The organism is Nocardia flavorosea, assembly GCF_015477805.1.
GTDB lineage: Bacteria > Actinomycetota > Actinomycetes > Mycobacteriales > Mycobacteriaceae > Nocardia > Nocardia flavorosea_A.
This window is the reverse complement of sequence record NZ_JADLQL010000003.1, coordinates 1-461373: the sequence shown is the minus strand read 5'-3', so window position 1 is coordinate 461373 and position 461373 is coordinate 1. Positions and strand designations below refer to the sequence as shown.

Here is a 461373-nt window from a genome sequence, read left to right as displayed (position 1 = left end):
GGCGACCGAAGAGGTCATCGGCACCGCCGCCGACGCGGACGCGGCCGATATGAACGCCGCCATCGCCGCCGCCCGCACCGCCTTCGACGAGACCGGCTGGTCCCGCGACCACGCCTTCCGGGTGCGCTGCCTGGAACAGCTGCAAGCGGCACTGAAGGCACATGCGGAAGAACTGCGCGAGATCACCGTCGCCGAGGTGGGCGCGCCGATCATGTTCACCAGCGGCCCCCAACTGGACGGTCCGATCGAGGATCTGAACTTCGCCACCCGGCTGGCCGCGAACTACGAATGGGAAACCGAACTCGGCATCGCGGCGCCGATGGGGATCAGCACCCACCGCGCGATCCGGCGCGAAGCGGTCGGAGTGGTCGGGGCGATCACGCCGTGGAACTTCCCGCACCAGATCAACTTCGCGAAACTGGGCCCGGCCCTGGCAGCGGGCAACACCATCGTCCTCAAACCGGCCCCCGACACCCCGTGGTGCGCGGCGGCGCTCGGTTCGATCATCACCGAGGAAACCGATATCCCGCCGGGTGTGGTCAATATCGTCACCTCCGCCGACCACGGCATCGGCGCCCAGCTGTCGGGCGACCCCCGGGTCGACCTGATCAGCTTCACCGGCTCCACCGGCACCGGGCGCGCCGTCATGGCCTCGGCCGCGGCGAACCTGAAGAAAACCTTCCTCGAACTGGGCGGCAAATCGGCCTTCATCGTGCTCGACGACGCCGACCTCGCCACCGCCGTGAGCTACGCCGGTTTCTCGCTGTGCGTCCACGCCGGCCAGGGCTGTGCCCTCACCACCCGCCTGCTGGTGCCGCGCGGCAAGTACGACGAAGCGGTGGAGGCCGTGGCGGCCACCATGAGCGGGATCCGTCCCGGCGACCCCACCTCCCCCGGCACGGTGTGCGGTCCGGTGATCTCCGACCGGCAGCGCTCGCGGGTACTCGGCTATATCGACAGTGCCCGCGCCGACGGCGGCCGCATCGTCACCGGTGGCGGCCGCCCCGCCGAACACGAGCGCGGCTTCTTCGTCGAACCCACCGTGATCGCCGACCTCGACAACAGCGCGAAGGCCGCCCAGGAGGAGATCTTCGGCCCGGTCATGGTGGTGCTCCCCTACGACGGCGACGACGATGCCGTCCGGATCGCCAACGATTCCCCCTACGGCCTGTCGGGCGCGGTCTGGGGCAAGGACCCGGAGCGAATCCGGCGGGTCACCGACGGGGTGCGCACCGGAACCCTCGGCGTCAACGGCGGGATGTGGTACAGCGCCGATGCTCCGTTCGGCGGCTACAAACAGTCCGGTATCGGCCGCGAAATGGGGGTCGCCGGGTTCGAGGAGTACCTCGAGACCAAGCTCGTCGCGACCGCCCAGTAGCTCCGGTACACCGACGATCCCGCAGCGGCACCCCGGCCGCGCCCGCAGTAGTCCGAACTTTTCCCACCAGGCTTTCCACAGCAGCGAGGAGCTCGATCCCATGGCTCGTTTCACCGGCCGCACCGCTATCGTCACCGGTGCCGCACGCGGTATCGGCGAGGTCTACGCGCAGGCGCTGGCCGCCGAGGGCGCATCCGTTGTCGTCGCCGACCTGAACGCCGAGGGCGGTACCGCCGTCGCCGAGAAGATCGTGGCCGACGGCGGCACCGCCTCGTTCCATCCGGTCGACGTCGCCGATCCGGAATCGGCCAAGGCATTGGCCGATTTCACCGTCGAGAAGTACGGCAAGATCGACCATCTGGTCAACAACGCCGCCATCTACGGCGGGATGAAGCTAGACCTGCTGCTCACCGTGCCGTGGGACTACTACCAGAAGTTCATGTCGGTGAACCTGGACGGCGCGCTGGTGATGACCCGCGCGGTCTGGGAGAACATGGCAGCGAACGGCGGCGGCTCGATTGTGAACCAATCATCGACGGCCGCCTACGTATACAGCGGGTTCTACGGCCTGGCCAAGGTCGGTATCAACGGTCTCACCCAGCAGCTGGCCACCGAACTGGGCGGGTCGAATATCCGGATCAACGCGATCGCTCCCGGTCCCACCGATACCGAAGCCACCAAGACCACCACGCCCGAGAGCATCGTCAAGGATATGGTCAGCCGCCTGCCGCTCAAGCGGATGGGGACGCCGGAGGATATGGCCGGCGCACTGCTGTATCTGCTGTCCGATGACGCCAAATGGGTCACCGGGCAGATCTTCTGTGTCGACGGCGGTCAGGTGATCCGTTGATGAGCGGCGACGGGGGCGCCGGCACCCGGGTCGGCTTCATCGGCCTGGGCGATATGGGCGCGCCGATGGCGAAGCAGCTGCTGGGCTGGTCCGGCGGGCTCACCGTCTGCGATACCCGGGCCGAAGCCGTGCAGCCCTTCACCGACGCGGGCGCCGATGCGGCCGCAAGCCCGGCCGAACTCGCCGCGAAATGCGGTGTCGTCTGTATCGCGGTGGTGAACGACCGGCAGGTCCGCACCGTGCTGACCGGCGAGAACGGAGTGCTGAGCACCGCCGCACCGGGGACCGTGGTGGCCGTGCACTCCACCATCGGCGACGAATCGGCCGGCGAATTCGCCCGGTTGTGCGCCGAACGCGACGTGGAGCTGGTCGACGCCCCGATCAGCGGTGGCGCCGCGGGCGCGAACAGCGGGCGACTCGCGGTCATGGTCGGCGGTAGTGAAAGCGCCGTGGCCGCGGTGCGGGAACCCTTCGGCTGCTTCGCCGATCTGGTGCTGCACGCCGGCGAGGTCGGGGCGGGCACCCGCATGAAACTGGCCCGTAACCTGCTGCATTTCATCTCGTTCACCGCCGCCACCGAGGCGCAGCGGCTGGCCGAGGCCGCCGGACTGGATATCGCGGCGCTGGGCAAGGTCGTCCGCCATTCGGACGCGGTGACCGGCGGGGCCGGTTCGATCATGCTGCGCGAAACCACCGCACCGATCGAGGACGGCGATTTCTGGTTGCCGATCCTCACCCATGTCCGCGAACTCGGCGAAAAAGACCTGTCCCTGGCGCTGGAACTCGGCAGCCGGATGGGCACCGAGCTACCGCTGGCGACCCTGGCGCTATCGCGCCTCGGTGCCGGGCTCGGTGTCGGGCAGGGTGCGATCTCGGCCGGGTGGCAGCCACCCGTCGCCTCCGCTCAGCGAGACCGGCCCGGTGCCGCGGGGGCCTCCCGTGGCAGCATCGGCGAACAGGGTGTCACCGCTGCCGGGCAGCAGAACGACACCGCCACGGCGCAGAACGACAGTAAGGAAACCGAATAATGGCCGAGGCCACCACCATCCGACCGCTGTCCGCCGCCGAAGTCGCCGAATGGGACCGCACCACCGATGTGGTCGTCGCCGGCTACGGAATCGCCGGCGTCTGCGCTTCGATCGAGGCCGCGCGGGCCGGGGCACAGGTGCTAATCCTGGAACGCACCAGCGGCTGGGGCGGGGCGGCCGCGCTGGCAGGCGGGTTCATCTATCTCGGTGGCGGCACACCGCTGCAGCGTGCGCTGGGCTTCGAGGACAGTGCCGAGAACATGGAGAAATTCATGGTCGCCGCCCTCGGACCGGGCGTGGACCGGGAGAAGATCGCCGACTACTGCCGGGGCAGCGTCGAACACTACGAATGGCTGGTTGCCAACGGCGTTCCGTTCAAAGCGGAGTTCTGGGGCGAACCCGGCTGGGAACCGCCGCACGACGAGGGCCTCATGTATTCCGGTGGCGAGAACGCCGCGCCGTTCAACACCATCGCCGACCCGGCGCCGCGCGGTCACGTTCCGCAGATGACGAACAAGCGGACGGGCTCCAAAGGCGGCGGCTACATGCTGATGAAGCCGCTCGCCGAAACCGCCGAAAAGCTCGGGGTGACCGCCGAATACGACACCCGGATCCAGCGGTTGATCGTGGACGGCGACCGGGTCGTCGGCGTGGTCGCCAAACAGTACGGCAAGGAGCTGACCATCCGGGCCGAACGCGGGGTCGTGCTGGCCACGGGCAGTTTCGCCTATCACGACCAGATGATCGAAGGGTTCGCCCCGCGGCTCATCGGCCGCCCGGGCGCCGCCATCGAGGAACACGACGGTATCGCCATCCGGCTGGCCCAGGCCCTGGGCGCCGATCTGGCGCATATGGACGCCACCGAGGTCGCGTTCTTCGGTGACCCGCAGATGATGGCGCGCGGCATCCTGGTCAACGGCCGCGGGCAGCGGTACGTCCCCGAGGACACCTATCCGGGCCGGATCGGGCAGATGACGCTGTTCCATCAGGAAAACCAGGCGTATCTGATCATCGGCGAGGCCGCCTACGAGGAATCGCTCACCACCGAGACCTCCACGCCGTTCTTCCGGCAGCCGCCCACCTGGGCCGCGGAAACGGTCGCCGAACTGGAATCCGATATCGGCCTGCCCGAACTCGCGTTGCAGACCACCGTCGAGCTCTACAACAAGCACGCGGCGAACGGCCAGGACCCGCTGCTCGGCAAGAAACCGGAGTGGACCGCACCGCTGCAAGGACCGTTCGCGGCCTTCGATATGCGCAGTTTCACCGCGGGATTCACCCTCGGAGGTCTGCGCACCGACCTGGATTCGCGGGTCCTGCATGTCGACGGCCGGCCGATCGCCGGTCTGTTCGCGGCGGGGCGCTGCACTTCCGGTGTCTGCGCGGGCGGTTACGCCAGCGGAACGTCCCTGGGCGACGGCAGCTTCTACGGCCGCCGGGCCGGGATTGCGGCCGCGAAAGCGTGAAACGGTACGGTCGGACACATGTCCGAAGGTGAACCTCTCGTCATCGAAGCCACCCGTCGCCGCCTGTCCGCGAAACAGGCAGATACGGTCGACAAACTGACGAAGGCAGCGGTGGAGGTGCTCACACGCGAAGGATTCGCGGGGATGACCATTCGCATGGTCGCCGCCGCGGCAGGTGTGGGTACCGCCACCGCGTACACCTATTTCTCGTCGAAGGAACATCTGGTCGCCGAGATCTTCTGGCGCCGGCTCGTGGCAACGGAATCCCCGGTCAGCGAGGATCCCGATCCCACGATGCGGGTGGTGGCCGAATTGCGCTCCATCGCGCTGCTCGTCGCCGACGATCAGGAAGTCGCCGGGGCCGTCACCAGCGCACTGCTCGGCCGCGACCCCGATGTGGCGCATCTACGGGCCCGGATCGGCCTGGAGATCCGCACCCGGATCGAACGTGCCCTCGGCCCCGGCGCCGATCCGGAAATCGTGGTCTCCCTCGAACTCGTCTATGCCGGCGCACTGGTGCGGGCCGGTATGGGCTACGCGTCCTATGCCGATATCGCCGAACTCATCGAGAAATCGGCCCTGTTGATCCTGCGCTGAGCAGCGGAAGAAAGCTTCGAAAATCTCATGGACCGACCCAAGCAGCTCGATTCGTCGCTGGTTCCCACCATCATCAAATACATGTCCAAGGTCAACACCTGGACCTACAAACGCACCGGCGGCCGGATCGGCGGTAACTGGCGCGTCGGCGCGGGATTCCGCAAACCGGTGCCGACGCTGCTGCTCGACCACACCGGCCGCAAATCCGGCAAACAGTTCACGATCCCGCTGCTCTACCTGCGCGACGGCGCGAATATCGTCATCGTCGCCTCTCAGGGCGGGCTACCGAAGAACCCGCAGTGGTACTACAACCTGGTCGCCCAGCCGGATACCACGATCCAGGTCGGCAAGGACCGCCTCCCGGTCCGCGCCCGCCTCGCCGACGACACCGAACGCGACGGGCTGTGGCCTCGGCTGCTCGAACTGTACGAGGATTTCGCGAACTACCAGTCCTGGACGGAACGCAAGATTCCCATCTTCATCCTGGAACCCCGCACCTGAAACCATCCACAGCCCCAATCCCCCACCACGGACGGGACGGCTGTGGTGCGGGATCCGCCGGGTGTTCGCCGAACCCTGACGATCGCCGCCCGGCCGGACACTCCGCCCGCCGCCGACAGTGGAGCGCCGCCAGTGCCATCGCTGGCCGCTCACGGCCGCAGTGCGATCGTCTTCCCTCGGTTGCCCGTGGGGGCGCCGCCGACTGCCGGTGCCGTGCACCGCGCGGCCGGACCTCCGGAGCGCGCACCGGGGGCACTTCGCATGAGACGCACCGGGGCACTTCGCGTGAGATATGAGATGGTTCCAGCCCACCGCGACCGGGCGCGGTGGGCTGCGCGGCGCTTGCTAGGAAGCCGCCGGGACGTTGGCGCGTTCGGCCCCGAGGGTGGTATCCGACCCGTGGCCGGTGTGCACGACCGTTTCGTCCGGTAACGCGAAAAGGACATCGTTGATGGACCCCAGAATGGTCGGGTAGTCCGAATACGAGCGTCCGGTCGCGCCCGGACCACCCTCGAACAGCGTGTCGCCGCTGAAGACCACACCCGCTTCCGGCAGGTGCAGGCAGCACGAGCCCGGGGAATGGCCCGGTGTATGCAGGACCCGCAGTTGCGTGCCGGCGATCTCGAAAACCGCGCCGTCGGACAACTCGCGGTATTCGACCCCGGGATGGGTCTGCTGCCACAGCACATCGTCGGCGGGATGCAGATGGATCGGGGCGCCGGTGGCCGCCGACAGGGTGGGCGCCACCGTCACGTGATCGTTGTGGGCATGGGTGCAGATGACGGCGGTCACCCGGCGGCCCGCGACCGCGTCGAGGATCGGCTGGGCATCGTGCGCGGCGTCGATGATCACGACCTCGTTGTCGTCGCCGACCAGCCAGATATTGTTCGCCACATCCCAGCAACCGCCGTCCAGGCAGAACTGGCCTTCGGTGACGATCCGCTCCACGCGCGCCGTCACAGGACCACCACCGAACGCAGCACGGCCCCGCCGTGCATGGTGGTGAACGCCTCGTCGACGGCGTCCAGGCCGATCCGCTCGGTGACGAACTTCTCCAGCGGGAGTCGGCCCTGCCGGTACAGGTCGATCAGCATCGGGAAATCGCGTTCGGGCAGGCAGTCGCCGTACCATGAGGATTTCAGCGATCCGCCGCGGCTGAAGAAATCGATCAGCGGCATCTCGAGTTTCATATCGGGCGTCGGGACACCGACCAGCACCACGGTACCCGCCAGATCGCGCGCATAGAACGCCTGCTTCCAGGTTTCCGGCCGGCCGACGGCGTCGATCACCACATCCGCGCCGAAACCGCCGGTGAGGTCCTGGATCGCCGCGACCGGATCGGTAGCGGACGCATCGACGGTATGCGTGGCGCCGAGTTCGCGGGCCCAGTCGAACTTCCGGGCGTCGGTGTCCACGGCGATGATGGTGCCCGCACCCGCGAGCCGGGCCCCGGCGATCGCGGCATCACCCACACCACCGCAGCCGAGCACCGCGACCGAATCACCCCGGCCGACATTGCCGGTGTTCACTGCGGCGCCCAGGCCGGCCATCACACCGCAGCCCAACAGTCCGGCGACCGCCGGATCGGTCTCCGGATCCACTTTGGTGCACTGGCCCTCGTGGACCAGCGTCTTATCGGCGAACGCGCCGATACCGAGCGCGGGGGTGAGTTCGGTACCGTCCTCGAGCGTCATCGGCACACTCGCGTTGAAGGTGTCGAAGCAGTACCAGGGACGTCCGCGTTTACAGGCCCGGCACTGTCCGCAGACCGCACGCCAGTTCAGGATCACGAAATCGCCCGGTTCCACATGGGTTACCGCCGAACCCACGGTTTCCACGATACCGGCGGCCTCGTGGCCGAGCAGGAACGGGAATTCGTCGTTGATCCCGCCTTCGCGGTAGGTCAGATCGGTATGGCATACGCCGCAGGCCTGGACTTTCACCACCACATCGCGCGGCCCGGGGTCGGGCAGGACGATCGGGACGAGTTCGACCGGGGCGCCGGGACTGCGGGCGATAACACCTCGAACCTGCTGGGGCACTGCGTCTCCTCTCGGGCGGTCATGCGGTGATGCACGATGCCGCATACGTTATCCGTCCCAGGGCCAGGCCGCGCGGGTCCGGGGTATCCGAACGAGCACCCACCGGAGGTCGTGGTCGCCCCCGGACGTAGTGCGGCGGGGCGCCCACCGGACGCCCCGCCGCACTATCGGCAAACCCTCAGAGAACTCCCCAGGCCTGCAGAATATAGGTCACATTGGCGGCAATGTTCGTGACGAGATTCGCCAGATTCAGGACCGCGGACCCGGCTTCGATCATCTTCTACTTTCCTCCTGATCCGTCCCGACCGCAGCCCAAAATACTCACGGTGCCCGAGTCCGGCAAACCTCCGATTACCCGTCCCGAGGGACTCGACAGGCTGGGTGACGACCGAGCCAAGGGTCGGCCAACTGCCCATAACATTGATTGGACACGTGTCCCACTCAGTGCGCACAGGCGGGCAGCGCAACGGTCATCGAAGCCGAAACCACTGCCGCCGAGGCACTTGCCGGCCGCGTCGAGCCGCTCAGCCGGCGATCCGCACCTCGGGTTCGGGGCCGGGCCCGTCCGCTCGCAGCTTGAGCAGGGTCAAGCCCGCGGTGCAGGCCAGGATGAGACCGATAACACTGATCACGACATGCAGTGTGGCGATTCCGAAGACCGCCGCCCCCAGGCCCCCGGCGAAAACCAGCCAGCCGAGAACTCTACCCACCATCGCCCGGGAACCGGACGAACCGGTTACCACCGGCTCCGCGTCCGCCTTCCGCGTATCGGGCACCTCTGCCGCGCCGGGCAGATCGGTGGTGGTCTGGTCTCCCATCATCACTCCTCGATGGCGCCGATCCGGAAATCGTGTAGCGCCTACCAACTGGGTGCATCGGCACCGGGGACTCCGGTGTCCCATGCGTCACTTCCGCAACATACGCTAAGGCCATACCTCGACGATTGTTACGCAACACAAGCACGCGACACGCGGCCGATATCAATTCGATACCTGATATACCCGCCGCCAGCGGACCTTACACACGGTAACCAGCGGAATCGGCAGGGCGGGGGGTAGTTCCACCGGACGCCCTCGATTAAGGTGAGGCCACTGACTTATCACAGGAGCGTCACCGATGGACAGCAAAACGAAGGTCGCCGGCCCGCTGGCCGCCGCCGGTGCGGTATCCCTCGGGCTGGTGTTCATCGGCGCCTGCGGGATCGGCCAGGAAGACATCTACGTACCACCACCACCGATCCACTCCGGGCCCCAGGCGGTCGAAAAGGCGCGCTACGCGGATCCGACGGCCACCACCGTGGCCCAGGTCCTGATTCCGCCGTCGCCCACGTGGCGGATGGCTCCCGAACCACCACCGCGACGCACCCTGCCGCCGGAGTACCGGATCTCGGTCACCTCATCGGCATCCGCATCGACCGACCCCGGCGACGCCCCCGGCAACGACGAAACCACCCGGCGCGCCACGCTTTCGGCCACATCGGAGCCGCCGACCACACCGGGGCAGGACTCGGCCGCAGCCCCCACGCCCGGCACGGAAATCGAACCGGCACACAGCGAATCCCCGATTCCCCCAACCGCTCCCACCGGCACCACCCCGCCCGACCCGATCGTCGCGGAACCCACCACGACGATCGAGGCCCCCGGCGCCGCCGAACCCTCGTCCACCACCGAGATCCCGGGCGGCGATCCCACACCGGACACCGAACCGGCAGGCACCCCCCAGGCTCCGCCGGCACCGGACGCCGGGGAACCCACCCCCTTCTGGCTCGCACCCGAAACCACCGAGACCAGCACACCGGAATCCGGAGCTCCGGTCCCCACCATCACGATCGCGCCGGCCGTCCGCCCGAATTCCGGCGGCTGAGTCCTGCTCCGCGCGAAGCGATGCCGTCAGAGCTCGGCGTAGGCAATCGCCCGCTGGGCACCGGTCACCATGGGCCGTAGCGAATTCGTGAACCGCTCGGCGTCGACGGCCGCGATATCGACCATCGTGCCGGTATGGATCGCGTAGCGGCCGTCCCCGGCGATATCGATCCAGCACAGCACACCGAACGGGTCGGTCCGGGCGGGCCGGTGCACGGAGACCACGAGCTGGCCGATACCGTCGCGCGGCCGGTTGAGCCGCCGGCGAATCCGGGTCGCCACCGCGGGACCCGCGACCGGCACGGTGACCCGGTCCCGGCCGTCGCGCGCGACCTCCGCCCGCGGCGCGCGCAACCGCGCCCCGGTACCGGCCGAAGCGGCCGGTAACGCGGCGACAACGCGCACGGGCAGAGAGCCGGCGGCCCCGGCCAGAATCCGGATATCGGCGCCGCGATCCGGCTCGCCCCCCGGACGCTGAGTGGCCACGACGCCGATCTGTCCCGCCGACGCGCCGAGCACCCGGGTGGTCGGCGCGCCCGCACCGTCCTGTCCGAACGCCGAAACACTGACCTCCGGCGCAGCCAGAACGCGTAGGGCCGCTTCGAGATCGGCGTCGAGCGTGGTGTCGCACCAGTCGCGCAGTGCGGGCAGCTGCGCCGTCCGCTCGGCGGAATCCCGGGCCGACAACCGCACCGCCAGCGGGTAAGGAATGCGATCGCCCACTGTCTGTTCCCAAGCCAGCGCCAACTGGTCCGGGGTGAGGATCCAGTTCACTCCGAGTCGGTCCACTCGCCCAGAACCGGCGGGGTGGTGGGATCGAGGGTCCCGATCAACTGTCCACCCGGCTCTCCTTCCTCCAGGAAGGTGAGCTCGTCGTCGCCGAAATGCAGGTCGTCCTCGTCGGCGGGCTGTTCGGTACGCACCGGCGCCGCCGGCGAATTCGCGCGCACCGTATCGGCCGCCATCGCACCGCCCATCATGCCGCCGATCGCACCCGCGCCCATCCCGGTGATCGCGTCCCCGCCCGGATCACGCTGCTGTTCCTCGCGATCGCGGTCCCGTGCACTGTCCGAACCCGGCCCCGCCCCGGCGGGACGGACCGGGACGGCGAATACGGGCGCTGCCGGTGCGCCCGCCGCTGCCACGGGCGTACTGCCGCCGGATACCACCGGCGTAGCGGTGGCCGCGGAACCCGGTAGCTGCGTTCCGGCAGCGGTGGTGGCCGGCGGCTGTTCCGCCGGGGCCGGGACCGTCGGTGCGCCCGCCGGGACGCCAGGTGCACCGGTAAGTGCGGACGTTGCGGCAGCGTCCGGATCAGCTGCGGTGGCTCCGGTGGCGACCGGCGCGCTCGATGTTTCTCCCGTGGACACCGAGGCGTACGAAACGACCTTTGCCACCGGCGAACTCATTCCGGTCGCGGACGCGGCGGGGCCGTCGGGCTCGCCGGCCGGTGTCGGCGCATCGGGATCTCCCGGTCCGGAGACGGGCAGGTCGGGAAAGGCGGGGACCTGCGCTCCGGTCGGGATGAAGGCGCCAAGGTAGACACTTTCCATCACCCGTACCGCGTCCGCGCGCTCGGTCTCGGCTGCCTGCTGGGCGGCGATATTGCCGGTTGCGGCATGGGGGTCCAGGAGTGCTGCCGGCAGATCCGGCCGGACTCCGGAGGGTTCCCCGATCCCGGTGCGCAGTGTTTCCGCGGCGTCACCCGCCTGGCCCAGCCGCTGCCCCACGGTGGCCAGCACATCGGCCAGTTGCCGGCCCGCGGCCTCGAAATCGCGCACCGCCGCGCCGGCGAGCCCCGCCGCGGCACCCCGCCAGCCATCGGAGATGGCACCGCTGATCTCGGTATGCGCTTGGTTCACAGCGTCGTTCAGCCCGGTTGCGGCACCCTGCCACAGTTGGCCGCCGGTCTGCAGGGCCGACGGATCCAACAGCGATACCCCGGCGTGAATCTGCTCGTGAGTCAGATTGTCGAAAACCTCCACCGTCGGCGCGTAATCGGGATCCACTCGATTGTGGGCGCCCCGGAGGCCCGTTCGTGGTAGTTCACGCACCGGACACCCCCGACACCTGGGCCGGCGTGGCGCCGAGCGCCGCAGCGACCTCGGAATCGGCGTGCTGATAGGCCGCGGCCGCGCTCCGGAAAGTATGGGCGAGCTGCCGCGCCGCGCTCGCGTAGTCACGCAGCGCCACTATCGCGGCACCGGCTTTTCGCTCGAAACCGCCGCGCAGGGCCGCACCGGAATCGAAACCGCCGAAACCGGGCAGCGACAGCGCTCCGCCGAGGGTTTCGATCTGCGCGTCCACCTGGTCGGCCAGCTGCTCGTAGCGCAGCGCGCACCGTTCCGGCGCGCCCTCGGCGACCAGGACTCCATCGATCCACAGCTCTCCGTCGTCGACGGCCGAGCCGAGCGCGGTAATCGTATTCGGCTGCATCGCCGGACCCCCTTCCTGTTCCGCTGTCGCCCAGCGGCTCTCGTCATCGCCGCACCGGCCCCGCGACGATCTCCTGCGTCCACTGCACGATATCCGCCGTGACCCGGCCGCGCACGCGCTCGTGCAGCAGATCGTGCCCCGCATCCGGATACTCGCGCAGCTCCACCGAATCATGGCGCCGCGCCCAGTCGCGCACCGCCTCGACCGGCGCCCGCCGGTCGTCGACCCCGTGCACCGCGAGCACTCGCGGCAGTGGCGCGGCCGGCGGGAACGTATCGCCGAACGCTCGCTGCGGGGTGCCACACAGCACCACTCCGGCCAGGTCACCGATACCCGATACCGGTTCGCCGGGTCGGGATAGGCGATATCCGGGCTCGGCAGTGGCCGACGGCCGAGCGGACCCGAGCGCGGCGAGCGCCGTGATCGACCCCAGCGAATGTCCCATGAGGGTCAGTGGCAGATCCGGGACTCGGTCGCGGACCACTGCGACGAAACGTACGGCGTCGTCCACCAGTTCGGGTAACCGGACGGGCCGGTCGGGATCCCCCTCACTGAGCCCCTGCCCGGCTGTGTCCAGGGTGAACACCGAAATCTCCGCCGCGTTCAGCAGGCGCGCGAACTCGTGATAGTGCCCGCTGTGCTGCCCTGATCCGGGCAGCAACGCCAGTGCGGCGAAGGCCCCGCCGGCCTCCCGGCCCCGATAGTGCAACCGGCCGCGTGAGCCTTCGAAAAACCCCATGATCGAATTCTGGCAAAAAACCCGGCTGCCCGGGCGGCTCCCCTGCCCCGCCGCAGCACGGACGGCATCGTGACTTCCATTCCGACCGTATTCCCGGCGCATTTCGACGTGGTTCACGTCGCCCCGGCAGAGTGAGCTCCGGTCGGGCCACCGTTTCGGGCATCCGCCGCCCGGCCACGGCCGAAGCGTCCGACATCGTCGACCGGCTCGAAGTCGCACATGCCGATTCAACAGTGCTACTCGCCCGAACGACACCCGCGCGGGGCACCGACCTCTACCAGCGCGGTACGGAAACGCATCTACGCCCCGGCCCGTGGACGGGATGCGAACCGGCGAGGCGAGGAGTTACGACGAGGCCGGGGCCGGAGCGGGAGCGGGAGCGGGAGCAGCCGGCTGCGCGGGGGCCGCCGGAGCCGACTGCGGAGCTGGGGCCTGCGGGACGGGTGGGACAGCCGCGTCCGGTGCGGGGGCGGGCGGCAGATCCGGTACGGAGAACAGGCCGACGGTAGGCGTCATCACGCAGAGCGCACCCGGGTAGCTCACGGTTCCCCACATGGAGGCGAGGACCGTGCCCGGCCCGCTGTCGACGGTCCGCGACAGCGATGCGGTGCCGAACTGGGTCACATCGCTGAGCGTATCCAGCCCGCTGCGGCCGTTGTTGATATTGATCCAGGCGACGACCAGGCCCGACTCCTGCGGGATCCCGGAATGGCGTGGGGTGGCGTGGAAGGTGAGCGTGCCGGGCTTGCCGCTCAGATTGACGCTGGGGCCGTTGGCGGTGGCGGCCGCGAACGTTGTGGTGATCACGCCGTTGCTACCGCAGCCGAAGGTCGGGGCCGCGTAGGCGAAGGGGGTGTAGACGCGGATATCGGCGATATCACGGGCGGCCACGAAATCGTGATAGCTGCGCAGTGCGTCCACGCCCGGGCGAGCGGCCGGATCGTCGGCGGTCTGTTCGGTGAGGGCGGTCAGCGCGGTTTCACCGGGGGTGGGTTCGGGTGCGGCGGCGGCCGGGGTGGTGAAGGTGAGCACGGCACCGATACCGAGGGCGGCCGCTGCGGCCGCGGTTCGCGCGGCGATTCTGTTGTGCACTGCTGAACTCCCTATATCCGCTCACGGCGATGGCCGGCCGGCTCCACCGGCAATCCCCCGTCCACCGCTGCAAGTTACCAGCACCGGCGGGACACCGCCGGGTCACACTCCGCTCTCGGCCCGCGTTATCGGCGGCGTACGCCGGCTGCATGTGATGCACTCGACGCGGCAGGATAGGTCAGGGGTGTAAATTCGATGCGGGACAATCGAGACATATTTGGAGATGTGTATGAAATTAACTCTGTCTCCCGACGAGGTCGCCTTCCGCGACGAACTGCGGAAGATCTACACCACCGCGATCCCCGCCGAGATCCGGGAACGTGTGAAGTACGGTCACGAACTGTCCCGTGAGGACATAGTGACGGCCCACCGGATCCTCAACCAGCACGGCCTGGCCGTGCCGAACTGGCCGGTGGAATGGGGCGGCAAGGACTGGACCCCCATGCAACGGCATCTGTGGCAGGACGAGCTGCAGCTGGCCAGCGTGCCCGACCCGCTGACCTTCAATGCCACCATGATCGGCCCGGTCATCGCCCAGTTCGGCTCCGAAGAACTGAAAAAGCGCTTCCTGCCGGCCACCGCCAACCTCGATATCTGGTGGTGCCAGGGCTTCTCCGAACCCGACGCCGGCTCCGACCTGGCCTCGTTGCGCACCACCGCCGTCCGCGACGGCGACTCCTACATCGTCAACGGCCAGAAGATCTGGACCACGGCCGCCCAGTGGGCCGACTGGATCTTCTGCCTGGTCCGCACCGACCCCAACGCCCCGAAGAAGCAGGCCGGTATCTCCATGCTGCTCTTCGACGTGAAAACCCCCGGCGTCACCATCCGCCCCATCAAGCTCATCGACGGCGGCTACGAGGTGAACGAGGTCTTCTTCGAGAACGTGCGGGTCCCCGCCGATCAGCTGGTCGGTGCGGAGAACATGGGCTGGACCTACGCCAAATTCCTGCTCGGCAACGAGCGCACCGGTATCACCGCCGTCGGCCGGACCAAGGTGAAGATCGGGGTGGCCAAGGAATACGCCGCGGCCACGAAGTCCGGTTCTGCAACCTTGCTCGAGGATCCCCTGTTCGCGGCCCGCATCGCCGAACTGGAGAACGAACTGCTCGCCCTGGAGCTGACTCAGCTGCGCGTGGTCTCGAACTCGTCCGAGGGCAAGCCGAATCCGGCCTCCTCGGTGCTGAAGATGCGCGGTTCGGAACTGCAGCAGGCAGCCACCGAACTCCTGCTCGATATCGCCGGCCCGGATGCCCTGCCGGTCGGCGCCGGGAATATCGCCTCACCCGAATGGGCACAGCGCACCGGCCCCAGCTACCTCAACTACCGCAAGACAACCATCTACGGAGGTTCCAGCGAGGTGCAGCGCACCATCATCGCCTCCTCGATCCTCGGATTGTGAGGTCAGGTTATGGATTTCGATCTCACCGACGAACAGGTCATGCTCCGCGACACCGTGCGTGACCTGCTCAATCGCCATTACAACCCGGAATCGCGGCTGGCGGTCACCGAAACCGATCTCGGCTGGAGTCGCGAGGTCTGGGGTCAGCTCGCCGAACTGGGCGTGCTCGGGCTGAGCTTCGCCGAAAAAGACGGCGGAATGGATGCCGGCCCGGTGGAAACCATGCTGGTACTCGAGGAGTTCGGGCGCCGGCTCGCACCGGAACCGCTGCTGGACGCGGTGCTGGTGCCGGGCGGATTGATCAGCGCGGCCGGTAACGCCGATCAGCGGCAGCGGATCTTGCCCGAGGTCGCGTCCGGGTCGAAACTGCTCGCCTTCGCGCATGGCGAACCGGGCACCCGCTGGCCCGATCACGCCGTCGCGACGACCGCCACCGCCAACGGCGACGCCTACACGCTGACCGGTGTGAAAAACCCGGTACCGCACGGCGACTGCGCCGACGAACTGGTCGTCACCGCGACGCTGCCCGGCGGCGGTCTCGGACTGTTCCTGGTCGTGGCGGACGCCGACGGCGTCACCCGGACGCCGTACCGGACGGTCGACAATCTGCGGGGCGCGCAGGTGGAGTTCGCCGGCGCGCCGGCCGAACTGCTGGATTCCGGCGACACCTCCGCCACCGTGGAATCGGTGCTGGTCGCGGCCCAGGCCGGGTTGTGCGCCGAGTCGATCGGGGCGATGGAGGAATCGCTGCGGCTGACCACCGACTATCTGAAGACCCGCAAACAGTTCGGGGTGACGCTGTCGAAGTTCCAGACCCTCACCCAGCGTGCCGCGAATATGTACGTCTCGCTGGAGCTGGCTCGCAGCATGAGCTACTACCTCACCGCGGCCCTGGTCGATTCCCCCGACCCGGTGATCGCGTCCCGGGCCCGGCTGCAGGTGAGCCGCTCGGCGCGGCATGTCGGACAGGAGGCGATCCAGATGCACGGCGGTATCGGAGTCACCTCCGAATACCCGGTGAGCCACTATGTGGCCCGGCTGACCGCCATCGAGCGCACGCTCGGCAGCAGCCTGGAACATCTGCGCATCCTCAGCGACCGCGTGGGTGAGTACGCACAGCCGGAGCTGTGATCCCGCGCTCCGGCCGGACCACGCCGACCCACTCGGCGGACGTCCGGCCGGAGCAACCCCGGCCTCCGGGCGGCCCGGCGACCGCGCCCGGCAACCCGGTGGTTCCGTGCGGAAATCGATAGCCTCACCCGAGCAGTTCACTGACCTCGGAATCGGCGAGCTGATGGAAATCCCGGTAGGCCCCGCCCACCCCGGCCAGCGCCGCCGGTGCGTGCGGACACACCACCTCGTCCGCTTCCGCGCGGATCCGCGGTAACGCCTCCGGCGCCGCAACCGGCACCGCCACCACGAGGCGTCGCGGTTCCTGCGCACGCGCCACCCGGCAGGCCACGACGACGGACGCTCCTGTGGCGATACCGTCGTCGACTATCACCACGGTGCGGTCACGCAGCGGGATCGATGGTCTGTCGCCCCGCCACAGCGCGCTGCGCCGCTCCAGTTCGTCGCGTTCCTCCGCTTCGATCGCATCGAGCCGCGTGGTATCGAGTCCGGTCTGCCGGATCACATCGGAGTTGACCACCCGCACCCCCTGCTCCCCGATGGCCCCCGCCGCCAGTTCGGGCTGCCAGGGCACCCCGAGTTTGCGGACCAGCAGGATATCGAGGTCCCCGCCGATCACCTCACGGACTGCCGCCGCCACCGGCACACCCCCGCGCGGCAAGCCCAGTACCAGCGGACCCGGCGCCCGCGCATCCCCCGCACGCAGGTGGCTCAGTTCGCTTCCCAGCGCACGTCCGGCAGCTACCCGATCGGCGTAGAGCATCACCTTCGACGCTACTCGCTTCCGGCGCCACCGTGGCCGATCTCCACTGTCACCGTTCGTGGACGGCCCCGGCAGCGCTATCGGGGCAGCGGCCCGCCACGGACCGCCGAGCCCTGTCGGCCCGATCGACACCGGCGCATTTCGCTGATCGTCGACTCCCCGGCGTCGGCCGGGAATGTCGCGGCGCGGCACTTCGGGTCCGAAGGTGATCGCCGGCTCCGGCGACAGCAGCGCCGATCACCTCGACCAGCTTTGTCGCGCCCTCGAAGTCGGCCGACAGGGCGCCCGGCGGTGCGGCCGCGACCGCCGGGTCCTCGAACAGTGGGGATCACACCCGTCGGCTGTGTCTCGAACCACGCTGCGCAAAGGGTCGGCACCACAGTGCGCGGTTCGCGGTCTCGCGACTCACTACGGCGTCGCGACGGTGAATCTGCGTAGCGACAGGCTCGGGTTGGTCCGGCGCACCTTGTCCAGTAGTTCGGGCTCCAGGGGCGCCAGCGCGATCCCGGGTTCGTCGGCCAGTTCGCGCACGACCTGTCCTGCCGGGTCGACGATCATCGAATGGCCGGCGCCGCGTGGGCCGCAATGGTCGGCGGCGGCCAGGTAGACGGTGTTCTCGATGGCGCGTGCCCGGAGCAAGGTGGTCCACTGGTCGACCTTCCCGGGGCCCGGTATCCACTGGGCGGGGAGCAGTTGGACCTGCACGCCGGCGGCGGCCAGGCGCCGGAAGCCCTCGGGGAAGCGGAGGTCGAAACAGGTCTGCAGACCGAAGGTCAGGCCGGCGGCGGTGAACAAGGGTGGCTCGGTGAGCGGGCCGGGGCGGACGATCTCCGATTCCCGTTGACCGAAAGCGTCGTAGAGGTGCACTTTGCGGTACTGCGTGATCAGCGTGCCGTCGGGTCCCAGCACCACCAGGGTGTTGTGGATCCGATCGTCGCCGGGCGCGGTGGTCTCGACCATCCCGGCCACGAGGTGCACTCCGGTGTCGGCGGCGAGACGCGCGAGAGCGGTGACGAACGGGCCGTCGAGCGGCTGGGCCGCGGCGTGGACCCGCTGGTCGAGGCGACCGAGGGCGAACATGGAGTATTCGGGGGCGACCACGATGCGCGCGCCCTGATCGACGGCGGCGCGGACCAGTTCGGTGAGTGCCGCGAGGTTGGTGTCGATATCGGTATGCGGTGCGAACTGCACCACGGCCAGCGCCGGCGCGTCCGCGCGCGGCTGATCGGCGGGGTCGGCATCCATGCTGACACCGTATGGCCCGGTGGGCCGGACGACCAGGCCGTACCAGTAAACTCCTGGTCAATGAGCACCAATCAGGGCGACGGCAGCCTCGGCGGAGACCCTGGCGACGCGCAAGCCGAAAACGCCGAATCCGCCGGACCGTCTTTCGCCGATCTCGGAATCGATGACCGAATCCTCTCGGCCATCGCCGATGTCGGCTACGAATCCCCCTCCCCCATCCAGGCCGCGACCATCCCCCCGTTGCTCGAGGGAGCGGATGTGGTGGGTCTCGCGCAGACCGGTACCGGTAAGACGGCCGCGTTCGCCATCCCGATTCTGATGGGATTGCTGCAGGAACGGCCCACCGGCAAACAGCCGGCCGCGCTGGTCCTCGCCCCGACCCGGGAACTCGCGATCCAGGTCGCCGAGGCGTTCGGCCGCTACGCCACGCATATGCCGAATACGCATGTGCTGCCGATCTACGGCGGGCAGAGCTACGGCGTGCAGCTGTCCGGTCTGCGCCGCGGCGCACAGGTGGTCGTGGGTACCCCCGGCCGGGTGATCGACCACTTGGAGAAGGGCACGCTGGACCTGTCGCAGCTGCGCTACCTGGTGCTCGACGAGGCCGACGAGATGCTGAAGATGGGTTTCCAGGAGGATGTCGAACGCATCCTCGCCGATACCCCTGCGCAGAAGCAGGTGGCGTTGTTCTCCGCCACCATGCCCGCCGCGATCCGCAAGATCTCCAAGCAGTACCTGCGCGAACCGGTCGAGATCACGGTCAAGTCCAAGACCAGCACCGCCACCAATATCACCCAGCGCTGGGTGCTGGTGTCGCACCAGCGCAAACTCGACGCCCTCACTCGGATCCTCGAGGTCGAGGCCTTTGAGGCCATGATCATCTTCGTGCGCACCAAACAGGCCACCGAGGAGCTGGCCGAGAAGCTGCGCGCCCGCGGGTTCTCGGCCGCGGCGATCAACGGCGATATCGCCCAGGCGCAGCGTGAGCGCACCATCGGGCAATTGAAGGCGGGCGCCCTCGATATCCTGGTCGCCACCGATGTCGCGGCCCGCGGCCTCGACGTGGACCGTATCTCGCATGTGGTGAACTACGACATCCCACACGACACCGAGTCCTACGTGCACCGGATCGGCCGCACCGGGCGCGCCGGCCGCAGTGGCGAGGCCCTGCTGTTCGTGGCGCCCCGGGAACGTCATCTGCTGAAATCCATCGAACGCGCGACCCGGCACCCGCTCACCGAGATGCAGCTGCCCAGTGTCGACGATGTGAACGCGCAGCGGGTCGCGAAGTTCGGCGATGCCATCACCGAGAACCTCAGCTCGGACAATCTGGCGTTGTTCCGCAAGCTCATCGAGGACTACGAGCGGGAGCACAACACTCCGCTGGCCGATATCGCCGCGGCTCTGGCGGTCGCCGCGCACGACGGCGAGAGTTTCTTCCTCGAACCCGAGCCGGAGCCGGTGGAACGGCCGCGCCGGGAACGCGGGCCGCGTAACTTCGACGACAGCGGTTTCGACGACCGGCGCGGCCCGAGCCGGCATCGCGCCACCGGCGCCGAACTGGCGACGTATCGCATCAGCGTCGGTAAACGGCACCGAGTGGTACCGGGCGCGATCGTGGGTGCGATCGCCAACGAGGGTGGTCTGCGGCGCAGCGATTTCGGGCATATCAGCATCCGCCCCGATCACAGCCTCGTGGAGTTGCCGGCCCAGTTGCCGCCGGAAACGCTGGAAGCATTGCGGAGCACCCGGATCAGCGGCGTCCTGATCCAATTGCAGCTCGACCAGGGGCCGCCCGGACATCGTTCGATCGGCCGCGGGCCGCGGCGCGACGGTCCCAAACGGTACGAGCGGCGCAAACCGCGTTCGTAGAATCCACGGTCCGTCCCACCAGGTCCGGGCCGGTGATTACAGTGGGCCGCGTCCGGTGTGCGTGTCCCCGCTCGCCGGCAGTATCGCTGGGTCGCAGGAGGACCGAGGGTGTTCGTTGTCGGTGATCGGGTGGTGTGCGGCGCCACAGATCTGGAGCGCGGCGCGCGCTGTGAGTTCGCGCTGCTGCGCGCGCTCGACGCCGAACTCGGTACGGTCCCCGGTGGCGGCGGCGGAGCAGCGGCAAATACTGGTTTCGGCGAGTACGGTGTGCCGCCGGCGACTGCCCCGGGTGAGTCGCGGTTCGCGGCGCTGCGCGAAACGGTGTTGCGCCGCCACGGCGCCGGTGTGGTGGAACTTGCTCCGCCCGCCGACCCGGCCGACCCGCTGGGTGCGCTCGCCACCGCGCACAGCGCGTCGGTCGCCGCGGTACGGGGCGGCGCTCCGGCGGTACTGGGCGCGGTGTTCTTCGACGGCGGTTTCTTCACCCACGTGGACCTGGCGACGCGAACCCCGGACGGTTTGCGGCTGCACGGCGCCACGCGAGCCCGGCCGGTACCCACCGCACTGCGGCTGGGTGCTGCCGCGGAATTCCTCGAATCGCTGCCGGTGCCTGTCGATCCGCGCCTGCACATCCACGCCGGCGATACGACACACCTCGCCGAGGTAGCCGATGCGCAGGCGGTGTATCGGGCGCGTCGCCGGCGAATACAGCAGATCCTGGACGAACATTCGACCGAGCTCCTGCCGGTGCAATGGGGCGATCCGCGCTTCCGGGCGTGCGGCCGCTGCGTTGTCTGCGCTGCCGCCCGGGCCGAGGCTCGCGATCTCTTGCTGGTCGCCGGGATGGATCCGGCCACCCGGGCGGCGTTGCGCGCGGCCGGCATCACCACCATCGACCGGCTCACCACCCGGATCGCGACACCGCCGGAGGTGCCGGCGCACACCCTCGCCCGGCTGCGCACCCAGGCGGTTGTCCAGCTGCGCCAGGAACATTCCGGTCGCGGTGAACTGCTCCCGGCCGATTCGGCGGCCCTGGGTATGCTCCCGCCCGCCACACCGGGGGATCTGGCACTGCACATCCACCCGGTGGCACCGGACCGCGTGCGGGTGGTGGTGGCCGCCCGCGAATCCGTCCGGCTGTCCTGCGAACTACCGATCGAATCGCCGGTGGACGGCCTGTCCCCGCAGCACCGCAAGGCGCGCCGCGACAGCGCCCGGCGAGCCTTCTCCGATCTGCTGGCCGCGCTCACCGAGCCGCTACTGGCCGATCCCGGCCTGCACATCTTCCATTACACGACCGCCGGCAGGACCTTGTTGTTGCACACCGCCGGCCACCTGGGCGCCGGCGAGGAAACCGTTGACACGTTGCTACGGACCGGCGTTCTGGTGGATCTGTATCCGATCGTGCGCGGCGCGTTCGTCCTCGGAGCCCGCTCCTACGCGCTGGACCAGGTCACGGCAACACTCGGTCGCGCCGGCGAAACCGACGGCCGGGCCGCGCTGTGGCTCGCCGACCGGTTACGCAAGGAAGCCGGCACCGCTGCACCCCGGCCGCCCGATACCCGCAGCGGCACCCTGGACCGGCTGCTGCGGGAAACACCCGCTGTGTGTTCCTCGTCCACCGAGGCGGCGCTCACCGAGTACGCGGGCCGCACCCGAACCGCCCCCGAACGGCCCCCGGGAACCGATCCGCACCGGGTCGCGGCGCTCACGGCCGCCCTGCTCGGCTATCACCGTCGCGAACAACAGACTTCCTGGTGGGCCCATATCGACCGGCTCACCCATCCCCTGTCCGAGTGGGCGCCGGACCCCGGGGTGATGGTGGCCGATTCGTGCGCGGTGGATACGAATTGGCATATCGGCCCGGGAGATACGGTGCGCCGCTTCCTGCGCCTGCGCGGCCGGCTCACCGGTCCCGGGCTCGCACCCGGCACTCGCGTCTACGTCGTCTACGAAGCCGACCGGCACGCGTCCCTCGCGATCAGAACCGTCGACCCGGCCACCGTCCTGGGCTGTGCGGTGGAACCGGACCTCACCGATACGGTACGGCTCGAGGAAACCCTCGCACCGGGCGCCGCGGCACACGACGAGCTGCCGATCGCCCTCGCGCCGGCGCTGCCCGGTCCACCGGCTGCCGATGCACAAGCGCTGGAGGAAATCGGCGAACAGTTGCTCGTCACCCTGCCCGGGCTCCCGGGCACTCCGATATTCGACGTCCTCGCCCGCCGCCCGCCCCGGATGCGCACACCCCGTACCGGCGCGCGTGCAGACGCACCGGCACCCGCGCCGCAGACGACCACCGGCATCCCGCCTGGGCCACCCACGGGGTCCGGGACGCCCGACCCGAACACCGGGGCATCCGATTCCAGGCCACTCAGCACATCGGCGACCGCGCGCCCGGCGCACACACCCGGTACCGATTCACACACCGCACCCGCGACTGCCGCCGGTTCACCTCCCGCCACAACCGGCATCGGAACCCGTACGCCCGCCACGACAGACGCCGCTTCCCTGCACGATTGCGAACCTGCCGCCGAATCCCCCTCGTCGACGCCCTCACCGGACGAATCCGGGCGGGCCACCACGCGACCGACCGGATACCATCCGCCCACACGACATCCGGCGGACTCCGATTCACCCGTCACCGGAACACCCGCAGCCGATACCGGCGCGCCGACGGCGCACACATCCGGCTCCACCCCACCCCACGTACCCGATCCGCAGGCCCAGCCCGGCACAACCGCCCGCAGCGCGGACCGTACAACCGGTCCCCGAGCCCATCTCAGCGCACCCGAGTTCCCGGCCCGTCGGCCGAACTCGCTCGTTTCGGCCGGCCCGGAGCTACCTGCCCAGGATGAACCCGTCGCGACCACGCCCGTAGCAGGGCGGCAGGACTCCGCACGCCCCGGCGGGGGTATCCCCGGACCAGGTGCCCATGAGGTCGTGGACCCGCGAGACGCGATATCCGCGGGTCCGTCCGCTGCCCCCGATTCCGCGGCCGCGATCACCACGGCATTGCGCGCATTGGACCGCTCTTACCTGGCCGTACAGGCACCCACGGGCACCGGGCGGACCGCCGTGCTGGCCGCGGCGATCGCCGCACTGGTCACCGGGGACAACTGGCGTATCGGTATCGTCGCGCCCACCGCCGTCCCGGTGGAGAATCTGCTCGATGCGATCGTGCGCGCCGGTGTGCTCCCCGAGCTGGTCGCGAAGAGCGATGCCGTGGCGGTTGCCCCCGAATGGCTGGTACTCGACTCCGCCCGCTACTCCCGGTTCCTGTCGAACGCCATACGCGGATGCGTTCTGGGCGGTACTCCAGGCGATTTCATCGATCCCGCCCGTGTCCCCCGGGATGCCTTGGATCTGCTGGTCATCGCCGATGCGAACGCTTTCCCTCTGGCCACGGCGGCGGCGGTATCGGTGAGTGCCCGAAACCTGCTGCTGGCCGGTGATCCCACCGAACGGCACCGGCCGGGTCCCGGCCCGCATCCGGAGCCGGTGGATATCCCTGTTCTCACGTGGCTGGCCGCAGGCCGGCGGACGCTGCCCGCCACACACGGCTACTTCCTGGGCCGGACCCATCGTATGCACCCGCGGGTGAGTGATCCGGTATCGCGCCTGTTCTTCGACAACCGGTTACGTGCCGTGCCGGTGCCGCCGGATCCGGAGACGACGCTCGAACCCGGGATCGCCACGGTGCTCGTGGCGCACCACGGCAACTCGACCTCGTCGGATGCCGAGGCCCGGGAGGTCCTGCAGCAGATCCGTGAGCTGCTGGGCCGTACCTGGAACGACGGCACCGGCAGCCGGCAGCTGCAACCGCACGATATCGTCGTGGTTTCGCCGCACCGGGCACAGGTGAGCCTGATCCGGACACTGCTGTCGCGCGCACGGATCGAAGAGGTACTGGTGGGAACTCCGGAGTTGTTCCGCGGCCGGGAGGCGGCCGTGGTGCTGGTGTCACCGGCCACTTCCACTCCCGAGGATGCGCCCGGCCCGGTCGGCGCGCTGCTGTCGGCCGCTCTGGTACACGACACATTGTGCCGCGCCCGGTGCCGCGCGATTATCGTCCGTTCCCCGTTACTGACGGAATTCCTCCCGGAAACGCTCGGCGAATTATCGGCTCTCGCCGATTTCATCCGGTTGTGAGCGCCGGAAAATAGATCCGGCCGGGCCGCTGAATTCGCGGCCGGAAATCCGGATCAACCGATTTTTCCGGGCCACCGGATTCCGCGGAATCACCCGAAGCATTTTCCTTCACCGCGATAGGTCGGCACCTCGGTGCGGGTTCCGTCGCCGTCCACCAGGTACAGCCGATCGAACCGTTCGCACAGTTCACCGGCTTTGGCATGGCGGAACCACACCCGGTCCCCGATTTCCGGTGCGGCCGGTCCCGACAGCGGCGTCTGCACTTCTCCGGCCCCTTCGGTGCCCAGCAATCGCAATCCCTTGGGCCACACCGGTTCCGGTACCCGGCTCGGCCCGGCCGGGCCGGAAGCGATATAGCCACCGGCGAAAACCGTAGCGATATCAGGGGCGGGCCGGCGCAGGACCGGTAGCGCGAAATACAGTGCGGGCCGCGGCCGGAACGAACGATAATCGTCGAACAGAGTCGGTACGTAAAGACCTGAGCCGGCGGTGATCTCGGTGACCCCGGTCGCGTGCGCACTCAGCTCGACGGAACCCGTGCCGCCGCTGTTGACGATTTCCAGCTCGCCGGTCACCGCCACCACCGCCGCCAGCACGGCGGCCCGGCGGCGTTCGATCTCCCGGGCGGATACCTTCTTCATCAGCCGCACCGCGAGTGAGGAGTCCGGCAGTCCGGCGATCTGCGCCTCGTAGGTCATCAGCCCGACCACTCGGAATCCGCCGTCGCAGGCTCGCGCGGCGAGGGCAGCGGCCTGCTCGGGTGTGCGCACCGGTGAACGGCGCACCCCCAGGTGCAGCGGGCCGATCCGCAGCGAAGCGTCGACATCCAGGCAGATGCGCGGTGCCACGCGGTTGCTTCCCATCGCGGCGCGGATCAGGTCGAGCTGGGCGGTGTCGTCGACCATCAGGGTGATTGCCGCCAGCGCGCGTTCGTCACCGGCGAGTTCGGCGAGCGCGGCGCGATCGGCAGTGGGGTAGCCGAGCAGAACATCGCGGGCACCGCAGCGGACCAGCCACAGCGCTTCGGCCAGCGAGTACGACATGATCCCGGCGAAACCGCCGGCCGCGGTCAGTTCCGGGCCCAGTACCTCCGCGAGAACAGCTCGGCAGCGCACCGATTTGCCGGCCACCCGCAGCGGGCGGCCGCCGGCCCGGCGGACCAGGTCGGCGGCGTTTGCGCGCAATACGGTCAGGTCCACGGCGGCCAGCGGCGGATCGAGGTCCGCGGTGGCCGCGTGCAGGTGGGCAATCGGCGAGGTCGTGCTCACCCCGCCTACTCAACCACCGGACTGGTCATACGTCCAGCTTTTCGAGATCAGGCATCGACAGCGCGGGTGACCAGATTCGACACCAGGTCGTCGAACGCCACCAGAATCGCCTCGTCATCGCAATCGGCCAGCCAGCGCAGTACCGAGCCTTGAACCACGGTGATCACGTACCCGGCCACCGAATCCACCGGTTCGATCCACCGGGCGCCGGAGCGCTGCGCACACAGTTCGAGCCATTCCACGACGTGCTGCTGCTGCACCCGCTGCCGCTCCGATATCACCGGGTCGGGGACGTAGTCGGCGCGCGAATCCCAGTGCCGGCACAGCGTCTGCACCGTCTTCTCGTACGCGTGGAGCTGCTGAACCGGCCGGGACTTCACCAGCGGCCAGTACGCGCTGAAACCGGCATGCAGTAACACCCGTAACGCCCGTAACCCGGTGATATCCAGCACCGCGTCGGCGTTTTCGACCGCTTCACGCACGGCCGATCGCATCCGACCCTCCGCTATTTCTCCACGTACGCCCAACGCAAGCTCCCTCGCAAACACATCGCACACTTCGGCACCGAAACCCGGCGCCGAAGAGGCCGGTCGGATCGGCGGGCACAAGGTCGGGAAGTTATCGCCCAACCAATCCGTCAACTCGATATTAGAAACGTTTTCGGGGTTTGAGAACAGCTACACGGGGAAACCCATACCCGAAGCCTGTTTTGTGACCCCACCGCAACCGCGGCTTTTCACAACCGGTACCCGGGGCGCCCGGGCACCGCCATCGGCCCGCCGCCCTCCGGGCACAGGCCACCGGCCAGTCTACGACGAAGCATCGGAGTTCCCCGATCGCTGTGCTTGATCACACACTGCTCCCCTCTCCGTGCGGCCGGTTAGCCTGATTCGGTGACCAGCTCTCCTCTCGCCGACCATCTACGGATCAGCGGCACCTTCAATTTCCGGGACCTCGGCGGCTTGCCCGTCGACGGCGGCGGGACCATCCGGCCGGGCGTCCTGCTCCGGTCGGCCCAGCTCAGCCGCCTCGACGACACCGGCCATACAACCCTGCGGGAACTCGGCGTCGGCGCAGTCCACGATCTGCGCGGATACCGGGAGATCGAGCGCGTCGGCGCCGATCACCTCCCGCCGGAGATCCAGCTACGGATCACCCCGTTCCATGCGGAAACGGCCACCGCCCCGCCACACGAGGCGGCAGCCGGCCGCGAGGACGCACCCGGCGCGGCATTGGCCTACATGATGGACGTGTACCGGGGGTTTCCGGCCGGCCCGGAGGCGCATGCCGCCATCATGGCCCTCGCCGAAGCGATCGTCGCCGATCGCGGTGCCGTACTCGTGCACTGCGCGGCCGGTAAGGATCGCACCGGATGGTCCGTGGCCACTCTGCTGCGGGCGGTGGGCGTTGCGGACAGCGATATCCTCACCGATTACCTGCTCAGCAACCACGCCGTCGCGGAACTGCGGTCCTCGCTGAAGGACGAGTTCGGCGCCGACCTGCCCCAGGCGGTGCTCGAGGTACGCGAGGAATACCTGCGCGCCGGCCTGGAGGCCAGTACGGAATTGCACGGAGATTTCGACTCCTACCTGCGGGCGGTGGGATTCACCACGGACCTGCGCGATCGGCTACGCGACCGGCTGGTCGCCTGAGCCTGGTCGGGCCGGATATCCGGATTCAGGCACTGCGACGGACCAGTCCGTCACGGCCGATGCTCACCTGATCGCCCGTATGGAACCAGGTGCCGGTGAACCGGTCGGCGGTGCGCTGCGGGTCTTTCCAATACCGCCGGGACACGTTGGGTCCGCGACACAGCAGCTCACCGTGGCCGGAGGCGGCCCGCGGACCGCACAGCGCCAGCTCGGTGCCGCCGAACGGAAACCCCAGCAAGGTCCCGTCGACACCGCCGACGGGACCGGCGGTGGGACCGAGCGCGAGGCCGATACCGCTGGTTTCGGTGGCACCCCAGACCGACCACTGCCGGGCGGACGGGAAAACTCGGCACAGCTGGGCCGCGAAGTCCGGTCCGGCGCCGGCGGCTTCGGCGGCGTCGCCGTCGGCGGTACCGGCCCGCTGATCCGACCTGCTGATCCGGATCACCCGCTCGGTCGGTAGCCCACCGGCCCGGCCCGCCGCGAGTTCCGGGAGCAGACCGGCCAGGATACGGGTGTTCGCGGCCACCGTGTCGACGCCTTCGCCGGCGATTGCCCGGGCGACTCCCCCGGCCCCCTGTGCCAGCACCACCGTCCCACCGACCGCGAAAGTCGGCAGCAGCTGGTCTACACAGCCGCCCGCGTGCGCCAGCGGCTGGAGTACCAAGTTGCGCATGCCGTCGGTGGGCAGATCGAGTGCCGCCACCATCGACCTGATCGCCGACAGCAGATTCTCGTTGGTGAGTTCGACCCCGGTCGGCAGCTCGTTCGCGCCGGCCCCGTCGGTATAGCAGAGCAGCGCCAGATCGTTGAGTGCCGCACCGTCGTCTATGAATGCCGCACCGTCGGGCAGTTCGGGCGACCACGGCCCGTCACCGCGGGTCGCCCCGCAGCCGCGCTGCCTCGAGCCCAGTACGAAATCGGCATCGCTGTCGGCGATGACCTGTTCGGCCGCCCTGCTCGGCAAACCGTGATGCACCAGGACCGGCACCGCACCGCTGAGCAGGGCGCCCAGGAACGCCTGCACCCAGCGCACCCCCGGCGGCATATGCACCGCGACCCGATCGCCGTAGCCGATTCCGTGTTCCTGCAAACCGCCGGCCACCCGGGAGGCGGAATGCCAGAGTTCCCGGTAGGTGAGGCGGCCGCCGCCGACCTCCACCACCGCCTCCCGGTTCGCGAACGCGTGGACCTGCAGATCGAGCAGTTCGGTCAGGGCCGGACTGAGATTGCCGTACCGCAGGATGCCGTCCGCGCCGCGGGACAGCGGCGCCGCCGAACTCGTATCGGCCTGCGGGAACTCCACCAGCGAAATCGCGGGGGCATCGGCTCGTCGGCACGGACCTTCGAGGCTCCGGGGTCGCGACTGCGCCGTCCGGTCGCCGCCCTCCGCACCGGTGCCCGCGGCCGGACCTCCGGTGGTGCGGAGTAACGGACCGGCAGGGGGCCCGATGGTCGTGGTGGTACCGGCTTGCATCGAACCTCCGCACAGTCGAACAGTCAGGCACCTGTGACTATATGACCCAGATCACAAAAATGGGTGCGGAGTCGATGAATCCGGTCGAATCGAGATCTCGGAGCCGCCTTATGGCAACTTTCTCGCAAACTCAGCGACCGCGATAGGTGGCCTTACCCGGGCCGACCTCGAGAAAGCTGCGTACCGCGCCCGGCAGATCCTCGGTGCCGAACAACTCGCCGGAAACCTCGGGCGTCACCGAATCGGCGTGCCCGACGCCGCCCGAACGCCATGCCGCCACGATCTGCTTGGTGGCCGCGTGCGCACGCGTCGGCCCCTCGGCCAGCCGGTGGGTGAGCGCCGACGCGGCAGCCTCCACATCATCGTGGATCTGGTTGACCACACCCCACTCCAGCATGGTGGCCGCGTCGTACAGATCGCCCGTCATCACCAGTTCGCGCGCCCGCCCCGACCCGGCCCGTTCGGCCAGTCGCTGCGGGCCGCCCATCGACGGGGTCAGCCCGACCACGATTTCCACCAGACCGAACTTCGCCTTCGGCGCGGCCAGAATCAGGTCACAGGCCAGGGCTATCTCGAAGGCGGCGGTGAGCGTGAGCGCATGCGCCGCGAACACCACCGGGCAGGGCAGCGCCTCGATCGGGTGGCTGATCCGATCGAACAGGTCCTGCCACAGCTGCGCGCCCTGCTCGGTGGTCAGTCCGTCGAAGGTGTGCACGTCCACACCGCCCGAGACCACCTTTCCCTCGGCGCGGATCAGCAGAGCTCGCGGCGGCCGCGCGGTGAGTTCGGCCAGATCGTCGACGAGCGCGTCGAACATGGCCTTGTCGAACAGGTTGAGCGGCGGTGCCGCCAACGTCAGCGTCGCGACCTCGGCTCCGCCCGTGGTGGCCGAACGTTGCAGACGCGTGGGTTTGGTAGCGCTCATACTGTGATTATCAGGTATCAGCGAGGGCCCTACGCGGTTACGCTCCGCTACCGCCCCCGGACCCGGCTCGCGCATACCGCCAACTCATGGCCCGCCCCTGCCAGACTGAGAATATGACCGAAACGGAACAGGGCAGTTATGTCGAACCGGGCGAGTTCAAGCGCGACACCAACTACATCACCACCCGGATCACCGCCGACGGTCGCGACGGCTATCCCGTGGAGCCGGGCCGCTACCGGCTGGTGGCCGCCCGGGCCTGCCCGTGGGCCAACCGGACCCTGATCGTCCGCCGCCTACTCGGCCTGGAATCGGCACTCTCGCTGGGCCTGTGCGGCCCCACCCACGACAAACTGAGCTGGACCTTCGACCTGGACCCCGGCGGTCTCGATCCGGTCCTGCGGATACCCCGGCTGCGCGACGCCTACCTGGCCCGCTTCCCCGGCTACCCGCGCGGAATCACCGTGCCGGCGATCGTGGACGTGCCCACCGGGCAGGTCGTCACCAACGACTACGCGCAGATAACCCTCGATTTCTCGCTGGAATGGACCGCCTTTCACCGCACCGGAGCACCGCAGCTCTACCCAGAACCGTTGCGTGCCGAGATCGACGAAGTGAACGCCCGGGTCTTCCGCGAAGTGAACAACGGGGTGTACCGCTGCGGTTTCGCCGGCGCCCAGGACGCCTACGATGCCGCCTACAACCGCCTGTTCACGGCGCTGGACTGGCTGAGCGACCGCCTGGCAGGGCAGCGCTACCTGGTGGGCGACACGATCACCGAGGCCGATATCCGGCTGTTCACCACGCTCGTCCGCTTCGACCCCGTCTACCACGGCCACTTCAAATGCAACCGGAGCAAGCTCACCGAGATGCCGGTCCTGTGGGCATATGCCCGCGACCTGTTCCAGACCCCAGGTTTCGGCGATACGATCGACTTCGCGCAGATCAAGGACCACTATTACAAGGTCCATACGGATATCAACCCCACACAGATCGTCCCTCGGGGACCGGACCTGTCCAACTGGCTCTCGCCGCACGGCCGCGAAGCCCTGGGCGGCCGCCCCTTCGGCGACGGCACGCCGCCACCCCCGCCACTCCCGGCGGAAGAGGTCCCCGCAGAACACGGCGCGCAGTAGCCCTTCGGGCCGGAGCACAGCGCGCAGTAGCCCGGCACAATATTGCCCACCGTAGGGCCTGGCCGGAACGCGGCGGGCAGTAGCCCCAGGCCGAAAACGGGCCCGGACTGCGGTCGTCGGCGGAACCGTTGCAAGTGAGACCGTATCCTGGTCACTCGGTCGGATGCTCGGTCCGCCGGGCCGGCACCGGCAAGCTCGGCGCCGGCGCTTCGGCCGGAACACAACGGGCAACAGCTACCGCGGGACGTGCGCGTATTGCGCCGCAACCGGCACATCGGTGTGTGGGCGGTGTCCCCCGCTGCCCTCGGCGGCAGCCCGGTCCAGCACGGCATCCATCGCCGTGGCCGTGAAGCAGCGTGCCTACCAGTGGGCAGCAGCCCTACGCCGCTGTCGACGGACAGTAATCAGCCGGGCGGCCGAAGCGGCTGTAGGCCCGGCGGCGGCACGGTGGCGCGCCACCGGACCGGCGGGGCATGTCGACAGCCGAGGAGCCGAATACCGGCACCCGTTTCCCGCGGGCCGCGAGGCGCTGCCTCGGGGTCGACGGGAGCCTCGGTGACGGTGCGCATCGGAACCACGGAGGCGGGTAATCCGTTGTCGGAACGGACGAACGTCGGCCCGGTGCCATACAGTGCATAGGGCTCGCAAAGGAGGATGACGCCGTGCGTAACGGGGCAGTGGAAAAAGCCGTGATCGAGGCGCTCGACCACGGTTCCCGGCTACAAGCACCCGCCGTCGCCAAGTACGTTGCGCGACTGCGGCGGGCTCATCCGGAGGAAACACCGGAGCAGATCATCGACCGGCTGGAACGCCAGTATCTGCTGGCGGTCACCGGCAGCGGTAGCGCCGTCGGCGCCTCGGCAGCGGTCCCCGGGGTCGGGACGATCGCCGCGCTCGCGGCGGTGAGCGCCGAGACCACTTTCTTCATGGAAGCCTCCGCGCTGTTCACCCTCGCGGTGGCCGCCGTGCACGGCGTCCGGCCCGAGGACGCCCCACAGCGCCGGGCCATGGTGCTGGCCGTGGTGCTGGGCGACAGCGGTATGGAAATCGTGCAGAAAAGCGTCGGTTCCTCGGCCAAGAACTGGGGCACCGTTTTCGCGAACAAGATTCCGGGCCTGTCCGGGATGAACGATTCGCTGCTCAAACGGTTCATCGTGCGATTCCTCACCAAACGTGCCGCGCTGATGGCCGGGAAGGTGGTGCCCGCCGGGATCGGCGCCGTCATCGGCGGAGTCGGTAACCGGGCACTCGGCAAGGCGACGATCAACAACGCCCGCAAGGCGTTCGGGCCGGCACCGCGGTACTTCGCCGACGAAATGGTGCTGGACGCCGAACTCCCGTCCGCCGGACAACCGGACAAGCCGGCGGTACAGCAGGATCCGCAGATGCCGCCGGCGCCGGAATCGCCCGTGCCGCCGGAGGATGCACGACGCCGGCCCCCGGAAGCGCCCGCCGCGCTGCCGACCGAGCCCCGGCAACCCCCGGTCGATCCCCGATGAGGCCCGCGATCACGGTCCGGGGCCTGACCAAACGTTTCCCCGACTTCACGATCGGCGCACAGGATGTGTCCTTCGATATCGCCTCGGGTACCTGCGCGGCATTGGTGGGTCCCCCGGGCTCCGGGAAGTCTACGATCGTCGCCGCCCTGCTGGGTCTCCTCCCGCCCACCACCGGGTCGGTGACCTTGACCGGTGGGCGCGGTAGTTCTGCGGTGGGCGCCGTCCTCGCGCCCCGCGGACTCCACCCCCGGCGCACCGTTCGCGACCACCTGCGGGTGTATGCCGCCGCCGGTGGGCATCCCGATCGCCGGGTGCGGACCGTACTGGAGATCACCGGTCTCACCGAGCGCGCCCGCACGGTGCCCGACGAGCTGACACCCGGTGAAGAAGCCCGCGCCGCCCTGGCGACCGCACTGCTCGGCGATCCGCCCGTGCTGATCCTCGACGACCCGGCCGCCGGTATGCAGCTCACCGAGATCTCCTGGCTGCAGGGTTTCCTGCGACAGCACACCCGCCGCGGCGGAACCGTGTTGTTCACCGCGCAGAGCCTGGTCACCGCCCTGCCGATCGCCGACCATCTGGTGGTGCTCGGCGCCACCGCAACGGTGGCCTATCAGGGCAGCCCGCAACGGTTGCGCCGGCGCAATCCCGATCGGCTGGTGGTCGCGTCCTCGTCGTCGATCGCGATCGCCACCGCGCTGGCCGCCCGCGGCTTCACCGACGCGGTGATCCGGCCCGACGATCAACTCGCCGTGGCCGACGCGACCGAGGAGGATATCGTCGAGGCCGCCCGGGCCGCCGAGGTCCGGCTGCACCGGATCGTGGCCGACCGGATCCACCCCGACCGTGTTCTCGCGTCGCTGACCCATGCCGCCGCATCCCGGCCGGCGGGTCCCGGAATGCCGTCCACCTCTCTGCCGTACGGGGTTTCCCGATGATCGACGTCGTACCCGCGGAACTGATTCCGCCCGTGCTGTCCGAATACCGCAAAGCAGTCACGCTCCGCTACACCCACGTCCTCGCCGGGCTGGCGGTCGCGGTGGCCATCGTGGCTCCCACGGTCAGCGCACTTCGCGCCGGACCACAGGATCCGGCGGGCGAGCCGGTGACGGGAGCCGCGACCATCGGACTGTATGTGGCGCTGTTCGCCGTCGTCCTCGGGGCCGCGGCGTTCGGCGCCGCGGGCGCGGCCGGGGAACATCAGCACGACACCCTGGTGATCACCGCCCTGTTCACGGTGGACCGCGATAAGCTGGCCGGCGCGAAATTCCTCGTCACCGGGCTTGCCGCGCTCGTCACCGCACTGGCGGCCGAGATCGTGGCCGTACTCTGCCTGCTGTTGTTCGGGCGGGGTAAATTCGAGTTCACCGGTTCGCTGTTCGCGGTTCTCGGTGGCGGCCTGATCGCGGCCGTCTGCTGGGCGTTGATCGGCACCGGGATCGGGTTGCTGATACGGACGCCGCTACTTGCGGTCGGGGCCGTTCTGGTGTGGTTGCTGATCGTCGAGCCTCTGCTGTGGGTGGTGACCGCGGGTATCGGTATCCCCGGTGTCGTGACACTGCTGCCCGGCTCCGCCACGCTGAGCACCCTCTTCTCCGGATCCTTCGCCGACACCGACCTCCTGGCCCCCGCGCCCGCGGCGATCGTCGTGCTACTGCTGTGGGCCGTGGGAGTCGGGGGCTGGAGCTGGTGGTCGCTGCGGCGCGCCGAGTTCTGACACCTGTTTCGACTGCGGCGACCGGTGTACCGGCCGATACACCGGTCGACCCATGCGGTGGGGTCTCGCCCGCCGGGCCGCGACCTCGGGAACAAGTCCCTGTCGGTAGGCGTCGTTATGGTCGATGGCAGGTGAAAACGGGGGTATACGGGAGGGGCGGATGAGTGGACCGAGCCCGGCGGCGACAGCGCGACGGACAACCACGGCGAGTCGGCATGCGCGCCCGATGGACGTGGCATGAGGAACTCGGATACGGATACGGATACGGATACGGATACGGCGGCGAAGGGCGACCGCGGGCAGACCGCACACGCATCCGATAGCGCGCGCGAGCCGGAGCGGGCGGCGGAGCGTACCGGTAGCGGCGGCGCGCGGCCGGGGTGGATCCGCAGGCTGTGGTCGGAGTGCCGGCGCTACCGCGGCACATTGGCCGGTATCGGGCTGGCGCTGGTGGCCGGTGCCGCGGCCGAGATCGTGGCTCCGCTGCTCACGAAGTGGGCCGTGGATTCGGCGACCACCGGCGCCACCCGCGTCATCGGTATCGTCGCGGGCCTGCTGGCGCTGCTCGCGGCCGGGCGGTTCGCCGCTTCGTTCGGGCGGCGCATGCTCGCCGGGAAACTCTCCCTCGACGTCCAGCACGGTCTGCGGCTGAAACTGCTCGACTCGCTGCAACGGCTCGACGGCGCGGGCCAGGACGCACTGCGCACCGGCCAGGTGGTATCCCGCTCCATCACCGACCTGCAACTGGTGCAGTCGCTGCTGGCGATGGCGCCGCTGTCGGGGATGTCGCTGCTGCAGTTCGTGCTCGCGGCCGGGGTGATGCTGTGGCTGTCCCCGCCGCTGGCCGCGGCCGCGTTGCTGATGGTGCCGGTGGTGATCGGCGTGGTCTACCGGATGCGGCCTCGGCTGCACGCCGCCACCTGGTCGGCCCAGCAGCGGGCGGCGGAACTGGCCCAGCACGTCGAGGAGACGGTCACCGGAGTACGGGTGGTCAAGGGGTTCGGCCAGGAAGCGCGCATGGTCGACGTCCTGGAGGGCCACGGTCGCCGGTTGTTCGCGGAACGGATGCGCGCCGCCGCGATCAACGCCCGCTTCTCCCCCACGCTGGCCGCGATACCGCAGGCGGGCCTGGTGATCGTGATCGCGCTCGGTGGCTGGCTGGCCCTGCGGGGCGCCATCGGCCTCGGTACCTTCCTCGCCTTCAGCGCCTACGTCACAACGATGACCACCACCGCCCGCACCATGGCGTCGGTGATCATCCTGGCCCAGCTCACCCGCGCCGCGGCCGAACGCGTCTACCAGGTGATCGACGCCGGTCCGGCGGTGGCCGACCCGCCCCGGCCGGTACCGGTTCCCGACGGCTCGCTGGGGATAGAACTCGAATCGGTGACCTTCGGTTTCGATCCCGGGGAACCGGTGCTGCGTGACCTCGACCTGCGGGTACGGCCCGGCGAAACCGTGGCGGTCATCGGCCCGGCCGGGTCCGGGAAAACCACCCTGTCACTGCTGCTGCCCAGGTTCTATGCCCCCGATTCCGGCCGGATCCGGCTCCTCGGCGCGGACGGCACCGAGCCCGTCGATATCGCCGATGTCGCCGCGGCGCAGTTACGCGCGGCCGTCGGCGTGGTTTTCGACGATCCGTTCCTGTTCAGCTCCAGCGTCGCCGCCAATATCGCGCTGGGCCGGCCGGACGCCACGGACGCCGAAATCCGGGAGGCCGCCCGTCAGGCCGCCGCCGACGATTTCATCGAGGCCCTGCCCGACGGCTACGACACGGTGGTCGGGGAACGCGGGCTCACCCTCTCCGGTGGTCAGCGGCAACGGATCGCGCTGGCCCGGGCACTGCTGGCCCGGCCGCGAATTCTCGTCCTCGACGACGCCACCTCGGCGGTGGACGCGGTGACCGAGGCGGCCATTTTCGGCGCCCTGCCGGACCAGGGATCGCGGACCACGATCATCCTCGCGCATCGCGAATCCACCCTGGCCCACGCCGACCGGGTGATCCGCCTGCCGGAGCCGGCGACGGCCGTGGTGAGCGGTCCCGCCGTCGTCACCGAACGCCTACCGGTAGCACAATCCAGGGACCGGATGGCCGCCGCGGCGAATCTCAGCGAAACACCCGAATTACGCCGGGCCATCGCCCGCCTGCCCGCGGCCGATGAACGCCCCCGGCTGGACCCGGCCCGGCTGCGCGAACCCGATCCGGGCTTCCGGCTGGCCCGCCTGCTGCGCCCGGTACGCCTTCTGGTCCTGGCCTCGGTGCTACTGCTCGCCCTGGATGCCCTCATCGGGATCGGTTTCCCACCGCTGGTGCGGCACGCCATCGATACCGGTGTCGCCGGGTCCGATCCGGGCGCCCTGGCCGTCACCGCACTGCTGGGCGCGGGACTGGTCCTGGCCGGCTGGGTCGTGGCCGCCGCGACCACTCTGCTCACCTCACGCACCGGCGAACGCGTGCTCTACGGGCTGCGGATCCGCAGTTACGCGCATCTGCAGCGGCTCGGCCTGGACTACTACGAACGGGAATTGTCCGGCCGGATCATGACCCGGATGACCACCGATGTCGATGCGCTGTCCACGTTCCTGCAGACCGGTGTGTCGACCGCCCTGGTGAGTGCGTTGTCGCTGGCCGGGATCGCGATCGCCCTGCTGGTGATCGATGCGCAACTGGCCCTGGTGGTTCTGCTCGGCGTGCTCCCGCCGCTGGTCATCGCCACGGTGATCTTCCGCCGGGTCTCCTCGGTGGCCTACAGCATCTCCCGGGAACGGGTGTCGACGGTGAACGCCGATTTTCAGGAGAACGTCGCCGGGCTCCGCGCCGTCCAGGCCAACCGGCACGAACGGCGTTCGGCGCACCGGTTCGCCGAATACTCCGCCGGCTACCGCCGCAGCCGGATGCGCGCCCAGCGGGCCATCGCGCTGTACTTCGGTTTCATGGCGTCGTGGACCGATCTGGCGCTGGCCCTGGTGGTGCTCACCGGAGCGCATGCGGTGGCCGCCGGTGAGACCAGCGCCGGGACCCTCATCGCGTTCGTGCTCTATCTCGAGCTGCTGTTCGGCCCGGTACAGCAGTTGTCGCAGGTGTTCGACGGATATCAGCAGGCACGGGTGGGCCTGCGGCGGATCGGTGAACTCCTGCGCACACCGTCGTCCATCCGGGCCGATCCGCCCGGCGCCGATCCGCTGACCGCCGGCCTGCGCGGGGATCTGGAATTGGCTGCCGTGCGCTTCCGCTATCCGAGCACCGAGCGCCCCGCGCTCGACGAGGTATCGCTGGCCGTGGCTCCGGGCCGGTCGCTGGCCCTGGTCGGCGCCACCGGCGCCGGGAAGTCCACCATCGTCAAACTGCTGGCCCGGCTCTACGACCTCGCCGAGACCGATAGCGGTGTGATCCGGGCCGACGGCATGGACATCCGCGATTACCGGCTCGACGGGTACCGCTCCCGTCTCGGCATGGTCCCGCAGGAAGCTCACCTGTTCACCGGCGATATCGCGAGCAACATCGCATTCGGGAAACCTTCCGCGACCGAAACCGAGATAGCCGCGGCCGCCCGGGCAGTGGGTGCGGCGGACATGATCGCCGGTCTGCCCGGCGGAATGCGGCGGGCGGTCGGGGAACGCGGGCGCGGACTGTCGGCCGGACAGCGCCAGCTCATCGCCCTGGCGCGCGCCCAGCTCGTCGATCCCGATGTGCTGCTGCTCGACGAGGCCACCGCTACCCTCGACCCGGACACGGAGGAGAAAGTGCTGGCAGCGACCGGTTCGCTGGCTCGCAACCGGACGACGGTCGTCGTCGCGCACCGCCTGGCGACCGCCGCCCGCGCCGATCGCATCGCCGTGGTCGCGCACGGCCGGATCGTGGAACTCGGCACCCACGGCGAACTGCTGGCAACCGGCGGAGAGTATGCCCGCCTGTGGACAGCCGCGGGTAACGCCGAAGGAATATCCTCGATAGGACACGAGTCGTCAACTATGAGGTCGGGGCAGACCGGTGGTCGGTGACGTTGCCGATGGGCACAGGGGCCTATCCTCGTCAGAGGGCGTATCGGTACCCATCCACCGATCCCCGGTGCCGGGCACGTCACAAACGTCGCAGCGCGAAGAACGAAATGAGGCGAACACCTGCTGTGAGCAGCTCAAAATCCCAGTTCGGTCAGAACCAGTGGCTGGTCGACGAGATGTATCAGAAGTTCAAACAGGATCCATCCTCGGTCGACGCAAGCTGGCACGAGTTCCTCGCCGACTACACCCCCGAGACCTCCGGTGATTCCGGCAACACCACCCAGGCCGCCCAGGCACCGGCGGCCCGTACGGTGAATTCCGCCCCCGTACCGGCCGAGGCGGCCTCCGTACAGACCCGCGCCGCCGCCCCCGGCACCCCGGCCGGCGCGGCCACTCCGGCTGCGGCACCCAAGCCTGCGGCACCCGCCACCGCCGCGGCGAAAACCTCCGCGGCGGCGCAGCAACAGCGCGCGCCGAAAACCACCCCGGCGCCGACCTCCAACGCCGCCCCGACCTCCGGCGCACCGAAACCGAAACCCTCGGCCACCGAAGAGAAGAAGGTACTGCGCGGTGCCGCCGCGGCGGTCGCCAAGAACATGTCGGCGTCGCTGACCATCCCGACCGCCACCAGCGTGCGGGCCGTACCGGCCAAGCTGATGATCGACAACCGGATCGTCATCAACAACCACCTCGCCCGTACCCGCGGCGGGAAGATTTCGTTCACCCATCTGCTCGGTTACGCGATCGTGCAGGCAGTGAAGGCGTTCCCGAACATGAACCGGCATTTCGCCGAGGTCGACGGTAAACCGAACGCGGTGACCCCCGCCCACACCAACCTCGGGCTGGCCATCGATCTGCCCGGTAAGGACGGCAGCCGCTCCCTTGTGGTCGCGGCCATCAAGGGCTGCGAAGAGATGACCTTCGCCCAGTTCCACACCGCCTACGAGGACATCGTCCGCCGCGCCCGCGACGGCAAACTGACCGCCGAGGATTTCAGCGGAGTCACCATCTCGCTGACCAACCCCGGCACCATCGGCACCGTGCACTCCGTACCGCGGCTGATGCAGGGACAGGGCGCGATCATCGGCGCGGGCGCCATGGAGTACCCGGCCGAGTTCCAGGGAATGAGCGACGAACGGATCGCCGAAGTCGGCATCGGCAAGCTCATGACGCTGACCTCGACCTACGATCACCGCATCATCCAGGGCGCGGAATCCGGTGATTTCCTGCGCACCATCCACAAGCTGCTCATCGCCGACGAGTTCTACGACGAGATCTTCCACGGCCTGGGTGTGCCGTACGAGCCGATCCGCTGGCGCAAGGATATTCAGGAGCGCGGGGTCGACAAGAGCACCCGCGTACTGGAATTGATCGCGGCCTACCGCAACCGCGGCCACCTCATGGCCGATACCGATCCGCTACGCCTGGTCAAGGAAAAGTTCCAGAGCCACCCGGACCTGGACGTCATCCAGCACGGCCTGACCCTGTGGGACCTCGACCGCGAGTTCAACGTGGGTGGTTTCCACGGCCAGGAACGGATGAAGCTGCGCGATGTGCTTTCGGTGCTGCGCGAGGCCTACTGCCGGCATGTGGGTGTGGAGTACACCCACATCCTGGAACCCGAACAGCTGAAGTGGATCCAGGACCGGGTCGAGCAGAAGCATGTGAAACCGACGGTCGCCCAGCAGAAGTACATCCTCAACCGGCTCAATGCGGCCGAGGCGTTCGAAACCTTCCTGCAGACCAAGTACGTCGGGCAGAAGCGGTTCTCGCTGGAGGGCGCCGAATCGGTCATCCCGATGATGGACGCGGTGATCGACCAGTGCGCCGAGCATTCGCTCGACGAGGTCGTGATCGGTATGCCGCACCGCGGCCGGCTCAATGTGCTGGCCAATATCGTCGGCAAACCGTACTCGAAGATCTTCACCGAGTTCGAGGGCAATATGAACCCGGCCGCCACGCACGGCTCGGGCGATGTGAAGTACCACCTCGGCGCGCGCGGCACCTACCTGCAGATGTTCGGCGACAACGAGATCGAGGTCTCGCTGACCGCCAACCCGTCGCATCTGGAAGCGGTGGACCCGGTACTCGAGGGTCTGGTCCGCGCGAAGCAGGATCTGCTGGACAAGGGTGACGACGAAGAGGGCTTCTCGGTCGTACCGCTGATGCTGCACGGCGACGCCGCGTTCGCCGGCCAGGGCGTGGTCGCCGAGACCCTGAACCTGTCGGGTCTGCGCGGGTACCGCGTCGGTGGCACCATCCACATCGTGGTGAACAACCAGATCGGTTTCACCACCGCGCCGGAGAACAGCCGTTCCACCGAATACTCCACCGATATCGCGAAGTTCATCGGTGCCCCGATCTTCCACGTCAACGGTGACGATCCCGAAGCGTGCGACTGGGTCGCCCGGCTGGCGGTCGATTTCCGGCAGAAGTTCCGCAAGGACGTGGTCATCGATTTGATCTGCTACCGCCGCCGCGGCCACAACGAGGGCGACGACCCGTCGATGACCCAGCCGTACATGTACGACGTCATCGATACCAAGCGCAGCGTGCGCAAGAGTTACACCGAAAGCCTGATCGGCCGCGGTGATATCTCGTTGAAGGAGGCAGAAGACGCGCTGCGCGATTACCAGGGGCAACTGGAGCGGGTCTTCAACGAGGTCCGGGAGCTGGAGAAGTATCCGCCGGAGCCGAGCGAATCGGTCGAGGATACCCAGAAGGTACCCTCCACCGTGCTGACCGCCGTCGACAAGTCGGTGTTGCAGCGGATCGGTGATGCATTCATCGACGTGCCCGACGGTTTCAGCGTGCATCCCCGTGTGCAGCCGGTGCTGGACAAACGTCGCGACATGGCCTACGAGGGCAAGGTCGACTGGGCGTTCGCCGAGTTGCTGGCGTTCGGCACACTGATCGACGAGGGCCGCGCGGTGCGGTTGACGGGTCAGGATTCGCGGCGCGGCACCTTCACTCAGCGGCATGCGGTGATCATCGACCGTAAGACCGCCGCCGAGTACACCCCGCTGCACAACATCAACAGCGCCGATCCGGGCTGGTTCGCGGTGCACGATTCGGCGCTGAGCGAATTCGCCGCCGTCGGCTTCGAGTACGGCTATTCGCTGGGCAACCCGGACGCACTGGTGCTGTGGGAAGCGCAGTTCGGCGATTTCGTCAATGGCGCGCAGTCGATCATCGACGAGTTCATCTCGTCCGGTGAGGCGAAATGGGGTCAGCTGTCCTCGGTCGTGCTGTTGCTGCCGCACGGGCACGAGGGCCAGGGTCCCGACCACACCTCCGGTCGGATCGAGCGTTTCCTGCAGTTGTGTGCAGAGGGTTCGATGACCGTGGCGGTACCGTCCACCCCGGCGAACTACTTCCACCTGCTGCGTAGGCATTTGCTGGACGGTATTCGCCGTCCGCTGATCGTCTTCACACCGAAGTCGATGCTGCGCAACAAGGCAGTGGTCAGCGATCTGAAGGAGTTCACGGAGAGCAAGTTCCGTTCGGTGCTCGACGAGCCCACATACGAACAGGGCATCGGCGATCGCAACGCGGTCAAGCGCATCCTGTTGACCAGCGGCAAGCTCTACTACGAGTTGGCCGCCGCGAAGACCAAGCGCAAGCGTGACGATATCGCCATCGTCCGGGTCGAGCAGCTGTATCCGATGCCGAAGTTCCGGTTGAACGAAGCACTGGAGCGCTACACCAACGCCACCGAGATCGCGTGGGTGCAGGAGGAACCGGAGAACCAGGGTGCGTGGCCGTTCTACGGCCTGAACCTGCCGGAGCTGCTGCCCGAGCGGCTGGGCCGCCTGCGCCGTATCTCGCGCCGTGCCATGTCGGCCCCGTCCTCGGGTTCGAGCAAGGTGCACGCGGTGGAGCAGGCCGAGATCATCGACGAGGCGTTCGAGCCCACCAGCTGATAAGAACCCGTGCGGCGCCGGGCGCGATCCCTTCTCCGGAAGGCGGTCCGCGCCCGGCGTCGCGCGTTTCCCGGGGGAGGTCCATGAGGCATGCGGGCGAAGGCGCGCTTGTACACTGAGGCCAGCGGGAACCGCCCCGCCCCGTGCTGTACGGGAGGAGCTGTGTCATGTCTGTCGAGTCGATAACGCCGGCCTGGATGCACCAACAGATCACGGCAGCGGAGTACGACTCCTGGTCCGAGGAGCAGTGTGCGGGCATCGAGGTCGTGGACGGGATGGTGGTCGTGCGCCCCAGCGCGTCAAAACGCCACAACCGGTTGGCACGTCTCCTCGCGAACGCGCTGGATACCGCCGGTGGATCGGATTGGAACGCCGATACCGACTTCGATGTGCGGCTGCACGATGTCCCGCTCACCAATCGCCGACCCGACGTGGTGGTGTACCGCGCGGACACGATCGATATCGCGCCCACCCGCCCCGAACATGTGCTCTTGGTCGTGGAGGTGGTCTCCCCCGGCTCGGAGACCACCGACCGGATCGTGAAGGTCGACCAGTACGCGAAAGCGGGTATCGCCTTCTACTGGCGGGTCGAGCAGGCTGCGACCGGAGTACCGCTGGTCTACACCTACGTACTCGACCCGGCGACCAGAACGTACCGGACCGGTGACATGTACACAGGTGTCGTCAAAGTATCGGCACCTTTCGCCGCCGAGATAGACCTCGAGGCCTGAGCACGTGGCGGTACCGGAACCGGTACAGGTGTATCGCCAGTGGAAAGCATTGACCGAGCTCGCCGGGATGGACCACAACCCATTCCTGACCGAGGAAGAACTCGTCCGGGAACAGCGCAGCAGGGATCCCAGCGGCGTACGTCGGACCGGGGAGCCGCCCTGGTAGTCCGTTCGACCGTTCGGCCACGACGTGTCCCCGGATGCACTTGGATGGGTTGATGCTGCTCGATCTCCAGTTGGATGCCCGCCCGGATCGTTGCGAGGAGCGCGCCCGCGCCCTTGTGGAGGCCGGTGCCGCCGGCTTGTTCACCTTCGAAGGCCCGCACGATGTGCTGCTGCCGCTGGCGGCGGTGGCGGGTCGGGTGGACACCGATCTGATGACCAATGTCGCGATCGCCCTGCCGCGCAGCCCGATGCATCTCGCGCACGCGGCCTGGGATCTGCAACTGATGTCACGCGGGCGGTTCCGGCTCGGGCTCGGCTCCCAGATCCGGCCGCATATCGAGAAACGCTACGGCGCGACCTGGTCGGCCCCGGCGGCCCGGATGCGGGAGATCGTGCTGGCGGTGCGGGCAATTCTCACCTCCTGGCAGGACGGCACCCCGTTGGATTTCCGGGGCGAGTACACCCGGCACACGCTGATGCCCCCGACATTCGTGCCCGGTCCCAACCCGTACGGTCCTCCGCCGGTGCTGCTCGGCGCGCTGGGTCCGGTGATGACTCGCACCGCGGCGGAGGTCGCGGACGGGCTGCTGGTGATGCCGTTCCACAGTCACCGCCATTTCCGGGAGCGCACGCTGCCCGCGGTGACCGAGGGGATGAAACGCGCGGGGCGTACGGAATTTCCCCTGTACCCACAGGTCATCGTCGCAATGGGCCGCTCCGCCGACGAACTCGCGGCGGCGTCGACCGGAGTGCGCGGGCTGCTCGCCTTCTACGGCTCGACTCCGGCGTACCGGCCCGTCCTCGACATCGAGGGCTGGGGGGACCTGCAGCCGGAACTCAACGCCCTCTCCAAATCCGGCGACATCATGACCATGTTCGATCGGATCTCGGAGCCCGTGCTCGAAACACTCGCGGTACGGGGCACCCCGGAAGAGTGCGCCGCCGAGATCACCCGCCGCTTCGCCGATGTCGCCGACCGGGTGTGCTGCTATTTCCCTGGCTACGATCCACCGGTGGACCAGATCGCCGACCTCGCCACCGCGCTGGGCTGACCCGGCCACAACCGTGCCCGCCGGATCAGCAGCGGGCTCGCCACTCCGCGACCGCCCAACCGATCTCGGTGGTGGGGGCCTCGTCCGCCAGCCACTCCCGGGCGATCCGGTGCCAATTGTTCGTGCTGACCAGCTGGCCGAGCACCGCGAACGTGAACAGGTCCGCGCGGCGGGAGAAAACGTGCTCGGGCGGCAGGGACTGCTGATGCATACCGCGGAACTCGGTCGCCCGCGGATCCATGGCGAGCACCACCGCTCCGGTGGCCAGTTCGGGCGTGATGGTGACCTCGTCGTCGAGCAGATGCCAGCCCGCGGCCGCCCAGACATAGTTCAGGCATTCGTCCACGGTGACACCGGCCCGCGGGTCGATGATCCCGCGGCCGACCCACGCGTCGTAGAGGTCGTGGCCGCGTAGCTGCCCGGCGGCGCGCAGGCAGTCGCGTTCGAAATCGGCGTGCACCGGGTCCATCCGGTGGTACAGGCCGAAATCCACGAAGACCAGCCGTCCGTCCGCGGCGAGCATCATATTTCCAGGGTGCGGGTCGCCGCAGAATTCGTAGTCGGTGAACAGGGAGTTGATGTAGAAGCGGTAGATGAGTTCGCCGAGGCGGGCACGGTCGTCGTCGGGCAGGGTCCGCAGCGCTTCGAACGGCCGGCCTTCCACGAACTCGGTGACGAGAACGTTGCGGCCGCAGTACTCGCCGACGCAGTCGGGAACGGTGACGAAGGGGTGCCCGCGATATCGCTGTGCGACGCGGCGCTGGTTGCGCGCTTCGCGCGGATAGTCGAGTTCACTGCCGATATTGCGGGCGACCTCGTCGAGTACACCCGCGTCGGCGGCGCTGGGCAGCGCGGCCTTCCAGAGTTTGCCGAAGAGTTTCAGATTACGCATATCGGCGTGCACGGCTTCGTCGACGCCGGGGTATTTGACCTTGACCGCCACGGTGCGCCCGTCGCGCAGCCGGGCGCGGTAGACCTGCCCGATCGATGCGGCGGCGATCGGTGTCTCGTCGATATCGGCGAAGACTCCCGCGAGGCGTCCGAGATCGTCCTCGATAACGGTGCGCATCGCCGAGAAAGGGAACTCCGGGGCACGGTCGCGGAGTTCGGCGAGTTTGCGCCGGAAGAGTTCGCGGTGTGATTCCGGCACCAGGTCGATATCGAGGACCGACAGCATCTGCCCGAGTTTCATGGCCGCGCCCTTCATACCGCCCAGCACCGTGACCATCTGCTGTGCTGCCTGCAGGGTGGATCGTTCGGCGAGTGCGCGCCGGGCCTGTTCGGGTTTGCCCAGCATGGCGACCTTTGTTCCGGCTTCCCGGATGGCCTGGCCCGCGGCGAGCCGGCCCAGCGCGCTACCCCGGGCGAGACGCCCGCGGGGAACTCGATCCGTTGCCATCCGCACCTCCCACAACTCCCCGCGTAACGGCGGTCACACTACCGGCGCCGTGGCCGGGCCGCGAGCGGCTGCCGGGTGCGGGCGGCGTTCGCACCGGTCTACCGGCAATCTCGGCAGCCCGCACAGGCGATTCACGATCCGAGGACCCCTGCCCGCACTAGGCTGAGCACGCTCGTCTTTTGCGCACGAACAGGAGGACACGGTGCCCGCCAGAGCAGGTCAGCGTAGGCGCCCGACTCAGGAGCGAGCGCGGGCGACTCGCGAGCATATTCTCGACACCGCTGCCCGGCTCTTCGGTGAACGCGGGATCGCCGATACGTCGACGAATCGGATCGCGGCGGAGGCCGGCGTCAGTATCGGCACCGTCTATCGTTACTTCACCGATCGGGCCGTTATCGTCGACGAGTTGCTGGAGCGATTGCTCGAGACCATCGAGCAGCGGATCACCCAGCGCCTGGTCGGTATATCGGCGGAATCGCCGGAGAAACTGGTGGCCGGGCTACTGGAAGTCATCACCGATGAGTTGGTGGCCAACGCGCCACTGGTCCGCGCGCTGGTGGCCGGAGTTCAGTTCTACAGCAGCGGCTTACCGGAATTCGAGCCGCGGCTGCGCATCCTGGTCAAGGTGATGCTGATCCAGTTGCTCGGCCCGGGCGACGATCACGAATACGACACCATGACCTTCGTCCTGATCAATACGATGTTCGCGGCCGTTCTGCGAGCGTCCGCCCTCGAGGTCGACGCCGGCCAGCGTCTCGAGGCCGTCAATATGACCGCGCGGATGATAGGGCGCTGGATCGAGTCCGAGATCGAGCGGCGACCGGCCGCCTGAGCCGCATTCCGAAAAGTGAGCGGTTCGGTGGATTCCCCCTAGATCACCCGCGACAACAGCACCGGGGCGCACATCTCCGCTGGTAAAGGCAACTATTCACCGGTAATCGCCCGTCACCGAAAGCGGAGTAGAACATGAGCGGCCGCTCAGATTACCGTGTCGAGTGAACCGGTGCCCCGCCCCACCGCTACCGGCCGCGGCCCCCGGTTCGTTCCCCGGCCCTCGCGCCGTGGGCATATCGATCCTGCGGTGACGAGGAGGTCCCCCGGTGATTGTCGAGAGCACCGTTCACCACGAACCCGATGCGGGCAGGCATCTCCCCGCGCCACCGGGACCCGACGTACACCGCCTGGCCCGCGAGGTGGTGGCCGCCCTCACCCGGTGCGGAACGCTGGGCACGACCACACCGAATACCGCATTGCGCGGTGAACTCACCGCCGTGGTGCGGGTGTGTCTGCGCTGGATGATCCAGCGACTGCGGGGCGAATGCCCGCCACCGCGCCTGGACCGGCTCCGATCCGCCGCCGCCGGCTGGGCACGCGACGGCGTCGCGATCGGCACCATCCTGCATGCCGCCCACCAAGGCTTGAAAGCCGGCCTGGAACTACTGATTCCGCGGGCGGGCCAGGTCCCCGGCACCGATATCGCCACCGCCATCACCGCGTCGGTCGAATTACTGGCCCTGATCACGTCGACGGTGAGCAAAACCTATGTCCGCGAGCTCAAGAGCGCGACCGCCGAGCACCACACCGATGTGCACACGGTGACCTCGGCGCTGCTCGGCGGCCACACCGCCGCCGCGATGGCGCGCGAGGCGAGTGTGCCCATCGCGGACCGGTATTTCGTCCTCGCCCTGGCTGTACCGGCGCACCCCGACGAAAACGACCCGCGCCTGGACCGGCAGGTGGTGGCCCGCCGCAAACTACGCAGGCTGCAATCCGCACTGGCCACCCGGCTGGATCGGCAGGCGCTACCGCTGCTCTCGGTCGACGGCGGAACCATTCTCGTTCCGGCCGATTCCTGCACCGACACCGAAATCGACGATCTCGTCCGCGACCTTTCCGCCGCAACCTATGTGGCTATCACCGCGACAGTCGTCACCGCCGACGCCGCCGACATACCCGGCGCCACCCGGCAGGCACACGAACTGCTCGATATCGTCGAACAGTTCGGACTCGAGGCGCGGGTCCACCGCTTCACCGAACTGGCGCTGGAATACCAGCTGACCCGCCCCGGAGCAGGCCGCGCGCGCCTCGACCGGCTGCTCGATCCACTCGACGACCACCGCGAACTGTTGCATACGCTGCAGACCTACGTCGACACCAACCGCAACCGCACCCGCACCGCCCGGCAGCTGAACGTGCACCCCAACACCGTCGACTACCGCATGCAGCGGATCGGCGAACTCACCGGCCTCGATCCCACGAATACCCGGAGCTGGTGGTATCTGTACAGCGCGCTCGTCGCCCGCCGCTCGCGGGCCTCCGCCATCGCCTGAGCGGGCGGATCGGTGCTCGGCACCACCGCCGGACCCTATGACCGACGGCGATTCCCCGGCGCCCGGTCTGCGGTGTCCACGCGACCGAGTTTGGTCCACCCGGTCCAGCCGCGGGTACGGAGCAGTTCGATAAGCCGGCGCGCGGCAGGCACGGTATCGAAAGCAAGGGTGTCGAGCAGTTCCGCGAACGGCGGTTCGATATCGGTGTCGTCGAGGTGGTCCTCTCCGAGCTCGTCGGCCAGCTCGCTGATGTAGGCGGCCATGGAGTCGGCGAGCCCGGTGAGGGCGGGATCGTCGCCGGGCAGGTCCAGGGCGCTGCTCAGGGTGCGGTAGAAATCGACGAGTCGCGGATCGTCGAGCTGCTGGTGTTTACGGGCGATCCATTCCGGGATCCGCTCGGGTGAATGCGCGGTCAACGGGATCCAGCCGTCGCGTTCGAAGCGTACGATCCGTTCGTCGACCCCGAGTGTCCGGAGCCGATCGAGGAATCCGACCACCTCCGGCGGCAACACCAGCCCGTCGCCGGCGGTCAGTCGGGCGATCTGCTCCCGGCGCCGCTGCCGTTCCCGGATCTCCGCGCGCAATCGCCGGTCGATCTCGGATACCGCCGCCGCGAACTCCGCTTCACCGGCACGCAGGAGTTCTTGTACCCGCGCCAACGGTACTCCGGCCTCGGTGAGCGTCCGTATCTTGATCAACTCGATCACCGCGCCGGCGTCGTATCGCCGGTAGCCGGAATGGTCGCGTTCCGGTTCCGGCAGCAGTCCTTTGGCGTGGTAGTGCCGCACCGCCCGCACCGTCACCCCGGCATACGACGCGAGTTCGCCGATGGTCAGCATCGGTTCAGTTTCCCCGGTCCGGCCGCCGGCCGGCGCGGTCCGCGACGATCCGGGCGATTTCGGCCGCATGGGTGAACACCAGCCGGTGATCGGCGTCCAGCCAGGTAGTGGTGATATCCGGTCGCGCGCGGGCGAGCCGTTCGATCCCGGCCCGCCAGTTGCGGTTACGCCACCGGGTCCGCTCGTCGGCGCCGGCACCGGCCATCGAGGTCGACATGATCATGCTGATCGGCGCAGCGATCCGGCGGTACCGGCCGAGCAGGGGCCCGGTGCGGATCACATCGAGTTCCAGATTCAGATCGAGGACCTGCTGTGCGGTGAGCGTCGCCCGGTCGGCACCGTGGGGTGCCTGGTCCGCGGCCGGTGTCGCGGAGTCTTCCCACATTGCCCGGAACTCGGCCGTATCGGCCGCGGAGAGGAACGGTTCGGGTATCGGGTTCGCTCCGTCGACGAGCACGAGTCCGGCCACGGCGCCGGGGTGCTCGGCGGCATAGTGCACGGCCAGGTCCGCACCCAGTGAGTACCCCACGAGCACCGGCGCCGGATCCGAAATCCGCACGGTTTGCATGACCGCGTTCAGATCCCCGAGGAACCCGGCGAACGAATACTGCGGACCGGGTGAGCTGAGACCGTGGCCGCGGAGGTCGAACGCCACCACCTCGTGGTCGCGCCGCAGCAGTTCCAGCAAACCGGCCAGCCCGGCCTGGGTGGAATACAGACCGGGGCACACAACGACGGGTCGCCCACCGCCGCCGCGGGACACCGCAACGGTGACACCGTCGTGGTCGATCGAGGAGTGTTGCGGGTCCGGCTTTCGCCCGCCGCTTGCCCGGATATCGTCGATCCTGGTGATCATGACGTCCATGGTGCGAGGTTGACCCGGCGTCAAGGTCAACCCTCGGCCGATTCATGCGTACGGCGGCCCGGGATGCGCCTGGGCCGAGGCAGGCGCTTCTCCTGCCTGTCGAGGACTCGGAGCCCGGTGGGAACCGGACGCCGCCTACGCCGGTGCGCGTAGGCGGGGGACGATCGGATACGTCTCCGGCCGTAACCGATGACGCCTTCGGCGGGAGCACGAACCGCCCAGGGTCACGTACTGTCACGGTATGGATCTGCGGGCGGTGCCAGGAGAGCTGTCTGCCCGGTTCGCGCGGCGGCCCGCGTGGTTCCCGGACCTCGCCCTGGGACTGTTCGTCACGGTGATCCAGGTGCTCGGCGCGATGGTCCCGGTGCCGGTCGAGCCGGTGTCGACCCCGGTATCGGGTATCGGTTACCTGTTGCTGATCGTCAGTGGCGTGTCCGTGATCGCGCGCCGGAAACGGCCGGTCGCGGTTTTCGCGATCACCGGTGTGGCCAGCCTGATCTATTTCGCCTTCGACTTTCCCGACCGCGCCTCCTACCTCGGGCTTTTCATCGCGCTGTATACGGTTGCCGCATACGGCGACGGGCACCGGTCATTGCGGATAGCGGGCACCGGGATCGCGGTGCTGTCGGCCGGCTGGCTGATCGCCGGCGCCGATGTGGAACCCGTATCCGCCATCGGCTGGGTGTTCTTCCGGATCGGTGGCGCGGTGATCGCCACCATGCTGGGCGAATCCGCGCGTTCGCGCCAGGTCATGGCCGCCGCCGCGCAGCAACGCGCGGAACTGGCGGAACGCTCGCGGGACGAGGAGGCCCGCGCGCGGGTCGACGCCGAACGGCTGCGGATCGCCCGCGAGGTGCACGATACCGTCGCCCACGCCATTGCCATCATCAACGTGCAGGCCGGGGTCACCGCGCATGTGCTCGACAGGCGGCCGGAACAGGCCCGGGAGGCGCTGTACACCATCGAGCAGACCAGTTCCAGGGCGCTGCAGGAGATGCGGGCCATTCTCGGTGTGCTCCGCAACGGCGACGCACGCGAACCGTTTCCCGGGCTGGGCCAGGTCCGCGAACTCGCCGGTAAAGCCCGCGAGGCCGGACTCGATATCGACCTCGCGCAGCCCGAACCACTGCCGGCGCTGCCGAGTGCGGTGGGCAGCGCGGCCTACCGCATCGTGCAGGAATCCATCACCAACGTGATCCGCCATGCCGGGCCGACCCGGGTCACTGTGACACTGGAACCCGTGATCGATGCCCTGTACATCCGAGTGACCGACGAGGGACGCCGCACACCCGAGCCGCGGCACCCGCACCCCACGTCGGGTCGTGGAATCGCCGGTATGCGCGAACGCTGCCGGCTGCTCGGCGGCGAACTCGATGCGAAACCGCGCCCCGGCGGCGGATTCGAGGTCATTGCCACCCTTCCGCTGGTTCCGGTGGGGTCGGACCGGTGAACAGCACACCGCCGATCAAGGTCTTGCTCGCCGACGACGAACGGCTGGTCCGTTCGGGTTTCAAGGTGCTGCTGGACCTGGAGGATGACATCACGGTGGTCGGGGAAGCCACCGATGGCGCGGAAGCCGTCGAACTGGCCCGCAGCACCCGGCCCGATGTCGTGCTCATGGATATCCGGATGCCGGCGCTGGACGGGATCCGCGCGACCGGCCGGATTGCCGAAACCGCGGGACTGGAGCAGGTCCGCGTTCTGATCCTCACCACCTACGACACCGACGACAACGTCTTCGAGGCACTCCAGGCCGGTGCCAGCGGGTTCCTGCTCAAGGATGCGGGCCCCGCCGAACTCCTGCACGCCATCCGCGTCGTCGCCGCCGGTGACGCCCTGCTCGCGCCGCGGATCACCCGCCGGCTCATCGGCCAGTTCACCGCCCGGCGCCGAGCCGCGCGATCCGCGGAGGACCGGCTGAGTGTGCTCACCGACCGGGAGCGCGAAGTGCTCGCGCTGGTGGGGCAGGGTATGAGCAACGACGAGATCGGCGCCGCCCTGTTCCTGAGCCCCGCCACCGCCCGTACCCATGTCAGCCGTGCCATGGTGAAACTGGGTGCCCGCGACCGTGCACAGCTGGTGGTGATCGCGTACCAGACCGGGTTGTGTGACAGCACTGCATAACCGCCTGGAACAAGCGATCCTGTCCGGTTTCGGCCGCGGTTGCGATACACCGGCGATCGCAGCGGGGTACGACAGCGGACGTAGCCGAATATTGTTGCGTTGCCCGAATTCACGTAGTCGTCGCCGATAATCGCCGGACGCGCCGTCGGCCCCCCGGGCGCGAATATCGACGGTATGAGCACCGATGCCGACGCCGTGACTTCCGCACCCCCGCCCCGCGAAACCGCTGCCGCCGACCGGATATCCCCCGAAGCCGGCCGGACGCCGGCGCCGGGGACCGGCCCGCTGAAGGCCGCCCGAATCCAACCGGCGGCACTGCAGTCCGCCCTGGACTCCGTGCAGCGGGCCGGGATACCGGGCATTCACGCCGAAGTACGCTGGGGCGCTCAACTGTGGCGCGGTGCCGCCGGGGTCGCCGACCTCGCCTCCGGCAGCCCTGTGCGCCCGGAGATGCGGCAGCGAATCGGCAGCATCACCAAAACCTTCACCGCCGCGGCCGTTGTGCAGCAAGCCGAGCAAGGCCGGATCCGGCTCGACGCGCCGATCGGCGACTACCTGCCCCACCTGGCGCCCCTCGACACCGCCGGAATTGCGCAACCTCACCCGATCGATGCGGCGCTGGAGGCCCTGCGCCGGCAAGCGGCGTGCGGAGCCTGAAGCCGCAACCCACCCACCCGGCACGACCATCGAAGTAATCCGCGCGCGGCCCCTCGGGGACCGGCCGTGGACCGGTACGAAAGGCATAACCATGCGAGGCAGAGTTCCGCTGCGAATGCGTATCCTGGCCAGGCTGCGGCCTGCACCGGACTGGGATTCGGTCACCCCGGAGCAGTTCATCGAATTCCGCGCCGCGCAGAACCGCTTACGCGGTTCGGTGCTGCTGCGGCCGGTTACTGGCCGGCCCGATCGCGCGGCCCGGATCATCGGCGACACACTCGATCTCCCCGGGCGGCGGCTGAACGTCCGGGTGTACCGCCCCGAACGGGACAGCGACCCGCTACCGCTTGTTGTCGCCTTCCACGGTGGCGGTCTCATCGGCGGTTTCCCGGATCAGGACGATTGGCTGCTCGCCCATCTGGCCGCCCGCTGTCCGGCCGTGGTGATCTCGCTCGACTACCGGCTGGCGCCCGAGCATCCGGTGCCCGCGCCGGTACAGGACGCCTACGACGCCGTCCCGCAGCTGGCCAGGCTGGCCGGCCGCTGGGGGGCGGACCCGGACCGGGTCGCCCTGCTCGGTTCCAGTGCCGGGGCCACGCTCGCGGCTCTCACCGCGATCCGGGCCGCCGGAACAGGCCCGGCGCTGCGAGCCCAAATCCTGATCAACCCGCAGCTCGATTGGACCGATCGCGCATTCGAGTATCCCTCGTTCACCGAGAACGCGAACAGTCCCACCGCATCCCCGGCCGAATGCCGCGCGGTCCCACGGCTGGCGGTGCCCGAATCCTTCGATCGCCGCATGATTTCACCGATGTACAGCGAGGAGTTGAAAGGAGTGGCGGCGGCGCACATCGTCTCCGCGGGTCTGGACCCGCTCGAGGATCAGTCCGCGGCCTACGCCGAACGCCTGCGCTGCGCCGGGGTGGAGGTGACATTGTCCCGGTATGCCGCAGCGACGCATGCCTTTCTGAGCATGCCGGGTGCTGTTCCGGCCGCCCGGCCGGCGCGCGCCGAAATACTCGATCACCTCCGCCGCCGGTTGAACGACCCGGCCGGCGGAGGGCAGCCCGCGACCGCGCGGGACAAGCAGGTACGGAGATGACCACCACGGAAATCGACGAGCGAGCACCGCGGTCCGTGCCCGCTGTGGATAGGGCGACCCTGAACGGTGTCGGCGGTGTTCTGCGCGCGCACCGGTGGAGTTTCGCTGCGGTGGTCGTGCTGCAGATCGTCGGCGCAGTGGCGGGTCTCGCACCGCTGCTGGCGGTCGTCGAACTGGGGCGGGCGCTGTTGTCGCCCGGCCCGCTCGACGCGAGTCATATTCGGTTCGTGGTGCTCGCGGGTGCACTGGGTCTTTTCGCGCAACTGCTGTTCACCGGCGCATCGACGGGGATCGGGCATCTGGTCGATACCCGGGTGCAACTGGCGTTGCGCCGCCTGCTCGCCGAACGGCTGGGCCGGGTGCCGCTCGGCTGGTTCTCCCGCCGCCGAACCGGTGAGCTGGCCAAAGTGGTCGGCGAGGATGTGAGCGCCGTACACCCGTTCATCGCGCATACCCCGGGCGAACTCGTATCGGCGTTCGTGGTGCCGCTGGTATCGCTGATCTACCTGTTCACCGTCGACTGGCGGCTCACTCTGATCACCTTGATCCCGGTGGCGCTCGCGCTGCTCTCGGTACCGCTCATGATGACCCCGGCCCGGCTGCGCGAACAGCGCGCATTCGATGCGGCGATGGGCCGGATCGCGGATTCGGTGGTGGAGTTCGTGCAGGGCATCGCTGTCGTGAAGGCTTTCGGCGAATCCGGGCGCGCGCATCACCGTTTCCGCACGGCCACCGACGAGTTCGCCGATATCTTCCTGCGAATGGTGCGCGGGCTCGCGCCGCTCGGCGCCGCGATGCAGGTGGCGGTATCGCCGCCGTTCGTATTGCTGGTGGTGTTGACCGGTGGGACGGCACTGATCGCGAACGGCGGTATGGCTACCGCCGATCTGCTGCCGTTCCTGCTGCTCGGGCTGGGGTTGACGGCACCGGTGGCAGCGCTGGGCCACGGTTTCGACGATATGCAGACCGCACGCCGCGCAGTGGGCCGTATCCGGGATGTGCTCGCCGAACCGGCGCTCCCGCAACCGGCTCGCCCGGTGGCACCGCAGGGGCACCGGGTGGAGCTGCGGGCCGTCCGATTCGGTTACGACGCCGGCCACGAGGTACTGCACGGTATCGATCTGACCCTCGAACCGGGCACCGTCACCGCGCTCGTGGGACCGTCCGGCAGCGGCAAATCCACAGTGGCGCAGTTGCTGCCCCGGTTCTTCGACCCGAGCGCCGGATCGGTCCGGATGGGTGGTGTGGATCTGCGCGAGATCACCGATCGTGACCTCTACCGCACGGTGTCCTTCGTATTCCAGGATGTGCGGCTGCTGCGCGCCTCGGTCGCCGAGAATATCGCGCTGGCCGTACCTCATGCCGACCGCGCCGCGGTGGTCCGGGCGGCCCGGCTGGCACAAATCCACGACCGGATCCTGGAACTGCCCCGCGGCTACGACTCGGTGATCGGCGTGGACGCCGGATTGTCCGGTGGTGAGGCACAGCGGATATCGATCGCCCGCGCGCTGCTGGCCGATACCCCGGTGCTCGTTCTCGACGAGGCGAGTTCCTTCGCCGATCCGCAGACCGAACAGGCCGTCCGCACGGCGCTGGCCGCCACCGGCGGTGACCGGACAACCCTCGTTATCGCCCACCGCTGGGAGACGGTCGCCGACGCCGACGCTGTGGTGCTGCTGCGCGACGGACGGGTCGCGGCGCATGGCTCGCCCATCGAACTGCTGGCCGCGGGCGGCGAGTTCGCCGATTTCTGGCGGACCCGCCCGGGCAGCGGCACACCACCGGAGGCAGACATTCGAGAGGAGGACGGCGCGGTAGCGGCGAGCTGGGGCTCGAAGCGTCCCGCCCGGCCCTGAGGGGCGGGTTCCGCGCCACGAAATCAGATGATCCGCATACTGTTACGGGTGCTGGGGCATTCCTACGCCCGGCCGGTGCGCCGCACCATTGCCCTGATGACGATCACCGCAATCGCGGAAGGACTGTCCTACGCGCTGCTGGTTCCGGTATTGCGCACGGTGTTCGGCGACGAGCCCGCCGCCGCGCGAACGCCGCTGATCGGCTTCGCGGTGGCCGTCGCGGCGTACGCGCTGCTGCGCTATGTCAGCGATCTGTCCGGTTTCCGTGCCGGAACCACGCTGTTACGCGGCGTGTACCACCGGCTCGGTGACCAGCTCGCCCGGTTGCCCATCGGCTGGTACACCGCCGACCGGATCGGCGAGGTCTCGGTATTGGCCGGCCGTGGGGTGCTGCAGGCGATGAGCGTGATCGCCCATCAGCTCGCCCCGCTCACCTCGGCCGCCGTCACACCGCTGACGATCGTCGGTGTCATGCTCGTCTTCGACTGGCGCCTGGGCCTGGCCGCACTGGCCGCCGTGCCGGTCGTGGTACTGGTCCAGATCCGGTCCGGCCGGGCCATGGCCGCCGGTGATGCCGAACGGCACGCCCGCGATCAGGAAGCCGCCGGGCGCGTCGTCGAATATCTCCAGGCGCAGCCCGTGCTGCGGGCCGGGGGCCGGACCACCGAACGGTTCCGGATACTCGACGACGCATTACACGGGGTGGAGCGCGCGGCCCGGCGCAGTACCCTGTCCGCACTGACCGGGGTGGTGGGCCTGACGCTCGTCGTGCAGACAACCTTCACCGCACTACTTGCCCTGGGCGCGTATCTCGCGCTGGGCGGCGATATCGGCGCGGCGGAACTGCTCGCGGTGCTGATACTGGCGGCGCGATGCGCCGAACCACTGCTGTCTCTCGCCGAACTCGGCGGCCAGTTGCGGGCAGCACGGGCCGAGCTGACCCGGCTCGACGCGCTGCTGCGCACGCCACCGCTGCCGGAGCCGGCCGCCCCGGTCCGGCCGGTGCGCCACGATCTCGTATTCGAATCGGTGTCCTTCGCCCATGACGATCGCCAGGTAGTCGACGACCTCTCACTGTCGGTGCCACAGGGACAGCGGCTCGCGGTCGTCGGTCCCTCCGGTGCGGGCAAGAGCACCCTGCTGCAATTGATCGCACGGTTCTATGACGTGGACGCAGGGACGGTACGGATGGGCGGCGTGGATATCCGCGCGATCGATACCGAGTATCTGATGTCGCAGATTTCCATCGTGTTCCAGCATGTGTACCTCTTCGACGGCACGATCGCGGACAATGTCCGGCTCGGCCGACCGGATGCCACGGACGCACAGGTCCGGGCGGCGGCGGCCGCGGCCCGGCTCGACGAGGTGATCGACCGGCTCCCCGGCGGCTGGAACACGAACGTAGGCGAGGGCGGCGCCCTGTTGTCCGGCGGTGAACGCCAGCGGGTTTCGATCGCCCGGGCGCTGCTCGAGGACGCGCCGATCGTGCTGCTCGACGAGGTGAGTTCGGCGTTGGATCCGGTGAACGAGGCCGCGGTCCACGCGGGCATCGAACGACTCACGGCGGGCCGGACCGTGGTTGTGGTCGCGCATCGGTTGCATACAGTGCAGCGCGCGGACCGCGTCGTGTTCCTCGATCGCGGCCGCATCGTCGAGGAGGGCAGCCATGACGAACTGCTGCGCCGGGGTGGCCGGTACGCGGATTTCTGGGCCATAGCGATGGCACCGGCCCGCAGGTGACGGGACGGGGGAGGTCACCGGTCGGCCGGTGACCTCCCCCGCGCGCGCCGTCCGATGCGGCGCGAGCGTGGCAAACGTTCGCCATTCACATACCCGCCGGGCACCACGGTCGGCTGTTCAGGACCGGAGGGCGGCGGCGAGGGCCGGGTTCACCGCGGTCGACAGCGCGAGCAGCGATTCCACCAGCAGGTCGATCAGCGCGTCTCGCGTAATGGTTTCCTCGCTCAGCCAGGACAGTGTGGTTTCCTCCGTGAACGCGACCCAGCCCCGGACCGACAGCAGCAGGCGGGGGTCCTCGCGCTCCTGCTCGGACAGCGGTACCTCGGCGAGAATGATGTCGACGATCGCGCGCCGGGTTTGCGCGACCATATCCGCCAGGGCGGGATCGGAGCTGGTGGGGCCGCGCAGCAGCGCCAGGTACGAGGTGCGGTTCTCGCTCACATAGTCGATATAGCGGCCCACCGAATCGCGCAGCATCTCGAACAACCCGAGTCCGGGGTCGGGCGCGACCCGAACCAGGAGTTCCGCGTTCGCGTGCCGGACGACCTCGAGCTGGAAATCCTGTTTGGTGGGGAAATAGTGGAACAGCAGCCCGCGGGATATTCCGGCCTGAGCTGCTATTTCACTGACCGAGATATCTTCGATGGCCCGTTCGCCGAGCATTTTCACCCCGAGCGTGATCAGCTGTGTCCGCCGCTCGTCCGGGCTCAGGCGGACGCGTTTGGCGGTTTCTCCCTGGCTGATACTCACTCCGTCCATCCTACTGAACGCTGCTCAATACTGTTGACTCCGGCTCAATAGAGCTTTAGTCTGATTGAATGAGTCGCAAGGTTACAGACAAAGCTGTCGCCAACCGGACGGTCCGCCACCTGCGGACGATCATCATCGGCAGCGGTTTCGCCGGCCTCGGCCTCGCCATCCGGCTGACCCAGCAGGGCCGGGACGATTTCCTGGTGTTGGAACGCGGCAGCGATGTCGGCGGCACCTGGCGGGACAACACCTATCCGGGCGCAGCCTGCGATGTGCCGTCGCACCTGTACTCCTATTCCTTCGCGCTGAACCCCGACTGGTCGCGCTCGTTCTCCCGGCAGGGCGAGATCCAGTCCTACATCCAGGGCGTCGCCGAAAAGTACAACGTGCGCGATAAGCACGTCTTCGACTGCGATGTCACCAGCGCCCGCTGGAACAGCGACACCGCCCGCTGGGAGATCACCTCCAGCAAGGGCGATTTCACCGCCGACACACTGGTCTCCGCGGTCGGCGCGCTCTGTGAACCCAACCTGCCCGATATCAAGGGCATCAACGACTTCTCCGGCGAGATCTTCCACTCGGCCCGGTGGAACCACGATTCCGACCTCGCCGGCAAACGGGTCGCGGTGATCGGCACCGGCGCCTCGGCCATCCAGATCGTCCCCGCCATCGCCGGGAAAGTCTCCCACCTCGACGTCTACCAGCGCACCGCCCCGTGGCTGCTGCCGCGCCTCGACCGGCCCTACACGCTGCCCGAGCGGCTCGCCTTCAAACACATTCCCGGTGTGCAACGACTATCCCGCGCGGGTATCTACGCGGCCCGCGAAACCCAGGTGGTGGGCCTGGCGAAGTTCCCGGCGCTGATGCGCGGTTTCGAAGCGCTGGCCAAGGCCAAGCTGCAGTTCGAGATCCGCGACCCGGAGCTGCGCAAGAAGGTCACCCCGAACTTCCGGATCGGCTGCAAACGCATGCTGATCTCCAACGAGTACTACCCGGCGCTGGATCGCGACAATGTCGACGTGGTCACCGATGGAATCGCCGAGATTCGCGCGAACTCGATCGTCACTCAGGACGGTACCGAGCGCGAGGTCGACGCGATCGTGGTCGCCACCGGCTTCCATGTCACCGATTCGCCCACGTACCAGACCATTTTCGGCCGCGACGGCCGCAGCCTCTCGGAAGTCTTCGACGAAATCGGCCAGCAGGGCTACAAGGGGTCGGCGATCGCCAACTACCCGAATATGTTCTTCCTGCTCGGCCCGAATGTCGGGCTCGGCCACACTTCGATGGTGTACATGATCGAATCGCAGATCAACTACATCGCCGACGCCCTGGCGACCTTCGAGAACCGGAACCTGCGCACCGTCGAGGTCCGCCGCGGCGCCCAGGACGCGTTCAACGCCGACCTGCAACGCAAACTCGCCAAAAGCGTCTGGAATACCGGCGGCTGCGCCAGCTGGTACCTGGACAAACACGGCAACAACACCACGTTGTGGCCGGACTTCACCTTCGAATTCCGGCGTATCACAAGGAAATTCGATATCGCGGCCTACGATACGACCACGGCTGCCGACGCCCCCGCCCGTCCCGATCTGAAAGTAGTGACTGCACAGTGACCAACGAGGCTTATTTCCGCAACAAGGTCTGCGTCATCACCGGTGCCGGGTCCGGTATCGGCCGGGCCCTGGCCGTGAACCTGGCGCGCCGCGGTGCGAAGCTGGCGCTGTCCGATATCGATACCGAGGGCCTGGCCGAAACCGTGCGCCGCTGTGAACAGCTGGGCGCCGAGGTGAAATCGGATCGCCTGAACGTCGCCGAGCGCGAGGCCGTACTGCTGTACGCCGATGCGGTGAAACAGCATTTCGGTGTAGTGCACCAGATCTACAACAACGCCGGTATCGCCCACCACGGCGATATCGTGAAAACCGATTTCAAAGACATCGAACGCATCATGGACGTCGATTTCTGGGGTGTGGTGAACGGGACCAAGGCGTTCCTGCCCTACCTCCTGGAATCCGGTGACGGGCATGTGGTGAACATTTCCAGCCTGTTCGGCCTGATCGCCGTGCCCGGCCAGGCGGCCTACAACTCGGCCAAATTCGCGGTCCGCGGCTTCACCGAGGCACTGCGCCAGGAAATGCTGGTGGAGAAGGCGCCGGTCCAGGTCACCTGCGTGCATCCCGGGGGGATCAAGACCGCGGTCGCCCGCAATGCCACCTACAGCGAGGATATCGACGGCGCGGACACCAGCGCGAAATTCGACAAGTACCTCGCCATCCACAGCCCGGAAATGGCGGCGGAAACCATCGTCGACGGTGTGCGCAAGGGCCGCGGCCGGGTGCTGATCGGCTGGGAGGCCAAACTGCTGGATCTGTTCGTCCGCACGGCCGCCTCCGGCTACCAGCGCATCGCGGTGGCCGTCGAACGCCGATTCCTACCCTGACCGGGAGAAAGACCGCTATGCGAGATATCGCGCTCCCGCTGCCGTTGGTCCGAGCGTTCATGGGCCCGCTGTACCGGCTGTCGTTCGACCACCGGCTGCCGTTCCGGATACAGCGGGCACTGATCGACGCCGCCTCGATCCTGCAGCCGGTACCTGCCGGTGTGCGAGTGGAGAAGTTGCGGCTGGGCAAGCGCCCGGCCGAACGGCTCGCCCCGCACACTCCCGCGGCCACCGATCCCGCCGCCGTGCTCTACCTGCACGGCGGCGGTTATACCGTCGGCTCCCTGGCCACCCACCGCTCGCTCAACGGCCGGCTCGCCGCCGCGACCGGGCTGCCCGTCTACGCGATCGACTACCGGCTGGCACCCGAGCACCCCTATCCCGCGGCGCTCGACGATGCCGAGGCCGCCTATCTCGAACTCGTCGCCGAATACGGCTACCGGCCCGACCGGATCGCGATCGCCGGCGATTCGGCGGGCGGGGGCCTCTCCCTGGCGCTGGCCCAGCGGCTCATCGCCCGGCACGGGCATGTCCCCGCCGCGCTCGGCCTGATCGCCCCCTGGGTGGATCCCAATCAGCTCTCCGAACGCCCCCGCGACCTCGTGGTCAACGGCCCCTGGTCGCGGGCGTGCGCCGCGGCCTATCTGGGTGGCGGCGATTGCGACGATCCGGGCTACGCTCCGATGCACGGTGTCCTGGCCGGGCTCCCCCCGGTGTATGTCCAGGTCGATATCGACGAACTGCTGCACCCGCAGTGTGTCGACCTCGCTGCCGCCCTGCGAGCGGCCGGGGTCAGCGTCGAGTTCACCGAGAGCCGCGGGCTCTGGCATGTGGCCCAGTTACAGGCCGCCCTGGTCGGCCCCGCGGCCACCGTACTGGGCGAAATGGCCGCCTTTCTGCGGCACGCCGTGGATCAGCAACCGGTGAGCGACATAGGATGAAGTGATCAGGACTCGTGAGCCCCGGCCATGACGTGAACTCTGCGCATTCACGGGTGGCTCGCCACCGGACGGTGCCGGTGGCGTAAATTACCGACCAGTAGGCACTTAGGAAAGGCAATGATGCGCGAGTTCGAAGCCCCGGCTTCCTACACCATCCCGGAGGACGCGAACAACTCCGATGCCGTGTTCCGGCACGCGGAGGAATCCCCCGCCGCGGTCATGTTCAACGTCCCCGACGGCCGGGGCGGCTGGCGTGATGTGCGGGCGGCGGAGTTCGCGAAAGCGGTCACCGATGTCGCCAAGGGGCTGATCGCCTCCGGTGTCGAACTGGGCGATCGGGTCGCCATCATGGCCGCCACCCGCTACGAATGGACCCTGCTCGACTACGCCGTCTGGGCGGCCGGTGGCTGCACCGTCGCCATCTACGACAGTTCCTCGGCCGAGCAGGCCCGCTGGATCCTGCAGGATTCGGCCACCTCGCTGCTGATCGTGGAGAACGACCGGCACCACGGCGTGATCGCCGAGATCGACCCGGCCGAACTGCCGCAGTTGCGCGAAACCCTGCTGATCGACTCGGGCGCGGTGGACACCCTCATCGAACGCGGCGCCGAACTCGACGACCGAGCCGTGCACGACCGCCGCGCCCAGGTGAACGCCGCCTCCCCGGCGACGCTGATCTACACTTCGGGCACCACCGGCCGGCCCAAGGGCGTCATGCTGACCCACGCCAACCTGTGGGCCGAATCCCGGTCCGACCGGATCGCGCTGGCCTCCTTCCTCTCGCCCGGTAAGAAGACGCTGATGTTCCTGCCGCTGGCGCATGTTTTCGCCCGCGCCGTCGGAATCGCCGCCTTCGACGCCCAGGTCACCGTCGCGCACACCTCCGACTGGAGCACACTGGTCGCGCAGTTCGCCGAACACCGGCCCGACTTCGTCCTGTCGGTACCGCGAGTCTTCGAGAAGGTCTACAACGCGGCCAAGCAGAAGGCGCACGACGAGGGCAAAGGCAAGATCTTCGACGCCGCCGCGGCCACCGCGATCGCCTACAGCGAGGCGCTCGAGAAGGGCACACCGAACCTGCCGCTGCGGGCCGCGCGCGCCCTGTTCGACAAGCTCGTCTACGGCAAGCTGCGGGCCGCGCTGGGCGGTAACTGTCAGGCGGCGGTATCCGGCGGCGGGCCGCTGGGCGCCCGGCTGGGCCATTTCTTCCGCGGTATCGGCGTCACCATCTACGAGGGTTACGGCCTCACCGAGACCACGGCCGCCATCACGGTGAACACCCCGGAGCATATTCGCGTGGGCACGGTCGGCCGGCCGATCGAGGGCCATGCCGCAAAGATCGCCGAGGACGGTGAACTGCTGCTGCGCGGCTCCGTGGTGTTCGACGGCTACTGGGGCAACGACGAGGCCACCGCCGACGCGTTCGAAGACGGCTGGTTCAAGACCGGCGACCTCGGCGCCATCGACGCGGATGGTTTCGTCACCATCACCGGCCGCAAGAAGGAAATCATCGTCACCGCCGGCGGGAAGAACGTCTCCCCCGCCGTCCTCGAGGATTCGCTGCGCGCCCATCCGCTGATCAGCCAGGTGATGGTGGTCGGCGACGGTAAACCGTTCGTCGGCGCACTGATCACCCTGGACCCGGAGGCACTGCCGGGCTGGAAGGACCGCAACAACGTCGCCGCCGATGTCGATATCGCGCAGCTGGTCAACAACCCGATGCTGATCACCGAGGTGGAGACCGCGGTCGCCGAGACCAACAAGAAGGTCTCCAAGGCCGAGCAGATCAAGAAGATCAATATCCTCACGGTGGACTGGACCCAGGAAACCGGTGAGCTCACCCCGAAGATGTCGCTGAAGCGCTCGGTGGTGATGAAGCAGTACGCCGACGAAGTCGAGAAGATCTACAGCTAGCCGATCGGCACAGTGCGGCCCCGGTAGGCGAAAGCCCACCGGGGCCGTGCTCGCGTGTACGGACGGCCCGTGCCCTTTCCTCAGCGAGTCAGGGAATCCGCCTTCGGGCTCTCCGCGGGCCCGGCGGGACGGGCGACCGGGTTGCGGATGAACAGTGCGGATGCCACCACCCCGATCAGGAGCAATACCGCGGGCAGGAACGCCGCCTCGCTCAACGCGGTACTGAACGGCTGCTGGACGGCCTCGGGAACCTGGCCCGTGCCCATCCCTTCACCGGCCGGAGCCCCACCCAGCCCCTGGGCGCTCATCCGCGACGCCACCAGGGCGCTGATCGCGGCACTGCCGAGTACCGCCCCCACCTGGCGGGTGGTGTTGTAGACCCCGGCACCGGCCCCGGCCTGATGGATCGGCAGGTTGTGGGTGGCGGTGGTGGCCAGCGGCGCCCAGATGAACGAATTGGACAGACCCGCGACCGCACCCGCGAGCACCATCCAGGTGATATTCGCGTCCGGATTCCGCATCACCAGTGCCAGCCAGGCGATGGCGATCGAGAACAACAGGAAACCCGCGGTCGGGATGAGGCGGGGATGCCAGCGGCCGGACAATTTGCCCACCACCGGCGCCGCAATACCGGAGATGATCGCCATGGGGGCGAGAACCAGCGCGGAACCGGTCGGTGTCATACCGTGCACGGCCTGCAGATAGAAGTAGATCGGCACCATGACGGCCGTGGTCGCGGCACCCATACTGGCGATACCCAGATTCGACAGCGAGAAATTGCGATCCCGGAACAGGCTCAGCGGCAGCAGCGGTTCCCCGGCCCCGCGGGCCTGGGTCGCCACGAAAACGGCCAGCACCACCAAGCCCGCGACGATCATCACCCAAATGGCCGCCGACCAGTCGTTGGTGTTTCCCTCCTGGATGCCGAACACCAGCAGGAACATGCCGGCCGCGCTCAGCACGACCCCCAGCAGGTCGAACTTGTGCTCATGGGTCGGCAGGGACGGCACCAGCCAGACGGCGAGCGCGAAAGCGACGATCCCGACCGGAACGTTGACGATGAAAATCCATTCCCAGCCGAGCCCGTCGACCAGCACTCCGCCCAGAATCGGGCCGATCAGGGTCGCCAGACCGGCGACGGCCCCCCACAGACCCATCGCGGCGCCGCGGCCGTCCGGCGGGAACGTCCGGGTGATCACCGCCATCGTCTGCGGTGTCATCAGCGCGGCGCCCAGACCCTGTACCGCGCGGGCCGCGATCAGGGTTTCGATATCGCCGGACAGCCCGCACCACAGCGAAGCGAGGGTGAACACCGTCAGGCCGATCAGATAGATGTTCTTCGGACCGAATCTGTCCCCGAGCCGGCCCGTGATGAGCAGCGGCACCGCATAGGTGAGCAGATAGGCGCTCGTCACCCAGATGACCTTGGAGATATCGGCGTGCAGATCGGTCATGATCGCCGGGTTCGCGACCGCCACGATGGTCACATCGAGCAGGATCATGAAGAATCCGACAACCAGGGCCCCCAAGGCCAGCCATGGATTACGTTGAGAGGGCATAGATTCCATTCCTGTCCCGGCGGCGCGGGATGCGCCGGCCCATGGATCCGCTGCGGTGCCCCGCACCACCGGCCCGCTACCGGCCGACCCCGGGCAGGGGCGAGCAGCAACGGCCTACGATCCGTGGTCACTGCGGACTACAGGTACGACATCGCGGGCCGCGCCAACATTCCGGGCATTTCGGACCGATCGTAACCCGGGCTACAGACCGTGCGCGTCCAGCCAGGATCGTGCCAGGTCCGCCGGGTCGGCGCCCTCGTCCCGGACGCGCAGCACCAGCGCGGCGAGTTCGCCGGTGGTCAGTTCACCCGCCACATAGTTCAATTTCTCGGCCTGCCGCTCGTCCAGCACACCTCTACGGAGGACGGCGACCGGGTTCTGCGCGCGGATCGCGTCCCCGGAATCGGCCAACACGGTCAGGCCGTCCGTACCACCGGGCAGGAATTCGACCGGACCCCCCAGCACGGCCACCTGGATCCGGCCGTCGACCAGGGCGTGCCGGAGTTCGGCGGGATCGGCGAACTGCTGGATCGCGGTGAATTCGCACCCCGAGATCCGCGCCGCGACCGCGGGAAGGTCCAGCAGGCCCGGCACCGCAGCCGTCCCCGCGGTCAGCCCGGAACACTGCTTCACGAGATCGCCGACCGAGCCGAAACCGCGCTGTTCGGCGGTGGCGGTAGTGACCAGCACCCGGGGCTCGAAATCGGTGCCGTCGGCGGGATCGGAGGTGACGGTGTCCTGCGGCAGTGAACCGTTCAGTTCCTCGGTCACCACCTCCACCGTCTCGGCATCCGCCCCGGCATTCAGGTCGGCGAGCAACGCGCCGTTGTGGTCGGGCGCCACCGTGACGGTCCCCGCCGCCAATGCGTCCAGCACCTCGCGCCGATCCCCCAGCCCCGGCTCCACCCGGACCGCCGTCCCCGTCCGCGCCAGCGCCTGCGCGTAGATCTCGGCCAGCACCCGCGACTGCGCCGGCTGCTGCGCCCCCACCACCAGCGGATCGACCGCCTCCCCGGATCCGCAGGAAACAGCCAGCACGGCAAGCGCCGGCACCAGCATCCGCCCCACGACACGCACCGACGCGGCCAGCACCATCGCGCGCGACACCCACTTCCCGTAACCAGCCCGCCGCACCCGATCCGGGCGCCCCGACAGCCCCCGAATCTACCGCCGCCCACACCCCACGCGACTCTCACCCCACAGCGTCCCCGGCCCACGACACCACAGGAGGCACAAAGTCCGGCCGGGACCCTTCGCGGAATAATCGAGTGAGCACCTTCGCCTACCTGGTCGTGGCCGCCACCGAGGGTTTCGCAGCGGGTCCATCACCTCGAGTCCGCCGACACCGGATATCAGCCGAGCCCAAAAAGGCCCTGTAAGACTTCAGCACGAAGCCCCAGCGCAGCCAACGGCGGCGCCGAGTCTTACGAGGCCCTGAAAGGTTTCGGCCCGTCCCTGCTGTCAGGAGGGACCTAGGGGGCCGAAAACCGCGCCGCCGCAGGCGGCGCCGAACACTGCAGCACCCGGTCATTGGTGACGACCGGGTGCTGCAGCTGGGTTACCGCCCGGGTAAGGCGGAACGATCTATCAGGCGACGCCTTCCGCGCGGGCGGCGGCGGCGACCGCGTCGGCGACTGCCGGGGCGACCCGGGGGTCGAGGGGGCTGGGCACGATCTTGTCGACCGCGAGTTCGTCGGCGACCACGCCGAGGATCGCGTTCGCGGCGGCGATCTTCATGCCTTCGGTGATCCGCCGGGCGCCGGCGTCGAGAGCACCCTTGAACACACCGGGGAAGGCCAGCACATTGTTGATCTGGTTCGGGAAATCGCTGCGGCCGGTGGCAACGATTCCCGCGTATTTGCGGGCCACGTCCGGGTGGATTTCCGGATCCGGGTTGGACATGGCGAAAACGATCGATTCCGGTGCCATCGAGGCGATGAGCTCTTCGGCGACGGTGCCCGCGGACAGGCCCAGGAACACATCGGCGCCGGCGAGCGCGTCCGCCGCGGAGCCGGTGAGGCCGCGCGGGTTGGTGCGCTGGGCCAGATCGGTCTTCACCGCGTTGAGATCGGCGCGGTCGCGGCCGACGATGCCCTTGGAGTCCAGCACCGTCACATCCGGGATACCTGCGGCGAGCAGGATATTCGTGCACGCGACCCCCGCGGCGCCGGCGCCGGAGACGACGACCTTCAGGTCCGCGGTCGGCCGGCCCTGCACCCTGGCCGCACCGTTCAGCGCCGCCAGCACCACGATGGCGGTGCCGTGCTGGTCGTCGTGCATCACGGGGCAGTCCAGCGCTTCGACGACCCGCTTCTCGATTTCGAAGCAGCGCGGCGCGGAGATGTCTTCCAGGTTCACGGCGCCGAAGCTGGGCCGCAGGCGCACCAGGGTTTCGACGATTTCGTCGACATCCTTGGTATCGAGCACGATCGGGATGGAATCGAGCCCGGCGAACTTCTTGAACAGCGCCGATTTCCCTTCCATCACCGGCAGGGAGGCGCGCGGGCCGATATCGCCGAGGCCGAGCACCGCGGAGCCGTCGCTGACGACGACCACGAGGCGGTCTGTCCAGGTGTAGCGCTTCACCAGTTTTTCGTCCTCGGCGATCGCGCGGCTCACCTGCGCCACCCCCGGGGTATAGGCGATCGAGAGGTCGCGCTGGGTCTCCAGGGGAGAGCTGAGCTCAACCGAGAGCTTGCCCCCGAGGTGACCGGCGAAGATCTCCTCGTGAGTGATCGCCGCGAGGTCTGCGGCCTCGTTTTTGCTGGCGGTGGCGTTCGGTGCGTCAGTCACAGAGGACACGTTTTCACTCCTGCTGGTTGCGGTCGTAACCGGTGGACGGTTACCGCCGGGTATTCGGTGTTATCTGCGTCATATCAGTCTCATCCCCGCGTGCACGGGGAGCATAAATTTCTGACCAGGCGGTTTACCGTTGAAGCCATGCCCGGAAGGCCCGTGTGGCTCGGCACCGGCAACGGCGGCGGTGCCGAGAACAGGCAACAGTGGATCCGGGGAATTTCGGACAGGGTGGTCCGGCAGAACTCGACTGGCGTCCGGCCCGGCTGCGATGGTGCGTCGCGTTGACGGTGGGCGCCCGATATCCCCGACCCGGCGGTGGCAACGATCGGGAATCCGCAACATTGTGCCAGGTCCGGCACGGAACACCAAACCGGCGCCGGGGATCGGGTATCGGACACCACGGGCTCAGCCTAGGTGGCGGGCATTACCTTCCCGTAAGGGGAAACTCCCGGCTCCGGGAAGCCCCGAGTGAGAACGTTGCGCGGCGCAGCGGTGTGCGCCGTGATACCCGGCCGGTCTGCTAGTTCCACCATTGCGTCCACAGCAGCAGTGCTGCCGCGCCCAGCACGAACGCGGCGACGACGAACGTCGCAGTGCCGCGTTTGCGGTCCGAATAGATCTGCGCCGCAACGGCGGTCGCCGCCACCGCGATATGCCAGCCCACCGATTCCGCGCCCGGTCCCGGGAAACCACGACGAGCGCCGATCATCGCCGCGCCCACCACCACGCAGGCCAGTACGACCAGGCCCGCCGCAAGGGACCCGCTGATTGCGCGCACGAGTTTCATGACACGAGCACCGGCACACCGGTGGCTCTACCGGCCAGCTTCTCGAATTGGGCCGGGTCGGTGGTGCAGGCGCCCAGCTCGATGGTCTTGTTCGCGCCGTGATAGTCCGAGGAGCCGGTCGTCAGCAGGCCGCACTCGCCGGCCAGTTCACGCAACGCGGTCCGGTCGCGGTCGTTGTGGTCGGGGTGATCGATTTCCAAACCCCCCAGTCCCAGCGCGGCGAGATCCGGGATCTCCGCGAGATCCAGCAGCCGGCCGCGGGAGCGGGCCCGGCCGTGCGCGAGCACGCTGACCCCACCGGCGTCGGCGATCATCTCCACCGCCCGGTGCAGCGGGGTATCGGCCTTCTCCACGTAGTAAGGGCCGTTCGCGGCCAGCAACTGTGTGAAAGCGGCTTCCACACTGGGGACGACACCGGCGGCCACCAGGGCGCGGGCCAGATGCGGGCGGCCCGCCGCCGGACCGGCCGAGGCGAGCACCGCATCCGGGTCCACGGGTAACCCGTCGACGGCCATCTGCTCGGCCATGGCGCGTAGTCGCCGGCCGCGTTCGCCGCGTAAACGCTCACGCTCGGCCGCGAAGCCGGCGTCGGCGGGGTCGAACAGGTAGGCCAGTAGATGGACAGATACCGGCCGGCTGTCGTCGCCGCGGCCGACGCACGACATTTCCATCCCCCGGACCAGCGACAGCCCGGCCGGACGCGCCGCCTCGGCCTCGGCCCAGCCGGCGGTGGTGTCGTGATCGGTGATCGCGACCACATCGAGACCGGCGGCGGCCGCTTTCCGCACCAGCTCGGCCGGAGTATCGGTGCCGTCGGAAGCGGTGGTGTGGGTATGCAGGTCGATGCGCACGCCTTCCAGTCTGTCAGTGCGGGCTTCCGGCCCCGTTCGCGCGGGCGGACTAGCATCGGCCGGGTGCCCTCGCTGCCGCTGCCGTTCCACAGTCCCGGACGGTCGCGGCATTCCCGCTCGGCTCCGCTGATCCGCGTCCCCACAGCCCGCGCGGTCGTCGACTGCGCGGTCTACGTCGACGGCAAGCGGCTCCCTGGACGGCACACGCATCAGAGCGCGTTGACCGCGGCCCGCGCACACGGCGGATTCGTCTGGCTCGGACTGCACGACCCGGACGCCACCCAGATGGCGGAGGTCGCCGACACGTTCGGGCTGCACGCGCTGGCCGTCGAGGATGCGGTGCAGGCACACCAGCGGCCGAAGCTGGAACGCTACGACAAAACATTGGTGATGGTCATGCGCACCGTCGCCTACCGGGAACACGAACTGCACAGTGTCAGCGAAATCGTGGAAACCGGCGAGCTGCTGATATTCATGGCCCCCGATTTCGTGATCGCCGTCCGGCACGGCGAACATTCCCCGCTGGCGGTCGTGCGGCGCGGCCTGGAGGCGGATCCGCAGCGATTACGCCTGGGCCCCGGCTCCGTCCTGCACGCGATAGCCGACCATGTAGTCGACTCCTATATCGATGTCGTGCAATCGGTGGAATTCGATATCGACGCCATGGAGGAGGAAATTTTCACCCCGCGCTCCCCCGTCACCGTGGAATCGATCTATCAACTCAAACGGGAAGTGGTGGAACTGCGCCGCGCGGTGAATCCGCTCGCGCTGCCACTACATACCCTCGTCCACAACACCGACCTGCCCTTGGACGCGGAGATCCGGCGCTATCTGCGTGACGTCGCCGACCATCACACCACCGTCGCGGAACGAATCACCGATTTCGACGATGCGCTCAGTTCACTCATCAACGCGGCCCTGGCCAAGATCACCGTTCAGCAGAATACGGATATGCGCAAGATATCGGCGTGGGTGGCGGTGGCCGCCGTACCCACCATGATCGCCGGAATCTACGGTATGAATTTCGAACATATGCCGGAACTGAAAACCACCTGGGGCTATCCGGTGGTACTGCTGTTCATCTTCGCCGTCTGCGGCATCCTCCTGGCCCTGTTCCGCCGCAACAACTGGCTGTGATTCGCCGACAGTCCGGCCCCGAACTCCCACCCCCGGGATCGCACCGAATCCCCCGAGCAACCCAGCCGCAGGCGCCGCCGAAAGCTACAGCGCCGCCGCGCCGCGGCTCGGGTCCAGTACGTCGATTCCGGCTTCGGTCCAGGCATCGCGCAATGCCTGGGCGCCGCGGACGCGTACCCAGGCGGCTTCGGTGGCTGTCACCGGTGTCACCACGAAGTACCGGACGGGGTCGGCGGGGTCGGGTAGTTCCACGTCGGGTATTTCCCCGGTTCCCAGCAGGACGGCGGTGAACGGGGCGGCGTGCCAGAGCGGCTCGCCCAAGTCCAGCAAGGCGTCGGCCTGCAGGACAACGCCTTCCACCGCGGGGGACGCGGCGAGTACGCCCAGCGACCGGGCCACCCCGGCTCCGCTGTCCGAGCCGGACCGCAAGGTGAGCAGCAGTTCGGCTCGCGGACCGCGGACCGGGTCGGCGAGCAGCGCGGCCGGGTCGCCCATCGGGTGCCGGGAGCCGCCGACGGTCGCGTAGTGCACCACACCGTCGCCGGGGATCCGCAGGATCTCGATGGGTTCGAGGCCGAGAAACGTCACCGACGCAGTGTCCACGGCGGTCGTGTCCACCTCGAAATGGCGCGTTACCGCGGCGCGCACCCGTTCCATGACATCCATCTGTCAGATGGCCAGCCGCGCGAGCATATCCCGGGCTTGTTCGGCGGTTTTCGGATCGCACAGCACGTCGTAGCGGCCCGCGACCAGTTGCATGGTCGACGCGAAATCACGCTGACCGCGGGTTGCGGCGTACGGGATCGTGGTGGAGATGACCCCGAAGATGATGCCGCCGATCAGGCCCACCAGCAATGGACCCGCCATCCCGTTGGTGGTGAACAGGCTCAGCAGCAAACCGAGGAACAGGCCGAGCCAGGCCCCCGACACCACACCCCCGCCGATCACCTTGCCCCAGTTCAGCCGGTACAGCACCCGCTCGACCTGCATGAGGTCGACACCGACGATGGTCACGTTCTGCACCGGGAACTGGTTGTCCGCCAGATAATCCACGGCACGCTGCGCCTCGGCGTAGGTCGGATACGAACCGACCGGCCATCCCGAAGGCGGCGTGGGCAGACCCTGTCTGCCCCGATTCGAGCTCCCCAGGGGATTCGTCATATTTATATTGTGCCGCCTCCGGCGGCACGGGGGTTTGGCGGTGTCTATTTGCGGCGCGGCGGGTTTTGGCCCCCCTTGGTCCCTGCTGTCGAGCCCGATACCTCACAGGGCCTCGCCGAACTCGGCACCACCGGTGGTTGCGTCAGGCTCACAACAGGGGGCGAACGCGTGGTCGGGGTCACCGGAATCCCGTGGTGGTGTCGCCGATGAACGATCACTCGGGCGCAGTGAAGGTCGTCGTTCTCTTCATTCCGGCGGCGCGGCCTTTTTCCGCGATGACGACCGCCATTTTCGCGCTGGCCTCGTCGATCATTTCGTCGCCCAGCATCACGGCTCCGCGCGCGCCGCCCTCGGCGGAGGTGTGATAGGCGTAGGTGTCCAGGATCATTTCGGCGTGGTCGTAATCGGCCTGGCGGGGGCTGAAGATTTCGTTCGCGGCGTCGATCTGGCTCGGGTGCAGCACCCATTTCCCGTCGAAGCCCAGGGCCGCGGTGCGGCCGGCGGCGCGCCGGAAACCGTCGATATCGCGGATCTGCAGATAAGGGCCGTCGATGGCCTGCAGGCCGTGTGCGCGGGCGGTGAGCAGGATCGTCATCAGGATGTGGTGGTAGGCGTCGCCGGTGTCGTAGCCCTCGGGCTGTTCGCCGACCACCAGGGTGCGCATATTGATACTCGCCATGAAATCCGCGGGACCGAACACCAGGGTCTGCACCCGCTGGCTGGCGGTGGCGATCTCGTCGATATTGCGCAATCCCAGCGCGTTCTCTATCTGCGGTTCGATCCCGATCCGGCCGGGTTCGATCCCGTTGGCCCGCTCCAATTGGCTCAGCAGCAGATCGAGGGCGCGTACCTGCCCGGCATCGGTGACCTTGGGGAGCAGGATCGCGTCGAGCGCGGTCCCGGCGCCGTCGACCACGGAGATCACGTCCGCGTAGGTCCACTGGGTGGTCCAGTCGTTCACCCGGACCACCCGCAACTGCTCACCCCACCCGGAATCGTTGAGGGCGGCCACGATATTGGCCCGGGCGGCGGCTTTCGCCCCGGGGGCGACGGCGTCCTCGAGATCCAGGAACACCTCGTCGACCGGCAGCCCCTTGGCCTTGGCGATCATTTTCGGGTTGCTGCCCGGCACGGCAAGCACGGAACGGCGCGGCTTCATCAACACTCCTGTGGTCGGCCCGGTCCGGCCCCCGAACATCTAGCCTGGCACTCATGGCAGCTACCAGGGTGTATATCGCCAGGCTGACCGGCCTGGCGGTGCTGGGGCCGGACGGCGAGTCTATCGGCCGCGTACGCGACGTGGTGGTGGCCGTCCGGTACGACCGGCAGGAACCGCGTGTGCACGGCCTGGTGGTGGAGTTGCCGACGCGGCGGCGGATCTTCGTCCCGATGCTGCGGGTGACCAGTATCGAACCCGGCTCGGTCACGCTGAACACCGGTAACGTCAGTTTGCGGCGTTTCGCGCAGCGCCCGGGGGAACTGCTGGCGATGGCGCAGATCGTCGATTCCACGGTGCAGGTCGACGACCCCGATCTCCCGGATCTGGCGGGGGTGGATGTCCACGTGGTGGATCTCGGGATCGCGCTGACCCGCACGCGGGACTGGCGGGTCACCCGGGTCGCGGTGCGCGGGCATCGCCGGCTGGGGCGGCGGCGCACGGTGCACGTGGTGGATTGGGCCCGGGTCGAGGGGCTGACGCCGTACGAGATCGACCGTCCCGGGCAGGACGTCAGCGCCCTGCTCGAACAGTTCGAGGGCCAGCGCGCGGCCGATGTCGCGCATATGCTGCGGGAACTGCCCGCCAAACGGCGGCTGGAGGTGGCGCTGGCCCTGGACGACGAGCGGCTCGCCGATGTCGTGCAGGAACTCTCCGGTGACGATCAACTGGAGCTGCTCGGCCAGCTGGAGATGACCCGCGCGGCCGAGGTGCTCGAGGCGATGGACCCCGACGACGCCGCCGATCTGCTGGGCGGTCTGCCCGAGAACGAGGCCGAATCCCTGCTCACGTTGATGGATCCGCAGGAATCCGAACCGGTGCGGCGGCTGCTCGAACATTCCCCGGATACTGCGGGCGGGCTCATGACGCCGGAACCGGTGATCCTGACACCGGCCACCACGGTCGCCGAGGCGCTTGCCCGGGTCCGCGATCCCGATCTGACCCCGGCCCTGGCGTCCATGGTCTTCGTCGTCCGTCCGCCGACGGCCACCCCCACCGGCCGCTACCTCGGGTGTGTCCATCTGCAGCAGTTGTTGCGGGAACCGCCGGCGCATCTGGTCGGCGGGATCCTGGACGCCGATCTGGCGGCGTTGCGGCCGGAACTGCCGCTCGCGGCGGTGACCCGCTATTTCGCCACCTACAACCTGGTGTGCGGGCCGGTGGTCGACGAGCAGAACCATTTGCTGGGTGCGGTGAGCGTGGACGATGTGCTCGACCATCTGCTGCCGCCCGATTGGCGCGAGGACGAACAACTGTACGAAGGTGTGCGGCCGTGACCGACAAGAGCACAGCCGGCCGGACGGTCTCCACCGCGCGGCAGCGCCTGGAGACACCCGTCGGAACCCGGTTCCGTTTCGATTGGGATGCCGAGGCGCTGGCACGCGGCAGCGAACGGATCGCCCGGTTCCTGGGCACCGGACGCTATCTCGCCTTGCAGACGGTGGTGGTGATCGTCTGGATCGTGCTGAACGTCTTCGTGATCACGTTGCGCTGGGATCCCTACCCCTTCATCCTGCTGAATCTGGCGTTCTCCACTCAGGCTGCCTACGCCGCGCCACTGATCCTGCTGGCGCAGAACCGGCAGGACAACCGTGACCGGGTATCCCTCGAAGAGGACCGGCTGCGGTCCGCGCAGACCAAGGCCGATACCGAATTCCTCGCCCGGGAGCTGGCGGCGTTGCGGCTGGCAGTGGGCGAGGTCGCGACCCGTGACTATCTGCGCCGCGAACTCGACGAGATCCGGGATGCGCTGGAGCGGATCGAGGATACGGCGGGAGTCGGCCCGACGCGCGGCCCGGACAAGGCTACGAAGCCGAAACGCAAGAAAACCTCCGGTCACAAGCCGGTTACGGGCGCGGTTTCACCGTCTGTCGCCGATGAATGACCGGAAATCCGCAATATGCTCCTGACCGGTAGGTAACCTGGATCACGTTGTCCCGAGCGCGCCGTACCGGAATGTCCGAGACGGTCGCTCACCTGTGACATAGAGGAACGGTGGAGCCGAATGCGGATACCTACCCCTGTGGCAATGTCGGCTCTGGTCATGGCGGGCCTGGTAGCCAGCGGTTCGGCCGCCCACACCACCTCGTCGTCGACACCGCCGGAAGCACCCGGATCCCGGCTCGCGGCAAACGCCAGACAGGTCGGAGACATCTCCGAGGACACTGAAGCACCATTGACCCAGACACTCGGAATGCTGCCGGTCGAGCCCACCACACCCCGGAAACTACGGGCGCTGAGCCCCCTGCCGGCCGACGGAATCCCACCCTTCGCCGGTACCGTTCCGTTACAGAGCATCGTCCTGCCCAGCGGTGGCGGCGTACTCGGCATCCCGGAGATCGTGCTGGCCGCCTACCGCAACGCCGAACTGGCGCTGCAGTCCTCGACACCCGGTTGCGGACTCACCTGGAACCTGCTCGCCGGTATCGGCCGCATCGAATCGGGTCACGCGAGCAACGGGCGCACCGACGCCGCCGGAACCACCGACCCGCCCATCTTCGGCCCGGCACTGGACGGCACGCTGCCCGGTAACGAGGTCATCCGCGCCGCCGACGGCGGATACGTCCGCGCACTGGGGCCCATGCAGTTCCTGCCCGGTACGTGGTCGCGCTACGCCGCCGACGGTAACGCCGACGGCCACGCCGACCCCCACAACGTTTTCGACGCCGCCCTCGGGGCCGGAAAGTACCTGTGTTCGGGCGGGCTGAATCTGCGCGACCCGCAGCAGGAATTGCGTGCCGTGCTGCGCTACAACAACTCGATGTCCTACGCGGCCAATGTGCTGAGCTGGTCGGCGGCCTACCGCACCGGCGGCCGTTCCGCACCGGTGATCCCCTCCCCGGACCTCGTACCGCCGGGCAGCGCCCCCACCCAGCTCCCGCCGGGATCGCCGGATCTGCTCGCCGCGCAAACCGATACGCCGGTACCCCCGCCTCCGCCCGAACTGGCGGTGCAGACCCCGCGACCCGAACCGATGATCCGGATCCCCGGATTGCCGCCTATCCCTTGCGGGTTGCTGTGCCCGCCCGCGCCCGGATCGCCGAAGGTCGGCCAGGCACTGCCCGCGCCCGGGCCCGGCGCCCCGGCCGCGCCCGGCGCACCCGCCGGCCCGAACCCCGAGACCGCCCCTGGAGCCCCGGCGCCCGCGACACCGGATGCTCCCGCGCCGGCGGAAAACCCGGATGTTCAGGCGGCACCTGCACCTGCACCTGCACCGCCGTCCATCACGCTGCCGGGCGGCCTGGTCATCCCGCTGCCGATCGGGCTGGTACCCGGACCGGCGGCGCCCACACCCGCCGACGCGGTGCCCCCACCGCCCGGCGACTCCGTCCCCACTCCGGCCGAACCCGCCCCACCTGCCTGATCCCATCCCCGGCTCCGACGCTGTCGGCGCCGGGTCCATATGGGGCGCCGCCGCTTTCCTGCCCAGTCGACGTCGCATTCACGCCGAAACATTGGTCACGAGGTAGTAACGAACTGGTCTCGGATGCGGTAGTCTCGACGGCGAAGGTCACGGCCGGGCAACGAGTCCGGGCGCGGCCGCAGGCTTGTGGTTGAGACGAAGGGCTTTGAGCACGTGGGGCGTCACCGTAAACAACAACCTGCCACTGTCACCCGAACTTCGGTTATCGCGCTCACCGGTTTGGTACCGGCGGGCGTCGTGGCAACCAACGCCGCCGCGGCGATGGCCACCGATCCCACCGCGGCCTCGGTCGAACTGCATATGTCCGCCGTAGGTGCCGCCCCGGCCGGCACCATGGCGCCCGCCACGTTCGACGACACCGTGATGCACGCCATGGCCAAACAGTCGCCGGAGGCGCCGGTCGAGGTGAAAACGGTTGCGCTGGATCCGAACCGACCCCGTAACGACCTCCCGGTCGCCGCCTCGGGTATTCCCGGGATCGCCGAGGACGCCTATCTCAATGCCGAGCAGATCCTGGCCGACGAGAACCCCGGCTGCAATATGCCCTGGACGATGCTGGCCGGGATCGGCCGCGTCGAATCGACCCATATGTACAACGGCAAGGCAGATGCCGACGGCAACGCACTGTCCCCGGTGTTCGGCCCGGCACTCGACGGCAGCCTGGCCGGTAACAACGTCATCCACGATTCCGACGGCGGTGCGCTCGACGGCTACGGCGGCTACGACCGCGCGGTGGGTCCCATGCAGTTCCTGCCGGAAACCTGGACCCATTACGCGGCGGACGGCAACCGTGACGGGATCTCCGATCCGCAGAACTACTACGACGCCACCCTGACCGCCGGCAAATACCTCTGCTCGGGCGACCTGGACATGAACGATCCCGCCCAGCAGACCAGGGCCATCCTGCGCTACAACAACTCGATGGCCTACGTCGCCAACGTCATGGCGTGGGCCCAGTCGTACCGGACGGGGATCGCACCACGGCCCGCGGAACTGCCGAAGATCTGACCGCACTACCATCGGCAGCATGCCAGTGGTAACGGAAGCGGAGGTGCGGGGCGCCCTCGCGAAGGTCGAAGACCCGGAGATCCGCAAACCGATCACCGAACTGGGCATGGTGAAAAGCATCGGGATCGATCCGGACAGCAATGTGCATATCGAGGTCTACCTGACGACCGCCGGCTGCCCGTTGCGTACCGAGATCACCCAGCGGGTCAGCACCGCGGTGGCCGATGTGCCCGGGGTCGGTGCGGTATCGGTCGAGCTCGATGTGATGAGCGACGAACAGCGCACCGAACTGCGCAAACAGTTGCGCGGTGATTCCGCCGAACCGGTGATCCCGTTCGCCCAGCCCGGTTCGCTCACCCGCGTGTACGCGGTCGCCTCCGGAAAGGGCGGGGTCGGCAAATCGAGTGTCACAGTGAACCTCGCCGCCGCGCTCGCCGACCGCGGCCTCTCGGTCGGGGTGCTGGACGCCGATATCTACGGTCATTCCATTCCCCGGATGCTCGGCACCGATGCCCGGCCCACCCAGGTCGAGCGGATGATCATGCCGCCGATCGCGCACGACGTGAAGATGATCTCGATCGCGCAGTTCACCCAGGGCAACACCCCCGTGGTATGGCGCGGCCCGATGCTGCACCGCGCGCTGCAGCAGTTCCTGGCGGACGTGTTCTGGGGTGATCTGGACGTGCTGCTGCTGGATCTGCCGCCCGGCACCGGCGATGTGGCGATCTCCATCGCCCAGCTGATCCCGAATGCGGAGATCCTGGTGGTCACCACCCCGCAGATCGCCGCCGCCGAGGTCGCCGAACGCGCCGGCGCCATCGCCCTGCAGACCCGGCAGCGGATCGCCGGGGTGGTGGAGAACATGTCCTGGCTGGACCTGCCCGACGGCAGCCGGATGGAGCTGTACGGATCCGGCGGCGGGCAGGCGGTCGCCGACCGGCTCACCCGCGCGGTCGGCGCCGAGGTGCCGCTGCTCGGGCAGATCCCGATCGAACAGGCGCTGCGTGAGGCCGGCGACGAGGGCACCCCCATCGTGCTGCGCGACCCGGACAATCCATCCGCCGTCGCCCTGCGCGCGGTAGCCGACAAGCTCGCGGTCCGTCGCCGGGGGCTGGCCGGTATGTCGCTGGGTATCGATACGACTCGTCATCTCTGAAGCCCTTCGTCTCCGCGCCCGGCCGGTAGCCACCGTCCGGCCGGCAACCCCACCGGGCGGTAGCGCCACCGATGCCCTTTCTCGCTCGCCGAGGACCCGGCATTCACGGCCGGGCTGGGAGCAAGTCGACCGCGGCCCCGCCCCGGTACTGCGGCCCGAGCCCCGCGGGTCGGGTCACGAACCCGGCCGGTACCGGCGGCCCGCGGCGACTCGCCACCACAGAGGGGCCGGCCGGCGATGCCGGCGCCGGTCCGACCCGGCTCCGGTCCGGCTGCGGCTCCCGTCCAACCACGGTGGCTCCGACCCGGCTCGGTCCTCGTTCAGCCAGGTACGGCTCCCGTCCCGCCGCAGTACGGCACCCGTCCGGCCGCAGTACCTGCCTCCCGTCCGACCGCGGCTCGGCCGAGCCGCGGCCTGCTGCCGTTCGGGCACCGCCTCCTTCGCGGGGGCACGGGGTGCGCGGATGGGCAGGACTGTGCGCCGGTGGCCGGAACGACCTCCGAGCGTCTTGTCGGCGGGCGCACCTAAACTCGGTCCATGCTCACCCTGCTGCTGTACGTCCTGATCGTGGGTTTGGTGGCCACGGTGCTGTTTCTGCTGGCCGGTGCGCTCTTCGGCCGGTCGGAGGAGCTGGGTCCGCTGCCGGAAGGCACCACCGCGACCATCCTGCCGGTGGAGGGTATTTCCGGTGCCGATGTGCGGGCCCTGCGGTTCCAGCAGGTGGTGCGCGGGTACAAGGCCGGCGAAGTCGATTGGGCATTGGCCCGGCTGGCCGCGCGGATCGATGAACTACAGACTCAGCTCGCCGAGGCGCAGTCCGCGAACGCCGGCGTGGCGCCGGGCCCGGAGCGCCCGTGACCACCGCCGATAAACTGGTCCGCTGCCCGTGGTCGGTCGATTCCCAGCTCTACCGCGACTACCACGACCAGGAGTGGGGCCGCCCGCTGCACGGCGACGACGCCCTGTTCGAGCGGCTGTGCCTGGAGGCGTTTCAGTCCGGATTGTCCTGGATCACCATTCTGCGCAAACGTCCCGCGTTCCGGCTGGCGTTCGCCGGATTCGTGATCGAGCGGGTCGCCGAATTCGATGCTGCCGATCGCGAGCGGCTGCTCGCCGATCCGGGCATTGTGCGCAATCGCGCCAAAATCGATGCCTGTATCGCGAATGCGAAAGTCGCCCGCGAACTCGATACCGGCCTGGACGAACTGCTCTGGTCGTTCGCTCCACCGCGGCGGCCGCGCCCGCGCGCAATCGGCGATATTCCCGCGGTGACACCCGAATCCACCGCACTGGCAAAAGAATTGAAGCGACGCGGTTTCCGCTTCGTAGGGCCGACCACCGCGTACGCGCTGATGCAGGCCACCGGAATGGTGGACGATCATCTGTCCGAATGCTGGGTCGACACGCGGCACACCGGTCTCGGCTGACCGGTCACATTTGGACGTCGAGTATCCGCCATCTCCTGCGATAGGGAACAATGGATCGGGTGCGGTCCGTCGCCTCAACCGACGGACCGCCCGGTTGGTGACAACCGGAGATCCGAGCAAGTGCGCAGCATACCGCGCAGATCTGGAGGGAGCAGAGGATGGCGGCCATGAAGCCCCGTACCGGGGACGGTCCCCTCGAGGCAACCAAGGAAGGTCGTGGGATCGTTATGCGGGTCCCGCTCGAGGGTGGCGGGCGTCTGGTCGTAGAACTCACGCCCGACGAAGCCGCGGCGCTGGGTGACGAATTGAAGAGTGTCACCAGCTAGCGATACCGCCGAGGAATCGGCGCTGGCCGCGGTCGCCGAGGTACTGAGCTGCCCTGTATGCGCCCGCGGCCTGGTTTGCGCGGGCCGGGTGCTGCGCTGCGATCTCGGCCACAGTTTCGATATCGCCCGGCAGGGTTATGTCAGCCTGCTCACCGGCGCGCCCACCAAACTCACCGGCGATACCGCGGGGATGCTCGACGCACGGGCTGTTTTCCAGGGTGTCGGATTCTTCGAGCCGATCGCCGCGGCGGTAGCCGACGCCGCGAGGGTCGCCCGAAACGACACCGCACCGCCATCCGGCGCCGAGGTGATCGCGGATATCGGAGCCGGTACCGGCTACTACCTGGCGCATGTCCTGGATGCGGTGCCCACCGCTCGCGGTATCGCGCTGGATATCGCCAAACCGGCCGGTCGCCGCTGCGCTCGCGCACATCCCCGCGCCGCGGCCGTGGTGGCCGACGCCTGGCGCGGGCTGCCGCTGCGGGACCGGACCCTGACGGCGGCGCTGTCGGTTTTCGCGCCGCGGAACCCGGCGGCCGTGGCACGGTGTCTCGCGCCCGGTGGACGGTATTTCGTGGTGACGCCCACCGCCCGGCATCTGGCGGAGCTCATCGGCCCGATCGGTATGGTCACCGTCGACCCCGATAAGGAGCGGCGCCTCGCCGACGGAATGGCCGGTCTGTTCACCCGGGTGGACAGTACCGCGGTGGAGTACCCGATGGCCCTGACCCGCGCCGATATCGCCCACCTCGTGGCGATGGGCCCATCCGCCCACCACACAGCGGCAACCGCCGAGCAGCTACCCGAACCCTTCGAGGTGACAACGTCGGTGACGGTGAGCACCTATCGCGCGCTGCCGGCGGCAACCGGTACCGGTCCTCACCGCGACCGGTGAGAACCGGTGAAAAATCAGGCAATCACGCTGCCACACCGGGAAATTCACTTGCGACGCGGGTCTGACCGGGGGTAACACCGGCCTGATGCGCGTATCGCATGCGGATTCCACCTTCGGCCACCCGCCACCCGCTTCGACCGGATCGGCGGATACGAGGCATCGGAAGCCTTCGTCGCCGATTTCTGTACCCGGGTCCTCGCCGATACCGAGCTCACGGAGTTCTTCACCGGAACGAGTATGTCCCGGCTGCGCGGTAGGCAGGCCGAGTTCTTCGCCGCTGCGCTCGGCGGTCCGGAACCCTACACCGGTGCACCGATGAAATAGGTGCATCAGGGGGCATCACCATGCATCATTTCGACCTGATGGCCGGGCGTCCGACCGCATCGTTCACCGCCGCCGGTGCGGACGAGGAGACGGTCGCCGAGATCATCGGGGCGGTGGAGTCTCAGTGTTTCGCCACCGTGCGATATACGTCCACGGTCTGTTCGGCGATCCGGAACCAGTCGAATTCCGCCCGGGCGCGGTCGCGGCCCGCGGCTCCGAATTCGGCCGCGCGGGCCGGATCACCGGCGAGTTCGTTGATCGCGGTGGCGAGGGCATGCTCGTAGGCCGCGGTCGCGCCCGCGTCGAAGTGCACCAGCCGCCCGGTGCCGCCGTCGGCGACCACCTCGGGGATTCCGCCGACATCGGAGGCCACCACGGCCGTGGCACAGGCCATCGCCTCGAGATTGACGATCCCGAGAGGTTCGTAGACCGACGGGCAGACGAAGACCGTGGCCGTGGCCAGCAGCTGGCGGATCTGTTCGGTCGGCAGCATCTCCCGCACCCAGAAGATATTGCCGCGCTGCCGGTGCAGCCCGGCCACGGCAGCGGCGACCTCGGCCTCCAGTTGCGGGGTGTCGGGTGCGCCGGCACACAGGACCAGCTGGATCTCCGGATCGATCTCACGTGCCGCGGCCAGCAGATGCCCGACACCTTTCTGACGGGTGATCCGGCCGACGAACACCGCCAGCGGCCGGTCCGGCCGTACTCCCAGTTCATCAAGGATCCGGCGGCTGCCGGGTGCCGGGGGCCCCGGATGCCAGACCTCGGCGTCGATACCGTTGCGCACTACGTGCACCCGGCCGGGATCCAGGGCGGGGTAGGCGTCGAGGACATCGCGGCGCATCCAGTCGCTCACCGCGATCACCGCATCGGCGTGTTCCAGTGCGTTGCGCTCCGACCACGACGACAACCGGTACCCGCCACCGAGTTGTTCGGCCTTCCACGGCCGGCGCGGTTCCAATGAATGCGTGGTGACCACATGCGGGATCCCGTACAGCGTCGCCGCCAGATGCCCAGCCAGACCCGCGTACCAGGTATGCGAATGAACTATGTCCACGGCGCCCACGGCGTCGGCCATCCGCAGTTGCGCCGACATCATCTGCAGTGCCGGATTGGCGCCCGCCAGCGCAGGATCCGTATCGTGCACCCGGGCCGCCGCCCGCGGTACCCCCATACAGTGCACGGCCACCGTGCTCATCCGGCGCAGCCGGGCCACCAGTTCGGTGACATGCACGCCGGCCCCGCCGTAGACCTCGGGCGGATATTCTCGGGTCAGCACGGCCACCCGTAGCGGATCACCCGCCGCTGATCCGGGCGCCGTGTCCACACCACTGGAACCGAAACTCACGGATTCACGGTAGCCGCCGAGCGGCGGTTTCACGGCAGCCACCGAGCGGCCGACGCCCGCCGACCACCTGGTTCGGTAGGTTTGGCTCTGTGAGGAGCCAGCCGCACGTACTCGGAATCGTGCTCGCCGGTGGCGAGGGCAAGCGACTCTTTCCCTTGACCGCCGACCGCGCCAAGCCGGCAGTTCCGTTCGGTGGCGCCTACCGCCTCATCGACTTCGTACTGAGCAATCTGGTCAATGCCGGTTTTCTCCGGCTGTGCGTGCTCACCCAATACAAATCGCATTCCCTGGACCGCCACATATCGCAGACCTGGCGGCTGTCCGGTTTCGCCGGTGAATACATCACCCCGGTACCCGCGCAGCAGCGGCTCGGCCCGCGCTGGTACACCGGGAGCGCCGACGCGATCATGCAGTCGCTGAATCTCATCTACGACGAGGACCCCGATTACATCGTGGTGTTCGGCGCCGATCACGTCTACCGGATGGATCCGGAGCAGATGGTCGCCGCCCATATCGATTCGGGCGCCGGGGTCACGGTCGCCGGGATACGGGTGCCGCGCAGCGAGGCGAGCGCTTTCGGCTGTATAGATTCCGACGAATCCGGGCGTATCGTCGGCTTCCTGGAAAAACCGGCCCATCCACCGGGAATTCCCGACGATCCGAATGCGACCTTCGCCTCGATGGGCAACTACGTGTTCACCACCAAGGCGCTGGTGGATTCGATCAAGGCGGATGCGGAGAATTCGGATTCCGATCACGATATGGGCGGCGACATCATTCCCGGTCTGGTCGCCGCGGGGCAGGCCGCCGTCTACGATTTCGCTGACAACGACGTTCCCGGCGCCACCGACCGCGACCGCGGTTACTGGCGCGATGTCGGCACCATCGACGCCTTCTACGAAGCCCATATGGATCTGGTGTCGGTGAATCCCGTTTTCAACCTCTACAACCGGCACTGGCCCATCCGCGGTGCCGCCGAGAATCTGCCGCCCGCGAAATTCGCCCGCGGCGGGCTGGCCCAGGAATCCATAGTCGGAGCCGGCAGTATCCTGTCGGCGGCAACGGTCCGCAATTCGGTACTGAGCGCGAACGTGCAGGTGGACGAGGGTGCCACGGTCGAGGGCAGTGTGCTGATGCCCGGCGTGCGGATCGGGCGCGGCGCGGTGGTCCGGCGCGCGATCCTGGACAAGAACGTGATGGTGTCCGAGGGCGAGATCATCGGAGTCGATCTGGATCGCGACCGCAGCCGGTTTGCCATCAGCAACGGCGGCGTGGTCACCGTCGGCAAGGGCACCTGGGTCTGATCCGGCTCCGTTCGGCCGGCAGACGGCCCATCGATGCCAGAGCAGCAGTGCTTCCCGTGAGGTTGGGAGAGCCGGGTACCGGCCGCACCGAAGCGGCCGTGCTTCCGAGCGGTAGGTCTCGGAATACACGGCCGCATCCCTCGCAACAGGGTCAGCGCACGTCACGGCCGCGCATTCCGGCCAGTCCTACCGCCAGCAGCACCACGGCGACGGCCGTGACGAGGAGCGTGGGAGTCACGCTGTATTCCACGCCCGGCACCTTCGGTGCGTGACTGAACGGCTCCAGATTCCGCAGCCATTGCGGGGCACCGGAGATGGAGCCCAGCAGGAAGACCGCGATCGCGGCGGTCAGCAACCCCCACGCCACCGGCGTCCAGCGCGGCACCAGACCGAACAGCGCAACCGTGGCCGCCGCGAAGAACCAGATCGCGGGCAGCTGGACCAGCGCGGCCGCCAGCATTCCGGGCAGTGTGCCGCCGATATCACCGGCGGCGATTCCGTAGGCCAGCCCGCCGAGCAGACCGGCGGTCAGCATGATCACCACCGGGCCGCCGAGGGCGAACACCAGATGAGAGGCCACCCAGCGGATCCGGCCGACTGCGCCGCTGAGTACCGATTCGGCATGGTGACCGTTCTCCTCGCCGAACATCCGCAGCGCCGCCGAAACCGCGTACGCCGCGCCCGCGATCCCCAGCATGGTGAACGCGTAGCTGACGAACGAATCCTCCAGCGAATCCGTGCCGCCCATCCGAGTGATCAGCTCACGCAGGGTGTCGTTGCTGCCGAAACTGTCGCCGATACCGTTGACGATGCTCCCGATCACCAGGCCGTACAGTCCGACTCCGATACCCCACCCGAGTAGAGCGCCGCGCTGCAGCCGGACCGCCAGACCGAACGGGCCGGTCAGCGCGGGGCCGGCCGCCGCGGGCCCGAGTCGTTCGGCGAGCAGGCCGGCGCCGACATCGCGCCGGCGCAACAGGGTGAAGGCCACCGCGACCATGATCGTGAGCAGCGCCAGATGCAACAGCAGCACCCACCAGTGGTCGCCCGCATAGGGCCGGACCTGCAGCGACCAGCCCTGCGGCGACAACCAGGTCAGTGGGTTGACCGGCCCCGCACCCGCTTGCGCGTCGCCCACGGCACGCAGGGTGAAGGTCACCGCGAGCGTCGCGAACGCCAGCCCGCGAGCGAGCCGGGCCCCCGAGCAGACCTGTGCGGTTACGGCGGCAACCGCCGCGAATACCATCCCCGACCCGGCGAGCGCGAGCCCGAAAGCCAGTGATCCGGCGGCCGGAACACCGGCCGCGGTCAGGCTCGCCGCCCCGATGAGACCGGTCAGCAGTGCACCGCCGAGGGCCAGCAGTAGCGCCGCCGCCAGGCTCGAGTACCGGCCGATGGAGGTGGCGGCCAGCACTTCGGTGCGGCCGGACTCCTCTTCCGCCCGGGTGTGCCGGATCACCGTGAGGATGGTGGCCACGGCGATCAAGGTGTGGAACATCCCCGCTTTCCAGATTCCCACGGCACCGAGGGAGGTGTCGTAGACCGGCCCGTACATCGCCAGCTGCGCCGGACTGGCCAGAATGGTGGCCGCGAACGAGGCGCGGTCGGCCGCGGTCGGGTACACCGATTCGATACTGGCCACATACACCGACCCCAAAGGCACGGACAGCAGCAGGATCCACAGCGGCGCCACGATCCGGTCCCGCCGCAGATAGAGGCGTAGCAGCCGGAGGGTGCCGGTGAATTCGGTACCCGCGGACATCGTGTCGAACATGCTCGGCCGGGCGCCGGCCACGGCCGTGGTCATTTCCGTACCTCCTGCAATTCGCCGGCCTCCCGGCCGTTCACCGAGTAGTGCCGCATGAACAGCTCCTCCAGCGTCGGCGGCCGGCTGATCAGGCTGCGCACGCCGGTGTCGCCGAGTACCCGGACCAGTTCGGCGAGATGTTCGCCGTCCACCTGGCAGTGCAGCGTGTGATCGTCCAGGCTCACATCCGCCACCCCCGGTAGCGCCGCGATATCGCCGGGGTCACCGGTCAGTTCCGCGGTGATGGAGGTGCGGCTCAGATGCCGCATGGAGGCCAGCGTGCCGCTTTCCACCGTGCGCCCGGACCGGATGATGGTGACCCGCTCGCACAGGGCTTCCACCTCGGAGAGGATATGGCTGGACAGCAGTACGGTGGCCCCGCGTCCGGCCGCCTCGGCGACGCATTCGCGGAACACCTGTTCCATCAGCGGGTCCAGGCCGGAGGTCGGCTCGTCGAGCAGCAGTAACCGGGCATGCGAGGAGAACGCGGAGATGAGCGCTACCTTCTGCCGGTTACCTTTGGAATACGTGCGCGCCTTCTTGCGGGGATCGAGCTCGAACCGTTCGATCAGCTCGGCGCGCCGCGCGGTATCGAGACCGCCGCGCATCGCCGCGAGCAGGTCGATGGTCTCGCCGCCGCTCAGCGACGGCCACAGGGTTACGTCACCCGGAACGTAGGCGATTTCGCGATGTAGCGATACCGCCTCGGCCCAGGGGTCGCGGCCGAGCATCCGCACCTCACCGCTGGTACGTGCCAGCAGTCCCAGCAGGATCCGGATGGTGGTGGATTTCCCGGCTCCGTTGGGCCCGAGGAATCCGTGGACTTCACCGTCGGACACCTGCAGATTCAGTCCGTCGAGTGCGCGGACCCGGCCGAAGTGCTTGTGCAGATCCCGGATCTCAATTGCCGAAATCATCGAATCTCCTTGTTGGAAACAGAAATAGAAATCTGGAACGAATAGGTGCGCATGCACCGGACAGCCGGCTGCGATTTGCCGATTTCCCGGAGCCGGGGCCGATCGACTCCGGCACAGCGGGCCCGGTCGCCCACGGCATGCACAGCGGAGCCCGGCCATTGCTTCTCATGCGCCGGCCCGGCCGTATCTTCCACAGCGGCTTCGCCGGATCATTCGTGGCGGCGCCGCCCGCAGGTGCACGGACCGTATCCCGCGGCCGGGGCGGCCTGATTCTCCGCGGCGATCGGTGCCCGGTTCTGCTGCGGGCTCCGAAGCGGAACCGTGTTCAGGGCCCGGCCGCTGTCTCGCCGGCATTTCCTGCGCCCGGATCCGCGGTTCGGGCGCCGCTCCGGTCATCGGTGGCCGCCGCCTCCTGGTCGGCCGGGCCCGTGCCGGTATCCGGGTTCGCACCGGACCCCGGCCCGGCCGCGCGCAACGCGTCCACCATCGACGAGTCGGCGAGCAGGCCCTCGGTGTAGATCTCGAGCGCGGGCAGCATCATCTGATCGGCGTACTCGCGCAGGGCCTGCCGGTAGTCGACCACTCCGTCCGCTGGGGTGTGCGTCTGCAGGAACATCAGCATGCCGCCACCGTTGGTCGTGGCCAGGTACCGCGCCATGGCCTGCATATCCCGGGGCTTACGCAGCGCCCCCGACGCCACACCGGCCGCCAGGTACTCCTCGACGTCGGCGACCATATGCTCGAACAACGTTGCGGCCAGATCGCCGCCGGCCTGGAAGCTGCGCATCAGGTAGGCGATGATCGGAGCGAACTCTTCGATCTCCGCCAGCTGCTGCAGCATATTCCCGGCCGAGGGCCGGTTCATGAAGCTCATCTTCGCGTCACGGATCACTCCCCGTATGTAGTCGTCGCATTCGCGACGCAACCCGTCCTTGGACCCGAAATGGTGGTTGACCAGCCCGGGCGATACTCCTGCGGCCTTTGCGATGGCCCGCACTCCGACACCGAAGCCCTGTTCGCCGAACAGCGCGACGGCCGCATCACGGATACGTGCCCGGGTGGTCAAATCATCGCTTGAACGCATGTTCAATACGCTAAACAGTTGTTCAGTCAAGGCGCAAGAGGTACGACCGTAGAAATTCCGTCAAGAAGAATCCACACGTGAACGAGAGCGCCGCGAGGCCCCACCACCGCAACCTCGAAATGTCCGTCCACCTGCGTGAAACGGCGCACACGCCCGGCCGTGAAAGAACTGGCAGGCGGCCGCCGCAGACGCCGCCCTGTCAATCGCCCGAAACCTCGCGCCGAGGGGCGAGTTCGAGAACAGCTACGCCCCGGCACCAGGGAACGCCCCACCGCCGGCCGGGGTGATTCGCGCGGCCCGGTCGACCGGCGATACCCGGGTACCGGCCACGGCCACTGACCGATGACTTGCCGTCTACCGATCTCGCCGATGTCCTGCGCGCTACGACACCCGACCAGTGGCGGCAATCGGTATCGCCGCGCACCGGTGGCCGACATCGCTCCGAGTGGTGTTCATCGGCTCAACTCATCCCAGAAGTCCGTGTCCTCTGCCGCGGCTGTTTTCCGCCGCCGGAAGCGTGCGATACCGGCCCGCGAGTGACCGACCGGCGCGGTGGGGCCGGGGGGGAGCCGACGGACCAGCCATGAGGGAATCCCGCGGCACGGCCGGTCCGGCGGCCAGGACGCCTTCCTGGAGCGCGGCGGGCGCGCCGTGATCGTTCCAGGGCGGCGCAGCTACCCTTTCGATGCGCAGAGCAATCCGTCGCCGAGGGGAATGAGCACACTGGTCAATCCCGGATCCTCGGCGATGAACCGGGTCGCCGAACGTACCGCCTGCGTGGCGGCATCCCGGTGGGCCGGGTCCGGGACCCGCCCGCCGAGCAGCGCATTGTGCAGCAGTACCGCGCCCCCGGGCCGCAACAGCCGCACCGCCTCCGCGATGTACTGCGGATGCTCGATGGGTGCGCCGTCCACGAAGACCAGGTCGTAGGCGCCGTCGGCGAGCCGGGGCAGCACATCCAGTGCGCGGCCGTTGATCAGGCGGGTCCGCGCCAGGGGAATCTCAGCCGCCCGGAACGATTCTTTCGCGGCTCGCTGATGTTCGGGCTCGGGGTCGATGGTGGTCAGGGTGCCGTCCTCGCGCATACCGTCGAGCAGCCATAGCCCGCTGACCCCGGCACCGGTTCCCACCTCGACCACCGCCCGCGCGTCCAGCAACTGCGCGTACATGCTGAGCAGTGCGCCGACCGACGGCGGCACCGGGGCCGCACCGAGTTCGGTGGCCCGCTCGCGGGCGTTGATCAGTACCTCGTCCTCCACGACGGATTCTTCGACGTAGGCGAGATTTCGCTCCAGGTTCGATGCCACGCACTCGAGGCTATGCCAAACGCGGCGAAGCTGGTCGCAACATTCTCAGGTGTCCCTCAGGCTACCCACACCCAGCCCACACGGGGACAGTGAAGAGTAGGGCCCACGCAAGACCAGCCGATCGAACGCCTCGGCCGGGAACAACGGAGCACAACCCGGCCGTTGTAACCGGTAAAGGTGGCCCGTGAACCGGGCCACTGCTTCGAGCCTACGCCTCGGTCCCGATGAAGGAGGTTGTCACCATCCACATGGTCGATGCGGCACGCGAGTCCGCCACCTTGCCCGAGCTGTCCCCGGCCGGACTTCCGGCAGTCGAAGCCGGATACACCCTGCCCGGCCGGGAAGAATTCGGCCCGACCCCGTTTCCCGGGCCCGGTCGCGAGGTAGCCGCACACCGAGACCTGGTGACAAACCATCCCGCTTCGCCGGACGCCCTGATGGAGGTGCCCGATATGTCCACTATCGACGACAGAGCCGAGGACTACGACGCCGCATCCGCGGAGGCCGGGGAACTCGACGAACTTCCCCTCACCGGCACCGCCGCCTTCGACGCCACCGGCGACCGCGCGGTCATGCCCACCTGGGACGAACTGGTCCGGGAACACGCCGATCGGGTGTACCGGCTGGCCTACCGCCTCTCCGGCGACGCGCAGGACGCCGAGGATCTCACCCAGGAGACGTTCATCCGGGTCTTCCGTTCACTGTCCAGTTATCAGCCCGGCACGTTCGAAGGCTGGCTGCACCGCATCACCACCAACCTCTTCCTGGACATGGTCCGCCGCCGCAGCCGGATCCGGATGGAGGCGCTACCCGAGGACTACGACCGGGTGCCCGCCGAGGGCCCTGGCCCCGAGCAGGTATTCCACGACGCCCGGCTCGATCCCGATCTGCAGTCGGCGCTGGATTCGCTGGCCCCGGAATTCCGGGCCGCGGTCGTGCTCTGCGATATCGAAGGTCTCTCCTACGAGGAGATCGGCGCGACGCTCGGAGTGAAGCTGGGTACTGTTCGCAGCCGTATCCATCGCGGCCGGCAGGCACTGCGCGAGTATCTTGCGCATAATGGAGTGCAGGAACGTTTCGCCGCCGAGGCGAGCCTCGCTTAAGGCACCGAGGCGAGCCTCGCTTAAGACACCGAGGCGAGCCTCGCTTAAGACACCGAGGCGAGCCTCGTGTAAGGAAGCGGGGCGAGTCTCGGATGGGATACCGAGGCGAGCTTCGGGTCCGGCGACCGTGACGCCGGGTCCCGGCGGTCAGCGATGTCGGTTGGGAAGGATGGACAGCGAATGAGTGGCGACTCCAGTACGCCCGGTCGTCGTCCCCCGCAGTTCCACTCCACCGAGCATCTGGCGAGCGAGGCGGTCGCCGCCTATGTCGATGGTGAACTGCGAATGAACCCGTATCTGCGAGCGGCCCAGCATCTTTCGGTCTGCCCGGAATGCGCTGCCGAGGTGGAAGCCCAGCAGCAGGCCAGGATCGCGCTGCGCCGGGCCACTCAGGTATCAGTGCCCACCGGCCTGCACGACAGCCTGTCGCGTATTCCGCTCGCCGAACCACCGGCCGAGCCGAATTCTCCCGCAAATCCACGTAACGAGGCGGTATTCGGATTATCTGGTCAGTCGTTTTCCGCGACCTTCGACAGCTTCCGGTGGTCGGCATGGTGGCGCAAGTAGAGTTTGCCGCGTGAGTTCCGAATCGACGCACAATTCCCCTGCCGATACACCTGATTCGGCGGACGAAAACGGCACGGCGGCCGAGAACGGCACGCTGCGCCCGCCCGGGGCGCCGGTGCTGGCACCGCGCCCGGTCTACCGGCCCCATGTGGACTCACATACCGCGCATGCCTTCCGCCGGCCGGCCGGGCAGTCCGGATCGTTCGCCGCGCGCAACGGCCGTAACGACAACGAGCCGGCGCCGGTCGCGCCCAAGGGGCCTCCGGCCGCGGTTCTGGCCGAAGCGTTCGGCCGCCCGCCGGGTTCCACCGAACTGCTCCAGCGCGACCCGGCGGCCGGTTCGCAGACACCCCCGGTCGCGGGACCGGCGGACCCCTGGCGCGATCCCGATGCGCAGGCCCGGCTGGGTGCGCCCGCGTTCCCGGCGCCGGCCGCCGGCACACTGCCGCAGGCGGAGAAGCTGTCGGCCCGGCAGGTCCTTTTCGGCTCCCGGGTCGCGCCGCGCGCGCTGCTGATCCTGGCCGCGATCGCGCTGGCGATAGGCCTGGTCGGAGGTCTCGTGGGCCGGCTGACAGCGGAGACCGCCTCCACGCTGACCTCGCGCAAGGTCAGCCTGGAGCAGAGTGACAGTGAGCAGCCGCACGGACCGATCGCTCAGGTCGCCGATGCGGTACTGCCCTCGGTGGTTTCCATCCGCACCACTGTCGGCGAGAACGGCGCAACCGGATCCGGGGTGGTGATCGACGGCAACGGCTATATCGTCACCAACAACCATGTGATCTCGATGGCGGCACAGGATACGTCCGGCCGGGCGCGTATTCAGATCACCTTCTCCGACGGCACCCGCACACCGGCCAATATCGTGGGCCGGGACCCGAAAAGCGATCTCGCGGTCCTCAAGGTGGATGTGAAAAATCTCACTGTTGCCGAGTTGGGTAAATCCGGCGACGTCCAAGTCGGTGACGCCGTTCTGGCCATCGGCTCACCGCTGGGCCTGAGCAAAACGGTGACCTCCGGCATCGTCAGCGCCCTGCACCGCCCGGTGAAATTGGAAGGTGAGGGCAGCGATACCAAGGCCGTGATCGATGCGGTGCAAACCGATGCCTCGATCAACCCCGGCAACTCCGGTGGCGCGCTGGTGGACGCGGACGGCCGGGTGATCGGCATCAACACCGCGATCCGCAGCGAGAGCGGCGGATCCGTCGGACTCGGCTTCGCGATCCCTGTCGACCAGATGACCGAGGTCGCGCAGACTCTCATCCGCGACGGCTCGATCCATCACCCGGTGATCGGCGTGAGCGCCCGCCAGAAAACCGTCGCCAACGAGGTTATGAGCGGCGCGGAAGTCGCCGATGTGCAGCCGGGGAGTCCGGCAGCGAATGCCGGGATCGTCGAGGGCGATGTGATCGTGCGGGTGGGCGACCGGGAGGTCACCAACCCCGACGAACTGGTCGTGGCGGTACAGAGCAACGATATCGGCCAGACGGTGAACGTCCAGCTCATCCGGGAAGGCCGGCAGGTGGACATTCCCGTGACGCTCGCCTCCGACTGATCCACCACCCGCGGCGCCGGGTAATCTGGTGAGGTGTTCAGCAGTATCGGGTGGGGCGAGATGCTCGTCCTGCTCGTCGCCGCCCTCGTAATCCTCGGCCCGGAACGGTTACCCGGCGCCGCGCGGTGGACTGCGCGCACTCTGCGCCAGGTCCGCGATTACGCGACCGGCGCGACGTCGCAATTGCGCTCCGAACTCGGGCCGGAATTCGACGAGCTGCGAAAACCGATCGCCGATCTCCAGGAATTACGTGGGATGTCTCCGCGGTCGGTGGTGACCAAACATCTTCTGAACGGCGACGATTCCCTCTTCAAGAACCTCGACGGTTCCTTGCCGGACAGCAGGGATATCCTCGGCGGCGCCAGCGGGATGCCAGATTACCCGCGAGCGCAACAGAATAAACCACTCGAACATAATGAGCGGCCGCCGATCGACACCGACGCCACCTGATCGTCAACTGCTCTAGACGCCGTTCAGGGGCCTGATGTCTACACTTCGCACATGTCGGCCGATGACGTGGCGCGAATATTCGCGATCGAGGACAAAGTCGAGCGACTCAAGGCCGCAACGGAGGGTGTCGCAGCGGCTCAGCAAACCATCAACGAGCTCACTCGAATTCGACGTGCGGTAATCCGGGAGTTGCACGCCGAAGGGTGGACTTTCGCCAGAATAGGGGCCGCGGCGGGACTTTCCCGCGCCCGGATCCATCAGGTGAGTACCCAGGGCCCGGCGCCGGAAGGATTGTTCTTCGGCCACGGCCCGCTCACCCTGCTGGTCCCCGATACGCGTGCCGGCCGGTTGATCGGCGCACCGGACCCGGCAGCCGCTGCGCGGCTCGCCGAACAGCTCGAGGAGCTGGGTTTCGGGGTGACAATCGAACCGTTCGCACCCGGACGGCCGGTGGACCTCCTGCGGGACGGTCTCATCGTGCTCGGCGGCCCGGAACTCTCGCCGAGCCTGCGCCAGCTCATCGCCGGCGATCCGCGGCTGCGGCGAGCGGTCGCCCGGCCCGGCGACGGACGGCGCGGTATCGAAGATCGAGCCGCCCGCCGTATCTACCGGCCCGCCAGTCCGGACCCGCACGATATCGCCTATCTGGCCCGGCTACCGCGGCCGGACGGCCGGGGCACGGTGCTGGTGATCGACGGTCTGCACCCGCCCGGTTCGCTCGGCGCGGTCCGGCTGCTGGCCACCCGGCTGGCCACCCTGCACGAACGGGCGGCCAATCGCCGGTTCTCGGTGCTGATCGGGGTCCGGTACGAACGCGGGACCGGAGAGCCGGTGGACGCGGACCTGCTGACACCGGTCTACCTGCACGACCCGGTCGATTCACGGCTGCGGCCGGTGCGCCAGCGCCGCTGACCACCGGCCACCGCGGCCACCCCTGACCCCGGCACCACCACCCGCCGAACCCGGCACCCAGGGACCCGGCAGCGGCGGCACCCCCAGACCCGATAGCGGCGGCGCTACGGGCTGATGGCGACGGCACTACGGGCCCGGTATTCCTCGACGCAGGCACCCGCCCGCGTCTTTCGGAGGCAGTGAATTCGTATCCGCACGACAATTCCCGACACGCCCGGAATCGTCGATAGCGACAACGAATATTGGCTTGTCAACGATATTGCTACGCTGGCGCTGACGCTGGGGTCATACGGTCTGCCGCCTGCATTTCGCCGAATTCGGGGAAAAGCCCGGTAACCGTGAAACAGCACCGATAGGTGCGCATAGTGCCTCCGGCGTGTCCGGCTCCGACAAGGTAATTCGTGGAGGCGCAGGTGGACGCGTTGGTCATCGTGGCGGTGATTCTGGTCGTGGCCGGACTGCTGGTCACTGTGATCCTGTGGTTGCGCAATCCCGGCTCGGCGGACACCGAATACGTCACTGTCGCCGAACTCCAGGCCCGCCTCGAACACGAACGCGACGAGCCGGAAGAATCCGCAGACTCCGCGGAATCCGGCGACCATACGGCCACTGCCCCCGGATCGGAGCCGGCCACCACCGAACGACCCCGCACCCCAGCGGAGTCCGGCACCGCGCCCGAGACCACGCCCCCGCCCGCAGCCGATCCCACGACCGGAAGCACGCCCACAACCGGCTCCGGGTCCAGTCCCGAATCCGCGTCGACCGCCGCGAGCTCCGGCGCCGGAACCCCGGAAGCCGCAACCGGCGGCGAGTCCACGATCCACAGCGAGACGGAGGCCGAGAGCACCACCGCGACCACCGGGGAAACCGCCGTCGGCAGCCCGTTGGAGTCCACCGGCGAGCAGGCCGAGCAATCGACTACCGCAGCGCCGGACGAACACGAACCGGACCAGGACCCGACGCAGCCTGAACCGGACAACCCGGCGCGGAAGTCAGAGAAGCCCACCGACGATCGACGATCGTAGGCAGCACCTATAGTGTGCCGGCGGCCCGGCGACGACCCGCGGCCGCGGCGGCAATTCGGTCAACCCGGGGGCCGTTTACCGGTCGTTCCCTTCGCCGTCCCGACCAGACCAACCGTTCGCCGGCCCCAGGGCCGGAAGATCCCAGTCCACCGACGACGCAACCCGGTCCGGATCGCCGCAACCGCCACGTCCAGAAACCGAGCCCAGGCAACCGCCGCGTCCAGAGATCGGGCTCAGGCAGCCGCCACGTCTGGGCGGATCGTGTTCATGGGCGGCCGGTCGACCAGATCCACGGCGGTGCTGTGCGGGGTGAACTCGTTGCCGACCAGCGGGAACTGAGTGAGCGCCGCACCCGAATCCGGCACCCCGCTGCGGGCCAGTACGGTGCCCAGAATCTGCCGGCTCATCACCCCGAGATCGGCCAGCGGGCGGTTGCGGTGCGTTCGGACCCCCAGATTGACCTGACCGATGGCCGCCAACCCCAACCGGTCGAAGGTGTCGAGCAGCAGCCCGATCTCGACTCCGTACCCGGGCGCGAACGGGACCGCGGTGAGCAGCTCCCGGGTCCCCGCGTATTCCCCGCCCAGCGGTTGCAGTACCGGTGTCAGGCCGGGCCGCAACGCGGCGAGCAGCGGCCGGGCCACGAGTTCGGTGACCCGCCCGCCGCCGTGCGCGTCGACCTCACCGCCGTGCCGCAGCGGGCGCCGGTAGTAGGCCTTCACCAGATGCAGGTCCGGGGTGGTCAGCAGGGGTCCGAGCAGTTTCGGCACGAAGGCCGGATCCGGGTCGATCAGATCGGAGTCGACGAAGGCCACCAGATCACCGCTGGTCACCGCCAGCGAACGCCACAGCACCTCCCCTTTCCCCGGTACGGGTTCGAGCTCGGGCACCGCCTGCTCCCGGGTGACTACCTCGGCGCCGGCCGCGCGGGCACGTTCGGCGGTCGCATCCGTCGAACCCGAGTCGAGGACCACCAGCTCGTCCACCAGACTGCCCAGCAGCGGCCGGATACTGGCCACCACATCGGCGACCGTGTCCTGCTCGTTCAACGCCGGCAGCACCACCGAGACGGTGCGTCCGGCCTTCGCGGCGACCAGATCGGCCACCGCCCATTCGGGTGTATCCCAGGTATTCGTCGTGGCCCAGCCGGGCTCGTGGTGTGAGAGTTTCATACGAGACCTCGCAGAGTTCGTACCGGGGGCCGGATACCCTGGATCGCGGCAATCATGTCGACCACATGCCGGGTCGCTGCGACCTCGTGCACCCGGAAAACGCGAGCACCGGCCGCGGCTGCCCAAGCAGTTGCCGCCAATGTGCCCTCCAGCCGTTCGGAAAGTCCGACACCTAATGTCTCTCCGATGAAATCCTTGTTGCTCAGCGCCATCAAGACGGGCCACCCGGTTTTTACAAGAACGTCCGCTGCGCGCAACAGTTCGAGCCCGTGATAGGTGTTCTTGCCGAAATCGTGGGTGGGGTCGATGAGCACAGAGTCCCTGCGTACACCCGCCGCCACCGCCGCCTCCGCGGCTCGCACAACGGCATCGGTCACTTCCGCCACCACATCGGGGTAACGAACCCGATGCGGGCGAGTCCGCGGTACCGCACCACCGGTATGGCTGCATACGATCCCGGCTCCGGTCGCCGCGGCCACGGGCACCAGTTCCGGATCGGCACCGGCCCAGGTGTCGTTGATCAGATCGGCGCCCTCGGCCACCGCGGCCCGCGCGACCTCCGCACGCCAGGTGTCGACACTGATCAGCAGGTCGGGATATTTCGCGCGGATCGCCGCGACGAACGGCACCACGCGCCGCGCTTCCTCCGTGGCGTCCACCGTCTCCCCGGGGCCTGCCTTCACCCCGCCGATATCGACGAGATCGGCCCCTTCGCCGACGGCCCGGTCCACCGCTGCCAGCGCAGCACTGTCACCGAAGGTGGCGCCCCGGTCGTAGAACGAATCCGGGGTCCGATTCACAATGGCCATGACCAGCGCACGGTCCGCCGCCACCGTCCGGCCGCACAATGTCGGCGCCGGACGGACAGGTTCGAACATGAGCTGAGCTTATTGGCGCGCCGGTGGCGGGCAGGTTCCGGCCCCCTAGGCGTTGTCGATCCACCCGCGACCCCCGCGGCTACGTACCGTCAGACCGCCCGGAGCACCGCGTCCTGGGGTGGCTGCGGGTTCAGCGCGGCGAACGCTTCGGACAGGTCCGCGGTGACGGTGATGAGGTCGAGGGCCTGTTGCGGTACGAAGCCGCGGTCGTGGAGTTCGGCGAGCCAGGAGAACAGACCGGAGTAGTGTCCGCCCGGGTCGAGGATCGCCATGGGTTTGGTGTGCTGGCCGAGGTAGCCACCGGTCCACGCCTCGAAGAACTCTTCGAGCGTGCCGATACCGCCGGGAAGGGTGAGAAAGGCGTCGGCGCGGTCTTCCATGACCTGTTTGCGCTGGCGCATGGTGTCGGTGACGATCAACTCGTCGGCGTCCACATCGGCGACCTCACGATGCACCAGATGTTTCGGGATGACGCCGATGGTGTCGGCGCCGCCGGCGCGGGCCGCGGAGGCCACCGCGCCCATCATCGACACATGCCCGCCACCGGACACCAACTGCCAGCCGCGCCGGGCTATCTCGGTACCCACCCGCGCCGCGAGCGCCAGATGGCCGGGGTCGGTGGTACTCGCGGAGCAGTACACGCAGACGGCGAACGGTCGTGGGTTCACTGGTTCCCCTCCAGGTAGGCGCGCAGCATCTCGGTGACGGCGGTGATCTGATCCAGCGGGACGTGTTCGTCGCGTTTATGCGCGAGATTGGGGTCGCCGGGGCCGAAGTTCACCGCCGGAATACCGCGGGCGGCGAACCGGGAGACATCGGTCCAGCCGTATTTCGCGCGGATTCCGGCCGAACCGTGCGCCCGGACCACGTCGACGAGCCCCTGCGCCGCGGGGGCGGTGAGCCCGGGCAGCGCGCCGGGTGCCGCGTCGGTCACCGTGAAGTCCAGTTCCAGGCCGGCGAAAACCTCCCGGACGTGTTCGGTCGCCTGCGCGACGGTGCGGTCGGGTGCGAACCGGAAGTTCACCTCCACCGCGGCGGAATCCGGAACGACGTTCCCGGCAACCCCGCCCTCGACGCGCACCGCAGACAGCCCTTCCCGGTAGCGGCAGCCGTCGATATCGACCTCCCGCGCCCGATACTCCGACAACCGGGTCAGGACGGGCGCGAGCCGGTGGAGCGCATTGTCACCGAGCCAGGAACGCGCCGAATGCGCCCGCACCCCGGCCGTGCTCAACCGGACCCGCAGCGTGCCCTGGCAACCGGCCTCGATCCAGCCGCCGGAGGGTTCGCCCAGGATCGCCAGATCGGCGTCCAGCCATTCCGGCAGCTCGCGTTCGATGGTGTTCAGGCCGTTGAACTCGGCGGCGATCTCCTCGCAGTCGTAGAAGATCAGGGTCAGATCGTGGGCGGGTTCGGCAATGGTGGCGGCCAGATGCAGGAATACCGCGTCCCCCGATTTCATATCGACCGAGCCGCAGCCGTACAGCACCTCCGCCCCGTTCTCGACGGTGAACCGGCCCGGCACGTTGTCCGCGATCGGCACCGTGTCGAGATGCCCCGCGAGGACCACCCGCGTGGGTAGGCCCCGGTCGGTCCGGGCCAGCACCACGTTGCCGCGGCGCACCACCTCGAAGCCGCTGGTCTGGGTGCGTAGCGCCGTTTCGACGGCGGTGGTGATCGCGGCCTCCTCCCGGGACACGCTGGGAATATCGACGAGGGCCGCGGTCAGCGCGATGGGATCGGCGTGCAGGTCGAGGGTCACGGGATACGAGCGTAGAGGTGCCGCACCACTGCGGAAACGCTGGTGGGTAGGCTGCGGTGTCGTGAGCACTCAGGGAGCAACCGCTATCGGCATCGCCAACGTGACCACCGACGGAACCGTTCTTGATACCTGGTTCCCCGCCCCGCAGCTGGGTGAGTTCACCGAGAACGGCACCGAGCGGCTCACCGAGGCGCCCGCCGAACTGGCCGAACTGGTGGGTCCCGATTCTGCCCGCGGGGTCGAGGTGATCGCCGTCCGCACCACCATCGCCGACCTGTCCGCGGCCCCGGTCGACGCACACGATGTGTATCTGCGCCTGCACCTGCTGTCCCACCGCCTGGTACGCCCGCATTCGGTGAGCCTGGAAGGACAGTTCGCCCTGCTCGCCAATGTCGTCTGGACCAACCACGGGCCCGCCGCGGTGGAAGGGTTCGAAACCACCCGGGCGAAACTGCGCGCCCGTGGACCGGTCACCGTGTACAGCGTCGACAAGTTCCCGCGCATGGTCGACTACGTAGTCCCCGCCGGGGTCCGCATCGGCGACGCGGACCGGGTCCGGCTGGGCGCGCATCTGGCGGCCGGAACCACCGTCATGCACGAGGGCTTCGTGAACTTCAACGCCGGCACCCTCGGCACCTCCATGGTGGAGGGCCGTATCTCGGCGGGCGTCGTGGTGGGCGACGGCTCCGATATCGGCGGCGGGGCGTCCACCATGGGCACCCTGTCCGGCGGCGGAACCACCATCATCTCGATCGGCGAACGCTCGCTGCTGGGCGCGAATTCGGGCCTGGGCATCCCGCTCGGCGACGATTGCGTACTGGAGGCGGGCCTCTACCTCACCGCCGGTACCAAGGTCAGCACGCCGGACGGCAAGGTGATCAAGGCCGCGGAACTCAGCGGTACGAACAACCTGCTGTTCCGCCGTAATTCGCAAACCGGTGCGGTGGAGGTCGTTCCCCGCTCGGGAACGGGCATCGAACTGAACGAAGCCCTGCACGCGCACAACTGACCGGCTCACGCCGTAATCCCGGCACCGGTTCACGAACTCGGACGCGGGCAGCCCCATATGCGAAGCGCATCAGGTGAAACGACACGGTTGCCGAATACCTCGAACGGACAGACCTGTTCCGATATCCGAGTTCCCTACCTCGGCGGAGCCGACATCATCGGCAGCGAATCGGGCCCGGCCGGCGGTTGTGGGGTTTCCTGGCTACGGCGCCCTCAGATCCCGAAGGCGATCACGCGTTCCGGGTGGATGCGGATCAACTCCCCGGGTTCGGTACCGATGTATGTGGCGGTACCGGTGAGTGCTTCGGCGGTACCGCGGATCTCCAGGCAGCGCACCCGCCACGGCTGGACCGAGGCGATATCGTCGACCACGAACGCGACCCGGTCGTTCTTCGCGAGGTTGCGGAACTTGCGTGAGCGGCCCATATTCCAGCCCGCGATATCGATGGTGCCGAGGTCGGGGTTGTAACGGAAGCCGACAGGGTTGTTCTGGGGCGCGCCGTCCGGGCCTACGGTGGCCAAACGGCCGAGCCGTTGCCCGGCCAGGTAGTCGAGGTGTTCGGGAGCGAGGGTCGCGTTCATGGGGCCGACGGTAAGACCTCGAGTACGGTTGGGGTCAATACCGTAGGGTCCATGGCAGCGCGGTCACCCCTCCGGTGCCTCGGCGCGGCTCAATTGTTTCTTCTGCACCTTGCCCATCGCATTTCTCGGCAAGGAGGCGACAAAGCGGATCTCCCGCGGCCGCTTGTGGGCCGAGAGCTCTCCGGCGACCTGGTCGATCAGTTCCTGTTCGGCGGGCGCGCAACCGCGCGGGACGACGAACGCGACGATCCGCTGGCCCAGATCGGCATCCGGTAGCCCGACGACCGCCACCTCGGCGACACCGGGATGGCCCAGCAGGGTGGTTTCGACCTCGCCCGCGCCGATCCGGTACCCACCGGATTTGATCAGGTCCACCGACTCCCGGCCGACGATCCGGTGGAATCCGTCCGCGTCGATCGCCGCGACATCGCCGGTGCGGAACCAGCCGTCCTCGGTCCAGCATTCGGCGGTGGCCTCCGGGCGGCCGAAGTATCCGTCGAACAGCATGGGACCGCGCACCTGCAAACCGCCGATACTCGAACCGTCGTGCGGCACCGGTTGTCCCGCTTCGTCCCGCAGTCTGGTCTGCACGCCCCGCACGGGCACCCCGACCCAGCCCGGCCGGCGTTCGCCGTCGGCGCGCGCGGAGAGCGTGATCATCGTTTCGCTCATCCCATAGCGTTCGATCGGCGCCTGGCCGGTGAGTTCGGCCAACCGCTCGAACACCGGTGCGGGCAGCGGCGCGCTACCGGAGATCAGCAGGCGCGCGGCGCTCAGCTGTTTCGCGGCGTCGGGATCCTCGCTGATCCGGGTCCAGACGGTGGGCACGCCGAAATACATGGTGCCCGCGGTCGCGGCGTAGTTCGCAGGCGTCGGTTTCCCGGTGTGCACGAGCGGGCTGCCGACCCGCAGCGGTCCGAGCACACCCAGTATCAGGCCGTGGACGTGGAACAGCGGCAGGCCGTGCACCAGCACATCGGCCGGGGTCCACGACCAGGCTTCGGCGAGCGCGTCCAGTCCGGCGGCGATCGCACGCCGGCTCAGCACCACACCTTTCGGCAGGCCGGTGGTGCCGGAGGTGTAGAGCACGAACGCCGGCGCGGCGGGGTCGGGCTCGGGGTAGGTATGCCACGACCGCGCGTGCCGGCGCACCGGGACCACCGGTAGCGCGGTACCTTCCGGCGCCTCCCCCAGCCACGCCTGTGCCCCGGAATCGGCGAGCATATGGTCGAGTTCGGCGGTACCGGAATCGGGTGGTACCGGCACCACGGTCACTCCGGCGATCAGGCAGCCGACGACGGCCAGCACGGTGGATGCCGTGGGGCGGGCCAGTACCGCGACCCGTTCCGCGCGGGCGATCCGTTCCGCCACCGAAGTGGCCGCACCGAGCAGATCACTGCGCGAAAAGGTGGTTCCGTCGATCGTGACGGCGTCGGGTATATCGGCTCCCGCGGCGACGGCCAGTGGGTCCAGCGATCGGAGCAGACGCGGCGCGAGGGACATGCGCCCAACCTACTGCCCGGTGCCGCCGCGGTTTCGCAGACCTACCCGGTCGTGGGGTGCCCGGCGGCCGGGCGGTTCGGCCCGGATTCAGGTATCCGCGATCGGTACCCGGAACGAGACCGCGACATGATCGCGGGCGTACTGCCGGACGGCGATATCGTCGTCCAGCGGAATCACCGTCTGCGGAGTCAGTGCCAGTGATAATGCGGTCCGCGCGACCGTTTCGGCCACCGGCAGCGGATCGTAGGCCGGCAGTTTTCCTTCGGTCTGCAACCGGGTGACGAACTCGGCGAGGTAGTCGCGGCCGAGTTCGATGACGGGGGCGCCCTTGGTGGTCAGGTAGGGCAGCACGATCTCGGGTTCGGTATCGAGCAGCCGGTCCAGCAGCCGGTTACCGCGCAGACCGTCGAGGAAGGCCACGAACAATTCGACGATCTGGTCTTCGGCACCGGCGTCGCGGTCGATCTGCCGTTGCACCGCGGCATCGACACCGTCGATGAACTCACGGGTCTGTTGCAGCCCTACGGCCTGGATCAGATCGGATTTGCTGGAGAACCGGCGGTACAGCGTGGCCAGCGAGAGCCCGCCGCGCCGGGCGACCTCCACCATGCTGGTGCGTTTGATCCCGAAATCGAGGAACGCCTGTAGCGCGGCGGCAAGCACCGATTGGTCGTGATCGCGGCGCGGCGATCGCACCAGTGGCAGCAGTTGAGCCAGCGCACCCATCTCGGCACCTCTCGCGTTCGGTGACGCAATGACACAGTAAGCATCGCACAACTACGATGACGGTTGACGCCCGATAGAGTGAATGAGATGGTTATCATATAATCCTCTCACAGGAAAGAGGTCACCGATGACCGTTCCCCAGCCCATGTCACCGAGCGAACCCGAACCCCGCCCGCTCCCCGCCCCCGATTTCGACGTCGAAGACCATATCGTCGGAATCACCGCCTTCCTCGGCGGCATGGCGAACGTGATCATGCAGCTGGGTTTGCGGCCGGTCGCCTACGGCGTCATGGAAAGCGATGTCAGAAGCGGCAACGTGATGGAGCACCCGTTCAAGCGGCTGCGCACCACCCTCACCTATCTGGCGGTCGCCATGCTGGGCACCGAGAAGGAACGCGACGCCTACCGGCTCGCGGTCAACACAGTCCACCGCCGCATCCGCACCAAACCCACCAGCCCGGTCAAATACAACGCCTTCGACCCCCAGCTCCAACTCTGGGTCGCGGCCTGCCTGTACTTCGGATTCGTCGACCTCCTGGAAAAAGTCCAGGGCCCCATGGACGAAGCCACCGCCGACACTTTCTACGCGCACAGCATCCGGCTCGGCACCACCCTGCAGGTGCGCCCCGAAATGTGGCCGCCGAACCGGGCCGCGTTCTGGCAGTTCTGGGAGAACAACCTGGACAACCTCGACATCGACGACACCACCCGCGCCTATTTCAACGACCTCATCGACCTGAAGATGCTGCCGCTACCGGTGCGGTGGGTATCGGCCGGGTTCCACCGGTTCGTCGTCACCGGCTGCCTGCCCCCGCAGATCCGCCGGAAGATGAGCCTGAGCTGGACCACGAGCAATCAGCGCTGGTTCGACCGCACGATGAAGGTCATAGGCTCGAGTCTGAAACTCCAGCCCCGGGCCTTGCGCCAGTTCCCGATGAACTACTACCTGTGGGATATGCGCCGCCGCATGCGCAAGGGCAAACCACTGGTCTGAGGCCCCCGGCGCGGCATCAGGTCCGCGCGGGCGTCGCCAGGGCGCGCAGGAAGAAACCGAGGTTGGCGGGGCGTTCGGCGAGGCGGCGCATCAGGTAGCCGTACCACTGATTCCCGTACGGCACGTAGACCCGGACGAACTCGCCGCGACCGGCGAGCCGCTCTTGTTCGCCGGTACGGATGCCGTACAGCATCTGGTACTCCCACTCGCCGGGACCGCGCCCGGTCCGGGCGGCGAGATCGGTCGCGGCAGCGATCAGCGCGGGATCGTGCGAAGCCACCAGTGGCCGGGCCGAGCCCTGCATCAACACCCGCAGACAGCGCAGATACGCGCTGTCCACGTCGGCGCGGCGCTGGTGGGCCACTGTCGCCGGCTCCCGGTAGGCGCCCTTGCACAGACGCACCCGTGCGCCCGCGTCCGCGAGGTCCCGGCAGTCGTCCACGCTGCGGTACAGGTATGCCTGGATCACCGTGCCCAACCAGGAAAAATCCGACCGTACCCGCCGAACGGCGGCGAGGGTGGCCGCCGTGGTCGTATGGTCCTCGGCGTCCACGGTGACCCATACCCCCGACTCCGCGGCCTTGGTGCAGAGCACGCGCAGGTTCTCGGTGGCGATCGCCGGCCCATCCGGGCCCAGCCACTGGCCGAGCGCCGAGAGTTTGACCGAAACCTCGAGCGGTGCCGCGCCGGCCGGGACAGCAGCGGTGTCCAATGCCGCGAGGTCGTTGATCAGCGCCAGATATTCGGCGACCGCGGCGTCGGCCTGCGCACGGTCGGTGGTGTACTCGCCGAGGAAGTCCACGCTCACCGCCCGCCCGCTCGCCAGCAGTTCCCGAACCCCGGCAACCAACTCCGACCGCGTCTCCCCAGGCACGAAGCGGCGGACGAGGGCGGCGCTCACCCGGCTGGTAATCAGCGTCCGTTTCACCCGATCGGACCCGGCGGCCGCGAGGATCGCCGGGCGCAGCGGATTCACCCGGCCTCCCGGAACACCACGCGAACTCGCCAGTTCATCCCCGCTCCATATGCGGATACCGGTGATCGGTGTGCGGGACGAAGGTCTCCTTGATGGCCCGTGGCGCCACCCAGCGCAGCAGGTTCAGCGGAGATCCGGCCTTGTCGTCGGTACCCGAGGCCCGGGCGCCACCGAAAGGCTGCTGCCCCACCACCGCGCCGGTGGGTTTGTCGTTCACATAGAAATTGCCGGCCGCGAACCGCAACCGTGCGGAAGCCTCCTCGACCGCCTGCCGGTCCTGCGCGAAAACGGCGCCGGTCAGCGCGTACGGGGCCGCCGATTCCACTTCGGCCAGAATGCTCTCCCACGTGCCGGGCACGCTGTCGTCGTACACGTATACCGAGAGAATCGGGCCGAAATATTCGGTGGCGAACGATTCGTCGCGGGGATCCTCCGCCAGCAGCACGGTCGGACGGACGAACCAGCCCTCGCTGTCGTCATAGGTGCCGCCCACCGGGATCGGCACATTCGCCGAACGGGCGCGCTCGATCGCCCGCACGCTTTTGTCGTAGGCGCGCCGGTCGATCAAGGCCCCGCCGAATTTCGACAGATCCGCGACATCTCCATAACTCAATGAATCGGCGATCCCGAAGAAATCGTCGCTCATCACCCGCCACAGCGAACGCGGCAGATACGCGCGCGACGCAGCCGAGCATTTCTGCCCCTGGTACTCGTACGCGCCGCGGATCAGCGCGGTACGCAGCGCGGCCGGTTCCGCGGACGGATGCGCGACGACGAAATCTTTCCCGCCGGTCTCCCCGACCAGCCGCGGATACCCGCGATAACGGCCGAGGTTGGCACCGACCTGACTCCACAGATACTGGAACGTGGGCGCCGACCCGGTGAAATGGATACCGCCCAGCCGCGGATCGGTGAGCGCCACTTCCGAAAGCTCTCTCCCGTCCCCGGTGACCATATTGATAACCCCCGGCGGCAGCCCCGCGGCCTCCAGCAGTTTCATCGTGTAATACGCGGCCAGCGTCTGCGTGGGCGACGGTTTCCACACCACGGTATTGCCCATCAAAGCCGGGGCAGTTGGCAGATTCCCCGCGATAGCCGAGAAGTTGAACGGCGTGATCGCGTAGACGAAACCCTCCAGTGGCCGATAATCGAGCCGGTTCCAGACGCCCGGACTCGACTGCGGCTGTTGCGCCAGAATGCCGCGCGCGAACGACACGTTGAACCGCCAGAAATCGACCAATTCGCACGGTGCGTCGATTTCGGCCTGCGCCGCCGATTTCGACTGCCCCAGCATCGTCGCCGCGGCCAAGGTCTCCCGCCACGGACCGGACAGCAGATCGGCAGCCCGTAGCAGCACCGCGGCGCGTTCGTCGAACGGAAGCGCGCGCCAAGCGGGCGCGGCAGCAGTCGCCGCTTCGATCGCGGCGGCGGCTTCATCGTGCGTGGTATTCGTGTAGATCCCGAGCACCTGCCGGTGCCGATGCGGTGCGACGATCTCGCGGCGCTCGCCGATCCCGGGACGGTGTTTACCATCGATGACCAGGGGAATGTCGAGTGTGGTGCCCGAGATATCGGCCAGCTTGCCGAGCAGGAGCTCCCGCTCGGAGCTGCCCGGCGCGTAAGTATGCACCGGTTCGTTCACGGGGGTCGGGACAACTGTGACAGCGTCCATACGCCCAGGCTAACTCTATTTTCCGGCCCCGCCCCCGACGACGCGGATTGCTGGGTCTTTTTTGCGCCGGACTCGCCAGCGCGGGTGGTCACGTTCGTTTTCTCGTGGCCGGAACCCTTCCAGAACCTCACTGAAACTCGGCCGCGCGGGTGGTGCCTGGGGATGGTACGAGCCGGGAGCCCACCCGGACGCTGAGGGCCCTGCTCACAAACGAGCGGCGGCGGCGGCTATTCGTTCGTCGGTGGCGGTGAGGGCTATGCGGACGTGCCGGGAGCCGGCGGGGCCGTAGAAATCGCCGGGGGCGGCGAGGATACCGCGGTCGGCCAGCCAGTCCAGGGTGTCACGACAGGGCTCGTCGCGGGTGGACCACAGGTACAGGCCGGCTTCGGAGTGGTCGATCCGGAAACCCGCGCCCAGCAGGGCGGAGCGCAGGATTTCCCGGCGCGCGCGATAGCGCTCCCGTTGAACGGATTCGTGCTCGTCGTCGGCCAGCGCCGCCGACATCGCCGCCTGGATCGGGAATGGCACCATCATGCCGGAGTGCTTGCGCACCTCCAGCAGTTCGGCCACCAGATCCTGGTCGCCGGTGACGAAACCCGCCCGGTAACTGGCCAGATTCGAAGTCTTCGACAGCGAATGCACCGCCAGCAAGCCGGTGTGGTCGCCCTCGCACACCCGCGGATCCAGGATCGATACGGCCGGTTCGTCCCAAGCCAAACCCAGATAGCACTCGTCCGAGGCCACGATCACGCCACGCTCCCGGGCGAAGGACACCACCTTGCGCAGGTGCTCCACACCCAGCACCTTGCCGGTCGGGTTCGAGGGAGAGTTGAGGTAGATCAGAGCGGGTTTCTCCGGCCCCAGCCGGGTGAGACCGTCGGCACGCAAAATCCGGGTGCCGGCGAGCAGGCCACCGACCTCATACGTCGGATACGCGACCTCCGGAATCACCACGAGATCGGTGGCGCCCAGCCCCAGCAGCCGCGGCAGCCCCGCGATCAGTTCCTTGGTTCCGATAACGGGCAGCACAGCCGCCTCGCCCACCCCGGTGATCCCGAACCGCCGCGCCAACGCGGCCACGGCCTGCGCGCGCAATTCGGGCGTGCCATGGGTGGTGGGATAACCGGGCACCTCGGCGACCGAACTCAACGCCGCCCGGATCAGCGGATCCACCGGATCCACCGGGGTACCGACCGACAGATCGACCAGCCCACCGGAATGCGCCGCCGCCTTCGCCTTCACACCGGCGAGCGTGTCCCACGGGAAATCGGGCAGCGCCGCGCTCACCCGGCGACGATGCGTTACCTCAGTGCTCATCTACCGAACGCTCTTAATCCTCGGCCATCGGCGGCAGTTCCTTGATGAACGGCGGATCGTAATCGACCTTGCCGAGTTTGGTCGCGCCGCCGGGCGAACCCAGTTCGTCGAAGAAATCGACATTCGCGTTGACGTAGCCGGTCCACTGATCGGGGGTGTCGTCCTCGTAGAAGATCGCCTCCACCGGGCAGACCGGTTCACACGCACCACAGTCAACGCATTCGTCGGGATGGATGTAGAGCATGCGACCGCCCTCGTAGATGCAATCCACGGGGCATTCTTCGATGCACGCCTTGTCCTTCACGTCAACGCACGGTTCGGCGATGATGTAGGTCACTCCCGCTCTCCTAGTCTTCCTTCTTCTCCGGGTAACTGCGCCCGTGCACAAGTATTCCTCGCGCCCCAAACGCTACCCCCGGTGAGCCTGTCCTAATATTCTGCGCCACCTACACCGGCACGGCCGGGGCCGGTTGATCCCTTCTCGAGGCCGGCCATTCGTGAAGGGGCGGGCTGTAATTTTGGAGACGCTCCGCGTCTCGAGGGTGGGGCCCTTGGAGGCCCGGTTCTTCACTCCTCCGCTTCGCTCCCCCGCTCCGTCGCTCCGGAACCGGGCGGGCCCCACCCGGAGTGGTGAACGGTCCGGGGGAGTTGGAAGGAGGCCGGAGGACCAGCGCAGTCGGCCGGGTTCGCGCTGGTTACCTCCCTCAGACCAGTTCCAGGCCGGGGACCGGGCCGCGGCTCGGGGGGATTCCGTAGGTGGTGGTGCGTTCACGGACGGGGCGACCGATTCCTTCGGCTATTTCTGTGAGTTCGGCCACCGTTTTCGCCGAGCCGTGCTGGGATCCGGCCATCCGGGAGATCGTTTCCTCCATCAGGGTGCCGCCGAGGTCGTTGGCACCGCTGCACAGCATCACCCGGGTTCCGGTGGTGCCGAGTTTCACCCAACTGGTCTGGATGTTGTCGATCCGGCCGTGCAGCATGATCCGGGCCAGGGCGTGCGCGGCGCGGTTGTCGCGGTTGGTGGGGCCGGGCCGGGAGGCGCCCGCGAGGTAGAGCGGGGCGCTCTGGTGCACGAACGGCAGCAGTACGAATTCGGTGAAACCGCCGGTCTCGTCCTGGATGCCGCGCAGTACGCGCAGATGACCGACCCAATGGCTCGGGTTGTCGACGTGCCCGTACATCATGGTAGAACTCGACCGTATGCCCACCTGATGCGCGGTGGTGACGACGTCGATCCAGGCCGACGCCGGCAGTTTGCCCTTGGTGAGCACCCAGCGGACCTCGTCGTCGAGGATTTCGGCGGCCGTGCCGGGGATGGTGCCGAGTCCGGCTTCGCGCAACGCGGTCAGCCAGTCGCGGACACTTTCGCCGCCGCGGGATGCGCCGTTGACGATTTCCATCGGGCTGAACGCGTGCACATGCATGGACGGGACACGGGCCTTCACCGCCCGCACGAGATCCGCGTATCCGGTGACCGGCAGATCGGGGTCGATACCGCCCTGCATACAGACCTCGGTGGCGCCGTCCACGTACGCCTCCCACGCACGGTCGGCCACCTCCTCGGTGCTGAGGGTGAACGCGTCGGCGTCGCCTTTACGCTGTGCGAACGCGCAGAATCGGCAGCCGGTGTAGCAGATATTGGTGAAGTTGATGTTCCGGTTCACCACATAGGTGACGTCGTCGCCGCAGACATCGCGACGCAGCTGATCCGCGAGTCCGGCGACGGCGTCCAGGTCGGGGCCGTCCGCGGTCGCCAGCGCCAAGTATTGGGCGTCGGTGAGTCCGGCCGGGTCCTTCTCGGCGGCCCGCAGCGCGGCCAGCACATCGGCGTCCAACCGCTGCGGCGCGGCGGCGAGATCGCGGACCTGTTCGCGAATGGTGTCCCAGTCGCCGAACGCGTTGTCGATATCGCTGCGGGTATCGGTATTACGCCCGTCGGTATCGATGGCGGTGTTCAGATCGGTCCGGCCCGCGGATTCCCAGGATTCGTCCGGTTCCTGCCAGGGCAGGCCGACGGGAAGCGCGCCTGTTTTCGCCAAGCCCGTCTCAGGATCGGTGAGCGCGGCGACGTGGGCACCGATCCGCGGGTCGATCCACGGGTTCGCGGCCCGGACATATTTCGGATGCGCGGAAGTGCGTTCCACCAGTTCGAACCCGGCGCTCGCGGTGAGTTCGGCGAGCGTATCGAGATTGGGCCACGGCCGTTCCGGGTTGACGTGATCGGGGGTCACCGGTGAAACACCGCCCCAGTCGTCGATACCGGCTTCGAGCAGCGCCCGGCATTCCGCACCGGACACCAGGTTCGGTGGCGCCTGCACCGCGACATCCGGGCCGAGCAGCAACCGTGTCACCGCGATGGTAGCCAGGAATTCGGACATATCGGCGTCGGGGGCGTGCCGCATGGCGGTATCGTCCTTGGCGCGGAAGTTCTGCACGATGACTTCCTGGATATGGCCGAACGCCTTGTGCGACTTCCGGATCGCCAGGATCGTATCCGCCCGCTCGGCGATGGTCTCGCCGATACCCACCAGGATTCCGGTGGTGTAGGGAACCGAGAGCCGGCCGGCGTCGGTGATCGCACGCAACCGCACCGCGGGATCCTTGTCGGGGCTGCCGTAATGGCAGTTGCCCTTCTCGGTGAACAGCCGGGTCGCGGTGGTCTCCAGCATCATCCCCATCGACTGGGCGACCGGTTTCAGCCGGGAGATCTCCTCCCAGGACATCACGCCGGGATTCAGATGCGGCAGCAGACCGGTTTCCTCGAGCACCAGGATGGAGACCGCGCGCAGATAGTCCAGCGTGGAATCGTAACCGCGTTCGTCGAGCCACTGCGCTGCCTCGGGCCAGCGCGCCTCGGGCCGGTCACCCAGGGTGAAGAGCGCTTCCTTGCACCCCAGTTCGGCGCCGCGGCGGGCGATTTCGAGTACCTCGTCGGGTTCGAGGAACATTCCGCGGCCCTGTGCGCGCAATTTGCCGGGCACAGTGACGAAGGTGCAGTAATGACAGGTGTCCCGGCACAGGTGGGTCAGCGGGATGAAGACATTGCGCGAGTAGGTGATGGTGGCCGGGCGTCCGGCCGACGCCAGGCCGGCGTCGCGCACCCGGGCGGCGCTGCGGCACAGATCCGCCAGATCATCGTCGCGAGCATGCAGCAGCACGGTGGCTTCGTCGGCGTTCAGCGTGACCCCGTCGCGCGCCCGGCGCAACGCCCGTCGCATGGCGGACGGCGTGGGCACGGGGGTCGGGACGGTCGGTTCGGGTAGTTCGGTCACGCCCTCGATCATGCGGTACACATCCGGAACTGTCTCCTCCCAGGTCGTCGAGCGTTCACAACCCCGCTGTATCGCGGGCTATTCCGTGCAGGTCGAGGCTGTGCGCGGGAACCGCCGGGCCGCTGTTCGATCTTGTCCGGGCCGAAACGCCGAACAAACGTGCGACCATGAATACATGCCGGACAGCCCGCCTCGGTCCACCGATCCGCTGCTCGACCCCGCTCGGCGGCCCAGTCCCCGCGCGAAGACACTGTGGACGGTGGAGATCGCCCTGACCTGGTTGGTCCTCATCATCGCGCTGGTGGCCTGGGCGGTTGCCGATCCCGACCGCCGCCCCTGGCAGGTGGCCGCGGCGGTGGTCGTCGTTCCCGTTGCCGTGCTGGCGACGATCGTAGTGCCCCGCTGGCGTTATCGGGTACACCGCTGGGAGGTGACCGACGAGGCGGTGTACACCCGGGTGGGCTGGTTATCGCTGGAGAGCCGGGTCGCACCGATTTCCCGGGTGCAGACCGTGGATACCGAACGCGGCCCGCTGGAGCGGCTGCTCGGCCTGTCGACGATCACCGTCACCACGGCTTCCTCGGCGGGCGCCGTGCGGATCGGGTTGCTCGACAAGTCGCTCGCCGACGAGACGGTGGCGCAATTGACCGAGATCGCGGCCCGGCACCGTGGGGATGCGACATGAGCGGCGCGGCCGGCGAGCGGCCGTGGCAGCGTCTCGACCGCCGCATGCTGCTGGTGCATCCGGTGCAGGCGATCATGAAGTTCCTGCCGGCGGTGATCGGTGGCGCGGTGCTCGGTGTCAGCTCCGGGAATCCGCTGTGGGTCCTGCTGGGACCGGTCATCGTCGTGCCCTACGGACTCGCACTCTGGTTCACCACCACCTACCGGATGAGTCCCACCCACGTCGAACTCCGTACCGGCGTGATCCAGCGGAAACGATTGTCGGTGCCGCGGGCCCGGATCCGTTCGGTGGATATCGAGGCCGACCCGCTGCACCGGATCCTGGGGCTGGCCGCGGTGGTGATCGGTACCGGACAGGAAGCCGGAGCCGACGATCGGTTCACCCTCGACGCGCTGGCCGCCGATCAGGTCCGTCCACTGCGTACCGAACTGCTCGCACACACCCGGCGGCCCCATATCTCCGCCGGTGTCCCCGGGACCTCCGAGCTCGCCCCGGACGTCCCCACCGCACCCGCCGGCGCGGATGATATCCACACCGGCGCGGTGCCGGGCGGCGATACCGATTCCGCGGCGCAGCACGGAATCGAGACGGCAGCGGGCCGCGAAATCGGGCATTGGCGGGCGGAGTGGGTGCGCTACGCGCCGCTGTCGCTGACCGGGTTCGCCCTCGCCGCCTCCGCCCTCGGTATCGCCGCCCAGTTCGGCTTGGGCTCCACCGCAATCCGGGTCGACCGGGAGACCGTGGACACAGTACGCGGTGCCGGCGTGGCGGCGCTGATCATCCTCGGCGTGCTGTTCCTGGCCGCTCTCGTCGTAGTGGTCAGCGTGGCGGCCTGCGCACACTATCTGATCACGTATTTCGGGCTGCGGGTCACCGATTACGGCAGCACCCTGCAGGTCCGGCGGGGCCTGTTCACCCTGCGGCAGATCACCCTCGATACGGCCCGGTTACGCGGTGCCACGATCATCGAGCCCCTGCTGCTGCGCCTGGCCGGCGCCGCCCAACTCGAAGCGATCATGACCGGCGAGAACCCACGGCAGAAAATCCTGCCGCAGTCGCCCCGGACAGCCGTCGAACGCACCCTCGCCGATCTGCTCCGGCCCCGCCGTGATCGGCCGGCCCCGGAACCCGCCGCCATATCGCAGCTTCCGGCACCGGCCCGGGTCACGCTCACGCCACACGGACCGGCAGCCCGGCGGCGACGCTACATCCGGGGCATGTGGCCGGCGCCGCTCGTCTTCCTCGCCCTGGCGATTCTCACGGCCGTCGGCCTGCAGATCGCGGTCTGGTGGTGGCTGATACCGATCGCGCTGATCCCGGTCTGCGCACTGCTCGCCGCCGACCGCTACCGCGGCCTCGGCCACGCGGTCCTGCCCGCGGAAGCGGGCGCGCCGACCTGGCTGGTACTCCGATCCGGTTCCCTCGACCGGGAACGATCCTGTCTCGAAGCGCCCGGCATCATCGGCTGGACGGTCCGGCAGTCCCTCTGGCAGCGCCGTTCCGGCCTGGCCACCCTCTCCGCCACCACCGCCGCCGGAAAGAAGGTGTATTCGATCCCGGACATCCCTCTCGGCCAGGTTCGCCCCGTGATCGACAAGGTCACCCCGGGCCTATAGGACCATCCACCACGGCGCATCCATGCCGTCGGCGCCATCACGACGCTCGCCGGATGGCCCACCCTTGTGCGGCCACGCCACCGCCGGGCAACCGAGTCCAGCAAATCCCTCAGGTCTGGCAGTGGCGGGTGGGTGCGTCTCGCAGATCGGGTTCGTCGGCGACCACCCGCAGCCCGGGCCGTTCGTCCGGACTCGAATGGTTGCCCATCCAGGACAGCAGCGACCAGCGCGACAGCCCGGACAGCGCCGAACCGAGGCTCAGGAACGACCCGCTGGAGATGAGTGATCCGAAGGATCCGATCGAACCGATCGACAGCACCGATCCGGTACTGCCGATGGAGAGGATGGAATACGCCGATCCGATCGACAGGATCGACCCAACGGATCTGATGGACAGAATCGACCGCGACGAGCGCCGACTCCGGATTGATCTGTGCGAATGCTCGACAGTCGCCATATCCCCGGTCTACCACAACCAGCTCTGTTTTCCGGCGCACCGATGCGCCGGAAATCCAGCGGATTCGGGACTAGCCGACGGTGAAGAAGCCCAGGGTCGGAGCGAAGGAGCAGCTACGCGCCTCGGTTTCGGTGGCCTGGGTGGTGAGCCCGCCGCCGATGACCGCGACGATGCGCCCGGTGCCCGTGTTCGCAATCGCCGAGAGCGTCGCGGGACCGTCGGGATTGATCTTGGCTTCGTCGGTGAGCACCTCGGTGCCGGCAGCGCCGGTATCGATATTGCGCCACTGCACCGTCATCGGCTGCGGCTGTTCGGCGGTGGGCCGTTCGGTGCCGAGGGCGGTGAACACGAAACCGGTCTGGCCGGCGGCCGGGCCGGGCGGCGGCAGCTGCGCCGGGCCGGGAACCGCGAGGGCGGTGCCGACGGAGTCGCCGGACGGGGCGATGCAGCCCTTGCCGATCGTCGGGTAGAGGAACTGGGCGATCGCGGGCCCGGATTCCGGGATCTCGGGACCGCCGCCACCGCTGCCGTCCAAGAAGGTGATGACCCGTTCCAGGGTGGCTTCGATCTGCGGGGGCAGATTCACGGTGTCCAGCAGCGCGCGGGCCTGGGCCAGGATCGCGGCCTGGGGGCTGCCCGGCGCGGCGATGTCCTGGGCGACGGGCGCCGCCGGCGGGTTGACGATAACCGGGGCCAGGGCGGCGAGCACGTCGACCGGGACCCCTTCGGGGACCATCGGGACGCTGTTCACCGATGTCTCGGTGGCCGGGGCCGCGACGGCTGTCGCGGGCGCCACGAGGGAGGCGCCCGCCGCTATGGCGAGCGCGGACATTGCGATCCGCGATCCTCGGGTGCGAAGCACTGGTCTAGCCGTCCTTACCTCGGGTACATCTGGGCGACGCTGAAAAGCCGTCGTTTCGGGGTCACTCTAAGGACACTGGCGCGCGTTGTACAGCACCGGGGTAGCGAATGCGACCCCTATTTCGCTGTGATACCCGACAGTAGCGGGTAGCCATTGTGACATGTGTGAAATTTGAGTCGAGCGCATATGTGTGTCGCCCAGACGCCCCGGCGGTCCGGAGATCATCCGTTCCACTCGCCGGCCCCCGCGAACGATCGAGCCAACCGGTCGCGCCGTGCCCCGGCACGGTCGGGTTAATGTATTCCGCGCCGGAAACTCCTGCCGCCGCGCCGGGTCCGGCCGCCGACCCGGACCGACTCGAAAGCCCATGTCTTGAATCAGCCCAGCGCCCGGACCGCTCTCCGGGGGTTCACACCGTTTCGCCTGGCCCTGGCGGCACTGGGAATCAGTGTGGCGGTACGGCTGCTGTGGATGCTGCTGACACCCAACGGGATGAACCTGGTGGATCTGCACGTCTACGTGGACGGTTCGGCCGCGCTGCTCACCGACGATCTCTACGATTTCACCTACGCCGAGAAGACCCCGGATTTCCCGCTGCCCTTCACTTATCCGCCGTTCGCGGCGGTCGTGTTCTTCCCGCTGCATTTCCTGCCGTTCACCGTGGTGGCGGTGCTGTGGCTGTTCGCGATCGTCGCCGCCCTGTACTGGGTGGTGCGGATCGCATTCGAATTGATGCTGGGCCCCGAAGCGCTCACCGAGCCGCGGTGGCGGACCGCCACGGTGGCGTGGACGGCGGTGGGCCTGTGGTTCGAACCGGTGCGCACCACGATCGACTACGGGCAGGTCAATGTCTTCCTGATGCTCGGGGTGATGCTGGCCGTCCGCAGTACGCGGTGGTGGATCTCGGGAACGCTGGTCGGGGTGGTCGCGGGAATCAAACTCACGCCGGCGATCAGCGGGCTGTATTTCCTGGCGCGGCGCCGCTGGCTCGCGGCGGTCTGGTCGGGGGTGGTCTTCGGCCTGACCGTCGGGGGCAGTTTCCTGCTCAATCCCGAAGAGACCCGGCGCTACTTCGGCACCCTGCTCGGCGATGCCGACCGGATCGGCCCGGTGGGATCGGTGTGGAATCAGTCACTGCGCGGGGCATTGAGCCGGCTTCTGGGCAGCGATGTCGGCACCGGGCCGTGGTGGATCGCCGGTGTACTGGTAATGGCGGTGCTGGGCTGGTTCGCGTGGCGCGCGTTGCGCCGCGACGATCTGCTGGGTACCGCGCTGATCGTGCAGCTGTTCGGGTTGCTGATCTCGCCGATCTCCTGGTCGCATCACTGGGGCTGGCTGCTGCCGACCGTCCTCTGGCTGCTCTACGGACCGTTCCGGGAGGTGGCCGGGGCGAAGATCTTGGCCGGGTACTGGTTGATCACCACCTTGGTGGGCGCACCGTGGGTGCTGTCGTTCCTGCAGGATTCGATCTGGACGATCTCGCGCTGGGGGGTGTGGTCCTGGCTGGGCGCCGTCGATGTGGTCGGCGCGCTCGCGCTCTACGCGTGGACCATCTGGGCGGGTCGCGCGGTTTCCCGGATCACCGGCCCGCCAGCCGATCGATCTCCCGAGCCAGCGCGACGTCCTGTGCCGTGAGCCCGCCCGCGGAATGCGTGGACAGCGTGAAGGTCACCTTTCTCCAGCGGATATCGATATCGGGATGATGGTTCGCCGCCTCAGCGGCCTCCGCCACGCGCCGCACGAGCTCGATTCCGTCGAGGAATGACGACGCTTGCACGGTGCGGGTTATCGCATCGCCCGCGCGCGACCATTCGGGCAGGGTATCGAGGGAGTCGGTGATCTCGGTTTCGGTGAGCAGTGGTGTGGTCATATCGCCGTGGTACCCCGCGAGTTCGCATTCTCACATCGGTGGCCGCCGTGAATTCACCCGCCGGCCCGGATCGGCTCAGGCGGCGCGTGCCTTTTTCAGGCCTTTCTTCAATTCCTTACCGGTGGCGCCCGCGGCCTCCAGGCGCTTCATCCGCATGATCACCACAGGGCATTTCACACAGCGCGTCTTCTTCCGACAGCACTTCTTCTTCGGCTGGAGGCTCGACACCTCTTTCGCCTTGACCTTGCCCATGCGGGTTAGCATACCCTTACCTTGGGCGGCGCGAGCAGGCCACCAACGGCACCGGTAGGGTATACCCGGCCCAGATGCCCGGTGAGTCCTTATCTCCCTATTCCAGGGTCCGACGGAGAAGAAACAGCCAACAGCAGGAGGAACCGGCGTGTCGTCTGCACGCGATTTTCGCAACGTCGCCATCGTGGCACACGTCGACCACGGCAAGACGACACTCGTCGACGCCATGCTGCGACAGTCCGGCGCTTTCGCCGAACGGGCCGAACTCGTCGACCGGGTGATGGATTCCGGCGATCTGGAACGCGAGAAGGGCATCACCATTCTCGCCAAGAACACCGCCGTTCACCGGCACCATCCGGACGGCAGTGTCACCGTCATCAATGTCATCGACACCCCGGGCCACGCCGATTTCGGCGGTGAGGTCGAACGCGGCCTGTCCATGGTCGACGGTGTGGTGCTGCTCGTGGACGCCTCCGAGGGGCCGCTGCCGCAGACCCGGTTCGTCCTGCGCAAGGCCCTCGCGGCCTGCCTGCCGGTGATCCTGGTGGTCAACAAGACCGACCGCCCCGACGCGCGGATCGCCGAGGTCGTCGAGGAAAGCCACGATCTGCTGCTGGACCTCGCCTCCGATCTCGACGACGACGCCGCCGAAGCCGCCGAACTCGCCCTGGATCTGCCCGTGCTCTACGCCTCCGGCCGCGCGGGCAAGGCATCCAAGGAGCAGCCGCAGAACGGCGAGGTGCCGAACGCGGACAACCTCGACGCACTGTTCGATGTGCTGCTCCAGAACATTCCCGCCCCCAAGGGCGACCCGACCGCACCGCTGCAGGCCCATGTCACCAACCTCGACGCCTCGGCCTTCCTGGGCCGGCTCGCGCTGGTGCGCATCCACAACGGTGAACTCCGCAAGGGGCAGAACGTCGCGTGGATGCACGCGGACGGGGTGAAAACCGTCAAGATCACCGAACTGCTGCAGACCGTCGGTGTCGAACGGCAGCCGGGTGAGGTCGCGGTGGCCGGCGATATCGTCGCCGTCGCCGGTATCCCCGACATCATGATCGGCGATACCCTCGCCGACGCCGACGAACCCGTCGCGCTGCCCCGGATCACGGTGGACGAGCCCGCGATCTCGGTGGTCATCGGTACCAACACCTCGCCGCTGGTCGGCCGGGTGCAGGGACACAAACTCACCGCCCGCATGGTGAAGTCGCGACTCGACCAGGAACTGGTCGGCAATGTTTCGCTGCGGGTCCTCGATATCGGCCGCCCGGATGCCTGGGAGGTACAGGGCCGTGGTGAACTCGCCCTCGCCATCCTCGTCGAGCAGATGCGGCGCGAGGGTTTCGAACTGACCGTCGGCAAACCGCAGGTGGTGACCCGGCAGGTCGACGGCAAGGTGCACGAGCCCTACGAAGAGCTCACCATCGACTGCCCGGACGAATACCTGGGTGCCATCACCCAGCTGCTGGCCGCCCGTAAGGGCAAGATGGTGCAGATGAACAACCATGCCGCGGGCTGGGTGCGGATGGAGTTCATCGTGCCGTCCCGCGGGTTGATCGGATTCCGCACCGATTTCCTCACCGAAACCCGCGGCACCGGTATCGCCAACGCCGTCTCGCACGGTTACGCCCCGTGGGCGGGCGAGATCCGGGCCCGGCACACCGGATCGCTGGTTTCCGACCGGTCCGGCAGCGTGACCCCGTTCGCCATGATCCAGCTCGCCGACCGCGGGCAGTTCTTCGTCGAACCCGGCGCGGAGACCTATGAGGGCATGGTCGTCGGAATCAACCCGCGCGCCGAGGACCTCGATATCAACGTGACCAAGGAGAAGAAGCTCACCAATATGCGCTCCTCCACCGCCGATGTGATGGAGACGCTGGCCAAACCGCTGCAGCTGGACCTGGAAGCGGCCATGGAATTCTGTGCCGCCGACGAATGCGTCGAAGTGACCCCGGAGGTCGTCCGGGTACGCAAGGTGACGCTGGCCGCCAATGAGCGGGCCCGGGAGTTGTCCCGACGCAAAGCCCGCGACCGGGCCGCGCTGTAACCGGTTTCGCCACCGGACACCGACAGCCGGGCGTTGGGTAGAGTGCCGAGGATGATTTCGGGGAGGCGCGCGGTGTGGCGCGGGCTGCTGGTGCTGTTGGCGGTGCTCGTTCCGGTACTGGCCGGATGCACCGCCGACCCGCCACCACCCATAGCCAGTACCGACAGCCCGAAAACCGAACCGGCGCTGCCCACCAAGAACACGGTCGTGGTGGCCGTCGACGATATCGGGATCGGGTTCAACCCGCATCTTCGATCGAACCAGTCCCCGGCGACGTCCGCGGTCGCGGCCATGGTGCTGCCGAGCCCGTTCCGGCCCACTCCCGACCCGGCCGCGCCCGGGGCGACGCTGTGGGTTCCCGACACCGCCCTGCTCGAATCGGCGACGGTCACCGCACAGGCGCCGTTCACCATCACCTACCAGTTGAAGGACCAGGCCAACTGGTCCGACGGCGCGCCGATCGCAGCCGAGGATTTCTGGTACCTGTGGCAGCAGATGATCACCCAGCCCGGCGTGATCGATCCCGCGGGTTACCGGCTGATCTCCGATGTCCGGTCATCGGGTGGCGGGAAAACCGTCACCGTGGTCATGAACGCGCCGTATCCGGCGTGGCCGCAGCTGTTCGCGAATCTGCTGCCCTCGCATCTGATGAAGGATTCGCCGGGCGGTTTCCAGCGCACATTGGTCGAGCAGATACCGGTGTCGGGCAATCACTTCACCATCGAATCCGCCGACCCCGGCCGCGACGAGATCCTGCTGGAACGCAACGACCGGTTCTGGGGCACCCCCGCCCGGCCGGACCAGATCCTGCTGCGCCGCGGGGGCACCACCGCCCAGCTCGCCGATTCGCTGCGCAACGGCGATACCCAGATGGCACTCGTGCACGGCGGTGTCGCCACCGAAGCCCAGCTCGCCGCGATCCCCTCGGTGCGGACCGCGATCATGCCGCAGTCGCGGCAGCTGCGGCTGACCCTCAACGGCCGCGACGGCGTACTCGCCGATCATCGGGTGCGCACAGCGGTACTCGCCCTGCTCGATCCGGCGCTGCTGGCCACCGTCGGCGCACAAACCGGGAATTGGGTCGAACCGGTCCGCGCCCAGGTGCTCTCCCCCTCCGATCCTGGTTACACCCCCACCCAGCCGCCTCCGCTCGCTCCCGACCAGGCGTTCGCGCTGCTGGCCGAGGCCGGTTTCGGCCGGTCGCCGGAACCACCCCCGGTTTCGGCGACCTCGCCCGCGCCGCGACCGCGTTCGCTGGCCCGCAACGGCGAACCGCTGGTGCTCCGGATCGGCGCGGTGACCGGCGACGACACGGCCATCGCGGTCGCCAACACCGCCGCCGACCAGTTGCGCAGCGCCGGTATCGACGCCTCGGTGCGCAATCTGCCGGCCGACGAGTTGTACGGGAAAGAACTCGTCGAGAGCACCGTCGACGCGGTGGTGGGCTGGGAGGCGACCGGCGGCGATCCCGCGACGGCACTGGCTTCCCGGTACGGTTGCCCGCCCGCGCCGCCCGTCGGCCCGCCCGGGGAAGGCGCCGAGCGCACCGGAACCGAAGTGCCCGCGGCCGTGGAAGCGGCGCGGCAGGCGCCCAGCAACCTGTCCGGTGTGTGCGATCCGGAATTCCAGCCGGCCATCGACGGCGCCCTGCGCGGGATCGAGGTGCCCCGGACACTGGCCGACGCCGAACCACGCCTGTGGGGCGAATCCATCGTCTTGCCGATCGTGCAGGACAATGTGGTCGCCGCGGCCGGGCCCTCGGTGGACGGCGCCTCGCTCAGCGGCGCCATCCAGGCCGGCATCTTCGGTGACGCGGCGATGTGGCGGCGGATCCCGTGACCCCCGCCGAACCACGCGGCGACGGCGGGCTGCTGCTGGTCCACGCCCACCCGGACGACGAAAGCATCACCACCGGCGGCACCATCGCGCACTACCGCCGGCTCGGGGTCCCGGTCACCGTGGTGACCTGCACGCTCGGCGAAGAAGGCGAGATCATCGGCGACGAATGGGCCGGACTGGCCGCCGAGCACGCCGACCAGCTCGGCGGCTACCGCATCGGCGAACTCACCCGCGCCCTCACCGAACTCGGCGCCGGGCCACCCTGTTTCCTGGGCGGTGCGGGCCGCTGGCGCGACTCGGGTATGGCCGGCACCCCCGCCGCCGACCATCCGCGCGCCTTTGTCCGATCGGGTGACGCCGCAGTCGAAGCGCTGGTCGCCGTGATCTTGCGGTTGCGGCCGCGCGTGGTCGTGACCTACGACCCCAACGGGGGTTACGGGCATCCCGACCATATCCAGGCGCATCAGGTCACCACCGCCGCGGTGACGGCCGCCGCGGCACAGGGCTGGGACACTCCCAAGCTCTACTGGACCGTGACCGACGCCGATATCCTGCGCGACCATCTGCGGGCGCTGGCCCGGCGCACCGTCGACGGCCTGCCCGGCGCCCTGCCATCCGGCTGGCGGCTCGCGGCGGAGAACGAACTGGCTTGCGTGCCGAGCACTTCGGTGACGACAACGATCGATGTCGCCGAAGTCCTGACCGGTAAACGGGCCGCGCTGCGGGCGCATGCCACCCAGCTCACGGTCGCGCCGTCGGGCCGCGAGTTCGCGCTGACCAATATGGTCGCCCAGCCTGTTCTCCCCGAGGAGCACTACATACTGGCCCGCGGCCGGATCGGGCCGCGCGGCGCGGACGGCCGCGAAGACGATCTGTTCGCCGGACTGGCATAACCACCGGGCGCCGCGCCGCCGAATACACTCGTCCGCATGCAGCACTGGGAAATCGAGGGCGGTCCGGCCCGCGCGGCGCGGGTGACAGCAGGTTCACTGCCGGCGAATCGGCCACACCGGTGACGGCCACCGTGGCGGATTCGGCGGCCCCGGCCCGGAGTCTGCGGTCGCGAGCGGGCGGCTGGGCCACCGCCGCCGTGAACGGGATCCCCGGCCCGCTGATCGTCGCCGTGCTCGTCCTGGACGCGGTGATCGCACTGATCCTCGAAGTGCTCTATCTTCCCCTCTACATCGGGACCGTGCCGCTACCGATCACCGCGATCCTGGCCGGGCCGGTGAATCTGGCGCTGGTGTGGGCGGTCGCGACGGTGAGCACCCGGCTTTCGGTACTGTTCCTCCCGGTGGGTGCCTGGCTGGCCGCATTCCTGATCGCCGCCAGTCGCGGGCCGGGCGGCGACTACCCGCTGCGCAGCGATCTGCCGACACTGCTGCTGTTCCTGTCCGGGGCCGTGGTTCCGCTGATCTACATGTACACGGCGGCGAACCGGCCGAAACCGGCGAAGAAGTAAGTGGGGTTCACCAGGCCCCGTATTCCGCGGTGAGGATATTGTTCACATCCACCCCCACCCCGTCCACCGTGCGGTCGTCGATCTCGAACTGGTGCAGGTTCGCCGCGGGATGGACGAAACCGGCCGGGGTACCCCAATCGTGCTGCCAGAACCACGCCCCCACCCCGGCGATCCGGGCCAGTTCGATGGTGGGCGCATTGGCATAGACACCGGTGTTCTCCCGGCCCACCACCGACTGCCAGCCGTGCAGGTACGGCAGGATCATGGCCGCGAAATCGACCGGCGTGGGGTTGTCGTCGATGGACGCGTAGATCGGCCGATTCTCCGGACCGCCCGCGGCGCGGTGCAATTCCAGCCCTCGTGCGGCATGCCGCTTACCGGCCTCCAGCCCGCCTCGCCAGTCCGCGGTGGGGCCCTTGCCGAACTGGTAGCAGGACACGATCGCCAGCCCCGCCTCCCGCAACGCCGAAACCTCCCCGGCCAGCAGCGGTTTCCCGGCCATCCACTCCGCGCCCGGCCGGCGATCCGATACATACCGGATGACACCCGCATGCCCGGCGGCCTTGATCGCCGCCGCCGACGGCACCCCCGCCGCATAGTCGAGCAGTGTGCCCCGCGGTGCGGCCGCGGCGGGCCGGGCCGCGGATACCGAACCCATCGCTGCGGCCGCGACTCCGGCGCCGGTGTACCCGAGCAGCGCACGTCGTGACAACGAAACCATCGAAGACTCCTTCGCACCCCGTGGAAACAGTGAAAGTGTTCGGACACCGTCCCTGCCGCCTTCCACACCGACAGATTCGAACGCGCAACCATTGCATCACGCACGCTGTTCGCCACTGATCCGACGCGCGGAACCGGGCGATGCCGTGGGACCCGTTGTGTGGGCCGGTGCCGAATCGGCCGCACGGCCGGCAAAGAACGGCGGACGCAGGCGAACCGGCCCGGCGGGAACACGGACAGAATGCGTGCCGTCTTGCCGACCTCCTGACCCGCTGGCCGGTCACCGTAGAAGGCGGCCACACTGCGGGTCGACGGCCGGCACACGATGCCGTACCGTGGCCGACACTCCGAGGTTGCACCCTGGCACGCGTCCCATTCCGCGCAATCCGTACGTGGGTGTGCTGGAGCAGCCTGTCCAGCACGGTGTCGAAATCCGGCCGGGTCCGGGCGGATGCCCGCCATCAGGCCGAGCCCGCTCGGCCGGTCTGCCTTGCGGTAGACGGCGTGGACGACGTTTCGATGCCCCGGCACCGCCTCCCGGAGGCGTCCCGATTCGGCGGTGTCTTCGGGCCGACGCTGCCGGGGCGTTGCACTGTCGCCCGGCGGTTCGGCGGCCCCTACAGCAACCGATCGATCCGTGCGGCGACATCCAGGGTCCGCGTGGCCGGGTCGGCCAGTTCGGCGCGCACCACCCGGACCACCTGGGTAACGATCTGTTTCTTGATCCCGCCCAAGACACCCAGGGCTGCGGCACGCATGCCCTCGGCCGCGTATTCGAGGCGGACTTCTTCGGCGACCGGTGGATCCACTTCGATCACGATCAGCAGGGGGTCGGCGGCGTGGGCGGTGAGAACCAGCGGGATCTCGACATCGGCCCGGTAGCGGTTGTCCTTGCGGACGTTGACGGTGATGTTCAGCGATACCGGGACCATGAGACCGAAGCGCACCGGGGCGATTTCGCCGTCCACCGCCGGGGTGGCGGGTAGGTCGGTGAGCAGCGGCTGCCCGACTTCGCCGCGCACCGTGACCTCGGCGGCCGCGCGGGGCCCGGTACGGAACGGGCCGATCGCGATCGGCCGGTCGGTTACCTGGGCGACGAAACCGGCGAGGCGTTCACGGGTGACCAGCCGCGGAAAGAAACGGCGGCCGAACTCGGCGTGGTCGATCCACTCGAATTCGGTGCGCCGGCGGTACGGGGAGCGCCGCCCGTCGACGATGGCCTCGACATCGTAGATCCGGCTGCGCATGACACCGGGATCACCCAGCATCGCGTTCACCCGGTTCGCGACCTCGTCCTGCAGCAGCCCGGAGATCGGGTCCAGCATCCATTCGGCCACCGAATCCGCGGCGGCCAGCCGCAACAGCACCCGCACATCCGACCGGCGCACCTCGGGGATATCGATCACGACGAGCAGCGGATCGGCGGTGCGGGCGTGGAAGGTGAGGTCGATCGAGACCACCGTTTCCAGTCCGAGACGCCGGCCGCCGAGCAGGATCTTCGCGGCCAGCGAGACCGGTATCCGGACATCGAAGCTGACCCGCGAACCGCGGCGTACCACCTCCGGACGGCCGATCCGGCCTTCGGCCAGGAAACCGGCGAGCCCGGCCGGGCCGAGATTGAACGGGCCGATACTCAGCCCGCGTCCGGTGATCCCCGCGACCGCCGCCTCGATCCTGGATTCGGTCACCGCGTGGGTGACGAATCGTTCGCCGAATTCGGCGTAGTCGATCCATTCCATTTCGACCGCTTCGACCGGTTCCATGAGCAGTTCCGACACCTTCACCTCCACCGCTGAAGCTCACGCTACGCGATCGAGGTGCCGGCTCCGCGCGCCGTCATGCCGGATCCGTCACCTGCGCCTGTTTCGGGATGAGCGCGGTGAGCGCGATGGCCACGCAGGCGGCGGCGACCGAGATCAGGAAACTGGTGTGGAACGCGTCCCGGGACGGCAGCGCCTGGCTGCCGAGAGTGATGGTCATATTGGCCAGCACCGCACTCATCACCGCGGCCGAGGTCGAGGTTCCGACCGAACGCATCAGCGCGTTCAACCCGTTGGCGGCCGCGGTTTCGGTAATCGGCACGGCACCCATGATCAGCGCGGGCATCGCCGCATAGGCCAGCCCGACCCCGCCCGCGACCAGCACCGACGCCAGCATGATCTGCCAGACACTGTTCATCATCGCCGAAGCGCACAGGTAGCCGAGACCGACCACCGCCGAACCGGTTCCGAGCGTCAGTTTGGGACCGAACCGGGCCGAGATCCGGGCCGACACCGGGGAGAGCAGCATCATCACGCAGCCGCTGGGGGCCAGCGCCAAACCGGCCGCGACCATCGACAACCCGAATCCGTAGCCGGTTTCGACCGGGGCCATCAGCAGCTGCGGGAAGGTCAGCGACATGCCGTAGAGGGAGAATCCGACGGCGATCGAGGCGATATTGGTGAACAGCACGCGGGGCCGCGCGGAAACCCGCAGGTCCACGAGTGGATGCCGGCGGCCGATCTCGTATCGCCCCCAACCGAGGAATACCAGGATCGATATCGCGAAGAGGGTGAGAATGGAGGAACTGGTCCAACCCCATTGCGCGCCCTGCGTGATCGCGATGAGCAGGGCCAGCAGGGCGGTCGCCAATCCCGCGGCACCGCCGAAATCGAACGGCGCCGGGGTGCGTACCGGTGACTCGGGGACGAACCGGAAGATCAGTCCGGCGCCTATCGTGCCCATGGCGGCCGCAGCCCAGAACAGCACATGCCAATCGGCGTGTTCGGCGATGACGGCGGCCAGCGGCAACCCGATCGCCCCGCCCACGCCGAGCGTGGAACTCATCACAGCCATGGCCGAACCGACGCGCTCGGGTGGTAATTCGTCACGCAGGATGCTGATACCCAGTGGGATGGCGCCGATCGCCACACCTTGCAGCGCGCGTCCGGCGACCGAGGGAATCAGCGACGACGACATCGCGCACAGCACCGAACCGATGACCATCGCGAGCAGATCCAGCAGCAGGATGCGGCGTTTGCCGAACATATCGCCGAGCCGGCCACTGATCGGCGTGCACACCGCAGAGGCCAGCAGGGTCACCGTGATCACCCACGATGCGTTGGTTGCGCTGGTGTTCAACAGGGTCGGCAGGCTCGGGATGAGCGGGACGACCAGTGTCTGCATGAGCGAGACGACGATGCCGATGGTGCTGAGGGTGGCGATCAGAAGTGCCGGTGATACGCCCGGACGACCCCGTTCGTCGGATCTGGAGGGGTCATCGGCTACGGCGGTCACGCTATGCACGTTACATAGGCTGTGTATGGTGCACAATTTTGCAATCGGACGAATCAGACGCCATAGTGGCCGAATGTCCGATTCGGCTCTGCCCACCGGTGCGGCGGATCACCGGGATCCCACCGTGCTGGCGCGGCTCGTCCTGGAGTTGACCCTGCTCTCGCGGCATCATCCGGCCGCCCGTCGCAGGAGCGGGTTCCACCTGGACAGATCCGCGTATCTGATCCTGACCCGGCTACAACTCGGGGCACCGCTGTCGCTGCGCGAACTGGCCGAGGCGTTCGCGCTGGATGTCTCCACGGTCAACCGGCAGGTCGCCGCGATGCTGGAACAGGATCTGGTGGAACGCGTTCCCGACCCCGACGGCGGAGTGGCGCGCAAGGTGCGCCCGAGCGAGAAGGGTATCCGGCTCATCGAAGCCGATCTCGAACTGCAGCGCAGCGGAGTCGCGAATATGCTCGCCGACTGGCCCGACGACGAAATCGATCAACTGGTCCGGTTGATGGAGAGATTCAACGAAAGCGTCGAGGGAGCCGTCCGTCACCCGTGGCCGCGCCCGTACCGCCCGGCGGAGTCCGCACGGCAATGAGCCGGCAATCGGCGGTCGGAGACGGGGCCGAGAATACCGGTACCGTTGAGCCATGATCACGCTCAAAAAGGAAGACGGCGCTGCGGATCTTGCGGGGATCACCAAGCTGAGTGTCGCGGTGAGCTGGGATCCCTCCGCGGGCGCCAGCGGTGGCGCGCTCGGCTGGGCGCGCCGCAAGAAGGGGGTGGACCTGGATCTCATCGCCATCCTCATGCAGGGCAGCGAACCGGTACGCTTCGCCGGCCTGGACTCGCTCGATCCGCTCGGCAACAACTCGGTACTGCATTCCGGCGACGAACAGACCGGCGCGGCGGCCGGAGACGACGAAACCGTGCATGTCACCTTCGCCGATGTCCCCGACGGTATCGACGCGATCATCTTCGTCGCGGCCGCGTTCAAGAAGGGCAGTTCCTTCGAGAAGGCGAACAACATCTCGTTCAAGGTCTACGACGCGTCCGGCGGCAGCAGCCAGCAGGTGGCCGATATCTGGCCGTCGCTGCTGGGCGCCGACAACGCCAACGCCGTGGCCCGCGCGTTCCGGAACGGAAACGCCTGGCAGTTGGAGGTACTCAATCGCAAGGGCAAGATCAAGCAGGGCGATAAGCAGGCGCTGCTGCGCTTCGCCATGGGCGGGCAGTGATCCTCGCCCGGCCCTGACGGCCCGGTTCGACACGGATGGGCGGTGCATGCCGCCCGTTTCCGCTGATGATCGGGCTACGATTCCCGGGGGCGGCCGCTTCGGTCCGTTCCATCCGTACGGCAACCGACCCGAGGATTGCCCCCGGCCGGACTTACCCGCAGTGGCCAAGGTCTCGCGCTGCCCACGGCTTACGATGGGTGCCTCTACAGGGCACGGCGTTACCGAAAGGAAACGTGAGCATGGGCGAGGCATGTGAGCGCAAGCTGTCCACGACATACGGCGAACTACCCGGTGTCGCTTCGTACAAGCCCCCTGTCGTGTTCTATCCCTTCGGAGCACAAACGGAAGCTACTTCCAGCGACAGCGATGCCTCGGCCGGCCCCCGCCGTGTCACGGTCGAAGACCCGAGAGTCATCCACACCCGTCCGGCTCCGCCGGCTCAGGTGGACGCCGCTGCCGGCGAGCAGGACGAACAGGATGCTCACGCAACGGATACCGGATCGGTGTCCGTGCCAGGAAGGGACGAGCACTCCGAGCCCCACCGCACCGCACCCACTTCCACGGCCGCGGACAATCCCGGGTGCACTGTCGAACCCCTACCGCAGGCATACGCCCTCATACAGGTGCGTAGGCACATCATGACCTGTGATTCCAGTATGTCCAGTGCCTCGCCGGGAAGGTTGGTGGCCGAGCGCTTCAGTGTCGGCTGGATGGTGTACACACCCGCAGTCGGCGGCCAGAACACCGACACGGTCTACTACGTTACCGACGACGGTGAACTCGAGAAGAGCTCGCCCGCAGCCGGGCGATCCGCCTACCTCGAATCCGTCGAAAAGCGGTTCTGGTTACGCCGGGCCATGTTCAAGTAAGGCCGGCCCAGAACCCGCAGGGATGGTTGTTCAGGCAGACCAGCCGGTCCAGCGCGTCACGTCCAGTGCCAGAACCGGCCCCGGTGGTGGCTGGTCCCGATACACCGGGTACCGATCGGTCAACTGCTCGATACCGGTATGCGCTTGCGCACCCCCAATGATCCGTGCGATAGCGTCGGCGCGCACCCACCACAAACGGGCCCAGTCCTCGTCGTAGTAGTCCGCGAGTACCGAGACCCGCGGGTTCGCGGTGATATTCGCGAGGCGGCGCAGGGCCGTGGTGGATTTCGGTTTGGCGTCCACGGCCGTATAGATGGTTTCACCGGCGACCGCGAAGACGATGGGCACGAGATGCGGGCTGCCTTCGAGGTTCACCGTGGCCAGCCGGGCGACTCGGGCCGCGGCGAACCGCTCCCGAGCCTGCCCTTCGGTCAACCGCATCCGAACTCCTCGCGTACGCGCCGGCGGATCAGCGCCGCCGGCCCCGCAGATAGTCGCTGACCACGGCCGCGCCGAGACCGTCCAGATCCGGTGCCACCACCCGGCCGCCGCTGCGCCGGGCCACCATATCCACGAACGCCGCCAGCCGCGGCTGTTCACCGAGCATGAACACCGAAATGGACGCGCCCAGTTTCGCCAGGGAATCGACCTGGCTCATTGTGGTGGTGAGAGTGCGCCGGTCCGGCGGCCAGTTGAACAACGATGTCCCGTCGGATTCCAGGTGGGCGGTCGGTTCACCGTCGGTCACCACCAGCACCACGGGTACCGCGTCGGGGTGGCGGCGCAGATGCCGCCCGGCCAGCAGCAGCGCATGGTGCAGATTGGTGCCCTGCTCCCAGACCGGTTCCAGCGCGGTCAGTTCCCCGATCTCCACCGTGGTGGCATGGCGCCCGAAGGTGATCAGTTCGAGTGCGTCGGTGCGGAATCTGGTGCTGATCAAATGCTGTAGTGCCAGCGCGGTGCGTTTCATCGGCACCCAGCGCCCGTCCTGCACCATCGACCACGAGGTATCCACGCACAGGGCGACCGCCGCCCGGGATCGCTGTTCGGTTTCGGCGATCTCCACATCCGCGACATCCAGGGTCACCGTAGCGCTCCCGGTGGACGCCGTCCGCAGTACCGCGTTGCGCACCGTCCGCGAGACGTCCCACGGTTCGGTATCGCCGAACTGCCACGGCCGGCTCGCGCCGGTCGGCTCCCCGGACGCTCCCGCGCGCGCGGTTTCCCGCTCGCCCTTGCGGGTCCGCAACTGCCCGACAACATCTCGCAGCGCCACCTCACCGAGTCGCCGTAATGCCTTGGGGGTCAATCGCAACGATCCATCGGGTGCGCGTTCGAACAACCCCTGGCGGCGCAGTTCCCGCTCCAGTTCCGCCAGCCGGGCGGCGTCGACCCGGGCGTCGGCGCCGAGCTGACGTTCCAGCATTTCCAGGTCGATATCCTCGAGCCGCGCGCCCGGATACGACTGTGCGAGCTGCGCGGCCAGTTCGTCGAGTTCGCCGAGGTCCTGCATCGCCTCGACCGCCGCACCCATACCCAGCGGATCCTCCCCACGGAACCGCCGGCCCGACTCCCAGTCCTCACCTGGACGCAGCTCGCGCAGGTTGGCGTCCAAGGCGGCGATCTGCTGCGCCAGCGCGGGATCGCCGAACGCCTGCCCGAGCAGTTCGTTGAGCTCCGAACGCTGCTGCTCCGACATCGAGTTCAGCATTCGCTGCGCGGCGGCGGCACGAGCGGCCAGGGCGTCGATCAGTTCCTCGGTGTTGTGCGGGTTCTCCGGGAAGAACTCGCCGTGCGCGGCCATGAACTCGGCGAACTGTCCGGTGGTGTCCTCGCCGCGGCCGTGCGCGGCCAGCAGATCGTTGAGATCCGACATCATCTGCCGGACCTGCTCCACGTCCTGTGGGGTGGTGTTCTGCAACGCCTGCTTCATGCCCTGGAACCGGGATTCCAGTAGTTCCCGGCCGAGTAGATCGCGGATCCGGCGGTAGTTCTCGCGTCCGAGATCCGAACGCCACTGGTATTCGCCGAGTTCGCGGACCGCACCCGCGGTACTCGACGGCAGGGCGTCCAACTGCATTTCGGCGAACCGGGCGTCGTCGGCGGGGTCGGGAAACAGTGCGCGGCGTTCGGCTTCCAGCGCCTTGTCCAGCAGCTCCCGGACCTGTTGTAACGTCCCGTCGAGCCGGTGATTGCGGGAGATCTCGGCCCGCCGTTCCCACAGCCGCCGGGTCAGCTCCTCGAGACCCGGCAGCCCGCTCGTCCCGCGTCGCAACAGTTCCTCGAGCGCCGACCGCGGGGACGAACCTTCCATTACCTCGCGGCCGATATCGGCCAATGCCGCACGCAGGTCGAGCGGAGGCGCGAGCGGATCCGGTCCTTCGTGATACGGCCCGTAGGAATAGCTGTCCGCCGCTGTCATGCCGCCTCTTCTCCGGCCGGTACAACGTTCACGCGCCGTACACCGCTGTGCCCTCGTCATCGGAATCCTTGGCCACCTGGCGCGCCAGATACAACGATTCCAAAGCGAATTCGACCGCGGCCGCGATTCGCTGGGGCGCCTGTCCGGCGTCCACGCCGAGCCGGGCGGCCACCTCGTGCAGCACCGGCAGCTCCGGAAGATCCGCCAGCACCTGCGCGCCGGGCACCCGTTCCCCGGTGGTCACCAGATGCCCTTGCTCGACGGCTTCCGCCAGCGGGCGCAGATTCAGCCCGCCGAGCCGCTCCCGCGCCGTATCGGCGAACGCGCGCCGCAGCATATGGGTGAGATGCTCCTGCTCGCGGCCCTCCTCACCCGATTCGAATTCCAGTTTGCCGCGCAGGACGGCCGGAACCGATTCCAGATCGACCGGCCGGGCGACGGCGGGATTCTCTGCGGTGAGCGCGGCCCGGCGCAGCGCCGCCGCGGCCACCGTTTCGGCGGCCGCCACCGCGAAACGCGCCGACACACCCGAGCGTTGATCGATGGCCGGCGATTCCCGCAAGCGCCGCACGAACCGCGCCAGCACCTCGATCAGCGGATCGCCCACCTCGGCCACCAGTTCGGCTTCCTGCCGCACCAGCGCCATCTCGGCCGAAACGGTCAGCGGGTAGTGGGTCCGGATCTCCGCGCCGAAACGGTCTTTCAGCGGCGTGATGATCCGGCCGCGGTTGGTGTAATCCTCCGGGTTGGCCGTGGCGACCAGCAGCACATCCAGCGGCAACCGCAAGGTGTAACCGCGGACCTGGATATCGCGCTCCTCCATTACATTCAGCAGGGCGACCTGGATCCGTTCGGCCAGATCGGGCAGTTCGTTCACCGCGACGATCCCGCGATGCGCCCGCGGCACCAGCCCGAAATGGATGGTCTCCGGGTCCCCGAGGCTACGGCCCTCGGCGACCTTCACCGGATCCACATCACCGATCAGATCGCCCACGGACGTATCCGGGGTGGCGAGTTTCTCCGCGTACCGCTGCGACCGATGCCGCCAGGTGACCGGCAGCTCGTCGCCGAGTTCGGCCGCCAGCCGCAGCCCCTGCGGGCTGATCGGTTCGAGGGGGTGTTCGCCCAGTTCGAGCCCCGCGATCACGGGGGTCCATTCGTCGAGCAGCCCGAGCAGCGTCCGCAGCAGCCGTGTCTTGCCCTGGCCGCGCTCCCCCAGCAGCACCACATCGTGACCGGCCAGTAGTGCCCGCTCCAACTGCGGCAGCACGGTCCGCTCGAATCCCACGATCCCCGGCCACGGGTCCTGCCCCGAACCCAGCCGGGCCAGCAGATTCGCCCGGATCTCGGCCTTCACACTCCGCGGCGCATACCCGGCCGCCCGTAAGGCGCCCGCGGTGGCGGGCAAGTCTGTTGGCGTGGTCACCTCAACGACGCTACGACGATTTCCGTCATCGGTCGACAGCTCGGTTATCACAGCCGCCGCCGAGATCGCGTGGCACAGTGCCGGCTGTCCATGCATCCGATAGGTGGCCGCCACCCATTTCCGCAGCGTATCGGCGATCCGGTGCAGGCGGCCGGACGAGCGGTCGGGTATCGCCGCCGGGCGATTCGGCCACGCCACGCCCCGCCCGCCGAGGCGACCAACAGCAAGGCGAGCGATGATCCGCGGACTCCGGCCGGCTACGACCGACAGCGCGCGTGCAATGACCGCAGGCGGGCCTGGATCAGCTGTTCATCGGTCGGCGCGGTTTCCGCTGTCCGGACCGCCGGCCGCGCCGCGCGCAACGGCCTCCTTCCAGAGCCCGCGCAGGATGGTCGCGGCCGGGTCCGCGGAAGTCGAACGGTATGCGGTGCCGGCCCACAGCGCCATATCCTCCGGCGCGTTCCGCTCGGCCGCGGCCGCACGAAGCGGGCTGGTGAGGTGATGGACCTGGGGGTACGCCGACGGAGCGGCCGTGTCATAGGTGGCGATGAACTCGTTGGCGAGCCCGCGGGCCGGGCGGCCGGAGAACGCGCGCGTCACGACCGTGCGGGTGAACCGCGGATCGTTCAGTGCCTCCTTGTGCGCCGTTTTCGCCCCCGACTCCGGGCTCCGGAGGAAGGCGGTACCGAGCTGGACGGCCACCGCCCCGCGGGCGAGCAGTTCCGCGATCCGGGCGCCGTCACCGATCCCACCGGCCGCCACCACCGGCAGCGGGCACCGTGCCGTGATCTCGCCGACCAGGGCCGGCAGGGGCGTCGTTTCCGGTTCATCCTCGACCCGGAACGTCCCCCGATGCCCGCCGCCCTCCGGGCCCTGCACGCACAGCGCCCCGACACCCAGATCCGTCGCGGAGCGTGCCTCGGCAACAGTGGTCACCGTCGCGATCACCATGACTCCGGCGTCGCGGAGCCGCCCGACGATATCCGCCGACGGCAGGCCGAAGGTCAGCGAAACCACCGGCACCCGCTGCTCGACCAGCAGGTCCACCTTCGCCGCGAACCAGTCGTCATCCCGTTCCCGGATGGGCGGCAGTTCGATCCCGTACCGTTGCGCGGCCGCACATAACCGGTCCCGGTACTCGTGGACAGCGGCCGGATCGTAGGCGGGCTGCTGCGGAACGAACAGGTTCACCCCGAACGCCACATCCGTGTGTGCCCGCACCTCGCGGATCTGGTCCGCCAGCGCCTCCGGGGTCTTGTATCCACCGGCAAGGAACCCCAGGCCGCCGGCTTCGCCGACACTCACCACCAGGTCGGGTGTGGACGGGCCACCCGCCATCGGCGCCGCGATAATCGGAACGGCCAGGTCCGCGAGATCGAACACGCTCCACCTCCCTAAGCTGTGTCGGCACCGACGTTACTCATCGGGGTCCACTCGGCGCGCAGGGCGGCCTCGTCACCGTGCGCGCTCAGCCGCGAGGCGGCCCGAGGAAGCCGTGCAGGTCGGTGAGCAGCTCGAGAAGATCCGCGTCCTCGGTACGGTCGAACGCCGCAACCACGCCCCGCAAGACAGGGCCTGCGTTCAGCCAGTCGACGATTTCCCCGTAAGTCGGCAGAGTCTCGTCCCAGTACGCATTGACCGGTACCAGCAACCCGCTGCGGGTCCGGCAATCCCGCGTGACGAACTCGTGTAACTGCCGGACCGCGGCGCTCCGGCCGAGCTCGGCCCACTGCGCCAACCGTGGGGTAATCGTTTCCTCGGCCGAACCCAGCGCACACCAGGCCTGCCGCATCTTCGTGCGGGTTGTCCGTGGTGAGTACATCGGACCACAGGGCATCGAAGAGGGTTTCCAGAACTTCCGCTTGCCGCCAGGACCGCCAGTTCGCCCGGCGGAGTTTGCCGTAGAAGACTTCGATATCGGGCATCGCCGGGTCCCGGGTGTGCAGTAGTTGGAGGATACGTCCGGTCAGATACTGCAGGTCGGCTTCGGACCCCATCGTGTTCAACGCGGAAAACGCATAGCGCCCCAACTCTTTTCCGGTGAGCCGGTTACGCGGGCCGACACCGCCCCAGATCTCGAACGGCTCGCCACGCCACCGGCACGGCGCTCCCTTCGCCTCCACTCGTGCAGTATGCCGCCGATACCCATGTTCGACATCGGCGCACCGACGCGGAGGTCCGGTCTCGTGGGCAACGGCCGCGTACGCCGGCACCGCGACAAGAGCTACAACAGCTTGCGGTTCGCGCCCGGAGCCGGCGGCCCGAATGGCCAGTCGTCGGGGTAGCGATAGGGAACTACGATGACCTGCACCGCGTCCTCGTGGATGATTCGCCCGGGGTAGGCCGTACGCAACTCGACCCACCCGACTCCGGAACGGTCGAGCAAGCCCAGGTAGCCCCGGGTTGCCTCGAGCAGGTCCGACGCATCACCCTTGAACCATGCTCGGGCACCTGGATTTGCGTGGGGGTCATAGCAATCGGGCGTGATGGTGGTCGGATCCGGATACGCGATCTCCATATACGCGTTCGCCGCCCGCAGCCATTCACCGTCGGCAGGGCCGAGCAGACCGTGGCGGGCAAGACCGTTCGCCATGGCGAAAACACCCGGGTATCGCCCGTGCCGGTTGGGAACCGCACTCTGGAAGCGGATGTACTCGGACATCACGAGAACCCTAGCGGCGGGACCGCAGCGTCGGAAGGCACGCCCGGGTCCGCTATTACGACGACGGTGCGATGAGTTCGTCGGCGACCCACTGCGCGACACCGGCCGGATACGGCGATTCGAGACCGAGGACGAAATGCCGGATACCGGCCTCGAAGGCTTCGGCGATCGCCGCACGGGTGGCGCCGGGCCGGTGGTAGGAGACCGGAAGGAAAGTCGACCGCACGATCGAGTCCGGGTCGCGGCCGGTATCGGCGCAGTAGCGGTCCAGCCGGGCGCCACGTTCGACGATCTCGGCGGTATCGCCGCCGGGAATGTTCCACAGGTCGGCATGTTCGGCGATCACCCGCAACAGAGCGTCCGAGCGACCGCCGATCATGATCGGCGGATACGGCCGCTGAACCGGTTTGGGATTACCGAACGCACCGGAAAGCCGGAGGTGTTTGCCCTGGAAATCGAAGGGTTCTTGTTCGGTCCACAGCCGCCGGATCACTGTGCAGGCTTCGTCGAGGTTTTCCACCGAGCTGCCGAAGCCGTGATAGGGCAGCCCGTGCGCATCGTATTCGCGGCGGGCCATCGACAGGCCGGGCCGTGAGCCCGCGCCGATCCCGAAATCGAGGCGGCCACCGGAGACGATATCGACGGTGGTGGCGATCTTGGCCAGCATCGCCGGTGGCCGGAAGCGGTTACTGGTGACGAGCAGCCCGAGGCGCAGGCGGCGGGTCTGCGCAGCGAGGGCGGAAAGCAGGGTCCAGCCTTCGAAGATCGATCCGGTTGTATCGCCCGCGATCGGGAAGAGATGGTCGAACAGCCAGGCGTGCCGGATTTCCGGGATATTGTCGGCCTCCTGCCAGACACGCACAATGTCCTGGTAGTCGACCTGCATGGGTGCGGTCATGATGCCGAAGCTCGGGGCAGTTTGCGCCATGGGGTGATCGGTCCTTTCGGCAGAACGGGAACTCCCGCGGCTCTTCCGCGAGGCAGCGCCGGACGGTAGCGGGTGGCGTGCCGCGTTTCTCCCGGGGTCGAGGTCGGCGGCGGGGGCGACGATGGCATCCTGAAAGCGGAACAACGTTCCGATAACCAACATACGGAACAACGTTCCGTTTGCCAACTCGAAGGACGGAGGTCGCTGCGCAGTGGCCGAAACAGGTAGGCCCGGCTCACCGGGTCCGCGGAAACGGGCCGACGCCCGCCGCAACGAGAAAACCCTGCTCGACGCGGCCGCCGCCGCATTCGTCGAATCCGGGGTCGGCGTGCCGGTGCGCGATATCGCCGCCCGCGCCGGTGTCGGCGTCGGCACTATCTACCGCCACTTCCCCACCCGCGCCGACCTGATCGTCGCCGTCTACCGCCACCAGGTGCAAGCCTGCGCCGAGGCGGGCCCCGAACTACTGGCCGAAGGTCCCACCCCGTACGCCGCCCTGACCCGCTGGATCGACCTCTTCGTCGACTTCCTGGTCACCAAACACGGTCTCGCCGAAGCACTCCAGTCCGACGACGCCGCCTTCGAATCCCTGCACACCTACTTCATCGACAGGCTGCTACCGGTCTGCACCGAACTACTCGACGCGGCCGTAGCCGCCGGTGAGATCGTGTCCGATATCGAGCCCTACGAGCTGATGCGCGGCGTGGGCAATCTCTGCGTCGGCGCCGGCGGCGATCCCCGCTACCACGCGCGGCGCATGGTCGGGCTGTTGATCACGGGCCTGCGCGCCCGCTGACGACTGCCCGCGAGAGTGATCAGGAATCGAGAAGCGCTGGTCACCGCACCGTCATTAGCGTCGTCCTCATCGAGATCGCGGGGCACTGTGCCGGACGCGACGCGGCCGAGGAGGACGAGATGGACTGGAACAGACGGGTCCGGCGGACACACCGGGTGGTGGCGGTTGCCTTCGTGGCAACTGTCGTCATCACAGTCGCCGCCATGGCGTTACGAGGACCGCTCTGGTCCACCTATCTCCCGCTCCCACCACTGGCCCTGCTGCTGTTCTCCGGCCTGTACCTGTACGTGCGCCCCTACGTCGGCGCCCGGCGCGGCGGAGGTACGGATACGCCGCCCGGACGGCCACGAGTTCGTTCGACCGGCGCCCGAGCGGTGCACCGTACAGCAGCCGCCGCGTTCGCGGTGAGCATCCTCGTCACGTCGGTCACCTTGGCACTGCAAGGCCCGGTATGGGTGTCCTACCTGCCGTTGCTGCCCCTCGCCGCGCTGTTGCTGTCCGGCCTGTTCATGTTCGTGCGATTCCGCACCGGCCGATCCCCGATCGGCGGCCACGACGCCGGCCGGGAGAAGTACCTGCCCGGCCACATAGGTGAGCATCACCCAGAAGGAGTGCCCCGGTAACTCCATATCGGTGAAGGCGCGCACCGCGATCAGGGAATCGGACAGCAGGAAGATCACGCCGCCCACCCCGGCCGTCCGGCCGAGCCCGGTCGCCGGCACGGCCATGGTCACCGACGCCGGGCCGTACCCGATTACCGGCACCAAAAGCGCGCCGGCTTGTTCTCGACAGAGCGCCACCAGAACCACGAGTGCGACCGCGGCGGGCCGGCCGAGCAGCGACGCGCGGCACCGGGGCCAGAAATCGACGGTGCGGCCGGCCGACCGCTCAGGTGTCTCGAGCGCCGGGCGCAGCCTTCCCATACATGGGACGGACTCGCGGCCCCCGATACGCCACAATCGAGGTCGGCCAGGGTCATGCTGTCCATAGGGCCCGGACAATGCGGCAGAACCGGAGGGGTCTGAGTGAGCAACTCACTGTCGGTCGATCCAGCCGAGTTGCGTGCCTCAGCGGCGAAACTGCTGCGACAGGCCGAAGAAGCCGAGCAGATGCTCGAGTCGATCAAGGCGATCATTGCCGAACAGGGCAAATGCTGGGGCGATGACGAACTCGGTGAGACATTCGGAAAAAACTACGAACCGGACTCCGAACGCGGTGTGGAAGGTTTTGCCGATATCGTCGCGGATCTGCGCTCGATGAGCGCCAACCTGCAGAACTCGGCCGCCGAGTTCGAGCAGCAGGACCGCCGTGGCGCACAGCAGATCACGGACCCGACCGTCCCGGGCACCACGCAGGCGCTGCTCCCGCACCGCCCGATCGTCGCGGGAATATCGCCCGACACGAGCGGAAACCCGGTTCCCACCGGCGATTCAGGCGTACAGCAGACCACCGGCGTCCGGCCGGTCGCCGGCCGGACTGTCGCCGAGGCGAGCCCGGTCCCGGAGCCGGCCGTCTCACCCGGGGCCGATCCCGGTACCGGCCCCGGCCCCGGCGATACATCGCAGGAATCTCCGGAATCCCGCCGGTCACCGGACTCGCCGGGGTCCGAACCGCCCGGCGCCGAACCGCCCGGCACACCCGAAGACTCCCCCGCGAACACTGTGCCGAACACGCCGGCAGCGGTCCGGGATACGGCGCGACCGCACGGCACTTCTCCGGCCCCGGCGCCCGGCAGGCAGCCGGAGACTCCGGCACCCCGCAGCAGCGGCACCCCGGCCGGCAAGCCCGCGACGGAGTCTCCCTGGTCGCAGAGCAAGCCGAACAGGCCAGGCGCCCGACCGTCCGTGTTCCCGGCGGCGCCGTCTGGTGAAACGCCGCCGAGAGTATCGCCGCCGCAGACCCCGGCGCGGCCACCGCACAATCCGGGTGCGAAGCCCGCAGAGCAGGCGAAACGTCCCGAAAAGAAACCGAAGCCGCAGGTGGCGCAGCCCGCGAACACACCGACCGATCCGGAAGCGATGCGGATCCTGCGGGAGATGGCCGCTCGGCACGGCCTGAGTCTCGAGGGATTCGAATCGACGGGTCTCGACGTGCGGGCGGCGCAGGACATCGCCGATGCCGTCGATCTCGTGCTGGTCCGGTACCCCACGGTCCTGTGCGGAATAGCGATCAGCGAGGCGGCGGATTCGCCGGCTTCCGTCGAGAACCGGGCGAAGGCCGCGGCACGGGGTGCCGTGGCGCCGTGGATTGTGCTCACGCGTCACGCCGCTGCGAATCCCCGGTCGGCCGCGGACCGCACACCCGGCTCGAACACGATCCCGGACCGGCCGATGTACACGACGATTCTGGGCCAGCTGGGCGCTGCATTCGATCTCATGGGCGGATTCCGCGCACGGAACGAGGCGCAGCGTACATTGATCGCCGAATACCTGCGGTTGCACGGCGCCCAAGGCGAGACGCTGGGGCAGGTGGTGGCCGGTTACAAGCGGTGGCGAGCCCGGCTCGGTAAGGACTGCTTCGACCATGGCGTCTTGGTACCCGCACGGGCGCTGGCCGCAGGGTTCGTCGAGGTGGAGACGAAGTACGACACGGCAAGCAGTCCGGCGAAGGTATTGCACCGTGCGCTGGTGGCGATGGCGCAGTAGATGCAGATATTCCGCGGGTGTTCCGGTTCGCCGGTGAGATCGGGCTGAAGGTAGATATGGATCGATGGGAACGTGAGGGCCTGCTCGCGGCCAACAACGGTATGCGTAACCAGCTGGACCACATCCTGGACGCATTCGAACGTGAGCGGGGCCGGTTGCAGGATATCTATCGGCAATCGGAAGAAACTCGTGTGCAGGCGATTTCGCCGGATCGTTCGGTAGAGGCCACGGTCGACGCCGGCGGCGTTCTCACCGATCTGCACTTGACCCCCGAAGCCATGCGTCGCACTCCGGAACAGTTGAGCCGGTCGATCGTCGACGCGGTGCAGGCCGCGGCGGGCCGCGCGCAACAACAGACCGAAGCCCTCGCCGCCCCCGTAGACACCGTCCTCGACGATCTGCCGGATTTTCCCGATCTCACCCCGGAAGCGGCCTCCCTCAGCGATATTCGTGCCTTTTTCCGCGGCGACGATGAAGCCACTCCGAGCTGATGCCGAAGGAATGGGGAGCCCGTTCCCGCCGGTGACCGGGCACTGACTGGTTGACGCGCCGATGAGTTTGACGTTGCCCACGTGGCTGCCTCCGACCGTGGTGGAGTGCTCGGCCGGCCGCTTCCCGCACGGCGGCGAAGACGAGCTGCGCCGGCTCGGCCAGGGATGGTCGGACCAGGCCAACGAATGCCGAAAGAAGGCCGACGAGCTCGACGAAGCCGCTCGTTCACTCGGCGACGCCCACGGCCGGTATGCCGCGTCGATCAAGAAAAAGTACGAGGACCTGGCGAAACGGCTCCGTGAACAGGCCGACTACTGCGACAGTCTGGCGCGGGCGCTGTTCGAGTTCGCCAACACTGTCGAACTGATGAAGTTCACCGTGATCGGCATTCTGGTGATCCTGACGGTGGCGCTGGCCCGCTGTGCGCTGATGTTCGCGGTCGGTGGCGCCCTCGAGGCCGCTATCCAGCGGATGGTCGCACGAAACGCGATCGAGTCGGCGTGGAAGAAGGCGCTGCAACTCGTTACCGGGCGGATCGCCCAGCTCGCCGCCGAACGCGGCGGGATGGTGCTGGCCGGCCATGCCATGGCGATAGGCGCCTTGCAGGGCGGTGGCCTCAATGTTGTCGCCCAAGGCGTCCAGGTGCTGGAGGGCAATCGGGCCGAGATCGACCGGAAAGCGGCCGGTGTAGCCACGGCGGCCGGCATCGTCGGTGGTATCGCCGGCCTGCTGTTCGCCCGCTGGCTCGGTCCCAAGGTCGGGATGATGACCGCCAATGTCGAGGGCAAGGGCAAGCGAATCAGCCTGCAGCTCCTCGGCACCGCGGCGATCGGCGGACTCGGCGGGCTCGGCGGCGCGGTCGGGGGCACCGCGGTTTCCCTCGGGTTGACCGGCGAAGCGTTCACGACCAAGGCATTCACCGAAGCTCTCCTCCCCGGCCTGGTCGGTGGTGCCGTAATCGCCGGCGGCTACGCCGCCCGCGATATCCGTGCGGCGTCAGCGGTTTCCGCGCCGGACGGGGGAGCTTCGCCGACCGGTGACGCACCCGATATTTCGGTGGTTGCCCCCGGGGATCCGCGACCTGGCGGCGTCGCCAGGAGGACCGATTCGGACAGTCCCGCCGGCCCTCAGCCACAGCTCGACGGCTTCCTTTCGGCGCTGCAGCACGGAAACGTCGTCAAGAGCGAACCGGCCCAGGCCGCACCGGTGAACAACAGCGGCGCCTTCCTGCCCAGGGCTCCCATCACCCTCGATCACCCGTCCGGCGTCCCCGTCACCGTGGATCCGTCCGTTCCGGGCCAGCAGGCAAGCACACCGAAACCGGTGAAGTTCCCGGCCGACGCCGGGGAGGCTCCGGTTCCTGCCCGCAGTGCCGCTGCGGACAGCGCACCGCCGGCTACCGGGAAGGGCACCGATGGTGGGCCGCCACCTGTCGCCGGGGAGCGGAGCGCTCCGCTCAGTGATGCACAGACGACTGGCCCGGCAGTCGCTGCCGACTCGGCCGCAGTCCCGGCGCATCTCGGTAGTTCCGGCGAAACCCCGCAGTCCGCCGGCCCCCGGACCTCCGCGATCGGTGCAGACAAACCGCCTACAGCGGACAGCGATACGGCCGGCGGCCGGTCGACAACGACGAGGCCGGCCGCGGACGGCGACGACCGGGCGACCGCGCCGGCGAGAGCATCCGCAGAGCCGCCATCGCGGCAGGACGGGGCCGAGAGCGGTCCGGTCCGAGCGCATCCCGCCGCCGACGAGCAGACCGTGGCATCGCCCGGTGCAGGCGAGCAGGCGGCAAGCCCGCTATCGGAGGCTCGCACCGGCGTTGCGAGAAATCCGGCGGACGGCCCGGCACCTGTGGTCGATAACGGGCCGGCGCAGCACGTTCCGCCGGTATCGGGGACCGAGAACAACCCCGCGCAGCGCAACCCCGCGGTATCCGAACCCGCCCCGCAGCTCGTTGCCGATTCGCACTCGACCGGGGCACGCGACAGCTCGCCCGCCGCACCGGCGGATGCAGTCGCCGACCCGGCGGTACCGGTCGTCGCCGGCCCCGAGGCACCCGCGCGCAGCGCACCGGGCCGGCCCGTCGGTGACGACCTCGGGGCCGGGCAACGGGCGGCACCCCGGCCGGTGACCGCGGAAACGCCGGCCGGTTCCCCCGGGCGCGGCGAAGCGGCTCCGGCCGGCGGAGCCAAACAGCCGCCCGCCGTATCAGCTCCGAAATACGCTGCCTCGGAGAAACCTCCCGCCGTTGCCACGGTGCGGCCGGACCGCGGACAGCCAGAAGATCTCGCCGCCCAGCCGAAGACCACTGCCGGCAACGACGACGGTGGCGAAACATCCACATCGTCTGTCCCGGAGGCCGAACCCCGAAATACGCAGCAGAAGCCGCCGGCCTCCGGGGAAGATGACGGAAAGACGCAGGCGCACAACGAAGAACCGCAACCGAAGTCCGCGCAGGCCGGCGAGGACACTACGAACCGGCAACACGCGAAAGCCGAGCCGGATACACCGCCCGCCGAGCGCTACGAAGACCCCGCCGCAGCCGCACGCGCGAAAGCCAGAGCCGAGGTAGAGCAGCGGATCGCGGGAGAGCGGCAGCAGAACGAGCTGGTCCGGGAACACCACCGCCAGCGGGTCGAAGCGGCGGCCGAGCGCGAACGGACTGCCCAGGCCGAGCTGAAGTCACAGGAGAAGGCCGTCCGTGTGGCAGAAGCACACGAGCGAGCCACCCGGCTCGGGCCCGAAGAACAGCTGCGCGAGTTGTCCGGGCAGGGCACAGCACAGGATCGAGTGGCAGTCGAAGCCTCGCGGGCGGCCCAGGAACAGCTCCGGCAGGCCCAGGCGAAGGCAGCCGAGTACCGGGAGGTGTACGAGGCGGCGGTGGCCGCGCACGACACCGCGGCACGAGCCAGAGCACATGATCTGGTGGAGCTTTCGGACCGTGCCGGGGTGTCGTTGATGAACGACCTCGAGGCAGGGGTATTCACCGACCGGAACGTGGTTTTCGAGGTGGTCGCCCAGGAGCGGGTCCATGCCGCGCTGGAGGCGGGCCGTGCTATCGGGGCATTACGCGATCCGGGCAGCTCGGCCGACGGGACGAGCCCGTGGACGACTGCGTCGCCGGAGTCGCTGGTCGAAGTGATGGTGACCGGTTCCAAAGAGGAACGCATCGCGGCGATGACGGAGTGGATTCGCCGGGGCGACGACCGGCATCGCCTGGTACGCGAAACGCAGGCCGCGGCGTTCCTGCTGCTGGAACACGGTCCGGTCGATATGAAAACCGGCGAGGGCAAAACCATCGTCATGGTGATGAAGATGGTGTCCGATGCCGTGGATCACGGGACGGCCCACGGTTTCACCAGCAGTGATCTGCTCGCCGGAGAGCTGGCCGGCGAATTACAGGCGTTCGTGCTGCGGCCCGAGGCGGATACACGGATCGACGTCGTGCGGATGGACCAGGACGGCCCGCTGCCGGATCCCGAGCCCGGCCGCCGGCGGATCATCGTAGGCACCAAAGAGGACTATCTGTTCCGCTCGCTGAAGGTCGCGGACTCGATGATCAACGAGCTCGCCGCCACCGGTATGCCGCGCCAGGAGGTGACGGCACTGCGGGATTTCCTCAACACGAAACCGTCGATCGACCTGATCAAAGAACGGCTGGACACCGCAGCATCCGAGCACGGTCTGGCAACCCGTTTCGATCCTTTCGTACGGGGCAAGCTCACCGTCGACGAATTCGACACGATCTTCGATGGCAACTCCGAATGCGTACTGTCACCCGGGGCAGCGACGGAAGCCCCGCCGGAGGTGGTGGCCGACCTGCAGCGGATCTGGGATCGGATGTCCATCGCCGAACGTGAACACGGTTTGACGGCAGCGGATTTCAAACGCCCCGAGAACACGCGAGGGATGTGGGCCGCGGAAACGACCCCGGCGGCAGTGACCAAACTCGAAAAGGTGGCGGGCGAACCGGTTACCGCGTCGGAGCGCGAGCTCTACGCCCATGCCGCCAACGCCCGCTGGGGCCTGGAGAAGGGGACTCATTACATCACCAGGGCGGACGAGGGCGAAGGGGCGAAGATCGGCGTCCTCGCGCACGATACCAACGACAAGGCGATGTGGGACCGGACGAAGTCGACCGAGGTGCGGTGGCAGGATGTCGGCCAGTTCGTCGACCTCAAAGAAGGTCTGCCGGTCCGGGCGAATCAGCAGCATTCGTTGCGGATGTCGGACCAGCAATTGATCGGCAGCGAACTGCTGTTCGACCCGTCCGGCCTGTCGGGGACGATGAAGGGCGTGGAGGGCATCACCTACGACCTGTACGGTGTCGGCCCGGTCCCGGAACTCCCGACTTTCTATGAATCGAACCGCGTCGTCGAAAAACCGATATTCGCCGAGAACACACAGGAAAAACTGAAGCGCCTGGCGGGTGACATTCTCTCGGACGCCCGAATTGTCGACGGTGAACAGACCGGACAACCGCAGTGGGTCACCCTGATGGACAACGGCGAGGGTCGCGGTGATCCGCAGACCGGCCGGATGGGCCTGGTCGACCACCTCCAGGGCATGGCTCGCGAACGGTACGGCGACAATTTCGAGTTGCGATTCGTCCTGGTCGATGCGGAATTCTACGCGGAGCACGGTGGCAGCAACGTCCATTCCGAGGCGCTCGTCCGGCAGCGGATCGAAGAATTCGGCAAACCGGGCGATATCTTCATCATCAACAAAGAGGGCGGCCGCGGCGCCGACCCGACTCCGACGAAGGAATCGATCGCGCTCGGCGGTGTGCTCGGTAAAACCAGTGGTGGACCGGCTTTCTCGGACCGGGTCAACGATCAGGTCGACGGCCGGGTCGCCCGCGGTGGATCCGGCGACGACCGGGAACACGGTGGTACGCCGGGTACGACCGTGCACTACATCTCCCCGGAGGACTTCCGGGGCCGGGTCGCCGATCACGGCGTCACGCAGCAGATCATCCAGTACACGAAGGCCGTGGAGACGCACCGGCTCGCCCTGGCCGAGCACGAGACCCACAACACCGCGGCAACGCTCGACACGTTGAACAGGGCCGAGGCCATGCTGCGGCATGCCGAGTCGGACCTGTGGCAGAAAGCCGTCCCGGCAATGAAGGACGTTGTCGAGAAGGATCAGCTCGCCGTCAAGTACGCGAGCGCCGCACAGGCCAACGCACCACCCGCCGAGGCGCACGGCACCGCAACCCCGCAACCCGGGCACCCCCCGCCGGAGACCGCGACCCCGCAGGCGACCAGCGCTCACACGACCCCGCACATTCCTTCGACCACCCCCGACGGAATACCCGGACCGACGGCCGCCGGTCTCGCTGCCGCGACGGTCTCGATCGCGGATTACGGTAACCCGCCCGCCGTGCCCGGCCTGCGCGACGAACATGGCAACAGCACGCTCCGCCACCTGCTGCGGTCGCTGGACGCACCGGGCGGGCAGGCGGCTGCTCCACTCTTCCCGCTGGTGCAGGCGGTGCGCGAGGCAGCATTCGAACGGGTCGAGGCGCATGGGGTTCCCATCGGAACCAACGTCGCCGACCACGTGCACCGGACCGCACAGAATCTGCTGGACGCCGGTTTGAACCGGCTCGATCCGGCACAGCGCCGGCTCGTCGCCGAAACCGGCACGGCACTGCAGCAAGGATATGCGCTCGCCCCGGCGCAGGCCGCGGCCGTCACCGAGTTGATCGAACAGGTCCAGCGCGCCCCGGTCGTCCTCCCGCAGGCCCCGGATACCGTCGTCCCATTCGACCGGCTGTCCGCTCGCGAGCGCACCGAGACCGTGCAACTTGCACAACAGGGCGACCGGTCCGCCGGCCTGGCGCTGGACCGCCACTTCGGCCCCGCCACCGCCCTGGGTATGGGAGCGGTACTCGGTTGGGATGCCGAGCGCGGCACACCGCCCGCACATATTCAAGCCCTGGTGCACGCGGTCGCCCGGGCGGCGCTCGACGCCGCCGAGGCCGGTGGCTGGCAGGCTCCGCCGGGTGTGGATATCGGCCGCTGGCTGGTCGGCGAAGCGACTGATATCTGGCTCGACAGTCACAACCTGTTGACCCCTGCCGCACGCCGGCTCGTCACCGATGCGCTCAACGTTCGGTCCCGCGACGATCTCACCGACGCTCAGGCCGCACTGTTCGGCTGGGTAACGCGGGAGATCACCAGTCGAGCAACCGGTTCGGCCTCTCGGCGGACCTCGGCCGGAGCCGCAGAACTCACCCGCCCATCGAAGCCGGCCGCGGCAACAGAATCCGAACGCGGAACCAAGCAGGCCATCGCGCATCAGCTGTACACGAGATACGGCGTCGAGGTACTCGGGCTGGACAAACCGGAAATATCCGTCGATACCGCCCTGTCGATCAGGAATGCGATCGCCGACGGCTACGCCGCCGCAAAGAACACCGGCGATATCCAGCTCGATGTCGTGCTGATCGCCCCCATGGCCGGAAAAATCGGTGGCTGTATCTGGAGCCCCGATGTCGGCGCGGAAACCGGCCCGACCCTCATGGTCCTCAACGAGAACCTCTTCGGCAACCCGGAAAAGTTCCGCGAAGCGATGCGCGGTGCAGTACAGGCAGGCCATTTGATGGCCCCGACCGGCGACCCGGCGTACGACGCAGTCAGCCATGAGATGAGCCATCTGCAGGACTGGAATGCCCGCCGGGGCAGCTACGACAGACACCCGATGGATCATGCGCGAATCGGGCCTGTCCGGGAAGACAGCAGCCGGGACTCGAAGGAGGCACGCGCGTTCGGCTTCCTTTTCTCGCACTTCACCGAACTGAAGAAATTCGCAGCGCTGCCACCCGGAACGAAATTCGACGAGTGGCTGGGACAGCTCGACGGCTACAGCAGCAGTAGGAAAAGGTCGAAAGACCCGCAGCGAGACCGGCTGTTCGCAGCCTTCGAATCCTGGTTGAGCGGGTTCGACAGCCGTGCGGATTTCGACGAATGGTTACGTGCATCCGGCCTGGCCCGCGGCGAAGTCGATATCCGGCGTCGTTCCGATCCCCGGCTCGCCGAAGGCGATGACGCAGCGGGCTGGATAGATCTGGAAACCGTTCACAAGACATGGCTGGACAGTCTCGACGAGAACACCCGCCGGCGAATACTGGACGGTGAGGATCATGTCCGGCCCTCCGCCTCCCGGGATCCGGACGCAGAACGGCTCGGATTGGACGCAACCGCGCTCCGGCTGGGCGCGCTCAAAGTCTTCAACCCGGCCGAAGCACTGGCCGAGGCGAACAATGCTTTCGGTCGGACCGCCCCCGCCGATCCCACCCATCCGGTCTATGCCCTGCAAGCGCTGCTGCGGGATATTCCGTACGCCCAGGTGCTGAAAGAGGCCGAACAGCGCAATGCCCTGGCACTGGCGAACTATCGTGGACCGGCCCCGACGGCCGCCGAATCCGGCACGAGCATCGCTGCGGACGGACCGGCTGCCTCCGTAGCCGTGGCCTGGCGGGCGAAATCCCCGGCCGAGCGAACAGCCTTCATGAAACAGCAGGCCGCGTACTTGAATCCCGGCGAGGGCAGCAGGCCCGGTTTCGTACTGGATGAACTGGTCCGGCTGGAAGAGCGGCAACGCGCCGACGTGGACGACACAGAATCGCCGGCATTCCGGCAAGAGCGCCACGTCTCCCCCGCACAGGAGCCGATCCCGGTCCCCCTCGACCTCAGCGACGACGATGGCCACCGGGCGCTGCCCAGCGTTCGGGACCTGGTCACAGATCCCACCGCACTACGGCGTTTCCGGCAACAGTGTGAGGACCTCCGGCAGCAACTGTCCGAACTCAGCAATGGGCGTGCCGATCTGTCGACGCCGGCGGCGGTATCGGCCCTGCTGGGAGCATTGCTGAACCTGAAGCAGCAGGGCAAGCTGAGTACGACCCAGGCGCGCGCACTTCCACTGCTCGAGGAATACAGCAGAAAATCGCTTCTCCTCGCGGACGTCGAGGAAGTGCGCAGCGGATACCGCGAGTACAAAGCGAATTCCGCGCGCCGTTCGGACCCGGGAACTCCCATCGGTACCGACGGTGAAACTGGCATGCCGCCCGGATCGAACGGTCCCGATCCGGTCGCGATCGATCTCGAATCCGACGACACCGACCCGCCGGGCCCGGGCGCACGGGACGCCGATACCGGCCGGGCTCCCGCAAACGACGGACAGCGCGAGGCCGGGCTCGGTTATCCGCACGGCGGCCGGCCGGAGTCCACAGCAGGCAGTACCGTCGCGCGGCCCGGCGCCGGGCCGGGCCGGACCGAGGGCGAGCGCTTCGACCGCTTCCGGGCCGGGGTCATCGCGGCTTATCGCAGTGCGACGGGCGTCGGTCCCACCGACCCTTTCATCGAAGCATTGGCGGCGGCGAATCGGAACACCGTCCAGGACTCGCTGATGCGGCTGAGCACTACCCAGCGCAGACTGGTCAACCAGGCGGTGCAAGCGGCCGCGCGCGGCGACGAAATCGATCTGCTGCAGCACGGCGCTGTCCGGCGCCTGATGCGGCAGATCGCCGAACGCGCCGGTAGTCGACCTGCCGGTGCGCCGGCGGCATGGCAGGAACAGCCCCGGCAACCGCGGACCGCACGCCGACAGGCAGAAGACCGTCCGGAAACCGCACCGGCGCAAACAGAGAGCCCGGCACCGAATGACCGGCCCGACGTCACCGAGGTAGAAATCCGGATACTCGAGCTGCTCGCATCCGGTGCACCGACCAGAGCGATCGAAATGGCGATCGATGAATCGACCGATGACGTTTACCGGATGTTGAACGAGCTCGCCGCGAAACTCGGGGTTCGCGACCGCGCCGGAATGGTCGCGAAAGCCAGTGATCTGGGGATCCTGACCGGCAGCGCGCTGGCGGCGGCGGAGCGGGCCTCGCTGGCGGCGGGCGAACGCCCGCTATCCGATACGGAATCGGCGATCTTACGGTCCGTCGCCCAGGGCATGTCCACCAACGCCATCGCGGAGGCACACGGGCTGTCGCCCGCCACAGTGCGAAACCATACCGACCGGATCATCCGCAAACTCCAGACCGCGAACCGCCCGGCCGCGGTCGCGGCTGCCTTCCGGCGAGGCATCCTGACGGCGCAGGACCTACCGGAGATCAGCGGCAACGGTCAGGCATTGACCGCCACCGAAACCGCATTGCTGGCGGCGATCGCCGCGGGTCGTACCTACGACGAGATCCAGGAAGAACTGGATCTGTCCGATTGGACATTTCGGTCCAGCCGCGCTGCCCTGGGAAAGAAACTGGGCATTCGGGATCGGGCGGGAATGGTCGCTGCCGGGTTACGCGCCGGAATACTCGACCCCGCCGATCCCGATGCTTCGGCGCCGCATACGCGTCAACTCACCAAGCAGGAACGGGCGGTGTTGCGCGAGGCCGAGCAAGGGCGTTCGGAACAGGGGATCGCCGAAGCTCTCGGCCTGTCGGTCAGGACCGTCCGCAACTATCTCGACCACATCACCGACAAGCTGGGATCGAGCCACCGCCCCGCGCTCATCGCCATCGCCCGCAGCCGCGGTATCGATCTGTCCGCCGACGCGGACCCTACCGACCGGTCCGCCGAGTCGTACCGGGCCGGGCCCGCCGGACCGGAACACGTCGATGTCTCCGTGCCTGCCGGGTCGGGCCGCCAGGCCGACGGCGCACGCGCGGCCGAAGCAGCCGATCCATTCGATCGGGCGGAGCGGCGCGACTCCGCATCCCACAACAGACCTGACACCGTCGCCATCGACCTCGAGGCCGACCAGTCGGCCACGGAAGCGCCGGGCCCAGCGGGCAAGGGCCACACCGCCGACCCCGGATACTGGGAACGGTATTGGGCCGAAACCGATGCCGCCATCGCCGAGCTGTACGCGATCGATCCCAAGGCGTTCTGGTACCTGAAGTATCTACCCAGACCCGACCCCGGAGAGCCGTTCGGAGCCGACTGGGTCAGCAAAAGGGGCATCTGGTTCGACACCCTGATGTCGGAGGTCGTCGGCAAGCTGCACGAGCTGGAGCTGACGAACGACGATTTCCAGGACATGAGCGCGACCCGGCTGGGCTCGATCATCTCCTCGCTGGTCTCGTGGGGGGTCGACAAGGTACGCGAGACCGACCTCGCGCAAGAGTTCACGGACAAGGATTTCCTCGAACTGAATCGGGTCCTCGGGCGTGCGCCTATATATGCGGCGCTCGGCTTGATGGCCGTAACCGGTTTGTCGATCGACCAGATCGTCCACAACGGCACGATCAGCCGGGAATCGCTGTTCATCCAGCAACAGAAGACCACGGGCGACGGCCGGACCATCACTGTCTGGAAGCTACGTACGCTGCCGCAGAACGAGCAGCAGAAAGCCAGCACCCGCGATGTCAGGGATCGGACCACGCCGTGGGCGAGATTCCTGCGGGCGACCTCGCTCGACGAGTTACCGCAGCTGGTGTCGATCCTTTTCGGCAAAATGGAGTACTACGCAGGTAGACCGCTGCTGGACAACGACCTCGAGCTGATGGGCGCAGAGCTCACAGAGACGGAACACTGGTTCTGGCACCGATTCCTCAAGGACGATCTGTGGTCGGCGCTGCACTTCCCGGGCTGCCGTTGGCTCGAGGCACAGAGCCCGGAGTATCTGCGGGCACGGTATCTGGCCGCCTTCATCTGGTCGAGGATGGGGAGCCGGACGGCCGAGGAATTCATGATGAAGGTCGTCGACCGTTATCTGGCGAGTACGGTGCTCCGGGAATTCCCGAACCTGGCCCTGGACACAGGAAAGGAAATCGTCGACGGCGGTATCGGACTTCTTCCGGCGAAGGTCCAGAAGCGACTACGCGCGGCCGCCGGCCCGGTTTCCGCGGCTTCCGGCTGGATGGCCGAGCTGCTCCGACGTCTGGTGGACGGTGCGGCAGATCGCATCTATCCCGGCAACACACTCCAGACCGGCCGCGAGTGGCCGGGCACGAACGAACAGCGCCCGCCGGCCGCTGCGCAACGACATCCCGCCGAGGACAACAATGCCGGACGAGACCGCTTCGCTTCATCGCTGCTCGAACGAGAATGGCTGACAGCCAACGGGTTCCGGTTGTCCGGCATTGCCCACGGCGATGCCGAGACCGCCGACCGTATTGCCCACAACATCGAAGCCATGCTGACCACCCAGCCGGATTCCGGCTATGTGCGCGATATCGCCGATGCCGTCTCCGCTGCGGTCCGGTGGGGAATCGGCACACTGACGGTGACAGCCGGACTGGATGCGGAAGGAACACTTCATGTCCAGGTCGTCGACGCATCCAGCGAGAGCAGCCAGGTCGAGGTCAACTGGTATTTCGGCACGACGCCGCGGCCGGTGGAACGGGTCGCCCGGCCATCCCGGGATGCTCCGCTCCGAAGGAATTCGGAGTCACGACAAGACGGTGACGATCGCGCGGCGCGGTTGCTCGCGGATTCCTCGGACAGCCGCCCCGCCTATCAAGCCGAGATCGGACCGACACGCAGGGCGATCGCCACCCGCGTGCGAAACGAGAACTCCTGGGTGACCGACGACCAGGACCATGCGATCAAAACCATCACCTCCGAACTCGTCACCAACTCCCTGGGATACCTGCACAACTTCGCGGCCGAACACGGGCTTGATCCGGAGCCCGAGATCGATATCAGGAGTACTGATACGGAGGATCGGCACAGCGTCCGGATTGCTTTCCACAACGAGATCGCCCCGGGCGACGCGGTGAACCTGCCGGAATGGTCTGCCCGCCAACAGGACGTGAACCGCCAGGGCGGGCGCGGAACGCGGCTCACCCACGCGATGAGTGACAGCTGCGGGCGGATCATCACCTTCGGCCTGCACCGCAACACCATCGAGCAGTGGTTCGAGATCCGGCGCAACGACGATCCTGCCGCCGCCGAAGAGGAAACCCTGGCGGGATTCGAAGATTTCGACCTCACTGCGTTCGGCCTCGACGAGAACGATTTCCAGGTTTCGGTCCCGCTTTCGGGCGAAACCGATACGCCGGACTCCACACCGGGCACGCCGGAGACGACCGCCCGGCCGGAGCGCGGACAAACGACTCCCGGCCCGGCGGAGATCAACCCAACCGACGCATCGCAGTCTCCCGGAGACACCGAGCCGCCTATCGCCGGCGGGCCGGACACTGTCGCCATCGACCTCGATCCCGAAGAGGCCGACCCGACGAGCCAAAACACCGGCCGGGCCCCGGAGACCTCGCCCCAGCGGCGGCTACGCGACACCGAACTCGCCGGCACCGCGCATCACGCGGCACCGGCCGAACCCATCGATGCAGAGCCCCTGCCGGAAGCAGTGGCGGTCGCCGAGTTGCTGGGGTCGGCTCCGGAAACAATCACTGCGGCGACAGTCCTGAACGCGATCAACCCGATCCAGCAGGCACTGCGAACGCTCGACGGGGCAGCGCAACAGCGCGTGGCAGACGCGATCGGCTCTCCGGTACTGCGGGATTGGCTTCGGGAACGAATCACGCTCGCCCGGGAAGTACACCAAGCGCGGGAAAACCGCGCACCGGTGCTGCGGATAGCGGAACTGAACGGCCGGATCATGCAGCTCGACAGTGCTCTGCCCGAGCTCCTGGGCCTGCGTCCGGCTCCCTCGGACGGGCAGAGCACTGCCGCGGACGAGGACCGGACGTCTGCCCCGGCTCCGGCGATACGTGCGGCGAGCGAAACGGTGCAGCCACCGATGCGCGAGGTCGCCCGGGGCACCGAACCGACCGAAGATCTCCTCTACGAGTTACGCGGGCTGGCCGCGGCAACGGGCCATCGGCAAGTCTCCGGATTCGTCACCGCGGTAGCCGACTTCCTCGATGCTGCCTTCACCCTCAGCCATACCGCCAGGCCGGCTGTGCCGCGGGCGTTCACGGGGCCGACCGAGGTCGAACAGCGCACAGCGCACACGGCGTACCGCGCCGCGGGAGCGCGAGCGAGCGCCGAGTCGATCTTCGGACCGGCCCCCGTTCCCGGTCGCGAGATGGCCAAACGGCGTGCGATCGACGGCTGGTGGCAACGGCTGTCACCGGAGCAGCGCCGCGCGGTCGTCCACGACGCTCCGGAAGCGGTACAGCGCAACGGCAGAGTGCCTGTCGTTTCCCGCGAGTACTCCAACGCTGCGAGCGAGTTGATCCTGCGCCGGGTCGTGGCAGATCTTTCCGCACGCCCCTCCGCCGAACTGGACAGCAATGAACGGCAGCTACTGGATTATGCGCGGCGCCTCTGGGACGATCTCGTCCGCGCCGAACAGCGCGCCGCTCCCGGTTTTGCGGTGACGCTGCTGCAATTCGATCCGGCGAGTCTCATCAGCCTGGTCGGTTACGCGCTGGCCGATACCGAGATCGTGCACAGTCCGTTCTGGACCGTACGCGTCGGGCCCGACGACTTCACCTGGGTGGACCGTCTTTTCGCACCGGGTCCCGGCGAAGGTGTCACAGCAGCACATCCGGGCCGCCGGCCCGGCGGGCAACCCGGCCACGATTTCGACATCTCGCTGGGCCCGCGCGGGGTCGGCGGGATGCGGCAGAGCGAGACCGAACAGATCGCCACAGCGACGCTGGCGCGGGAACAGTTCAGCCAGTGGCTGACCACCCGGTACGAATGGCGCAGTGCCGAAGGAGCCGCAACAGCGGCGGCCGCAGTCGAAACACAGGTGCGCAGCGCACTGGCCACCAGTACCGGCGAAGTCCGCGTGGTTGCCCGGGTGGGCGGCGGTTCGTACGGTGAACGCAGGCTGGTCGTCGAGATCATCGACAACAACCCGCATACCGCGCCGCACCCGACCACGGCGGCCCCCGGCATGGATTTCGAGTCGGGAGTGCTTCCACTCGAGACCGCGAAATCCACCTGGTTCCTGTTCGGCGAATCGATGGCGGCCCCGCTCCTGCCACCGGGCGTAGCTGTTTACGAGGCGTTGGGTGCGCGGATCGTGCACGGGTTCGCCCCCGATCCCGAATTCTTGTGCGCGCGCATGGCTCTGCACCGTCTCGGTTTCGGGCCGGAGGAAACTCCGGGTTTCGAGCAGCCCCACCGTCCGGCTTACCCACAGCCGCTCCCCTGGCCACCGGATACGGTGGGCGCCGTCACCCTCGATCCTGCCCTGGGGTCCGAAGCCGCCACATACGCCGCGGCGGTCGCCGCCCCCGCCGAGCAGTTCCGCGCTGTCGGACTCGGTCTCGCGGAGAACGTCGCCCTGGTCACCGAACAGCGGCCGGGGTTCGTCACCTCCGAAGAATTCGACTGGGCCCGGCAGACCGGCGGCAGCGAGATGGCGTGGTCGGGTACCCACTTGCTGCAGCTGCTACGCGCGATCAAGGATGCGGTATCCACTGCCCACGAGACCTTGCTTTCCCGGGCCGAAGTTTCGCCGGGTACGCGCGGCCCTGCCGACTCCCGACTGCACGTGACCGTCGACCTCGACAGCCATACCTTCCGCGCCCGGCTCGACCCCGAGACGGCCCAGGAGTCCGGCCTCCCAGCGGAACCGATCGAAGGCCGCTGGCGAGTTCGCGACGGTCTGATCCTCGCTGCCACGGCGATACCGCAGCCCAGTCGGCTCGCTTCGGCGCACGAACGCCGAAACGACACCCACCTCGCCGCACTCGACGAGGCCGAGGCCCGGTCCGGTGATCCCGATAATCCTGCTGCTGCGAAACCAGCTCGAGCCGACCACCGAATCACCTACGGTCCCGGCGCGGCCGTCCCCAACGCGAACGACGCACTGGACAGCCCATTCCGGCTACGCTCCGGGCGCCGCAACCCCGCCCCATGGGACCCCCTCCACATGGACGGCGGCGGCGCCCATCGTGACCGACCCGACGACTCCGAGCCACACGCGAACGGTGAACCGGATAGCGAGCCCGAGGGCCTGGTCACCGGTCGCGGAAGTCTCCGAAAGTTGATCACCCCCTCGGTGCCCGAGGGCTTTCGGCGCGTCGGTCACTTCTTTCTGCCGAACCGTTCCACCGACGACGGTCCGGCAGATACCGGCACTCCTCGCGCCGAGACTGAAACCAACGGATCGCTGATGCGGCTGTACCGCACGGACCGAGAATTCCGCAATCTGGCGACCGGTGGGCTGGTGTCGAGTATCGGGTCTGCGGGCGCAGAGACCGCACTGATGTTGATGCTGATGGATATCGACCCCGGCACCGCGGCGCTGGTCTCCACCCTTTCCGCCGTACCGAAAATTGTGCTGGCTCCCTTCGCCGGCTACCTGGCCGATACCCGTCGACCCACTCGGATCATGCGACAGGCCACTGTCGCGACGGCGCTCAGCTCGGTCGGTGCGGCTGTCGCGACCGGATTCGGTGTGCCCCAGATAATTCCGATTCTCATCGGTACAACGATGGTGGGGGCCGCCGCCAGCACCCTTTACGATCCGGCCCAATTCCGGGTAACACCGGAGGTCGTCGGCACCGATGAGCGCATACAACGGGGATACTCACAGTACAAAACATTCGAGAACAATCTCAGTCGAACGATCGGGCAGAGCCTCGCGGCAGTGATGCCACCGTGGCTTTCCCTCGGGCTGAATGCGGCGGCCTCGAGCGCCAACCTGGCCGGGCTGCGGCACGTTCGCGAATTGCCTCCAGAGAAACCAACCGAGTCGCGATCCGTTCGAGACCGCCTGCGGGCTGTGTTCGTCGACGGTTTCACCGCGTTGAATGAGGATGCGATTCTACGCAACTACACGTGGAACCTCGTGACCACCAACGGGTATCTGGGCACGCAATACTTCTATTACCTCCATTTGATCACCCAGGCCGATCTCTCCCCGGCACTGACCGCCACGGCCGTGCTCATGCCTTCGGCCGGTGGGATGATCGGAAACTTCTTACCCAAGAACTGGTTGAGCAAAGTCGACATCCACAAGCTCCTCGCGGCCAGATACGTCGGTCTGACAGGTATGGCGGCCAGCGCACTGACGGCCGCCGCTACCGACCAGACGTTCGTCGCCGGCGCCGGCTATCTTGCGGGTTGGGCGATTCTAGGAGCCGCAGGCGTTCAGACCAACGCCTACTTCACCATCAACATCCCGATAGACCGGCGCGGGCGGGCATCCTCGTTCATCAATGTCGCCGCGCTCAGTGCCTACTCGGCATTCGGTTTGGTCGGCGGGGTACTCATCGCCAACCAGGGGTCCGTGAACACTGCCGCCGCAATGACCGCGGGGATGGGAGTGATCACAGCCGCGTCGATCGAGCGGCGCTTCGAAATCCGACGTCTAATGGCCAGTTGGCTCTCATCGCTACAGGACATCGACAGCAAGCCTGCCCCGATCCACCGAGAAGCCCCGTCGCACCCGAGCAGCGAGCACATCGCGCCGCCGCCGGCGATAGCACAGGTTCGTTCGCTCGATGGTGAGCCGGTGGTCGAACTGGCCGGTCGACCGCGCCTTCCCGACGGCGTCTACACGCTCGAGTTCGCCTCCGAAGACCCTGTCGTGCCGGCCCCGCCGTCGCATCCTGCCGGGAAGCCCGTGGCCCACGGCCCCACCGGCACCCCCGACGCACCGCCGAACGAGGAAACCCGACCGGGGCGCGCTTCTCACGCGAACATTCGCGGGCGCGGCTCCGGCGCCGATGTCCCCAACACAGAAGACACACTGGACAGCCCATTCCGGCTACGCTCCGGACGCCGCAACCCCGCCCCATGGGAACCCCTCCACATGGACGGCGGCGGCGCCGCCCGCGGCCGGCCCGACGATTCCGAACCGGGCGACCCCACCGGCCGGCACCCCCGCAACCCACATCGGCCGCCATCCCCCGAAACATCGCGTGCCAGCGACGCAGGCGATTCGGCCCCCGCACCCCGGCGACTGGCACAACATCTCACAGACTCCCGAGAGAGCGCCGCCGTTCCCGGGCAGCCGGCCGCCCCGGACTCGGTCACGCTCGACTTGGAGATCTCCGACGTGGCCACGCTGCAGCAAGCGATGGCGGACGGGCGGACGAACTCGGTCACGCTGGTCCAGGAATACCTACATCGGATCGAAGTCCTGGACAGGTCCGGGCCTCGTCTCAACGCGGTCCGGTCGTTGAACCCGAACGCGTTGCGGGACGCCGCCCGGTTGGACGCGGAGCGGGCCGCGGGCCGCGTGCGTGGGCCGCTGCACGGTATACCGGTACTGATCAAAGACAACATCGACGTGGTGGGTATACCGACGACGGTCGGCGCACTGGCACTGCGCAATTCCTATCCCGCTCAGGATGCCTTCCTGGTGGCCCGGCTGCGCGAAGCGGGAGCAGTGATCCTCGGAAAGACGAATCTGACGGAATTCGCGAACTTCGTGACCGAAGGAATGCCGAACGGCTACAGCGCACTCGGTGGGCAGGTCGTCAACCCCTATAACCCCGAGGTGGATCCGTTCGGCTCCAGCAGCGGCTCGGCTGTCGCGGCCGCGGCGGGACTCGCCGCGATCACCGTGGGCACCGAAACGTTCGGTTCGATCATCAGTCCGGCGGTGTTCAATTCGCTGGTCGGTGTCAAACCTACGGTCGGTTTGATAAGCCGAACCGGTATCCTTCCGATTTCGGTCACGCAGGACAGTGCGGGACCGATCGCGCGGACGATTTCCGACGCGGCGGCCTTGTTGAACGCACTGACCGGCGTTGACACCGATGACCCCGCAACCGAGGCCGCTGCCGCCGTGGCGGGCACGGACTATGTGGCAGCCCTGACGACGGAAGCGCTACGCGGTAAACGCCTGGGAGTGGTGGTCACGACCGCCGAAGATCTCGACACGACGGCATCCCCCTCGGATGCGCTCGCGCTGTTCGGCGAAGCCCAGACGGTCCTGCGGGCGCAAGGCGCAACTCTCGTACCGGTCACTGTGACCCCGCCCGGAGGGGAGGGAATTCTGCTGTTCGAGTTCAAGCCGGCTCTGGAAAGCTATTTCGCCCGGCTTCGGGCCGATGCACCGATTCGAACGCTCGATGAACTGATCCAGTTCAATACCGAACACGCAGACGAGGCGATCCGGTACGGACAGTCACTGTTCACACAAGCGGCAACGGTCGACCTGAACGATCCCGTGGTACACGCCGAATATGTGGCCCGGCGTGATCGTTTAAGGGCCGAATACCGGGCCGTGATCGATTCCATACTCACGGCGGAGGGGCTGGACGGCCTGCTTTTCCCCCACCTCAATTCGTGGTGGGTGGCGCCCCGGGCCGGATATCCGGCGGTCTCGGTCCCGATCGGATACGACCCCGCGGTACATCAGCCTTACGGTATGACCCTGGTCGGCACCGCGTTTTCGGAATCTGCGCTGCTGGCGATGGCCTACGCCTATGAACAGGCGGCGCAGGTGCGTCGCCCACCCTCGGACTTCAACCCGATGCTCGCTGCCGCGCATCCCGCCGGGAAACCCGTGGCCCACCGCCCCACCGGCGTCCCCGACGCCCCGCTGAACGAGGAAACCCGACCGGGACACGCTTCTCACGCGAACATTCGCGGGCACAGCTCCGGCGGCGACGTCCCCAACACAGAAGACGCACTGGACAGCCCATTCCGGCTACGCTCCGGACGCCGCAACCCCGCCCCATGGGACCCCCTCCACATGGACGGCGGCGGCGCCGCCCGTGGCCGACCCGACGACTCCGAACCGAACGACCCCACCGCCCGGCACCCCCGCAACCCACATCGGCCGCCACCCCCCGAGTCATCGCGCGGCGGCGACGCACACGATTCGGACGCCGTATCGATTCAGGATGATATCGACGAACTCGACCCGGCTGCCGCGCTCCGCGCCAAACAATGGATCGCCGGCCAGATATACGATGCCTTCGGGATCGAGGTGCTCGGGTTCGAGAAGTTGAAACTCGCCACCGTTGTGGGGATCAAAAATGGGATCGTAGATAAATTCGACGAACTCTTGGAGCTGCACAGATTCGGCATCACGCCGGATTCTTCTCTGGCGGAGAGAAGAGAATTGATTGCGACACTGCCGAACCGACCGGACTTCGCGCCGGATATTATCGCAGCTGTACCACTCGATGCGAAGATCACGGGATTCGCAATCAATGAAATACTGGATGACCGAACACGTTTGATCCTGATCAACACGAAGACAATCGACAAGGCCGCGATCTCCGGGACGTTGGACCCGACCGGAAACACCGGATATGCCACGATTCAGCACGAAATAGATCACCTCGGCGATCCTCTGGCGTTCAGCACCGACCTGCCGACCGTGCAGCAATCGACCGAGGCCCGGGCATTCGGATATGCACTGACCTATTTCGAACTCCTCAAATCACCGTGGTCACCGGAGCACGACGAGTTCTTCGGCACCTGGAGCGAACGTGACAATAACAATTTCGGCGAGCTTCCACGGTTGGCAGCTGACGCGAATTTCGAGGATTGGCTGGACCAACTCCCCGCGTACGGGTTCGAGATCAAGGAGAGGACGGCATCCGATACCGAATTCGAACTGTTCGAACATTGGCTCGGGAATCAAGATAAGCCGGAGTTTCATGTAGACCTGTCCGATCTGAAATCTCGATACCCCGATGGAAAATACCCGCTGAAAGAGTTCATCGACGAATGGCGCAACAATGTCGGCCGAGAGCAGCGAGAGGATATTTCGCGTGACCTGGAAGTCTACCGGCGAAACAACTCCGGCCCGGATGGTGGGGCTCGTCTCGCGCTGGGTGCCCGGGACGTGTTTTCCCCGTCCGAATCGCTGGCCGAAGCAGGACTCGCCTTCGGGTTCAGCGCACCGGCCGATTTCGCACATCCCGCCTACGCGCTGCAGGCACTGCGACGCGGGCTGAAACCAGTCGAAGTCTGGCGCGACGCCACACGCCGTAACGAGGTGGCACGACGGCGTGCGGCCGACCGCGAACCGGTCACGGTGCCGTCCGGCCCTACTGCCGGCATCGGCGCCGACGGTCCAGCGGTGCGATTCCAACGCTCCTGGCGCAATCTGTCATTCGCCGAACAGGAGCAGATGCGAGCCGACAGGACGCACTGGGCGGCCGACGAGGGTTCAGCATTTCCGCTGGACGAAATGGCACGTTCGGTCGATCAGCAACGCCGCCTGCTTCTCGGTCTGGACCCGGATGCAGCCGCCGCCACGGACGAGCGCCCCGAGGCGACTTTCGCCGAATCCGCGCTTGTTCCGACAAATGAACTGGCAGAACAGATCCAAACGATCATCGAGGTGTTCAGTGATCTGGTGCCCAGATTGCAATCGGGCCACGATGCCTCGCTCATCGCCGCTCAGGCGGTGGTACTGGAACAGGCTCGCACCAGGGCAGAAGAACTCGCGGTCCGCGAACTCACCCTGGCCGGGCTCGCTGCCGTCGACAACGGCGGAATGTTGGAAATCTTCGTACCCGAACATCACGATGGCGACGCTGCCGCTACCCTCGACCGCGCGGGGAGCACGGCCGTCGTCCGTCGCGTGCGTATCGACCTGACCGGACGGATTCTGGTCGAACAGCCACAGAATTCCACCGCGGCACCGGCCATACAACCGGTACGGGATACGAGCGAACAAGCTACCCGCGATGCCACCGAACAGAACGGAAAGCGTCGTGGAGCACCCGGATCGCCGCCACCGGACAACCCGGCCGGTGGACGCGATACCGCATCGCGGTCGCAGCGATGGGCACGCGATCAGATCGCAGCGGTACAGAAGTTCGCTGCCGATGTCGCGCCCGGGGACAGTGTCCAGGAGTCGCCGCGCGAGGTGCCGTCAACCGACGGCCGGCGGGAACTCCACATACCGCTGGATCCGGGGCGCACGGCACAAGTAGTGCTGGAGGCCGACGAGACCATCGACATCTCGTATGTGCATCGGGAAAGCGATACCGAACATCGCTCCGCGATGCGCGCCATGCTGAGTTCGCTGACTCGCGGCGCGACGGAAGAGCTTCCGGTGGCCGATATCATCGACCACCTGCTGTCGGCGATGCAGCAGCATTATCGAGAGGCCGCGGGCGGGGGGCTCACCGACGTCCCGGTGACGCTACGCGTCGAACCCGGTGAGTTCGGACCGCATGTGCACGTGACCATGCAGGCCGCACAGCTACACGCCGGGCTCGAACTCGAGTACGGCGGCGACCGCCGGCCGCGGGTGCGCACGGCGATACCGGCGCCGATCGGTTCGGACCTGGACGATGTCGCCGGCGTGATCGTCTCTGCAAGCCGACGAGCGGCCGGAAGCATCGAGGAGTGGGACGGTGCGTCGTTTCCGGGCCGAGCCGCGACCGACTGGCTGAAAGCAGTTTCCGGGGCGCACCATTCCGCCGACGGCGTCCGGTTGTCGACGTCTTCGCAAATTGTCGTCACCGTTTCCGGCGAGCCGGGGGTCGGCACTGTCCATTACGAGGCAACCGATCTGGTTTCCGGCCGGACCGATGAGATCGTTTTCCAGGAAAAGTTCGCACTCTCGGCCGCGGTCGCCGCCGAATCGGCGCAGCGATCCGATACCGGCCCGATCGTTCCCGGCAGCATGCGGGCGGGTGTACCGGTCGACCACCCCGGCTACCGGAGCTGGGAGGCGGAGCTGCAGGCGTCGGCGCCCGGCTCATGGATGCGGGTGACCGAGCGACGCCCCGACGGTCCAGTCGACTACGAGGTGCATCTGCGCGATGGTGTGACGCTGATCCTCGATCCCCGGACGGGGACCACCCAGCCCGCTTCGGAGATGGATTTCGCCGAGTCCTCCACCTGGACGGCGGTAGCATTCGATCCTGCGGGCGAACCGCTGCACCCGGCGCCGGAGTACATCAGGCAGTTGGCGCGCGAGCGCGCGGCGCTGTGGGAACAACTGGATCTCGACCCGCCGAACGACTTCTCCCGAGCGGCAGCACAGCGAGTAATCGAGATGCACCGCGAACTCACCAGCACCGACCTTGCCGGAATCGATGAATCGCTGGCCGGTTTGTACTCGGACGAGCCGGCCATCCGCTATGTGCTCGCCGAACCGCTGCTGGCCCGCCGGGCAGGAGTCCTCCGGCGGCTCGCCGCGCTGGCGGAACTCGACACGGTGGTGTTGCGGGGTGAGCGAGCACTGAGCCGGTGGCACCCGTTCACCACGGATATCGACCTCGCCGGGGCCACACCGCTCACACCGCGAGTCGCACGTATCGCGTCGCGAGAACTCCTGATTGTGGCACCGGACGGCGGGCATCCACAGGCGCTCGAAGCCGCTGTCACCGCCGACCCCGCACTGGCTGTCGCCCTGTGGCGCGGCTGGCATATTCGATATGTCGGAATGACCATGGGGACCGAAGGGATCGAATATGTCCCGCTGGATGCCGAGGAGGTGGAGCGAAACTATCGTGCGGCGGTGCGCCGAGCGTTGGAAACGCACCTGCTGAGCGCCTATCTCGCGGCCCGGCGCAAGGCTGCGGCGCCGGTGGATATCGAGACTTGGTTGCAGCCGCTCGACCCGTCGTTGTCGAACATTCCCGAGGATGGCGGCACAGCAGCGGCGCCGGAGCCGGTCCGCGTCGCGCTGGAACTGTTGCAGACGGGGATCCTGAATCGTGAGACGGCCGCTCGCGTAGCCCAGCCGGCCAGCTGGTCGATTCCGGTGCACGCGGGTTGGCTGACCGGCGTGACCGTTCCGGTGGAGTACCGACGGCAGGACGAGCGCGCCCCCGGCGGATGGGTCGTATCCACCACCAGAAGCGCCGACGGCACCGCCGAGGTGATCGCACACCACTTCGCGCAGCTCGAACGCTCCCGGCGCGGCCGGGCAGCAACCGGGTTCCGCACCCCTGAGCAGTTGGGGCAGGCCGTTCAGAAGCTGCTGAACAGCACCGATGCGCTGCCGCCGCTCTCCGCCGCGCAAACAGCAACAGGAAAGGCGGAATCGACTGGGGTACATCACAGTTCGCAAGTCGAGCCGACGGATAAGACAACTACGGATCCGCAACGTGGCGAGTCCGCGAAGCCCAGCGGCGCCAGGGAGTTGCCGCCGGCAACCGAGGTCGCCCGGATCGACAACCTTCCAACCCTGGTGGAGTTCCGCCGGTACGCGGAAACCAAGGTTTCCGAGGTCCTGGGCACCGTCCTCGACCGGTGGGCCATGATGAAATTACTTCGCCTGGCCACCGACCCGACCGCACCGTCGGGTCTCAAACGAGAGCCCCTGCCGGTACTGCGACGATGGCGCCGCAAGCTGATCGAGGTGGAGCCTCGGTTGCGTGCTCTGGGACTCGACGAGCAATACGAACGGATGGCCGCGGGCATCGACCGCGCAATCCACAACCCACCTCCGAGCCGGGATACCCGCTCATCGCCGGGCAAGGCCCGAAAGATACCGGATAATGCAGCCGGTAACGCGGAACACGCCGACAAGCCCGACCCCAACCCCGCCGAGAACAGTTCACCCGCGGCTGTCGAACTGGGGACCATCGATCCGCAACAGCCCGTGGAAGCCCAACTGGCCACGATGCAGGCATCAGTGGCCGAATGGCTCGCGAATTGGGCGGTGCCGGAACATATTCCCGCAGCCCGAAGAGTGATCACCACACTGACGAAAAGCCTGCAAAGGCAGGGCCCCATACATGTGCGCCTCGGCGCGGACGGCGACAACCGCTGGATATCGCTGTCCGTCGACATGGAAAACACCACATCGCCGTCACTGGACGCCACCGATCTACACCACGACGGCGATCGGGTCTGGCGTGCCGAGCTATCAGCGGACGGCACGATGGTGGTCACAACGACCTATCGGGAGGGGGACAACGACGATAACCTCGCCCGAGTGGCCGAGGCGCTCATCGGGGACGCGAAACTCCTGGTGGCAGACATAGCACCCCCTGTACGCGACATGGTGCGCCACCAGAGCGCGGAAGTGCCCGACCGCGCCGCGGAAGTACCGGTCGAGGTCCGCATGTCACCCGGCACGTTCGGCCCCCGTATCCGGGTGGTCGCCAGATCATCGATGCTGCACAGCGAATACGAGCTCGGTTATGACCAACCCGCCCCGACAGTACGCCGTTCGATCCCGGTGCCGACGGGTTCGTCTTCGCAAACGATCGCGTCTGCCATCGAGTTGTCCAGCCCCCAGTTCTGGGCGGGCCCGGGAGAACCGGCAACACAGGCATTCGACTGGTTCCTCCAGGTCGCAGGTGAATATCCCGCTCACACCAGTGGAACTGTTACGACCTCGATGCAGTTGACGATCACTCGCTCGGGTGAACTCGGAGCACAGACGGTCAACTACCGGGCAGTCGATATGGCATCCGGCCATTCGTACGAACTCACACTGCACGAGACTCTCGCATTGGCCGCTCAGGCGGCGGAATCCGCGCGGCATACCGAGACCGGCCCACTCGGCGCCGGCGATACCCGCGCGGCGACTCCGGTCTCGTACCGGAATTTCGATGAATTGCGGACGGCACTCGACCGACTTCCGCCCGGTGGGTGGATCCGATTGACCGAATACAACGGTGACCGGCGGATCGATTACGAGGTGCATCTGCACGACGGGTCCCTGATCATGGTTGATCCGCGAAACGGCAGCACCCGGGACTATACGTACTACCGGCCGCCACGTCGCGCGAGCTGGCAAGCAGTCCTTTTCGACGCCGCCGGCGAGCCATTGCATCCAACCCTGGAATATGTGCAGCAACTGACTCGGCAACGTTCTGACGAGTGGGAACGGCTCGATCTCGATCTGCCCAACGAGGATTCCGCCTCCGAACGACAGCGGTCGATCCACGTGCACCTTCGTCTCGGCCGGATGGAAATCGACGGAATCGACACGTCACTGGCCCGCCTGCACGACGCGGATACACCCGCCGACCGTTACATACTGGCCGAACCACTGCTCATGGAGCGAGCCGAGATCAACGCCCGGGTAATCGCCCTGGGCGAGCTCGAGTCCCTGGTCATGCGATATGACCGGGCATTGACGCGATTCGTCGCGCCGGCAACCGAGCTGATGTTCGCCGAGGAACTCGCGCGCAGGCAGGGCCGAGTGGTCGGCCAAGTTGCGCGTTTCGCCCCGCCCCCTGGTTATCCAGGCGAGATCTGGATCGCCGCCCGTCCCGGCGGACATATGCGGGCACTCGAGAATGCGATCGAAGCCGCACCGGATCTGGCTCCCGCGTTGTGGACCGGCTGGCTCATCCGATACATCGCGATCGACGTGAGCCCTTACGGGGTGGATTTCAGGACACTCACTCCTGAACAAGCACAGGATATCGAGCAGCCATATAGATCATCATTTCGTCGAGTACTCGAACAACGCCTGTTGGAAGCTTACTTCGAGGAGCGGCGCGAATACCGGATGTCGAAACGCCTGCGGGAATGGCTGGCACCTCTCGAGCCGTCGTTGGCCAATGCGTTCCAGGACGACGGACCGGACCACCGGGCCGCACCACGCCGGATAGCTCGGGATTTGATGCGCACGGGGATCTCGAACGAGAGAGCAATGTGGCAGGTGGCGCCGGCTACGGATCGGCGGTTGGTTCCGGTCAGTGCGGGTTGGCTGGAAACTGTGGTCGTTCCGGTCGAATTCCGGGAGCGGCACGTCCAGGGAGCCGCAGAGGGATGGGTGGTGTCCACTCCGGGTAACACCGGCGATATCGCGGACCTGATGGGGCGGCAACTCGCTCAGCTGACCCCGTCGGGGTTCAGGTCGCGCCGGACTTTCGCAAGCGAAGAAAAACTGCGCCGAGCTGTGGAGAAGATACTCGACGGCGACCGGCCACTACCGGCGGAGATCCGGCCGAATCGGCCGGTGAAGACCGCGAGCGCCGAGACGACCGAACTACCGCGCGCGGCGGCGAGTGCCCGGATCGGTGATCTGCCGCGCGTCGACCAATTCATGCAACACGAGTTGCGCGCGATCTACACAGTCCTGAAGGACGTCTTCGACCTCGACGCCGCCGCCGCGTTGTACGGCTTGATTGCCGACCACATCACCACATCGATGTACCGGCCGATATCGGATCCCGATGCCGGCGGCGTCGCCGAACTGAGCCGTCTGCCCGTATCCGACCTCCGAGAGTGGCACCGGACACTTCCCGATGTACGAGCGCGACTGTACGCACTCGGACTCGGTTACCGGTATCAGCAATTGCTACTGGGCCTCGAGCAGGCGATTCGTGCCGCGGCGAGCCGGGGAATCCGCACCGCCCCCGACGCGACAGCTGCCCCGCGGCCGCAGCCCGCGATCCGCGGCCCGTGGGGCGTTGCCGAGGACCCACTCGACACCGGCGGCAATCCCTTCGGTCGCCGCCTCGGGAAAGCCGCGCGAGATGCAGCGCTGAAACGACTCGCGGAACCCCATGCGACCGACGGTGGCATGCCTCGGAACAACGGCCGCGAAGGAAGCCGGACACCTTGGAATGCCCAGCGAGCGCCCTCCACGGAATCGGCCGGTACGCACCACCGCGCGGACCGGTCCCGGTTGAGCCGCGACCAGGAACGTGTCCTGCGGTGGATTGCCGAAGGGTGGTCGAATGCACAGATCACCGAGGCCCTGGGCGGGCAGCAGGCATCGAAGTATGTCCGGGAGGTGGCATCGGCACTCGGAGTTGCCAACAAGCGCTATCTGATCGCCGCCGAAGCCACGCGGCGCGGTGTGGTGCTGCCCGCCGCACCACTGACTGAACTTCGCAAACGTCTGACACCGCGCCAAATAGTCGTCCTGGCATATCTGTCACGCGGACACAGCAGAGCCGATATCGCGACGAAGCTCCAGGTCTCGCCGCGCACAGTCGACGAGCACGTCAACAGGGCACTACGCGATATCGGCTCCGCCAACCTGGTTGTCGCCATGCCGAGAATCGTCGGCGCTCTCGATACATTCGATGAGCAAACGCTCACTGAGCTCACCACAGCGTCATCCGCAAGGACGGCCCCACCGGCCGACGTCGGCACCCCCGTCGACCGGATGTCGTCCGAGCAGGTCTCCCGCCTGGCGCGGCAAGGACGGACTCATTCCGACATCGCCGCCGAGATGGGCATGAGCGATCGCGAGGTCCGACGGGTTCTGGCCGATACCCGCCGCGATACCGGAGATTCCGACGCGCACCGCGCCGCAGCACGGGACGAGGCTCCCCCAGCGCGAGATCCCGCGATATCAGAAGCACCCTCTGTGGATATCGAGAACCTGGACCCCGCAACGGCCCGACGTATAAGCCGCGAGGTCGGCCGGGAGATCTTCGACACCTACGGCTTCGAGGTACTCGGGTTCGAAAAGCTGGCGGTCCCGGTGGCGCTGGCCATCCGAAACGCCATCATCGATCATTTCGACGAAGTACTGCAGCTGTACACCTTGGGGATCGGCGTGGACTCCTCGCTCGCCGAGCGAAAGGCCGTACTCAACCGTATTCCGGGGTGGCGCGACCGGGCGCCGGAGGTCATCTGTGTGGTTCCGTCTCGCCAATCGAGAGGCGCGGCGGCCGGGCGGTCGAACGTCGGAAACGGATCGAGAATTCTTTACCTCAACGAGAAGAATTTCCGCGCGGACGAAGCGTCCAGGAAGCAGAAGATGCAGGGGGTATGGACCGATTTCGCCTGGAACCCGACCGGAAGCGTGGCCTACGCCGTTGTTCGCCATGAACTGCAGCACTTCTTCGACAAAAGGGCACTGGACCCCGGTGCGGAGGCGAAGCTGGAGTCGATCGAAGCCAGGGTGATGGGCGAACTGTTCACCCATTACGACAACCTGAGGCACCCCGAGCGCGCCCTGGCGACGAACGCGTTCGGCGCGATCACCGAACAGGATTTGGTGAACCTGGGCGGGGTACCGTCGATTTCCCGCGATATCTCGTTCCCGGAGTGGATTTCGACACTGCCCGAGATCACACGTTCTCGGAAGCCGGAACATCCTGAAGATGCCGAGTACCAGAACTTCCAGCACTGGCTCACGCGGCTGATGGACAAGCCCGGATTCACTATCGACGAGACCGCGCTGCAAAACAGCGACGGCGCCGGAAGTTATTCGCTGCAAGTTTTGTTCGCTGCATGGCGTGAGCAGATGGATGCCGATCAGCTGGCGAAGATCGAACGCTCCCGGGAATTGTCGCGCCTGCAGCCGTCGGAGCGGACCGGCAGTCTGGTCGCCGTACCGAAACTCGGCGACCGAGAAGTGATGGACGTCGGCGAGATGCTGGCAGAGGCGCCACTCGCCTTCGGCCAGAGCGCCCCCCGCGCACTGTCCGACCCGGCCTATCTGTTGCAGGCGCTGGGACGCGATATCACCGTCGTCGAGGTCTGGCGTGATATCGACCGGCGCAACGCCGTCGCGCAACGACGCGCCGCGGATCCGGGCCCGGTTCCCCAACCGGCACCCCTGCGCGCAACCATCGCCGCCAACGGTCGCGCCGCCGCCATCGCAGCCTCCTGGCGAGGCAAGAAATGGAAGGCCTCGGACGACTTCCGGCAGCGTTTCGACGAAATCGCCCGGATGGTCGATCGGCAGCAGGGCATCGTTCTAGGAGTCGATCCAGAGTCGATACCACCCGAGTACGCATCGTTCACCGAGTTCGATCATGTACCGACCGGGGCGCTGGCTCGCCATATTCAACACCTGGGAGAGATGGCCCGCCGACGATCGGTTCGACTGGAGCAACTGCGTCTATTCCTGCTGTCCTCCGCATCCGCGGTGGAACGACTCGGCCTCGCCGACTGGGTTCGGGCCGGTGCACCCACCTCCGAGCTGAATCCTCGAACGCTGCGAGAACGGGTCGACCGCGAAGCTGTGCTCATGGGTGACGGATCGTCGGCAGACATCGCCGACCGGCTGGACGCGATCCTGCGTCTCGACACCGATCTGTCGTCCGCACGAGAGCAAGCTGAAACGACGGCGCATGCCGATCTCGCCGCACTGGGCCTCGACATGTCCGGCATCCAGGTGGGAGTCGCCCTGGACGGCCGGATCCTGGTCGACCGTACTCCTGAGAAGAAGGCCAAACGCGACGTCCACTCAATCATCGAGAAGTCCCTGGAAAGAGGCGATACCGACAGTGCCGTACGGGCATTCGACGCCGGTTACGGAAAGTTCCTGCGCGCGTGGCTGAGCAAGCAGCGGTATGCGAAGGAACCACGCTTCGTCGACGACCTCGCTGCCAGAATCTTCACCCACGCGGTTTCGGACTGGAACAACAACGCAGGATCCAATCTCGGCGACCGACTTCGCCGCAGCATGGACAAAATACTGGCCGAAGTGTTCGACACTCGTGGGCTCATCCAGTTCATCCGCGGCCGAGCGACCGAATCGTGCGTCGATATCACCGCGCGCCAGCAGGTCACCCAAATACTTACCGATATCACGGCGTCCGAATTCGACCGGGCTCTCGATGCCTTGCCCGAGGAACAGCGCGCACTGCTCAACAGCTTCCGTCCGGATAGCGCACGACCGGCCGACAGACCGAGCAGGCGGATTGTGCTGGACGCCGTCGACGAGCTTCTCCGCAGCGCCGCGGCCATTCGGGAGATTCCGTATTCCATCCGTCGCGACGACGGTGACCGACTCATCTCGGCCCGGCCTACACCGTGGAGCGAAGCTGCACAGAACGTATCCGGTGATCGAGACCCGCATGCCGGGCCGACGAGATCTTCCGGCCCGCGAGATTCCGACGGCACAATGGATTCCCAGCCGCATCGGCTTCCGGCCTCCGCCCCGGACAATCCACCCGATACAAAAGGCGCCATCGAATTCGATTCGCCCGCATCGGTTCGGGCTTACGCGAAGGAACACTGGGGCGACGGTGCCGAACACAAGAAACTTGCGGATACCTACATTACCGAGGGGACAGCGATAAACAGCTATATCCGTGGTGATCCCCGATGGCGCAATCTCACGATGAAGCCATGGGAGGCCGCGGATGTCGACGCTATCGTTGACCAGCTGCGCTCTGTGATGAAACCGATTCCGGACGCGGTCGTGGTCCGGCGCTACGTCGAGAGCCGGTTCATATCGGGTCTCCGTCGAGGAGATGTGGTGCCCGAGTCCGGATTCATTTCCACCATCGCCGACCCGGAGCCGCCCAACTTCCTCGAGCACAGGTCCGGCATACTGTCTTTGACGGTTCCGCCAGGAGTTCCGGTCGCTTTTCTGCACAATGGGTTCAACGAGCTGCTGCTGCCACCCGGGTTGAGCTGGCGCGTGACCGAATCGGTGGAGAGTGACGACGGCAAGGTGCGGGTGGCCGGCGTCGTCGAATGGGACGGGTCGCCGCCCCAGGAGCAGGAGGGGCCCGAGGACTCACCCGAGCGCGATGAGAAACCTTCCCGGGATCCCGGCACCGAGGTGGCGGAGCCCCGTTCCACCGGACCGAGTGCTGAGCACGCGGCGACGGAACCGGCACCGCCAGATACCGTCCGCGCGACCGAGCGGCAAAAGTCTCCGCTCACCTATGCCTTGGTGGCCGACTCCGCGAAGGGGCCCACAGAACGCGACGTCGGACGCAAGCCGGGCCCGGACTCTACGGAGAGTATTGCCGAACCCGGTGCCGGCCCGTTTCCCGAGCCGGCCCAGCGTCGCACGGACACGGTACCCGAACACGTACGCAAGTGTGTGGTGCAAACCGTCCGCGTCACCGGGGCGGTCGGCTACGACGATGCGACAATCCCGGATGAGCAGGCCGTCACATGGAATGAATTGGCGGATAGCCTCCATACCGAATTCACCAGGATTCCCGCCTCGTGGCTCGGCGCCGAGACCGTCCACGACTCCCCTGTTGCGCGAGTCCTCGACCTACTCGAAAACCCGGACAGCGAGCTCGATACCGTAGTTTTCGTCGTGAACAACGGTCATCGGGCCCACAGCTTGATGGCAACATCGACACCTGTCGAGGGGTCCGTCGAGAATTACGTCGTCATCTCCGACACCGATCTCCCCGATCCGGGTGTCGCATCCGAGGATCGTCCTGACAGCCATGATGCGGAGCAGCCGAGGCAGCGCACACCCAGAGTGCGCACCCGCGAGATCTGGGAGCGGGAGATGTCGCAATCCTATCGCGATATCTCCGAAGTCGTCGTGGTCGGCTTCACCCGGGATGCCGAGAGCGGCCGACTCGAACTTCTCCCGCCACAAGACGCCGACCCACCCGGTCAGGACCTGTACCGGCTGGAGATCCATGGCCTTCTCGGCCGTCGCCCGAAACATCTATGGCCCGGTTCGGCCGAGGATTTGCCGGACCTCGAGTTACTGGCCGGGGAAGTCGTACGCAACAGGTGGCTGGTCGAGCAGCTCAACACTGCCTTGGGGGTGAATTTCCGGTGGGCAAGCGATTTCCGAGCACATATCGCCTCGCTGCCGGTGACAGCGCGCGGCCGGATCACAGCAGACACCGAGTGGTGGTTGGCGAATCTGCCAACCACCGAGGACCGCATCCGTCGCCTGGTGGGCGGCGCCGGACGACGGATCGTCGACGGTGAAATAGTCGGGTGGGACCACGGTCTCCAGCTGAGCGCCGTGTCGGGCAAAGAGGCCGCGCGGCGCATCCGCTCGCTCCGGGAAGGACGAGATCTTCGACTGGCAACGAAATTCACCCCACGGTCGGTGGCCTGGCTCGAGGACTACCTGACCCTCGAACAACATCCGAACCCGTCGTTGAGCTATGCGATCGAATGGATGTGCGAGGCGAATCTCGACGGCATCCCCGCCCCTTTCGGCACCATCTCCGGGGCCCGTGCCTCCTGGACCGAGCTGGCACCGGTCGCCAAGCTCTGGCTGGACCACGACGAGGATGTGGAACCGGCCCCACATCGTGCCCTGCATCCCGTGAAAGACACCGTATTCGACTGGTCGTGGCGCTACAACCGGGTCTTCTGGACGTCGGGACCCACAGTTCAGCTACGAACGGCAGACCTACCCGCCGGTGAGATCGTTCGCGGTCGCTGGATCCACAAGGAACAGTATGTTCTGGTCGTCGACGCGTCGGCCGGCCGGGAAGAGATCCGGACCGAACTCGACAAGCATATGCGCCGGCTGATCGGTGAAGGCTATACGCCCCGGCAGGCTCCACCCCGAAATAGTGTGCTCGGCAAATCTCTCACCGCCGGCATAGAAAACGCCGGATACGTTGCGGGTGCCGGATTGGCGGCCGGGCTCGATATCGGATTCATGCCCTGGCCGCTGATCGGTATGATGGTGGGCAGTGCAGTGCGGCACGGCGGTGGGGCGATCACCGAGTATGTGTCGGCCAACAAAAAAATACGGCAGGAAAAATTGGCCGAACTCTACGACGCCTCGACAGCTGGGGGAATACCGCCGCCCGAGCGAAATATCAGCGACGACCAACACCGGACTGCCGAGATGTTCGGGAAAGTCGGGCAACTCCTCGGTCGCGAGTCGTTGCAGTTCCCACCGCCCGCGGAAGCGATGCAACTGTCGGAGCAGCAGCAAGCCGAACTCATCCATCGAGCCGAGCGTCTGATGCGTATGCTCAGGCAGGGGGTGGAAGACGGCACGTGGCGACTGCTGGTGCCCAAGTACATGGCGGCGGAAAACGGCTGGCCGAACAAACATTTGGGCCCGTTGGACGGGACCTCACTACCAGAAGAAGCAGGCATCTATTCCTTCCCGCTTGTGGGCAACCAATTCATAAAAGAGTCGACGGTGCACTACAGTTTCGCGGTCGGCGACAGCACACCGAGGACTTACATCGAATTCCGGAACACCGGCCGACTCAACGATTTCCGCCTGACAATGGTACTGTGGCCCAACCTGTATTACGCCACCGATGAACAGTTGGCAGAGGAATTCTTCGACCATTTCTCCCGTTCACTGTCCACCGTCGGCAGCGCTTATTACGATATGCCCGGAGTGGGAACACGACTGAAGCAGCCGGCGATTGTCAACGGCGTCCTCTATGCACCGGCAACCATAGCTTTGGCAAGCCTGCTGGGTGTCACACCGCTGGCTCTCGCCATGGTACTGGGAAGGGCCGGCGGCGAGCTCGGAAAAATTTTCGCCGACGCGTGGGGCCAATTGGCAGATTTGTACAACAGTAAGAACGCCTTCTACGCTATGCAGAAGCGGCTGGAATTCGGCGCATCGGTCGGTCTGGATGTGCGACTCGCCCGAAACTCACTCGAGCTGAGCAGGTACCAACGCGCAACGCATCGAGACATTCTGGAACGTTTCGGTCTATCTTTGGCCCCGGAGTCGGCGAGCAACCTTGTTTCCGACGAGGACCTTCTCACTGTCATAGGTCGTGTCGTCCACGACTGGGCCGAACAACACGACGCGATCGACGATGTGCGAGTCGAGCTCCTCAGCGAAGCCGCAATGTCCGAGGTCACCGGCATCGAAGTGAAGGACATAGCGGGCGGCGCCAACGACGTGCGACTGGCCACCCTCCACACTTCCCTGCATGACGGACGCCGGCTGATTCTCTACGCCGCGTTTTCCATCAACTCCGACCGGAGTTACGATATGCCGCTGGTGTCCTTCACCAGCGCCGACTACCACCATCGCGGCACGGCATCGAACGTGGGTAGCCGGTGGGAACAGTACCGGGAGCGCCTCATCGAGATACGGCTTCCGGCGCAGTGGCGACACCACTTGCCGGAGGACGATGCGGCGAAACTGCGCCGCACACTGGACGATCTACTCGCTCGCGAGCGAGTGATGCACGGTATGCCGGTAGGCGAGCTGATCAAACGGGGTCTGATCCGGGCCCTCGGGGGCGATGTGGCTCCGGGGCTGCTCGCCTTGCTCGCCAACGATCCCGCCGTACTCGTTCGCGAACTCACGAACGCGGGAATCACCGTGACCGATGAGGGCCTCGGCGCGATTCTCAACGCCGTGGAGGAGCATCGCATCCTGAACAATCGAGCGTCGGCCATATCCTCGGAGGATCCTACCGCCCGGACTCTCACCGAGGATTGGGAACTTTCGGTCCAGCAGAATACCGACAGCATCCGCGCGGCCGCAGCATGGCTGAAACAAAAAGCCGAGGCCCGCCCGGACCACCCGCAACTCCGAGAACTGGCCACCAAATGGGCAGACCGGGCCGCAACAGTGAACCGGCAACCGTGGGAACTGGCGAACGACGTTCTGGTGGAGGTCGAACAAGCGGTGGCCGAGGATGATTATGCCGAGGGAGTGGACCGTCTCGGCGCCGCCAATGTTTTCGAGGTGACCATCGCTCGTACCGGAGAACTACCGCCCCGTCGCGAAATCGTGGAGATACTGCCGAATATCCCCGGCGCCGGCACCTATCTGCGGCCGAACCCCGACCAGTACGCCGACGTCGACAGCTACCTCGTATACGACCCGGCCGATCCCGAGTCACTACGTCCGCTACTCACCGCCTGGTTCGCTCAATGGCACGGCTCTCCATTCGGTGGAATGCTTGCTCGCTCGAGCGGAATGGATGTGACGGTATCCGAGGGCAGCGCGGCAACGAACCGGATGGCCTCCGGCCGCAGCGAGGGCGGATCCGAGATCGGAGATATACCGTACGTGGCTGCCAGTGCAGTCAACGGTCTGGGCCAGGCATGGGTGGATCGCGGGTTCGCCGATAAGGAAGCGCAGGCCGATCGGCGCTACCAGGCGCTGATGCACCGTGACATCGTGAAGGCCGGCAAACCGCTCGAGTCGCTCAGGCACCGGCTCCGGTTGGAAACAGAGAAGGTTTTCCGGGAAATCGTCGCCGACCTCGGCACCGCGGCCGAGTTGACCGGCGACACAGTCCCGGACGATATGGTTTCCGTACTCGCCGGTCTCCGGCGTCCGCTGGACGACGACACCGACGATCACCCCGCGCGACAGGCGCCACGCATGCCACGCGGAATCGTACGAGAGGGCACCGCGGACTCCTCCTTGCAACCGCGACCGGACTACTTTCCGGGTCGCGCGACCTGGCAGCGAGAAGTACTCGACTTCGCTGGTCACAGCGTGGAAAAGCTGGCCGAGGAGCTCGGCGTACCGACCGAGCAAGCACGCACAATCCTCGACGAGGCGATGACGCGTACCCACCTGCTGACCGAGCGAGAACTCGAGGAGGCCGAAAAGTCGTTGCCGAAGGATCAGCAGGATCGGAGACGGCCGTATCTAGGAGGCTCCCTCGTCGACTGGCCGACCTCGACGATCTGGCTGGCGCCGCAGCGCACCGACTTGATGGCGACAGCGTGGCTGCGGCAGGTGCTGCGGCTCCGGCACGGTTCGCCGGTGGACGAACTGGCGCAGACCGATGCCACATCCGCGGAAGTCATAATCCGGCGTGAACTGGCGATCACCGAGCAGCTACGGCCGATTCTGGCCCACATCATCGAGCTCTTCGGTGACGAAGCAGCGCATGCTCTGCACACCGAATTGGAGGCGTCGTCCGGATCGGCGGCGGAGCAACGCCTGCGAAATCGTCTGAATGAACTGGCGGATTACGCGGCCCGGTTCGAGGAGGATCCGAGAGGGGGCATGCCGCCGGTGGAGCTGGATCTGTGGACCAGTGAACGTCTGCCAGGATGACCGTATGCGAACCATGGCCCGGCCCGGAACGATCTCCGCCGGGACATTGCTTCTGCTGACCGCTCTCTACTTCGCGCAGGGCCTGCCGTACGGGTTCTTCACCCAGGCGCTGCCCGTGGTGCTCCGCGAATCCGGTTTCTCGCTGATCGAGATCAGTGCCACCGGTGTCCTCTTCGCCCCGTGGGCGTTGAAATTCCTGTGGGCTCCCTACGTCGACCACTACGGCACCCGGCGGCAATGGCTGCTGTCACTGCAACTCACCAGCTCGGCAATTGCGGTCGGGCTAGCCTGTCTGGACCTTTCCTCGTCGTTGCGCTGGCTGCTCGTCGGGATCGCCGTGGTGAACGCCGTATCAGCGACCCAGGATATCGCCACCGACGGACTCGCCGTCCAACTGCTGGGTCCACGAGAACGCGGTCTGGGGAACGGGATCCAGGTCGGCGCCTACCGGATCGGCATGATCGCCGGCGGCGGTGCACTGCTGTGGCTGTTCGCGCTCGCGGGCTGGCGCAGTCTTTTCGCCGCGATGGCGGTTCTGCTCTTGTTGACCACGATCCCGGTGTGGTGGTTACCGCGGGCCGCCACCCGCACCGAGCCGAAGGTGCCGCCACCCCGCGCCGCCGCATTGACGACCGGGTGGTGGAAGCGGTTACGCCGGCCGGGCATGCTCGTATTCATCCTGCTCATCGGCGGTTTCAAATTCGGTGATTCGATGGGTTCGGCGATGGTGGGCCCGTTCATGTCCGACGCCGGGCTGACCCTCGGCCAGATAGCTCTGGTGAATGGCGCGCTGTCGTCGGCGGGTGCGCTGGCGGGCGCGGCGCTGGGCGGCTGGTTGTGTTTCCGGTACGGCCGCCGCCGCGCCCTGCTGATCGGCGGTGTCGCCCAGACCGCGAGCCTGGCCCTCTACCTGATCGCCGCACTGGGAACCGGCGGTTTCGCACTGATCGTCACCGCGAGCCTGGCCGAGCACATCCTCGGCGGCGCCGCGACCGTGGCGGTGTTCACCCTGATGATGGACGCCTCCGATCGCGACCACGCCGGCAGCGACTACACGCTGCTGGCCTGCGCGGTCGTGACGGTGCAGGGGATCGCGGGCTTCGCTGCGGGTACGGTCGGCGAACTCCTGGGCTATCCGGCCCTGTTCGGGTCGAGCCTGGTCCTTTCCGGTCTCGGGTGCGCGGTATTGATCATCGCAACGGACCGCGGTAAGGGACCGAGTGGTGTGCACGCGGTCTGGTGCCGTCCGTCGTCCAGTGTCGGCTGAGCGCGGCTCAGCGTGCCGCCGCTGCCTCGCGCGCGACGACGTGCGCACCGCGCAGCCAGTGCATCATCCGGTACAGCAATTGCGTGGCGCCCGGCATGAAACCCGAGCCGTGGTGATAGGACGCGTCCATGGTGCTGACGACCAGTTCGGCGGGGAAGCTGCCGGCGTCGTAGTACATCAGTGTGTTGCTGTGCCCCGGAAGGGCCCGGTACGAGGTGCCCTGGGGATCTTCGGTCTCGCCGTCCGCACCCGGCCGTTCGGGCAGTTCCTCGAGCCGGACGAGCGGTACCGCCGTCGCGGGGTGGGTGAGCACGCCGTGATAGTGCCAGTGCACGGCATCGTCGGCGAGGCCGTCCCAGAACGGATGGTCCTGGTTGACCGATCGGCGTCCGACGTCTTCACCGATCCGCCAGGCCCAGAAGTTCGTGCCACGGGGCGTTTCCGTGGTGCCGGGTAGCCAGTCGCCGACGGAGTTCTCGCCGTCGATGTACATTCGCGCGCCGGGGGTGTCGAGGAAGCCGACGAGGATGGGGGCGATCCGGGCGAGCACACCCGGATGCAATCGCGCCGCGACGTAGACGGCGTCGAATCCGTCGAGTCCGCCCGGCTCCAGGTCGGGTGCGTAGACATCGGTCGGGTCCATGGCGCGTACGGCAGGGTCGCGCAGGTCCGCGAGATGGAAGAAGCTGCCGGTGTGGACGAATGCGATGCGGGTCATCGTGCCATCTCCTGTAGCGCCGCGGCGCCCTCGAGGTAGGTGAGCGCGCGCTCGCCGAGGCCGGCGGCGGAGGTGCCGGGGCGGGAGAACGCGGTGATGTCGTTGCCGAGATGCAGGACCACCTCGCCGGCCCCGAGCGGGTAGGCCACATCCACAGGCAGGCGCCCCTGGCCGATCCCGGTGATCGCGACAGCCCCCTCGGGCAGGTCGACGAAGTAGGCGTGCGCATAGAACCCGGCGACACCGATGCGCTCGAGATCTTCGAAAGTATGCGTTCCGGGCACACCGGTGTTGAAGAGGATGTCGCGGCGGTCGATTCCGTCCCAGATCGGGTGCGAGCCCGTTTCGGTGAGCCACAGATCGCGGGTCGTGTGGAAGTCGAGTTTGCGGTACTTCGGCATACTGTCGACGAACCGCTCCAGCGGATGCCCGTTGACGACCATGCGTCCGCCGGCGCGTACCCAGGCCGACAACCGGTCGGTTCGCGCGGCTAGAAAACGCTGGTCACAAGCACCACTGACCATGATTCCGGCGAAGTCGGCGAGGTCTGTCGCGTCCAGGTCGTACACATCACGGACAGCGATGCGGTCGGTGTCCTCGGCCGGCGAGGCACGGCGTTGAACGAGTTGCAGAACCGGGGGCATCGAAACTCCTTGACCCGTGACGGACACGTAAAACAGGTTAGGCTAACCTAGCACTCGAGTACGGGCGTACACACTCCGATGAAGACAATTCTGAAGCGCTGAGACTTCACAATCATATTAAGGTTAGGCTAACCTCGATTCGGCCTGGGGGTGGCGGCGGTTTTCTACCGCCACGTCCGGGCCCTGCACGACCCCCTGAATCGAGGATCCATTGATCAACCGTCCGAGCCGCGCCCTGCCGGGCGCCGGCGCCGCGATAGTGCTGGCCGTCGCCCTGAGCGGCTGCACGGGCAGCACGGACTCCGGCTCCGGCGCAACAGGGTTCGCCGACCTGACCGGGCCCGCCACCGCCGAGCAGCTCACCATCGCGCTCGACAAGGACGCCGGCCCCATCAACCTGTTCGCCGGAGCGCCCGACCAGCTCGTCGAACTCGTCTACGACAAACTCCTGGCGCCGTCACCGTACGTCGACGACCCGCAGCCGTGGCTGGCCACCGAAGTGCGCCAACTGGACCCGGCCACCTGGGAAGCCGACCTGCGAACCGATGTCACCTGGCAGGACGGCGAGCGGTTCACCCCGGAAGACGTCGTTTTCTCCTTCCAGTACATGCACGACGCACCCACCGGCCGGTATACGCACCACGTCAACGACACCCCGTACGTCGAACGCGCAGTGCGGGTCGACGACGACACCGTACGTTTCGAATGCCGTGACGCCTGCCCCTCACTCGCCCGCGTCACCCTCGCCGACCTCCCCATCGTGGCCGAGCACATCTGGGCCGATATCGACCCGGCCGAGGCGAAAACGGTGCAGGACCTGCCGATCGGCACCGGCCCGTACCAGTTGACGGCCTACAGCCCCACCGAGGGCTACACCTTGACCGCGAACGAGAACTACTTCGCCGGAAAACCCACGGTCGGCACCATCAAGATGCCGGTGATCACCGATCAGTCGGCGACGTTCACCGCGCTGCAGTCCGGGGAGATCGACGCGACCACCCGCACCCTCAGCCCCGAACTCGTCGCGCAGTTCGAGCAGTCGGGCAACCTCGACTCGCTCACGACGCAGGCGCTGAGCTTCCCCGAGATCAAAATGAACTTCCTGCGCGAACCGCTGGACACGCCGAAGTTCCGGCGCGCGCTGTCGGATGCGGTCGACAAGGAACAGATGCTCGATGTGGTCGCGCTCGGCCAGGGCCGGCCCGCAACCCAGGGCTACCCCCACCCCGACGCGCCCTTCGCGAACGCCGGCAACTCGACGCCGACCGATCAGGAAGCCGCCCGCACCGCACTCGACGAGCTGGGCTACACCGATACCGATCGTGACGGTGTCCGCGAGATCGACGGCAAACCGCTCGTCCTCCGGATGTACGTGGATTCGGGTCTCCCCCAGGATGTCCGGGCCGCCGAACTGGTCGCCGAAGATCTCGGCGAGGTCGGCATCGGGGTCGAGATCGAAGGGATGGACGCCGCGGCACTCTCGCAGCGATCGGCCCAGAAGACCTACGACCTCCTGGTCGGTTCCATCGGCGCACACGGTGTCGCCGATCCCGATCAGTTCATCATGTCGCATCGCTCGGGGTACCTGTGGGCGACGAAGGTCGCCTGGGACGAATGGGACAAGAAATACGCCGAATGGCTGGCCCAGACCACCCACGAGGACCGCATCCGCGTAATGCAGGACCTGCAGACGATCCACAACGCCGCGCCGACGACCGTTGCGCTGTTCTATCCCGAAGAGCACTGGGCCGTTTCGCACACCTACGGCGGCTGGGCCGAGAGCCCCGGCTACGGCATCGTCCACAAATGGTCGTTCCTGCCGGCCGACGTTGTCGAAGCCGCCCATGCGAGCACGGTCGACGCGATCGCCGAGCTCACCGGTACCGCGCCGGCCACGGGGGTCACCGAGCCCCCGGCCTCGGAAGAGCACGGGCACTGACAATCAGCTGACCGGCCGCGATGAGGGCGGCCGGTCACCTGCGTTCATCGAGAGGACCACAGATGAAGAGGCCGGACAGTTCCTGGCTTTCGCGGCTGGGGCAGTACGCCGTAGTGCTGTGGGTGGCCGTAACCCTCAACTTCGCGCTGCCGCGGCTGGCTCCGGGCGACCCCGCCCTGGTCATGTTCACCGGCGAGGGTGATCCCAGCCCGGAAGAGCTCGCCGAACTCGGTGCGCTCTACGGACTCGACGATCCGGTTCTCGTACAGTACTGGCGTTTCTGGACAGATCTGCTGCACGGCGATCTCGGTCTGTCCACCGTCCACAACCGGCCCGTGGCCGACGTCCTCATGGAACGACTGCCCTGGTCGCTGACACTGGTCGGGCTCGGGCTCATCGGGGCCGTCATCGTGGGATCCTTGCTCGGAGCGTGGTCGGCGTGGCGACGCGGCACCGGCCGCCCCGGTCAGGACAAGGCCACGCTCGTCGGCGTCCTGGCCGTCGACTCGATGCCCGGCTTCTGGATCGCGATGCTGCTGATCACGGTCTTCTCCGCCCAGCTCGGCTGGCTGCCCTCGTACGCGTCGGCGGAACTGCCCGACGAAACCTTCGCCTGGTTGGCCGAATCCGGCCGCCGGCTGATCATGCCGCTGCTGACGATGATCATCACCTCGATCGGCACCTACTATCTGCTCGCGCGGGCCTCCATGACCACCGTGCTGGGCGAGCCGTACATCCGCCTCGCCCGCGCCAAAGGGCTGCCCGAACGCCGTGTCGCCACCGCGCATGCGCTGCGCACCGCGCTGCTGCCCATCGCGACCAATGCCACGATGGCGGCCGGGGCCCTCGTCTCCGGCGCCGTCGTGGTCGAAACCGTGTTCTCCTATCCGGGTCTGGGCAAGGTCATCGCCGACGCGGTGGCCGCGCGCGACTATCCACTGCTGCAGGGCGCGTTCCTGCTCGCCACGCTCGGCGTGATCCTGGCGAATATCCTCGCCGATCTGCTCTATCCGCTGCTCGACCCACGCGTCCGGCATACCCGACAGGTGGTCCCCGCATGACGCGTCTGCGCACCGGCTGGCGGTCGCTGTCTGTTACGAGCCGCATCGGTATCGGTATCGTTCTCACGCTGTGCGCCGTCGCGGTTTTCGCGCCCTGGCTGGCCCCATACGATCCGGGCGAACGCGTGACGCGACCGTTCGCCGCGCCCTCGGCGGCGCATCTGCTCGGCGCCGACGATGTCGGGCACGATCTGCTCAGTATTCTCATCTTCGGTGCGCGACCTTCGCTGCTCGTGGGATTCATCGCCGCGATCGCGGCGACCGTGGTCGGGATGGCCGTCGGCATCACGGCCGGCTACCTGCGCGGCGTCACCGATACCGTGCTCATGCGCATCGTGGACGTCGTCCTGTCGCTGCCCGTCGTACCGCTCACCCTGGTGATCGGCGTCCTGGCCGGACCCGGGATCGTCACGCAGATCTTCGTCATCTCCATCGCGCTCTGGGCGCCGGTGGCCCGCGAGCTGCGCGCCCAGGTGCTGAGCGTGCGCGAGCGCGACCATATCCACGCGCTGCGCGCGATGGGCGCCCGCCACAGTTATGTGCTGACCCGGCATATCGTTCCGGCCGTCGGCGTACTGGTGGTGCCGCAGCTCGTGCTCGCGGTCAAGAACGCGGTCCTGCTGGAGGCGTCGCTCGCGTTCCTCGGTCTCGGCGATATCACCTCCATGAGCTGGGGCATGATGCTGAGCGTGGCCAACGGCCGCAGCGCCTTCCTCACCGACGCCTGGCTCTGGTGGGTCGTACCGCCGGGCGCGCTCATCGGACTGACCGTGCTGGGTTTCGCGCTCGCCGGTGGCGCGGTGGAGCGCACAGCAGACGGGGCAATCCGCCGGATCGTCCGACGCGGTAAGCCACGCCGTTCCACGGCGGCCGTCCGTACCACCCGAGAAGGCGGCGCGCCCGCACCTGACCGCGCACACCTGCGCGGACCTCTGCACGACAATGCCGCCACCCGCGATTCGCTGCTCCGCATCGAGGACCTCACCGTGCGTTACGGCGAAGGCGAGCATACGGGGGGCGGCTGCACCGGCGTCGATCTGGCGATTGCGCGCGGGCAGGTCCTCGGCCTGGTCGGGGAATCGGGATCGGGCAAGTCGACGGTCGCGGCCGCGATCGTGGGCCTCATGCCCGGGGCGGCCCGGATCATGTCGGGGCGCATCCTGCTCGGCGACAGCGATCTGCTCGACCTCGGCGCCCGTGAACGTCGCGCCCTGCTCGGCTCACGTATCGGTCTCGTACCGCAGGAAGCGCAATCGGCACTCAACCCCGTGCACCGCATCGGCGACCAGATCCGCGAGGCCGTCCTCGTCCACACCGACGTGCCCCGCGATCGCGCCCAAGAGCGTTCCCGCGAACTGCTGCGGATGGTGGGACTCCCGGCCGACCGGCACCGGGCGTTCCCGCACGAACTCTCGGGCGGGCAACGGCAGCGCGTCGTCATCGCGATCGCGCTGGCGAACGAACCGGAACTACTGGTCGCCGACGAACCCACCAGCGGCCTCGACGTGCTCGTCCAGCAGGAGATCCTGGACCTGCTGGACGAGTTGCGGGTCCGGCTGCACCTGACCGTACTGATCGTCACGCACGACCTGCCGGTCGTGGCGCGGACCGCCGACCGCGTCGCCGTGATGCGCGCGGGCAGTGTGGTCGAGCAGGGCGAGGCCGGGACCGTACTGGCCGATCCGCAGCATCCCTACACCCGCGACTTGATGGGCGCAATGCCCGATATGAGCGAATTCGAGAAGGTCCTGTGACGATGACGACCGAAATGATCCGGACGGCCGAGGTGGCCCGCGACGATCACCTCCCGGCCCGCCGGCGAGAACCGGTTCTGCGAGTAACCGGGCTGACGGTCCGGTACGGCGATACCGTCACTGTGCGCGATGTACACCTCGAACTCCGGGCCGGCGAGACCGTAGCCCTCGTCGGCGGCTCCGGAGCCGGTAAATCGACCATCGCGAAAGCGATTGCCGGGCTGGTCGCCCCGTCGGCCGGGTCCGCCCTGCTCGATATCCCGGCGCATAGCGGCGACCGACACGATCGCGTCGATCTGCTCGCCGCCGCCGCGTCTGTCCGCCGTACGGCCCGCCGCGCCGTGCATCTCGTGATGCAGGATCCGTACGCGTCCTTGCCGCCGCATCGCCGCGTCCTCGATATCGTCGCCGAACCTCTCGTCATCCACCGTATCGGCGATACCCCGGCCCGGACGGAAGCCGCCCGCTCGGCCTTGCTCGCAGTCGGTCTCGACCCCGCGCACTACGCCCGCCGGTTCCCGCACGAACTGTCGGGCGGCGAACGCCAGCGGGTCGCCTTCGCCCGGGCGATCGTGACCCGGCCCGCGGTGATCCTCGCCGACGAGCCGACCGGCATGCTCGACGCCACCCTGCGCGCCGAAGTATCGCAGCTCATGGGCGATCTCGCCCGCGACCACGGCACCGCGATCCTGCACATCACCCACGATCTCGCGCTCGCCGCGCACACCTGCGATCGCGTCCTCGTGATGGCCGACGGCGCAATCGTCGAACAGGGTCCGACCGCGCAGGTCCTGCGCAATCCACACCACCCCACAACGAAGCAACTCCTACTCGCAGCCTTGCGTGGATCCCGCCGCCGGACCGGCACCGACGAAGCGCTACCCGGGGCGTGATACATCGCCGGCGTATCCGGGGCCCAGCGGAACGGACGCACTGAAGCGCCGAGCCCGCGTCGTGCTTGCGCACCGGACGTGCTTTGCGCTCCCGCACCGGACATGCAGCAACGGCCCACTGTGCATGTCACGTCCGGTTTCGGTAACAGGGGCGACTTCTCAGCGATGTGTTCCATACAACATCGATTCAGGAGGCTCGTTATGTTGTCTGCGAAACGGCTTGCCGCCGGCGCCATCGTTGCCACCGCAACCGCGGGGACTGTGCTCGCCGGTGGCGGTGTGGCTCAGGCCGATGTCCCGGTGTGGCAAGCCAACTGCCATGTCTACAACATCTTCAACACCGGCGGCATGGCCAATTGCGAGCTGCCCACCTGGCACCAGGTGAAACTCACCTGCGTCGCATGGCCCGTCCCGTTCACCTACTGGAAGTACGGGCCGGTGCAGTACGGGCAGAACCAGTCCTGGGCCAGTTGCGACTCACCGGGTGCACTGGTGCGGGTCGAGGTCATTCAAGCGTAGGTCGCCGGTCGTCCGATCCATCGAGGAGTTCGCGCCGGCACCGCCCGAGGGGTCATCTCTGCTGTGGACCGGCCTTCCCGCTTCAGCGTTGATTTGTCAGCGATACACCCGCAACCGGTCGCCGAACGCCGCCTCGACGCCCTCCAAGTCGAGGAAATCCTTCGGTACGAGGATTCCTGGCTGCGTCTCGAGGCCGGCGAGTAATCGCTCGACCACGACGGCCGCCATGGCGGCCGTCGTGCCGTAGTCGCTCGATGCTTCGGCGCCGATTCGCCGGCTGGCCGGACGCCCAGCAACTGTGCCGACCGCTTCGGCAGCCAACCATGTGGTCTCGGGCCTCCGGGGATCGTGTCGTGGCGTAATGCCCCGACCGGCGCGCAGGATCGGTCGAATCAATGCCAACTTCGCGAGCATCGCGATGGCGCGTGTCAAACCCGCACTGTCCCAGGCGGTCCAGTACGTGACATGGTCCACGCCGAGGGAAGCACTGAGGATGGCTGCCTCCTCGTACTGCATCGCCCTTCCGACGAAGATGCGCCGGCCGACGACGAATTCCCTGGTTGCTCCGAAGCCGCGCACGAATCGGCCGCCCACGTCCACCGGGCGAGCGATCGCTCGGAGCATATCGGTGACGCCTGCCGAACCGACCCGGGCGTTGCAGCTCTGCAAGAGTCCGATATCGATGCGGTGGACCTCGTCGAGGCCGAGCGCGGCATGGGCGGCGAGGACACCGCTCAAACCTGGGAAAAACCCACACATCATCACCAGGGGGACTGTGGTGCCCGCGCAATCACGCACAGCGAGGTCGTACAGCACGCCGCTCGGAGAGACGTCGACACAGGGAACCCGAGCCTCGACGCATGCCATCTGAACTGCTGGCTCGGACTGTGGTGCGGCCACCACGACCGCATCCATGCCCACGACCGCGGCCAGTAGGGCCTCTCGCGAACCCGTATCTATCTCGACGAAACCCTCCGATCCACCGGATCGGGAGCCCCGGTGAACCCGAATGCCATCACGGCGGGACAATGTGTCGCCGATCCCTGCCCCGAGTACGCCACGGGCACCGATCACCAGGACATCGCGCATGAGCGCATCGTCTCATCACCACACATGGGCACCCACGTATGGCCGGATAACTCCATACCGGCACACCCACGATGCGCGAGACCGCCCCGACCGGAAGGGGCTCGGCGGTGAGCGCGGCGCGGTGCCGATGGAGGGCTGCCAGGTCGTGCCGGTCGAAGGGCGAATGCTCCAGCCACTTGATCGAACCCACGAACAGCAACTCCTCGGCGACGGGTGAACGATCAGCCCGGCGATATCGATTTCGACGTCGTTGGTGCGGGTCCAGTAGCCGCCGACTGCGGGAGCGGCGGGCAGGCGGTCGTCGCCCCGCCCCCGCTCGATCTCCTCCATGAAATGACCGAGGAGGTGCAGCCAGAACCGCAAATACGGGTCTGCCACCCGGTAGCGGCGATCCTTCGATGCGCGGGCTCGATCTCGACCTCGACCGCGCGCTCAGCGTACTCCGTATGCCGCCATGAACATGTCGAGAAGTCCATCGATTGCCTTCTCGTCGACGGGGCGGGAGGTGAGCAGCCATCGGTAGTAGAGAGTTCCGCACAGAACCTCGGCGGCGTATTCCAGATTCACATCGGCGACCAGCTGACCGTCGCGCTGCGCGCGGGTGATCCGGTCGAAGGTGCGCTGTTCGACCGTGGCGAGGAATCGTTCGTGCAACGTCGCCCGGAGCGCGGGGTCGGCCTGGGCTTCGGCGATGACAGCTCGGTAAACGGGACCGATGGGCGGGGTGGAGAGAGCTTTACTGGAGCGAATGAACTGCTCGCGGAGATCGGTCCGGACCGGACCGGACGTGCGGTAGTCCAGGTCACTGATCCACACGACGCTCAGCGCGTCGAGCAACAATTCCGCGATGGATGGCCAACGCCGGTAGATGGTGTGTTTCCCGACGCCGGCCCGCGCGGCGATGGCTTCGACACTCAACCCCCGATAGCCGACCTCTGTCGCCAGCTCGAGGGTGACGGCAAGCAGCGCTCTGGTCCGTTCGGCGCCGCGGCGTCGCGGTGCGGTGGACGGGTCGGCCATGGGCCGAGCATACCGGCACGGTGCGTGCCGTTGACAAACCGACCGAGTCGGCACAAGATGAGTTATCGACACGTATCGTGCCGATAATTGGCAGCCGGGACCGCACTCAGCGCCCGATAAGAAATAGATCTCGACCGGCCGGGTGCGGCCGATACCACCGAGCTTGCCGAACAACGACAAATGAGAACAATGACGAGGAGAACGCTGTGAAGACCATGACCTGCCGCCAACTGGGTGGCCCGTGCGACATGGAGCTGAGTGCAGAGACCGCCGACGAGATCATCAAGGCACAGGATCGGCACCTACGGGAGGCCGCCCGCAGTGGCGACGAGGATCATGTCCCGGCCCACGAAGAGATGAAAGGACGCTGGAAGCATCCAGTGAAAGCGATGGGGTGGTATCGCGACACCAAGAAGGCTTTCGCGGCGCTTCCATGAAGTCATCGAGCGGACAGGAGCCCCAGTGCCCGCCTCTGCAGCGATTCACGCGCCTGGGGCTGTCTGACTTCCTCGGCCGGGGTCAGACGTTGAAGCGGAACTCGACTACATCGCCGTCGGCCATGACGTAGTCCTTGCCCTCCATCCGAACCTTGCCCGCCGCCTTTGCCGCGGCCATCGATCCGGCCTCGACCAGGTCGTCGAAGGCCACGACTTCGGCCTTGATGAAGCCGCGTTCGAAGTCGGTGTGGATGACACCGGCGGCCTTCGGGGCGGTATCGCCCTGGTGGATGGTCCACGCGCGGGCCTCTTTCGGGCCCGCGGTGAGGTAGGTCTGCAGACCGAGGGTGTGGAAACCGGCGCGAGCCAAGGCGTGCAGGCCGGGTTCGGATTGGCCGATGGATTCCAGGAGTTCGGCGGCGGATTCGTCGTCGAGTTCGAGGAGTTCGGATTCGACCTTCGCATCCAGGAAAACCGAATCCGCAGGAGCTACAGACTCTTTCAGCTCCGCAACCTTGGCCTCGTCACTGAGCACCGACTCGTCGGCGTTGAAGACGTAGAGGAAGGGCTTGGTGGTGAGCAGCGACAGTTCCTTCAGAAGTTCGCCGTCGATCTCCTTCGCGGCGTGGAACAGGGTCCGCCCGCTGTTGAGAATCTCCTGCGCCTGCTTCGCGGCATCCGCGTAGGGTTTGCGGTCCTTCTTGACCTTGGCTTCCTTCTCGAGACGGACGACCGCCTTTTCGAGGGTCTGCAGGTCGGCGAGGATGAGCTCGGTTTCGATGACCTCGATATCGGAGGCCGGGTTCACCTGGCCGTCCACATGCACCACATCGTCGTCGGCGAAGACGCGGACCACCTGGCAGATGGCGTCTGCTTCGCGGATGTTGGCGAGAAACTTGTTGCCCAGGCCGGCACCTTCGGAGGCACCCTTCACGATGCCGGCGATATCGACGAAGGACACCGTGGCGGGCACGATACGGGCCGAACCGAAAATTTTCGCGAGTTCGTCCAGGCGGGGGTCGGGCAGCGGAACCACGCCGACGTTGGGCTCGATGGTCGCGAAGGGATAGTTCGCGGCGAGCACGTCGTTGCGGGTCAGCGCGTTGAACAGCGTCGATTTTCCGACGTTGGGCAGGCCGACGATTCCGAGGGTGAGACTCACGAGGACTGGAGTCTACGCGGGCGGGCGGCCGGGGCGGCGGTCGGCCGTCCGTGGGCGCAGGCGCCGGCGCGCAGGCTCGCGGAGAAGGCGCGGCTGAGCCGTCACCTCTTCGTCGTCCACACCCCCGCCGGTCTCGGCGCGATAGTAGGAACCGGCGGCGCTACGCGCACAACCCGCGTAGCGTGACACTTATGGAGCCGACCTCCGAGGTGGTGACGGCCCACCCGGCCCCGGCATTGGCCGCTTTCATCGACGGATATATCGGCTACCGGATGACCGGGTTCGAAGCGGGCCTGCATCGCGGGCTGCCGTCCCGGCATATGACCTTCATCGTGGCCATCGGGCCGGTCATCGACGTGGTCAGCCAGACCGACGCCCGCCAATCCCCGGACAACTACCGCTGCATACTCGGCGGCCTCCAGGACACCCCGGCGGTGATCGCGCACGACGGCACCCAGGAGGGTGTCGCCGTAAAGCTCACCCCGATGGGCTGCCGGGCGCTGTTCGGGCTGCCCGCGGCGGAACTGTGGAGTACTTCGATCGAATTCGGCGACCTGATCGGCGCGCCCGGGCGGCAACTGTGGGAGGAACTCCAGCAGCATTCCGGCTGGCCACAGCGGTTCGCGGCCTGCGATCGGGTGCTCACCCGGCTGCTGGTCCCGGGACGGACCGTCGGCCTGGAGCTGTCCTGGGCGTGGCGGGCGGTGGCGCGGTCGCATGGGACGATGGGTGTCGAACCGCTCGCCGAACGCATCGGGTGGAGCAGGCAGTACCTCACCAAACGATTCAGCAGCGAGTTCGGATTGAGCCCGAAGGTGGCGGCACGGATCGCCCGGTTCGAGCGGGCCAAGCAGATGCTGCTGAACACGCCGTCGTTCGTTTCGATCGCACAGGTGGCCGCCGCCTGCGGGTACTACGACCAGCCGCACCTCAATCGCGAGTTCGCGAGACTGGCCGGTTGCAGCCCGACCCAGTGGCTGGCCGAGGAGATTCCATCCGTCCAAGACCCGGAGCTCGCCGGCGAGCCAGGCTGAAACCATGACAGCACCGGAGAAAACCACCACGACAACCACACCCGCACCGGCCGTCTGGCCGTGCCTGGCCTTCCGGGATGCCCGCGGCACCGCGGACTTCCTGGTCCGGGCCTTCGGATTCGAACTGACCGCGATGTATCCGCGCGACGACGATCCGTCGGTCATCGAACACGCCGAACTGCGCTGGCCCGAGGGCGGCGGAATCATGTTCGGCACCGCGGACAAAGACGGCGGCCTGCCGGAGCGGCGCACGCCGGGCACCGAATCCGTGTACGTCGTGTGCAGCGACCCGGACGGCCTCTACGAACGCGCCACCGCCGCGGGTGCGGAGACGATCAGAGGAATGAAGGACGAAGATTACGGGTCGCGCGGATTCACCGTCGCCGACCCGGAGGGCAACTACTGGAGCTTCGGAACCTACCGCGGCCAGTGACAGGGCCGGTCCTCGCCGTATACCGGCCACCCGGCGCGGGCCTGTCCCTGATGCGGCAACTGGACGCATCGAGGTGATCGCACCCGCGTCTTGACCTTCAACCTGCTCGAAGCCCGATGATGGGCGCGTGCCCGAATCCGACCTGATCACCATCGGTGCGTTCGCCCGCTCCTGCGGTATCACCGCCAGCGCGCTGCGCTTCTACGACGACTCCGGCCTGCTCGCGCCGGCCGGGGTCGACGAGAGCACCGGCTACCGCTACTACGCCCCCGAGCAGGTGGCCCGGGCGGTGACCATCCGCAGGCTGCGGGATATCGATATGTCGCTGGACGGTATCGCCCGGGTGCTCACCGCCGACGCCCACGATGCGGCCCGGCTGATCGACGACCACATGACGCGACTGGCCGAACGCACCCAGCAGGCGCGCCGGACCGCCGAGATCGTGAAAGCCGCGCTGGGCGAACCGTCCGGATGGCCGGTGGCCGCGGTGCGTGGACCGGTGCTCGCGGCGGCGGTCGAGCAGATCCTCGCCGCCACCGGCACCGACCCGGACCTGCCCGTATTGGCCGGCGTCCGGCTCGAAGCGACCGCCGAATCGCTGACGCTCACCGCCACCGATCGGTACCGGTTGTCCACCCGCACGGTCGTCCCCGAACAGGCCGGCTCGGCCGAATGGGCGGCAACCGTGGACGGTGCCGATCTGAGCGCGGTGTTGCAGCAGATCCGCCGCGCCCACCTGGTGGAACTGGAGGCCGGCGAGCACAGCGTCCGGTTCCGTTCGGCCGGGGAAGTCGTCCGCACTTGCCGGACGCTGACCGAACCCTTCCCCGACCACCGCGCGCTGCTGGCCTCGCTCCCCGCGACACGAACCCATGTGGTGGTGTCGAAACACGGATTGCTGCACGCGCTGGAACGGCAGCGGGCGCGCTGTCTACGGCTCACGGTTTCGCCGGGCGCACTGGAAATATCCGGGACCGCAGCAGCGCCAGAGGAACTGTCCGCGCTGGTCACCGGCGCGTCCGCCGAGCTCGTCTTCGATTTCACCATCCTGCACCCGGCCGTCGCGACCGCCATCGGACCCGATGTACGGCTCGATATCGGCGGCCCGCACGACCCGATGGTCGTCCGGTCCGCGGACAACGGCGACCTCACCACCCTGGCCATGCCGGCCGACTCCACAGTTGTCGACACCGAGAAACGGATCCCCCGATGACCACTGATCAGCTGTCCCCCGACACCACCATGAACGCCATCACCGAAGCCGTCATGCTCGGCCGGGCCGGCGATATCGAAACCGCTCGCACCCGGCTGCTCGAACTCTGGTCCGAGATCGGCACCGCCGGCGACGCTCTGCACCGCTGCAGCCTCGCCCACTATCTGGCCGACCTCTACGACGATCCCGCCCGCGCCCTGGCCTGGGATATCCGGGCCCTCGACGCCGCCGACACCCTCGGCGACGATCGCGCCCAGCAGTACCACGCAAGCCTGCAGGTGGCCGGATTCTATCCGTCCCTGCACCTCAACCTCGCCGACAACTACCGGCGGCTGGGATCGTGGGGCGCGGCCGCCGAACAGCTCGCCTCTGCCCGGAAACATCTGAGCGCTCTCCCGGACGACGCCTACGGTGCGATGATCCGCACGGCACTGGACGAAGTCTCGACGGCGATCGCCCAGCGATCCACCGACCGCCGCCCGAGCGCTCCGGGACCACAGTCCTGAACGGATCGGCTCCGGTATACCGGAACCGTGTCCCACCGGCGGTGACGCAACATATACGCACGCATCGAATCGCGGGCGATCCCGTGTTCGGCACGGCCTTCGGCCTCGGCTACCGGATCGCCGGGGCCTGCGGTGCCGGAATCCGGCGACTTCGCCGACGGTAGCGGCGACGGCGGCTGTCTAGGGTCGGTGGATGAGTTCCTACCGGATCCTCGTCCGGGCACTGTACATCGCCGGCGCGGCCCTGCTCACGCTGTTGCTCCTCGTTACACAGCTACGGCTGTACCGGGCCGATCAGCCGCGCATCGATATCGCGGCCCAACTGCACTTTCTCCGGTCCGAACTGGAAACCGGCCTCGGCGATGAGATGCAGGGCATGTTTCCCGAGGGCTATTTCTTCTCCTATGTCCTCTACGGATTGACATGGACCGATATCGCGCGCGCTGACCCGTCGTACCGGGATGAGGCGGTGCGGGAGGCTCGCTGGGTGCTGGACCGACTCGGCACCGCATCCGGGCGAGCGGCATTCGATGCGAACCTGCGCCCCGAATACGGTGTCTTCTATGTCGGTTGGTCCAGCCGGTTACGCGGGGCGGTAATCGAACTCGCCGGTCCGAGTGCGCCGGAGACAGCGCGGTTCACCGCCGATTGCGCGGCGCTCGCGGCGGCATTCGAGGAGAAGGGACCGTTCCTCGAAGCGTATCCGGGGCAGGTCTGGCCGGTCGACAGCGTGATCGCCGTCGCGGCGCTGCGATTACACGACCGGGTGGTCGAGCCGCGTTTCGACGGGGTGATATCGAAGTGGCTGCGCTCGGCCCGCGATCGGCTGGACCCGGCCACTGGGTTGCTTCCGCACTCGGCAGAGCCCGTGATCGAAGGCGCGCGCGGTTCGTCTCAGGCGCTGATCCAGCGATTCCTGCTGGAAATCGACAGCGCATGGGCCGACGAGCAGTACGGCATATTCCGCCGGGTGTTCGTCGACACACCGTTCGGCCTGACGGGGGTGCGCGAGTATCCGCGCGGGCGCGACGGTCAGGGGGACGTGGACTCCGGGCCATTGATTCTCGGTGTCAGCGCCTCGGCCACGGTCGTCGCCCTCGGCGCGGCGCGGCTGCACGGCGATCATTCTCTGGCGGGGTCACTGACTGCTCTCGGTGAAGGACTCGGTGTACCGGTCACTCTCGGCGGGTCCAAACGCTATGCCTTCGGGGTCCTCCCCATCGGCGACGCGTTCCTGGCCTGGTCCTTCGCCGCACCGGTCGCCGGCGCACAGTCCTTCCCACCGATTACCCCGTGGTGGTGGCGGCTGCCTTGGCATGCACTCGGGCTGGTCGTTCTGGCGCTGCTGTGGTTACCGATGGCCGGCATTCTGATCCGGCGAATGCGGCCGGACACACTCCGGGCCACCAGCCCCCTGCCGGACGAAAACAACGATGCTGTGACCGATGGTCAGCGCGCCTGATCGAAGTCGTCGGGCAGGAGCCGGAAAGCTCCGTATCCGGCAAGTGGGCGCAGTGCGCGAAAGTCACGCCGGTCGAGGGTGAGTACCGCATCGGTATCGAATGTATCCGCCAAGCAGACACATATGGCGTCGACCAGATCGAGGTTCATCGCGGCGTAGCGGGCCCGGACCTCGACTGCTGCGCGAATGGTCCGCGCATCGACCTCGGGCAGGACGATCCGGCTCGACGCCACACGCTCGGCTATCGATCGCAGGATGCTGTCCGCGGCTCGGCGATCGGCTCGGATACTCGCCACATGGTGTACCTCGGTCAGCGCGAGCGGACTGACCACTATCGCACTCGCTGCATCGGCGGCTCGGCGCGCGGCGAAATGGTCGGGATCGGAGCGGTTGAACAGAGCCAGCAGACCGGAGGTGTCGGCGACGGCGATCACGCCGGCTTGTTCATGGCGTCATGGATATCCGCTTTGCTGATCGGACCGCCCAGATCGAAGGTTTCGTCATCGGTCAGCAGAGCCGTGTCCCACCGGCGGTGACGCAACAAATAGGCACGCACCGCATCGCGGGTGATCTCGTGTTTGGCACGACCTTCGGCCTCGGCCTGCGCATTGAGCGCACGCTCTTCGTCCTCCGGTAGTCGCATCGTCCAGGCCATACTTCGATGATACCAACCTAGGTATCATCGCGGTTTCGGTCAGGATGCGCTGAGCTTCGCGAAGTCGGGGGCGTAAACGGTCATCCAGTGCGGGCGCAGGCGGTAGAAGACGACCTCGGTGTCCCAGTCGAAGCCGTCGTCGCCGTAGAGATCTTTGCAGTACGCAAGCAGTTCGGGCCACTCGGCGTCCGGTTCACCACGGGCCGGATTCAGGACCTCCGCGGTGCCGTGGGTGAACACACCCAGATCCTCACCATCCATATGCGCGACGCTGGCTGCGGGCCTTGCGGCGAGGTGGCGGGCCTTGGCCGCGTTACGCGCGGTGCCGAAGTACCACCGGCCGTGCAGGAAGTGCCCGTCGACGCCGCTGATCCGCGGCTCCCCCTTGGCAGTGACGGTGGACAGGGCCAGTGTGCGCATACCCGTGAGGACCGTGGTGAGCTGTTCCGCGGTCAGGGTGCGGTCGGCGTCGATGATCGAGCGCAGATGAGTGGTGGAGCCCGCGAGGGATGCATCGAGCAGGGCCTGCAATGCGGTGAGTTCTTCCGGCGTTTCGCGCATTCTCCCACCGTATGCGCGGCCGGCTCCGCCACGGTTGACCGAAATTGCTCTGTTCGGTGCGGGCGCGCAACCCTGCTGTCGTCCGCTCAGCGCGCCACAGCGACCGTTCGGCGCAATCGTCCGACCACTCGGTACCCATCGGTTAACTTCATGTGACAGGCATGTCCGCTCGCTGTACAGGAGTTGCCCGATGAGGACAATCGAATACCTCGAGACCGACCCCGACCGGCCACCGGTCGGCGTGGTCGACCGATCCCCGATCACCCCCGCGAAGAAGGCGATCTTCGCGGCCATCGCGGCGCTCGGGGCGGTGGCCTGGACGATCCTTGCGATCGCGCGTGGTGAGTCGGTCAACGCCGTCTGGATCGTGATCGCCGCGGTGTGCACCTACATCATCGCCTACCGCTTCTACGCCCGGCTGATCGAATACAAGGTGGTCAAACCCCGCGACGACGTCGCGACGCCCGCCGAGATCCTGGACAACGGCAAAGACTTCATGCCGATGGACCGCCGGGTGCTGTTCGGGCACCATTTCGCGGCCATCGCAGGCGCGGGTCCGCTGGTCGGTCCGGTGCTCGCGGCGCAGATGGGTTACCTGCCGGGGACCATCTGGATCATTGTCGGTGTCGTCTTCGCCGGCGCCGTCCAGGACTACCTGGTGCTGTGGGTGTCGATGAAACGGCGCGGCCGCAGCCTCGGCCAGATGGCGCGCGACGAACTCGGCGCGATCGGCGGCTGGGCAGCGATCATCGGCGTCCTGGTGATCATGATGATTCTGCTCGCGGTGCTCGCGCTGGTCGTGGTGAACGCGCTCGCGGAAAGCCCGTGGGGTGTTTTCTCCATCGCGATGACCATCCCCATCGCCCTGTTCATGGGTGTCTATCTGCGCTATCTGCGGCCGGGCCGGGTCGGGGAGATCTCGGCCATCGGTTTCGTGCTGCTGATCCTGGCGATCATCGCGGGCGGCTGGGTCAACGAGAACGAGACCTGGGCGGGTTGGTTCACCTTCTCGCCGGTCACCATCTCCTGGATGCTCATCGCCTACGGTTTCGTGGCCTCGGTGCTGCCGGTCTGGCTGCTGCTGGCGCCGCGCGACTATCTGTCGACCTTCATGAAGATCGGCACCATCGGGCTGCTGGCCGTCGGCATCCTGATCACCCTGCCCGTGCTGAAAGCACCCGCGATCTCGGAGTTCGCCACCTCGGGCACCGGCCCGGCGTTCGCGGGCAGCCTGTTCCCGTTCTTGTTCATCACCATCGCCTGCGGTGCCCTGTCCGGATTCCACGCACTGGTGTCGTCGGGGACGACGCCGAAGCTGCTGGAGAAGGAATCGCACGCCAAGATGATCGGCTACGGCGGCATGCTGATGGAGTCGTTCGTGGCGGTGATGGCCATCATCACGGCCTCGATCATCGACCAGCATCTGTACTTCGCAATGAACGCCCCGGCCGGCGCGACCGGCGGTACCGCGGAAACCGCCGCCGCCTACACGAACGGTCTGGGTCTGTCCGGCCCGCCGACCAGCGGCGCCGTACTCGACCAGGCCGCGGCGGATGTCGGCGAGGAATCGGTGATCTCCCGTACCGGTGGCGCGCCGACGCTGGCGATCGGTATCTCGGAGGTGTTCTCGGGATTCCTCGGCGGTGCCGGGATGAAATCCTTCTGGTACCACTTCGCGATCATGTTCGAGGCGCTGTTCATCCTCACCACGATCGATGCTGGCACCCGCGTCGCGCGGTTCATGCTCTCGGATTCGCTCGGTAACCTGCGCGGCCCGGCCCGCAAGTTCTCCGACCCGTCCTGGCGGGTCGGGGCCTGGCTGTGCTCGGCGATCGTGGTGGCCGCCTGGGGTTCGATCCTGCTCATGGGCGTCACCGATCCGCTGGGCGGTATCAACGCGCTGTTCCCGCTGTTCGGTATCGCCAACCAACTGCTGGCGGCGATCGCGCTGGTGGTGGTACTGACCATCCTGGTGAAGAAGGGCCTGACGAAGTGGGCCTGGATCCCCGGTATCGCACTGGCCTGGGACCTGATCGTCACCATGACCGCCTCCTGGCAGAAGATCTTCTCCGCCGACCCGAAGGTGGGCTACTGGAAGCAGAACAGCATCTGCCGCGCCGCCCGCGACGCCGGCGAACTCTGCCTGACCGCGAAAACCCCCGGCGACGTGGACGCGGTGATCCGCAATACGTTCATCCAGGGCGCGCTGTCGATCATCTTCGCGGTGCTGGTGCTGATCGTGGCGCTGGCCGGTGCATGGGTGTGCTACCGGGCCTGGAAGTCCGGCGGTACCTCCACCACGGAATCACCGGAGGAGCCGTCGAAGATTTTCGCGCCCAGCGGTTTCCTTCCGACCAAAGCGGAGAAGGAAGTGCAGCGGGAATGGGACGAGCTGATCGCCAAGGGTGAGGCCGAGGTGCCCGGAGCCGCCCACGCGGAGGTTCGCAGTTGATTCGCCGCGCCGCACCGGCCCACCACCGGGATACCCCGCCGCGCCCCGCAGTGTGGCGTAGGGGCGCAACGGCGGTGGTCCGGGCGGCGCGCACGGTCGCCTGGTATATGGACTCCGTCGTCGGCGGCCAGGATTATCAGCGCTACGTCGCCCATATGCGCCGGGTGCACCCCGGCAAGCCGATCCCCGACGAACGCGCGTACTGGCGTGAGCGGCACGCGGACGCAGAACGCAACCCGGGCGCCCGCTGCTGCTGACCGGACGGGCACTGCGCCGCCCCGAATTCCACGCCAGACCCCGGGGCCACGAAGCCACGCGGTGCAGTTACCCCCGAGGTCCGTCGCGCCTGCGCGGCGGACAGCATCCGCAACGCTGCGATCCCGTGCCGGATCGGCAACCCGTTGCACTCGGTCCGAACCGCACGGCACGGCAGTCGCGGCCGACCGCCCCGGGGGCAGATCGTCTTCGATATCGGAGCCGGCTGCCGCCGGGCCGGTCCGCTTGTGCGCTCGAGGCCGTCGCATCCAGTGATGATGCGTAGAACCTGCACCATGATCGTCCGTGACCTGCACAGACAGCGGGCACGGCGCCCCAAGGACTCACCCACCATGATGTCTGTTTTCCGCTAGCCACGCCCCGCTCGACCTGACATCGTGAACCGGGTGAGCATCACGGTCCTGGATTTCGAACGCTGCTACCGCGCCGTCACCGCGCGCGATTCCCGGTTCGACGGGCAGTTCTACACCGCCGTCCGCACCACCGGGATCTACTGCCGCCCGTCCTGCCCGGCGATAACCCCGAAACCGGCGAACGTGACCTTCCTCCCGACGGCCGCCGCCGCGCAGCAGGCCGGTTACCGGGCCTGCCGGCGTTGTCTGCCCGATGCCGCGCCGGGGTCACCGCTGTGGAACACCCGGGCGGATCTCGCGGCGCGGGCCATGCGGCTCATCGGCGACGGCTTGGTGGAACGCGGCGGAGTGTCGGCGCTGGCGGCGACGCTGGGCTATTCGCAACGCCAGCTCACCCGGGTGCTCACCAGCGAACTCGGCGCCGGCCCGCTCGCGCTGGCACGGGCCCATCGGGCGCATACGGCGCGGCTGCTCATCCAGACCACGGAGATGCCGATGTCCGATATCGCCTTCGCCGCCGGTTTCGCGAGTATCCGCCAGTTCAACGACACCGTGCGCGAGGTGTTCGCGGTGAGCCCGAGCACCATGCGCACGGAGGCGCAGCGGCGGGATCGCGCCGATTCGTCGCGGAACCGGTCCGGATCGGCAGGGCCGACCGGACCGGGGGTGAACGACCCGGCAGCAGCCACCACCTGCGGCACCCTCACCCTGCGGCTGCCCTACCGCGAACCACTCGACCGGGACTGGCTGGAATGGTTCCTGGCGGCCCATACGACGCCCGGCCTCGAACTGTGGCGCACCGAGCCGACCGGCGAAGGCGCCTACCTGCGCAATCTTCGTACCCCGCACGGTTACGCGGGGATACGGCTCAGTGTGCTGCCGGGCCATGTCCGCGCGGACCTCGCCCTGCGAGATATGCGCGATCTCGCGCCCACCGTCGCGCGGATCCGGCATCTCCTGGACCTGGACGCCGATCCGGTCGCCGTCGACGAAGCACTCCTGCACTCGGGGCCGGCCGGCGACGGTGCACCGTTCACCCCGGGCATCCGGGTACCCGGCTGCGCGGACGCCTCGGAACTGTTGCTACGCACCATGATCGGTCAGCAGATTTCGGTGGCGGCCGCGAACACCCACACCGCCCGCCTGGTCGCCGCGCTAGGTGAACCCACCGACGGGCCGATCCCGCGCCTGTTCCCCACTCCCGCCGCGATCGCCGAGCACGGCGCGGACGTACTGGCCGGTCCCGCTGCGCGCATCCGTTCGATCACCGCCGTCGCAGCCGCACTCGCGAGCGGCGAGCTGGTGCTGCACCAGGGCCGGACAGCCGCTGACCTGCGCCGCGACCTGCTGGCACTCCCGGGCGTCGGACCCTGGACCGCCGACTACGTGACCATGCGGCTGCTCGCCGACCCCGACATCCTGCTCACCACCGATCTCGTGGTCCGCCGCGGCGCCGCCCGGCACGGGATCGACCTGTCCGACACCACGCGCTGGTCACCCTGGCGCTCCTACCTGTCCATGCAACTGTGGCGCTCCGAACTGCGCGCCCGCGCCACCGGGAAATCCGCTGAACCCGAAGCGAAAGTGAGTATCTCGTGACGACCGCCCCCACCCTCTCCCCGACCCACACCGGCACAGCCGATTTCGCGACCGTCGACACCCCGCTCGGCCCCTTCACCACCATCGTCGCAACGGACGGTGCGGTACTGGCGGCCGGCTGGACCGCGGCGCCGCAAGACCTGCGTGTCCTCGTCCACCCCGCGCTACGACCGGACAATGTGCGCGCCCGCACCGAACTCGGTTCCGTGACCGCGGCTGTCACCGCTTACCACCAGGGCGATCTCACCGCGATCGACGCTGTTCCGGTACGGCAGCAGTCGGGGGAGTTCCTCGCGCATGCCTGGGACGTGCTGCGCACGGTTCCGCCCGGTAATCCCATTTCGTACACAGCTTTCGCCGCCCGCGCCGGTCGACCGGCCGCCACCCGCGCCGCCGCCGGCGCATGCGCCCGCAATGCCGCCGCACTCTTCGTACCGTGCCACCGGATCCTGCGCACCGACGGCACCCTGGGCGGTTTCCGCTGGGGACTGCCCGCCAAACGCTGGCTGCTCGACCACGAATCGCCCCGCTGACGGCTCTCGACCGCGAGGAAACTGGTTCGTCCGGGCGTCCGCTCAGCAAACTGGGTTACGTCGATCGCCTCGGTGAGACCGACGAGCGACGCGGTGCTGCCGAAGACCTCGGTATCCGGGTCCGCCGCATCGCAGAACAAACCACCACCTCGTGAGCTGCATCGAATTCGATCCGGGTGGGCACCTTGCGGCAATGGAGGCGCCCACATCATCGACGACTTGCCCGCCGTACTCCGCGGATTCCGGCGGTAGGCCCGAATCCTCGCGATGCTCGGCCGCGTTACCCGGAAGGACCGGCGGCCGCGGATCAGACGACGGTGGCCTGCACTCGGGAACCGTGGGCTCCACGGATGACATGCAGACGGCTGGGGATGCGCTGGCGCATCTCGTCGACATGGCTCACCAGGCCCACCACACGCCCGCCCGCGCGGAGTTCGTCGAGCACCCCCATTACGGCGTCCAGGGTATCGGCGTCCAGGCTGCCGAAACCTTCGTCGATGAACAGCGTGTCCAGGATGATCCCGCCCGCCTCCGCGGCGACGGTATCGGCCAGACCCAGTGCCAGCGACAGCGAAGCCATGAACGTCTCCCCGCCGGAGAGGGTGCGCGCGGGACGGACAGCACCGGTGTAGTCGTCGTGGATATCCAGCCCCAGGCCACCGCGCCGGCCGTGCGTACCGGCGCGGTCGGTGTGTACGAATTCGTAGCGCCCGCCCGACATCCGGCGCAACCGCGCCGACCCCGCGACCGCAACCTCCTCCAGCCGGGCCGCCAGCACATAGGACCGCAGCGACATCCGGCGGTTGTTCTCGCCACGGCCGGCGACAACCTCGGCCAGCTCCGCCAGCTCCCGGTGCGCCCGCTGCGCCGGGGTGATGAGGTCCACCGCCGCCCACAACTGTCCGCACAGGGTTTCCAGCCGGGTGACCCGCTGCACGGCGGCCCCGTGCACAGCCACTGCCTCGTCCAGCGCCTGCCGGGCCTTGTGCACCGCCTCGGCGAGTCCGTCCTGGTCACGGGGTTCGGTCGCGGCGGCCGCCTGGATCTCGGGTTCGTCCACCACGGCCTGGGCGGCCGCCCGCGACTCCTCGGCGGCGGCGAGGGCGGCACGGATGGTCTCCTGCCGTTCCCGGGTCCGGGTAGCCGCCGCGATCAACGGCGCATACGAGCGCAGAACAGCCGATAGCGCCGCGGGGTCAACGGCCGACCCCACCATCTCGGCCGCCCCTGGACCACCGGCAGCCCCTGCAACGCCGATCTCCTGAGGCTCCCCGGACAGCCCCGCGACGCCGGCACCCTCAGATCCACCGGCCACCTCGGCGACGCCGGTCTCCTCGTGTCCGCCGACCGCCTCCGCGGAATCGCTTCCACCTGTTGCCGACTCGCCCGGCCCGGCGATACCCGACCCGTTCGGTACGCCGGCGAACTCCGGGACGCCCGTGTCACGCGATGGGCGGGCCCGCACCGCTCCAGCGGCTGCACGCAGCCGGGCCGCGTGATCCTCCGCGGCCGAGCCGGAACGGTCCGATTTCTCGATCGCCTCCGCGCGCGCACCGAAACCAGCTGCAATCGCGAGCTTTTCGACGCGCGCCACGCATCCGGCCGCTTTCTCCCACGCGGCCCGCGCGGCTCCCAGGGTTTCGCGCCGGTCCCCGGCGGCGGCGATCAGCGCGTACAGGCGTTCGCGGCGACGGCCGATCGTCCCGTCGTGACCTGCCGCGGTGCGCAGTTTGCGGTCGATTTCGGTGAGCCGTTCGTGACCGGCTCGCCACTGTGCGGCCACCGCGCCGGCCTGGGTCTCGGTCTCGCGGAGGGCATCGTGTAGCCGATTCTCGTCCGCGCGCAGGCGGGTGATCTCGGCGGCGCATTCACCGGCCGTGGCGGCCAACTCTTCCGCATCACCCCAGCGGTCGGTGGCCCGGTCCAGAGCCGCGGCGAGTTCCACCGGGTCGGTATCGCCGCCGCGGGCGACCAGAGCTTCGATATCACGCTCCACCTGTGCCATTGCACTCTGGGCACGCTCCGAGGTGACGTGGGCGGCCTGTTCGGCTCCGACGGCCGCCGCTTCGTCGTCTTCGGAGACCGACGCCGTCCCGGCACGCGCGGGCTGTGGATGGTCGGCCGATCCGCAGACTGCGCAGGCCTGCCCGTCTACGAGATGCCCGGCCAGTTCCGCCGCCATCCCGGCCAGACGTTGGGCACGCAGATCCAGCACCCGTTCGCGGGCCTCCAGATGCGCCGCCCGCGCTGCGTCGGAATCGACACGCGCTCGATCGAGCCGGGTTCGCGCCCCGGCCAGTTCGACCGCGGCGGTGGCCGCCTGCTGCAACCGCTGGTGTTCGGACCGCAGGCCGGGCAGCGCCGCCTTGGCGTCGTCTGCCTCGCGCGCTCGGGCCTCGGCAGCCGCCAGGGCCTCCGGCAAGCGGGCCCGGCGCGCGGTGAGTTCCGCGGCCCGGTCTCGCAGCCGCGCACCGATTTCGTCGAGTTCGCCGAGCTCGGCCCGTAGCTTCTCGGCGTTCGCGGCGGCGGACCGGATCTCCTCGAGCTGACCGAGGTGCGCGCTCCAGCCTCGGATCGCGGTGTCCAGGGTGAGATCCTCGTCCGGGCCGCTGTCCGGTGCGTGCGGCGTCGATACACCCGCCGCACGCTCGGGCTCCAGCGCGAACAGAGCGAAATCGCCGCCGTCGTCTCCACGGTCCGATTCCGTCCCGGCAGGGACAACGTCGACCGGGGTGCTCCCCCGGGCGGATTCACCCGGCCGGTTCCCGGCGGCTCGCTCGATAGGCGCGTCGGGCCGTACCAGGCGAATCCCGGGAACATCCAGGCTTTCGGGCTCCGCGGCCAGGCGAGTCAATCGCCGGGCCGCGGCATCGGCCGCTGCATCGCACCCCTGCGCGGCTTCCACCGCCTCCTCGGCCTCCGCCAGCGCGGCGGCGGCCGGCTCGGCGCGCCGGGCCCGTTCCAGTTCGGCCCGGTCGTTCTCGCGCTGCCGGTCATCGGCCGCGTAGTCGTCGAGCTGCTGCCGCGCGAGGGTGAGACGGTGGCGTCGTTCGGCCGCACGGCGTTCGCTTTCCGCCTGTTCGTCGGCGTCCGCCGATTCCTCTCGACGCAGCGCCAACTCACGTTGCGCCATCTCCAGGTCGCCGCGGGCGGTGTTCAGCAGATCCTGTGACCATTCGACCGCATCGAGGATATCGATCCGCTCGGTGCGGTCGATACCCGCGGTCACCGCGACCCGGGTGATCAGATCCTCGACATTGCGCTGCTGCGCCCCGATCTGTTCACCGGAGTTCTTGCGCTGCGCGGCGAGCCACTGTTCGGCTGTGCCGAAACGGCCGGTATCGAACAACTTCTCCAGTAGTCGTTCCCGGTCCTCGTTCTCGGCGCGCAGGAAACGAGCGAAATCTCCCTGGGGGAGCAGAACGACCTGGAAGAACTGGTCGGCGCTCATCCCGAGCAGGCGGATGACCTCATCACCGATCTCGTTGATCCGCGACAGATTCGTACCGCGTCCGTCCAGCCAGGCCAGGGTGGCCTTGGCGGGCTCCACCCGGTTTCCGCTGCCGCGCAGTTTGGGCCGTTCGAATTCCGGGCTGCGGATGATCCGGACCCGACGCCCGCCCAGGGTCGCCTCGAGAATCACCTCGGGCCGGGTATGCGCGGGCGCGTGATCGGAATGCAGGCGTTTGTCCCCGCGGGCGCCGGGGACCCGGCCGTAGAGCGCGTAGGCGATGGCGTCGAGGATCGTGGTCTTACCCGCGCCGGTACGGCCGTGCAGCAGGAACAGCCCGTCCGCGCCGAGTTCCTCGAAATCGATCGCCGTGGTTTCGGCGAACGGGCCGAACGCCGTCATCTCCAGCCGGTGCAATCTCATGCCGTGAGTTCCGTTCCGGCGTCCACCGGTTCCGCGAAGGCGGTTGCGGACTCGGGCTCGCGTACCGCGGCGGACAGTGCCCGGGCCAGCCATTGCATCTCGGTTTCGCTGGGTTCGCCCCGGACATCGCCGAGAAAGGTGCGGGCGATATCGGTATCGTCGCGGCCGCGCACCCGCTCCCGGTATTTCAGTGCCGTGTCCGCCTGTGGACGCTCCCATTCCACATGCACCGCATGCGGAAACCGCTCCCGTAGTTTCCGCATGGCGTCCACCGGCCGGGCGTAATCGGTGAGGGTGACCGAAACGTAGTGCTGTTCGGCCGGTTCCCACGCGGAATCGCCGAGTAGTTCCTCCAGTGTTCCGGTGAGTTTGCTCAGACCGCGGACCTGCGGTAGTTCTCGTTCCTGCACTTGGGCGGGACCCGCGGCGTCGAGATCCACCAGCCACACCTTCTTCCGGTGTGAACTCTCACCGAACGAGTACGGCAGTGGCGATCCCGAATAACGCACCGATCCGGCCAGAGTCTGCGGGGAATGCAGGTGCCCGAGGGCGACATAGTCGGCCGCGAGTTCGGTGAACAACTGCAGCGGAACGGTCTCCACCCCGCCCACCGAAATGGAACGTTCCGAACCACCGGCCACTCCACCGACCACGAAGGCGTGCGCCAGCAGTACCGCCCGGCCCCCCGGGCGTTGCGCCATATCGGCACGGATACGGTTCAGCACCGCGGCCAGCACTTCGGCGTGGGAGCGGGCCTGCGGGACGCCGAGTTCGGCGCGGCATATCTCCGGTTCCAGGTAGGGGATCCCGTAGAACGCGACCTCGCCGTGGGAATCGGACAGCAGAATCGGCCGGTGTGAATCGGCCACGGTGGTGCGCAGATACAGCCCACCGGCGGCGGCGAAACTGGCCCCGGCGCCGAGCCGGGTGGGGGAATCGTGGTTGCCCGAGGTTGCCACGATTCGCGCCCCGGCCGCGCGGATGGCCTCGAAACCCCTGTTGCACACCGCGATAGCGTCGGCACTGGGGATGGACCGGTCGTAGACGTCGCCGGGGAGCACCACGGTATCCACCCCTTCCGCGGCGACGAGTCCGGCTATCGCCTCGAGGACCCGCTGCTGGTCGGCCAGCAGGTCGACGCCGTGGAAGGTGCGTCCGATATGCCAGTCCGACGTATGCAGGATTCGCATGACCGCGAATTTAGGGCAACCCACCGACAGCTTTCAATGCGACTCCGATTCCCGGCGACGCCACACCGGCAACACGCCGACACCGTTCTCCGCCCGCCGATCCGGCCACCGCCCCGCACCACCGACCGTGTCCCATTACCGCCCGCGTCTCGAATGAGCCATTCGTGGCGGGCGCCACCAACAGGTCGGGACAGTAATGAATATGCGCGCCGAGCACCGTTTCCGCACAATCCTCACGCCGGACCCGCCGTGCCGTAACGCGGCCGACCCTTCCGGGCGATAGTGTTCATTACGTGGCTGCTTCCCAACGAGTGAATTCCCGGGTGCCCGCGCCGCAACGTTCGTTACTGCCGACGGTGCCGGGCGTACCGGCGTATGCCGCGGTGCTCATCGCGGCGGCGTGCACATTCGTGGGCTTCCTCATCGACGCCCTCGGCGATGTCACGGACCTCACCGGCACCTTCAGCGCGTTCTATGTCTTCGGCTGTCTGGCGGCCGTTGCGACCGTGCGGTTCCGCGGCTTGTTCCCGACGATGGTGCTACCGCCGCTACTCCTGTTCATCGCGGTCCCGCTCGCCTACCGCCAGCTCACCGGGAGCAGTACCTCCTCGGTCAAGGACATCCTGCTGAATCTGGCCATCCCGCTGGTCCACCGCTTCCCGCCGATGATGCTGGCCACCGTGCTGGTGTTGCTGGTGGCGGCGATCCGGATCGCGCAGTACCGGTCGGAGAAAACGGCGCGGGAAACCGCCGAGGCGCGGCGCGGCACGAGCTGGGGCCGGCGCGAACGGCGCACGAGCCGCGCGCAGCCGCGCAACCGCTCCGAAGACCGGCCGCACCGCGAGACCACGAAACGCTCCGGTCGTGGACAGTCCAAACGGTCGGCGGCCGGCGAGGGAAAACCGGCCCGCGGGAGTAAACCGACGCGCGCGGAAACACTGGCCGCCCGTTCGAAGACGAGTACGCGGGCCAAGGCCAAATCCCGGCCGAAGCGCCCGGAGAATCCCGAACCGGATTACACCCGTGAATCCGCCCCCGAGCCGCCACGCCGCGGCAGCCGGGGCCGCGCGGCGGCGGACCAACCGGCGCGCGCGGCTACACCCCGTTCCCGGGAAGCCCAGCCGCGGGCCCGGGACGTCCATCAACACCGTCCGCCGCGTTCCGGTGCCCCGATGCCGGAGGAACCGGCCCGAGCCCGCACCCGGCGCGGAGGCGGCGAACCACCGCGCCAGCCGCAGGTCGCGCGGTTTCGCGATCGGGAGCCCATCCCGGAACGCCGGCGCCCCGAACGGATGTGAACGGCCGGGACGAATCCCGGGCACGGCACATCGCCGTTCGGCGCCCACCCGCATACCGTCCGATACTTCCCGCCGCCCCCACAGCGCACCACGGCACGGCCGCATATCCGGCGCAGACGTGCACCAGTGGACCGCCTCGGCACCCGCAACCGCGGTAGCAGCAGCGATCGAATCCGCCCGCTCGCGGCCAGCCGGTCGGTTGGGTGGAATATCACCCTCGCACGTTCTGCGAGTAGGTCCTGATCCCGCGCCGCCCCGTGCACAGGAGCCGGACCGATGCCCGAGGGGCAGACCGTTCCGGTCCAGGGGTCAGCGCCGGGCGGCGCGCAGCTCTCGCGGCAAGGCGAAGACGAGGGTCTCGTTCGCGGTGGTGACCGGCTGCACCTCACCGAAGCCGTGCTCGGCCAGCATGTCCAGTACACCGCGTACGAGAATCTCCGGTACCGAGGCCCCGGAGGTGATTCCGACCGTCTGCACGCCGTCCAGCCAGGCCGGATCGACCTCACGCGCGTAGTCGACCAGGTACGCCGCCCTGGCGCCGGCGCCCAGCGCCACCTCGACCAGCCGTACCGAGTTCGACGAGTTCCGCGATCCGACGACGATCACCAGATCGCATTCCGGCGCCATCGCCTTCACCGCGACCTGCCGGTTCTGCGTGGCGTAGCAGATATCGTCGCTGGGTGGATCCTGCAGCGCCGGGAACTTCTCGCGCAGCCGGGAGACGGTCTCCATGGTTTCGTCCACGCTGAGCGTGGTCTGCGACAGCCAGATCACCTTGGATTCGTCGCGCACCCGCACCCCGGCGACCGCGTCCGGTCCGTCGACCAGTTGCACATGCTCGGGCGCCTCCCCGGCGGTTCCTTCGACTTCCTCGTGGCCTTCGTGGCCGATGAGCAGGATGTCGTAGTCGTCGCGGGCGAATCGTTTGGCTTCCTGGTGCACCTTGGTCACCAGGGGGCAGGTCGCGTCGATGGTGCGCAGGTTGCGTTCGGCGGCGGTGGCGTGGACGGCCGGGGAGACGCCGTGGGCGGAGAACACCACGAGTTCGCCCTCGGGCACCTCGTCGGTGGTGTCGACGAAGATCACGCCCCGTTCGCGCAGGGTTTCCACCACATGGCGGTTGTGCACGATCTCCTTGCGGACGTAGATGGGCGCGCCGTGTTTCTCCAGCGCCTTCTCCACGGTCTCCACCGCGCGGTCCACGCCCGCGCAGTAGCCGCGGGGTTCGGCGAGCAGCACTCGTTTCCCCTCGGCGGTGGCGGCGCCTGCCGAGCGAGTGATTCCGACATTCAACGGTATGGCCGAGGACATGCCGACAGGATACGTGCGTACCCCGGGCCCCTGCTGCGACCGTGCGCCCCGGCACACCCGGCCCGGTGGCGCCCGGCCGCTGCACCCCTTCCGCACCGCGCTGACCTGCGGCGGGAGGTTCGTCACAGTGGCCGGTGCGGTCTGCGAGCCGGCCGCGACCCGAACAGGCCGGGCGCCGGCGGCGTCCCACGCCGGGCCGAGTGGGGCCCGACCTCTTTTGCGGACCAGGCAATATCGGGCAGGCTAGTACCATGTTTCGACCACCGTTCCTGGCCCGTGTCGCCGCCGGAGCCGCCGTCTACGTCCTGGAGGAGACGCGACGGCTGCCTTCCGCGGCGGTCAAGTTTCCCGTCACCGCGGTGAGCCAGCTGCTGCAGGTGGGTATGCACGCCCAGCAGTTCGTCACCAGTCTCGCGATCAAGGGTGATTCGGTTTTCGACCGGATCGTCAACCGTCCGGAACAGCAGCCGGAATGGGCCACGTTCGACGAGGACGAGGAGCTGCCGGTACGCAGGCCCGGCGGCGCGCCCGCGCGTAACAGCGGATTCGACCGGTTCGATTCCGATCCGGTGGAGGTGGAGCTGGCACTGCAGGAAACCCTGGCCGGCCTGCGCGCGATGCAGAACGGAAGCGCGGCGCCCGAGGCCACCGCCTTCGAGACCGAAGAGTGGGACGAGCGGGTCGCGCCGGAGTCTGCCCCGCAAGCCGATCGGCACATACCGGCCCCGGGTCCCGAGACTGCGCCTGTTTCGAAGCCGGAAGCGGCAGATGCTGCGGAGGAGACGGCCGAGAACGCCGGATCCCCGGCGACGAACGCCCCGGAGCCGGCAGCCGCCCGCGAACCCGAACTCCCCGAGGTCGGCGCCCGCTACGACTACCCGAACATGACTCTGGCCCAGTTGCGCGGCCGGTTGCGCACCCTGACCGTCGCCGATCTGGTGGCCCTGCTGGACTACGAGCAGCGCACCCGGGACCGTGCGGCATTCGTCACCATGCTGACCAACCGGATCGCCACCGTGCGCGCCCAGTGACGGGAGCCGACCCGGCGCCCGCGGCCGGCCGGACCGCTTCCGGCCGTCCGGGACAGCCGCCCGCCCCCGCCAATTCCGCCGAACAGCCGTGGCCGGTGCGTTCGGTGTCGATGAAGGTCGCCCAGTGGATCGACCGGCTCGGCAGTATCTGGGTCGAGGGACAGCTGACCCAGATCAATCTACGGCCCGGTACCCGTACCGCGTTCCTCGTCCTGCGCGACCCCGCCGCCGATATGTCGCTGTCGGTCACCTGCGATCCGGCGCTGTTACGCGATGCTCCGGTCCCGCTGCAGGAGGGCAGCCGGGTGGTGGTGTACGGCAAACTCTCGTTCTTCACCGGTCGCGGGACCCTGTCGCTGCGGGTCACCGAGATCCGTCCGGTCGGTGTCGGTGAACTGCTGGCCCGGATCGAACGGCTCAAGGCACTGCTGGCGGCGGAGGGGTTGTTCGACGAACGCATCAAACGGCCGCTGCCGTTCCTGCCCGCGACCGTCGGCCTGATCACCGGCCGCGGTAGCGCCGCCGAACACGATGTGCTGACCGTGGCCCGGGGCCGCTGGCCCGCGGTGCGGTTCGAAGTACGCAATACCGCCGTTCAAGGCCCATCCGCGGTACCGCAGATTCTGGACGCGCTGGCCGCACTCGACCGCGACCCCGCGGTCGAGGTGATCGTGCTGGCCCGCGGCGGCGGCAGTGTCGAGGATCTGCTGCCGTTCTCCGATGAAACCCTGTGCCGCGCGATCGTCGCCGCGACCACGCCGATCGTCAGCGCGATCGGTCACGAGCCCGATTCCCCGCTGTCGGATCTGGTCGCCGATCGGCGCGCCGCCACCCCGACCGACGCCGCCAAACGCGTCGTTCCCGATGCCGCCGCCGAAACCGCGCTGGTCCGCGAACTGCGTTCCCGGTCCGCCGCCGCTCTGCGCGGCTGGGTCCAGCGGGAGACCGCCGCGCTGGCACAGTTGCGTTCGCGTCCGGTGCTGGCCGACCCTCTGCGTGAACTCGGCCACCGCCACGACGAGGTCGAACGGTTGCGCGCTGCGGCCCGTCGCACCGTCACCGATCTGCTCCGCGCCGAATCCACCACCACCGGCCATCTGCGACGGCAGCTGACCGCCGTGGGTCCCGCCGCGACGCTGGCCCGTGGCTACGCTGTCGTGCAACGAGTCGCGGGCCCCGAACGCCATGTGGTGCGCAGTATCGACGACGCCCCCGCGGGTAGCCAGCTACGGATCCGCGTCGGTGACGGCGCGATTTCCGCCGCCGGCCTGGGCACCACCCCGCTCGGCGAGGGCAGCTCCCCGGCCCGGCGCGCCGCGCACCCGCACCCCCACGACCCCGAGAGGACCTGATCGTGCCCGATACCAGCGCCGCCGACGAGCTGGCCGAGATCACCGGTTTCGGCTACGAACGTGCCCGTGACGAACTGGTCAATGTGGTGAAGATGCTGGAACAGGGCGGTATGGATCTCGACGACGCCCTGGCGCTGTGGGAACGCGGCGAAGCGTTGGCCAACCGGTGTGAGGAACATCTGGCCGGCGCCCGGCAGCGGATCGAGAAGGCGCTCGCCGAATCCGATCGGGATTAGCCGGTCACCGGGACGGTAGCGGCTGGGCAGCTGTGACCGCCGCGGCGAGCGTTTCGAAGGCCGCGGTATCGCCCGCGCCCCGGATCAGCGCCCGGCTGTCCCCGAAATCGGCGACCCATGCGGGTTCGGCACCCGGTTCGTCGTACACGACCCATTTCTGCCCGCCCGTTTCGTGGGTGCCGGTGGCGTATCGGCGGCCCACGGCATGGTCGAGCAGCACCTCTTCGGTGGCGTCGCTCTGGTTCAGTTCCATGTAGGTGCCGGCACCGGTGATGTAACCGATGGTGCTCACCGTGCCGCCACCGGCGGCGGGGATGGTGTCGCGGCTGCCCGAATTCGGTTTCCAGTTATCCGGCAGCGCCGGTTCCCGCACCGGGAACCGGAGGTTCTGGGCGTCCGAGCGCAGGGCCGCGGCGGCATCGAAACTCGGGATTGTGCCCTGTGTCGGACCGTTCGCCGCGAAACTGCATTGGCTGGTGAGCCCGGCGAACACCACAGCGATCAGCACCAACGGGATCAGCGACCAGAACAGATCCCGGTAGTCGTTCATGATGCGTGGCTTCTTGTTCGGCACGCCCCCAGTATCCATCGTGGTACAGGGCACACCCCGCCCCGCCCCCGGTACTGCCGTACCAGGTGATCATTTCCACGGAACCGGTCAATGCGACAATTACCCCGAAGTTCCGACGCCAAGGAGGCACCCGCTATGACGGCATCCGCGACCCCTTCGAGCCGCCGCGAGGCGCCCGACCGCAACCTCGCGCTCGAACTCGTCCGTGTCACCGAGGCCGGTGCGATGGCGGCGGGCCGCTGGGTGGGCCGCGGCGACAAGGAAGGCGGCGACGGAGCGGCCGTCGATGCGATGCGGCAACTGGTGAGCTCGGTATCGATGAGCGGTGTCGTGGTGATCGGCGAGGGCGAGAAGGACGAGGCGCCCATGCTCTACAACGGGGAGAACGTCGGTGACGGCACCGGCCCCGAAGTGGACTTCGCGGTCGACCCGATCGACGGCACCACGCTGATGTCGAAGGGTTCGCCGGGCGCGATCTCGGTGCTCGCCGTCGCCGAACGCGGAGCCATGTTCGATCCCTCGGCCGTGTTCTACATGCACAAGATCGCCGTGGGCCCCGACGCCGCCGACGTGATCGATATCTCGGCGCCGATGGCGGAGAACATCCGCAAGGTCGCCAAAGCCAAGAGCGCGTCGGTATCCGATATCACCGTCTGCATCCTGGACCGGCCCCGTCATACCGACCTGATCCAGGAGGTCCGCGACGCCGGCGCCCGCATCCGGTTGATCTCCGACGGTGACGTCGCCGGCGCGATCGCCGCCGCCCGCCCCGATTCCGGCACCGATATCCTCGTCGGCATCGGCGGCACTCCCGAAGGCATCATCGCCGCCGCCGCCATGCGTTGTATGGGGGGCGTATTGCAGGGCAAACTCGCCCCCAAGGACGACGACGAACGCCAGAAGGCCATCGACGCCGGACACGATCTGGACCGTGTCCTGGTCACCGAGGACCTGGTTTCCGGCGACAACGTCTTCTTCTGCGCCACCGGCGTCACCGACGGCGACCTCCTGCGCGGCGTCCGCTACTACGGCGGCGGTGCGTCCACTCAGTCGATCGTCATGCGGTCGAAATCGGGCACCGTCCGGATGATCGACGCCTACCACCGGCTGACCAAGCTCCGCGAGTACTCATCGGTCGATTTCCACGGCGACGAACACGCCAACCCTCCCTTGCCCTGATATCGGCGCGTCTCCGGCGCGCGGGGGTTCCGGCCCGCCTCTGCTTTCCCGCACTCGACACTCGTGGCCGCGCCGCCTCGCATCGCATAGCACCGAGCACGGAGAGCAGCGGCGGGCCGGAACCTTTCAGGGCCTCATCGAACTCGACGAGGCTGCTGGCTCGCGGGCCGAAACTTTCGAGCCCACTGCACTCGGCGGCGCTGCCCGTTGCCTTCGGTGTCATGGGCGGACCCGTTCAGGACCGCGCCGATCTCGGCACCGGCGGTTGGGCACGTCAGGCGGTGTCGTGCACTGAAATACCCCCCTTCGGCGACACCGCAGCGATCAGTCGGGCCGCCGACCGAATATTCAGCTAATTCCTGGCGAAGTATCCTCAGCCGGATCAATCCGGGTACGATCCCCGTGACCACCGAAGGTGGTGACGTCACGGATCCCACGCTGGGTAGCCGTTGCGTTGCCACCTCAATGAGCCGGAGTGATGAGCCACGCGGCAGCGGCCGCGGATCACGCCGGCCTGTCGCGAGAGGATGGACATGCACCATTTCGCTCGACGTTCAGCAGGATTCACCATTGCGCTCGCGGCCGCGGGCCTGCTGGTTGCGGGCTGCGGCGACGACGACACCTCGGTATCGGATACCGTCGGCTCACTGACCTCGCAGGTGATGCCCGGCGAGAACACCGGCGAGGGGAACACCCCCACCGGGGCACCGGCCGAGGGGTCACCGGGAGCGGAGGCGTCCCCCACCGAGACCACCGGCGCCGAAGGATCGCCGACCCCCGATCAGGATCCCAACGCCGATGCCGGCGAAACCACGGTGCAGACACCGGACGGCACCGAGGTCACGGTGTCGGGCAGCATTTATCAGAAGTACACCGAGGCGGGCGGCCCGGCCGGCACGCTCGGTATGCCGGAAGGCGAGGAGCAGGTCGCCGGTGACGGTGGCCGGTACCAGAACTTCGTCGGCGGCACCATCTTCTTCAGCGAGGAAACCGGGGCCCACATCGTGTGGGGCGATATCCGGGAGGCGTGGGAAGCCAACGGCGGCGCCGAGGGCGAACTCGGGTTCCCGATCTCGGACGAGCAGGACACTCCGGAGGGCAAGATGAGCGAGTTCGAAGGCGGCACCATCACCTGGAACTCGTCCGACCGTTCCACCACCGTCACCCAGAATTGATTTCCGGCGGAGGGGCGCTTGCCACGGGCGGGCGCCCCTTTTGCCGTACATGTGAACCCTGCCAGATCCCTTGCCGGGACATACCCGAGCAGAATTCGCGGTCACTTTTCGGCCTTTTCGGAAACTGTGCGCGTTCACCATCCGAACTGGACCTGTGACCGATAATTCCCGACCCGACCCGGCACTCACCCGATCTCCCGCCCGACCCGCTACCGTGTGTGCGTGCAGAATCTGTTGACCGACCGCGACCTGCTGGAATCCCTCGCGGTCGAGGTGGAACTGACCATGCGGCGCCATACGGAAACCGCCGATGAATGGCAGCCGCACGACTACGTGCCCTGGGACGACGGACGCAACTTCGCCTTCCTCGGTGGCGAGGACTGGGACCCCGCCCAGTCCGTATTGAGCGATACGGCGCGCACGGCGCTCACCGTGAGCGTGCTCATCGCCGACAATCTGCCTTCCTATCACCGGGAGGTCGGCAAATATCTGCGAACCGGCGCCTGGTGGCGCTGGGTGGGCCGCTGGACCGCCGAGGAGGCCCGGCATTCCATCCTGATCCGCGACTATCTGATGACCACCCGCGCCTGTGATCCGGTGCAACTCGAACGGTTGCGCATGGACCATATGACCACGGGCTTCCGCCGCCCGCCGATGCATCTGCTCGATGTGCTGGCCGCCTGCGCATTCGAGGAGAAGGCATCCGCCATCCGGCACCGCAACACCGCGGCGCTCGGGGAGAACGAACTGGTCACCGCCATCAGCGAGCGGATCGCCGTCGACGACGAGATGCAGGCGGAGGTCTTCGCCGATCTGCTGGCGGCCGGCTTCGAGCAGGCGCCGGATCAGGCCATGCGCGCCGTCGCCGATCAGATCGCCGCGTTCCGGGTGCCCTCGCTCACCCTGCCCGACGGCCGCAGCAGCGACGAGGCGCTGGCCGCAGCCGGGATCTACGATCCGGCGAAACAGGACGAACTGGTCTTCGCTCCACTGTTGCAGCGCTGGAATGTTTTCGACCGCACCGATCTCGGTGAAGCCGGCGAAACGGCACGCGCCGAACTCGACCGCTTCCGCCCCTGATCCTTTGCCGGGGCCGGCTCCCCACCGGCCCCGGCACACATCCGTGCCAGTCGAGTACACCGAGTTGCAGTTGTACCCGGCCGGACGCGGCACATCGGCGATGCCCCGTTCGCCGATATCGTCCACAAGGCGGCGCCGGCCCGGATCCGGCTACCGCCGCCACCGTATGGTCAGGCGGCGACCACACCGTGCAAGCCGGGGACGGGCGGCCGGTTCACCCCTCGTCGATTTTCGTCATCGACAGCACATCCAGGCGCCGGTCCAACTCTTCCTCGCTGAGCTTTTCGCCGACCAGCCCCCGGTCGATCACTGTCTGCCGGATGGTTTTCCCTTCCCGCAGAGCCTGTTTGGCCACGGCAGCCGCCTCCTCGTAACCGATCGCCGAATTCAGCGGTGTCACGATCGACGGCGAGGATTCGGCCAGGGTCCGCAGCCGTTCGGCATTCGCGGTGAGCCCGTGGATACACCGATCGGCGAACAACCGGGATACCGCCGCCAGCAGGCGAATCGATTCGAGCACATTGCGCGCCATCACCGGAATGTAGACGTTCAGTTCGAAATGCCCGCCCGCACCGGCGAACGCCACCGCGGCATCGTTACCGACAACCTGCGCCGCCACCTGCGTGACCGCCTCGGGCAGCACAGGATTGACCTTGCCCGGCATGATGGAACTACCCGGCTGCAGATCCGGCAACTGCAACTCCCCCAGCCCGGTGAGCGGTCCGGAACCCATCCAGCGGATATCGTTGGCGATCTTCGTCAGGCTCACCGCCACGGTGCGCAGTGCCCCGGAAACCTCCACCAGTCCGTCCCGCGCCGCCTGGGCCTCGAAATGATCCTCGGCTTCGGTGAGCGCATCGATCCCGGTGCTTCGCACCAGTTCCGCCACCACCTTCGCCCCGAAATCGGCGGGCGCGTTCAGGCCCGTACCGACCGCGGTCCCGCCGATCGGCAACTCGCCGAGCCGCGGCAGCGTCGCCAGCAGACGTTCCATCCCCGCCGCAACCTGCCGGGTGTACCCACCGAACTCCTGCCCCAGCGTCACCGGAACGGCATCCATCAGATGTGTACGACCCGATTTCACCACCGTGCGCCACTCATCGGATTTGTCCAGCAGCGCGAGCCGCAGATGCTCCAGCGCGGGCAGCAGGTCTTTGATCACGGCCTCGGTGGCCGCCAGATGGGTGGCGGTCGGGAAGGTGTCGTTGGACGACTGCGACATGTTCACGTGATCGTTCGGATGCACCGTGATCCCGTTGTTCGCCGCGATCGAGGCGATCACCTCGTTGGCGTTCATATTCGAACTGGTCCCCGACCCGGTCTGGAACACATCGATCGGAAATTGGTCGTCGTGGCGCCCCGCCGCGATCTCCGCCGCAGCCGCGATCACGGCATCGGCCTTCTCGGCGTCGAGCAGGCCGAGATCCCGGTTGACGACCGCGCATGCCCCCTTCAACAGCCCGAGCGCCCGGATCTGCGCCCGCTCCAGCCCACGCCCGCTGATCGGGAAATTCTCCACCGCCCGCTGCGTCTGCGCCCGCCACAGCGCATCCACCGGAACCCGGACCTCACCCATGGTGTCGTGCTCGATGCGATACTGCGTCTGCTCGCTCATAACCCGACCCTATGCCGGACCCGCGCGAAGTCGGCGTGCCACGCGTGCGGTCTGCGTCACCGGTGAGCCCGCGCCCGTCAGGCGAGCAGTTCCTCCGCCTCGACGACTTCGAGAGCCCGGCGCAGCCACTTCTGCAACTGGTCCAGGTCATCGCAAGAGGTGATGGCATCGCGGACGTGGTCGGACACAGCTATTCCACGTGCATCGAGAACGGTCAGGATCGATTTCGCCTCACCCTTCGCCTCCCCTTCGGCGATGTACTTGCGGGCGAAATCGCTGGTGAAGTTGTAATCACGCAGACCGGTGGACATAAAAGCCTCCCAAGCAGGACGAACAGCACGCGGCAGCATCGTCAGGATGAAGTCATGGTATCGCAGGGCCGGGTCCGCTCCCAGAGTGCGAAAACTCGCGGCCAGGGCCATCCAGATCCGGGTGTGGTCGGGGTGGTGCGGGTGGGCGACGGCAGACAACACGGCCAGCTCCGGCAGTTCGGTCGCTACCTGCGGATCGGTGACCACCGGTACCGTCGACGGATCCAAGACCAGGGGTGTCACAGTAGTGGGTGGATTACCGAAGCCGATTTCGAGGGGTTTGGCAGCCCACTGCGCGGTCCGCCGATCCGGACAGACGACCAGAAGCAGAACCGGGCATTTCATCCGGGCCCGCAGCGATGTGGTGTACACCGGCCACGACCAAGGTTTGTCATGATCCGGGCGGAGCTGGACTTCGACGACAACCGCCAGGACCGTACTGCCGCCGCGCCGGAATGCCAGTACCGCATCGGCGTAGTACTCGGTGGGTGCGACGACAGCGGCGCGCTCGGAGCGCGGTTCCACCGTCTCGTAGTCGGGTAGCTCGTAGCCGAGCGCGGCCAACAGCGAAGCGACCAGTTGCGGCCGCTCCGTGAACATATCGATCACCACTTCATGCGGGGTCGAAGGCATGCCACGCACCGTAGTACGTGGCACCGACAACCCGTGAACCACAAGTGTTTCCGCACTACTGCGGTGGCTGCAAGCTGCCTCCCCTGCCGACCTCGTCCTCGAAGAGAATCCGGCTGCCCACCGTGGTCCGGCTGCCCCGCCGGACCACCGCTACCCATGATCCCGAAGGCCGCGGGTGAAGAATTTCAGGGCCGCGTACCGCCGGCGTCACCGAAACCGGTACCGGACAGGCCGGTGAGGAAACCGGACCATTCTGCCGCGCCGAAGACCAAGGCCGGGCCGGTGGGATCCTTGGAATCGCGCACGCCAACCATCGAATCGTCCAGGAACGCAACCTCCACGCAGTTGCCGTCCCCTTGACTTCTACTGCTTTTGAACCACTGGGCAGTTGATAGATCCCTCATCGTTCCACTCCTTCAATGCTGCCAGAACCAGCTCGCCAGATTCTTTCTCCGAGTAGGCAGTTCGCCGGAGTCTTTCCCTTACGCGCGCGTACTCGGCGACCTCCGACACGTCGTCGAGGTAGATCCTGCCGAAATGGCCTTCCATGTACACTACCGGCGCCTGCCGTAGCCGAGAGGTCGGCATCGGAGGCAGATCGAACAGTACGAACGGTCCGGTGACCATGCCGACCTGGTCATTGGCGCGGCTGCCGACAACACGCATGGTCACACCCGGCCAACGAGAGACTTCAAGCAGGTGCGACAGTTGGTCCGCGAGGACGGCCGGGCCGCCTATCACGGTGGTCAGTACAGACTCGGCAATCAAACCCTCGAAGTGAAAATCCGCCTTGCTCAGCAACTCTTGTCGTCGAGCAACTGCATCCAGAATCGACTCCACCTGGCCTGATGGCATCTCAGGGAACTCGGCCCACAGCAATGCGCGGCGATACTCTCTGGTCTGCAGCAGGCCGGGGACTAGACACGTCTCCCACGAAAACACCCGTGTTGCCGATTCTTCCAAGGTAACGAAGTCGCTGAAGTTCTTTGTAACCGTAGCCCTGTGTGATAGCCACCAACCACCCTCGAACCCGGCCGGATTCCTGGTGGCCTGTGCGAGGTCGAGAACGATCAACCGCTCCTCATCCGTGCTGGAAAATGCGTTACACAAGGCGTTCATCGCCAGATCCGTCACCTTGGTAGGGCGGCCGTCCTCCAGCCGTCCGTAGGACTGCGGCGAAATCTCCGCAACCCGCGCGGCACCTGATTGTGTCATCCCCTCTCGCAGTCGCATCTTGCGCAGCTGACGCCCCAAGGCCCGACGGGGGAGCATGGACCCACTACCCACGATAGTTACCCTCGCTAACTGGATCGTCTCGATATGGAAGGCGCCGTGGTGGAAATTCGGCTCTACCACGACATTTCCCCAGTGCATGAGCAGCGCGACCGCGTGCCCGTCCGATCTACTGGAGATACGCCCGCGCGGGACGTTCCGTGACTCACCTTCGCGAAACGTCTTCACCGCAACTCGGAAGGTTGCGAATGGATCCGGCACCGTCCATGTGCCCCCGCCGGATCCTGCGCCGGGCGTACGCCAAGACTAACCCGAGGAGTGAAAGATGGTGGGCGATTGCACTTCTGCGCCATCGACCGGACCGAAAAGGCCGGTACTCACCCGTCCCCGCTGCCGTGGGAACAGCGGGGGCCGGTGCGGATCAGAACGGAGCAATCAGTTGGGTGAGCGCACGTTTCAGTTCGTCGTGCGACACCGGATCGATATGGAAGTCCCGGTAGCGGTGCCGGTAGACGTACCGGCCGTCGTCGGCGATATCGAACCAGCTGAGATAGCGCGGCTCCGGCGGCTGGGGGTCACGCAGCCGATGGCGCGCCTGCAGGAAGCCCGACCCTGCCCGGGGGGCTTTCAGCAACCGGCGCATATGATCCGCGGGTTGCGGTTTGCCGCCGTTCCAGATCTCGTACGTGTCACGCAGCCGATCGATACTCTCCACCAACGGCGGACGGGTCCCCTTGGGCAGTTCGCCGAGGATCTGCAGAAAAATTCGCGGGACGAGCGCCGGTGTTCCGACCTGCACCACGAACTTACCGTCGAAATCGGTGTCGGTACCCGGAAACTGCACGACCGTCACCCCGGCGGTGCCGGCGAATGCCCCGTAGGCGCGGATCCGGCGGCGGCGACTGCCCGACAGGGTGAGCGTGGCTTCGGGATCCGCCGCAGCCAGCAACGCGGACGTGAGATCGGGGTCGGCGCCACGCGGATAGGCGGTTTCGATCCGGGCCGCCAGCCGCTGGTATTCGTCCTCCCACCGCACCGACGAACGCAATTCCAGCGGATACGGAAACCGGTCCTTACCGGTCTCCTTCCAGACATGCATGAACTCGTCCGGCGTGAACTCCCATTTCACCGGCGTTCTCCACGGTCGTCGGCCGGTTGCGCGGCAGGGGCGTCGCCACCCAGCACACCGTCCAGCAGTCGGGGCCGGGCGCCGAACAACTCGTCCTCACGCTCATGTACGAGGTAGTCGGGTACCTTGTGTTCATCGTCGCCCTCACCGCGCCGTGCTCCCGCACCGGGCGACATCATGCCGGGCATACCCGACATCGCCCGCCCCGTGCCCGCCGCGGCAGCGGTCCCCGGTCCGCCGGCCGGGCTGTTCGGTGTACCGCCGGGAGCTCCCGGAACGGTTTTCCCTGGGGCCTGGTTCTGCGGTGGCGCACCGCCGGGCATCCCGGGCGAACCGGGAGTTCCGGCGGGTACGCCCGGCGAACCGGAGGTGGTGGTCGAGGGCGTGGTCCGCTGCGGATCACCGGCCGGGCTGCCCGGGGTGGTGCCCGGCTGTTGTGCGGTGGTCGGATTCTCGGTGGTTCCGGCCGTGGTCGTCCGGGGTTCGTCTGCCGAACCGGGGGTTTCCGCCGGCTGCTCGCCGGTTTCGTGCTGTCCCGGATTCTCGCCGTTGGGCGCCTGCGTACCCGGCCCTGGGGTGGTACCTGCGGGGCCGCTGGTGGTCGACCCGTTCGATACGGTCGGGCCGGGCAGATCCCCTGGCATCTGAACCGGAACGAATGTCGGCACGCCCTCACCTGCGGGTTGGTAGGTGGGCTTGTAGGCCGTATTCATTACTTCGACGGCGGCCAGCCGCTGATCTTCCTTATATGCGTCGAAAGCCGCCTGGGCCGCCGGATCGGCCGCGCCGACGACGGTCTGCGCAATCTGAGCAGGGTCGTTCACGGACGTGGTCACGGCGGTTCCGCCGGGGGCCGCTCCCTGGGTAGGCGGTGGCGGTACGGACTTCTTCACCACCTCCGCACCGTAGGCAGCCGCGTGGATTCGCATACCGACGGCATTGAGGACCTCTTGCACATCGGTCGCCTGATCGAAGAATGTCCGCGAGGCTCGGTTGGCCGCATCCGCGAACTCACCTGCCATCCCCTCGGATAGCTCTCGCTGAATGGAGATAAGTGAACCGAAGAGCGCACCTCCCAGCGAGTTGGCGATACTCTGATAGATATCCGCCACAGAATGCATAACACCCGGGAACATATCCTGGACTTTCGAATGAATTTCCTCATGTGAAAGACCTTCGAAAAGTTCCATCCGAGTGATGTAGGCCGGGTCCTGTCCACCATGCGATACCTGGGAACCGACGTGTTGTGCACCGGCCAGGCTCTGCTGTCCCGAAATTCGGTCCTCCATGGATTCCGGCGCCACCCCCATCGACGGGCCGAATTGCCCGAACACGCCGGGATTCTCGTCACTCATCGTTTCAGTTCTCCGGCCCGATTTCGGGTTCCAGCGCTGTCACGATCTCCAGAACGCCGTCGCAACGCTGAAGTCCTGCCTCGTTGCCTTCGAAAGTGCGGGTTGAGCTGAACATGACAAACCCGACCTCGGTCCGCACATGAATGCCGCAAACCCGCTCCTGATCTGGGTCTTGCACCAGCAGAGCTTCCCGGCCGTTTACCGTCAACGGCTCACTGACTCCGCTGTACCTCTGCAAGTCCTCTTCCCAAGCGACATTGCCGGATTCGATCGAGAGGTTGCGAAGTTCTCCATCGAAGTTACATGTCAAGAATGTATATTCCGCTACTACGTCCTGGCCTCGGCGCCGTGTGGCCGGATCAAGACCCGCCTCGCTCACCGCCTCGTCATTGATCCATGTACACGGATCGAACACCACCTCGGGCCGCCCCTGGTTCGTATAGTCGTTCTCCAAAGGCGGCGGTTGCAAACGCGACTCGGTCAATGTCGGCCGCGCCGAGCCTGTTCGTGAGACCTCAGACGATTCAGATGTAGCCACGGCCGTCTCACGCGGCTCAGCGGGAGTGGAACAAGCCACCAACCCCATAAAAGCTCCCGCGGCAGCAGCAACGGCCAGCAAGTTTCGAGAAATCATTCCACAGCCTCTCCAATGACACTCAGCGCACGACTATTCATCGCGTCTGCTTCCTCGATTGCGCCACCAGCGTGAAGATAAGCTGCGGCCATACGCAATGCAGCTTCCTTCAAACCCAGAAGCGCATCCGTTGCCGCAGTCCCTTTGGCCAGAAACCCTTCCTGCAGTTGCTGCGCTGACACGAATCCGCCGAATCCGCCTAATCGGTGCAGGCTTTCGGAGTCTATTATCTGCTGGTCCAGGCAGGTGTCCACTAATCGTGTGTACACCGCTGCGCAGCGCTCCGCAGCTCCTCGCTCCATCCGGAAAGTCCCCGCCACAGCTTGCTGATACAGCCCGTTCGCAGTCCCCTGCCCCACATCCATAGCGCCGGCCCACCCTTTCGTAAACTTCACTCACCCTAATGGACGCACTCCATCGCACCCCGGTTCCCGCGTTTGCCCCGCTGGACTCGTCTACTGCGGCAAACCGGCGCCACCCGACCGGGCCCGGAGCTCATCGCCGAACCGGAGCCACGCTGTACACCGCAGCAGACAGCACCTGCCACGCCCCCGCCCCGCAGCGGTGTCGGCGAGCGCCCGCGCCACAGCAACCGGAACTGCCCGGCCCCGAGCCACTCGGTCTTCGGTCATCCATCGACCGGGTCACCGTCATGCTGTGCCGGGCATGGTCGAGATCGAAACCTCGCGGCTCGGCGGAATCGGCGATATCGATCGCGCGGAACAGCCGACTTCGGACCGTGACTGCTCACTCCTGCGAATCCCCGGCCGGTCATTCCGCGGGAACTCCGTGCACCCCCGACGCAGGAGCGGCATAGTGAGGTGTATCACTACAGCACCCCGCGCGTATCACTGTGTCCGAGTCGAACGAGGAGCTCGTCATGATGCGAACCTCCGCCTTCGTTTCGGTCCGCGCGCACCGCACGAATCCATTGCGAGGAGTACCTCATGACCTACGCCAAGCCCGGCACCGACGGCAGCATCGTCAGCTATGCGAATCGCTACGACAATTTCATCGGTGGTGACTGGGTTGCGCCTGTCGAAGGGAAATACTTCGACAATCCGTCACCGGTCGACGGCGAAACCTTTTGTGAGGTAGCGCGTTCCACCGCGCCCGATGTCGAGTTGGCGTTGGATGCCGCGCACGCCGCCGCCGACGGCTGGGGTGCCACTTCCACGACCGAGCGCGCGAATATCCTCAACAAGATCGCCGACCGGATCGAGGAGAATCTCGAGGCCCTGGCCGTCGCGGAGACCTGGGAGAACGGGAAACCGGTCCGCGAGACCAAGGCGGCCGATCTGCCGTTGGCGGTCGATCATTTCCGCTATTTCGCCGGCGCGATCCGGGCGCAGGAGGGCGGGATCAGCGAGATCGACGCCGATACGGTCGCGTATCACTTCCATGAGCCGCTCGGGGTGGTCGGGCAGATCATTCCGTGGAATTTCCCGATCCTGATGGCTACGTGGAAGCTGGCGCCCGCGCTGGCCGCGGGGAATGCGGTGGTGCTGAAACCGGCGGAGCAGACGCCGGCATCGATCCTGAAGGTCGTCGAATTGATCGCCGATCTGCTGCCGCCCGGTGTGCTGAATGTGGTGAACGGGTTCGGGGTGGAGACCGGTAAACCGCTGGCGTCGAGTCCGCGGGTGGCGAAGGTGGCGTTCACCGGGGAAACCACCACCGGGCGGTTGATCATGCAGTACGCCAGCGAGAACATCATTCCGGTGACGCTGGAACTCGGCGGTAAGAGCCCGAATATCTTCCTGCCGGATGTGATGGCCGCCGATGACGATTTCCTGGACAAGGCAGTCGAGGGTTTCGTGATGTTCGCGCTCAACCAGGGCGAGGTCTGCACTTGCCCGTCGCGGGCGCTGATCCATTCCTCGATCTACGACGAATTCATGGCCCGGTGTGTGGAACGGACGAAAGCGATCGTCAGCGGCGACCCGCTCGACGACGCCACCATGATCGGCGCGCAGGCCAGCAACGATCAGTTCGAGAAGATCATGTCCTATATCGATATCGGCCGGCAGGAAGGCGCCGAGGTGTTGATCGGCGGTAACGCACGCACGGTCGACGGCTACCCGAACGGGTTCTACGTGGAGCCGACCATTTTCAAGGGCAGCAACGATATGCGGATCTTCCAGGAGGAGATCTTCGGTCCCGTCGTCTCGGTCACCACCTTCGATTCCACCGAGGAAGCCCTGAAACTGGCCAACGACACCCTGTACGGGCTGGGTGCCGGGGTCTGGACCCGCGACGCCAACACCGCCTACCGCCTCGGGCGCGGTATCAAGGCGGGCCGGGTGTGGACGAACTGCTACCACGCCTACCCGGCGCACGCGGCGTTCGGCGGTTACAAGAAGTCCGGGATCGGCCGGGAGAACCACGCCCAGATGCTGGACCACTACCAGCAGACCAAGAACCTGCTGGTCAGCTACTCGGCCCAGAAACTCGGATTCTTCTGATGCCGGAGCCGAACCGGGTGGAACTCACCGCGGCCGCGGCCCGCCTGCTGCACGAGTTGATCGAGCGGCACGGCCCGGTGATGTTCCACCAGTCCGGCGGCTGCTGCGACGGCAGTGCGCCCATGTGTTACCCGCGGGGTGAGTTCCGGGTCGGCGGGCAGGATGTGCTGCTCGGCGAGGTCGATGCGGATACACCGTTCTGGATGAGCGCCGACCAGTACGAATACTGGAAACATACCCATCTGACGGTGGACGTGGTGCCCGGCCGCGGCAGCGGTTTCTCGCTGGAGGCTCCGGAGGGCGTGCGGTTCCTGATCCGTTCCCGCCTGCTCACCGACGACGAATTCCTCCAGCTGGAATCCGCGCCACCACCGAGGACGGGCGCCGAGTAGAACGACAGGGTATATGCGCATGCCATGCGCATATACCCTGTGGGTATGAGCGTTGCCATCCGGATCAAAGACGTTCCGGAAGAAGCATGACCTCCAGGTGACGGTCCTGCATTAGGACGGCACAGGACCACCTACCGGCGAGTTCAGGAGTGCTCGCGCAGGTAGTCCAGGTAGAACCCGCGCAACGCCTCGGCGAGGTCGCCGTCGCCGGCATGGACGTAATCGTCGAGCATGGGGACCACCCATTTGATATCGGCCTCGCTCTCCCCGACCCGCCCCGCTGTGGCCTCCGCGGCGGGTATACGAGTGAGCAACTGCCAGAGGAAACGGATATCGCCGTGCCGCACCGCGAGCTTGACCGCCCGGTCGTGCAGTTCTTTCGACGACAGGCCTTCCAACTCCTCGTTCGTGCCCATACGCCGACTCTAATCCCGCCGGTGGTGTCCGGTCGCGTTTCCGGCCGGGCGCTTCGCCCCGCGTGGCGCTCCCGGACCGGCCGGCCCGCATGATGCGATGGCGTCATGACCGACGAAACCTACCCCGTCCCTCGCGGCTTCCAGGTCAAACGGGCCTACGAGGCACCGGAACCGGATGACGGTTACCGGGTGCTGGTCGATCGGCTGTGGCCGCGCGGGGTGACCAAATCCGCGGCCCGGATCGACGAATGGGCCAAGGACCTCACGCCCTCGACCGAGCTGCGCCGCTGGTTCCACGAAGATCCGGAGAGCCGCCGCGACGATTTCGCGGACCGATATCGCGAAGAACTCGCGGGCCGGACGGCCCGGGAGGTACTCGTCCGGTTGCGCGGCCTGGCACGGACCAACCCGCCGGTCACGCTCGTCACCGCGGTCAAAGATCCAGACAACAGCCACATTCCCGTACTGATGCAGTCCCTGGGCGAATAGCCGGCGACAGCGCCGGACGTACCGGCCGGGGCGAATACGGGGCGAACCCGAGCCTCGGACGGCCGACCGCGGCCATCCCCCGACGACATCCGAACGATACCGCGAATAGCCTGTCTGACCTGCTTGAATAGCCTGATTCGGGACCCCGTTCACACCGAATTCATCAAACCCTCCCGCATTTCTTCGAGCGCGAAGGGGCAGGTACGGGGTAGCTTCGTCAGTGGCGGGTCACGCGTTGTGGCTCGCTCGGGAGGTCCTGACCGTGACTGAGCAACTCAGTACGAGGGGGCCGGCACCCGGTCCTCGTGGCTGCTGACGCACCCCGTCAGCAGCCATCCGGACCGACCGGCCCAGCGAGACTGTCTGTGTGGGTGCCGCGCAGACCTAGGAGCCTACCGTGACTGATAATCGCTCCGTATCCGCCCCCTCGGCGAATTCTCGCTTCATTGAGAAAGGTTTGAAGACCTTCGTCATCGACACCTCCGTACTGCTGTCCGACCCCTGGGCGGTAACCCGGTTCGGTGAACATCAGGTGGTGTTACCGCTGGTCGTGATCAGCGAACTCGAAGGCAAACGGCACCACCACGAACTCGGCTGGTTCGCCCGGGAAGCCCTGCGCATGCTCGACGATCTGCGGGTGACCCACGACCGGCTGGACGAGCCGTTGCCGATCGGCACCGAAGGCGGCACATTGCAGGTAGAACTGAACCACACCGATCCCACGGTGCTACCGGTCGGCTTCCGTACCGAGAGCAATGATTCCCGCATCCTGGCCTGCGCGTTGAACCTCGCCGCGGACGGCCGGCAGGTGGTGCTGGTATCCAAGGACATCCCGATGCGGGTGAAGGCCAGCGCGGTAGGTCTGCGCGCGGAGGGATATCACGCCCAGGACGTGGTGACCTCCGGTTGGTCGGGCATGGTCGAAATCGACACCGCCTCCGAAATCGTCGACCAGCTCTACAGCGAATCGGTGGTCGACCTGGACGAGGCGCGCGAGTTGCCCTGCCACACCGGAATCCGGCTGCTGGGCAACGGTTCCAGTGCGCTCGGCCGCGTCACCGCGGACAAACGGGTGCAACTGGTGCGGGAACGGGAGGCGTTCGGGCTGCACGGCCGTTCCGCGGAGCAGCGGGTCGCGCTGGATCTGCTGCTGGACGAAAGCGTCGGGATCGTCTCGCTCGGTGGCCGTGCGGGCACCGGTAAATCGGCGCTGGCACTGACCGCGGGTCTGGAAGCGGTGCTGGAGAAGCGCTCCCACCGCAAGGTCGTCGTGTTCCGGCCCCTGTACGCGGTAGGGGGGCAGGAACTCGGCTATCTCCCCGGAACCGAGAACGAGAAGATGGGCCCGTGGGCGCAGGCCGTCTTCGACACTCTCGACGGGCTGGCCAGTCGCGAGGTGATGGAGGAGGTACTGAGCCGGGATATGCTCGAAGTCCTTCCGCTGACCCATATTCGCGGCCGGTCACTGCACGATTCGTTCGTGATCGTGGACGAAGCCCAATCGCTGGAACGCAATGTGCTGCTCACCGTGTTGAGCCGCCTGGGCAGTGGTTCCCGGGTGGTGCTCACCCACGATGTGGCGCAGCGCGACAACCTGCGGGTGGGCCGGCACGACGGGGTCGCGGCGGTGATCGAGAAACTCAAGGGCCACCCCTTGTTCGCACATATCACCCTGACCCGCAGCGAGCGTTCGCCCATCGCGGCGCTGGTCACCGAGATGCTGGAGGAGTACGCGCCGAGCGCTTGATGCCGGCATAGCCGGTCGGTGCCGTACCCGGACTGCACAGGTTCGTGAAGTACGGCGCCGACCGTCCGTCGAACCACCTGGCGAGGCCGTTCGAGGGCCGCTACGGCGCCCTCGAACGGCCGTTGAAACCGCGAGGCCCGGCCACCATGGCGGTCAGCGGCCGAGAACGGCCCCGACGAGGCCCATCACGGTGCCGCGCAGGAAATTCTCCCAGCTGAAATGGTCGTGCCACAGAATGATCCGGCCGTCCACCAGTTCGAAGGTGCCCATCACCCAGAACTCGATACGCACCGGCCCGAAGCGCAGGATATCGGTGCGATCGGTGAGCACGACGGCACCGTCGGCAGCAATATGGTGCATCCGCGCGGAGAACCCGAACTGCTCCCGGTCCAGCCCGCGCAGCAGTTTGCCGACCCGCCGCGCGCCCCGTACGTCCGGTAGCGAGGTGTTCTTCCAGACGATATCGGGATGCACGAGTTCCAGCGCTTCGCCGATCGCGCCGATCTCCATCGCGGTGAAGAATTCGCGGACGGTGGTGACCGCGTTCTGGTTCAGCTCGGTTTCCATCTCCCGAGCCTAGACCGGGCACCGGTACTCGGCGCAGAATACGCTCCCGGACCACACGGCTAGAACAGCTCGACCTCGTCGAACCGGACGGTCATGCTGTGCCGCCGGCCCCGCAGTACCCCACCGTCGCGGTGAACCAGCCCCTCATCGAATTCGATGCGTAGCTCGCCGCGCCCGGTGTCGACCTCCCGGACGACTCCACAGACATCCCAGAACGGTCCTGCGGGAAAGTGGACAACGTCGCCCGGTGCGTATTCGGTGATCCCCACACGAGCACAGTAGTCGTCGAACTCGCCGGGTGAGCGGGTTTCCCGTAGGCCCTGTCCCCGACCGGCGGCAGCGGCCGGCATCATGCTCCAGCGCGGCGCCACCCGGTGGAGACCGCCGCGATGATCACACTCGGCGGCGGCCCGGACCTGTTGTGCCCGAGCCGGTTCCGCCGCGTGGATATCAGCCCAGGAGGTTCCAGTCCTCGAGGTCCTGGTACAGCGGGAAGTCCTGGGCGAGTTTCGTCACCCGGGCGCGCAACGCGTCCAGATCGGCGCCCCCGGCCAGAGCGGTGCCGATGATATCGGCGACCTCGGTGAACTCGGTATCACCGAAACCGCGGGTGGCCAGGGCGGCGGTGCCGATACGCAGGCCGGAGGTCACCATCGGGGGGCGCGGGTCGAACGGGACCGCGTTCCGGTTCACCGTGATACCGATTTCGTGTAGCAGATCCTCACCCTGCTGGCCGTCGATATCGGAATTGCGCAGGTCCACCAGGACCAGGTGCACATCCGTACCGCCGGTGAGCACACTGACGCCGTTGTTCGCGACATCGGCCGCGGTGAGACGTTCGGCCAGGATCTTCGCACCGGAAATCGTGCGCTGCTGCCGCTCGGCGAACTCCGGCGTGCCCGCGATCTTGAAAGCCACCGCCTTGGCCGCGATGACATGCATGAGCGGGCCGCCCTGCTGACCCGGGAACACCGAACTGTTCAGCTTCTTGGCGTAATCCTGCTTGGCCAGGATCAGACCGGACCGCGGGCCGCCGAGCGTTTTGTGCACAGTGGAGGAGACGACGTCCGCGTACGGCACCGGCGACGGATGCAGCCCGGCCGCGACCAGCCCGGCGAAATGCGCCATATCCACCCACAGATAGGCACCGACCTCGTCGGCGATCTCCCGGAACGCCGCGAAATCCTGATGCCGCGGATACGCCGACCAACCGGCCACGATCACCTTCGGCCGCGATTCCCGCGCGATCGCCCGGACATTGTCCATATCCACCCGGTGGTCCTCTTTGGACACACCATAGGAATGGACCTCGTACAGCTTGCCGGAGAAGTTCAGCCGCATACCGTGTGTGAGATGGCCGCCATGCGCCAGATCCAGCCCGAGCAGCCGATCACCGGGGTCCATCAGCGACATCAGCACCGCGGCATTGGCCTGCGCGCCCGAATGCGGCTGCACATTCGCGAACTCCGCCCCGAACAGCGCCTTCGCGCGTTCCCGGGCCAGGTTCTCCACGACATCGACATGTTCGCAACCGCCGTAGTAGCGGCGGCCGGGGTAACCCTCGGCGTACTTGTTGGTGAGCACACTGCCCTGCGCCTGCAGCACCGCGCGCGGCACGAAGTTCTCCGACGCGATCATCTCCAGGGTGTCGCGCTCACGGGCGAGCTCGCCCGCCATCGCGGCGGCGAGCTCCGGATCGAGCTCACCGAGAGACTGGGTATTGACAGAGGCGGTCGTCTGCGTCACGACGCCAGTCTATGTTTACGGTGCCGCATCAGACGTCGGGGGGTGGGGCCTGTTGCCCCCTGGCGTCCGAGTCGGCGCTGCTCTCGTGGTTGATCCCACCTGCTCGGGGTCGGCCCTGCTGCCTCTCCGTTCTCGAGGTAGGCGCTGCTGTCGGCGTAGACCCTGGTCTCGCGCTGGACGCGAGTCTCGTAGTAGACCCGCTGCTCGCAGTAGACGCCGGTCCCGCAATAGACCCCGAAACGGGTTGGCCGGACGGATCAGCGCAGCGAGGACGGGATGAGGGGTTCATCGAGCAGGCGGCGGAACCGGTCGGCGCGGTCGTCGAGGTCCGTGGCTCGGTCGAGCCAGCTGCCGAGCAGTTTGTAGCCCTCCACGTAGGTGCTGATGTAGGCGCGCCACAGCGGGGACGACAGGAAGCGCAGCGATTGGCGGGCGCGGTCGGGTGTGGTCAACGACCAGCGTTCCAGGAAGCCGGCCACTTCGTCGGCGTCCTTGCCCTGATCGTGCAGCATGAGTGCCGCATCCTGGCGGACACCGAGCAGTTGCGCCGAGGCATCCGACAGCTGTTCGGCGCGGTCACCGTCGAACCGCAGGCCCAGGTCGGCGTAGATCTCCTGCGCCCATTTCCCCCAGCCGGGGCCGATGATCGAGCGCAGTGCCAGATCGGCGAGACCTTCGGCCATCAGGCACTGTGGCGTGTTCACCAGGAAGATCGTCTGCTCACCCTGGCCCGCGGCCACCAGTCCGGCTTCCTTGCGGCAGTGCTCGGTGTGGTGACCCGGGTAGGCCTCGTGCGCGATGAGTTTCGGGAGTGCCGCCATATGCTGGCGCAGATCGGAATTGATCGCGACTTTCGAACGATAATTGCCCAGGTAGTAGTTGAACCCCGACCACGGCTTGTCGCCGACCACTTCGTAGGTGACGTGTTCGTTGTCGGGCAGCGGGTACCGTTGCCGCACCAGTTCGCGTAGCGCGCCGGAGAATGCGTGCACGCAGGCTTCCAGGCGCTCCGGCGGGATCTCGTCGGCTTTGCGGTGGGCCGCCATCCGCTCGGCGAGCGGGCCCTCGCCGCCCAGTACCTCGTCGATCTTGCGGTGTGCCTCGTGGTAATCGGCCGGATCGCCGGGCGCGATATCCACGTCGAAGTACGCGCTGACCTCGTCGACGAAGCCGATCTCGTCGCCCGCGAACTTGCGGGCGGAGCATTCCAGCGCCCGCAGGTGGACATCGATGAACTCGGTGCGCTGCGGGCCCAGGTCCGCGGCGGGGAGTTCGGACCGCAACCGGGCGGCGGTGCGGGCCAGTTCCCGGGGCTCGGGCCGGGGTGCGTTCTCGACGGCCTGCCGTAACCGCGGGTCGCCGGTGTAGGCGTCGACGAAACCCGCTTCGAGCCGGTCGAATGCCAATCCGAGCCGCAGGTATTCCGTTACCAGAGGATGGGCGTGCATCCCTCCGACGATAGCCGTGAACGGGGTGGGCCGCGGGCCGGTGCGGGGTGCGAACGGCTACCTGCCCGGAAGCTCCCGGAGGCCGTACTCATACCGACTTGTAATGGACCCCCTCGTCGGTCCGCTCGTACCCGAGGGGCAGAATTCACCCATGAGGGCACAGCCAGAGCGCCGGACCGACCGCACTCCGGGCCACCGAGAGCACGGCATCTCACAGGTACGGCACCGTGAAAACGAGTGTCCGGCAGAGTGGAGCGCTGAATAGATGGCCAAGGCGAGCGAGCCCAGTCCCTATGTGGAATTCGACCGGAAACAGTGGCGTGCACTGCGCAAATCGACTCCGCTGGTGCTCACCGAAGAGGAATTGATCGGGCTGCGTGGTCTGGGCGAGCAAATCGATCTGGAAGAGGTCGCGGAGGTCTATCTGCCGCTCGCGCGGCTCATCCACCTGCAGGTCGCGGCGAGACAACGGCTGTTCGCCGCCACCGCCACCTTCCTCGGCGAAGCGCATCCCGATAAACAGGTGCCGTTCGTGATCGGGGTCGCCGGCAGTGTCGCCGTCGGCAAATCCACCACCGCTCGCGTGCTGCAGGCGCTGCTGGCCCGCTGGGATCACCATCCGCGGGTCGATCTGGTGACGACCGACGGATTCCTCTATCCCACCGCCGAACTCACCCGCCGCGGCATCATGCACCGCAAGGGTTTCCCGGAAAGCTATGACCGGCGGAAATTGCTGCGTTTCGTCACCGAAGTGAAATCGGGCGCCGAAGAGGTGTGCGCGCCGGTGTATTCACATATTTCCTACGATATCGTCCCCGGCGAGTTCCATTGCGTACACCAACCCGACATCCTGATCGTGGAGGGCCTGAATGTCCTGCAAACGGGCCCCCGCCTGATGGTTTCGGATCTGTTCGATTTCTCGATCTACGTGGACGCCCGGATCGAAGATATCGAGAACTGGTATGTACGCCGATTCCTGAGTTTGCGCGCCACCGGCTTCGCCGACCCCAAGGCCCATTTCCACCACTACGCGAAATTCACCGATTCCGAGGCGACCGCAGCCGCCAAGGACATCTGGAATTCCACCAACCGGCCCAATCTGGTGGACAACATCCTGCCCACCCGCCCGCGCGCGACGCTGGTCCTGCGCAAGGATTCCGACCACAGCATCAACCGCCTCCGCCTCCGGAAGCTCTAGCTCTCTTCAGGTCCCGTAGCGGCGGTGGCGGGCGGCGTAATCGCGGAGGGCGCGCAGGAAATCCACGCGGCGGAATTCGGGCCAGTAGACCTCGGTGAACCAGATTTCGGAGTAGGCGCTCTGCCAGAGCAGGAACCCGGAGAGGCGTTGTTCGCCGGAGGTGCGGATCACCAGGTCCGGGTCGGGTTGGCCGGAGGTGTAGAGGTGCTGGCCGATGGCGTTGACCGTGATCGACTGGACCAGGTCTTCACCGGTTTCCCCGGCGGCGATCTCCTGGCGGACCAGCTGGCGGACCGCGTCGGCGATTTCCTGGCGGCCGCCGTAGCCGATGGCGACGTTGACGTGGGTGCCGGTACGTTCGCGGGTGCGTTCGGTGGCGGTGCGCATCCGTTTGGCGACCAGCTCGGGTAGGCCGTCGAGGGAGCCGACGATCCGAACCCGCCAGTTCTGTTCGGGCGCTGCCAGTTCCTCGACGACGTCGGTGATGACCTCGAACAGCGTTTCCAGTTCTTCCTGGCCGCGGCGCATGTTTTCGGTGGAGAGCAGATAGACGGTGACCAGCTCGATTCCCGCGGCTTCGCACCAACTGACCAGTTCGGCGACCTTGAGGGCCCCGACCCGGTGCCCGTGGGTGATATCGGTGAACCCGTTCTCCCGGGCCCAGCGGCGATTGCCGTCACACACCACGGCGACGTGGCGCGGATGCTGTTTATCCACAAGCTTCTTGGCCAGACGGGCCTCGTAGATGCGATAGGGAAAGCCCCGCAGCCGACTCGGAAATTCCACGACGACCTACAGTACGCCTTTCCCGGGTTTCATCCGCACTCGCCGCCGAACGTGGGCTCGGCCACAGTCTCCCGGGTTCGCGCCGGAACCGGTACAGTTGCAACCGAAGTAACCTACGCTGGCGTAGGTTACTTGCGAGTCAACGAATGCTGCGCGATCCGGAGTGGCGACCACCAGGTCCGGCCGGGCCGGCAGTACCGCTCGGTGCCGTGGCGGCGTCGCCGCGCCCGGCCGATCCAGGAGGTTCCGTGTTCGACTCGGCCGATCCGAAATCAGGTGATAACGAACTGTCGAGACCCGGTGGTGTCCCGCTGTGGCCCGGCGACCCGGCCGAAGCGGGTACCGACGTCCCGCGCGACTCCGTCACCGACAGCACCGCACCGGCCGCCACCGGTGACGACGACCCGGTCCCCAACCCGGCCGATTCCCTCGTCGCCCTGGTCAAGCCCCGGATGCGGGGCTGGATCCACACCTGGGCCACCGCAATCGCGGCGCTCGCCGTGATCGCGCTGATCGCCGCGGCCACGACCGTTTCGGCCACGGCGGTGGTCGCGACCGCGATCTACGGGCTCACCATCTGCGCGCTGTTCGGGATAAGCGCTACCTACCACCGGATCACCTGGACCACCGTGCGGGCCCGGGTCCGGATGAAACGCGCCGATCATTCGATGATCTTTCTCTTCATCGCCGGCACCTACACACCCTTCGCCCTGCTCGGTCTGCCCGCCCCGACCGGCCCGATCCTGCTGGCCGTGGTGTGGTCCGGGGCGCTCGCCGGGGTCGCGTTGAAGCTGCTGTGGCCGCATGCCCCGCGCTGGGTGGGGGTGCCGCTGTACCTGCTGCTCGGCTGGGCGGTCGTACCGGTGGGCGGGGAACTCTACCGGTCGGTGGGCCTGTCGGCGGTGCTGCTGCTGGTGGCCGGCGGACTCGCCTACAGCATCGGCGCGGTCCTGTACGCGACCAAATGGCCGAACCCGTGGCCCGCCACCTTCGGTCACCACGAGTTCTTCCATGCCGCCACGGTGCTCGCCGCGCTGTGCCACTACGTGGCGATATGGCTGGTATTGCTGGGATGAGCGGCCGTGCCCCCGCGCGATCTCGGCCCGATAATGGGCGTATGCCCAGCTGTGTCGATTAGGCTGCTGACTCGTGTCCTTCGATACCGGACGCCGGAACGGCAGTACGGTCCGGCGCCGGGCCGGAACGATCTCCCGGCTGATGCTCTGGAGCGTCAATGCCCGCTCGGGCCTGTCGGTGATGGTTATCGCGGCCCATTTCGCCGGCCTGGCCGTTATCGTCGGCCAACTGTGGCTCATCGGTTTCCCGAGCCGGGTCGACACCGATCAACTCGACGAACTCGCCGCCGTAGCCCTCTATCCGGCGCTGGCGATCCTGGCGGGGATCGGTTTGGCCATCCGCGACCGGATGGCCTATTTCGGCTGGCTCGACCAATCACGCAAGCCGACCCCGAACGAGGCACGCCGCCTGCTCCGGCTGCCGATTGCGGTATCACTGCGGGCGATCGCCATGTGGACACCGGGTGTAGTCGTCTCCGCGGCGCTGCTGGCCCGGCTCACCGAGGAGAACGATTTCGTCGTCCTGCTCGCCATGTTCACCATCGGCGGCCTCGAATCGGCCGGCCTGACCTATCTCGTCGTCGACCGGGTGCTCCGGCCCGTGGTGCCGATTGTCGCCGGTGTGCTCGGTGCGACGATGCACTGGAGTTCCTCGGTATTCGTCCGGGTCGCACTGGCCTGGCTGGTATCCGGCGCCATGCCGCTGAGCGCGTTGATCGTGGTGCTGGCCGATCCCGCTTCCACCCAGGAACACCGGATCCGCACCGGTATCTTCCTCGCGGCGATCAGCCTGGCGGTCGGGGTCGGCGCCACCTGGGCACTCGCCCGCGCCGTGGCCACCCCGTTACGCGTGTTGCGCAGAGCAGTGGACCGGATCACTCAGGGCGACCTGGACGTGCGGGTGCCGGTGGGCAGTGCCAGCGAGATCGGGCGGCTGGAACATTCGGTCAACGAGATGTCGGCGAATCTGCGGGAGCGGCTGCGGCTACGGGATGTGTTCGGCCGGCATGTCGGCGAAGAGGTCGCCGAACGCGCGCTGGCGGGCGGGGTCGACCTCACCGGTGATGTTCGGGAGGTGACGGCCCTGTTCGTGGACGTCACCGGCTCGGTGGCGATTTCCACCGGGCTGCCGCCGCAGGAATTCGTCGCGAAACTCAACCGGCTGATGGCAACGGTGGTCGCGGCCACCGAGGACAACGACGGCCTGGTCAACAAGTTCGAAGGCGATGCGGCGCTGTGTATTTTCGGCGCGCCGATAGCCCTGGGGGACAACGCGACCCCCGCACTGCGCGCGGCCCGCCGGATCCGGGACGAGATCGCGGCGGCCGGAGAACTGGATATCGGTATCGGAGTGGCCCGCGGCCGGGTGTTCGCGGGCGATCTCGGCACCGACACCCGGCGCGAGTTCACCGTGATCGGTGACGCGGTGAACGCCGCGGCCAGGCTCACAACCCGGGCCAAGGAGGTACCGCGACGCATCCTGGTATCGCAGAGCGTCGTCGACGCGGCCGCGGCGGACGAGCGAGAGAACTGGGTGAAGTACGGGGCCGTGGCGTTGCGGGGTATCGCCGAACCCACGTCCTCGTGGACCGACCGCGAAACGGAGACGCCTCCGTAACGAAACCGCGCGGCAGGCTCGCCGGTTCGCAGGGCTCCCCTGCCGGGCCGGCAACACGGTGCCGGAGCCCGCCGCCCGAAGCCCGCTTGTTCCGAGGGCCGCCGCCGGGGGATCACGTCGCTCTTCCGAGCCGACCACCTGTCCCAGGGCCCCCGGGCCCCTCGCCGTAGCGGACCGTGCCGATACCGAGGTGAGCACCCGGCTCTCCGGCTGCCGCCGGATCGTCGGCCCCACCCGGCAAGCTCACCCGCGCCGAGGCCGATACCGCCCGGCTGTCCCCTCCAGGCGTCGACCGGCCGTCTTCGCTTGCGCCATCCTCCGCCCCGGTACACGAGCGCGGGAGCGCCGGCGGCCGCCGCGGGCCCTGACCACGAAGCGCTGCCGCGCAGAGTGTCTCGCGCACTACGCTGCGCGGGCGGGCAGGTGACACCGCCGCGCCCCCGAGTGCGGCGCTTCGGGGGTCGGTGACCGCCGCGCTGCCCGTGACTCTTTGGCGACCGTTCTCCGGCAGCGCTCCGGAGCGCTCGGGGCCGAGTCGTTACTGCGGCGCGGGTGCGGTGGAACCCCCGGTCAGCGCGGCACGCAGATCCTCCGGTGTGGTGACCGGGAGGTCGCAGACCGTACCGCGGCACACATAGGCCGCGGCAGTGCCCTCGATCGCGGGCCGATCGGCGAGCAGCGGAACAGTATCCGCGGCCGCCCGCACGACGATCGCGCCACCGGGCGCGTGGGCCCGCGCGATTTCCAGCAACTCCACATCCCCCACCGGTAGGTCGCCAGTCGTGGATATCGCGATCTGCAATGGTCCCTGTAGCGCGGCTTCGGCGACCGTCAGCCACTGTCCGGCCGAACGCGGGGCCTTGGCGAGGACAACCGCCCCCCGCGCCAGCGTCCGATCGGCCAGCTCCCGGTAGCGGCCGGCGCGCTCGGGTTCCACCACGGCAGAGGCCGTCAGCAGCGCCTCGGCGAGCACGGACGCACCCGCCGGGGTCGCGCCGTCGATGGGGTCGCGGGGGCGGGCGATCAGCGTTTCCGCGTCGTCGGCGGTATCGAACCAGCTGCCTGGTTCGTCCGGATCGGCGAAATGGGTGATCGCCGAATCCAGGATCCGGTGGATATCGGGCAGCCACCCGGCCGACCCGGAGTACTGGTGCAACGCCAGCAGCGCGGTCGCCAGCCAGGCATAGTCCTCGAGCACGCCGGCCGAAGCCCCGGCGGCCCCGCCCAGCGAGGCGCGCAGTACCCGGTCACCGGCGACGTGCACGTCGAGGATCACCCGGGACAGCTCGTGGGCGGCGTCGAACCAGTCGCGCCGGTCCAGTGCGCGAGCCGCCTCGCACAGTGCGGTGATCGCCATACAGTTCCAGGCGGTGACCACCTTGTCGTCCCGCTCGGGTTGCGGGCGGCGGTCCCGGGCGGCACGCAAAGCGGTGCGGACCCGTTCGAACCGCTCGATCTCGTCGGGGTCGCGCAGACGCGTGAGCACCGAACTGCCCTGCTCGAAGTTACCGGCCGTGGTGACCCCGAAGAACTCGCCCGCCCAGGCACCGTCGATCGGGCCGAGTTCGCCGACGAGTTCGGCGGGGTTCCACACGTAGGTGGCGCCCTCCATACCCGGCGCACCCGGCTCCACCTGGGTGTCGGCGTCGAGCGCGGAGGCGAAACCGTTCGCGGTGGCCAGATCGTCGAACAGGAATGCGACCAGTTCCTCGGTGATCCGCCGGGGCAGCGGATCGTCCGGGGTGCGCCGGGCGAGATGCGCGTAGAACCGCAGCAGTTGGGCGTTGTCGTAGAGCATCTTCTCGAAATGCGGAACCACCCACGCGGCGTCCACCGAATAGCGGGCGAACCCACCACGTAGCTGGTCGTAGATTCCGCCGCGGGCCATCGCCTCGGCGGTACGGTCCACCACCGCGCGCACCTGCGGATCGCCGGTGCGCTCCCAGCTGCGCAGCAAACCCTCCAGCAGCGCGGCCGGCGGGAACTTCGGCGCGCCGCCGAAACCGCCGTGTACCTCGTCGAAATCGCGGATCGTGGCAGCGACGGCATGGTCCAGCAGTTGCTGGGTTATCCGGAGTTCGCTTTCGGGCAGTCCGCTCGCCTGGGCCCGCAGCGCATCGGCGACCTGGTCGGCGGCGGTGTCGACATCGGCGCGCCGGTTACGCCAGGTATCGGTGATCGCGGTGAGCAGCTGCGTGAACGACGGCATCCCGCCGCGCGGGACCTTCGGGTAGTAGGTCCCGCAATAGAACGGTTCACCCGAGGGGGTCAGGAAGCAGGTCATCGGCCACCCGCCCTGGCCGGTCATGGCGACGGTCGCGTTCATGTACACGGCGTCGATATCGGGGCGTTCCTCTCGATCGACCTTGATGCAGACGAATTCGTCGTTCATCTGCGCCGCCGTCGGCTCGTCCTCGAACGATTCGTGCGCCATCACATGGCACCAGTGACAACTGGCGTACCCCACCGACAACAGAATCGGCACATCCCGCGCCGCCGCCTCGGCCAGCGCATCGGCATCCCATTCTCGCCAATGGACCGGGTTGTTCGCGTGCTGACGCAGGTACGGAGAGGTGGCACCGGACAGACGGTTCATCCCTCCAGCCTTCCACAGACGCCGGCAAGCGATACCCGGCAAGAACGGAACAGCCGTCCCGATTGCGCCGGCCGACGACAGACGGACGGCGACCCTGTCACGGTTCGAGGTCGATCACGCCTTTGCCGCTCGATATATCGAGTGGCACCGAGACCTGGTCGTGCGCGATGAACCAGGTGCCGTCGATCTTCCGCATTCCGTAGGTGACCCGTACCCAGATCCCGTTCGATACAGTTCCGTCGGTCGATATGCCGTGCAGACGCGCGAAGGCGTGCCCGAACGCCACATCGTCGCCGATGGCGAATGTCAGGTCGCGAACCTCGTATGTCACGGTCTCGAAGACCCGGAAAACTTTCGCCCAGTTCTCGAGTTTCGCGGCTGTTCCGACATGCTGAAGTGGCGGTTCGATATCGAAGGACACGACATCGGTGGTGTACAGCCGCTCCAGTGCTCCGAGATCTTTGGCTCGCAGCGCTTCGACGGCGTCGTCGATCCGGCGGCGGAGCTCGGCTTCATCGGCCTGGATCCGGTCGGCGCGGGACCGCGATCTACCGGATTCGGTCATATCGGGAACCTCCTGCTGGTCGACTGAACGTGCTACCTCCTGTGACGACACAGCCGTCCGGATTGTGACGCCGCCCGACGATCGCGTGGCATTCGGCCTGCGCCTCGTGGGCGAAGTGTGCCGGGGCCAGGATATCGGCCCGGGCCGCCTCATCCGCCATCCAGCGATCCCGGTTTCAGTGCGAACTCACAGTTCGCGGCCCGTGCGGCGACCGTCCGGATCACCATCGAATTCCAGCAGGGCGAGTTCCGGCGTCGCCGCGGGCTCGGGCATACGCTCCGCCCCCTGATGCGTTGTGCACCGGCCACCACCGGTCGCGATACCGCAGGGCCTGCCTTTCGTCGTCGCTGCTCCGCACTGCAGAGCAGGGTCATGGATATGGCAGAGTCCGGAGGGTCCGGCACCCGTGGGGCAGGGACGGCCCGCCTTGGTGGTGGCCCGGCAGCGCGCGCCGGTCACCTCGGCCGGCTTGCGGGCAGCGTGCTCACGACGGACCGTCTTTCCGGGCTGTTTCTCGACACCACCGGCCTCGCACGCGCCGCGAACGGCCAAGCGGTCGGCCCGTTCGTTCTCAGGGTGCCCGGCATGCCCTTTCACCCATTCCCATTCGACCTGATGCGGCGCACACGCTTGCATCAGCCGTTTCCACAGGTCGGCATTCTTGACCGGCTCCTTCTTCGTGGTCACCCAGCCATTGGCCTGCCATTTCCGCACCCATGTGGTGATGCCATCGCGCACATAGGTGCTGTCGGTGTAGACCCGAACCTCCGAGGCCCGCGTGAGCCGCTCCAGCGCTTCGATCGGTGCTGTCAACTCCATCCGGTTGTTGGTCGTGGGCCCGGGATCGCCACCGAAGATCTCCTTCTCGTGCCGACCGAACCGAAGCACCGCGCCCCACCCGCCGGGCCCCGGATTCGGACTACACGCACCATCGGTATAGATTTCGACCTCCACGCCCGTCAGGCTAGCGTCGAATCGCCCGAAGTTGCTGGGATCGAGCAACTTTCGACTCGACCGCAGCCGCCGCGCCGCTTCCCGGAAATCAGCCGGCGGCTGCGCTACGCCCCGTATCCGCCGTCGATCCGATGCACTGCGCCGGTGACGTAGGAGGCGGCCGCCTACTGGCCGACAGCACCTGCGAACTCGGTAACGCCGATCCGGAAGTCCCCGCCCACGCCCATCACACCGATGAGACGTCCACCGCTCTGATCGCCGACTGCGTCGCCCGCGCCCGCCGCGCGGGTGACGCGTCGACGCGGCGGTTTTCCGGTCATTCCATCCGGGTCAGTGACATTCGTCGGGGGCGGGTTCACCGCGCAGCCGGGCGTCGAGCCAGGCGAAGGAGCCGGGGAAGCCGGTGCCGAGTCCGGTCACGTGTTCACCGGGCTCGCTGCGGAACACCGCGCTGACACCGCGGGCGCACTGCTGCCGGTAGAGCTCGCGGGACCCTTCGATAGGGATCCACAGATCATGCGCCGCGTGGTAGATGTACAGCGGCGCTCCGGCGGTGCGGTCGCTCAGATCCGTGCGCTCGAAGATCCGCTCGGCGATATCGCTGTCGAGCGGATCGGCGATATCGGCGGTGACTTCGATCGGTATGCCGACCACGCCCATCGGTCCGGCGAGTTCGCCGCAGGCGTCCTTGAGGGGAGAGGTAGCGGCCCACTGGGCCAGGTTGTTGAGGTGCCCGAGGATTTCGGGGTGCTCACGTGCCATCGCGAGCACGACGACCAGCAGGACCCCGGAGGCGAAACTGCCGTTGAATCGGTCGGCGATCTCGCGGTTGTCGGCAACGAGCCCGCCGATGCTCACGCCGACAACGGCATCGGTCAGGTCCGGCGCGTATTCGTCGAGCAGCATGGCCGTCGCGTAGGAGGCGATTCCGCCGCCGGAGTATCCGCCGACAGCGAAACGGCTGTCGCCGAATTCGCCGCCGGGCAAGGAACGTACGGCACGAATCCCGTCGAGGATGACCTGTCCGGCGACATTGGGTTCCGCATAGGCCATCCAGGGACCTTCATGATCGGGGATCAGGACGGCGTAGCCCCGATTCAGGGCCGAGGCGGCGGTCGGCGGGAACGCGTCGGTGGCGCTGCTGCCGGTGACGTTGCCGCCGCCGAGCAACCCATGGGCCAGCGTGTATCCGGGGGTGCACCGCTTGCCCAGCGAATTGATCGGCCGGGCGTCGACCAGGACGGGCCGGGTGCCCGGCCCGGGCCACGGGGTGGGTGGGGTGACCACTGTCGCGGTGCCGTAAGAAGGCTCGCCGGTGGCGGAGGTCGAACGGAATTTCAGCAACCGCGCGCGGCCGACGGGCGCGGTGATCACTTGGGCTGCCGTGGCGGTCACATCGCGCTGCTCGAGGATATCGCCGGGTTTCGAATCGCCCAACTGCTCCGGCCACGTATCGAAGATCGGGTCACCGGTCGGCGAGGATTGCACCGCACGCCACAATGCGGCGATTTCCGGTGACATATCGGCGTGCGGCGGCGCGACTGCCGGCGGCAGGGGCGGTGCGGGAATCGTGTCATCGATCTGCTTTTGCAGTTCCGACGGTGGGCCCGGCTGCGCATACCCTTCGGCCGCGGCGAAATGCTGTCCGGCCAGCAGCAGACAACTGATCGTGCTCGTGATCGCCAGCATGCGTAGCGACCGGCCGTGGGGCGACCGGGTATTTCGATCCTTCAATTCCGCTTCCTTCAGCGATCGATGCACACGTATCCGCCGACAGGCATCTCGAACAGCCGTGCCGACCGTTGCCGTCTCGTCGCCGAACGCTGTGACGCACTGCGCGTTTCGAGCAGCGCCGCTATTCTACTGATCTTGATCGGAGGTTGGACCGTGGCGAATCGCACAAACGCACCCGCGGTTCGCTGTGATCTTGCATCGATCTCATGTCTCGATTTGCGGAGCGCGGACAGCGGCAGCCGATACTCGGGAAAACGTGGTGGACAGAGGGCGAGGGTACGGGTGAAGCCGCTTCGGACGATCATGGTTGCTCTACTTGCCGGTTTCGCGGTGCTCGGCGGGCAATTGCCCAGTGCGCACGCGGAGCCGCCGGCAGAACCGGACAGATCGAACCCGTCACCTCTACAGGAGTGGATCGACAAAGCGATCCCGGTGCCACCACAATTCGCGGGCAGCGCTCCCGACGAGGCACTATGGCGCGGGGTACTGCCGTCGGCGGTCGACGACCCCATCTTCGACACCTGGCCCGCCGACCTCGCTGAGCTGACCCCCGGCCAGATCATCGAAACGCGTGACATCACGGCGACCGCCGCCCTGCGCATGGCGACCCCCATCGCGCGGGCCACATTGCTGAAGTTCCGGTCCACCTCCGCCACGGGTGGTCCCTCCTTCGGAACCGCGACGTTGATCGTGCCGGCAGCCGAATGGGCCGGCCCCGGGCCGCGCCCGGTGGAGGTGAACGCGATGCCGATCAATTCGCTCGGTACGCACTGCACCCCCGGCTTCCAGTTGTCGCACGATCTCCTGGACCGGCCCAACGGCGATTTCCCGGTCTTCCTGCCGTCGGTGTGGTGGGCGCTGAACAAGGGATACGCGGTCCTCATGCCGGACCACGAGGGCCCGTTGATGGCCTACGCCGAACCCAATACCGCCGGACACGTGATGCTCGATTCGATTCGTGCCGTCCGCGCCCACGAACCGGCGGAATTCGGCGACAGCCGCTACGTGGCCGTGGGCTACTCCGGTGGCGCGATCGCCGCCTACGCGACGGCGATGCTGCTCGACGAGTACGCACCGGAACTGGCGGATTCGCTGGTGGGCGCGGCGGCGGGCGGCCTGGTGACCGACAATGCGAACGTCGCCCACCAGTTCAACGGCAATATTTCCTCCGGAATCCTGTTGACGGTGGCGCTGGCGGTCTCGCGGGAACGTCCCGAAATCCTGCAGCACATGAACCATCTCGGGCAATGGGTCGCGTCCTCACCGCTGCGTGATATCTGCGGCGACACCTCCGGACCGCTCGGTGTGGTCGGCATTCCGATCGATATCGCGGCGAATACCGCGAATGCACTCGACACCCCGTTCGCCGCGGAGGTATTCGAGCAACTGGACCTGACAGACCGGACATCACCCGTACCGCTGTTCATCTACCACGGGTTGCACGATCCGTGGATCCCGCTCGCCGACGCCGAACGCATGTATCGCCAGCAGTGCGACCGCGGTGTCCCCGGCGTCTTCCGGGTCGTCGGCGGCGAACACCTGCTCGGCTATGTCAGCGGTTATCCCGAACTCAGCGACTGGATCGACGCCCGCCTCCGTGGCGACCCCGCACCGAACGAATGCTGAACGGCGGGCGCCCGCCGCGTGCTCCTATCGTGGACTCGTGATCAGAACCGCTGCCCTGGCCCATATTCGCGACCGCCGGCTGATCCAGACCCGGTCGACCGGTAAGACCGTGTTCTACATGGCCGGCGGAAAGATCGACGCCGGGGAGACGGCCTTGCAGGCACTGCATCGGGAGGTCCGGGAGGAGCTCGGGGTGGGAGTCACCGGAATCAGCCCGCTGGGTGTCTTCGAAGCCGAGGCATACGGGCACTCGGCCGGCACCCAGCTGCATATGACCTGTTTCCTGGGCGAGGTCACCGCCGCCCCGGCGCCCACCGGCGAAATCGCCGAGTTCCGCTACTTCACCGGCGCCGAGTACGCCGCCATGCCGGAAGTCGCTCCGGGCTCCCTGCTGGTTTTCGAACACCTGCACCGGCTCGGGTTGATCGACTGGTGACCAGGCGACCCGCCTCGCCGAAGCGGCTCCACTTCGGCCGGCGATTACGCCCGGCATACGGCGGGTAAGGGCCGGCCGGCGCAGCGACCGGCCCCCCGGCTACGCAGGCGGCTCGGAATCGTCGGCGGTTCGGCTCGGGGATTTTTCCGATACCCGGCGGACCGTCCCGGGATCGGTGCCCTCGTCGGCTTCCTGGTCCGGTTCCGGATGTTCGGGTTCGAAGGTTTCCGGCAGATTCTTCAGATGTTTGTTCATCGAGCGAACCAGCAGGAACGTCCCGGCGAGCAGGATCAGCACCACCGCCAGGCCGAGCGGGGAAGCTTTACCGAACTCCGGGCCGGTCGGGGTGCCCGGGGTCTGCGCCAGCAGCCCGGAAGCGAATACCGAGAGCTCCATCACGGTCATGAGCGGTACTCATCGGTGATGCCGGCGAACAAGTCGGTTTCCGGGATCTCGGTGCGCACCCGGGTGCGGGCCAGTTCGAACTCCTCGGTCGGCCACAGCCGCTGCTGCATTTCCAGCGGAATGGCGAAGAACACACCGTTGGGGTCGACCTGGGTGGCATGCGCACGCAGCGCGTCGTCGCGGCGGGGGAAGTACTTACCGCATTCGACCTGGGTGGTCACCCGGGCCATGGTGTCACCCCGTTCGACCGCGTGCTTACGGGAGCGGTCCAGCCATTCCTGCATCGGGAACGGCTCACCGATCCGGGCGAACTCCTCGGCGAAAACCTCCATCCGCCGGATGGTGAACCCGTGGTCGTAGTACAGCTTCAGCGGGGTCCACGGCTCGCCGGCGTCCGGGAACTTCTCCGGGTCTCCCGCGGCCTCGTACGCCGCTACGGACACCTCATGGCACCGGATGTGATCAGGATGCGGGTAGCCGCCCATCTCGTCGTAGGTGGTGATCACATGGGGTTTGAACTCGCGGACCACCCGCACCAGCGCCTCGGTGGCCACGTCGAGCGGTACCAGGGCGAACGAGTCCTCGGGCAGCGGCGGTAAGGGGTCTCCCTCGGGGAGCCCGGAATCGACGAAACCCAGCCACGTCTGCCGCACACCCAGCGCCGCGGCCGCGGCCGCCATCTCCTCGCGCCGGATCTCCTGCATACGTTCCAGTACCCCGGGGGTATCCATGGCCGGGTTGAGGATGCTGCCGCGTTCACCGCCGGTCAGCGTGACGACGAGGACGTCATTGCCCTCGTCGGCGTATCGGGCGGTGGTGGCGCCGCCCTTGCTGGATTCGTCGTCGGGGTGGGCGTGCACCGCCATGAGGCGAAGGCCACTCACTTCTCGTTCACCGTCGCTCTCGGTCGCGGGTGTTCGGACTTCATTACCTATAGTTCCATCCGGACCCATTCTGTTCCGACCTACCCCCCGGGAGCACCTGATAATGACCGAGCCCACGTCCGACCCCGGGCGCACCGACGCGGCGGATCCCGCCGGCGCCTCCCGCGGGGAGACCGGCGCGGGCGGCGGAGACCGCTACACCGACCGCTACGGCCGCGCTCCCCGCCCGAAACGGTGGCGGCGGCTGGGCGCGCTGCTCACCGGCGTAGTCGTGCTGGCCGGTATCGGGATCGCGTATGTGGGCTGGACGAAGTTCGGCCCGAAAGACATCGAATCCGAACAGCTCGGCTACACCGTGCTCGACGATTCCTCGGTCGAGCTGCGGATCCGGCTGACGCGATCCGACCCCTCGGTCCCGGTGGTCTGTGTGGTCCGGGCCATGTCCCGCGACCTCACCGAGGTCGGCCGCCGCGAGGTCGTGATCTCCCCGTCGGGCGCAGAGCAGACAGTTCAGGTGAGCACCGTCATCGAGACGAGCGAGACGCCCGCCTCGGCCGCGATCTACACCTGCACCGACGAAGTACCCGGCTACCTCCGAACCGAGTGAATAGGGCGCCCGTACTGCGGACCCGCCAGTAAAAACTCTCCGACCTGCACCTTTGTGATTCATGCTAAAATGGCTTCACACACGGTTCCGGGGCACGGAGCCGTGTTTGCTGCATTGGCGGCCGACGCGGTCGATGCCGGGTAGGCGAAAGGTTCCGGCATCAGGCTGTCGGGGTATTCGAACTTCCCGCAGATCGCGATAGCCGTCGGCTGAAGCATGCCTGCCTGCGGGTGGGTCGTGCGGCAGTGATCAGGAATCCCGGCCTGCCGGGGACAACTACTAGGGAGTGATCGAGATGACTGAGACCCAAGTGACCTGGCTTACCCCGGAGTCGCACGACAGGCTCAAGAGCGAACTCGACGCGCTCATCGCCAACCGTCCGGTCATCGCCGCCGAGATCAACGAGCGCCGCGAAGAAGGCGATCTCAAGGAGAACGGCGGCTACCACGCGGCGCGCGAAGAACAGGGCCAGCAGGAGGCCCGGATCCGGCAGCTGCAGGAACTGCTGAACAATGCCAAGGTCGGCGTGGCGCCCACCAAGTCCGGTGTCGCGCTGCCGGGATCGGTCGTGAAGGTCTACTACGACGGTGACGAAGACGACACCGAGACCTTCCTCATCGCGACCCGCGAAGAAGGCCTGGGCAGTTCCGACCTGGAGACCTACTCCCCGAGTTCCCCGCTGGGCGGCGCGCTGATCGACGCGAAGGTCGGCGAAACCCGTGAATACACCCTGCCCAACGGCAACACCATGAAGGTGACGCTGGTCAGCGCCGAGCCCTACCACAGCTGATGCGCCGGCCGCGGCGCAGCGCGCCGCGGAGCCGGACAATGACACGAGCGGCCGTATCCGACTTCCCGGATACGGCCGCTCGTTCATTCTCGGTCTCCCTGCCGGCCTATCAGCTCAGCGCCTGCTCGAGATCGGACAGCAGATCGCTGATGTCCTCGATACCCACCGACAGGCGGACCAGATCGGCCGGCACCTCCAGATCCGACCCTTCCGTGGAGGCGTGGGTCATGGCGGCGGGATGTTCGATCAGCGATTCCACCCCGCCGAGCGATTCGGCGAGAGTGAACACCTCGGTGCGGGAGCACAGCTTGCGGGCGGCCTCGACGCCGCCGGCCAGCCGCACCGAAATCATCCCGCCGAACCGCCGCATCTGCTTATCGGCGACGGCATGGCCGGGATGTTCCGGCATTCCGGGGTAGATCACCTTGCTGATGGCCGGATTCCGGGACAGGAACTCGGCGAGGGTTTCGGCGTTGTCGCAGTGCCGGTCCATCCGCAGCGCCAGTGTTTTGGTGCCGCGCATGGTGAGGAACGCGTCGAACGGGCCGGGTACCGCGCCGGCGCCGTTCTGCAGGAACGCGAAGGCGGCATCGAGTTCGGCATCGTCGGTGAGCAGCGCGCCGCCGATCACATCGGAATGGCCACCGAGGTACTTGGTGGTCGAATGCACCACCACATCGGCGCCCAGAAGCAGCGGCTGCTGCAGATACGGGGTGGCGAAGGTGTTGTCGACCACCAGTTTGGCGCCCGACGTGTGCGCGATATCGGCCAGCGCCGCGATATCGCCGATATTGAGCAGCGGGTTGGTGGGGGTTTCCACCCAGATCAGCTTGGTTTCGGGCCGGATTGCCGCGCGCATGGCGTCGATATCGGCGACCGCGGCCGGTGTGTAGCTGATACCCCAGCCGGTGAAGACCTTGTCGATCAGCCGGAAGGTCCCGCCGTAGGCGTCGTCGGGGATGACGATATGGTCGCCGGGCCGCAGCATCGCCCGGAGTGCACAGTCGGTGGCGGCCATACCGGAGGCGTACGCCCGGCCGTACCGGCCCGATTCGAGGGCGGCCAGGTTCGCCTCCAGCACCGTGCGGGTGGGGTTGCCGGTGCGGGCGTACTCGTAACCGTCCCGCAGCCCGCCCACTCCGTCCTGGGCGAAGGTGGAACTGGCGTAGATGGGGACATTCACCGCGCCGGTCCGCGGATCGGGATCGTAACCGGCGTGGACAGCCCTGGTGGTGAAGCCCAGTTCGCTCATACCCCCCACCCTAAACGCCGGGTTCCGCGTCGTTGCACGCCGGTCGGGTCTTGTTGCCCGCCCGTACAGACGAATGCTCCCACCACTGATGCACCGCCTCCGGCACGGGCGACATTGCACCCACTCGGATGCGCAATCAGCCGGTCGGCGGCGGGCGCATATGCGCGATTCGGCTGCCGACCGTTGCGGGCATATCTCCCACGTACGGATCGGCCGGCCCGCACGTTGCCGAATGGGCCGATCCGCTCGCCGAAGCCGCGGCGATGCGGAGACAGCCTGCTCTTTCAACGGCTCGACCTGCGCAAATGCGCCGGATATCACAATGTTGTAAATGGCGGCGCGTTGTTACGATCGAGTGATGTTCGCGCTGGGCCCTCGTTTGTTCGAAATCTCCGCCCGACGTTTTCTGGAGGGAATCCAGCAAACGCACGGGGCGCCGGCACGCGCCGCCGCGACGGCGTTGCCCGGCCTGTCCGCCGAGATCGATCAGCACGCGGCCGCCGTACGCGACATCCTCGACCTGGGCGTCGCTTCCGCCGACCAGGTTCCCGCACCGGTCCTGCTGGCCGGATACATCCGCGGGTTGCTGGCCGAACTGACGGCCCCCATCACCGAACCCGCCGACTGGGCCACCGCCGAATGGCTGCACCTGCGCTTGGCCGGGGCCTGCCTGCACAGTACCTATGGTGTCGCCGCGGAGCCGAAGATCTGCTGACGCGGCCGGACGGTCCAGGCCGATGCGTACCGAATCCGCAGAATGTACCCGGCTGAAATCGTAGGAGACGTGGCCTCCGGTCCCGGAACGCACTTCCGCCGTGTGCCGGAACCGGCACACGGCGGAAGAATCACTGTGCTGACGCGCTACCGCAGGTGGCGCGGTTCCCCACCGCCCCCGTAGGGCGGCTGACCGCCGTACGGGTTGCCGTACTGCTGCTGCCGGTAATCGCTGCCCGGCATCTGCTGCCCGAACTCACCCGGCTCACCGCGGTAGCCGCCCTGCGCGGGCTGCGGCTGGTCCCACTGCTCCGGGTTGCGGCCGGGAGCCTGACCGTGAACCGGCTGCTGAGCAGCGGTCCGCTGCCGGGACGCGTCCTCGCGGCCGCGCTGGTATGCCTCGGCGTGACCGCGCATCGCGGGCACCTCCTGTTCCAGCCCGCCCAGCCAGGAATCCCAGCGCTGCTGCATCGGCCGCACCAGACCGCCACCGACACCGACCACCAGAATTCCGCCGATCGTGGCCAGCACCGCGATCAGGATGGGCGTGGTGACCGTGGTGGCCACGCCGATCTGATTCAGCGCGGCGATGATGCCGATCGCCCAGATGAACACCGAGGCGATGCGCCCGATCATCGGCCCGTAACTCAGCCCGCCCAGCGCATTGCCGACCAGATCACTCACCGCGTGCGCGATGGCACCCGCGATGCAGATGATCAGGACGGCGACGAACAGCCTGGGCAGCCAGCTCACGATTCCGTCGATCACATCGCTCACCGGATTCGGCCCGAAAACGCCGAAACCGAGTTGCAGGGTGATCAGCAGGATCGCGTAATACACCAATTTCGCCAGCAGGTCCGAGGCATCGTATTTGCTGCGCGACAGCATCCGCTCGATTCCACCGCGCTCGACGAGACGGTCGAAGCCCACCCGCTCCAGCACCTTGTCGACGACCGTCGCGACAACTTTGGCGATGATCCAGCCGATCAGCAGGATGACCAGGAAGCCGGCGAGCTTGGGCACGAAGGTTGCGACCGAACTCCACGCGTCAGAGAAACCCTGTTGGAAATCGATTGCCAAACTCGAGGTTCGCACAAGCCCTTCCCTTCGCTCTCCGAACGAACGTGGCGTTTGCCACGAACGGTATCGGAGTGGTTATACCCCGGGGGAGCTGCCCGAACCATCGATTGCGGAATAATTGCTAATGCACGGTACGCCCGGTGCTCACGAAACCCAGCAGATCGTGACGGGTGATCACACCGACCGGTTTACCGTCCTCGACGACCATGAGTGCATCGGTATCCGACAGCGCCTTGGTGGCCGCGGAAATCGGCTCCCCGGACCCGATCAGCGGGAACGACGGGCTCATATGCTGGGCCACCGAATCGGTGAGCTGCGCGCGACCGGAGAACACCGCCGAGAGCAGATCCCGCTCGGATACGCTGCCGGCCACCTCGCCGGCCATCACCGGCGGTTCGGCGCCGACGACCGGCATCTGCGACACCCCGTACTCGCGCAGGATCTCGATGGCGTCGCGCAGCGTCTCCGACGGATGGGTGTGCACCAGATCGGGCAGTTCCCCGGACTTACCGCGCAGCACATCGCCGACCAGGGTTTCGGCGGTGGACCCGTCGAGCGGCGTGCGCAGGAACCCGTAGGAGCTCATCCAGCGATCGTTGAAGATCTTCGACATATAACCGCGCCCGCCGTCGGGCAGCAGGACCACCACCACGGCCTCCGGATCGCGCCGCGCGACCTCGAGCGCCGCCACCACGGCCATTCCGCACGAACCACCGACCAGCAGCCCCTCCTCGCGGGCCAGGCGGCGAGTCATATCGAACGAGTCCGCGTCGGAGACCGCGATAATCTCGTCCGGGATCGCCGGATCGTAGGCCGTCGGCCAGAAATCCTCGCCGACACCTTCCACCAGATACGGGCGCCCGGTGCCGCCGGAGTACACCGAGCCCTCCGGATCGGCCCCGATGACCTTGACCTTCCCGCCCGACACTTCCTTGAGATAGCGCCCGGCGCCGGTGATGGTGCCGCCGGTGCCGACACCGGCGACGAAATGGGTCACGGTGCCCTCGGTATCGCGCCAGATCTCCGGGCCGGTGGTCTCGTAGTGGCTGTCCGGGCCGTTCTGGTTGGAGTACTGATCCGGTTTCCAGGCGCCCTCGATTTCGCGGGTCAGCCGGTCGGAGACGCTGTAGTAGCTGTCCGGGTGCTCCGGCGGCACCGCCGTCGGACACACCACCACTTCGGCGCCGTAGGCGCGCAGCACATTGCGCTTGTCCTCGCTGACCTTGTCCGGGCAGACGAATACACAGTGGTAACCGCGCTGCTGCGCCACCAGCGCCAACCCGACACCGGTGTTACCCGAGGTGGGTTCGACAATGGTCCCACCGGGCCGCAGATCGCCCGACTTCTCGGCCGCCTCGATCATCTTCACCGCGATACGGTCCTTGGAGCTGCCGCCCGGGTTCAGGTACTCGATCTTGGCCGCCACCAGCCCGGCCCCCGCCGGAGCCACCGAGTTCAACCGAACCAGCGGGGTGTTGCCGATGAGGTCCACGACATGATCCGCGATGCGCATACCCCCCATCGTTGCAGAGGCGTTGCCGGGGGCCGCGGCGTGGTCCGCCACGGCACCGCGGCCACCTCACGCAAATCCGGCGACCCCACGCCCGAGCATTTAGTATCTGTGACCTATGAGGCTGCCGAAGTTCGCGGGCGCCACCGTGTTTCTGGCCGGATCGGCGATGGCACTGATCGCCGCGGCTACAGCACCGGCCGGCGCCGCGACCCACTCCTTCCCCGACGTCCCCACCCTCGCATACGGGGGGCTGTGCGGAACCAGCATCCGCACCTGGGCCGACACCAGCCCGCAGTGGCCGGGCCGGGCGGTGATCAATGTCCGCGCCCACCCGGTCATCGGCGTGGGCTCCGGTAGTCACCCCTTCGCCCCGTTGTGCGAGGTACTGACCACGGTCGCCTGGCGCAATCTCGATACCGGCGCCACCGGCAACTATGTCAACAATGTGGTGACCGGTATCTACGGCAGCATCCAGTACTCCCTGTTCCAGGACACCGGACCGGGCCGGGTCGAGGTCACGGTGACCACGAACCACGCGAGCATCCCGGCCCACGGCAGCTTCGTAGTCCCCGCCTAGCACCGGCCCTCGTTCGCTAGGAAGTCTCGGGCGCCCGAACTCATCACGTTCTCGGTTTCTTTATCACCATCTTTCTCAGGCGAGAAAGATGGTGTGAGGAAGAACGGTAAAGAACGGCACGTGAGTCGCTGACGACCTCGGCAGCGGCCGGATCGATGACATCTCCCGGCTGCCCGCCGGCCGTTTCGACGGTACTGCGGAGGACCGGGACGACCGCCAGTGCCGGCCGGACCTCGGTCCACGCTCGGATGCGGGTGGGCGGATATCGCAGCAGTTCACTCACCCGCACTCGGGCCGGTGCGCGAATATAATCGCGGCAATGGGCGAGACTCGGATCGGATGGCGGACGGCCGCGGTGGCCGGGGCCGCTACGGTGGCGTTCGGTTCGGGAGCCGGCACCGCGTCGTGGGCGGCCTATCGACTGCTCACCACGCAGGCGGGTACCGCCCGCGGCATGATCGGTCGCGATACCTCCAAGCCGCCCGAAGCCGACGGGATCTACTCATCGGACGGGCACGAGCCCTGGCGCACCGGAAAGTACGCCGACCTGCATCTGATGATCTTCGGCGACTCGACCGCGGCCGGTCTGGGCTGCCGGACCGCCGCCGAAGTACCCGGAGTCCGGCTGGCACACGGTCTGGCCGATGCCACCGGGCAGCGCGTCCGGTTGAGCACCAAGGCGATATCCGGCGCCACCTCCAAAGGTTTGGCCGGGCAGGTGGACGCCATGTTCGTGGCCGGACCGCCGCCGGACGCCGCGGTGATCCTGGTCGGCGCCAACGATGTCACCAAGAAACATTCCATCGGCCGCTCCGCGCAGCGGCTCGGGGCGGCGGTGAGCCGGTTGCACGGCGCGGGCAGCATCGTGGTGGTCGGCACCTGCCCGGACCTGGGCAGTGTCACCGCCATCCCGGAACCGCTGCGCACCGTGGTGCACCGCTGGAGTCTGCAACTGGCCCGGGCCCAGGCCGCGGCCACCCGGGCGGCCGGCGGACGCATCGTGGCGATGGGCGATCTGCTGAGCAAGGATTTCCGGGCCGCGCCCGAACAGTTGTTCTCGGCCGACGGGTTCCATCCCTCGGCCGCGGGCTACGCGCTGGCCGCTACACATCTGCTGCCGGAACTGCTGGCCGCGCTCGGTCAGCGGGATATGGCCGCGGCGGATATTTCCCCGCGGGCCGCCGCGACGTAGATTCGAAGGGATCGTACCCCGCGAGTGTGCGTGATCGGGGCAGTTTCGGATCGCGCACACTCCTCGACTAAGGAGTCCTCATGCCAGAGGCCGTCATCGTTTCCGTTGCTCGCTCGCCTATCGGACGCGCCAACAAGGGGTCGCTGGTGAGCATGCGGCCCGACGACCTCGCCGCCCAGATGGTGCGCGCCGCGCTGGACAAGGTTCCCGCCCTCTCCCCCGCCGATATCGACGACCTGATGCTCGGCTGCGGCCAGCCCGCCGGTGAAGCGGGTTTCAATATCGCCAAAACCGTCGCCACCCAGCTGGGTTACGACTACATGCCCGGCACCACCGTGAACCGGTACTGTTCCTCGTCGCTACAGACCACCCGGATGGCGTTCCACGCGATCAAGGCCGGTGAGGGTCACGCGTTCATCTCCGCCGGTGTGGAAACCGTGTCCCGCTTCCCGAAGGGCACCGCCGACGGCTGGCCCGATACCCACAACCCGCTGTACGCCGCCGCCGAGGAGCGCACCGCCACCCGCGCCCAGGGCGGCGCCGGCTGGCAGGACCCGCGGGAAAAGGGCGACCTGCCCGATATCTACATCGCCATGGGCCAGACCGCGGAGAACGTCGCCTCGTTCACCGGTATCTCCCGGGAAGACCAGGACCACTGGGGTGTGCGGTCGCAGAACCGTGCCGAAGAAGCCATCAAATCCGGCTTCTTCGAACGCGAGATCACCCCGGTGACCCTGCCCGACGGCACCGTCGTCTCCACTGACGACGGCCCCCGCCCCGGCACCTCCTACGAGAAGATCTCGCAGCTCAAGCCGGTGTTCCGGCCGGACGGCACGGTAACCGCCGGTAACGCCTGCCCGCTCAACGACGGCGCCGCCGCGCTGGTGGTCATGAGCGATACCAAGGCCAAGGAGCTGGGCCTGACCCCGCTGGCCCGTATCGTCTCCACCGGCGTCTCGGGCCTGTCGCCGGAGATCATGGGCCTGGGCCCGATCGAAGCGGTGCGCAAGGCGCTGAAGCTGGCCGGTAAGACCATCGGCGATATCGACCTCTACGAAATCAACGAGGCGTTCGCCGTGCAGGTCCTGGGTTCGGCCCGGGAACTGGGCATGGACGAGGACAAACTGAACGTCTCCGGCGGCGCCATCGCCCTCGGCCACCCGTTCGGTATGACCGGTGCCCGCATCACCGCCACGCTCATCAACAACCTGCAGACCCACGATAAGCAGTTCGGTCTGGAGACCATGTGCGTCGGTGGCGGTCAGGGTATGGCGATGATCATCGAACGCCTGAGCTGATTGCACCGCTTCCGGCGGAGCGGGAAGTCCCAGGTGTCGCGCTCCTGTCGGTTGCGCCGAGAAATGTATTCATGAGTAAGGCCCGGTAGGGAACCCAATTCCGTACCGGGCCTTACTTGTGCACACGCCAACAGGACCGGCGCCGGCAGCGGAGAGTTGTCACCGTCGATCGGCGGTGCGGGGCCCGGTAACCGATTGTCAGCGGAGACCGGCTCGATAGAGATCCCGTAGCAGCGCAATCTCCGCACCGTGGTGCAGCAGATCGCGCCGCATGTGCAGCACGATCCCCGCAGTGGACCAGTCGGCGAGCATGCTGCCCGGCGGTCCCGCCGGTTCCGCCAGCCCGGCGACACCGAGGCCGGCGATACCGCCGACCCACGCCTGGTAGGCAGCGTCGAGCTGTTCCAACGCCGCCGCCGCTGTCCCGGCGTAGCGGAACGAGGCAAAATCGACGGGCGGATGGCCGAACCGTTCCAGCCCCGCCTCCAGCACAACGATCACATGCCCGAGCCGCCACCCGATGGTTGTCACGGGAGCCGGCTCGGGCGGCGGTATCGCGAAATCGCAGACGAACCCGCCGGCTGCCGGGCGAACCGACCACATACCCGGCACCGGCTCCCAGAAATATTCCTCGTCGGTGAGCCCGTCGAGCCTGGTGCGCAGTTGCCTGGCCCAATGCGTTTCCAGCTGCGCTCGTATCTCCGCGTTCCAGTCCAAGTCCATGGCCTACACCCTGTGTATTTCGTCCGGCGTGAACAACCGGTTTTCTAGCGGGCACCGGTCGAAGTCACCAGGTCCGCGATCCAGGTGATCGCCTGCCACACCGGTGCTTCCCGGACCTCCCGTCCGGTCAGATACGGAATCAGCACCACCTCGGCGGCATGGTCGAGTGCGTGCTGGACGGCAATCCGCGCCGCGAGCTCGGGGCCGGTATCCGTGTAGACCGTATGCACCACACGGAGGCCATGGACCTGCGCAAGTCTTGCAATCTCGCCACTGTCGCAACCGATCCGGCAGACCACGACCGCCCGCCGCAGCGCGGTCACCGGCGCGCCGCCGCAGCATATGCCGCCGCCACCGCATAACGCGGGCAGCGATGCGCGGCATGAACATCCATCACCTGATGGGCGTGCGCATACCCGCGAATCGGCTCCCGCGACAAGCAGTGCGGAGTGGGCTGTTCGGCAGGTAGCGCCCGTAATCCGTCCACGAGCCGGCGCAGCACCGCCGGATCGTCGGCAACCCATTTCCTACCCGTCTGCCAAAGCCGCACTGCCGCAGCCATGGCGAGGTTGTTCGGGGCCCGGACGGGCAGGGCCGGTATCTCCTGACGCATAGGGGACCTCATGTCGTAGTCGATGTGTGTTCACCGCGCCTGCTCTCGATGAAGCCGGTTCTGTGGAGAGGCTGCACAACGGTAGGAATCCCGAAATCGCTGACGGGGTACGGTTTGTACCTCGCACCGCTTACGCTGGGAGACAGGATCACCAGCGAAAGGGGCTGCGGTGGCGATCAATTCCGGTGATGAAGCACCTATCGGTGCTCGAATCAAGAAGCTGCGTGAGCGGGCGGGTATGTCCCGTCCTGTGCTGGCCGGTTTGGTGGGCCGATCTGCCGAATGGCTCAAGGCTGTTGAGAACGGCCGTCTACAGCCGCCACGGCTTCCGATGTTGCTGCGTATCGCGCGTGCGCTCGAGCTGAAGGATCTCGCCGAACTCACCGGAAACGGCCATGCGATTCCGGTATCCGTGTTCGCCGGTGAACAGCACGCTGCGTTGACCGATGTGCAAACGGCCTTGACCGATTATCACCTTGCACTGCCGTCGTCCGCGGTGAATATCCGGCATCTCGAAGAGAGGCTGCGGCAAGCATGGGCGGTGCGTCACGCCAGCCCGGATCACCGCACTCAACTCGGCGCGCTGCTTCCGGGCCTGATCAAGGATGCGCAGGGGGCAGTACGGTCGGGCGGAGACAACCTCCGGCAGGCAAGGCGTGTACTGGCCGGGGTCTATCAGCTGGCGGACTTCTACGTTGCGTACCAACCGGCCCCGGAATTGGTCTGGCTGGTGGCCGACCGCGCCCTCTCCGAAGGCTGCGCGGCCGATGACCCATATGTGATCGCATGCGGGGCGTGGGCGATGACCCAGGCATTGCGGGATTCCGGGCGATGGGAGGAGGCGATCGCGCTGGCGCGGTCTGCGGCCGAGCGGCTGACCCCTTACCTCGACCGCGACCGGACACCGGATGACTGGCGCGGAATCCACGGTGCGCTGCACGCGGAGGTCGCCTACGTCCATGCTCGCCGCGGGCGGCACGGCGATGCCTGGGCATACTGGGAAAAAGCGGACGCAATCGCGCAGGCGCTCGGCCCGGAGTATCGGCATGTGCAGACGTCGTTCTCCATCCCGGTGATGACGGCGCAGGCAACGACGCTGGGAGTCGAGCTGCGGCGCTCGGGCGAAGCGATCCAGTCGGCGCGCTCGTTCGATGCCGACGCGATAACCTCGATCCCTCGCCGGAGCAGGCATTTCATCGAGGTCGCCCGCGCCTATTTCCAGCGCGGCGAACGCGTTGCCACCCTGGCACTCCTGGACAAGTCGGCGCGAACCGCTTCGGAAACGATCCGCTACAACGGGTATGCCCGGCAGATGCTGCACTCGCTGCGGGAGAAACCACCGTCGGGAATGCGCACCGAGGTCGCCGAACTGTGCGATCGGGCCGGGCTCATGCCCGCAGCCTGACAGGCCGGATATCGGGATCATCCGCGACAAACAGTACGTTCCACCGGAAGCTCTCGACCCGTTCAGCCCGCCGCCCCGCAGGGGCAGGGTCCATTCCGTCGGCCGGCCGGTGAGATCGCCGATGAGGTCGAAATCGCGGTCGTAGTGCAAGACGGTGAGTCCTGTGAGCTCGGCGGTGGCGGCGATGATGAGGTCCGGTAGCGGGCGGCAGTGTTGCCCGCGTCGAGCGAGTTGCCGTTGGACGTCGGGAGCTATTTTCATCGCCCGCGCCGTCGGTAGCTGGCCCAGGGCAAGGCTTCCAGGGCGGTACCGGGGCGCAGGTAGTCGCTGCTGTTACGGGCCGAGTAGAGCAGTTCGAGGGCGATCATTTCGCAGACGGCGAGCCGCAGTTCAGCAGGCGCAGGATCTCGACGTGTAACCGAACTACAACAGAGCCTCAGCGCAGCAGGACAGCGAGCACTTCGGGGGCGGTGAAACGTCGGCCGTAGGTCGTTTCTCCGTGCTGGAGAAGAATGCCCATGTCGGTGAGCTGCCCGACAAGTCTGTTGGCCCTGTTGTAGGTCACGCCGAGATGCCGTTGCACGTTGCGGACGGTAAAGATCGGCTGCTCGAGTGCGTAATCGATCAACCGCATGGCGTTCTCCGCCCGGAAACCGGCTGCGCGCAGTCGGCATTTCAAGTCGTGTTGGATCCGGATCAGATCTATGAGTTGAGCAGCGGTGGCGTTCGCCGCCGACGCGACTCCCTCGGCGAAGAACCGGATCCAGCCGTCCCAATCGCCTTGCGCGCTGACTGCCAGGAGCTTGTCGTAGTACTCGGCCCGCCTGGCCTCGAACCACGGCGACACGGTGAGGGTCGGTTCCGATAGAACTCCGGACCGGTGCAGCTGGAGAACGATGAGCAGGCGTCCGATCCGGCCGTTACCGTCATTGAACGGGTGCAAGGTCTCGAACTGATAGTGCGCCATACCTGCCATGACCAACGGGTCGATGTCGTCGTTGGGGCGCATCACCCAATCGACCAAGTCGCGAACCTGGGCTTCCAGATCGATTCCGGGCGGCGGAGGGATGAAGCGGGCGTCGTGCACGCGTGCGCCACGGTGGCTCCCGATGACCACCTGGGAGGTGCGGATCCGGCCGGCTTGGCCGGTGTCGGCAGGTGTTCCCTCCACCAAGGTGCCTTGGAGTGACTCGAGCATCCCCACGGTGAGCGCCCGGCCTTCACCGATCCACTGAAAAGCCTGATCAGCAGCGATGACGTAGTTGAACACCTCGCGCATAGCCGCGTCTGCGGGTTGCTCATCGGTATCCACTCCGAGAACTTCCTCCAGCGGCGCATAGGTTCCTTCCAGCGCGGAGGTGCTCTGTGCCTCTTGCCGGAGCGTCGGCTGCCGCAGCAGAGCCGGGTTTGGGAGCTGACGCGCCGAAGCATCGAGTGCGGCCAGCGCCGCCCGGGCGTTGGCGACAGCATTGAAAGTCCGAACGCCGAGCACGGGCGTCCGGTCCGGAAGCGGGTTCGGCACATAGGCAACATGCGACCACTCACCCCACCGCGGATCAGTTCCGCTGATCGGGACAAGCACACCCATAGGGCTGTCTGTGAATATTTCGAGCCGCACAATCTCACTCTACTGGCGGTTCAGTTACATTTCGAGCGGTTTCAGAGGCCGAAATACAACTGATCTTTCCGGAAAACGCGAAGATGGCCGCACTGAAGCAGAGGCCGTCTTCAGACGAGGTTGCCCCATTTGGACTGGATCACATCTCCGCGCGGCGCCGCACCCGCGCCTTGCCAGCGGTGGTAATTGCTGTGTTGACGGATACTCTTCGGCTGATTCGCAACTCGTTCGAAAGGCGAACAATGATCTCGAAGAAAGTCGTCAGGGCCGTCGTCGTCTCGGCGCTGCCGCTGATCGCCACCACCGTCGTCGCCGGAGGTGCGTCCGCCGGCACCGGGTCGATGACCGAAACGCGGGCTACCCCGGTCGCCGGTCTTCCGCTGGAGGACCCGCAGGACGTCACAACGAACCCGAACGCCCAGTACCCCGACCCAGTGCTGAACGGTGCTGCGTTGGGAGCCGGGATCGGCTCGGCGGTCGGATCGGCCACCGGTTCCGGTGGGCCGATTCTCGGTGGACTGATCGGCGCGCTGGTCGGTGCGATGAATCCCGACGTCGTTCCCCAGGTTCTTCCCTGAACCGACTCGGGTAGCCGATTCCGTCCAGGTCCCTGCCCGAGACGAGCGGCTACCCACCGGCACACAAAAGAAGGCGGCCCCGGGAGGGACCGCCTTCTGTGATGCACTGACCGCCCTGAAGCGGGCGGGTTTACTAGTCGCTCTGGAAGTAGCTCAGCAGGCGCAGGATCTCGACGTAGAGCCAGACCAGGGTGACCGTCAGGCCGAGCGCTACACCCCAGGCGGCCTTGGGCGGGGCCTGGGCGCGAATCAACTGGTCGGCGGCGTCGAAGTCGAGCAGGAAGCTGAACGCGGCGATGGCGATGACCACCAGGCTGAAGATGATCGCGACCGGGCCGCCGTCACGCAGGCCGAAACCGCCGTCGGTGAAGAAGCTCGCGATCAGGTTGCCGACCACCAGCACCAGGATGCCGATCATGGCGCCGATGAGCATCCGCGTGAACCGCGGCGTGACCCGGATAGCGCCGGTCTTGTAGACGACGAGCATGCCCGCGAACACACCGAAGGTGCCCAGGACGGCCTGGCCGATCATGCCCGCGCCGCCCGCGCCACCGAAGGTGATATCGGTGAACATGAACGACAGGGCGCCGACGAACACGCCCTCGGCGACCGCGTAGGAGAGCACGATCGCGGGATTGTCCATCTTGCGGCCGAAGGTCGCGACCAGGACGAGTACCAGGCCGATGATGCCGCCGCCGATGACGAACATCGGCGCGAGCGCGGTGTTGGCGCTGGTCAGAATGTAGGTGACCAGCGCGGACAGCGCGAGCACACCCAGCGTGATCCCGGTTTTGGTGACCACATCGTCGATGGTCAGCGACCGGGTCGGCGCCTGCGGCGGGTAGGGCTGCTGCTGATACTGCGGGGGATACTGCTGGTTGCCGTACTGGTAACCCAGCTGTCCCGCGCCGGCAGCAGCCGAGCCGAAGCTCGCGTAGCCGGTTTCCTGCTTCGGCAGATTCTTGAATACCGGATTGCTTGTGGCGCGCACCGCAAATCCCTTTCTCGGAGTTCGTTGGCCATACCGGAGCACGACCGTCGGCTCGAGCTGTTACTCGATATCCAACTGTCCGTCCAACGAGCACCACCCCTGGCGGAGTTCCCGGGACGTACCGAAAAGACAGACAAACCGGACCTTACCGCCGACCGGGCCGCCGTGGGTCACGGACCGGTCCACGAAATGGATCCGGTTGTCCGCGCCCGACCTGGGGCGGACCCGGGATATCGACTGCGCGCACAGTGGCGAATCCGATAACGCGAGGCCATTACCTATCACCGGGACAACGACTGCTCCGTCACATCACCATCATGAGGATCACGATGATGATCACCAACCCGATCAGCAGGCCGATGGTGACGGCCACGGTCGGGCTGGGCGACTGCCCGCCGCCACTGCGGCCGATCTGCTGCGCGGGCGCCGGCGCGGGGTGCGCGGGTTGCGACTGAGCGCGGCGGGGCAGCGGGCCGGAACGGGGGCTGCGCAGCCCGGCGGCGGAGTTACGGGCCGCCCAGGCGGGGATGGTGCCGTCTTCGGTGCGCACCGGGGCGCCGAGGATGTTGTCGGCGGCGCCGGGGCCGAACGCCGCGGCCAGGATCTCCTCCCGTGCCTGCGCCATACTGGGGCGGCGCTGCGGCGCCGGTTCCATCATGTGCAGCAGCACACGGGTGAGTACGCCGCTGCGCGTCGGCGGGTTGATCTGCGCCATGGCGGCACGTTCCACGATCGCGTCGCTGTCGTCGTCCATACCGAACGGCGGCTGACCTTCGATGGCGGTGTAAAGGGTGGCGCCGAGGGAGAACACATCGCTGGCGGCGGTGGGCTGGGCGCCGCGGGCCACCTCCGGTGGCAGGTAGGCCGGAGTCCCGGTGATCATGCCGTCGGGTTCGTCGGAGGCCTCGGTGACGTTGCGGGAGATACCGAAATCGCTGAGCTTCGCCATCCCGACCCCCGGCCCCCGGTCGGCGACGAGGATATTGCCGGGTTTGATATCGCGGTGCACGATCCCGACCGTGTGCGCGGCGGCGAGCGCGTCGGCGACCTGCGCACCGATCTGCGCGACCTCGATCACCGGCAGCGCGTTCACCAGGCCGAGCGCCCGGGCGACACTGCGGGAGGGCAGATGCTCCATCACCAGCCAGGGTTCACCGGCTTCGAGCACCACGTCGTAGACGGCGATGGCGTGTTCGTGGGAGAGCTTGGCCGCGACCCGGCCCTCGTGCACGATACGATCGCGGACCTTGCGGGCCTCCGCTTCGTCCAGGCCCGCCGTGGACAGCACCTGCTTGATGGCGACGTCGCGGTCCAGCAGCCGATCGTGTGCCAGCCATACCGCACCCATACCGCCACCGCCGAGTTTCGACTGCAGGCGGTACCGGCCGGCCACCAGATAATCGGGACCGACGATGGGACGGGGGCGATCGATCATGCTGTGGAGACTAGTCGAATTCGATGGTAGCTGGCCGGTTTCGGGGACGGCGGCCGGTGACACGTGACGGCATTCACTACAGCAGGTCGTAGTTGTTCCGAGCGAGCTTCCCGGGACGAACTTCCAGCGATAAGCTATCGAATGTATGTTCGATACAGAGAGGGTCGGCTTCGCCGGTTCGGCGCCGTGCCGGTCCCGGACTCCGCGGAGCGGGATCGAGACGAGCGAAGGGAAACCGAGTCCGAAAAGGGCCCACCCGCGAGCTGAACACGCGCCATGGACAGGAGCGCAGGAGTGACGAACCGAGATCACCGGGGCCCCGAAACCGAGGCGGCACGAGTAGGCACCGCACCGCAGTCGAAGGCCAGCGGCGCGCGACTTCGTGAACTGGCGGAACTGCGCCGGGCGCGGGCGAGCAGCGGATGTGCTCGCGGGTCCGGCCCGGCACCCCGCAGCGCGACCGGCACCCGGGCGCCGGTTACTCCGGCCTCGACAGTCCGGCGCGAGACTCTTCCCGTACCGGCCGCTCTCGCTCCGCTGCTGCCCGACCGCGGCCTGGTCAAGGGATCGGTGGTGTCCTACAAGGGTGCCGGAACACTGCTGGCCGGTTTGCTGGCCGCCGTCACCGGGCCGGGCGGGCACGCGGCCGCGGTCGGCCTGCCCCGGCTCGGTTTGCTCGCCGCCGCGGAAATGGGCGCCCGGCTGGACCGGCTAGCGGTGATCCCCGACGCCGGCCAGGACCCGATGGAGGTGGCGGCGGTGTTGCTGGACGGGCTGGACCTGGTGGTACTCGGTCTCGGCGAGGCTGAAGTCCCACCTGCCCGCGCCCGGGTGCTCGCCGCAAAAGCCCGCGGAAAAGGGGCCACGCTGCTCGTCACCGGAGGTAACTGGCCCACACCGGATCTGAGCCTGGAAAGCCGCGTGGCCGGCTACACCGGCCTCGGTACGGGAAGTGGGCGGATCCGTTCCATAAGCCTCGATATCGAAGTCCGCACCAGAGCCGGGAGCCCGCGCCGGGGCCGGCTTGCCGCGCGCCCGCTCGGCGGTCGCGTGGAATGGATCGCCCCCGACGAGAAAGTCACCGCACACACCCCGGAACAGCCGGAAACACCAGGTCAGGAGGATTCTGTTGCTTCCTGACCCAAGCGTGCCCCGAGCCCACAGTCCGTGCCGGGACTTTCCTCCGTCCGCCGGCAGGCCCGCTCGGCCGGTCCCACCTGCGCTCAGCACAGTCACTCGTTCGTCCGGGCCGGGTAACCACTCGCCTCGGACAACCGGACCGCACACCGGTGAACCTGCCCGAGCGTCCCGGCCGCCCAGCGGCGCACCAGCCCGGATACCCGGCCCCCGATGCGGCGGTGAACTCCCCCGAACCACCCGGCGATCCACCGCGTTCGATCAGGCACTTCCGCCGCGCCATGACGAGTTCGCCCGCACGCACCGGTCGCCCCGCGTCGTATCCACGCGACGCTCCCGCATCGGATCCACGCGACGCTCCCGCATCGGACCCACGCGACGCTCCCGCATCGGATCCACGCGACGCTTCCACCTGATCGGCGACGCCGTATGCCGGTGCGCTTGCGGATCTTCCGGGAACACTCGCACAACCATGAGGAGCGAGTCGGCGACCGTTCCGGGGCGGGAAAATCCGGCGCAGTGGACCACGGTGTCGATTGCGCCGAGATCGGCGACGGTGTCGAAGAAGGCGGCGCCCCGCCGAGGCGGACGGGAGGCCCGGTGAACCCGCGCCCGGCCGCACGGGTGCTGGCGGTGTGGTGCCCCGACTGGCCCGCGGTTGCGGCGGCGGCCGGGGCCGGACTGTCCGCGGAACAGCCAGTGGCGGTTTTGCATGCGAACCGGGTCGTCACCTGTTCGGCCACCGCCCGCGAGTCGGGGGTGCGCCGCGGTATGCGCAAACGCGAGGCACAGAGCCGCTGCCCGGAACTCCATATCGCCCAACCCGATCCCGACCGTGACGCGCGGCTGTTCGAACCCGTCGCCGCGGCCGTCGACAGCTTCGCTTCCGGGGTCGAGGTACTGCGCCCCGGATTGCTCGTCCTGCCCGCGCGAGGTGTGATCCGGTATTTCGGATCGGCCGAGGCGGCCGTGCGGCAATTACTCGCCGCGGTGGCGACCGCCGGAGTGGAGGCCCGGATCGGGATCGCCGACGAACTCCCGACCGCGATCGTCGCCGCCCGGCATAGCACCCTCGTACCGCCCGGCCGGGACGCCCGGTTCCTGGCGCCCCTGCCGATCACCGAACTGGCGGCCGAACCCGGCCCCGCGGAACGCGAACGCGCCGCACTGCTGGACCTGCTGCACCGGCTGGGACTGCGCCGCATCGGGGATTTCGCCGCCCTGAGCACCGCCCAGGTCACCTCACGGTTCGGTGCCGACGCGATCGTGGCGCACCGGCTCGCCCGCGCCCTGCCGGATCGTCCGCCGGCGCCCCGGAGCCTGCCCCCGGATGTGGCGGTCCGGCTGCCGTGCGAGCCACCGATCGACCGGGTCGACACCGCGGCCTTCACCGGCCGGCTACTCGCGACCCGGCTCACCGCGAACCTGTCGGCGGCGTCCCTGGCCTGCACCCGACTGGAGGTCCGCGCGGAAACCGAGGCCGGAGAGGAGCTTTCGCGGGTCTGGCGCTGCGCCGAACCGCTGACCGCCGATGGGGTGGCCGATCGCGTGCGCTGGCAGCTCGACGGCTGGCTCACCCGGCCGCCCGGCGCTCGGCCCACTGCCGCGATCAGCGTGCTGCACCTGATTCCGGTGGAGGTGGCGCCGGCCGCCGCCCTGCAGCTCGGACTGTGGGGCGATACCGGGTCCGGCGACGAACGTGCCCTGCGTGCGCTGGTCCGCGTCCAGGGCCTGCTCGGCGGGGACGCGGTGCGGGTGGGTGTACTCAGCGGCGGCCGCGGCCCCGCGGAACGGGTCACCATGGTCACGTTCGGCGACGAACCGGCCCCGGATACCGATCCGGCACCCCCCTGGCCCGGCCGGATACCGGAACCGGCTCCCGCCGTCATCATGCTCGACCGGCCGCGCGTCGCACTCGAGGCAGCCGACGGAACACCCGTGCGGATCACCGAACGCGGCCTGTTCAGCGGCCCGCCCGCACGGTTGCGCTGGGGCCGGTCCAGCTGGCGGCTCACGGCATGGGCCGGGCCCTGGCTGCTCGACGAGCTCTGGTGGGCGCCCGGCGCGGCACCGGCCGCCCGCGCCCAGGTGGAACTACCGGGACCGCACAGCCTGCTACTGCTCGCCCGGGACGATCAATGGTGCGTCGAAGGTCTCTACGACTGACCCGATCAGTACGCTTCGCACGCGTCGAACGCCGCGTCCTTGTCCCCGTTGAACGAATCGATCTCACCGTTGATCTCGTCCACCGAAGCATTGCGTTCCAGGAGATCGGCGAGGGTTTTCAGGTTGTCCCGGTAGGTGCGCATCGGCGCCGAGACATCGTTGGGAACATCGGGGCTGAGTTCCTCGTCGATCTTGCCGGCGGTATCGCGCAACGCGGTGATCGCGGCGCCCTTCTTGGCCTCCACATCCGGCGCGTTGTTATCGCTGGCGTCGATATAGGCGTTGAACGCGTCGACCGCCGGATTGTTGTGGTCACGCAGTGCCTCACAGACATCGGTCGCGGCGGCCGCGGCCGCGGCCGCCCGCGACGACGACGCCGCGGCCGACGAAGATTTGATTTCCGATGTGTACAGCTGCAACTCGGTCTGGTTCACCTCGGCGGTACCGGACACCGTGTTGGAGCAGGCGGCGAGGAACCCGCCGGCGATCAGCGCGGTCAGTGCGGCGGCGAGACCGGCTCGTTCGAATCGTCGCATCGATCTGAAACTCCCCTCGGATGCCCACGACCCCGTATTCTCGCCCCGGCGCGCCGGACATCTGAGCCACCGGTGCTGACAACCGTACTGTGTCGAGACGATTCTCGGCGGCCCAGGCCCGCATTGTCGATCAACCGATACCCGCGCCCGGAGCCACTAACCGGTGGCGATGTCGACGACCAGGCGGTTCGGCATGGTGGCCGCCGAAACGGTGAAGCCCGGTTCGTCACCGGCGACTCCGATGAACGACTGGGTGATGCCCTCGAACACCGTCGTCCGGTACACCCCGGCGATACCGGGGACCGCCGGATCGGTGGCCGGGTCCGGGCCGGCATAGGGCGCGACCCCGCTGTCGAACGGGTAGGCCGAGCCGGTGATCCGGACTTCGAGCACCGAATCGCCCGCCACCTCGAGCTCCCGGCCGCTACCGTCCTGCACGGCGCGACCGGTGTACCACACGCTCCACCCCGGCGTTCCCGGCCCGCCCAGGTAGTACTCGACCCGGTCGAAACCGGCGTGGTGGCTCAACCGGATATCGGTCACGGTGAGCATGGCGTCCGGGGATGCCTCCGCCTGCTTGGGCACCGTATCGTCGGGCGCGGGCACCGGCTCCCCGGGCAGCGGTACCGGCGGTACAGGCAGCCCCGGGACGGCCACTTCCGAACTGGGTACCGCCGGACTCACCGGCGAAGAGCTAACCGGCGGTGTCGACCCCGAATCGGCGCACCCGGCGAGAGCCACCGATATCACCGCCACCACCAGAAATCGCCCGGTACGCATATCGCCGATGCTAACCGCAGCGGCCGCTGTCCTGCGATAACGCCAGCTCTCACGGTGTGGCCCGGAGCATCGGCCGCCGGTCGCGCCCGGCACATACAACGATGCCGGGGCGAGCGTATCGGCCGGGGTGCGCGGGGGCGCCCGGCAACGATCTAGCACACTTGTCATGTGCGAGACGTGGAGGACCTACTAGGACGATTGCGCCGTTTCCCGGATGTGGAAGCCGCCAACCTGTATGCCGTCGATGCCGCGGACCGTCTCATTCTCGACGTGGCCGCCGATACGCTCGCCACCACCGAGCCCGGAAAAGTGGTGGTGATCGGCGACAACTACGGCGCGCTCACCCTCGGCGCCGCAGCCACCCACGATCTGCACCGCCTCCGCGTCCACCAGGACCTGCTGACCGGTGAACTCGCGCTCGCCGCCAACGCCCGCGCCCACGGACTGGGCGACCGCTACACCGCGCACGCCCTCGACGAAAATCTGCTGCGCGACGCCACCGTGGTCCTGCTGCGCCTGCCGCGGGTCCTCGCGGGGCTCGCCGAAATCGCCGATGCCATCGCCCGGCACGCCCACCCCGAGGTCCAGGTGTTCGCGGGCGGCCGGGACAAGTACCTCACCAAGGCGATGAACGATGTACTGGGCGAATCCTTCACCGAAGTGCGGGCCAGCCGCGGTCGTCAGAAATCGCGCACCCTGCTGGTCAGCGGCCCCAAACCGGTGGGCGATCCCCGGTTCCCGCTACGAGAGCACATCGGCGAAATAGGCATCGATGTGGTCGCCCACGGCGCCGCGTTCTCCGGGCCGCGGCTCGACATCGGCACCCGGTTCCTGCTGGAACACCTGCGAGCCATGAAACCCGATGCCCGCGACGCCATCGACCTCGGTTGCGGAACCGGGATACTGGCGGTCGCGCTCGCCCGGTCCCGGCCGGGAATCGCGGTCGTGGGCACCGACCAGTCCGCCGCGGCGGTGGCCTCGGCGACCGCGACCGCCGCGGCCAACGCCGTCACCGGCCAGGTCACCGTGGTGCGCGACGACGCCATGTCGGCCGCCGCCGACAACAGCGCCGACCTCGTGGTGTGCAATCCGCCGTTCCATGTGGGCGCCGCCGTGCACACCGGGTCGGCGATCAAGATGTTCGCCCGGACCGGCAAGGTGCTGCGGCCGGGCGGCGAACTGTGGACTGTCTACAACAACCACCTCAACCACCGCACAGTGGTCGAACGCATGGTGGGCCGCACCGAAGTGGTGGGGCGGAACCGGAAGTTCACGGTCACGCGGTCGGTGCGAGGGTTGCACGGATTCGAGGGGGTCACAACCGGTGTCGGTGTTTGATTGCGCCACATCCAGTTCCGCTTCGCCTGCTCCGTCGATCTGAGATCAAGGGCCCAGCCATGTAGCTGAACAGCGCGGCGATTACCTGGCGCAGCGCTGTTGTCCGCGCCGTCGGGGGTAGACCATCCGTAGAAGGGCGGGGCTGTGATTTCGGAGCCGCTGCGCGGCTCGAGGGTGGGGCCCTTTCAGGCCCGGTTCTTCACGCCTCCGCTACGCTCCCCCGCTCCGTCGCTCCAGAACCGGACGTGTCCCACCCAGGGGAGGTGAATGGTCCTGGGGCGAGAGGGCAGGGGCGAGCCATCAGTCGATGCGGCGGCGGTGGGCCCAGCGGGTCAGGGCATTGCGGTTGGACTGCTGGGTTTTCCGGAGCACGTTCGAGGCGTGGGTTTCCACGGTTTTCACCGAGATGAACAGTTTTTCGGCGATCTCCCGGTAGGTGTATCCGCGGGCCAGCAGTCGCAGCACTTCGAGTTCACGCGGGGTCAGCGAATCGAGTTCGGGGTCCAGGGGTGGTTCGGGGACCGGTGATTTCCCGGTGAACGAATCCAGTACGAAACCGGCCAGGCGCGGACTGAAAACCGCATCGCCACCGGCCACCCGGCGGATCCCGTCGGCCAGTTCGGCGCCGGAAATCGTCTTCGTCACATAACCGCGGGCGCCGGCCCGGATCACGGCGATCACGTCCTCGGCGGCGTCGGAAACACTCAACGCCAGACATACCGGCCCACTGTCGATCCCGTTCAGCACCGCCACACCGCCCCCGGCCGGCATATGCACATCGAGCAGCACCACATCGGGTGCGGCGGCATTGATCCCCGCCACCGCCTCGGCCACACTCCCGGCCTCCCCGACCACCTCCATATCGGCTTCCCGGCCCAGTTCGGCCCGTACCCCGGACCGGAACACCGCATGATCATCGACGAGAAAAACCCGCACGCCCGCCCTTTCTGTGTATCGATGGCGCCGCCCTCGGGCCCCACCGGAGACTACCCACGGACGGCGAACCCGGTTCGCTGCCGGCCGGGCACGGACGGTAACGAACCGGGCCGGCCTCACGACCGGCCGGCAAGCGGCCGCCACCGTGACTGGTGATAAGCGATATCGGCGGTCAACGAACCTCCTCGCGGCGGGTCTCCGCGCCGTGGAGCACTTCGGGCCGCGCACCGGTGGTGTGGGCGAAATCCGAATCGTGCGCGACCCCGGCAGGTTCGGGTGACGGTTGTCGGGCGGCACCGTCGTCACGGGGGCTCTCCGGGGACCGGTCACGTCCTGGCTCTTCCTCATCGGCGCCGGAATCGGTCCGGGGCAGCAGGATCCGCACCTCGGTCCCACGTCCGGGTTCCGAGACGATCTCCACCGTCCCCCCGCGCCGCTCCACCCGGGCGCGAATGGAGCGGGCCAGACCGTGGCGGTCGGCGGGGACCGTATCGGGGTCGAAACCGGTACCGCGGTCGCGGACGAACACACTGACCTGGTGTGGTTCCGTCTCGGCGAACAGGTCGATCTCGGCGACGCCGGCATGTTTGGCGGCGTTCACCAGCGCTTCCCGGGTGGCGCCCAGGACGGCGGTGAAATGTTCTTTCGGCAGGCCGGACCCGTTGTCGGCGCCGTCCATCGCCACATCGCCCACGGTCACCGGGGTGACCTTCACACCGTGCTGGTCTTCCACCTCACCGGCGATTGTGCGCAGCGCCACCGCCAGACTGGACTCGGCCGGGCCGGCGTCGGCGAACAGCCAGCGCCGCAGCTCACGTTCCTGGCTGCGCGCCAGCCGCAGCACCTCCTGCTGATCGCCGGCCTGCCGCTGGATCAGCGCCAGCGTCTGCAGTACCGAATCGTGCAAGTGGGAAGCGATCTCCTCGCGTTCCTCGTTGCGGATACGGGCCGCGCGTTCGGCATTGAGCGAATGCATCATCCGCAGGCCGAGCGGGACCATCAGCAGGCCCACCCCGATCAGGGTCGCTGCCACCGCCAGTAAAGCCGAACCGAGCGAACCCCAATCGACCTGCGACAGCACCACCACAGCCAGACCGGCCACCACCAGAGTGACCCCGGCGATGATCCGCGACCAGGTGACCACCGACGGCTTCGCCGGTATGCCGATCAGCGACCGCGGGCCGTCGGCATCGTATTCGCGCCACACCAGCGCCGCGCCCACCGCGATCACCAGCAGCGGCGCGATCACCCGGGCCGCCGTTCCACTGAACGCCCACGACACCGCCACCGACAACCCCAGGCCGAGCAACGCCAGCCCGATCGCCTGACGACGTTCCGTACCGGAGGGGCGGGCGTCGTCGCCACCGCCGGGCGTGAAGATCCACAGCAGTCCGTAGGCGACTATCCCGGCTCCGGCCAGAGCGGACAGCAGCACGAACGCCATCCGCACCTTGAGAACGTCGATCCCGAGATGGTCGGCCACACCACCGGCGACCCCGCCCACGATCCGGCCGCCGGATCGGCGCACCAACCGCCCGCCCGCGATATCCGGGTCGGCTACGGGCCGGTCGGCGCCCGGGGCGTAGAAGGCAGGTCCGAACGGGCACATGTCTTCGATACTGGCACGTCCGCAACCCGCCCGGCCATGGGGAAACACCCTGATCTGTATCCCTGGCGCCGCCGAGGAGGCCGCTCGGTTCGTTCGCGCCCGCTGCGTGTCCGGGCCCGTCCGGCTCGAACGCCGGAAAACGATCATCTCGTGCGGGAACCGCACGTCGGCAGCCGGCGAATCCACAGCCGGCTGCCGCGGAGGAACCCCACACAGCGGGCATGACCGCAGAGTCGGCTGTCTCGCTGCAATGTCCGGGCCGGTCAGGCGGCGGTCGGGAGTTTTTCGGGATCAACTTCAGGGTTCCCCCCGATGTCAGAGCGCCCGCAGGAAGCGGAGCATGGGTTTCATGACGAGAACCAGCTTCGGTGATCAGCTCCACCAGATGTGGCAGACCCGGCCGGCCCGCCTACCCCGGCACGGGCCGATCGCCGGGGTAGCGGCCGGGGTCGGGCACCGCTACGGCATCGACCCGGTGCTGGTGCGGGTGGCTTTCGTCGTGTCGACCCTCTTCGGCGGGGCGGGCATCGTGCTCTATCTGTTCGGCTGGCTGATGTTCCCCGAAGCCGGCGAAGGTGCGTCGATGGCGGAATCGCTGACCCGTAGACGCCAGGATTCGCAGAGCCAGACCAAGACGATCGTGCTGATCGTGGCGCTGGCGATCGCGGTGAGCACCATGGGACCGGTGGGTGTGGGTCTCGGCGGGTCGGGAGTGATCGCGTTGGCGCTCATGCTGGCCGGCTGGTGGATGCTGTATCTGCGGGCCCCGCAGCCGCCGCCACTGCCCGCCGGGACGACGGCTCCGGATGCGGTGGGCCCGGGTACGACCGGATACCCCGGGGCAACGTTCCCGCAGGGCGGCGCGGATCCGTACACCTCCCAGCACACCGGAATATACACCCCCTACACGAAGTTGCCGGACCAGTACGTCCCGGACAACCCCGCTGCGAATCCCGTGCAGGGCGACGGAGAAGATTCCGGTACCACTGCCGCCGAAACGGCCGGTGCCCCCGGCCCCAGCCGCACCAAGGCCCCCGCCTCCGAAACGGCGGGCATCACCGGCCCGAGCCTCACCAAGGGCCCCGCCTCCGAACCTTCGGCCCCACCGGCAGCCGCAGCCGCGCAAACCGGCGATCCGGGCCCGGACACCGAATCCGCCGCTACCGAGGACACGGCAGCAGGCATCCCTGCCGAGCCGGACTCGCCACGGGACACCGGCTCAGATCGGCCCGTACCTCCCCGTCCCACCATCGGAATGAGCAAATCCACCGGCTCGGCCCTGGCCGACCGCACACCACCCGCCTGGGACCCCTTGGGCGTCGCGCCGCTGGCCTGGGATCTGCCCGACCCCACCCCGGCGCAGCCGGTCGCAACGGTCGTCGAGAAGCGTCCCCGTTCGCGTTTCACCGCGGTCGTGCTCGGCCTGGCCATCCTCGCCGCGGCGGGTGCCGGTGCGGCCGCGGTGGCCGGAGCCGAATGGATGACGCCCGGACGCATCGCCGCGATCGCACTCGCGGTAATCGGACTGGGACTGATACTCGGCGCCTTCCGTCGCCGTGGTCACGGGCTGTTGCTGGTCACCGCGCCACTGGCGGCGTTCGTCATCCTGGCCGCCGCGGTCGGACCGGTCGATTTCCAGAGCACCGCCATGGGTGAGCGCACCTGGGCTCCCGCCGCGGCCACCGATATCCGGCCGGAATACGCGGTGACCATGGGTTCCGGCACACTGGACCTGCGCGGAATCGAGTTGACCGCGGATCGCACGGTCGACCTTTCCGTGCAGATGGGTCAGGCGGTGGTCCTGGTACCCGACAACATGAACGTGCGCACCGAATGCACCGTCCGGATGGGTGAGGCGAACTGCCCGGACGGGCTCACCGGCCCCGGTGGGGATGCGCCGGTACTGAATTTGAACGTGCAGGTCCGGATGGGTGAAGCGGAGGTGCGCCGTGGCTGATCGAGGAACGGCATCGCGTACGGAAACAGCAGGCGACTGCGGGCCGGCCGGGCGGGCGCACCGCGGGGGCTTCTCCGCCGGCTTGTTCGTCACCGGTCTGCTGGCGCTGCTGGTGAGTATCTGGGCGCTGGCCGGACCGGATCAGTGGGATATCACGTCCATGATCCCGGTCGGCTGGATCATCGTCGCCGTCGCGATCGTGACGGGCGTGGCGCTGGTGATCTCACCGCGAAAGCGCCGGTAGCCCCGCCGGCGACGCCGGTTCTCGTCGGACGCCGCCATACCGAGCGCAACGCCCGGACCCCGATCGAAGGGTCCGGGCGTTGCGCTGTCGGCTCACTCCCACTCGATGGTGCCCGGCGGTTTGCTCGTCACATCCAGTACCACGCGGTTGACCTCGCTCACCTCATTGGTGATCCGGGTCGAGATCCGCTCCAGCACCTCGTAGGGCAACCGGGTCCAATCCGCGGTCATCGCATCCTCACTGGACACGGGGCGCAGCACGATCGGATGCCCGTAGGTGCGGCCGTCCCCCTGGACGCCGACACTGCGCACATCCGCGAGCAATACCACCGGACACTGCCAGATCTGCCCGTCCAGCCCGGCGGCGGTGAGCTCCTCCCGGGCGATGGCGTCGGCCTGCCGTAGCGTCCGCAACCGGTCCTCGGTGACCTCGCCGATGATCCGGATCGCCAGGCCGGGGCCGGGGAACGGCTGCCGGGCCACGATCTCCTCGGGCAGGCCGAGTTCCCGGCCGACCGCCCGGACCTCGTCCTTGAACAGCAGCCGCAGCGGTTCGACCAGTTGGAACTCGAGATCGTCGGGCAGCCCGCCCACGTTGTGATGGGACTTGATGTTCGCGGTACCGCTGCCGCCGCCGGATTCCACCACATCCGGGTACAGCGTGCCCTGCACCAGGTATTCGACCGCCGGCACATCCTGCCCGGCCGACTGCTCACCGACGACCTCGCCCACCGCGTCCTCGAAGGACCGGATGAACTCACGGCCGATGATCTTGCGTTTTTCTTCGGGGTCGGTGACGCCCTTCAGTTCGCCCAGGAACTTCTCGACCGCATCCACGGTGACCAGCCGGGCCCCGGTAGCGGCCACGAAATCGCGCTGCACCTGTTCCCGCTCACCGGCCCGCAGCAATCCGTGATCGACGAAAACACAGGTCAGCCTGTCGCCGATGGCACGCTGCACCAGAGCACCCGCCACCGCGCTGTCCACGCCGCCGGACAGGGCGCAGATCGCGTGCCCGTCCCCGATCTGCTCGCGCACCCGCTCGATCATCGCATCGGCGATATTGGCCGGCGTCCAGTCCGGTTTGATACCCGCCATCTCGTGCAGGAACCGGCTCAGCACCTGCTGGCCGTGCGGCGAATGCAGCACCTCGGGGTGGTACTGCACACCGGCCAGCCGGCGGGCCCGGTTCTCGAACGCCGCGACCGGCGCACCTACCGTCGTACCGGTGACCTCGAAACCCTCCGGGGCATCGGTGACCGCGTCCCCGTGGCTCATCCACACCGGCTGCAACCCGGGCAGCCCCTCGTGCAGTAGGCCGCCGTCGATATCGAGTTCGGTGCGGCCGTATTCGCGCGTGCCCGTATTGGTCACGGTGCCGCCCAATGCCTGCGCCATCGCCTGGAAGCCGTAGCAGATACCGAAAACCGGGATATCCAGGTCGAACAGCCGCGGATCGAGGGCCGGCGCCCCCTCCGCGTACACGCTGGCCGGACCACCGGACAGGATCACCGCCAGGGGTTGCTTCTCAGCGATCTCCGCGACGGTGGCGGTATGCGAAACCACCTCGGAGTAGACACTCGCCTCCCGGACCCGGCGGGCAATCAACTGCGCGTACTGCGCACCGAAGTCGACAACAAGAACGGGCCTCTGGGAATGTGTCACCCGGACAGTCTAATGAGCCCCGAACAGCGCCTTCACCCGACCGTACCCGCGGGCTCAGGCGCGGACGCTGAGACCGACCTTCTGGAATTCCTTGAGATCGGAGTATCCGGCCTTGGCCATCGATCGGCGCAGCCCGCCGACGAGGTTCAGTGATCCGAACGGGTCGTCGGACGGTCCGGTCAACAGCTGTTCCAGGCTGGGCCGTACCGGGGCCGGCGGGGCCTGACCGAGCAGTTCGCCGGCGAGATCCCACGGCTCGTCCAGTGACAGCAGCGAACCTCGCGGCACCGACGGGTGGGCGGCGGCCGAAGGCCAGTACCAGCCCCGCCCGGGCGCTTCGGCCGCAATCGCGAACGGCGCTCCCAGCATGGCCGCGTCCGCACCACAGGCGATCGCCTTGGCCAGCTGACCCGAGGTGTTGATATCGCCGTCGGCGATCACATGCACGTAGCGACCGCCCGTCTCGTCGAGGTAGTCGCGGCGGGCCGCGGCGGCGTCGGCGATGGCGGTCGCCATCGGTACGCCGATCCCGAGAACTTCGCCGGTGGTGGTGGCGCCCGGCTGCGAACCGTAACCCACGATCACCCCGGCGGCGCCGGTGCGCATCAGGTGCAGCGCGGTGCGATGGTCACTGACCCCGCCGGCGACGACCGGCACGTCCAGTTCCGCGATGAAGGTTTTGAGGTTCAGCGGTTCGCCGTCGCCCACATGCTCGGCCGAGATGATGGTGCCCTGCACGACCAGCAGATCGATCCCGGCCTGTAGCAGACCGGGAGTGAGAGCACGCGCGTTCTGCGGGCTCACCCGCACCGCGACGGTGACACCGCCGGCCCGGACCTGAGCGACCGCCGCGGCCAGCAGATCGGGCTGCATGGGCGCGGCGTGCAGTTCTTGCAGAAACGCGATCGCGCGCTGATAGCTACCCTTGTCGGCGAGTTCGAGCAGCTGGTCGATCTTGGCCGGAACATCCGCGTGGCGCGCCCACAGCCCCTCGCCGTTGAGCACGCCCAGGCCACCGCGGCGCCCGAGCTCGATGGCGAACTCCGGGGAGACCAGCGCATCGGTCGGATGGGTGAGGAAGGGAATATCGAACCGGTAGGCGTCCAGTTGCCATGCCAGCGATACCTGGCCGGCGGAACGGGTCCGGCGCGAGGGAACGATATCTACATCGTCCAGCTCGTAGGTCCGGCGAGCAGTCCTACCCATCCCGATCTCGACCATATCCCGCACAAATAGCTCCTGTGTTTTCTGGCACCGACTTCGCCGGCGCGGGGTTTCGGCCCCCTGGGTTCCTGTTGTCAGCGCTCGACATTCGCGGCTGCGCCGCTTCGAGCGCTGACAACAGGGACGGGCCGAAACCTCTCAGGGCCTCGTAAGACTCGGCACCGGTGTCTGCGTTTCACCTGGTGAACTCGCATATTGCGACTAAACCTTACACACCCCGGTCAGCCGCGGCTCAGACGGCTGGGCCGGAGGGCCGACCGGCCGGGGCCGGATACACCGGCGGGCGGCGCCGCGCGCCACCGGAGTTACCGCCCGGTGTAGTTGGGGGCCTCCACGGTCATCGTGATGTCGTGTGGATGGCTCTCCTTCAGACCGGCCGCGGTGATCTGTACGAACTGTGCCTCCTGCAGACCGGAGATGTTCTGCGCGCCGGTGTACCCCATGGCCGCGCGGAGACCGCCGACCAGCTGGTGTATCACCTGGTTCACCGGGCCCCGGAACGGCACCCGGCCCTCGATACCTTCCGGGACGAGCTTGTCCTCGGCCAGCACATCGTCCTGGAAGTACCGGTCCTTGGAGAAGGATTTCGCCTGGCCTCGCCCCTGCATGGCGCCCAGCGAGCCCATGCCGCGGTAGCTCTTGAACTGTTTCCCGCCGACGAGGATCAGTTCGCCGGGCGATTCGGCGGTTCCGGCCAGCAGCGAGCCGAGCATGACAGTGGAGGCACCGGCGGCGATGGCCTTGGCGATATCGCCGGAGAACTGGATGCCGCCGTCGGCGATCACCGGCACCCCCGCGGGCGCGCAGACCGCGACCGCTTCCAGAATCGCGGTGATCTGCGGCGCACCGACCCCGGCGACCACGCGGGTGGTGCAGATGGAGCCGGGCCCGACCCCTACCTTCACCGCATCGGCGCCGGCCTCGACCAGCGCTGCGGCCCCGGCCCGGGTGGCGATATTGCCGCCGATGACCTGGATACGGTCACCGACCTCGGCCTTGACCTTGCTGACCATGCTCAGCACCTGCCGCTGATGCCCGTGCGCGGTGTCGACGACGAGCACGTCGGCGCCGGCGTCGGCCAGGGTCATGGCCCGCGACCAGGCATCGTCGCCGACGCCCACGGCGGCCCCGACCAGCAGCCGGCCGTCCCGGTCCTTGGTGGCGTCGGGGTACTGGTCGGTTTTCACGAAGTCCTTGACCGTGATCAGCCCGCGCAGCCGGCCCTCACCGTCGACGATGGGGAGTTTTTCCACCTTGTGGCGGCGCAGTAGCCCGAGGGCGGCTTCCGCGGTGACGCCCTCCTGGGCGGTGATCAGCGGTGCCGGTGTCATCACATCGGCCACCCGGCGGTTCTGATCGACCTCGAAACGCATATCGCGGTTGGTGATGATGCCGACCAGCGCACCCGTTTCGTCGACCACCGGCAGGCCGGAGATCCGGAACCGGGCGCACATGGCGTCGACCTCGGCCAGCGTATCGGTGGGGCGGCAGGTCACCGGGTCGGTGACCATCCCGGCCTCGGATCGTTTGACCGTTTCCACCTGGCTCGCCTGATCGGCCACCGAGAGATTGCGGTGCAATACACCCATACCGCCGGCCCGGGCCATGGCGATCGCCATTCGGGCTTCGGTGACGGTATCCATCGCGGAACTGACCAGCGGCGTCCGCAGCCGGACCTCGCGGGTGAGCTGACTGGACGTTTCGACCGAGCTGGGGATGAGGTCCGACGCGGCAGGCAGCAGCAGCACATCGTCGAAGGTGAGGCCGAGCATGGCGATCTTGTGCGGGTCGTCACCACCCGTATGGGGGCGGACAATCGCGCGCTCGCCCGGTACGGGATTACTCATTCGGATCGACCCCTCCTGGACGTCGGCAGGGCTATCGAGATGTGGCGGCCCGATAGCGAACTGTAACTGGGAACAAACGTGCGGCGCCGGATCGTTTATTCCGGCGGCAGTGCCGGGTGAACTGGTGCTCGTCAGCGCTTCACACCATGGTATCGGCCCGCTCGGACCGCGGAACAACCGAGGGCCGTGCCGATCACTCGGGCGACAGCGGCGAAACTGTCGGCGCGGACGGCTGGCGCAGACCACCTTGTTCTGCGTACCGTGGGGATGTGCGTGACCATCTACCACCTGGCTTGCCGCCGGATCCGTTCGCCGGAGACCCCGCCGACCCGTCCGCCGCGCTCGATGCCATCGAGCCGGGGGAACCGCTGGATCCTCATGAGCGCCTTGCGGTCGAAGAGGATCTCGCCGATCTCGCAGTCTACGAGGCGCTACTGGCCCACCGCGGTATCCGCGGGTTGGTGGTGAGCTGTGAGGACTGTCGGCAGGATCACTATCACGACTGGGATATGCTGCGCGCGAATTTGTTACAGCTCCTCGTCGACGGCACCGTCCGGCCACACGAGCCCGCTTACGATCCGACGCCGGAAGCGTACGTCACCTGGGATTACTGCCGCGGATACGCCGATGCTTCGATGAACGAGGCGTTCCACGGCGACGGGTTCGACGCCTTCGACAGCTGATTCCTTCGACAGCCGAGTCGGAGCCGCCGGTTGTATCCGGCACGATCGACCGCCATACGACGGCCGATCGTTTTCGCGTATCCGCACCGAGGTCGTAACGCACAACCGCGGCAGCACCCTTACAGCCCTGTGGCCGTCCACCTCGGGTGGACGGCCACAGGGCTACTGGTATTCGATTCGCGACTCGCCGATCGGTCGCGGCACGCGAGCGGGTTCCGGTCAGCTGGTGGGCCCGCCGGGAACGATCGTCGTCGGAACTGACGGCAGTCCGGTCTCCGGGACCGTCGGAACCTCCGGTACGGACGGTTCGGCCGGGCCGGGAGAGCTGATCGTGGATGGCGGGATCTGGGTGGTCGGCTCCACCGAATCGACCCCTGGTCCGTCCGGAGTGGTCGGAACAGGGGTGTTCGGGGCGGTGGTGTCATCCGGTGCAATATCCGGTGCCTGGGTATCCGGCACCGATGTGTCCGGGTCGCCGGCATCCGGTGCGGGCCGTTCCGGCGACGGCAGGATCGGCGCGGTGACATCCGGCGCGGTCGGCCGGTCGCCCCCCGGGCCGGGCGCCTGCATCGGGAGCTGCTGCCCCGGTGCGGGCACGGTGGTCACCGTGGCACCGGGACGCTCGGAGGTGCCACCGGGCGGGACCGGCTTCACCGGCGCTTCCGGATCCGGTGCGGGAGCCTTCTCCTCGAGCTCCGCGGCGATCCCCGGAGCGACCTTGCCGACCTTGTCGACCAGCTCGCGCCAGCGGGCCACGAGTTCGTTGCGTTTGACCGGATCGTCGATCTGGGAGGCATTGGCCGAAGCCTGCTCCAGCCGGGCCTTGGCCTGATCCGGTTTGTCTTCGTCGAGCAGCTCCTGCGCGGCGGCCAGATTGTCGTCGGCGTATTGCACGACGGTGCTCTGTGCCTGTTCGCTGAACACCACCTCTTTGACGCGCCACAGCGCATCGCCGGGTTCGGCCTGGTACGAGAACACCGAAAGCCCACCGAACACCAGGGCCAGCGCGGCCGCTGTGGTGGCTATCGGGCGAAGCAGCCGTAGCCGCCCGCCGGATTGCGCACCGACCCGCGCCTGCCGGGCACCGATCTCCTGGTTGACCGCCGCGACGACGGTATCGAGATCGGGTGCGTCCGGTAGCGGCGGCGCCACGATTTCGGCCCGCCAATCCGCCAGCAATGTCGCCAGCTGGAGTTCCTCGGTGCTCTCGGTGGGTACGGGCCCGCCCCGGGCGATAGCGTCGATCAGTTCGTCATCACGACGGACCGCGCCGATATCGACCGGTTCGGACCCGGCACCGGAGCCCTCGGCGTAGGGATCGGTGTTCCGCGATACGCGCCGCGCCCACTTGTCGCCCCGACCGCGCCCGCCATCCCTAGCCATACATTTCACCTGCCCTCGCCACTTGTGCCTTCAGTTTTGCGAGCGCCCTGTGCTGGGCGACCCGTATCGCTCCCGCCGTACTGCCCACGGCGGTTGCGGTTTCCTCCGCTGACAAACCCATGACCAGTCGCAGGACCAAGATCTCCCGATGTTTCTCCGGCAACGTGGCCAGCAGCTTGTTCATCTGCCGGCTGGTTTCCGATTCGAGAGCTCGCTGCTCCGGTCCGTGGTCGGTGGATATGACATCTGGTACTTCGGCCATCGCCTCCGCCTTGTTACGGGAGGCGTTGCGATGGGCGTCGGCGACCTTGTGCGAAGCGATTCCGTATACGAAGGCCATGAACGGCCGCCCCTGGTCCTGATACCTGGGTAGGGCGGTCATGACCGCTAGACAGACCTCCTGCGCGACGTCGTCCGCGGAGAGTTGTCCACGCTCCGCGGCACCGATCCGTGCGCGGCAATATCGCATCACCAGCGGACGGACCATCTCCAGTACCTGAGCTAGAGCGGACCTGTCGCCCTGCGCGGCAGCGGCGACGGCGCGATCCAACTCTTCGCCCGTGTGCGTCATCGTCAGCGGATTTCCTGGCGTTACAAAGTGGCACGGCCGGTGACGACCTGTGCTTCCGCCGGTCCAGCGGAACGGGATCAACAATAGGACACGGCTGCCCGTCCGGGTCGAGACGGTAGAACCCGGGTTACCGTCCGCTGCCGCGAAATAGCCCGCCACGCCTGGCAATGAGCGCTCGACACGCCTCTGCGTCGGCCGTCGCGGAGGCGTGTCCGGCGGCCGAGTCCGGGCCGGGCGAAGGGAGACCGGTTCGCAACATGGCGCCGGCCCAGCGCAGCGGCACCAGGCCCGATTCCCGGCACTGTTCCTCGACCACGGTGGCGAGTTCGGCGGCCCGCCCGGTATCGCCGGTCACTGCGGCTGCCGCGGCGACCAGCAGCCGCGATTTCACCCGGTGGCGAATCGAGGGACCACGCTCGGCCCGGGACAGCGCGAACTCCGCCGCGGCCAGGGCCTCATCGGCCCGGCCGCCGGCCAGCGCGGTTTCGGCACGGACCCAGTGCAACCGGACCAACGCACGGGAGCGATCGACCACCGCCCGTCCGGCCGGCCCCTGTGTGGCGCCGTCGCCACCAGAGCCGGCCGGACGCTCGGCGTCCAGCAGCGCGCCGCAGCGGTCCAGCAACCTGGTGGCGAGCGCGAGCCGGCCGGTACCCAGCGCATCGGCGGCGAGGCCGGTCAGAGCGTCGGCAGCGGCATCGACCAGGTCGGGAAAGCGGTAGTAACCCGCCACCGCATCGACACCTGCCGCGTCCGCGCCGCCGGCGACGCCCGCGGCATCCGTCCCGCCCGTACCGCTCGGCGAATCCGCGCCGACCACAACGGCCGCGTTGTCGAACCGGCCCGACAGCGGATGCCCCCCAGCGTTCGGATCGATGCGTTCCGGATGCCGATATCCGGAAGCATCGACCCCGGCCAGTCGCGGCAACACCAATGCGGCGGCGTAACCGTCGTCGTGCGCGGCCCGCGCATGCCAGCCGAGTTGACGCCGTAACGATCCCTCGGTGGATGCGGCGAGCGAAAGCAACACCGGCTCGCTGGTACCCGCCCGCAGCCGCCGCAATGCGATACGGGCGGCCGCATAGTGGCCCGCACCACCCAACGCCACGGCTCGCCACCACATTTCGACGCCGCTACCCGCCTCTGGCAACTCGGCAGCGGACCGATACCGCCGGGAACCGAATGCGAAGCCGGCGAGCCCGGGTGCACAGGTTTCGAAGGGGAGAAGCGGGGCGGACACCGGTGCACTGTACCGAGACCCGGCCGGTTCGGCAGCCGGTGAATCGGCCGGGCGGAACCGGGGCGACCGTTTCAGCAATCTTTCAGCATTAATCGAATGGCCCGCGTTTCGATCAGGTTAAACTCCGCCCATCAATCCATGAGCAGATACGCATCGAATTCCGCAACGTTTCGCTTAATTAACCTGGACGCCGCCCGGTCGCCATCTGTAATCGTACCGAGATCAGCGATTCCGGCCCGGATCCGCGCCCGGATGGTGTAGGCATTCCGGTCCGGACCGTTCGTGCCGCCGCAACCCCGGATCGTCACCTGCGAAAACGCAGACCAGCAGGGACAGAACCGGTCACGGAAGCCGGGGTAACCACACAGTATCGCCGGAAGATTAGCGGAAGTAAACAGCCGGGTGGGTTAAATTCAAGCCGCAAAATATTCGACAAATCAGCGCGCCGAACTGTTGACGGAATTTCCCCGTTACCCCTAACGTAGCTCATCGCCACGCACGGCGCCGGGCGAAAAATCGCCCGGGCTGCCTACGGTCCGCGCGTTCACACGGGACGCCGGGCACCACCTGAGAAGTTGACCCATCACTCGCTCGACAATGCCGACGAGCTCGCGTCTACGAGGAGTTCAACCCATGCCCATGCCCACCCACCTTCCCGGACCGAACGCCGATGTCTGGGACTGGCAGATGCGCGGATCCTGCCGGGGTGTGGACTCGGCGGTCTTCTTCCACCCCGACGGAGAGCGCGGCCGGGCACGGGCAGCCCGCGAGCTGCGCGCCAAGGAAATCTGCCGCACCTGCCCGGTTCTCATGCAGTGCCGCTCGCACGCGCTGAAGGTCAGTGAGCCCTACGGAATCTGGGGCGGGATGTCGGAAACCGAACGCGAAATGCACGCGCGCCGCAACCGGCGCCGGATGGCGGTTTAGCCGCTTCTCCGGCATCTGCCGTGGCAGGGCCCGTTTCGGCACGATCCGGCGGACCACGGCGGCTTTCCCCGCGGGCGCGACACCGTCGCTTATGCGGGGCCACATACGGTCTCGGTCATAGCGTGGGGTTATTGTTATGACCGATGACACAGGAGAGTATCGAGCTCTCAGCGCTGCTGCAGCGCTGTGGCCATTCGGATGCCGAGGCTTTCGCCGAACTCTACGATCGGACCCGCACGCGGGTCTTCGGTCTGGTGTTGCGTGTCCTACAGGATTCGGGGTTCGCCGAGGAGACCACGCAGGAGGTCTATCTGCAGACCTGGCGTACCGCGGCGAGTTTCGATCCGGCCCGTGGTTCGGCGGTGACCTGGCTGATGACGCTGGCCCATCGCCGCGCGGTCGACCGGGTGCGGGCCGAACAGGCGCATACCCAGCGGGAAATCGCCTACGGCGCCCGGGTGCTCGGGCACGATTACGACCAGGTCATCGAGGAGGTCGAACGTAAACTCGACCATCAAGCCGTGGTGGTCGGCCTGCGTAGCCTCACCGACAACCAGCGCGAGGCGATATCCCTGGCCTACTACGACGGCCGCACCTACGCGGAGGTCGCCCGGCAGCTCGAGATCGGCCTGCCGACCGTCAAATCCCGGATCAGAGACGGGTTGCTCAGATTGAAGAAGAGTATGGCGGCCGCCCCGCCCCTCGGCGACCGGCGGCCGATACGAGAACGGGCCGTTCACATTCCGCGCAGAGTGTGAACGGCCCGTTCTCTGTGGACCTACCGATCCCGGCCGGCGGCCGGCCGGGACACCGGATCAGTGGGCGTGACCGTGCCCGTGATCGTCTTCCTCTTCGGCGGGCTTGTCCACCACGGCACTTTCGGTGGTGAGCACCATCCGCGCCACCGAGGCGGCGTTGATCACGGCCGAGCGGGTCACCTTGACGGGGTCTACGACACCGTCGGTCAGCAGGTCACCGTAGGCGAGGGTGGCGGCGTTGAAACCTTCCTTGCCCGCCCCGACCTTGCTGACCACGACCGCGCCGTCGACGCCGGCATTGGCGGCGATCCAGTACAGCGGCGCCTTCAGCGCGCCGCGCAGCACCTCGGCGCCGATGGCTTCGTCACCGGACAGACCGGCGATCAGGCTGTCGAGCTTGGCGCCGGCCTGGACGAGCGCGGTACCACCGCCGGGCACGATGCCCTCTTCGACAGCCGCCTTGGCCGCGCTGACCGCATCCTCGACCCGGTACTTGCGCTCCTTGAGCGCGGTCTCGGTGGCCGCGCCGACCCGGATCACCGCGACACCGCCGGCCAGTTTGGCCAGCCGCTCCTCGAGCTTCTCCCGGTCCCAATCGGAATCGGTGGCCTCGATCTCACGGCGCAGCTGCGCACTGCGGGCGGCGATATCGTCCTGGGTGCCGGCACCGTCGACGATCGTGGTGGTGTCCTTGGTGACCACCACCCGGCGCGCCGAACCCAGCACCTCGAGACCCGCCTCACGCAGGTTGATTCCCAGGTCGGGGTTGACCACGGTACCCGCGGTGACGACGGCCAGATCGTCGAGGAACGCCTTGCGGCGGTCACCGAAGAACGGCGCCTTGACCGCTACGGCTTTGAGGGTCTTGCGGATGGAGTTCACCACCAGGGTGGACAGCGCCTCGCCCTCGACGTCCTCGGCGATGATCAGGACCGGCTTACCGGATTCGGCGATCTTCTCCAGCAGCGGCAGCAGATCGGGCAGGGAGCTGATCTTCTCGCGGTGCAGCAGGATCTGCGCATCCTCGAGCACGGCTTCCTGGCTGTCGCCGTCGGTGATGAAGTAGGGCGACAGGTAGCCCTTGTCGAACTGGACGCCCTCGGTGACCACCAGTTCGGTCTGCAGCGTGGAGGACTCCTCGACGGTGACAACACCGTCCTTGCCTACCGTGGTCAGCGCCTTACCGACCATCTCGCCGATTTCTTCGTCCCGGGAGGAGACGGTGGCGACCTGGGCGATGGCCTTTTCGCCGTCGACCGGGGTGGCCGCGGCCAGCAGGGCCTCGGAAACCGCATCGGCGGCCTGGGCCAGGCCGGAGCCGATGGCGATCGGGTTGGCACCCGCCGCGATGTTCTTCAGGCCGCCGCGCACCATCGCCTGAGCGAGCACGGTGGCGGTGGTGGTGCCGTCGCCGGCCACATCGTTGGTCTTGGTGGCGACGCTCTTGACCAGCTGAGCGCCGAGGTTCTCGAACGGGTCCTCGAGATCGATATCACGCGCGATGGTGACACCGTCGTTGGTGACGGTGGGGCCGCCGAACGATTTGGCCAGCACCACATGCCGGCCCCGCGGGCCGAGAGTGACCTTGACCGCATCGGCGAGCTTGTCGACACCGCGCTCCAGTGCCCGGCGAGCCTGCTCGTCGAACTGGATCTGCTTTGCCATATGTCTTCGCTCCTGTATCTGGTGCGCTTCGAGTTGTGTGGCACAACGCACTCCGCCCCGGGTCAGCGTTCGACACCGGGGCGGAATGCATGCGCGGCAGTCGGATTACTTGCCGACGACAGCCAGCACGTCGCGCGCGGACAGGATCAGGTATTCCTCACCCTGGTACTTGATCTCGGTACCGCCGTACTTGCTGTAGATGACGGTGTCGCCCTCTGCGACATCCAGCGGGATGCGCTTTTCGCCTTCGTCGTCCCACCGGCCGGGGCCGACGGCGACAACGGTGCCTTCCTGCGGCTTCTCCTTGGCCGTATCGGGAATGACCAGGCCGGAGGCGGTCGTCGTCTCGGCCTCGTTGGCCTGGACGAGGATCTTGTCCTCGAGCGGCTTGATGTTCACGCTCGCCACGTTGAGCCCTCCACTTTCAGGGGATAACGGTCGTCCGGAACTGTTGTCCCGGACCATCGATTCGGTCACGATGCTGACCCTGCGCATAGCCCCGTCGTCGCGGGTGCCGGGACCGCCTGCTCAGTAGTCAAGCCTGGCACCGGGCAACAATCGGTGCCAACTAGCACTCTATACATGAGAGTGCCAGCGCTCAAGAGCGGGCGGTGCCAACTCGCCGTCCGGCCCGATTCCGGGCGAAACGATCGCGTTGTCACCAAGACGCCAGAGCACGCGGGCGCTGGTCGCGGGTTGGGGCGGACCATCACGGGTAGCCCTGGAGAAACAGGGCTTCCCAATGATTCTCCGACTCTGTAACGTTCGGATAACAGATCGTGGCACCATAGGTAGTGGTTGTTCGCGAGCCCACCGCTCCCCGCAGACGGCGGTGGTCTCGCGAACAGCCTCGCCCATGTCCGGACCGGCCGGCGCGAACGACGAGGTTCCGCTCGAAGGGAGGTGAAGACAATATGCGTACGTCGCTCGGCATCTCCGCCGGGAACGAGGTGGTGTGCTCCGCACTGGTCACCACCGCGGCCAACGGTGCGCGGAAGTTCGACTACCGGGTCGTCTCGGCGGAAGAACATTCCGACCTGGGCGATCTCGTCGCGTCCTCGATCGAGCTGATGACCACCCAGCTACCCGCGAGCCACCAGCACGAAGCCGTTTTCGGACCGCATGTTCCCGCCGCCCGGACCTCCGGTCTCGATGTCGTCGCCGAACGCCCGCCCACCGGCGTCGCCGTCGCCTACCGCGGTAAGGAACAGGCCCAGGCGATCCGGATGGCCACCGGCAAACACCGGGAACCACAACTGGTCCCGGAAACCACCGCGGCCCTCACCTTCCTGCGCGATACCGGTTTACTCGACCGGTACGGCACGGTCGCGGTGATCGACCTCGGTGCCTCCGGCTGCACCGTTTCGGTGGCCGATCCGGCCGACGGTACGGTCCTGCACACCGCCCGCAGTACGACGGTCAGCGGGCGCGCGATCGACGATCTGCTGTACCGGCATCTGGTCGATCAGCACTATGCCCGGCGCGGCACCCGGCCCAATCGGAGTGTGCTGATCAACCGGGCACGGACCGCCAAGGAACATCTGTCGGTCACCCAGGCCGTCACCATCGACCATATCGCCGGTCGGCCGCTCAAACTCACCCGTACCGATTTCGAACGGCTCGCCGCCCGCCTGCTGCGAGAACTGGCCCGGTTCACCTCGATGACCTTCGGCCTGGCCGATCGGGCACCGGAAGCGGTCGTCGTGATCGGCGGCGGGGCGAATATCCCGGCGGTTCTGGAAACGCTGCGCGGCGAACTGGATCTGCCCGTTCTGACCGTGCCGGATCCCGACGCCGTGATCGCCAAGGGCGCCGCGTTACTGGCCGATACCGCCGGCTCCACCACCCCGATCGGCGCGCTCACCCCCGACAAGTCCGGGAACACCCTGCTCAAGGCGTTCGGTACAGTCGCCGGCGCGATCGTGGTGGTCGGGCTCATCGTCGGATACGGCGTGAACACCGGCACGCCCAATTCCGACGACGAAGTCTCCCCCGCCGGAACGACCAGCAGCGCGCAGGTTCCGCCCACCACCACGGCCGCCCCCACCACCACCGTGGCGCCGACCACCACCGAAGCCGTGCCGCAGCCGATCGAGGAAACGTCCGGCGACGAACCCTACGTTCCACCCTACGAGCCGACGTACGAACCACCGGTGATCACCGAGCCCGGCACCGATGCGGCACCGTCCACCACCGGCGAACCGACCACCCCCACCACGCCGCCGACCACCACCGGTACCACCACGCCGACCTCACCGCCGACACTGCGTCCGGATCCCAACCTGCCGCCCATCCCTTTCCCGGAAGGTCTGGGACCGGGTGTCCTTGCGCCGGCCCCGCCTGCCGAGGAGCAGCCGGCTCCCGACTCACCGTCCACCTCCGACACTCCGTCCGAAAACAGCACCCCGTCCGAAAACGGCACCCAGAGCACCGAAACCACATTCCAGGTCACGCCACCACCGCCACCCCGGCCCCCGCTCCCCGGAACCGGGTCGGCGCGATAGCGCATATTCCGCCCACAGACCGCATATTCCGCCCACAGACAGGGCGGCCGCTTCGCATACGGGCCACCGTCTCCTCCCGGGCCGGGCATACCGAATTCGCCGGTTCGTACGCTCTTCCGGACTCGGGCCGCCCGACAAGTTCCACCGGAAGTGCGAACTCGCATCCACCGGATTCCGCGTAATCACCTGGCCGGCGATCCCAATGTTGCTGCCGAACATCGACCGATTCACCGATCGGCCCGACCCCGCAACCGTCGTAACCGCAAGGACTTGCGATCACCGGGCCCGAATTCGACCCGTGGCTCGGTGTTCACGCCCCGTCCCGAGGCTCGCGACCGGCCGGCGGTAACCGCTGCTGCCGCTCGGCGAACACCTGCTCAGCGGTCCGGCACGGCGATCGGGAAGAGTCCGGCAGCCGCCCCGGTTGCCCGGCTCAGCTCACCTGACTGACCGATACCGGTAGACCCGGATCGCTCGCCACCGACAACGGCGAGGGTTCGGCACCGCCGCCGATCACGTGCGCCCCCAGCGCGGCGATCATCACCCCGTTATCGGTGCACAGCCGCGGCTTCGGGATCCGCAGCGTCAATCCCGCTGCGGCGCAACGTTCTTCGGCCATGGAACGGATACGGGTGTTCGCGGTCGCGCCGCCGCCGAGCACCAGGGTGTCCACCCCCACGTCCTGCGCCGCGCGCACCGCTTTCATGGTCAGCACATCGGCGACGGCCTCCTGGAACGAAGCCGCGATATCGGGTATCGGCAGCTCGTCGACGCCCTGGCGCTGCTGCGCCTCCACATACCGGGCGACCGCGGTCTTCAGGCCGGAGAACGAGAAATCGTGGCGGGCATCGCGCGGACCTGTCATTCCGCGGGGGAAGGCGATCGCCGTCGGGTCGCCGGTGACCGCTGCCGCGTCGAGCGCAGGCCCACCCGGGTAGCCGAGGCCGAGCAGGCGGGCCACCTTGTCGAAAGCCTCACCGGCGGCGTCGTCCACGGTGCTGCCCAGTTCGATCAGCGGCCGCGACAGATCCTCGACATGCAGCAGATGCGTATGCCCGCCGGAAACCAGCAGCGCCACACACGGCGGCATCGGACCGTGCTCGAGCGTGTCCACGGCGACGTGGCCGCCGAGGTGGTTCAACGCGTAGAACGGGATATCCCAGGCCGCCGCATAGGCTTTCGCGGCCGCCACACCCACCAGCAGCGCGCCCGCGAGGCCGGGGCCGATGGTCACCGCGAGCGCATCCGGGGCGACTATTCCGGCAGTGGACAGGGCCCGGCGCATGGCCGGCACGATCGCCTCGAGGTGGGCGCGGGACGCGATCTCGGGCACCACACCGCCGAAGCGGGCATGCTCGGCAACGCTCGAGGCGACCTCGTCGGCGAGAAGTTCACAGCTGCCGTCCGGGTGGCGGCGGACGATCCCGACTCCGGTCTCGTCGCAGGAGCTCTCGATCCCCATGACGATCACGACAGCACCCCGTTCGGGACGACACCCGCCGGAACATCTTCCAGCGCGGGACGGCGCATCGTGTACGCGTCGGCCCCACTGGGGTGGTAGTAGTTCTTGCGCAAGCCGATGATGTGGAAGCCGTGTTTGGCGTACAACGCGATCGCCGGGGCGTTGTCGGTGCGCACCTCCAAGAACACCGGCCCGCCGCGGCGTCCGGCCTCGGCGAGCAGCGCCTCCAGCAGCAGGGTGCCGATACCGGCGCGGTGGCAGGTCGGATCGACCCCGATGGTGTGTACTTCGGCTTCCGGGTGTTCGGCATCACCGAGCAGGGCGATTCCCGCGTAACCGACCATCTTCCCGGACTCGTCCCGCGCGGTGATATAGCGGTTGTAGCGCGCCGCCAGTTCCGAACGGAACGCCACGGCCTGCCACGGGTCGTCCTCGGGGAACAGCAACTGTTCCAACTCCACGCAGCCGGCGATATCGGCCGGCGCCATGGGCTCTATCCGGATCCCCATCCTCACGCTCCCATCCGGTCGAGGGTGCGGTAGCTTTTCTCGACCGCGTCGGGTCGCCGCAGATACAGCGGAACCAGCGGTTCCGGGGCCGCGCCGGACAGCAAGGCCGGCGCCGCCACTCGTACCAGACCGGCCGGCGACGGGGCCTGCGCGGGCAGCGCGGGCAGGTCGAACAGGGCGGTATGGGCCGCGGAACCGGCAACCTTGGTGGCGCCGGCGATCGCCAGGTCGGCGGGTTTGCCGACCGCGGGCCCGGCGACGCGGCGGGTGCCGCGGTCGCGGTAGCGCGCCGAGTACACCTCCCGGCGGCGGGCGTCGGTGACGACCAGCAGTTCGTCGTCCGGACCGAGTTCCCCCGCGCAATCGGCGGCGAGGGCGTCCAGACTGCACACACCGTGTACCGGAATACCCAGCGCATCACCGAACGCGGCCGCGGTGGCCATTCCGACTCGCAGCCCGGTGAACGGCCCCGGGCCGATACCGGCCACCACGGCCGCTATATCCGTGCGGGCGATTCCCGCTTCGGAAATACATTGCAGAATCTGCGGGGTGAGCGCTTCGGCGTGCGCGCGGGCATCGACGAGCGTCCGGACGGCGAGGGTCCGCGGGCGGGCGGTGTCCGGGCTGTTCGCACCGGCCGCCGCCTGCTCCAGCTCGACCAGTCCCGCCGTGACGGCAGGCGTCGCGGTGTCGACAGCAAGTGCAAGCATGATTTGGTCCACGATACCGGGTGACCGACCGCACACGATGGTGGCGCACGGCTACTCGCCGGGGCCGGTGGCCACCCACTCCCAACTAGCCGTGCGCACTTCGGATTCCGGTTCGCGGGCCATCCGCACCAGTAGATGGCGGCCGGTCAGGCGTTCCACCACACCGCTGCCCCACTCCACGACGACGACCGCGTCGTCGAGTTCGGTATCGAGGTCGAGGGCGTCGAGTTCGTCGAGGCTACCGCCGAGCCGATAGGCGTCGACATGGACCAGCGGTACCGGCGGACCGTCCGTGCGCGGGCCCGCGGGATGACGGCGGGCGATCACGAAGGTCGGCGAACTGACTCGGCCTCCCACCCCCAAACCGGCGGCGATACCGCGGGTGAGCGCGGTCTTACCGGCCCCGAGCGGGCCGTCGAGTACCACCAGATCGCCCGCGCGCAGGCTCGCCGCGAGTTCCCGGCCGAGTGTCTCGGTATCGGCGACGGTCGGCAGTTCACGTTCACCGCGCTGTTCGTATGCGGCGGGCTGCCCGTCGATATGCTCAGCCACCGCTGGCCTCGCACAGCTCGCCCTCGCCGACCACTCCGGCACGTAACAGCAGCCGGTCCAGCGCGGCATTCGTCTGATCCGGATACTGCAACTGCGGCATATGCGCGCATTCCGGCAGCCGGACGAGTTCGCAATCCGCCAATTCCCGTGCCAGTGCCCGCGAATTGCGGAACGGGATCACCAGGTCTCGGGCACCGCCGAGCACGAGCACCGGAAGATCGCGCAGCACCGGCAGCGCCGCGGCCTCGTCGTGTAACTCGATCGCCTTCAGGAACTTCACCACGGTTTCCACCGGTGTCCGGTCGATCATCATGGTGGTGAACCGCGACAGTGTCGGGCTCACCGGGCCGTGGAACGAACTCACATGCAGGATCGGGGTGATGACGTGCCGGGCGGTGACCCGGCCGGCCTGCACCAGCGCCGGCGCGGTGTGCACGGCCAGCCGGAATCCATCGATCGCCGGGTTGCGCAGCAGCTGGCCGATCCCGGCGGAGGTCACCTCCGCGGCGGCCGTGGACAGCAGTGCCACGGCCCGTACCCGTTGCGCGAACAGATCACCCGCATGCCCGGCGGCGGCCAGTATCGCCATCCCGCCGAGGGAATGCCCGACCAGGATCAGCGGACCGCGCGGCGCCTTGGCGTCGATCACCGTCAGCAGATCGCGGCCCAGCTGGGTCACCGTGCAGGCGGCGGTTTCCGGGGTGCCCGACCGGCCGTGCCCGCGCAGATCGAACAGCACCAGCCGCAGCCGCGACCCCCAGCGTTGCGCCAGATGCCGGCGCTGGAAATGGAAGGACTCCATGCTGTTACAGAATCCGTGGACGAAAACCACGGTGGCCTCGGCATCGCCGGTCCCCCATTCCCGGGTGGCCAGGCACACACCGTCGTCGGCGATCACCTCACCGGCGCGGTCGTGGTCGATGAGCGCGAAGTTCTCGTCGCGGTATTCGTCGCGCACCGGCGGCCACAGCACTTTCGCGCCGGCCCGCCGTAGTGCGTGCACGCCGGCCATGGCGCCCACCACACCCGCCGTGGCCAGCCCGCCGCGTAACAGCGTCATCCGTGGTTTCACCGCGTTCCTCCCCGATACCGACGGTGTACCCGGCCGCGCGGCGCGCACACCACTTCGTAGTGGATGGTGCCGAGCAGGTCCGCCCAGTCCTGGGCGCGCGGTTCGCCGCGGGCGCCGGAACCGAACAGGACGGCGGTATCGCCCTGCGCGACCCCGTCGCTGTTGTCACCGAGTTCGACCACGAGCTGGTCCATGCAGACCCGGCCCCGGTTCGGCCGCCGCCGGCCACCGACCCATACCTGCATCCGGTTGCCCAGCGTGCGGAACACCCCGTCGGCGTAGCCGGCCGGGATCAGCGCGACCGTGGTGTCGGCGGGCGCGATCCACTCGTGCCCGTAGGAAACGCCTTCCCCGGCGGCCACCTTTTTCACCAGCGCCACCTCGGCCTGGAAGGTCATCGCGGGCCGCAGATCGAATTCGCCGATCTCCGGGACGGGGGTCAGGCCGTAGACGGCGATACCCGGGCGGACCATGTCGAAGGCGAGATCGGGCCTGGTCAGCGTGGCGGCGGAATTGGCCAGATGCACCAGTTCCGGTTCCAGTCCGTACTCCTTGGCGGTAGCGATGGCCTCCAGGAACCGGTCGCGCTGCCGATCGATCACCGGGTTGTACGGCTCGTCGGCATGGGCGAGATGGGAGAAGATCGCGCGAAACGCGACGATGTCCTCGTCGACGAGTTTCCGCAGCGCGGCGAGCACGGTCGGATAGGCGAGCGGGTCGATACCGTTGCGGTTCAGCCCGGTGTCGACCTTCAGCGTGACGATCGCGCGACGGCCCAGTCGGCGGGCGGCCGCGGCCACCGCTTCCAGCTGTTCCGGGGAGGAGACACCGATCTCGATATCGGCAGCGACGGCGGCGGCGTAATCGGCGTCACAGACATTGAGCCAGCACAGGATGGGCGCCTCGATGCCCGCATCCCGCAGCGCCACTGCCTCGTCGATCGTGGTGACCCCGAGTTCGCGCGCGCCCGCGGCCAGCGCCGCCCGCGCGACCTCGACGGCCCCGTGGTTGTAGCCGTCGGCCTTGACCACCACCATCACCGCGGCGTCGCCGGCGTGTGCCCGCAGGACGCCTACATTGTGCGCGATGGCATCCAGATCGACGATCGTCTCCACTTGCCCATTCACATCTGCCGATACTGCCATCTCCTCACCGAGTCCGGTGCCGTGCCCACCTGCATCCACCTCACCGACCTGCACCGGCGGAGTCCGGAGGCACGGGGTCATGGGATCCGGCGCGCCGACTCGCTCGGGGAAAGGTCGACGGTGCCGGTCGTACGTTCACGCCTCACCGGCCGGGCGATAGCGCCCGCAAATGCGCGATGGCCGGGTGCAGATTGCGCAGCAAAGGCCCGGCCGAGATCGGGGCGGGGGCGCCGGACGCCGCGGCGTGCGCGGCGAGATCAGCGGCCGTAGCATGTGCCCGCGCCGCCGCTGCCGCTGCCCATCCGGGATCCCGGCCCGCGGCGAGCAGGGCCCCGATCACCCCCGAGAGCACATCCCCGGCCCCGGCCGTTGCCGCCCAGGATCCGCCGGCATCGTTGACCAGCACCGGTCTGCCGGGTTCGGCGATCAGGGTCGCCCGCCCTTTCAGCAGTACGGTGACCTGCCATGTCCCGGCGAGTTCACGGACCGCGGCGACCCGGTCCGGGCCCGGTTCGCGGCCGGTGAGCCTGGTGAATTCACCGGCATGCGGGGTGAGCAGCGTGGCAGCCCGGCGACCACGGACCAGTTCGGGTTCCTGCGCCAGCAGGGTGAGACCGTCGGCATCGATAACCACCGGCAGGTCGGTGGCCAAAATTTCGGCGAGGCTGTCGCGGGCGCCGCGGCCGGTTCCGGCGCCGGGGCCGAATACCCAGGACTGCACCCGTCCGGTAGCGGCGAGGTCGGGGGTCGCGATCACTTCCGGATATTCCGCGAGCACGGCCGGTCCCGCAGTACCGGCATAGCGGACCATTCCCGACGTCGCCGCCACTGCCGCGCCGGTGCAGAGCACCGCCGCGCCCGGATAGGTTTCACTGCCGGCGTGCACCCCGACAACCCCCTGCGTGTACTTGTCGTCGTGCGGTCCCGGCACCGGCCAGCCCGCCCCCACCGCTGCCGGGTCCAGTGCGGCGAGACGCGGTTCCGGAAGCCGCAATCCGATGGGCACCAGCTGGATTCGTCCACAACGCGCCGCCGCCAGCGCGTGCACCGGTTTGCGGGCGCCGAACGCGACGGTGACCGCCGCCTGCACCGCGGGCCCGTCGACCGCGCCGGTATCCGGATCGACTCCGCTGGGCAGATCGGCGGCGATGATCGGGACAGCCAGCCCCGCAACGATTCGCGCCGCATCGGGACGCAACGGCCCGCGTCCGGAGATCCCGACGATCCCGTCGATCACCAGGTCCGCGCCGGCCAGTTCCGCAAGTGCCGCGGCCGGTTCGGCACATATCCGCCCGCCGGCCCGGCGCAGCGCGGCGAGCCCCGCGGTATGCGCTCGTTGCGGTTTCAACAGCACCGCCGTCACCGCCACCCCGCGCCGGCGCAGCATCGATCCCGCCCATAATGCGTCCCCGCCGTTGTCACCCGACCCCACCAGCAGGCCCACTTTCCGGCCGGCGACGCCACCGCTGCGAGAACGCAGTTCGGCCGCCACCACCGTGGCCAGCCCATAGGCGGCACGCCGCATCGGCTGCCCCGCGGGAACCCGGGTGAACAATTCGGCTTCCGCCGCACGCACCTCCTCGGCGGTGTAATAGCCGGACAGCTCGCTCACCGAACACACCTCCGCAGTCGACAGCCAACGACGCCAGCAGACTACGCTTGGCCGTCATGCCCAGAGCTCACCGTGCCGCATCGGCCGCCGCCGCCGGACTCACGCTCGTGGCGGCCCTGCTGGCCGGTTGCGGGTCCGATGAATCCACTCCCGCCCCGACCCGCACCGATACGTCGGTCACCGGCGCGCCGCAGCAGAACACGGAGGCGACGGTCACTGTCTTCGTCGAAGAGGACGCATTCTCGCCGGCCGAAATCACCATCACCGCCGGCGATACCGTGTCCTGGCATTTCGACGGCGATATCCCGCACGGCGTGCAGGGCATCGGCGACAAAGCCATGGGTCTGAACAGCCCGCTGTTCGAGGTCGGCGATTGGAGCTACACCTTCACCGCACCGGGTGAATACCGCTACCTGTGCCCGATCCACCCGGATATGCGCGGGAAGATCACCGTCGAGGAGACCTGACCGGGTCCCCCAGGTGACATTGTCGTCGAGATCCCGAAGCACTGCCGCCGGAGCCTGATTCCGGCGGACAACAGCCGCGGGCATCGCGACGTTTCCCGATCCGGCCGCTGTCCTCCGATATATCCCGCACGGCCACCACCGCACGGCTACCGCCGGGTTGCGGTCGGCGTCCGGCTGGGCAGCGGCATGTCTCCGGCCCCCGGCTGTCCGAGGCCACCGGCGCGGGCGGGTCGACGCTCGCTCGGCACGAGGCCGTTCCCGCGCCGTTGGTGACGGCCCTACTCCACCGTGACCGATTTGGCGAGGTTACGCGGTTTGTCCACGTCGTAGCCACGGGCCTGCGCCACCTCGGCGGCGAAGATCTGCAGCGGAACCGTCGACAGCAGCGGCTGGTACAGGGTCGGCGCGGACGGGATCTCGATCAGATCGTCGGCGAACGGCCGGACCAGATCGTCCCCCTCCTCCGCGATCACGATAGTGCGTGCACCCCGCGCTTGGATCTCGCGGATATTGCTCAGCAGCTTGGCGTGCAGCACCCCGCGCCCCTTCGGCGAAGGCATGACCACGATCACCGGCAGGCCGTCCTCGATCAACGCGATCGGACCGTGCTTGAGCTCCCCCGCCGCGAAACCCTCCGCATGCATATACGCGAGTTCCTTCAGCTTGAGCGCACCCTCGAGAGCCACCGGATAACCGACGTGCCGACCGAGGAACAGGATGGTCCGCTCCCGCGCCAATTCCCGGGCGACAGCCCGCACCTGCGGGGCCGTCTCCAGCACCCGGTCCACCAGCTTCGGCATGGCCTCCAGCTCGGCGAACTCACGCGCCACCTCGTCGGGGTACTTGGTGCCGCGCGCCTGCGCCAACGCCAACCCGACCAGCAGATTCGCCGTCACCTGGGCGAGGAACGCCTTGGTGGAGGCGACCCCGATCTCCGGCCCGGCCCGGGTGTAGAGCACCGCATCGGATTCGCGGGGAATCTGCGCGCCGTTGGTATTGCAGACCGCCAGAACCCGCGCCTTCTGGCTCTTGGCATGCCGGACGGCTTCCAGCGTGTCCGCGGTTTCACCCGACTGCGATACCGCAACCACCAGGGTGGAGCGGTCCAGCACCGGGTCGCGGTAACGGAATTCGCTGGCCAGCTCCACTTCCACGGGAAGCCGGGTCCAATGCTCGATGGCGTACTTGGCGACCAGGCCGGAGTGATAGGCGCTGCCGCAGGCCACCACGAAAACCTTCTCCACATCGCGGAGTTCCTGATCGGAGAGGCGCTGCTCATCCAGCACGATCCGGCCGTCCAGGCCGGGGGTCTGGTCGAAATGACCGATGAGCGTATCGGCGACCGCGCCGGGCTGCTCCTCGATCTCCTTGAGCATGAAATAGTCGTGGCCGCCCTTCTCGGCGGCGGCCAGATCCCAGTCGATGGTGAACGGCCGGGAATGCACACCGTCGGTGGAGCCGTGGAAATCGGTGACGCGGTAGCCGTCGGCGGTGATCACCACCGCCTGACCCTCACCGAGCTCGACGGCCTCGCGGGTGTGCTCGATGAAGGCGGTGACATCAGAGGCGATGAACATCTCGTTCTCGCCGACCCCCACCACGAGCGGGGTCGAATGCCGGGCCGCCACGATGGTGCCCGGATGGTCGGCGTGGGTGAACACCACCGTGAAGGCGCCCTCGAGCCGCCGCAGCACCGCCAGCACACTGGCCTCGAAATCACCCGCGGTCGGCCCCTCGGCGTAGGCCCGCGACACCATGTGCACGGCGACCTCGGTATCGGTCTCGCTGCGCAGTTCGATCCCGGCGTCCTCGAGCTCGCGGCGCAACTCGACGAAGTTCTCGATGATGCCGTTGTGCACGACCGCGATCCTGCCGCTCGCGTCCTGATGCGGGTGGGCGTTGCGGTCGGTCGGCGCGCCGTGCGTGGCCCAGCGGGTATGCCCCATACCCGTGGACCCGGCGAACACGCCCGGGCCCGCGGCGTCCAGCGCCTCTTCCAGATTGCTCAGCCGACCGGCGCGCCGCTCGATCGCGGCCTGCCCGGTGCCGTCGAGGATCGCCACGCCCGCGGAGTCGTAACCTCTGTACTCCATGCGGCGCAAGGCAGCGACGACGACGCCCAACGCGTCCCGGTACCCGACGTACCCCACGATTCCGCACATGGCTCCCCAGCGTACTTATCGGCTAGCCTTCTCGTCGTGTCGGCGTCTGTGAAATCACTTCTGAGCACTCTGACCAGCCGCGGCCCGCACCGGGTGCTCCGCGGGAACCTGGCCATCGCGGGCCAGCCCGGGGTGGTGTACACGCCCGAGAGCGGCCGCGACCTACCGGCTGTCGCCTTCGGCCACGGCTGGCTCAACGGTGCCGGTAACTACGGCACGCTGCTGGAACATCTCGCGTCCTGGGGCATCGTCGCCGCCGCGCCGGATACCGAACGCGGCCCGCTGGCCTCCCACCTGAACCTGGCCACCGATCTGCTCACCACCCTCGATATCTGCACCGGCGTCCGCCTCGGCGACGGCACCGTCACCGTCCATCCCCAGCGCCTGGCCCTCGCCGGCCACGGTATGGGCGCGGGCGCCGCCGTCCTCGCCGCCGCCCAGCGCCGCGTCGCCGCGGTCACGCCACTGTTCCCGGCCCCCACCGCACCGCCCGCCGAATCGGTGGCCCGCGATATCGATACGCCCGCCCTGATCCTGGCCGGGGTCGCCGATATCGACTCCCTCACCTCCAACGCGGTCCCGTTGGCCGCGGCCTGGTCGGGGCCGGTGGTCCTGCGCACCCTCGAAGGCGCCGGCCCCAACGGCCTCGCCGAGGGCCGCCGCCTGCTCGCCGCGCTCGGCGGCGGCAAACACGAACCGAAAACCGCCCGCGCCGTCCGTGCCCTGCTCACGGGCTACCTGCTGCACACCCTCCTCGGCGACAAGACCTACGCCGCCTTCGCCGATCCGGAGACCTCGATCCGCCACACCCACGTCATCGACCCCTCGGCCGCCCTCCACGACCAGGAGGAAACCCGGCAAGCCGCCGCCACGCCCGACCCGGCAACGGTGGGCAAACTGGTCCGCACACTCCGCAAATAACGCCCGCCCGGCGAGCACCCGCTCATCGAACCCGATTACCCCAGCCGAGACGGCATGCTCGATTAGCATGGGCAGCATATCCACGCCGGGGGTCGAACGGCCCGACCTGCCCGAATACCTCACCTGGGAGGAACTCGGACAACTGTGCGGCACGACCGCCGGCGCGCCGCCCTTGCAGTTGCTGACATCATCGCTTCCGACGGCCCGGTCGAGCACTCGCCGTCGGCGCCCGGCCGACGAACGACCTCCGGCCTCGGTCAGCAGCCGACGTAGCGTCCGAACAGATGCGGACCGCGGGGTCCGACCACCGTGAATTCGCGGGTTCGGAGGCGCGGACAAGGGTGACAGAACGGATCCGGATCATCGCATGTGGCTCAGACCAACCAGCTCCTTCGCCGGTAGTACTCGGCCTCGTCGTCACCGTCATCGTCGATCGGAGTAACAACGGTTCCCGCACGACGAGCCGCCACCGAACGAGCGATCGCTTCCCGTTGTTCGTACAGGTTACCGGCAACCGCTCGATTTGTTTCGGCCGGCGCAGAACGCTCAGCCGCGGGTGCCGCCGTCTGCTCCTCGGGGCTGCGTGCCGCCTTTTGCGCTTCTTTCTCGGCCTGCTCGACAGCCTGGCGTATGTTTGCGGCCGTTTGCTCGCTCAGCGCCCGGATTTCCGCAGCCATCCGCTGGTTTGCCGCGCGTAATTCACTGAGCCGGGCCTGACTCCGTCGATACACATCTTCGGCGATCTCATCGACGTCCCGAAAAACCATGTTTCGATCCTCCTCGAACGGTATGACGCCACGATGGCGGCTGCGACCGCCGGATCACAGCGGACCGGCCTCGGCCAATTGAGCACCGGTGTCCACCGGAGGAGGTGGTGGCGGAGGTGGTGCCACGGCGCTCTCCTCGTCGCTTTCGGTCACCGGTTCGTCAGCGGGCGGAGGAGCTTCCTCCTCGACAGGAGCGGGATAGTCTTGCGGCTGGTGTTCACCGTCTTCCTCCTTCGTCCCCTTGGGGACGCCGGGGGTACCGGGCGGTGTGCCTGTGCCGACCGGATTCTCGGTATCGGGCTCGCCGGATTCGGAGTCGGATTCACCGGGTGATTCTTCGGGGACCAGGGTCGGCTTGCCGTCCGCGCCGATCTCTATCTTGTAGTTCTGCGGTTCGCCGTCCTCACCGCTCACCACAAGCCTCAGCCGGCCGTCGGGCGCCACTTCGAGTTTGTATTCCTTGCCATTCAACTCGATGCCTTTATCCTGGTCGTCTTCATCGGGTTCGCTCGGGTCGTCCGGTTTTCCGTCGCCGTTCGCGTCCTCGTCCGGCTCCCCATCGCCATCGAGATCAACCGCTTGCTCCGCTTGCTCGCGTAGCTGTTCCAGCGTGCTCGTTATCTGTTCATTCGCCGATGTCGCCAATTGACTCAGCCCCGATGCCAACTGGCTGCCGACACCCGACGCGGCGAGCTGGGTGCCCAACTCAGTCAGGGCCGTCAAAGGATTTTCGGTGCTGGGTGTGGTTCCGGGAACTCCTGGCGTGCTGGGATCGGTGCCCGTCGGCGCGCCGGAAGGCACACCTGAGGGGGTTCCCGAAGGCGTACCCGAGGGAGTACCTGCCGGCGCCTGAGGTGTCCCCGGAGTCTCCTGCGTTCCCCGAGGACAGGGATACGCATCCTCTGACAGGTCACCCATCAGATCGATAATCAACTGATATTGACCCCGCACCCCCTCATTCACCGTGGTACAGGTATCGACGAAGTGCTTCAACTTTTCTTCATAGTTCAATCTGAACTTTTCGAGCCAGTCCCGACAGTGGTCTTCGATGTCGCCGCCCAAACCGGGAACAAGAAAAAGCGTCCCATTGTCGAGTTCCGGGAAGATTCTCTGAACCTTACTCAGCAGAGAATTCTCCGTACTGTTCGTCCACCCGATTCCTTGCGCTGCCGAAATTATTGAGTCGACATCCTCCGGTAATTTATAGTCATGCGTAACATACTCCGGGGTATCCAGTATCTCGGGCAGCATCTCCACTTTTGGAAGGACCGTCCGACGCAGCGCGTCAGTGGTCCTCTCCAGCTGCTCATTAATCTTTTGGACGACCCCGATATCACGACTCGAAAAGTTCAACTGGTCTGCGATCATGTTCGACGCGTTCGCCGCACTCTCACCGGACCAAATCGATGGCAAGTTCTGAGCTAGACGATTCAATTCGTCATGTTGCGCTCTCGCGTTCCCGAGGACATCGGCCAGAACACCCGACAAAGTTCGGAATTTTTCATCGTCCAACCCATTCTGGGCGTAAAATAGCTCATGTAGCTGTGGATAGCTTTTTATGAACAGGGGCGGGTTTCCGACCCAACGGTCGTAACGAGGACCGAAGTACTCGAAATACAGTAGAGCCTTCGAACCCTCCACGAGTATATCGGCGACCGACCAAGTCGGTTCAGGGGTTGGGAAAGCTACACACGTATCACTATCAATAGGCATAGGAGTCAGCTCGCCGCCTTATCGGTCTCGCCGGCGTTCTCATCATCGACAGTGGAGAACTCGACAATATTATCGCCTATGGCCTCACCGGTGAGCTGTGTTGCCTCCGCCCAGTCATTGAGCCACTTTTCGATCTCTCGGAAGCCTGACTCCAGGTCGCCGCCCTCTTTTGCATACGCGGCACCTACATGGGCCTTTTCGATGATATCGCCGGCTATCTTTGTCGCTTGACCCTTGATTACTCCAGCACTGGTACGAAAGCTGTTTCCCATCACCCCCAGCGCATCGGCATCCATCCCGACCGGTTGATCACCCGTACTCATGGGTCTCCCCTCCGTCCTGCCCGCCCCTCCCGGGAACTCCCCGATCGGCCCTGCGGCGCTCTGCTGTTACTTGATTCGACGCGCCCGCCCGGAGTTCGGTTCCCGTCCGCCCCCGGCGTTCGAAACGTGCTTACTCCCCCACTGTCCCCTGGTCCGTCTGCCGCCATTCGCCCGTCCCGTCCGGGTTGCGGTGGTATTCCCAGGCCGCGTAGTCGCCGTCGTTTTCCACCACGCTGAGCTGGTCGGCGTAGCCGTCGAGGTCGGAGTCGGTCCAGACGCTCATCGAGTCCGAGTTGGTGGTGGTGAAGGTGTCGAGGATGCCGTCGCCGTCGAGGTCTTGGGTGGGGCTTTCCATCTCGACCGGGCCCAGGCTGTCCAGCGATGAGGTGGTGTCGAAGCTCGGCATTCCGAGACCTGGGAACTCTCCGGATACGGGCATGGGTCCTCCTGAGTTCCATATATCGGCGGCGCTACGAGTTTCGGCCTATCTTTCCATCTCGGGCACCGGAACGCAGCCCCCGGATCCCGCCGTAGTCGCGGCACGGTCCCGAATCCGCGCGGAATACAGCACAGCCCCGCTCCCATACGGGAACGGGGCTTGGCGGCGGCTAACGGACAGCCGAGGGGTTCCGACGTGCGATCAGCGTTTGGGCATCAGCAACCACAGCACCAGGTAGATCACGAACTGCGGGCCCGGGAGGACACAGGATACGACGAAGAGCAGGCGAACGATCCCGGAGCTCCAGCCGAAGTATTCGGCGATACCGCCGCAGACACCGCCGACCCACTTGTCGGTGGTGGAGCGTGTGAAGCGGCGCGTGGGGGCGGTCATGGCGGTCCTTTCGATAACGGGGACTACACACTCCACTGTCCACGCAGTGGCGCAGGCGCGCATCGGTAGCGATACCGATACTCACCCTGAGATCCGGGGACCCAGGGCTCAGGGTCGACCCCGAACCGCCGGTCCCGCTGAGGGCTTCGCGTGCCATACAGCGCGCTCATCGCTCCGATACCGAACCGGGCCGGCACACACCATGAGCACGGGCGCGCGTACCCCTTCCGAATCTCGGGACCGACCGACTCCCCCTCCGGTTCAAGCGAAGTTGCTGCGCCCCGGTGTCTTGATGCCGTCGGGACAGCGGCCACTCGCCATGCGTGTAGCGGCCGGGCGTCGGAACGGAGTACCGCGCCGCTCACTGGTGCGACGGGTGCGCCGAGGTAGCCGGAAGGTGCGCAGGCAAGATGAGGGGCACAGGATCGGTTCATGGGCAGGTCAGGAGTGGTATGCAGAACACCGTCGAACTATTCGCCGCACCGGGCACGCTCTCGGCGCAGCTCGGCGCGGATACTCTATTCGCCCTGGTCGCGACGGGCCTTATTTTCCTGTCGGCCCTGGTATTGGGTACGTGGAAGTATCACGGCATCCGAACCTCACCGGAGGGCGCGGCGCACGTATACGTCGATATCGCGCACCGCGCCGCCCTGATGTACTCGTTCGCAGGGCTGCTGCTGGCCGTGTTCACCGAGCTCAGCGGGTGGCCGACCGTGGTGAACCTGGTCGCCGCCGCAATCGTCCTCGCGTTCTTCGCAGGCGCCATCGCCACCTATGCGTGGCACGGATACCGCCGCGACACCACCAACCAGTTCCATGGCGATATCGGTGTGCAGCTCAGGGTCACCATGACCGCGCTCGTTGTGGGCGAGATCGGTGGATTCCTGGTGCTCTTCAGCGGTTTCCTCTGGACCCTACGCTGAGGGCCGAAGCTACACCGCCGCTACGCGTTTGGCGATATCGTCGGCGATTTCCTCGGCCTGCGCGGGGTCGGTGGCCTCGACCATTACCCGCACCAGTTCCTCGGTGCCGCTCGGACGTAACAGGATCCGCCCGGAGTCGCCGAGTACGCGTTCGGCCTCCTGCACCGCGGCGCGTACGTCTGCGGCCCCGGTAGCGGCCGCTTTGTCGGTAACGGGTACGTTCACCAGCACCTGCGGCACCTTCTGCACCACATTGGCCAACTCCGCCAGCGGTTTTCCGGTCGCGGCCATCCGCGCCATCAATTGCAGGCCGGTGAGGACACCGTCGCCGGTGGTGCCGAATCGCGGGAAGACCACGTGGCCGGATTGTTCGCCGCCGAGCGTGAACCCGCCGCTGCGGAGTTCCTCGAGCACGTAGCGGTCGCCGACACCGGTGGTGCGCACGGTGATTCCGGCGTTGCGCATGGCGATATGCAGGCCCAGATTGCTCATCACGGTGGCGACCAGGGTGTTCTCGGCCAGCGTTCCGGCCTCCTGCATACCGAGGGCGAGGATCGCCATGATGGCGTCACCGTCGACGACCGCACCGGCGGCGTCCACGGCCAGGCAGCGGTCGGCGTCGCCGTCGTGGGCCAGGCCCAGATCGGCACCGTGTTCGCGGACCGCGCGCTGCACCTGCTCGATATGGGTCGAACCCACACCGTCGTTGATATTGAGGCCGTCGGGTTCGGCGTTGATGGCGATGACCTGCGCGCCGGCTTCCCGGTAGGCGGCCGGACCGACTTCCGACGCGGCGCCGTGAGCGCAGTCCACGACGACGGTCAGCCCGTTCAGGTCCCGGCCGGTGACCTCGACGAGATGCTCGATATAGCGCTCATGGGTGCCTTCGAGACTGAATTCGGGCATATCGAATCCGGGATGCCGCGACCCCGGCGCGGCGAGCACCCGGCCGATGGCCGCGCCGGTCGGCCGGGCGAAATCACCGGAGGCGGCCACGGCCTCGATACGGTCCTCGACGGCATCGTCGAGCTTGTGCCCGCCCGCGGCGAAAATCTTGATCCCGTTGTCGGGCATGGGATTGTGCGAGGCCGAGATCATCACGCCCAGGCTCGCGTCGTACAGAGCGGTCAGGTAGGCGACCGCGGGGGTCGGCAGCACGCCGGCGGGTAACACATCCATTCCGGCGGCGGTCAGCCCCGCGGTGACGGCGGCCTCCAGCATCTCCCCGCTCGCGCGCGGATCCCGCCCCACCACCGCGACCTTGCGGTGACCGGACCGGACCTCGGTACCCAGAACCTGCGCCGCCGCACCCGCCAGGCGCAGCGCGAGCTCCGGGCTCAACGAATCATTGGCCCGCCCGCGTACGCCGTCGGTGCCGAACAAACGTCCCATACCTTGCCCCTCGTCAGTGAGTCCACAGCGCGCGACGACCGCTGCCGGAACACCGTCGAGACGGCCGGCCGACGAGCACCGCGGTAGATATAGCACGAGAGCAGGCGACCAGACTCCGGCTGGTTGCCTGCTCTCGGAACCGACACCGGCCTGCCCACCCACATACCGTGAGCGGACAGGCCGGCACCGGTGATATCAGCGCTTCGAGTACTGCGGCGCTTTACGGGCCTTCTTGAGGCCGTACTTCTTGCGCTCGGTGGCACGCGGGTCACGAGTGAGGAACCCGGCACGCTTGAGCGCGGGACGATCGTCGGCGTTGGCCACGGTCAGCGCCCGGGCGATGGCCAGGCGCAGCGCACCCGCCTGCCCGGAGGGGCCGCCGCCGTGCAGCCGCGCGTACACATCGAACGATTCCAGGCGCTCGACGGTGACCAGCGGGGACTTCACCAGCTGCTGGTGCACCTTGTTCGGGAAGTAGTCCTCGATCGAACGGCCGTTCAGCACGAAGTTGCCGGTCCCCGGCACCAGACGCACCCGGACCACGGCTTCCTTACGGCGGCCGACGGTCTGCACGGGGCGATCCAGCGGGGCCGCATACTCGACGTATTCGGCATCGTCGTAGACGACGCCCTCGTCCAGCACCTCGGCGGCGGCGTCTTCGACGACCGCTTCGTCGTATTCGGTGTATTCCTCGGGAGCGGTCACTGGGCCACCTGCTTGATCTCGAACGGAACGGGCTGCTGGGCGGCGTGCGGATGGTTCGGGCCCGCGTACACCTTCAGCTTGCCGGCGATGGCGTTGCCGAGCTTGTTCTTGGGGATCATGCCCTTGACGGCCTTCTCCACCAGGCGGTCGGGACGGGTGTCCAGCACCTCACCGACAGTGCGGGACTTGAGGCCGCCGGGATGCCCGGAGTGGTGGTAGATGCGCTTGCCGTCGCGCTTGTTGCCGCTGATGGCAACCTTGTCGGCGTTGATGATGACGACGAAATCGCCACCATCCATATGCGGAGCGTAGGTCGGCTTGTGCTTGCCACGCAGCAGATTCGCTGCCTGAACGGCAAGACGGCCGAGCACTACGTCAGTGGCGTCGATGACGTACCACTGCCGGGTCACGTCACCCGCCTTCGGGCTGTACGTAGGCACAGTGCTTCCCTGTCTGTCGTCGGTGCTGCCGGCCAGGTGCGCGGACGAGGGATTCCCGGCGGCCGGTTGAGACCCGGGCCTCGGTGTTCCGCACACCAGCGCACCACGATACCAGCCGGCCGGTGACCCCCGAAATCGACCGCTACCGGCTCAGATGTCGAACGGTGGGCCGGGGTCGGTGACGCCCGGGCGGCCGGGGACCAGGTAGCGCAGGGTGTCGATACCGGACCGGTCGCATTCGACGCCGTCATCCTCGGAGGCCCCCCGGCCCGCCGCGGATTCGCCCGCTTCCGGGGCCGGTACCCGGGCATAGTGCGGACGCTCCGGCGGCGCGGCACCGGCCTCGCCGGGTGGTTCCACCAGCACGCGCGGCATGGGCACACACCCCGCGGCGCGATGCTCGGTATCGACGCTGTACCCGGTACCGACGATGCCGGGCGGCGCGACCTGCGCATGCGCGGTGCCCGTCCCGCCGGCAGCCCCGGCCGAGGCGGCGGCAAGAGCCGCCACACCGAGCACGGCGTTCGCGCCGAACAGATTGCCCTTCATCTTGTTCCAGAGTTTGCCCTTGCCCTGCTCGTCCTCCGCCTCGGTATCACCGGCGCAGGACCGACCCGGCTGCCCGGGGCCGGAGGGGTGCGGCACCGCGGACTGGCTGCCGGTTTCGGGGTCGGGCGCGCGGGTGAACCGCCCCGCCGGCCCGGTGATCGGGGGCGGCAGCTCACCGCGGTCGACCTGGACGGTGGCGTCGCCGCCGGACGGCCCTCCGGGGGCGTCGTACTGCTGCGGCGATCCCGCATAAGGGCTGATCGCCGGACCGCCGGCCGACGCTGCACCGCCGCCTCGGAGATCAGGCCCCGGGGTGGGCGTGCCGGAACCGGGCTCACCGGGCCACGACGAACCGGCGGCCGCGGGGCCTGTTCCGGGGGGAGCCGGATGCGCTCCCGGACCGCTCGACGGGGTCCTAGCGGGTGGCGAGGGATACGGCCCGGAGCCGCGGGCAGCCGGATGCGGGGGCACCGGCTGATGCGGCCCGGCGGCCGGATTCCGCGCCGGCGACCCGGCTGTCTCCTCGGCTCGCCCCGAAGCTCCGTGTTGCGGCCCCGGCGCGGCGGCCCCGGCCGGCCCGGCGGGCGGCGCGGGGTTCGGGTAGCCCGCCGGGTCTTCCTCCTCGTCGTCGTCCTCGTTCTCGCTCACCAGCAGATGGGTGGCACCGAGAACCAGGGCGTGCATAGGGTGTTCGGCTTTCTTCAGCCGCTGCCCGAGATGATTACGGAAGGCGAACCGCAGAGTTTCGTTGAAGACGACCTGGCCCGCCAGCAGCACCGTCGAATTGTCCGCGCCGATCGCCCGGGCGGCGGCCATCACCTCGATCACGGTGTCGTCGGCGACTCGCGGGTCACGGGTGGATTCCGGGTCGATCGGGACGTACACCGATTCGGTGGGCCGTTCCTCGTCACCGTGGACTGCGACCACGAGCACATTGGCGCGGCCGTCGACCACCTGGCCGTCGAAATGGACCGCGGTCGCGCCGAGACCGTCGGGCAGCCGGTGGTCGGGTGCCCGGACCAGCCCGAGCGCGCGCACATACCCGGAGAGTGCGATGGACTCCGGAATCGGCTCCACCTCGACATCGAGTTGCTCGACCAATCGCACGTAGGCGTCGATCTTCGGATCCGGCCAATCGTCCGGATACGGCAGGGCGATCACATCGGGTTTACCGCGCAGATACGTTCCGACCGAGGCCAGCGGGTTGTAGAGGCGGGCCCGGAAAACCAGTTCGGCGGGCCAGGTGGCGCCCGCGATCACGATCTGCGGATGCCCGAGTATTTCCCGTACGTCCGGAATCGCCATACCCAGATCCGGCCGTTGCCGGCCCGCTCCCGAGGTATAGAGCTTGCCGGCGGCATCGGCCAGCAAATAAGCGGGTGGGTTGTAGCTTCCTTCGACCTGGACGGGGCGGATGGGGACGCCGGATCCGCCCGCGGCCACGGACACCACATCCCAACCGAGGTGTACCGCACCAACTCGCACCATCACAGGCATCAGTGTGCCTGGTGTGCGGTCGTCGCGCTCGCCGCCCCCACCCACCAGCGGCGCGAACACTGGAACCAGCCGGTCGACGGTCTCATCGTGCGGACTTCTTGAGCCGCAACCGGCTCCACGTGAACAAGGCGAGCACCACCGTGAGGACCGCCACCATGCCGATATCCAGGAACCATGTGCCGCGGGTGTGTTCCCAGAGCCCGTCCGGTTGCGCACCGAGGAACAACTCCCGAATATTCACCGTCGAAGCCGCCGCGGCATAACCCCACCGCGACGGGAACAACCAGGTGACCTGTTCCAGCACCACCCGATCGGTGACCGGGATCATCCCGCCGGCCATCACCAACAGTCCCATGATCGCCACCGCCAGCAGCGGCATCACCTGTTCGCTGGATCGGGCCAGGCTCGACAGCAGCAACCCCAGCACCACGCACGATATCGCGGTGACCGCAATATCGATGTACAACTCTGCGCTACCCAGCGCGAGCACCGACCCTTCGTCCGGGCGCTTCTTGCCGAGCAGAACGAAACCCACCAGCACCGCCGACTGAACCAATGCGGCAAGCCCGAAAACCATGACCTTAGCCGATAGATAGGCGCCGGGCCGGAGCCCGACAGCGCGCTCCCGGACAAAGATCGTCCGCTCGCCCACCAAATCGCGCACGCTCAAGGTGGCGCCCATGAAACAGGCGCCCAGAATCAATACCACCAACAGCATCTGTGGTTCGGAGTTACCCGCAGGGATATCCCATGACCCGTCCTCCTGCTGGATGACGGGCGGCCGCTGGAATCCATTACTACCCGGTACCAGCAGTGACAGCCCGCCGAGCACGAACGGCAGCAACACCAGGAACGCCATATAGCCGCGGTCGGCCAGGATCAGCCGCAGCTGCCGCCGGGCCAGGGTGGAGAATTGTTTCCAGGCACCCGACTGCGGTGGCGAACCGCCGCCACTCTGGCGCGATGCGGGCGGCGGCGGGGGCGGTAGTGCCGCCTGGCGGGATCGGTAGTGCGCGAAGGCCGCATCGGGGTTGGCGGCGACATCGGCGAAGATCTTGGCCCAGTCACTGGTGCCCAGCGCGGATTCGACGCCCGCCGGGTTACCCGCATACGCGGTTTTCCCGCCGGGCGCCAGCAGCACCACTTGATCGCACATATCCAGGCAGGCCACCGAATGGGTGACCACGATGACCACGCGCCCGGCATCGGCCAGTTCGCGCAACATCATCATGACCTGCCGGTCCAGCGCCGGATCGAGGCCCGAGGTGGGCTCGTCCAGGATCAGCAGCGAGGGGCCGGTGAGCAGTTCCAGCGCCACCGAGGCGCGTTTGCGCTGCCCGCCGGAAAGCCGGTCCACCCGGGTATCGGCGTGCTCGGTGAGCGATAGTTCGCGCAGCACACCGTCGATCACCTGCTGCCGGTCGGCCTTGGAGGAGTCCGGCGGGAGCCGCAGTTCGGCCGCGAAACCCAGCGCTTGGCGCACCGTGAGCTGACGGTGCAGCACATCGTCCTGGGGGACCATGCCGATACGTGAACGCAGCGCCTCGTATTCGGCGTGCAGATCGCGGCCCTCGAAGACCACCTGCCCGCCGGAGGGCTGGGTACTGCCCGCTATCAACCGGGACAGGGTGGACTTGCCGGCACCGGAGGGTCCGATCAGGGCGGTGAGCGTGCCGCGGCCGGCCTGCATGTTCACATCCACCAGCAACTGCTTGTTGCCTTCGACCGTGAACCCGACCCCGTGCACGGTCAAACCCTGTTCGGCGACCGGCCGCTGCCGGTGCGCCAGCGTGCCCTGGGAGACCTCGAAGTCGATATTGCCGATGGTGATGATGTCGCGTTCGCGCAGCACCGTGCGCTGCTGACGGACACCGTTGACGAAAGTACCGTTGGCCGAACCGAGATCCTCGATGACCAGGCCCTCGGAGCCCGCGACGAGCCGCGCATGCTTACGCGACGCCAGGGGATCGTTGACCACGATCTGGTTGTCCGCGGTACGCCCGATGGCCAGTCCGCCCGGGGGTAACCGGTCGGCGCGCGCTATCGGCCCCTCGCTGGCTCGGTGCCGGACCGGGGGGACGGCCGCGACACTCGCCTTGGCGGTCATGTTCACATTGGCCGGCTGGTGCTGCGGGACAGGTGCGGAATGCGGGGTGGCACCGGAATGCGCAGCCGCGCCCGAATGCGGGGTTGCGGCGGAATGCGAGAACGGGCCGGAGTGCGGGGGCTGCGCCGCCTGTCCGGAACTCGGCGCCCACGGTTGCGGTTGCTGATGCGGCGGACGTTGCGCGGGCGGCGGGTTGACCGGGGCGGCTGCGCGCTGCGGGATCTGCGGCTGCGGGCCGGACTGGGGCCGATGCGGCGGCTGCGGCGGCCGGCGCTGCTGCCCACCCGGAACGTGCTGCTGACCCGAGGGGTACGGCTGCTGACCGGACGGGAACGGCTGCTGTGCGGGCGGCCGCTGTGCCTGCTGCTGCGGAACCCCTGACGGAACCAGCCACAGCAGCGGTCCGGTGATCGCGTCGCCGAGGCGCACCTGCGTCGGCCGGTCGATCGGGACGGGACCGCCGAGCCGGCGCGCGTCGACGAATACCCCGTTGGTACTGCCGTTGTCGGTGAGCACCCAGGCTCCCGACTGCCAGGCCAGAATCGCGTGGACCCGCGATACCAGCGGACTGTCGACGAACAGCGTCACCTCGGGCGCACGGCCCAGGGTGATCTGCTGATTCGAATCGAAGACACGTTCGGTTCCATCATGGCGCACCGTGATGGTGCGCACCCCCGGTGCAGACATGCAGCGGATACTATTCCATTACCCGGGCATCGGAGATGCCCCCGCTTGGGGGGTGATCACCCCGCTCAGCGGGAGATGCCAGCACCCGAACCGGCCGAAAATGGGGGAGGATCCATGCCGAAACTCCGGGTCGCCGCGCTCGCTGTGGCCGCGCTGTGCGCACTGCTGCTGGTCACCGGGTGCACCCGCGCGGTGGACGGTCGCGCGGTCTCCATCTACGACAACCCGTTCCAAGTGGCCGGACTGCCGACGACCAGCGGCCCCAGCGGGCCCCGCGACAACGTCCCGCCCACCGACCTGAGTGCCGAGAACGGTGACGGTGGCGAGATCGATGCGCTGGCGCTGAACGCGGTCACCGATGTCCAGGCGTACTGGGAGAAACACTACGACGCCGAGTTCGAGGGCGAATTCGAGCCGGTGCAGAAGCTGATCTCCTGGAGTGCCCGCGATTCCCGCCGCGAATCGGTGGAGTTCTGCACCGAATCGACCTATCGGATGGTGAATGCCGCCTACTGCCGGCTGGACAACTCCATCGGCTGGGACCGGGCGCTGCTGCTGCCCACCATGTCGGAGACATTCGGGCCGATGGCGGTTGTCATGGTGATCGCCCACGAGTACGGTCACGCGATCCAGAACAACGCCGATATCGTCGAGCGCGACGATCCGGTGATCGTCAAGGAACAGCAGGCCGACTGTTTCGCCGGCGCCTACATGCGCTGGGTCGCGGAGGGTGAATCGGACTACTTCACCATCAACACCTCCGATGGATTGAATTCGGTACTCGCCGCGACGGTCGCGATCCGCGATTCCGATCCCGACGATCCGGAAAGCGTGCACGGCTCGGCGTTCGAGCGGGTGACCGCCGTGCAGATCGGTTTCACCGACGGCGCCAAGGGTTGTAAGGGGATCGATATGGACGAGATCGAACAGCGCCGCGGCGATCTGCCACAAACCTTCGACGGCGCCTCGGGCGAATTCGAGATCACCGAGCAGAGCCTGATCGAACTGAGCAAGGCCCTGTCGGTGATCCTGCCGCTGTCCGACGAACCGACCTACAGCTACGACGGCGCCGAAATCGACTGCAGCGACGGCGTCTCCACCGAGCCGGTGACCTACTGCCCGGCGAACAATACGATCGCGACGAATGTCGACGGGCTCTCCGCCCGCGGGACCGCAACCGACGATTCCGATGTTCCGCTACCGGTGAAGGTGACCGGCGATTACAACGGCTACGTCGTGTTCATCTCCCGCTACACCCTCTCCGTGCAGCACAGCCGCGATCAGGAACTGGTCGGCGCGAAGACCGGGCTGCGGGCCGCATGCCTGTCCGGTGTGGCCACCGGGAAACTGGCCGAAACCGGCCGCGCCGAAGGCGATATCACACTGGCCGCGGGCGATCTGGACGAGGCGGTATCCGGCCTGCTCACCGACGGTTTGGCCGCGAGCGATGTGGAGGGTAAGACCGTGCCGAGCGGGTTCTCCCGCGTCGATGCCTTCCGCGCCGGAGTTCTGGGCGGGGAGCAAACCTGCGCCGCCAGGTACGAGTAGTCGCCGGCCTGCCCGACGGCCCAGTGGCGCGTTCGCTCAGCCACCCACGTCGGCCGTCCGGGCCCGGGCCTCCGTAACGACGGCGCCTGGTCATAGCCCAGAGGGCCCCGCGCCTCTCGATGGACGGGGTATATGCACAGCCGGTCCGAGCTGCTGTCGCGGATCAGGACCCGAATGGCGGTGGTGCGGCGGATTCGAGGCGCAGCATGCGATTACCGATCAGAATCTCGGTACCCGGCACCAGGATCACCGGCTGGTGCGGTGGGACTCGCACCCATTCCCGGAACCCAGGCGCGCGGGTCCGGGTTCCGTTCGTGGAACCGCGGTCGATCAGCGTCACATCCCATTCGACCAGCCGCAGTTCCGCATGCGCCCGCGACATACCGCCCGAATTATCGGTGACCTGCAATGGAGTCAGACCGCGCCGGACCGGCTCGGCTTTCTCCGGATCACGGCCCAGGACGGAATCGGTCTCCAGCAGGTAGGTCGAACCGTCGTCGAGGACGAGAATGCCCAGCGGCGGCCGCATCACCTCGATGAGGGGCTGGGTTTGATCCACCGGCATCCCGCACACACTGCAGAACGCCGAGCGCGGGTCGGTGGGGTGGGCGCGCGCACATTTGAAGCCGCGCACCTTCACGGTCAGGGCGGTACCTTTCGCGGTGGCCTCGGTACGGCGGCGTAGTTCGGCGGCCAGCGGCGGGGTGCCGTGTTCCGGCGGGCCGTGCCCCGGACGGTCGGTGGGAGTGGGCTGCGGCAGCGGCATATCCATACGCGGCGTGCGATGCGCCGGGCGCCGCGACGGATCGGTCCGGCCCGGCCGTGAGTCGGCGGTCTCGTCGGCGACCTCGCCGGACCGGGTCGGCCGCTGCGGTTGCCGGCCGCTGATCTGTGTCTGCGCGTGATGTCGGTCGGCACCGGGAGGGTGCACACCGTCCGCAGGGCCGCGGTCGCCGGTCTCCCCCTCGGCTTCCCCGGCGAATTCCGCGTTCTCCTCGGCAGGCGCTGCGCCCGCGGGGCCCGTCTGCGGCGGATTTCCGTCGCCGAATCCGGCCGCCGTAGCCTTGGACACTGTCCCGGGATCCGCTGCGGGAGACGCCGAACCCGCAGCGAGCGTGCGCGCTTGCGCGGCCTTCGGATCCGCTGCCGCAACCGCGGAATTCTGCGCCACGGGTTCGGAGGCATTTCCTGCTCCGGGATGTCCCGCGTCGATCCCGGCATTCTCCGGCCGGTCCTCATCGTCGGGACGGCGCTCCACAATCCTGGAACTGTCCACCCCATCCGGTGGGGCCGGCACCGCCCCCGGCTCGCCGGGAAAAGCGTCGGCAACCGGGTTACCCGCACTCCCCGAGTACTGCGCCGCGCCCTCCGGGCCCCGATCGGCCGGCGATATGGCAGCAGGATTCGCCGCGAACTCCGAAGCGCCCCCGGAGGCCGGGCCGTCGGCTGTACCGATACGTGTCGCCGCCGGCCCCACAACGCCGCCGGCCTCCGGATCTCCCGGGATACTTCCGATGCTTGCCGCGGTACCCGCAGGCTCGCTCGCCGTCCCCGGCCCGCCCGATGAGAGCGGCGAGACCTCCGGCGCGACCAGAGATTCGGCCGGCTCCTCCCGCGTTCCGCGCACAGCTCGTTTACCCAGCACCACCCCGCTCGACCGGCCCGGTCCCGTCGAGGCGGCAGCTTGCCGGACCGCCGGCGCCCAGGCGATCGCTGCGCCGGCTTCGGCAATCCCCTCGACCAAACGGCCGATACCGCGAGCGGCGGGCAATTCGGGCCGGGCAGCATCATCGTCCGGGTCCGCGAGCGGGTCGTCGACGAACAGCGCGACCGCGCGCGACGGGACGGGTGCGGTCCTGTCGACGGTGAACGCCGCGTCGCGACCGTGGAAGTATTCGGTGCTCTCACCGGCCACGACAGCGGTGACGGCACCGTGCAGGAAGATCGCCACCCGGTCCGGACCGGCTGCCGAGAGGATCCCGAAATCGACAGAGCCGCCGGGGTCGCTCCGTGCCGCGTATGCCATGAGCCATCGGGTCGCTTCCCGGGCGATTGCGGCGCCCGGCCCCTCGGGTTGCCGGGCGGCGGCCTCGTAGACGAGTTCGGCCAGCGCCACCAGCGCCCGGACGGCCGGGGAGTTCGAAGTGGGGCGCCCGTCGCCGCGATGGGCCACCAGCACCACCGCGCCCGCGACCCGGGCCACGGCGTGCGGCCCGGAAACCACCTCGACCTGCTGGTCCTGCATGCGGATCAATCTCCGCCCGGGTACTGCCGCGGGTTGTCTGCCACTACACCAGGGTATGGCACGACCGAGACGGGGCCTCCCCGAGATCACCGGACGTCGGGTAACTTCGATAATGCAGTTTCGATCGGAACGAGGGGGCGGCCCATGGTTCGGATAACACGTTGCGGCGCCGTCACCGCGCTGGTCGCGCTACTGGTGGCCGGGCTGTCCGGATGCGGCTCGGTGGCCGGTACGCCGGTGCCGGCCGAGATCGATGTCCGCACTCTCGATGTCGGCGATTTCCCGGTCGACCGGTTCGGTTATCCGCAGGAGGCCGGCGGTCACGGCGTGCTGCTCGAGGGCATCCGGATGTCGGAGGCTGTGACGACGAGCAGCCAGGTCGATCCGTCGCTGAAGTACGGCCGTGGATCGAAGGTGCTGCCGGACCCGGCCACCGCCGTCGATTTCCTGGCCAATGTGTCCGAGCCGATCCTCGAGAATCGCCGGATGGTGGTCGGTTACGCCGCCAGCGGTGCCGACCGGGACGATCCGGCGGGCCAGTCCAGGCCCACTCCCGATGCCACGGCGATCACGGTGGTGGCGATGCGTTTCCCGGATACCCGCGCCGCCGCGAAGGCAGCCGAAGAACTGGAGGCAGCCGATATCGGCGTCTCCCCGGACAATCGGAAGCTGGAATCGGCGCAACATCCGGAGGCGTTGCTGCACTGGCGGCCCGGTATCGCGAATATCGGTGCGTTCCTGGCCCATGAACAGTTCGTGATCTCACTTTTCATCCAGCGCCCGGAGCCCGACAGCACCGACCTGGTGTCCTGGGTGGACAAGACTCTCACCGCTCAACTGGACCAGCTCGCACGGTTCGAACCGACTCCGACGGCCGATATCGCCGATCTGGCGGTCGACCCGGAGAACCTGCTGGCCCGGGTCGTGGTCGCCGATCGGGAAGGGCACGAGCCGGATCCGGACCAGTTCGCCGTCTACGGCCGCAACTATCTGATCAATTCGGCCGATGATCAGCCCGCACGGGCTCGGTTGCTCGACGAATCCGGGTTCGAACGCACCGCCTACGCCGCGGGCAGTTCCGTAGCGAGGGTACGCGATCCGGCCGGCGCACCGATTCTGGTGAACGGGTTCATCGAATCGGCGGGCCCCGCCTACGATCCGATGCCGGCGCCGGCGGCGGTTCCCGGCGCGAAATGCCTGGAGCTCAACGATACCGGCGATCCCGAGCGTCAGTACCGGTACCGCTGTTTCGTCCCGTACAAACGGTACGTCGGCGTGGTGTCCAGCGATGACGAAACCGAGATCGGGCAGAAGACCGCTGCCCAGTACGCGTTGCTGGCGAACAGTTACTGACGCAACCCCGCAGCCGCCGGTGGCCCGAAGACGTTGCGGCACGGACCTTCTCACCAGCGGCGAGTCGTCCGGATTTTGCGCCAAGGACAGGCTAGCCTTACCGTGTTCTGCGTCTCACCGAAGCCACAACGCCCGATGACCATACACCCACCCACCTGCACGTCGCGCGCGCTATGCATATTCGCTATCACACGCCGTAGTTAGGTAACCCTTGTCACAGCTGCGGCCACGCACTAACTTCGCACATCGACTCGTCCGCACCGGTACCGCGATCCACGATTCCGAGAAGGGAAACTTTGGTGAAAAGCGTTCTCTCCGAACGTAATGCGCTTCACCCACCCAATATCGACGATATCGAGCACCGTGAGTTATCCGGCACCGCCGGACAGGCGGTACGCGAACTGGCCGCTGAGATAGCCCACACAATGGATAGCCACTCGGGCGACGCGGCCGCAGCCCTGAACGATCCTGTCCTGCTGGAGCAGATCAGCACCCGCGCCGGCGACCTGCCGACCGAGGTATGCACTGCCGTCCGCCCGCCGGCCACCGTGCACGGCGCCTGCGTCGTGCACGCATTGCCGCTGTCCGACAGTGAGTTCGGGCCCACCCCGCCGGATTGGCAAACCGCGGCCCAGTGGAGCACCGACCCAGGCCAGGCGACCGGCTCACTCGAACTGGATATCGCCATGCTGCTGCTGGCCGCCGCGGCCGGTGAACCGTTCGGCTGGGCCGGACAGCAGGACGGCCGGCTGGTCAACAACATCGTCCCCGCCGCCGGGCACGAATTCGAACAGTCCGGCGCCAGCAGCACCGTGCTGCTCAGCCCGCATACCGAAGACGCGTTCCACCCGCTGCGCGCCAATCTGCTCATGCTGGCCTGTCTGCGCAACCCCGAATCGGTGGGCACCACTGTCTCGTCGGTACGCCGGGTCCGGCTGACCCGCCCACAACGGGACATCCTGTGCACGCCTACCGTGCCGATCCTGCCGGATGTCTCCTACGGTTCGGCATTCGAGCGAGCCGACGCCGTCGCGGTGCCGACCCTGTGGAGCGAACCGGGACACGAAACCGAAACCAGCGCTCTGACCATGCGTTTCGACCCGGCCTACACCCCGCTCGACGACGCCGGTCCCGAGTTCCGGGAGGCCTACGCACAACTCGAACGCGAACTCGAACGGGTCTGCGTGGTGGCCGCACTGCGACCCGGTGAACTGCTGTTGGTCGACAACGATGTCGCCGTTCACGGCCGGGTGCCGTTCACTCCCCGCTACGACGGCACCGACCGCTGGCTCAAACGAGTGAACATCCGGCTACCCGAACGCCCGCGCCGGGCGGCCGAATCCAGGGAGAATGGATACGGTCAGCAGATCGTCGCACCCTTCCCGCCGGCGCCACCGCGACAGACGGCACCGGTGCGGGAGGTGCGGGAAGAGCGGAACGGTGCGGTAGATGATCGAGGATCCATTGGGCACACGTGATCGAGCAACTCCACTGCGCGTCCTGAGCCGCAGCGACCTGGCCGATGTGCCGGTGGCTCCGGCCGAGGTGGTCCGCGCCGTGGAAGAGGCCTATATCGCCCTGGCCGCAGGCGATTCGGACAACCCACGCAAACTCAGCGTCGCCAACCCGGACGGCTGGTCGGTGGCCTACGCCATGCTGGGCCGCGACGGCAGGCGCCGGGTGGTCGCGATGAAATCGTCGTACAAGTTCGATCCCGGTCACGACCGCACCACCAAGCGCTACTACACGACCATCACGCTCTACGACGACACCACGGGCGCCCCCATCGCCATGATGGACTGCGCCCGGGTGGGCGCCCTGCGCACCCCGGCGGTATCCGCGCTGCTGGTTCGCGAAACGCTGAGCCGGGACGCGGATTCGGTGCTGTTGATCGGGACCGGCACCCAGGGCCGCAACGCGCTGCCGCATCTGCTGGCCGCCAATCCCCAACTGCGGAAACTGATGCTGTTCGGCACCCACCCCGAAGGTATCGAAGCGGTCCACCGGCAGCTCACCGAATACGCTCCGCATGCGCTGCTGGAAACCGTGGACGACCCCTACGCGGCGGCGCGGACCGCGGATGTGGTCCTGGCGACGGCCGGACCTGGTACCGAGGTCGCGATCGAATCCGAGCATCTGAAGCCGGGGTCGGTGGTGGTGCTGGTGGGCTACGGTCTCGCCCCCTCCACGCTCGGCGATGCCGACCGGGTGATCGCCACCAGCGCCGAGCAGATGGCCTTGACCGGCACCGATATGGCCGACGAGAACGGTGTGCTGCGCCCCGTGGACGCCGAGTTGCCGCAGATCCTGAGCCGGCGCGCGGTCGCCCGCCGCCGCGCCGACGAGCGGATCTTCGTCTACAACAGCGGACTGGTACTCACCGATATCGCGGTGGCCCACGCGCTGGCCGAACGCGCCATCGCCGAGGGCCGGGGCACGGAGGTCGCGCTATGGGATTGACCGGAGCCGATGCCCCCGCGGGAGCCGGCCCCGGTTCCCGCGGCGAACACGCGGGGACGGTGGCCGCGCCGCTGCCCGCCCACCGTGCCGCCTGGGAGGAGCAGGTGCTCGCGGATCCACACCTGCTGGCGGATATCGGGTTCGCGGTCGGCGGGCCGTTCCATCTGATGTATCCGGCGCGGGTGGTCGAGAATATTCGCGGGTTCCAGCGGGTCTTCGCCACCTCAGGCGTCTCCGGGGCGCTCTACTACGGGAAAAAAGCGAACAAGGCGGCGTGTGTCGCCCGAGCCTGCGCGACTGCGGGGGCGGGAATCGATGTATCCAGTACCGGCGAACTCGTCGCCGCGCTGGCGCAGGGGGTCCGCGGGGCGGACCTGCTGGTGACCGGGCCCGAGAAGTCCGGTGAATTACATTGGCTCGCCGCCCGGCACGGATGCCTGATCGCCGTGGACAGCTTGGGTGAGCTGAACCGTCTTTCTGCGCTGGATATTCCGGTGCGGGTGCTGCTGCGGGTATTGCCCGCGGCTTCGGCCAGCCGGTTCGGAATGTCGGTGGACGAGCTCGATCGAGCCGTTGCCGTGGCGGCCGATTATTCGTCGGTAACGCTGGAGGGCTTCAGTTTTCACCTGTCCGGATACGATCCCGTCCCGCGTGCCGAATTGGCCGTTCAGTTGCTCGAGCGTATTCGCACGGCCCGGGCGCAGGGCCATCCGGCCACCACCATTTCCGTCGGCGGCGGTTTCGGGGTGGACTATGTACCCGCCGCACACTGGTCCGCATTCCGGGACGAGTCCAACCGCCGCTGGTTCCATTCCGGCAAAGCCTTCGAATCGTATTACCCGTATTCCTTTCCCGAGGCCGGCCCGGCCATGCTGGCCGCGATTCTGGAACGGGACGATCTGACCCGCCGGCTCCGGGAGACCGGCACCACCCTGGCCGTCGAACCGGGCCGCGCGCTGCTCGACCGGGCGGGCAGCACCGTGTTCCGCGTCCAGGGCCACAAGACACGGCACGAGCACGGGCAGCCGTACCGGGTGCTGACGGTGGACGGTTCCAGCCTGAGCCTGTCGGAACAGTGGTTCGACAGCGAATACCTGCCCGACCCGGTGCTGTGGCCCACTGCCGCCGGAACGCCGACACCCACGGTCGTCGGCGCCGCCACCTGCCTCGAATCGGACATGCTCAGCTGGCGGCGGATCCCGCTGCCCCGCGCCGCGGAAATCGGCGATCTGCTGATCTACCCCAATACCGCCGGGTATCAGATGGATTCCAACGAATCGACCTTCCACGAATTACCCATTCCACCGAAGGTGGTGCTTTCGCAGGCTCCGGGCGGCCGGTTTCGCTGGGCTCTCGATCGATCCTGACAGCCCTTTTCCCGACCCCGACGGTACGGCTACCGGCCCCGGCCGTTTCGCACCGACCGCTATCGACGCCCAGGAGTTTGCCATGCCCCTCGTCACCCGAGTGACGGACCTGATCGGCCGCACCCCGCTCTTCGAATTGGCGACCACCCCCTCCGGCACCCGCCTGCTGCTCAAACTCGAACAATTCAATCCGACGGGCGCCGCCAAGATCCGGATGGCACGGGAAATGGTTCTCGACGCGGAACGGCGCGGTTTTCTGGGTGCCGGCGGGCATATCATCGAATCCACGTCCGGAAATACCGGGCTCGGCCTGGCGGTGGTGGCCGCCGAACGCGGCTACCGTTTCACCGCGGTGGTCGACCATCACGCGAGCAAGGACAAATTACGGGCTATGCGGGCAATGGGTGCCGATCTGGTTTTCGTCGCCGACGACGGTGACGACACCTTGGCCACCTCCGCCCGCGAAGACCACGCCGAGGCCATGGCGGCCGGACTGCCCGACGCGTATTTCACCGAACAGCACAACAACGACGCCAACGCGGTGGGCTACTACGCGGTGGCCGAAGAGTTACTGGCCGAGGTGGACCGGGTGGATATCCTGCTCTCCGCGGTCGGCACCGGCGGGTCCCTGTTCGGGACGGCGACCCGATTACGGCAGCTGGGCTGTGTACCGCGCGTTATCGGGGTGGAACCGGTCGGTTCCATCGCCTTCGGCGGTCCGGGCGGGCCTTACTGGCAGTCGGGCACCGGCACTCCGCCCGGCGCCACCATCGGCACCGCCGTCGACTACGACCTGCTCGACGAAGGGATCAAGGTCTCCGATCGCGACGCCTTCGCCACCTGCCGCGCGGTATCCCGGCAGCTCGGACTGATGCTGGGCGGGTCGGCGGGCGGGTCCGTATATGCCGGGCTGATCAGGCTCGACGAATTCCCCGCCGGTTCCACCGTGGTCACTATTGTGTGCGACGGCGGCGAAAAATACCTCGACACGGTATTCGACGACGACTGGATGGCCGAACGCGATCTGCTCGACACCGCCGCCGAACGCGAGGTGCACGCCCTGCTGACCCGTTATGCTCCCGCGGGCCGTGGTACACAACCGGCGGGCGCGACCGTACTCGGCGATGCCGGCACCGGCGGTTGCGCCACCGCACGGCCGGACGAACACACCCACGACGAGCACGACGATACGGAGGATTCCGACACCATGGTGCGGGCCCGGTGACCAACACACCACTCTCGCGTAATCGCCCCGCCGGCCGCCGACCGGCCGGTTCCGAAGTCCGGCGGCCCGGCACCCCGGATTCCCGGCGGCTCGCCGCTCCCGATTTCCGGCGGCTCGCCGCTCCCGATTTCCGGCGGCTCGCCGCCCTGGCCACTCCGATCGCGCTCACCCAACTCGCCCAGGTCGCGGTTTCCACCACCAATATCGCCCTGATGGGCAGTCTCGGGGTACAGGCCGTGGCGGCCGGCGGGCTGGCCCTGGTGCTGTTCAACCAGATCCGCACCATGTGCGTCGGGTTGATCACCGGCAGCGGTAACCAGATCGCCGCGGCCGTGGGCGCCGCCGGGAAACGAGGCACCGATCCCGACCCGGAGATCCGCGATGTGGTGCGGTCGAGTTTCCTGATCGCGACGGCCGCCGGGTTACTCGGCGGTGCGATCCTCATCGGCCTCGGCTGGTCACTGCAATGGCTGGGCCAGGACGCCGGTGTTCTGGCCCAGGCCCGGCCGCTGATGGTCGCCTTGGCGCCCGGCCTGCTGCCGTGCCTGTGGTTCCAGGTGCTGCGCCAGTACACCGTCGGCATGCAACGTCCGCAGGCCCTGTTGCTGGTGACTCTCGGATCCATCGCGGTCAACCTGGTACTGGCGCTGAGTTTGATCCACGGCTGGGCCGGGCTGCCCGCCCTGGGCCTGACCGGGGTGGGTGTGGCCAGTTCGCTGGTCTTCCTGCTCATGTTCGTGGCGTTCTGGACCATGGTGCGCCGCGACCCCCGGTTGGGCCGGACCCTGCCCATCCGTCCGTGGCCGGTGCGCCCCGCGACCGTCCGCGCCGAACTGCGGCTCGGTACACCCATCGCGCTGACCTACGGCTCCGAGGCGGGAATGTTCTCGGTGCTCGCCCTCGTCATGGGTGCCCTGGGCCCGGCCGCGCTGGCCGCGCACAATGTCGTCTACCAGGTCATCTACATCGTCTTCCAGGTAGCCATCGGTATTTCGCACGGTGCCTCGATCCTGGTCAGCCACAGTGTGGGGCGCGACGAAACCGCGCACGCCCGCGGCCTGGCCCGGCTGGCGTTGCGGTGCGCCGGAGTGGTTGCGCTGGTCACCGGCCTGGCCTATGTCTTCGTTCCGCAACTGGTGTTGCGTCCGTTCCTCGACCTGAACGATTCGGCGACCGTCGAGGTGGCCCGGTCATTGCTGTTGATCGGTATCGTGTTGCAGTTCTTCGACGCGGCGCAGAACATCGGGACCGGACTCTTACGCGGGTTGCAGGCGACGAACGCGGGGTTCCGGTTGTCGGTGGTCGGCTACTGGTTCGTCGGCCTGCCCACGGCCGTTGTACTGGCCTTCCCGGCCGGGCTGGGTGCCGCGGGAGTGTGGTGGGGGCTGACCGCGGGCCTCGCCGCCACCGCCGCCCTGATGCTGCGCAAGTACTTCGCCCTGCTGGACGAGCACGACGTCCGGATGGCCCCGCGCCACCGGGAAACCGTGAGTTAGGTACCGCCGCGGGCGCCCCTGTTGCCGAAGGGCCTTGCTGACCACGTTTTCTGAGGCTGCCCTTTGCCCGGCACACGGGTAATCCGGGCGGCTACACAGGGTTCCGGCGCAGGTCGGGGCAGGTACTTCTCCGGCGCGTGTCGGCGCCGCGTTCTAGACTGGTGAGCGGTGCGGCGCATCCTCCGCCGCAGCACGTCGATCCAGGAGGGGACGATATGGCCGCCGGAGTCAGTTCCACCGAAAACCCAGCAACCGACCATCCCGAGCTGGAAACGCTGCCGCATTGGCCGCGGGAAACGATCGCCGTCCTGGTCACCACCGATCCGGCGCCGCATGCGATCCCGGTCTCCTGGCCGGTGCGCGCCGGTGACCGGCGAATTCTGCTGAGCCTCAAGTTCGATCGCGGGTCCCTGGCCCGGCTGCGGGAGCGGCCGCAGGTGGCGCTGCTGATCCTCGGTGGAAACAATGTGGCGCTGTGTGCCCGCGGTTCGGCCAAGGTCATCGCCGAGGAGATGCCCGGCGCGGACGACTATGTGGCGGTCCGCCTCGATGTGGACGTTATCGACGATCACCGGCAGTCGGCGTTCGAGGTGGCCCAGGGCATTCAGCGCAACGTCCTCGACGACAGCGAACTGCGCGCCCTCGAACACCGGGTGGCGACACTGCAATCCTGGGCGGAGAACGAAGCGGTTTGAGATCGGCCGCGGGGGCCGCCGATCCGGCGCTCCCGGGCAGTCAGTATCCGGCGCCCGGGGCGCCGCGGGGAAGGAGATCATGAGCGTCAATCTGGCCAAGGGCGGCAATGTCTCGCTGTCCAAACAAGCCCCCAACCTGACCAAGATCGCCGTCGGACTCGGCTGGGATGTGCGCACCACCATGGGCGCCGACTACGACCTCGACGCCAGTGCCCTGGCCACCGGCCCGAATATGAAAGTCCTCTCGGATCACCATTTCGTTTTCTACAACAACCTCCGCTCCCCGGAAGGGACCATCGAACACACCGGCGACAATCTCACCGGCGAGGGCGACGGCGACGACGAGGTGATCAATGTCGACCTGGCCAATACGCCGGAGACGATCACCAATATCTTCTTCCCGGTCTCCATCCACGAGGCCGATCAGCGCGGGCAGTCGTTCGGCCAGATCCGCAACGCCTATATCCGCGTCGTCGATCTGAACACCGGTTCGGAACTGGCCCGCTACGACCTCTCCGAGGACGCGTCCTCCGAAACCGCCATGGTGTTCGGGGAGTTGTATCGCCGCGCGGGCGAATGGAAGTTCCGGGCGATCGGCCAAGGATACGCCTCGGGTCTCGCGGGGATAGCCCGCGACTACGGTGTGAACGTGTGACGCAACGTTCTGCCCGGGTGTGATTCCTGGCCTGATATGGCCGGTCCGGCGACGACCCCGGAAGCGTTGTGAGACATCAGCGCCCCGAGGTCGCCCGACCGCAGGGCAGCGGGACCGCGCCGGTAACGGAATACGTCCGGTCACCGGCGCGGCACTACCGAACAGACCGCGGAGCCTCATCGGCTGCCCAGATGGCGATCATCAGGGAACGACAACAGTGACCGTCTCGCTGAACGGCATCTGGCCCACGGCACCGGCTGCGTCGATGCAGCCGCCCCGGGCGGTGATGGTCGTGCCCGATTCGAGTCCTTCCAGAGTCGTGGTCACGGTCTGGCCCGGGTTGGCCAGTGACTCCGGCTGACTGTTCCCGAAGAATCGGTGGTTGTTCTCCGGCCCGATACCGGCTTCCGCCCAGCATTGTCCGCCGGTGTTGGGATTGTGCAGCGTCGCGGTGACCGTTCCCGGCGCGGTACCGGCGAAGGTGACTTCGGGCGCTTTCAGCGGTTCCTGCGCGTTCGCCGGCGCTGCACCGAGCGCGACGAACGCGGCGGCCGCGACCAGCACAACAGGACCACCGATCCGCCATTTCGACCCGGACGGACGTTTCATCGATCTCATATCTCGATTCCCTCTCGAATATCGGCTTACTTCTCGCCAGAGCCATCGGCGCGGTGTGGACGCAAGGCGCGAAACACCGCTCTCTGCAGATGCGGAAGGCATGAAAAACGCTGACAACCAAAAGTATTCAGTCACAATCGGACAAATGGGATTCGCCTTCCGTAACAAGAAGTACCCTTCCGCCGCGGCGAGGTCAAGCGCGGTCCGCAGATCGAACCCGACACGCTCGGTAGGCAAGGAGTCTCGGTGCACCGGTGTTGCCGAACTCGGAGACCTCGGAGTCAACCCTGAAGGCTTCCCCGGATGGCCGGAATGCCACGCGGGCGTGGCGGACCGAATTCGGTTCGACGGCGAGCCGTGTTCGCCGAAGGATGACGCAGCAAGCGGAGTAGCGCGCGAACAACCCGGCGAATCTAATGGCGGCGGTCGCCGACAGGCCAATACCTGTGCCAATCGTCGGCGTCCAAAGGTAAGCGAGCACCGCGGGCCGCTTCGGCGAAGTCCTCGGCCCCGCGGATGGTCGCAGCGAATTCCAAGGTGGCTATGCGCAACTGTTCTTCCGCACTGCCGGGACCGCCGAGGCGAACGATGCGCAGGTCGTCCGGGATCAGATCGTCCGGTAGCCCGGCCTGGGCACTGCGGGAACGGACCTTCTCCGCCAGCGCCAGGGCGGGTTGTGCCATCGCGATACCGTCCAGACACGAACGGCGCGCCTTTTCCGCGGTTTTGCGTTCCTCCCAAGCTTTTTCCTGGGCGGCTACCTTTTCGGTCACCGAGGCGTGGGGGTCGAAACCGGCCGCTGCCGGGTCGGCGAGGTGGGGGCTGCGGTTCACCAGTTTGGCGACCAGTGCGGCGGCGACATCGTCGATGCTGAATTCGCCGGCCGCTTCGGCGATCCGGGAGTGGAACAGCACCTGCAGCAGCAGATCGCCGAGTTCTTCGCGGATGGCGCCGGGGTCGTCTTCCTGGATCGCGTCGAGAAGTTCGTAGGTCTCCTCGAGCAGATACGGGCGCAGCGAATCGTGGGTCTGGGTGACCTCCCACCCACCGAACCGCCACAGCCGATCCATCACCTCGACCGCTTCGGACAACCCCGCCGCCACACTCGCCGTCTCCGCTTCGAGAACGCCCGGCGCGGGACGGTCCGAGAACGATCCGGATTCTGTGGCTTCGGCGGCCGACGCACCGGATCGCGCCGAGGTGCCGGTCGGCAGCACCGGTTCGTCGGTCGACAGCACCGGTTCGTCGGTCGCAGCAGCGCCCGGCTCGGGTCGCCGCGCAGCGGCGGACGACTGCCCCGAATCTCGCCCCGCGACGGACCGCGGCGGATCGGCTGGTTGCCCCGGGACGGACTGGGGCTGCGAACCAGCGGACTGCGCCGGCTGCGGATCCTGCGGCGCGGCGCCGAACCCCCGCCGAGATCGGGATGCTGCGGGTTCGAGGCCAGGGCCGCACGGATCTGGACCAGGTGTCATCGCGCCGGACTCACCTCGGTCGCGACCGTGAGATCCACGGCGCCCGCGGCTTTACCGTCCAGAGCGAGCAGCAGGTCCGCGAGGTACTGCAGCAGGGCGACGTCGCGGAGCCGGTCGGCGCCCACGCTGTCCTGGACGCGTGGCAGCGGCAGTTGCACCACCCCGCTGGCGGCGCGGTAGGAGGCGCTGGGGTAGATCCGTTTGAGCCGCATCTGTTTCGAATCGGGCAGCGAGAGCGGCGAGATCTTGACCGTGGTGCCGGTGACCGCGATTTCGGCGACCCCGTATTCGCGGGCGAGCAGTCGCAGTTTGGCCACCGAAACCAGCCGGCCCACCTCCACCGGCAGCGGGCCGTAGCGGTCGAGGAGTTCCTCCACCACCGCGGCCAGCGCCGGATCGTCGTGCGCGGCAGCCAGTTTGCGGTACGCCTCGAGGCGCAGCCGATCGCTGGCGATGTAGTCGGGCGGGATGTGCGCGTCCACCGGCAGGTCGATCCGGACCTCTTTGGTTTCCTCGGTGGTGATCGGTTTGCCGTCGGCGGCCGCCCGGTATGCCTCCACGGCCTCCCCCACCAGCCGCACGTACAGGTCGAAACCGACACCGGCCACATGCCCGGACTGCTCGGCGCCGAGCACGTTACCGGCGCCGCGGATCTCGAGGTCCTTCATGGCGACCGCCATACCGGCGCCGAGGTCGGAGTTCTGCGCAATGGTGGCGAGCCGGTCGTAGGCGGTTTCGGTGAGCGGTTTCTCCGCCGGATACAGGAAGTAGGCGTATCCGCGTTCCCGGCTGCGCCCCACCCGGCCGCGCAACTGGTGCAATTGGGAGAGGCCGAGGGTATCGGCGCGTTCCACGATCAGCGTATTGGCGTTGGAGATGTCCAGACCGGTCTCGATGATCGTGGTGCACACCAGCACATCGAATTCACGCTGCCAGAAACCCTGGACCGTATGTTCCAGGGTGTCCTCGTTCATCTGCCCGTGCGCCACCACCACGCGCGCCTCCGGGACCAGCTCCCGGATCCGCCGGGCGGCCTTGTCGATCGACGACACCCGGTTGTGCACATAGAACACCTGGCCGTCGCGCAGCAGTTCACGCCGGATGGCGGCGGTGACCTGCTTGTCGTTGTAGCCGCCGACATAGGTGAGCACCGGATGGCGTTCCTCGGGCGGCGTGAGGATGGTCGACATCTCCCGGATCCCGGCCAGGCTCATCTCCAGCGTGCGCGGGATCGGGGTGGCCGACATGGTGAGTACGTCCACATGGGTGCGCAGGGCCTTGATGTGCTCTTTGTGTTCCACGCCGAAGCGCTGTTCCTCGTCCACGATCACCAGGCCGAGGTTCTTCCAGCGCACCCCGGTCTGCAGCAGCCGGTGGGTGCCGACGACGATATCGACCTCGCCCTCGGCCATCCCGGTGAGCACTTCGCGGGATTCCGCGGGGTCGGTGAAGCGGGACAGACCTTTCACGGTGACCGGGAATCCGGCGAGCCGCTCGGTGAAGGTCTGCAGATGCTGCTGGGCGAGCAGCGTGGTCGGCACCAGGACGACCACCTGTTTACCGTCCTGCACCGCCTTGAACGCGGCCCGCACCGCGATCTCGGTCTTGCCGTACCCGACATCACCGCACACAACCCGGTCCATCGGCACCGGTTTCTCCATATCCGCTTTCACATCGGAGATGGCGGTGAGCTGATCGACGGTTTCGGTGAACGCGAACGCGTCCTCCATCTCCCGCTGCCACGGCGTATCCGGACCGAAGGCGTGGCCGGGCGCCGCCTGCCGGGCGGCATACAGCTGCACCAGTTCGCCCGCGATCTCGCGGACCGCCTTGCGTGCCTTGCGCTTGGTGTTCGCCCAGTCGGCCCCGCCCAGTTTCGACAGACTCGGCATCTCCCCGCCGACATACCGGGAGAGTTGGTCCAGCGATTCCATCGGCACGTACAGCCGGTCGCCCGGCTGGCCACGTTTTCCGGGCGCGTACTCGATCACCAGGTATTCGCGCCGGGCCCCACCGACCGTACGTTCGATCATCTCCACGAACCGGCCGATACCGTGCTGATCGTGCACCACCATGTCACCGGCGTTCAACGCCAGCGGGTCCACCTGGTTGCGGCGTTTGGCGGGTAGCCGCTTACCGTCGCCCGGCGCGGTCACCCGATTACCGGTCAGATCGGACTCCGCGACCACCACCAGGCCGGCGTCGCCGAAGATCACGCCGTCGTGCAGGGAACCGCACAGCACACCCACCACACCGGGCACCGGTTCCGCACCGGCCTCCAGTTGCGCGGCGGGCACCTCCGCTTCACCGAGGCGTTCCAGCGTGCGCTGGGCCGTGCCGTGACCGGCCAGCACCACCACCGCCCGCCCACCGGTCGTGACATGGGCGCGCAGCGACGCGAATATCGTCGCCACCAGTTCTTCGGAGCCACGGGCGGTGGGCCCGCTCTGCACCGGCAGTTCGATCTCGGCCGGATCACCGGTCGCCAGGGGACTCAACGTCCACCAGGGCAGTTCCCGGCTTTCGGCGCTGTCGCGGATCCGGGTCAGCGGGCGATACGCCGACGCCGCCAGATCGAGGCCGTGCGCACCCATCGGGGCATCCGCCCCGAACGAGGCCGCCGTCCAGGACGCCTCCAGGAATTCCTCACCGGTCCGCATCAGGTCGGCGGCGCGGGTGCGCACCTTCTCCGGATCGCAGACCAGCAGATGGGTACCGCTGGGCAACTGTTCGGTGAGCAGCCGCAGCTCACCCGGCTGCAATACCGGCAGCAGCGCCTCCATCCCCTCGACGGGGATACCCTCGGCCAGGTTGTCCAGCATCTCCACGAGCGCGGCGTCCGCCGTATTGGCCGCCGCCACCGCCGCCGCCCGTTCCCGCACCTCGGCCGTGAGCAGCAACTCCCGGCACGGCGACGCCACCACGGCGGACAGCGAATCCTCCCCCAGCGACCGCTGGTCAGCCACCGAGAACGAGCGCAACTCGGTGATCTCGTCGCCCCAGAATTCCACGCGCACCGGATGGTCCGCGGTGGGCGGGAAAAGATCCAGGATGCCGCCGCGCACCGCGAACTCGCCGCGTTTGCCGACCATATCCACCCGGGTGTAGGCGAATTCGACCAGCCGCGCGATCAATTCGTCGAAATCGGCCTCATCGCCGATCCGCAGCACGATCGGCTCGATATCCCCCAGCCCGGACGCCATCGGCTGCATCAGCGAACGCACCGTGGTCACCACGACGCGCAGCGGCTCCGGATACACCGGATCTTCGGGATGGGCCAGCCGGCGCAGCACCTCGAGCCGGCGACCGACGGTATCGGCGCCCGGCGACAGCCGCTCGTGCGGCAGCGTCTCCCAGGAGGGAAACTGCGCGACCGCGGGCCCCAGCATCTCGGTGAGCTCGAGGGTCAGATCATCGGCTTCGCGACCGGTCGCAGTGACCACGACAACCGGCCGTTCCGCGGCCACGGTGGCCGCGACGAACGATCTCGCCGCGCTCGGCGCCACCAATTCGACCGACGACCGGCCGAGCATGCCGGAAACGGTCCGCAACGCGGTATCGGCACCGGCTGCCGAGGCCAGTCCCGCCAGTGGTGGACGAGGGGCAGACATTCTTCTCTCCTGACCGCGAACGAAGGCGATTCCACCGGGCCAGCCGAGTCTATAGGGGTTGTGACACGGCGCTGCGTCCGGCGTCGCGGGGGCGGGGGGCGGTAAGCCCAGGTCTTCGCTCGTCCACTTCGCCGGCTCGGTGTGATCGGCACCGCCTCAGGAAAGTCCTTCGCGACCAGCGGTGGCGCCGAGTTCAGCGAGACACCCAGAGGTTTTGGCCGTCCATCCGGCCGAGATCCCGCGCGCCAGAACTACGGCACGTAGCGGCGGAGGCGGCGGGCGGCGAACTCGCGGAAGTAGGAGACCTTGTCCTCCGGGACGATGGACGGGATCAGGAAGTACCAGGCCCGTTCCATACGCGACGCCAGCTGATCCATCGACTCGGTGCCGACCGCGACGATATGCATCCCGGTGGTGAGCCCGTACAGCAGCAGACCGATGGTTTCCGGATCCAGATCGGGCAGCAGATCGCCCTGGGCGATCGCGCGTTCGGCCAGCAGCCGGTAGGTCTCGCCCCAGTTCTTCGCGACATTGTCGCCGTTGGCGCCGCGGTAGTCGCCGATCTGGTGGGTCAGTTTGAGCATCGCGCCGACCATCGGATCGTTCATCGACAGATCCGCCACCACGTAGGTGATGCCGATGGCCGCTTCCAGGGCCGGCACCCGGGAGTCGAAGAATCCCTTACAGGAGGCGGTCAGCCGTTCCTGGCCCTGGTCCACCACCGCGCGGGCCAGTTCTTCCTTGGACCCGAAGTGGAAGTACAAGGCGCCCTTGGTCACGTTGGACTGCGCGATGATCTCGCTGAGGCTCGCGTTGGCGTAGCCCAACCGCAGAAAGACATCGGCAGCGCCGGCCAGGACGGAATCGCGGGTTATCTCCGCGCGCGCTTGCCTAGCCATCAGCTCCGCCTGTCATCCCAATAACCAGCCATCCTGAAGTAGACCGACATTGTCGAAGTAGACCGACTTACCGCCCGAACAGCACCCAAAGGATGGGTGAACCGTACCATCCGCGCGGGGTAGGGTTCTCGATTCGTGGGCCCGCAAGAGTTCACGGGCAGTTCACGCACGGTTCTCCGAACTACCCTGCCCGCCGGGCGAGTTCGCCGGCAGCGGCCCCGGGACGGCGGGCCATTCGGAGCTGAGCTGCGGGTCGGCTTCGAGGTGACTGAGGCCGTTCCAGCACAGATTGACCAGATGCGCGGCCACCACTTCCTTGGACGGACTGCGCACGTCCAGCCACCACGTGGCGGTGGTGGCCACCATCCCGACCAGCGCCTGTGCGTACAGACCTGCCAGGCTGATATCGAAACCGCGCCGATCGAAATCGCCGGCCAGCAGATGCGCGACCTGGCTGACCGCCTCGTTGAGCAGGCTCGAGTACCGGCCGTCGGTCGAGGAGACAGGCTGGTCGCGCACCAGGATGCGGAAGCCGTCGGTGCGCTGCTCTATATAGGTGAGCAGCGCGAGCGCCACCTGTTCGAGCCGGACCCGGGATCTGTTGTTGGTGAGCGAGGAGGTGATCATATCGAGCAGCATCGACATCTCCCGGTCGACCACCACCGCGTACAGACCTTCTTTACCGCCGAAATGCTCGTAGACGACGGGTTTGGAAACCTGCGCACGCAGGGCGATCTCCTCGATGGAGGTGGCGTCGTACCCGCGTTCGGCGAACAGTGCCCGCCCGATCTCGATCAGCTGGCGGCGTCGCTGGGTACCGGTCATCCGCTGCCTGGTGGGCGGAACCTGCCCGGCGATCTCCTTGGCATCCCCACCGGCCTGTGACTCCCCGGCCGTTCGCGGCTCTCCCGACGACACGTTACCGCCTCCCTGGTTACCGGGGTCGCCGATTCGCACCGGATGTCCGACCAGCGACCAAAACCATCGAGATCAACTGTCTCAGACCTTCCGGGGCCGCGGTCACGCGGGCATGCTGTGCGCCCGCTCGGCATGTCGAGACCCGGCCGCGGGCCCCACCCGGCGGGCCACGGCACCCCACGGTTCGACGAAACCCTGGGTGGCATGCGAGTATCGTTGCCGTGCTGGTACACAGCGGTGGGTTCTCGACAACGCACCGGTGTGACAGTCCGCCGTAGTGTAATGGCAGCACCTCTGATTTTGGTTCAGATAGTTCAGGTTCGAGTCCTGGCGGCGGAGCAAGAAAACCCCTGATCCGGTTTCTGCACGGTTCGAAAACCTCTTCTGCCGAGGAATGCCATGACCAGGACTCTGAAGGCGCTCCCCGCGATGGCGGCCGGCGCCCTCGTCACCACCGTCCTCGCCGCCGGGCCGGTGTCGGCACAGTCGGCTCTGGGGCCCGGCTCGTCATCGGCGGACTTCGCCGTGGGACCGGGCTCGACGCTCGGACTGTGTTCGGTCACGGCCACGGGTTACGCGGATGGACAGCCGGTCGCGCTCACCGCCGGGCATTGCACGCTCGGACTGTTCGGGGAGATCCGGCTACCCGGCGAGGACTGGGCGATGATCCCCCTGCTTCCCGGCACCCCGACCCACAACACCCTCCCGAGCGGTGAGCGGTTGACCGGCCTGGATATGCCCGCCGGAGACCTGTGCAGGTGGGGGCAACTCAGCGGGACGCGCTGCGACGGATACACCGGCATCCGGTTCGGCGACTCCGGCGGGCCCGTGTATCGGCCGAACGGCGACGGCACCGCGACCCTGGTGGGCATAACGAGTTCGAATATCCGATACTCCGGTCTGCCGCCGGAGTTTTCTCTGTAGCGACGGGCGAGTGAGCCGCCTTTCGACGCCGAGATCACCGGGCCGGGCCCTCGGTGAGGCTGATACGCTCATGCCCCGTGCAGCGCGACAAGAGGCCGTCCTCGAGTGGGATGACCCGTGCCCACAACGGACTCTTCGTATACCCGGGAATGCGCGTCGGAATCCCATCGCTTCGCCCCGACCCGGCTCGGGCAGCTTCGAGTCCTGGCGGCACAGCGACTCGCGTGCACGATGACCATCGCCGGCCCGAGGGAGATTCATGCAGGAGCAGACCGCCGTTATCGTGCTAGCCGCAGGTGCCGGTACGAGAATGCGGTCGAAGAAGCCCAAGGTGCTGCATCCGCTGGCCGGGCGCAGCATGCTGGCGCACGCGCTGTACGCCGCGCACGCTATCGATCCGCACCATCTGGTGACCGTCGTCGGGCACGACCGGGAGCAGGTCGGCGCCGAGGCCGCGGGCGTGGCACGTGAGCTGGGCCGCACCGTCGTCCCGGTCGTCCAGGAACAGCAGCTCGGCACCGGGCACGCGGTGCAGGTGGGTCTCTCGGGGCTGCCCGCGGGGTTCACCGGCGATGTGATCGTGACCTCCGGCGATGTTCCACTGCTGGACGGCCACACACTGTCCGCGCTGCTCGACGAGCACCGCAGCTACCCGGACCGGCCGGCCGTCACCGTCCTCACCTTCGTTCCCGAGGACCCGAATGGTTACGGCCGAATCGTCCGCGATGGCGACGGCGAGGTCGCCGAGATCGTCGAGCACGCCGACGCGACGCCGGAGCAGGCCGCCATCACCGAGGTGAATTCCGGTGTGTACGCCTTCGATGTCGCCGTACTGCGCACCATGCTCGGCCGGTTGTCGACGGCCAACGCGCAGCACGAGCTGTATCTGACCGATGTCCTGAAACTCGCCCGCCAGGCCGGCCACCCCGTGCAGGGGGCCCGGTTGGTGGATTCGGCCAAGGTCACCGGTGTCAACGACCGGGTACAACTGGCCGCCGCGGCGCGCACGCTCAACCGCTACATCGTGGAACGCCATATGCGTGCCGGGGTGACGATCGTCGATCCGGGGTCGACCTGGATCGATACCGATGTCCGGATCGGCCGCGATACCGTGATCCGCCCCGGGGTCCAATTACTGGGCACCACGGCGGTCGGCGAGGACGCGGAAATCGGTCCGGATACCACGCTCACCAATTCGATCATCGGCGACGGGGCCCGGGTGATCCGCACGCACGGTGAAGGCGCGAAAGTCGAGGCATATGCGACAGTCGGGCCGTTCAGTTATCTGCGGCCGGGCACCGTTCTGGGCGAATCGGGCAAAATCGGCGCATTCGTCGAGACCAAGAATGTCGATATCGGCAGGCATACCAAGGTTCCGCATCTCACCTATATCGGCGATGCCACTATCGGCGAGCACAGCAACATCGGAGCATCCAGCGTTTTCGTGAACTACGACGGAGTGGACAAGCACCGCACCGTCGTGGGGTCCCATGTGCGGACCGGCAGCGATACGATGTTCGTCGCACCGGTGACCGTGGGTGACGGCGCCTATACCGGTGCGGGTACTGTGCTGCGGGAAGACGTCCCGCCGGGCGCGCTCGCCGTGTCCGGGGGTACGCAGCGCAATATCGAAAACTGGGTGCAGCGGAAACGTCCAGGTACCGCTGCAGCAAATGCGGCGGCGAAGGCACTCGCGGCCGATGAATTACCGGATCGGGCAACAGAGCTTAAGGATGGCAACCAGTAGTGACCGCGTCATGGATCGACAACCAGAAGAACCTGATGCTCTTCGCCGGACGGTCGCACCCAGAACTGGCCGAGCAGGTGGCCAAGGAATTGGACGTCGAGGTCACCCCGCAGACCGCGCGTGATTTCGCGAATGGGGAGATCTTCGTCCGTTTCGAGGAGTCGGTACGCGGTTCCGACGCCTTCGTGTTGCAGAGTTTTCCGGCGCCGCTGAACCAGTGGCTGATGGAACAGCTCATCATGATCGACGCGCTCAAGCGCGGTTCGGCCAAGCGGATCACCGCCATCCTGCCGTTCTATCCCTACGCCCGCCAGGACAAGAAGCACCGCGGCCGCGAACCGATCTCCGCCCGGCTCGTGGCAGACCTGCTCAAAACCGCCGGCGCCGACCGGATCGTGACGGTCGACCTGCACACCGATCAGATCCAGGGCTTCTTCGACGGCCCGGTCGACCATATGCACGCGCAGCTGCAGCTCGCGGAGCATATCCGCAACAACTACAGCCTGGACAACATCACCGTCGTCTCCCCCGATTCCGGTCGCGTACGGGTGGCGGAGAAATGGGCGGATTCGCTGGACGGGGCACCGCTGGCGTTCATCCACAAAACCCGCGATCCGCTGGTCCCGAACCAGGTGAAGTCCAATCGCGTGGTCGGTGAGGTCGAGGGCCGCACCTGCATCCTGATCGACGATATGATCGACACCGGTGGCACCATCGCCGGCGCGGTCAAAGTACTCAAAGAGGCCGGCGCGGGCGATGTGGTGATCGCCGCGACACACGGCGTGCTGAGCTCCCCCGCCGCGGAGCGGCTGGCTGGCTGCGGCGCCAAGGAGGTCGTGGTGACCAATACGCTGCCGATCACCGAGGACAAGAAGTTCCCGCAGCTCACGGTGCTGTCCATCGCCCCGCTGCTGGCCCGCACGATCCGCGAGGTGTTCGAGAACGGTTCGGTCACCGGACTGTTCAACGGCAACGCCTGAAGACCTACCGGCGGTAACGCCTGATATTTGCCACAACAGCCCCGGACCGCTCGGTCCGGGGCTGTTGCATTCTCCGGGCCCGCCCCGCGGCCGTACTCGGGAGCAGCCGGCCCCGTTCGTCCTTTGAGCCGCCCGGCCCCACGGAGTAGCACGCCCATCGGCTCGCCATCGCTGGTCGCGGTCTGTCGAGGTAGCCCGGTGGCGGCGCATACTGGGTGGTATGGATCGCGAACCACGAGAGCCCGATATGGGCGACGACGAACAATTGGACGAGGTCCGCGCCTACGAACGCAATATCGAGGACCCGCCGAACGACCTGCGAATCGGCTACCGGGAGGCCGATGACGGCCGGCTGGGGATAGCGGAAGAACTGGCCGAGGAAACGGGCCCCCGCGACCGGTCCGCCGAGGACAACCGCCCCGCCGAGGCGGCCGCCATCCATATCGAGGACGAACCCGAAGACTGACGTTCCCCACCGCGGTACCGACTACGAGCCCTCGACGATCCGACCGAGGAGACGTGATGAGCACACCGCAGGACCCGCGCAACCCCGGCGAAACGCCGCGAGACGCCGGTGCGACGCCGCACCATCACAACGAGCGACCGCAATCCCCCGGCGGACCGGCATCCCAGCGCGATGAACCGCCGGTGGACAGGGACCCCGACACCCGCGATCAGGCGTCGGGCGGTCCGGCTCCCGAAGCTCCGGACGAACCATTCGGCACGCCCGCCGCTCCGCAACCGCCGGACCAAACGCAGTCGCGCGGGTACAGCCCCTATCCGCCGGACGAAACGGGCGCAGCGGCCAACGCCCCGCAACCGCCTGCGCAGTCCGGCGAGCCGCAATCAGCCGAGGAACCGGGCGCTGGAGCGGGCCAGGCGGGCAGCGAGACACCGAGATCGTCGGAGGACCCACCCACCGAATATCTCCCGAAGATCCTGCACCGCGAATCGTCCGGCGCTGCTTCGGGCCGGGCCGGCACCGAATCCCAGCCGGAGGGCCGCGAGCCCGGTGTGAGCAGCCCTGCCGACGACCACCCCACTCAGATGTTGCCCAAGCAGTCCGGGGAGCCGGGCGAACCCGGCGCCGAGGCACCGCGAATGGATAAGGGCACCGCGGCCTACACCCACGGTTGGCAGCCGGGTTCGTCCGACCAGCCGGGTCACCAGCCGATGGGCGAGGTCCCGCCGCAAGCATGGTCCGCCCGGCCCGAAGAGCAGACGCCGGGTCAGGCCTGGCAGCCGCAGTCGCCCGGGCAGACCGGCTACTCCCCGGCCGGGGGGACGCCCTATCCGCCGCCGGGCGCGTACGGCGGTCGTCACGATCGTCCGGAAGATCGATCCGGCTGGGGTGCCCCGCCCGGCGAGCAGCGCGGCTGGAGTGCCGACCAGCCCGGGCAGCAAGGCTGGAGCGGCGAACAACCCGGGCAGCAAGGCTGGAGCGGCGAACAACCCGGGCAGCAAGGCTGGAGCGGCGAACAACCCGGGCAACATGGCTGGAGCAGCGAACAGCAGGGCTGGAGCGGTGACCACCCCGGACAGCCAGGCGGGAGCGGTGACCAGCCCGGCTGGGGTAGTGGGCAATCCGGACAGCGGGCTTGGGGGCACGAACAATCCGGCGGCTGGGGCGGGGAGTCCGGGCAGCAGGGGTGGGGCGGTGCTCAATACGATCAACCGGGTTGGGGCGGGGGTCAACAGCCCGGCGGCTATCCCGCCTACCCGCAACAGCAGTACCAGCCCTACGGCGCCACCCAGCAACCGGAACGCTCCGGACCGCAGGTCCTGTCGATCATCGGTTTCGTCTGCGCCGCGGTCTCACTGCTGTTCTGCCCGCTTCTGTTCGGTATAGCCGGTATCGCGCTCGGTGTGATCGGGCATATCCGCGGCGAATCACTCGGAAAATGGGCGGCGATCGCGGCCGGCGTATGCCTGATCATCGGAATGATCCTGGCTTTGGCGCTCTCCGGAATGGAAATGGTCCCGATCGAGTCCGCGGGTTAGCGCCCCGGGTCGGGCAGGGTCGGCCGGCTTCGATGGGCGGGCCATCGGGCGTCCGCGATTGTCCACCGACATCGAGACACCGTGGCGAATGAGCTCGGTCCTGCTGACCCCCGGACCCGCGGGCGCCCGATCCAACCGGTCGGCAAACTCCGCCGGGCAGACACATGCCGGTCTCATCGCTGCCGCAAACGGTATCGGCGACAATCGCTGTAGGCCGGATATGGTCGCCCCATGCTGCTGAGCGAGAAGTGCCACGGGCCGGCGACCGGAAAGCGGAGCGCGTAGATGTCGCAGCGGGAACTGGTGGTGCTGGGTACCGCGAGCCAAGTACCGACCGCGCACCGCAACCACAACGGGTATGTGCTGCGGTGGGGCGGGGAGGCGATCCTGTTCGACCCGGGCGAGGGCACACAGCGGCAGATGATCCACGCCGGGATCTCGGCGACCGACCTGACCCGCATTGCGATCACTCATTTCCACGGCGACCACAGTCTCGGGTTGGCCGGGGTGATGCAGCGCATCAACCTGGACCGGGTCCCGCACCCGGTCGATGCCTACTATCCGGCGTCGGGTCAGCGGTATTTCGAGAACTTGTGCGATGCCACTGCATACCATCGCACCGTCGACCTACGCGCGCACCCGATCACCGCACCGGGCGCACTGCCGGCCGCGGGCGCGCCCTTCGAACTCACCGCCGCCCGGCTAGACCATCCGGTGGAGGCGTTCGGCTACCGCGTCACCGAACCCGATTACCGCACGATCCTCCCCGATCGCCTCGCCGACCTCGGCCTTTCCGGCCCTGTCGTCGGACAGTTGCAGCGGGAAGGAGAAATCACCTGGCAGGGCCGCACGGTCCGGCTGGCGGAAGTCAGCGCGATCCGGCGCGGTCAGAGCTTCGCGTTCATTATGGACACACGGCGCTGCCCGGCGGTCGGTGAACTCGCTGCCGATGTCGACATGCTGGTCATCGAGGCGACCTTCCGCGACGCCGACGCCCACCTGGCCGACGAACACGGCCATCTCACCGCCGGTCAGGCGGCCCGCATCGCGGCAGAAGCCGGGGCGCGCACCCTGGTACTGACCCATTTCTCCCAGCGATACCGCACTCTGGAGGACCACCTCGTCGAAGCGCGGCGGGAATTCTCCGGGGAAATCGTGATAGCCACCGACCTCGCGCGCATTCCCCTGCCACCCCGCCGCTGACCGTTCCGAGCCGTCGGCCCCAGCGAATCCGCCGACGCAAACACCCGTGCCGGATTCGGCCCGGGCTTGTGCTGCTCGATGACGCCTCTGTCGCAGCGCGAGGCGAACGTAGTGATTCCTGCCCGACGCGGAAAATAGCGGTCGGGAATCGACCGGATGCGGTGCGATGCTCTCGCCATGACCACAACACCTCTGATCACGTCCGGTTCGGAACTCGGCAACGGGTATGGCAGCGTCAACGCCTTCGCGGCCGTCAAAGGGCCCGGTGGGGCACGGGGATTCATCGAATTCTTGACCGATGTCTTCGACGGGCGGGAGACGCCGGAGGCGCATGCCGACGATACCGACGGGCTGCTCATCCACGCCGAGGTGCGGATCGGGGATTCGTGCCTGATGATCGCCGATTCCAAACCCGACTGGGTGTTCACGCCGGCACTGCTGCAGGTGAATGTCACCGATTGCGACGAGGTACTGCGGCGGGCCCAAGCTCGAGGCGCACGGGTGATCACCGAGACGACACCGTTCTACGGTGCGTCGTCGCTGGCCCGGTTCATCGATCCGTGGAGCAATGTGTGGTGGTTGTTCGGCCCGGCGATCGAAGGGGCCGCCGAACCCACCTGGGACCCCGATGCGGAGACCGAGGAATCGGCGATTCACGCGACCATCTGCCAGGCTCTGCGGGAACTGCGCCCGCCCCGGTGAACGCAATCGGTTCCGACCGACTTCGCCGAGAAATGCCGAATGCCTTGCTCGGCATGCGGTGGTGTCAGGGCGCATCAGCGCGCTGAGCGAGGCCGGCACAGGCCGACGATGTGCCGTATCCGGACCCGGCTCATCGGTAAACCCGCGGGGGCACGGGCCCACCAGCCACGTCGGTGGCCCGCGAACTCGGCACGCCACACCGGGGCCCGCGGTGGGCGCGGCCCGAGCCCGACAAGCCATGTCGGTGGGCCCGCGAACTCGGTACGCCACACCGGGGCCCGCGGTGGGCGCGGCCCGAGCCCGACAAGCCATGTCGGTGGGCCCGCGAACTCGGTACGCCACACCGGGGCCCGCGGTGGGCGCGGCCCGGGCCGGACCGGCTATGTCGGTGCGCCCGCGAACTCGGCGGGTTCGCCGTCGAACCGGGCCCGGTGGTCCTGTACCTCGTCCATATGCGCTTCGGCCCACACCTTGATACCGCGGATGACCTGGTGCAGTGAGAGGCCCAGATCGGTCAGCTCATAGGTGACGGTGACCGGCACGGTCGGGGTCACCGTGCGGGTCACCAGGCCGTCGCGTTCCAGGGAGCGCAGGGTCTGGGTGAGCATCTTCTGACTGACACCGGCCAGCCGCCGGGACAGTTCGGAGTAGCGCATGGCCCGGGGTTCGCCGGCACACCGGCCTGCCGGGTGGGGACCGTCGCTACCGAGTGCCGCGAGCACCAGCGCCACCCATTTGCCGGAGATCCGCTCGAGTAGCTGCCGGCTCGGGCAGTCCGCGAAGAACGCGTCGTACTCAGCCTTTTGCTGGGCTCGCCGCTGCGCCGCCGTCATCGTCGCCATGACCGCACCTTCCTACCTTCCGGTGGGTTACGCACTTCAGAGTGCCTACTTCCCGTTGGAGAGTTACCTATCCATTCTGGAGTAACAACACCGATTACTCCAGGAGGCACAATGTCCGTCACATTCCGCACCGCAGTCGTCCGCACTCCGGACGGCCCCGATTCGATCGAATTCATCGACGTGCCCGTCGCCGAACCCGGACCCGGCCAGGTGCGGGTCGCGATCGCCGGGACGTCGGTCAACCCCGTGGATCTCGCGACAACCAGCGGTGTCTTCCATCAGCTGGGGTTCATCACCCAGCCCGGCCACACCGGCCTGGGAACCGATTTCGCGGGGATCGTCGAGGCCGTCGGCCCGGATGTGGACATTGCGATCGGCAGCCGGGTCGCGGGCATCGTCGACGGATTCGATCGCGATTTCGGTACCTACGCCGAAAAACTGGTCGTTGCGGCGGCCGCTGTCGCGGTGGTGCCCGACGAGCTCGAGCTGACCACGGCGGCCACGGTTCCGCTCAACGGCCTGACAGCGGCGCAACTGGTGGATCTGCTCGGCGAAGGCAGCGGCCGCAGCCTGCTGGTGATCGGAGCGGCGGGCGCGGTGGGCGGGTATGTGGTCACGCTGGCCCGCGACCGCGGCTGGAAGGTCACCGGGCTGGCCCGGCCACAGGACGAGGGGTTCGTCCGCGGGCTCGGCGCGGATTTCACGACTACGGCGACGACGGGCTGGGACGCGGTGGCCGATACCGCCGTCTTCCAGGAGAAAGCCCTGCCTTTGGTTCGCGACGACGGTCTGCTGGTCGGAGTCCGTCCGGGGGCCGAACCGGCCGCCGAGCGCGGTATCACCGTGCGCGCGGTTTCGGTACTCGCCGACGGCGACCGGCTGGCCGGATTGCTGAAGGACACGGTGACCGGCCGGCTCCCGGCGCGGGTCCATACTGTCCTGCCGCTGGACCGGGTCGCCGATGCCCACCGGGCGGTTGCGCAGGGCGGTATCCGCGGCCGATACGTCCTACAGCCCTGAGCTCGGTCGGCAACCGCCTCCGGCGATCGTGGCCGACGGTCTCGGGCGAAGACCCGATCAGCTCGCTCTTAACGCCTGCGAACCACGGTGCGGTCGCCGGACGGTGACGATGCGGTCGTATGACGCGACAACGCGGCCCCGACGGCCGACGACGGTTACCTCTCGGCGGCCACGGCAGCGTCCGCCGGCCGGGTCAGGTGGTGAAGGTCGCGAAGGAAGCCCACAGCAGGGGCGAATATTCGATGGCACCGGTCGAGCGCCAGCGCTGTAACCGCTCGCGCTGCCAGGCGGTGAGTTCGGGCACCGGGTCCGCGGTGTCGTGGGCGGAATCCACGGCGCAGATCGTGTCCTGCAGCGGGGCGGCTTCGGCAGCGGCGCCGAAGCGCTGGACGGCGAGGTCGGTCGGGAGGGGCCAGCGGGTGGCGGTGACCAGTTCCGCGCCGCCGGTCACCATGGCGGCGATCAAACCGAGCGCTTCGGTGAAACGCAGATCGCCGCCGCTTTCGCAGGCGATCAGTGCGACCCGGGCGGGTATCGGCCAGAGTTCTTGGCCGGCAACAGGTTCCGGTTCGAGGGTATAGGTGCCGAGCAGGAGGTCTTTCGCCGAAAGTGGGCGGTGGTCGCGGTGCGGTTGCGCGAAACCCACGGTCTCGGCGGTGCAGGCCAGGTGCAGTTCGGTGTTCTCGCTCTGCCCGGATTCCGGGGACGCAGCCGTGACGTGGCCGACGTAGATCAGCCGGGACGCGCCGGCGCGCAGGGTTTCGGAAAGCCAGGTGCGGTCGAGGTCGGTGCGGCGGAAAACGGCCGACGGTTCGGGAGCGGCGGGCCGTAGCCGGCCGGCGGTGAGATGGTCGGCGATCCGTGCGGTGAGCGGTGTCGGCCGGTCCATCCGGCCCAGCACCGAACCGAGGGCGGAATCGGCGCGGAAACCCGGCACCCGGGGGTCGAGGACCGCGACCACCGGCAGGCCACGCGAGGCGGGCCACGACCGCGGGACACGCACGGGTGCGTGCACGATTCCGGCCGGAACCAGCAGGCTGATATCGGCGATATCGATCAGCCGGACGTCCGGGGCGGGGGCGATGGTCTCCCACGGCACCTGCGCGACCCGCGGCGAGGGCTGCAACCGGATATGCGGGCGCACACCCCGCTGGTACAGGTCGTACAACTGGCCCGCCAGGTCGTAGGGCAGCAACGCGCGGGACAGGTCGCGGGCGAGTTCGTACTCGCTGCCGGGCGCGGCGAATGCCCCGGTGGTGAGCGCTTTCTCGAGGCCGCCGGCCACCTCGGGGACGGGCAGCGCCGCGGACAGGACGCGGACGGCGGCGTCGATATCGTCGCCGGGCAGCACCGTCACCCCGGGTGACGCGGACCCGTCGGTCCACCGCCACGACATGTAGACATCGCCCGCATCGGCCATCCGGATCACCACGGTCGGACGGTCACTCATCGAATCCTCCGCCGGTCGAGCGGCCGTATCGGCCGCCATTGCGGTGTAGTGCACCGCCGCGATCGCTGCGGTGTGCCCGGTACTCGTCGCGGCTGTCGCGGGCCCGACGATGCCGGTTGTCCCGTCGTCTCATACCGGGATCACCCGTTGCTCCCGGAATCGGCCGCCGTAGCGGTGTTCGGCCGCTTCGATGTAGTCGGCGAGCGCGATCCGGGCGCCGGGTTCGACCGCCAGCCGCGGCGGCGGCGCGACGGGCAGCCCCGCGGAGGCGGCCACCTGCGCCAGTGCGGCGCCCAACTGCAGGGGTCCGGATAATTCCGTGACGGCGGGCGGGCCCGGGGTATCCAGCGGGAATTGCGGCCGTTCGCCGGGCTGCGCGCGACCGATATCCAGCGTTGTTCCGGCACACCGTGTTTCGATCAAGTCGGCGAGCAGCAGTCCGTCCTGGCAGAGATGGGCGAACCGGAACGCCAGACGCATCGCGGGTTCGGCGACCTCCCGATGCCATTGTTCGCGCCGGCTCCCGCTCGGCAGGGTGTAGCGGACGGCGTCGATGGCGATCGCGGCCTGGACCGACAGTGCCCGCCCCAGCACCGCCAGTTCCGGGGCCGGCTCCGCCAGATCATCGATCACCATCTCCAGCAGCACCGCATGCCAGTAGTCGAGTTTGGCGCATTCGGAGCCGAGTCCGCGCTCCGCGTAGATGAGGAACGCGGCGTCCAGCAGTTGCTGACCCGCCCCGACCCTGCCGTACGCGAACTCGATGGTCGCCAGCCGGCAGCGCAGCGCGGCTTCGTCGAGGACCGCACCGGACGCCTGGAAATGGTCGAGGCTGCGCCGATACCATTCCTGCGCACGGTCGAGGTCGCCGCGCCGTTCGGCGAGAAAACCGCGGATTTTCCAGCCGATCCCCGCCCGGTGCGCGAGCCCGGTCCGCTCGTAATACAGCTGGCTGGCCTCGACCAGTTCCTCGGCCTCGTCGAGCCGGTCCAAGCGCATGAAGATCTGGGCCAGGTTCTGCTGGGTGTCGGCGAGGGCGTTGTGGTTACCGGCCTCGGTGAACGCCGTCAGCGCCTGCCGCGCGAAATCCACGCCGAGATCGCGGCGGCCGGTTTCGAAGTAGGTACCGGCCAGGTTCATCAAGGGATAGCCGGCGAGCTCCGGCGCGAACCGCAACGCAGCGTTCAAGGATTCGGTGGCGATATCGATCGCGCGGCTCCACTCGGCGCGGTGGGTCGCGACGGCGGTCAATGAGAGCAGGCACGACACCCGCAGGACACCGAGTTCGTCGGCGTCGGCGAGCAGCGTGCGCGCCTGTTCCAGCGCGTCGTGCGCATCGTCGAGCGCGCCGAGGTGCTGCAGGGCCTGCGAATAGTTGATCAGTGCGGAAGCGCGCTTCTCGACGGCATCGCCGGGGATATCGCCCAGCGCGGCCCGGTACCTGGTTGCGGCCCCCTCGTGATCGCCGAGTTCGTCGTACATGTTGGCGGCGTTGATGAGAGCGCTGGTCCGGACACCGCCGGTGGTGCTGTTCACGGCGTGCTCGAAAATGCGCAGCGCTTCGTTGATATCGCCGCGCTCGTACGCGGCGGCGCCCTCGTGCAGCAATTCCAGGCCGGGCGGTTGATTGTCGGCTCCACTCATCTCAGAAATCCGCGTCCTGTTCTGCCGCGGCTGTTTCCGACCGGAGGGGTGCGATATCGGCCGGCCAGAGACCGACCGGCGCGGCGGGATCTCCGGATTTACCGATTGTGGAATCTCCGGCGACACCGGGCATCACCGCATGGGGCCCGGCCGCGGCCAGCCGGAGCCTGTTGCGCGCGAGCTCGCGTACCGCCCGCCGCCGTTCCGCATCGGCTGAGTCTGCCTGAAGGCGCTGTAGGGCAGAAGTATCCGCCGCCTCGATGGGCTCCGAGGTCCGCGACCGATCGCCAACCGGGGGCGGCGGCTCGACCGGATCGCTGGGCCCCACTCCGGGCGTATAGATCTCGATACCCCGCACCGAATCCGCCGGTTGGTCCGCCTCGCCTGACCAGGCGTCACCGCTCAATTCCAAGGCGACGTCGGCGAATCCGCCGGGAGTACGGATGCGGGCGCGGGGTCGCAGGTGGCCGGGCAGGTCCGCGGAAAGCCCGGGCGCGGCGACCGCGTGTACCCGGACAACCGTGCTGCCCGCCGCCCGGGACAACTCCCACGACACGGCACGTTCGGAGGCATCGACCACACCGGGCGGGCAATACCGCCAATCCCAGCCGGTAGTACCGCGATCGAGTACGAGGGCTGCGCCCGACCCGGTGGAGTTCGAGCCCGCGGCGAGGGCGTACTCGTCGGCGTGCGGTGTGGTCCACTCGCGCACTCGACCGTCCCGGCCGATGTCGCCGACGACCGATTCTGCTTCCACTTCGGTGACGGTTGTGGCGTCCGCGCCGTCGACCACGCTGTCGCAGAACTCCGTCAACTCGGCGATCTCGCGATCCAGCAGCGCCGGATCCAGGGCAGCGATATCGTCGACGGTCGAGGCCGGCCACCAGCGCGCCGCCCAGTGGGCGTAGGCGAGTCGGCGCACCGCCGCCGCGAGATCGGAGTTTCCGGGCCGAGCGCGAAGTTCCACCGGCTCGGTGTACGCGTCGGCGGCGAGTGCGACCTCGGCGCCGTAGAGCGCCCACAGCCATTCCTGCGCGGTGTCGAGATCGTGCAGGGTCGCCACCGGAACGCGCTGCCCGGAGGTCAGACACCAGGTGAGATGGCCGCCCGCGACTTCGAGAACCGCCGTATCCACGCCCGGATCGGCGTCGGCCACGCTCGGCGCGCCGGGTGGGCCGATAAACCACAGATCCGGTGGCAGTCGCCGGATACGCACCAGATCGGCCATCAGACAGCCCTCGATTCGGCTATTGCCGTTCCGGCCCCGGACGCCTGCGTGCTCAGCACTTTGCGGACCCGTGCGCGGTGATCGAGAACCACCGACCGGGCGATTCCGTCCAGCAGGTCCCAGAGTTCGTCCGGCTCGGCCACCGGCAGTTCCCGAACATCGCGCCCGTGCAGCCGCACCCACAGCCTCCGCAGGTAGGACCGCCACGGGGTGCGCAGTTCGGCCGCGATCGCGGCGAGCGGATCACCGTCACCGGAGACGGGATGAACCGCCAGCCGCCGCGCCTGTAGTACGTAGGCTTCCCGCTGCCACCGGCTGTTGATCAGGCGGTGAGCGGCCGTTTCCGGTATACCGTCCGGGCCCGCCGATATCGTGATCGGCGCCAGCCCGAGCGCCAATTCCACGCCCGCCGCGGCCGTCACGCGCAACGATTCGTCGAGTAGGGCCCAGGGGGCGCAGCTCCGGGTGATCTCGGTGGTCACCAGTTCGGGAATCGGCGGTAGATCGGCGCGTTCGGTCGACACCTGGAGGACGGTGAAAACCCGCTCGTAAACGGTGCGGTCGAACGGCAGCCCCAGCGCGGCGGTCGATGCCGACGAACCCAGCGCGGGCCGACACGGAACAGGGTGTTCGGTGAGCCCGAGCCGATTCGCGTCGTAGCGCGAGGAAGACGCGGGCGCAGTCCGACGCCCGCGCGCCGATCGACCCGCCTCACGCACGCCCGCCTCACGCACGCCCGCCTCACGCACGCCCGCCTCACGCACGCCCGCCTCACGCACGCCCGCCTCACGCACGCCGACACGCTGCACGTGTGCGGCGGTCGGCTCGGCAGTGGGGCCGTTCCGGGCGTTTTCGCAGGCTACGGCCATCACGCCGGCCCCTGGGCGATCGCTGCTGTCCAGCCATAACGCGATACCCGTGTGGGTCCCGGTGTGCGTCTCGATCAACCGGCGTAGCAACTGTCGCCCGGACGCGGGATCCGCTTCCCACCGCGACCCCACCGCGAGCTCGAGCAGTTGTCGTAGTTCACCGGCGTATTCGGGGCCGACCGGCCGCGGTGCGGGCCGGCATGCCCAGGCCGTTTCCAGCAACCGGTCCAGTTCGGCGGCCCGTGCGGGGTCGGTGAGATGGTCTTTCAAAGCCTGGGTGGTGCGGCCGGCGGCGAAGCCGTGGACCTCACGCAGCACGGCCTCCGCGCGCAGCCGGTCGGGTTGCGGGTCGGGGTGGCCGCGGGTGGCGGCGAGTTCGAAACAGCGCTGGAAGTACAGGTCCTGGGCGTTGCCCTCGGTGATCCGCAGTTCCCGCCGGACCTGTTTGAGGAGCGTGAACCAGGCGGCGGTCGCCCGCAGCGTATCGGCCTGATCGTGGATCCGGGCCGCCAGCAGGGCCGCACCGTCGGCGGACAGGATCGCACCCGCACAACTCGGATACCGGACCGGCCGGATCACGAGCGGATCGAGGATCAGCTTCACGGTCCGGCGCAACGGCCCGCCCTGGGGCCCGCTCAACGCTTGCACACCCTCGAGACCGCGCCACACCTCATCGAGCACCATGGCCCGCGGTCGTCGCATGAGCCCAGGTTATCGGAGTTCAGAAGGGTTCGCGGCGGCGAAAGTTGGGATCGGTAGGCGGGCGCGGGTTCCTAACTTTTCTCTCGACGGCCGATCGAGCCGCGACACCGAGAGAACAGGACCCACCATGAACACCACGCTCTTCCGTATCGGCGCCGCCGTCCTCGCCGCCTCCACCATCGCCCTGACCTCCGCCTGCGGTGACGACGCCGCCGGCGGCCCGGCTCCGGCCGCCGACGCTGCGGCGACGGAAGCCGCTGCCCCGGCAGGCGAAGCCGGCGGGGATTCGAAGGCTGTGGTCGACGGCAAGGCGCTCACCGCCGATTTCGACACCACCTGCGCGAAGCAGGGCAATACGCTGGCGCTGGCGCTCACCGATACCGCCAACGAGCAGTACGGCCAGTTGAGCGTCAGCGCGAGCATCCTCGACGATACGACGGTGCAGGCGGTGGCGATCGCGGGTAGCCAGGGCGGGTCGAACGGGATGCCGTACGCCGTCGGCTACGGCAACGGTCAGCCCGGCGGTTCGGCGCAGGTCGCCAAGGACGGCGACACCTACACCGTCACCGGCGAGGGGATCGGCGCCCCCGATATGAGCAACCCGATGGCCGGCCCCGCCACGGCGAAATTCGAAATCACCTTCGCCTGCTCCGATATCGTCGGCTGACGTGGTCCGGCCCCCGGCAACCCCGCCGCCCCGCCCCAGGGGGCGACGGGGTTGTCGGCATCCGGACCGGATCCGCACAGGAGGCCGGCCTCCGGGACCCCGTGAAACCGCGCACGGTTCCGGATAGGTTCACCGATGGCCTCGGCGGCCTCGGATATCGGCCGTCCTGTGCTGTCCGGCGCCCCGCTCGGATATTCCGGCACATCACTGATACGTGCGGGTCCGGGCTCGGTAGGCGGTGTCCAGCCGGCTGCGTAGTTGGTTCAGGATTTCGTCCGGTGGGCCCGGGGTGACGGTGAAAGCGTCGGCGCTGTGGTTGTGCAGCAGGTAGCGGCCGTCGTCCGGGTAGTCGAGCCAGAGGAAAGCGTAACCGTCGTCGGTCGGGCGGGTGTCGACGGTGTATCCGGGGTAGACAGTGATCTCGCCGGTGCCGGTGCGGGGGCGACGGAAGAAACGCTGCATGTCCTCCACGGGTGAGAGCTGTGTCGGGTGGCGGGAATACACGGGTGCGTTCAGGTCGGCGCGGCGGGCGCGGAGGGGCTGGTGGCTTCCGGTCGTGGCCCGCGGCAGGCCCGCCACGATACGGGGAGCCAGCTCGTTGCTGCGGAGTTGGACGACGACGATGTCACCGCCGGATTTGGGTTCGGGCCCGGGTAACTGGGTGGCCAGGACGGCGGTACGGCCGACCACACCGGCGTGCATCCGCACTGTGGTGTTGTTCTGCCGTGGGCCGTGCACGCCGTAGACCTCCACCCGGATCTCGGGTTCGATGAGCACGGTGAGCGCCCGGTAGAGCCGCTCGTCGAACATCGGCTGCAACCGGCGTGCGCACTGCTGCCGGTACCGCTGGAAATCGTCGTCGTGCTCCATCCGGGGCGGCAGGTATTCCAGCGGATACGGCAGCCGGTCGCGCCCCATCGCCTCGAGGGCCAGCGTGAACTCGTAACCGCCGAGCTGCCAGCGCGATTCGCTCATGGCGCACCCACCGCATACGAGGGCCTACATCGCGTTCCCGCCCTCGTCCCCGAATCGCTCATGCGCCGATGACCCCACCCGGTGGCAGCACCCGAGGCTGATCGCCGAGCAGTTCGGTGGAGCGGTCCTGGACGAGATAGTCCGGGGTTTTGTGTTCGTCTTCGTCCTCCCCGCGCCCCCGTTGCCCACCGGCGCCCATCATGCCCGGCATCCCGGACATGCCGCGGGTCGCGGCCGGGCTGCCGGCCCGCGCGGCAGGCCCGCCCGCCTGATTCGGGTTGCCGGGCGATCCGCTGACCGTGCGCCCCGGAACACCCGGAGATTGCGGCCCGCCCGGACCGGCGACCACCGGGGCACCGGAAGTGGTGCTCGGTGCCCCCGGTGTGGTGGTGCTCGGCCGCCCCGCCGGTTCTCCGGGCGGCACGGTATTCGCCGGGGTTGTGGCAGTCGACGGGGTGGTTGCCGCCGGAGTTTCGGTACCGGCCGGGTCGGTCGCCGGGGCCTGCGGTGTCTCCTGGCCGGGAGCGGCCGTGTCCTGCGGGTTCGTACCACTCGGATTCGTTCCGGCCGGGTCGGTGCCGGGCGGGTTCGTACCGGCGGGGTTCTGCGTGCCCCCGGGCCCCACCGGCGGCTGCGTTCCGGGATCCCCGCCCACCGGACTCTTCGTCACGGGCAGCACGGGGGTTTTCGAATCGACGGCCGTGACCCCGGGCTGATAGAACTCGATCATCAAATCCTGCGCCTGCGCCTGCGCTTCGTTGGCGCGATGCTTGGCGGCCTTCACGATGCCGTTACCCGGAATATGGCCGACGAACTCGTCGAACCCCGACACCTCGACCGGCGGAATGATCGACATCTTCGTCTGCGCGAGATAGCCCTGCATGAGGTCGATACCGTTGGCGACCATTTCGAAGGTTCTGACCAATTTCTGAGCTTCCGCGGTGAACGCCCGGGTGCCGTCGATCGCGGCGGTCGCGGACTGGCCACCCCATTTCGCGGTGACGGCGGCGTCGACGTTCTTGCCGAAGGTCTCCAGTGAGGTGAACAGATCCTCGGTGAGCCGCCGCCAGCCGTCGGCACCGGCATTGACCCCGGCGGAATCGACGGCCGGATGCTCGGCGGTGCCGTTCAGCGCCTCCCAGATCTGCTGGTGGGTCCAGGTCTTGAAGGCTTCTCTGGTTGCGGTCGCCGGAGCGTACTCGCCGTCGAAATCTCGACTGACTCGCGCCAGTTCGTTGTTGATATGAGTGCGATCACCGCTCCACTCCTGTTCCGCGGTGCCGGCGGCATCGGAGGCGCGATTCCGGTTATCGTCGGATTCGTCGTAGTTGCCGGTGACTTCATCAACTGCGGAGTCGGCGGTAGCGACAGCGGCCACGAGAACGGCGGCGACGAGCAACGGTGCCGGCATCAGCGGAGTCCTTCCCCGGCGGCGGCGGTCTGGGAGGAGTTCTGCTGATCGGTTTCGTTGAGTTCGCCGATCATGGCGGCGTAGGTATCGCTCATCGTTTCGACGATCGCGATCAGACCCTCCAGCCGGGCAACTGCCGAATCGCCGTTCTCTCCACCGGCTGCCTTGAGCTCGAACTTCTTTCGCATATCCAGCGCGGAGGGCAACCCCCCGTAGCCTGATAGACGCCCCAGGCTCGTCGCATCATCAAGATACCGCCGTAAGTCGGTCAGGAGGGTCTCACATTCGCGGCGCAGGTCCGAACCGAGGTCGTATTCGATACTCACCGTGCCTTCGATTGCCTGCTGTTTCAGGTTCTGCCACTGGGCCAGTTGGTCACTCATGTGTCGGGTCTTCCTGGGCTGCTGGGTGGCTATTTCGGGAGATGCGGTTCGAAGGCCGCTGCGTACTCGCCGGAGACCTCGCAGATATCCCGGGTCCAGTCGTCCGCGTCGAACCAGGACGCTTTGATCTCGAACATTCCCTGTTCAGCTTCGAAGGAGGTGTAACAAGCTTTGCCGGGGGTCTCGGCCCGGTCCTTGGACTGCAGTGCGGCCCGGGCGCCGACCGTGGTTTCGACCTTTTCGATCAGGTTGTCGTTGGCTCGCGCATCGTCGAGAGTGTGCGACGTCGACATGACGGTGACCCGAACCAGTGCATCAGGTTGCTCCCAGGCGCAAACACGCCAACTGGTGGCACCTTCAGGTGCATCGGTCACCACCCGTTCGGTGGACGCATCCAACCCGATTTCGGCCAAAAGCTGGTCCGACAACTCAGTGCAGGGATTGAAGACCTCGACGACCTCGGTGGTCGTCGGCACGGCGGTCTCGGTGGCGGTTCCCGCTGTGCTCGAAGTGCACCCGGTTGCCGATGCCGCCGCGGCCACTGCGACAAGCGTGGCCCGGATGAGGACTGCGGTTCGCATGGATCTCCCCTGTGTCGGTGCGGCGGATTACCCCGTCATCACTATAGGACGCACCTCATCGCCCCGCGGTTCCACCGGATTCGGACACAACGTCCAATGAGATGAGCAACTGACAACGCCCCCTGAACCAGGCCGTTGGATGACCTACGTACACCGACCTTCGGGATCGAGCCTCCCCCTGGTGGCCCCCTCAGAAGAGCTGGGTATCGGGGCCCGCTCCCCCGACCGTGGTCCCGACCACCATCGGCAGCCGGGACCCCAGACCCACTAACGATCGAACGCGCCCTTCCGGGCGGCGTTCAAGAACACCTGCCACTCGGATCGGGGAAATACGAGCACAGGCCCAGTCGGGCTCTTGCTGTCCCGGACTCCGACCGACTCAGAACCGAGTCCCGCGACTTCGACACAGTCCCGAGAGGGACCGCTGTGACGGCTCTTGAACCAACGCGCATTGCTCGGGTCGGTTTTCACGTCTCGAACTCCTTCGCAACCTTCGCGATCAACGCTCTGGTTTCCTGCTCGCTCAACGCTACACGCTCGATCTCTTCGGCGGCGGCCCTGTACTGCATGACCTCCTCGCGTCGTTCGAGGTAGAGACTGCCGGTGAAACCTTCCACATAGACCACAGGCGGCTCCGTCAACCGAACGTTCGGCATAACTTCGAACTCGAGGAACACGAAGGACCGCACCAGAAGACCCACCAGGCTCCGTGCCCGGAAAGGTACGACCCGGATACTCACGTTCGCCGTTTCGCCCAGCGCCAGGAGGTGTCTCAGTTGGCGCGGCATAACTGCCGAGCCGCCGACTCCATGCCGCAATACCGACTCGGACAGGAGTGCATTCAACTGGAACTTGCTGTTGTGCAGGTTCTTCAGTCGCTGCTCGGACACAGCTATGCGACGCTCGACGTCATCGGGAGCAAGTTGCGGGCTTTCGGTCCAGATCATCTCGCGCCGGTACTCCGGGATCTGCATGAGTCCCGGGAGCAGGGTCTCCTGCCATGTGGTCACCCGCGTGGCGGCTTCTTCCAGGCTCAGATAATGGTTGAAATCAGCAGGGATCTGGTCGGCGTAAGCCCGCCACCAACCACCTCCGCTCTGCTTCGCTGTCCGTGAATCCTGTAGCAGGTCCAGGAGGAACCGACGTTCCTCGTTCGAGGCCCCGTACCGGTCGCACAGTCCGTTGATCTGCAGTGTTGTGGGCCGGGAGGCGTGGCCGTCTTCCAGGCGTCCGATCGTCTGCGGACTCACCTCTATCGCGCGGGCCGCGGCGGCCTGGTTGGTGCCGCTGCGTTCGCGCAGCCGGCGCAGTTCGCGGCCGAGTGCTCGTTTCGGGAGTGTGGATCCACCCGCCATCTTATTGCCTTTCCTAATTATCGAATTCCGTTGTGGAACACTCCGGCCCGGAACACAATGCCGGAAGCGGCCCGGCACGGTTGCCGGGCTGATGGGGGCAGGAATCTCCACCGAGGCGGTTCCACATATCGCACTGTTCCGGTCTACTGATTTCGCGCCCGGCGCCGGAAATCTCCCGAAAGCCATTGGGTGACACCGGTTCCACTACCAGGAGCGTTGTGGAACCGGTGGTCCGACAGCGGCCGCTACTCCCCGTCGGACCCTGCGCCGGGCTGCATCCCATCGCCTCTTCAAGAAAGGCAGAGTCATGCCCACTGCAATCGTATACCTGAACAAAAGCCTTTGTGGCGCAATACAACAGCATCTCGAAGCCGAATGCCGCGATTTCGCCCGCGCGCACGGATTCACCATCGCGCGGGTCGTACTGGAATCGGGTGTGGATGTACTGCCGTGGACATTACGAAAATCGGAATTGCTCGGCGGCGACGCAATTGTGACACCGACCGTGGAACATATCGGCTTCCGCGCACCGGTGGTGCTCGAACGGTGCGGGCTGATGATCGTCCACCCGTACGGGTGGTATCGCCGCGGCGAGGTCGACCGGTGGATACCGGCGACACCGGAGGTCTACTGTTGACCGGCCACGAACCCTACGTCTGCCCGTCCGTACTCGGCGCACAGCCGACAGCCATCGGCTACCTGCGCACAGACCTGTGCGGGCACCGCGGGTTCGTCACTGCGCGCCTACGGTTGACCGCTATCGCCCACGGCTACCGACTACGGTGGCTGGTCGAACTCCCGGCGAACCCCAGACCGGACCATCTCACGACACTGCGCACCACGCTCGACCGGACCGGCGCCGAAGCGGTGATCATCGCGACGCCGGGCCACCTACCCGGCACACAACTGCGCGCCTTGTGCACGATGACACCGGTGATCGTGGACGACACCACGTTTCCCCGAACCCGAGGACCTTTCGCACGCCTGCGGGCGCTACTCGGCTCGAGGTGGTCGTACTGTCGCATCAATGGGTGGACGGGTCCCAGGGATTGACGATACGGACCCCGGTTCCCGCGAAGTCGGCGACATTACGGGTCGCCAGCGCCATACCGTGGACTGCAGCGGTGGCCGCAATCAGCGCATCGGCCTTGGGTTTGGGGTCGGGCACCTGTAGTTCGGCCTCACGTTGAGCAACCCGCTGATCCACGGGCAGGATGCGGCCGTTCCAGGCGGGCAGAAGGTCGTCGCGCAACCAGCTCCGCAGAACCGCGCCGGCAGCCGGATCCTTGCGTTCCTTGGACAGCACCCCGGCAGTCACCTCGCCCACGGTGATAACCGACAGGTAGGTGTCCACGGCATCGACCGAGCGCATCCATTCGTCGAACAACCGATCGCGACGATGGGGCCTCTTGCGGGCCTCGGAGACGACGTTGGTATCCAGCAGATACAGCACGCCTGATCAGTCCTCCAGATCCGGTACCGAGCCGGGGGAACGGTCGCGCGAGACGTCGAGTTCTACATCGTCGGCCTCGGCGGCCAGCAGGTCGTAGAGGGTGGTGGCCGGCACCGGATGACGCAGTCGCTCGTACTCCGCGGCGGACAGCACCACCGTGGTGGTGCGGCCGCGCTCGGTGACGAACACCGGCTCCCGCTCGCTCATCGACTTGATCTCGCTGGGGCGCTGGTTGAACTCAGTAGAAGACACAACCGACATGGCACTCACCACTTCTAACTAGATAGATAGTTACCACTATAGCGCTCACCGGCGCCGCATGTCATACCGGATCCAGGCAGGCCATACCCACACCTTCGGGTGCGGTGGTGCCGTTACAGCGCCGAGAGGACGGCGACGAATCGGTCGAGTTCGTCTCGGCTGACGAAGCAGTGCGGGGAGGCGCGGACCACCGAATCGAGCCCGCGGGCCGACATATCGAGCAGGGTCGAACTCGCATGACTGACCGTCACCGTGATGTCGGAGTCCCCGAGCCGGTCCCGCACATCGACCGATGCGACGCCGTCGACCGTGAACGACACGATGCCGCTGTGCTCGACACCCAGATCCCGCACCCGCACCCCCGGCAACTCGCCGAGCGCGCCCCGCAGATAGTCGGCGCGCTCGGCGATCGCGGTATAGACCTGATCGGGTCCGAGATCGAGAAGATAGCGTACGGCCGCGCCGAGCCCGAGGCGGGCCGCCACATCGTGCTCCCAGAATTCGAAACGGGAGGCGTCGGACGCCATCCGGTATTCGTCCGGGGCGGTCCACGCGGCGCTGTGCAGGTCGAGCCGGCCGGGTTCCAGCGAAGCCGCCAATTCCGGCCGCAGATAGAGGAATCCGGTGCCGCGGGGACCGCGCAGCCATTTCCGGCCGGTGGCCGAGAGCGCGTCCACGCCCAGGTCGACGACGTCGAGCGGGAGCTGTCCGGCGGATTGACAGGCGTCGAGCACGACGAATGCGCCACCGGCGCGCGCGATCCGCGCGGCGGCGGACACCGGATTCACCAGACCGCCGTTGGTAGGGACGTGCAGCAGCGAAACCAGCCGCACCCGTTCGTCCATCATCGCGTCGAGCGCTTCGATATCGATGCGGCCCTCCGCGTCGTCCGGGATCCGTTCCACTCGGGCGCCGGTGGCGTGTGCCCGCTGCAACGCGGCGATGGCGTTGCTGGCGTAGTCGGCGCCGGAGATGAGGATACGGTCGCCGGGTCGCAAGGGGACGGCGTAGAAGAAATCGGTCCAGGCGCGGGTAGCGCTGTCGCTGAGGGCGATGGTGCCGGGAGTCGCGTTGATCAGTTCCGCGATCGCCGTCTTCACCCCCGCCAGATCGTCGAGCCGTTCGTTGGCGGCCCGGTAGCCGCCGATCTCCGCTTCCCGGCGCAGATGATCGATCACGGTTTCGGTGACCACCCGCGGCGGGAGCGAGGATCCCGCACTGTCCAGGAAAACGGCGCCGTTTCCGACGCCGGGCGTATCGGCACGTACTCGCTGCTCATCGACCATACGCCCGACACTAGTGCCGATCCCGTGACGAGTTCGCGCTCAAAATGTGTCTGTGCCCGTCGCTACGCTGGATTCCACGCACCAACCGGCCGGCCGCGTAGCCCGGCCGGCTTCCGACGACCGAATACGAAACACGGATAGCACCGGCGACCGATACGCGCGAGACGCAGCACGGCAAACCGCAGGGAGGTTGGTATGGCGGTCACCCTCGAACATCCGGAATCGGCCAGCGACTCATCCCCACACCCGGCCCTCAGCAGCCGCGCGGCGGCCGAAGCGTTCCTCGGCGGTGTCTGTTTCAAACTCGGTCCGCCGATGCTCATCGGCGCAGAACTCGAATGGTTCACCGTCCACCGCCCCGGTACCGCCGCCGGTCGCGGTTCGTTCGCCGGGCGCCGCCCCACCGCCGCTCTTCTCGCGCAGGCCCTCGGCCCGCACGCACCCCACTCCATCGCTCCCGATTCCCCGGCCGAGCCGCTGTCCGGCGGCAGCCGGGTCACCGTCGAACCCGGCGGGCAGATCGAACTCTCCAGCGTCCCCGTTCCCGACCCGGCCGAGCTGTGCGCCCGCCTCGGCACCGATTACCGGCGCCTGCGCGAACTCCTCGATTCCCGGTCGATCCGGATGGTCTCCGCCGCGGCCGATCCGGCCCGCGCACCCCGCTGCCAGTTACGGCTACCGCGCTATCAGGCCATGGAGGACTATTTCGGCCGGATCGGCCCGTTCGGCCGGCTGATGATGAGCAATACGGCGGCCGCGCAGATCAGCGTGGATATCGGCGCCGACCGGACCGAACTCACCGCCCGCTGGACTGCGCTGCACGCCCTGGGCCCCGCGCTGATAGCCGCCTTCGCCTGCTCACCCGTTCTGCGCGGCGCCCCTTCCGGAGAATGGGCTTCGCAACGCATGCGCACCTGGTTGCATCTGGATCCGGCCCGTGCCTGCCCCCCGGTCGCCGACTGGTCCGACCCGATCACCGGCTACGCCCGCTGGGCACTCGACGCGCCGCTGCTGTGCGTGCGCCGCTGTGATGCGGGTCCTGCCCGGCCGGGGGTCGCCTGGCGGGCACCCGAGGGCGCCACGTTCGCCGATTGGCTCTCGGGCGGCCTGGACGACGAGCTCGGCCGCCGACCGAACCTCGACGATCTCCGCTACCACCTCACCACCCTGTTCCCCCCGGTCCGCCCGGCCGGATACTTCGAAATCCGCTACCTCGACGCCCAGCCCGGTGAAGACTGGAAAGTACCGATTGCGGTACTGCACGCCCTGCTGTCCACCCCGGCCGCCGTCGCCGACGCCACCGCCGCCGCGGCGGGCACCACGGACCGCTGGCTGGACGCCGCCCGCCACGGCCTCGCCGATCCGCAACTACGCGCCGCCGCGGTCGCGCTGCTGGAAGTCGCGATCGCGCACAGCGGGGCACCCGCGCCGGAACTGCACGCGGCCCTGCACCGTTGCGCGGCCGGCGCACAGCCGGCGGGGATCTCATGAACCGCCGCCGGCGGTTCCGTGCAGGCTCACCGCCACGGCATCCGAAAGCGTACAGCTGCTCGCCACACCGGCTCCGCACTGCCGCCGTCACCCAGCCGAGCACCGAAGCAGCGAACAATGTGGGCCGTATGCTGCGCGCGGCCCACAGCGATTCAGCAGTTCTGCAACCGGGAGCCGGTGTGGCGGGGCACCCGGCGGCCACGGTGATCAGGGTTGCTCGGCGCATCGATTCGGTCGGCTGCCGCCGGCCGGCCGGGCCCGCCCGATCCGGCGACGGCCCGGCTGACCACACCCACATCGACAGTGTGGGGGTCAGGGGTTCGATTCCCCTTACCCCGACCCTCGACCCCCGGCGGGGTTCCGCCCGACTGTTGTGGCCGCTACTGCCCAGGTGCGGCGCATTCGTACACCCGGGGACACCTGTTCCCTGCTGTGGAGCGGAGTGATCACGTGACCATCCAGCACTACGCCGAACGATCCGATACCGAGCGGCTGCGCGAACATATCGCGTCGGCCCTGCTGCGGGCCCGGCAACGGACCGCCGCGCTCACCGATTGTGTGGACGAGGCCGAACTCACTGCCCAGCATTCCCGGTTGATGAGCCCACTGGTGTGGGATCTGGCCCATATCGGCAATCAGGAGGAGCTGTGGCTGGTCCGCGATGTCGGCGGCCGCGACCCGGTACGCGCCGATATCGACGAACTGTACGACGCGTTCAAACACGCCCGGCGGAACCGTCCGCAACTACCGCTGCTGAATCCCGGCGAGGCCCGCGGGTATGTGGGCACCGTGCGGGAAAAGGTGTGGGATGTGCTCGAACGCAGCCCACTACAGGGCGGCGAACTGGTCGACGGCGGTTTCGCCTTCGGCATGATCGCCCAGCACGAACAGCAGCACGACGAAACCATGCTGGCCACCCATCAGCTACGCGCCGGACCCCCGGTGCTGTCCGCCCCCGCACCACCGGCCGCCGGCAGTGCGGTACGCGGAGAGGTCGTTGTACCGGCGGGCGAGTTCGTCATGGGCACCTCCACCGCCCCGTGGGCCCTGGACAACGAACGCCCGGCTCATCCCGTGCACATCCCGGCATTCGCGATCGATGCCGCGCCGATCAGCAACGGGCAGTACCTGGAATTCGTCGCCGACGGCGGATACGACCGGCGTGAACTGTGGTCCGAACGCGGCTGGGCGCATCGGCAGGAGGCCGGGCTCACCGCACCCCAGTTCTGGGAGCGGGACACCGCGGGCCAGTGGTGGCGGCGCGTATTCGGAGTGCGCCGCCCGCTACGGCCGCAACAGCCCGTGGTGCACGTGTGCTGGTTCGAAGCGCAGGCGTACGCCACCTGGGCGGGTAAACGCCTGCCCACCGAAGCGGAATGGGAGAAAGCGGCCCGCTACGACCCGGCCACCGGCCGCACCCGCGCCTACCCGTGGGGTGACACCGACCCCGGCCCCGCCACCGCCAACCTGGGCCAGCGGCATCTGGAACCGGCCGATATCGGCGCCTATCCGGCGGGCGCTTCGCCGGCGGGTGTGCATCAGCTCATCGGCGATGTCTGGGAATGGACCTCCTCCGGATTCCACCCGTATCCCGGATTCCGGGCCTTCCCCTACCGCGAATACTCGGAGGTGTTCTTCGGCGGTGACTACCGGGTGCTGCGGGGTGGGTCGTTCGGCACCGACCCCGTCGCCTGCCGCGGCACCTTCCGCAATTGGGATCATCCGATCCGCCGGCAGATCTTCTCCGGGTTCCGGCTGGCCCGCACCCTCGACCCGCGGGAGGCATGATGTGCCGTCATCTGGGCTATGTGGGTCCACCGGCGTCGGTGGGGGAACTGTTGTTGCGCGGGCCGCATTCGTTGCGCACCCAGTCGTGGGCGCCGCGGGAAATGCGCGGCGGCGGCACCATCAACGCCGACGGGTTCGGCGTCGCCTGGTGGGGCCCGGACCCGGCGTCGGTGACCCGCTACCGCAATCCCGACCCGATCTGGACCGACCCCGCGGTGGAAGAAGTACTGCCGCAGCTCACCTCCCACGCGGTCCTCGGCAGTGTCCGCTCGGCCACCGTCGGTATGCCGGTGCAGCGTTCGGCGTGCGCGCCGTTCCTGTGGAATCGATGGGCGTTCAGCCACAACGGAGTTGTTCCGCAGTGGCGGACGGTACTCACCGCCGTCCTGTCCGATCTCGATGTGACCGCCACCCGCGCGGGCATGACCCGCCGCTACGAAACGAGCCATCTCCTCGAAGCCGAAGCGCTCACCGATTCCGCCGCGTTGTGGATGCTGCTGCGCGGCCTGCTGGACCCCGATATCCCGGCGGGTCTCGCCGAGGATCCGGGCACCGCGCTGCGCCTGCTGGTGACGACGGTGCTGCACCACGCACCCGAGGCCCGGGTGAACCTGCTGATCTGCGACGGCCGCGGGCTCTGGGCGAGCACCTGCTACCACTCGTTGTCCGCGCTGGTCACCGAGGATTTCGCGATTTTGTCCTCGGAGCCGTACGACGACGATCCACGGTGGCAGTCGCTACCGGACCGGGTGGTCGTCCATGCCGGACCCGGCCGGCTGGATATCGAATCGCTGGAACCTGCCGAATCCACCACAGGAGGTCGAGATGTGTAACAACACTGCGCCCGCGGCGTACCCGGTTTCGGTACCCCCCGAACGGCGGGGCGTCGCGGCAGGAGACGGCCGGTGAACGAGCCCACGGTAGAGGTACACCTCACCGACGCCGACCTCACCGCGTCGCTACACGCCGATGCCCGCCGCGGCCTCACCGACAGCCCGAAATGGCTGCCGCCCAAATGGTTCTACGATGCCCGCGGCAGTGAACTGTTCGAGCAGATCACCGCACTGCCCGAGTACTACCCCACCCGCACCGAACGGGCCCTGCTGGAGAACGTCGCGGGCGCGATCGCCCGGACGGCGCAGGCGGAGGTGCTGGTGGAGCTGGGGTCGGGATCGGCCAGTAAGACACGGCTGCTGCTCACCGCCCTGACCGCCGAAGGCCCATTGAAAACCTATGTGCCCCAGGATGTGTCGGAGTCCGCCCTGCGGGCTTCCGCCGCCGAGGTCGCCGTGGAGTTCCCCGGTCTGGCCGTGCACGGGGTGGTCAGCGATTTCACCGACACCCTGGCGACCCTGCCACGCGGCGGCCGACGAATGATCGCTTTCCTCGGCGGCACACTCGGCAATATGGTGCCGGCGGAACGCGCCGAATTCCTGGGCGGTATCCACGATGTCCTCGAACCCGGCGAACAATTGCTGATCGGTGCGGGTTTGGTGGTGGATCCGTCGATCGTGATCCCCGCCTATGACGACGCCGCCGGTATCACCGCGGAATTCAACCGGAATGTGCTGCGCGTCCTCAACACCCGGCTGGGAGCGGATTTCGATCCCGAGGCGTTCGACCATATCGCGCATTGGGATACGGACAACGAATGGATAGAAATGCGCTTGGCGGCCACCGCGGATATGGATGTCACCGTCGCCGATCTGGGCCTGACCGTGCACTTCGCCCGCGGTGAACAGCTACGCACCGAGATCTCCGCGAAATTCCGCCTCACCGGCCTGGATACCGAACTCCGCGCCGCGGGTTTCGTATCCGAACACACCTGGACCGACCCCGGCGAACGTTTCGCCTTGGTCCTTGCCGCCCGCATCTGACCGCGCGTATCAGAAAAGAACGAGCTTCAGCAGCAAAGCACGGTCCAATTCGGCACGTTCCTTACCGTCGAGGCTGCCCTTCAAATCGCCCACATGTGGTACTCGGTCCCCGGCCTCAGTGCAGCCGGTTCTGCGCGGCTTCCAAACCCACGCGCAGCAGCAGTTCCACTGCGTCGGCCGCCTGCTCGACCACTACCGGCACCTCTTTACGTTCGGCTGCCGCAAACGGTTTGAGGACGAAATCCGCCGGATCCTGGCGGCCGGGTGGGCGGCCGATCCCGATCCGGGTACGGAGATAGTCTTTGGTGGTCAGCGCGCCGGATATCGACCGCAGCCCATTGTGGCCGCCTTCACCGCCGCCACGCTTCAACCGGACCGCGCCGAACGGCAGATCCAGTTCGTCGTGCACGACGATCACCTCGGTGGGCGGCACGGAGAAGAATCGGGCCAGCGCCGATACCGGCCGCCCGGACAGGTTCATATACGACCGCGGTTTCGCGATCAACACCTGCCGCCCGTCCAGCCGGGCCTGCAACAGATCGGTGCCCGACTTCTTGTGGACGGTGAACCGGCCGCCGACCCGCTCCGCGAGCGAATCGGCGACCAGGAAACCCACGTTGTGCCGGGTACGTTCGTACTCGGGACCCGGATTGCCCAGGCCGACGACGAGCGCCGGCACGGTATCGGCCATCGCGGAAGTCGACCCCGTCCTATTCGGCGGCTTCGCCCTCGGCGGCCTCGGGCTCGGGCTCCGCGGTGGCGCGGGCCTCGACAATGTTGACCAGCAGCAGCTCGGGATCGCCGACCAGGGTCACGCCCTTGGGCAGCGCGACCGCACCCTGCGTGATCTGGGTGCCCGGCTCGGCGCCGGCGATCGAGACCTCGAGGGATTCGGGGATGTTCAGTGCCTCGGCGGACACGGAGACGGTGGTGACTTCCTGGGTGACCAGGGTGCCGGGGCCGGCCTCGCCGACCAGGGTGATCGGCACCTCGGCGGTGACCGCTTCACCGCGCTGCACGATCAGCAGATCGGCGTGCTCGATGTAGCGGTGGATCGGGTGCACCACGACCGATTTGGTCAGCGCCAGCTGCTTCTTGCCCTCGATGTTCAGGTTCAGTACGGCGTTGGTGCCGTGCTGGCGCAGGATGGCGGCGAACGACAGCGCATCCAGCGACAGGTGCTGCGGATCGGACTGATGCCCGTACAGGACCGCCGGAACGTTGCCCGCGCGGCGGGTGCGGCGCGCGGCACCCTTGCCGAACTCGGTGCGGATCTTCGCTTCGAGAAGGTTGACGTCGGACATGACTGGATAACTCCTACGGCTCTACCGGGCTTATGGGCGGTTGCCAGGGAAATCGCGCCCCTGGTCAGGTGGTCTGCTCGTCAGGCGAAGACCTAAACGCAAGCGGCCGGAAGCCGCGCCGCGTCGATCACGGTGCCGCAAAGTCTGCGAACCCTCGCCGAGACAACCCGAATACTGTAACCCAGCGGCCGGAAAACCCCGGAATCGGGTGGTAGACGCCACGTAGACGCCTGGTCAGAACTGTCACGTACGCTGGACAGGTTGCCACCCCGCCCGTTTTCGCCGAAAGGTTTCATCCGTTGACCGCCTCCACCGAGGGCGCCGCGCCCGCCACGCGCGGATTGGCCGGCGAGGTGTCGCGGCGCCGCACCTTCGCCGTCATCTCCCATCCCGACGCGGGTAAATCGACGCTCACCGAAGCGCTCGCACTGCATGCCCGCAAGATCTCCGAGGCCGGTGCCGTCCACGGCAAGGCGGGACGTAAATCCACCGTCTCGGACTGGATGGAGATGGAGAAGGCGCGCGGTATCTCGGTGAGCTCCACCGCCCTGCAGTTCGACTACCGGCCGGCGGGCTCCGAGATCGACCATGTGATCAACCTCGTCGACACTCCCGGCCACTCCGATTTCTCCGAGGACACCTACCGGGTACTGACCGCGGTGGATGCCGCGGTGATGCTGATCGACGCCGCGAAGGGTCTCGAACCGCAGACCTTGAAACTGTTCCAGGTATGCCGCCACCGGGGTATCCCGGTGATCACCGTCATCAACAAATGGGACCGGCCCGGCCAGGCCCCGCTGGAACTGCTCGACGAGATCGAGGAACGGATCGGCCTCACCCCGACGCCGCTGTTCCTGCCGGTCGGCATCGCGGGCGATTTCCGCGGTCTGCTGCGCCGCGGCCCCGAGGGCGCGGCCACCGAATACATCCATTTCACCCGGACCGCGGGCGGCGCCACCATCGCGCCCGAGGAATCGCTGACCCCCGAAGCCGCCGAGACGCGGGAGGGCGCGGCGTGGACCACCGCGGCGGAGGAAAGCGAACTGCTGTCGGCCACCGGCCAGGACCACGACCAGGAACTTTTCCTGGCCGGGCAGACCTCACCGGTGATCTACGCCTCGGCCGTGCTGAACTTCGGTGTCCGCCAACTGCTGGAAACGCTGGTCGCGCTGGCGCCCGCGCCGGGTGCGCGCGCCGATATCGCCGGTACGCCGCGCAACCCGCAGGACCCGTTCAGCGCGGTGGTGTTCAAGGTGCAGGCCGGGATGGACACCGCCCACCGCGACCGGCTCGCGTTCATGCGCATCGTCTCGGGTGAGTTCGAACGCGGCATGGTGGTGACCCACGCACAGACCGGCCGGCCGTTCGCGACCAAATACGCGTTGACGGTCTTCGGCCGCGAACGCGCCACTGTCGATACCGCCTATCCGGGTGATGTGGTGGGCCTGGTCAACGCGACCGCGCTGGCGCCCGGGCACACCCTGTTCGTCGACAAAAAGGTCGAATTCCCGCCGATCCCGTCGTTCGCCCCGGAACATTTCGCCGCGCTGCGGGCACAGAGCGCCGGTAAGTACAAGCAGTTCCGAAAGGCGATCGATCAGCTCGATTCCGAGGGCGTGGTGCAGGTTCTGCGCAACGATTCCCGCGGCGAAGCCTCTCCGGTGCTCGCCGCGGTGGGGCCGATGCAGTTCGAAGTGGTGACCGCCCGGATGCTGGGCGAATTCGGGGTGGAGACCCAGCTCGACCACCTCGCCTACACCATCGCCCGGCGCACCGACGCCGCCTCGGCACCCGAACTGGACCGCCAGCGCGGAGTGGAAGTGTTCACCCGCAGCGACGGCGCGATCCTCGCGGTGTTCAGCGATAAATGGCGGTTGCAGTACATCCAGAAGGAAATGCCGGACCTCACGCTGGAACCGCTGGTCGCCGCCGCCGACTGAGCCGACGCGGTCCCGGCGCAACCATCCGCCTCGCGTACTGCCCGACCGCGACCATCCGACCGGCGCACGCCCTGTGCGATGCACTGCGCCTGCGGCGAGTCCGGGCCGCTGGAGCTGCGGCCACCGGCCCCGGACCGGCTCAGCACGCGACCACGACAGGTCAGCCAGCGGCGCGGTGTTCGGGACCCGGATATTCCTGACCGCTGCCGCCGATGGATTCCTCGGGTGTCTCGTCGTGCGGCGCGGTTTCCCGCGGGTCGCGTTCGACGGCCTCGACCCCGTCCGACTGCTGGATCAGCCCCCACCGGTTGGCGGTCAACCGCAGGCTGGGCAGATCGCTGAGCGAGAGCACCACCTCGTAGGTGCGTTCGTAGCCGGTATGCGCGATCCGCCAGCGGCCGTCGTCACAGCGCACGTACTCGTCGGAGTAGAAGGCGGCGCCACGCAGCAGCATATTGTTCTCCGGAATCAGCACCGTATCGGAGAGGTACCAGGTTCCCTCGGCTCGATCACCGTCCACATCGATCTCGGGGTGATCGCAACGGTGCTCGGTGATGACGTGCGGACCCAGGGTGTTGCGCAGGAAGGTCAGGAAGGCTTCCCGGGATTCGAACTGCAGGTATTCGCTGTAGGTGGCCGTGGCCTCCGGGATCATGGTCTCGGCGAAATCGTCCCAGAGTTTGCTGTCCAGTGCCCGGACATAGCGGAACTTGAGGCGGTGGATCTCCTGTAGATCCGCCGACGCCGCCGGAGCCGTCGGACGGGAGGTGTTAGGTCGTGCAGGTCCCATGGTCAACGGCACATCCGTTTCGGGCTCGAGCCGCGGCGGGAGTGGTACATCCAGTCCGGCGCCGAGCGCCGCCGCGAGCGCGGCACCGGAGAAGGCCATGGTTTCGCTGCTCTGGCCCGGCCGCCGGGGAAAACCACCCGGGTACGGCCCCGGATCGTTGTGTTCCTCGCCCTGGTCCATAACTCCACCATCCCACCTGAAATGGACAAATTGGGAGGTTATTCAGATCTGTATCGGATTGCTATCCAGCGTCGGCGTTATTACGGGGACCGGATCCGGGCCGGTCGAGAGCGGTATCCGGCCGGAGCAGGGCGGTGCGCCGGGATCCCGGCGCAGCGGTTGTCAGGGGCGCTGACCGTTACCGATGGTGAAGCAGGTACGGCAGAAATCCTCGCCGAACTCCGTCAGCCGCAGACTTTTGCGCACGATTTTCGGTGCTCGCCCCGCTTTTTTCAGAGCGTCTTCCACGATCGGCTGAACTTCGAGCACCATATACCGGCTCAGTACCACGGGATCGTCGGAATTATGGGTCAGGCCCAGCCGGCTGAGATTGATCAGATACGAGCGGGCCCGGTCGATATAGCGCACACCGGCCTGTTCCGGCACCGAGGTCAGCCCGCCGGCGATCAACTCGGAGCCGATCCCGAGCGGGCGGTTGGTGCGGACATCGACGGTCGGCTGTGGACCGTTGAGGGCCATATAGCGCAGGATGCGGGCCTCGTCGGGAGCGAGTTCGTCGAGGATCCGGTCGTAGGCGGGATGCACCTCTTCGGTGAAGTAGACATCGGCCGAACGGGCCAGCAGCGCGTCTCCGCGTTTACGGAGTTCGGCGACGGTGGCCGAGCGCATATAGGAGCCCACCGCCACCGTCTGCTGGCCGGAGGTCTGCCCGGTCGGCACATAGCTGACGATTTCGCGCACCGACCCCTCGGTGACCCCGAGCGCACTGCGCGCGATGGACCGCAGGGCGTTACCGGTGCGCTCGGCGATCTCCGCCGAGGACTCTCCGTCCAGGGCCGCCTGGGTGATCTCCCGGGTCACCTCGTAGGAGGTGTTCACCGCCCACTGCCCGCCGCGCACCACACTGCCGGCGGCGAGCCCGGCGGCTCGGAACACTCCGCGGATGAGCCGGGCCTCGTTGCTGATCTGCCGCTGTTCGACATCGGCGCTGCGCTCGACACTCGACGGCGGCCTGCGGATGACATCCGCCGGGGCGGGATTCTTCCGCGGCGCCGGTTTCGGTGCGGTGCCGGCCGGCGGGCTCCATTGCATGGGCCGGGAACCGGTCCGGGTGAACTCCTGTCCGGTCCTGTCGTCTGCCACGTCTACTCCGATATCGCCAGATGAACGAATCCCGCTCACCGATTATTGCCCATCGACGGTGATAGCCCCGCGCCGGTCCATGGATCCGGCTCACGTCTGAGACACTAATGTGTCGCGCCCGGTCGCGCTGCCGGTGGGATGGCCGCCGCAGCGCGGTGGCGTTCGGCTGTGGTGCTAATTTGAGGTCCCGGTGAGGCGGCGATCACCAGGGAGCAGGAGGGTGTGTCGTGTTGGAGAGTGTGTTCGGGATACACCCGACGATCCTCCTGGAACTACTGACCATTCCGCTGTTCACCGGCGTCATCGGTTACATCACCAACTGGACCGGTGTGCTGATGCTGTTCCGGCCGATCGCTTTTCACGGCCTCCGCATTCCGGGCCTGCGGTACCTGTACCCGTATCTGCCCAAACGGATCCAGATCCTGCCGCTGCTGAGCCACGACGGCCGCATCGGCTGGCAGGGCATCGTGCCGTCGCGGGCCGACAAAATGGCCAGTATCGCGGTGGACAAGGGACTTTCGAAGCTGGGCAGCGTCACCGATTTCTATCGCGAACTGGAGCCGGACGCGCTCGCCGAACATCTCGCGCTCACCGCCGAGACCCAGATCCGCGATATCGTCGAGAACATCCTGCGCCGCGACCATCCGCAGCTCTGGTACAACCTGCCGTCCCAGCTGCGGGAGATGGTGCACGAACGGGTCCGGCAGCAACTACCGGATATTCTGCGCGAACTCACCGATGAACTGGGCGCGAATATCGATCAACTGCTCGACGTCAAACAAATGGTGATCCGCTATTTCCAGGCGCGACCGCAACTGCTCAATCAGTTGTTCCAGGTGCTCGGCGCCAAGGAATTGCGGTTCATGCAGAATTTCGGTCTCTATTTCGGTGCCCCGATGGGTGTGGTGCTGGTCGCGATCCTGCACGTCACGGGGTGGCCGACCTTGGCGGTCCTGCCGATCGGCGGGGTGATCATCGGCTGGGTGGTCAACTGGGTGGGCCTGAACATGATCTTCGCGCCCGCCGAGCCGAAATGGTGGTGCCCGTGGCGGCAGGGCCTGCTGATCAAACGGCAGAACGAAATCACCGACGGTTACGCCGAACTCGTTTCCACCCAGGTGATGACGGTGGCCAATATCGGTGACGAACTGCTCAACGGACCCAAATCCGATCGCACCCTGCAAATGTTGGAGGACACCTTGCGCCCGGCCGCCGACCGCGCCCTCGGCCCGGCACGTGGTGCGGTGAAACTGGTCCTCGGCAGTCGCGACTACGAATCACTGACCCAGACCCTGACCTCGGAAGCGATGGCCATCGCGCCGCTGGCGTTCGCCGACGCCGACTTCAACGAACGCCAGGGCAAACAGATCGGCGCCTATATCGCGAAACAGATGTCGGAGCTGTCACCGAACGATTTCGTCGATATGTTGCGCTCGGCGATCAAACAGGACGAATGGCTGCTGTTCGTGCACGGCGGCGTACTCGGGCTGTTCGCGGGATACGCGCATATCCTGGTGTTCGGAACGGGGGTGGCGACCACATGGCTGTGAACGAGCAACCGCACGATACCGGCGAGCCGGACCGATCCCGAGGTCTCGGCGAACACCGTGCTCCGGTGGGTCCGATCGGGCCCGTCGCGGCGGTGCGCGCCGTGAGCGGGGTCGCGCGGGTCGCGGCGTCGGTGGTGTCCGGTACCGCACGGTGGGGTGTGCATACCGCACTGGACGTCACCGAGACGGTGGTGCGCGGCAGTATGGCCGGGCAGCCGCCCGCCGAGATCCGTACCGACGCGACCCGCCGGATCCGGGAGGCGCTGCGTCTGGCGCTCGGGGTCACCGCCACGGAACCGTCCGCCACCGCCTCCCCCACCGAACGGTCGCTGCGGGAACAGGGCGCGGCGCTGCTGCGCCTGGCCGCCAGTACCCGGGCGCCCGACGAGGGACATCCGGCGTTCGCCCGCATCCTGGCCGAACTGACCTCCGACGAAGCCCGCATCCTGCGGTTGCTCCGCCTCGACGGGCCGCAGCCGACCGTGACCGTCCGCGGCGGCCGATCGTCGCGGCGCCTGCGCCGATCCGGGGAAGCACGATCCGGAGCCGACGATCTCGGCGTGAGCATGATCGGCGAACACGCCGGACTCCGGTATCCGGAACGGACCCAGCGCTATCTGAACAACTTGCGGCGAGTGGGCCTGATCGAAACCCTGAGCGAACCGGTGGGCACCCCCGAGCGCTATCAGCTCCTGGAAGCCCAGCCAGCGGCGGCGGAACTGCTGAAACAGGCCGGGGGCCGCGGCAAACTCCAGCACCGCGGAATCGCACTCACCAGCTTCGGCGAGGAATTCGTGCAGACCAGCCTGCCCCTCGCCGGCGAGGAAGGTCCCACCGCCGGCGTTCCCTGACACGGCATCGGAAGGCACGTTCGACTCTCGATTCCGAATGCACGGTGCAGCCTCGTGGAACCTCCCGGCGGCCGGTGCCCGGTCACACCAGGTGCGGCGCGTCACCGATGAGCACCGCAGGGTGCCGGCAAGCTGCGGATACCACGCCGTGGGTCAGCGCAACCGTTCACCGCCGGCTCACGGAGCGATCCGCCGCGCCGGTCGCGGCGCACCCGGCACGACCGACCGGTGGGCCGGAACATGCGACTTCGCCGGTGGGGCGGTGTCGGCCGGGGCGATGAACATCCTGCCGAGGCAGCTCAGACCTGGTCGGCGAGTTCCATCCAGCGTTCCTCGGCGGTCTCCTTCTCCCCCTGCACTTCTTTCAGCTCGGCGCCGAGAGTGACCAGCTTGTCGGGTTCGGTGGCGGCTGCGGCAAGTGCCGTGTGCAACTTCGCTTCGCGTTCGGCGAGTTTGTCGATGGCGCGTTCCAGGCGGGCGAGTTCCTTACGGGCCGCTCGATAGGCCGCCGAATCGGTTTGCGGCGCTTCGGCCCGGTTCGCGGAGGCCGCCTGCCGGCCGGCGCCACCGGCCGCGAGTTCGGCTCTGCGGGCCAGGTACTGGGTGATCCCGCCGGGCAGGTTGGTGAGCTTGCCGTCCCCGAACAAGGCCCAGGTGCTGTCGCAGATCCGTTCGATCAGGTAGCGGTCGTGGCTGATCACCACCAGCGTCCCGGCCCAGTTGTCGAGCAGATCCTCCAACTGTTGCAGGGTGTCGATATCGAGATCGTTGGTGGGTTCGTCGAGCAGCAGCACATTCGGCTCGGACATGAGAATGCGGGTGAGCTGCAGCCGGCGGCGTTCACCACCGGAGAGATCCCGCACCGGGGTGCGCTGCCGGGCCGGGGTGAACCCGAGCCGTTCCGCCAGCTGACCGGCGGACAACTCCAGCGCCTTGCTGCCCTCCCCCAGGGTGATGCGCATGGCGATCTCCTGGACCGCCTCGAGCACCCGCATATCGGTGGGGAGATCGTCGAGTTCCTGCCGCAGCCAGCCGATCCGCACCGTCTGCCCTTGCACGCGTTTCCCGGCGACCGGATCGACATCACCGGCCAGCGCCCGCAGCAGAGTCGTCTTACCCGACCCGTTCACGCCCACCAGACCGACCCGCTCGCCCGGTGCCAGCCGCCAGGTCAGATCCTGGACCAGTTCGCGGCCGTCCGGCGTGGTGAGCGTGGTGTCCTCGAGTTCCACCACCACCCGGCCCAGCCGCTTCTTGGCGAACGACGCCAGCGACACACTGTCCCGCGGCGGCGGGACATCGGCGATCAGCGCCTCCGCGGCCTCCACCCGGTAGCGCGGTTTCGAGGTGCGGGCCTGTGGGCCGCGCCGCAACCAGGCCAGTTCCTTACGCGCCAGATTCCGGCGCCGGGCCTCGGTGGCATCGGCCTGCCGGGCACGTTCGGCGCGCGCGAAGATCCAGTCGCCGTATCCGCCCTCGTAGGTTTCCACCCGGCCGCCGACCACTTCCCAGGTGCGGGTCGCGACGGTGTCGAGGAACCAGCGGTCGTGGGTGACCACGACCAGCGCGCTACGCCGGGCCAGCAGATGTTCGGCCAGCCACTGCACGCCCTCGACATCGAGATGGTTGGTCGGCTCGTCGAGTACCAGCAGATCCAGCTCGCGCACCAGAGCCGCGGCCAGCGCGACCCGGCGGCGTTCCCCACCGGAAAGGTTGGTGACGGCGGTATCCAGGCCCAGGCCGGCGATCCCGATCCCGTCGAGAACCGAGCGGATGCGGGGGTCGGCGGCCCATTCGTGTTCGGCGATATCCCCGGTCGGCGCGTCGTCGGCCAGCCCGGCCAGCACCACCTCGCCGACGGTCGCGCCTTCGGGCAGCACCCCGCGCTGAGTGACCACGGCCATCCGCAGTCCGCCGAGCCGGCTGACCCGGCCCTCGTCGGGCTCCTCGATCCCGGTCAGTACCTCGAGCAGCGTGGTCTTACCGCCACCGTTGAGACCGACCACCCCGATCCGCTCACCCGCATGCACCCCCAGCGAGACCCCGTCGAGCAGTGGTTTGATCCCGAAACTCTTGCTGACCTGTTCGAGATTGATCAGGTTGGACATGAATCCTTCCGCCTCCGCTGCCGGCCACGCCGATACGCGACCCCGCCCAGCCTATCGAGCCCCCCGCTCCGGGCGACCGCCGCCGGGGTCGAGCACCGGCCCGCCCGCCGGAACGGGTCGGTCCGGCACCGGGCCACCGCTCGGTCGCGATACCTCGTACACGACGTAGCCCGGCCCGATATCGGCCTGCCGAACGCACCATTTCTCCGGCCGGAGCCACCCGGTTGTCCTACGCCGGGCCGTTCCCGCCGCGGCGGCTCGGTAGCCGATCTTCCACCCGCCGGCGTACCCGGGCCAGAACCAGCACCTGGGCCGCGTCCCCGCCGGAGTTCGACGCCTCCCCGAAGGGGAAGGAACCGCGGCAACAGCAGTGGATGAGCCGCAACGGTTCGGTTCGAGGTGGCCTGCTACGCGTCGCTCCGGCCGCCGGGCACGCGAGCGCCGTCACTCAGGGACAAGATTTCGAGTCGCGGATGCTGCCGGTTTCCGCGGTGCCTGCTCGGCTGCACGCCGAGGACGCGGTGGCGCCCGTGCGGCGTCGAGTTCCGGGGATCGCTGCCACCGATCACTGCCGTCGACGGATCGTTGCGCCAGACGTTGTACCTGTCGACGATCGGTCATCACATGTCCGGCGATCACGCCACACGGCACCCCCGTGAGGAGACCCGGCAGCCGATTCGACGCCGAAGGGCCCCGCGGGGATTACGCCCGGCGCGGACCGGGGGCCGGCGGTTCCGGGGATGGGTGCGGTGGTTCGTCCAGGTTCGTCACCCGGGCCCCCGGCACCGGACCCGTCGCCGTCCGCACGCTGCGGGCAACCCCGGCGCCGGACAGTTCGGCCGCGACGGCGACCGCCGATTCGGTGGTTTCGCACAGGAAAGCGCAGGTCGGGCCGGAACCGGAGACGAGGCCGGCCAGCGCTCCGGCCTCCACGCCCGCGCGCAGGGTGCGGCGCAGATCGGGGCGCAGTGAGACGGCCGCAGCCTGTAGATCGTTGCCGAGCAGCGGGGCGAGCTGATGCGCGTCTCCGGAGGCCAGGGCCTGCATGAGAGCCTGGGGCGTGCCGAGGCGCGGAGGGTCGCCGTGGACGCGGAGCCGATCGAGTTCGGTGAAAACTTCGGGGGTGGAGAGCCCTCCTTTCGCCAGGGCCAGCACCCAGTGGAACGAATTGCGCGAGAGCACGGGTAGTAGCCGTTCTCCGCGCCCCGTACCGAGCGCGGTCCCGCCGTGCAGGGCGAATGGCACATCGCTGCCCAGTTCGGCGGCCACCGCGGCGAGTTCGTCCCGGTGCAGGCCCAGTTCCCAGAGTTCGTTCAGGCCGACCAGGGTGGCGGCCGCGTCGGCGCTGCCCCCGGCCATCCCGCCGGCTACCGGGATACCTTTGTCGATGGTGATCTCCACCAGTGGTGCGCGGCCGGCCAGCTGGGCAAGCCGGACCGCCGCCTTCCAGACGAGATTGGTGCGGTCGGTGGGTACTTCCGCGGCGCCTTCCCCGGTGACCCGCAGCGTGAGCGAGTTGGCGGGTGCGATCTCCAGATCGTCGGCGAGCGACAGGGCCTGGAAAACAGTGGTGAGCTCGTGGTAGCCGTCGGCGCGTAGATCACCCACTCCCAGATGGAGGTTGACCTTCGAGGGTGCCCGCACGGTGACGGGACTGGGCACAACGGACAGCACGGTGCACAAGCCTAATAGGTGCTGTTGGGCCCCGACCATCCGAAGACCACGCAGCGGACCGGACCGCATCACCCTTGCATCCGTTACCCCCGGGGGGTATATTTCCTGGCGTCCCGGTAGAGGACCGAGCGCGAAGGAGACACCATGTCCACCACCAGCACTTACACCGTCAGCGGTATGACCTGCGGCCACTGCGTCCAGGCGGTGAAAACCGAAATCGGCAAAATCGACGGCGTCACCAGCGTGGACGTCGACCTCGACTCGGGCCGGGTCGTGGTCGACGCCGCCGCGGAGATCGCCGATTCCGATATCGCGGCCGCGGTGGACGAAGCAGGCTACGAACTGGCGAACTGATCGCCGGCCTGCGCGGCGAGACGGACGAAGGCCGCGGTGTCGAGGGTTTCCCCGCGCGCAGTCGGCGCGATACCCGCGGCGAGCAGTCTTCGCTCCGCCTCCGCCGGGCTTCCCGCCCAGCCCGCGAGCGCGGCCCGCAATGTTTTCCGGCGCTGCGCGAACGCGAGATCGATCACCTCGAACACCCGCAGGCGATGCGATTCGTCCACCGGCCAAGGTGGTTCGGCGAACCGATCCACCCGCACCAAGCCCGATTCCACCTGCGGCACCGGCCAGAAAACCTGCCGGCCGACCGCGCCCGCCTTCGACACCTCACCGTAGAAACCGGCCTTCACACTCGGCACGCCGTACACCCGGCTGCCCGGCCGCGCGGCCAGCCGATCCGCGACCTCGGCCTGCACCATCACCAAAGCCGTACCGATACTCGGGAATTCGGCCAGCAGGTGCAGTAGCACCGGAACGGCCACATTGTAAGGAAGATTCGCCACCAGGGCGGTCGGGGCGGCGGGCAACATATCCGCACGAACCCGCAGTGCGTCACCGGGCACCACGGTCAGCCGATCGGCCAGGCCGCCGGCCCGCTCCCGCACCGTATCGGGCAACTGTGCCGCCAGCACCGGGTCGATCTCGACGGCGAGCACCGAATCCACCACATCCAGCAGCGCCAAGGTCAGCGAACCCAGACCGGGCCCCACCTCCAGCACGGTATCGGAACGGCCGACACCGGCGGCGGTCACGATCCGCCGGACCGTATTGGCGTCGTGCACAAAATTCTGCCCGAGCTGTTTGGTCGGGCGGACACCGAGCCGCTCGGCCAGCTCCCGCACCTGCGCAGGCCCCAGCAGAGCTGCCTCACCACGCGCCATCATCTCGGCATCCGACACCGGGCGAACTTACCAACTGCGTGTTCGGCGCTGCGGGCCGGAGGCTGGTCGGACCGGTTCAGGGTTGGACCGTTCGTTCAGGCGATGTACGTGGTCGGGTGCACAAGATTACGGCCAACTGAAATGGCCCCACCGTTGCAGTTGGGGGGAACAGCGGTGGGCGGTATCGCCGTTGTGTCGGCTAGACGAGTGCAGGGGGCTGCACCGGCAGTTGGTAGGACTGGCCGGCCGGGGCCGAGTGCGCCCGGTCGCCGGTGGAATTGTGGGTGGCGATGGCCGCACCGGCGACGACGATCAGGGCCAGCAGTACGGCGGCGATCGCGGCGTAGAGCAGAGGTGAGCGTGAGGAGTTGATCCTCGCAAAGGGTGACACGGTCACGGGACGATAACGAAGGTCGGCGGTCACGACAAGCGCAACAGGCCGACCGGCGGGGCCGGGCACGTGTTTGCGCGCGTCGCGCCCCTGCTAGACGAAACGACACAGACGAAACTGTGATGTGAATCACAGGCTGCGGTGGGGGCTTCAGGCGGGGAACCCGTACACACGGCGCGCGTTCGCCGTGCTGATCTCCGCCAGTTCGACCGGGTCCTGCGCCCGCAATTCCGCGACCGCCCGCACGGTGTACGGCAGGCAATACGGCTCGTTGGGGGCACCCCGGTACGGATGCGGAGTCAGATACGGCGCATCGGTTTCGACCAGTAGCTGATCGTCCGGTACCACCTTCACCGCTTCGCGCAGTTCGTGCGCGTTCTTGAAGCTCGCGGTGCCCGAGAAACTCAAGACGTACCCCTCGGCCACACACGAGAGCGCCATGTTCGCGTCCGAGGAGAAACAGTGGAAGATCACCGTATCGGGGGCGCCCTCGTCCAGCAGAACGGTCAGCAGATCATGATCGGCTTCCCGGTTGTGGATCATCAGCGGTTTCCCGATCCGCTTGGCCAGATCGATATGCCAGCGGAAACCCTCGATCTGCGTTTCGATATCGGCGCAGCCGTCGAGTTTGCCCGGCCAGTAGTAATCGAGCCCGGTCTCCCCGACCGCCACCACCCGCGGATCGGCCGCCAGCTTCTCCAGTTCGGCCCGCGCGGGCTCGTCTAGCGCGTTCGCCCGGGTCGGATGCAGCGCGACCGCCGCGTACACCCGGTCGTCCCAGTGCGCGGCCGACACGGCCCAGCGGGCGGCGGCCAGATCGTCGGCGACGGTCACCACCCGGCCCACTCCCACCCCGGCCGCCCGATTCACCATCTCGGCGACCGAGGCCGCATCGGTGGCGCCGCAGGCGTCGAGATGGGTGTGGGCGTCCACCAGCGGCGCGAGCGGTTCGGGCAGCGGCGGTGCGGGACGCCGGGCGCTCATCGGGCAGCCACCGATCGCCGCAATGCCCGGTCACCGGCGGAACGGGGCTTTCGCACGAAATAACGAGGAGGCACGACCTTCACAGTAGAGTCCGCCGCCACGCCGGCAGAGGTCACCTCGCGCACCGACCACGCGCTGCCACCCGAGCGGCAGCGCGGCGCACCGATGTCGCGGCACAGGACGCGGAATTCGATTCCGGCCCGCGAGCCGCGCCCAGTAACCTCTGAACCCATGAACACGCAGTCGAGTCGGGTTCACAACCGTCCGCATGATGGAATCAAGGCACCATGAGCGCAGTCGACCGCCCCGCCTTCTATATCACCACGGCCATCGCGTACCCGAACGGTGCGCCGCATATCGGGCATGCCTACGAGTACATCTCCACCGATGCGCTCGCCCGGTTCAAGCGGCTCGACGGGTACGAGGTGTTCTTCCTGACCGGGACCGACGAGCACGGCCAGAAGATGCAGCAGACCGCCGCCGCGGAGAACGTGCCGGTGCAGGAGCTGGCGGCGCGCAACTCCGATGTGTTCGAGCGGATGGACAAATCCCTCGACATCTCCTTCGACCGGTTCATCCGCACCACCGACGCCGACCATCAGCGCGCCAGTATCGCGATCTGGCAGCGGATGCTCGACAACGGCGATATCTATCTGGACAACTACTCCGGCTGGTACTCGGTGCGCGACGAGGCGTTCTACACCGAGGAGGAGACCACACTGCTCGACGACGGCAGCCGTATCTCCACCGAGACGAAAACTCCGGTGACCTGGACCGAGGAATCCAATTTCTTCTTCCGGCTCTCCGCCTACCAGGACAAACTGCTCGCGCTCTACGACGAACATCCGGAATTCATCGCCCCGGCCACCCGGCGCAACGAGATCGTCAGCTACGTCAAGGCCGGCCTGAAGGATCTGTCCATTTCCCGGACCACCTTCGACTGGGGCGTCCCGGTTCCCGATCATCCCGACCATGTGATGTACGTCTGGGTGGACGCGCTGACCAACTACCTCACCGGCGTCGGCTTCCCGGAGACCGATTCCGCGGCCTTCGGCAAGTTCTGGCCGGCCGATGTGCACATCATCGGCAAGGACATCACCCGCTTCCACACGGTGTACTGGCCGGCCTTCCTGATGTCGGCCGGGATCGAGCTGCCGAAGCGCGTATTCGTGCACGGGTTCCTGTACAACAAGGGCGAGAAGATGTCGAAATCGGTCGGCAATGTGGTCGACCCGCTGGAACTCGTCGACACCTACGGCCTGGATGCCGTGCGCTTCTTCCTGCTGCGCGAAATCTCCTACGGCCAGGACGGCAGCTACAGCCACGAGGCGATCGTCTCCCGGATCAACGCCGATCTGGCCAACGAGTTCGGCAATCTGGTGCAGCGCAGCCTGACCATGGTTGCCAAGAACTGCGGCGCGGCCGTACCCACCCCGGGCGAGTTCACCGCCGACGACCGCGCCCTGCTCGACCGCGCGAACGGCCTCCTCGACCGCTGCCGGGCCGAATTCGACGTCCAGCAGATGCACCTGGCACTGGAACAGATCTGGCTCACCCTCGGCGAGACCAACCGCTACTTCACCGCCCAGGCGCCCTGGACACTGCGTAAATCCGGTACCGCGGAAGACCTCGCCCGGATGGCGACCGTTCTCTACGTCACCCTCGAGGTGGTCCGCATCGTCGCCATCCTCGCCCAGCCGGCGATTCCGGGCTCGGCGGCCAAGATCCTGGACCTGCTCGCCCAGCCGGGCCGCGATTTCGCCGATATCGCCACCCCGCTCGTCCCGGGCGTCCCGCTACCCGCCCCGGAACCGGTGTTCCCGCGCTATGTGGAGCCGAAAACCGACGAATGACCCTGGGAAGGCGCCGGGCAGCGCCCCGCCCGTACCCGCGCCGTTCCAGGGTGCACCCGATCACCGCTCGCGCCGCGGCGCGAGCGGACTGTCGGCGACCGTCGTATCGCCCTGATGGCCGCGGCGCTCTGCACCACGGCGGCCCGAAGAAGTGGCTCGTTCCCGCTACGCGTCACTCACCGGCGCGGCGGGCGGCCAGTACGGCGTCGTAGAGTTCACGCCGGGAGACCCCGGCGATTTCGGCGATCTCCGCGCTCGCGTCCTTGAGCCGTAGTCCGGCGGCGGCACGTTCCTCGACCTGCGCCACCAGATCCGCCGGTTCGGCAACGGTCGCGCTCGCCCCCTCGACAACCACCGTGATCTCTCCGCGTACACCACCGGCCGCCCACTGCGCGAGCTCGGCCAGCGTGCCACGCACGACCTCCTCGTAGGTCTTGGTGAGTTCCCGGCACACGGCAGCCCGGCGGTCGCTGCCCAGAATCTCGACCGCGTCGGCCAGGCATTCGGCCAAACGGTGCGGGGCCTCGAAGAACACGCAGGCCCGCCGCTCGGAGACCAGGGTGCCCAGCCATTCCTTGCGCTGCCCCGGCTTACGCGGCGCGAACCCGTCGAAACAGAACCGGTCGACCGGCAACGCGGACAGAGCGAGCGCTGTCGTCACCGCCGACGGCCCCGGGAGGCAGGTCACCGGCAGGTCCCGTTCGGCGCAGGCCGCCACCAGCCGATACCCCGGATCGCTCACCGACGGCATCCCGGCATCGGTCACCAGCAGTACGGTCCGGCCGGCGGCGATCTCCGCCAGCAGCGCGGGAATCTTCGCCAACTCCACGTGATCGTAGAAACTGACGACCCGGCCGCGAATCTCCACATCCAGCGCTTTCGCCAGCGACCGAGTTCGCCGGGTGTCTTCCGCCGCGACGATATCGGCGGACCCCAGTGCTTCCCGCAATCGCGCGGACGCATCCCCGATCTGCCCCAGCGGCGTCGCCGCCAGAACCAATCCGCCCTCTACCACCACACTCCTACCCGGCCCCGAGAATCCCGGCCTGCTGCATCTTTTGGCGGCGCCTGCGGCGCCGCGGGTTTCGGCCCCCTCGGGCGGGCCGAAACCTTTCAGGGCCTCGTAAGACTCGGACCGCCGCTGGTTGCGTTTCGGTTTCCGTGGAGCCCAAACCTTCGAGGCTTCGGTGAACTCGCCGGCGCCGTTGGTTACGCCGGTTTCGCTGTGGGGCGAGGCCGGCCGGCGACCGCAAATTCGTGTGCACCATCTTCCGGGCACCCTATTCCGTCTTTGTGCGGCAACCTTGTGTCTCTCCGGGCCACCGCGGGCCCCTCTGGTTTCGGCGGTTCGCAAAGTACCTGGAACGTATCAGGTGAGTGGTGCGAGGCCCGCTGCCGCCGTCCGGTCCATCCGGATCGGCGTGCGCGGAACCGGCCCGAATACCGCTGCGCCTTTGCGGGTCGTGCGAGCGCATCCGGATCGCGCACCGGCCTCGGCGGCGTGATTGCGTCCCGGAGACGGTTGCCGGACCGCGCGGTTGGCCGAAGCCGGGGGCACAGGGCGCTGGGGGTCGCTTCGGCCGGCCGATCCATCCACCGGCCGGGGTGCTCGGCGCGACCGCTTCGGGCGTGTGGCGTCGCGCCGTCGCCGCCCCCATAGACTCGGGGCCGTGAATCAGCTGACCGACTCGCGACCGAGCGCGTCCTGGCGGCCGCCACTCACCTGGTCGAGCCCGGCGCCGCTGCGGCCCGCACCGGATTTCGGTCCCACCGACACCGTGCGCGGCTGGGTGGTCAGCCTGTTCCTGACGGTGATCGCGGCCGTTACGCGGTTCACCATGCTCAACTACCCCACCGATGCCGGCACCCCGGTTTTCGACGAGAAGCACTACGCACCGCAGGGCTGGCAGATCCTGACCGGCGGTATCGAGGACAACCCCGGTTACGGCCTGGTGGTGCATCCGCCGGTGGGCAAGCAGATGATCGCCCTCGGTGAAGCGTTGTTCGGTTACAACGGCTGGGGGTGGCGGTTCACCGCGGCGCTGGCCGGCACCGTGCTGGTGTTGCTGGTGATCCGGATCGTCCGTCGGATGACCCGCTCCACGCTGCTGGGCGCGTTCGCCGGAATCCTGCTGATCGCCGACGGGGCCAGTTTCGTCTCGTCGCGCATCGGCATGCTGGACATCTTCATCACCTTCTTCGTCACCGCCGCCTTCGGCTGCCTGATCGTCGACCGCGATCAGGTCCGGGCGCGGCTGGCCCGGGCCGATGCCGAGGGCCGGATCGCGCAGACCCCGTGGGGCCCGCGACTGGGGGTGCGCTGGTGGCGGTTCGGCGCCGGGGTCCTGCTCGGGCTCGCGTGCGGAACCAAATGGTCGGGCCTGTACTTCATCGCCGCTTTCGGCCTGATGAGCGTGCTGTTCGATCTTTCCGCGCGCCGCGCCTACGGGGTGCGCAAACCGCTGTTCGGGACCGCGATCCGCGATATCGGCCCGGCCCTGTACGCGCTGGTCGTGATACCGCTGGGCGTCTATCTGGCCAGTTACGCCGCCTGGTTCCGCGAGGAAACGGCGGTGTACCGCTATATGGCCGGTAATCCGTCGGCGCCCGAGGACGGTATCGGCACAGGCGGTTTCTGGTCGCATCTGTTCCCCGACGCCTTGCGGTCCCTGTGGTATTTCCACTCCCGCACCCTCACCTTCCACTCCGAGCTCACCAACTCGGCGGGCAACCATCACCCGTGGGAGTCCAAACCGTGGACGTGGCCGATGGGTCTGCGCCCGATGCTCTACTACTACGCCGACGACGGAGTCACCGGCTGCGGGCAGAGCGAATGCGTGAAGGCTGTCATGCTGATCGGCACGCCGGCGCTGTGGTGGGTCGCGCTGCCCGTTCTGGCCTGGGGGTTGTGGCGCTGGGTGGTGCGCCGCGATTGGCGCTACGCGGCCGTGCTCACCGGATACGGCGCGGCGCTGCTGCCCTGGTTCCTGACGCTGGACCGGCAGATGTACTACTTCTACGCGGTCACGCTGGCGCCGTTCCTGGTGATGGCGCTGGCTTTGGTCTTCGGCGATGTACTCGGCACGGCGCGCCGTCCGGCCGCCCGGGCGCCGGGCGGGCCCGGGCCTTTCCTTCCGGCCGAACCCAGCGAGCGGCACAGCCTGGGCCTGCTCGCGGTATGCCTGTATCTGGCCCTGGTGATCGCGAACTTCATCTGGCTGTGGCCGATCCTCACGGCCCTGCCCATCACTACCGGCAACTGGCAGGACCATCTCTGGCTACCCAGTTGGCGTTGAGGCCGGTACGGGGTCAAACGATCAGAGCGGTTTTCACATAGTGGACAGCGGCTGTGTCGTCGAGGCCGAGCCGGCGGATCGCCGCGACGTATTCGGCGGCGGCACGACCGGCGGCATCGGCGGTGGGATCACCGGAGGAGGCGATGAAGGTACCCAGCCGGCCGCGGGTTTCCAGGACCCCGTCCTGCTCCAGTTCACGGTAGGCCCGAGCCACGGTATTGGGTGCCAGGCTCAATTGCGCCGCGAGTGCGCGCACTGTAGGAATCTTGGTGCCCGCGCTGAGCTCGCCCGCCCGGACCCGCGCGATAACGGCCAGTCGTAGCTGTTCGTAGGGTGGGACGCCCGAATCGTGCGACACCGTGATCTCGAACATGGGTCCGTTCTTACCGCATCCGGCCGCTTCTCATGCGCTGTCCCGCGCAAGTGGGCAGGAAAGGCAGCGTGGGCCGCCGCGTCCGGACCCCAGCTCCGAACCGGGTATGCGCAGCACTTCGATGCCGGCGTCTTCGAGCCGGGTATTGGTCATCTCGTTGCGTTCGTAGGCGACCACCACCCCGGGGCCCAGGGCGAGCGTGTTGTTCCCGTCGTCCCACTGTTCGCGTTCGGCGGTGACCCCGTCGGTCCCGGTATCGATCACCCGCAGTTTGCCGATTCCCATCGCGGCCGCGGCGGCGGGCAGGAACGGTTCGGGTCCGGTGACCACACAGCTGTCGGTATCGCCGGTGCGGCGGATCGTGTACGCGGTAAGGGTTTCGCGCACCCCCGGATACATCACCACCGCATCCGTATCGACCATGGTGCACACGGTGTCGAGGTGCATGGTGGCGCGGTTCTGCACGATCGGCACCACCAGCACGGTGTGCGCGAGCCCGTCGTCGAACAGGCTGCGGGCCAGGGCTTCGGCACCGGCGGGTGTGGTGCGTTCGCCGACGCCCACCGCCACGACTCCGGGGGCCAGCAGGAGCACGTCACCGCCTTCGATGGGCGCAGTATGCGATTCGTAGGCCCGCCGGACGCCGAGGAATCTCGGATGGAATGCGTAGATCAGGTCGGTCAGCGAGGTTTCGCGCGCGCGGGCGGGCAGTGCCAGTGCGGTGATCGCGACCTTGGGGCCCACCCAGAACGAAGAGTCGCGGGTGAACAGGAGATTCGGCAGCGGGTCGATGACGAAATCGCCGCCGTGGTGCATGCGGCGGACCAGGGAGGTGTCGTCGGCGGCGAAGGGCAGCTCGTCGAAGGTCATACCCGCCATCAAGATCCGGGCGAGTTCGGGTGCGGGCACACCACGCAATCGGGCGGCCAGTTCGGCGGCGAGCGAATGGCCGAGGCGGCGTGCGTGCACGGCCGCGGAGATGCCCTGGATGCGCGCGGCGCCGCTGACCTCGAGTGTTTCGGCGAGCAGGTCGGCGAGCAGTAGCACCTCCACGCCGCGGCCACGCAGGACCGCGGCGAAGGTGTCGTGTTCCTGCTGGGCGCGTTCCACCCAGGGGATGGCGTCGAAGAGCAGTTGATCGTTGTTACGCGGGGTGAGCCGGCGCAGTTCGTCGCCGGGCCGGTGCAGCAGTACCGCGCGCAGGTTGCCGACTTCGCTGGTGACCCCGTAGGCGGGGGCCGGGTGGCCGGTGTCCCGTTGCCGGGTATCGGATGCGGCATCTGATCCCATGTCCCGACACTAATGCGCGCGGCGGTCGACGGCATATGCACGACTGCCGGGTTCGCGGAATATTTGCCCCGGATTCGGCCCACAACGCCCGCAACCCTGAAGTATGGTTGAGGATGACGGAGGAGGACGGATGCCGACAGCGGATTGGAAAACCAAGGAGCTGACCCCGGGTCAACTCTCCGAGCGTAGCGGAGTCGCGGTGTCCGCGTTGCACTTCTACGAACGCGAAGGTCTGATCTCCAGCCGCCGGACCAGCGGCAATCAACGCCGCTACACCCGCGAGACGCTGCGCCGGGTGGCCTTCATCCGCATCTCCCAGCGGGTGGGTATCCCACTGAGCGAAATCCGCGCTGCCCTGGACCGGTTGCCGGAGGGTCGCACACCCACCCGGCGCGACTGGGAAACCGTGTCCACCACCTGGCGAGCCGATCTGGACGAGCGGATAACTCAGCTGGTCCGGCTACGGGACAATCTCACCGGCTGTATCGGCTGCGGCTGCCTGTCGCTGGGTAGCTGCAAACTGGTCAACGAATACGACCGGCTCGGCGCCGAAGGTCCCGGCGCCCGCGTCCTCGACGTGCATCTGAACTGCCCGGAGCCGGGTACGTGCGAGCCCGGCGAGCAGCTCAATGCTCTACCGGAGAATCCGGGTTCGCTGTGCTCCCCGCCGGCCGATCCCGATTCACCGACTGTTTCAGCATGCTGAACTGCCGGTTGGCCTGGCGCATAACCAGTTCGTAGGGGAAGGCGAATTTCCGCTTCCACCAGTAACCGAAGCGGATATCGAAGGAGCTGTACACCAGGAACCGGTTGCGCTCGATTCCCTTCAGAATCGCCGCGGCGACTTTCTCCGGCGGGACGGCGTGCCGGGTGAACAGCGAGGTAACCCGCTGCACCCGCGGATTCTCCTTGTCCACACCGACCAGGTCGAAGGTCCGCACCAGCGGTGTCGCGACCGCGCCCGGTGTCACCAGGTGCACCGTGATCCCGTGTTCGGCCAGCTCGAAACGCAGCACCTCCGACAATCCGCGCAGGCCGTACTTACTGGCGCTGTAGGCGGCATGCCACGGCAGGGCCAGCAACCCCGCCGCCGAAGAGACGTTCACCAGTGCCCCGGGTTGCCCCGATCGCACCATCGGCGGAACGAAACGCTCGATGATATTGATCGGTCCGAGCAGATTGATATCGATCATCCGGCGCCAGTGCCGGATCTCCAGGCTGTCCACGGTCCCCCAGACCGACGTCCCGGCCACGTTCATCACCACGTCCATGCTGCCGAAGCCCTCGTGCACGGCGGCGGAGAACTCCGCGACGGCGTCGTAGTCGGAGATATCGAGCGCCCGCGCGATGAGTACGGTCCCCCCGGCCCGTTCGATCTCCTCGACCGTGGCCGCGAGCCCGTCGGCATCGATATCGGTGAGCACCAGCCGCGCCCCACGGGCGGCCGCGGCCCGGGCGGTCGCTCTACCGATACCACTGGCAGCACCGGTGACCAGTGTTTTCGCGCCCTGCACCGATTTTCTGCGGTTGACCCGCCCCATGCCGACTCCCGATCTCGCGACTCCGCTGTCGGCAGCAGCGTACCGAGACCGGACGCGGGCGGCACGGCGGAACGCCCACCAGCCGCCCGCCGCCGTCAGTGGTCCCATGGGTCCGGCCCGAACTCGGGCAGCAAATGGTCCAGATTGGCCAGGCGCCGGAGCGAGACGGCAAGCCGGGCACGGTGCGTCCCGGTGGGTGCGGCGGAATACGCGCGGGCCACCGCGAGATGTTCGGTCGCCAACTGGTGGGCGATGGCGGTCCGAGTGTGACGGTCGGTCCCGCGCCAATCCTCGGGACCGATATTCGCGCGCAGGTCCCGGTCGGAATCCCAGTGCTGCCGGACACGAGCGAGGAAGGCGTCGTCGAGTCGCGCCGTCGGATCGGGTGCGCGGGTATGCCGGGCCAGACTGTCGGCGTCGCTGACGGCCTGTGCCGCGAAGGCCGATTCCGCGTCCGTCCCGACATGGTTCAGCACCGCATGCCCCGAGGCCAGGGCCTTCTGCACCGGCGGGAACCCGTACGGGTTACGGGACCGGGTGCCCTCACGTACCGCTCGCGCCCGCAGATGGTTGTGCACCCGCTCGTGACTCGCTCCGGCATCCAGCAGTACCGCGGCCAGCGAATCGGCGGGAACCCGGTTGTTGGTGAGGTATTTCAGCGCCCGGGACAAACCGAGCTCGGTATGGATACCACCCCATTGGCCGGCTTCCCGGCGCGCCAGATGTTGCCAGTTCCGCCGAGACGACTGTTGCCACAGATGCCCCTCCAGCCGGCTCGCCGCAGAAGCGATATTCGCTCGGTCGTTGCGCATTTTGCCCGCGGCCAAGGGGCTCAGCGGGTTCACCGTACGACCCGCCAGCCACGCCGTCACCGGAGAGGCGTTGACCGTGTTGAGTGCCGCCAGGCCGGCGAGTAGGCCCATACCGGAACCAGCGCCGGAATCGTTTGTTGCGCCGGCCGTTCCGAGCGCGGAACCGCCGGCCCCCGCGGGCGCGCCCTGGACGGCGAGCGCGAACCGGTTGGCGGCCCAGTTCGAACCACGCGTGAGACTCCGGGCCAACCGGCCCAGCTGGAAGATCGCGACGATCTCCACCACCGCGGCGATCACGATCACCGCGACGACCTGACCGCGGGCCTGATGGAACAGATTGCCCAGGAACAACAGATAGACACCGACGAAAACGGTGTAGGCGCACATCCGCGCCGCCGCGATGCCCGAGTTCACCAGATTTCGCAGCAGGAAAGTCTGCGTCGGGCCGAAGACGAATCCGCCGGCGGCGAATCCGAATATCGCCATGAATGCCTGGTAGACGGCATCAAGCGCGGCCTTCATCAACCGCACGGACAGCACCACGGCGAACAGCAGCAGCACCGCCGCCGACACCAGCAGTACCAACCCGGTGCCGAGCTGGCCGATACGTGGGCGGGCCGCCGCGACTGCCTCGGTATCACCGCAGGTGCCGAGCGCATGCTGGGTTCGCTCGATATCACCGGAGTTCATCCCGGCCGACCACGCCGCCGCGCAGGTGGAACGGTCGTCGACGATATGCCCGAAATTCCACACCTGCACCGGACGACGTGCGAAGTTGTCGGCCAGCTCCCCCTGCAACGTATGTACCAGCAGGTCCGGGTTGCGGTCCGGCGCCCCGCCCAGCCCGGCGGCTACCGCCATACCCACATCCCGTCCGCGGGCCAGCAGACCATCGGAATCCAACGCGCCGGCCAGCGGCGCGGCCAGGAACAACGGGCCCAGCACAGCCACCGCGAGCATGGTCAGCGTCTGGACGGCGGCCCGGCTGTGGAAACCGCGCGCCACGAACCACGCCACGAAAAAGGCGCCGACGGTGGCGGCGGTGATCAACACGGCAGGAGTCGCGACCCGGTCGGCGAAGATATCCGCCGCGCCGCGCAGGGCGTCGGCGAACAGATCGAGCCAGGCGAAGCTCAGCGTGTAGCCGATGAACCAGATCGCCGTGGTCACGATGATCATATAGCCGACGAACTCGAGCCCCACCAGCGTCCAGAGCACGGTCGCGCTCGGATCGAGGTATCCGCCGTGGTCGCCTACGAAGGTGTAGTCGGCCAGTTGCACACCATCGGAATCGCGGATGTTCATCCACGCGACCCCGTCCATCCGGCTCGTTCCGGTCACTCCCGAACCGTCCTGTGCCATCGCGACCGCTCCCAGGCCCCCCGGAAGAGCGGTGAACAACAGCACCAGCGCCAACACCGAGAGGAGACGGCGACGCGGGCCGGCTACTCCGGGCGTCCGGTACCGGTATTCGCGGAGAATTCGCACGGCGGCGGCCGTCTACCGGGTTGCCGCGGTTGCCGCGCACCCGGGTTGCGTGCGTATCCCGCGGTCTGCTCTGCCGATCATGTCGCCATTGGTAACGACGCGGAATGAAGCTCAGCTGAACCGATAGTGGCGTATTGTGCCGTCCACGGTTAATTACGAAACAATATCGCGTGACGTACCCACGGTTGAGAATGCGACTAGAATCTCGCGAAAATCGCTGACCAGAACGGCTTTACGGAGCCGTTCGGCCATTTTCCCGCCAATTGCCGTCAACCGGACGGTTCTAATTCTTCGGTGCACAATGGTGGGTTTACAACGCATAGCCTCGGCGGTCCGCCGAAATCCGGCAGCCGGGCCGGCCACCGGCGCCGCCACCGGTTGATAGCATGGCGGATCCGGCCGACCATCCGGTCGGCTTGCCCATCAGGAGACATCTCGAAAGAGTCCTTCCATGCAGTTTGAAATCGTCGAGCGGGACGAGACGTGGGTGGCCGGGCTTCCGGTACGCAGCCCCAAACGCGCGCTCGGTGAACTACGCGACCGCGACCTCGAGGGCGCCTGGTCGTCGGTGCTGCATCACGAACTCGGCGGGCCGCTGGCGACCGCGTACACGGACTACTCCCCCGAACTGGGTACCTACAACACCCAGATCGTCGGCTACGAGTGCCGCTCCTTCGACGAGGTCACCCGCGGCCACCTGGTGGCCCGGCTACCGCGCGGCACCTACGCGAAGTTCTCCTCGGTAGGCAACTTCCCGCAGATCATGACCGGCCTGTGGGCCCAGATCGCCTACGCCGAGGAGAACAACCGGATAAACCGGACCTTCACCGGTGATTTCGAGTTCTACCCGCATGCGTACAAGATCGATCTGTACCTGGCGGTCGAGCCCCGATGAGCTACACGATCGTGGTGCGCGGCGAGTCGGTGTACGCCGGCCTGGTGGTGCCTAAGGTGCGCCCGAGCTTCAAGGTGAGCAACAGCGAACTCATCGAGTTCCTCAAGGACCGGCTCCGCGAACGGGCGGCCGGATTCGCCGGCTCGACCGAGGCCGATCGCCCGATGTACACCGTGTACGTGCGTACACCCACCGGAACCTACAACGCACTGGTGTGTTTCGAGTACCACGAGCCGGGTATGGCACCCATCGGTGACGTACTGGTCCGGGTCCCCCGGGGCGTCTACGCGCGGTTCGTGCCCAACGGCGACTACCACGATCCGGTCGAGGACGTCTGGGCCCAGGTCGACGATGCCACGGCCTCGGCCGAGATAACGCGCGCCTACCGCGAGGAGATCGAGATCTGGCAGGGTTCGGAATCGGTGGAGCTGTTCATTTCGATCGCCACGTGACAGTGGTCCGATCGTTTTCGTTGCCGGAGGGTAACTAACTCAGAACCAACCGGTCTGCTGGTAACTGCCCATTTTCGAATGACCAGGCTTGACCTGCGATAACAGTCGCATCTCGGTTCAGTTTTCGGAAGATTAACCAGAGTTCTGGTCAATTGTGTTTCGATGACGGATACTGCACTGGGCACGTCGGCGAGCCGGGGCGTCGGACGAGCTGTTGGACAACAAATCCCGTGAACCCACCGGGTCCACGGCGAAAGAGTAGGAACTCCCATGACTGTCGAAACGATCGCAGTCGGCCACGAAGACCCTCACCCGCGCCACGGCCGCGCTGCGGGATTTCGCGACCACGTCTCCGGCTACGAATTCTGCGCCACCACCCCGGAACACTCCCCCGATCTCTGGCACCGGTACCTGACCGGCGCCCGGGAAGCCTATCGGCACTTCGGCAACGAAGAAGTACTGGAATACGACACCATCGCCGACGGTTCGTCGACGGCCCTGTTCTTCGCCGCCACCGATACCGCGGGCGCCGTGGTCGGCGGGCTGCGGGTCCAGGGTCCGTACACCGGGGTCACGGAGATCGATTCGCTGCGGCCGTGGGCCGGCCGGCCGGGCGCGGCGGACCTGAACCTCATGATGGCCCGGCGATTGCCCCGGGGCGTGGTCGAATCCCGGGCGGCCTGGGTCGACCGCCGGGCCGCCCGCCGCAACGAGCTGGCCGCCGCGATCTCCCGCTGTATAGCGCACGCTCCCCATCTACTGGGTGCCCGCTACGGTTTCGCGACCGTCGCCTCCTTCACCACCGAACGGCATCGCGCCAGCGGCGGTGTCGTCGCCCAGGCGATCCCGTCCGTGCCGTACCCGGACGAACGCTACCGAACAGTGCCGATCTGGTGGGACACCAGTACATATCCAGTATTTGCTGACAGGTTGCAGTATTTGATGATGCGTGGTGAACTTCGCGCTATGGGATTAGCTGAACCGAGGTTCTCGCGGCCCGCCCGGCCGCTGTGCCACGGTGGGGAGGAAAGCCGGTCACATGGTCGGTGAAGCAGACCTCGGGGTGGAATACCGGCCGCTGATCCTCGACCCGCGCGATTCCGACGACGAGCGGGCCCTGGCCGGATTGCGGGCCACACCGCATATCGAATTCAATGATCTACGCGGTCTGCTGGCCGCCGAGTTCGGCAGGCTCAACGATCCGCCGGACACCGGCGAGGGCCCGGCGGACGACCGCTGGGTGTACTACCCGTGGCGGCGCAGCGTCCTGGTCCTGCCGGGCCCCCGGACCTTCCGCGCGATCCGGCTCGACCGCAATCGCAACAAGCTCACCCGCGCCGAACAGGAGCGATTGCGCACCCTCACGGTCGGCGTGGTCGGCCAGAGCGTGGGACACGCCATCGCCTACACGCTGGCCCAGGAGGGGGCGTGCGGTGCGCTGCGGCTCGCCGACTTCGACGAACTCGAACTGTCCAACCTCAATCGGGTCCCCGCCGGACTGTTCGATATCGGCGTGAACAAAGCGATCGTCACGGCCCGCCGGATCGCCGAACTGGATCCTTATCTGCCGGTCGAAGTGCGCGGCAGCGGACTGGACCCGTACGCCGTCGACGATTTCGTCGAAGGACTGGGAATCGTTGTCGAGGAATGCGATTCCCTGGATATCAAACTGCTTTTGCGGGAATCGGCCCGGCGCCGCCGACTGCCGCTGATCATGGAGACCAGCGACCGCGGCCTGCTCGATGTGGAACGTTTCGATCTCGAACCGGACCGGCAGCCCTTCCACGGCCTGCTCGGTGATATCGCGGCCACCCGGCTGCGCGGCCTGTCCACCCGGGACAAGGCGCCCTATGTCGTGGGCTTGCTCGGCGCCCGCGACCTGTCCGCCCGGATGGCGGGCAGTCTGGTCGAGGTGGGCGAAACCCTGAACAGCTGGCCGCAACTAGGGGGCGACGTCGCACTCGGTGCGGCCAGTGTGGCTACGGCGGTGCGCCGGATCGGGCTGGGCAGGCCGCTGCGGTCGGGTCGCGTCCGGCTCGATATCGAACACGGCCTCGACACCCTCGCCGACCCGGACCTCGATATCGACGAACCGGGCGCGGACACCGAAGCCGATCCGGCGCCCACGGCGCCGCTCGACCGGATCCTGCACTGCGCGCAACGGGCGCCCTCGGGCGGAAACGTCCAGCCGTGGTCGCTGCACGTCGCGGCCCGGGAAATCCGGATCGTCCTCGACCCGCAGTACACCACCGCCATGGATATCGGGTATCGCGGCAGCGCCGTCGCGGTGGGCGCCGCACTGTACAACGCGCGCGTCGCGGCGGCGGCCTGCGACCGGCTCGGTCCCCATGAATTCACCGAAACCCCGGACGCCCCGCTCACCGCAGTGTTCCGTCCCGGCACCGGGACCGACCCGGCGCTGGCCGCGGACTACCCGTACGCGCTCGCCCGGGAGACCAACCGCCGGATCGGCCACGGCGGCCGTATCCCGCCCCCCGTCCTGACCGGCCTCGCGGCCGCGGCCGCCGCCGAGGACGCCCGGCTGCGAACCATCACCGATTCCGCGGCGCTGAGCGCGATGGCCGAGGTACTGGCCGAATCCGACCGGGTTCGCTACCTCACTCCGCAGCTGCACCGGGAAATGTTCGCGGAGATGCGCCGGCCCGGCGACGACCTCACCGACGGTATCGACGCCCGTTCGCTGGAGCTGGCCCCCGACGAACGAGCCGCCATGCAGATCGGGCGACGCGCCGATGTGATGGCCCAATTGCACAGCTGGTCGGCCGGCGCCGCACTCGGCGATTACGCCCGCGACCGGGTGCGGTCCAGTTCGGCCGTGGTCGCCGTCACCTTCTCCCGGGAACCCGGCCCCCGGGGCGGCGGATTGACCGGTTACGCCCGGGCCGGGGCGGCGGTCGGCCGGGTCTGGATCGAGGCGCAGCGGTCGGGTCTGGCGGTGCAGCCGATGTCACCGGTGTTCCTGTTTTCGCAAACCCGTACCGAACTGGATGCACTTTCTCCGGCGTACGCGGATAGACTGTCCACACTTCAGGATCGTTTCCTGGAACTACTGGAAGTGCCGGAACAAGAAAGCGTGGCGCTGGTACTACGCCTGAGTTACGCGGCAGCTGCCAGCGTGCGGAGCATGCGTCGCCCGGTACCGGGCGGAGAGCTCCGCGGTTAGTGTGATCGGAGATCAGGTGCCTCGGCGGACACTCGACTCGCTGGTGACTGAGGTCGCCGCGGAGCTGATGGGCGTCGATTCGGCGACCATGGTGTCGGCGACCGAGCAGGTGCTGGCCATGCTGATCGATTACTTCGATGTGGACTTCAGCTACCTGCGGCACAACGACCCCAAGAACCGGTCGACGGTGCTGGTGGCCGAATGGCCGCCGCGTCAGGACGTGCCGGAGCCCGATCCGCTCAAAGTCGTGTATTTCGACCAGGCCGATTCGGTGTTCCGGTCACTCGAGCACGCCACCGAACCGTTCCTGGTCCCGGCCAGCGCCGCCGACTATCAGCAGACCATCCACTCCGCCTCCGGGCTCGGCGATATCAGCTCCGCGGCCGTCCCACTGGTCTCCCGGGGAAAATCCACCGGACTACTCGGGTTCGTCAAGGTCGGGGACCGCGACTGGAGCAATCGCGAACTCAATGTACTCAAGGCGATAGCCACCCTGTTCGCCCAATTGCAGGCCCGCGTGGAAGCCGAGGAACAGCTGCGGTTCATCGCCCTGCACGACGATCTGACCGGACTGTCGAACCGGCGGGCGCTCCTCGAACATATGGAACAGCGGTTACGGGCCGGTAGCCCCGGCCCCGTCGCCGCCTTTTTCCTCGACCTGGACCGGCTCAAAGCCCTCAACGATTTCCTCGGCCACACCGCGGGTGACAAGTTCATCCGCACCCTGTCCGAACGGCTCCAGGACAATCTCGACCCCAACGATATGATCGCCCGCCTCGGCGGTGACGAGTTCGTGATCGTCCCCGCCAAACCCATGGACACCGTCGCCGCCGAACACGAGGCGACCCGGATCCGGGAACTCATCAGCCGCCGGGTGATGGTCGGCGGTGAATCGGTGAGCCGCGGCGCCAGCGTCGGCGTGGCGGTGGGGATACCCGGCGAGACCACCGTCGCCGATGTGCTGCGACGCGCCGACCACGCCCTGCTGTCGGCCAAGTCCGGCGGCGGCAACGGGGTCGCCCTGTTCACCGACGCGATGCGCGCCCAATTCGAACTCCAGGACGATGTGGAGCTCAACCTGCGCAGCGCGGTCTCCGACGGATCGCTGATCCTGCACTACCAGCCCGAGGTCGATCTGCGCACCGGCCGTATCGTCGCGATGGAGGCCCTGGTCCGCTGGCTGCATCCCACCCGCGGCCTGCTGCCACCCGGAGCGTTCGTCACCGTCGCCGAGGCCACCAATCTGGCCGGTGAACTGGGCCGCTGGGTTATCCGCACGGCCTGCGCGCAGTTCGCGCGCTGGCGCCGCCAGGGCTTGGCCACAAATATGGTCATGCGGATCAACGTCTCCCCGGTGCAGCTGGTGAGCTTGGATTTCGTCGAGCGGATCGAGGACATCCTGCGCCATTTCGGAATAGACGGCAGCTCCATCTGCCTGGAGATCACCGAACATGTGGTGGTGCAGGATCTGGCTCGCACCCAGGTAACACTGCGCGGGCTCAAACGGATGGGCGTCCAGATCGCCATCGACGATTTCGGCACCGGGTACTCCTCGCTGTCGCATCTGAAAGCGCTACCGGTGGACGCGGTGAAAATCGACCGCGGATTCGTCCAGCGGCTCGGGGCCAGCACCGACGATCTCGCCATCGTGAAATCGATCATCGGACTGGCCGGATCGTTCGGGCTCGGCGTGGTGGGCGAGGGCGTGGAAACGCCGGTCGCCGCCCGCACCCTGGTCGGGCTGGGCTGCTACCGGGCCCAGGGCTTCCTCATCGCCCGGCCGCTGCCCGCCGACGAGGTCGGTGAACATCTGAGCGTGGGCCGGATCCCGCTTAATCTCGACCTGCCGCGCTCCGGCCGCGGCCGGCCCGACCGATAGTCCGCCCCATCGGGCGCGACCCGTCCAGTTCGAGCGTCACCCGGCACCAGCACAATCTGGTCCACACACGGTCGGCTCTCGATCGGCCGACACAACACGAAGCGACCCTCGCCCCATACCGGCCAAGGGCCGCCCGTACGCTTTACCGGCTCCAGGCCGACCCAGCTATCGGCAACCCCGGCGGTTCACGATGTGGATTCTTCCGGGTCCTCCGGCGGAAACGGTTCCCGCAGGCTCGGCGCCCCGGGAATCAGATCCGGAAGATCCGGCATCGCACCGACGATCTCGGTGATCGGCGCGAGCGCCTCGATCCGGTATTTCTCCGCGTACCGGGCGGCCTCGCGCGCCACCTCGGTGATCTTGCGCGCGAGCGCATTCGGTTTCTCCCGCAGGGCGGCTTGCTGCAGTTCGATCTCCACCACAATCCCCGCGGAGTCGACGCTCACCTCGACCTGCCCATCGACGGAACGGGCTTGGATACGCACCGTATCCAAATGCCCGCGGATCTCGGCCAATCGCGCGATTTGATCCTCGTAGGCGTCCATCGCCCGATGGACTTCCGCACGCAATTGCCGATTGACCTCATCCATGTCCCGGCCCGGCGACGGATCCGTCACCGTGGAGCCTCGCCGAGCACCGCGAACGCTTCGGACCGATGCCTGACCATCATGGCCGCAAGATCCGCCCGCCGCTCATAGGGCCATGTCGTATCTGCGATATGGCCCAGCAGCCATTCGGTATCCACCTCGTCCACGCTGGCCACCGCAAACAGCACGATGTCCTCCATGAAGAGAATGTAATCATCGACCGGGTTGATATCGCCCCGCAGCAGCCGCAGCACGATTTCACGGGACTCGGGCAACTCCGAATCGCTCATATCTCTACTCCCGCTCGGTTCGTAACCTTGATGCGCGGGCACCGACGCACTCGCACACCGAGGGAGCGACCCCGCACAGCCGGAGCGTCGATACCGTAGTCGCGCGATGTTGGTGCGGAGCCCGCGTGCCGGGCCCGACAGCGACCGAACTACCGACCGCCGGCTTCAGTTGCCCGAATTTTAACGCACATCCAGGATTCACCCCCGATCAACGAACTCGCTTCCACGCCACCGGCGATGTCTCCTCCGCGCGGCCCCACCGAATCTTCCCGGTAGCGGGAAACCGGGCCCCGGCACGGAACAATCATGGACGGTAGATGAGGAGATCGCTGTGGGGCATTCGCTGCGGATCGATGAGGATCGACTTCATTCGCTCACACGCGAGTACGAATCCTTGGGCGACCTGGCACGCCGGGCGCAAGAAGACCTGAAAACCGTTGTCGCCGAAGAGGGGGAGTTCTGGGGCAACGACGAGCCCGGCCGCCACTTCGAAAAGACCTATCGGCCCGACTCCCAGCGAGTACTCGACAGTCTGGCGAAAACAGTCCAAAGCCTCGTCGAAGAGGGGAATCTCGTCAACGGCATCGCCCGCAACCTCGGCGACGCGGACCGGGACGGTTTCGCAACGATCCGGGAGGCGGTGGCCCTGCACGACCGCACCCCCGCGACCTCCGTACCCGCCACGATCGACGCAACACCACCAGCACCCACCGGGGTCACCGCGCAACCCATCGCGGACCAGATCACGCCGGCGTCGACAACCGTCACTCCCGACCATTCACTCGCGACACCACCGGCACCCACGGCTGCCGCCGATCCCACGGCCACCCCGCCAGACATTTCGAACACCGCGGCCGATGACTTCCCGAGCGCCGAGAAACCCGCAAATCGGCCGGGTTCGCCGGACGATCCACACGCCACCGAACCGACGGCCGCCGAAAACGGCGCCCCGACCGCCGAAGACCGACCACTGGGCGGGGCCGCACCGGCCACAACCGCCGGGCAGAACATTGCGGGCACGCCGCCGGCCGCAACCCGAACTCCCGATCGCGCAGCGGTCACCTCGCCGACACGCGCCCAAACCGCGAAACCCGACAACCCAGGTGCCACCGAACGACAACGGCCCAGCACACCTTGGTCACGCAGCGCAGCGCCCGCCGGACCACCGAGCAAGGTCTCCGCGCCGGCCACCGATCCAGGCGGAGCACGTCCGCCGTCCCCGCCTCCGCCCCAGGCGAAACGTAAGGACAAGCGCGACAACCGCGAGGCCGTCCCGGCGAACGCCGCACACGATGCCACCGGGCAAACCGAATCCGAACACGCTGCCGAGCGAGCGAGTCAGTTCCTCGTACAGGCACTGGCCGCTCGGCACGAGTTACGAGTCGTCGGCCTCGACGCTCCGGGAATCACACCGGACGTCCGCCACGAAATCGCGGTGGCACTCGATGACGTACTCACCGAACACCCCTACCTGGCACTCGGCGAATTCGTGATCGGCGACTGCGGAGAAGATGTCACCCGGCTCGAATGGGGCGAGGTGCCCGGCGAGCACGGGCCGCAGACTCAGATCAGGCAGTTGACACTGCACCACGCGGTCGCATGCAGGCCCGGGCTCTACGCCGAAAAAGTCCGCGCCGCGGCAGCAGCCGGAGCGTCGGTCCGTGGAATCGAAGAACGGCCCGTGTACTGCGCGATCGTGCGAGAACTCGGCCACGCGCTCGATATCCTCGGCGGTCTGCGCGCACGCCGGGTCGCACAGCGCAAACTCATCGCCGGGTACCTCGCGCTGCGCGGCGCCGACCTCTACACGGAGACACTGGGCAGCGTGGTGCACGGATACCGCCAGTGGCGCGGCAGTGGGAGTGGCGGCGATTCGCCGAACAGTGGATTCGATCCGGGGCCGGCGCTGGCGGACGCTTTCGTACAAGTACAGCTACACCGGAAAGAAGCCGCAACACCCGCCCACATCCTGCGACGTTTGCTCGTGGAAACGGCGAAGCCTTAAGGGTTCTCGATTGCATACCGAGACTCCGGCGACTCTTGCCGGCACCGATGACGAGACGCCGGACGGCGCGCGGTGACCATCCAGTTACCGCCCGAGTTTCCGGATTGGCTGGTGACGGCCTGCGCCGGTCACTTCCCGGAAGGCGACGAAGAGGCCATGCGGCGGGTCGCGGTCGCATACACCAACACCGCCGACACCTGTGATGCGATCGCCGTTCAGCACGCGAAGACCGCCGGCCAGGAACAATCGGCCGTCTCCGGCCAGGCCACCGAATCGAAGGCAGCGCGTAACAAACAGCTCGCCGAAGACCTCTATAACACGGCGCGATGCTGCCGGGTCATGGCCGACCAGCTGAACACGACAGCTCGCGATATCGAGTACACGAAACTGCTGGTCATTTTCACCGGAATCGCGCTCCTGGCACAGTTGGCCATCGATATCGCCCTGGTAGGGGTGGGCAGTGCGAAGGCCGCGGCCGACCGAGCGGCAGCCGAAACCGCGTGGCGGGCCGCGAGCCGGGCCGCCGCGGGACGAGTCAAAACCGCGGGGGCGACGGCCGCGGCGCAACGCGCCGGCATTCCGCTGGCGAAAGTCACCGCGATCGGCGTCGGATTGGGCGCGGGAACCGGAGCCCTCGTCGATTTCGGCGCTCAGGCATGGCAGAAGGAAGTTTACGGCACCCGAGACGAAATCGACTGGGGAAATGTCGGGCGCTCCACCTTCATAGGCGCGGTCGGCGGCGGCGCCGGCGTACTGACCGCATTGCGCTTCGCACCCAGCATCAACAAGGCCATGCAGCGTCTCGCAGGTGCGTCGTCGTCCAATGCCGTGCGCTACGGCGCCCGGATCTCGGGCGCCCTGCTGATCGGCGGAGTCGGCGGCATCGGTGGCGGCGCGGCCAGCGTGGGCGCGCAAGTGGCCGCCACTCGCCGGATGCCGACAGCCACCGAAATCAAAACCGCCCTGATCACCGGTTTCGCCGGCGGCTTCGTCGGCGCGGCATCGGTATTCGCCCAACCACTCACCCCACCGGGAACTGTCACGGCGAGCGGACCCCCGCCCCCCGACGGAGGCCCCAGCACACAGCCACCGGCTCCCACCCCTTCGCCCGGCAACCGCTCACCGGGCCGCACCGACGAACCCAGCGCACCGGTCATACCTCCACCACCGGCCGCACCGCCCTCGCATGCCGCACCACCACCGGCCGCACCGCCCCCGCATGCCCCACCACCACCGGCCGCACCACCCCCGCATGCCCCACCACCACCGGCCGCACCACCCCCGCATGCCCCACCACCACCGGCGGCACCACCCCCGCATGCCCCACCACCACCGGCGGCACCACCCCCGCATGCCGCACCACCACCGCATGCCGCACCGCAGAGCCCTGGCCCACACCGTGCGGTGCCGCCCGAAAGCTCGGTACCCAACGAGTCCGCCCCAGGTGCCCGCGCGGTTCCGCCGCCTCCTCCAGCCGCGCCACCACACCCGGCCCAGCAGGGCTCCGCACCCCACGGCTCCGTACCACCGAAGCCCTCGAGCTTGGTCTCCGGCACTGCTACTCCGGATCCGGCCGGCCCGCCCGCGGCAGCCCACCCGCCCAAGGCTCCCGAGACGGCCACACCACCTCAGAGCGGCCGAGACAATACACCGCCTCCTGTGCCACCACCGGCAACCGGGTCGCGCCCGCCCGCAGTGACCGCCGGTCTCGACAGCTCCCCGCCACCGGTGCCGGACACCCCGGCGAACCAGTCGAACCACCAGACCCCGCCCCCGGTCGCGGCCGCCCCCGGCGATTCTGCAACGCCAGGGACCCCCCACCTACCACCGAACCCCGAAACCGCACCCACCCAACCCGAAACACCCCCGGCTACACCCGAACCCGACGCACCACAGAACACACCGGACGACCCCACAGCAGCAATACTCGAAAACCACCCCGACCTGTTCAGCGAACCCCGATCAATCCGCGAACTACGAGAAATACTGGACCCCCCCAGACCATTCGACGAACTCTTCGAGCTACGCGAACAATCCTATCGCCACAACAACCAGGAGCCACCACCACTGTCCCGCGAAAGCCTCGACGATTTCCTCCATGACGTGTGGAACGCCGAAGGCGCTGTATCGAATTGGCGCGATGTCTACGACCTGTATACCGCTCTACAGGAGAATGATTCTATTCCCGATGCGGCCGCATACATGGCCGGGATCGACTCGATGCTGACGACAGGACGGGGGGAATATGGGAATGTCGTCGAGGTCCAGGGCAAAGGACCATTGATACACTTTCCGGGTGACGGCATCAACCCGAATGACGTGTACTTTCTGCACTTCAGCAGACTCACAGAGGCTATTCCCCGTGGGGAGATCGGGTATCGCGTCTACATCAACACGAAAGCAGATGCAGCACCGCGATTGATGCGGGACCTCGTCCATGAGGTGCTCGACCGGCCGAAAGATTACCCTGGATTATACAGCGCCAAGATCGCCGGCCCCAGCATGATGCGCTCTGAGAACATTGTGGTCTACGTCAAGGATATCGAGCATGCCGATCGTGTCACCGAATGGCTTCAGGGATACGCCAAGAAAAATACTGGAATATTCTTACCTTCCACGCCTCCGATAACCCATCAAGTAATGGACGGCGTAGGCATCGGCGCCCACCCGAAAGCCGACGGCGTGAGTTTCGGATCGCAGCGCGCGATCGCTATTTCCGAGGCATTGAACGAGACCAGGCAGACCGGCGGAGACTTCAATGATTTCGTCCGCAATACAGAAGACCGGCTCCGTGATCAGCGAGTCGACCCGGATGAACCCTACCTGCGCCTGACCGGTGACGAGCCGAGAACCGTCCCACCTGCCCTGAGGACCACCGAACCCCCCACCCCGGCCGTCCCACCGGCCCACGGAACCACCGAACCCACCGCCCCTGCAGTCCCACCCAGAACCACCGAACCCGAGACACCCCCGTCCGCACCCGAACCCGAGACACCCCCGTCCGCACCCGAACCCGAGACACCCCCGTCCGCACCCGAACCCGAGACACCACAGAACACACCCGAACCCGAGACACCACCGAACACACCCGAACCCGAGACACCACAGAACACACCCGAACCCGAGACACCACAGAACACACCCGAACCCGAGACACCACCGAACACACCCGAACCCGAGACACCACCGAACACACCCGAACCCGAGACACCACCGAACACACCCGAACCCGAGACACCACAGAACACACCCGAACCCGAGACACCACCGAACACACCCGAACCCGAGACACCACAGAACACACCCGAACCCGAGACACCACCGTCCGCACCCGAACCCGAGACACCACAGAACACACCCGAACCCGAGACACCACCGAACACCCCGGAAGGCAGGCCGGACGACCTCACAGCAGCAGTACTCGAAGACCACCCGGACCTGTTCGACCAGCCCCGATCAATCCGCGAACTATGGGAAACACTGGACCCACCCAGACCATTCGAAGACCTGCTCGAGCTACGCGAACAGTCCTACCGCCGCAACGGTCAGGAGCCACCACCGCTCTCCCGGGAAAGCCTCGACAATTTCCTTAAAGACGTATGGAGAGACAGTTCGCTGAGGCGCGTGCTGGACGGGAGGTATACAGAAAATGATGTGCGTGATGTCTATAGCAGAAGCTATATAGAAAACGATAGTTACGACCCCTATAGCGAAGCCTATAGCGAAGCCTATTTTCCTCGGCGTGCATCAGAGTCCGCTTACGACCCGCACACCTTGATTGACGAAGTCCAACAGATATCCTCAGAGCGCGCCGATGGCGTTTTCAGTGTGTATCCGCGCGGCGGAAGCCAGTGGGCCGATTACCGACCGGGCGAAGCGTTCCATGAAACACCGGAGGCGATCGGGTTCATCAGAGACGAAAGCACGGAACCTCCGTTCGACGTGAGCTATTTTGTCACCATAAACGCAGCCCCGGAGTCGGCACCGGGATTGCTGCGTGACTTTACGCATAATGTACTCGACAATCCTACGGAATTCCCGGGCGTAGCCGGAGCGATCACAGGCACCCCGTTCTTCGGTAGGGAAATAGTAATCGGCGTAGGAGACTCAGAGCACGTGAACCTGGTGACCGAATGGCTCCGGGGGTATGCCGATAACAATCCGAATGCGTTCCTGCATCCTGTACGGCCGGGTACACACCAAGTCCTCGACGGTGTCGGCATCGTATCCGAGACCACGAACGAAAACCGGACCTTCGATCAACAACTGATATCGGCGGTATCAGACGCATTAGAAACCACCAATGAAAACGGTGGCGATTTCTATGATTTCGTCCGAAATGCCGAAGAGCAGCTACGTAACCGGAATATCAATCCAGACCAGCCCCATTTGAACCTGACCGGTGACGAGCCGAGCACCGACCCGGCACGCCCACGCGACCCAGCCGATCCAGCCGACCCGGCACGCCCACGCGACCCAGCCGACCCGGCACGCCCACGCGACCCAGCCGATCCAGCCGACCCGGCACGCCCACGCGACCCAGCCGACCCGGCACGCCCACGCGACCCAGCCGATCCAGCCGACCCGGCACGCCCACGCGACCCAGCCGACCCGGCACGCCCACGCGACCCAGCCGACCCAGCCGATCCAGCCGACCCAGCGGACCCGGCCGACCCAGCCGATCCAGCCGATCCAGCCGATCCAGCCGACCCTGCCGATCCAGCCGACCCTGCCGACCCGGCCGACCCGGCACGCCCACGCGACCCAGCCGATCCAGCCGACCCTGCCGATCCAGCCGACCCAGCCGACCCGGCACGCCCACGCGACCCAGCCGACCCAGCCGACCCAGCCGATCCAGCCGACCCAGCCGACCCAGCCGACCCAGCCGATCCAGCCGATCCAGCCGATCCAGCCGACCCAGCCGACCCAGCGGACCCGGCCGACCCAGCCGATCCAACCGATCCAGCGGACCCGGCCGATCCAGCGGACCCGGCCGACCCAGCGGACCCGGCCGACCCAGCCGACCCGGCCGACCCGGCCGACCCAGCCGACCCAGCCGACCCAGCCGACCCAGCCGACCCGGCCGACCCAGCAAGCCCATCCAATCCGGCAAACCCTGACTCCAGCAACAGCAGTAGCCGCAATCGGACGGGAATGATTGTCGGTGTCGGGGCTGTGGGTGCTGCGGTCCTCGGACTCGCTCTCGCCGGCGATTCCCTTTTCGGGCAGGATTCCGATTCCGACCCCAGCGACGAGTCCGATTCCGGCAGCGGCAGCGGCACAGATCCCGATTCGGGTTCGGGAGCAGAAAATCCCGAGCCGGGCCCGGTCACGCCGAGTCCGACGCCCACGCCGCGCCCGGTACCGACGACTCCGAGCCCGCCACCTACGCCGAGTCCGGTGCCCGCACCGAACCCTGTGCTCCCACCGACCCCGGGTCCGGTACCCACTCCCGGCCCGGTGCCAACACCTCCCCCCGCCCCGGCGCCGACCCCCGACCCAGTACCGACCCCCGACCCAGTGCCAACTCCCGACCCAGTGCCAACTCCCGACCCAGTGCCAACACCCGACCCAGTGCCAACACCCGAGCCGACACCGGGGCCGGGACCCGGTGGAAGTACCGGCAGCGGCTCTGGCGCAGGTGCCAATCCCGCGGGCGGGACGGGGCTGTTCCTCGGGGCGGCAGCTGCCGCTATGGCAATGGCCAGTATGGGGGCAGCGCTCGGCGACCATGCCGACGATCGCGATAGCGAATCGGAGTCCGAGGTCGACGAAGGCAGGCCGGCCTCTGGTCCCCATCCCGCCCCGGCACCAACTGCTCCGCCTTCAGCCGCCCCCGCACCAGACACCGGTGAAAGCGCGGATGCCAATACCGGCACAGGTTCCGACACGGGCACCGACTCCAGCTCCGACACGGGCACGGGCACCGACTCCGACACAGGCACAGGCACCGGCACCGACTCCGGCACAGGCACAGGCACCGGCACCGACTCCGACACAGGCACAGGCACCGGCACCGACTCCGACACAGGCACAGGCACCGGCACCGGCACCGACTCCGACACAGGCACAGGCACCGGCACCGACTCCGACACAGGCACAGGCACCGGCACCGACTCCGACACCGGCACAGGCACAGGCACCGACTCCGACACCGGCACAGGCACCGGCACCGACTCCGACACAGGCACAGGCACCGGCACCGACTCCGACACCGGCACAGGCACCGGCACCGACTCCGACACCGGCACAGGCACCGGTTCCGGCTCCGGTTCCGGCTCCGGTTCCGGCACGGGCACGGGCACGGGCACGGGAACCGGCTAGCGCTCGCGCCCCGGACATACGCCGACCAACTCGGCGACATACTGTGATTCGTGCGGGCCGGTTCACGGGTGGCCGACCGCAAGCGCCGTCCGGCAACAGTGACCGTCCACCGCGTGGACAGTGGCACCGGCGGCACCCCTCGGGCACGCATCTCGCCACGCACACCACGGCCGGGTTCGCCAACGGAAAGAAGTGCGGCGAAGCCATCCAGGAAGCAAAACCCTCCGCCCTTCGCCTGGTCAGAAGGGTCTATCTCGCCATCGTGAAGTCGAGCATCGGAGCGGCCGTTCATTCGCGCGGCGTGGTGGGCGAGAGCGTGGAACCCATAGCCGTCGCACTCGAATACCACCAGGTGTTAACCGCCGATTCAACGGCCCGGTTCCGGCGGGCACCCGGACCCCGCGACGATCGGCGGCGTGCGCATCGTGCAATTGGCCAATTTCTACGGGCCGCGCTCCGGCGGTTTGCGTACCGCGCTGCACCACCTGGGCGCGGGATATGTGGCCGCCGGCCACGAAGTCGTGCTGATCGTCCCCGGTCCGCGCCGGCTCGAGGAAACCTTGCCGAACGGGGTCGTGCGGATCACCCTGCCCGCTCTGCCGATTCCGTGGACCGGCGGCTACCGTGCCGCCGACCCACGGCGGGTGGCCGACACCCTGGCCGGGCTGCGGCCCGACGCGCTGGAGGTCTCCGACCGGTTGACGTTGCGGGGCTTCGGGCGCTGGGCCCGCCGCCGGGGCGTCGCCGGCGTGATGATCTCGCATGAACGGCTCGACCGCCTGCTGGGACAGCTCATGCCCCGCCGATACGCCGGTCGCCTCGCCGATATCGCCAACCGGCACACGGCCGATCAGTACGACATGGTTGTCTGCACCACGGAATTCGCCCGCGCCGAATTCCGGCGTATCGGCGCGTCCAATGTCGAGATGGTTCCGCTGGGCGTCGATCTGGACCTGTTCAGTCCGCAACGGCACGATCACGGCCTGCGGGCGGACCTCGGTGTGCCCGGCCATCCGCTGCTGGTGCACTGCGGGCGGCTGTCGGTGGAGAAACGGGTCGACCGCAGTATCGAGGCCATCGCCGAGCTGCGCCGCGGTGGGGTGGAAGCGCGCCTGGTGGTCGCCGGTGACGGGCCGCGGCGAGAAGCACTGGAGCGGCGGGCCCGATCGGTGCCGGTGCTCGCGGACGGTGTGCCCGCGGTCCATTTCACCGGATTCATCACCGATCGCGCCGAGGTGGCCAGATTGCTGGCCACTGCCGATATTTCGCTCGCACCCGGTCCGCACGAAACGTTCGGCCTTGCCGCACTGGAGGCCCTCGCCGCGGGTACGCCGGTGGTGGCCAGCCGGTCCTCGGCCCTGGCCGATATCGTGACCGCCGAGTGCGGCGCGGTGGCCGCCGACGACCCGGCGGCGTTCGCCGATGCCGTCACCGATGTTCTCGCCCGGCCGGCCGCCCGACGCCGGGACGCGGCCCGGCAGCGGGCCGAACAGTTCACCTGGCCGGCCGCCGTATCGGGAATGCTGTCGGTTCTGGACCGCTGATCAACCGGCTGCGGCGCTCGATCGGCGGCGATCGAGCGCCGGTGTGGCAGTCTCACATCCGGCCGGGAAACCGCCTGCGGCCGCCGACTATATCGCCGGCCAGTTCGGTGTACCCGTCGATCAGCTCGGCCAGGCGGTGCCAGCGTTTACGTGCGTACTGATCGCGCGCGCCGTCGGTTTCGACCATCTGGTTGGCATCCACCCAGCGCCAGGCCAGCCGATCGATCACAGCACCCAGCGTTTCGGTATGGATCAGCCCGTCGAGCAGGCGCGGTCCGCGTTCGTGAAACCACTCGTCGATATCCTCGATCAATTCGCGGCGGCGCTGGTCCATTTCGGCGACCAGGCGACTGTCCTGCATGGTGATCCGGCGCGCATGCAGCGCCGCCAGTGCGTGCGCCGAGCGCAGCAGTTCGTGATCTGCGAACTTCGTCCCCTGGAAACTGCACAGCAACTGCGTGGCTGTCGGCAGCCCGCCCCACGGAGGCGCAACCTGCCGCCCCGTTCGAACGTCCCCCGGCACCATCACACTCTGTCCAAACATGATCGGCTCTCGATTCGGTCGTACCGCTATCGGATAGGTTTTGTTCAGTCGCTGACAATAGTTGATGTACATCACCGATCACCGATGAAACGCACTCTTGCATTCGCTTTTTGGAGCAACATCGACCACGCGAAGGCATTCATCGAACGTCCCGGCCGGCTTCGGCCTCCCCCGGTTGCGGTGACGGCCGCGGGCCCGCCGGCCGCCGCCTGATGCACCGTCGCCCTGGACAAGCAACCGAACGCGTACTGCGGATCAACGCAATCCGTTGCGGTGCAGCGCGAAAGGCCGCAGCAGGGCGTTCTGCTCGCTGCCCGGGCCGACGGCTCCACAACAGGCTGCAGGGGCGCCGCGCTGCCGGGTGTGGGCTCGGTCCACCGTCACAGCGACGGAAGACCTGCCAGAACAGCAGTGACTCCGGTCGCAAACCCCCTGCGATCGGCGACCATCAGCGTGTGCACGACCTACTGCGAATAGCGGGAGCGCGGCTGGTCACTGCCTGATGTCACCGGACACCGTGGAGGTCGCGGTGTTCAGTACGGCGTCGAAGGCGTCGAGGACGGGGATATGGAGGTAGGCGCTCTGCAGTCGTGTGCGGTCCGGCACGGGACCGCCGGTGACTTCGTGGCGGGCGCGGCGAAGATCGACGATGCCGGGTCCGAGACCGGCATCGGTGAACGAGCTTTCGATACTTCCTCGTTCGGGCGGATGTAGTGGCGTGGGTTCGACAGTGAAGCCGAAGGGCGCGCTTTCATCGGGGCGCATATCCGCGGTATGTCCTTCGGTGCTGGTCAGGCCGAGGGCGAAGTAGCCGTCACCCAGGACGCGGTGCAGGTAGTGCCCCATGGGGAAACCGGTCAGGTGACCGTCGAAAGAGACCGGCTCTTTCTGGATGTGGGCGTTGTGGGCGACCAGGACGATCCGCGCCGCAGGGGCGCAACGTTGCAGATGCCAAAGTACCGATTCGGCCATGAAGCAGTCACGGGCCGAAGTATCGCCGGCGAGCCCGGTTCCGGCGAAAAGGCCGGCCATCGCACGGAAGCCGTAGTCGGCGGTAACGGCAGCTTCGAGTTGACGCCGGGCGATGTCATAACCGCGCTGATCGCCGCGCGAGAGGTACAGCGATTCGACGGCTCGGAAGCGAATGAGCAGGCGTGCCAGAACCGCGGTGAGCGCGTCCTGGTCGGCGGCCGGAAGCCGAGTCCAGGCCGGCGCGGCCGAAGCCGCGGAGGCACCGGCGAAGGAAGCGGCGATCCGTAGCGCCGTCTCGGCCTCCGGCAGCATCCCCGGATCGACCTCGCGCAGATAGTCGGCGACCGGACCCAGCGCAGGGAGCAGGGAACCACCCGCCGCCGGAATATCGATACCGGCGAAACGCACCGGCGTGGCTGCCGTGGCGTTGTACCGGCGGATCCAGCGCAACGGCTCGCCGACTCCCACCGGGATCGTCCCGGCCAAGTGGGTCGCCAGCTCGTCGTCGGCGCCCGCCCCTTGTGCCCAGGCGTCGAGGGGGAAGCCCTCGCTGAACCCGTACTCGAAAGCCAGAACGGTGAAGCCGCACCGTTCGACCAGGAAGCGCAGGATGCGCTGTCGCATCCGCGCGAACTCGGTGATGAAGTGCGAGTTCTCGCCGATCGCGACGACACGGGCGGCGCCGATGACCTCGCGCAGCGGTTCCAGGTCATCGAGTGGGTCGTCGGAGTCGAGGTGCTTCAGCGGTATCGCATGGTCGCGAATCCAGTCGGCAAGCATGGTGGGGCCGGGTGATTCAGGCATATATTCGTTCGATTCCGAGGGTCGTACAGGTCGGCGAAAGGGCGCGGGAGCGCGGCGACATGGTGGCTACAACCCCTGTGCGCGTGCCGCTTTCTCCAGGTCGTCGACGGTGCCGGACATGATCGCGCGGACGTTCTCGTCGATATGTTCGATCGGCCAGTCCCACCAGGCGAGGGCCAGCAGGCGATCGATATCGTCCGCGCTGAAACGGAAGCGGATGAGTCCGGCCGGACTGCCGCCGACGATGCCGTAGTCCGGGACGTCGGCAGTCACCACGGAGCCCGCACCGACGATCGCGCCGTGGCCGATCCTGACTCCGGGCATCACCGTGACGCCGTATCCGATCCAGACGTCGTTGCCGACCACGGTGTCGCCGCGATTCGGCAGATCCATGAGCAGATCGACATGGCGCGACCACGCGCCGCCCATGGTCGGGAACGGGAAGGTCGACGGTCCGTCCATCCGGTGGTTGGCGCCGTTCATGATGAACCGCACGCCCGTGGCCAGGGCGCAGAACTTGCCGATGATCAGTTTCTCCGGACCGTAGTGGTAGCGGACATTGCGGGTTTCGAAGGCGCAGGGGTCATCCGGGTCGTCGTAGTAGGAGTACTCACCGACCTCGATCAGCGGCGAGGTGACCAGCGGTTTCAGCAGTACCACGCGGGACTGTCCGGGCATCGGATGCAGCACGGTGGGTGCGGTGACCGGGGGCTGTTCGGGCATGCGGAATCCGTTCTGTGTGCAGTGAGTTGTGGTCGATGATCGACATCAGGCCGCGGCCGGTGCGCGCATATCGAGTAGGGCGCCACGCCAGCGGTCGCGGAGTCGGCGGTCGTGGCTGACCACTACCAGCGCACCTCGATAGTCGGCCAGGGCGGCTTCCAGCTCCTCGACGAGTCCCGGCGAGAGGTGGTTGGTGGGCTCGTCCAGGAGCAGCAGCTCCGATGGTTCACTGACCAGCCGTGCCAGTTCGAGCCGCTGCCGCTGCCCGGTGGACAGATTCTCCACCCGGTTCGTGAGCTGGGCGCGGGTGAACAGGCCCAGTGCCAGCAGACGTTCGGCGTGGTCACCGGGCTGCCCCGAACGGCCCTGCGCGAAAGCGGACAGCAAGGTTCGGCCGGGTACCGGCGGACGCGGTTCCTGAGCGAGATATCCGACCCGGCCGCGCCGGATCACCGTGCCGCGATCGGGGGTGAGCTCGCCCGCCAATACCCGTAACAGCGTGGACTTACCCACACCGTTCGGGCCGGTGATCAGCAGCCGTTCGCCCGCGGACACCCGCACACTCGTTGGTGAAAGCCTGCCCTCCAGCGCGATATCGGTGGCATCCAGGACGATCCCCTGCGCGCGTCCGGCCGGGGGAACCGCCCTGAACTTCAATGGTTCCGGGGGCGGCGGCACCGGATCGGCCAGTAGCCGACGCAGGCGCTCCTCGGCATTACGGACCCGGCTTGCCAGCGACTGCTGCACGCGGCCACCTGCCCGGTCGTAGGCCATCTTGTTGTTGTCCTTCATCCGACGCCCCGGCGCCACCCGTCGTGCCGTGGTGTCGACGGTTTCGCGCAACTGCTCGGCCTCGTCCTGCCAGCGCAGGTGGGCCTGGACCCAGCGTTGCCGCGCCGCCTCGCGTTCGGCGAGGTAGCCGCTGTAGCCGTTACCGTGGCGCACAACGCATCGACGATCGGAATCCACTTCGAGAAGCGTGGTCGTCACTCGCTCGAGAAAGGTGCGGTCGTGGGAGACGGTGACCGTGGTGCCGCGCCGAGTCCGCAGATGGTCCTCCAGCCAGGTCAGCGCGTCGTCGTCGAGATGGTTGGTCGGCTCATCCAGTAGCAGCACCTCGGGCGCCGCGGCGAGCAGTGCTGCCATGCGCAGGCGGACCTGTTCCCCGCCGGAGAGGCCACCGACAGCCCGATCGCGTGAAACCACGCCCAGCCCGAGACCGTGCAGGGCTCGCTCTACCCGGGCATCGGCATCGTAACCGCCACGCAGTTCGAAAACCGTCGCCAGTTCGGCGTATTCGTCGAGATGGGACTCGTCGCCGGAGGACATCTCCGTTTCGAGACGACGCATCCGATCTTCGATGCAGCGCAGCTCGTGCAACGACCGGTCGATGATCTGCTGGACGCTCAGGTGCGCGGGGAGTTGCTCGTCCTGAGCCAGATAACCGACACCGCCTTCGGCGTGCACGATGATCTCACCCTGATCGGGCTGCTCGCTGCCGGCGAACAGGCGCAGCAGGGTGCTCTTACCGGACCCGTTCTCCCCGATTATCCCGGTGCGTTCACTCGCGCCGAGCGAACAGGTGACCTCATCGAGAACCGTGCGGCCGTCGAAGGATTTGCTGACCGCGAGCGCGGTGATCTGAGTGGGCACGAACTACCTCCGAAGTATTCGAGGACGACACGATCAAAGACGACCGCTGAGCCTGGTGAACACTTCGAATGAGCATTGGCGACCTCACTAGTGCGACGAATGTTGCGTTAGGATCATGGCACATCATGTCCCGCCGAGCAACCGGATACCCACTATGACCCCCGTCACTGAAACCGCCGCCCCGCCGCGGGCACGCCCGGGCGGCCGCACAGCCCGCATCCGCGCCCAGGTCCTCGCAGCCGTCGAGGCGGAGCTCACCGAAAACGGCTACGACGCACTGACCGTCGATACGGTCGCCACCCGCGCCGGCGTGCACCGCACCACCGTGTACCGCCGCTGGCACGATGTCGGTGGCCTGATCGCCGACGTGTTCGCCGCCGCAAGCGATCTGGATTGGCACCCACCCCACAGCGGCTCGCTGCGCGGTGATCTCACGGCGTTGAACCGCGAGATCCAGGACTCGTTCACCGAAAAATCGTCGATCGCAATGGCGCTGGTCGCGGTATCTTTCCGCTCGGAGGACGCCGCGCGGGCACTGCAGCAACTATGGGAGGACCGCTACACACAGTGCGAGATCACCGTGGAACGAGCGATCCGGCGCGGTGAGATCCCGCCCGAAACCGATGCGCGCGCGCTGCTCATCGCAGCTACTGCGCCGGTATATCACCAGATAGTGCTGTTGCGCACCCCGGCCGACGCCCGGTTACCGGAGCGCGCGGCCATTGCGGCGACACTCGCTGCGCGAGCCGGTGCTTTCGCGCCCGCACACGCGACACCCACGAACGAATCCATCCCGGAAAACCGGCAGTGAAAAACCCCCTCCGACCTTTTACCTGGCCAGAGGGGGTTTCTATCTGTGGAGCTAAGGGGAATCGAACCCCTGACCTTCTCGATGCGAACGAGACGCGCTACCAACTGCGCTATAGCCCCGTGCGGTTCGGTGAACCGCGCTGTGTCACTCTAGCAAACCGGGCCAGCTTACACCGAATCGAGGTGTTGACCTGCGAAAACGCCAATGCCGGGCGCGACCGGCCGGCACGGGCCGGCCCGGTTCACGCTCCGGCCGCGCGACGGATATCGCCGCCGCTGGCCCGGTGGCGTACCGTCCGGGCGACGGTGGCGTCATAGACGTCCAGATGCTCGAAGGCGGGATCTTCGTCGTCCGATTCGAGCAGATGCGAGCGGCGGCGCAGGGCGCGGGCGGTATCGCGGTCCATCCCGGGCCGGACTGCGGCCGGGGTGACGGGTTCCTCGTCCTCGACCGGTTCGCCGCCGAGGTCGCGGTCCCGGTCGGCCAGGCGGGCACTGCGCCGACGGCGGATCTCCTGCTCGATCCGCACCTGCTTACGCAGGTAACCGAGATAGGTGACCAGCGACAGCAGGGCGCCACCACATCCCCACCAGAAGAGGGGTCCGATGGCTACGGCGAGGCCACCGCAGAGCACGGTTGCGAGGATGAGAGCGACGACGGCTCGCTGCCGGAAGGTATAGCGGGCGGCGCGCGCGACGGCATCCGCTTCGGGATCGTAGCCACCGCGTCCGCGCCGGTTGGGCACGAAATCTTGCTCGCCACCAGACGCTTCGGGTGTGGTGGCCTGCCGGGCACTCACACGAACCGGCGGTATCCGGGCGGGCGCGGTATCCGCCACGGCCCCGCCGAGCGGTTCGGTTTCCGCCGCGGTATCGCCGGCCGGTTGGGACGCCGGATCGTCTTCGGTGTCCACGGTCCCGGATTCGTCCCGGATCTCGATCTCGTCGAAGGTGTCGTCCGAGTCTTCGCCGGCGGTGGTAAAGGGTAATTTCTCGTCAGCCTCGGCAATGGCCTCCTCGGCTGTTGTGGTCATGCGATCCTCCGCATCGTTGCCGTGGTGGCGCTTTCGATAGGGTCGGCCGGACCGCTTCTTGCGGACATACCCTTTTCCCTTGCGCCGTTTGGAATCTCCACGATGCAGTACCCGCGTAGCCAGGGCGGTATCCGTTGTCCGGCGGATTCTCGGGTGCCGGTCGGCGAGGATAGGGAACAGGACGAAGACCCACAGCACGACCAGGCCGATCCACAGGATCGAGTTCGGCATCGTCGTCAGCACCTCCGTCCCGCATGGTCGTCGTCCAAGCCCACGCCATGACCGGTGCGTCCCGACGCCGGAGTTCTTCCCCGCGGGCACGTCTCGCAGATCGTGGTACGAGCTTCCCGCCGATGGCGCGAGGCGCACCACCGACGTCCGTAGGTTAATTCCGAGTAGGGGTACGACACGGCAGGCGCGCCGTGCACATACGCCACATGAGTCACATTTCCACCAGCGCGGGGCCGAACAGGCCGGTCCCCGGCGCGGGTTCAGCGCAGCGTCAACCGCCCTTCCCGGGCCAGCCGGTCGACCACCCTGCCGGACAGTTCTTCCACCGTCATGGCGACCAGCAGATGGTCGCGCCAGGCCCCGTCCACATCGAGATATCTGTGCAGCAAACCTTCTTCACGGAACCCGACATTGCGCAACACCGCCTGACTGGCGAGATTCTCCGGACGAACCGTGGCCTCGACCCGATGCAATCCGACCGGGCCGAAACAGTGGTCGAGCCCCAGCGCCAAGGCCGCGGTCGCGACTCCCTGTCCGCCCAGGTCCCGGGTGACCCAGTAACCGATCCACGCCGAACGCAATGCGCCGCGCACGATATTGCCGACGGTGAGCTGGCCACCGAATGCGCCGTCCACCTCGATCACCAGTGGAATCATGGCCCCCCGCCGGGCCTCTGCCTTCAGGCTCGACCACAGCGGTGGCCAGTTCGACGCGTGATTGCGCGCATCCCAGGCACCGCGCCCCGTCGGTTCCCACGGCTCCAGATGATCGTGGTCCCGTAACCGGATCCTGCTCCATGCCGCGGCATCCCGTAACCGCACCGGCCGCAACGTGACCTCACCGGCCGCCACGCGCACCGGCCCCAGATGCGCGGGCCATCCGGGGTGCTGTGTCGCCCGGAATAAGTTCATGGACTCCACTTCTAGCCGCGCTGCGCCAGGAACGCGACTCGAACCTTGTCACCGGTGCGGATTTCGGTGTCGTCGGGCTCGACCACGATCAAACTGTTGGCCTCCGACATGGCGGCCAGCAGATGCGAGGACGCCCCGGCGCTGTTGCCGAGCGGCTGAACCAGGTACTCACCGGTGGCCTCGTCGCGCATCAGCTGGGCCCGCAGATAACCTTTGCGGCCGGCCATCGACTGTATGGGGGTGATCGTGCGGGCGCGCACGATCCGGCGCATCGGCTGCCGCCGGCCCAGCGCGATCCGGATGAGCGGCCGCACCATGACCTCGAAAACCACCAGGGCGCCCACCGGGTTCGACGGCAGCAGGAAGGTCGGTACCTCGTCCCGGCCGAGCCGGCCGAAACCCTGTACCGATCCCGGGTGCATCGCGACCCGCGCGATCTCCAGTTCACCGAGACCTTCCAGCGCCTCACACACCTGATCGGAGGCCCAGCCGCCGACCGCGCCCGCGATCACCACGACCTCGGCGCGTACCAGCTGCCCCTCGACCACATCGCGTAATCGGCGCGGGTCGGCATCGACGATGCCGACCCGGTTCACATCCGCGCCCGCGTCGCGCGCGGCCGCGGCCAGCGCATAGGAGTTCACGTCGTAGACCTGCCCGGGCCCGGGCATCCGGTCGATATCGACCAGTTCTTCCCCGATGGAGATCACCGAGAGCCGCGGCCGCGGATGCACCAGCACCTTGTCCTGCCCCACCGCGGCCAGCAGACCGACCTGGGCCGGTCCGATGATCGTGCCGGCCCGGACGGCCACATCGCCGGGTTGCACATCATCACCGGCGCGGCGCACGTAGTCTCCGGACCGCACCGGTTCGTACACCTTGAGCCGGCCCCGGCCACCATCGGTGAAATCCAGCGGCAGTACCGCGTCCGCGAGAGTCGGCAGCGGCGCCCCGGTCGCCACCCGGACGGTCTGGCGCGGCTGCAACCGGATGGGCTGGCGCGAGCCGGCGAGTACCTCACCCACCACCGGCAGGGTGAGGTCGACCAGTTCGCCGTCCTCGTCGCGGATATCGGCGCCCGCGGATGCCACATCCACGCTGCGCACGGCGTATCCGTCGATCGCGGCCTGGTCGAAACCCGGCAGCGGCCGCTCGGTCACCACATCTTCGGCACACAGCAGCCCCTGGGCCTCGGCTATCGCGACCCGCGCCGGTCGCGGCGCGACGGCCGCGGCCGTCACCTTGATCTGCTGATCCTCGACAGAGCGCATCCAGCCCTTCCCGATGTCCTCGCCGGCGCAGGCGTTCTCATTCGTCCACGGTGAGTTGCGGGTCCCAGTCCGGACTCAGCCGGTGCTGGAGCCATTCGCGTAGCGCCGGACCGTATTCGTCACGCTCCAATGCGAAATCCACCGCAGCACGAAGATAGCCGCCCGGGTTGCCGAGGTCGTGGCGCGACCCACGGTGGACAACCACGTGCACCGGGTGTCCTTCGTCGATGAGCAGCGAAATCGCGTCGGTGAGTTGCAGTTCCCCACCAGCGCCGGGGCCGATCCGGCGCAGCGCGTCGAAGATCGCGCGGTCGAGCAGATAGCGGCCCGCGGCGGTGTAGGTCGACGGCGCCTCGTCCAGGCTCGGCTTCTCGACCATGCCCTTGACGCGCATCACGTTCGGGTTGACGGCGTCGGGTACCGGGGCCACATCGAACACCCCGTACGCGCTCACCTGGTCCTTCGGCACGTCGATGGCGCACAGTACGGACCCGCCGCGTTTTCGCCGGACCCGGTTCATCACATCGAGCACCCCGCACGGCAGGACCAGATCGTCGGGCAGAAGTACCGCGATGGTCTCCTCGTCGGGGTCGAGTACCGCTTCGGCCTGGGCCACCGCATGCCCGAGCCCGAGCGGTTCCTCCTGTACGACGGAGGTGACATCGAGCAGCCCCGGCGCCTTGCGCACCTTCTCCAGCAACTGGAACTTCCCGCGCTCGGCGAGGGTGCTCTCCAGCACGAGATCCTGCACGAAATGCGCGGTCACCCCGTCCTTACCGGGCGAAGTGACGATGACCAGCCGCTGGGCACCGGAACCGGCCGCCTCGCTGGCCACCAGTTCGATACCCGGGGTATCGACCACCGGCAGCAATTCCTTGGGTACGGTTTTGGTGGCAGGCAGGAACCGGGTGCCCAGCCCCGCCGCAGGTACGACGGCCGTCCGGAATTCCGGTTTCGACGGGTGCGCGTCCCCGTTTCCCTGCACTGCGGCCTCTGCTGTCATGTACACACCCTATCCACGGTTCTCCCGGTTCGAACGGCTGTCCATATCGGCGCGCCTCCCGCACCCGGGTTCCGGGACCGCGGCTCAGACACCCGAATACTCTCCCTATCTGCGCGGCACCCACGTTGCCTTGCGGGCCGGCGCCTGGGCGTACCGAACACGCGAAGCCCACCAGCCGAGGCGCCGACAGCCTGTCGCGCATGTTCCATTGGCCGCCCGGGGCATGGGTTTTCCGGCTGTCCCGCCAGAACTCGACGCCATTGCTACGCATGCCGGCTCCGTACATGTGGCTGGAACGTCCGGCCGCACAGCGCGGCAGCGTCACCCGGGCTGCGCCCGGTATGCGCCCGGCGGACCGGGTAATCGGAACCGGAACTGTTCGATGCGCCCGAGCCGATTCCACGCGATTCGAGGCGTCCGGCCGCCCACCTGAACCGGCGGTGTCGTCCGGGCGCATTCGGCCGGCGTGGGGACCAGGGCCGAACGGGCGCATAGGGTTGTCGCCGTGCGGATGCCCGAGGAGATCGACAAGCAGGCTTGGCGGGCGACCATCCGCGCTCGGCGTCTGCAGGTTCCGGACTCCGTACGCGCCGCGGAGGCGAACGCGCTCGCGGCGGCAGCCGGGCGGTTGGGAACCGGCGAGTGGGTGTGCGCCTATGTACCGGTCCGCGGGGAGCCCGGATCGGTGGCGATTGCCGACGCGCTACGGGCGGCGGGCAGCCGGGTACTGCTGCCGGTTACCCGCGAAACCGGTCCGCTGTACTGGGGCGAATACACCGGCGCGCAGGCACTGCGCCCGGCCCGCTACGGCTTACTCGAGCCGGAAGGCCCCATACTTTCCCCGGAAACGGTCGCCGCTGCCGAGCTGATCCTGGTGCCCGCCCTGGCGGTGGACCGCCGCGGGGTACGCCTGGGACAGGGCGCCGGATACTACGACCGAACGCTCGGCCTGGCCGACCCCGCCGCACGGTTCATGGTGGTGGTCCGCGACGAGGAGGTCGTCGACCACCTACCGGAGGAACCACACGACATCCGCATGCCCTGGGCCCTCACCCCCACCACCGGACCAACTCCTCTGAACCCCACCCACCCTTGACCCCCGGAGGGCCCGCCGCCTACGAACCGGCTGATTTCTCGCCGCGGCCGACGTTGCCGAGCATCGCCTCCTGTCGGTCCGTCCCACTCCACACCCCACCCGATGAGTTCACCTCCCCTGGGGTGGGCCCCGCCCGGTTCTGGAGCGACGGAGCGGGGGAGCGAAGCGGAGGAGCGCAGGAGTGAAGAACCGGACCCCGAAGGGCCCCACCCTCGAGCCGCGGAGCGGCTCCAAAATTACAGCCCGCCCCTTCACGGATGGTCCACCTCCTGACCAGCGGCCGACAGGCTCCGGCCCACCGCCTACCAACCAGCCGGCACTCCTCGCGGTGACTGCGCTGAGCCGGTCCGTCCTGTCAGTCCGTACCACTGCACCTCACCCTGTAACGACCTCATTCGATGGTCTGCTCTTTCAGGTGGGCCCGCCCGGTTCCTGGAACCGCATCGCGCACCGCACCGCGAACCACATCACACCCTCCGACCTGCGGGAATCAATCGGCGATTGGCACTGTTGGCACTGTGGCCTGTAGAGTGCTAATTCTCGAATACCGCGGAGGACCCAGTGCCAACCTATTCATACGCGTGCACCCAGTGCGACAACCGCTTCGATATCGTTCAGTCGTTCACCGATGACGCACTCACGGTGTGCTCGGAATGCTCGGGAGCGCTGCGCAAGCTGTTCAACTCGGTGGGCATCGTCTTCAAGGGCAGCGGCTTCTACCGGACCGACAGCCGCAGCGGGGCATCGTCGGCCAGTGAACCGGCGAAATCGGACAGTTCGAGCTCGTCCGGTTCCGCGGATTCCAGTTCTTCGGGCTCGTCCGGCACTTCCTCGGCGCCGGCGGCTGCCGCCAGCTGAGCGAAATACCCGGCGCCGAGTTCGGTGTCCGCCCGCTGATCCATCCACATCCCGCGAGTTGTCCACAATCGATTCCGGGCCGAGCCGGGACGGAGTTTGCGGCCATACGCTCGGTCCATGAGTCGTCTACGTCCGCCCGCCGAAACCCGTATGCGTGGCCCGCTGGGGTCCGGGGACACCTGGCGGGAAGCGTTCGACAACCGGCCCCCGTGGGCCGATGGGGTACTGCTGCGGCGGGTACTGGCGGTTCTGTGCGCCGTGGCGGCCACGATACTTTTCCTCCGCGAGGATCCTGAACGCGCCCGTGTCGCCGTCGTGGTGGCCGCCCGTGATCTCGCCCCCGGCCACCTGCTGACATCCGCGGATCTACGGCCGGCACGGCTGCCTCCCGGTGCCGCGCCCGAGGGGGCCGAAACCGATCCGGCCGCGTTGACCGGCGCGGTTCTCACCGCGGCCCTCCGTACCGGTGAGGTACTGACCGATGTCCGGGTGGTCGGCCCGCGGCTGGCCGAAGTGGCGACCGGCAGCCGGGATGCCCGTATCGTGCCCATCCGGCTCGCCGATTCCGCCATCACCGAGATCTTGCGCGCCGGTGACCGGGTGGATGTCGTCGCCGCCGACACCACGGATCCGGCGCGGGCCGCGACCCTGGCCGAGGATGCCGCAGTGGTGCTGGTTCCGGAAGCCGCGGCCGAATCCGGCGCGAGCCGGGCGGAGCCGGTGGTGCTGGTCGCCCTCGATTCGCGGCGTGCGGCAGCCGTCGCCGCGGCCTCGCTGAACAGCGCGCTGACGGTGGTCTTCCATTGACACCCGAAAGGGGCCCGCCGCGCAGTTCGCGGGCGGACCCCTCCAGGTATCCGATTCGGCCGGTGCAGGCGAGCTGCCCGGGCCGGCGGGCGAGAGCGATCAGCCGAGGCTGAACGGCTGGCCCCACAGCGTCACGACGGACATGACGTTATCGGTTTCGACCTTGACCTTGACGAAGGACCGCGCCTGCGCGTAGCCGCCGCAGCCGCTCAGGCCGATGGTGGTGTCGGACCAGGTGACCGAACCGGTGTTGCCCTTGAACTTGTTGTTGGTCGAGTGGTCCTCGTTGCCGTAGTCGTCCGGCTTCTCGATATCGAGGACGTAGAAGGAGTCGGCCTGTCCCGGGCCGAGTGTCAGGTCGCCGCCGACCTCGCCCGAGGGGCTGACGTTGCCCTCGGAATCGATCTCGGCGTCCGCGCCGCCCTCGGCACCGCCGCCGTCGATATTGACCTGGCAGCCCACGACGTAGCCGGGGTAGATCTTGCCGCCCACGTCCTCGCCGCCGCCGGAGATCTCGACCTGTGCGCTACCGGAAACCCACGCGTTACGGTGTACGGGAGTGGAGCCCATGGACGGGCTGATGTTCGCGGACTCGCCGACCATGCGCACCGTCACCACGGTGCCATCGGAGAGGGTTTTGACGATTTCGCCGCCGGGCAGCGGAATGAAGGTGTCGGCATTGGCGGCGCCGGTGGAGAACAGGCCCAGCGCGACCGTGGCGGCCGCACCGGCACCGGCGAGGCGCGCCAGATTCTTACGGTTGAACATGTGTGGATGCCCCTCTGGGGTTGAATTCGCTACAGCGGAAGTTGTGGTGGATGAACCGGTGTCAGCACGTCAGCCGATGCTGAACGGCTGCCCGTAGAGGGTGGTCTTCGAGTAGTGGTCACCGATGATCTCGACCACGGTGTAGGCGCGGGCCTGCGCGTAACCGGCGCAACCCTGGATCTCCATCTCGACGTCCTGGTATTCGACGGAGTAGACGCCGGGCTTCTCGATGTCCTTGTAATCGATCTGCACGAACTTGACCTCGCCCGGCCCCAGTTCCAGGCCGACCGAGCCGCCGACGCTACCGCCGTCGAGGCTGAGACCGAGGGATCCGCCCAGGCCGATCGCGTCGTCACCGATGCTCACCTGGCAGCCGACGATATAGCCGGTGTTGAGCTGCGAGGCACCGTGGGTGGACGAGTTGTTGGTGCCGTCCTCACCGGTCGGGCCGTTGTTCGGGCCGGCTTCGCCCTCGGGCGTGACCGAAACGTCGGCGGTGGCGTTGCCCGACACCCACACGGTGCGGCCCGCACCATTGGCGGCCATCGACGGCGAGATGAGCGCACTCTCGTGGGTGCGGGTGATCTTGACACCGGGTCCCAGTTTCTCACCGTCCGGCAGCGGGACGAAGGTGTCCGCGTTGGCTGCACCGGTGGAGAACAGACCCATGGCCACAGCGGCGACGGCGCCCACGCCCAGGGCGCGCGCGCCGGGGCGCAGACCGGTGGTGCGGTTCTTGCTCATATTTCCCCTCATCAAGGTTTTACAGCGACGCCCGGTATCGCAGCGATCGACGCCGGGGCGGCCCGAGACAGGCTCCATAGAGCTTGGGTTACGGCTGTAGCCACTAGATGAACCCGAAACCACACAGCCGGTGAACACTTGGCTACCGCGCCACCCATTCGGTGTGGCGTCCGGATGATTCACGGGTAACCGGAAGGTGACGGGTGCTGGGAAAACATGATGCGGGCACCGCATGCCCGGCAATGCCGGGCGCACGGATACGGGCCCGCCGCTGCTGCGACGGGCCCGTATCCGTGCCAATATGACAGTTCGACCGGCTGTCAGCCGAGGCTGAACGGTTGCCCCCACAGGGTCACGTAGCTGATCACATTCTCGGTTTCCACCTCGACGCTGATGAACGATCGCGCCTGAGCGTAGCCGCCGCAGCCGTTGAGGCCGATGGTCTGGTCGGACCAGGTCACCGAGCCACTGTTGCCGTCGAAGCTGTTGTTGGTGGCGTGGTCCTCGTTGCCGTAGTCGTCGGGCTTCTCGATATCGAGGACGTAGAACGATTCCGCCTGGCCGGGGCCGACGGTCAGGTTGGCGCCGGTTTCGGCGCTGGGGCTGACATTGCCCTCGGAATCGATTTCGGCGTCGGCGCCGCCCTCGGCACCGCCACCGGCGATGTTGACCTGGCAGCCCACGACGTAGCCGGGGTAGATCTTGCCGCCCACGTCTTCGCCGCCGGCGATTTCGACCTGCGCGCTCCCGGAGACCCAGGCGTTGCGATGCACCGGGGTCGCACCCATCGACGGACTGATGGTGGCCGATTCGCCGACCATGCGCACGGTCACCACCGTGCCGTCGGACAGCGTTTTGACGAGTTCACCGCCGGGCAGCGGCACGAAAGTGTCGGCATTGGCCGCTCCGGTGGAGAACAGGCCCAGGGCGAGGGTGGCGGCGGCACCGGCACCGGCGAGGCGCGCCAGATTCTTTCGGTTGATCATGGTTGGACCCTTCGAGGGGAAACTCGCGGATTACGCGAGATGAGGTTCGGTTCGATACGACGGGACGGGCCGGGCGGTTCAGCCGATGCTGAACGGCTGGCCGTACAGGGTCGTCTTCGAGTAGTGGTCGCCGATGATCTCGACCACCGTGTACGACCGCGCCTGCGCGTAACCCGCGCAACCCTGGATCTCGATCTCGGCATCCTGGTACTCGACCGAGTACCGGCCGGGCTTCGGGATGTCCTTGTAATCGATCTGGACGAACTTCACTTCGCCCGGGCCCAGTTCCAATCCGACCGAGCCCCCGACGTTTCCGCCGTCGAGGCTCAACCCCAGCGATCCACCCAGACCGATCGCCTCGTCGCCGATGCTGACCTGGCAGCCGACGATATAACCGGTGTTGAGCTGTGAAGCCCCATGGGTGGATGAATTGTTGGTGCCGTCTTCACCGGTGGGACCGTTGTTCGGGCCTGCCTCCCCCTCGGGGGTCACCGTGACATCGGCGATGGCGTTACCGGAGACCCACACGACCCGGCCCGCGCCGTTGGCGGCCATGGAAGGCGAGATCACGGCATGTTCACCGGTGCGGGAGATCGTCACTCCGGGGCCGGCTTTCTGGCCGTCCGGTAGCGGCACGAAGGTATCGGCGTTGGCAGCGCCCACCGACAGCAGGCCGACGGCGACAGCGGTCGCGGCACCGATACCCACGATCCTGGCGCCACTACGTACACCGCCGGTGCGGTTCTCGCTCATATTTCCCCTCATCATTCGGACAAACAGCAGGCCGTCGAGCTCGGACACACTGCTCTCCGGCTCCGACCAGTGTTTCGCTCGTTTGTTACCTACAGGTGACCCGTTGTTATTTCGGTGCAACGCCCGAAACAGGCAATGCACACGAAAGCGACCGGCTGACCCCGTTGATGCAAGCCCGCCGGACCGCCTTTGCGGCGGTCGACGCACCGAGATTAAGCGGTCGATAACAGATTGGACAAAGCTTCTTTTCGCTATACGTTGATGTGATCTATTTCACATCAACGTATAGCGGAGTGTGCACATGCAGGTCACTTACATAGCAGAACCACCGAGTGGCCACGCCGGAACGATAAAAATCCGTAAAGGAATCGGCCCGCAAACGTATGGATGAAAGAAAAGACGCGCGTCGCCCACCGCCGCCGTCAAAATCCCCCTGCGCCCAATTCTGGACAATTGATACGGAAACCCTCCCGGCTACCTCCGAGAGATAGCAATTTCATATCGCACTCACATTGAAAACGCTGGGCGCCAAGGTCTTTGCGATTCAACCCGCGTCCCCGTGATGCGGTGGAACCTGGGCGCGCAGCCAATCGTCGGCGGTGCGGTCCGGCGACGAACCGTCGTCCCATTCGTCACGAGTCGTACTCGGCAGTACCGCACCGAAAATCCGGTCCACACGTGCGAGGTCCCCCGCCCGGCGCCGCGCCCGGCGGGGGACCTCAGGGTTCTCGCCCTCACTCATACCGCATACTCCGGCTCACTCCAACAGCCCGGACAGCTCACCGATGACCCGGCTCGCCAACGGCCCCAAGGTCGCCATACCGTCGCGGACAGCGGCCCGGGTGCCCGGCAAGTTCACCACCAGGGTGCTCCCGGAGATACCGGCCAACCCCCGGGACAGACCGGCGTCCAGCGAACCCGCCACCCGGCCGGACGCCCGCAGCGCCTCACTGATGCCGGGCAGATCCCGATCGAGGACCTCGGCAGTCGCCTCGGGCGTGACATCACGCGGCGACATACCGGTACCACCGACCGAGATCACGATATCCACACCGCCGATCACCGCGGTGTTCAAGGCGTTCCGGATCGCCACCTCATCCGCCTCCACCGAAACGGACGCGTCGACCAGGAACCCGGCCTCGGTGAGCAGTTCGGTGACCAGCGGCCCCAGCGAATCCTCGCCGCCGTGCGCCGTTCGATCGTCGACCACCACCACCAGTGCGCGCCCCGCCACAGGAGCATCGATTTCCATACCGCTCACCGTAGCGCCGATATCGGTCGCGGCGTGGCCGCCCCCGGTCACCAACTGCATCACCGTGCTCCTTCCACCGCGGCGGCGGCGAGGGTCACCTCGACCGTCTCCGAACCGCCGCCCTGCCGATCCGTGTACGTCACTTGCACTTTGTCCCCGGGCTGTTTCGACCGCACCGCGGCCACCAGGGCATCCCCGGAATCGATCGTGCGGTCGTCGAACCTGGTCACGATCGAACCCGCCGGAATCCGGGCCTGCGCCGCCGGGCCGTTCGGGGTGACCTCGAGTACGCGCGCCCCGTGTATGGATTCGTCGCGTTGCACGGTCATCCCGATCTGAGCGTACGTGGCGTGGCCCGTCTTGATCAGCTCATCGGCGACCCGCCGCGCCTGATCCACCGGAATCGCGAACCCCAGCCCGATCGAACCGCTCTGCTGCCCGGCCGCGCCCGAGGAACCCAGGCTCGCGATCGCGGTGTTGATACCGATCAGCCGGCCTTGGTTGTCGACCAGCGCGCCGCCGGAGTTACCCGGGTTGATCGCGGCATCGGTCTGGATCGCATCGATCACCGGATTCGGCACGGTGGGGTCGCCACCGCCCTCACCGGTGGTGGAGACCGGACGGTTGAGCGCCGAAACGATCCCGGTGGTGACGGTGCCCGCCAAGCCGAGCGGCGACCCGATGGCCACCACCGGCTGACCGACCTGCAGACCGGCCGAACTGCCCAATTCGATCGGTTTCAAATCTGTTTTCCCGCGCGCCCGGATCACCGCCAGATCCGATACCGGATCGGCGCCGACCAGGGTGGCCGGGGCCGTACTGCCGTCGGCGAAGGTCACCCGCATATCGCCACCGGCGCCACCGCCCGCCGCGACATGGTTGTTGGTCAGGATCAGCCCGTCCGAGGACAGCACCACGCCGGAGCCCTCGCCCTGCCCACGGTTGCTCGCCACTTCGATCATCACGACCGACGGAGTGACCTCCTGCGCGACCGCCTGTACCGAACCCGCCGGGGCGTTCGCGGCGTCCTTGATCTCGGGCACCGGCGCATCGAGCGCATTGGTCACCGCAGGTCCGTTACCGGAATCGGTGACCAGGGCGCCGACCACACCCCCGACGCCGCCGGAGACCAGTGCGAGCGCGATCCCCCCGGCCACCAGCCCGGTACGCAGCGAACTCTTCCGCGGCGCGGGCGGCGGGCCCGCGGCGACGAACTGCCCGGTATCACCCGGCGGCGGACCGCCGGCGGGCGGACCGCCGTACACGTGGCCCATCGTCGGGTACGCGGCTGTATCGCCGGGCCGTCCACCCGGAAACGACTGCCCGCCCGGATACTGAACACCGGCATACCCCGGCGGCGCGGCGCCGGGGTCATGAGCCACACCCGGCTGGGTAGGCGGATGCGAGGGCGGCACCGGTCCTTCTTCCGGCCGGTCCGGCCGATTGGTGGAATCCTCGGTCATAGTCTCTCTATTCTGCTCATATTCCCTTTCCAGGGTGCCGAACACGACTGAGAACGATCTGAGATTGCCGTGTGTTTTTTTGCGCGCCGCGGGGTTGCGGCCGAACACGATCGCTCGAAGAACGAATGGATTACTGGCTCTCGCCGGGCAGAACGATCCGGATCAGGGCGCCGCCGTCCGCAGCGGTGTCGATGGCGATCGTGCCGCCGTGTTTGGTGACGACCTGCTTCACAATGGCCAGCCCCAGACCCGAACCGGGCATGGAACGAGACGCCGTGGTCCGGTAGAAGCGTTCGAAGACCAGTTCGCGTTCGGCGGGGGGGATACCCGGCCCGGCGTCGGCGACCGATAGTTCCAGCAGCCCGCGCCCCGTTTCGGCCATCCGCACCCGGACCGGTTCCCCGGGCGGGCTCCATTTCGCCGCATTGTCGAGCACATTGAGGATCGCCCGTTCCAGGGCGGCGTCGTGGCCGTAGACGAACCAGGGCCGCAGTTCGGCGTCGAAGACCACGGCGCCGCGGCGGCGGACCCGTTCCAGGGCGCGCTCGGTGACCTCACCGAGATCGACCCGCTCGTACACCGTTTCCGGCGCATCCTCGCGGGCCAGATCCACCAGATCGCCCACCAGGTTCGACAACTCTTCGATCTGCGCCATCACATCGGAACGCAGTTCGGCCATATCCTCCTCGGGTATCGCCGGGGCATCGGGGCGGCTCGAGGCGATCAGCAGTTCCATATTGGTACGTAACGAGGTCAGCGGGGTCCGCAGCTCGTGACCGGCATCGGCGACCAGCCTGCGCTGCCGGTCGCGGGATTCGGCAAGCGCCCGCAGCATGGTGTTGAAACTCTCGGTCAACCGCGCGAGTTCGTCGTCGCCGGTGACCGGGATGGGTGTCAGGTCGTCGGTACGGGCGATCCGCTCGGTCGCCGCGGTGAGGCGGGCGATCGGACGCAACCCGGTGCGGCCGACGGTGGTACCCGCCCCGGCCGCGAGCACGACCCCGCAGGCGCCGACGGCGAACAGCAGCCAGGCCAGTCGGTCGAGCACCTCCCGGGTGGGTTCCAGGCGTTGCGAGATGACCAGGGTGACCCCGGAGTCCATGCGTTCGGCGAGCACTCGCTGACTGTTGTAGGTGCGCAGCGAAGACTCCCGTTTGCCCTGCGCCACCGCGACCTCTTCGGTGCCGATGGGCGGTGTGGTCGGCTGCGGTGGCAGATAGACGGGGATGCTCGCCGGTTTGTCGGCCTCCGACGGCGGCACCGGGTAGATCAGCGCGACACCGATATCGTTCGAGAACAGGGTGGCGAGGCCGAGCGACTGGAACGCCATATTGTCGATATCGCCGCTGATCATGGTGGCCGCGCGGGCATGCAACTGGGCGTCGGCCTGACCGTAGAGCGCCCGGGCGACCATGGCGTACGCCGCGATCGAGGTGATCGCCACGAAGATCGCCACCAGCGAAGCGGCCAGCAGCGTTACCCGCCACCGTAGGGAGACGGTGCGGGTCAACGGGGTCGGCGGGCGCATGGGCGGCGGTTCGTCGGGCCAGGGCCGGCCGAGTGTCGCCACGGTATGTTTCTTCGCCGCCGAGCGGGGAGTACGTGCCATATCCGCGCTTACGGAGGTGTTTCGCGCAGCACGTAGCCGACGCCGCGCACCGTGTGGATGAGCCGGGGTTCGCCGTCGGCCTCGGTTTTCCGGCGCAAGTAGCCGATATAGACCTCCAGCGCGTTACCGGAGGTCGGGAAGTCGTAACCCCAGACTTCCTCGAGGATCCGGCCGCGGGTCAGCACCCGGCGCGGATTGGCCATCAGCATTTCCAGCAGGGAGAACTCGGTGCGAGTCAGCGATATGGACCGGTCCGCGCGCGCGACCTCCCGGGTGACCGGGTCCAGGGAGAGATCGGCGAACCGCATGGTTTCCGACGTTTCCCCGGGGTCCGGCGCGCGGCGGCGGAGCAGCGCCCGCAGCCGGGCGAGCAGTTCCTCGAGCGCGAACGGTTTGGGCAGGTAGTCATCGGCGCCGGCATCCAGGCCGGCGACCCGTTCGGAAACCGAATCGCGGGCGGTGAGCACGAGGATCGGCAGGTCGTCACCGGTGCTGCGGAGTCGCCGGCATACTTCCAGGCCGTCCAGCCTGGGCATCATGACATCGAGGACCAGAGCATCGGGCCGTTCGGCGGTCGCCTTCTCCAAAGCGTCGATACCGTCCACCGCCAGATCGACCGTGTAGCCGTTGAAGGTCAGTGATCGGCGCAGCGATTCCCGCACCGCACGATCGTCGTCGACCACCAGAATGCGCATTGCACCAGTTTGACCGCAGCGACTGAGAGGCTACTGAGAGGCCCCGGCCCGCCCGCGAGCCGCAGGGCCGACCAGGCAGTTCGTAGGATTATCGGATGGAAAATTACCGATCTGTGATATGCCACGAAACCCGTTCACCATCTACTTTTTTCGCGGTATAACCGGTAGAACGTCCCGATTGCCCACCGCTACCATGCACGGTATGTTCCGAGCGGGAAAACTAGACCTCTGGTCGGTTCGGGTGTGACATTCAACCATAACTGAAACGGCCACGCACCAAAATGAGGTCGATCGTGATGCGGAGGCGACAGAGGCGGATGGAAACCCCGCGACCGTGGCAACTCAGCCTGTCCAACTGGTCGGTCACCCGCAAGGTCGGTATCGTCCTGGTGCTGCCGGTTGTCCTGGCGACGCTGTTCGCAGTGCTACGGATCAACAACGAACTCCGCACCCTCGAACAGCTCGAAGCCGCGACCGAACAGTCCCGCGTCATCCAGCCGATCGTCGACTACAACGCCGCCGCCGAAAGCCTGGCGGTGACCGCCACGGCGCGCGGGTCGGACGCCGAATCCCGGACCACGGCGGCGCTCGCCCGGTTCGATTCGGCCCATCAGGTCCTCGAACGCGCGATGGACAGCAGTCGTATCTCCCCGGCGGTCTCGCGTGAACTCTCCTCGGCGCTCACCCTCGGCAGCACGATGCGCAGCGGTATCGGCAGCGGCTCACCCGCCATGGTCGGCGATCAGGCCGACGAGATCGCGGTTCGCGTGGGCAATGCGCTGGCCCAGTCGCCCACCGTCGACAACCTGTCCGTCCAGCGCTACTTCCTGCAGGTGAGCGCCATCCAGGCGGCGCGGCGCTCACTCACCGCCCAGCGCCTGGTGATCAGTTCGCCCAGCGCCGTCGACAATCCGGCCCTGCGCGCGCGCGTCCTCACCTCCGGCGGTGCGGAGCTGACCATGATCCAGCAGTACGGCCAGTTCCTGCCGGATGCGGCCGACGGCATCCGGCCGCTGCTGGACGCCGTCCAGACCCGGCTGGCCATCTTCAGCCAGGGCACCCAGGGGGCCCTGAACGACCCGGCCGCACGCGACTCGCTGAACGCCAGCCTGCAGGGCTACGACGCCACCACCGAACAGTTGACCGCGACCATCACCGGCGCGCTGCACCACGCCACCATTTCCGCCCAGAACATCGCACTGCGCGAAACGGCGTTGCTGATCGGGGCGCTGCTGGGTGGTCTCACCCTGGCGCTGGCCGTGGCGCGAACCCTGGTCATACCGGTGCGCCGGCTGCGCCGTGACGCACTGGAGGTGGCCCATGTCCGCCTGCCGGAGGAACTCCAGCAGGTGCGCGGCGGCGCCGAGACCCCGGAAATCGAACCGGTCGGCGTCCAGGGCACCGAGGAGATAGGCCAGCTGGCCCGCGCCGTCGACGAAATGCATCAGCAGGCGCTCAATCTCGCCGCCGACCAGGCCCGGCTGCGGGTGCAGATCGGCAACATGTTCGAAACCCTGTCCCGGCGCAGCCAATCGCTGGTCGAACAGCAGCTCGGAATCATCGAGGAGCTCGAACACGACGAAGAAGATCCCCGGCGGCTGCAGAGTTTGTTCCGGCTCGACCATCTCGCCACCCGGATGCGCCGCAACGGCGACAACCTGCTGGTGCTGGCCGGCACGGCGCTGCGCCGCGGCCAGCTCGAGCCCGTCCCGCTCTCGGATATGCTGTGGAGTGCGGTATCTCAGGTCGAGGACTATCAGCGGGTCGAGATCGGTCATGTTCCCGACGGGGTCGTGGCCGGTGAGCCGGCCGTCGATATCGAACATCTGCTCGCGGAGGTCATCGATAACGCGTTGCGCTACTCTCCGCCCAATACCCCGGTGGCCGTGACCGTTTCGCGAGCCGTGGACGGCGGCTACCTGATCGAGATCACCGACCGCGGGCTGGGAATGGCCACCGAGGACCTGCAGGCGGCGAACGCCCGGCTGGCCTCCGGTGGTGAGATCAATGTCGAAACCGCGCGCCGGATGGGTTTGTTCGTCGTCGGCCGGCTGGCCAAACGGCATCAGATCACGGTCGGCCTGCGTCGTACCTCGACAATGGCCCAGCAGCCCGGGATCACCGCCAGCCTGCACCTACCGGGCCTGCTGGTCTCACCCGACACCAGCCCGGACAACTCCACCACGCGCACCACGGATTTCTCCCTCGGCGCAACACCGCAGCTCCCACCGCAGCTGCACTCCTCCCCCGCGCTGCCGGAGCCGCCGCAGCCACGGCAGCTGATGCCGGTACCCAGCCTGGCGCCGGACGAATCCTGGCCGGCGCGGCCGTTGACCCCGGCGCCCTCCGCCACGAGCATCGGAACGACGGCCTCGGGGTTGCCGCAGCGACGCCCGGCGGCGGAGCTTCCGGCGATGACAGGCCCGGGCAACGGCCGGCCCGGAGCGGACGGGACGCGGGATTCGTTTTCCGCATTCGATCCCGTCGAAGAGCCCGAACCCGCCGAGACCCCGACCGGACTGTGGTCGGAAACCCATAAGACCCAGTCGTTCCCGGCCCCCGTCGATTCCGCGTACACCGGACCGGCGCCGGCGGACGACACTCCGGTATCCATCACCTCCCGCTCGGGGCTGCCGATCCGCCGCCCGGGCATGGCACGCGAGAACCCCTTCGGCCGTGCCGGACAACGCCCCGACGATCCACCGGCGAGCACGACCACCTCCACCCGGCTACAGCCCGTCGGCGCCGCGACACCCACCCCGATCTACCAGCGCATGGTGTCGGAGTGGCTGGTGGAACCGGCGGCCACGCAGGACGAGCCGCGCCAGGACTGGACCTCACCCGCCGATGCCGGCTGGCTGGCCGCCGAGGATGCGGCCCGGCCGAGTTCGGACTCCAAAACCGCCAACGGGCTCCCGATCCGCCGGCCGGGCGCGCAGCTCGTGCCCGGTGGGCTCACCCCCGTCGAAGACGAGGCCCCGCGTAATCCGGAGGAGATCCGGAGCAATTTGACCAGACATCTGAGCGGAGTCCGCAGTGGGCGGGCCGATGCACAGCACAATGACGGAGGGTTTACATGACCGCCCCGAATGACAGCACGGACGAGAACCTGAACTGGCTCGTCTCCAGATTCACCCGGGACGTTCCGGGTGTCTCCCATGCCGTCCTGGTCTCCGCGGACGGCCTGCTGCAGGCGGTCAGCCCGCATCTGCCCGCCGACCGGGCCGAACAGCTGGCCGCGGTCACCGCCGGCCTGGCCAGCCTGTCCACCGGCGCGGCCCAGCTGTTCGACGGCGGCAAGGTGATGCAGTCGATCGTGGAGATGCAGCGTGGGTACCTGCTGGTGATGAGCGTCGGCAACGGGTCCCATATCGCCGTGCTGGCCAACAAACAGCACGATATCGGCCGGATCGGGTACGAAATGGCACTACTCGTCGACCGCGTCGGCTCGGTGGTCAGCGCCACCGCCCGATCCACCGTCTGAGCCCATGTCCCAATTCGGCCAAGCGATGCCCAACTTCAATACCGGCGAGCCCGACTACGGGCCCGGTGCGCATAATTCCGGGCCGGGAGCCCAGCAGAGCGATCCCGCATCCGCGCAGTTCAACACCGGTGCGTACCGGTTCGGTCCCCAGCCGGGGCCGGACACCCCGCGCAAGCCCGGACGGGTCCGGCCGTACGCCCTGACCTCGGGCCGTACCCAGCCGGCGGTCGATCTGCCGATGGAGGCAGTTATCGAAACCATCTCCTATCATGCACAATTCGATTGGCCGTCCGGTGACATCCGGGCCGAAATCCTTCGGCTCGGTACCCACCAGCTGTCGGTCGCCGAAATCGCCGCCCATCTCGATCGTCCGCTCGGTTTGGTCCGCGTCGTCGTCGGCGATCTCGTCGTGGACGGCAACCTGCGAGTGCATTCGACTTTGACCGAGCAGGCGAGCTATGACGAGCGCCGGTCGCTGATGGAGAGGACATTGCGTGGACTCCGAGCCCTATAGCAAGACCGAGGGTGGTGCCGCGGCGGGATCCGATACCCGCGTCGCATCGACCAAGATCGTGGTCGCGGGCGGCTTCGGCGCGGGGAAGACGACATTCGTCGGTGCGGTATCGGAGATCGTGCCGCTGCGCACCGAAGCGATGGTCACCAGCTTCTCCGACGGGGTCGACAACCTGGACGCTACGCCGGATAAACAGACCACCACCGTCGCCATGGATTTCGGGCGGATCATCCTGCCCGGGAATCTGACGCTGTACCTGTTCGGCACGCCGGGCCAGCGCCGGTTCTGGTTCATGTGGGACGACCTGATCCGCGGCGCGATCGGCGCCGTGGTCCTGATCGATACGCGCCGGCTGGAGGACAGTTTCGCCGCCGTCGATTTCTTCGAGGCGCGCAATCTGCCGTTCCTCATCGCGGTGAACCGTTTCCCGAACGCGCCGCGGTTCGCCATGGCGGAGCTGCGGGAGGCGCTGTCGGTACGCGAAGGGGTCCCGATCGTCGATATCGATGCCCGCGACGCCAAAGAGGTCCGCCAAGCCCTCGCGGCCGTCACCGAGTACGCGATCAACCGGTTGAAGGCACAGGAGTACGAGGGAGTCGCCCGGCATGGTTGACCTGCTGGCCGCGGAGACGGTCGCGACCGTCGAGCTGTTCACCATGGGCTACTGGCTCACGCTGCTGACCGCACTGGTCTCCGCCGTCGGCATGTTCGTCGGATTGGCGTGCGCGATCAACGGCCGCCGTTCGGTGCGGTTCCGGCCGGTCTGGATCGCCGCCGCCGCCGTCTCGATCGGCGGCGTGGGTGTTTGGCTGGCCAGCACGGTATCGCTGCTGGGTGTTTCCATTCCCGGTACGGTCCTGCGTTACGACATCTCCGATCTCACCCTTTCGCTGGTTTTCGCCGTCGCCGCCGTTTTCGCCGGATTACTGCTCGCCGGCCGCGAGTTCGATGTGAAGCGGATGGGCAGCGCGGCCGGGGCGATCGGCACCGGCTTCGGGATCATGCTCTGGTTGCAGTTGTCCTCGGCCGATATCCAGGGTTCGGTGTCGATAACCGTCTGGCTGTACCTGATCGCGGTCGTGATCGCGGTACTCGCCTCGTCGCTGTGCGTATGGCTGTTCCAGCGTTTCCGTTTCCCGGCCGCCCGGGTGGGATCGATCGCCATGTTCGCGGCGGGTGTGGCCGTGTTCTACTTCACCGGTATATCCGGTCTGGAGTTCCGTCCGGACCCCGAGGCGCAACCGGCCGAGGGAATGGAGCTGTTCGGCTACGCCTTCCCGATGCTGGTCATCGGTCTGCTGTCGTTGGCCGTGCCGATCACCGCGGTCCTGGTGGCACCGGAACGCCGCGACGAACAGCTCGCACCGGCCCGGGACGAACCCGGGAACTCGGCCACCACACCGGACGACGGACCGGCGGGCGGTAATTCGGACCGTGGCGCCGGAGCCGGCGCATCCGGAAACGAACTCCGGCCGTCCGTGGCCGCGGCCCTCGCGCAACGCGCACGGCCGCTGCCCGAGCCTGCTCGCTGATCGCGGTGGAGACGGAGTTCGTGGCCGGGACGCAGGACGCACTGCTGCGGGAGCTGTGGGCGCAGGTGCGCGCGCTCCGGGCGGAAGTGTCGGATCTGCGGGTCGAGATCAGCGAAATGGAGGCCACCGTCGCCGATCTCGTGGAGCGTGCCGACGAGCCGGATCGGGCCCAGTTGCCGTGGCCGGTTTCGCTGCTCCTGCTACCGGCCGCGCTGACCCTGGCGCTGATCCGGCAGGTGGACGAGCTGGCCCGTGCTCTGACAACGGAATGCGATCCGGGCCGAAAGGAACTACCGGAAGCTGTGCGCGAAACCCCCTGAAGTGGCGATGAGCGGGTCTCCCATTTCTGGGAGACCCGCCCTCACGCACGAGGATAGCGGGAACAGTCCCCGGAATCAGCATCGCCGGCAAGTTTTTCCGTCGTCGGCCGCGTCCGGGTCTGTAATGGCTGTATCCAGCAGTCCATCGGTCGGCTATCTCTCAGCAAGCGGATAATGCAGGTAGATCACAAACCAGCGCTAGCCGGGCGATTGCCCGAACCCGGATTTTCCCCATACCAACGGGCCGGATAGCCCTGTTACGGAAGCCGATTCATATCTAGGGGGCATGACAGATCAGCGGCGTTTCCATTCGCCCGGATCGAGCAACCCGCGCCGCACCGCCGCAACCAACCGCCGCGGCACCCGGTGGACGACGCCACCCACCGTCACCGGAACCAGATCCGGTGCGGTCGCCTTCCAATTCGCCCGCCGGCTGCGGGTATTCGACCGCGACATCCGCCGCTTGGGGACCGCCATCTCAGCTCTCCTTCCGGGTCCGTGCGCCGCGCCTGCCGTACTTTCGCTCGAATTTCTCCACCCGGCCCTGGGTATCCAGCAGGCGATTGGCCCCGGTCCAGAATGGATGCGAATCCGCGGTGACGTCCACGATGAGCAACGGATAGGTGTTGCCGTCCGACCAGGTGACCGTCCGGTCCGCGGTGGCCGTGGACCGGGTGAGGAACTGTTTGCCGGTACTCGCGTCCTCGAACACGACCGGCCGGTAGTCGGGGTGGATTCCCGGTTTCATCATTTCTCCTTCCGGGCGCGCTCGCCCGTCTCGGTCCCCCGCCCCTCACCGGCGACAGTGGGGCTCGGTTCATCCGGTGCGCAGGGGTCGGTATGCCATTCGCCGAACGGATCCGGCCACCGCGCCACCGACTGCGGGGACCTCTCCACCTGCAACAGTTCGGCATCGTCCACCAGCGCCCAGTGCAGCGCCTCCCGGATCTCGTCCGGATCGGCGTCGTACACCAGGATCACCAGCGAGATATCGCGGTCGCCGAATCGCTCGTCCCAGCGCAGGCCCGCCATGGCCAGGCGTTCGGGATCCGCGGTGGCACGTTCCTCCGCCGGCATGGCCGCCAGCCACCGGCCCGCGCCACCGATCCGCAGGCCGCCACCGGCCGATTCCAGCCACACCACCTCATCCGGTTGAGTCGCCAGCCAGATCCGGCCCCGCGCGGTCACCACACCGTCGAAAAGCATGTCCAGGGCTCCGTGCAACCGTTCCGGGTGGAAGGGCCGCCGCGCGGTGAACTCCACCAGTTCCACCCCGTGTTCGGGCCCGAGTGGCGGCCGCCCCCGCAGTAGCGGTGCATGCGCATCGAAGGTGCGGCCGCGGCGTGATTCCGGCGGAACAAGGCTCAGCAGCGCGTCCATCGCGGCGGGCGTGATCGCGGCGGCGGATTCGGGCCACAGCACCGGCGCCGAGGGGACCAGCCGGGAAAGGACGGCACTCAACCGGGCCTGTTCCACCGGGTCCACGTCCGCGCCACCCGCCACCACGATTGCGTCGGCGAAATCGACCTGCCCCACGGCGAGCTGGGCCACCGTGCGGTCGTCGTCGGCCCAGGCCCAGCCGAGCTCTTCAAGCGTCGCGTCACCCGTCGCGGTGGCCGGCCAGGTGCGGACGTCGATCGCGGTCACCACCGCGGCCACCCGCACATCCCGGGCCGCCGGTCCGTCGACCCGGCCGACGATTCCGGTGACCGGAATCCCGGCGATCCCTTCACAGACCGCCTCGGCCTCGAAGGCGGGATCCAGGGCGAGCACGATCCGGTGCACCGAGGAGCGCGCGGCCAGTGTGCACAGCAGCGGCAGCAGATCCGCCCTCAGCGTGCACGACACACAGCCGTGGGCGAGTTCGTGCACGGATTCGGAGGTTTTCCCGTCCGCGTGCACGGTACGGCGGACTATCCCCTGCCGGAGTTCGGTGAGATCGTGACGAACGACTACGGTGCCGGCGGCCGCGCCGAGGGCACCGGCGACGAGACCGGCGGTGCCGGCCGGATCGCCGTGCAGACCGGCGACCACCACGACCGGAGTGCGGCGATCGCGGTGGCCTGCGGATGCTTGTGCGGAGTTGGACACCACGACCCTTTCGGCAATGATTTTCATTTAGGACCGGACACACGCTACAGTGTCGACTCGCCGTTGTCGAAAACGATTGTCATCATCGTCCGGGCGGCGGTTGCCATCGTTCTCCGTCGAAGGGAGCCGTTATGTCGGCCCACTGCCAGGTCACCGGCCGAAAACCAGGATTCGGCAAAGCCGTCTCGCATTCCCACAAGCGCACCAACCGCCGCTGGAACCCCAATATCCAGCGCAAGACGTATTACCTGCCCAGCGAGGACCGCCGGATAACCCTGACCCTCTCGGCGAAGGGCATCAAGACAATCGACCGCGACGGTATCGAGGCCGTGGTGGCGCGACTGCGCGCCCGCGGCGAACGGATCTGAGGAGACCACGATGGCATCGAAATCGACCGAACTCCGGCCGCTGGTCAAACTGCGCTCCACCGCCGGCACCGGGTACACATACATCACCCGCAAGAACCGCCGCAACGACCCAGACCGGATGGTCCTGAAGAAATACGACCCGGTGATCCGCAAACACGTCGACTTCCGCGAGGAGCGCTGATGGCCAAGAAATCGAAGATCGCCCGCAACGACCAGCGCCGCGAAATCGTGGCGCGCTACGCCGAGCGCCGGGCCGAACTCAAAGAGATCATCCGCAAACCCACCACCCCCGACGACGAACGCCTGGCCGCACAGGCCGCCCTGCGCCGCCTGCCGCGCGATGCCAGTCCGGTACGATTGCGCAATCGGGACACCGCCGACGGGCGACCGCGCGGTTACCTCCGGAAGTTCGGCCTCTCGCGGGTGCGTGTACGCGAGATGGCCCATCGGGGCGAACTACCCGGTGTGCACAAATCGAGCTGGTAAACCCACTGTTCTCGTGAGTTAGGAGCCGGTCAAATGGCAGTCAAACGAGGCCCGTCGAAGAAGGCACGCGCCGAACAGGCCCGCCGGCCGAAGAAGAATCCACTCATCGCCGCGGGTATCGAAACCGTCGACTACAAGGATGTGAACCTGCTGCGCACGTTCATCTCCGATCGCGGCAAGATCCGCAGCCGCCGGGTCACCGGACTGACCCCGCAGCAGCAGCGACAGGTCGCGGTGGCGGTGAAGAACGCCCGCGAAATGGCCCTGCTGCCCTTCACCAGCCGCTAGTCCGGTCACATCTACCCGAATGCCCGGTACCGCTGGGCGGTACCGGGCATTCGACTGTGCGGGCCCGCCGCGCCTGCGGCCACTAGAGTCGTCCCCATGGTCTCAACGCGCGGCTTCCTGGCGACTCTGGCGATCTGCACCGCGCTGTCGGTTACAGCCTGCGGTGACACCGGAGATACCGGCGCGGAGCCGGGTCCGCCGCCGACCCCCTCGGCTGCCCCGGCCACCGGCAAACCACCCAGCACGCCGCCCGAGGATCCCGCCGCCGACCCAGGCCGGATATTCACCGCCGACCCCACCATCGTCGGCGCCCACCCCATCCCCATCACCTCCTGGACACGGGTCGGCGACGACCGGATCGCCGTGCATTTCGAAACCGGTGTCCCCGAGTGCTACGGCGTGGACGCTTCGGTCACCGAAACCGAAACCACGGTCACCGTGGAACTCCGCGGCGGCACCCGCGCCGACGCCACCGGCAAGATGTGCGTGATGATGGCCGTCTTCGGCACACTGGAGGTCCAACTGGACACCCCGCTCGCCGATCGCCAGGTGCTCAGCGCGGCCTGACCGGGCGAACCGCTGTCCGGGCCTTCCCGGCCGGCCCCGTCTATGACCAGAATTTCAGGGGCACAGCAATTCTCGTCTTCTTCGCCGACAGCGGGTTTTCTACCGTCCTATGAGTAGGAAACCCAGACCCGCCGCGGCGGTCGAACGACAAGGGAAAACAGAATGAAACGTGTACTGGTCTCCGGCACTTTCGCGGCCGCACTGACGCTCGGCCCGATCGCCGGTGTGGCGACAGCAGCTCCCGGTCTCCCCCTCGAACCGGCAGCCCCCGCCGCTCCCGCGTTCCAGCCGGTGAACGGCACCCCCAGCGGCTCAGGGGTCTTGCACGAACCCAGTGGCTTCGGATCCGCCGGCCCGATCTCCTCCGGATCCGCCGTGCTCCTCGTCCAACTGTTCAACACCTTGTCCGGCAAACCGAGCTGTCCGAGCGTCTGTCTCTGACGTCCGCCCTGCCTCGAGCGCGAGGATTCCTACCAACGCTCTCGCACGTCCCTGTTTCACCGGGACGTGCCTTCCACAGCCCACGTTCTGGACGCGATAGCAGCCGCCGAACCCACCCCGATCCCCCAGCACAACCAGCGACCCCGCTGAGTCTCACAAGCTTCCAACGAATTGCGGCCCACGAAAACACCAACGCGAGCAAAAGCGCCACCCAACCCAGCAAGGCCCTGAAGGTTGCAGCCCACGCAGACCGAAACGCGACCAACAACGGCACCGAGTCCCTCGATGGGGCCCTCGAACTACAAGCGCAACCCACGGCAGTCCCGAACCCAGCGAGGCCCCGAACTACAAACGCAACCAGCGGCGGGGCAGAGCCTTACGAGGCCCTGAAAGGTTTCGGCCCGTCCCTGCTGTCAGTGCTCGAGACGATGCGGCGCAGCCGCGAGTGCTGACAGCAGGGACCAAAGGGACCGAAACCCGCGGCGCCGCAGGCGCCGCAAGATAAACACAAGCTCAGTGGGCGAAGTGGCGGGCGCCGGTGAAATACATTGTGACCCCGGCTGCCCGCGCGACATCCACGGTCTCCTGATCCCGGACCGAACCGCCGGGCTGCACGATCGCCCGCACACCCGCGTGGATCAGCGTCTCGGGACCGTCCGGGAACGGGAAGTACGCGTCCGAGGCGGCAACGGAGCCCTTGGCCCGGTCACCGGCCCGCTGGACCGCGAGGCCGACCGCATCGACCCGGTTGACCTGTCCCATTCCCACGCCGACCGAGGCGCCGTCGTGGGCGAGCAGAATCGCGTTGGATTTCACCGCCCGGCAGGCGCGCCAGGCGAACGCCAGATCGGCGAGGGTTTCCGGGTCCGCCGGTTCGCCGGCCGCGAGGGTCCAGCCGGTGGGGTCGTCGCCGGCCGCGTCGAGCACATCGCGCTGCTGCAGCAGGGCGCCCCCGCTGATCGGGCGCAGTTCCGCGCCCGCCCGCCGTGGCGGTTCGGAGACCAGGATGCGCACGTTCTTCTTGCGCTGCAAAACGTCCACCGCACCGTCGGCGTAGGACGGCGCCACGATCACTTCGGTGAAGATATCGGCGACCTGCTGCGCCATCTCGACGGTCACTTCCCGGTTCGCCGCGATCACGCCACCGTAGGCGCTCACCGGATCGCAGGCATGGGCTTTGCGATGCGCCTCGGCGATATCGGCGCCCACCGCGATACCGCAGGGGTTGGCGTGTTTGATGATCGCGACCGCCGGCTCGGCGTGGTCGTAGGCGGCGCGCCAGGCGGCGTCGGCGTCGACGTAGTTGTTGTACGACATCTCCTTGCCGTGCAACTGCTGCGCCTGCGCCAGGCCCCGATCCCCGGATCCGCCGGTGTACAGAGCGGCCGATTGATGTGGGTTCTCGCCGTACCGCAGCACCGCCGAACGCTGCCAGCTCCCGCCGATCCAGGACGGGAACTCCGCATCGCCGTCGGCGCCCAGGTTCTGCGCCATCCAGGTCGCCACGGCCACGTCGTAGCTTGCGGTGTGCTGAAATGCCTTGGCCGCCAGCGCGGTACGTTCGGCCAGGGTGAACCCGCCCTCGGCCACGGCCTTGCGCACCTGGTCGTAGTCACCGCTGTCGACGACCACGGCGACCGACGGATGATTCTTGGCCGCGGCGCGCACCATCGACGGACCGCCGATATCGATCTGCTCGACGCATTCGTCCGGGGTGGCGCCACTGGCCACCGTCTCGCTGAACGGGTAGAGGTTCACCACCACCAGCTCGAACGCTTCGACACCGAGTTCGGCGAGCTGCGCGAGATGCTCGGGTTTACGGGTGTCGGCGAGAATGCCGGCATGCACTCGCGGGTGCAGGGTCTTCACCCGGCCGTCCAGGGTTTCCGGGAACCCGGTCAACTCCTCGACCTTCGTCACCGGCACACCGGCGTCGGCGATCCGGGCTGCCGTCGAACCGGTGGACACCAGTTCCACTCCCGCAGCGTGCAGCGCGGTCGCCAGCTCCACGAGCCCGGTCTTGTCGTAGACGCTCACCAGCGCCCGGCGGATGGTCCTGCGTTCACTCACCGGAGAACTCGCTCATCTGGGATCACTGCCTTTCGTCCATCGGAGACAATTCCGCGGGTGGCGACGGCGGCGACAACGTCCACCAGTAACCGTCGCTCCACGATTTTGATGCGTTCGTGCAGGGTGGGCTCGTCGTCATCGGGACGTACCGGCACCGCTTCCTGCGCCAGGATCGGCCCGGTGTCCACTCCGGCGTCCACCAGATGCACCGTGCTGCCGGTGACCCGGACCCCGTAGGCGAGCGCATCGCGCACCCCGTGCGCGCCCGGGAACGCGGGCAGGAGCGCCGGGTGGGTGTTGATGATCCGGCCACCGAACCGGTCCAGGAACGCCGGGCCGAGCAGTTTCATGAACCCCGCGCAGACCACCAGGTCGGGCACATATCCGGCAACCGACTCGGTGAGTGCGCGATCCCAGGCCCCGCGATCGGGGTAATCGCCCACCGGGACGCGGACCACGGGGATACCGGCCGCTGCGGCATGCTCCACGGCGACACATTCCCGGTCCACCCCCACGGCTCGGATCCGCGCCGGATAGGCGGTATCGGTGACCGCCTCGATCAACGCGCGCAGTAGCGAGCCGGTTCCCGAGGCGAGTACGACCAGGCCGGCCGGGATGGAATCGGTGGGTTCCGGGGCGGTCAGGGCTCTACTCCTGGAGTTCGAAGGGCGGTGGGCGGGCGCCACCCGGCGGCGGGGCCGGACCCGCGGGCACGGATAGAGCCTAGTAGACGTGGTTCGCGGCCCATCCGGCGGCAGTCGGCTGACGTCGACGCGCCGGGTAACCGGGCTACCGCCGATCGCGGGTCGCGTCGTCGGCCGCATCGGGTTCGACCACCTCGGCGTCCACGATCTCGGCCTCGGTATCCGCGGAGTCCGACAGCGGCCGCGAGCCCGGTTCGGCCGGCTCCCCGTCCACCACCTCGACGTCCAGCGGTGGTTGCGGGCCCACCGGCTCGACGCGGGGTGGTTCCAGCAGGTCCGTATAGCGGTCGGCGGAGGTGGCGGTATCCGCGGGCAGATCGGGTAGCTTGCCGGCCGGCAACGCGGCGACGGGCCCGGGGTAGCCGGGGAGATCGTCGTCGTCGTGGTCGTCGTAGCCGGCGTCCGCCGGGTCGAACAACGCATCGGGATGATGCAGCAGGGGGGTCGGGAACGAGACCAGGAAAGTGCGCGCGTAGAGGAGACCTGCGTACCCGGGGACGGCCAGCCAGGCGAACACCGCGAGCGCGAAAATCGGCAACTCGACGCCCAGCCGGCCGAAATTCCCCAATTCACCTCCAGCGAGGGCGGCGAGGGCGGTGAGGGCGGCACTTCCCATTCCGGCGGCGGCCAGCAGCGCCCACGGCGCCCCCGGCCGGTCGTAGCTCACCCGGGCCGATTCGACCCCGGCGTAGACGCCTATCGCCGCCGGAACGAGCAGCAGCACGGCCCACCACAGCGGGGCCGGGCCGGTAGGTACGGCCGCGAGCACGGGAACCGCCGGAACCGGACCGCCGACCACCGTGAACACCCCGACGGAAGCGTCCCCGAACTGCACGCCCGGACCGACGAGTACGCCCACCCCGGCGATCACCGCGTTGGGCGAGTACACCAGCGAGAGCAAGGTCAGGCCGAGCACGTCGACGAAGCTTGCGGCGCCGCTGTAGGTATCGCCGACCTGTGACCAGTGCACCACGAGCCCGGCCACGATCAGGACTGCCGAGGCGGCCGACAACCGCAGAACCGCCCGTCCGGCCACGTAGGCGGCGGCGAGCGCGTCATAGGGCAGGTGGTCGAAAATCCGCTCCCGGCACCGGAAGACCGTCCCGGCCGCCCCGGCGGCCAGATACAGCACCAGCACCCAGGCGAAGGCGGCCAGCGGATTGGGGCGTTGCAGCGCAATGGAACCCGACGCGTCTTCGGTCACGGCCAGGCAGACGGCGGTGACGAGCAGCGGCCCACCGGCCGCGGCCCCGAACAACCAGCCGATATCGGCGCGGGTGGGCTGGGAGCCGGTGGCCGCGACCACTTCCCGGGCCGCGGCCCACATCACCAGCGCGGTGGCCAGGACGGGCAGCAGACCCACTGTGGTGGTGCCGATCGTCAACGGCACCTGATGTACCGCGAGCCAGCCCGCTGCGACGGCACCGCTGAGACCGGTGAGGTCGCTTCCCGCGGTGAGCAGTGTCGCGAGCATGGCGACCACGATGACTGCCAGGGCGTACGCTGCGGGCCGGAATGCGACGTAGAGCAGCACGCGGGCGCGGTCGGGCGGTAAGGCGAGCGAACTCGGTTCCCCGGCCGGACGCGCCCGGCGCCCGCCCCGGAATGGGCGGTTCGACGAGGTACGCGGGGCACTCATGGTTTTCAGAGTGGCAGCTGCCCCGGCGCGGGCGTTTCAGGCGCGCCGCGCCGGGGAGCGCCGAGGATCACTTCGGGTCGTCGGACTGACGGAAGGCGCGGGTGGCGTCACCCGCCGGGTCGGAGCCCTGTTCGCCGCCGAACGGCTGGGCCTGCTGCCCCGGCTGCTGCTGCGGCTGACCGTAACCGGCCGGCGGCTGCTGCGGCTGGCCATAGGGCGACTGCTGCTGCTGCTGCGCACCGGCGTAGGGCGACTGCTGCTGACCGTACTGCTGCTGAGCCTGCTGCGGCTGCTGCTGCCCGTAGGCCGGCTGCTGCCCGTAACCCTGCGGCTGGCCCTGCTGGGCGTACCCCGGCTGCTGCTGCTGACCGCTGCTGTACTGCTGCCCGTAACCCTGCTGCTGGCCGTAGCCCTGCTGCCCCTGGTACTGCTGCTGGCCGTAACCCTGCTGCTGCTGACCGGCCGGAAAACCGGCCGGCGCGGACGGGCGGGCGGCCGGCGGCGACAGGATGCCCGCATCGAAGAGCACCACGGCGATCGCCAGACCGGCCTGCACCAGCGCGAGAACCAGGATCAGGTACAGCCCGATCTCGGCCTTGGCGCCCTCGGGCAGGGTGAACAGCTGGAACAGGATGGTGAGGAAGGTACCGGTCGCGACGGCCGCGGATACCCCGACCCAATTCTGCTTCGGCAGCAGCGACAGACCGGCGAGCAGACCCGCGATCAGCAGCAGGCCGCCGATCGAGGCTTCCTGGTACTCCCAAAGATTCAGGCTGGTATCGGCCGACGAGGGCAGATCCATATCGGTGTCCGCGCCCACATAGGCCAAAAAGCCCAGCAGGAACGCGAGTACGCCCACGGCAGCCGCACCGATGGTCAGGAAGAACGGCAGGCCTTTCCCGCCGGCCTCAGCGGCATTCGCACCACCGGCCGCCTGCGGCTGGCCGGGATTGGGCGGAACGGCGGGCGGAACGGGTGCGTTGTACCCGGAGCCCCCGGTCGGGTATGACATGTCGTCGTCTCCTAGGTCGAGTCATACGTATTTGACGGCTGAATTCCCTTTGACGCTACTGCACACACGCGGAGAGGTCATCACCGAAACAATCCAGCTGTGGATAGCCCGGACGCGTACGGGCGGCGTTGCCGCAGGACAGCCCGGAAAGCAGAAGGCCGTCCGCATATGCGGACGGCCTTTGCGGGTTGTACCGGATCACCGGATCAGGCGCTGACCGCAGCCTTCTCCAGGATCTCGCGCGCCAGCGCGGCGGTTTCGGACGGCGTCTTGCCGACCTTCACCCCCGCGGCTTCCAGCGCATCCTTCTTCGCCTGGGCGGTACCCGACGAACCGGACACGATGGCACCCGCGTGCCCCATGGTCTTGCCCTCCGGTGCGGTGAACCCGGCGACGTAACCGACGACCGGCTTGGTGACATTGGCCTGGATGTAGGCCGCGGCCCGCTCTTCGGCGTCACCGCCGATCTCACCGATCATCACGATCAGCTCGGTTTCCGGGTCCTTCTCGAACGCCTCGATGGCGTCGATATGGGTGGTGCCGATAACCGGGTCGCCACCGATGCCGATGGAGGTGGAGAAGCCGAAATCGCGGAGCTCGTACATCATCTGGTAGGTCAGGGTGCCGGACTTGGAAACCAGTCCGATCGGGCCCTTGCCGGTGATGTTGGCCGGGGTGATGCCGACCAGCGCTTCGCCGGGGGTGATGATGCCGGGGCAGTTCGGGCCGATGATCCGGGTCTTGGCACCCTTCTCGACGTTGTAGGCCCACGCGTAGGCGGTGTCCTGCACCGGGATGCCCTCGGTGATGACCACGAGCAGCGGGATCTCCGCGTCGATGGCCTCGATGATGGCGTCCTTGGAGAACTTCGGCGGCACGAAGGCGATGGACACATCGGCGCCGGTCTTCTCCATGGCCTCGGCCACGGTGGCGAACACGGGCAGCTCGACCGCGTTGCCGTCCTTATCGGTGTGCGCGACGGTGGTGCCCGCTTTACGCGCGTTCACACCGCCGACGACCTGGGTTCCGGCCTTCAGCATCAGTGCGGTGTGCTTGGTGCCCTCGCCGCCGGTGATGCCCTGGACGATGACCTTCGAGTCCTTGTTGAGGAAGATAGACATAGTTGTTTGTCCTTTGACTGGGCGGTCGACTCAGCGGGCCGCGAGTTCGGCGGCCTTGTCGGCGCCTTCGTCCATGGTCTGCGCCAGCGTCACCAGCGGGTGCGCGGCTTCTGCGAGGATCTTGCGACCCTCCTCCACCCGGTTACCGTCCAGGCGGACCACCAGCGGTTTGTTCGCCTCGTCGCCCAGGATCTCCAGCGCCTTCACGATGCCGTTCGCGACTGCGTCACACGCCGTGATACCACCGAAGACGTTCACGAAAACGCTCTTCACCTGGGAATCGTTCAGGATCACGTCCAGGCCGTTGGCCATCACCTCGGCGGAGGCGCCGCCACCGATATCGAGGAAGTTGGCCGGTTTCACGCCACTGTGTTTCTCACCGGCGTAAGCGACGACGTCCAGGGTCGACATGACCAGACCGGCGCCGTTGCCGATGATGCCGACCTCACCGTCGAGTTTGACGTAGTTGAGGTCGTTCTCCTTGGCCTTGAGCTCCAGCGGATCGGTCGCGTCCTTGTCCGCGAACTCCGCGTGGTCGGCGTGCCGGAAGTCGGCGTTCTCGTCCAGGGTGACTTTGCCGTCGAGCGCCAGGATTTCGTCCTGCGGGGTGCGCACCAGCGGGTTGACCTCGACCAGGGTGGCGTCTTCGGCGACGAAGACCTCCCACAGCTTCTGGATGGTCACCGCGGCGGCGTCCAGCACCTCGGCGGGCAGGTGGCCCTGCTCGGCGATCGAACGGGCGAACGCGAGGTCGACGCCCTTGACCGCGTCGACCGGCACCTTGGCCAGCCGGTCGGGCTTGGTGGCGGCGACCTCTTCGATCTCCATACCGCCCTCGACCGAGCACATCGCCAGGTAGGTGCGGTTCGCGCGATCCAGCAGGAAGGAGATGTAGTACTCCTCGGCGATATCCTTCGCCTCGGCCACCAGGATCTTCTTGGTGATGTGGCCCTTGATGTCGAGCCCGAGGATGTTGTTCGCGTGGGTCAGCGCGTCCTCGGGGGTGGCCGCGTACTTCACGCCACCGGCCTTACCGCGGCCACCGACCTTCACCTGGGATTTGATCATCACCGGCTTGCCGATTTCCGCGGCGATCGCGCGGGCGTCCTCGGCAGTGTCGGTCACGCGGCCTTCCGACGAAGGCACCCCGTGCTTTACGAAGAGCTCCTTCGCCTGATATTCGAAGAGATCCATGTATTCACCGTCTCGTCTGCGTTGCTATGACAACGTCTTTGTTGGCGGCCCGACGTCGGTAGCGGGTCGTTCGGACTCTAACCACTCATAAGGACGGCCGATCGGGCACGTTCATCCTAAGTGGCCCATGTCACGGGCCCGCCCGCGGGGAGGCCAAACCCGCAGGCCATGCCTACCGGCGAGTAGCTTTTTCCCGAATTCCGGCCGGCACAGGGGTGCAATGGGCAGCACCCTGGAGAAAGGGCTCCTCCATCACCGCGCGACAGCTCCGGTGGTGAGCTATCACAACGATAAAACGTGATCAATGTCACAGTAACGTTTCGAATCGTCCTACCGCTTGCCGCGTCGCAATCGTTTCGTTACCGTCGAACCGATCGATGTCACAGCCCGATCACGAGCGGTGCCCAAGCGTGGTTGCTTGCGCATCCGGTTGTCGCGCGAGTAGAGATCTCCGTGATGTTGCTCCCGTGAGCAGGTTAAGAGAGGACGGCAGCTTGACGCAGCACACCGCTCCGCAGTCGCAGAGCCGTTCGGTAACAGCCTTCCCGCCGCGTCCCGCTCCCGCCGGACGTAACTCCTGTACAACCCTTCGGATGGCCGATCGGATGCGGACCCGCTGATGAACCACCACGGCACCCTGGACGCCCAGTACAACAGCCACCGTCGCCGGCCCCGCGGCAACAACGCGCCGGCCACTGAGGCCCCCCAGCCGTTCAATGCCTTCGGCGCCCCCGGCGACAGCCGGTCCCGCAGGCGGCCGCTGAACACCGCCGCGGCATCCGCCGCCGCCGATTCCCAGCGCAGCGACTCCCAGCGCAGCGCCGCCGACGATTTCTGGTCGACCAACCAGAGCTGGGCGGAATCCGGCACCGCCCATACCGGCCGGGATGCCTACGAGCCGCAGACCACCGCATGGCCCGAACCGGGGAACGCCACCTGGTCCGAGCCGGAACACGACCGGCCGGAGCACCGCGCCACCTGGCCGGCCCCCCAGGCCGAACCGTGGCCCGAACCGCAGGCCACCGGATGGCCCGGTCGCGACTGGCAGGGTGAGGACAGCTGGAGCCGCAGCAATAAACCCGCCTGGCACAGCGACCCCGACTGGAACACCCACCAGAGCTGGACCGAGGCGCAGACCTGGGCCGACGAGCCCGCGCCCGCCGGCGATACCGGCCCCGCGCCGTACGACCGGCCCAGCACGGTCGCCGAGGCGCTGGCCAACGGGCCGGCGAAACCCGAGAACCACGAGGACTCACGGCCGGCCCGCTCCCGCGGCGCCCACCGGGTGGCGGCCCCACCATCCGCGCTCAAGGGCCGGGCCGCTGTGGTCGCGGTCGCGGCCGGCGCCGTTGTCGCCGCCGGACAGTGCGCCACCGCCGCGCCCGGTGAACAGCGCAACGCGGAGCAGGCCACCGATTACGAGGCCGCGGGCGCGGTGCACGAGATCGCCGCCCAGTCGATGGCCACCGAAGGACCCGCGACTACCGACCCGCATTCACCACAGATGCTCGCCGCCGAAGCACCGCTCGACACCAGCCGCTTCGGCGAGATACTGGCCAACGGTGCCGAGTTCGCGAAGGATCTGGCGGCGGCCGAAGAGGCCAAATACCGGCCCCTGTTCGCACATTTCACCGCCGCTGGGTCGTTCACCTCCGGCTTCGGCGCCCGCTGGGGTGTTCAGCATCTGGGCGTCGATATCGCCGCACCGATCGGAACTCCCATCTATGCGGTCGCCGACGGCGAGGTCATCGACGCCGGCCCGGCAGCGGGCTTCGGGATGTGGGTGCGATTGCTGCACGCCGACGGAACCATCACCGTCTACGGCCATGTCGACACCACCACGGTGTCGGTGGGCGAGTACGTTCTCGCGGGCGATCAGATCGCCACAATGGGCAATCGTGGTTTCTCCACCGGCCCGCATGTCCATTTCGAGGTATGGCTCAACGGGAGCGATAAGGTAGACCCGATCCCGTGGCTCGCCACCCGCGGTATCAGCCTCACCGAGAACAGAGACTGAGCGAGCCGACCCGGCGTCGTTCCACCCGGGGACGGGCAGGAGGGCGCCGGGAATCCGGGTGTCGCGCTCAGGGGGCCGCGCTGATCGCCAGCCCTGTCAGAACGATTACTTTGGCCAGTTCCAGGCCGATATACCAGTAGTGCGCTGTCGAACGTGGTAGCTCCTCCCCGGCGAGCACCCGGTCGGACCGCCGCGACAGTGGTGGCCGCACCACCGCCACCTGGACCAGCAGGATCACCACAGCGATCCCCAGCCACACCCAGACCCCTCCCGGTGGGCCGAGCACCACCGCCGCCACCAGCAGCAGCACCGCCAGCACCGATTCCGCCGTGTTCAATGCCCGGAAGACGATCCGGCCGATACCGAGGCCGAGCGCCGTCGTCACCCCGGGTGCACGGAATTTCAGCGGCGTCTCCAGGAATGAGATCGCCAGCACCATGCCGAGCCAGAGCATCGGCAAAAACCACATCAGATGCTGCGCAAGGGACTTCATATCCGAAACCTACCGCGCCGCACCGGGGGTTACGCTAGAGCTTCGTCAGGGTTTGACTGAACTTCGGGATCAGCCGGATTTTGCCGTTGCTGCCGAAATCGATCGTCACACTGGCCATATCCCCGGACCCGTCGGCCGCGATCACCCGGCCCAAACCGTATTTGTCGTCGCTGACCCGATCACCGACCGCCAGCACGAGCCCGACATTGTTGCGGGCGACCCGACCCGGCCGGCCCTCACGCGGACCGGGCCGCGATTCCCGGCCCCGGGGCCAGCCACCGGTCCAATCGTCCTCGGCGGATTCCGTGCCCCGGCGGCGACCGTACTGTGTGGGCGCCGAGGAACGTTTCGGCTCGAGCCGCTGCCAATCGATGAGATGGTCCGGAACCTCCTGGAGGAACCGGGATTCCGGATTGAACACCGGCTGCCCCCAAGCGGAGCGCACCACGGCGCGGGTCAGGTACAGGCGGCGGCGGGCGCGGGTGATTCCCACGTAGGCCAACCGTCGCTCCTCGGCCAGTTCGGCCGGGTCGCCGAGCGCCCGCAGATGCGGAAACTGCCCGTCCTCCCACCCGGTGACGAAGACGACAGGGAATTCCAGTCCCTTCGCCGTGTGCAGGGTCATCATCGTCACCATGCCGGATCCTTCGTCCGGAATCTGGTCGGCATCGGCAACCAGCGAGACCCGTTCCAGGAACGCGGCCAGCGAACCCGGTTCGGGTTCGCCCTCGCCCGCTTCCGGCACGAATCCCTCGGCGCGGGCGGCCTCCACCGCGTTCCGGGCCTCCGAGCTGAATTCACGGGCCACGCTGACCAGTTCGTTGAGGTTGTCGAGCCGGGCACCGTCCTGCGGATCGTCCGAGGATTCCAGCTCCGCCCGATAACCGGTGCGGTCCAGAACGGCCTCGACCACCGCTCCGACATCCGGGAAATCCAATTCGTCCATTTCCCCCGCCGCCCGGATCTGCTCGAGCAGCATGAGGAAACCGGCGATCGCATTGCGGGCCCGCGTGTTCAGCAACGCCACCTCACCGGCGGCGGCTTCGCGCAGGGCCGCCGCGAAACCGATACCGCGCTGTTCGGCGTGTACGGCCACACATGCCTCGGCGCGGTCACCGATACCGCGGCGCGGAGTGTTGAGAATCCGGCGCAGGCTCACCGCATCATCGGGATTCTCGAGTACCCGCAGGTAGGCAACGATATCGCGCACTTCCTTGCGCTCGTAGAACCGGACCCCGCCGACCACCTTGTACGGCAGCCCCATCCGGATGAAGATCTCCTCCAGCGCACGGGAGTTGTTGTTGGTCCGGTAGAACACGGCGATATCGGAGTAACCGGCCGCCCCCGCGTCCACCAGCCGGTCGATCTCCCGGGCGACGAACGCGGCCTCGTCGTGCTCGTTGTCGGCGACGTACCCGGTGATCAACTCTCCTTCACCGGCGTCGGTCCACAAACGCTTGTCGCGCCGGTTCGTGTTGCGGGCGATCACGGCGTTGGCGGCGGTCAGGATGTTCTGGGTGGATCGGTAGTTCTGTTCCAGCAGAATGGTCTCGGCGTCGGGGAAATCGCGTTCGAATTCCTCGATATTGCGGATGGTGGCGCCGCGGAACGCGTAGATGGACTGGTCGGCGTCACCGACCACGCAGAGTTCGCTGGGCGGTACCGACGGCCCCGCCGGCGATCCGGTCCCGGATCCGGCGGCTGCGGCCCCGGCCTCGGTATCGGCGGCTTCGGTGGCCGTGGCCGGATCCGCCGCGCCGTGCCCGACCAGTTCCCGTACCAGCACATACTGTGCGTGGTTGGTGTCCTGGTATTCGTCGACCAGCACATGCCGGAAACGGCGCCGGTAGTACTCGGCGACCTCCGGGTGTTTCTGCAGCAGGCCGACGGTCTCGCCGATGAGATCGTCGAAATCCAGGGCGTTCGCGGCCCGCAGCCGCCGCTGATATTCGGTGTAGACGCGGGCCACGATCCGCGGCAGTTCCACATCCTCGAATTCGGCGTCCGAACTCGCCTGTTCCGGGCCGATCAGCTCGTTCTTCAGGTTCGAGATGGCGGTGGCCAGCATTCGCGCCGTGAACTTCTTGGGGTCCAGTTCCAGATCCCGGCCGATCATCGTGAGCAACCGGCGCGAATCATCGGCGTCGTAGATGGAGAAATTCGAATTCATCCCGGGCAGCAGCGCCGACTGGGTGCGCAGAATACGCACACAACTGGAGTGGAAGGTCGACACCCACATGCTCGCGGCCCGCGGACCGACCAGCTCGATGACCCGCTCCCGCATCTCCGCCGCGGCCTTGTTGGTGAAAGTGATGGCCAGGATCTGGCCGGGCGTGACCCCACGCTCGGCCAGCAGGTAGGCGATCCGGCGGGTGAGCACGGCGGTCTTACCCGATCCCGCCCCGGCCACGATCAACAGTGGCCGCCCGGTGTGCAGGACGGCGGCGCGCTGCTGCGGATTGAGCCCTTCCAGCAGCTCGGCGGCGGCCGCGGAGCGCCGCTGCGCCGACTCCGTACGCTGCTGGACCTGCTCGGCCTGCACCCGGCGCTGCAGCGCCGCGAGCCCGCCCTGCGCGCCGCTGCTCGCCGAGGCGCCGGACGGGCGCGGCGCGGCGCCCGCCGTTTCCAGACCGGGGAGCATCGGCGCGTCGGAACCGTGCTCGTCCGCGCCGGAACCCGAGCGACCGGCAGCGGAGCGCTGGGGGCGGGAATGCGAATCCGAACGAGTTGCAGCGGTGGTGTCCATCGTGTGTTCACGCTACCGCTACGCCCCGACTCGATCGAACACTCGGACGAAAACGGTCATGCCGATCCGGCCCCGAGAACGCAATGTTGACTTTGCAGACCCTCCGGGGCGTGGCAAACTGGCAGCATGGTTTGCCCTTTTGTGAAACAACCGCTCCGGCTGTGTGTACAGCGGGAGCACAGCCCGGGCACCTGAGACCGGGAGGGGCAGGTAGGGGGTAACGGGACTACCAGACCCATCGGGTCTGTTTCACAGTGAAGGAACTCTGGACCGGTAACGCGAAGCGGTGCGACGGCGATCCAGGTTCTGACACGAGGAGATGAATGATGAGCACACCCGCCACGGCGACCGGGTCGGAATCGACGACCGGCACGGAATCGGAGCTCCCTCGGACCGAAGCCGAGATCGAGAAGCTTCGTAAGGAAATCGACCAGCTCGACGCGGAGATTCTGGCGGCGATCAAACGCCGCACGGAGATCTCGCGAATCATCGGCCGCACCCGGATGGCTTCCGGCGGCACCCGGCTGGTGCACAGCCGCGAGATGAAGGTGCTGGAACGCTTCAGCGAGCTGGGCCAGGAAGGTCATACGCTGGCGATGCTGCTGCTGCGGCTCGGTCGTGGCCGGCTCGGCCGCTAGGCCACCAGGAACCACACGCGGCGGCCCGCAGACCGCCGCACTCCCGCGAACCGCCCCGGGTGAACACGCCCCGGGGCGGTCGTATATCCCAGCTCAGTTCATCGCGATGTACTTCGTGGACAGATACTCCTCGATCCCCTCGGTGCCGCCTTCCCGGCCGAATCCGGAGGCTTTCACGCCCCCGAACGGCGCGGCGGGGTCCGAGATGACGCCGCGGTTCACGCCCACCATGCCGCTCTCCAGACCCTCCGCTACCCGCAGTGCCCGGTCGAGATCCCGCGTGTAGATATAGCTGACCAGTCCGAATTCGGTGTCGTTGGCGGCAGCCAGCCCCTCGTCCTCGGTATCGAAGGCCACGATCGGGGCGACCGGGCCGAACACCTCCTCACGCAGGATCCGGGCGCCGGCGGGGATATCGGTCAGGATCGTCGCCGGATAGAACCAGCCCGGGCCGCCGGGAGCCTTACCGCCCAGGCGCACGGTCGCTCCAGCGGATACCGCGTCGTCGACCAGCTCCGACACCGTGCTGAGCTGTTCGGAGTTGATCAGCGGGCCCAGCGTGGTCTCCGGATCGGTCCCCGGCCCCATCCGAACCTGCTCTTTCATGGCCGCGGCGAATTTATCGGTGAACTCGGCCAGTACCCCGCGCTGCACGTGGAAGCGGTTCGCCGCGGTGCACGCTTCACCGCCGTTGCGCAGTTTCGCCAGCATCGCCCCCTGGACCGCGGCGTCGATATCAGCGTCGTCGAACACCACGAACGGCGCGTTCCCGCCGAGCTCCATCGAGGTGCGCAGCAGGCCGTGCGCGGATTTCTCGACCAGCGACCGGCCGACCTCCGTGGAACCGGTGAAGGTGAGCTTGCGCAGCCGGGGATCGTCGAGCAGCGGCTGGGTCACCGCACCGGAACGCCGAGAAGTGATCACCGACAGCACCCCCTCGGGCAGTCCCGCCTCGGCGCAGAGTTTCGCCAGCAACAGCATGGTGAGCGGGGTGGCCGACGCCGGTTTCACGATCATGGTGCAACCGGCGGCAAGGGCCGGGCCGATCTTGCGGGTCCCCATGGCGAGCGGAAAATTCCACGGCGTGATGGCCAGACACGGCCCGACCGGCTGTTTGTGCACGAGAATCCGCCCGGTACCCGACGGCGCATGCAGATAGCGGCCGTTGATCCGCGCCGCCTCCTCACTGAACCAGCGAAAGAACTCGGCACCGTAGCGGACCTCGTTACGGCTCTCCGGAAGAGCCTTACCCATCTCCAGAGTCATCAGCAGCGCGAAGTCCTCCGCCCGCGCGGTGACCCGGTCGAACACTGCCCGCAGGATCTCCCCTCGCTCCCGCGCCGGCGTCGCCGCCCAATCCGCCTGAACGGCCGCAGCGGCGTCCAGCGCACGGACCGAATCTTGCGGGGTGGCGTCCGCGACCTCGGCGATCACCTCCCCGTTCGCGGGGTTGTGCACCGCGAACGTGCCGCCGCCGGTCGCATCGACGGGACCGCCGATCCACAACTGCTTCGGTACAGAATCGAGTACATCGGTTTCTGAGGCCATACGCTCCAGCCTAGGACGCGAACCGCACGATATCGCCGGCCCGCGAAGACAGTGTTCATATCCGCCGCTTCCGGTGGCGCGTGTTCGGCCCTGGGCACGGGGGGTCGAATCCCGCGTGCCGGAGGCGCGCCATAGGCAGAGCTTGTACGCTCGGCTGGTGTGAGCGTCGACATCACCGCATCGGCGGCCTGGCGGAAATTGCAGGATCATCATGAGGCGATCGCCGCTGTTCAGCTCAGAGATCTATTCGCCGAGGATCCGGCGCGCGGCCGTGACCTGAGAGTGACAGCCGGCGAACTGCTGATCGATTACAGCAAGCATCGGGTCACCCGGGAAACGTTGCGGCTGCTGGTCGAATTGGCGGACGAGGCCGGGGTGGCGGCACAGCGGGATCGGATGCTGCAAGGCCGCCATATCAACACCTCCGAAGACCGGGCCGTGGGGCATACCGCGTTGCGGCTGCCGCCGGGCAGCTCGGTCACCATCGACGGCGCGGATGCCGGGGCGGCGGTGCACGAGGTCCTCGACCGGATGCGCGCTTTCGCCGACGCGGTCCGCTCCGGGCAGTGGCGCGGTGCCACGGGGGAACGGATCCGCACCGTCGTCAATATCGGTATCGGCGGTTCGGATCTCGGGCCGGTGATGGTGCATCAGGCGCTGCGGCACTATGTGGACGCCGGGATCGACGCCCGTTTCGTTTCCAATGTCGACCCGGCCGATCTGGTGGCGAAACTCGCCGGTCTGGATCCGGCGACCACCCTGTTCATCGTGGCCTCGAAGACCTTCACCACCCTGGAGACCCTGACCAACGCGACTGCTGCCCGCCGGTGGCTGGTCGGTGCGCTGGGCGCCGACGCGGTGGCGAAACATTTCGTCGCGGTGTCCACGAATGCCGAGCGGGTGGCCGAATTCGGGATCGATACGGCCAATATGTTCGGCTTCTGGGATTGGGTGGGCGGCCGGTACTCGGTGGATTCGGCCATCGGGCTGTCGGTGATGGTGACGGTGGGCCCGGAGCGGTTCGCCCAGTTCCTGGCCGGTATGCACACCATGGACCGGCATTTCGCGACCGCGCCGCCGGAATCGAATGCGCCGATGCTGCTGGCGCTGCTGGGCGTGTGGTATTCGAATTTCTTCGGGGCCCAATCCCGGGCGGTACTCCCGTATTCGAACGATCTGGCCCGTTTCCCGGCCTATCTGCAGCAGCTCACCATGGAGTCGAACGGTAAATCGGTACGCGCCGACGGCACCCCGGTTACCACCTCCACCGGTGAAATCTTCTGGGGCGAACCGGGCACGAACGGCCAGCACGCGTTCTATCAGCTGCTGCACCAGGGGACCCGGCTGATTCCCGCCGATTTCATCGGATTCGCCCGGCCGACCGACGATCTGCCCACTCGCGACGGTACGGGCAGTATGCACGACATCCTGATGAGCAACCTGTTCGCGCAGACCAAAGTGCTCGCATTCGGCAAAACCGCGGAGGAGATCGCCGCGGAGGGCACACCCCCGGAACTGGTGCCGCACAAAGTCATGCCCGGAAACCGTCCGAGTACGACTGTTCTGGCCCCGCAATTGACCCCCGCGGTGCTCGGGCAACTGATCGCGCTCTACGAACATCAGGTGTTCGTCGCCGGGGTGATCTGGGGGATCGACAGTTTCGACCAGTGGGGCGTGGAACTCGGTAAACAGCAGGCACTCGCGCTGGCGCCGCTGCTCACCGCGGCAGAAGAACCCGCGTCGCAGGGTGATTCCTCGACGGACAATCTGATCCGCTGGTACCGCGACAACCGCTGACCTGGGTGCGGCGGCCAGCCGCTACCGAATGTGTGCTGGTGTGCGTCCTTTCAGAGCGGTGATGAAAGCACACGCGAGAGGGCGGTCCCGCCGCGGCAATTCGGCAGGCGATCCGGAGCGCGGAATCCGGTGTCCGAACCGGGGACGTCGGTGCCGGTCGGCTTCAGCGCCCGGGGCCGGCTGGGTGACGAGCCGTGATCGACGAATCACCAGGGCAGCAGCGGCAGGCCGATTCGCTGCGCGGTGACCGCGGCGAATCGGTGGAGTTCGGCGACGCCGGGCAGCCGCGCGGGATCGAGGCTCGCGAGCGTCAGCAGATAGTCACCGCGGAAGCAGCACAGGTAACCGGACAGCCGGGTCCGCGGGCGGCGCGCGTAGGTGAGCCCGGGATGGATGGCGCGAGTGGCGACACCGGTGCAATCGTGCGGGCCCAGAGCGTGCAGCCGCGACGGTATCGTGCCGATATTCGAGCACAGGATGTCGCGCTCCCCCGCACCCCGGGACAGGAGATAGGCGATCCGGTCCGGGACGAGATGCAGGAATTCCTCCGGCAGCCCGCCGGGGCTGGAGATCCGGCGTTCGTAGGCGGCGCGGCTCTGCGCGCGGATTTCGCCGGGGCCGTCACCGGGCGAGACGACGATCTCGGTCATCGCCAGATCGTTGTCGATCCGGGGTTCGTCGCGGGTGTCCACCGGCAGGCTCGCCACGATGCCGTGCTCCGGGAATCCCGCCGCCCACAGGGTGTTCGCGACGAACCAGATGAACAAGCTGTTGGCCGTACCGCCGCTTGCCGCAGCTGTCCGGTCCCATTCCCGGCCCGGGCACCGCAGCACGATTGCCGGCACCGGCAGGCCGTCGTGTGGACCGGCCTGGTCACCGGAACCCGATCCGGCCGCGCGACCGTCGCCTCGGGTACCGCGGACCTCGTCCTCGTCCGGGGGTCCGTGGCCTTCGTCCGGGGGTCCGTGGCCGGTGGCGCTGTCGGGGCCTCCGCGCACTTCTCCCGAGGAGGTTTCCTGGGCCGGCCGGCTTTCTCCGGGCCGCGTTCGGGGCAGTTCACGCGGTCGCCGGAGCCGGGTTCGCGCGGCACGGGCGGTACCGGCGAGAACCGTCGTCCAGATTTCGGCGGCATCGGCCCAGTCCGACGTTCGATCGCCGCCCTGCCGCGGGCTCCGGGAGCGGTTACCGCTGTCCGGCCGGTGGTCGGAGTTCGTATCCTTTTCCTCCAGCGCCCCGAGCGCGTCCTCGACAGCGATCATCAGCCCCCGCGCGTCGGCGAGGACATGGGAACAGGTGAGGGCGACGACGGTACCGCCGTCGGTGAGCGGCGCCGCCGAGAGGCGCCAGCCGGGGCCGTGCCGTGGATCCAGATCCGCGCCCCGTTCGTCGGCCCAGGGCAGGATCCGGTCCGCGGGAAGGGGCGCCGGCACCATATCGAGTGGGTGGGACCGGACGCTGGGTTGCCAGCGGTCGCGGGCGCCGGGAACGCCGGACCGGATGACCCGGCGGCCGAGTGGGCCCACACGCAGGACGTTGTGCAACCGGTCGAGCCGGGCAGGGTCCACCGGGTCCGCCGTACGCCACAGCCCCTGGAGCGCGATGGGTGTGCCCATACCCTGATGGGTCCGCAGGAAAATACCGTCGATAACGCTCAGCCGGCGCATCAGCTCAGGCTAGCCGCCTTCCGGTCCCCGGCAGTCAGTCCGTTCCACGCTCGCATCCCCTGCCACCACGCCGCCGGCGAAAGTGACCCCACCGCGTGATCGGTGGGCACCGTCTCGGCGTCGCCTCATGCGCCGTCCTGCTGGTGCACTCGTGACCGGTCTCGAGCCGATGCAGTCGGGCGGACCACCGCGTAGCCGCCGTCGCCGAACCGGCGCACCATCGGGCCCGAGCGCCGAGTAGAGGTTCGCTGACACCTCGGGGCCCCGAGCCGGTACGCGAAAAATCGCCGAGCGGATCACCGACCGAGTCGACTGGCTACGTTCACCGCGGTACCGGTGCCGCATTCGGCAGCCGACGCTCGGGCCCGCGAGGCCGATCCGGTGCAGGCTGCGGTGACGCATCCGCGCCGGGCGGCGGTGGTGTCCCGGGGTCAGCGGGTCGGCGGTGCGATCTGCCAGTGTTTCTCCAGCGCGCCGGCGATATCGGGTAGTACGGTCACCGGAATTTTCTTATGTCGCAGCATGTTCCGGATCTCGGTGATCTGCTCCCGCTTCCGTAGGTCGTAGGCGCCGGATATCGGCCCGGATACCGGCGGTATGGACAGCAGAACCAGTTCGCTGTGCAATTCCGCCCCGGCGGTGAGATCAAGTGCGAGCGACCAGCGCGACCGTTCGTCGAGACCGAACCGCCCGGCGACCACCCGGTCCCATTCGATACTGGTCACCGACCACGGGGTACGCCGCTGAATAGCGTGGTCGGTGAGCACGACGGCATCCCGCTTGAACAGCGCGAGCAGGACCGCCACGGCGAGCAGTGCCCCGACTACCAGCCCGGTGAACACGCGCCCCGGCCCGAACAGCAGCACCATCGGCACAGTCACGGCCACGACGATCGCCGTACCGGCCAGGCCGTAGCCCAGCGCCCGCTCGGTGGGCACCACACCTGCATGCACCCTGCGCATACCGACTCCGCTCATCCCGAGAACTCGTGTTGCCGGCCACACGGTACCGGAGCGGGCGCCGCGGCACCCGCTCCCCGCATCGACTCGGCACAGCGTGGCGAGCCAGTGCGGGGCGGCGACTCAGTGCAGGGCGACGGCGGCCTCGGCGGAATAGACCTGGAAGGTCATGCTCTGCTGGAAATACAGCTGGACGGTTTCGGCGTCATGGCCGAGATAACCGATGGACAGGTCCTGGCCGAGCGTGAGGTCGAAATCCCCGCCGCGAGTCGTGAGCACGAACGCTCCATCGATGGCCGGCGCCCAGATGATCTCTCCTTCGGGCACGAGACGTTCCAGATGGGTGCGCAGCGGATGGCCGTGGTTGGACGTCTCGCTGACCTTCGTGTACAGGTCGGCGCTGAGCAGCACCGAATACGGCCCGTCGACACCGGCCAGCCGCAACTGGCTCACCGCCCGGGCGATCACCTCGGGCACCCCGAACACATCGTCGGGTAGCTCGATCGCCCGGTTCGACGAGGCCGCCCGGATCCCGGTGATCCCGGCGGCGGCATAGCCTTCGAAAACCGCCCGGTCCTCGGCGAATGCGATCTTGCGGGCGGCGTCCTTCACCGGGTCCAGATCGGTGTCCTGAGCGCCGCGCTCGACATTGTCGAGTTCCTCTCGCGACAGCGTGAACGGCACCCGCAGTTCCACCAGCGGCGCGACCACCCGCTGCCGGGCCACCACCCCGTCGTTCGGGGCGGCGATCGGCGCGGTGTGGCCGAGACCGCGCGCGGAGTAGTCGCTGCCGTGCGGGCCGGACAGGTCCACTACCCGGCGGCCGGCGTTGTGCCGTTTGAAGGTCCGCGCGGACTCCTCCTCGATAACGGCCCAGGCCGCGTCCGTTATCGGCGCGAGCTCACGGTGCAGGTTGTTCATACGGTGCTGCTCCTTTTCAATGTGCCGATGCCGAGAGAACCGTCCGCGCTCGGCGCCGGGCCCGGCTGCGCTGCTGCTTTCCCGACCGGCTCCGCCGCGGTATCCGCCACCGGCGGCGCGGGTAGATCGTCGAAGAAATCCTGCGGCGGAACGAAGAACAGGGTGCCGGTGACGGCGGTGGAGAAATCCAGGATCCGGTCGTGGGTGGCCTCGCCGGTGCCGAGGAACATCCGCTCCAGCATGATCTCGGTGGTCCGGGGTGTCGCCGAATAGCCGACGAAGTAAGTGCCGAATTCGCCGTCCCGGATACTGCCGAAGGGCATATTCGCGCGCAGGATCTCCCGCTCGGTTCCGTCGGGTTCGATCACCTGGTTGACCGCGATATGCGAATCCGCGGGTTTATCCGCCTCGGCGAATTCGAAATCCTCGAGTTTGGTCCGGCCGATGACCCGTTCCTGTTCCTGTACCGGCAGGGCTCGCCAAGCCGGCAGATCGTGCAGATACTTCTGCACGATCACATAGCTACCGCCGGTGAAATCCGGGTCGCCGGCGCCGACCAGGGCCGCCGCACCGGCCGGTGAATCCGGTAGCGCGCCCTCGGGGTTCTCCGTGCCGTCGACGAAACCCAGCAGATCGCGCTGCTCGAAATACCGGAAGCCGACGGTTTCGTCGACGATCGTGGCTGCTCCGGCCAACCGGTCGCCGATGGCCATCGCCAATTCGAAACAAGCATCGTGCGCCTGGGCGCGAATATGGAACAGCAGATCACCCGGGGTCGCGGGAGCCTGGTGCAGCGGGCCGTCGTAGCCCGGAAAATCGTGCAGTTCGGCCGGGCGCGGACCACCGAACAGCCGATCCCACGCCGCCGACCCGATACCCGTGATACATCCGAGCCCGGCACCCGGCAACCGGAAACCGATGGCCCGCCGCAGGCCCGCAAGCTCGGCCAGCAGGTCCCGCACCGCCGCCTCGCCGCCGGGTTCGATGGTCGCGACGAGGAAATGCGCGGCCGGAGTGAGTGGTTCCAGTATCGGCTGCGGCTGCCCCATAGGCGATCACATTACCGGCGAGTCACCCGGCCCGATCCCGGTGGCCTACATAGCCACAGTCAGCAGGAAGGCCACATCGTCGATCGCCTGCACACTGTGGCGGGCCTTGGGCAGCACCAGCAGATCGCCGGCCGATCCCTTCCACTCGTTGTCGCCGCTGTGCAAGGTCAGGGTGCCGGACAGCACCAGCAGCGTGGCCTCTCCGTGGTTGTCGTGCTCGGCCAGCGATTGCCCGGCGCACAATCCGACGACCGTCTGCCGCAGCGAATTGGCGTGCCCCCCGAAGATGGTCTGGGAACTACGGCCACTGGTGGTTGTCGCGGCCATCTTGAGCTGCTGCCGGGCCACCGCTGTCAGCGATTTCTTGTCCATGGACCGCCTTTCGCCTCCGCGTACCCGCGACCGGGCTGGTGATCGCGGGGTCGTATCGCCGAGTATGCCCGACCCGGGCGCGGCATTCCGGTGTTTCTCGCCGACTGTGCTGCTTTTGCCACCGGGCGGCCTGCTTCTCGGTCGGCGCCCGGGACAAGACCTTTCTCGACCGCGACCCGAACGCTCGTGCACCACGCGACCGGCCTGCTGCCGCGGAGCAATTACAGCCGGTCAGCGGGTGAATCGGCGGGTGCGGTAGCGCAGACCGCCGGATGATTGCAGCCAATCCTGCGGATCGCCCGACTGCCATTCGGGGCCGAGGTCGGGGGCGAAGGCATCCCCGGACACATCGGTGTCCACCTCGGTGATGAGGAGTTCCGTCGCATACGGCAACGCCGCCCGGTAGATCTCGCCGCCGCCCATCACCCAGGTGGTCGCGGGGGCAGCCAGTTCCAGCGCAGCCCGGACGGAACCGGCGGTTTCGGCCCCCGCGGCCGACCAATCCTGCTGCCGGGTCACGACGATATTGCGGCGGCCGGGCAGCGGGCGGAAACGCGGCGGCAACGATTCCCAGGTCCGCCGGCCCATCACCACGGGATGACCGGTGGTCGTCTGCCGGAAGAGCGCCATATCCTCGGGCACCCGCCACGGGATGGTGTTGTCCACTCCGATCACCCCGTCGGGTGTCTGCGCCCAGATCAGGCCGATGGTGCGGGCGGCCGCGGTCATACCGCCACCGGAGCCTTGATCGCCGGATGGTGACGGTAGTCCAGTATCCGCACGTCCTCGTACCGGTAGTCGAACAGTGACGCGGCCGGGGCGAGGTCGAGGTCCGGGAACGGGTATGGGGTCCGGGTGAGCTGTTCGGTGACCTGTGCGCGGTGATTGTCGTAGATATGGCAGTCACCGCCGGTCCAGATGAAATCGCCGGGTTCGAGCCCCGTCTGCTGGGCCACCATCACCGTGAGCAGGGCGTAGCTCGCGATATTGAACGGCACACCGAGAAAGAGATCGGCGCTGCGCTGGTACAGCTGGCAGGACAGCCGGCCGTCGGCGACGTAGAACTGGAACAGGGCGTGGCAGGGCGCCAGTGCCATCCGGTCGAGTTCGGCCACATTCCAGGCCGAGACGAGCATGCGCCGCGAATCCGGGTCGGTCCGCAGCGTGTGCAGCACCTGCGCGATCTGATCGATGTGGCGGCCGTCGGGCGCCGGCCAGGACCGCCACTGCACTCCGTAGACCGGCCCCAGCTCGCCGTCCGCACCGGCCCACTCGTCCCAGATGGTGACCCCGTGCTCCTGTAACCACCGCACGTTGGAATCCCCGCGCAGGAACCACAGCAGCTCGTACACGATCGACTTGAGGTGCACTTTCTTGGTAGTGATCAGCGGGAAACCGGCGGCGAGGTCGTAGCGGAGCTGATGCCCGAACACGCTGCGGGTCCCGGTCCCGGTCCGGTCCGCCTTTGCGGTACCGGTATCCAGCACCCGCCGCAGCAGGTCCTCGTACTGGGTGTCCGGCGCGCGATATGCGCCACGGGCGCCCGCACCGGGGTCGCTCGCCGCACTGGATGTACTGCTCACTGCACTCGCGCCGGTGCTGTTCGCTGCGCTCACCACGGGTTCGTTCGCTGCGCTCGCCACGGGCCGAGCTTAGCTTCCCACCGAGGACCCACCGGCGAGCACCTGCGCCGGCACCCGCGGTGCCCGACCCCGACGGACTCTGGTCGCCAGGACCGGGTAGCACCGATCAGCCCCGGTCTGCACGGTCGGGACCATCAAGCCCGGAGAAGCACAGCCGGCTCGGGACGGTCGGCTTCGGCAAGCCTCGGTCAGCACCAGCCGACCCCCGTCACAGCCGACCCCCGTCACAGCCGACCCCCGTCACAGCCGACCCCCGTCACAGCCGACCCCCGTCACAGCCGACCCCCGTCACAGCCGACCCCCGTCAGCACCAGCCGGCGCGCCGACCGGTGCTGACGCCGCAGCACATCTGGCTCGCACCGGGTGGTGGGTTTCGCGGACGGCCGGGCCGGCTGCGCCGAATTCCCGGCGCGGGCCGGGGCCATTCCTGGCCGCCCTTACCGGTAAGGCGTCCCCGCCCCGGCGACCACTGCCACCTCCGGCCTGCCAAGCTGACCCCATGCGGAAGCTGTATGTGATCGGTATCGGCGCCGGTGATCCGGACCAGGTGACGATGCAGGCCGTCAAGGCCCTCCGGGAGGTCGATGCCTTCTTCGTCATGGGAAAGGGCGCCGAGAAGCAGCAGCTCGTGGATGTGCGCACCGCAATCCTCGAGGAGCACGCCGATCGCCCCTACCGGATCGTCGAGATACCCGACCCGCCGCGCGACCGCTCACCGGCCGACTACAACGCGACCGTGCTCGACTGGCACGAACGCCGATCGCTGCTGCTGGAGGAGGCGTTCGCCGAAACCGAGGGGGTCGGCGCGATCCTGGTGTGGGGTGATCCTGCGCTCTACGACAGCACCCTGCGCATGGTGGAACAGGTGCTGGCGCGGGGCGCACTGACCTTCGACCACACCGTGATCCCCGGGGTGACCAGCGTGCACGCCCTCGCGGCCCGGCATCGGATCGTCCTGCACCGGATCGGGGAGCCGGTGCACATCACCACCGGGCGGCGGCTGCGCGAGGAGGGACTGGGCACCGGATCGACGGTGGTCATGCTCGACGCCGACTGCGCGTTCACCACTGTCCCCGGCGACACCTACATCTGGTGGGGCGCCTACCTCGGCATGCCGGATGAAACACTGTTCCACGGCCGAGTGGGCGAGATAGGCGCGGAGATCGTGCGCCGCCGCGCGGAACTGCGGGCGCAGAAGGGCTGGATCATGGACATCTATCTGCTGCGCCCCGCTGAATGAGCTGGTAATCGGCCCGCGGGCCGTAGCATGGTCTCCCATGACCGAACAGGACATACTCGGGCGGATCAAGGAACTGGTCGACCACGAGCACGACCTGCGGTCGCGGGCCTCGCGCGGGGAGCTCGATCCCGATGTGGAGCGGCGCCGGCTGGCCGAAGTGGAGGTCATGCTGGATCAGTGCTGGGATCTGCTCCGGCAGCGACGAGCCCGGATCGATCGCGACCAATCCCCCGATGAGGCACAACCACGACCACCAGGACAGGTCGAGGGATACCTCCAGTAGGCCCGCGATGACCGGAATCGAGTCTGCGGCAAAAGAATACGATGTCATCGTGCTGGGCGGCGGCCCGGCCGGTGAGAATGCCGCCGCCTATGCGATCGCGGGCAGCGAGCGCACCGCGGCCATCGTGGAACGCGAACGGGTCGGCGGCGAATGCTCGTATTGGGCCTGTATCCCCAGTAAGGCGCTGCTGCGGCCGGGGCACGTGCTGAGATCCGCGCGCGGCCTGCCCGGGATCGAGGTCGGCGGCCTCGATATGGGCGCGGTATTGCGCCGCCGCGACGAATTCGTCCACGCCCGCGACGGCGACCACGACGATTCGGGACAGCTCGATTGGGCCGCCCAGCAGGGTATCGAGGTGATCCGCGGCGCCGGGCGGCTCGCCGGCGACCGGACGATCCGGATCGGCGAACACGAACTGCGCGCCCGGCACGCCGTGGTACTCGCGACCGGCAGCCGGGCCGCGGTACCCGATATTCCCGGGTTGCGCGACGCCCTGCCGTGGACGTCACGCGATGTGACCAGCCTGCGGGAGATCCCGAAACGGGTCGTGGTGATCGGCGGCGGCGTGGTGGCCTGTGAGGCCGCTACCTGGTTATCGGATCTCGGCGCCGAGGTCACCGTCCTGGTTCGCGGTAACCGGCTGCTCACCGGTACCGAACCGTTCGCCGGGGAACGGGTGGCCGAGGCACTGACCGCCCGCGGCGTGGATATCCGGTTCGGCACCAGCCCGCAGCGGGTCCGGCGCCCGGCAGCCGCGTACCACGGCGAAGGCCGGACACGCGGCGGTCCGGTCACGGTGCACGCCGAGGGGCCGGACGGTGCGACAACCGTGCTCGCCGACGAGATCGTGGTGGCCACCGGCCGCACTCCGAACAGTGACGATCTCGGGTTGGACACGGTCGGGCTGGCACCGGGTTATGTCGAGGTGGACGATCAGCTGACCGTCACCGGGGTGCCGGGTGACTGGCTGTACGCCGTCGGCGATATCAATCACCGGGCCGCGCTCACCCATATGGGCAAATACCAGGCGCGGGTATGCGGGGATGTGATCGCGGCCCGGGCCGAGGGCCGGTCGCTGACGGATCCGCGATACCGCGCCAGCGCAGACCATCATGCTGTTCCGCAGGTCGTGTTCACCGATCCCGAAGTCGCCGCGGTGGGTCTCACCGCCGATGCCGCCCGCCGCGCCGGGCACGATATCCGCACGGTGGGACTGGATATCGAGGTCGCCGGTTCGGCATTGACCCGCGACGACTATCGCGGTCACGCCGCGCTGGTCGTGGACAACGCCACCGATACGCTGCTCGGCGCTACTTTCGTGGGCCCCGATATCGGGGAACAGTTGCATGCCGCGACGATCGCGGTCGCCGGTCGGGTCCCGCTGGAGGCGCTGTGGCACGCGGTGCCGGCGTTCCCCGCGGTGAGCGAATTCTGGTTACGCCTGTTGGAGACCGACCGGTCGTCGTTACCATCGGCCCCATGAGCGAGTCAGTCCGGGAGCCGGCAGCGGAGCGTATCGGCGGAGGACGCTCGCCGGTATCCGAGGGGCACGTCACCGAACAGGTCACCACCGCCGACGGCATCGTCCGTGGTGGGCGGGGCCGCCGCGTCCGGTACTGGCGATCGCTGCCCTACGCCGCACCACCCGTCGGCGACCTGCGGTTCCGCGCCCCGCAGCCGGTGCGGCCGTGGACCGATATCCGCGACGCCACCTATTTTCGGGCGGCGGGAATCCAGCCCGGCTTCGGCGTCCGCATCGGGCCGCGGAAATCACAGGAGATGAGCGAGGATTCACTGACACTCAATGTCGTGGCTCCCGTCCAGCCCGCCGTACGACCGCGGCCGGTGATGGTGTTCATCCACGGCGGCGGCAACCTGTTCGGCACCTCGGCGTTGCGTCTGTACGCCGGGGTGCAGTTGGCGGCCGACGGCGATGTGGTCGCGGTGTCGATCAATTACCGGCTCGGCGCGTTCGGGTACGCCGATTTCTCCGAATTCTCCACCCCGGACCGCCCGTACGAGTCGAATCTGGGGCTACGGGATCAGATCGCCGCGCTGCGCTGGGTGCAGACCAATATCGCCGAGTTCGGCGGTGATCCCGGCAATGTCACGATCTTCGGTGAATCGGCGGGCGCACATGCCGTACTGAGTCTCATGGCCACCCCGTCGGCCGCCGGTCTGTTCCACCGCGGTATCGCGCAGAGCGCGCCCGCGGATTGGGGTTTGACCACCGCCGAGGCGAGTGAATTCGCCCACCGTGTCCTGGCCGAACTCCGGATCGCGCCGCAGGACGCGAACCGTCTGCTCCGCGAAGCGGACCCGCACGATATCCGGCGCGCCTTCAACCGGGCGTCCAATGCGTCCATGGCCGAATGCCCGGGGTTCTTCCCGGCAGCGCCGGTGGCCGACGGGGAGTTGCTGCCGCGCACCCCGATCGATGCGTTCGCCGAGGGGCACTCCCATCGGGTTCCGCTCATCATCGGAACCTGCCGCAACGAGGGCGCGCTGTTCCACCGGTTCACCGCGTCGCTGCCCACCCGGCCGGAGCGGCTCAAGCGGGCGCTCTCCGTCGCGGAGCCCGACCGCTACCCCCGGGTGTTCTATACCTATCCCGGTTTCCCCGGTGAAGCGGCGGCCATCCGCGCGGGGGGCGACTATTTCTTCTGGCGGCCCTCGCTGGAGGTGATGGAGAGCCACAGCAGGCACAGTCCCACCTACGCCTACCGCTACGATTTCGCGCCGCGGCTGTTGCAGCTGTACAAGCTGGGCGCAACCCACGCGACCGATCTGCTGCCCACCTTCGGTGCCGTCTACGAACCGTGGAGCCGGGCGCTGACGATCGGCGGCAGCCGCCGCGGTCTGCTCGCGGTGACCCGCCGAGTTCAGGACAACTGGTTGAATTTCGCTCGCACGGGAGAGCCGCTGCCGGTGTGGCCGCGCTACACCGAACAAGACCGCAGCACGCTGATAATCGACGATCCCGGCCGGGTGGAAAACGATCCGGACAGTGCCAAGCGCGAACTCTGGGCCGGGGTGCGTGCGCCCCGGCTGGTACCGGCGGGCGGTGGTACCCCGGCAGTTCCGGCCGCTGCCGCTGCGGCGGCTGCGAGCGATACCACCGCGACGACTGTCGCCGGTCCCGGCGCGAGTGCGGCGGTGAACGAGGCCGGTGACGATGGCACGCTGCTGGGGAAGATCACCCCGGAGAACGCGGTCCGAACTCCGGCCGAAGCGGTGATCGCGGTCGCGGAGAAGCTGACCGAGAACATCGCCATTCCCAGCACCGAAGCCGATTCCGGCACGGCCGGAGCCGGCGGGGGCGAGCAACCCGGTACCGAAGCGGACCCGCAAGCCGGGCGGGCCGCGGATCCCGCCACGGAGTCCGGGCGGGCAGCGGCGCCGGATGCTTCCGGCCGGAACTCCGGCACCTGACCGGTCGAAGCTGCAGCGATCGTGCCGGCGGCAACTCGGATACCGCCGAACCGGTGAGCCCCGGAAAGATGTCGGGCTCGGCCACTGACAGAAACAGAACACCGAAGACGGCGATGGCCGGCGGATCTGCCGATATCGAGCGGATCGCAAGCTCGTTCTACGGAGCGGACCATTCACCGAGCAGCCGCAGCGGCTGTGCTGGTGTGGGGTGTCCGGCGCGGATCTACTTCAGCAGCCGCGACATCCGGCGATCCGCGAGGACTTTCCCACCGGTCTGACACGTCGGGCAGTACTGGAACGATCGGTCGGTGAACGCGACCTCGCGGACCGTATCCCCGCATACCGGGCAGGGCATACCGGTGCGGCCGTGCACCCGCATACCCGAACGCTTCTCCCCCTTGAGCCGTGCCGCGTCCTGCCCCACCGACCGGGCGACCGCATCCGTGAGCACCGTGCGCAGGGCATCGTAGAGGGCGGAAACCTTCGCGGCCGGCATGGTCTTCGCGGTGGCGAACGGGGAGATCCGGGCCGTATGCAGGATTTCGTCGGAATAGGCGTTGCCGATCCCGGCGAGGACCGTCTGATCGACCAGCACATTCTTGATGCGGCCGGTGGCGGCCCCGAGGATCTCGGCGAACTCGGGCTCGGTGACGGCCAGGGCATCCGGCCCCAGCCGGGCGATTCCGGGTACCTCCGCCGGATCGCGCACGATATAGACCGCCAGCCGCTTCCTGGTACCGGCCTCGGTGAGGTCGAAGGCGGGCGCCGCCCCCTCCGGGGTGAAGAAATGTACCCGCACCGCCAACGGCCCGCGCCCGGGTTTCGGCGGGCGCACGCTCGGGTTGTCGATCCAGCGCAACCATCCCGCCCGGGACAGATGGGTGATCAACCACAACCCCCCGCAATCCATCCCGAGGAACTTCCCCCACCGCCCCGCTCCCGTGACGTCCCGGCCGGACAGCGCCGTCACCGGCGGGTCGAAGGTTTTGACGGCGCTCGAGGCCACCACATCGATCCGCCCCACCACCGCACCGACCGCATGCTCCCGCAGGAACTGCGCCAGTGCCTCCACTTCCGGTAGTTCGGGCACGCGATCAGGTTACCGGGACCCGGTGACATTCGCGGCGTCCAAACGCCGGGTGATCCCGGTGCTCGTCACCGTGATCAGTGTGCCGACCACCACCAGATCGAACGCCATCTGCACCGTGGTCGCTATACGCGCCGCCTGACCGGCGGCGTGGATATCGCCGAAACCGACGGTTCCCAAGGTCGCGACAGTGTAGTACAGCGCATCGCTGCGGGTTCGCAGATCGGTGAACTGACCGGGGTCACGCATTTCGAGCACGTAGTAGAAGAGCGCGAAGAACAACACCACCAGACAGACCAGATACAGCAGTCCGTCGACCCGATGCGCGGTGACGCGGCTCGCGGCCAAGAACTGCCCGATCCGGTGATAGGCGAGCCACGCCAGCCCCGCCACCCCCACGACGAACGCGACCAGGGTAACCACCTGTGTTGGCCAGTAACCGGGGAAATCGAATCCCACCGGGACGAAGTAGTAGAACAGCAGACCACACATCACGGTGCCCGCGTTACGCCACAGATGCGCCCGGCCGCTGATCCGTCGAGATGCCATGCGGTCATGATCGGCCGCGATCGCGGTTTCACCGGACGGCACGCCGAAACAACGGCCGGGCCGTCGTCCAGGCCTGCGAACTCGACCCCGTGATCGGTGCAGCCGGATTCACGACGAGCTGGCCATTCAACGCCTCGTATCGCAATCCGTTTTCCGGCATGTGATCGAGATCGGCCGCATTCCACCGGTCCAGTCCCGGGGCGGGGGTAGCCATCGGACCACCTCCAGCTCGATTCGCCCCCGCGTATCCGCGGACGCTGCCAGAATTCTAGCCGCCGGCCACGGAACCGTCCGACGAGCTCGAAGCCCATCGAACGACCGGGACCGCGTCCGTCGAGCGGATGGTCGAATGGATTTCCGTCCACTCCCAGTAGGCGGCACCGGTTGCCGCCTACTGGGTTACCCGTCCCGGACTCGGCCGGGGCGATAGGCCCGTGGGTCCGGACTCAGTCCTGCTACTCGGCCGGATTGCCGAGTCGGGCCAGCAGGTGCGGGGCGATGACGGTCAGAGCTTCGCCAGTCGTCATCTCCTCGTGTGTGGCCGGAACCGCATACTCGACGACCTCACCGGAAACATACGGCCGCCAGTCATCGCCCCGAGGCCCCTCCTGCTGTGCACCCGGAACAGGCACATCGGCACGGAAGAAATCGACGACACCCTCATAAACCCCAGGATCGTGTCCCGCGATCAACTCCGCGGACCGAGCCGCCGTCCGATACACCGCACGAAGCCGATCCACCGGCACCCGCAACAGCTCCGGCGGAATCAACTCGTGCAGGCGAACCAGTTCCGCATCACCGAGTTCGCCCACGTTCCCGCCGGTGTCCTCGGTCACGATCCCCTGCTCCAGCAACGCAGCACGCAGGACCGTCTCGAACACACCCGGATCGACACCGGGATGGCTGTCCAGCAACGCCAGCATTTCGATATGCTCACCCGTTGCCTGCAACGCGGTCGCAATGGCGTGGGCCAGAACACCGCCGAGCGACCAGCCAAGCAGGCGGTACGGGCCGGCGGGCTGGATACGCCGGATCTCCGACAGGTACCTGTCCGCGATCTCCGACAGTGACGCCGGGTCGTAATCGGCGTCGGAGTACGCCGGCGACTGCAAACCATAGACCGGCTGATCCGCCGGCAGCAGCCGGGCGAGCCCGGTGAAACTCCATGCCAAGCCGTCGCGGGCATGGATAGCGAATATCGGGGTCGAGGTACCGGTCTCCCGGATCGGCAAGACCACCTGCAGGGCGGCTTCGGCCAGCGCCTCGGCCTCTGCGGGTTCAGCAAGCCGGGCCGCCAGACCACCGACAGTCGCATCGGTGAACAACCACTGCACACTCATATCGACACCGGTCTCGGCGCCCAACCGAGCCGCGACCGTCGTCGCGAGCAGGGAGTTGCCGCCCAACGCGAAGAACGAATCATCCACACCGACCCGCTCCACACCCAGCACCTCGGCGAACACCGCGGCGACCGAATGCTCCAGCGGGCTGCGCGGCGCGCGGAAACCTGCCTCCCCGGCAAACACCGGCTCGGGCAGCGCCCGGCGATCCAGCTTCCCGGCCGGAGTCAGCGGAATCGCGTCGAGCACCATGACCGACGCGGGCACCATATGCGACGGCAACCGCTGCCCGGCATATTCACGCAACTCGGCCACGTCGATCGACCGACCAGGTACGGCAACCACGTACGACACCAGCGAGACGGCTCCCGCGGTGTTCTTGTGCCCGGTGGTGACGGCGAAGTCCACGGTGTCGTGTGCGGTCAGTGCGGCGTCGATCTCGCCGAGTTCGATACGGAAACCGCGGACCTTCACCTGGAAGTCGTTGCGGCCCACATACTCCACCGCCGGATCACCGGCAGCATCACGACGCCAGCGCACCACGTCACCCGTACGATACAGCCGCGAACCCGGCTCACCGAACGGATCGGCGACGAAACGCTCCGCGGTCAGCCCCGCCCGCGCATGATAGCCACGCGCCAGCTGGACACCACCGACATACAGCTCACCGGCCACCCCCTCGGGTACCGGGTTCAAACGATCATCGAGCACCAGCGCACGCACACCCCGCACCGGACCACCGACCGTTACCCGGTCACCGGCACGCAGCACGCCGCTGATGTTCGTGGCAATCGTCGCTTCGGTCGGACCGTAGGCATTGTGGAACCGCCGCTCGGCCCCACCCTCCGGCGTGGTCGACCAGCGCGCCATCAGATCCGCCGAAATGGCTTCACCACCGGCGATGATGACTTCCATACCCGCCAGATCCGCCGGATCCAACGAAGCCAGCACCGACGGCGTGATCAAACCGACCGTCACACCCTCACCAGCGATCAGCTCACCGAGTTCCGAACCGCCGTAGGTACCGGTCGGCA

The 461373-nt window shown here is 67.7% G+C and carries 388 protein-coding genes, 2 tRNA genes and 5 pseudogenes (1 of these 395 only partly in view); 186 read left to right on the top strand and 209 right to left on the bottom strand.

Annotated features, from left to right (window positions below; all coding sequences use genetic code 11):
- From IU448_RS17455 to IU448_RS17430, 6 genes are all read left to right on the top strand, one after another.
- Positions 1 to 1378: the 3' portion of an aldehyde dehydrogenase gene (locus IU448_RS17455; protein ID WP_195056682.1), read on the top strand. It extends 92 nt beyond the left edge of the window; 1378 of the gene's 1470 nt are visible here — the last part of the coding sequence; its start codon lies beyond the left edge, outside the window; it ends in the stop codon at positions 1376 to 1378.
- Positions 1379 to 1478: 100 nt separating this feature from the next.
- Positions 1479 to 2228, top strand: coding sequence for an SDR family oxidoreductase (locus IU448_RS17450; RefSeq protein ID WP_195056681.1), 750 nt, complete (start codon positions 1479 to 1481; stop codon positions 2226 to 2228).
- Positions 2228 to 3256, top strand: coding sequence for an NAD(P)-dependent oxidoreductase (locus IU448_RS17445; RefSeq protein ID WP_195056680.1), 1029 nt, complete (start codon positions 2228 to 2230; stop codon positions 3254 to 3256). The genes IU448_RS17450 and IU448_RS17445 overlap by 1 nt, the downstream gene beginning before the upstream one ends.
- Complete coding sequence (locus IU448_RS17440) at positions 3256 to 4722, top strand: FAD-dependent oxidoreductase (protein ID WP_195056679.1); 1467 nt, start codon at positions 3256 to 3258, stop codon at positions 4720 to 4722. The genes IU448_RS17445 and IU448_RS17440 overlap by 1 nt, the downstream gene beginning before the upstream one ends.
- A gap of 18 nt (positions 4723 to 4740) precedes the next feature.
- On the top strand, positions 4741 to 5319 hold the full coding sequence (locus IU448_RS17435) for a TetR/AcrR family transcriptional regulator (protein ID WP_195056678.1): 579 nt from the start codon (positions 4741 to 4743) through the stop codon (positions 5317 to 5319).
- A 27-nt stretch (positions 5320 to 5346) separates the two neighbouring features.
- A complete protein-coding gene (locus IU448_RS17430; protein WP_195056677.1) occupies positions 5347 to 5820 on the top strand; it encodes a nitroreductase family deazaflavin-dependent oxidoreductase in 474 nt (157 codons plus the stop codon).
- Positions 5821 to 6165: 345 nt separating this feature from the next.
- Here the strand turns inward: IU448_RS17430 and IU448_RS17425 are convergent, their stop codons facing one another.
- From IU448_RS17425 to IU448_RS29000, 3 genes are all read right to left on the bottom strand, one after another.
- Positions 6166 to 6780: an MBL fold metallo-hydrolase gene (locus IU448_RS17425; RefSeq protein ID WP_195056676.1), complete on the bottom strand. Its 615-nt coding sequence runs from the start codon at positions 6778 to 6780 to the stop codon at positions 6166 to 6168.
- Positions 6777 to 7862, bottom strand: a complete 1086-nt coding sequence (locus tag IU448_RS17420; RefSeq protein ID WP_195056675.1) for an S-(hydroxymethyl)mycothiol dehydrogenase — start codon at positions 7860 to 7862, stop codon at positions 6777 to 6779. The genes IU448_RS17425 and IU448_RS17420 overlap by 4 nt, the downstream gene beginning before the upstream one ends.
- Before the next feature lie 524 nt (positions 7863 to 8386).
- A complete protein-coding gene (locus tag IU448_RS29000; protein ID WP_228813308.1) occupies positions 8387 to 8683 on the bottom strand; it encodes a hypothetical protein in 297 nt (98 codons plus the stop codon).
- 295 nt (positions 8684 to 8978) lie between these two features.
- On the opposite strand from IU448_RS29000, the gene IU448_RS17410 reads away from it, so the two are divergent.
- Complete coding sequence (locus IU448_RS17410; protein ID WP_195056674.1) at positions 8979 to 9725, top strand: hypothetical protein; 747 nt, start codon at positions 8979 to 8981, stop codon at positions 9723 to 9725.
- Positions 9726 to 9751: 26 nt separating this feature from the next.
- On the opposite strand, the gene IU448_RS17405 is transcribed toward IU448_RS17410, so the two are convergent.
- The 5 genes from IU448_RS17405 to IU448_RS17385 all read right to left on the bottom strand — a co-directional run bounded on the left by IU448_RS17405 (position 9752) and on the right by IU448_RS17385 (position 13991).
- The gene (locus IU448_RS17405) at positions 9752 to 10513 is read right to left on the bottom strand and encodes an ESX secretion-associated protein EspG (RefSeq protein ID WP_280457653.1); all 762 of its coding nucleotides are present in this window, start codon (positions 10511 to 10513) and stop codon (positions 9752 to 9754) included.
- A complete protein-coding gene (locus IU448_RS17400; protein WP_195056673.1) occupies positions 10495 to 11733 on the bottom strand; it encodes a WXG100 family type VII secretion target in 1239 nt (412 codons plus the stop codon). The genes IU448_RS17405 and IU448_RS17400 overlap by 19 nt, the downstream gene beginning before the upstream one ends.
- A 37-nt stretch (positions 11734 to 11770) precedes the next feature.
- Complete coding sequence (locus IU448_RS17395) at positions 11771 to 12160, bottom strand: hypothetical protein (RefSeq protein ID WP_195056672.1); 390 nt, start codon at positions 12158 to 12160, stop codon at positions 11771 to 11773.
- Between the two features lie 43 nt (positions 12161 to 12203).
- Positions 12204 to 12899, bottom strand: coding sequence for an alpha/beta hydrolase (locus IU448_RS17390; protein ID WP_195056671.1), 696 nt, complete (start codon positions 12897 to 12899; stop codon positions 12204 to 12206).
- Between the two features lie 345 nt (positions 12900 to 13244).
- Positions 13245 to 13991: a hypothetical protein gene (locus tag IU448_RS17385; protein WP_195056670.1), complete on the bottom strand. Its 747-nt coding sequence runs from the start codon at positions 13989 to 13991 to the stop codon at positions 13245 to 13247.
- A gap of 229 nt (positions 13992 to 14220) precedes the next feature.
- Here IU448_RS17385 and IU448_RS17380 point away from each other — a divergent pair, with 229 nt between their 5' ends.
- Complete coding sequence (locus IU448_RS17380) at positions 14221 to 15393, top strand: acyl-CoA dehydrogenase family protein (RefSeq protein ID WP_195056669.1); 1173 nt, start codon at positions 14221 to 14223, stop codon at positions 15391 to 15393.
- 9 nt (positions 15394 to 15402) lie between these two features.
- Positions 15403 to 16524, top strand: a complete 1122-nt coding sequence (locus IU448_RS17375) for an acyl-CoA dehydrogenase family protein (RefSeq protein ID WP_195056668.1) — start codon at positions 15403 to 15405, stop codon at positions 16522 to 16524.
- Between the two features lie 124 nt (positions 16525 to 16648).
- Here IU448_RS17375 and IU448_RS17370 read toward each other — a convergent pair whose 3' ends face one another.
- A complete protein-coding gene (locus tag IU448_RS17370) occupies positions 16649 to 17287 on the bottom strand; it encodes a phosphoribosyltransferase (RefSeq protein WP_195056667.1) in 639 nt (212 codons plus the stop codon).
- Positions 17288 to 17695: 408 nt separating this feature from the next.
- Complete coding sequence (locus tag IU448_RS17365; RefSeq protein ID WP_195056666.1) at positions 17696 to 18532, bottom strand: carbon-nitrogen hydrolase family protein; 837 nt, start codon at positions 18530 to 18532, stop codon at positions 17696 to 17698.
- Positions 18533 to 18592: 60 nt separating this feature from the next.
- On the opposite strand from IU448_RS17365, the gene IU448_RS17360 reads away from it, so the two are divergent.
- Positions 18593 to 20404 carry a DEAD/DEAH box helicase gene (locus IU448_RS17360; RefSeq protein WP_228813306.1) on the top strand — a complete coding sequence of 604 codons (1812 nt, stop codon included), beginning with the start codon at positions 18593 to 18595 and terminating at the stop codon, positions 20402 to 20404.
- 108 nt (positions 20405 to 20512) lie between these two features.
- Complete coding sequence (locus tag IU448_RS17355; protein ID WP_324188625.1) at positions 20513 to 24556, top strand: AAA domain-containing protein; 4044 nt, start codon at positions 20513 to 20515, stop codon at positions 24554 to 24556.
- A gap of 89 nt (positions 24557 to 24645) precedes the next feature.
- Here IU448_RS17355 and IU448_RS17350 read toward each other — a convergent pair whose 3' ends face one another.
- Positions 24646 to 25824, bottom strand: coding sequence for an amino acid deaminase/aldolase (locus tag IU448_RS17350; RefSeq protein WP_195056665.1), 1179 nt, complete (start codon positions 25822 to 25824; stop codon positions 24646 to 24648).
- 47 nt (positions 25825 to 25871) lie between these two features.
- Positions 25872 to 26318, bottom strand: coding sequence for a TetR family transcriptional regulator (locus IU448_RS17345; protein ID WP_195056664.1), 447 nt, complete (start codon positions 26316 to 26318; stop codon positions 25872 to 25874).
- Between the two features lie 399 nt (positions 26319 to 26717).
- Here IU448_RS17345 and IU448_RS17340 point away from each other — a divergent pair, with 399 nt between their 5' ends.
- Complete coding sequence (locus tag IU448_RS17340; RefSeq protein ID WP_195056663.1) at positions 26718 to 27476, top strand: tyrosine-protein phosphatase; 759 nt, start codon at positions 26718 to 26720, stop codon at positions 27474 to 27476.
- A gap of 25 nt (positions 27477 to 27501) precedes the next feature.
- Here IU448_RS17340 and IU448_RS17335 read toward each other — a convergent pair whose 3' ends face one another.
- Both IU448_RS17335 and IU448_RS17330 read right to left on the bottom strand, forming a co-directional pair.
- Positions 27502 to 28953, bottom strand: a complete 1452-nt coding sequence (locus IU448_RS17335) for a class I adenylate-forming enzyme family protein (protein ID WP_195056662.1) — start codon at positions 28951 to 28953, stop codon at positions 27502 to 27504.
- A gap of 130 nt (positions 28954 to 29083) precedes the next feature.
- Complete coding sequence (locus IU448_RS17330; protein ID WP_195056661.1) at positions 29084 to 29878, bottom strand: enoyl-CoA hydratase/isomerase family protein; 795 nt, start codon at positions 29876 to 29878, stop codon at positions 29084 to 29086.
- Positions 29879 to 29991: 113 nt separating this feature from the next.
- On the opposite strand from IU448_RS17330, the gene IU448_RS17325 reads away from it, so the two are divergent.
- The 9 genes and pseudogenes from IU448_RS17325 to IU448_RS17285 all read left to right on the top strand — a co-directional run bounded on the left by IU448_RS17325 (position 29992) and on the right by IU448_RS17285 (position 44100).
- Positions 29992 to 31011, top strand: a complete 1020-nt coding sequence (locus IU448_RS17325) for a glutathione S-transferase family protein (RefSeq protein ID WP_195056660.1) — start codon at positions 29992 to 29994, stop codon at positions 31009 to 31011.
- Positions 31012 to 31673: 662 nt separating this feature from the next.
- A pseudogene (locus IU448_RS17320) lies at positions 31674 to 32330 on the top strand (hypothetical protein); the annotation flags it as partial.
- A 176-nt stretch (positions 32331 to 32506) separates the two neighbouring features.
- Entirely contained in the window at positions 32507 to 33448 is a 942-nt protein-coding gene (locus tag IU448_RS17315) for an ATP-binding cassette domain-containing protein (RefSeq protein WP_195056659.1), read from the top strand.
- Positions 33445 to 34227, top strand: a complete 783-nt coding sequence (locus IU448_RS17310) for an ABC transporter permease (protein ID WP_195056658.1) — start codon at positions 33445 to 33447, stop codon at positions 34225 to 34227. The genes IU448_RS17315 and IU448_RS17310 overlap by 4 nt, the downstream gene beginning before the upstream one ends.
- Before the next feature lie 237 nt (positions 34228 to 34464).
- A complete protein-coding gene (locus IU448_RS17305) occupies positions 34465 to 38229 on the top strand; it encodes an ABC transporter ATP-binding protein (RefSeq protein ID WP_195056657.1) in 3765 nt (1254 codons plus the stop codon).
- A 176-nt stretch (positions 38230 to 38405) separates the two neighbouring features.
- Positions 38406 to 42152: a multifunctional oxoglutarate decarboxylase/oxoglutarate dehydrogenase thiamine pyrophosphate-binding subunit/dihydrolipoyllysine-residue succinyltransferase subunit gene (locus tag IU448_RS17300; RefSeq protein ID WP_416383022.1), complete on the top strand. Its 3747-nt coding sequence runs from the start codon at positions 38406 to 38408 to the stop codon at positions 42150 to 42152.
- Positions 42153 to 42319: 167 nt separating this feature from the next.
- Positions 42320 to 42883, top strand: coding sequence for a Uma2 family endonuclease (locus IU448_RS17295; RefSeq protein ID WP_195056655.1), 564 nt, complete (start codon positions 42320 to 42322; stop codon positions 42881 to 42883).
- Positions 42884 to 42887: 4 nt separating this feature from the next.
- Positions 42888 to 43049, top strand: a complete 162-nt coding sequence (locus tag IU448_RS17290; protein WP_195056654.1) for a hypothetical protein — start codon at positions 42888 to 42890, stop codon at positions 43047 to 43049.
- 52 nt (positions 43050 to 43101) lie between these two features.
- The gene (locus IU448_RS17285; RefSeq protein ID WP_195056653.1) at positions 43102 to 44100 is read left to right on the top strand and encodes a TIGR03617 family F420-dependent LLM class oxidoreductase; all 999 of its coding nucleotides are present in this window, start codon (positions 43102 to 43104) and stop codon (positions 44098 to 44100) included.
- Between the two features lie 25 nt (positions 44101 to 44125).
- On the opposite strand, the gene IU448_RS17280 is transcribed toward IU448_RS17285, so the two are convergent.
- Entirely contained in the window at positions 44126 to 45499 is a 1374-nt protein-coding gene (locus IU448_RS17280) for an ABC1 kinase family protein (protein WP_195056652.1), read from the bottom strand.
- 202 nt (positions 45500 to 45701) lie between these two features.
- Between IU448_RS17280 and IU448_RS17275 the strand changes: the two genes are divergently transcribed.
- On the top strand, positions 45702 to 46331 hold the full coding sequence (locus tag IU448_RS17275) for a TetR/AcrR family transcriptional regulator (protein ID WP_195056651.1): 630 nt from the start codon (positions 45702 to 45704) through the stop codon (positions 46329 to 46331).
- 268 nt (positions 46332 to 46599) lie between these two features.
- Positions 46600 to 47829, top strand: a complete 1230-nt coding sequence (locus tag IU448_RS17270) for a helix-turn-helix domain-containing protein (protein WP_324188624.1) — start codon at positions 46600 to 46602, stop codon at positions 47827 to 47829.
- Between the two features lie 35 nt (positions 47830 to 47864).
- Here the strand turns inward: IU448_RS17270 and IU448_RS17265 are convergent, their stop codons facing one another.
- Together IU448_RS17265 and IU448_RS17260 are read right to left on the bottom strand one after the other, a co-directional pair.
- Complete coding sequence (locus IU448_RS17265; RefSeq protein ID WP_195056650.1) at positions 47865 to 48668, bottom strand: MerR family transcriptional regulator; 804 nt, start codon at positions 48666 to 48668, stop codon at positions 47865 to 47867.
- Positions 48669 to 48672: 4 nt separating this feature from the next.
- Entirely contained in the window at positions 48673 to 49524 is an 852-nt protein-coding gene (locus IU448_RS17260; protein ID WP_195056649.1) for an alpha/beta fold hydrolase, read from the bottom strand.
- A 250-nt stretch (positions 49525 to 49774) separates the two neighbouring features.
- Between IU448_RS17260 and IU448_RS17255 the strand changes: the two genes are divergently transcribed.
- The 6 genes from IU448_RS17255 to IU448_RS17230 all read left to right on the top strand — a co-directional run bounded on the left by IU448_RS17255 (position 49775) and on the right by IU448_RS17230 (position 57012).
- A complete protein-coding gene (locus IU448_RS17255; protein WP_195056648.1) occupies positions 49775 to 50983 on the top strand; it encodes a sensor histidine kinase in 1209 nt (402 codons plus the stop codon).
- Positions 50980 to 51657, top strand: a complete 678-nt coding sequence (locus IU448_RS17250; RefSeq protein ID WP_195056647.1) for a response regulator transcription factor — start codon at positions 50980 to 50982, stop codon at positions 51655 to 51657. Before IU448_RS17255 ends, IU448_RS17250 begins: the two co-directional genes overlap by 4 nt.
- A 174-nt stretch (positions 51658 to 51831) precedes the next feature.
- Positions 51832 to 52314, top strand: coding sequence for a serine hydrolase domain-containing protein (locus tag IU448_RS17245; protein WP_228813301.1), 483 nt, complete (start codon positions 51832 to 51834; stop codon positions 52312 to 52314).
- 91 nt (positions 52315 to 52405) lie between these two features.
- The gene (locus IU448_RS17240) at positions 52406 to 53416 is read left to right on the top strand and encodes an alpha/beta hydrolase (protein ID WP_195056646.1); all 1011 of its coding nucleotides are present in this window, start codon (positions 52406 to 52408) and stop codon (positions 53414 to 53416) included.
- Complete coding sequence (locus tag IU448_RS17235; protein WP_195056645.1) at positions 53413 to 55272, top strand: ABC transporter ATP-binding protein; 1860 nt, start codon at positions 53413 to 53415, stop codon at positions 55270 to 55272. The genes IU448_RS17240 and IU448_RS17235 overlap by 4 nt, the downstream gene beginning before the upstream one ends.
- 27 nt (positions 55273 to 55299) lie before the next feature.
- The gene (locus IU448_RS17230) at positions 55300 to 57012 is read left to right on the top strand and encodes an ABC transporter ATP-binding protein (RefSeq protein ID WP_195056644.1); all 1713 of its coding nucleotides are present in this window, start codon (positions 55300 to 55302) and stop codon (positions 57010 to 57012) included.
- Between the two features lie 117 nt (positions 57013 to 57129).
- Here IU448_RS17230 and IU448_RS17225 read toward each other — a convergent pair whose 3' ends face one another.
- Positions 57130 to 57771 carry a TetR/AcrR family transcriptional regulator gene (locus IU448_RS17225; protein ID WP_195056643.1) on the bottom strand — a complete coding sequence of 214 codons (642 nt, stop codon included), beginning with the start codon at positions 57769 to 57771 and terminating at the stop codon, positions 57130 to 57132.
- 59 nt (positions 57772 to 57830) lie between these two features.
- On the opposite strand from IU448_RS17225, the gene IU448_RS17220 reads away from it, so the two are divergent.
- From IU448_RS17220 to IU448_RS17205, 4 genes are all read left to right on the top strand, one after another.
- A complete protein-coding gene (locus IU448_RS17220; protein ID WP_195056642.1) occupies positions 57831 to 59378 on the top strand; it encodes a flavin-containing monooxygenase in 1548 nt (515 codons plus the stop codon).
- A complete protein-coding gene (locus tag IU448_RS17215) occupies positions 59375 to 60205 on the top strand; it encodes an SDR family NAD(P)-dependent oxidoreductase (protein WP_195056641.1) in 831 nt (276 codons plus the stop codon). The genes IU448_RS17220 and IU448_RS17215 overlap by 4 nt, the downstream gene beginning before the upstream one ends.
- A 17-nt stretch (positions 60206 to 60222) precedes the next feature.
- Positions 60223 to 61146: an alpha/beta hydrolase gene (locus IU448_RS17210; protein WP_195056640.1), complete on the top strand. Its 924-nt coding sequence runs from the start codon at positions 60223 to 60225 to the stop codon at positions 61144 to 61146.
- Between the two features lie 120 nt (positions 61147 to 61266).
- Entirely contained in the window at positions 61267 to 63060 is a 1794-nt protein-coding gene (locus tag IU448_RS17205) for an AMP-dependent synthetase/ligase (RefSeq protein WP_195056910.1), read from the top strand.
- Positions 63061 to 63140: 80 nt separating this feature from the next.
- Here IU448_RS17205 and IU448_RS17200 read toward each other — a convergent pair whose 3' ends face one another.
- From IU448_RS17200 to IU448_RS17180, 5 genes are all read right to left on the bottom strand, one after another.
- Entirely contained in the window at positions 63141 to 64619 is a 1479-nt protein-coding gene (locus IU448_RS17200; RefSeq protein ID WP_195056639.1) for a DHA2 family efflux MFS transporter permease subunit, read from the bottom strand.
- A 201-nt stretch (positions 64620 to 64820) separates the two neighbouring features.
- Positions 64821 to 65726: a glycine betaine ABC transporter substrate-binding protein gene (locus IU448_RS17195; protein WP_324188623.1), complete on the bottom strand. Its 906-nt coding sequence runs from the start codon at positions 65724 to 65726 to the stop codon at positions 64821 to 64823.
- Positions 65727 to 66206: 480 nt separating this feature from the next.
- A complete protein-coding gene (locus tag IU448_RS17190; protein ID WP_195056908.1) occupies positions 66207 to 67412 on the bottom strand; it encodes an NAD(P)-dependent malic enzyme in 1206 nt (401 codons plus the stop codon).
- A gap of 526 nt (positions 67413 to 67938) precedes the next feature.
- Positions 67939 to 68205 carry a hypothetical protein gene (locus IU448_RS17185; RefSeq protein WP_195056638.1) on the bottom strand — a complete coding sequence of 89 codons (267 nt, stop codon included), beginning with the start codon at positions 68203 to 68205 and terminating at the stop codon, positions 67939 to 67941.
- The gene (locus IU448_RS17180) at positions 68202 to 69056 is read right to left on the bottom strand and encodes a PHP domain-containing protein (protein WP_195056637.1); all 855 of its coding nucleotides are present in this window, start codon (positions 69054 to 69056) and stop codon (positions 68202 to 68204) included. Before IU448_RS17180 ends, IU448_RS17185 begins: the two co-directional genes overlap by 4 nt.
- 63 nt (positions 69057 to 69119) lie before the next feature.
- Here IU448_RS17180 and IU448_RS17175 point away from each other — a divergent pair, with 63 nt between their 5' ends.
- Complete coding sequence (locus IU448_RS17175; RefSeq protein ID WP_280457765.1) at positions 69120 to 70193, top strand: magnesium and cobalt transport protein CorA; 1074 nt, start codon at positions 69120 to 69122, stop codon at positions 70191 to 70193.
- 84 nt (positions 70194 to 70277) lie between these two features.
- Here IU448_RS17175 and IU448_RS17170 read toward each other — a convergent pair whose 3' ends face one another.
- The 3 genes from IU448_RS17170 to IU448_RS17160 all read right to left on the bottom strand — a co-directional run bounded on the left by IU448_RS17170 (position 70278) and on the right by IU448_RS17160 (position 72513).
- The gene (locus tag IU448_RS17170) at positions 70278 to 70859 is read right to left on the bottom strand and encodes a suppressor of fused domain protein (RefSeq protein WP_195056635.1); all 582 of its coding nucleotides are present in this window, start codon (positions 70857 to 70859) and stop codon (positions 70278 to 70280) included.
- A gap of 3 nt (positions 70860 to 70862) precedes the next feature.
- The gene (locus tag IU448_RS17165) at positions 70863 to 71354 is read right to left on the bottom strand and encodes a general stress protein (protein WP_195056634.1); all 492 of its coding nucleotides are present in this window, start codon (positions 71352 to 71354) and stop codon (positions 70863 to 70865) included.
- Positions 71355 to 71568: 214 nt separating this feature from the next.
- Positions 71569 to 72513 carry an HpcH/HpaI aldolase/citrate lyase family protein gene (locus IU448_RS17160; RefSeq protein WP_195056633.1) on the bottom strand — a complete coding sequence of 315 codons (945 nt, stop codon included), beginning with the start codon at positions 72511 to 72513 and terminating at the stop codon, positions 71569 to 71571.
- 53 nt (positions 72514 to 72566) lie between these two features.
- On the opposite strand from IU448_RS17160, the gene IU448_RS17155 reads away from it, so the two are divergent.
- The 10 genes and pseudogenes from IU448_RS17155 to IU448_RS17110 all read left to right on the top strand — a co-directional run.
- Positions 72567 to 73847 carry a magnesium transporter MgtE N-terminal domain-containing protein gene (locus IU448_RS17155; RefSeq protein WP_195056632.1) on the top strand — a complete coding sequence of 427 codons (1281 nt, stop codon included), beginning with the start codon at positions 72567 to 72569 and terminating at the stop codon, positions 73845 to 73847.
- A complete protein-coding gene (locus IU448_RS17150) occupies positions 73844 to 74455 on the top strand; it encodes a DUF1003 domain-containing protein (protein ID WP_195056631.1) in 612 nt (203 codons plus the stop codon). The genes IU448_RS17155 and IU448_RS17150 overlap by 4 nt, the downstream gene beginning before the upstream one ends.
- A 144-nt stretch (positions 74456 to 74599) precedes the next feature.
- Entirely contained in the window at positions 74600 to 75934 is a 1335-nt protein-coding gene (locus IU448_RS17145) for a lytic transglycosylase domain-containing protein (RefSeq protein WP_228813300.1), read from the top strand.
- 213 nt (positions 75935 to 76147) lie between these two features.
- On the top strand, positions 76148 to 77002 hold the full coding sequence (locus tag IU448_RS17140) for a lytic transglycosylase domain-containing protein (protein WP_195056629.1): 855 nt from the start codon (positions 76148 to 76150) through the stop codon (positions 77000 to 77002).
- A 19-nt stretch (positions 77003 to 77021) separates the two neighbouring features.
- Positions 77022 to 78158 carry an Mrp/NBP35 family ATP-binding protein gene (locus IU448_RS17135; protein WP_195056628.1) on the top strand — a complete coding sequence of 379 codons (1137 nt, stop codon included), beginning with the start codon at positions 77022 to 77024 and terminating at the stop codon, positions 78156 to 78158.
- Between the two features lie 537 nt (positions 78159 to 78695).
- Positions 78696 to 79016, top strand: a complete 321-nt coding sequence (locus tag IU448_RS17130) for a DivIVA domain-containing protein (protein WP_195056627.1) — start codon at positions 78696 to 78698, stop codon at positions 79014 to 79016.
- A complete protein-coding gene (locus IU448_RS17125) occupies positions 79013 to 79585 on the top strand; it encodes a DNA-3-methyladenine glycosylase I (protein WP_195056626.1) in 573 nt (190 codons plus the stop codon). Before IU448_RS17130 ends, IU448_RS17125 begins: the two co-directional genes overlap by 4 nt.
- Before the next feature lie 158 nt (positions 79586 to 79743).
- Complete coding sequence (locus tag IU448_RS17120) at positions 79744 to 79911, top strand: DUF3117 domain-containing protein (RefSeq protein ID WP_011211259.1); 168 nt, start codon at positions 79744 to 79746, stop codon at positions 79909 to 79911.
- Positions 79898 to 80806: a putative RNA methyltransferase gene (locus tag IU448_RS17115; protein WP_195056625.1), complete on the top strand. Its 909-nt coding sequence runs from the start codon at positions 79898 to 79900 to the stop codon at positions 80804 to 80806. Before IU448_RS17120 ends, IU448_RS17115 begins: the two co-directional genes overlap by 14 nt.
- Positions 80807 to 80899: 93 nt before the next feature.
- Positions 80900 to 81246 (top strand): annotated as a pseudogene (locus IU448_RS17110) (group I truncated hemoglobin); the annotation flags it as partial.
- 5 nt (positions 81247 to 81251) lie between these two features.
- On the opposite strand, the gene glgA reads toward IU448_RS17110, so the two are convergent.
- Positions 81252 to 82478 (bottom strand): glycogen synthase, encoded by a 1227-nt coding sequence (glgA, locus tag IU448_RS17105; protein WP_324188622.1) that lies wholly within the window; start codon positions 82476 to 82478, stop codon positions 81252 to 81254.
- Positions 82479 to 82567: 89 nt separating this feature from the next.
- Between glgA and glgC the strand changes: the two genes are divergently transcribed.
- Positions 82568 to 83782, top strand: coding sequence for a glucose-1-phosphate adenylyltransferase (gene glgC / locus IU448_RS17100; protein ID WP_195056624.1), 1215 nt, complete (start codon positions 82568 to 82570; stop codon positions 83780 to 83782).
- Between the two features lie 151 nt (positions 83783 to 83933).
- Here glgC and IU448_RS17095 read toward each other — a convergent pair whose 3' ends face one another.
- From IU448_RS17095 to IU448_RS17080, 4 genes are all read right to left on the bottom strand, one after another.
- Complete coding sequence (locus tag IU448_RS17095; RefSeq protein ID WP_195056623.1) at positions 83934 to 85589, bottom strand: ABC transporter permease; 1656 nt, start codon at positions 85587 to 85589, stop codon at positions 83934 to 83936.
- Positions 85586 to 86506 carry an ABC transporter ATP-binding protein gene (locus tag IU448_RS17090; RefSeq protein ID WP_195056622.1) on the bottom strand — a complete coding sequence of 307 codons (921 nt, stop codon included), beginning with the start codon at positions 86504 to 86506 and terminating at the stop codon, positions 85586 to 85588. Before IU448_RS17090 ends, IU448_RS17095 begins: the two co-directional genes overlap by 4 nt.
- Before the next feature lie 325 nt (positions 86507 to 86831).
- Positions 86832 to 87590, bottom strand: a complete 759-nt coding sequence (locus tag IU448_RS17085; protein WP_195056621.1) for a TetR/AcrR family transcriptional regulator — start codon at positions 87588 to 87590, stop codon at positions 86832 to 86834.
- Positions 87591 to 88264: 674 nt separating this feature from the next.
- Entirely contained in the window at positions 88265 to 88897 is a 633-nt protein-coding gene (locus IU448_RS17080; RefSeq protein WP_195056620.1) for an O-methyltransferase, read from the bottom strand.
- Between the two features lie 452 nt (positions 88898 to 89349).
- Here IU448_RS17080 and sigE point away from each other — a divergent pair, with 452 nt between their 5' ends.
- From sigE to IU448_RS17050, 6 genes are all read left to right on the top strand, one after another.
- Positions 89350 to 90000 carry an RNA polymerase sigma factor SigE gene (gene sigE, locus IU448_RS17075; protein ID WP_416383021.1) on the top strand — a complete coding sequence of 217 codons (651 nt, stop codon included), beginning with the start codon at positions 89350 to 89352 and terminating at the stop codon, positions 89998 to 90000.
- A gap of 180 nt (positions 90001 to 90180) precedes the next feature.
- Positions 90181 to 90567 carry a hypothetical protein gene (locus IU448_RS17070; protein ID WP_195056619.1) on the top strand — a complete coding sequence of 129 codons (387 nt, stop codon included), beginning with the start codon at positions 90181 to 90183 and terminating at the stop codon, positions 90565 to 90567.
- A 10-nt stretch (positions 90568 to 90577) separates the two neighbouring features.
- Positions 90578 to 92119 carry a S1C family serine protease gene (locus IU448_RS17065; protein WP_195056618.1) on the top strand — a complete coding sequence of 514 codons (1542 nt, stop codon included), beginning with the start codon at positions 90578 to 90580 and terminating at the stop codon, positions 92117 to 92119.
- A gap of 33 nt (positions 92120 to 92152) precedes the next feature.
- Entirely contained in the window at positions 92153 to 92569 is a 417-nt protein-coding gene (tatB, locus tag IU448_RS17060; protein ID WP_195056617.1) for a Sec-independent protein translocase protein TatB, read from the top strand.
- 51 nt (positions 92570 to 92620) lie between these two features.
- The gene (locus IU448_RS17055; protein ID WP_195056616.1) at positions 92621 to 93481 is read left to right on the top strand and encodes a hypothetical protein; all 861 of its coding nucleotides are present in this window, start codon (positions 92621 to 92623) and stop codon (positions 93479 to 93481) included.
- Between the two features lie 401 nt (positions 93482 to 93882).
- A complete protein-coding gene (locus IU448_RS17050; protein ID WP_195056615.1) occupies positions 93883 to 94506 on the top strand; it encodes a hypothetical protein in 624 nt (207 codons plus the stop codon).
- 233 nt (positions 94507 to 94739) lie between these two features.
- On the opposite strand, the gene IU448_RS17045 is transcribed toward IU448_RS17050, so the two are convergent.
- The 4 genes from IU448_RS17045 to dapE all read right to left on the bottom strand — a co-directional run bounded on the left by IU448_RS17045 (position 94740) and on the right by dapE (position 98318).
- A complete protein-coding gene (locus IU448_RS17045) occupies positions 94740 to 95678 on the bottom strand; it encodes a glucosyl-3-phosphoglycerate synthase (protein WP_195056614.1) in 939 nt (312 codons plus the stop codon).
- Positions 95675 to 96556, bottom strand: a complete 882-nt coding sequence (folP, locus tag IU448_RS17040) for a dihydropteroate synthase (RefSeq protein WP_195056613.1) — start codon at positions 96554 to 96556, stop codon at positions 95675 to 95677. The genes IU448_RS17045 and folP overlap by 4 nt, the downstream gene beginning before the upstream one ends.
- Positions 96557 to 96645: 89 nt before the next feature.
- Positions 96646 to 97224 (bottom strand): TIGR00730 family Rossman fold protein, encoded by a 579-nt coding sequence (locus IU448_RS17035; protein ID WP_195056612.1) that lies wholly within the window; start codon positions 97222 to 97224, stop codon positions 96646 to 96648.
- Positions 97221 to 98318, bottom strand: a complete 1098-nt coding sequence (gene dapE / locus IU448_RS17030) for a succinyl-diaminopimelate desuccinylase (protein WP_195056611.1) — start codon at positions 98316 to 98318, stop codon at positions 97221 to 97223. Before dapE ends, IU448_RS17035 begins: the two co-directional genes overlap by 4 nt.
- A 61-nt stretch (positions 98319 to 98379) precedes the next feature.
- Here dapE and dapD point away from each other — a divergent pair, with 61 nt between their 5' ends.
- Entirely contained in the window at positions 98380 to 99327 is a 948-nt protein-coding gene (gene dapD / locus IU448_RS17025; RefSeq protein WP_195056610.1) for a 2,3,4,5-tetrahydropyridine-2,6-dicarboxylate N-succinyltransferase, read from the top strand.
- A 212-nt stretch (positions 99328 to 99539) separates the two neighbouring features.
- Here the strand turns inward: dapD and IU448_RS17020 are convergent, their stop codons facing one another.
- The 3 genes from IU448_RS17020 to IU448_RS17010 form a co-directional block, all read right to left on the bottom strand.
- Positions 99540 to 99908, bottom strand: coding sequence for a PPOX class F420-dependent oxidoreductase (locus IU448_RS17020; RefSeq protein ID WP_195056609.1), 369 nt, complete (start codon positions 99906 to 99908; stop codon positions 99540 to 99542).
- 63 nt (positions 99909 to 99971) lie between these two features.
- A complete protein-coding gene (locus tag IU448_RS17015) occupies positions 99972 to 101411 on the bottom strand; it encodes an acyl-CoA synthetase (RefSeq protein ID WP_195056608.1) in 1440 nt (479 codons plus the stop codon).
- 87 nt (positions 101412 to 101498) lie between these two features.
- Entirely contained in the window at positions 101499 to 102137 is a 639-nt protein-coding gene (locus IU448_RS17010) for a TetR/AcrR family transcriptional regulator (RefSeq protein ID WP_195056607.1), read from the bottom strand.
- A gap of 127 nt (positions 102138 to 102264) precedes the next feature.
- Here IU448_RS17010 and IU448_RS17005 point away from each other — a divergent pair, with 127 nt between their 5' ends.
- On the top strand, positions 102265 to 103131 hold the full coding sequence (locus IU448_RS17005; RefSeq protein ID WP_195056606.1) for an oxygenase MpaB family protein: 867 nt from the start codon (positions 102265 to 102267) through the stop codon (positions 103129 to 103131).
- 16 nt (positions 103132 to 103147) lie between these two features.
- Here IU448_RS17005 and IU448_RS17000 read toward each other — a convergent pair whose 3' ends face one another.
- The 5 genes from IU448_RS17000 to IU448_RS16980 form a co-directional block, all read right to left on the bottom strand.
- Positions 103148 to 104107, bottom strand: a complete 960-nt coding sequence (locus tag IU448_RS17000; protein ID WP_195056605.1) for a proline dehydrogenase family protein — start codon at positions 104105 to 104107, stop codon at positions 103148 to 103150.
- A gap of 34 nt (positions 104108 to 104141) precedes the next feature.
- Positions 104142 to 105779, bottom strand: coding sequence for an L-glutamate gamma-semialdehyde dehydrogenase (pruA, locus tag IU448_RS16995; protein WP_195056604.1), 1638 nt, complete (start codon positions 105777 to 105779; stop codon positions 104142 to 104144).
- 204 nt (positions 105780 to 105983) lie between these two features.
- Entirely contained in the window at positions 105984 to 107096 is a 1113-nt protein-coding gene (dapC, locus tag IU448_RS16990; protein WP_195056603.1) for a succinyldiaminopimelate transaminase, read from the bottom strand.
- Between the two features lie 13 nt (positions 107097 to 107109).
- Positions 107110 to 107433 carry a ferredoxin gene (gene fdxA, locus IU448_RS16985; protein ID WP_195056602.1) on the bottom strand — a complete coding sequence of 108 codons (324 nt, stop codon included), beginning with the start codon at positions 107431 to 107433 and terminating at the stop codon, positions 107110 to 107112.
- A 367-nt stretch (positions 107434 to 107800) separates the two neighbouring features.
- A complete protein-coding gene (locus tag IU448_RS16980) occupies positions 107801 to 110380 on the bottom strand; it encodes a bifunctional FO biosynthesis protein CofGH (RefSeq protein ID WP_195056905.1) in 2580 nt (859 codons plus the stop codon).
- Between the two features lie 163 nt (positions 110381 to 110543).
- On the opposite strand from IU448_RS16980, the gene IU448_RS16975 reads away from it, so the two are divergent.
- Positions 110544 to 111053: a PH domain-containing protein gene (locus IU448_RS16975; RefSeq protein ID WP_195056601.1), complete on the top strand. Its 510-nt coding sequence runs from the start codon at positions 110544 to 110546 to the stop codon at positions 111051 to 111053.
- Positions 111050 to 112669 (top strand): PH domain-containing protein, encoded by a 1620-nt coding sequence (locus IU448_RS16970; protein WP_195056600.1) that lies wholly within the window; start codon positions 111050 to 111052, stop codon positions 112667 to 112669. Before IU448_RS16975 ends, IU448_RS16970 begins: the two co-directional genes overlap by 4 nt.
- 109 nt (positions 112670 to 112778) lie before the next feature.
- Here IU448_RS16970 and IU448_RS16965 read toward each other — a convergent pair whose 3' ends face one another.
- Together IU448_RS16965 and IU448_RS16960 are read right to left on the bottom strand one after the other, a co-directional pair.
- On the bottom strand, positions 112779 to 113126 hold the full coding sequence (locus tag IU448_RS16965; protein WP_195056599.1) for a hypothetical protein: 348 nt from the start codon (positions 113124 to 113126) through the stop codon (positions 112779 to 112781).
- Between the two features lie 70 nt (positions 113127 to 113196).
- Entirely contained in the window at positions 113197 to 113958 is a 762-nt protein-coding gene (locus IU448_RS16960; protein WP_228813298.1) for a hypothetical protein, read from the bottom strand.
- A gap of 402 nt (positions 113959 to 114360) precedes the next feature.
- Between IU448_RS16960 and IU448_RS16955 the strand changes: the two genes are divergently transcribed.
- On the top strand, positions 114361 to 115623 hold the full coding sequence (locus IU448_RS16955; RefSeq protein ID WP_195056597.1) for a mannosyltransferase: 1263 nt from the start codon (positions 114361 to 114363) through the stop codon (positions 115621 to 115623).
- On the opposite strand, the gene IU448_RS16950 is transcribed toward IU448_RS16955, so the two are convergent.
- Both IU448_RS16950 and IU448_RS16945 read right to left on the bottom strand, forming a co-directional pair.
- Positions 115568 to 115858 (bottom strand): 4a-hydroxytetrahydrobiopterin dehydratase, encoded by a 291-nt coding sequence (locus IU448_RS16950; RefSeq protein ID WP_195056596.1) that lies wholly within the window; start codon positions 115856 to 115858, stop codon positions 115568 to 115570. The genes IU448_RS16955 and IU448_RS16950 overlap by 56 nt on opposite strands.
- 75 nt (positions 115859 to 115933) lie before the next feature.
- A complete protein-coding gene (locus IU448_RS16945; protein WP_195056595.1) occupies positions 115934 to 116110 on the bottom strand; it encodes a hypothetical protein in 177 nt (58 codons plus the stop codon).
- A 148-nt stretch (positions 116111 to 116258) separates the two neighbouring features.
- Here IU448_RS16945 and typA point away from each other — a divergent pair, with 148 nt between their 5' ends.
- The 4 genes from typA to IU448_RS16925 all read left to right on the top strand — a co-directional run bounded on the left by typA (position 116259) and on the right by IU448_RS16925 (position 121458).
- Positions 116259 to 118157 (top strand): translational GTPase TypA, encoded by a 1899-nt coding sequence (gene typA / locus IU448_RS16940; protein ID WP_195056594.1) that lies wholly within the window; start codon positions 116259 to 116261, stop codon positions 118155 to 118157.
- A gap of 51 nt (positions 118158 to 118208) precedes the next feature.
- Positions 118209 to 119996 carry an ABC transporter family substrate-binding protein gene (locus tag IU448_RS16935; protein ID WP_195056593.1) on the top strand — a complete coding sequence of 596 codons (1788 nt, stop codon included), beginning with the start codon at positions 118209 to 118211 and terminating at the stop codon, positions 119994 to 119996.
- The gene (gene mshB, locus IU448_RS16930; RefSeq protein WP_324188621.1) at positions 119978 to 120889 is read left to right on the top strand and encodes an N-acetyl-1-D-myo-inositol-2-amino-2-deoxy-alpha-D-glucopyranoside deacetylase; all 912 of its coding nucleotides are present in this window, start codon (positions 119978 to 119980) and stop codon (positions 120887 to 120889) included. Before IU448_RS16935 ends, mshB begins: the two co-directional genes overlap by 19 nt.
- 119 nt (positions 120890 to 121008) lie before the next feature.
- Positions 121009 to 121458: a hypothetical protein gene (locus IU448_RS16925; RefSeq protein ID WP_195056592.1), complete on the top strand. Its 450-nt coding sequence runs from the start codon at positions 121009 to 121011 to the stop codon at positions 121456 to 121458.
- A gap of 7 nt (positions 121459 to 121465) precedes the next feature.
- Here the strand turns inward: IU448_RS16925 and IU448_RS16920 are convergent, their stop codons facing one another.
- The 3 genes from IU448_RS16920 to IU448_RS16910 form a co-directional block, all read right to left on the bottom strand.
- Complete coding sequence (locus IU448_RS16920; protein ID WP_195056591.1) at positions 121466 to 122179, bottom strand: DUF1906 domain-containing protein; 714 nt, start codon at positions 122177 to 122179, stop codon at positions 121466 to 121468.
- A 616-nt stretch (positions 122180 to 122795) separates the two neighbouring features.
- Positions 122796 to 123956: a hypothetical protein gene (locus IU448_RS16915; RefSeq protein ID WP_324188620.1), complete on the bottom strand. Its 1161-nt coding sequence runs from the start codon at positions 123954 to 123956 to the stop codon at positions 122796 to 122798.
- 58 nt (positions 123957 to 124014) lie between these two features.
- Positions 124015 to 125454: an MFS transporter gene (locus IU448_RS16910; RefSeq protein WP_416383012.1), complete on the bottom strand. Its 1440-nt coding sequence runs from the start codon at positions 125452 to 125454 to the stop codon at positions 124015 to 124017.
- Positions 125455 to 125527: 73 nt separating this feature from the next.
- Here IU448_RS16910 and IU448_RS16905 point away from each other — a divergent pair, with 73 nt between their 5' ends.
- From IU448_RS16905 to IU448_RS16895, 3 genes are all read left to right on the top strand, one after another.
- Positions 125528 to 126043: a MarR family winged helix-turn-helix transcriptional regulator gene (locus IU448_RS16905; RefSeq protein WP_195056590.1), complete on the top strand. Its 516-nt coding sequence runs from the start codon at positions 125528 to 125530 to the stop codon at positions 126041 to 126043.
- A gap of 52 nt (positions 126044 to 126095) precedes the next feature.
- Entirely contained in the window at positions 126096 to 126683 is a 588-nt protein-coding gene (locus tag IU448_RS16900; protein ID WP_195056589.1) for a TerD family protein, read from the top strand.
- Between the two features lie 638 nt (positions 126684 to 127321).
- Positions 127322 to 127552 carry a hypothetical protein gene (locus tag IU448_RS16895; protein WP_195056588.1) on the top strand — a complete coding sequence of 77 codons (231 nt, stop codon included), beginning with the start codon at positions 127322 to 127324 and terminating at the stop codon, positions 127550 to 127552.
- A 30-nt stretch (positions 127553 to 127582) separates the two neighbouring features.
- Here the strand turns inward: IU448_RS16895 and IU448_RS16890 are convergent, their stop codons facing one another.
- The 7 genes from IU448_RS16890 to IU448_RS16860 form a co-directional block, all read right to left on the bottom strand.
- A complete protein-coding gene (locus IU448_RS16890; RefSeq protein ID WP_416383020.1) occupies positions 127583 to 127987 on the bottom strand; it encodes a TIGR03668 family PPOX class F420-dependent oxidoreductase in 405 nt (134 codons plus the stop codon).
- Between the two features lie 34 nt (positions 127988 to 128021).
- Positions 128022 to 129974: a vWA domain-containing protein gene (locus IU448_RS16885; RefSeq protein WP_195056586.1), complete on the bottom strand. Its 1953-nt coding sequence runs from the start codon at positions 129972 to 129974 to the stop codon at positions 128022 to 128024.
- Positions 129975 to 130002: 28 nt separating this feature from the next.
- A complete protein-coding gene (locus tag IU448_RS16880) occupies positions 130003 to 131400 on the bottom strand; it encodes a sigma 54-interacting transcriptional regulator (protein ID WP_280458422.1) in 1398 nt (465 codons plus the stop codon).
- Positions 131401 to 131709: 309 nt separating this feature from the next.
- Positions 131710 to 132783 carry a nitronate monooxygenase gene (locus IU448_RS16875; RefSeq protein ID WP_195056585.1) on the bottom strand — a complete coding sequence of 358 codons (1074 nt, stop codon included), beginning with the start codon at positions 132781 to 132783 and terminating at the stop codon, positions 131710 to 131712.
- A gap of 85 nt (positions 132784 to 132868) precedes the next feature.
- Positions 132869 to 133222: a hypothetical protein gene (locus tag IU448_RS16870; protein ID WP_195056584.1), complete on the bottom strand. Its 354-nt coding sequence runs from the start codon at positions 133220 to 133222 to the stop codon at positions 132869 to 132871.
- 402 nt (positions 133223 to 133624) lie between these two features.
- A complete protein-coding gene (locus IU448_RS16865; protein WP_195056583.1) occupies positions 133625 to 134062 on the bottom strand; it encodes a hypothetical protein in 438 nt (145 codons plus the stop codon).
- Between the two features lie 55 nt (positions 134063 to 134117).
- Positions 134118 to 134990 carry an LLM class flavin-dependent oxidoreductase gene (locus IU448_RS16860; RefSeq protein ID WP_195056582.1) on the bottom strand — a complete coding sequence of 291 codons (873 nt, stop codon included), beginning with the start codon at positions 134988 to 134990 and terminating at the stop codon, positions 134118 to 134120.
- A gap of 211 nt (positions 134991 to 135201) precedes the next feature.
- On the opposite strand from IU448_RS16860, the gene IU448_RS16855 reads away from it, so the two are divergent.
- The gene (locus IU448_RS16855) at positions 135202 to 135786 is read left to right on the top strand and encodes a TetR/AcrR family transcriptional regulator (protein ID WP_195056581.1); all 585 of its coding nucleotides are present in this window, start codon (positions 135202 to 135204) and stop codon (positions 135784 to 135786) included.
- 209 nt (positions 135787 to 135995) lie between these two features.
- On the opposite strand, the gene IU448_RS29755 is transcribed toward IU448_RS16855, so the two are convergent.
- Entirely contained in the window at positions 135996 to 136709 is a 714-nt protein-coding gene (locus IU448_RS29755; RefSeq protein WP_416383011.1) for a lysoplasmalogenase family protein, read from the bottom strand.
- Between the two features lie 102 nt (positions 136710 to 136811).
- On the opposite strand from IU448_RS29755, the gene IU448_RS16840 reads away from it, so the two are divergent.
- The 4 genes from IU448_RS16840 to IU448_RS16825 all read left to right on the top strand — a co-directional run bounded on the left by IU448_RS16840 (position 136812) and on the right by IU448_RS16825 (position 175620).
- Positions 136812 to 138431, top strand: coding sequence for a WXG100 family type VII secretion target (locus IU448_RS16840; RefSeq protein WP_195056580.1), 1620 nt, complete (start codon positions 136812 to 136814; stop codon positions 138429 to 138431).
- A gap of 17 nt (positions 138432 to 138448) precedes the next feature.
- Entirely contained in the window at positions 138449 to 138922 is a 474-nt protein-coding gene (locus IU448_RS16835) for a YbaB/EbfC family nucleoid-associated protein (RefSeq protein ID WP_195056579.1), read from the top strand.
- Between the two features lie 61 nt (positions 138923 to 138983).
- Positions 138984 to 174353, top strand: a complete 35370-nt coding sequence (locus IU448_RS16830; RefSeq protein WP_195056578.1) for an MFS transporter — start codon at positions 138984 to 138986, stop codon at positions 174351 to 174353.
- Between the two features lie 4 nt (positions 174354 to 174357).
- Complete coding sequence (locus IU448_RS16825) at positions 174358 to 175620, top strand: MFS transporter (protein ID WP_195056577.1); 1263 nt, start codon at positions 174358 to 174360, stop codon at positions 175618 to 175620.
- 7 nt (positions 175621 to 175627) lie between these two features.
- Here the strand turns inward: IU448_RS16825 and IU448_RS16820 are convergent, their stop codons facing one another.
- Entirely contained in the window at positions 175628 to 176338 is a 711-nt protein-coding gene (locus IU448_RS16820; RefSeq protein WP_195056576.1) for a hypothetical protein, read from the bottom strand.
- Entirely contained in the window at positions 176335 to 176982 is a 648-nt protein-coding gene (locus tag IU448_RS16815) for a hypothetical protein (RefSeq protein WP_195056575.1), read from the bottom strand. Before IU448_RS16815 ends, IU448_RS16820 begins: the two co-directional genes overlap by 4 nt.
- Before the next feature lie 211 nt (positions 176983 to 177193).
- Here IU448_RS16815 and IU448_RS16810 point away from each other — a divergent pair, with 211 nt between their 5' ends.
- The 5 genes from IU448_RS16810 (at position 177194) to IU448_RS16790 (ending at position 183148) form a co-directional block, all read left to right on the top strand.
- Positions 177194 to 178921, top strand: a complete 1728-nt coding sequence (locus IU448_RS16810; protein WP_195056574.1) for an ABC transporter substrate-binding protein — start codon at positions 177194 to 177196, stop codon at positions 178919 to 178921.
- 62 nt (positions 178922 to 178983) lie between these two features.
- On the top strand, positions 178984 to 179982 hold the full coding sequence (locus IU448_RS16805; protein WP_195056573.1) for an ABC transporter permease: 999 nt from the start codon (positions 178984 to 178986) through the stop codon (positions 179980 to 179982).
- On the top strand, positions 179979 to 181736 hold the full coding sequence (locus tag IU448_RS16800; protein WP_228813295.1) for a dipeptide/oligopeptide/nickel ABC transporter permease/ATP-binding protein: 1758 nt from the start codon (positions 179979 to 179981) through the stop codon (positions 181734 to 181736). Before IU448_RS16805 ends, IU448_RS16800 begins: the two co-directional genes overlap by 4 nt.
- Positions 181737 to 181738: 2 nt before the next feature.
- Positions 181739 to 182629: an ABC transporter ATP-binding protein gene (locus IU448_RS16795; protein ID WP_195056572.1), complete on the top strand. Its 891-nt coding sequence runs from the start codon at positions 181739 to 181741 to the stop codon at positions 182627 to 182629.
- A 201-nt stretch (positions 182630 to 182830) separates the two neighbouring features.
- Positions 182831 to 183148 carry a hypothetical protein gene (locus IU448_RS16790; RefSeq protein ID WP_195056571.1) on the top strand — a complete coding sequence of 106 codons (318 nt, stop codon included), beginning with the start codon at positions 182831 to 182833 and terminating at the stop codon, positions 183146 to 183148.
- A gap of 96 nt (positions 183149 to 183244) precedes the next feature.
- Here the strand turns inward: IU448_RS16790 and IU448_RS16785 are convergent, their stop codons facing one another.
- Entirely contained in the window at positions 183245 to 184063 is an 819-nt protein-coding gene (locus IU448_RS16785; protein WP_195056570.1) for a hypothetical protein, read from the bottom strand.
- A gap of 606 nt (positions 184064 to 184669) precedes the next feature.
- Positions 184670 to 185257 (bottom strand): TetR/AcrR family transcriptional regulator, encoded by a 588-nt coding sequence (locus tag IU448_RS16780; protein WP_195056569.1) that lies wholly within the window; start codon positions 185255 to 185257, stop codon positions 184670 to 184672.
- Between the two features lie 215 nt (positions 185258 to 185472).
- On the opposite strand from IU448_RS16780, the gene IU448_RS16775 reads away from it, so the two are divergent.
- A complete protein-coding gene (locus IU448_RS16775) occupies positions 185473 to 185694 on the top strand; it encodes a hypothetical protein (RefSeq protein ID WP_228813432.1) in 222 nt (73 codons plus the stop codon).
- Between the two features lie 82 nt (positions 185695 to 185776).
- Here the strand turns inward: IU448_RS16775 and ychF are convergent, their stop codons facing one another.
- Positions 185777 to 186856 carry a redox-regulated ATPase YchF gene (ychF, locus tag IU448_RS16770; RefSeq protein ID WP_195056567.1) on the bottom strand — a complete coding sequence of 360 codons (1080 nt, stop codon included), beginning with the start codon at positions 186854 to 186856 and terminating at the stop codon, positions 185777 to 185779.
- 191 nt (positions 186857 to 187047) lie between these two features.
- On the opposite strand from ychF, the gene IU448_RS16765 reads away from it, so the two are divergent.
- From IU448_RS16765 to IU448_RS16745, 5 genes are all read left to right on the top strand, one after another.
- Entirely contained in the window at positions 187048 to 187890 is an 843-nt protein-coding gene (locus tag IU448_RS16765; RefSeq protein ID WP_195056566.1) for an AraC family transcriptional regulator, read from the top strand.
- Positions 187891 to 187894: 4 nt separating this feature from the next.
- Positions 187895 to 188323 (top strand): VOC family protein, encoded by a 429-nt coding sequence (locus IU448_RS16760; protein WP_195056565.1) that lies wholly within the window; start codon positions 187895 to 187897, stop codon positions 188321 to 188323.
- A gap of 127 nt (positions 188324 to 188450) precedes the next feature.
- Positions 188451 to 189536, top strand: coding sequence for a MerR family transcriptional regulator (locus IU448_RS16755; protein WP_195056564.1), 1086 nt, complete (start codon positions 188451 to 188453; stop codon positions 189534 to 189536).
- On the top strand, positions 189533 to 190042 hold the full coding sequence (locus tag IU448_RS16750; RefSeq protein WP_195056563.1) for a hypothetical protein: 510 nt from the start codon (positions 189533 to 189535) through the stop codon (positions 190040 to 190042). The genes IU448_RS16755 and IU448_RS16750 overlap by 4 nt, the downstream gene beginning before the upstream one ends.
- 193 nt (positions 190043 to 190235) lie before the next feature.
- A complete protein-coding gene (locus tag IU448_RS16745; protein WP_195056562.1) occupies positions 190236 to 191504 on the top strand; it encodes a hypothetical protein in 1269 nt (422 codons plus the stop codon).
- On the opposite strand, the gene IU448_RS16740 is transcribed toward IU448_RS16745, so the two are convergent.
- Genes IU448_RS16740 through IU448_RS16730 form a run of 3 tightly spaced genes read right to left on the bottom strand, consistent with a single transcriptional unit; the run spans position 191492 to position 192720 of the window.
- Positions 191492 to 191938 (bottom strand): type II toxin-antitoxin system VapC family toxin, encoded by a 447-nt coding sequence (locus tag IU448_RS16740; RefSeq protein ID WP_195056561.1) that lies wholly within the window; start codon positions 191936 to 191938, stop codon positions 191492 to 191494. The genes IU448_RS16745 and IU448_RS16740 overlap by 13 nt on opposite strands.
- Positions 191935 to 192159 carry a CopG family transcriptional regulator gene (locus IU448_RS16735; protein WP_195056560.1) on the bottom strand — a complete coding sequence of 75 codons (225 nt, stop codon included), beginning with the start codon at positions 192157 to 192159 and terminating at the stop codon, positions 191935 to 191937. Before IU448_RS16735 ends, IU448_RS16740 begins: the two co-directional genes overlap by 4 nt.
- 39 nt (positions 192160 to 192198) lie before the next feature.
- On the bottom strand, positions 192199 to 192720 hold the full coding sequence (locus tag IU448_RS16730) for a pyridoxamine 5'-phosphate oxidase family protein (protein ID WP_195056559.1): 522 nt from the start codon (positions 192718 to 192720) through the stop codon (positions 192199 to 192201).
- Between the two features lie 190 nt (positions 192721 to 192910).
- Here IU448_RS16730 and IU448_RS16725 point away from each other — a divergent pair, with 190 nt between their 5' ends.
- From IU448_RS16725 to IU448_RS16710, 4 genes are all read left to right on the top strand, one after another.
- The gene (locus IU448_RS16725; protein WP_195056558.1) at positions 192911 to 195172 is read left to right on the top strand and encodes a carbon starvation CstA family protein; all 2262 of its coding nucleotides are present in this window, start codon (positions 192911 to 192913) and stop codon (positions 195170 to 195172) included.
- Positions 195169 to 195429, top strand: a complete 261-nt coding sequence (locus IU448_RS29400) for a YbdD/YjiX family protein (RefSeq protein ID WP_267467150.1) — start codon at positions 195169 to 195171, stop codon at positions 195427 to 195429. Before IU448_RS16725 ends, IU448_RS29400 begins: the two co-directional genes overlap by 4 nt.
- A 405-nt stretch (positions 195430 to 195834) precedes the next feature.
- Positions 195835 to 197400: an Ada metal-binding domain-containing protein gene (locus IU448_RS16715; protein ID WP_416383010.1), complete on the top strand. Its 1566-nt coding sequence runs from the start codon at positions 195835 to 195837 to the stop codon at positions 197398 to 197400.
- On the top strand, positions 197397 to 197933 hold the full coding sequence (locus IU448_RS16710; RefSeq protein ID WP_195056556.1) for a methylated-DNA--[protein]-cysteine S-methyltransferase: 537 nt from the start codon (positions 197397 to 197399) through the stop codon (positions 197931 to 197933). The genes IU448_RS16715 and IU448_RS16710 overlap by 4 nt, the downstream gene beginning before the upstream one ends.
- Before the next feature lie 307 nt (positions 197934 to 198240).
- On the opposite strand, the gene IU448_RS16705 is transcribed toward IU448_RS16710, so the two are convergent.
- Both IU448_RS16705 and IU448_RS16700 read right to left on the bottom strand, forming a co-directional pair.
- Complete coding sequence (locus IU448_RS16705) at positions 198241 to 201807, bottom strand: AAA family ATPase (protein WP_195056555.1); 3567 nt, start codon at positions 201805 to 201807, stop codon at positions 198241 to 198243.
- Complete coding sequence (locus tag IU448_RS16700) at positions 201804 to 202997, bottom strand: exonuclease SbcCD subunit D (protein ID WP_195056554.1); 1194 nt, start codon at positions 202995 to 202997, stop codon at positions 201804 to 201806. Before IU448_RS16700 ends, IU448_RS16705 begins: the two co-directional genes overlap by 4 nt.
- A gap of 293 nt (positions 202998 to 203290) precedes the next feature.
- Here IU448_RS16700 and IU448_RS16695 point away from each other — a divergent pair, with 293 nt between their 5' ends.
- Positions 203291 to 204295, top strand: coding sequence for a DUF6542 domain-containing protein (locus IU448_RS16695; protein ID WP_195056553.1), 1005 nt, complete (start codon positions 203291 to 203293; stop codon positions 204293 to 204295).
- 309 nt (positions 204296 to 204604) lie between these two features.
- On the opposite strand, the gene IU448_RS16690 is transcribed toward IU448_RS16695, so the two are convergent.
- Positions 204605 to 205606: a 4-hydroxy-3-methylbut-2-enyl diphosphate reductase gene (locus IU448_RS16690; protein WP_195056552.1), complete on the bottom strand. Its 1002-nt coding sequence runs from the start codon at positions 205604 to 205606 to the stop codon at positions 204605 to 204607.
- A 251-nt stretch (positions 205607 to 205857) separates the two neighbouring features.
- Between IU448_RS16690 and IU448_RS16685 the strand changes: the two genes are divergently transcribed.
- From IU448_RS16685 to IU448_RS16675, 3 genes are all read left to right on the top strand, one after another.
- Entirely contained in the window at positions 205858 to 206637 is a 780-nt protein-coding gene (locus IU448_RS16685) for a lipid droplet-associated protein (protein WP_195056551.1), read from the top strand.
- Between the two features lie 95 nt (positions 206638 to 206732).
- Entirely contained in the window at positions 206733 to 207989 is a 1257-nt protein-coding gene (gene xseA, locus IU448_RS16680) for an exodeoxyribonuclease VII large subunit (protein ID WP_324188635.1), read from the top strand.
- Positions 207990 to 207991: 2 nt separating this feature from the next.
- Entirely contained in the window at positions 207992 to 208225 is a 234-nt protein-coding gene (locus IU448_RS16675) for an exodeoxyribonuclease VII small subunit (protein ID WP_195056549.1), read from the top strand.
- 4 nt (positions 208226 to 208229) lie between these two features.
- Here the strand turns inward: IU448_RS16675 and IU448_RS16670 are convergent, their stop codons facing one another.
- Positions 208230 to 208799, bottom strand: coding sequence for a DUF4245 domain-containing protein (locus IU448_RS16670; protein ID WP_195056548.1), 570 nt, complete (start codon positions 208797 to 208799; stop codon positions 208230 to 208232).
- Between the two features lie 132 nt (positions 208800 to 208931).
- On the opposite strand from IU448_RS16670, the gene glpX reads away from it, so the two are divergent.
- From glpX to IU448_RS16655, 3 genes are all read left to right on the top strand, one after another.
- Positions 208932 to 209975: a class II fructose-bisphosphatase gene (gene glpX, locus IU448_RS16665; protein ID WP_195056547.1), complete on the top strand. Its 1044-nt coding sequence runs from the start codon at positions 208932 to 208934 to the stop codon at positions 209973 to 209975.
- Positions 209976 to 210508: 533 nt separating this feature from the next.
- Positions 210509 to 211150: an LGFP repeat-containing protein gene (locus IU448_RS16660; protein ID WP_195056546.1), complete on the top strand. Its 642-nt coding sequence runs from the start codon at positions 210509 to 210511 to the stop codon at positions 211148 to 211150.
- Positions 211151 to 211372: 222 nt separating this feature from the next.
- On the top strand, positions 211373 to 212230 hold the full coding sequence (locus tag IU448_RS16655) for an acyl-ACP desaturase (RefSeq protein ID WP_324188619.1): 858 nt from the start codon (positions 211373 to 211375) through the stop codon (positions 212228 to 212230).
- A 214-nt stretch (positions 212231 to 212444) separates the two neighbouring features.
- Here the strand turns inward: IU448_RS16655 and IU448_RS16650 are convergent, their stop codons facing one another.
- The 8 genes from IU448_RS16650 to IU448_RS16615 form a co-directional block, all read right to left on the bottom strand.
- Positions 212445 to 213845: a class II fumarate hydratase gene (locus IU448_RS16650; RefSeq protein WP_195056545.1), complete on the bottom strand. Its 1401-nt coding sequence runs from the start codon at positions 213843 to 213845 to the stop codon at positions 212445 to 212447.
- 77 nt (positions 213846 to 213922) lie between these two features.
- Complete coding sequence (locus IU448_RS16645) at positions 213923 to 214789, bottom strand: hypothetical protein (RefSeq protein WP_195056544.1); 867 nt, start codon at positions 214787 to 214789, stop codon at positions 213923 to 213925.
- A 185-nt stretch (positions 214790 to 214974) separates the two neighbouring features.
- A complete protein-coding gene (locus tag IU448_RS16640) occupies positions 214975 to 215193 on the bottom strand; it encodes a DUF397 domain-containing protein (protein WP_195056543.1) in 219 nt (72 codons plus the stop codon).
- Positions 215153 to 216061 carry a helix-turn-helix domain-containing protein gene (locus IU448_RS16635; RefSeq protein WP_267467153.1) on the bottom strand — a complete coding sequence of 303 codons (909 nt, stop codon included), beginning with the start codon at positions 216059 to 216061 and terminating at the stop codon, positions 215153 to 215155. Before IU448_RS16635 ends, IU448_RS16640 begins: the two co-directional genes overlap by 41 nt.
- Positions 216062 to 216443: 382 nt before the next feature.
- On the bottom strand, positions 216444 to 217151 hold the full coding sequence (locus tag IU448_RS16630) for an ESX secretion-associated protein EspG (RefSeq protein WP_195056541.1): 708 nt from the start codon (positions 217149 to 217151) through the stop codon (positions 216444 to 216446).
- Complete coding sequence (locus tag IU448_RS16625; RefSeq protein ID WP_195056540.1) at positions 217148 to 218506, bottom strand: hypothetical protein; 1359 nt, start codon at positions 218504 to 218506, stop codon at positions 217148 to 217150. Before IU448_RS16625 ends, IU448_RS16630 begins: the two co-directional genes overlap by 4 nt.
- A 4-nt stretch (positions 218507 to 218510) precedes the next feature.
- The gene (locus IU448_RS16620; protein ID WP_195056539.1) at positions 218511 to 219140 is read right to left on the bottom strand and encodes a DUF3558 domain-containing protein; all 630 of its coding nucleotides are present in this window, start codon (positions 219138 to 219140) and stop codon (positions 218511 to 218513) included.
- Positions 219137 to 219505, bottom strand: a complete 369-nt coding sequence (locus IU448_RS16615) for a hypothetical protein (RefSeq protein WP_195056538.1) — start codon at positions 219503 to 219505, stop codon at positions 219137 to 219139. Before IU448_RS16615 ends, IU448_RS16620 begins: the two co-directional genes overlap by 4 nt.
- A gap of 582 nt (positions 219506 to 220087) precedes the next feature.
- On the opposite strand from IU448_RS16615, the gene adh reads away from it, so the two are divergent.
- The gene (gene adh, locus IU448_RS16610; protein ID WP_195056537.1) at positions 220088 to 221605 is read left to right on the top strand and encodes an aldehyde dehydrogenase; all 1518 of its coding nucleotides are present in this window, start codon (positions 220088 to 220090) and stop codon (positions 221603 to 221605) included.
- Positions 221605 to 221997 (top strand): DUF779 domain-containing protein, encoded by a 393-nt coding sequence (locus tag IU448_RS16605; protein WP_195056536.1) that lies wholly within the window; start codon positions 221605 to 221607, stop codon positions 221995 to 221997. Before adh ends, IU448_RS16605 begins: the two co-directional genes overlap by 1 nt.
- Positions 221998 to 222140: 143 nt before the next feature.
- On the opposite strand, the gene IU448_RS16600 is transcribed toward IU448_RS16605, so the two are convergent.
- Positions 222141 to 222413 (bottom strand): hypothetical protein, encoded by a 273-nt coding sequence (locus tag IU448_RS16600; RefSeq protein ID WP_033243389.1) that lies wholly within the window; start codon positions 222411 to 222413, stop codon positions 222141 to 222143.
- Positions 222414 to 222518: 105 nt separating this feature from the next.
- On the opposite strand from IU448_RS16600, the gene IU448_RS16595 reads away from it, so the two are divergent.
- Together IU448_RS16595 and IU448_RS16590 are read left to right on the top strand one after the other, a co-directional pair.
- On the top strand, positions 222519 to 222902 hold the full coding sequence (locus IU448_RS16595; RefSeq protein ID WP_195056535.1) for a DUF488 domain-containing protein: 384 nt from the start codon (positions 222519 to 222521) through the stop codon (positions 222900 to 222902).
- Between the two features lie 397 nt (positions 222903 to 223299).
- On the top strand, positions 223300 to 224649 hold the full coding sequence (locus IU448_RS16590; RefSeq protein ID WP_195056534.1) for a PhoH family protein: 1350 nt from the start codon (positions 223300 to 223302) through the stop codon (positions 224647 to 224649).
- Positions 224650 to 224802: 153 nt separating this feature from the next.
- Here the strand turns inward: IU448_RS16590 and IU448_RS16585 are convergent, their stop codons facing one another.
- From IU448_RS16585 to IU448_RS16570, 4 genes are all read right to left on the bottom strand, one after another.
- Positions 224803 to 225216, bottom strand: coding sequence for a limonene-1,2-epoxide hydrolase family protein (locus IU448_RS16585; protein WP_195056533.1), 414 nt, complete (start codon positions 225214 to 225216; stop codon positions 224803 to 224805).
- 59 nt (positions 225217 to 225275) lie between these two features.
- Complete coding sequence (locus tag IU448_RS16580) at positions 225276 to 225485, bottom strand: hypothetical protein (RefSeq protein ID WP_195056532.1); 210 nt, start codon at positions 225483 to 225485, stop codon at positions 225276 to 225278.
- Positions 225486 to 225666: 181 nt separating this feature from the next.
- Entirely contained in the window at positions 225667 to 226962 is a 1296-nt protein-coding gene (gene glyA, locus IU448_RS16575; RefSeq protein ID WP_195056531.1) for a serine hydroxymethyltransferase, read from the bottom strand.
- A 257-nt stretch (positions 226963 to 227219) separates the two neighbouring features.
- Positions 227220 to 228410, bottom strand: coding sequence for a DUF885 domain-containing protein (locus IU448_RS16570; protein WP_195056530.1), 1191 nt, complete (start codon positions 228408 to 228410; stop codon positions 227220 to 227222).
- Between the two features lie 265 nt (positions 228411 to 228675).
- Here IU448_RS16570 and coaA point away from each other — a divergent pair, with 265 nt between their 5' ends.
- Entirely contained in the window at positions 228676 to 229608 is a 933-nt protein-coding gene (gene coaA / locus IU448_RS16565; protein WP_195056529.1) for a type I pantothenate kinase, read from the top strand.
- Positions 229609 to 229614: 6 nt separating this feature from the next.
- Here coaA and IU448_RS16560 read toward each other — a convergent pair whose 3' ends face one another.
- Entirely contained in the window at positions 229615 to 230394 is a 780-nt protein-coding gene (locus IU448_RS16560) for an isoprenyl transferase (protein WP_195056528.1), read from the bottom strand.
- A gap of 437 nt (positions 230395 to 230831) precedes the next feature.
- Between IU448_RS16560 and trhA the strand changes: the two genes are divergently transcribed.
- Together trhA and IU448_RS16550 are read left to right on the top strand one after the other, a co-directional pair.
- The gene (trhA, locus tag IU448_RS16555; RefSeq protein ID WP_324188634.1) at positions 230832 to 231470 is read left to right on the top strand and encodes a PAQR family membrane homeostasis protein TrhA; all 639 of its coding nucleotides are present in this window, start codon (positions 230832 to 230834) and stop codon (positions 231468 to 231470) included.
- Positions 231471 to 231543: 73 nt separating this feature from the next.
- Positions 231544 to 233088 (top strand): adenylate/guanylate cyclase domain-containing protein, encoded by a 1545-nt coding sequence (locus tag IU448_RS16550; RefSeq protein ID WP_280458756.1) that lies wholly within the window; start codon positions 231544 to 231546, stop codon positions 233086 to 233088.
- A 538-nt stretch (positions 233089 to 233626) separates the two neighbouring features.
- On the opposite strand, the gene IU448_RS16545 is transcribed toward IU448_RS16550, so the two are convergent.
- The 4 genes and pseudogenes from IU448_RS16545 to IU448_RS16530 all read right to left on the bottom strand — a co-directional run bounded on the left by IU448_RS16545 (position 233627) and on the right by IU448_RS16530 (position 238937).
- Positions 233627 to 235684, bottom strand: a complete 2058-nt coding sequence (locus tag IU448_RS16545; protein WP_195056527.1) for a thioredoxin domain-containing protein — start codon at positions 235682 to 235684, stop codon at positions 233627 to 233629.
- 97 nt (positions 235685 to 235781) lie between these two features.
- Entirely contained in the window at positions 235782 to 236249 is a 468-nt protein-coding gene (locus IU448_RS16540) for a YybH family protein (RefSeq protein WP_195056526.1), read from the bottom strand.
- Positions 236250 to 236735: 486 nt separating this feature from the next.
- Positions 236736 to 237212, bottom strand: a pseudogene (gene rnhA, locus IU448_RS28990) (ribonuclease HI); the annotation flags it as partial.
- A 321-nt stretch (positions 237213 to 237533) separates the two neighbouring features.
- Complete coding sequence (locus IU448_RS16530) at positions 237534 to 238937, bottom strand: lipase family protein (protein ID WP_228813292.1); 1404 nt, start codon at positions 238935 to 238937, stop codon at positions 237534 to 237536.
- A 303-nt stretch (positions 238938 to 239240) separates the two neighbouring features.
- On the opposite strand from IU448_RS16530, the gene IU448_RS16525 reads away from it, so the two are divergent.
- Together IU448_RS16525 and IU448_RS16520 are read left to right on the top strand one after the other, a co-directional pair.
- Complete coding sequence (locus IU448_RS16525; RefSeq protein ID WP_195056524.1) at positions 239241 to 240563, top strand: lipase family protein; 1323 nt, start codon at positions 239241 to 239243, stop codon at positions 240561 to 240563.
- Between the two features lie 37 nt (positions 240564 to 240600).
- A complete protein-coding gene (locus IU448_RS16520) occupies positions 240601 to 240999 on the top strand; it encodes an NUDIX domain-containing protein (protein WP_324188618.1) in 399 nt (132 codons plus the stop codon).
- A 99-nt stretch (positions 241000 to 241098) separates the two neighbouring features.
- On the opposite strand, the gene IU448_RS16515 is transcribed toward IU448_RS16520, so the two are convergent.
- Positions 241099 to 241404, bottom strand: a complete 306-nt coding sequence (locus IU448_RS16515; protein ID WP_195056522.1) for a hypothetical protein — start codon at positions 241402 to 241404, stop codon at positions 241099 to 241101.
- The gene (mca, locus tag IU448_RS16510; protein ID WP_195056894.1) at positions 241401 to 242270 is read right to left on the bottom strand and encodes a mycothiol conjugate amidase Mca; all 870 of its coding nucleotides are present in this window, start codon (positions 242268 to 242270) and stop codon (positions 241401 to 241403) included. The genes IU448_RS16515 and mca overlap by 4 nt, the downstream gene beginning before the upstream one ends.
- Before the next feature lie 121 nt (positions 242271 to 242391).
- On the opposite strand from mca, the gene IU448_RS16505 reads away from it, so the two are divergent.
- Together IU448_RS16505 and greA are read left to right on the top strand one after the other, a co-directional pair.
- Positions 242392 to 242895, top strand: a complete 504-nt coding sequence (locus IU448_RS16505; protein WP_195056521.1) for a DUF4307 domain-containing protein — start codon at positions 242392 to 242394, stop codon at positions 242893 to 242895.
- A 295-nt stretch (positions 242896 to 243190) separates the two neighbouring features.
- Positions 243191 to 243685, top strand: a complete 495-nt coding sequence (gene greA, locus IU448_RS16500) for a transcription elongation factor GreA (protein WP_195056520.1) — start codon at positions 243191 to 243193, stop codon at positions 243683 to 243685.
- 109 nt (positions 243686 to 243794) lie between these two features.
- Here the strand turns inward: greA and IU448_RS16495 are convergent, their stop codons facing one another.
- Complete coding sequence (locus IU448_RS16495) at positions 243795 to 244937, bottom strand: cystathionine gamma-synthase (RefSeq protein WP_195056519.1); 1143 nt, start codon at positions 244935 to 244937, stop codon at positions 243795 to 243797.
- A gap of 358 nt (positions 244938 to 245295) precedes the next feature.
- Here IU448_RS16495 and IU448_RS16490 point away from each other — a divergent pair, with 358 nt between their 5' ends.
- Positions 245296 to 245652, top strand: coding sequence for a DUF6401 family natural product biosynthesis protein (locus tag IU448_RS16490; RefSeq protein WP_195056518.1), 357 nt, complete (start codon positions 245296 to 245298; stop codon positions 245650 to 245652).
- Positions 245653 to 245798: 146 nt separating this feature from the next.
- Here the strand turns inward: IU448_RS16490 and IU448_RS16485 are convergent, their stop codons facing one another.
- Together IU448_RS16485 and IU448_RS16480 are read right to left on the bottom strand one after the other, a co-directional pair.
- On the bottom strand, positions 245799 to 246746 hold the full coding sequence (locus tag IU448_RS16485; RefSeq protein ID WP_195056517.1) for a mechanosensitive ion channel family protein: 948 nt from the start codon (positions 246744 to 246746) through the stop codon (positions 245799 to 245801).
- Positions 246747 to 246852: 106 nt separating this feature from the next.
- On the bottom strand, positions 246853 to 248244 hold the full coding sequence (locus IU448_RS16480) for a cystathionine beta-synthase (protein WP_195056516.1): 1392 nt from the start codon (positions 248242 to 248244) through the stop codon (positions 246853 to 246855).
- Between the two features lie 115 nt (positions 248245 to 248359).
- Between IU448_RS16480 and IU448_RS16475 the strand changes: the two genes are divergently transcribed.
- The 3 genes from IU448_RS16475 (at position 248360) to IU448_RS16465 (ending at position 251311) form a co-directional block, all read left to right on the top strand.
- Positions 248360 to 248821: a hypothetical protein gene (locus tag IU448_RS16475; protein WP_195056515.1), complete on the top strand. Its 462-nt coding sequence runs from the start codon at positions 248360 to 248362 to the stop codon at positions 248819 to 248821.
- Between the two features lie 319 nt (positions 248822 to 249140).
- On the top strand, positions 249141 to 250013 hold the full coding sequence (locus tag IU448_RS16470; RefSeq protein ID WP_195056514.1) for an SGNH/GDSL hydrolase family protein: 873 nt from the start codon (positions 249141 to 249143) through the stop codon (positions 250011 to 250013).
- Positions 250014 to 250093: 80 nt separating this feature from the next.
- Complete coding sequence (locus IU448_RS16465; protein ID WP_195056513.1) at positions 250094 to 251311, top strand: acetyl-CoA C-acetyltransferase; 1218 nt, start codon at positions 250094 to 250096, stop codon at positions 251309 to 251311.
- Positions 251312 to 251509: 198 nt separating this feature from the next.
- Here IU448_RS16465 and IU448_RS16460 read toward each other — a convergent pair whose 3' ends face one another.
- The 3 genes from IU448_RS16460 to IU448_RS16450 all read right to left on the bottom strand — a co-directional run bounded on the left by IU448_RS16460 (position 251510) and on the right by IU448_RS16450 (position 252659).
- The gene (locus IU448_RS16460; RefSeq protein WP_228813290.1) at positions 251510 to 252034 is read right to left on the bottom strand and encodes a DinB family protein; all 525 of its coding nucleotides are present in this window, start codon (positions 252032 to 252034) and stop codon (positions 251510 to 251512) included.
- A 44-nt stretch (positions 252035 to 252078) separates the two neighbouring features.
- Positions 252079 to 252264 carry a hypothetical protein gene (locus tag IU448_RS16455; protein WP_228813288.1) on the bottom strand — a complete coding sequence of 62 codons (186 nt, stop codon included), beginning with the start codon at positions 252262 to 252264 and terminating at the stop codon, positions 252079 to 252081.
- A gap of 89 nt (positions 252265 to 252353) precedes the next feature.
- Positions 252354 to 252659, bottom strand: coding sequence for a hypothetical protein (locus IU448_RS16450; RefSeq protein ID WP_195056511.1), 306 nt, complete (start codon positions 252657 to 252659; stop codon positions 252354 to 252356).
- A 157-nt stretch (positions 252660 to 252816) separates the two neighbouring features.
- Here IU448_RS16450 and IU448_RS16445 point away from each other — a divergent pair, with 157 nt between their 5' ends.
- Complete coding sequence (locus IU448_RS16445; RefSeq protein WP_195056510.1) at positions 252817 to 254052, top strand: helix-turn-helix domain-containing protein; 1236 nt, start codon at positions 252817 to 252819, stop codon at positions 254050 to 254052.
- Positions 254053 to 254145: 93 nt separating this feature from the next.
- Here the strand turns inward: IU448_RS16445 and IU448_RS28985 are convergent.
- Both IU448_RS28985 and IU448_RS16440 read right to left on the bottom strand, forming a co-directional pair.
- A pseudogene (locus IU448_RS28985) lies at positions 254146 to 254304 on the bottom strand (PIN domain-containing protein); the annotation flags it as partial.
- Between the two features lie 184 nt (positions 254305 to 254488).
- Positions 254489 to 255640, bottom strand: a complete 1152-nt coding sequence (locus IU448_RS16440; protein WP_195056509.1) for a Fic family protein — start codon at positions 255638 to 255640, stop codon at positions 254489 to 254491.
- Between the two features lie 113 nt (positions 255641 to 255753).
- Here IU448_RS16440 and IU448_RS16435 point away from each other — a divergent pair, with 113 nt between their 5' ends.
- Entirely contained in the window at positions 255754 to 256248 is a 495-nt protein-coding gene (locus IU448_RS16435) for a glycine zipper domain-containing protein (protein ID WP_195056508.1), read from the top strand.
- Between the two features lie 133 nt (positions 256249 to 256381).
- Here IU448_RS16435 and IU448_RS16430 read toward each other — a convergent pair whose 3' ends face one another.
- Both IU448_RS16430 and IU448_RS16425 read right to left on the bottom strand, forming a co-directional pair.
- On the bottom strand, positions 256382 to 257239 hold the full coding sequence (locus IU448_RS16430; RefSeq protein ID WP_195056507.1) for a Bax inhibitor-1/YccA family membrane protein: 858 nt from the start codon (positions 257237 to 257239) through the stop codon (positions 256382 to 256384).
- 304 nt (positions 257240 to 257543) lie between these two features.
- On the bottom strand, positions 257544 to 258674 hold the full coding sequence (locus IU448_RS16425) for a serine/threonine-protein kinase (RefSeq protein ID WP_195056506.1): 1131 nt from the start codon (positions 258672 to 258674) through the stop codon (positions 257544 to 257546).
- Positions 258675 to 258968: 294 nt separating this feature from the next.
- Between IU448_RS16425 and IU448_RS16420 the strand changes: the two genes are divergently transcribed.
- Positions 258969 to 259814 (top strand): hypothetical protein, encoded by an 846-nt coding sequence (locus tag IU448_RS16420; RefSeq protein WP_195056505.1) that lies wholly within the window; start codon positions 258969 to 258971, stop codon positions 259812 to 259814.
- Positions 259815 to 260240: 426 nt separating this feature from the next.
- Positions 260241 to 261977: a DNA polymerase Y family protein gene (locus tag IU448_RS16415; RefSeq protein WP_195056504.1), complete on the top strand. Its 1737-nt coding sequence runs from the start codon at positions 260241 to 260243 to the stop codon at positions 261975 to 261977.
- Positions 261978 to 261982: 5 nt separating this feature from the next.
- On the opposite strand, the gene IU448_RS16410 is transcribed toward IU448_RS16415, so the two are convergent.
- Both IU448_RS16410 and IU448_RS16405 read right to left on the bottom strand, forming a co-directional pair.
- Positions 261983 to 262513 carry a hypothetical protein gene (locus IU448_RS16410; RefSeq protein ID WP_195056503.1) on the bottom strand — a complete coding sequence of 177 codons (531 nt, stop codon included), beginning with the start codon at positions 262511 to 262513 and terminating at the stop codon, positions 261983 to 261985.
- Positions 262514 to 262669: 156 nt separating this feature from the next.
- Positions 262670 to 263293 (bottom strand): hypothetical protein, encoded by a 624-nt coding sequence (locus IU448_RS16405; RefSeq protein ID WP_195056502.1) that lies wholly within the window; start codon positions 263291 to 263293, stop codon positions 262670 to 262672.
- A 168-nt stretch (positions 263294 to 263461) separates the two neighbouring features.
- Between IU448_RS16405 and IU448_RS16400 the strand changes: the two genes are divergently transcribed.
- Complete coding sequence (locus IU448_RS16400; RefSeq protein ID WP_195056501.1) at positions 263462 to 264631, top strand: class I SAM-dependent methyltransferase; 1170 nt, start codon at positions 263462 to 263464, stop codon at positions 264629 to 264631.
- A 300-nt stretch (positions 264632 to 264931) separates the two neighbouring features.
- On the opposite strand, the gene IU448_RS16395 is transcribed toward IU448_RS16400, so the two are convergent.
- Together IU448_RS16395 and IU448_RS16390 are read right to left on the bottom strand one after the other, a co-directional pair.
- Entirely contained in the window at positions 264932 to 265567 is a 636-nt protein-coding gene (locus tag IU448_RS16395) for a response regulator (RefSeq protein ID WP_195056500.1), read from the bottom strand.
- A 172-nt stretch (positions 265568 to 265739) separates the two neighbouring features.
- Positions 265740 to 267176, bottom strand: coding sequence for an ATP-binding protein (locus IU448_RS16390; protein ID WP_195056499.1), 1437 nt, complete (start codon positions 267174 to 267176; stop codon positions 265740 to 265742).
- 349 nt (positions 267177 to 267525) lie between these two features.
- Between IU448_RS16390 and IU448_RS16385 the strand changes: the two genes are divergently transcribed.
- A complete protein-coding gene (locus IU448_RS16385) occupies positions 267526 to 269133 on the top strand; it encodes a PspC domain-containing protein (protein ID WP_195056498.1) in 1608 nt (535 codons plus the stop codon).
- A complete protein-coding gene (locus tag IU448_RS16380; protein WP_195056955.1) occupies positions 269126 to 269377 on the top strand; it encodes a hypothetical protein in 252 nt (83 codons plus the stop codon). The genes IU448_RS16385 and IU448_RS16380 overlap by 8 nt, the downstream gene beginning before the upstream one ends.
- 92 nt (positions 269378 to 269469) lie before the next feature.
- Here the strand turns inward: IU448_RS16380 and guaA are convergent, their stop codons facing one another.
- The 3 genes from guaA to guaB all read right to left on the bottom strand — a co-directional run bounded on the left by guaA (position 269470) and on the right by guaB (position 274112).
- A complete protein-coding gene (guaA, locus tag IU448_RS16375; RefSeq protein ID WP_195056497.1) occupies positions 269470 to 271041 on the bottom strand; it encodes a glutamine-hydrolyzing GMP synthase in 1572 nt (523 codons plus the stop codon).
- 54 nt (positions 271042 to 271095) lie between these two features.
- Complete coding sequence (locus tag IU448_RS16370) at positions 271096 to 272271, bottom strand: GuaB3 family IMP dehydrogenase-related protein (RefSeq protein ID WP_195056496.1); 1176 nt, start codon at positions 272269 to 272271, stop codon at positions 271096 to 271098.
- Positions 272272 to 272570: 299 nt separating this feature from the next.
- Positions 272571 to 274112: an IMP dehydrogenase gene (guaB, locus tag IU448_RS16365; RefSeq protein WP_195056495.1), complete on the bottom strand. Its 1542-nt coding sequence runs from the start codon at positions 274110 to 274112 to the stop codon at positions 272571 to 272573.
- A 269-nt stretch (positions 274113 to 274381) separates the two neighbouring features.
- Between guaB and IU448_RS16360 the strand changes: the two genes are divergently transcribed.
- On the top strand, positions 274382 to 274795 hold the full coding sequence (locus IU448_RS16360; RefSeq protein ID WP_030522220.1) for a DUF5319 domain-containing protein: 414 nt from the start codon (positions 274382 to 274384) through the stop codon (positions 274793 to 274795).
- A gap of 219 nt (positions 274796 to 275014) precedes the next feature.
- On the opposite strand, the gene IU448_RS16355 is transcribed toward IU448_RS16360, so the two are convergent.
- The 3 genes from IU448_RS16355 to IU448_RS16345 form a co-directional block, all read right to left on the bottom strand.
- The gene (locus IU448_RS16355; RefSeq protein ID WP_195056494.1) at positions 275015 to 276178 is read right to left on the bottom strand and encodes an anti-sigma-D factor RsdA; all 1164 of its coding nucleotides are present in this window, start codon (positions 276176 to 276178) and stop codon (positions 275015 to 275017) included.
- On the bottom strand, positions 276171 to 276749 hold the full coding sequence (locus tag IU448_RS16350; RefSeq protein ID WP_195056493.1) for a sigma-70 family RNA polymerase sigma factor: 579 nt from the start codon (positions 276747 to 276749) through the stop codon (positions 276171 to 276173). The genes IU448_RS16355 and IU448_RS16350 overlap by 8 nt, the downstream gene beginning before the upstream one ends.
- A 127-nt stretch (positions 276750 to 276876) precedes the next feature.
- Complete coding sequence (locus IU448_RS16345) at positions 276877 to 277857, bottom strand: hypothetical protein (protein WP_195056492.1); 981 nt, start codon at positions 277855 to 277857, stop codon at positions 276877 to 276879.
- 765 nt (positions 277858 to 278622) lie between these two features.
- Here IU448_RS16345 and IU448_RS16340 point away from each other — a divergent pair.
- Positions 278623 to 278916 carry a WhiB family transcriptional regulator gene (locus IU448_RS16340; RefSeq protein ID WP_062973464.1) on the top strand — a complete coding sequence of 98 codons (294 nt, stop codon included), beginning with the start codon at positions 278623 to 278625 and terminating at the stop codon, positions 278914 to 278916.
- A 143-nt stretch (positions 278917 to 279059) separates the two neighbouring features.
- Positions 279060 to 279674 (top strand): ECF RNA polymerase sigma factor SigK, encoded by a 615-nt coding sequence (gene sigK, locus IU448_RS16335; protein WP_195056491.1) that lies wholly within the window; start codon positions 279060 to 279062, stop codon positions 279672 to 279674.
- Positions 279675 to 279731: 57 nt separating this feature from the next.
- On the opposite strand, the gene groL is transcribed toward sigK, so the two are convergent.
- Complete coding sequence (gene groL, locus IU448_RS16330; RefSeq protein ID WP_195056490.1) at positions 279732 to 281339, bottom strand: chaperonin GroEL; 1608 nt, start codon at positions 281337 to 281339, stop codon at positions 279732 to 279734.
- 105 nt (positions 281340 to 281444) lie between these two features.
- Positions 281445 to 281747 carry a co-chaperone GroES gene (gene groES / locus IU448_RS16325; RefSeq protein ID WP_033243423.1) on the bottom strand — a complete coding sequence of 101 codons (303 nt, stop codon included), beginning with the start codon at positions 281745 to 281747 and terminating at the stop codon, positions 281445 to 281447.
- 506 nt (positions 281748 to 282253) lie between these two features.
- On the opposite strand from groES, the gene IU448_RS16320 reads away from it, so the two are divergent.
- Positions 282254 to 283843, top strand: coding sequence for an Hsp70 family protein (locus tag IU448_RS16320; RefSeq protein WP_195056489.1), 1590 nt, complete (start codon positions 282254 to 282256; stop codon positions 283841 to 283843).
- A gap of 433 nt (positions 283844 to 284276) precedes the next feature.
- Here the strand turns inward: IU448_RS16320 and tsaD are convergent, their stop codons facing one another.
- From tsaD to IU448_RS16285, 7 genes are all read right to left on the bottom strand, one after another.
- Positions 284277 to 285314 (bottom strand): tRNA (adenosine(37)-N6)-threonylcarbamoyltransferase complex transferase subunit TsaD, encoded by a 1038-nt coding sequence (gene tsaD, locus IU448_RS16315; protein WP_195056488.1) that lies wholly within the window; start codon positions 285312 to 285314, stop codon positions 284277 to 284279.
- A complete protein-coding gene (rimI, locus tag IU448_RS16310) occupies positions 285311 to 285814 on the bottom strand; it encodes a ribosomal protein S18-alanine N-acetyltransferase (RefSeq protein WP_195056487.1) in 504 nt (167 codons plus the stop codon). Before rimI ends, tsaD begins: the two co-directional genes overlap by 4 nt.
- Positions 285815 to 285816: 2 nt before the next feature.
- On the bottom strand, positions 285817 to 286524 hold the full coding sequence (gene tsaB / locus IU448_RS16305; protein ID WP_195056486.1) for a tRNA (adenosine(37)-N6)-threonylcarbamoyltransferase complex dimerization subunit type 1 TsaB: 708 nt from the start codon (positions 286522 to 286524) through the stop codon (positions 285817 to 285819).
- A gap of 51 nt (positions 286525 to 286575) precedes the next feature.
- Complete coding sequence (gene tsaE / locus IU448_RS16300; RefSeq protein WP_280459169.1) at positions 286576 to 287076, bottom strand: tRNA (adenosine(37)-N6)-threonylcarbamoyltransferase complex ATPase subunit type 1 TsaE; 501 nt, start codon at positions 287074 to 287076, stop codon at positions 286576 to 286578.
- On the bottom strand, positions 287069 to 288136 hold the full coding sequence (locus IU448_RS16295; protein WP_195056892.1) for an alpha/beta fold hydrolase: 1068 nt from the start codon (positions 288134 to 288136) through the stop codon (positions 287069 to 287071). Before IU448_RS16295 ends, tsaE begins: the two co-directional genes overlap by 8 nt.
- Positions 288137 to 288144: 8 nt before the next feature.
- A complete protein-coding gene (gene alr, locus IU448_RS16290; RefSeq protein ID WP_195056484.1) occupies positions 288145 to 289293 on the bottom strand; it encodes an alanine racemase in 1149 nt (382 codons plus the stop codon).
- Positions 289294 to 289435: 142 nt separating this feature from the next.
- A complete protein-coding gene (locus IU448_RS16285; RefSeq protein ID WP_195056891.1) occupies positions 289436 to 290896 on the bottom strand; it encodes an NAD(P)H-hydrate dehydratase in 1461 nt (486 codons plus the stop codon).
- A gap of 65 nt (positions 290897 to 290961) precedes the next feature.
- On the opposite strand from IU448_RS16285, the gene IU448_RS16280 reads away from it, so the two are divergent.
- Complete coding sequence (locus tag IU448_RS16280; protein ID WP_195056483.1) at positions 290962 to 291372, top strand: cupredoxin domain-containing protein; 411 nt, start codon at positions 290962 to 290964, stop codon at positions 291370 to 291372.
- Between the two features lie 278 nt (positions 291373 to 291650).
- Here IU448_RS16280 and glmS read toward each other — a convergent pair whose 3' ends face one another.
- Complete coding sequence (glmS, locus tag IU448_RS16275; RefSeq protein WP_195056482.1) at positions 291651 to 293534, bottom strand: glutamine--fructose-6-phosphate transaminase (isomerizing); 1884 nt, start codon at positions 293532 to 293534, stop codon at positions 291651 to 291653.
- Between the two features lie 36 nt (positions 293535 to 293570).
- On the opposite strand from glmS, the gene IU448_RS16270 reads away from it, so the two are divergent.
- Positions 293571 to 294455, top strand: coding sequence for a hypothetical protein (locus IU448_RS16270; protein ID WP_324188617.1), 885 nt, complete (start codon positions 293571 to 293573; stop codon positions 294453 to 294455).
- A gap of 374 nt (positions 294456 to 294829) precedes the next feature.
- On the opposite strand, the gene IU448_RS16265 is transcribed toward IU448_RS16270, so the two are convergent.
- The 5 genes from IU448_RS16265 to IU448_RS16245 form a co-directional block, all read right to left on the bottom strand.
- A complete protein-coding gene (locus IU448_RS16265; protein ID WP_195056481.1) occupies positions 294830 to 295222 on the bottom strand; it encodes a hypothetical protein in 393 nt (130 codons plus the stop codon).
- Positions 295223 to 295276: 54 nt separating this feature from the next.
- A complete protein-coding gene (locus tag IU448_RS16260; protein ID WP_195056480.1) occupies positions 295277 to 296863 on the bottom strand; it encodes a hypothetical protein in 1587 nt (528 codons plus the stop codon).
- A gap of 77 nt (positions 296864 to 296940) precedes the next feature.
- Positions 296941 to 297258 (bottom strand): hypothetical protein, encoded by a 318-nt coding sequence (locus IU448_RS16255; RefSeq protein ID WP_195056479.1) that lies wholly within the window; start codon positions 297256 to 297258, stop codon positions 296941 to 296943.
- 130 nt (positions 297259 to 297388) lie between these two features.
- Positions 297389 to 297697, bottom strand: coding sequence for a DUF6802 family protein (locus IU448_RS16250; protein ID WP_195056478.1), 309 nt, complete (start codon positions 297695 to 297697; stop codon positions 297389 to 297391).
- A 201-nt stretch (positions 297698 to 297898) separates the two neighbouring features.
- Positions 297899 to 298090 (bottom strand): PspC domain-containing protein, encoded by a 192-nt coding sequence (locus IU448_RS16245; RefSeq protein WP_195056477.1) that lies wholly within the window; start codon positions 298088 to 298090, stop codon positions 297899 to 297901.
- Positions 298091 to 298542: 452 nt separating this feature from the next.
- Between IU448_RS16245 and IU448_RS16240 the strand changes: the two genes are divergently transcribed.
- Complete coding sequence (locus tag IU448_RS16240) at positions 298543 to 299013, top strand: hypothetical protein (RefSeq protein WP_195056476.1); 471 nt, start codon at positions 298543 to 298545, stop codon at positions 299011 to 299013.
- A 9-nt stretch (positions 299014 to 299022) separates the two neighbouring features.
- Here the strand turns inward: IU448_RS16240 and glmM are convergent, their stop codons facing one another.
- From glmM to IU448_RS16215, 5 genes are all read right to left on the bottom strand, one after another.
- Positions 299023 to 300405, bottom strand: coding sequence for a phosphoglucosamine mutase (gene glmM, locus IU448_RS16235; protein WP_195056475.1), 1383 nt, complete (start codon positions 300403 to 300405; stop codon positions 299023 to 299025).
- A 195-nt stretch (positions 300406 to 300600) separates the two neighbouring features.
- A complete protein-coding gene (gene rpsI, locus IU448_RS16230; protein ID WP_280459173.1) occupies positions 300601 to 301110 on the bottom strand; it encodes a 30S ribosomal protein S9 in 510 nt (169 codons plus the stop codon).
- Positions 301107 to 301550 (bottom strand): 50S ribosomal protein L13, encoded by a 444-nt coding sequence (gene rplM / locus IU448_RS16225; protein ID WP_033243446.1) that lies wholly within the window; start codon positions 301548 to 301550, stop codon positions 301107 to 301109. Before rplM ends, rpsI begins: the two co-directional genes overlap by 4 nt.
- Positions 301551 to 301700: 150 nt before the next feature.
- Positions 301701 to 303590: a hypothetical protein gene (locus tag IU448_RS28980; RefSeq protein ID WP_228813286.1), complete on the bottom strand. Its 1890-nt coding sequence runs from the start codon at positions 303588 to 303590 to the stop codon at positions 301701 to 301703.
- A gap of 88 nt (positions 303591 to 303678) precedes the next feature.
- On the bottom strand, positions 303679 to 306390 hold the full coding sequence (locus tag IU448_RS16215; protein WP_195056474.1) for an FHA domain-containing protein: 2712 nt from the start codon (positions 306388 to 306390) through the stop codon (positions 303679 to 303681).
- Between the two features lie 114 nt (positions 306391 to 306504).
- On the opposite strand from IU448_RS16215, the gene IU448_RS16210 reads away from it, so the two are divergent.
- Positions 306505 to 307938 carry a metallopeptidase gene (locus tag IU448_RS16210; protein ID WP_195056473.1) on the top strand — a complete coding sequence of 478 codons (1434 nt, stop codon included), beginning with the start codon at positions 306505 to 306507 and terminating at the stop codon, positions 307936 to 307938.
- A gap of 163 nt (positions 307939 to 308101) precedes the next feature.
- Here the strand turns inward: IU448_RS16210 and IU448_RS28975 are convergent, their stop codons facing one another.
- Positions 308102 to 310183, bottom strand: a complete 2082-nt coding sequence (locus tag IU448_RS28975; RefSeq protein WP_228813284.1) for an FHA domain-containing protein — start codon at positions 310181 to 310183, stop codon at positions 308102 to 308104.
- Between the two features lie 144 nt (positions 310184 to 310327).
- On the opposite strand from IU448_RS28975, the gene IU448_RS16200 reads away from it, so the two are divergent.
- From IU448_RS16200 to IU448_RS16165, 8 genes are all read left to right on the top strand, one after another.
- Positions 310328 to 311536 carry a DUF7373 family lipoprotein gene (locus IU448_RS16200; protein ID WP_195056472.1) on the top strand — a complete coding sequence of 403 codons (1209 nt, stop codon included), beginning with the start codon at positions 310328 to 310330 and terminating at the stop codon, positions 311534 to 311536.
- A gap of 299 nt (positions 311537 to 311835) precedes the next feature.
- Entirely contained in the window at positions 311836 to 313014 is a 1179-nt protein-coding gene (locus tag IU448_RS16195) for a TauD/TfdA family dioxygenase (protein ID WP_324188616.1), read from the top strand.
- A complete protein-coding gene (locus IU448_RS16190; protein ID WP_195056471.1) occupies positions 312986 to 313996 on the top strand; it encodes an ornithine cyclodeaminase family protein in 1011 nt (336 codons plus the stop codon). Before IU448_RS16195 ends, IU448_RS16190 begins: the two co-directional genes overlap by 29 nt.
- Entirely contained in the window at positions 313987 to 315363 is a 1377-nt protein-coding gene (locus tag IU448_RS16185) for an alanine racemase (protein WP_195056470.1), read from the top strand. The genes IU448_RS16190 and IU448_RS16185 overlap by 10 nt, the downstream gene beginning before the upstream one ends.
- 82 nt (positions 315364 to 315445) lie before the next feature.
- Positions 315446 to 316588 (top strand): PLP-dependent cysteine synthase family protein, encoded by a 1143-nt coding sequence (locus IU448_RS16180; protein WP_195056469.1) that lies wholly within the window; start codon positions 315446 to 315448, stop codon positions 316586 to 316588.
- A gap of 146 nt (positions 316589 to 316734) precedes the next feature.
- Positions 316735 to 318084, top strand: coding sequence for an MATE family efflux transporter (locus tag IU448_RS16175; protein WP_195056886.1), 1350 nt, complete (start codon positions 316735 to 316737; stop codon positions 318082 to 318084).
- Positions 318085 to 318299: 215 nt separating this feature from the next.
- Positions 318300 to 318779, top strand: coding sequence for a hypothetical protein (locus IU448_RS16170; RefSeq protein WP_195056468.1), 480 nt, complete (start codon positions 318300 to 318302; stop codon positions 318777 to 318779).
- 79 nt (positions 318780 to 318858) lie between these two features.
- Positions 318859 to 319434, top strand: a complete 576-nt coding sequence (locus IU448_RS16165) for a TerD family protein (RefSeq protein WP_195056467.1) — start codon at positions 318859 to 318861, stop codon at positions 319432 to 319434.
- 201 nt (positions 319435 to 319635) lie between these two features.
- Here the strand turns inward: IU448_RS16165 and IU448_RS16160 are convergent, their stop codons facing one another.
- From IU448_RS16160 to IU448_RS16140, 5 genes are all read right to left on the bottom strand, one after another.
- Entirely contained in the window at positions 319636 to 320052 is a 417-nt protein-coding gene (locus IU448_RS16160) for a hypothetical protein (RefSeq protein ID WP_195056466.1), read from the bottom strand.
- A 413-nt stretch (positions 320053 to 320465) separates the two neighbouring features.
- A complete protein-coding gene (locus tag IU448_RS16155) occupies positions 320466 to 321122 on the bottom strand; it encodes a MazG family protein (RefSeq protein WP_195056885.1) in 657 nt (218 codons plus the stop codon).
- Between the two features lie 401 nt (positions 321123 to 321523).
- Positions 321524 to 325138, bottom strand: a complete 3615-nt coding sequence (mfd, locus tag IU448_RS16150) for a transcription-repair coupling factor (RefSeq protein ID WP_195056465.1) — start codon at positions 325136 to 325138, stop codon at positions 321524 to 321526.
- Between the two features lie 251 nt (positions 325139 to 325389).
- Positions 325390 to 326037: a TetR/AcrR family transcriptional regulator gene (locus IU448_RS16145; protein ID WP_195056464.1), complete on the bottom strand. Its 648-nt coding sequence runs from the start codon at positions 326035 to 326037 to the stop codon at positions 325390 to 325392.
- 162 nt (positions 326038 to 326199) lie between these two features.
- Positions 326200 to 326862: a TetR/AcrR family transcriptional regulator gene (locus IU448_RS16140; RefSeq protein ID WP_228813379.1), complete on the bottom strand. Its 663-nt coding sequence runs from the start codon at positions 326860 to 326862 to the stop codon at positions 326200 to 326202.
- A gap of 361 nt (positions 326863 to 327223) precedes the next feature.
- On the opposite strand from IU448_RS16140, the gene IU448_RS16135 reads away from it, so the two are divergent.
- The 8 genes from IU448_RS16135 (at position 327224) to IU448_RS16100 (ending at position 334512) form a co-directional block, all read left to right on the top strand.
- Positions 327224 to 327294: transfer RNA gene (locus tag IU448_RS16135), tRNA-Gln, on the top strand.
- Between the two features lie 60 nt (positions 327295 to 327354).
- Positions 327355 to 327879 (top strand): hypothetical protein, encoded by a 525-nt coding sequence (locus IU448_RS16130; RefSeq protein WP_195056463.1) that lies wholly within the window; start codon positions 327355 to 327357, stop codon positions 327877 to 327879.
- Positions 327880 to 328138: 259 nt separating this feature from the next.
- Complete coding sequence (gene glmU, locus IU448_RS16125) at positions 328139 to 329626, top strand: bifunctional UDP-N-acetylglucosamine diphosphorylase/glucosamine-1-phosphate N-acetyltransferase GlmU (RefSeq protein ID WP_195056462.1); 1488 nt, start codon at positions 328139 to 328141, stop codon at positions 329624 to 329626.
- Positions 329626 to 330606, top strand: coding sequence for a ribose-phosphate diphosphokinase (locus IU448_RS16120; RefSeq protein WP_195056461.1), 981 nt, complete (start codon positions 329626 to 329628; stop codon positions 330604 to 330606). The genes glmU and IU448_RS16120 overlap by 1 nt, the downstream gene beginning before the upstream one ends.
- Positions 330607 to 330826: 220 nt before the next feature.
- Complete coding sequence (locus IU448_RS16115; RefSeq protein ID WP_195056460.1) at positions 330827 to 331072, top strand: hypothetical protein; 246 nt, start codon at positions 330827 to 330829, stop codon at positions 331070 to 331072.
- Between the two features lie 56 nt (positions 331073 to 331128).
- A complete protein-coding gene (locus tag IU448_RS16110; protein ID WP_195056459.1) occupies positions 331129 to 332607 on the top strand; it encodes a hypothetical protein in 1479 nt (492 codons plus the stop codon).
- Between the two features lie 285 nt (positions 332608 to 332892).
- Positions 332893 to 333810: a ribonuclease Z gene (locus IU448_RS16105; RefSeq protein WP_195056458.1), complete on the top strand. Its 918-nt coding sequence runs from the start codon at positions 332893 to 332895 to the stop codon at positions 333808 to 333810.
- A gap of 177 nt (positions 333811 to 333987) precedes the next feature.
- Complete coding sequence (locus IU448_RS16100; RefSeq protein WP_228813282.1) at positions 333988 to 334512, top strand: bleomycin resistance protein; 525 nt, start codon at positions 333988 to 333990, stop codon at positions 334510 to 334512.
- A gap of 380 nt (positions 334513 to 334892) precedes the next feature.
- Here IU448_RS16100 and IU448_RS16095 read toward each other — a convergent pair whose 3' ends face one another.
- Positions 334893 to 335354: a winged helix-turn-helix transcriptional regulator gene (locus IU448_RS16095; RefSeq protein WP_195056457.1), complete on the bottom strand. Its 462-nt coding sequence runs from the start codon at positions 335352 to 335354 to the stop codon at positions 334893 to 334895.
- A gap of 111 nt (positions 335355 to 335465) precedes the next feature.
- Here IU448_RS16095 and IU448_RS16090 point away from each other — a divergent pair, with 111 nt between their 5' ends.
- Positions 335466 to 336374 (top strand): NADP-dependent oxidoreductase, encoded by a 909-nt coding sequence (locus tag IU448_RS16090; RefSeq protein WP_195056456.1) that lies wholly within the window; start codon positions 335466 to 335468, stop codon positions 336372 to 336374.
- Positions 336375 to 336567: 193 nt separating this feature from the next.
- On the opposite strand, the gene IU448_RS16085 is transcribed toward IU448_RS16090, so the two are convergent.
- The 4 genes from IU448_RS16085 to IU448_RS29750 form a co-directional block, all read right to left on the bottom strand.
- Positions 336568 to 337824, bottom strand: coding sequence for a CHAT domain-containing protein (locus IU448_RS16085; RefSeq protein ID WP_195056455.1), 1257 nt, complete (start codon positions 337822 to 337824; stop codon positions 336568 to 336570).
- 129 nt (positions 337825 to 337953) lie between these two features.
- Positions 337954 to 339468: a tetratricopeptide repeat protein gene (locus IU448_RS16080; protein ID WP_195056454.1), complete on the bottom strand. Its 1515-nt coding sequence runs from the start codon at positions 339466 to 339468 to the stop codon at positions 337954 to 337956.
- 1 nt (position 339469) lies between these two features.
- The gene (locus IU448_RS16075) at positions 339470 to 340696 is read right to left on the bottom strand and encodes a hypothetical protein (RefSeq protein ID WP_195056453.1); all 1227 of its coding nucleotides are present in this window, start codon (positions 340694 to 340696) and stop codon (positions 339470 to 339472) included.
- Positions 340696 to 341220: a hypothetical protein gene (locus IU448_RS29750; protein WP_195056452.1), complete on the bottom strand. Its 525-nt coding sequence runs from the start codon at positions 341218 to 341220 to the stop codon at positions 340696 to 340698. The genes IU448_RS16075 and IU448_RS29750 overlap by 1 nt, the downstream gene beginning before the upstream one ends.
- A gap of 102 nt (positions 341221 to 341322) precedes the next feature.
- On the opposite strand from IU448_RS29750, the gene IU448_RS29745 reads away from it, so the two are divergent.
- From IU448_RS29745 to IU448_RS16055, 3 genes are all read left to right on the top strand, one after another.
- The gene (locus tag IU448_RS29745) at positions 341323 to 341604 is read left to right on the top strand and encodes a pentapeptide repeat-containing protein (RefSeq protein ID WP_195056451.1); all 282 of its coding nucleotides are present in this window, start codon (positions 341323 to 341325) and stop codon (positions 341602 to 341604) included.
- Between the two features lie 219 nt (positions 341605 to 341823).
- Positions 341824 to 342324 (top strand): hypothetical protein, encoded by a 501-nt coding sequence (locus IU448_RS29740; RefSeq protein WP_195056450.1) that lies wholly within the window; start codon positions 341824 to 341826, stop codon positions 342322 to 342324.
- A gap of 70 nt (positions 342325 to 342394) precedes the next feature.
- The gene (locus IU448_RS16055; protein WP_195056449.1) at positions 342395 to 342934 is read left to right on the top strand and encodes a lipoprotein LpqH; all 540 of its coding nucleotides are present in this window, start codon (positions 342395 to 342397) and stop codon (positions 342932 to 342934) included.
- Positions 342935 to 343138: 204 nt separating this feature from the next.
- Here IU448_RS16055 and IU448_RS16050 read toward each other — a convergent pair whose 3' ends face one another.
- The 6 genes from IU448_RS16050 to IU448_RS16025 all read right to left on the bottom strand — a co-directional run bounded on the left by IU448_RS16050 (position 343139) and on the right by IU448_RS16025 (position 347639).
- On the bottom strand, positions 343139 to 343909 hold the full coding sequence (locus IU448_RS16050) for an ESX secretion-associated protein EspG (RefSeq protein WP_195056448.1): 771 nt from the start codon (positions 343907 to 343909) through the stop codon (positions 343139 to 343141).
- A 58-nt stretch (positions 343910 to 343967) separates the two neighbouring features.
- Positions 343968 to 345320 carry a hypothetical protein gene (locus tag IU448_RS16045; RefSeq protein WP_195056447.1) on the bottom strand — a complete coding sequence of 451 codons (1353 nt, stop codon included), beginning with the start codon at positions 345318 to 345320 and terminating at the stop codon, positions 343968 to 343970.
- The gene (locus tag IU448_RS16040) at positions 345320 to 345703 is read right to left on the bottom strand and encodes a hypothetical protein (protein WP_195056446.1); all 384 of its coding nucleotides are present in this window, start codon (positions 345701 to 345703) and stop codon (positions 345320 to 345322) included. Before IU448_RS16040 ends, IU448_RS16045 begins: the two co-directional genes overlap by 1 nt.
- 29 nt (positions 345704 to 345732) lie before the next feature.
- A complete protein-coding gene (locus IU448_RS16035; protein WP_195056445.1) occupies positions 345733 to 346284 on the bottom strand; it encodes a DUF3558 domain-containing protein in 552 nt (183 codons plus the stop codon).
- A gap of 267 nt (positions 346285 to 346551) precedes the next feature.
- The gene (locus IU448_RS16030; RefSeq protein WP_195056444.1) at positions 346552 to 346755 is read right to left on the bottom strand and encodes a DUF397 domain-containing protein; all 204 of its coding nucleotides are present in this window, start codon (positions 346753 to 346755) and stop codon (positions 346552 to 346554) included.
- Positions 346752 to 347639 carry a helix-turn-helix domain-containing protein gene (locus IU448_RS16025; protein WP_195056443.1) on the bottom strand — a complete coding sequence of 296 codons (888 nt, stop codon included), beginning with the start codon at positions 347637 to 347639 and terminating at the stop codon, positions 346752 to 346754. The genes IU448_RS16030 and IU448_RS16025 overlap by 4 nt, the downstream gene beginning before the upstream one ends.
- A 307-nt stretch (positions 347640 to 347946) precedes the next feature.
- On the opposite strand from IU448_RS16025, the gene IU448_RS16020 reads away from it, so the two are divergent.
- Positions 347947 to 348276: a hypothetical protein gene (locus IU448_RS16020; protein WP_195056442.1), complete on the top strand. Its 330-nt coding sequence runs from the start codon at positions 347947 to 347949 to the stop codon at positions 348274 to 348276.
- Positions 348273 to 348692, top strand: a complete 420-nt coding sequence (locus IU448_RS16015; protein ID WP_195056441.1) for a hypothetical protein — start codon at positions 348273 to 348275, stop codon at positions 348690 to 348692. Before IU448_RS16020 ends, IU448_RS16015 begins: the two co-directional genes overlap by 4 nt.
- Here the strand turns inward: IU448_RS16015 and IU448_RS16010 are convergent.
- The 3 genes from IU448_RS16010 to IU448_RS16000 form a co-directional block, all read right to left on the bottom strand.
- Complete coding sequence (locus IU448_RS16010; protein ID WP_280458665.1) at positions 348664 to 349092, bottom strand: type II toxin-antitoxin system VapC family toxin; 429 nt, start codon at positions 349090 to 349092, stop codon at positions 348664 to 348666. The genes IU448_RS16015 and IU448_RS16010 overlap by 29 nt on opposite strands.
- A 6-nt stretch (positions 349093 to 349098) precedes the next feature.
- Positions 349099 to 349344, bottom strand: a complete 246-nt coding sequence (locus IU448_RS16005; RefSeq protein WP_195056440.1) for a type II toxin-antitoxin system prevent-host-death family antitoxin — start codon at positions 349342 to 349344, stop codon at positions 349099 to 349101.
- 122 nt (positions 349345 to 349466) lie between these two features.
- Positions 349467 to 350639 carry an aminotransferase class V-fold PLP-dependent enzyme gene (locus IU448_RS16000; RefSeq protein WP_195056439.1) on the bottom strand — a complete coding sequence of 391 codons (1173 nt, stop codon included), beginning with the start codon at positions 350637 to 350639 and terminating at the stop codon, positions 349467 to 349469.
- 195 nt (positions 350640 to 350834) lie between these two features.
- Here IU448_RS16000 and egtA point away from each other — a divergent pair, with 195 nt between their 5' ends.
- From egtA to egtD, 4 genes are all read left to right on the top strand, one after another.
- Positions 350835 to 352130, top strand: coding sequence for an ergothioneine biosynthesis glutamate--cysteine ligase EgtA (egtA, locus tag IU448_RS15995; protein WP_195056438.1), 1296 nt, complete (start codon positions 350835 to 350837; stop codon positions 352128 to 352130).
- A 456-nt stretch (positions 352131 to 352586) separates the two neighbouring features.
- Positions 352587 to 353918: an ergothioneine biosynthesis protein EgtB gene (gene egtB / locus IU448_RS15990; protein WP_416383019.1), complete on the top strand. Its 1332-nt coding sequence runs from the start codon at positions 352587 to 352589 to the stop codon at positions 353916 to 353918.
- The gene (gene egtC, locus IU448_RS15985; RefSeq protein ID WP_195056882.1) at positions 353918 to 354751 is read left to right on the top strand and encodes an ergothioneine biosynthesis protein EgtC; all 834 of its coding nucleotides are present in this window, start codon (positions 353918 to 353920) and stop codon (positions 354749 to 354751) included. The genes egtB and egtC overlap by 1 nt, the downstream gene beginning before the upstream one ends.
- Positions 354752 to 354823: 72 nt before the next feature.
- A complete protein-coding gene (egtD, locus tag IU448_RS15980; RefSeq protein WP_195056436.1) occupies positions 354824 to 355795 on the top strand; it encodes an L-histidine N(alpha)-methyltransferase in 972 nt (323 codons plus the stop codon).
- 115 nt (positions 355796 to 355910) lie between these two features.
- Here the strand turns inward: egtD and pth are convergent, their stop codons facing one another.
- The gene (gene pth, locus IU448_RS15975) at positions 355911 to 356486 is read right to left on the bottom strand and encodes an aminoacyl-tRNA hydrolase (RefSeq protein WP_195056435.1); all 576 of its coding nucleotides are present in this window, start codon (positions 356484 to 356486) and stop codon (positions 355911 to 355913) included.
- Positions 356487 to 356505: 19 nt separating this feature from the next.
- A complete protein-coding gene (locus tag IU448_RS15970) occupies positions 356506 to 357099 on the bottom strand; it encodes a 50S ribosomal protein L25/general stress protein Ctc (RefSeq protein WP_195056434.1) in 594 nt (197 codons plus the stop codon).
- Positions 357100 to 357398: 299 nt separating this feature from the next.
- Between IU448_RS15970 and IU448_RS15965 the strand changes: the two genes are divergently transcribed.
- The gene (locus tag IU448_RS15965) at positions 357399 to 359039 is read left to right on the top strand and encodes a peptide chain release factor 3 (protein WP_195056433.1); all 1641 of its coding nucleotides are present in this window, start codon (positions 357399 to 357401) and stop codon (positions 359037 to 359039) included.
- 160 nt (positions 359040 to 359199) lie between these two features.
- Here the strand turns inward: IU448_RS15965 and IU448_RS15960 are convergent, their stop codons facing one another.
- Both IU448_RS15960 and IU448_RS15955 read right to left on the bottom strand, forming a co-directional pair.
- Positions 359200 to 359829, bottom strand: a complete 630-nt coding sequence (locus IU448_RS15960) for a nuclear transport factor 2 family protein (RefSeq protein WP_195056881.1) — start codon at positions 359827 to 359829, stop codon at positions 359200 to 359202.
- Positions 359830 to 360171: 342 nt separating this feature from the next.
- Complete coding sequence (locus IU448_RS15955; protein ID WP_280457399.1) at positions 360172 to 361152, bottom strand: Abi-alpha family protein; 981 nt, start codon at positions 361150 to 361152, stop codon at positions 360172 to 360174.
- A 227-nt stretch (positions 361153 to 361379) separates the two neighbouring features.
- Between IU448_RS15955 and IU448_RS15950 the strand changes: the two genes are divergently transcribed.
- The gene (locus IU448_RS15950; RefSeq protein WP_195056432.1) at positions 361380 to 362702 is read left to right on the top strand and encodes a hypothetical protein; all 1323 of its coding nucleotides are present in this window, start codon (positions 361380 to 361382) and stop codon (positions 362700 to 362702) included.
- Complete coding sequence (locus IU448_RS15945; RefSeq protein ID WP_195056431.1) at positions 362693 to 363553, top strand: Abi-alpha family protein; 861 nt, start codon at positions 362693 to 362695, stop codon at positions 363551 to 363553. The genes IU448_RS15950 and IU448_RS15945 overlap by 10 nt, the downstream gene beginning before the upstream one ends.
- 299 nt (positions 363554 to 363852) lie before the next feature.
- Here the strand turns inward: IU448_RS15945 and IU448_RS15940 are convergent, their stop codons facing one another.
- Entirely contained in the window at positions 363853 to 365661 is a 1809-nt protein-coding gene (locus tag IU448_RS15940; protein WP_195056430.1) for an ABC-F family ATP-binding cassette domain-containing protein, read from the bottom strand.
- Positions 365662 to 366363: 702 nt separating this feature from the next.
- Positions 366364 to 367335 carry a 4-(cytidine 5'-diphospho)-2-C-methyl-D-erythritol kinase gene (locus IU448_RS15935; protein WP_195056429.1) on the bottom strand — a complete coding sequence of 324 codons (972 nt, stop codon included), beginning with the start codon at positions 367333 to 367335 and terminating at the stop codon, positions 366364 to 366366.
- Between the two features lie 144 nt (positions 367336 to 367479).
- Between IU448_RS15935 and IU448_RS15930 the strand changes: the two genes are divergently transcribed.
- Complete coding sequence (locus IU448_RS15930) at positions 367480 to 367689, top strand: heavy-metal-associated domain-containing protein (RefSeq protein WP_195056428.1); 210 nt, start codon at positions 367480 to 367482, stop codon at positions 367687 to 367689.
- Here the strand turns inward: IU448_RS15930 and rsmA are convergent.
- From rsmA to IU448_RS15915, 3 genes are all read right to left on the bottom strand, one after another.
- The gene (gene rsmA, locus IU448_RS15925; protein ID WP_228813368.1) at positions 367671 to 368558 is read right to left on the bottom strand and encodes a 16S rRNA (adenine(1518)-N(6)/adenine(1519)-N(6))-dimethyltransferase RsmA; all 888 of its coding nucleotides are present in this window, start codon (positions 368556 to 368558) and stop codon (positions 367671 to 367673) included. The two genes, IU448_RS15930 and rsmA, sit on opposite strands and share 19 nt — an antisense overlap.
- 196 nt (positions 368559 to 368754) lie before the next feature.
- Positions 368755 to 368952, bottom strand: a complete 198-nt coding sequence (locus IU448_RS15920; RefSeq protein WP_195056954.1) for a hypothetical protein — start codon at positions 368950 to 368952, stop codon at positions 368755 to 368757.
- Between the two features lie 144 nt (positions 368953 to 369096).
- Complete coding sequence (locus IU448_RS15915; RefSeq protein WP_195056426.1) at positions 369097 to 369930, bottom strand: TatD family hydrolase; 834 nt, start codon at positions 369928 to 369930, stop codon at positions 369097 to 369099.
- Between the two features lie 287 nt (positions 369931 to 370217).
- Between IU448_RS15915 and metG the strand changes: the two genes are divergently transcribed.
- The gene (gene metG / locus IU448_RS15910; protein WP_195056425.1) at positions 370218 to 371783 is read left to right on the top strand and encodes a methionine--tRNA ligase; all 1566 of its coding nucleotides are present in this window, start codon (positions 370218 to 370220) and stop codon (positions 371781 to 371783) included.
- Positions 371784 to 371955: 172 nt separating this feature from the next.
- On the opposite strand, the gene rsmI is transcribed toward metG, so the two are convergent.
- Positions 371956 to 372798, bottom strand: coding sequence for a 16S rRNA (cytidine(1402)-2'-O)-methyltransferase (gene rsmI, locus IU448_RS15905; protein ID WP_195056424.1), 843 nt, complete (start codon positions 372796 to 372798; stop codon positions 371956 to 371958).
- 655 nt (positions 372799 to 373453) lie between these two features.
- Between rsmI and IU448_RS15900 the strand changes: the two genes are divergently transcribed.
- The gene (locus IU448_RS15900; RefSeq protein WP_195056423.1) at positions 373454 to 375079 is read left to right on the top strand and encodes a dolichyl-phosphate-mannose--protein mannosyltransferase; all 1626 of its coding nucleotides are present in this window, start codon (positions 373454 to 373456) and stop codon (positions 375077 to 375079) included.
- A gap of 13 nt (positions 375080 to 375092) precedes the next feature.
- On the opposite strand, the gene IU448_RS15895 is transcribed toward IU448_RS15900, so the two are convergent.
- Positions 375093 to 375452, bottom strand: a complete 360-nt coding sequence (locus tag IU448_RS15895; protein ID WP_195056422.1) for a GntR family transcriptional regulator — start codon at positions 375450 to 375452, stop codon at positions 375093 to 375095.
- A gap of 30 nt (positions 375453 to 375482) precedes the next feature.
- Positions 375483 to 376742, bottom strand: a complete 1260-nt coding sequence (arcA, locus tag IU448_RS15890; protein ID WP_195056421.1) for an arginine deiminase — start codon at positions 376740 to 376742, stop codon at positions 375483 to 375485.
- A gap of 130 nt (positions 376743 to 376872) precedes the next feature.
- Here arcA and soxR point away from each other — a divergent pair, with 130 nt between their 5' ends.
- Entirely contained in the window at positions 376873 to 377448 is a 576-nt protein-coding gene (soxR, locus tag IU448_RS15885) for a redox-sensitive transcriptional activator SoxR (RefSeq protein WP_228813278.1), read from the top strand.
- Here the strand turns inward: soxR and IU448_RS15880 are convergent.
- Together IU448_RS15880 and IU448_RS15875 are read right to left on the bottom strand one after the other, a co-directional pair.
- Positions 377369 to 378283 (bottom strand): SDR family oxidoreductase, encoded by a 915-nt coding sequence (locus tag IU448_RS15880; RefSeq protein WP_195056420.1) that lies wholly within the window; start codon positions 378281 to 378283, stop codon positions 377369 to 377371. The genes soxR and IU448_RS15880 overlap by 80 nt on opposite strands.
- Positions 378284 to 378378: 95 nt before the next feature.
- A complete protein-coding gene (locus IU448_RS15875; protein ID WP_195056419.1) occupies positions 378379 to 380514 on the bottom strand; it encodes a hypothetical protein in 2136 nt (711 codons plus the stop codon).
- 520 nt (positions 380515 to 381034) lie between these two features.
- On the opposite strand from IU448_RS15875, the gene IU448_RS15870 reads away from it, so the two are divergent.
- The 5 genes from IU448_RS15870 (at position 381035) to IU448_RS15850 (ending at position 386993) form a co-directional block, all read left to right on the top strand.
- Entirely contained in the window at positions 381035 to 381478 is a 444-nt protein-coding gene (locus IU448_RS15870; protein ID WP_195056418.1) for a GyrI-like domain-containing protein, read from the top strand.
- Positions 381475 to 381930, top strand: coding sequence for an effector binding domain-containing protein (locus tag IU448_RS15865; protein ID WP_195056417.1), 456 nt, complete (start codon positions 381475 to 381477; stop codon positions 381928 to 381930). The genes IU448_RS15870 and IU448_RS15865 overlap by 4 nt, the downstream gene beginning before the upstream one ends.
- A gap of 270 nt (positions 381931 to 382200) precedes the next feature.
- Positions 382201 to 382980, top strand: a complete 780-nt coding sequence (locus IU448_RS15860) for a hypothetical protein (RefSeq protein ID WP_195056416.1) — start codon at positions 382201 to 382203, stop codon at positions 382978 to 382980.
- A complete protein-coding gene (locus tag IU448_RS15855) occupies positions 382970 to 385114 on the top strand; it encodes an Rv1355c family protein (protein WP_195056415.1) in 2145 nt (714 codons plus the stop codon). The genes IU448_RS15860 and IU448_RS15855 overlap by 11 nt, the downstream gene beginning before the upstream one ends.
- 16 nt (positions 385115 to 385130) lie before the next feature.
- Positions 385131 to 386993 carry a bifunctional diguanylate cyclase/phosphodiesterase gene (locus IU448_RS15850; RefSeq protein ID WP_280457390.1) on the top strand — a complete coding sequence of 621 codons (1863 nt, stop codon included), beginning with the start codon at positions 385131 to 385133 and terminating at the stop codon, positions 386991 to 386993.
- 185 nt (positions 386994 to 387178) lie between these two features.
- On the opposite strand, the gene IU448_RS15845 is transcribed toward IU448_RS15850, so the two are convergent.
- Together IU448_RS15845 and IU448_RS15840 are read right to left on the bottom strand one after the other, a co-directional pair.
- The gene (locus tag IU448_RS15845) at positions 387179 to 387610 is read right to left on the bottom strand and encodes a YbaB/EbfC family nucleoid-associated protein (RefSeq protein ID WP_195056414.1); all 432 of its coding nucleotides are present in this window, start codon (positions 387608 to 387610) and stop codon (positions 387179 to 387181) included.
- The gene (locus IU448_RS15840; RefSeq protein ID WP_195056413.1) at positions 387607 to 387870 is read right to left on the bottom strand and encodes a hypothetical protein; all 264 of its coding nucleotides are present in this window, start codon (positions 387868 to 387870) and stop codon (positions 387607 to 387609) included. The genes IU448_RS15845 and IU448_RS15840 overlap by 4 nt, the downstream gene beginning before the upstream one ends.
- A gap of 331 nt (positions 387871 to 388201) precedes the next feature.
- On the opposite strand from IU448_RS15840, the gene IU448_RS15835 reads away from it, so the two are divergent.
- Positions 388202 to 389875 (top strand): hypothetical protein, encoded by a 1674-nt coding sequence (locus tag IU448_RS15835; protein ID WP_195056412.1) that lies wholly within the window; start codon positions 388202 to 388204, stop codon positions 389873 to 389875.
- 84 nt (positions 389876 to 389959) lie between these two features.
- Here IU448_RS15835 and IU448_RS15830 read toward each other — a convergent pair whose 3' ends face one another.
- Both IU448_RS15830 and IU448_RS15825 read right to left on the bottom strand, forming a co-directional pair.
- Positions 389960 to 390892 carry a hypothetical protein gene (locus IU448_RS15830; RefSeq protein ID WP_195056411.1) on the bottom strand — a complete coding sequence of 311 codons (933 nt, stop codon included), beginning with the start codon at positions 390890 to 390892 and terminating at the stop codon, positions 389960 to 389962.
- A 136-nt stretch (positions 390893 to 391028) separates the two neighbouring features.
- Positions 391029 to 391385, bottom strand: a complete 357-nt coding sequence (locus tag IU448_RS15825; protein ID WP_195056410.1) for a hypothetical protein — start codon at positions 391383 to 391385, stop codon at positions 391029 to 391031.
- Positions 391386 to 392077: 692 nt separating this feature from the next.
- Here IU448_RS15825 and IU448_RS29735 point away from each other — a divergent pair.
- Positions 392078 to 392641 (top strand): annotated as a pseudogene (locus tag IU448_RS29735) (T3SS effector HopA1 family protein); the annotation flags it as partial.
- A 53-nt stretch (positions 392642 to 392694) separates the two neighbouring features.
- On the opposite strand, the gene IU448_RS15820 reads toward IU448_RS29735, so the two are convergent.
- Entirely contained in the window at positions 392695 to 393285 is a 591-nt protein-coding gene (locus tag IU448_RS15820; RefSeq protein WP_195056953.1) for a hypothetical protein, read from the bottom strand.
- Positions 393286 to 394277: 992 nt separating this feature from the next.
- Here IU448_RS15820 and IU448_RS28965 point away from each other — a divergent pair.
- The 3 genes from IU448_RS28965 (at position 394278) to IU448_RS15805 (ending at position 397743) form a co-directional block, all read left to right on the top strand.
- On the top strand, positions 394278 to 395033 hold the full coding sequence (locus tag IU448_RS28965; RefSeq protein WP_228813276.1) for a hypothetical protein: 756 nt from the start codon (positions 394278 to 394280) through the stop codon (positions 395031 to 395033).
- A gap of 536 nt (positions 395034 to 395569) precedes the next feature.
- Complete coding sequence (locus IU448_RS15810) at positions 395570 to 396199, top strand: hypothetical protein (protein WP_195056952.1); 630 nt, start codon at positions 395570 to 395572, stop codon at positions 396197 to 396199.
- Positions 396200 to 396615: 416 nt separating this feature from the next.
- Positions 396616 to 397743 (top strand): glycosyltransferase, encoded by a 1128-nt coding sequence (locus IU448_RS15805; RefSeq protein WP_195056409.1) that lies wholly within the window; start codon positions 396616 to 396618, stop codon positions 397741 to 397743.
- Positions 397744 to 397795: 52 nt separating this feature from the next.
- Here the strand turns inward: IU448_RS15805 and IU448_RS15800 are convergent, their stop codons facing one another.
- The 4 genes from IU448_RS15800 to abc-f form a co-directional block, all read right to left on the bottom strand.
- Positions 397796 to 398287, bottom strand: a complete 492-nt coding sequence (locus IU448_RS15800; RefSeq protein ID WP_228813274.1) for a DUF4254 domain-containing protein — start codon at positions 398285 to 398287, stop codon at positions 397796 to 397798.
- 492 nt (positions 398288 to 398779) lie between these two features.
- Positions 398780 to 400063, bottom strand: a complete 1284-nt coding sequence (locus IU448_RS15795) for an erythromycin esterase family protein (RefSeq protein WP_228813272.1) — start codon at positions 400061 to 400063, stop codon at positions 398780 to 398782.
- Between the two features lie 66 nt (positions 400064 to 400129).
- Positions 400130 to 400786, bottom strand: a complete 657-nt coding sequence (locus tag IU448_RS15790) for a CatB-related O-acetyltransferase (protein ID WP_195056408.1) — start codon at positions 400784 to 400786, stop codon at positions 400130 to 400132.
- Positions 400787 to 400831: 45 nt separating this feature from the next.
- Positions 400832 to 402439 carry a ribosomal protection-like ABC-F family protein gene (gene abc-f, locus IU448_RS15785; RefSeq protein ID WP_195056407.1) on the bottom strand — a complete coding sequence of 536 codons (1608 nt, stop codon included), beginning with the start codon at positions 402437 to 402439 and terminating at the stop codon, positions 400832 to 400834.
- Positions 402440 to 402593: 154 nt separating this feature from the next.
- On the opposite strand from abc-f, the gene IU448_RS15780 reads away from it, so the two are divergent.
- Positions 402594 to 403250 carry a TetR/AcrR family transcriptional regulator gene (locus IU448_RS15780; RefSeq protein ID WP_195056406.1) on the top strand — a complete coding sequence of 219 codons (657 nt, stop codon included), beginning with the start codon at positions 402594 to 402596 and terminating at the stop codon, positions 403248 to 403250.
- A 46-nt stretch (positions 403251 to 403296) separates the two neighbouring features.
- Here the strand turns inward: IU448_RS15780 and IU448_RS15775 are convergent.
- The 5 genes from IU448_RS15775 to IU448_RS15755 form a co-directional block, all read right to left on the bottom strand.
- Positions 403297 to 403369 (bottom strand) — tRNA-Ala (locus IU448_RS15775).
- A gap of 122 nt (positions 403370 to 403491) precedes the next feature.
- Positions 403492 to 404514 carry a gephyrin-like molybdotransferase receptor GlpR gene (gene glpR / locus IU448_RS15770; RefSeq protein WP_195056405.1) on the bottom strand — a complete coding sequence of 341 codons (1023 nt, stop codon included), beginning with the start codon at positions 404512 to 404514 and terminating at the stop codon, positions 403492 to 403494.
- Between the two features lie 260 nt (positions 404515 to 404774).
- On the bottom strand, positions 404775 to 405425 hold the full coding sequence (locus IU448_RS15765; RefSeq protein WP_195056404.1) for a GNAT family N-acetyltransferase: 651 nt from the start codon (positions 405423 to 405425) through the stop codon (positions 404775 to 404777).
- 11 nt (positions 405426 to 405436) lie between these two features.
- Entirely contained in the window at positions 405437 to 406696 is a 1260-nt protein-coding gene (gene glp, locus IU448_RS15760; protein ID WP_195056403.1) for a gephyrin-like molybdotransferase Glp, read from the bottom strand.
- A 37-nt stretch (positions 406697 to 406733) separates the two neighbouring features.
- Positions 406734 to 407699, bottom strand: a complete 966-nt coding sequence (locus IU448_RS15755; RefSeq protein ID WP_195056402.1) for a UTP--glucose-1-phosphate uridylyltransferase — start codon at positions 407697 to 407699, stop codon at positions 406734 to 406736.
- A gap of 511 nt (positions 407700 to 408210) precedes the next feature.
- Between IU448_RS15755 and IU448_RS15750 the strand changes: the two genes are divergently transcribed.
- The 3 genes from IU448_RS15750 (at position 408211) to IU448_RS15740 (ending at position 410460) form a co-directional block, all read left to right on the top strand.
- Entirely contained in the window at positions 408211 to 408795 is a 585-nt protein-coding gene (locus tag IU448_RS15750; protein WP_195056876.1) for a 5-formyltetrahydrofolate cyclo-ligase, read from the top strand.
- A 561-nt stretch (positions 408796 to 409356) separates the two neighbouring features.
- Entirely contained in the window at positions 409357 to 409653 is a 297-nt protein-coding gene (locus tag IU448_RS15745; RefSeq protein ID WP_195056401.1) for an FmdB family zinc ribbon protein, read from the top strand.
- Between the two features lie 117 nt (positions 409654 to 409770).
- Positions 409771 to 410460, top strand: a complete 690-nt coding sequence (locus IU448_RS15740) for an SAF domain-containing protein (RefSeq protein ID WP_228813271.1) — start codon at positions 409771 to 409773, stop codon at positions 410458 to 410460.
- Positions 410461 to 410559: 99 nt separating this feature from the next.
- Here the strand turns inward: IU448_RS15740 and IU448_RS15735 are convergent, their stop codons facing one another.
- The 9 genes from IU448_RS15735 to IU448_RS15695 form a co-directional block, all read right to left on the bottom strand.
- Positions 410560 to 411228: an MspA family porin gene (locus tag IU448_RS15735; RefSeq protein WP_195056400.1), complete on the bottom strand. Its 669-nt coding sequence runs from the start codon at positions 411226 to 411228 to the stop codon at positions 410560 to 410562.
- A gap of 69 nt (positions 411229 to 411297) precedes the next feature.
- Positions 411298 to 411972 carry an MspA family porin gene (locus IU448_RS15730; RefSeq protein WP_195056399.1) on the bottom strand — a complete coding sequence of 225 codons (675 nt, stop codon included), beginning with the start codon at positions 411970 to 411972 and terminating at the stop codon, positions 411298 to 411300.
- Positions 411973 to 412292: 320 nt separating this feature from the next.
- Entirely contained in the window at positions 412293 to 412958 is a 666-nt protein-coding gene (locus IU448_RS15725) for an MspA family porin (RefSeq protein ID WP_195056398.1), read from the bottom strand.
- A gap of 78 nt (positions 412959 to 413036) precedes the next feature.
- Positions 413037 to 413711 (bottom strand): MspA family porin, encoded by a 675-nt coding sequence (locus tag IU448_RS15720; protein WP_195056397.1) that lies wholly within the window; start codon positions 413709 to 413711, stop codon positions 413037 to 413039.
- A gap of 544 nt (positions 413712 to 414255) precedes the next feature.
- Positions 414256 to 414453: a hypothetical protein gene (locus IU448_RS15715; RefSeq protein ID WP_195056396.1), complete on the bottom strand. Its 198-nt coding sequence runs from the start codon at positions 414451 to 414453 to the stop codon at positions 414256 to 414258.
- Between the two features lie 15 nt (positions 414454 to 414468).
- On the bottom strand, positions 414469 to 415023 hold the full coding sequence (locus IU448_RS15710; RefSeq protein ID WP_062973648.1) for a MogA/MoaB family molybdenum cofactor biosynthesis protein: 555 nt from the start codon (positions 415021 to 415023) through the stop codon (positions 414469 to 414471).
- Positions 415023 to 416426 carry a S1C family serine protease gene (locus IU448_RS15705; protein ID WP_195056395.1) on the bottom strand — a complete coding sequence of 468 codons (1404 nt, stop codon included), beginning with the start codon at positions 416424 to 416426 and terminating at the stop codon, positions 415023 to 415025. Before IU448_RS15705 ends, IU448_RS15710 begins: the two co-directional genes overlap by 1 nt.
- Before the next feature lie 130 nt (positions 416427 to 416556).
- A complete protein-coding gene (locus IU448_RS15700; protein ID WP_195056394.1) occupies positions 416557 to 418035 on the bottom strand; it encodes a sensor histidine kinase in 1479 nt (492 codons plus the stop codon).
- Positions 418036 to 418043: 8 nt separating this feature from the next.
- Positions 418044 to 418730, bottom strand: coding sequence for a response regulator transcription factor (locus IU448_RS15695; protein WP_195056393.1), 687 nt, complete (start codon positions 418728 to 418730; stop codon positions 418044 to 418046).
- Between the two features lie 317 nt (positions 418731 to 419047).
- Between IU448_RS15695 and IU448_RS15690 the strand changes: the two genes are divergently transcribed.
- The 6 genes from IU448_RS15690 to IU448_RS15665 all read left to right on the top strand — a co-directional run bounded on the left by IU448_RS15690 (position 419048) and on the right by IU448_RS15665 (position 424580).
- The gene (locus IU448_RS15690; protein ID WP_195056392.1) at positions 419048 to 421810 is read left to right on the top strand and encodes an ATP-binding protein; all 2763 of its coding nucleotides are present in this window, start codon (positions 419048 to 419050) and stop codon (positions 421808 to 421810) included.
- Positions 421807 to 422214: a roadblock/LC7 domain-containing protein gene (locus tag IU448_RS15685; protein WP_195056391.1), complete on the top strand. Its 408-nt coding sequence runs from the start codon at positions 421807 to 421809 to the stop codon at positions 422212 to 422214. Before IU448_RS15690 ends, IU448_RS15685 begins: the two co-directional genes overlap by 4 nt.
- Positions 422215 to 422413: 199 nt before the next feature.
- Positions 422414 to 422728 (top strand): DUF742 domain-containing protein, encoded by a 315-nt coding sequence (locus IU448_RS28960; RefSeq protein WP_228813355.1) that lies wholly within the window; start codon positions 422414 to 422416, stop codon positions 422726 to 422728.
- The gene (locus IU448_RS15675) at positions 422709 to 423341 is read left to right on the top strand and encodes a GTP-binding protein (RefSeq protein ID WP_195056390.1); all 633 of its coding nucleotides are present in this window, start codon (positions 422709 to 422711) and stop codon (positions 423339 to 423341) included. The genes IU448_RS28960 and IU448_RS15675 overlap by 20 nt, the downstream gene beginning before the upstream one ends.
- Positions 423334 to 424260 (top strand): MHYT domain-containing protein, encoded by a 927-nt coding sequence (locus IU448_RS15670; protein WP_195056389.1) that lies wholly within the window; start codon positions 423334 to 423336, stop codon positions 424258 to 424260. The genes IU448_RS15675 and IU448_RS15670 overlap by 8 nt, the downstream gene beginning before the upstream one ends.
- 20 nt (positions 424261 to 424280) lie before the next feature.
- Entirely contained in the window at positions 424281 to 424580 is a 300-nt protein-coding gene (locus IU448_RS15665) for a hypothetical protein (protein WP_195056388.1), read from the top strand.
- A gap of 294 nt (positions 424581 to 424874) precedes the next feature.
- Here the strand turns inward: IU448_RS15665 and rpmF are convergent, their stop codons facing one another.
- From rpmF to mrf, 3 genes are read right to left on the bottom strand one after another with little or no spacing between them, the layout of a single operon-like run.
- A complete protein-coding gene (gene rpmF / locus IU448_RS15660) occupies positions 424875 to 425057 on the bottom strand; it encodes a 50S ribosomal protein L32 (RefSeq protein WP_195056387.1) in 183 nt (60 codons plus the stop codon).
- Between the two features lies 1 nt (position 425058).
- Positions 425059 to 425328 (bottom strand): type B 50S ribosomal protein L31, encoded by a 270-nt coding sequence (locus IU448_RS15655; RefSeq protein ID WP_195056873.1) that lies wholly within the window; start codon positions 425326 to 425328, stop codon positions 425059 to 425061.
- Positions 425328 to 426698, bottom strand: a complete 1371-nt coding sequence (gene mrf / locus IU448_RS15650; protein WP_195056386.1) for a ribosome hibernation factor-recruiting GTPase MRF — start codon at positions 426696 to 426698, stop codon at positions 425328 to 425330. Before mrf ends, IU448_RS15655 begins: the two co-directional genes overlap by 1 nt.
- Before the next feature lie 104 nt (positions 426699 to 426802).
- On the opposite strand from mrf, the gene rpmB reads away from it, so the two are divergent.
- The 6 genes from rpmB to IU448_RS15620 all read left to right on the top strand — a co-directional run bounded on the left by rpmB (position 426803) and on the right by IU448_RS15620 (position 428821).
- The gene (gene rpmB / locus IU448_RS15645) at positions 426803 to 427039 is read left to right on the top strand and encodes a 50S ribosomal protein L28 (RefSeq protein WP_195056385.1); all 237 of its coding nucleotides are present in this window, start codon (positions 426803 to 426805) and stop codon (positions 427037 to 427039) included.
- Positions 427040 to 427049: 10 nt separating this feature from the next.
- Positions 427050 to 427220 (top strand): 50S ribosomal protein L33, encoded by a 171-nt coding sequence (gene rpmG, locus IU448_RS15640; protein ID WP_195056384.1) that lies wholly within the window; start codon positions 427050 to 427052, stop codon positions 427218 to 427220.
- Positions 427220 to 427525, top strand: a complete 306-nt coding sequence (rpsN, locus tag IU448_RS15635; protein ID WP_195056383.1) for a 30S ribosomal protein S14 — start codon at positions 427220 to 427222, stop codon at positions 427523 to 427525. The genes rpmG and rpsN overlap by 1 nt, the downstream gene beginning before the upstream one ends.
- A gap of 33 nt (positions 427526 to 427558) precedes the next feature.
- A complete protein-coding gene (gene rpsR / locus IU448_RS15630) occupies positions 427559 to 427813 on the top strand; it encodes a 30S ribosomal protein S18 (protein ID WP_195056382.1) in 255 nt (84 codons plus the stop codon).
- Positions 427814 to 427909: 96 nt separating this feature from the next.
- Positions 427910 to 428380: a hypothetical protein gene (locus IU448_RS15625; RefSeq protein WP_195056381.1), complete on the top strand. Its 471-nt coding sequence runs from the start codon at positions 427910 to 427912 to the stop codon at positions 428378 to 428380.
- 162 nt (positions 428381 to 428542) lie between these two features.
- Positions 428543 to 428821 (top strand): hypothetical protein, encoded by a 279-nt coding sequence (locus IU448_RS15620; protein ID WP_195056380.1) that lies wholly within the window; start codon positions 428543 to 428545, stop codon positions 428819 to 428821.
- Positions 428822 to 429334: 513 nt separating this feature from the next.
- Here the strand turns inward: IU448_RS15620 and purH are convergent.
- From purH to sucC, 6 genes are all read right to left on the bottom strand, one after another.
- The gene (purH, locus tag IU448_RS15615) at positions 429335 to 430891 is read right to left on the bottom strand and encodes a bifunctional phosphoribosylaminoimidazolecarboxamide formyltransferase/IMP cyclohydrolase (RefSeq protein ID WP_195056379.1); all 1557 of its coding nucleotides are present in this window, start codon (positions 430889 to 430891) and stop codon (positions 429335 to 429337) included.
- The gene (purN, locus tag IU448_RS15610) at positions 430888 to 431535 is read right to left on the bottom strand and encodes a phosphoribosylglycinamide formyltransferase (RefSeq protein ID WP_228813351.1); all 648 of its coding nucleotides are present in this window, start codon (positions 431533 to 431535) and stop codon (positions 430888 to 430890) included. Before purN ends, purH begins: the two co-directional genes overlap by 4 nt.
- 145 nt (positions 431536 to 431680) lie before the next feature.
- A complete protein-coding gene (locus IU448_RS15605; RefSeq protein WP_195056378.1) occupies positions 431681 to 433234 on the bottom strand; it encodes a DUF6350 family protein in 1554 nt (517 codons plus the stop codon).
- A 67-nt stretch (positions 433235 to 433301) separates the two neighbouring features.
- Entirely contained in the window at positions 433302 to 434246 is a 945-nt protein-coding gene (locus tag IU448_RS15600; protein ID WP_195056377.1) for a DUF5336 domain-containing protein, read from the bottom strand.
- A gap of 206 nt (positions 434247 to 434452) precedes the next feature.
- Positions 434453 to 435367 carry a succinate--CoA ligase subunit alpha gene (sucD, locus tag IU448_RS15595; protein ID WP_195056376.1) on the bottom strand — a complete coding sequence of 305 codons (915 nt, stop codon included), beginning with the start codon at positions 435365 to 435367 and terminating at the stop codon, positions 434453 to 434455.
- A gap of 30 nt (positions 435368 to 435397) precedes the next feature.
- Positions 435398 to 436561: an ADP-forming succinate--CoA ligase subunit beta gene (gene sucC / locus IU448_RS15590; protein WP_195056375.1), complete on the bottom strand. Its 1164-nt coding sequence runs from the start codon at positions 436559 to 436561 to the stop codon at positions 435398 to 435400.
- 619 nt (positions 436562 to 437180) lie between these two features.
- On the opposite strand from sucC, the gene IU448_RS29730 reads away from it, so the two are divergent.
- Entirely contained in the window at positions 437181 to 438578 is a 1398-nt protein-coding gene (locus IU448_RS29730; protein ID WP_195056374.1) for a M23 family metallopeptidase, read from the top strand.
- A gap of 67 nt (positions 438579 to 438645) precedes the next feature.
- On the opposite strand, the gene IU448_RS15580 is transcribed toward IU448_RS29730, so the two are convergent.
- Together IU448_RS15580 and pcrA are read right to left on the bottom strand one after the other, a co-directional pair.
- Positions 438646 to 439071 (bottom strand): hypothetical protein, encoded by a 426-nt coding sequence (locus tag IU448_RS15580; protein ID WP_195056373.1) that lies wholly within the window; start codon positions 439069 to 439071, stop codon positions 438646 to 438648.
- A gap of 34 nt (positions 439072 to 439105) precedes the next feature.
- The gene (gene pcrA, locus IU448_RS15575) at positions 439106 to 441712 is read right to left on the bottom strand and encodes a DNA helicase PcrA (RefSeq protein ID WP_195056871.1); all 2607 of its coding nucleotides are present in this window, start codon (positions 441710 to 441712) and stop codon (positions 439106 to 439108) included.
- Between the two features lie 431 nt (positions 441713 to 442143).
- Here pcrA and IU448_RS15570 point away from each other — a divergent pair, with 431 nt between their 5' ends.
- Positions 442144 to 442455, top strand: coding sequence for a chorismate mutase (locus IU448_RS15570; protein ID WP_195056870.1), 312 nt, complete (start codon positions 442144 to 442146; stop codon positions 442453 to 442455).
- A gap of 93 nt (positions 442456 to 442548) precedes the next feature.
- On the opposite strand, the gene IU448_RS15565 is transcribed toward IU448_RS15570, so the two are convergent.
- The gene (locus tag IU448_RS15565; RefSeq protein ID WP_195056372.1) at positions 442549 to 444003 is read right to left on the bottom strand and encodes an NAD-dependent succinate-semialdehyde dehydrogenase; all 1455 of its coding nucleotides are present in this window, start codon (positions 444001 to 444003) and stop codon (positions 442549 to 442551) included.
- 159 nt (positions 444004 to 444162) lie between these two features.
- On the opposite strand from IU448_RS15565, the gene pgi reads away from it, so the two are divergent.
- Positions 444163 to 445800: a glucose-6-phosphate isomerase gene (gene pgi, locus IU448_RS15560; RefSeq protein ID WP_195056371.1), complete on the top strand. Its 1638-nt coding sequence runs from the start codon at positions 444163 to 444165 to the stop codon at positions 445798 to 445800.
- A gap of 206 nt (positions 445801 to 446006) precedes the next feature.
- Here pgi and IU448_RS15555 read toward each other — a convergent pair whose 3' ends face one another.
- From IU448_RS15555 to IU448_RS15525, 7 genes are all read right to left on the bottom strand, one after another.
- On the bottom strand, positions 446007 to 447464 hold the full coding sequence (locus IU448_RS15555; RefSeq protein ID WP_195056370.1) for a hypothetical protein: 1458 nt from the start codon (positions 447462 to 447464) through the stop codon (positions 446007 to 446009).
- Positions 447465 to 447895: 431 nt separating this feature from the next.
- Positions 447896 to 448426: a hypothetical protein gene (locus IU448_RS15550; protein ID WP_195056369.1), complete on the bottom strand. Its 531-nt coding sequence runs from the start codon at positions 448424 to 448426 to the stop codon at positions 447896 to 447898.
- 120 nt (positions 448427 to 448546) lie between these two features.
- The gene (locus tag IU448_RS15545; protein WP_195056368.1) at positions 448547 to 449344 is read right to left on the bottom strand and encodes a family 1 encapsulin nanocompartment shell protein; all 798 of its coding nucleotides are present in this window, start codon (positions 449342 to 449344) and stop codon (positions 448547 to 448549) included.
- The gene (locus IU448_RS15540; RefSeq protein ID WP_195056367.1) at positions 449341 to 450393 is read right to left on the bottom strand and encodes a Dyp-type peroxidase; all 1053 of its coding nucleotides are present in this window, start codon (positions 450391 to 450393) and stop codon (positions 449341 to 449343) included. The genes IU448_RS15545 and IU448_RS15540 overlap by 4 nt, the downstream gene beginning before the upstream one ends.
- A gap of 45 nt (positions 450394 to 450438) precedes the next feature.
- Positions 450439 to 450765 carry a cupin domain-containing protein gene (locus IU448_RS15535; RefSeq protein ID WP_195056366.1) on the bottom strand — a complete coding sequence of 109 codons (327 nt, stop codon included), beginning with the start codon at positions 450763 to 450765 and terminating at the stop codon, positions 450439 to 450441.
- 231 nt (positions 450766 to 450996) lie between these two features.
- Positions 450997 to 451494 carry a dihydrofolate reductase gene (locus IU448_RS15530; RefSeq protein WP_195056365.1) on the bottom strand — a complete coding sequence of 166 codons (498 nt, stop codon included), beginning with the start codon at positions 451492 to 451494 and terminating at the stop codon, positions 450997 to 450999.
- Positions 451491 to 452264: a thymidylate synthase gene (locus tag IU448_RS15525; protein ID WP_228813348.1), complete on the bottom strand. Its 774-nt coding sequence runs from the start codon at positions 452262 to 452264 to the stop codon at positions 451491 to 451493. The genes IU448_RS15530 and IU448_RS15525 overlap by 4 nt, the downstream gene beginning before the upstream one ends.
- A 643-nt stretch (positions 452265 to 452907) precedes the next feature.
- On the opposite strand from IU448_RS15525, the gene cobF reads away from it, so the two are divergent.
- From cobF to IU448_RS15505, 4 genes are read left to right on the top strand one after another with little or no spacing between them, the layout of a single operon-like run.
- Complete coding sequence (gene cobF, locus IU448_RS15520; protein WP_195056364.1) at positions 452908 to 453648, top strand: precorrin-6A synthase (deacetylating); 741 nt, start codon at positions 452908 to 452910, stop codon at positions 453646 to 453648.
- A 37-nt stretch (positions 453649 to 453685) separates the two neighbouring features.
- A complete protein-coding gene (locus tag IU448_RS15515; protein WP_195056363.1) occupies positions 453686 to 453931 on the top strand; it encodes a DUF2630 family protein in 246 nt (81 codons plus the stop codon).
- A 7-nt stretch (positions 453932 to 453938) separates the two neighbouring features.
- The gene (locus IU448_RS15510) at positions 453939 to 455414 is read left to right on the top strand and encodes a dihydrolipoyl dehydrogenase family protein (protein WP_195056362.1); all 1476 of its coding nucleotides are present in this window, start codon (positions 453939 to 453941) and stop codon (positions 455412 to 455414) included.
- Complete coding sequence (locus tag IU448_RS15505; protein WP_195056361.1) at positions 455411 to 457363, top strand: carboxylesterase/lipase family protein; 1953 nt, start codon at positions 455411 to 455413, stop codon at positions 457361 to 457363. Before IU448_RS15510 ends, IU448_RS15505 begins: the two co-directional genes overlap by 4 nt.
- A 223-nt stretch (positions 457364 to 457586) precedes the next feature.
- On the opposite strand, the gene IU448_RS15500 is transcribed toward IU448_RS15505, so the two are convergent.
- From IU448_RS15500 to IU448_RS15490, 3 genes are all read right to left on the bottom strand, one after another.
- Positions 457587 to 458453 carry an Fpg/Nei family DNA glycosylase gene (locus tag IU448_RS15500; protein WP_195056360.1) on the bottom strand — a complete coding sequence of 289 codons (867 nt, stop codon included), beginning with the start codon at positions 458451 to 458453 and terminating at the stop codon, positions 457587 to 457589.
- Positions 458454 to 458462: 9 nt separating this feature from the next.
- Positions 458463 to 458999 (bottom strand): potassium channel family protein, encoded by a 537-nt coding sequence (locus IU448_RS15495; RefSeq protein WP_195056359.1) that lies wholly within the window; start codon positions 458997 to 458999, stop codon positions 458463 to 458465.
- Positions 459000 to 459454: 455 nt separating this feature from the next.
- Positions 459455 to 461373: thioesterase domain-containing protein (locus IU448_RS15490; RefSeq protein WP_195056358.1), on the bottom strand; the 1919-nt coding region annotated here is incomplete at its 5' end.

Coding starts and splice junctions, on each gene's coding strand:
- IU448_RS17375 (WP_195056668.1), top strand. CDS start 15,403: ATGGATTTCGATCTCACCGACGAACAGGTCATGCTCCGCGACACCGTG.
- IU448_RS15940 (WP_195056430.1), bottom strand. CDS start 365,661: ATGTCCAACCTGATCAATCTCGAACAGGTCAGCAAGAGTTTCGGGATC.
- IU448_RS16865 (WP_195056583.1), bottom strand. CDS start 134,062: ATGTCCGAGTACATCCGCTTCCAGAGTGCGGTTCCCAACCGGCACGGG.
- glmM (WP_195056475.1), bottom strand. CDS start 300,405: ATGGGACGTTTGTTCGGCACCGACGGCGTACGCGGGCGGGCCAATGAT.
- IU448_RS16480 (WP_195056516.1), bottom strand. CDS start 248,244: ATGCGCATCGCGGATCATGTCGTGGACCTCATCGGCAACACCCCGCTG.
- IU448_RS17335 (WP_195056662.1), bottom strand. CDS start 28,953: ATGCAAGCCGGTACCACCACGACCATCGGGCCCCCTGCCGGTCCGTTA.
- rpmB (WP_195056385.1), top strand. CDS start 426,803: ATGTCGGCCCACTGCCAGGTCACCGGCCGAAAACCAGGATTCGGCAAA.
- IU448_RS15510 (WP_195056362.1), top strand. CDS start 453,939: ATGACCGGAATCGAGTCTGCGGCAAAAGAATACGATGTCATCGTGCTG.
- IU448_RS15740 (WP_228813271.1), top strand. CDS start 409,771: ATGAGTCGTCTACGTCCGCCCGCCGAAACCCGTATGCGTGGCCCGCTG.
- IU448_RS15810 (WP_195056952.1), top strand. CDS start 395,570: ATGGCAATGGCCAGTATGGGGGCAGCGCTCGGCGACCATGCCGACGAT.
- IU448_RS17055 (WP_195056616.1), top strand. CDS start 92,621: ATGTCGGCCGATGACGTGGCGCGAATATTCGCGATCGAGGACAAAGTC.
- metG (WP_195056425.1), top strand. CDS start 370,218: ATGAGCGCAGTCGACCGCCCCGCCTTCTATATCACCACGGCCATCGCG.
- soxR (WP_228813278.1), top strand. CDS start 376,873: ATGCCGACAGCGGATTGGAAAACCAAGGAGCTGACCCCGGGTCAACTC.
- IU448_RS15515 (WP_195056363.1), top strand. CDS start 453,686: ATGACCGAACAGGACATACTCGGGCGGATCAAGGAACTGGTCGACCAC.
- IU448_RS16460 (WP_228813290.1), bottom strand. CDS start 252,034: ATGGACTTGGACTGGAACGCGGAGATACGAGCGCAGCTGGAAACGCAT.
- IU448_RS15695 (WP_195056393.1), bottom strand. CDS start 418,730: ATGCGCATTCTGGTGGTCGACGACGATCGTGCGGTGCGGGAATCGCTG.
- rpsR (WP_195056382.1), top strand. CDS start 427,559: ATGGCAGTCAAACGAGGCCCGTCGAAGAAGGCACGCGCCGAACAGGCC.
- pcrA (WP_195056871.1), bottom strand. CDS start 441,712: ATGCTCCCCGGTCTGGAAACGGCGGGCGCCGCGCCGCGCCCGTCCGGC.
- groL (WP_195056490.1), bottom strand. CDS start 281,339: ATGGCAAAGCAGATCCAGTTCGACGAGCAGGCTCGCCGGGCACTGGAG.
- IU448_RS17155 (WP_195056632.1), top strand. CDS start 72,567: ATGGCAGCTACCAGGGTGTATATCGCCAGGCTGACCGGCCTGGCGGTG.
- IU448_RS16545 (WP_195056527.1), bottom strand. CDS start 235,684: ATGAACCGTCTGTCCGGTGCCACCTCTCCGTACCTGCGTCAGCACGCG.
- IU448_RS16425 (WP_195056506.1), bottom strand. CDS start 258,674: ATGATCGATCGCCCCCGTCCCATCGTCGGTCCCGATTATCTGGTGGCC.
- IU448_RS16785 (WP_195056570.1), bottom strand. CDS start 184,063: ATGGATGCGGTCGTGGTGGCCGCACCACAGTCCGAGCCAGCAGTTCAG.
- IU448_RS29000 (WP_228813308.1), bottom strand. CDS start 8,683: ATGATGGGAGACCAGACCACCACCGATCTGCCCGGCGCGGCAGAGGTG.
- IU448_RS17210 (WP_195056640.1), top strand. CDS start 60,223: ATGCGAGATATCGCGCTCCCGCTGCCGTTGGTCCGAGCGTTCATGGGC.
- mrf (WP_195056386.1), bottom strand. CDS start 426,698: ATGAAAATCATTGCCGAAAGGGTCGTGGTGTCCAACTCCGCACAAGCA.
- IU448_RS15495 (WP_195056359.1), bottom strand. CDS start 458,999: ATGGCATCTCGACGGATCAGCGGCCGGGCGCATCTGTGGCGTAACGCG.
- IU448_RS16505 (WP_195056521.1), top strand. CDS start 242,392: ATGACCGAGCCCACGTCCGACCCCGGGCGCACCGACGCGGCGGATCCC.
- IU448_RS17130 (WP_195056627.1), top strand. CDS start 78,696: ATGCTCACCCTGCTGCTGTACGTCCTGATCGTGGGTTTGGTGGCCACG.
- IU448_RS17120 (WP_011211259.1), top strand. CDS start 79,744: ATGGCGGCCATGAAGCCCCGTACCGGGGACGGTCCCCTCGAGGCAACC.
- IU448_RS16980 (WP_195056905.1), bottom strand. CDS start 110,380: ATGATCGAGGGCGTGACCGAACTACCCGAACCGACCGTCCCGACCCCC.
- IU448_RS15530 (WP_195056365.1), bottom strand. CDS start 451,494: ATGACCGCGGCCGCCCGCACCATCGGCCTGATCTGGGCGCAGACACCC.
- IU448_RS16340 (WP_062973464.1), top strand. CDS start 278,623: ATGCCCATGCCCACCCACCTTCCCGGACCGAACGCCGATGTCTGGGAC.
- IU448_RS16975 (WP_195056601.1), top strand. CDS start 110,544: ATGCCGGACAGCCCGCCTCGGTCCACCGATCCGCTGCTCGACCCCGCT.
- IU448_RS15625 (WP_195056381.1), top strand. CDS start 427,910: ATGGTCTCAACGCGCGGCTTCCTGGCGACTCTGGCGATCTGCACCGCG.
- IU448_RS15715 (WP_195056396.1), bottom strand. CDS start 414,453: ATGAGTGAGGGCGAGAACCCTGAGGTCCCCCGCCGGGCGCGGCGCCGG.
- IU448_RS17010 (WP_195056607.1), bottom strand. CDS start 102,137: ATGGGTGCGCTGGCTCAACTGCTGCCACTGGTGCGATCGCCGCGCCGC.
- IU448_RS17015 (WP_195056608.1), bottom strand. CDS start 101,411: ATGTCCCTCGCGCCGCGTCTGCTCCGATCGCTGGACCCACTGGCCGTC.
- IU448_RS16735 (WP_195056560.1), bottom strand. CDS start 192,159: ATGGCCTGGACGATGCGACTACCGGAGGACGAAGAGCGTGCGCTCAAT.
- IU448_RS15565 (WP_195056372.1), bottom strand. CDS start 444,003: ATGGCCTCAGAAACCGATGTACTCGATTCTGTACCGAAGCAGTTGTGG.
- IU448_RS16645 (WP_195056544.1), bottom strand. CDS start 214,789: ATGCCTTCGACCCCGCATGAAGTGGTGATCGATATGTTCACGGAGCGG.
- IU448_RS16035 (WP_195056445.1), bottom strand. CDS start 346,284: ATGCGAACCGCAGTCCTCATCCGGGCCACGCTTGTCGCAGTGGCCGCG.
- IU448_RS15855 (WP_195056415.1), top strand. CDS start 382,970: ATGGTCGGTGAAGCAGACCTCGGGGTGGAATACCGGCCGCTGATCCTC.
- IU448_RS16895 (WP_195056588.1), top strand. CDS start 127,322: ATGACCTGTGATTCCAGTATGTCCAGTGCCTCGCCGGGAAGGTTGGTG.
- IU448_RS17090 (WP_195056622.1), bottom strand. CDS start 86,506: ATGATTTCGGCAATTGAGATCCGGGATCTGCACAAGCACTTCGGCCGG.
- IU448_RS15765 (WP_195056404.1), bottom strand. CDS start 405,425: ATGAACTTATTCCGGGCGACACAGCACCCCGGATGGCCCGCGCATCTG.
- IU448_RS16705 (WP_195056555.1), bottom strand. CDS start 201,807: ATGAGATTGCACCGGCTGGAGATGACGGCGTTCGGCCCGTTCGCCGAA.
- IU448_RS15600 (WP_195056377.1), bottom strand. CDS start 434,246: ATGTCATACCCGACCGGGGGCTCCGGGTACAACGCACCCGTTCCGCCC.
- IU448_RS16095 (WP_195056457.1), bottom strand. CDS start 335,354: ATGGCGACGATGACGGCGGCGCAGCGGCGAGCCCAGCAAAAGGCTGAG.
- IU448_RS16900 (WP_195056589.1), top strand. CDS start 126,096: ATGATCACGCTCAAAAAGGAAGACGGCGCTGCGGATCTTGCGGGGATC.
- IU448_RS17410 (WP_195056674.1), top strand. CDS start 8,979: ATGGACAGCAAAACGAAGGTCGCCGGCCCGCTGGCCGCCGCCGGTGCG.
- glpR (WP_195056405.1), bottom strand. CDS start 404,514: ATGCCGAACTCGATCCTGTGGATCGGCCTGGTCGTGCTGTGGGTCTTC.
- IU448_RS15860 (WP_195056416.1), top strand. CDS start 382,201: ATGACTGTCGAAACGATCGCAGTCGGCCACGAAGACCCTCACCCGCGC.
- IU448_RS29755 (WP_416383011.1), bottom strand. CDS start 136,709: ATGGGAAGGCTGCGCCCGGCGCTCGAGACACCTGAGCGGTCGGCCGGC.
- IU448_RS17305 (WP_195056657.1), top strand. CDS start 34,465: ATGAGGAACTCGGATACGGATACGGATACGGATACGGATACGGCGGCG.
- IU448_RS15555 (WP_195056370.1), bottom strand. CDS start 447,464: ATGCGCCGGCTGAGCGTTATCGACGGTATTTTCCTGCGGACCCATCAG.
- IU448_RS16970 (WP_195056600.1), top strand. CDS start 111,050: ATGAGCGGCGCGGCCGGCGAGCGGCCGTGGCAGCGTCTCGACCGCCGC.
- IU448_RS15960 (WP_195056881.1), bottom strand. CDS start 359,829: ATGGGACCTGCACGACCTAACACCTCCCGTCCGACGGCTCCGGCGGCG.
- IU448_RS17265 (WP_195056650.1), bottom strand. CDS start 48,668: ATGCTGACCATCGGCGAACTCGCGTCGTATGCCGGGGTGACGGTGCGG.
- IU448_RS15690 (WP_195056392.1), top strand. CDS start 419,048: ATGGAAACCCCGCGACCGTGGCAACTCAGCCTGTCCAACTGGTCGGTC.
- IU448_RS16490 (WP_195056518.1), top strand. CDS start 245,296: ATGTTCGCGCTGGGCCCTCGTTTGTTCGAAATCTCCGCCCGACGTTTT.
- IU448_RS17220 (WP_195056642.1), top strand. CDS start 57,831: ATGAGTCGCAAGGTTACAGACAAAGCTGTCGCCAACCGGACGGTCCGC.
- IU448_RS15970 (WP_195056434.1), bottom strand. CDS start 357,099: ATGTCCGACGTCAACCTTCTCGAAGCGAAGATCCGCACCGAGTTCGGC.
- IU448_RS16540 (WP_195056526.1), bottom strand. CDS start 236,249: ATGACCGAATCCGGTAGATCGCGGTCCCGCGCCGACCGGATCCAGGCC.
- IU448_RS15620 (WP_195056380.1), top strand. CDS start 428,543: ATGAAACGTGTACTGGTCTCCGGCACTTTCGCGGCCGCACTGACGCTC.
- IU448_RS16605 (WP_195056536.1), top strand. CDS start 221,605: ATGCCGGAGCCGAACCGGGTGGAACTCACCGCGGCCGCGGCCCGCCTG.
- IU448_RS17370 (WP_195056667.1), bottom strand. CDS start 17,287: ATGCTCTACGCCGATCGGGTAGCTGCCGGACGTGCGCTGGGAAGCGAA.
- IU448_RS16050 (WP_195056448.1), bottom strand. CDS start 343,909: ATGAGCGAATCGCGCTGGCAGCTCGGCGGTTACGAGTTCACGCTGGCC.
- IU448_RS16700 (WP_195056554.1), bottom strand. CDS start 202,997: ATGCGAATCCTGCATACGTCGGACTGGCATATCGGACGCACCTTCCAC.
- adh (WP_195056537.1), top strand. CDS start 220,088: ATGACCTACGCCAAGCCCGGCACCGACGGCAGCATCGTCAGCTATGCG.
- IU448_RS15895 (WP_195056422.1), bottom strand. CDS start 375,452: ATGTTCGAGATCACGGTGTCGCACGATTCGGGCGTCCCACCCTACGAA.
- IU448_RS16750 (WP_195056563.1), top strand. CDS start 189,533: ATGACCACTGATCAGCTGTCCCCCGACACCACCATGAACGCCATCACC.
- IU448_RS16780 (WP_195056569.1), bottom strand. CDS start 185,257: ATGGCCGACCCGTCCACCGCACCGCGACGCCGCGGCGCCGAACGGACC.
- IU448_RS15795 (WP_228813272.1), bottom strand. CDS start 400,063: ATGCCTGAATCACCCGGCCCCACCATGCTTGCCGACTGGATTCGCGAC.
- IU448_RS16795 (WP_195056572.1), top strand. CDS start 181,739: ATGACGACCGAAATGATCCGGACGGCCGAGGTGGCCCGCGACGATCAC.
- IU448_RS16385 (WP_195056498.1), top strand. CDS start 267,526: ATGACGAGAACCAGCTTCGGTGATCAGCTCCACCAGATGTGGCAGACC.
- IU448_RS17280 (WP_195056652.1), bottom strand. CDS start 45,499: ATGGCAACGGATCGAGTTCCCCGCGGGCGTCTCGCCCGGGGTAGCGCG.
- IU448_RS15700 (WP_195056394.1), bottom strand. CDS start 418,035: ATGGCACGTACTCCCCGCTCGGCGGCGAAGAAACATACCGTGGCGACA.
- IU448_RS16160 (WP_195056466.1), bottom strand. CDS start 320,052: ATGAGATCGATGAAACGTCCGTCCGGGTCGAAATGGCGGATCGGTGGT.
- guaB (WP_195056495.1), bottom strand. CDS start 274,112: ATGAGTAATCCCGTACCGGGCGAGCGCGCGATTGTCCGCCCCCATACG.
- alr (WP_195056484.1), bottom strand. CDS start 289,293: ATGGCAGTATCGGCAGATGTGAATGGGCAAGTGGAGACGATCGTCGAT.
- sucC (WP_195056375.1), bottom strand. CDS start 436,561: ATGGATCTCTTCGAATATCAGGCGAAGGAGCTCTTCGTAAAGCACGGG.
- IU448_RS17255 (WP_195056648.1), top strand. CDS start 49,775: ATGGATCTGCGGGCGGTGCCAGGAGAGCTGTCTGCCCGGTTCGCGCGG.
- IU448_RS16110 (WP_195056459.1), top strand. CDS start 331,129: ATGAGCACACCGCAGGACCCGCGCAACCCCGGCGAAACGCCGCGAGAC.
- IU448_RS15655 (WP_195056873.1), bottom strand. CDS start 425,328: ATGAAACCGGGAATCCACCCCGACTACCGGCCGGTCGTGTTCGAGGAC.
- IU448_RS16180 (WP_195056469.1), top strand. CDS start 315,446: ATGCCCCTCGTCACCCGAGTGACGGACCTGATCGGCCGCACCCCGCTC.
- glp (WP_195056403.1), bottom strand. CDS start 406,696: ATGCGCTCTGTCGAGGATCAGCAGATCAAGGTGACGGCCGCGGCCGTC.
- IU448_RS17450 (WP_195056681.1), top strand. CDS start 1,479: ATGGCTCGTTTCACCGGCCGCACCGCTATCGTCACCGGTGCCGCACGC.
- IU448_RS16100 (WP_228813282.1), top strand. CDS start 333,988: ATGACCACAACACCTCTGATCACGTCCGGTTCGGAACTCGGCAACGGG.
- cobF (WP_195056364.1), top strand. CDS start 452,908: ATGCGGAAGCTGTATGTGATCGGTATCGGCGCCGGTGATCCGGACCAG.
- IU448_RS16765 (WP_195056566.1), top strand. CDS start 187,048: ATGGAGCCGACCTCCGAGGTGGTGACGGCCCACCCGGCCCCGGCATTG.
- glmU (WP_195056462.1), top strand. CDS start 328,139: ATGCAGGAGCAGACCGCCGTTATCGTGCTAGCCGCAGGTGCCGGTACG.
- IU448_RS17095 (WP_195056623.1), bottom strand. CDS start 85,589: ATGACCACGGCCGTGGCCGGCGCCCGGCCGAGCATGTTCGACACGATG.
- IU448_RS17005 (WP_195056606.1), top strand. CDS start 102,265: ATGACCGTTCCCCAGCCCATGTCACCGAGCGAACCCGAACCCCGCCCG.
- IU448_RS16960 (WP_228813298.1), bottom strand. CDS start 113,958: ATGTCCGCGCTCGCCATAGCGGCGGGCGCCTCCCTCGTGGCGCCCGCG.
- IU448_RS17365 (WP_195056666.1), bottom strand. CDS start 18,532: ATGGATGCCGACCCCGCCGATCAGCCGCGCGCGGACGCGCCGGCGCTG.
- IU448_RS16945 (WP_195056595.1), bottom strand. CDS start 116,110: ATGGGCAAGGTCAAGGCGAAAGAGGTGTCGAGCCTCCAGCCGAAGAAG.
- sigE (WP_416383021.1), top strand. CDS start 89,350: ATGTCCACTATCGACGACAGAGCCGAGGACTACGACGCCGCATCCGCG.
- IU448_RS16265 (WP_195056481.1), bottom strand. CDS start 295,222: ATGGTTTTTCGGGACGTCGATGAGATCGCCGAAGATGTGTATCGACGG.
- mca (WP_195056894.1), bottom strand. CDS start 242,270: ATGGCGGTGCACGCCCACCCCGACGACGAATCCAGCAAGGGCGGCGCC.
- dapC (WP_195056603.1), bottom strand. CDS start 107,096: ATGAGCACTGAGGTAACGCATCGTCGCCGGGTGAGCGCGGCGCTGCCC.
- IU448_RS17430 (WP_195056677.1), top strand. CDS start 5,347: ATGGACCGACCCAAGCAGCTCGATTCGTCGCTGGTTCCCACCATCATC.
- IU448_RS17445 (WP_195056680.1), top strand. CDS start 2,228: ATGAGCGGCGACGGGGGCGCCGGCACCCGGGTCGGCTTCATCGGCCTG.
- arcA (WP_195056421.1), bottom strand. CDS start 376,742: ATGGGATCAGATGCCGCATCCGATACCCGGCAACGGGACACCGGCCAC.
- IU448_RS16295 (WP_195056892.1), bottom strand. CDS start 288,136: ATGACGCTGTTACGCGGCGGGCTGGCCACGGCGGGTGTGGTGGGCGCC.
- IU448_RS17170 (WP_195056635.1), bottom strand. CDS start 70,859: ATGGATGTCATGGAACGGGTGCGCGCCGCGGTAACGCGCCATTTCGAG.
- rpsN (WP_195056383.1), top strand. CDS start 427,220: ATGGCCAAGAAATCGAAGATCGCCCGCAACGACCAGCGCCGCGAAATC.
- IU448_RS16190 (WP_195056471.1), top strand. CDS start 312,986: ATGATCGAGGATCCATTGGGCACACGTGATCGAGCAACTCCACTGCGC.
- IU448_RS16640 (WP_195056543.1), bottom strand. CDS start 215,193: ATGAGGGATCTATCAACTGCCCAGTGGTTCAAAAGCAGTAGAAGTCAA.
- IU448_RS16805 (WP_195056573.1), top strand. CDS start 178,984: ATGAAGAGGCCGGACAGTTCCTGGCTTTCGCGGCTGGGGCAGTACGCC.
- IU448_RS16935 (WP_195056593.1), top strand. CDS start 118,209: ATGATTTCGGGGAGGCGCGCGGTGTGGCGCGGGCTGCTGGTGCTGTTG.
- IU448_RS17145 (WP_228813300.1), top strand. CDS start 74,600: ATGTCGGCTCTGGTCATGGCGGGCCTGGTAGCCAGCGGTTCGGCCGCC.
- IU448_RS15880 (WP_195056420.1), bottom strand. CDS start 378,283: ATGGGGCGGGTCAACCGCAGAAAATCGGTGCAGGGCGCGAAAACACTG.
- IU448_RS17240 (WP_195056646.1), top strand. CDS start 52,406: ATGCGAGGCAGAGTTCCGCTGCGAATGCGTATCCTGGCCAGGCTGCGG.
- IU448_RS15730 (WP_195056399.1), bottom strand. CDS start 411,972: ATGAGCAAGAACCGCACCACCGGTCTGCGCCCCGGCGCGCGCGCCCTG.
- IU448_RS16165 (WP_195056467.1), top strand. CDS start 318,859: ATGAGCGTCAATCTGGCCAAGGGCGGCAATGTCTCGCTGTCCAAACAA.
- IU448_RS17435 (WP_195056678.1), top strand. CDS start 4,741: ATGTCCGAAGGTGAACCTCTCGTCATCGAAGCCACCCGTCGCCGCCTG.
- IU448_RS16920 (WP_195056591.1), bottom strand. CDS start 122,179: ATGGTTTCGTTGTCACGACGTGCGCTGCTCGGGTACACCGGCGCCGGA.
- IU448_RS16080 (WP_195056454.1), bottom strand. CDS start 339,468: ATGAGTGGAGCCGACAATCAACCGCCCGGCCTGGAATTGCTGCACGAG.
- pth (WP_195056435.1), bottom strand. CDS start 356,486: ATGGCCGATACCGTGCCGGCGCTCGTCGTCGGCCTGGGCAATCCGGGT.
- IU448_RS15945 (WP_195056431.1), top strand. CDS start 362,693: ATGGCTGTGAACGAGCAACCGCACGATACCGGCGAGCCGGACCGATCC.
- coaA (WP_195056529.1), top strand. CDS start 228,676: ATGGCCAAGGCGAGCGAGCCCAGTCCCTATGTGGAATTCGACCGGAAA.
- IU448_RS17390 (WP_195056671.1), bottom strand. CDS start 12,899: ATGGGGTTTTTCGAAGGCTCACGCGGCCGGTTGCACTATCGGGGCCGG.
- IU448_RS16515 (WP_195056522.1), bottom strand. CDS start 241,404: ATGACCGTGATGGAGCTCTCGGTATTCGCTTCCGGGCTGCTGGCGCAG.
- IU448_RS16085 (WP_195056455.1), bottom strand. CDS start 337,824: ATGAGTGACCGTCCGACCGTGGTGATCCGGATGGCCGATGCGGGCGAT.
- IU448_RS15580 (WP_195056373.1), bottom strand. CDS start 439,071: ATGAAGTCCCTTGCGCAGCATCTGATGTGGTTTTTGCCGATGCTCTGG.
- IU448_RS16025 (WP_195056443.1), bottom strand. CDS start 347,639: ATGGCGGGTGGATCCACACTCCCGAAACGAGCACTCGGCCGCGAACTG.
- folP (WP_195056613.1), bottom strand. CDS start 96,556: ATGTTCGAACCTGTCCGTCCGGCGCCGACATTGTGCGGCCGGACGGTG.
- IU448_RS16790 (WP_195056571.1), top strand. CDS start 182,831: ATGTTGTCTGCGAAACGGCTTGCCGCCGGCGCCATCGTTGCCACCGCA.
- greA (WP_195056520.1), top strand. CDS start 243,191: ATGACTGAGACCCAAGTGACCTGGCTTACCCCGGAGTCGCACGACAGG.
- IU448_RS16410 (WP_195056503.1), bottom strand. CDS start 262,513: ATGCGACGATTCGAACGAGCCGGTCTCGCCGCCGCACTGACCGCGCTG.
- IU448_RS16090 (WP_195056456.1), top strand. CDS start 335,466: ATGTCCGTCACATTCCGCACCGCAGTCGTCCGCACTCCGGACGGCCCC.
- IU448_RS28975 (WP_228813284.1), bottom strand. CDS start 310,183: ATGCAGGACCAGCAGGTCGAGGTGGTTTCCGGGCCGCACGCCGTGGCC.
- IU448_RS15750 (WP_195056876.1), top strand. CDS start 408,211: ATGCCCGAGGAGATCGACAAGCAGGCTTGGCGGGCGACCATCCGCGCT.
- IU448_RS16240 (WP_195056476.1), top strand. CDS start 298,543: ATGCAGAACACCGTCGAACTATTCGCCGCACCGGGCACGCTCTCGGCG.
- IU448_RS17395 (WP_195056672.1), bottom strand. CDS start 12,160: ATGCAGCCGAATACGATTACCGCGCTCGGCTCGGCCGTCGACGACGGA.
- IU448_RS16115 (WP_195056460.1), top strand. CDS start 330,827: ATGGATCGCGAACCACGAGAGCCCGATATGGGCGACGACGAACAATTG.
- IU448_RS16405 (WP_195056502.1), bottom strand. CDS start 263,293: ATGCGTACCGGGCGATTTCTGGTGGTGGCGGTGATATCGGTGGCTCTC.
- IU448_RS16470 (WP_195056514.1), top strand. CDS start 249,141: ATGGGCGAGACTCGGATCGGATGGCGGACGGCCGCGGTGGCCGGGGCC.
- IU448_RS17345 (WP_195056664.1), bottom strand. CDS start 26,318: ATGCGATCGGCCGTGCGTGAAGCGGTCGAAAACGCCGACGCGGTGCTG.
- IU448_RS16815 (WP_195056575.1), bottom strand. CDS start 176,982: ATGCCCCCGGTTCTGCAACTCGTTCAACGCCGTGCCTCGCCGGCCGAG.
- IU448_RS15535 (WP_195056366.1), bottom strand. CDS start 450,765: ATGGACAAGAAATCGCTGACAGCGGTGGCCCGGCAGCAGCTCAAGATG.
- rpmG (WP_195056384.1), top strand. CDS start 427,050: ATGGCATCGAAATCGACCGAACTCCGGCCGCTGGTCAAACTGCGCTCC.
- IU448_RS16055 (WP_195056449.1), top strand. CDS start 342,395: ATGAACACCACGCTCTTCCGTATCGGCGCCGCCGTCCTCGCCGCCTCC.
- IU448_RS17135 (WP_195056628.1), top strand. CDS start 77,022: ATGCCAGTGGTAACGGAAGCGGAGGTGCGGGGCGCCCTCGCGAAGGTC.
- IU448_RS17260 (WP_195056649.1), bottom strand. CDS start 49,524: ATGATCACCAGGATCGACGATATCCGGGCAAGCGGCGGGCGAAAGCCG.
- IU448_RS16775 (WP_228813432.1), top strand. CDS start 185,473: ATGACCTGCCGCCAACTGGGTGGCCCGTGCGACATGGAGCTGAGTGCA.
- IU448_RS15710 (WP_062973648.1), bottom strand. CDS start 415,023: ATGCAGTTGGTGACCGGGGGCGGCCACGCCGCGACCGATATCGGCGCT.
- IU448_RS17235 (WP_195056645.1), top strand. CDS start 53,413: ATGACCACCACGGAAATCGACGAGCGAGCACCGCGGTCCGTGCCCGCT.
- pruA (WP_195056604.1), bottom strand. CDS start 105,779: ATGGACGCTGTCACAGTTGTCCCGACCCCCGTGAACGAACCGGTGCAT.
- IU448_RS17160 (WP_195056633.1), bottom strand. CDS start 72,513: ATGAAGCCGCGCCGTTCCGTGCTTGCCGTGCCGGGCAGCAACCCGAAA.
- IU448_RS16215 (WP_195056474.1), bottom strand. CDS start 306,390: ATGTCTGCACCGGGGGTGCGCACCATCACGGTGCGCCATGATGGAACC.
- IU448_RS16245 (WP_195056477.1), bottom strand. CDS start 298,090: ATGACCGCCCCCACGCGCCGCTTCACACGCTCCACCACCGACAAGTGG.
- IU448_RS16820 (WP_195056576.1), bottom strand. CDS start 176,338: ATGACCCGCATCGCATTCGTCCACACCGGCAGCTTCTTCCATCTCGCG.
- IU448_RS16145 (WP_195056464.1), bottom strand. CDS start 326,037: ATGGCTAGGCAAGCGCGCGCGGAGATAACCCGCGATTCCGTCCTGGCC.
- IU448_RS16725 (WP_195056558.1), top strand. CDS start 192,911: ATGAGGACAATCGAATACCTCGAGACCGACCCCGACCGGCCACCGGTC.
- IU448_RS16355 (WP_195056494.1), bottom strand. CDS start 276,178: ATGGCTAGGGATGGCGGGCGCGGTCGGGGCGACAAGTGGGCGCGGCGC.
- IU448_RS17360 (WP_228813306.1), top strand. CDS start 18,593: ATGAGCACCAATCAGGGCGACGGCAGCCTCGGCGGAGACCCTGGCGAC.
- IU448_RS15550 (WP_195056369.1), bottom strand. CDS start 448,426: ATGCGCAGGGTGCATGCAGGTGTGGTGCCCACCGAGCGGGCGCTGGGC.
- IU448_RS15505 (WP_195056361.1), top strand. CDS start 455,411: ATGAGCGAGTCAGTCCGGGAGCCGGCAGCGGAGCGTATCGGCGGAGGA.
- IU448_RS29740 (WP_195056450.1), top strand. CDS start 341,824: ATGGTCTTTCAAAGCCTGGGTGGTGCGGCCGGCGGCGAAGCCGTGGAC.
- IU448_RS16140 (WP_228813379.1), bottom strand. CDS start 326,862: ATGACCGGTACCCAGCGACGCCGCCAGCTGATCGAGATCGGGCGGGCA.
- IU448_RS16825 (WP_195056577.1), top strand. CDS start 174,358: ATGCGAACCATGGCCCGGCCCGGAACGATCTCCGCCGGGACATTGCTT.
- IU448_RS16040 (WP_195056446.1), bottom strand. CDS start 345,703: ATGAGTGACCAACTGGCCCAGTGGCAGAACCTGAAACAGCAGGCAATC.
- IU448_RS15705 (WP_195056395.1), bottom strand. CDS start 416,426: ATGACCGAGGATTCCACCAATCGGCCGGACCGGCCGGAAGAAGGACCG.
- IU448_RS16635 (WP_267467153.1), bottom strand. CDS start 216,061: ATGCTCCCCCGTCGGGCCTTGGGGCGTCAGCTGCGCAAGATGCGACTG.
- IU448_RS16885 (WP_195056586.1), bottom strand. CDS start 129,974: ATGACAGCGGCGGACAGCTATTCCTACGGGCCGTATCACGAAGGACCG.
- IU448_RS17225 (WP_195056643.1), bottom strand. CDS start 57,771: ATGGACGGAGTGAGTATCAGCCAGGGAGAAACCGCCAAACGCGTCCGC.
- IU448_RS16075 (WP_195056453.1), bottom strand. CDS start 340,696: ATGGCCGATCTGGTGCGTATCCGGCGACTGCCACCGGATCTGTGGTTT.
- IU448_RS17295 (WP_195056655.1), top strand. CDS start 42,320: ATGTCTGTCGAGTCGATAACGCCGGCCTGGATGCACCAACAGATCACG.
- IU448_RS16390 (WP_195056499.1), bottom strand. CDS start 267,176: ATGTGCCCGTTCGGACCTGCCTTCTACGCCCCGGGCGCCGACCGGCCC.
- IU448_RS15915 (WP_195056426.1), bottom strand. CDS start 369,930: ATGAGCGCCCGGCGTCCCGCACCGCCGCTGCCCGAACCGCTCGCGCCG.
- IU448_RS16350 (WP_195056493.1), bottom strand. CDS start 276,749: ATGACGCACACGGGCGAAGAGTTGGATCGCGCCGTCGCCGCTGCCGCG.
- IU448_RS17315 (WP_195056659.1), top strand. CDS start 32,507: ATGAGGCCCGCGATCACGGTCCGGGGCCTGACCAAACGTTTCCCCGAC.
- IU448_RS16475 (WP_195056515.1), top strand. CDS start 248,360: ATGAGGCTGCCGAAGTTCGCGGGCGCCACCGTGTTTCTGGCCGGATCG.
- IU448_RS16170 (WP_195056468.1), top strand. CDS start 318,300: ATGGCCGCCGGAGTCAGTTCCACCGAAAACCCAGCAACCGACCATCCC.
- tsaB (WP_195056486.1), bottom strand. CDS start 286,524: ATGCTTGCACTTGCTGTCGACACCGCGACGCCTGCCGTCACGGCGGGA.
- IU448_RS15790 (WP_195056408.1), bottom strand. CDS start 400,786: ATGCCCGAACAGCCCCCGGTCACCGCACCCACCGTGCTGCATCCGATG.
- IU448_RS16185 (WP_195056470.1), top strand. CDS start 313,987: ATGGGATTGACCGGAGCCGATGCCCCCGCGGGAGCCGGCCCCGGTTCC.
- IU448_RS15780 (WP_195056406.1), top strand. CDS start 402,594: ATGACCCCCGTCACTGAAACCGCCGCCCCGCCGCGGGCACGCCCGGGC.
- IU448_RS16320 (WP_195056489.1), top strand. CDS start 282,254: ATGCGTACGTCGCTCGGCATCTCCGCCGGGAACGAGGTGGTGTGCTCC.
- IU448_RS16525 (WP_195056524.1), top strand. CDS start 239,241: ATGGTTGCTCTACTTGCCGGTTTCGCGGTGCTCGGCGGGCAATTGCCC.
- IU448_RS17440 (WP_195056679.1), top strand. CDS start 3,256: ATGGCCGAGGCCACCACCATCCGACCGCTGTCCGCCGCCGAAGTCGCC.
- IU448_RS16130 (WP_195056463.1), top strand. CDS start 327,355: ATGACCAGGACTCTGAAGGCGCTCCCCGCGATGGCGGCCGGCGCCCTC.
- egtC (WP_195056882.1), top strand. CDS start 353,918: ATGTGCCGTCATCTGGGCTATGTGGGTCCACCGGCGTCGGTGGGGGAA.
- IU448_RS17085 (WP_195056621.1), bottom strand. CDS start 87,590: ATGCGTTCAAGCGATGATTTGACCACCCGGGCACGTATCCGTGATGCG.
- IU448_RS16250 (WP_195056478.1), bottom strand. CDS start 297,697: ATGCCCGTATCCGGAGAGTTCCCAGGTCTCGGAATGCCGAGCTTCGAC.
- IU448_RS17045 (WP_195056614.1), bottom strand. CDS start 95,678: ATGAAACTCTCACACCACGAGCCCGGCTGGGCCACGACGAATACCTGG.
- IU448_RS16620 (WP_195056539.1), bottom strand. CDS start 219,140: ATGATTTCTCGAAACTTGCTGGCCGTTGCTGCTGCCGCGGGAGCTTTT.
- IU448_RS16440 (WP_195056509.1), bottom strand. CDS start 255,640: ATGGGTGTGCTTGTCCCGATCAGCGGAACTGATCCGCGGTGGGGTGAG.
- IU448_RS16600 (WP_033243389.1), bottom strand. CDS start 222,413: ATGGGCACGAACGAGGAGTTGGAAGGCCTGTCGTCGAAAGAACTGCAC.
- IU448_RS17185 (WP_195056638.1), bottom strand. CDS start 68,205: ATGAAACTCGTGCGCGCAATCAGCGGGTCCCTTGCGGCGGGCCTGGTC.
- IU448_RS15540 (WP_195056367.1), bottom strand. CDS start 450,393: ATGGGGCAGCCGCAGCCGATACTGGAACCACTCACTCCGGCCGCGCAT.
- IU448_RS16020 (WP_195056442.1), top strand. CDS start 347,947: ATGCCCACTGCAATCGTATACCTGAACAAAAGCCTTTGTGGCGCAATA.
- IU448_RS17200 (WP_195056639.1), bottom strand. CDS start 64,619: ATGCCCTCTCAACGTAATCCATGGCTGGCCTTGGGGGCCCTGGTTGTC.
- IU448_RS17325 (WP_195056660.1), top strand. CDS start 29,992: ATGACCGAAACGGAACAGGGCAGTTATGTCGAACCGGGCGAGTTCAAG.
- IU448_RS16465 (WP_195056513.1), top strand. CDS start 250,094: ATGCCAGAGGCCGTCATCGTTTCCGTTGCTCGCTCGCCTATCGGACGC.
- IU448_RS16870 (WP_195056584.1), bottom strand. CDS start 133,222: ATGTACTCACCACGGACAACCCGCACGAAGATGCGGCAGGCCTGGTGT.
- IU448_RS15800 (WP_228813274.1), bottom strand. CDS start 398,287: ATGTTTGGACAGAGTGTGATGGTGCCGGGGGACGTTCGAACGGGGCGG.
- glpX (WP_195056547.1), top strand. CDS start 208,932: ATGACGGCATCCGCGACCCCTTCGAGCCGCCGCGAGGCGCCCGACCGC.
- IU448_RS16255 (WP_195056479.1), bottom strand. CDS start 297,258: ATGAGTACGGGTGATCAACCGGTCGGGATGGATGCCGATGCGCTGGGG.
- IU448_RS15570 (WP_195056870.1), top strand. CDS start 442,144: ATGAGCACACCCGCCACGGCGACCGGGTCGGAATCGACGACCGGCACG.
- IU448_RS16905 (WP_195056590.1), top strand. CDS start 125,528: ATGTCCGATTCGGCTCTGCCCACCGGTGCGGCGGATCACCGGGATCCC.
- rpmF (WP_195056387.1), bottom strand. CDS start 425,057: ATGGCGGTCCCCAAGCGGCGGATGTCGCGGTCGAATACCCGCAGCCGG.
- IU448_RS15685 (WP_195056391.1), top strand. CDS start 421,807: ATGACCGCCCCGAATGACAGCACGGACGAGAACCTGAACTGGCTCGTC.
- sucD (WP_195056376.1), bottom strand. CDS start 435,367: ATGTCTATCTTCCTCAACAAGGACTCGAAGGTCATCGTCCAGGGCATC.
- IU448_RS17300 (WP_416383022.1), top strand. CDS start 38,406: ATGTATCAGAAGTTCAAACAGGATCCATCCTCGGTCGACGCAAGCTGG.
- IU448_RS15930 (WP_195056428.1), top strand. CDS start 367,480: ATGTCCACCACCAGCACTTACACCGTCAGCGGTATGACCTGCGGCCAC.
- IU448_RS16210 (WP_195056473.1), top strand. CDS start 306,505: ATGCCGAAACTCCGGGTCGCCGCGCTCGCTGTGGCCGCGCTGTGCGCA.
- rsmA (WP_228813368.1), bottom strand. CDS start 368,558: ATGATGGCGCGTGGTGAGGCAGCTCTGCTGGGGCCTGCGCAGGTGCGG.
- IU448_RS16495 (WP_195056519.1), bottom strand. CDS start 244,937: ATGAGCGAACTGGGCTTCACCACCAGGGCTGTCCACGCCGGTTACGAT.
- IU448_RS17245 (WP_228813301.1), top strand. CDS start 51,832: ATGAGCACCGATGCCGACGCCGTGACTTCCGCACCCCCGCCCCGCGAA.
- IU448_RS16000 (WP_195056439.1), bottom strand. CDS start 350,639: ATGGTCGATGAGCAGCGAGTACGTGCCGATACGCCCGGCGTCGGAAAC.
- glmS (WP_195056482.1), bottom strand. CDS start 293,534: ATGTGCGGAATCGTGGGGTACGTCGGGTACCGGGACGCGTTGGGCGTC.
- IU448_RS15605 (WP_195056378.1), bottom strand. CDS start 433,234: ATGAGTGCCCCGCGTACCTCGTCGAACCGCCCATTCCGGGGCGGGCGC.
- IU448_RS16570 (WP_195056530.1), bottom strand. CDS start 228,410: ATGCACGCCCATCCTCTGGTAACGGAATACCTGCGGCTCGGATTGGCA.
- rimI (WP_195056487.1), bottom strand. CDS start 285,814: ATGGGGATCCGGATAGAGCCCATGGCGCCGGCCGATATCGCCGGCTGC.
- IU448_RS15735 (WP_195056400.1), bottom strand. CDS start 411,228: ATGTTCAACCGTAAGAATCTGGCGCGCCTCGCCGGTGCCGGTGCGGCC.
- IU448_RS16105 (WP_195056458.1), top strand. CDS start 332,893: ATGTCGCAGCGGGAACTGGTGGTGCTGGGTACCGCGAGCCAAGTACCG.
- egtA (WP_195056438.1), top strand. CDS start 350,835: ATGGCGGTCACCCTCGAACATCCGGAATCGGCCAGCGACTCATCCCCA.
- IU448_RS16745 (WP_195056562.1), top strand. CDS start 190,236: ATGAGTTCCTACCGGATCCTCGTCCGGGCACTGTACATCGCCGGCGCG.
- IU448_RS17070 (WP_195056619.1), top strand. CDS start 90,181: ATGAGTGGCGACTCCAGTACGCCCGGTCGTCGTCCCCCGCAGTTCCAC.
- IU448_RS16450 (WP_195056511.1), bottom strand. CDS start 252,659: ATGAGGTCCCCTATGCGTCAGGAGATACCGGCCCTGCCCGTCCGGGCC.
- IU448_RS16830 (WP_195056578.1), top strand. CDS start 138,984: ATGAGTTTGACGTTGCCCACGTGGCTGCCTCCGACCGTGGTGGAGTGC.
- IU448_RS29730 (WP_195056374.1), top strand. CDS start 437,181: ATGAACCACCACGGCACCCTGGACGCCCAGTACAACAGCCACCGTCGC.
- IU448_RS16685 (WP_195056551.1), top strand. CDS start 205,858: ATGTTTCGACCACCGTTCCTGGCCCGTGTCGCCGCCGGAGCCGCCGTC.
- IU448_RS17230 (WP_195056644.1), top strand. CDS start 55,300: ATGATCCGCATACTGTTACGGGTGCTGGGGCATTCCTACGCCCGGCCG.
- IU448_RS16800 (WP_228813295.1), top strand. CDS start 179,979: ATGACGCGTCTGCGCACCGGCTGGCGGTCGCTGTCTGTTACGAGCCGC.
- IU448_RS16615 (WP_195056538.1), bottom strand. CDS start 219,505: ATGGATGTGGGGCAGGGGACTGCGAACGGGCTGTATCAGCAAGCTGTG.
- IU448_RS16950 (WP_195056596.1), bottom strand. CDS start 115,858: ATGACCACACCACTGCTCACCGAAACCGAGATCACCGACTCCCTCGAT.
- IU448_RS16625 (WP_195056540.1), bottom strand. CDS start 218,506: ATGAGTGACGAGAATCCCGGCGTGTTCGGGCAATTCGGCCCGTCGATG.
- IU448_RS15670 (WP_195056389.1), top strand. CDS start 423,334: ATGGTTGACCTGCTGGCCGCGGAGACGGTCGCGACCGTCGAGCTGTTC.
- IU448_RS17020 (WP_195056609.1), bottom strand. CDS start 99,908: ATGAACGCGACCCTCGCTCCCGAACACCTCGACTACCTGGCCGGGCAA.
- sigK (WP_195056491.1), top strand. CDS start 279,060: ATGACACAGGAGAGTATCGAGCTCTCAGCGCTGCTGCAGCGCTGTGGC.
- IU448_RS15755 (WP_195056402.1), bottom strand. CDS start 407,699: ATGACAGCAGAGGCCGCAGTGCAGGGAAACGGGGACGCGCACCCGTCG.
- IU448_RS16730 (WP_195056559.1), bottom strand. CDS start 192,720: ATGCGCGAAACGCCGGAAGAACTCACCGCATTGCAGGCCCTGCTCGAT.
- IU448_RS15840 (WP_195056413.1), bottom strand. CDS start 387,870: ATGAGCGATTCGGAGTTGCCCGAGTCCCGTGAAATCGTGCTGCGGCTG.
- mfd (WP_195056465.1), bottom strand. CDS start 325,138: ATGTCTGCCCCTCGTCCACCACTGGCGGGACTGGCCTCGGCAGCCGGT.
- IU448_RS16760 (WP_195056565.1), top strand. CDS start 187,895: ATGACAGCACCGGAGAAAACCACCACGACAACCACACCCGCACCGGCC.
- IU448_RS15870 (WP_195056418.1), top strand. CDS start 381,035: ATGCAGTTTGAAATCGTCGAGCGGGACGAGACGTGGGTGGCCGGGCTT.
- IU448_RS15865 (WP_195056417.1), top strand. CDS start 381,475: ATGAGCTACACGATCGTGGTGCGCGGCGAGTCGGTGTACGCCGGCCTG.
- IU448_RS16585 (WP_195056533.1), bottom strand. CDS start 225,216: ATGGAAACCGAGCTGAACCAGAACGCGGTCACCACCGTCCGCGAATTC.
- IU448_RS16155 (WP_195056885.1), bottom strand. CDS start 321,122: ATGGATCGGCTGTGGCGGTTCGGTGGGTGGGAGGTCACCCAGACCCAC.
- IU448_RS17310 (WP_195056658.1), top strand. CDS start 33,445: ATGATCGACGTCGTACCCGCGGAACTGATTCCGCCCGTGCTGTCCGAA.
- IU448_RS16660 (WP_195056546.1), top strand. CDS start 210,509: ATGCACCATTTCGCTCGACGTTCAGCAGGATTCACCATTGCGCTCGCG.
- IU448_RS16045 (WP_195056447.1), bottom strand. CDS start 345,320: ATGCCGGCACCGTTGCTCGTCGCCGCCGTTCTCGTGGCCGCTGTCGCT.
- IU448_RS16415 (WP_195056504.1), top strand. CDS start 260,241: ATGCCGGTGCGCTTGCGGATCTTCCGGGAACACTCGCACAACCATGAG.
- IU448_RS16650 (WP_195056545.1), bottom strand. CDS start 213,845: ATGAGCGAGCAGACGCAGTATCGCATCGAGCACGACACCATGGGTGAG.
- IU448_RS17380 (WP_195056669.1), top strand. CDS start 14,221: ATGAAATTAACTCTGTCTCCCGACGAGGTCGCCTTCCGCGACGAACTG.
- IU448_RS15545 (WP_195056368.1), bottom strand. CDS start 449,344: ATGAACAACCTGCACCGTGAGCTCGCGCCGATAACGGACGCGGCCTGG.
- IU448_RS16690 (WP_195056552.1), bottom strand. CDS start 205,606: ATGTCCTCGGCCATACCGTTGAATGTCGGAATCACTCGCTCGGCAGGC.
- IU448_RS15725 (WP_195056398.1), bottom strand. CDS start 412,958: ATGATCAACCGAAAGAATCTGGCGCGCCTCGCCGGTGCCGGTGCCGCC.
- IU448_RS17205 (WP_195056910.1), top strand. CDS start 61,267: ATGCGCGAGTTCGAAGCCCCGGCTTCCTACACCATCCCGGAGGACGCG.
- IU448_RS16280 (WP_195056483.1), top strand. CDS start 290,962: ATGCCCAGAGCTCACCGTGCCGCATCGGCCGCCGCCGCCGGACTCACG.
- IU448_RS16860 (WP_195056582.1), bottom strand. CDS start 134,990: ATGGCGCAAACTGCCCCGAGCTTCGGCATCATGACCGCACCCATGCAG.
- IU448_RS16595 (WP_195056535.1), top strand. CDS start 222,519: ATGACCGACGAAACCTACCCCGTCCCTCGCGGCTTCCAGGTCAAACGG.
- IU448_RS17285 (WP_195056653.1), top strand. CDS start 43,102: ATGCTGCTCGATCTCCAGTTGGATGCCCGCCCGGATCGTTGCGAGGAG.
- IU448_RS16965 (WP_195056599.1), bottom strand. CDS start 113,126: ATGGCGACTGTCGAGCATTCGCACAGATCAATCCGGAGTCGGCGCTCG.
- IU448_RS16200 (WP_195056472.1), top strand. CDS start 310,328: ATGGTTCGGATAACACGTTGCGGCGCCGTCACCGCGCTGGTCGCGCTA.
- IU448_RS17165 (WP_195056634.1), bottom strand. CDS start 71,354: ATGACGAATCCCCTGGGGAGCTCGAATCGGGGCAGACAGGGTCTGCCC.
- IU448_RS15720 (WP_195056397.1), bottom strand. CDS start 413,711: ATGAGCGAGAACCGCACCGGCGGTGTACGTAGTGGCGCCAGGATCGTG.
- IU448_RS16435 (WP_195056508.1), top strand. CDS start 255,754: ATGGCCGCACTGAAGCAGAGGCCGTCTTCAGACGAGGTTGCCCCATTT.
- IU448_RS17330 (WP_195056661.1), bottom strand. CDS start 29,878: ATGAGCGCTACCAAACCCACGCGTCTGCAACGTTCGGCCACCACGGGC.